The sequence below is a fragment of the Kribbella aluminosa genome, assembly GCF_017876295.1.
Lineage (GTDB): Bacteria > Actinomycetota > Actinomycetes > Propionibacteriales > Kribbellaceae > Kribbella > Kribbella aluminosa.
The window spans coordinates 3,300,083-3,758,313 of record NZ_JAGINT010000002.1; the positions used below are offsets into that span (position 1 = coordinate 3,300,083).

A 458,231-nucleotide genomic window follows, 5' to 3' on the forward strand; every position below is an offset into this window, starting at 1 on the left:
TCCAGGCGGCGATCGGGTCCCGGATCATCGCCCGCGAGTCGATTCGCGCGATGCGCAAGGACGTTCTCGCCAAGTGCTACGGCGGTGACATCACCCGGAAGCGCAAGCTGCTCGAGAAGCAGAAGGAAGGCAAGAAGCGGATGAAGATGGTCGGCCGCGTCGAGGTCCCCCAAGAGGCCTTCATCGCCGCCCTCCGCACCTCCGAAGGCTCGGAGAAGGCAGGCAAGAAGTAGGTGCAGGTCGAGATCCCCGAGGGTCTGCGGGTTGTCGCGTCTCGGGGGCAGGACTGGGCTGATTGGCTGGATCGGCTTCCGCGGTTGGTGCGTGAGCTGGTCGACGAGTGGAGCCTGCAGGTCGACGGTACGGCGGCGTACGGCAACTGTGCGCTCGTCGTACCGGTGCTCACCCGCGACGGCAACCGCGCCGTACTGAAGGTCCAGTTCCCGCACTGGGAAGCGGAGACCGAGCACCTCGCGTTGCGCGACTGGACCGGCAACGGCACCGTCCAGCTGTTGCGCGCCGACCCGCGCCGGTTCGCGCTCCTGCTGGAACGGCTGCAGCCGCGCGATCTGACCACGATCGACGCCCTGGACGCCTGCGAGATCGTTGGCGGCACCTACAAGCGGCTGCATATCCCGGCAGGCCCGCAGTACCGGACGCTGTCGGCGGAGCTGACCCGCTGGGTCGAGCGGCTCCGGAAGCTGCCGGCCTCCGCTCCGGTGCCGCACCGGTACGTCGAGCAGGCGATCTCGCTGGCGTCCGGCTTCATCGCGGACCCGGACACCGACGGGCGCCTGATCCACACGGACCTGCACTACGAGAACATGCTCGCCGCCGACCGCGAACCGTGGCTGGTGATCGACCCGAAGCCGCTGTCCGGCGACCCGCACTTCGAGGTCGCCCCGCTGATCTGGAACCGCTGGGACGAGGTCGCGGCCGCCCCCGACCTGCGGTTCGCGTACGCCAGCGGTTCTGGACGACGATCGACGCGGCCGGTTTCGACGAGGACCGCGCCCGCGACTGGGTGATCGTCCGGCAGATGCTGAACGTCCTGTGGACCCTCGAGTCGACCGACACCGACGAGTCGCTGCCGCAGGACTGGCTGACCCGGAACATCGCGATCGTCAAGGCCATCCAGTCCTGACTCACTCAGTGTCCCGTAAGACGGGTCGGGTGAGTGGTTGTAGTTAGTAGTTACTACCTACTAACTTGGACGCATGACGTCGACACGGATGAGTGGCCGGGAACGGCGCGAGCAGGTCCTGGCGATCGCGGAGGAGGAGTTCGCCGGTGCCGGGCTGTACGGCGCCTCGACCGAGACGATCGCGCGCCGGGCGGGGATCACCCAGGCGTACGTGTTCCGGATGTTCGGGACGAAGAAGCTGCTGTTCCTGGAATGCGTGGACGCCGCGTTCGAGCGGATGCGGCTCGCGATGATCGCGGCGGCCGGCGGGACGCACGGGATCGAGGCGCTCACGGCGATGGGGCAGGAGTACAACGACATGCTCGCCGACCGTACGACGCTGCTCCTCCAGCTCCAGGGCACCGCCGCCGCGGCCGCCGGCGACGGCGAGGTCCGCGACGCCGTCCGCGCGAGCTTCGCCCGCCTGTGGCAGTCCGTCGCCGACACCGCCCAACTCGACCCGGTCACCGTCAAGGCCTTCCTGGCGTTCGGCATGCTCCTCAACACCAACGCCGCCCTGGACCTCCCTCAAGTCGACGAACCGTGGTCCCACCAGGCCAGAACCCGCATCAAACCAGGCCTCTTCACCCACATCACCACCGAGACGAACCGGTGACCACGTTGAGTACCAAGCCTTCGCCTGGGTTGTTGGTGGGGTTTCTGGTTTCTGTTGGGTTGGTCGGGGCGGTGATCGGGAGTCTCGGGGCGCCGTTGATCACGGCGGTTGCCGAGACCTATGGCGTTTCGCTGGCTGCCTCGCAGTGGACGTTGACGATTGCGTTGCTGGCGGGCGCGGTGGCGACGCCGGTGTTCGGGCGGTTGGGGGCCGGGCCGCGGCGGCGGCGGGTGGTGCTGTGGATGCTCGGGGCGGAGGTGATCGGCAGCTTGCTGACCGTAGTGCCGGTGCCGTTCGCGTTCCTGCTGGTCGGCCGGGCACTGCAGGGTTCCGGGCTCGGGCTCGTGGTGCTGATGATGGCGGTGGCGCGGGATCACCTGGACGAGCACCGGGCCACACGGACTATCGCGCTGCTGTCCGTCACCACGACCGCGGGCATCGGCATCGGCTACCCGTTGTGCGGTCTGTTGACCGACCTGGCCGGCGTGCGAACGGCGTACGGGCTCGGCCTGCTCATCACCGCGGCAGCCTTCGGTGCGGCGCTCCTGCTACTCCCAGAGGCACCCGACCGCCCGCCGGCCCGCCTGGACGTCCGCGGCGCGATCCTCCTCGCGATCGCCCTCCCCGCCCTCCTCCTGGTGATCGGCGAGACCAGCCTCTGGAGCGACAACCCCGCCCTCGCCGTCGCCGTCCTGCTGGCCGCGATCCTGCTGCTCATCGGCTGGACCTTCCTCGAACTGCGTACCGAGCACCCGCTCGTCGACATCAAGCTGCTCAGGCATCCCGCGGTCGCCGCCGCCAACCTGGTGATGCTCACCGGCGGGGTCGGCATGTACCTGCTCTTCAGCCTGATCACCCGCTACGTCCAGACCCCCGCGGCAGTCGGCTACGGCTTCGGGCTGAACACCTTCCAAGCGGGTCTCGTCCTGGTCCCGTTCTCGGTCCTCGGCTTCGTCGCCGGCCGGCTCGTTCCGCAGTGGCGCGACCGCCTGGGCGCCCGCCTGTTGCTGGCGGCAAGTACTGCGTTCGTCCTCGCCGCGTTCGTACTGTTCGCAGTCGCCCGCTCACATCTCGTCGAACCGGTCGTTGCCATCGGAATCCTCGGCTTCGGCGTCGGCGCGTTCTCGGCCGCCATGCCCACGGTCATCCTCGCGGTGACGCCGCAGGCCGAGACCGCCAGCGCGATGAGCGTGAACGCCGTCGTCCGCAGCGTCGGCTTCTCCACCGGCAGCGCGCTCGGAGGGCTGATCCTCGCCGCGCACACCACCCGCGTCTTCCCGCACGCGTCGGGGTACGGCGCCGCCGCCTGGATCGGGGTCGCGGTGACAGCTGCGACGCTGCTGATCATCGCCGTACTGCCACTCAGGCCCCGCTAAACCAGTGGAAACGCCCGCGGCGCCGGGGGAGGATTGGGGGTATGCGGGTGCTGACGGTCAACGTGGTGGAGGAGCTGATCCCGGGCCCGAAGGAGACAGGCTTCACCGCGATCGACAAGCGGCCATAGCCCGGCCGGGTCCGTGTCGGTGAGCTCGGGCTGGCGGGCGACCGGGTCTGCGACACCAAGAACCACGGCGGCCCGGACCTCGCGCTCTACGCGTACGCCGACGAGGACGCGAACTGGTGGGCCGACCAACTCGGCCGGGAGATCCAGACCGGGCTGTTCGGCGAGAACCTCCGGACTGCCGGGATCGACGTGAACGGCGCGCTGCTCGGCGAGGTCTGGCGGATCGGTCCCGAGGTCGAGGTGATGGTGCGCGCGCCGCGGATCCCGTGCATCACGTTCCAGCACCGGATGCAGATCCCGCGCTGGGTCAAGCGCTTCCACCAGGCCGGACGCCCCGGCGCGTACCTGAAGGTGCTCCGCACCGGCTCGATCGGCGCCGGCGACCCGATCGAGGTCATCGGCCGGCCGGACCACGAGGTCACGGTCGCGCACATGTTCGGCGACCAGGACCCGGTGAAGCTGCGGCGGATGCTCGACTCGGGCGTCGATCTGATGGGCGAGATCCGCGCGAACGCGCAACGCATCGCGGCCCGCGCATAGTCTGGCGCTTATTGCGACACGGTCGCAGATAACTGATGATGGTCCGGTGCGGAAACTACTGCCGGCTCCGGGCCCGCTACGCCCATTGGCACTGGCCACTCTGCTGAGTCGGGTCGGCAACGGCCTGCTGATGACGATCAGCGTGCTGTACTTCACCCGCATCATCGGCCTGTCCGTAGCTCAGGTCGGGCTCGGGCTCACCGTCGCCGGACTGTTCGGTCTGCTGGCGAGCATCCCGTTCGGCCACCTCGCCGACCGCCGCGGACCGCGCACGCTGTTCGTCGTGCTCAGCCTGCTGCTGGCACTGCTGGCGCTGCTCTATCTCGTCATCGGCACCTTCTGGCAGTTCCTCGCGGTCGCGTCCGCGGTGACGGTGCTCGACCGCGGCTCCAACGCGGTCCGCTTCGCGCTCATCGCCGGTGTCACCCAGGGCTCCGAACGTGTCCAGGCCCGCGCGTACCTGCGCTCGATGACGAACATCGGCGTCACCGCCGGCGCGGGCCTCGGCGCCGTGGCCCTCTCGTTCGGTACGGCGGCGTCGTACCGGTTGATGTTCGGCCTGTACGTCGTCCTCGGCGTGATCTCGGCCCTCGTCGTTCTCGCCGTACCGCGGGTCGCGCCGCGGCCCCGAACCGACGGGCCGGTGTGGATCGCGCTCCGCGACCGTGGGTACCTGGCGGTGTCCGCGCTCAACGCCGCGATCTCGATCCACTTCTCGGTGGTCGACGTCGCGATCCCGTTGTGGGTCGTCGACCACACGGACGCGCCGCACTGGGCGGCCGCCGTACCGCTGATCGTGAACGCGGCCGGCGTCGCAGTTCTGCAGGTCCGCGCGTCCCGGGGCATCGTCGACACGGCGGGTGCCGCCCGAGCGACCCGGACCGCCGGGTTGTTGCTCCTGGCCTCGATGGTGCTGTTCGCCGCCGCGTCAGCAGGAGACGTCATCGTGGCCGTGGTGGTCCTGGCCGTCGCCTCGCTGGTACAGACGGCAGGCGAGCTGCTGCAGTCGTCCGGATCGTTCCTGCTCGGCTTCGAGCTGGCCGCGGATCATGCGCAGGGCCAGTACCAGGGCGTCTGGAACACGAGTACGTCGGTCAGTTCGATGCTCGCGCCGTCGATCATGGCGCTGCTCCCACTCGGCCTCGGCGTGCCCGGGTGGATCATCCTCGGCGTCTGGTTCGCGGTCGTGGGGGTGCTGTTCGTCCCGGTGGTTCGCTGGGCAGCGGCGCGTCAGCTGGTGGGTTCGCGGTAGCCGAGGGCGGCGGAGATCTTGCGGGCGGCCTCGAGTGCGGCGGGGGCCATCAGGGCGACCTGGGCGATCGACTGCTCCAGCGAGAGCGTGGAGATGCTGACCGCGGCGATCGCGGCGCCGGTGTGGTCGTGGATGACCGCGGCGACGCAACGGATACCGGGCTCGTTCTCCTCGTCGTCGAGCGCGTAACCGCGGGCACGGGTCTGCGTCAGGTCGGCCTTCAGTGCGGCGGCGGTCGTGTGCGTGAGCGGCGTACGGGCGGGCAGCCCGGTCCGGGTGATGTGGACGTCGAGCGCCTCGTCGTCCTTCTCGGCGAGCAGCGCCTTTCCGATGCCGGTGCAGTGCAGCCAGATCGCCTTGCCGACGCGGGACGGCATCCGGTACGGCTTCGGCCCGTCGAGCCGGGCGACGTAGATCGCCTCGTCGCCGTTCAGCAGTCCGACATGTACCGTGCAGCGGGTCTGCGCGACCAGGTCCGCGAGCACCGGGCGGGCCACGGTCGCCAGGTCGACGTTCGTCAGCGCGTGCCCGGCGAGCCGCAGCGCCTTCGGGCCCGGGTGGTACGACCCGTCGTCGGCCTGGGCGACGAACTCGTGCTCGACCAGCGACGCCATGATCCGATGCACGGTCGACTTGGCCAGACCGGTCGCGTTCACCACGTCGGTGAACCGCGAGTGCTCCAGTACGGCGTCCAGCACCATCAGCGTCTTGTCGATGGCCGAGGGCGAACTCATGTCGGACATCCTGCCACCCCTCTCTCGCCGGGTTATCTGGAGAGCCAGCCGCCGTCGACAGCGAGCACGTGGCCGTTCACATAGTCGGCCGCGGCCGAGGCGAGGAAGACCGCGGCCCCGACGACGTCCTCCGGCCGCCCCCAGTGACCGGCCGGGATGCGCTCCCGGATCGCGGCCTCGCGGTCCGGGTCCGCACGCAGCTCGGCGGTGTTGTCGGTACTGATGTATCCGGGTGCGATCGCGTTCACCTGGACCCCGGCCGGTCCCCACTCGTTGGCCAGCGCCCGGGTGAGTCCCGCCACTGCGTGCTTGGCGGCAGTGTAGGCCGGGACCCGGATCCCGCCCTGGAAGCTGAGCAGCGACGCGATCGTGACGATCTTGCCGGTCTGCCGTCGCGCCATCGCGGCCCCGATCGGCCGGGTCACCGCCCAGGTGGAGTTCAGGTTCACGTCGATCACGTGCTGCCAGTCCGCGGTCGCGGTCACGGCGGCGGGCGCCCGCCGGATCGTGCCGGCGTTGTTGACCAGAATGTCGACCTTCCTGTTGTCGACAATCTCGGTCGCCACCTGTTCGACCGCGGCCGGGTCGGCGAAGTCCGCGATCACCACGGACGCGTCGCCACCGCCGTTCCGCTTGATCGCCTCGAGGGTGTCCTCGAGCGCCGCGTCCCGGGCCATCAGGATCAGCTCGGCGCCGGCAGCGGCGTACCCGGCGGCGATCGCGGCCCCGATCCCGCGCCGGGCCCCGGTGACCAGCGCCGTCCGTCCTTCGAGGCTGAACGACGTCACCGCAGCTCCCGTACGTCGACACCGTCCATGTCGCCGAACGCCTGGTTCTCGCCGGCCATCGCCCAGACGAAGCTGTACGACGACGTGCCGCAGCCGGAGTGGATCGACCAGCTGGGGGAGATGATCGCCTGCCGGTCCGCGACCAGCACGTGCCGGGTCTCGCCGGGCTCGCCGAGCAGGTGGACGATCCGCTCGGTCTCCGGCAGGCCGAAGTACAGGTAGCACTCGGTGCGCCGGTCGTGGGTGTGCGCGGGCATCGTGTTCCAGGTGCTGCCCGCGTGCAGGGTGGTCACGCCGAGCACGATCTGGCAGCTCCGCACGCCGTCCGCGTGGATGAACTGGTCGATCGTCCGCCGGTTCGCGGTCTGCTGGTCGCCGGCCTCGATCCGGTTGCCCTCGCCGGGGTTGATCCGCGCGACCGGGTACGTCGTGTGCGCGGGCGCCGAGAACACGTAGTACGCCGCGTCGGGTCCTTCGAACACGACCTCGCGGACGCCGCGTCCGACGTACAGGCAGGCACCGGTGGCCAGCTCGTACTTCGTGCCGTCCGCGGTGACCGTGCCGGGTCCGCCGACGTTGACGATGCCGGCCTCGCGGCGTTCGAGGAAGTACTCGCTGCGCAGCTCGGGGTACGTGCCGAGAGTCAGCGGACCGTCGGTGGGCCGGGCGCCGGCGAGCACGATCCGGTCGTGGTGGGTGAGCACCGCGGTGACGGTGCCGGGGACGAAGAGGTCGTCCACCAGGTAGTGGCGGCGCAGCGCGGCCGTGTCGAAGCCGGGCAGCTGCTCGGGATGGGTGGCGTGCCTGATCTGCAGAGTCACGGAACAAGGTTCTACTCAGCAGAACAGCCTGTCAACGCTGGAACAGGGTCAGGAAATGTTCCAAGTTCCGTCTATTGACACCTGGTTCTGTTCAGTGGAACCTCTCAAGGACTCGCCCAACGCCCCTGGGAGGTTCCCCATGACCGCTGTGGACTGGACGGTCCTGGTCGGCTACTTCGTACTGATGGTGCTGATCGGGATCTGGTCACGCACCAAGATCAAGACCGTCGTCGACTACTTCACGACCGGTGGCCGGATTCCCTGGTGGCTGTCCGGAATCTCGCACCACATGTCCGGCTACAGCGCCGTCATGTTCGTCGCCTTCGCCGCGGTCGCGTACTCGTACGGCATCACCGTCTACGTCTGGTGGGCGATGACGATCGGGATCGGCGTCGGCATCGGCGCGTTCCTGTTCGCCGCGCGCTGGAACCGGCTGCGCGCGAAACACGGGGTCGTGTCGCCGCTGGAGTACCTCGCGCGGCGGTACAACCTCCCGACCCAGCAGGCGCTCGCGTACTCCGGTGCCGCGCTGAAGGTCGTCGACATCGCGTCCAAGTGGGTCGCGATCGCCGTGCTGCTGAACGGATTCACCGGCGTGCCGATGCGCTGGGGGATCCTGCTCACCGGCGTCGTGACGATGCTGTACGCGACGCTCGGCGGGCTGTGGGCCGACGTACTCACCGACTTCGGGCAGTTCGTGATCCAGTTCGCGGCCGGCATCGCGATGTTCGTCGGCGTGCTGCACCACCTGGACGGCGTACCGACGCTGTGGAAGATGTGGGACCAGCTGCCGGCCGGTCACGGGCACGCGCTGAACGGTCCGTACACGCCGATCTTCCTGATCGCGTTCCTGTTCATCAAGACGTTCGAGTACAACGGCGGCATGTGGAACCTGGCGCAGCGCTACATGGCTGCGCCGTCCGGCTCCGACGCGAAACGGTCGGCGATGCTGTCGTCGGTGTTGTGGCTGGTCTGGCCGTTGGTCCTGTTCATCCCGATGTGCGCGGCGCCGCTGCTGGTGCACCCGGGCAAGCCGGAGCAATCGTACGTCGAGCTGGCACAGCTGTTGCTGCCGAGCGGCCTGATCGGGCTGGTCCTGGCCGGGTTCTTCTCGCACACGATGGCGATGGTGGCGTCCGACGCGAACGCGATCTCGTCGGTGATCACCCGCGATCTGGCGCCGGTGCTGGTGCCGCGCGTACGGCAACTGACCGACGGCGCGACGCTGAAGATGGCGCGGATCGTGACGTTCACGTTCGTCACGGTGAGCATGCTGATCGCGATCGCCACCAACGGGGAGGGTGTGGTGCTGAAGATCGTCGTCGACCTGGTCGCGGCGACCATGGGGCCGATCGCGATCCCGTTGATGCTCGGGCTGCTGCCCTGGTTCCGGCGGAGCGGATCGCGGGCTGCGCTGGCGTCCTGGGCGATCGGGCTGATCGCCTGGGTGATCGTGAAGTACGGCGTCGGGTCCACCGACCAGACGCTGGTCGTCGCGTTGCCGCTGGCGACCTCTCTGGTGGTGTACGTCGGCCTCGGCTTGCTGCTGCCCGAGAATCGTGTGGACGTCGACGACCTGGTCGACTCGCTGAACACCGACCCCGAGCTCACCGCCCAACCGGCGGCGGCCCGGTCCTGAACCACTGTTCGAAAACGACACACAGGAGAACCGCCTTATGCCGAACATCACCGTCGAACTGCTCTCCGGCCGCACCCTCGACCAGCGCCGCGAGTTCGTCGCCGCCGTCACCGACTCCGCCATCGCCATCCTCGGCGCCAAGCGCGAGGCGGTCCGCATCGTCTTCCAGGAGATCGAGAAGACCGACGTCGCCAACGGCGGCACCCTGGTCGCCGACGCCTGACTCGCCCCCGCGGTCAGCCGCGATCTCGACTTTGAGAAGCCACCAACCAGATTTTCGTGCTGGAAATGGTTGGTGGGTTCTCAAAGTTGGGGTTGGACGGGCGCGCCGGATGGTGGAACGGGGGAGGGGGTGGGGGTTAGGGGCGATTAGGGTTCGGGTATGCGAGTTGGGGTGTTTGGTGCAACGGGTCAGGTCGGCGGGGTCATGCGGGAGTTGCTGATCGAGCGCGACTTCCCGGTGGACGAGGTGCGGTTCTTCGCGTCGGCGCGGTCCGCGGGCAAGAAGCTGCCGTTCGGTGACCGGGAGATCGTCGTCGAGGACTCCGCGACGGCGGACTTCTCCGGGCTCGGGCTGGCCCTGTTCTCGAACGGGAAGACGGCCTCGAGGGAGCTCGCCCCTCGAGTCGCCGCCGCGGGTGCCGTCGTGGTGGACAACTCGTCCGGCTGGCGGATGGATCCCGACGTACCGCTCGTGGTCTCCGAGGTGAACCCGGAGGACCTGAACACGATCCCCAAGGGCATCGTCGCGAACCCGAACTGCACCACGATGGCCGCGATGCCGGTCCTCGCCCCGCTGCACCGCGCGGCCGGCCTGACCCGTCTGGTGGTCTCGACGTACCAGGCCGTCTCCGGCTCCGGCGGTGTCGGCGTGAGCGAGCTCGAGGACCAGGCGCGTGAGCTGTCCGTGGCCGGCGGCAAGCTCGCCCGCGGGACCGAGGGCATCACGCTCCCCGAGCCCAAGGTGTACGCCGGGCCGATCGCCTTCAACGTGCTCCCGCTGGCCGGGTCGATCGTTGCCGACGGCACCGGTGAGACGGACGAGGAGCAGAAGCTCCGCAACGAGAGCCGGAAGATCCTGCACCTCCCGGACCTGCCGGTCGCGGGCACCTGCGTCCGGGTGCCGGTCTTCACCGGGCACTCGCTGAGCATCCACGCCGAGTTCGCCTCGGCGATCACCCCGGCCGAAGCGACGGAACTCCTCGGTGCCGCGCCCGGTGTGGCGCTCGCCGACCTCCCGACCCCGCTGCTCGCGGCCGGCCATGACCCGTCGTACGTCGGCCGGATCCGCCAGGACCAGTCGGTCCCGGGCAACCGCGGCCTGGTCCTGTTCGTCTCGAACGACAACCTCCGCAAGGGCGCCGCCCTGAACGCGGTCCAGATCGCGGAGCTGATCTATCGACGTCAAGAAGGCTGACATCGAGGGACCGTGAGTCCGCGATAGGCGGCCGGACGGCGGCTCGCTGACATCCTCAAGCGAGTACCTCGCCCAGAGCAGCAGCCGGGTACGGGAGAGACCGACCTTGCTGCCGGCGGCATTCTGTACCTGACCTGGCGTGTCTCGCCGACGGATCAGCGCGACGACGCGAGGCGTTTGTACGCCGCCGTCGACGAGCTAGTCGTGAAGGACGCGCTCGGCACGTGTGACCTGCTCCTCGACGAGCAGGTCACCAGCGCGAGTCCGGGCCGGACGATCCGTCGCGTGGTCGCCCGGAAGCCTCAGCAGCGGTAGAAGTCCTTTGTATAAACGCCGTTCACCGCGGTGAGGGTGTGGTCGAAGCAGCCATGGCCGGTGGCCCGGAAGTGCACGGTCTGTGTGCCGGTCGCGTGGCGCTGGTCTCGTGGTACGCCGTAGATCCAGGACGCGCGGCCGTCGTACGTCTCGGTCGTGGTGAGCCGCGGCGTACGGATCGTGTCGTAGATCTTGAGGTCCGTGACCACGTCGTACCCGCCGGGGATCGTTGCGTTGGGCAAGAAGGTCAGTACGCCGTGCTTGCCGTAGCCGAGGTCGGTCCGCTCGACGCGCCCGTTGCTGATCGTGGTCGCGGTGTCGCGCCAGTCGGCGTCGAGGGCGTCGTGGGACTCGCCGGCGTCCCAGGTGTGCTTGGAGACGTTGGTCAGCGCCCGACGGACGGTGGTGCGGATCCGGCCGGCCGAGGTGTCGACGTACCCGCTGATCGTGAGGTTGCGGGCTGCCGTCGTGTTGACGGAGCCGGCCGCGTTGGGGGCACCGGTCACGTCGTCGGTCTTCGCGAGCGGGCCGACGGTGTACGACGTGAGGGCGCCGGTCGTCTGCGTGCGGTGCGCGTCGGTCCACACGTGCAGGTTCGGGACCGTGAACCAGCCGGACTGGCCCGCCGGTACGCCGTCGACGTGGATGCGGAACTCGTGCGGCTTGCCGTCGGTCAGCAGGCCTGCGAATGGCGTGAGGTCGTACGTCAACGGCTTGATGTCGAACGCGCGCGGCGCGGGGGATGGGCGCCACTCGTACGGGTTCGACCAGCCGCCGGTGTAGATGTACGGGTACGGCAGGGCGATGCCGGCGAGCTTCCCGTCGATGCTCACGTCGACCTCGCGGTACGGCGAGCCGTCGGGGCAGGAGTACCCGGTCGCGGCCGGTGCGGACGTGTCCCAGAACTCCTCGCAGCCGCCGCCCGATCCGGTGACGTAGACCTCGCCGAGGACGCGGGTCGTGTTCCGGGGGAGGGTCGCCGTACCTCGGAGGTCGGCGTCCTCGCGGGTCTGGTCCTGCAGCGGCAGTACTTCGTCCGCGGTCCGGGCTGCCGGGGTGCGGCGGTCGGTGGTGTAGAAGTCCAGCGTGACCCGGATGTCGAGGACGCCGGTGTAGGTGCCGTCGACGACGTTGCCGAGCTCCATGACGACGGGTTGCGTCGTCCGCAGCAGCGGGATGTACGACGTGACGTCCTTCTCGACGTTCCACTCGATGCCGTCGGTGCTCGGCTCCGGCGTCGAGGTCCGGAACACGCCGACGCCGCCGATCGTGAGGTGACCGAGGCGGTCGTACTGCACGCCCTGCACCGCGCCGTGCATCCGTAGCACGACCTTCGACCACGGACCTTGGCAGTCGGCGAGCGGCGTGTAGGTCGACCGGTACGGGTCGAAGTCGCGGAACTGATTGTTGACAATCTGCACTTCACAGTGCCGGGTGTGCGGGACCGCGACGGCCGGCGCGGGTGTCCGCGGGTCGTCGTAGTCCGAGCCGAACTCGGCCGGCGGGGCGGCCGCGCGGGCCGGAACGCCGATCGCCAGCAGGAGGACGGATAGTGAGGCGGTTACCACCGACCGTATGCGCATGTTGCGGAAACGTAATGGAGAAGGTTCGGGTGGGCAAGCGAGTGGCATGGTCAGCCGCCGTGATTGCTATTACTGTCCGGTAAAGGCGTGCCTCCCGGCCCAACGCCTACTGCGCGGCACTCGGCACGGCATCTCGCCGCACTGGAGCAAAGGCCACGATGGAACCACATCGAGGCCTTCGTTCCAGCACGCCGAGGCACCGCACCGAGCACCTGCTCGCTACGGCGCTGGACCGGGAGGCACGCCCAACTTGACCCCCTACGGAGGCCAGTCATGATGCCTGTCGCCGATCCCGGCCAGCTCGCACTTCTCAGCAACCGCAAGGACACCATGGCCCAGATGTTCCTGGACCGGGTGGCGGCGACGCCTGAGCGGGAGGCGTTCCGGTTCCCGCGCGGAGAGCAGTGGAAGTCGGTGACCTGGCGGGAGACCGAGGCGCTGACCCGGCGCCGGGCCGCGGGCCTGATCGCGCTCGGGGTCGAACCCGAGCAGCGGGTCGGGATCGCGGCCGGCACCCGGATCGAGTGGATCGAGTGCTACCTGGCCGCCGTACTGGCCGCGGCCGCAACGTCGACGATCTACCCGTCGACGATCTCCGCCGATGTCGCCTTCATCGTGGCCGACGCCGACGTCCAGGTGGTGTTCGCCGAGGACGCCGGGCAGGTCGACAAGCTCCGCGCGCACCGGGCCGAGACGCCGTCGCTGCGCAAGGTCGTGCTGCTCGACGGCACGCCGCTGGAGAGCGACGGCGACTGGGTGATCGGCCTCGGGCAGCTCGACCTGCTGGGCGACGAGTACCTCGCCGAGCACCCGTCGATTGTCGACGATCGGATTGCAGGCATCACCCCGGATACCTTGTGCACGCTGATCTACACCTCCGGTACGACGGGTCGCCCGAAAGGCGTGCGGCTGCCGCACTCGGTGTGGACGTACGAGGGCGCCGCGGTCGAGGGCATGCGGGTGCTGTCGCCGGACGACCTGCAGTTCCTCTGGCTGCCGCTGTCGCACGTGTTCGGCCAGGTACTGCTCGCGGTCCAGTGCCAGATCGGCTTCGCGACCGCGGTGGACGGCCGCATCGACAAGATTGTCGACAATGCGGCTGTCGTCCAGCCGACGTTCATGGCGGCGGCGCCGCGGATCTTCGAGAAGGCGCACGCCCGGATCGTGACGATGATCCAGTCCGAGGGCGGGGCCCGGGCCAAGTTGTTCGACTGGGCGTTCGGGATCGGTGCGAAGGTCTCCGCCCTCCGGCAGTCCGGTCGGGAGCCGTCAGGTCTGCTGGGTGCGCAGTTCGCCGCGGCGGACCGGTTGGTGCTGTCGAAGATCCGGGCCCGGTTCGGCGGCCGGATCCGGTTCTTCGTGTCCGGGTCCGCGGCGCTCGACAAGTCGCTGGCGGAGTGGTTCCACGCCGCCGGGTTGCTGATCATCGAGGGGTACGGGCTGTCGGAGACGTCGGCGGGGTCGACGCTGAACCGGCCCACGCAGTACCGGCTGGGCAGCGTCGGTCCGGCGTTCCCCGGTACGTCGTTCAAGATCGCCGAGGACGGCGAGATCCTGATCAAGGGCGACGGCGTGATGAGCGGGTACCACAACCAGCCCGAGCAGACCGCCGAGGTGCTGACCGCCGACGGCTGGTTCCACACCGGCGACATCGGGCACTTCGAGGACGAGTTCCTCTACATCACCGACCGCAAGAAGGACCTGTTCAAGACCTCCGGCGGCAAGTACGTCGCGCCGCAGGTGATCGAGGGCCGCTTCAAGACCATCTGCCCGTACGCGAGCCAGTTCATCGTGCACGGCAACCTGCGCAACTTCGTCTCGGCACTGGTCACGCTGGACCCGGACGCGATCACGAGCTGGGCGGAGTCGAACGGCCTCGGCGGCAGGCCGTACGCCGAGATCGTCACGTCCGGCGCCGCCCGCGCCATGGTCCAGGGCTACGTCGACGAACTCAACGCCGGCCTGAACCGCTGGGAGACGATCAAGAAGTTCACCATCCTCGACCGCGACCTCACGGTCGAGTCCGGCGAGATGACCCCCAGCCTCAAGCTCAAGCGCAAACACGTCGAGACCGAGTACGCCGACGTCCTCGACAAGATGTACGAGTAGCCCGCGGGAGGCGCCGCGAACGGCGCCTCCCAACCGACACGGGTCAGCCGGCGCAGTTGTGGACGCCGGTGGTGGCCGAGGCGATCACGAGATCCACCTTGCCGTCGAGGGCTGTCAGGTGCAGAGCGGTGACCGATTGGCCGTGCTCGGTGTTGGCCACCGGCTTTCGTTGGTTGGTGGTCAGACGGATACCGGCGACGGTGGTCGTGCTGTTGAGCTCGGCCGAGACGGGCATCCGCCGGCCGCCGATGTACAGCCCGGCCAGGTCCGTGGTGGCACTGGCTCCGGCGCAGGTACTGGTGGATTTGGCGGTCGCACCGCGGACCTCGATGACCGGGAGCCCCGGAATGCCGATTGTCGTGTTGTTGACAATCGACGATGCGGTGGAGGTGCCAGGAGCGAGGCTCGTCTGAACCTTCGGGCACAGCGCCCTCGTGGTCACCAGGCCGCCGGCCGCGAGTTCCGCCGTACATGACGTCCTGGTGGTGAACGGTTGTGCGACCCGAACGTCCTTGGTGTCCGGCTGCGACGGAATCTTGACCTGCGCGAGCAGCGGAACGTCGATCGTGCCTGCGACGCCGTACGTTCGCCCGGTGTAGTACTCCAGCTGCACGGTCGCCGACTTGGAGGACGACAGGTAGAAGTCGTCGCCCGTGAAGGACACCGAGACCCGAACGGTCGCCGCCGCGTTCAGCGGCTGGTTCGCCGAAGAAATCGTGCAACGGGCCGTCCCGGACGAGTCAGTCGTCCCCGTGCACGACTGGCGATCGCTCCCATTGCCCAGTGCCAGCTGCAGCTTCCGCCCAGCGACAGTGCAGCTTCTGCCCAGCGACAGCCGGGCCGTGGAACTCGCGCAGTGTCCCGACAGCGAAGCGGCCGTCCCGTTGGCGACCGCTTCGGACCCGTGTACGCGACCTGGGTCGCCTGATGCTCAACAGCGAACGAGACGAAGCTCGAACTCGCCGCAGTCCCGTGATCACCGAGATACCGCAACGTCAGGGTTGTCGGCCCAGACTTCTGCGTCGGCGTGAGGGCACACGATGCGACCCCGTTTGCATCGGTGGTCCCGGTACACGTCTGCGTCCCACCTCCGAGACCGAGCGTGAACTGGATCCGCGCACCCGGTATCGGCGTGGTGGCTCACCGGCCTGCGGCTGTGGAGCACCCGACGACGCGGCGGTCTTCGCCGTACCGCCCGTCAGTCTGGCCGCGGCCGTGAACGGCACGTGATGCGGCCGCGGCCTTCGAGCCCGGCGAATCCTGCGCGGCCTGCGCCTGCGCCGGGGTGACGCCGCCGATCGCTACCTCGCTGCCGCCCAACGCGGCCAGGCCTTCCTCGAGACCGAGATAGTCCCGGCTTCAGGTACTCGGCGAGGACCTTGCGCAGCGCCGCGTCACGGCCGGCGGGCGTCGCCGGCGTTGCGGCCTTGGTCGTCGTACTGCGGTGAGTGTCGACGCGGCTCGTCGCCGCGTCGTGGGCGGTGCCGGTTGCGGCCGTTTCGCCTTGTGCAGAAGGATTTTCGTGGGTCGCGGCCTCCGACCCGGAGATGCTGATCGTTCCTGGAATCAATGCGCCAACGGCGACAAGGACAGCCCGCGGGCGGCGCGGTTGTCCGAGCATGTGAGTGTCTCCTCCGACGTGGTCGTCCTGGAGCAACTGTTTGTGTGCGTACCGGTCCTTCGATGGAAGTCGGTGATGTTACGCACACAGGGGTTCACTCGCGGAACGACGCTCCCGGGTGCTCGGTCGGTGCGAAAGGCTTACCGGGACAAGAACTTCCGGATCGCTTCGACGTAGGCGGCCGGTTCTTCCTCGTCGATGGAGTGGGCCGAATGCTGGAAGATCTCCAGGGTGGCCTGCGGGAGCCGGGTCGCGAGGTCGCGCGGGATGTCGAAGCCGACCTGGCGGTCCCAGAGGCCGGCCAGGACCAGCGTCGGGATGTCCAGCGCGGCCAGGTCGTCGACGAGCTCGGGACGCTCGTCCCCGACCAGCGCCATCGCTACCTCGATGTTGGGTGGTGGCGCGTTCTGGTCGTCGGCCGGGATGTTCGACGGGTCGTGGTAGAAGAAGGCGGCGGCGTTCTCGCTCTGGGCGATCGCGCCGAGCGCGGCGACCGTCCGTTCCAGCGGCTTGGTGACGCCGTCGAGCTGGGCGCGCAACGCGGTCCGCTCGGCCGGTGTCAGCAGCGGGTCGACGGCGCCCGGCCGCATCGTCCACAGCCCGGGATGCAGCGGGTCGACGATCGGCGGCGCGTGCAGTACCAGGCGGTCCACATGGTTGCTGTGAGCAACGGCGTACTCCGCGGCCAGCAAGGCCCCGAACGACACGCCCCACGGGACGATCCGGTCGGCGCCCAACGCCGTACGCAACTCGTCGAGGTCCGCGACCAGACGCTCCATCGTGTACGTCGACGTGTCGGCCGGACGCTGGGTACGCCCGCACCCGCGCTGGTCGTAGAACACCACCGGCACGAACCGGGCGAGCGCATCCCCGACGGACCGCTCCACGCCGTACGAACTCTCACCCGGCCCGCCGTGCAACAGGACCAACGGCGTACCACCGTTCCCGGCCCCCGCCACCCGCACCCAGTGCGAGACCCCACCCGCGAGCACCGTCCGCGTCCCGTCACTCAGCATGCCGGCGAGCATACGCGTGCCTATGCTTGAGTGACTGCGCACGTGGGGACAGTCGGGGGGCAGAGTGAGCGGTCGTGATGGACGTCCGATCGTGTTCCTGGACGTCGACGGGACGCTGCTGCCGTTCGGCGGCGATCCCGCGGCACGGAGGCTGGTCGCGGGCGTCGGCGTACGGCTGGCGGCGATGCCGTGCGAACTCGTCTGGGCCACGACCTGGGGCGAAGACGCCAACACCGGCATCAGCCCGCGCCTGGGGCTGCCCCGCCTGCCGGTGGTGACGTGGGAAGCGGACCCCGGACCGGGAGACCACGGGCTCGGCCTGCACTGGAAGACCCGCGGCCTGGCGACCTGGGCAGGAACCCGCCCCTTCGTCTGGCTCGACGACGAGCTGACCACCCTGGACAGCGACTGGCTCCGCAACTACCACCCGGCCCCCACCCTCCTCGAACACATCGACCCGCACGAGGGCGTCACTCCCCAAACCCTCACCGCCGTGGAATCCTGGCTCCACGACCTCTGATGAGGGGGAGCACGAATGACCGTTGATCGGGCTGCCGTTCGGTACGACGTACTTGTCGGTGGTGGCGACCGAGGACGGGGTGGAGCGGCCGTTCGTCGCGAGCGTCGGGGCCGGAAACAACTCCTGGTGTCCGGGCACAGGCTATTGCTTGTCTGCGGACACGAGTAGCTGTTCCGGCCCACATCACCGGGCATCGGCGCCCGGCCGGGAGTAGCAAGCGGCGTCAGGCTGAGGTGGCGAGGGCGTGTTTGCCGGTGGTGAGGGACTGGCCCTGGTCGATCATCTGTTCGGCGATCCGGTCGACGGCCTGGGAGAACGCCTCGGAGTTCTCCGGGTCCCAGTCGGTGAGGTGGTCGAGCATCCAGACCCGGAACGCGCCGACGAACCGCTGGAACATCTCCAGGCCGAGCGTGGTGAAGCGGTAGTGGCCGAGCGTTTCCGACAAGTAGCCCTCGGCAACCAGTTGGGTGGCCAACGGTTCGAGTACGCCGGGCGGCATCCGCAGCTCGCCGGTCATCTCGGCCAGCGTGGCGGATCCGGACTCCGCGCCGCCGCGGAAGACGCGCATGATCATCCAGGTCTGCGCGGCGCTCAGCGGCAGCCCGGACTGCGCGAGCACCTCGGGCGCGGGGTTGCGTTTGTGATGCCGTACGACGAGAGCCGCGAGCTTCTGGAGTTCGTGCTCGGAGTCGAACGAGGCGGGGGCCCCGAAGTTCTCGCCGACGTCGGACGCGGCCATCCGCGCGGTGTCGCGGAGCGGGACCTCCTTCAGCAGCAGCGCGGTGAGGAACCCCAGCCCGGCCACCGGCACCGCCCAGAGGAACACCACGTGCAGCGAGTCGGCGTACGCCGCGGTGATCACCGAGCGCGCCGCGTCGGGCAGTCCGCGGACCCCCGCCACGGTCGCCGCCAGCCGCGGGTCGACCTTCGCGGTCTGCACCGCGACGCCGAGCTTCTCCGGCAGTTGGTGCGCGTAGATCGACCCGAACACCGCGACTCCGAACGAGCTGCCCATCGTCCGCAGGAAGCTCACCCCGGAGGTCGCGACGCCGAGGTCCGAGTAGTCGACGGTGCTCTGCACGACCACGGTCGGCACCGGCATACACGCGCCGATACCGAGTCCCAGAACCACCATGAAGCCCGCGGTTTCGAGGTAGGACGTGGCGTTGCCGAGAAGCGAGAGCAGGAACAGACCGACGCCGATCAGGATCGTGCCGAAGATCGGGAACAGCCGGTACCGCCCGGTCTTGCTGATGATCTGCCCGACCACCACCGACGCGACCAGCAGCCCGCACACCAGCGGCAGCATCTGCAGCCCGGACTCGGTCGCCGAGGCGCCGTGCACGAACTGCAGGTACGTCGGGAGGTAGGTGACCCCGCCGAGCATCGCGAACCCGATGATGAAGCTCATGATCGAGCACACCGTGAACACCGGGGAGCGGAACAACCGCAACGGCAGTAACGGCTCCGCGGCGCGCCGCTCGGCCAGCACGAACAGCCCCAGCGCGAGCACCGAGCCGACCGCCATCGCGATGATCACCGCCGAGGTCCAGGCGTACTCGTTCCCGCCCCAGGTGGTGACCAGCGTCAGCCCGGTCGCGGCGATCCCGATGAACAGGATCCCGAGATAGTCGATCCTCGGGCCGACCGCGGCCTTCACCGAAGGAAGGGTGATCGAGGCAACGATCAGCACGATGATGCCGAGCGGGATGTTCACGTAGAACGCCCAGCGCCAGCTCAGGTGGTCGACGAACAGCCCGCCGAGCAGCGGCCCGGCGACCGTCGACACCCCGAACACCGAACCCATCACGCCCTGGTACCGGCCGCGCTCGCTGAGCGGTACGACGTCCGCGATCACCGCCATCGCGGTGACCATCAGGCCGCCGGCGCCGAGGCCCTGGATCGCCCGGGACCCGACCAGCCAGAGCATCGAGTGCGACATCCCGCAGAGCGCGGACCCGGCGAGGAACAGGACGACGCTGAGCAGGAACATCGGCTTGCGCCCGTACAGGTCGCCGAACTTCCCGATCAGCGCGGTCATGATCGTCTCGGCGAGCAGGTACGACGTCACCACCCAGGACAGGTGGTTGGCCCCGCCGAGATCGCTGACGATGGTCGGCAGCGCGGTCGCCACGATCGTCTGATCGAGCGCCGCGAGCAACATTCCGAGCATGATCGCCACCACGACCGCGTTCCGGGTGGCACGTCCGACGGGGTGAGCCTCGGTGTCCATGAACCGAATGTAATCGGATCGGCACCTTCCGCCACCGCAGAACCGCTGCGATCGGATCAAGAAATGCCCGGATCCGTACCGACGCCGGATCCGTACCGAAGAACGGGCAGTGGTAGGCGATCTGGCCGGTCGGAAGCGGAGCGCACGCGTGACGTGGCCGCGAAAAGGTGACCACTGCCCGTCCTTCGGTACGCCGCGGGTGGCGGTCCGTAGGATGGGTGGGTGCCGTCGACATTGCCCGAGGGGGAGGTTGCGCCCCGGGACGGGGCGTTGCCGGATGCTGCTGTGCGGGAGGCCGCCGGGCGGCCGTTCGGGTTCTACCTGCACGTGCCGTTCTGTGCATCGCGGTGCGGGTACTGCGACTTCAACACCTACACCGCTCGCGAGCTGGGCGGTGGCGGATCGCAGGCGTCGTACGCCTCGGCGGCTGTTGCGGAGGTGCGGCTGGCGCGGCAGGTGCTGCGGGACCTGGACCGGCCGGTGGACACCGTGTTCTTCGGGGGCGGTACGCCGACCCTGCTGCCGGTCGCGGATCTCGGGAAGATGCTCGCGGCGGTCCGGGACGAGTTCGGGCTCGCGGCGGACGCGGAGGTGACGACCGAGGCCAACCCGGAGTCCGTCGACCCGGCCTACCTCGAGGGACTGCTCGAGGCCGGCTTCAACCGCGTCAGCTTCGGCATGCAGAGCTCGTCGTCCCAGGTGCTGAGGATCCTCGACCGGCAGCACAGTCCCGGACGTGCACTGGAAGCCGCGAAGGAAGCGACCTCGGCCGGCTTCGAGCACGTGAATCTCGACCTCATCTACGGAACGCCCGGTGAGTCCCTGGACGACTGGCGAGCCTCGCTGGAGTCCGCGCTCTCCGCCCAGCCCGACCACGTGAGCGCGTACGCGTTGATCGTCGAGGACGGTACGCAGCTCGCCCGGCGGATCCGGCGCGGTGAGCTGCCGATGCCGGACGACGACGACCTCGCGGACAAGTACGTGCTGGCCGACGAGTTGCTGTCGGCCGAGGGCCTGCGCTGGTACGAGGTGTCGAACTGGGCCCGCAGTACGGCGGCGCGCTGCCGGCACAACGAGCTGTACTGGCGCGGCGACACCTGGTGGGGGATCGGGCCGGGCGCGCACAGCCATGCGGGCGGGGTGCGGTGGTGGAACGTGAAGCATCCCAGCGCGTACGCGGAGCGGATCGCCGCCGGCGAGAGTCCGGCGTACGCACGGGAGACGCTGGACGCGGAGACCCGGCGGGTCGAGCGGGTGCTGCTCGAGGTGCGGTTGTCGGCCGGTCTGCCGCTCGAGGTCCTCGACGCGGCGGGGCGGGCGGCAGCGGACCAGGTGGTCGCGGACGGGCTCGCGGTACTCACCGACGGCCGGCTGGTGCTGACCGATCGCGGGCGGTTGCTCGCGGATGCGGTGGTCCGGGATCTGCTGCCGTAACCGCTCCGCGGCCTTGGCCGTGATCGGTGGACGGCAACCGCGGCTTGTGGGGTTGAAGTGATCAAAACTGATCACAGTGAGCTGTTGACGACTGTTACGGACACACGGCAGGCTGTGAGGTAAGCGTTTACTATCCCTCGTCGAGGAGTCGCGATGCCGCCCTTCATTCGTCGTCGACTGTTGCTACAGGCCGGGCTCGCCGCTGGTGCGGTCAGCGCTCTCGGGCTGCCCACTCGAGCGTTCGCGGGGGACGAGTTCGACGTTCTCCGGGCGCGGTGGGCCGAGCTGAACACCGGCGGGGCGATCGACGCCTCGGATCCGGCGTACGCGAGCGCGCTCGCCAAGCTCGGTCAGCAGGCGCAGGAGTTTGTCGACACGCTGATTGTCGACAACAGTCGGACGGCGCTGTGGGCGGATCTGCCCCTCAGCCCATCGAGCGGCAACTTCTCCATCAGCTACACCCGCCTGAAGACGATCGCCCTGGCCCGCGCGACACCGGGCGCGGGCCTGAGCGCGCCGGCCACGAGCGTGGCAAGCGCCCCCGCCCGCGCGGCGAGAGCTGCGGCCGGTGGTTCGAGCACTGCAGGCGGAGGGGCGAGAGCTGCGGCCGGCGGTTCGAGTTCTGCAGGCGGAGGGGCGAGTGCTGCGGATGCGGTTGGCGGCTTGCTGAGCGGGGCGCTCGACTTCCTCAATCTGCATTCCTTCAACGAGACGCTGAAGGAGACCGGGAACTGGTGGTTCTGGGAGATCGGCACACCGCGGGCGCTCCTCGACACCTGCGTTCTGGCGTACGACGTGCTCTCGGCCGACCAGCTCGCGACGTACCTGACGGCCGTCGACCACTTCGTCCCCGACCCGAACCGCCGGACCAACTCGCCCTCGCTGCGTGAGACCGGCGCCAACCGGGTCGACAAGGCGCTGATCGTCGCGCTCCGCGGCATCGTCGGAAAGTCGACCAGCAGATTGTCGACAGCCCGCGACGCCCTCAGCGATGTCGCCGAGTCCGGGAAGAACTCCGTCTTCACCTACGTCACCAGCGGCGACGGGTTCTACCGCGACGGCTCGTTCGTCCAGCACGGCAACCTTGCCTACGTCGGCACCTACGGCAACGTCGCGCTCGGCGGCGTCGCGAACCTGATCGCGCTGCTCGGCGGTTCCACGTGGGAGATCGCCGACCCGAACCGCGCTGTCCTCCTGGACGCGGTCGACGCGAGCTTCGCACCGTTCATGGTCGACGGTCTGATGATGGACTGCGTCTCCGGCCGGGCAATCTCCCGCGAGGCCGCCGGGGACCACCGCAACGGGCACGGCACCACGTCGACCGTGCTGCTGCTCGCGAGCGGTGTCGCCGAGCCGTACGCCTCGCGCTACCGGGCGCTCGCCAAGAGCTGGATCACCCGCGACCGGCTCGACGACTACCTGCCCGGTGCGTCGATCCCCGAGATCTCGCGCGCGAAGGCGCTGCTCGCGGACACCTCGGTGACGCCCGCGCCGGCGTCGCCGCGGCACTTCCAGTTCTACAACCAGGACCGCGTCGTGCACCGCCGGCCGGGCTGGACGTTCGCGATCGCGATGTCGTCGAAGCGGATGGCGCGCTACGAGTGGGGCAACGGCGAGAACCTCCGCGGGTGGTACGTCGGCGACGGTCTGACGTACCTGTACAACGCGGACCAGTCGCAGTACTACGACGCGTACTGGCCGACGGTCGACGCGCAGCGGATGCCCGGCACGACTGTCAGCACGAAACCGCGGCAGCCGGGTGGTACCGGTAGCGGTACGGGGACCGTCGCGGCGTACGCGGACTGGGTCGGCGGGGCGTCGTACAAGGATGTCGCGGGTGCCGTCGGGATGCAGCTGATCAACTACGACAAGAGCTTGCAGGCTCGGAAGTCGTGGTTCTGTCTGCGGGATTCGGTCGTCGCCCTGGGCGCGGGGATCGTCGGCACCGACGGCTATCCGGTGGAGACGATTGTCGACAATCGGAATCTCCACGAGAACGGGACGGCCGCGCTGGTCGTCGACGGGCGGTCGGGTGTCGACCAGACGTACGGCGACCCACGGTGGGTGCACCTGGACGGTGTGGGCGGGTACGTGTTCCCGGCGGGAGGACAGCTGCGGGTCGAACGTGAGGATCGCACCGGTTCCTGGTCGGAGATCAACATCGGGAACGACACCTCCGGGTCGACCACCCCGCATACACGCCGCTACGCCAAGCTCGTGCTGGAGCACGGCACGGACGCCGGTTCGTACGCTTACATCCTGTTGCCCAACGCAACCACTCGTGAGACGGCTGAGCGGTCGGCCGATCCCGGGATGACCGTTATTGTCAACAATCCGAATGTCCAAGCAATCATCTCCCACCGCGAGAACCTCGTACTGGCGAACTTCTGGACAGCCGGTTCCGTCGCCGGGGACGGAGCCGCGTTTGTGGGGAGTGACGGGCCAGCCTCGGTGGTGGTCGGGAGAGACGGACCGGTGACGACTGTCGCCGTGTCGGATCCGAGTCGGACTGCGCAGGTTGTCCGGGTGACGGTCGGGCGGCACGTGGGCGCTGTGGTTGCCAAGGATCCGGCTGTCACGGTGGTTGCTACCGGCAAACAGCTGGTGGTCGACGTCGCCGTCGGCGGCACGCGTGGTGCCACGCACACCGTGTCTTTCCACTAGTTTCGCAAGCAACCGGGGTCGGCCACCAGGGCCGGCCGGGTCGCCGGGTGCTGGCAAGTTCAACCAGGAGGTTGTTCGATGATGCCGCACGCCCGCCCCACGGAGTACAGCGCGCAGTACACGCGGCGCCGTGTTCTCCAGGCAACCGGTGCCGGCCTGGCGCTGGCCGCAGTACCGGCAGTACCAGCGGTGGCCCACGCGCAGACCGTCACCAACAGCAGCAGCACCACCAACACACTCACGATCGACGCACTCCCGTCCGCGCGGACGACGGAGCTCGACCGCACCCAGGACTCGCTCAGCGCCAGCGAACTCCGCACGACCGGCTTCTACCTACCCGCCAGCACCGCCCTCAACGTGGTTGTCCACACAGGTCTCGTCCCGACGCTGGTGATCGGCGCACCGGACGCCGACGCGCGCGCCGACTTCAAGTCGTCGCGCGAGTACCCGCTGCAGGCCGGCCGCAACACCGTCACCGACGCCGGCGGTGGCGTCGTCTACCTGAAACTGATCGGCGACTCCGGGCGCGCGAAGGTCACGATCGGCGAGCAGGCGCAGCCGATGCCGTACTTCGTCCTCGGCTGCACCGGCGAGGCCGACTTCCAGCGCCAGCTCGACGAACGCACCACGCCGTACGTCGAGTTCGTCAGCCCGCACGCGATGATCACCGTCGAGCGCGCGTCGGCCCTGACCTACCGCGCGGAGAACCACACCGACCTGCTCGCGACGTACGAGGACGTCATCCGGGTCGAGGACGCGACCAGCGGGTACGACGGCTCCGCGCCGGTGCACGCGCGGCTGGTGCACCGGTACCACTTCGTCGGGTACCCGTCGGCGATCACCGGCGTCGGCGCGTACGCGACGCACGGCCACATGTCGTTCCCGCCGCCGATCCAGGACCGGATGCTGACCGTCGAAGGTCTCCGGACGCGCGGCTGGGGCATCTACCACGAGCTCGGGCACCAGCATCAGCAGATCACCTACAAGCCGAGTTCACTGACCGAGGTCACGGTCAACATCTACTCGCTCGCGGTCAACGCGGTGTTCGCGACGAAGTACGGCCAGCAGCCACGGCTGCACGCGCCGGACGCGAAGACCGGCCGCACTCCCTGGCAGAGCGCGCCCGGCAAGCTGCGATCGCCGGGTGTCGACTACGGCAAGACGTTCGACCCGTACGAGAAGCTCGTGATGTTCGAGCAGCTCCGGCTCGGGTTCGGCGACGACTTCTGGCCACGGCTGCACCAGCTCGTCCGGGTCGAGCGTCCGTACGCCGGCGACTACACGGACGAGGTCCTCCGTCTGCGGAACCTGGTCGTCCTGTGCAGCCGGAACGCCGGCCACGACCTGAGCGACTTCTTCCGCGCCTGGGGCGTACCGGTCGACGCGGAGGCCACGGCCCAGCTCGCCGCCCGGCACCTGACGCCGCCGACGACCGATCCGTCGACAATCCGCGAGTAGACAATCTGCAATCAGGACGAAGGCACCCACCGGGTCGAGGTGGGTGCCTTCGTCGTACGGGGGTGAACTCGGCGGACGGGCTCAGTCGCGCAGGAAGAGTTCGATCACGCAGCTGGCGACCTCGGGCGCACGGTTCGGCAGCTTGAGCGTCAACGTGTTCTCCGGCAGCCCGGTCAGATACGTGTGAGCGGGCGCCGCCGGGTCGACGGTCATCCGCTTCACCTCCGACGCGTCGTGCAGGAACTGCGCGTACTCCACCCGGTCGCCCAGCCCGGGCAGATGCAGATGCCCCATCGGCCAGGCGAACACGTGCAGATACAGCCGCCGCCCGTTCTGCGTGTACCGGCAGTCGGCCGGCGGCAGGTACGCGCTCGGCCCGCACCCCCGGATCGACCGCTCGTGCAGCCGCATCCACGAGCCGACCCCGGCCAGTGCCTCGAGCGCCCGGGGTTCCCAGGCGCCCCGACCGTCGGGACCGACGTTGAGCAGCATGTTGCCGCCCTTCGAGACCGAGTCGACCAGCATCCGGATCAGTAGCGCCGGCGACTTCCAGTCGTGGTTGTCGCGGTGATAGCCCCAGCTGCCGTTCAAGGTCTGGCAGGCCTCCCACGGCACCTGCGTACCGTTGCCGGCAGCAACCTCGTTCCCCGGCGGCTGCACCTGCTCCGGTGTGGTGAAGTCACCCGAACCGAGCCCCAGTCGATTGTTGACAAGGATCTCGGGCTGCAACTCCTGCACCATCGCCAGCAGCTCCGCGGACCGCCACTCGTCCGGCCCCTTCGCGTTGAACCCACGATCGGCGTACGAGAAGTCGAACCACATCACGTCGATCGTCCCGAACCCCGTCAGCAGCTCCCGCACCTGACCGTGCAGATAGTCCGCGTACTTCGACACGTCGCGACCCGCCGTACGGTCGATGCCGGCTTCCAGTTCTCTGGCGACGTCCTTCCGCTGCGGGTGATACAGGTCCACCGGGAACTCCGGGTGGTGCCAGTCGAGCAGCGAGTGGTACAGCCCGATCCTGAACCCGCGCTCGCGGAACGCCGACACCATCGGCGCCAGCAGGTCCTTGCCCCACGGGGTGTGCGGCGCCGAGTAGTCGGTGAGCTCGGAGTCCCACAGGCAGAACCCGTCGTGGTGCTTGGTGGTGATCACCAGGTACCGCATCCCCGCGTTCCAGGCGTCCTCGGCCCATTGCTCCGGGTCGTACCGATCCGGTTCGAAGTGGTCGAAGTACGGCTGGTACTGCGCGTCGGTGAGCTGTTCGTACGACTTCACCCACTCGTGCCGCGCCGCGGACGCGTAGATTCCCCAGTGCACGAACAGCCCGAACCGGGCCTCGGTCAGCCAGCTCATCGAGGGCTCGCACCGCCGCTCAGCGCCGTCTCGTACTCGCCGCGGATCTTGTCGCCGCCGTCCTTCTTCCACTTCGCCAGCGCCGCGTCGAACGCGCTGATCGGCTTGCGCCCGGCGATCACGTCGTTGCGGACGTCGGAGAACGCATGCCCGATGTCGCCTCCGAGTTTGTCGTTGGTCGGCGAGATCATCGACGTGGTCGGGTCCTTCACGACCATCCCGAGCAGCTTGGTCAGGTCGGCGTGCGCATTGTCGACATAGGTCGGGTCGGTGGCGTTGAACAGCACCTGCGGGGGAGCGGCGATGTACTTCCACGGCACGGTCAGCTCGGCCTCGCCCTTGCTGGTCTGCTTCGGGTTGCCGTTCGCGTCCCGGGTGAAGTCGACGCCCTCGACGCCGTACGTGAGCAGCAGGTTCTCGGTGCTGCCGAACGGCGCGGCGAAGAAGTTCGCGACCGCGAGCAGTTCCTTGGCGCGGGCGTCGTCGGACTTCTTGATCAGCGTGTACGCGAACAGCACGTTGTCCGCCCAGGTGTTCGCCTTGCCGCCCTTCGGCGCCATCGGCACGAACGCGCGCGGGTCGTTCTCCGGGTCGAGCCGCTTCATCGCCCTGCTGTAGTCGGTGTACGCCGGGAACCCGTCGTACACGAAGGCGCCCTTGCCGGACCTGAACGAGTTCTTCCGGGCGGTGCCGTCGGCGCCGTCCGAGCCGGGGACCGTGACGCCGGCCTTCACCAGCTGGACGGCGAACTCCAGCGCGGCCTTGTACTCCGGAGTCTCGAAGCTCTTCACGAGCTTGCCGCCGTCCTCCTTCCAGCTGTACGGCACGCCGAACATCTGCTGGACGAAGGTGAAGAACGTGTTGCCCTTCGAGTTCACGATCGCCCACTGGCCCTGCTGCGGCTTCGTCAGCTCCTTGCAGGCGGCCAGGAAATCCTCGGCGCCGGCCGGGTACTCGATGCCCGCGGCGTCCAGCAGCCGCTTGTTGTAGAACCCGGCGCCACCGGTGATGCTGCGCGGGATCGGCAGCCCGTAGATCTTGTCCTGGACGACACAGGCCTGCCAGACCACCTGCGGGACGTTCGCCAGGTTCGGGTAGTCCTTCACCTTGTCGCCGCTCAGGTACGGCGTCAGATCTGTGCACTTCGCCGACAGGAAGGCCGGTAGATTGTTGACAAGAGTCGAATCCGACATCAGGAACAGGTCCGGCAGCTGGTTCGCGGCCAGGACCGTCTGGAACTTGGTCGCCCAGTCGCTGTCCGGGACGATCGTCAGGTCCAGCGTCCCGCCGAGCTGCTTCTCGACCGCCTGCCAGGCCGCGTTCTTGTCCTTGGACGGGGGCAGCGGGTCGAAGATGTCGGTCATCACGCTGACCTTGCCGCCGCGCAGCGGCGGCGACTTCACCGTGGTGACGAGCTCCTTCGGGTACGTCCGGTAGCCCGGCGGTACGCCGTCCGCGGTGCCGGCGAGATCCGGCTTCGGGCCGGCGAACGGCACGTACGACGGCAGCGTGACCGTGGACGCGCGCGCGGTGCCGGCCGTCGTACTTCCGTTGCTGCAGGCCACCAGCGTCGGGACGCCGGTGGCGCTCATCACGGCGACACCGACCGCGCTCCGCAGGAAGTTGCGGCGGCTCAATGAGGTGGTCACGGTCTTTCTCCTAACCTTTGATGGCGCCGGTGAGTACGCCCTTGGTGAAGTAGCGCTGCAGGAACGGGTAGACGCAGAGGATCGGGATGAGCGCCACGACGACGACCGCCATCTGCACGGCCTGGATCGAGGCGACCGCCTCGCCGGGGGACTCGGTGCCGCCGCCGACCGGCTGCCCCTGCAGGACGTAGAGGCGCAGGACGAGCGGCAGCGGCCACTTGCCGGTGTCGCTGAGGTACAGCAGCGCGTTGAAGAACGCGTTCCAGTGGCCGACGGCGTAGAACAGCGCGACGACGGCGAGCACCGCCTTCGACAGCGGCAGCACGATCCGGATCAGGATCGCGAGGTCGCCGGCGCCGTCGATCCGGGCGCTGTCCAGCAGTTCGGCCGGGATGCTCTGGAAGAAGTTGCGCAGTACCAGGAAGTTGAAGGCACTGACCAGGCCCGGGACGATCAGCGACGTGTACGAGTCGTACATCCCGAGCGCCTTGACCAGCAGGAAGTTCGGGATGATGCCGGCCCCGAACAGCATTGTGAACAATACTGATGTCAACACGAACCGCCCGCCGACGATCGGCCGGCTGAGCCCGTACGCGAGCGCGATCGTGACGACCATGTTCAGCGCCGTACCGATGACCGTGACCGCCGCGCTGACCAGCAGCGCGTGACTCACCACGCCGCCGGCGAAGATCGTCCGGTACGCCGCCAGGGTTGGCTCGCTCGGGAACAGCGGGATGATCCCGCCGCGCCGGGTGATCTCGGACTCGCCGGCCAGACTGGTCGCGACGATGTTCAGGAACGGATACAGCACCAGCAGGCAGACGATCGCGATCACGACGGTCTTGACGGCCAGCCCGGCTCTGCTCGGCGCCTCCATCCAGGGTGGCCGGTTCAGGGGCCGGTTCGCGACCCGCTGCGACGACGTACTCATTTGCTGTAGATCCCTTCGTGGCCGAACCGGTGCGCGATCTTGTTCGCGCCGAGGATCAGGACCAGGCCGATCACGCCCTTGACCAGGCCGACCGCGGCGGCCGGACCCCACTGGCCGTCGAGCACGCCGTGGAAGTACACGTAGGTGTCGAGTACTTCGGCCGCGTCCGCGCCGACCGCGTCGCGCTGCAGCAGGATCTGCTCGAAGCCGACCGAGAGAATGCTGCCCAGGTTGAGGATCAGCAGCAGCAACGTCACCGGCACGATGCCCGGCACCGTCACGTGCCACAGCCGCCGCCACCGGTCGGCGCCGTCGATCGCGGCCGCCTCGTAATGCTCGGTGTCGATGTTCAGGAGCGCGGCGAGGTAGATGATCGTGCCCCAGCCGGCGTCCTTCCAGATCAGCTGCAGCGTCACCAGCCAGGGGAAGAACCCGGGGCTGGTCATCAGATCGACGCGCGGCAGACCGATGTCACCGAGCAGTTGCGGGAGCAGACCGGTACCGCCGATCAGCTGCTGGCTGATCGAGATCAGGATCACCCAGCCGATGAAGTGCGGCAGGTACACGACGCTCTGCACGAACCGCTTGATCTTGGGGCTGACGATGCTGTTCAGTAACAACGCCAGGCCGATCGGCGCGGGGAAGAACAGGACCAGCTGGAGTACGGCGAACTTCAGCGTGTTCAGCAGTGCGCCGTAGAACGCGGGCTCGGCGAACACCGCGAAGTTGCCGAAGCCGACCCACGGGCTCTCCTTGAACCCGAGGTACGGCTGGTAGTCCTGGAAGACGATCACGTTGCCCAGCAGCGGCACGTAGTGGAACACCCCGAAGAACAGGAATCCGGGCAGCACGAGCAGCAGCATCACCCGGTCCCGGCGCAGCCGGGCGCGCAGGCCGAGGCCGGACTGCCGGACCGCCGCAGGCCGGCGCGACGAACGGCTGAGGCGGTGCATGTTCCTCCTGATGGTAAGCGTTTGCTGTCCGATGTGTGAGCAACGATGAAACCTGGAGCGCCTTGCTGTCAAGCACTTGTGGGAACTTCTCTTGACCATCCTTCGGTTCACTGCCTACGGTTTCCAGTAACCGTTTACTAGGAGTGATCCGTGCCGAAACCTGAAACCGACCCGGTCCGCCGGCCGCGGTTGCGTACGCTCGTCGCGATGCCCGCCGAGACCTGGTCGGAGGTCTTCACCCCGGCAGCACGCGCCCGCCTGGAAGCCGTCACGGACCTGCTCGGCCTGCAACCGGCCGCTGCGCCCGCGGCCGGCGCGCTGGCCGGCGCGACCGCGAACGGCACCGTGGTGGGCCGCGCGACCGCGAGCGGCGTTGTGGGCGGCGCCGTGGTGGGCGGCGCGGCCGCGCGCGGGGTGGTGGGGTGGGGGGTGGGGAGTGTTCCGCGGTTGGAGGGGTCGTTTGCGGGTGTTGCCGGGGAGTTGGCCGTGGCCGAGGTGCTGCTGACCGGATGGAGCTGTCCGCGGATCACCGCCGAGGTGCTGGACGCGGCACCGAAGCTGCGGGCGATCGTGCACGCCGCCGGGACGGTCAAGACGTTCGTGGATCCGGTCGTGTTCGAGCGTGGGATCGAGGTGTCGTCGGCGGCCGCGGCGAACGCGATCCCGGTGGCGGAGTTCACGGTCGCGGCGATCGTGCTGGCGGCGAAACGCGCGTTCCGGCAGCGGGACTGGTTCCGGACGTCGGGCACCAAGCGGCCGTTGCCCGGGGCACCGATCCTCGGCACGCTCGGGACGACGGTCGGCGTACTCGGGGCGTCGCGGATCGGGCGGCAGGTGATCGAGCGGCTCCGGCGCCTCGATGTCGACGTACTGGTGAGTGATCCGTACTTGAGCCGGTCGGAGGCGGCGGCCCTCGGAGCGCGGTGGTGTGAGCTGCCGGAGCTCTTCGCGGCCAGCGAGATCGTCACCGTACATGCGCCGTTGCTGCCGGAGACGCGCGGGCTGGTCACCGCGGAGCTGCTGGCCGCAATGCCGGACGGCGGGGTGCTGATCAACACGGCGCGCGGCCCGGTGGTCGATCATCTGGCGCTGGAGCGGGAGTGTGTCGCCGGGCGTCTGGACGCGATCCTCGACGTGACAGATCCTGAGCCGCTTCCGCCGGATTCGCCGATGCTGCGCCTGCCCAACGTCTTCATCACCCCGCACCTGGCCGGTGCCATGGGCAACGAGTCGACGAGACTCGGCGACGCGGCCGTGGACGAGATCGAGCGCCTGGCTGCAGGCAGGCCGCTCGCGCACGGCATCCACCGCGAAGACCTTGGGCGGATCGCATGACATGTGCAGCTCGACAGACATCCCAGGAGCTAAGGGTGTCAAGCTGCGAGCAATTCGGCCTGTTGTGACCAGGCGGTTGTTTCGTTGTAGGGGGTGCTGGTTTTGAGGCAGCCGTGGAGGATGCCGACGAGCCGGTTGGCGAGTTGGCGCAGGGCGGGGTTGTGTTCGGCTCCGCGGGCTCGTTGTTTGTCGTAGTAGGCGCGGGCTCCGGGCGAGGTGTTGAGCGCGGAGAAGGCCTGGGTCATGAGGGCGTCGATGAGCCGGTCGTTGTGCACGTAGCGGGCCAGGGCGACCTTCTTCTTGCCCGAGGAGATGGTGATCGGGCTGGTCGCGGCGTAGTTCTTGCGGGCTTTGGCCGAGGCGTACCGTTCGGGGTCGTCGCCGAACTCTGCGAGCACCCGGGCGCCGAGGATCGGTCCCAGCCCGGGCTGGGACACGATGATCTCAGCGGCCGGGTGCCGGCCAAAATGTGCCTCCACCTGGCCCTGCAGCGTCGTGACCTGCTCATCGAGGACGACCAGGACCGCGACCAGCGCGCGGGTCGAGGCGGCGTAGGCGGCAGTCACCACGGCAGGCTGGCCGAGGTGCTCGGCGCGCAGCGCGGCCCGGATCCGCGCGGCCCTGCCGTCGATGCCGTCGATCTTGCGGCGCCGGGCGTGTTTGAGCGCCGCGGTGATCTGCGCGGTGGTCAGCCGGGCCGCAGACGCCGGGTCGGGGGCCTTGGCCAGTAGTTCGAGGGTGTCGGGCGCGTCGAGGTCGGCGAAGGCTTCCAGCGCGGCGGGGAAGTACTCGCGCAGCGCGTGCCGCAGCCGCTGCGTGGTGCGGGTCCGTTCCCAGATCAGTGTCTTGTGCATCCGGGTGACGACCTTGATCGCCTCGGCCCCGGCGCTGTCACCGGCCACCGTGCGCAGCTGGTGGGAATCGGTGCGGACCATGTCGGCCAGCACGTGCGCGTCGCCCGCGTCGCTCTTGGCGCCCGACACCGCATGCCGTTTGCGGTACGCCTTCGCCTGCAACGGGTTCACCGCGAACACCTGGTAGCCCGCGGCCACCAACGCGGCCACCCACGGCCCCCGATCGGTCTCGATCCCGACCACCACCTCGACCTCGTCCAGATCGGCATCGGGATCAACAGCGGCGAACTGCTCGGCCAGCAGCGCGTGCAGCCGGGCCATCCCCACCATCCCCTCGGGCAGCCGCGCCTTGGCCAGCACCCGCCCGGCCGGGTCCATCACCTCCACATCGTGATGCGCCTCGGCCCAGTCATCACCCACGAACAACTTCACTAAGTTCTCCCGCTCTCGATCAAGCCAGTCACCCGCAGGCAAGCCGGTCGGGAGAACCATCAGCGACCTAATGAAGCAGTACTCACGGCAACCCACCACACAGCACGGCGGGGCCAGGCACGACATCCCATCAGCGATCAACTCTCCCGGTCACCGGCAGGGGCACGCTCTGTCGACAGGACTCAAAGTCCAGGACGTATAGAGTGCTCACCCACCGGCGGCCTACCAGCTACCGAGTCTGCCCGACGGCGACCCGATAACTCTCATTAGGACGTATACGTCCACTGGCCGTTGTCGAAGACAGTGCTGAGCGTACGGGTGGTGGGTGAGTAGATGTATACGTACTGTCGAGCTGTCGCACAGCGGGGGCCGTGCTTGCCTGCGCCGGATCGGGTGTTGTCTTCGCGGACGGGGTATACGCGGGAGACCTGGTTGGCGGTGGCGGATCACCTGCTGGATTCGTTGGTGCCTTGGTTTTCGGGGAGTGGGGCTCAGGTTCGGTTGCCGGGGCGGGGGAGCTGGTCGGGGGCGGACTGCGACGGGTTGGAGGGGTTCGCGCGGTCGTTTCTGCTGGCGGCGTTCCGGATTGCGGCGGGGGCGGGCGACGAGCGGCTGGTGGAGCGGTACGCGCGGGGGCTGGTCGCGGGCGCGGCCGGGGAGTGGCCTCGGTTGACGCCTTGTTCGCAGCAGATGGTGGAGGCGGCGGCGATCGCGGTCGGGTTGCACGAGTCGCGGGCCTGGCTGTGGGATCGGCTGGACGGGCGGGAGCAGCAGGTTGTCGTCGACTGGTTGGGCGGGTTCGTCGGGTCGCGGACGTGGGACAACAACTGGCGGCTGTTCCAGGTCGTCGGGGAGCAGTTCCTCGCGTCGGTCGGGGCGCCGTACTCGCAGGACGACATCGACGCGGGTCTGGAGCGGATCGAGGACTGGTACGTCGGCGACGGGTGGTACTCCGACGGGCCTGGGCAGAACTTCGACCATTACATCGGGTGGGCGATGCATCTGTACCCCGGGTTGTGGACGCGGATGGCCGGCCCGTCGGCGGACGGCCGGCTGGCGGTGTACCGCGAGCGGCTGCATCGCTTCATCGAGGACGCCGTACAGCTGACCGGGTCGGATGGTGCGCCTGTGCACTTCGGACGGTCGCTCTGTTATCGGATGGCTACCGCGGCGCCGTACTGGATGGGTGTGCTCCTCGACGCGACGCCGTTGACGCCGGGGCAGACGCGACGGTTGTGTTCCGGGACGCTTCGGCACTTCGTCGATCACGGTGTGCCGGACGAGCGCGGTCTGCTGACGCTGGGCTGGCATCACCACTTCCTACCGGCGACGCAGCCGTACTCCGGTCCCGCGTCGCCGTACTGGGCCTCGAAGGGATTCCTCGGGTTGCTGCTTCCGCCCGACCACGAGGTGTGGACCGCGCCGGAGTCCGCGTTGCCGCTCGACGAACGGGATCAGGTGCGCGCGATGCCGGCACCCGGGTTTCTGATCCAGGCAACGAAACACGACGGCATCGTCCGCCTCCTCAACCACGGCAGCGACCACGGCGGCGAAGGCGACCCGCACTACAACCGCCTCGCCTACTCGACCCGCACCGCCCCGGAGCTGGGCGAGGAGATTGTCGACAATCAGATTGTCCTCGGCACGCACGGTCCACGAAGGCGGATCCGGCGGCGGACCGTGGAGGGGAGTTCCGCAGCGTCGTGGTGGGAGGCCGGTGAGGCGCGGGTCGAGGTGGTGTCGGTGGTGCACGGGCGCATCGAGGTCCGGTGTGCGCTGGTGGACGGGCCGGCGGGCGTGGTACGGCACGGTGGGTACGCCGTCGCCGGAGCCGACCGTCCGGAGGCGGAAGCGGTAGTGGGAGCGGAAGCGGAAGCGGTAGTGGGAGCGGAAGCGGAAGCGGAAGCGGGAGGGGGAGCGGCAGCGGGGGCGGAGGCGGGGGCGGAGGCGGGACCGGAGGCGGAGGCGGGACCGGAAGCGGAGGCGGAGCCGGAAGCGGGACCGGAGGCGGAAGCGGGAGCGGAAGCGAGAGCGGCGGACGGCGCCTTGCGCGGGGCGGGGGTAGGACGGCCGTGGGCGCAGGTTACCCGGGTGGACCGGCTGAGCTCGGTGGTTGTCGGGTTGTCGGGTTACGAGCGGGCGGGCGTACGGCGGGGGCTTGATTCGAATGCGTTCGGGCCGCACTCGGCGACGCCGTACCTGGAAGCGGAGTACGACGGAAAAGGTCCCCGGGTGCTGGTCGCGGCGGTGGTACTGTCCGGCGACACGGTCTGGGCGCGGCAGTTGGGTGAGAGCATCGGCGTGACGGTGCGCGGGTCGCGGGTGATCGTGCGGTTCGCGGACGGTAGGCGGGCCGCGGTACAGCTGGGCGAGGAGGTGGACGATGGCGGCGGAGCCACCGCGGACGCGGGCGCGCCGGCGTGATCCGGAGGCGGCGCGGACCATCCGCGACGTCGCCGACCGGGCCGGGGTCTCCACCGCGACCGTCTCTCGTGTTGTCAACGGCAACTATCCGGTCGCGGCCGGGACCCGGACCGCGGTGCAGCGCGCGATGCGGGAGCTCGGGTACGTCGCGAACGCGCACGCCCGGGCACTGGCCGGGTCCACCACCCGGGTGGTCGGGATCGTGGTCAGCGAGATCGTCGACCCGTTCTTCGCCTACATCGCCCGCGGGGTGCAGTCCGAGGCGCTGTCGTCCGGCCGGCTCTGCCTGGTCTGCTCGACGCAGGGCGGTGATTCCGCCGAGCTGCGGTTCGTCGACCTGCTGCTCGAGCAGCGCGCGGACGCGGTGATCCTGGTCGGCGGTGCGGTCGAGGACCAGGAGTACTTCGCCACCATCGGACAACGCGCGCAGCAACTGGCGAAGAACGGTTCCAGCCTGGTGCTCTGCGGGCGGCCGGGCCTGGAGTCCGGCGTACCGGCGTACGCCGTGGACTACGACAACTCCGGCGGCGCCGCGGCGATCACCGACCATCTGCTGAGCGCCGGGCACACGAGGATCCTGTACCTCGGCGGCCCGACGACGCTGTCCACGACGACGGCCCGGGTCCGCGGTTTCCGGCAGGCGTACGCCGCCCGCAAGCTCGACCACGATCCCGCACTGGTCCGTACCGGCGCCTTCGGCCGCCAGTGGGGTCACGACCAGACGCTCCGCGCTCTCGACGAGGGCCTCGACTTCACCGCCGTCTTCGCCGCCAACGACATCGTCGCGGCCGGTGTGTACGCCGCCCTCCGGGAACGCGGCCTGAGCATCCCGGGCGACGTCTCGGTGGTCGGGTACGACGACGTACCGGTCGCGGTCGAGCTGCAACCGGCGCTGACCACCGTCCGGGTCCCGCTCGAGGAGCTCGGCCGTGCAGCGGTCCGGGCCGGCATCGCCGGTCAGCAGCCGAGCGCGGACCCGTTCGCGCACCAGCAGCAGGTGACCACGCTCGGCACCGTCGTCGTGGTCCGCGACTCGGTCGGGCCACCGCGCTCCCGCTGATCACTCAGTGTTGACGCACGGTGACGAAACGGCACTTGACATATCCGGTGCCGAGGTTTGAGACTCAGCTCACTTTCGCGATCCGAGAGCGCTCTCAAACCCGTCCAGTTCCAGGGAGCAACCCCATGGGGCCCAGTGCCCGCTATCGCCCCGTAGCCGGCCTGCTCGCCGTTACGGTCATGCTGCTCGTCACCGCCTGTGCCGGCAGTTCCGGCGCACCCCAGGCCGCCGACGCCCCGAAGATCGAGCTCACCGTCGCGACCTTCAACGAGTTCGGGTACGCCGACCTGTACGCCGAGTACGAGGCCCAGCACCCGAACATCACGATCGTCGAGCAGCACGCGAAGACCGTCGACGACCACGTGAAGAACCTGGACGCGAACCTGGCCCGCGGTACCGGGCTGGCCGACATCGAGGCGATGGAGGTCAGCTGGATCTACAAGTACCTGGCCAAGGCGGACAAGTTCGCCGACCTGCGCAAGTACGGCGCGGACGATCTGAAGGACCGCTGGCTGGGCTGGAAACTCGACGGTGCCACCACCACCGACGGGAAGGTCATCGGCTACGGCACGGACATCGGCCCGGAGGCGATCTGCTACCGCCGCGACCTGTTCGCGAAGGCCGGGCTGCCGACCGACCGGGCGCAGGTCGCGAAGCTGTTCGAGGACTGGCCGTCGTACTTCGCGGTCGGCCGGAAGTTCAAGCAACGGGTGCCGGGATCGGCGTGGTACGACTCCGCCGTCCTGACCTGGGAGGCGATGCGGAACCAGCTGATCCAGGCGTACTACTCGAACGAGGACCGCTTCCTCGGCGACGAGAACCCGCTGCTGAAACGCACCTGGGACCAGGTCGTTGCGGGCAGCAAGGACGGGCTGTCGGCGGGGTTGCCGGCCTGGAGCGACGCCTGGAACTCTGCGTTCCGCACCGACAAGTTCGCGACGATGGCCTGCCCGGGCTGGCTGCTCGGCGTGATCCAGGACAACGCGGGCAGCTTCGGCAAGGGCAAGTGGGACGTCGCGGACGTGTTCCCGGGCGGCGGTGGCAACTGGGGCGGGTCGTACCTGACCGTCCCGGTCCAGTCGCAGCATCCCGAGGAGGCCGCCAAGCTCGCCGCCTGGCTGACCGCTCCGGAGCAGCAGGTGAAGGTGTTCAAGACAATCGGCTCGTTCCCGTCGACGCTCGACGCGTACAACGACCCGCAGGTGAAGTCGCAGGTGAACGCGTACTTCAACAACGCACCGGTCGGGCAGATCTTCGTCGACCGCGCGCGCAGCGTGATCCTCAAGCAGCACAAGGGCCCGCGGGACGGCGAGATCAACCAGATCTTCACGGCCGCACTGGCCCGCGTCGACGCGGGCAAGCAGGCACCGGACGCCGCCTGGCGGCAGGCGCTCGCGGAGGCGGACAAGGCGGCGACCGTCCGGGTCGGCAGCTGAGAAGGCCTCTGAGAACGCCTCTGAGAACCCTGCGCCCTCTGAAGATTTCTGCCGACACACCCCGCTTCGGTGGCCAACGACCGACGCGTGATCGACCGGCGAGGTACTACGGTGTGAACGCAGGCCGATCACGGACCGAGGAGGGCCATGAACGAGTCCGGTTCTCCGACGCTGGAGCAGGTCGCGGCGCTCGCCGGGGTGTCCCGGGCGACCGTGTCGCGGGTCGTGAACGGGTCACCGAAGGTGCTGCCGGACACGGTGGCCGCGGTCGAGCAGGCGATCCTCCAGCTCGGCTACGTCCCGAACCGGGCGGCCCGCGCGCTGGTGACCCGGCGTACGGACTCGATCGCGATCGTCGTGCCGGAGCCGGACAGCCGGGTGTTCTCCGACCCGTTCTTCGCCGGCATGCTGAGCGGGGTCAGCCGGACACTGGCGCCGACGCCGTCCCAGCTGGTGCTGCTGATCGAGCCCGCGGAGGCCGATGACCAGCGCCTGCTGCGCTACCTGCGCGGCGGGCACGTGGACGGCGCGATCATCATCAGTCACCACGGCCGCGACAACGTGCTGCAGGAGCTGGCGCTGTTGCCGCTGCCGATCGTGTTCAGCGCGCGGCCGCTCGGTGTCGACGTACCGGTCGCGAGTGTGGACGTGGACAACGTGGCCGGCGCGCGCACCGGCGTCCAGCATCTGCTGGCGATCGGGCGCCGGAAGGTGGCGACGATCGCCGGGCCGCTCGACATGACCGCGGGAATCGACCGGTTGACCGGCTACCAGGAAGTGATGAAGGAGGCCGGGCTGCCCGCGATGATCGGGTACGGCGACTTCACCGCGGACGGCGGCGAGCACGCGACGCAGCGGCTGCTGGACGAGCACCCTGACCTGGACGGACTGTTCGTGGCCTCCGACCTGATGGCGACGGCCGCGCTCCGGGTCCTCTCGCAGCGCGGCCGGCGGGTCCCCGCCGATGTCGCCGTGGTCGGCTTCGACGACTCGGTGCTGGCCACGACGACCACTCCCAAACTCACCACGGTCCGGCAGCCGGTGGAGCAGCTGGGCGCCCGGCTGGCCGAGATCCTGCTCGCGAAGATCGCCGGCGCCGACCACCACGATGCCGAGATCTACAGCACCGAACTGATCGTTCGCGACTCCGCCTGACACTGGGAACCGCCCAGGGCGGGGCTTTCTTTCGCCCTGCGCGCAGCAAGTGGACCTGACCACTTGTTGACACTTTCGCTGGACATGAGCGCAACACCTGCCTATTCTCTCTCATCATTGGTCCGTACCAGTTGGACACGGTGGAGAGATGATGATGTCAGAGCGGGCCGAGCAGCCGAAGTACGAGCAGGTTGCCGACGAGATCGCGCGGCGGGCGGGGGAGCTGCAGGCGCACGACCACCTGCCGTCGGAACGTGACCTGATGCAGCAGCTCGACGTCAGCCGGATGACCGTCCGGCGCGCGATCGAGCAGCTGGTACGGCGCGGGCTGGTCTACCAGGTGCACGGGTCCGGGACGTTCGTCGCCGACCCGGACGTGGTCACGAAGACGCTCCGGCTGACCAGTTTCACCGAGGACATGCAGCAGCGCGGCCTGACACCGTCCACGACGGTTCTCGGTACGGCGGTGCAGCCGGCCACCGAGGACGTCGCCCGGCGCCTCCGGATCGAGCCAGGCGCCGACGTACTCGTGCTGAGCCGGCTGCGGTCGGCCGACGGTACGCCGATGGCGCTGGAGTCGGTGCACCTGCCGGCGATGGGGACGGACTGGTCGACATTCGACCCGACCGCCTCGCTGTACGCGCAGATGAGCGCGGCCGGGATCACCGTGGAGCGGGCCGCGCAGTCCATCCACGCCGTCAACCTCGACCGCGACCAGGCGTACCACCTCGACCAGGCGGTCGGCGCGGCTGCGTTGCAGGTCACCCGGGTCAGCTACACCGAGGCCGGTGTACCGGTGGAGATCGCGGAGACGATCTACCGCGGCGACCGGTACGGCTACGACGTGGTGATCAACCGGGCGGCGCAGTGACTTCTGGGATCCTGGTCGCTGACATCGGCGGTACGAAGATCGCGGCCGCGCGGGTCGACTCAGCTGGCGTACTGGCGAGCGAGATCCGGCAGGTGCCTACGCCTGCTGGTGTCGTAGACGCGGTCGTCAAACTGCTCGCAGAGCTGCGGGAGACCGGGGACGTGGCAGTCGCGATCGCGGCCGCGGGTGTCGTCGACGTCGCCGGCGGGAAGGTCCTCACCTCGACCAGCAGCATCAGCGGCTGGGGCGGCACGCCGCTCGCGGACCTCGTCTCCGAGCGGCTCGGCCTGCCGGTGTGGGTGATCGGCGACGGCAACGCATTCGGCATCGGGCTGTCGATCGAGTACGGCGTACCCGATCTGCTGGCCCTGGTCGCTGGGACCGGCGTCGGCGGCAGCCTGATCCTGAACGGCGAGCCGGTCCTCGGCGCGCACCACGCCGGCGGGCACTTCGGCCACGTGGTCGCCGCCGAGGCAGCTGGAATGCCCTGTCCCTGTGGGCGGATCGGCCACCTCGAAGCGGTGGCCAGCGGCTACGGGATCCTCGCCTGGTATCACGCGCAGGGCGGCGATCCCACCGTGGCGACGACCCGCGACCTGGCCCGCCGTACCGACGAACTCGCCCTGGCGGCCCTGCGGACCGGCGGTACGGCGTTGGGTGCCGCGGCGGCCGGTCTGGTGAACGCGATCGATCCGCAGCTCGTCGTCGTCGCGGGCAGTGTCGCCCGCGCGGGCGAGGTGTGGGAGTCGGCGCTGCGGACGGCGTACCGGGACGGGCTGATCCCGGCGGTCGCGGCGACCCGGCTCGAGGTGTCCGGCGGCGGTGCGGAGACGGCGCTGCGCGGTGCAGCCCATTACGTGACGAGGAGGATGACGGCATGATCGCGCGTACTGGGGGTACGGCGCTCGCCGCGCTCGAGGGCAAGCTGGTGGTCTCCTGCCAGGCGTACCCGGGCGAGCCGATGCGGTCGCCGGCCATTATGGCGGCGGTCGCCCAGGCTGTCGTGCAAGGTGGTGCGTACGGCGTCCGGGCGCAGGGCATCCAGGACCTGAAGGCGATCCGCCCGCTGGTGGACGTCTGCCTGATCGGCCTGGTGAAACGTGGCTCCGACGGCGTCTTCATCACGCCGACGGTCGCGGACGCGGTCGACTGCGTCACCGCCGGAGCGGACATCGTCGCGCTCGACGGCACCGCACGGGAGCGGCCGGACGGGCAGCCGCTGGCCGCGAGCATCGCCGCCGTTCACGAACGCGGCGCCTTGGTGATGGCCGACTGCGGGAGCCTGGACGACGCGCTGTACAGCGTCGACGCCGGCGCGGACTGTGTCGGCACCACCCTCGCCGGCTACACCGGCGCCCGCCCGGTGAGCCGCGGCCCCGACCTCGAACTCCTCGCCGAACTCGTTGGCGACGTCAACGTTCCGGTACTCGCCGAGGGCCGGATCCGGAATCCCCAGGACGCCCAGGCCTGCCTGACCGCCGGCGCGTACGCCGTCGTCGTCGGCACCGCGATCACCCACCCGGCCCGAATCACCCGCACGTTCGTCGACCAACTCCACGCCTGACCGCGCGCCCGCACACGGTCCCTAGGGTGGGTCGTTCTCGAACTGGAACTGCACGCGGATCGAGTCGTCCAGTGGTACGACGACCGTGGTGTTGGAGGCGGTCCAGACGTGGGGGACGAGGAAGAGGCGGTCTTTGCCGACGACGAGGAGGCGGAGGCCGCGGTAGCGGTAGCGGAAGGTTTGGCCGGCGCTCGGGGTGAGGGCGGTTTCCTCGATGTCGGGTGAGCGGAGAGCGAGCCTTTCCTTGGTGTCGAGGATGACGACCGGGAAGCGGTTCAGGTGGCGGGCGTCGGACTTGGCGAGGCCGCGGCCGGAGTACTGCGCGGTGGTTGCGGTTGCCCAGAACGCGCAGGTCGTGGTGGCGACGGCGAGCAGTGCGACGAGGATGCGTTGCGAGCCGGCGGTGGGGTCGGCTCTGCGGCGCAGGTAGGTGAGGTAGGCAAGCGTCGCGGCGGACAGTCCGATGACGCCGGGGACGATGAGCGCGTAGTACGGGATCCCGCCGATCAGTGGATAGGCGAGCAGGCCGAGTACACCCAGGACCAGCACCAGTACGGCGATCCGCGCGGCCCGGCGTACGGCGACCGTGGCCGGATGGATCGCGTTGTGCAGAAGGAGTCCGGCAACCGCGAGCAGCGTGATCACGAGCAGCGGGACGAGCAACGGCTGGGGGCTGCGCATCACGTAGTCCTGGGTGCTCAACCCGATCGTGTCGACGTCGATCCCGAAGTACTCGTACTGCGACCGCGCCGACACGTACCCGAAGTAGAACAGCAAGGCACTCAGCAACGTCACCGGCGCCACGATCCCGGCAGCAAAACTCACCCACCGCTCGGCCTGTGACCGCTCGTCCGCCATTGTTCAGCTCGTCGGGGTTTCAGTGGGTTGGGCGGTCAAGGTGATCTGGCTGCCACCCAGGGACTTGAGCTTCTCGCACAGGGTTTCGGTGTCGCAGGTCGCGGTGGCTGGAATGACCAGCGTGGCGGCGCCTTCGGGGGCGACCTGTTTGAAGCCGACCCAGCATTGCGGGAGGCCCTGGGAGGTCCACAGCAGTCCCTCGCAGGACTGGGCGTCGGCCGGGCAGCCGGTCTGGTCGGGTTCGAAGATGCCGGCCGGGTTGAACGCGGGCGTACCGAGTTTGATCGTGACGCCGCTGGGGATGTCTCCGGCCAGCCAGCTGATCGGGTTGCAGGTCGAGCCTCCTTCCGGTATTCCTCCGATCGGGAGCGACGCGATCTCGATGGAAGGCTTGTTCTGTTGCGATTGCGCTGGCTCGGTGCCGGTCGGCTCCGGGACCGGTTCGCTGGTGCCGCCGGGGGTGCCGACCGTCGCCGGTGGCGCCGTACCGCCGTCACCGGACGTGCCGGAGCACCCCTGCACCAGCAGAATGAGTACGGAAACCGTCACAGCCCAGAAGCGCATGACGACCACCCCCAGGACAAGGATGACCCTGCGTGCAGATCACGACAACCTTTCGTGCACTCTCCGCTGCGACGGACGCCGAACCGTGGTATCTCTGAGTGATAGGGGGCGCCGATGACTGACCACGAGATCCGGATTGCTCTGGTACTGAACGGGGGCGTCAGTCTGGCGGTCTGGATGGGTGGGGTGACGCACGAGCTGGACCTGATCCGGCGGGCGTCCGGCAGGTCCGGCGCGCCCGGGCCGCAGCGGTACGACGCGGTGATCGCGGACCGGTGGCGGGAGCTGTGCCGGCGCGGGGACGAGCAGCGGCGGATCGTGGTGGACGTGATCGCGGGGACGAGCGCCGGCGGGCTGAACGGGTCCTTGCTGGCGACCGCGATCGCGAACGGGTCGACGCTCGACCCGGACAGCGAGAACGGGCCTTGGCTGCGGCAGAAGTGGGTCGCGCTCGGGTCGCTCGACGTCGGCAAGCTGGTGCCGTCCGCGGGCGTGAAGTCGCCGTCGGTGCTCGACGGCAAGTACTTCCTCCGCCAGGTCGAGGGGCTGCTCAAGGACGTCGCCGACGCCGGCCAGAGCGCCGCCGAGGAGCCGGTGACGTTATTCGTGACGGCGTCCGGTCTGGGCGTGCAGCAGTTCGAGGCGAAGGACGCAGCCGGACAGGCGTTCGTCGTACCGGATCATCGGTATCTGTACGGCTTCACGAGCGAGGATGCGCCGACGTACGACGGGGTGCGGCGGAAGTTCGTCACCGAGGACAAGAACGCGCTGAAGGACACCGAGCTGCTGGCGCGCGCGGCGCGGGCGTCCGCGTCGTTCCCGGCCGCGTTCGGTCCGGTACTGGAGACGCCGGAGCTGGCCGCGCAACCGCCGCGGCTGCGCCCCGGTCCGGCCGAGGCCGGCGCCTGGCTGATCGACGGCGGCGTCCTCGACAACGCGCCGTTCGGGCCGGTGCTCGACGTCGTGGCCCGGCGTCCCGTCGTCGGCAAGGCGACCCGCTACGTGCTGTACGTCGTACCGTCCGCGGGGATCGGGCACGCGTCGACCGCGCTGCCCGCGGCGAAGGAGCCGAGCTGGCGGGTGTCGGCGCTGTCCGCGGTGCAGTTCCCGCGCGAGGTGGACTTCCGTTCGGACGTCGAGCAGCTCGAACGCCTGCTGCTGGAGGCGGACGCGTCCTGGTCCGACACCCAGCGGCTCTTCGACCGTTGCCTGGAGCAACCGGACGAGCGGACCCGGCTGCGGGCGGCGGCCGCGGCGCTGCAACCGGCGTACTGCCGGGGCCGCGCGGCCGGTGGGGTGTGGGAGGCCGTGACGATCGCGAGCCACGACCAGTCGACCGTGCTGGACGCCGCGACCGCGCTGTCGGAGTCCGAGATCGACGAGGTACTGCGCACCGAGCACCTGTGGGTCCCCGGGCCGGACGGCTCGACCGCCGTGCTGCACGAGGAGGCCGACGGCAAGCCGAGCTGGTGGTGGGGGACCGGTTCGGCGGAGCGGATCGTCCGGTTGATCCTGCGGTCGTTGCGGACCCGGATCAGCGCGGCGCCGCGCGCGGAACGGTCCGGGCTGGAGAGGCGGCTGACCGCGGCGAGCGACTGCCTGCTGAAGGTCCAGGCCGTCCGCGACGCACTCGACGTACAGCTGGCGGCCGCGGATCTCGACCTGCGACCGGCCGGCGGGGCCGAAGCGGTCGCGGTCGGGCTGAACGACATCTTCGAGCAGTTGCAGATCCAGCGCACCCTCGGCGACACGTTCGCCGCCCTGATCAAGAGCGTCGGCCAGGAGTTGGTGGACATCGCGCTCGAGGTCGAGATCGTGTCCCGGTGTACGTCGGCGCGGACGCCGGAGCAGCGCAGTGCGCCGTTCCAGTTCCTCCGGCTCGGGCCGGACATCCCGCTGGCGGTGCTCGACGACCTGCAGGAAGGGTCGATCGCGAACGAGCTGAACGACCGCATCCTGTACGGCAGCCAGGTCGGGCACTTCGGCGCGTTCGGTGCCGCGGACTGGCGGCGGTGGGACTGGCTGATGGGCCGGCTGCACTGCGTCGCGCACCTCGGCGCGATGCTCGGCGCGGACGCGGACTGGATCCGCGAGACCCAGCACCAGGTGCTGCAGGCCGAGGGCTGGCAGCTGGACGCGGTCGCCGAGCGGATCGAGCGGCTGGCCAGGGACTTCCCGGCCGACGCCGGGATGAACGCGTTGCTGACGATGCGGGACGAGCTGAACGCGTCACCCGAGGGCCGCGCGATCACGAAGGGGCTCGCGGACCGGATGGTCGACGTGTCGGGCGGTCTCGGTCCACAGGTCGGCGACTGGGTGAAGGCGACCGCCGGGCGGAAGAACCGGCCCGGCTCGTGGCTGCTGCGGACGGCCCGCTGGTTCACCGAACCGGCCCGGCAGGCGGTGTGGGAGCGGACCGTTCGCGGCGCCAAGGTGACTCCCGCGCAACGGCCGCCGATCTTCGAGCCATGGTTGCCCCTGGCAACAGCTGCGCTGGGGATCGTCCTGCTGGTGGTCGCCGGCGCGGTCGGCCCGCTCCGGCTGATCGCCGCCGTACTGGCCGGCGCGATCCTCGCACTCAGTGCCGTCCTCGGCGCGATCACCTGGTACGTCCGCCGCACCCGTCGCCGGATCCGTACGTGGCTGGAGAAGCGGATGCCGGAGATCAGTCCAGCGTCACGAAATCGATGAGCTCCTCGACGCGGCCGAGCAGGGCCGGGTCGAGGTCGGCGAAGCTGTTCACCTTCGACAGGATGTGTTTCCAGGCGGCGGCGACGTCGGCCTGGTCGGTGGCCGGCCAGCCGAACGACTGCAGCACGCCCTTCTTCCAGTCCTGCCCGTGCGGGATCTTCGGCCACGCCTTGATCCCGACCGACGACGGCTTGACCGCCTCCCAGATGTCGATGAACGGGTGCCCGACGACCAGGACGTAGCGGTTGCTGACCTGCGCCGCGATCTTCGACTCCTTCGAGCCTTCGACCAGGTGGTCGACGAGTACGCCGAGCCGCCGGCCGGGGCCGGGCTGGAACCGGTTGACGATCTCGACCAGGTCGTCGACGCCTTCGAGGTACTCGACCACGACGCCCTCGATCCGCAGGTCGTCGCCCCAGACCCGCTCGACCAGCTCGGCGTCGTGCCGGCCCTCGACGTAGATCCGGCTGGCCCGCGCCACCTTCGCCCGGACGTTGCCGACCGCGACCGAACCGGACGCGGTCCGGGTCTTCTTCGCCTGGCCGGCCTTCTTCGGCGGCTTCAGGCTGACCGGCTTCCCGTCCAGCCAGAACCCCGGCCCGAGCGGATAGGTACGGATCTTCCCGTGCCGGTCCTCGAGATCGACGACGCCGTGCTCCCAGCGCACGATCGCCCCGACGAACCCCGAGCTGGGCTCCTCGACGACCATCCCCTTCTGGATCTCGACCTCGACGGTCCGCCCGTTCTTGGGCTTGCGCCAGTCACCCGCGAGTACGTCGTTCCCATACCTGTCGGCCACCCGCCCATGCTAATAAGTGGGAGCCGCATGCGCGGCCGTCGACTGGCGGTTCGGCGCGGTGAGTGTGAGGACGAAGTACGCGAGGAATCCGGCGGCGATGCCGACGGCCCACGAGTAGTCGTAGAGCGGTTTGAGGAACGGGATCAGGCCGTGCTGGGGGAACGGGCCGGCGCCCGGGTCAGAGTGCGCGCCGCCGACCGCGAGCAGGGAGCCGAACAGGGTCGCGACGACGGCGCGCCAGTTCCAGCCGGCCGAGTACCAGTAGCGGCCGTCCGGTGTGTAGAGGTCCGCGAGTTGCAGGTGCGTACGGTCGATCACCCAGTACCCGGCGACCAGTACGCCGGCCACCGACGCGAGCAGGCCGCCGTAGAACGACAGCCAGACGAAGATGTAGATCGACGGGTCCGAGATCAGCCGCCAGGGCTGGATGACGATCCCGATCACGCCGGTGACCAGGCCCGCGGTCCGGAAGTTCAGCCAGCGCGGCACCGCGTTCGCGAAGTCGTACGACGGACTCACCACGTTCGCCGCGACGTTGCAGGACATCGTCGCGAGGATCGCCATCACCAGGCCGATCGTGACGATCACCGGGTTCTGGAACCGGCGGGTGAGCTCGACCGGGTCCCAGATCGCCGAGCCGTACAGCACCACGGTGCCGGACGTGGTGATGATCGAGACCAGCGCGATGAACGACATCGTGGTCGGCAGGCCGATCACCTGGCCCCACACCTGCGCCCGCTGGCCCTTCCCGAACCGGGTGAAGTCCGGCATGTTCAGCGACAGCGTCGCCCAGAACGCGATCATGCCCATCAACGACGGCGCGAAGATCTTCCAGAAGTCCGGTCCCCAGCCGAGCTTCGACGGCTGCGACAGGATCGGGCCGAAGCCGCCGGCCTTCACCAGGATCGCCACCATCAGCGCCACGAACGCGATCGTCACCAGCGGCGCAGCCCAGTTCTCGAACCGCCGCAGGCCCTCGATCCCGCGGAAGATCAGCACCATCTGCAGGGTCCAGAAGAACAGGAAGCTCACCCACATCGTCCACGGGTGGCCGCCGATCGCCGACGCCCCGGTCCAGCCCTTGCCGAACAGCTCGCCGACGATCACGAAGATCGCCTGGCCGCCGATCCAGGTCTGGATCCCGAACCAGCCGCAGGCGATGAAGGCCCGCAGCAGCGCCGGAAAGTTCGCGCCGCGGACGCCGTAGAACGCCCGCGCGAAGACCGGGAACGGGATGCCGTACTTCGTACCGGCGTGACTGTTCAGCAGCAGCGGGACCAGGACGATCAGGTTCCCGAGGGTGATCGTGAGGAACGCCTGCAGCCAGTTCATCCCGAGCGCGACCAGCCCGGCCGCGAGCAGGTAGCTGGGGATGTTGTGCGCCATCCCCATCCAGAGCGCGGCGTAGTTGTACGTCGTCCAGGTCCGCTCGGGCAACCGCGTCGGCGCGAGTTCGGCGTTCGCGTACCGGCTGTCCTTGAGTGCTTGCGGATCGGTCAGCTCGACACGTCCGTCGGGGTGAACGGTTTGCACAAGCGTGGTCATGGGGCCTCCCGGTCTGGACTGAGGAGCGGAGGGAGCGAAGCGACCGGAGCGACGAGGGAAGACCGGGAGTTAGAGCCCCATGACCCGCCGCGACGGAGTCGCGGCATCAATAGAGCCATGAGGTCCACCCCATTCGGTCCGGCGATGTCCGTTCCGAACAAGTTGCGGGACGGGATGACCTCATGTCAACGGACAACTACCGAAAGGCTTTATCCGGGGCCGAGGAGCGGGAGGCTCGGGCGTTTCGGTGTGCCGAGGGCCGCGTAGCCGCGGCGGATCGCGTCCTGGAGTTTGTCGACCGGCCACGGCCAGTCCTCGGTGTGCTCGAGCGCGTCGTCCAGCGACGTACCGGCGTGGTGCAGCGTCGAGATCGTGTTCGCGACCCTGCCGAGCTCGATCGCCTGGTCGCGGGCGAACTCGAGGTCGACGACGGCGCCGTGGCCGGGGACGATCCGCACGCCCAGCGGCATCATCCCGACCACGGCCTGGATGGTGTCCGGCCATTCGAGCGGGAACGAGTCCTCGCCGTACGACGGCGGCGCCGACTCCTCGAGCAGGTCGCCGACGAAGAACACCTCGACATCCGGTACGGCGACCACCGTGTCGCCGGAGGTGTGCCCGTTGCCGACGTGCAGCAGCTCGACGCGGCGGTCGCCGAGGTCGACCACCTTCGCGGCGGCGAACGTCGTACCGGCGAGGTTCTGCTCGGTGGCGGCGTTCTCGTGCAGGTAGACCTCCGCGTCGGTGAAGACGCTGTTGCCGACCACGTGGTCGAAGTGCGCGTGGGTGTTGACGACCCACTTCACCGGGAGGCCGGTGAGCTCGCGGATGTGGTCGCGGAGCTGCTCGGCCTCCTCGGCGGTCGCGCGGGTGTCGATCACCAGGGCGCCGTCCGCGCCGACGACCAGGCCGACGTTCAGGTCCCATTCGTCGTACCGGCGAACCCACGTACGGTCGCCGAGCTCCGTCCAACTCATGCGCTCGACAGTACTTGCCGTCGTTATTTGCCGAGTACGTCGCCCCTCGCGACCTGGTCCCGCTTGACGCCGCGGAGCAGCAGGCCCACGTTGTCGCCGGGCTTCGCGGTCTGCACGATCTTGCGGAACATCTCGACGCCGGTCACCTCGACCTGCAGGAGCGGCTGCCCGGCGCGGCTGATCAGCACCTGCTCGCCGACCGAGACCGTCCCGGTCCGCACCCGCCCGGTGACCACGGTCCCGCGTCCGGCGATCGAGAACACGTCCTCGACCGTCATCCCGAACGACCCCACCGGCAGGGTGTCCTGCGGCCGCTCGGGAAAGCTGTTCGGCTGCGCGTGCCCACGCGCCAGCAGCTCCTGCGGATCCATCGGATTCGACCGCTTCCAGAACTTCCAGCCCATGTGGTGAGAGTAGTGCTTGGCAAGCCCTCTCCCGCCGATTTAAGGTCGCAAGTGTTCCGATCGGAACTCCGGAACTTTCGAAGGGTGGCCGGTGTGACGACACGACGTGCGGTTGTGGTCCGGGGTGGCTGGGAAGGGCACTCCCCGGTCGAGGCGACCGATCTGTTCATCCCGTACCTGGAGGCGAACGGGTTCGAGGTGACGGTCTCCGACTCGACCGCGGCGTACCTCGAACTCGACGGCGTCGACCTGGTGCTGCAGTGCGTGACGATGAGCGAGATCGAGCCCGAGCACTTCAAGGGCCTGGAGGCGGCGATCCGGCGCGGTACCGGGTTCGCCGGCTGGCACGGCGGGATCGCGGACTCGTTCCGCAAGAACGTCGACTACAGCTTCATCACCGGCGGGCAGTTCATCTCGCACCCGCACGGCTTCACCGACTACCGCGTCGACATAATTGCCGACCATCCGATTGTCGACGGCATCACGCACTTCGACGTGCACACCGAGCAGTACTACATCCACTACGACCCGACGAACACCGTGCTCGCCACGACGACGTTCCAGTCGCACCCGGACTACCCGTGGATCGAGGGCGCCGTGATGCCGGCGATCTGGACCCGTACCTGGGGTGAGGGCAACGTCTTCGTCTGCACGGTCGGGCACAAGCTGGACGATCTGGAGACACCCGAGGTACGGACGATCATCGAGCGGGGGCTGCTGTGGGCGAGCAAGTGACGAACGTCGGCATCGTCGGTACGGGTGTCATCTCGGGCACCTACCTGGACCACCTGGCCAAGCTTCCGGGCGTCGACGTGGTCGCGGTCGCCGACCTCGACCGGAGCCGCGCGGCGGCCATCGCGGACACGAACGACGGCATCCGCGCGCTCACCCCCGACGAGCTGTACGCGGTTGACGACATTCAGATTGTCGTCAATCTGACGATCCCCGCGGCGCACGCCCCGGTGCACCAGGCCGCGATGGAGGCCGGCAAGCACGTGTACGGCGAGAAGCCGCTGGCCGTCGACCGGGCGGAGGCGGAGCCGCTGCTCAAGTACGCGACTGTCAACAATCTGCGGATCGGCTGCGCGCCGGACACCGTCCTCGGGACCGGTACCCAGACCGCGCGGGCAGTGATCGACCGCGGCGACATCGGCGTACCGCATGCCGCGACCGCGTCGTTCGTGACGCCCGGGCACGAGCTGTGGCACCCGGCGCCCGAGTTCTACTACCAGCCCGGCGGCGGACCGGTCCTCGACATGGGGCCGTACTACGTGACCAGCCTGGTCACGCTCCTCGGTCCGGTACGCCGGGTCACCGCGCGGGCGGGGCAGTCCAAGCAGCAGCGGCAGATCCACACCGGTCCGCGGGCCGGTACGACGTTCGGTGTCGAGGTGCCGACCCACGTCACCGGCGTACTCGAGCACGAGTCCGGGGCGCTGACCACGGTGGTGATGTCGTTCGACGTCTGGGCGGCCCGGCTGCCGCGGATCGAGGTGCACGGAACCGAGGGCAGCCTGTCGGTGCCGGACCCGAACGGGTTCGACGGCACTGTCGAGATCGCGACCTCGAAGCAGCGCGAGTGGACCGAGGTCCCGGTCGCCGGCGGGTACGCCGGGGCAGGTCGTGGGGTCGGCGTCGCGGACATGGCGCGGGCCTTGCGGACCGGTCAGCCGCACCGCGCCGACGGCGCTCTCGCCTATCACGTGCTCGACGTACTGGAGACGCTGGTCGAGGCCGCGGTACAGGATCAGCCCCTTGATGTGGCCAGTACCGTGACGCGTCCGGCGCCCGTTCCGTTGGGAGCGTCGCCCGAGACCGCCTAGACTGGCACTCTGAACGACTGAGTGCCAGTTGTGAGTGACGTGGTCCGAGAGGGTGGTGTGCGCGTGCTGGACGACCGCAAGCTGGATGTGCTCCGCGCCATTGTCGAGGACTACGTCGCGACCCATGAGCCGATCGGGTCGAAGGCACTGGTCGACCGGCACAATCTCGGTGTCTCACCGGCCACCGTGCGCAACGACATGGCGGCGCTGGAGGAGGAGGGGTACATCACCCAGCCGCACACCAGCGCCGGCCGGATCCCGACCGACGCGGGGTACCGGTTGTTCGTCGACAAGCTGAGCACGGTCAAGACGCTGTCGACGGCGGAGAAGAAGGCGATCACGTCGTTCCTGGCCGGTGCGGTGGACCTGGACGACGTGGTCCGGCGTACCGTCCGGCTGCTCGCCCAGATCACCCGCCAGGTCGCCATCGTGCAGTACCCGTCGCTGAACCGGTCGAGCGTGCGGCACATCGAGGTCGTCACAATGAGCCCGCGGCGACTACTGCTGGTGCTGATCACCAGCAACGGCCGGGTCGAGCAGCGGATCGTCGAGCACCCGCACGACGTCGACGAGCACCTGACCGCGGACCTGCGGTCCCGGCTGAACACCACGCTCGCCGGTCAGCGCCTGACCGACGCGGCCACGGCGCTGGCCGGCCTGCCCGAGCTGTTCGCACCGGCGGACCGCTCGCTGGTCGCGTCGATCGTCACGACGCTGTTCGAGGCGTTCACCGACGAGGTCGGCGAGCAGCGGATCGCGGTCGGCGGCGCCGCCAACCTGACCCGGTACGGCGACGACTTCGAGCGGAACGTGAAGCCGGTGCTGGAGGCCCTCGAGGAGCACGTCATCCTGCTCAAGCTGCTCGGCGAGGCGACCAACCCGCAGACGCTGACCGTCCGGATCGGCCACGAGAACCCGTTCGAGGAGCTTGCCACCACCTCGGTGGTCGCGACCGGGTACGGGTCGAACCCGGAGGTCCTCGCCACCCTCGGCATCGTCGGACCGACACACATGGACTACCCGAGCACGATGGGCGCGGTGCGAGCCGTCGCGCGCTACGTCAGCCAGATTCTGGCCGAATCCTAACGATTACAACCCCTGGTCTGGAGTATGAGCACCGATTACTACGCCGTCCTAGGTGTCAGCCGTGACGCGTCACCGGACGAGATCAAGAAGGCGTACCGCAAGCTGGCCCGCCAGTACCACCCGGACGTGAACGACTCCGAGGACGCGCACCAGAAGTTCCAGGAGATCGGGCGCGCCTTCCAGGTGCTCAGCGACCCGCAGAAGCGGCAGATGCACGACCTCGGCGGCGACCCGTTCGCGTCCGCGGCCGGCGGGCCGGGCGGCGCCGCGGGCTTCGGGCAGGCGTTCACGTTCACCGACATCATGGACGCGTTCTTCGGGCAGACCGGCGGCGCGACCCGCGGGCCGCGGCCGCGGACCCGGCGCGGTCAGGACGCGCTGATCCCGCTGCGGATCGACCTGGCCGAGGCGGCCTTCGGTACGACGCGGGAGCTCAAGGTCGACACCGCCGTACTGTGCCCGACCTGCAGTGGGTCGGGCGCGGCGGCCGGGTCCGACCCGGTGACCTGCGAGATCTGTCACGGGCGCGGTGAGGTGACGCACACGCAGCGGTCGTTCCTCGGCGAGGTGCGGACGATGCGCCCCTGCCCGAACTGCCGCGGCTACGGCACCACGATCCCGAACCCGTGCGTCGAGTGCGCCGGCGACGGGCGGGTGCGCTCCCGGCGTACGGTCACCGTGAAGATCCCCGGCGGTGTCGACAGCGGGACGCGCGTGCAGCTGTCCGGTCAGGGCGAGGTCGGCCCCGGCGGCGGCCCGGCCGGCGACCTGTACGTCGAGATCGAGGTCGAGCCGCACGACATCTTCACCCGGAACGGTGACGACCTGCACTGCACGGTCACGCTGCCGATGACGGCGGCCGCGCTCGGTACGACGATCGACCTGCCGACGCTGGAGGGCGAGACGACCCCGCTGGAGATCCGGCCCGGTACGCAGTCCGGTACGACGCAGACGCTGACCGCCCGCGGTGTCCCGCGGCTGCGGCACGCCGGGCGCGGCGACCTGATCGTCCAGGTGATCGTCGAGACTCCCACCAAGCTCGACGACGCCCAGGCCGACCTGCTCCGCCAGCTGGCCGTCGCCCGCGACGAGGAACGCCCCCAGGGCCAGGTCCAAGCCGCCCACAAGGGCGTCTTCGGCCGCCTCCGCGACGCCTTCGGCACCCACTGACCACCCGCCTCCGGCGCGCGGGACAACCCTCCAGCTCAGGGGTTGCCCACTGAAATGGTGCCTTGCCTGCTGAGATTCTCGGTGGGCAACCCACCAGTTCAGCGGGCAACCCCGGACGGAGGGCGTGAGATCCTGGGCCGGCTCGTGGTGGTTGGGTGAGGGAGGTGGGTCGGTGGGTGTCGCGGTGTTCTTTCGCGCTGGACTCGGCGGGGACGAGCTGGTGCTGGACGGGGCCGAAGGGCGGCATGCGGCCGTCGTACGGCGGATCGGTCCTGGGGAGCGGGTTCGCCTGACGGACGGGCGCGGAGCCTGGGCCGAAGGGTCCGTGGTTGCCGCATCCAAGGCCGGCGTGACCGTGGCTGTGGACGAGCGAGGGGAGACGCCGGCGGCGGACCCGCGGGTGGTTGTGGTGCAGGCGGTGCCCAAGGGGGAGCGGGCCGAGCTGGCGGTGGAGATGCTGACGGAGGTCGGCGCCGACGTGATCGTGCCGTGGAACGCGGAGCGCAGCCAGTTCCGGGCGATCCCGGAGCGGGTCGAGAAGATGCTCGCGAAATGGCAGGCCTGGGCGTTCGAGGCGAGCAAGCAGTCCCGGCGGACCTGGTTCGCCGAGGTCGCGCCGCTCGCCTCGACAGCCGATGTCGCCGGGTTGCTGGCCGCCGCCGCGCTCCCCGTCGTACTGCACGAGGAAGCCACTGTCCCGTTGGCTTCACTCGAGGTGCCGGCCGCCGGCGACATCGTCCTGGTCATCGGCCCGGAGGGCGGCATCGCACCCACCGAACTGAAGACCTTCGACGCCACGCCGATCCGGCTCGGCGACACCGTCCTCCGGACCTCGACCGCCGGCGTCGCAGCCACCGCCGCCCTGCTCGCGAAATCCCGCTGGCGCTAGCCGCCCACGCCCGCGCGGACGGCTAGCTGGTACGCCGTCAGCAGCTCCGGGTCGTCGATGCTGCCGTGGTGGTGGACCTGTTGCCACGCGCCGCCGTACGTGAAGATCCTGGTCGTCCGGATCCGGAGCGGTCGGTCGCCGAGGTACGTCCCGGTCTCGCGCCCGGCGAACACCACCGAGTCGCCCAGCCAGTACGTCGCCGCGTCGCCGAACGTCACCTGGACGTCCAAGGTCCCGGCAAACACCTTCGCGTACAGTTCCCGCACCGCGTCCCGCCCCCGCAGGATCCCGCCGACCGGATTGTTCAGCTGTACCAGCGGATCGTCCGCCCATCCGGCGACCAGCGTCTCCAGATCCTTGCTGTTCAGCGCGTAGTAGAACGTCTCCAACGCCGCGAGTGCCCCGGCCCGCCCCGGCGCCCGGACGTCCTCCGTCCGTCGCCGCGCATCCGGCCCGAACCCGTAGTCGGTCCGTTCGATCATCGCCAGCACCTCGCTAAGCTGTTAGACAGGAACCGAACACAACTGTACGACAAGGATCGAACACTATGGCCGTCGAGTCCGGCAGAGCCCGCACGCTCACGCACGTCGACCCCGCCGAGGTGACGCTCCAGTCCGCTCTGGACGCCCTCGCCGACCCGGTCCGCCGCTGCATCCTCCGCGACCTCGCCGCGCACCCCGACTGGACCCGCCCGTGCGGAACCTTCGACCTCCCGGTCAAGAAGGCCACGGCCAGCCACCACTTCTCGGTGCTGCGCTCCGCCGGCCTGATCGAGCAACGCGACGAAGGTGCCCGCCGGCTGAACCGCCTCCGCCGCCCCGAGTTCGAAGCTGTCTTCCCCGGCCTCCTCACGGCCACCATCGACCGCGAAGCAGACTGACTCACTTCACCAGGATCGCCTTGCTGTCGGTGTCGGTGACGCTGCCGTCCGCGGCGGACACGAGGTACACGCTGATCTGCCACGGCCCCGGGCTGAGTGTGAGCTGGAACGAGTACGCCGAGAACGTCTGCCCCTGCTTGGTGCTGGTGTAGCTCTTCCTCACCTCGCGGGTCTTCAGGTTCGTCGCCTGGTAGTTCACCGTCGCCTCGAACGCCGCCGCGACACCCTGCACCGTGACCGTGGGTGCCAGCGCCTGGTCCTGGGAGGGTGAGTCGATCCAGACCAGCGCCTGCACGTCGGCCGCCTGCGCCCGGTTCAACGGCTGGGTGGCGTCGATCTGACCGAACAACTGCGGCACGGCGCGGCCGTTCTGCGTGACCCGGATCGGGGTCTGGTCGTCCTTCAGCGCGCCCTGGACGGTGTAGACCAGCTGCTGCGCCGCGACCCGGGCGACCTCCTCGTCCAGCATCGCGTTCGGCAACTGCTTGAAGTCGACCGTCACCTCGTCGTCGTCCCGGGTCACCGTGTTCACCGCGGCCCCGCGCCAGACCGAGTAGTAGTCCGGGTCGTTCGGGTTCTTCGTGGTCATGATCCGGACCGCCTGCTCCGCCGGGTGGCCGCTCACCTTCGACCAGGTGCGGTACAGCCGCGCGGAGGTCTTCTTCTGCGCACCCACCTGGGTGCCGAGCCAGTAGACCGGGACCACCATGTCGCGCACCGATGCCTCCGGTACGCCGCGGGTCCTGGTGGGCATCGGGGAGGCCGTGAGGACCGACGGGGCCTGGGCCTCCGGGAGCGCGGAGGTGGTGCCGTGGCCTGCGACCGCGGTGCCGTCGTTGGCGGTGGTGTCGGTGTTGGTGAAGACGGTGAAAGCGCCGATCGCCGCGGCGGTGGCGACCGCGGCGACGCCGGCGGTCAGGAACCAGGGGCGGTGGGCGGACAGGTGCTGGGCGTGCGCGCGGCTGCGGATCTCCGGCAGTGCGTCGGCCGGCTCGATCCGGTCCGCCTCCTCGTGGAGCGCCCGCCGGATCAGCTCGTCGAACGGGTCGTGAGAGTTGTGGTTCATACGTTCTGCTCCAGGAGCTGGCGCAGCGACTTGGTCGCGCGGGCGGCGTGGCTCTTCACGGAGCCCCGGCTGATGCCCATCGTGTCGGCGATCTCCGCCTCCGACAGGTCACCGTAGTACCGCAGCACCATCACGGTGCGTTGCTTCTCCGGCAGGGTGCGCATCGCTTCGATGACCCGGTCGGTCTCCTCGGTCCGCAGTACCGCCTGCTCGGCGCTCGGTTCGTCGGGCAGCGACTTCGGGGTGTGCTTGTCCACCACGACGAGGTGGCGCTGGCGGGACCGGCAGCGGTTCACCACCGCTGTTCGCAGGTACGCGAGTGCTTTGTGGGGATCGCGCAGCCGGTTCCAGCGGCCGTGCATCGCGACGAACGCGTCCTGCACGATCTCCTCGGCCGTGCCGGTGTCGCGCAGCAGTAGTGCGCCGAGGCGGACGAGCGAGGTGTAATGCGCGGTGTAGACAGCCGTCAGCGCCTCGTCGGCATTCCACGAGGACTCATGTGTCACGCACTCTTCGTACACCACGGCCGGTTGTGCCACGAAAAGACGACGCCAAGAGTCCGTCCCAGGTTGACAACAGCATGGCCTGATCTGATGGGAACCTGAGGAAATGCAGCAGCGCGGCGACAGTACGTGGTCGCTCCGTCACGAAATCACCTACGCCGGACGGCTGTCGGGTGGGGTGTCCCGGGGAATTACACGTGAGGGTGCCGGACCGGACGGCTAGCATGGAGGTTCCATCACCAGTACTCAGGAGGAAGAGCCTGTCCAGGCCACGCAGTATCGAACCGGAGACGCGCCAGAACGGCCCAGTGTCAGGCGCAGTCGCCGGCGCGCAGGCGTCGCACAAGATCGTCGTGCCGAACAGCATCGACATGGTGGCCCTGCTCGGAGCCCGGGACGAGTTCCTCCGCATCGTCGAGAAGGAGTTCGCCGCCGACATCATGGTCCGCGGCAACGAGATCACGCTCAACGGTGAGCCGGCCGAGCTGGCCCTGGCCGAGCGGCTGATCGACGAGCTGATCGCGGTGATCCGGACCGGTCACGGGCTGACCGGCGACTCGGTCGAGCGCAGCATCGCGATGATCAAGCAGGCGACGGCCGAGAGCCCGGCCGACGTGCTGACACAGAACATCCTGTCCAGCCGCGGCCGCACGATCCGGCCGAAGACGCTGAACCAGAAGCGGTACGTCGACGCCATCGACAAGAACACGATCGTGTTCGGCATCGGCCCGGCCGGTACCGGCAAGACCTACCTGGCGGTCGCCAAGGCGGTCCAGGCCCTGCAGGCCAAGGAGGTCACCCGGATCATCCTGACCCGGCCGGCCGTCGAGGCCGGCGAGCGACTCGGCTTCCTGCCCGGCACCCTGTCGGAGAAGATCGACCCGTACCTGCGGCCGCTGTACGACGCCCTGCACGACATGCTCGACCCGGAGTCCATCCCGCGCCTGATGACCGCCGGCACGATCGAGATCGCCCCGCTGGCCTATATGCGGGGCCGAGCGCAGCCGTACGACGCGAAGGTGCTGACGCCGAACGGGTACCGGCCGATCGGCTCTCTGGAGATCGGCGACCTCGTCGTCGGTTCGAACGGTCTACCGACACCGGTGCTCGGCGTGTACCCACGCGGCGTACGGGACGTGTACCGGGTGACAACCCAGGACGGTGCGTCCACCATCTGCTGTGGTGAGCACTTGTGGACCGTACGAACGCCCGAAGACAAGCGTGACGGCATGCACCGCACGATCGAGACCAGCGAGATGATCGGTCGCCTCCGGCGCGGGCAGGTCCGCCGCTTCGAACTCCCGATGGTCGAGCCGGTCGAATTCGAACCGCAGGACGTCCCGCTTGATCCGTATGCACTCGGGCTGCTGCTGGGCGAGGGCTGCATCACCACCGCGACGACCCCCTCCTTCACGACGGCCGACCCCGAGCTCGCGGACGCTCTCGAGGCGGCTCTGGACGGCATCGAGCTGCGGCACAAGAGCCGCTACGACTACGTTCTGCGGCACGTCGACGGAAGTCGTGGCGGGCTGCGTGTCGCCAATCCGGTCACCGTCGCGTTGCGGGGACTCGGTCTCGCCGGCACCAAGTCGGCCACGAAGTTCGTTCCCGAGGTCTACCGCGAGAACTCGGCGTGGATCCGGCTGCGGGTGCTCCAAGGCCTGCTGGATACCGACGGCGGTCCGGTGACGCAGACCGGCCGCACCTGCCGGGTGCAGTACAGCACCACCTCACCTCGGCTGCGGGACGACGTGATCTTCCTGGTGCAGTCCCTCGGAGGTGTCGCGTATGTGCGCCCGGGCCGCGCCAACGGGCGCGACGTCGGCCATCGCTCCGACGCCTACGTCCTGGATATCCGGCTGCCTGAGGGGCTGTCGCCGTTCCGCCTGGCCCGCAAGCAAGCGAAGTACGACGCGACGGGCGGAGGCCGGCCGATGCGATTCATCGAAAGCATCGAACACCTCGGTCAGCAGGACACGCTGTGCATCCAGGTCGCTGCGGAAGACTCGCTCTATGTGACGGACGACTTCCTGGTCACCCACAACACCCTGAACGATGCCTACATCATTCTGGACGAGGCGCAGAACACCTCGCCGGAGCAGATGAAGATGTTCCTCACCCGGCTCGGGTTCGGGTCGAAGATGGTCGTCACGGGTGACATCACCCAGGTGGACCTGCCGACCGGGACGAATTCGGGGCTGCGGGTGGTGCAGGGAATTCTCGAAGGGGTGCAGGATCTGGCATTCTGCCGGTTGACATCGCACGACGTGGTCCGTCACAAGCTGGTCGGCCGGATCGTGTCGGCGTACGAAAACTACGAAGGCAGTGCTGATTCCCACCGATGAACGTCGAGGTCAACAACGAGTCCGGCGTGGAGATCGACGCGCACGGACTGATGCGGCTCAGCCGGTTCGTGATGTCGTCGCTGCGCCTGCACCCGGAGTGTGAGCTGTCGATCAAGCTGGTCGACGAGGACACCATGGCGCGGTATCACGTCGAGTTCCTGGACCTGCCCGGTCCGACCGACGTGATGTCGTGGCCGATGGACGAGCTGCGGCCGGGATCCGACGCCGACGCGGACGACGACCTGCCGCTCGGGCACCTGGGCGACATCGCCCTGTGCCCGACGGTGGCCGCCGCCCAGGGCGCGAAGGCCGGCCACGGTACCTGGGCCGAGCTGGAGCTGCTCACCGTGCACGGCATCCTGCACCTGCTCGGCTACGACCACGCGGAACCCGCCGAGAAGGCGGAGATGTGGGACGTCCAGGGCCGCCTGCTGGAAGCATGGCGCGCACCTGGAAACCGACTAGAGGCGTGATGTTCCGATGACGTCCCACGACCTTGTTCTGCTGGTTGTGGCTGCGGTGCTCGTGCTGCTCGCCGGGTTGCTCGCCGGTGCGGAGGCGGCGCTGTCGTCGTACTCGAAGGTGCGGGCGAACGAGCAGGTCGAGCAGGGCAACCTGCGCGCGGTCCGGCTGCGCGACCTGCTCTCCGACGCCCCGCGATACCTGAACTCGCTGCTGCTGCTCCGGCTGATCTGCGAGATCACCGCGATCGTGCTGGTCACCCAGGCGCTGTCCGGGGTGCTGGCGGTGACCTGGACGCACATCCTGATCACCTCGGTGGTGATGGTGCTGGTGTCGTACGTGATCATCGGCGTCGCGCCGCGGACGCTCGGCCGGCAGCACTCGGACCGGTTCGCGATCCTGTCCGCCGGTCCGGTGATGGCGCTGACCCGGATCCTCGGCCCGCTGCCGAAGCTGCTGATCCTGATCGGCAACGCGCTGACTCCCGGCAAGGGGTACGCCGAAGGCCCGTTCGCGACCGAGGCCGAGCTGCGCGCGCTGGTCGACTACGCGGAGAAGTCCGCGGTGATCGAGTCCGGCGAGCGGCAGATGATCCACTCGGTGTTCGAGCTCGGCGACACCATCGTCCGCGAGGTGATGGTGCCGCGGACCGACATGGTCTACATCGAGAAGCACAAGAAGCTCCGCCAGCTCACGTCGCTGGCGCTGCGCTCCGGCTTCTCCCGGATCCCGGTGATCGGCGAGTCCCTGGACGACATCGTCGGTGTCGTCTATCTGAAGGACGTGATGCGCCGGGTGTACGACAACGCCCAGTCCGAGTCGACCGAGCGGGTCGAGTCGGTGATGCGGCCGTGCATGTACGTCCCGGACTCCAAGCCGGTCGACGAGCTGCTCCGCGAGATGCAGGCGGCCCGGATGCATCTGGCGATCGTCGTCGACGAGTACGGCGGTACGGCGGGACTCGTGGCGATCGAGGACATCCTGGAGGAGATCGTCGGCGAGATCACCGACGAGTACGACGAGGACCCGGACTCCGTGCAGCAGCTGTCCGACGGCGCGTACCGGGTCTCCAGCCGGCTGCCGATCGACGAGCTCGGCGAGCTGTTCGGCGTACCGCTGGACGACGACGACGTGGACACCGTCGGCGGCCTGATGGCGAAACTGCTCGGCAAGGTGCCGATCCCCGGCGCCGAGGTCGGGATCGCCGGCCTGTCGCTGACGGCGGAGCGGCCGTCCGGCCGCCGGAACCAGGTAGGTACGGTTCTGGTACGACGCGAGGATCCCACTCCCGCGCCCCACGACCAGAACCACCAGCACGCCTAGGAGAGCACCTTTGTCTGACCTGTCCGCCGAGGACGCCAAACTCGTCACGCTCGCCCGTGCCGCCCGTGCCCGTACGCGCGCCACCGAAGGAGCCGCCGTGCGTGACTCCGACGGGCGGACGTACGCCGCCTGCACGGTGGCACTCGACACCGTCGAGCTGACCGCGTTGCAGCTCGCGGTCGCGATGGCGCTCGCGTCCGGGGTGAAGGGTCTGGAGGCCGCCGCGGTGGTTACCGAGGACGGTGCCGAGGACGGAGCCGTGGACGTGAACGTCGTACGGCACTTCGCCGGCGCCAACATTCCCGTAGTACTTGCCCTGGGCACCGGAGAGGTCCGCGATGTCGTCCACACCTGAGAACTTCAAGTCCGGTTTCGCCTGTTTCGTCGGCCGGCCGAACGCCGGCAAGTCCACGCTCACCAACGCGCTGGTCGGCCAGAAGATCGTGATCACCTCGTCGAAGCCGCAGACGACCAGGCACGCCGTCCGCGGCATCGTGCACCGGCCGGACGCGCAGCTGATCCTGGTGGACACACCCGGTCTGCACAAGCCGCGCACGCTGCTCGGCGAGCGGCTGAACGACGTCGTCAAGACCACCTGGGCCGAGGTCGACGTGATCGCGGTCTGCCTGCCGGCCAGTGACAAGATCGGTCCCGGCGACCGCTTCCTGGTGAGCGAGGTCGCGAAGGTCGCCAAGACCCCGAAGGTCGCGCTGGCCACCAAGGCCGACCTGGTCTCGCCGGACCGGATGGTCGAGCATCTCGCCGAGATCGCCGCGCTGGGGGAGTCCGCCGGGATCGAGTGGGCCTCGGTCGTCCCGGTCTCCGCGACGTCCGGCTACCAGGTCGACGTGGTCGCCGACGAGCTGGTGAAGCTGCTGCCGGCCGGCTTCCCGCTGTACCCGGACGGCGACATCACCGACGAGCCCGAGGAGACGCTGGTCGCCGAGCTGATCCGCGAGGCCGCGCTGGAGGGCGTCCGGGACGAGCTGCCGCACTCGATCGCGGTCACCATCGACGAGATGAACCTGCGCGAGGACCGGCCGGCCGACAAGCCGCTGCTGGACATCTACGCGAACATCTTCCTCGAGCGGGAGAGCCAGAAGGGCATCGTGATCGGCCACAAGGGCGCCCGTCTGCGCGAGGTCGGCGCGGCGGCCCGGCAGCAGATCGAGGCCCTGCTCGGTACGCCGGTGTACCTCGACCTGCACGTCAAGATCGCCAAAAACTGGCAGACAGACGCCAAGAACCTGCGCAAACTGGGATTCTGATGATCCTGCAGAATCCCGTGTACGCCGCCCTGACCGGGCCGCACGCGTCCTTCGCCGAGGTCCGCGGGAACGCCCGCCGCTACCCGGAGGCGGTCGCGCCGTTCCTCGGGCTGCCCGGCGAGCCGACCGAGGCCGACTGGGCGGATGCCGCCGAACTGCTCGGCCCCGACGGCGTCGGGGCGCTGATGCGGCCCGAGTTCGAGGTCCCGGACAGCATCAAACTGGACCAGGTGTTCGACCTGGTGCAGTTCACCGCCCCGGCGGACCTGCCCGCCGCGGACCCGGAGGCGGTGGTTCTCGGCGCCGACGACGTACCGGAGATGCTGGGGCTGATCGCGCTCACCGATCCCGGCCCGTTCCGGAGCCGCACGATCGAGCTCGGGACGTACCTCGGGATCCGCCGCGACGGCGAGCTGGTCGCGATGGCCGGCACCCGGTTCAGCCTTCCGCAGTACGTCGAGATCAGCGCGGTCTGCACGCACCCGTCGGCCCGCGGCCAGGGCCTCGCGACCCGGCTGGTCCGGGCGGTCGCCGCGACCATCACGGCGACCGCCCGGGCCCCGTTCCTGCACACCGGCGGTACGAACACCACCGCGCAACGGCTCTACACCTCGCTCGGCTTCACGATCAGCAACCGCATGAAGGTCTCGATCGTCAAGGCCGTCTAGAGCGACTTCTGGTAGTTCAGGAAGCGGGCGACGATGCGGTAGTTCAGGGCCTCGTTGATCCCGATCATGTGGCCGTTGGACTCGGCGTTCCAGGTGTCGATCTGGGTCAGCGCCGCCTCCTCGTCGCGCAGCCAGAGCAGCATCGCTGACTTGAGCAGCGCGCCCAGGCGATGGCCGCGGTGGTCCCGGGAGACCGCCGTGTCGTGCTGCTCGCCGATGTACGGGCGCTCCCGCTCGACCGCGACGACCGTGTGGCCGGCCAGGTCGCCGGTGTCCTTCCGGCGGGCGATCACCCGGTAGACGGTGCGCTCGCTCTTCGCTTGCGCCTCCTCGTACGCCCGCAGCCGCTCCGGGCTGTAGACGTCGTCCTCCATGTCGAGGTCGTCCTTCGGCGCGTCGTTGATCGACTCGGTCACCGCGACCATGCCGTCGAGCATGTCCGCCGGCAGCGGCCCGGTGACCTTCAGCAGCTCGTACGCCGACGCGGCCGCCAGCGACTCGTCGTACGTCCGCTGGACGAGGCCCCAGTCGAGGCCGGCCAGGTCCTGGCGGCGGTTCACCTCGATCGCCTTCTGCTCGTACCCGTGCCGCTGGGCGAACGCCTCCGCCTTGGGCAGGTCGAGTCCGCCGAAGCCCGTCAGGGTGCGGCCGAGGTCCCGCGTCACCTGCTCGCCGTACTCGATCAGCGCGGACCCGATCCCGCGGCCCCGGTGGTCGGGGTGGACCTTGACGTCGATCCAGGTCAGGTTGGTGTTCTCGTACTGCGGGACGTCGACCGTCAGCACGCCGACGGCCGTGTCGCCCTCGCGGGCCAGGTAGGCCTGCGGGGGCTCCAGGTCCCAGCCGTACCGCAGCATGTTCGCGAAGGTCCGCGGGGTGTGCTGGACGACCTCCGGGCAGTCCAGCTTCCAGCCGGCCGAGTCGACGGCGACGGCCTCCGCGCATCCGACCTCGTCGTCGGGGGACAGCTTGATGATCTTCACGCCCACAGGGTCCACCGCGGGGCGCGGTTACCGCACCTGGTTTATCCGAGGTCGAGAAGCTCCGCACTCAGCTTCCACAGCCGCGCGGCGGCGGTCCGAAGGTCGTCGGTATCGGCGGTCACGTGTCCCTGAACCGCACCGGCGAGGAGCTCCTGGTGCGCGCCCTCCCGCCGGTCATCCACCTGCGCGCCACCGACGAGCGCGCCGCGACGTTCCGCTGGCTGCTCGACAGGTCGTTGCGCGAGGCATCGACCTCTGCGCCCGGCGCGCGGCTGGCCGCCGACGGCCTCGCCCACCTGCTCTTCGCCGAACGCTTCCGCTCCGTTGCCGGCGTCCCTGGCGTACTCGCTGGGTTACACCTCCGGCAGTGCGTTCAGCAATGCGTTCAAGCGCGTCGACGGCATGGCCCCGCGCCGCTACCGCTAGGTTGCTCGGGCGACCCGCTTCGCCGACGATCCGGACGAAGTGGTTACGGCGTAGGCATGCCGTAGGCGTGGTCGACGGTCATCGAGAACATCAACCGTTTGTCCTGCACCATCACCGCCCGGTACTCGTCCCAGTCCGGGTGCTCGCCGGACGCGGTCCGGTAGTAGTCGACCAGGTCCTCGACCACCGCGTCGTGCGGATCCGCGGCGACCGGGCTGAGTTCCGCCTTTCCCTCCAAAACGAGGTACGAGCGTCCCCGCGGTCCGTCGACGTACAAGCTGGCGCGCGGATCCCGCCGGAGGTTCTTCGTCTTGGCACGGCCGTCGGTGAGCGAGATCCGCACGCGGGTGCCGTCGAACACATAGGTGATGTTGGACAGCTGCGGCCGGCCGTCGCGCTTGATCGTCACCAGGACGCCGAGGCCATGCGTACCGACCCGGTCGAGAAGAGTTTCCGTCATACCGCAACCTTAGGAATTCAAGCGCTCTTGAACGCAAGCAGGACCTCCGCGAGCGACGGGTTCGGGGGCCCGTCACTCTCCGTGTCTCGCCGATCGAGACCCCAGGTTCGACGTGCTGGGGGTGTTGTGCATAAACTCGCAAGCATCATGCGGCACCAGCTTCTCCTCCTTCGCTGCCGCGGCGAGGCCTGTTAAGGCCGGTTCCCTCGCCGCGGAGTTTCGTCGTACGCCGGTCGTCCAGCACGACACCCGTACTTCCGAGGAGAACCGCCGTGGCACCGAAGAACCAGCCTGAGCCTGTCCAGCAGCCGTCCGGTATGCCGATCCACCGCTACCGCCCGTTCCCGCCGATCGACCTGCCGGACCGCACCTGGCCGGCCAAGTCCGTCGACCGCACCCCGCGCTGGCTGTCCACCGACCTCCGCGACGGCAACCAGGCGCTGGTGGAGCCGATGTCGCCGGCCCGCAAGCGGCGGATGTTCGACCTGCTCGTGAAGATGGGCTACAAGGAGATCGAGGTCGGTTTCCCGAGCGCCAGCCAGTACGACTTCGACTTCGTCCGGAGCCTGATCGAGGACGACGTGATCCCGGACGACGTGACGATCTCGGTGCTGACCCAGGCCCGCGAGGAGCTGATCGAGCGCACCGTCCAGTCGCTGCAGGGCTCGCCGAAGGCCACCATCCATCTGTACAACGCGACCGCGCCGCTGTTCCGCCGGGTCGTCTTCAACGTCGACAAGGCCGAGTGCCGCACCATCGCCGTCCGCGGGACCGAGACCGTGATGAAGTACGCCGACCAGATCCTCGGCGACTGCGAGTTCGGGTACCAGTACAGCCCGGAGATCTTCACCGGCACCGAGCTGGAGTTCGCGCTCGAGGTGTGCGAGGCGGTCAGTGACGTCTGGCAGCCCGCCGAGGGCCGCGAGATCATCCTGAACCTGCCGGCCACCGTCGAGATGTGCACCCCGAACGTGTACGCCGACCAGATCGAGTGGTTCGGCCGGAACCTGACCCGCAGGGAGCACAGCACGATCAGCCTGCACCCGCACAACGACCGCGGTACGGCGGTGGCCGCGACCGAGCTGGCGCTGATGGCCGGCGCCGACCGGGTCGAGGGATGCCTGTTCGGCCACGGCGAGCGGACCGGCAACGTCGACCTGGTGACGCTGGGGATGAACCTGTTCAGCCAGGGCATCGACCCGCAGATCGACTTCTCCGACATCGACGAGATCCGCCGTACGGTCGAGTACTGCACGCAGATGCGCGTCCCGGAGCGGCAGCCGTACGCCGGTGACCTGGTCTACACGGCCTTCTCCGGGTCCCACCAGGACGCGATCAAGAAGGGCCTGGAGGCGCTCGACAAGCAGGCCGCGGCCGAGGGCAGGCCGGTCGGCGAGATCACCTGGGAGGCGCCGTACCTGCCGATCGACCCGAAGGACGTCGGCCGCAGCTACGAGGCCGTCATCCGGGTCAACTCGCAGTCCGGCAAGGGCGGCGTCGCGTACATCATGAAGTCGGAGCACCGGCTCGACCTGCCGCGCCGGCTGCAGATCGAGTTCAGCCGGGTGATCCAGCAGCACACCGACACCGAGGGCGGCGAGGTCGGCCCGCAGGTGATGTGGGACATCTTCGCGGCCGAGTACCTGGCGCCCGGCAAGCTGTCGCTGCTGACCGTCAACTCGACGTCCGGCGAAGGCCACGGCGACCAGCTCCGGGTTCAGGTCTATGCCGACGGCGTGCCGCACGAGCTGGTCGGCGAGGGCAACGGCCCGGTGTCCGCGTTCGTGGACGCGCTGCAGCCGCTGAAGTACGACGTCCGGGTGCTGGACTACCACGAGCACGCGCTCTCGGCCGGCGGTGACGCGCTGGCCGCGGCGTACGTCGAGTGTGAGGTCGGCGACGAGGTTTTCTGGGGCGTCGGCCGGGACGCCAACATTCTCACGGCGTCGCTGAAGGCCGTCGTCTCGGCTGTCAACCGCGCCACGCGCTGACCGCTCCGGCGGTTTCCGGCGGTTTCCAGTCGGTTTCCAGTCGGTTCCAGGCACCGAATGCCCGTCCCCGTGTCGGGGGCGGGCATTTCCTGTACTCCCCGGTACCGTTTCGTCACGGACCGCAACGTTGTCTCAACGTTGCCTCAAGTCGTTGACTCGGTGACTGAGGTTGCGCACACTGTCGTCACTATGCGCAGATCCTTGCAAGACAGTGTTACTAAGTCCTGCGAATGACCTGGATCTGCGCCACCGACTTTCCCTGGTAGTCGCGTGGAGGTGAGCAGTGAGTGGTGCGGTCGACACGTCCGCGGCGGAACTGATCGAAGGTCCCGCCGTCGAACCGAGACCTTCGGCCGTACGGCGGTTCGTCAACGCCTGGCTGGTGCGGAGACTGTTCAAGGCGGTGCTGACGGTCTTCATCGTCACGACCGGGACGTTCTTCCTGGTCCGATTGTTGCCCGGTAACCCGGTCGACACCTATATCCAGACGCAGATCGCGCAGACCGGTATCTCGTACGAGGCGGCCGCGGCGCAGGCGAAGAACCTGTTCTCGCTGGACCCGAACGAGCCGTTGATCGCGCAGTACTTCCACTACATGGTCAACATGCTGCACGGCGACTTCGGCAACTCGCTGCTGTCCCCGGGCACCACGGTCGCCTCGGTGATCAAGACCTACCTGCCGTGGACGCTGTTCTCGGTCGGCGTGGCGACGGTGTTCAGCTTCGCCATCGGCATCGTGGCCGGGATGATCATGGCGTACCGGCGGGAGACCTGGGTCGACCACCTGCTGACGTCGATCGGCTCCGTGCTGCACGCGATCCCGAACTACATCCTGGCGATCCTGATCGTGGTCTTCCTCGGCGTGAAGCTGCAGGTCTTCGACCTGACCCAGGCCCGCGGCTCGTACACGCCGGGCGTCACACCCTCGTTCAGCCTCAGCTTCCTGAACGACATCTTCTACCACGCGATGCTGCCGATCCTGGCCTACGCGCTGACCACGGTCGGCTCCTGGGCGCTGGTGATGAAGTCGTCGACCGTGGAGACCCTCGGCGAGGACTACGTGACCGTGGCCCGGGCGCGCGGCCTGACGGACTCCCGGATCCGGTCCGGGTACGTCGGGCGGAACGCCGTACTGCCGCTGTTCAGCCAGCTCGCGGTGTCGCTCGGCTTCGTGGTCGGCGGCTCGATCTTCGTGGAGAAGATCTTCGGCTACCAGGGCATCGGGTTCAGTCTGTTCAACGCCGTCAACGGCCGGGACTACGCCGTACTGCAGGGGATCTTCCTGGTCGTGACGATCTCGGTGGTGGCGGCCAACCTGCTGGCCGACCTGCTGTACAGCCGGATGGATCCGCGGATCCGGGTCCAGGGCAAGGGGTGACGAGATGACCGAAGCAACCATCCCCGTCACGTCGATCGGTACGACGGGTGTCTCCCGGTTCGCCGGCATCCTGAGGTCGATGCGCCGCAGCCCGGCCGGGTTCATCGGGTTCGTGATCGTCGCGCTGATGGTGCTGATCACCGCGATCGTGCCGTTCGTCCTCCCGGACGTCTCGCCGAACGTCAAGGAGATCCTGCTCCCGGCCGGGTCGTCCGGGCACCTGCTCGGCACCGACAACGAGGGCAAGGACGTCCTGATCCAGATGATCGGCGGCGGCCGGACGGTGATCTTCGTCGGCTTCTTCGCGGCCGCGATCTCGACCGTACTGGCGATCGTCCTCGGCTCGCTCGCGGCGTACCTCGGTGGCTGGGTCGACTCGGTCGTGGTCACGCTGGCCGACGTCTTCCTCACGGTCCCGCAGATTGTCCTGCTCGCGGTCCTGGGCGCGTTCTTCAAGCTCGACTCGCCGCTCCTGCTCGCGCTGCTGGTCGGCGGCCTCTCCTGGCCGGTGCTGACCCGGGCCGTCCGGGCCCAGGTGTTCTCGCTGAAGGAGCGCGAGTTCGTCGAGGCGGCCCGGCTGCTCGACCTCGGCACCGCCCGGGTGGTGTTCGTCGAGATCCTGCCGAACATGGCCAGCTTCATCCTGATGAACTTCATGATCGGCGTGACCAACGCGATCTACCAGCTGGTCGGCCTGTACCTGCTCGGTCTCGCCCCGCTGACCGGCTCGAACTGGGGCATCATGCTCAACCGCGCCTGGATTGCCGGCGCGATCTTCAACGACGCGAGTCTGGCCTGGATCCTGAGCCCGATCATCGCGATCGTCCTGCTGCTGGTCGGATTGGTGATGATGACGAGATCCCTCGAAGAGATCCTCAACCCGCGGCTCCGGGACCGGTGATCGCCATGGCCAGCAACATGACTACTTCGAGCACTCGTGCGAAACGCGGCGGCGAAGGCAAGCCGCTGCTCTCGGTCCGCGACTTCAAGGTCGAGTACCGGACCGGTGCCGGTGCGACCGTCCAGGCGGTCCGCGGCGTGGACCTCGACCTCTACCCGGGCGAAAGCCTCGCACTGGTGGGGGAGAGCGGCTGCGGCAAGACGACGTTCGGGCTCGGCCTGCTGCGGTTGCTGCCGCGGCTCGGGCACGCCAGCGGCAAGGTGATGTTCAACCGCGGCGACGGTACCGAGATCGACGTCCTCGGGCTGGACGGCCGGGACCTGCGGCAGTTCCGCTGGCGGGACGCGGCGATGGTGTTCCAGGGCGCGATGAACGCGTTCAACCCGGTACTGAAGATCCGCGCGCACATGCACGACACGATGCGTGCACACACCAGGGCCTCCAAGCAGGAGATCGAGGACCGGGCCGGCGAGCTGCTCCGGCTGGTCCGCCTCGAGCCGTCGCGGGTGATGGACAGCTACCCGCACGAGCTGTCCGGCGGTATGCGCCAGCGGGTCCTGATCGCGATGAGCCTGCTGCTCGAACCCGAGGTACTGATCCTGGACGAGCCGACCACCGCGCTCGACATCCTCACCCAGCGGTCCGTCGTCGACGTACTGCACGAGGTCCGCGACCGGCTCGGGTTCTCGATGATCTTCATCTCGCACGACCTGTCGCTGGCCGCCGAGCTCGCGGACCGGGTGGCCACCATGTACGCCGGACGCATCATCGAGACCGGTGGTGTCCGGGACATGTTCTACCGTCCGCGGCACCCGTACACGCTCGGCCTGATCAGGGCGGTCCCGCCGATCGTCGGCGACCTGCCGGACATGGAGTCGATCCCCGGCGGCCCGCCGAGCCTGGCGTCGCTGCCCGCGGGCTGTACCTTCGCGCCGCGCTGCAAGTACGCGACCGAGGAGTGCAACGAGACGGATCCGCCGCTGATCCCGATCACCGACGAGCCCGGCGACGCGCACGAGGCGGCCTGCATCCACGCAAAGGACGTCCACCTCGAGCGCCCGGTACCGAACGAGAACCTGGGAACCGCATCATGAGCGCACTGGAGAAGTCCCCGCAGGAAGCGGCGCCGCTGATGACGCTTGGCGGGGTCAGTCAGGTGTTCGACACCAAGGCCGGGCCGATCCGGGCGGTCGACGGCATCGATCTGTCGATCAACCCCGGCGAGGTGCTCTGCCTGGTCGGCGAGAGCGGTTCCGGCAAGACGACGGCGGCCCGGATGGCGGCCGGTCTGGCCCGGCCGAGCAGCGGGCAGGTCGCGTTCGACGGCACCGACATCTGGTCGATGAAGCGCGGCGACTTCACCACCTTCCGGCGCAGCGTGCAGTACGTGCACCAGGACCCGTACGCCTCGCTGAACCCGACGCGGACGATCCAGCAGACCATCACCGCGCCGCTGCTCAAGCACGGCATCGTGAAGAACAAGAAGGAAGCCGCCGAGAAGGCCACCGAACTGCTCACCCAGGTCGATCTGACACCGGCCGAGAACTACCTGCCGAAGTTCCCGCACCAGCTGTCCGGTGGGCAGCGGCAACGGGTCGCGGTCGCCCGGGCGCTGACGTTGGACCCGAAGCTGATCATCGCCGACGAGTCCACCTCGATGCTGGACGTGTCGATCCGGATCAGCGTGCTCGCGATGCTCGGCCGGCTGCGCGACGACCTCGGCGTCGGCTTCCTGTTCATCACCCACGACCTGGCGATCGCGAAGTACTTCGGCTGGCGCGGCAAGACCGCGGTGATGTACCTGGGCCGGATCGTCGAGTTCGGGCCGACGCCGAAGATCATCAACGCGCCCACGCACCCGTACACCCGGGCGCTGATCGACGCGATCCCGGAGCCGGACCCGGACCTGACCAAGACCAAGGGCCGGCAATCCCTGCGCAGCCTGGAGATCCCGAGCCTGGCGAACCTGCCGTCGGGCTGCTCGTTCCATCCGCGCTGCCCGCAGTTCGAGGACGGGCTGTGCGACGGGAAGGTCCCGGCGCTCGTCCAGATCCGGTCCGGTCAGTCGGCCGCGTGTCACGTGGTCGCGCGGGACGGCGTACCGGATGAGCCGGGGAGCCGATGACACCTCAGATCGGCCGGGCGGCGCTCGGCTGGGCAGCGTTCCTGGTGCTGGCCAGCGTGGTCCTGCTGCTCACCCTGACGCCGGGCACCCCGGAGTTCGTCGTCACCTTGTTCACCTTGTGTTTGGGCCTGCTACTGGGCCTGGTGGTCGTCGTCGGGGTGGTCATCACCCGGCGCCGGGAAAAACGCGAGGACGGTAGTCAACCCCACCAGTAGTACCTGACCCACATGGGCGTGTGGTCAGCTCAGAAAGGACGAAGGATGAGTCCCACCGGCACCATCGATTCCGGCGATTCCGGCACCAACGGGACGGGCGCGAACGCCCGGACCAACGCCATCTCCCGCCGCAACGTGCTCCAGCTGTTCGGCATCGCCGGTGTCGGCGTGGCCGGCATCGGGTCACTGGAGGCGTGCTCCCCGAGCAAACCGAACGCCAGCGGAGGTGGCGGCAGCAACGCCAGCAAGGAGTTCCACGGCGCGTACCCGTACCAGTTGCCACCCAAGGGTCACTTCAACTTGGTGAAGGGGGTTACCGACGGCATCCAGGTGGACAGCCCGTACCTCGATCTCGTCTATCCGAGCGGTGGTATGTACTACTGGGCGGACAAGAAGTGGGAATGGATGATGGCCGAGTCCGGCACGCTGGACGAGGCGACCAAGACCTACACGATGAAGCTCCGCTCCGGCCTGACCTGGAGCGACGGCAAGCCGGTGACCTCGAAGGACGTCGTGTCGACGTTCAACCTGCACTGGCTGATGCGTCAGCAGTCGTGGACGTTCCTGTCCGACGTCAGCGCCAAGGACGACACCACGGTGACGTTCACCATCGGTACGCCGTCCACCGTGCTGGAGCGCTACATCCTGCGCGCGCCGATCATGCCGGACTCGGTGTACGGCGAGTGGGCGACCAAGGCCGAGACGATGCGGAAGGCCAAGACCAGCCTGGACAGCGCCGCGGGCAAGCAGCTCAACGGCGACTTCCAGAAGTTCCGCCCGCAGAACCCGGTCGTGTCGGGTCCGTTCAACTTCGACGTGAAGAACATGACCAATGCCCAGATGGCGCTGGTCAAGAACGACAAGGGCCTGTTCGCCGACAAGATCACCTTCACCAAGGTCGTTCTGTACAACGGCGAGACGTCCGACATCACGCCGGTCGTGCTGAACAAGGACGTCGACTACGCCACCCACGGTTTCGCGGTGGCCACCGAGAAGACCCTGCAGTCCAGCGGCTTCCGGATCCTCCGGCCGCCGGTGTACTCGGGTCCGGCGCTGGTGTTCAACTACACCGCACACCCGGAGCTGGCGGACGCCCGCGTCCGGCAGGCGATCGCCTACATCCTGGACCGCAACGAGAATGGCACCGTCGCGCTCGGCGACTCCGGCAAGCCGTGCAAGTTCATGGCCGGGTTCTCCGACATCTCGGTCCCGGACTGGATCTCCGACGCCGACCAGAAGAAGCTGCAGGCGTACGAGAAGGACGAGGCCAAGGCCACGTCGCTGCTGCAGGCAGCCGGCTGGAAGAAGAACGGCGGCAAGTGGACGCTTCCGAACGGTAAGCCGGCCGCCTACGACATCAAGTTCCCGACCGAGTTCGCGGACTGGAACCCGGCCGCCACCAACGCGGCCGACCAGCTGAACAAGTTCGGGTTCAACATCACCAAGCGGGGCATCACCTTCACCCAGCTGAGTCCCGACGTACTGGCAGGCAAGTTCGACTTCGCGATCCAGAGCTGGGGCGCGTCGAGCCACCCGCACCCGTACTTCTCGTTCGTCCAGGACCTGTACACGTTCAACTACGTGATCGCGGCGAACTCCGGCGGCAAGGGAATGAACTTCCCGCTCAAGCAGACCACCTCGGCCGGTCCGATCGACCTGCAGTCCGTGGTGGACAAGTCCGCCCAAGGGCTGGACCTCGAGGCGCAGAAGAAGAACGTCACCGCCGCGGCGGTCGCCTTCAACGAGCTGCTGCCGATCATCCCGCTCTGGGAGCGCTACGGGAACAACCCGGCGCTCGAGGGCAAGCGGGTGGCGAAGTTCCCGGCCGACGACGACCCGATCCTGAAGAACGCGCCGTACGCGGACAACTTCGTGATCATGTACATGTACCAGGGCAAGGTCGCGCCGGTTTAACCAGTGGCGTTCTGACCCATTTGTTTGGTTGGGTCGGCCGGGTGATCAGCATTCGCGAGATCGACCCGGCCGACCTGGCCCTGTTCGACGAGTGGTACGACGCCTTCCGGGCCGGCGCGGTCGCCGGGCGGGAGGCGCCACTGGTGGAGGGCCGCGAGGCGCTCGGGTACTCGCTGCGCAACCCCGGCCCGTTGAAGACCCGGTGCGCGGTCGGCGCGTTCGAGGACGACCGGGTGCTCGGCGCGATGCTGTTCGAGTACCGGCTGGCCGACAACCTCGACACGGTCGAGGTCGAGATCGACGTACCGCCGGAGCACCGGCGGCGGGGGATCGGTAGGGCGCTGTGGCAATGGGCCGTCACCCGGGCGTCGCAGCTCGGGCGGACCATCGTGCAGACCGAGCTCGGGGTGCCCGCGGATCCGTGGCCCGGTGCGGCGTTCGCATCGCAGCTCGGCTTTGCCGTCGAGCATGTCGAGGAGCATCTCGTCGTACCGCTGCCGTACGACGACCTGCTGCTGGAGGACCTGCGGTCCGCGGCGGGCCGGCTCGACGGGTACCGGCTGACGTCGTGGGCGGGGGTGTGCCCGTCGGAGTATCGGCAGGAGTACGCGGACCTGCGGACCGCGATGGACCGGGACGTGCCGACCGGCGGGATGACCCGCGAGGTGCTGCCGTGGACGGTCGAGAAGCTCGAGACGAGCGAGGCGCGAGTCGACCGCAACTACCTCGCGCTGGTGACGATGGCGCACACTCTTGACGGTGCGCCCGCCGGTTACACGCTGATCTTTCTGCCGCGTGCGGACGCCGAGCACGCCCAGCAGGACGACACGCTCGTACTGCGGGAGCACCGCGGCCACAACCTCGGCACTTTCCTGAAGCTCGCGAACCTCGCTCAGCTGGCCGAACACCGTACGACGCAACGCTTCCTGCACACCTGGACGGCGCTGACGAACGCGCCGATGCGCAAGGTCAACGCACGCTTCGGGTTCCGCGCGGTCGAGCAGAACCGGGAACTGGAGCTGGAACTGCCCCGGTTGCGGCCCGCGGCGCGTGGCGTGATCGTGGACTCGGACGACCAGGTGCTGCTGGTCCGCTTCGAGTTCGCCGACGGGCCGGTGTGGGCGACGCCCGGCGGTGGCCTGGAGGCCGGTGAGACCATGCTCGAGGGTCTCCGCCGCGAACTGATCGAGGAAGTCGGCCTCAAGGACTTCCCTGACCCACTGCACCTCTGGCACGAGGAACACGTTGCCGAGGGCCACGCCACCGGGTACGACGGCGTCCTCAACGACTACTTCCTGGTCCGCACCGACCACTTCACCCCCGGCGGATCGCTGAGCGCCGCCGAACTGCGCGACGAGAACGTCCACGCCGTGCGCTGGTGGTCCCTCGCCGAGCTCGCCGCCCACGATGGCCGGTTCGCCCCGCCTGACCTACCGGACCTGCTCCACAAGCTCATCCAGTCCGGCACGCCCGGCACGCCTGCCGAACTCGGCACCTGACTGACATCCTCGACAGGACGTCTCCCGGATTCGGGGCCCGGCACCCGTCACGCCGAGCGTGCGCCTCCGCCGAGCGCGGCGACACGTCCTGTCGAGAATGCACACCTGGGAGGGCGGAGCCCTGCGTGCTGCGGGGCCCTGTGCCCGGCGGACCGGGGCGCGGCGGTAAGTTCGGTACATGCGTTCTTCCCAGCTCGGTGACCTGACCGTTTCCAGCCTCGGCCTCGGCTGCATGGGGATGTCCCAGTCGTACGGGGTCCGCCAGGACGACGCCGAGTCGATCGCGACGCTGCACGCCGCCGTCGACGCGGGCTGCACGTTCCTCGACACCGCGGACGTGTACGGCGACGGCGCGAACGAGGAGCTCGTCGGCCGCGCGCTGGCCGGCCGCCGCGACCAGGTGGTGCTCGCGACCAAGTTCGGCTTCAAGCGCCCGGCCGCGTCCGCGACGGAGGTGCCGACAGTCGTGGACGGCTCCCCGGCGTACGCCGCGCAGGCCCTGGACGCCTCGCTGCGGCGGCTGGGCGTCGACCACATCGACCTGTGGTACCTGCACCGCCGCGACCCGCAGGTCCCGATCGAGGAGACCGTCGGCGCGATGGCCGCGGCGGTCGAGGCCGGCAAGGTGCGGTACCTCGGCCTGTCCGAGGTGAACGGCGAGACGGTGCGGGCGGCCCACGCCGTACACCCGATCAGCGCCGTCCAGAGCGAGTGGTCGCTGTGGACGCGCGACCCGGAGACCGTCGTACTGCCGACACTGCGGGAGCTCGGCATCGGGTTCGTGCCGTTCAGCCCGCTCGGGCGCGGGTTCCTGACCGGGCAGATCAAGTCCGAGGCGGACTTCCCCGCGGACGACATGCGGCGGGGGCTGCCGCGGTTCCAGGGAGAGAACTTCCAGCGCAACCTCGACCTGGTCGCGCAGGTGCAGGCGCTGGCCGCGGCCAAGGGCGTGACACCGAGCCAGCTGGCGCTCGCCTGGCTGCTTGCCCAGGGCAATGACGTGGCGCCGATCCCGGGGACCAAGCGGCGGTCGTACCTGACCGAGAACCTCGGCGCGCTCGACGTCTCGCTGAGCGCCGAGGACCTGGCCGCGCTGGACGCGACGTTCCCGGCGGACGCGGTGGCTGGTCAGCGGTACGCCGCGGGCGGGATGAACCTGGTGGGCAAATGATCGGCATCACCGGCGCGACCGGGCAGCTCGGGTCGCGGATCGTCGCCCGGCTGACCGGCGTACCGCTGCGGCTGATCGTGCGCGACCCGGCGCGGGCGCCCGTCCTGCCGGACGTGTCGGTGGCCCAGGCGGCGTACGGCGAGCATGCGGCGTTGCTGTCGGCGCTGGACGGGGTCGACGTACTGATGTTGCTCAGTGCAACGGAATCGGCGGACCGGGTGGCGTTGCACAAGGCAACGGTCGACGCGGCGGTGGCGGCCGGGGTGCAGCGGATCGTGTACACCTCGTTCGCCGGGGCGGCGCCGGGGGCGACGTTCACGTTCGCGCGCGACCACTGGCACACCGAGGAGCACATCCGTTCCAGCGGCGTGGACTTCACGTTCCTGCGGGACAACCTGTACCTCGACTTCGTGCCCGGGTTCGTCGGCACGGACGGCGTCATCCGCGGGCCGGCGGGGGACGGGCGGGTGGCCGCGGTCGCTCGGGACGACGTGGCCGCGGCTGCTGCCTCCGTGCTGGTCTCCCCGGATCACTCGAGGGCGACGTACGACCTGACCGGACCGTCGGCCTTCACCCTGGCCGAGGCGGCCGCCGTACTGACCGAGGCCACCGGCCGGAAGGTGCGGTACGAACCGGAGACGCTGGACGAGGCTTACCGGTCGCGGGAGTCGTACGGCGCGCCGTCGTGGGAGGTGGCCGGCTGGGTGACGTCGTACGCCGCCATCGCGAGCGGGGAGCTGGGCCACGTGTCGACCGCCGTCAAGGACCTCACCGGGCAGGACCCGATCGGCCTCGCGGAGTATGTCGGACGCGGGTGAGAGACTGGTGGGGTGCCGCTCTACCGGGATCAGGCGATCGTGCTGCGCACCCAGAAGCTGGGTGAGGCGGACCGGATCGCCACGCTGCTGACCCGCGCCAACGGCAAGGTCCGCGCGGTCGCCAAGGGCGTCCGCCGTACGTCGTCACGCTTCGGCGCCCGGCTGGAGCCGTTCAGCTACGTCGACCTGCAACTTGCCACCGGCCGGACCCTCGACGTCGTCACCCAGGCCGAGTCGATCGCGGCGTACGGCGAGGGCATCGTCAACGACTACGCCCGCTACACCGCCGGCACCGTGCTCCTCGAAACCGCCGACCGCCTGGTAGTAGAAGAGAAGGAACCCTCCATCCAGCACCACCTTCTGCTGGCCGGCGCCCTCCGAGTCCTCTCCACCGGCGAACGCGACCCCGCCCTGGTCCTCGACTCGTTCCTGTTGAGGTCCCTGTCGATCTCCGGCTACGCCCCCTCCTTCGACGACTGCGCCCGCTGCGGCGAACCAGGGCCCCCACCGAGCCTTCAACCCCGCCTCCGGCGGCATGGTCTGCGCCACCTGCCGCCCACCCGCCTCAGCCATGCCGGCCCCCGCCACCGTCACCCACCTCTCCGCCCTCCTCACCGGCGACTGGCCCACCGCCCTCCAAGCCGACCCCCGAACCCGCCGAGAATCCACCGGCCTGATAGCCGCCTTCTTCACCTACCACCAAGAAAACCAACTCCGCTCCCTCCCCCACCTAGACCTAACCCCCGGAGCAAGAGCCAGCAACAGAACGTGACCGCCAGTCACCTACACAAACCAGCCGTGGGCCAGAATCCCGTTTCCGGCTGGCCGTCCCCGCTCGGGGCGTCAGGTAGCGGTCACACAGCCAGTTGCAGTCCGGCCCAGCTGGAGCGAGTCACTTGCCCTGCTCGGTGTCCTTGACCTTCTCGGCGCTCTGCCCACCCGCGGACTTCCGCACCTCCGGCGCCGTCTCCGGAGCTTGCGCCGCCGCAGGCCGAGCGACCCCTTCAAGCGCCGTGTACTGAGCGGCCCCTCGCTGGTTGGCAGCCAGCACCGGCGAAGTCCCGCGCTGCCCTTCCGGCACAACCGCGTTCAACTTCTGCGCAAACCCCCGAAGCTCCTGCCCCTCAGCCATCACGTCAATCAACGCCGCCATCATCTTCGGCTCCCGCCGATTGCGACTCACCATCCCCTGCAGGCCCGCCTGCACCCGCTGAGGGTCCTCATTGAGCTTGCGAATCAGGAACTCGTTCAGCCTCTCGACCCGCATCGCGTGCGGACCGGTCGACGGCGGATAGAAGTCCTTGACGTTGTCGCTGACAAGAACGTCCGACTGACTGTGCACGGCGCCCGCGAGCACATGCTTGTCCTTTCGATCTGCCAGCATCTGATCCTGCAGTTCCTGCGGTGGGGCTTCTGTCATCGCTCGCTCGAACGCGCCGTTCATCATCGCGATGCGGCGGTCGATGGCCTTCTCGGACACTCCCGGTGGCCGGTTGCGGTGCATCTCGTCGATCACCTCTTGAGTCCACCGAGGCTCGAAAACGTCCTGCTCGGCCAGTGACAAAAGTACGTCGGTCGTCAACTGACCTCGGATGACGTTCGCGTCGAGGAACGCGCGCTCAATCTCCCGCGAGTCCGGCCAGTAGGACGACTCGGTCATGGATCTACTCCCCGTCGTCCTCGAGATCGTCGGCCAGCATTTCGTCGAGGATCGCGCGTCGCCGTGCGCGACGCTCGTTGTCCCACTTGATCACGTCCGCCAGGCGAACCCAGTCGACGTACTCCGATGACCGGAACGGAATGTCGCCCGCGGCGACGTGCTTCCGCAAATCGTCGCTCCGCATTCCGATCGCGTGTGCTGCCTCGTCGATCGGCAACTCCGGCCGCAGCGGCACGACCTTGACCGCCTGGCCCGCCCGCATCGCCTTGAGAACATGCTCTACAGCGCGATACACCAGCAGCGGAATCTCTTCTCGCTTCCCGTCAGGCCCAATCACCGCTGGCCCACCGGGCTCAACCTGTCGCTGATCCTCATCCAGCAGGTAGATCCGCGCGTCTCTCGTTGGTCCGAGCATGTCCCTAACTGTATTCGCCGGCCGGATTCCTCGCGGCTCCATTCCCGATCCCTGTGGACAGGAGGCGCACACAGGCATCCCGCGGACCGAGCGCGTCCACGTCACACGATGGCCTCGGTAGGCCAGTCAACATCCTGACTTGGTGGTGGTCTCGCCTCCGGCAGGGTCGACGAGGACCGGGACTGCTTCGCCGATGCGTAGTTGGGTGGCGGCTTGTTGGGCCTTTGAGATCTGGCCGGTGTCACCGAGCGTGCTCAGCCAGGTGATATCCCACTGCGCCACTGCGGTCACCGGGTACTTGCAATTCGGGAGCTTGTGAGACGTCTTCACGTACCGGTGGCCACAGCTGGGAGAGTTCTTCACGCCCATGGACTTGTCGTACGGCGTCCCCGGCCCATCACACCGCACCGTACTGCCGTCCCCCATCGACCAGTTGATCGCTTTGACTTGTGCGGTGACGGTGACAGACAGACCAGGCACACTCGCGCTGCGGACGATCGGACCCCACGTGTTCTCGCTCTTGGTCACCCACATCCAGACCGGCATGTTCACCAGCCCGATCTGTCCGGCACCAGGCGCCGTCTTGATCAACGGCGGCGCCAACCGCATCTCTGCGATGGCCTGGTAGACGAGGGTTATGGGGTCGGGCACGACTGTGTCTGGCTTCCCCGGCAACCACACCCACTTGGTTACGAAGCGCCTGCCGCCGTTGTCCTCGCGAACGCAGGTCCAGATCGCGCCATCGGTGTGTCCTTGCCACGCTGGGTTGCCCTTCGGAGGCTGCGGCTCGAGTCGCTCTAGGTAGCACTGCTGGGTGTTCGACCAGTTGCCAAGGTTGGATGTGCACGCCTGAGAGGCGCCGCCAAGGAGGCAGAGTCTTTCAGGTCCTTTCGTAACCGACTTGCCTGGCTTCGTTCCCGGAATCGTCTTGTTGTTCTGTTGGTTCACGACAGCGCGTGGAACCCAGAAGCAGTTGTGTGGGGTTGGACAGGTGTGGACGAGGTCAACCTTGGGCTTGGGCTCTGCCGCACTCCCCGGCGCGGCCATCCCTAGTGGTGCTGCGGAAACGAAGGAGAAGGTCGCCAAAACCAACGCGACGAGGCTTTTCAGCATGATCCTGTATCCGTCTCGTTGATGAGGAACCACATCTTCGTGGACTGACCGATGAGCGGCGCATAGACCATCTGCGCCTGCACTTTATGGCGAGTTCCGTTGGCGGGAATCGCCGGCACAGGTTTGCGAGTCGCCTGATAGCGGAGGGAGGTCTTCGAGGAGTCCAAGCAAGCGTTGAATCGGACCTCAGGTTGCTCGGCATTGAGTTTCACCGACGCAACTGTCACGGCCTCGAGCCCGGTCCTGCCCGCTTGGTACCAGCCGCGATCCAGGTTGAATTGCACGCTGCCCAATACCTGGATGAGCCAATTACCGCCGGTGCCGGCGCGTAGGAGATTTTCGCGGGTCGCGACCGGAGGGTTGTTGAGCGCTACATCAATGGCGAGGTGGGCCGTCAGATAGCGCGCTTTGGCGGCGGCAATTGCAGCCTGTTCGGCTGCAGGCCGGGTGGGGGTGATCGGTGCTGTCGGTGTCGGCGTGGGAGCCGGGGTGGCGGTGGTTGACGTGGGGGTTGTGTTGGGCCGGCCGGCTTCGGGGGAGCCGTTGCAGGCGGTCAGCAGGGTGAGGGTGCTGAGCGTGGCTACGGCGGTGAGCAGCGGTCGGCGGGGCATTCGGGGGCTCCGTTCTGGGTGGGGTGGGTTAAGGGTTGCATACGGAGGGTGTTCGGGGGGTGGGGTTGTCCACAGGTTGCAGGTTGCTGCAGGTGGGGGTGGGAGACTGCGGTGTATGTCGCCTATTGGTCGTCGTCGGGGTCGGGGGTTGGAGTCTCGGGGGGAGCGGAAGGTGGTGGTGGCGCCGGAGTTGCATCCTTCGGGAGCGCGGGTGCCGGAGGTGCCGAAGGAGCTGGTTCCGCGGCATGTGGCGATCGTGATGGACGGGAACGGGCGGTGGGCCAAGCAGCGGGGGCTGGCGCGGACCGACGGGCATCGGGCGGGGGAGGCTTCGTTGCTCGATGTGATCAAGGGCGGGATCGAGATCGGCGTGAAGTACATCTCGGCGTACGCGTTCTCCACCGAGAACTGGGCGCGCTCGCCGGAGGAGGTCCGGTTCCTGATGGGGTTCAACCGGGAGGTCATCCACCGGCGGCGGGACGAGCTGGACGCGATGGGGGTACGAGTGGTGTGGTCGGGGCGCCGGCCGCGGTTGTGGAAGAGCGTGATCGACGAGCTGGAGTACGCGCAGGAACGGACCAGGGACAACGACACGATCACGCTGCAGTTCTGTGTGAACTACGGCGGCCGGGCGGAGATCGCGGACGCGACGCGGTCGATCGCGCGGGAGGTTGCCGAGGGCAAGCTCAAGCCGGACCGGATCACCGAGCAGACGATCGCCCGGCACCTGTACGCGCCGGACATTCCCGAGGTCGACCTGTTCGTCCGGTCGTCGGGGGAGCAGCGGACCAGCAACTTCCTGGTGTGGCAGCTGGCGTACGCCGAGATGGTGTTCCTGGACACGCTCTGGCCGGACTTCGACCGGCGGGACCTGTGGCGGGCGATCGAGATCTACGCGCAGCGGGACCGGCGGTACGGCGGCGCGATCCCGAACGAGGTACCGGGTCCGGGCCGAACCTGAGGGCACTCTCAGCCGTCCGGCCGCTGGGAACGGGACTCGCCCCCGAAGCGTCTAGTCTCGTTGCAAGTGTCAACGACATGAACGGGAGATGCAGCGTGCAGGACCAGCCGACGGACGAGACCCCGCAGCAGATCGTCGAGCGAGAGCTACGGGCCGCACAGGAACAGGTCCGGAGAGTGGCCGCGGAGCTGCGCGCGGGTCTGGCCGAGGACGACCGCCGCGCGGCCGAAGCGCGGACTGCGACGAAGGACGAGCGCTGATGGCGACCGAGCTGAGCATCGCGACCCTCACCGGCCGGGTAGCGCAGTCGATGAGCCGGGCGCGGGCGACCCTCGACAGCGTTGCCGACTCCCTCCAGAACAAGAACTACGGCCGTATGCTGCAGAGCCGGCTCGAGGACATCGATACGCTGAACGCCGGCGGCGCCCGGGTCCAGCAGGCCGAGTACGAGTCCGAGGTACAGGGCCGGCTCGCCACCCGCACCCAGGACCGTGGCGACATGGATCGCTGGAGCGACGCCGACACCCAGGTCCGGCGTTCGTTCAACTCCGCACAGCAGGATGCCGGGCACCTGATGTCGCGGATCGGTGCCGCGCAGAGCGAGCTGAACGGCTTCCACGAGGACCTGACCAGGAGCTCGGCCAGCCTCGACCAGGCACTCCGCGACGTGGACACGCTCGAGCAGTTCCCCGAGTACGGCAAGTCCGAGACGTCCGAGGGGCTGCGTAACCGGCTGACCGATCTCAAGGGCCTGACCACGCGGGCCGACAGCGGGCTGAAGGCCGCCTTCGACCAGTTGGAAAATGCCCGGACCACGGCGGGCCGGCTCGAGCTGGCCTCGCTGGAGGTCGGCGACGGGCGGCACTCGGCAGCGATCCGAATCGCCGGTACGTCGTTGACGAGCGACGTGCGCGGTGCCCGTGACGGACTGTCGGAGGTCCGGGACCACATCGACGCGAACATGACCGACGTCAACGACATGGCGCAGTACGGCATCGATGAGGCGGTCCGGACTGCCGAGCTGAAGAACGCTGTCCGGGCCGGGACGAACCCGACGACGGAGGCGGAGCAGGCCGGCGATCACCCGCCGCAGCAGCAGCCGAGCGGTGCGCAGGATCCGCGGATCCGGTTCATGCAGGGGCACACGCCGGGGTCAGCGCCCGGGCGAGGGGAGTAGGCCGCGTTCGATTGCTGCGGTGACGGCTCGGGTGCGGTCGTCGACGTCGAGTTTGGCGAAGAGGCGTTGGAGGTGGGTCTTCACCGTCGCTTCGCCGATGAAGAGTTCGCGGCCGATCTCGGCGTTGCTGAGGCCGCGGGCCACGGCGGCGAGTACTTCGAGTTCGCGGGGTGACGGCTGCGCCGCCGCGGGGGGCGCGGGAGTGCGGAGGCGGGACATCAGGCGGGCGGCGACCGGCGGCGCGAGGACGGTTTCGCCGCGGGCGGCGGCGCGGATGCCGTTCAGGAGTTCGGCGTGCGGGGTGTCCTTGAGCAGGTAGCCCGCGGCGCCGGCCTCGACCGCGTGCAGGATGTCGGTGTCGGTGTCGTACGTCGTCAGCACCAGCACGCGCGTCGACGGATGAGAGGACACGATCGCCTCGGTAGCCGCCACTCCGTCCATCCGGGGCATCCGCAGGTCCATCAGTACCACGTCCGGTGACGTCGACTCGACGAGCGCCAGCGCCTCGGAACCGTCGCCGGCCTCGCCGACCACCGTGATGTCCTCGGTCACCGACAGCATGCCGGACAGTCCGGACCGCACCACCGGGTGGTCGTCGACCACCAGAACCCGAATCACACGTCCTCCTGCACAGCTGGGATCAGAACCTGAACTCGCGTGCCGTGGCCGGGAGTACTTTCGATCTGGACGGTACCGCCGGATTCCTCGACCCGGCCTCGCATCGCGTTCAGGCCGAAGCCGCCGGACGCGACGCCGGGGGAGAAGCCCGAGCCGTCGTCCCGGATCTCGATCCAGACCCGGTTCGACGAGAGGCCGAGCGTGATCAGGACCTGCGTCGCGGCCGCGTGCTTGCGTACGTTGGCCAGCGCCTCCTGGGCCGATCGCAACAACACGACCTGCTGTGCCTGGGGCAGCGCCGCGACCTCGTCGTCCGGCAGGTCCAGGGAGACCTGTACGTCGACACCGGTCTCGGCGGCGAACCGCTCCGCCTGCCGCCGCAGTACCTCGGTCAAGGTTGCCTCCGACAACGCGACCGGGGTGAACGCGGCGACCAGCGCGCGCGCCTCCGCCAGGTTCTCCCGGGCGGTCTGCTCGATCGCGGCGAGGCGTCCGGCGGGATCACCACCCTGCGAAAGCTCGGCCGCACCCGCCTGCGCGAGCATCACGATGCTCGTCATCCCCTGCGCGAGCGTGTCGTGGATCTCCCGCGCCATCCGCTCCCGCTCGGCCATCACACCGGCGCTGTGGTGCGCCTCGGCGAGCTCGTCGCGGGCCGACTCGAGCTGCTCGATCAGCTCCGCGCGTTGCTGACTCTGCGTGATCACCTTCTCGATCCAGATCCCGAACAGCAGGCTGACCACCAGACTGACCAGCATCCACGGCAGGATCTGCCAGAACGCGCTCCAGCCCCACCCCGCGCTCCACAGCTGCGCTGCACCGACGCCGAGCACCAGCAGCAGGCTCAGCCCGATGCCCTCGCGCAGGTCCTCGCAGAGCAGCCAGATCTGCGCTGACGCGATGAACATCAGGAACACCGACTGCGGGTAGATCCCGATCAGCGTGATCAGGGAGGCGATCAGCAGCAGCCGATAGGTGTACGACGGGAACGCCCGGCGGGACCGGATCGCGGGCAGGCCGATGAACTGGTACGCCGCCGCGAGCACCACGACCGTACCGACGTACACCGACTGCCGCACCGCGCCGAGGTGGCCGAGGAACGAGAGCGCGAGCGTCATCCCGAGCAGCACCCAGAACACGATGTGCCAGCCGACCAGCGCCCGGGTCCAGACGGGCTGCCCGGCGCCACCGCGTGAGTTCTGCACGGAACCCATCTTCCTCCACACCAGGACCCACACCCGAGGGCCGGTCCAGGCAGGTGTCCCGGGCTCCTCGGCGTCGCCCCGCTCCCGAAGGCTGAGGAGCCCGTTCATCAGCCCGCGTCCCGCCGGGTCCAGCGGAACAGCCGCTGGGCGAGGAAGAGGCCGACGACCAGCCAGACGGTGAGCACGATCGCGCCGGTGCCGAGCTGCCAGGACCCGCCCGGCTCGTTCGCCTGGAAGCCGTCCGGGAGGAACACCGACCGCATGCCCTGCGCCAGCCACTTCAGCGGAAAGACCGAGGCGACGTCACGCATCCATCCGGGCAGGCTGCTGTAGACGAAGTACACACCGGACATGAACTGCAGCAGCAGGACCACCGGGGTGACCACCGCGGACGCGGCCCGGCCGGACTTCGGTACGACGGAGAACGCGATCCCGAGCACCGAACCGGACGCCGTACCGAGCACGAAGATCCACAGGAAGTCGAGCCACTTGCCCGGCGACGTCGGGATGTGGACGCCGAGCGCCAGGCCGGCGATCACGAGCAGCAGCGCGAACTGCAGGATCGAGGTGATCAGGACCATGCCGATCTTGCCGATGAAGTACGACTGCGGCGACATCGGCGTACCGCGGAGCCGTTTCAGGACGTCCTGGTCGCGCTCGATCGCGATCGCGATGGCGAGCGACTGGAAGCTGGTCAGAAAGATGCCGGAGGCAATCATTCCGGGGGTGAAGTAGGTCGCGGCGGTGACGCCGCCGGAGAAGTTGGTGCCGCTGAACACGGCGGAGAAGATGCCCAGGAAGATGATCGGGAAGAAGAACGTGAAGATCAGCTGCTCGCGCTCGCGGAAGAACTCCTTCACCTCGATCCCGGTCCGGGACAGCCCGACCTTGAGCGGGGACGGCAGTGCGGCGCTCACTTGAGAGCTCCTTCCAGTTCCGGAGCGGCGGCCGCCGACCCGATGAGTTCCAGGTAGATGTCTTCCAGACTCGGGCGCCGGACCTCCAGCTCGGGCACCTCGCCGCCGTACTCCGCCATCAGCCGCGCGACCTCGGCGGTCGGCTGATCGGTGCGTACTTCGTGCTGACCGTCCGCGGCCAGCCAGGAGACCCGCGCGGTCCGGGCGCCGCGGCCGCCGAGCGTCTCCGGCGTCGCGACCTCGATCATCCGGCCGTCGGCGATCACGCCGACCCGGTCGGCCAGGTGCTCGGCCTCGTCCAGGTAGTGGGTGGTGAGCAGGACCGTGGTGCCCTCGGTGCGGAGCTCCTCGATCAGCGTCCAGAACTGCCGCCTCGCCTCCGGGTCGAACCCGGTGGTCGGCTCGTCCAGGAACAGCAGTTCCGGGTTGCCGATCACGCCGAGCGCGACGTCCAGCCGGCGGCGCTGGCCGCCGGACAGGCTGCGGACCCGGGCCTTGCGCTTGTCCTGCAGACCGACCGAGGCGATCACCTGTTCGGGGTCGCGTGGGTTCGGGTAGAAGCCGGCGAAGTGCGTCACCATCTCGGCGACCGACAGCACCGCCTCGTCCCGGGTCGTCTGCGCGACGATCCCGATCCGGGACCGCCAGACCCGGTCGGCGTGCGCCGGGTCCGACCCGAGCACGCTGATCTCTCCCTCGTCGGCGTGGCGATACCCCTCCAGAATCTCCACGGTCGTCGTCTTACCGGCCCCGTTCGGGCCGAGCAGGGCGAACACCTCGCCCCGGTGGATGTCCAGATCGACACCGTCCACAGCGACCTTGTCCGGATACCGCTTGACCAGGCCGCGCACCCTCACTGCGTTGTCGTTCTCCATGCCTCAACTCTCGCTTGACGCCAACGGTGCGCGGGAGCATCTGCCGACGGACTGCTTGTCCCCCGACCGGTGGACAGAGGTGTACGCAAGAACGGGTGGTGGTGCTGTCCACCGGGTCAGGTCGGCCGGAGCTCAGGCGTGGCGGGCGGTATGCGTGGACGACTACGTCCAGTCGTTCGGTACACGCCGTGGGGGCTGACGGGAGTGGGCCGGGGCGGTTAGGTTCGGACGCATGGCTCAGACGGTGCGTGGTGTGGTGGCGGCTGGTAAGGGTGCGCCGGTGTCGATCGAGGAGATCACGGTCCCGGACCCTGGTCCCGGTGAGGCGGTCGTGAAGGTGCAGGCCTGCGGGGTCTGCCACACGGACCTGCACTACCGGGAGGGCGGGATCAACGACGAGTTCCCGTTCCTGCTCGGGCACGAGGCGGCCGGGATCGTGGAGGCGGTCGGTGACGGTGTGACCGACGTACAGCCGGGTGACTTCGTCGTACTGAACTGGCGGGCGGTCTGCGGCAACTGTCGCGCCTGCCTGCGCGGCCGGCCCTGGTACTGCTTCAACACGCACAACGCCAAACAGAAGATGACGCTCGCCGACGGCACCGAGCTGAGCCCGGCGCTCGGCATCGGGGCGTTCGCGGAGAAGACGCTGGTCGCGGCCGGGCAGTGTACGAAGGTGGACCCGGCGGCCAAGCCCGAGGTGGCGGGTCTGCTCGGCTGCGGTGTGATGGCCGGGCTCGGTGCCGCGCTCAACACCGGCAACGTGGGCCGCGGTGACACGGTCGCGGTGATCGGTGCGGGCGGAGTCGGTACGGCGGCCGTGGTCGGCGCCCGGCTCGCCGGAGCGGCGAAGGTGATCGCGCTCGACCTCGACGAGCGCAAGCTCGGCACCGCGAAGGAGCTCGGCGCGACCCACACGATCAACTCGAAGGGCCTCGACCACGACGGCGTCGTCGCGGCGGTGCAGGAGCTGACCGGCGGGTTCGGCGCCGACGTCGTGATCGACGCGGTCGGTCGGCCGGAGACCTGGAAGCAGGCGTTCTACGCCCGCGACCTGGCCGGCACCGTCGTACTGGTCGGCGTACCGACGCCCGAGATGCGGCTCGACATGCCGTTGCTGGACTTCTTCGGCCGCGGCGGCTCACTGAAGTCGAGCTGGTACGGCGACTGCCTGCCGACCCGCGACTTCCCCCTCCTGATCGACCTGCACCTGCAGGGCCGGCTGCCGCTGGACCGGTTCGTGTCGGAGACGATCGCGCTGGAGGACGTCGAGGACGCGTTCACGAAGATGCACCACGGCGACGTACTGCGGTCGGTCGTTGTGTTCTAGCGAGGAACCCGGCGGTGACGATCCCGGTCGCCGCCGTCAGCGCGACCGCCACGCTCGTGGTGTGGAACGAGTGCACTGACAGGTACAGGGTGCCGAAGATCGTGACGCCGCCGACCTGGCTCAGCTGCATCGCGGTGGTGAGGATGCCGCTCGCGTCGGCGGCGCGCGGAAGCGGTACGTGGACCAGCGCCTGAGTTACGAGCGGGCTCGCCGACAGACCCATGCCCGCGCCGGCCACCACCAGTGCGGGCCACAAGAACGACCCGACGCCCGCGTAGCCGACGGCGCAGAGCGCGAGCCCTACAGGTACGACGAGGTGCTGCAGCCGCTGAGGGACGGCCCGCCAGAAGTAGCCGACCAGGCCGAAGGTGACGGCGAACGGGAGCCAGGTGAGACCCGCCCGCATCGGCGATTCGCCGAGCTCGATCTGCAGGTGAAGGGTGAACGCGAACAGGAATCCGCCGAGCGCCAGCACCGTGCACACCATCGTCAGCAGACCGGCCGGCAGCCCGCGGGCGCGCAGGACCTGGAGGTTGAGCAGCGGGTCGGTCGTACGGCGCTCGAACCGGACGAAGACCACCGCGAGCACCACTCCGGCGGCGATGCAGCCGAACGTCCACAGCGGCCACCCGATCTCGTGACCGACCACCGCCGGCAGCACCATCAGCAGTACGGCGCAGGTCGACAGCGCGAGCCCGGTGAGGTCGAGGCGGCGCGTCGCGGCGGGCCGGTCGTCCGGCACCGATCGCGGTACGAGGATCGCCAGGCAGATGCCGACCGGGACGTTGACCAGGAACACCGGGCGCCAGCTCGAGCCGAGGATGTTCGCGCCGACGAGGAGCCCACCCGCGATCAGCCCGGCGACCTGGCCGGCGGACAGCGTCACGCCGTACGCCGACAACGCCTTGGCGCGGGCCGGTCCGGAGAAATGGGTCTGGATCAGGCTGATGATCTGCGGCACCATGATCGCCGCGGCGACGCCCTGGACGAAGCGGAACAGCACCAGCGGCAGGATCGCCGGCGCCAGGCCGCAGGCCAGCGACGCGAGCGTGAACAGGATCGCGCCGGTCAGGTACATCCGGCGGCGGCCGTAGAGATCGCCCAGCCGGGCGCCGGTGATCAGCGTCATCGCGTACGCCACCAGGTAGCCGCCGACGACCAGTTGCAGCCAGGCGCCGGAGGCGTGGAAGCCGGCGCCGACGGCGGGCATCGCGACGTTCACGATGGAGGTGTCGAGCAGTGCCATGAACTGGCCGAGCAGCAGTACGGCGAGCATCAGCCCGCGCCGGGTGTCCGCACCCGTGGGGCGGCCGGTGGTTACAGCGGTCATCAGGTTTCTCCCTTGTCTGCACAGGACGTGGGTGTATACCTGGCGGCTCCGCCGGATTCATCGGTGGCGGACCGATGATTTTCACCTCGTGGCGCAGTACGTACTCCCGCAACCGATCTGTGGGAGGCTGACCCCGATGGACCGTGACGACTTCGACCGGATGGCCGAGCCGCACCGGCACGAGCTGCTGGTGCACTGCTACCGCATGCTCGGATCGATCCACGACGCGGAAGATCTCGTGCAGGAGACGTTGCTCCGGGCCTGGCGGGCCTCCGGCACGTACGACGAGCAGCGGGCGTCGATGCGGACCTGGCTCTACCGGATCGCGACGAATGCCTGTCTGACTGCTCTCAAAGGGAAGGGACGGCGTGCGCTGCCCTCGGGGCTGGTGAGCGTGACCGAGGACATCCAGGCGCCGATCGAGTTGTCGACGGACGTGTCGTGGTTGCAGCCGTTCCCGACCGACCCGGCGGCGGCGATGGTCGCGCAGGGGAGCCTGCGGCTGGCCCTGATCGCCGCCATGCAGTACCTCCCGGCCCGGCAGCGTGCGGTCCTGGTACTGCGTGACGTGCTCGACTGGCCGGTCGCGGACATCGCCGAGGCACTCGAGACGACCTCGGCGAGCGTGAACAGCGCGCTGCAGCGGGCGCGGGCCAAGCTCGCCGAGATCGGCATCACCGAGGACGACGTCGACGAGCCCGACGACCGGGAGATCAAAGCGGTCGTCGACGACTACATCCGGGCGTTCGAGGCCGCGGACGTCAGCGGCCTGACCCGGCTGCTCACCGACCGGGTCGTCCTCGAGATGCCGCCGGCCCCGCTGTGGTACGTCGGCCGCGAGGCGTACGGCGAGTTCATGGCCCGCGTGTACACGATCCGCGGCCCGGCCTGGCGAATGCTGCCGACCGTCGCCAACGACCAGCCGGCCATCGGCGCCTACGTGCGCGGGGACGACGGGCTCTTCCACGCGCACAGCCTGCAGGTGTTCACCGTCGCCAAGGCCGGCATCACGCACAACGTGGTCTTCTTCGACCAGGAGCTGTTCGAGTACTTCGGGCTGCCGCTAGAGGCCGTCTGAGACCTTGAACGAGATCCACAGGTCCGGCGTCGCGTCGGGGTTGCCGCGGATCGGGCGCTCCTCCTGCGTCCACACGTCCCCGGACGTCTCGGTCGCGACCCGCTGCCAGAACCGGACCGCCTTCTCGTTGTTGCCCTGGAACGCGACGTCGCACGGACCGGGGTGGTGCGACAGCACCTCCTGGACCGCCTGCAGCCCGTAGCCGTGCCGCCTGGCCGGACGGACCATGAAGAACGCGTTGAGTACATGCACCGGCTGTTGCAGCGCCCGCATGAAACAGAACCCGATCGGAACCTCGCCCAGCGAGATCAGGTACCCGGCCCACTCCGGGTCACCGGTCAGTACCTTCTCCAGCCACTCGCTGCGATAGCTGCCGTCGGGACGCGGAAGCTGGCCCTGGAACTCGGACAGGTCATGGCGGAACAGCAGCCACAGTCGCTCCATCAGGATGCGGTCGGACGCCTGCACATGGCGTACCACCAGGTCGGACATACGTCTCCTCACGAGGGTTTGAGAACGCAGAAAAGCCTCCCGCCGGAAGAGTCCGGTACGGAAGGCTTACTGCGTACAGCTTATCAGCTCTGCGGTGCGGACTGCCCGGCGACCCAGGTCATGTCGGCGTACCGGGTGCCGGCCGGAGTCAGCTTCGCCAGCGCCTCGACGTCGGCGGCGGACAGCTGGACCTCGAGGGCCGCCCAGTTCTCCTCCAGGTACTTGCGCCGCTTCGTCCCCGGGATCGGCGCCACGTCGTTGCCCTGCGCAAGCACCCAGGCGATGGCGATCTGCCCTGGCGTCGCGTCGTACCGGGTGGCGACGGCGCGGATCTCCTCGACCAGCTTCAGGTTCGCGTCGAGGTTGTCCGCCGAGAACCGCGGCAGGGTACGGCGGAAGTCGTCGTCGGCGAGCTCCGTCGGCAGCGCGCCGGTGAGTATGCCGCGGCCGAGCGGCGAGTACGGCACGATCCCGATGCCGAGCTCCCGGCAGGCCGGCAGCACCGACTCCTCGATGTCCCGGCTGAACAGCGACCACTCGGACTGTACGGCGGTGATCGGGTGTACGGCGTGCGCGCGCCGGATCGTCTCCGCGGACGCCTCGGACAGCCCGAGGTACCGCACCTTCCCGGCCGCGACCAGCTCGGCCATCGCCCCGACGGTCTCCTCGACCGGTACGCCGGGGTCCATCCGGTGCTGGTAGTACAGGTCCACGTGGTCGACGCCGAGCCGCTGCAGCGATCCGTCGATCGACGACCGGACGTACTCCGGCGAACCGTCGACGCCGCGCGTCTCAGCCTTCGCCGGATTGCCGAGGATGCCGAACTTCGTCGCCAGGAACACCTGGTCGCGGCGGTCGGCGACGGTCCTGCCGACCAGTTCCTCGTTGGCGCCCCAGCCGTACATGTCCGCGGTGTCGAGGAACGTGATGCCGAGGTCGAGTGCGCGGTGCAGGGTGGCGATCGACTCGTTGTCGTCGCGGGTGCCGTAGGCGGCGCTCATTCCCATACAGCCGAGGCCGAGCCGGCTGACCTCGGCGCCTTGAGTACCCAGTTTCATGAAGAATCTCCTGTTGGAAGGCATGGCTCCGCCGACCGAGCGTCCGCGACGGCCGGCTGAGCTGATCGGTTGGTTACGGTTCGGCGGTGCCGCCGTACGCGGCGATCTTGTAGTCGGTCACCTTCGAGTGCGCTCAAAGGCAAAGGTGACCTGCGTCACTCACGCCGTTCAGTTCAGGGAGCAGGCCGGTTGTCAATCGGCGGGGAAAGAAACTGGCGCCATCTGCAAACTTCTTTCCCCGACCGGCCGTCCCACTGCCGCGCAGTCGAGGCAGCGCCGGTCAGGCTTATTTCTGGCAGTCGGCGCAGGTGCCGAAGATCTCCAGGGTGTGGCTGATGTCGGCGTAGCCGTGCTCGGCGGCGACCTTGTCGGCCCAGCGCTCGACGGCCGGGCCTTCGACCTCCACGGTGCGGCCGCAGTTGCGGCAGACCAGGTGGTGGTGATGTCCCTTCGAGCAGCGCCGGTAGGCCGTCTCGCCGTCGGCGGTGCGCAGTACGTCGACCTCGCGGGAGTCCGCGAGTGCCTGCAGGGTGCGGTAGACGGTGGTCAGGCCGACGGCCTCGCCGGCCGACCGGAGCTCCAGGTGGATCTCCTGGGCGGTCCGGAATTCGTCGAGCTGGTCGAGCGCGTGCGCGACCGCCGCGCGCTGACGGGTCGAGCGTGTTCCGATTGCCACCGTTCCTCCTGTCATCTCCCTGCCGTCAGCAATTCTCTCAGAAGTCGGCAAATCAGTGCTCGTCCCAGTGATCACCGTGTGCCGCGTGCAGGTGACCGTCGTGCACGTAGTCGACATGGTCCCCGTGCTCGACCTTCTTGTGACGACAGTCCTCGCTGTGGGCGTGCGGGTGTCCAGCACTCACCACATGCGGCTCCGGCGCCGGTACTCCGACCTCAGGCTCCTCGTCCGCCAGTGGACGCGCGGACCGGCGACGGAGCAGTGTCCCGACGGTTGCGGCCACTACGAACCCGGCCAGCGCCAGTACGACGATGGTCGCGCCAGGTGCGACGTTGGCGTTGTAGGAGGTCACGATGCCGGCCAGACACGCCAGTACGCCGATGATGCACGCGGTCACGAACGTACTGCGGAAGGACCGCGTCACCTGCTGCGCTGTCGCTACTGGTACGACCATGAGCGCGCTGACGAGCAGGAGCCCCACAGTGCGCATGGCGACCGTCACGGTGACCGCAGCCATCACGGCGATCACCAGGTTGAGCAGCTGGACCCGGAGTCCCGTCGTACGAGCGAACTCCTCGTCCTGGCACACCGCGAACAGCTGCGGGCCCAGGCCGATCGCTACTACCAGCACGGCGATCGCCAGGCCGACAACGACGTACAGGTCGCTCTGGGAGACGGTGGTGAGCGAACCGAACAGGTAGGTGTTCAGCGTTGCGGCGCCCTGACCTGCCAGGCCGATCAGCAGGACACCACCGGCAATACCGCCGTAGAACAGGAGCGCCAGCGCCACGTCGCCGGTGGCCTTTCCGCGGGCGCGGACCAGTTCGATCGCGGTCGCGCCGGCGATCGACACGATCACCGCGGTCAGCACCGGCGCGCTCCCGGTCAGCAGGCCGAGCGCGACACCGGTGATCGCGATGTGCCCGATCCCGTCACCCATCAACGACAGCCGCCGCTGCACCAGGTACGTCCCGATCGCCGGCGCGGACAACCCGGTGAGCAGCCCCGCGATCAGCGCCCGCTGCATGAACTCCAGTTGGAACATCGTCATGGGGCCTCCCGGTCTGGACTGAGTAGCGGAGGGAGCGGAGGAAACGAAACGACCAGAGCGACGAGGGAAGACCGGGAGTCACAGCCCCATGACCCAGCGCGCCGGAGGCGTGCAATGTGCACAGTCATGACGGCATCCAGCCTGGTTCGTCGTCGGAGGTGTGGGAGTGGTGGACGTGGGCGTGGGTCTGGGAGGCGTGCGGCGGGCCGTCGTACACGATCCGGCCGCGGCGCATCACCACCGAGCGGTCGATCAGCGCGTCCATCGGGCCGAGGTCGTGGCTCACCATCACGACCGTCGTACCGCGCTCGACCCGCTCGCGGACGGCGTCGGCGAAGATCTGCTGGCTGGCGAGATCCACGCCGGCGGTCGGCTCGTCGAGGACCAGCAGTTCCGGATCGGACACCAGCGCCCGGGCGATCAGGACCCGTTGCTGCTGCCCGCCGGACAGCTCCGCGACCGCGTCCTTGCGCCGGTCGGCCATGTCGACGACCTGCAGCGCGTCCTCGATCGCTTGCTTGCCGGCGGCACCGAGTGGCGTGAACAGCCGGCGCTTCGAGAGCAGCCCGGACGACACCACCTCGTACACCGTCGCCGGTACGCCGCCCGCCGCGGTGATCCGCTGCGGCACGTACCCGACCCGGCGCCACTCGCGGAACCGGCGGACCGGCGTACCGAACAGCCGGACCTCACCGCGGGCCGCGGGCAACAGACCGACGACGGTCTTGATCAGCGTGGACTTGCCCGAGCCGTTCGTGCCGAGCACGGCCAGCACCTCGCCCTGGCGGATCCGCAGATCGATCCCACGAAGCACCAGCCGGCCGCCCAGCTCGACGGAAAGATCGTCGACCTGAACGGCCCGAGCTGACGTATCTGTCACGAGCAGGTGTTCGCCTTCTGTAGTTCTTTCAGGTTCCGCTGCATGAGGGTCAGGTAGGTGTCCTTGGAGTTCGCGTCGGACAGGCCCTCGATCGGGCTCAGTACGGCGGTCTTGACGCCGACGTCGTTCGCGATCGTCTCGGCCACCTTCGGACTCACCAGCTCCTCGTAGAAGATCGTGGTCACGTGCTGGGCCTTCACGATGTCCTGGACCTCCTTGATCCGGCTCGGGGTCGGCTCCGCGTCCGGCGTGAACCCCGCGATCCCGATCATCGTCAGACCGTACCGCTTCGCGAGGTAGGCGAACGCCTCGTGGCTGGTCACGAACGTCGTCAGCTTGCAGCTCGCCAGACCGGTCCTGTACTCCGTGTCCAGCGTGCCGAGCTGCGCGAGCAGTGCCTTGGCCCGTTCGTGGTACCCGGCGGCGTTCGCGCTGTCGACGGTCGCGAGTTTCTCCTCGACCGCCTTGACGACGTCGCCGTACCGCACCGGGTCGAGCCAGAAGTGCGGATCGAGGGCGTTGTCGTTGTGCGCGATCGGCGCCGCGCCGGTGTGCTGCTCGAAGTCCGCGCCGGTGTTCTCCAGCTGGGCGGCCGGGGCGACGTCGAAGCCGGCGTCCTTGGCGTTCTGCGCGACGGCCTCGTCGACGGCGGGCTGCAGGCGCTTCTCGTAGACGACGAGCTTCGCCTCCGCGATCGAGGCGACCTGCTTCGGGGTCAGCTCGAGGTCGTGCGGCTCGACGCCGGGGGCGGTGAGAGTGGTCACGTGTACCGCGTCGCCGCCCACCGTGCGGGCGATGAACTCGAGCGGGTAGAACGACGCGACGACGCTGAGCTTGCCGTCCGCCGTACCGCCGGCAGTCGCGCCACCGCACCCCGCGAGGGCGAGGGTGGCCAGCGTCGCGGCACCGGCGATAATTGCGCGAAGACCAGATCTCATGACAATCATTTTCATTCTAGTTGGAAGTGGTTGTCAAAACAGGGAGTTCACGATGGCCAGCCGCAACGTCGGGCGACGGCGTGCCGACCGCAAGGGCAACCGCCGCAAGGTGCTCGACATTCCTCAGGGCCACGGCCACGGGCATGGGCACGGCCACGGCGATCATGTGGTGGACACCTCGGTGGTGAACTCGGACGCGATCGTGGCCCGGCGGGTCCGGATCGTCGTCGCCGCCGTCCTGACCCCGTTGATCATCGCCTCCGTCGTGCTGCTGATCGTGCTCTGGCCGGGCGCCAGGGTGAAGGTCGAGTCGTACCAGACCAGCACCGCGCGTGGCGAGGTCACCGCTCTGAAGGCCTGCCCGGACCCGAGGGACAAGTGCGACCTGGCGACGGTCAAGCTGAGCAACACCCCGGAGAAGGGAAAGGCGGTGCCGGTCCAGGTGCCGAAGGTCGGCGGGTCGCCGATCCCGGTCAAGGTCGGCCAGGAGGTGATGCTCGCCATCGAGAAGGGCGCCCCGCCGGACCAGAAGTACCAGTACGTCGACCACGACCGGACCAAGCCGCTGCTGATCCTCGCGGTGATCTTCGCGATCGCTGTCGTCGCGCTGTCGCGGTGGCGCGGGTTCGCGGCGCTGGTCGCGCTCGCGGTGACCGCGGTGATGCTCGTCCAGTTCATCCTGCCGGCGATCCTGAAGGGCTCGAATCCGCTGCTCGTCGCGGTCGTCGGTGGCGCGGTGATCATGATCATCGCGGTGTTCCTGACCCACGGGATCAACGCCGAGTCGTCGATCGCACTGGCCGGGACGATCGCCGCGCTCGGGCTGACTGTGCTGCTGGGCTGGTTCTTCACCGGACTGTCGCAACTGAGTGGCCTCGCAGCCGAGGGGGCGTCCGCGGCGCAGGGGTTCTCTCCGCACCTCGACCTGGCCGGGCTCCTGGTCGCAGGGATGGTGATCGGCGCCCTGGGAGTGCTCGACGACGTGACGGTCACGCAGGCGGCCGCTGTCTGGGAGTTGTCCGCGGCCAATCCCGCCGCGAGCCGGCGCGAGCTGTTGTCGGCTGGCCTGCGGATCGGCCGGACGCACGTGGCCTCGGTGGTGAACACGCTGGTCCTGGCGTACGCCGGTGCCGCGATGCCGGTGCTGCTCGTGTTCGCGATCCAGGATCTGCCGATACTGTCGGTGATCTCCACCGAGGCGGTCGCGATGGAGGTGGTCCGCGGCCTGGTCGGCAGCCTCGGCATCATCGCGGCCGTCCCGCTCACCACCGCTCTGGCCGCGATGGCGGTCGCGGACCGCTCCCGCGACCTGGTCGCCACGCCGGATCCCGCCCCCTAGTCGCTCGGCAGCTCTTACGCTGCTAATAGGTCACGGAGTGTCCGCCAGCACGCACTTTCCGTGTCCACACGGGGTGAGGAGTGCTGATGAGATTCCGTCATCGGGACGGTTCGACCGTTCATCTCGGGTACTGCGCGTCGGTGCACCCGGTCGCGGACCTGGACGAACTCGTCGCGCGGTTGGACGGCTGTGCCGGCGTGGTGCGGTCCGCGCTCGACGTACCGGTGCTGGGTGTCGGTCTGTGGTTCCCGCACCGGCTGGCCGACCGGCTGGCGAACTCGCCGGCGTCGCTGAGCAGACTCCGCCGCGCGCTGCACCGCAACCAGCTGGAGGTCGTTACCGTGAACGGCATCCCGCACACCGGCAAGGCGGGTGGCACCGACCTGTACTGTCCGGACTGGACCGAGCCCGAGCGGCTCCGGTACACGGTGGACCTGATCGACGTACTCGCGGAGCTGCTCCCGGACGATGCGACGTACGGCTCGATCTCGACCGTGCCGCTCGCGTGGCGGGTGCCGTGGTCGCGGGCGCGCAACCGGGCGGCGCGGGAGGCGTTCGACCGCGTCGAGCAGCACCTGGCCCATACCGAGACCAGGACCGGCCGGCGGATCCGGATTGCCGTCGAGACCGAGCCTGGGTGTGTTCTGGAGATGATCGGCCAGGCTGCGGCGTGGCTGGCCCGCTATTCGAGCCCGGACGGCGGTACGTCGCGTATTGGGCTGGGGCTCGACGTGTGTCACCTGGCGGTTCAGTTCGAGGACCCTGCCGAGTCTTTCGAGCTCTTGTGGCGAGCGGGCGTTGACGTGGTCAAGGCGCAGCTGTCGGTTGCTCCCACGCTGGTAGACCCGTCTGACGTGTCCGGGCGGTACGTGCTCGGTCAGCTCGGCGTACCGAAGTACCTGCGGCAGGTGCGTGAGTGGGGTGGGCCGGGTGTGGACGACGTGGCGCAGTCGCCGCAGCTGTCGGGCCATGCGGCTTGGCGGATGCATGCGCACCTGGCGACGCATGCTGTGGCACCAGCTCCGCTCAGTGTGACTACCGGCGTACTGGATGACTGTCTGGCGCGGCTGGTGGGTGGTGGGCATCCGTTGACGCACCACTTGGAGTCAGAGGTGTACGTGTGGCCGCGGGACCCCAGAACCCAGCAGGCGTTGGCGAAACGGCTCAGCAAGGAGCTGTCCTGGCTACGGAACCGGCTGACCGCTCTCGGGCTGCAGGAGGTCTGAGTAGTCGGGGAGTGCCGTAGAGCTGAACACCTTGCCTACCGCGTTCTGCGACCAGATGAGGCGCTGCAGGGCCGTGGGTAGCTTGGCCAGCGTGGCAGCGGCTCCCGGCATCAGCCGCACTGTGAGCGCGTTGCTGGGGATAACTGTGCCCATGACCTTCGGGCTGAGCCGGCGGCTGCTGTCGACCAGCGGCCGGATGATCCGCTCGTAGTTGCGGAGCCCTGACGGCAGGTCGCTGCGAGCAGCAGCCAACTCGCCGGCCAGGATGTACGCCGCGACGACGGCCAGGCTCGTGCCACCGCCAACGGCCGGCCCCGGACAATAACCCGCGTCTCCTACTAGCCCGACCCGGCCCGACACCCATGATTCCAGGGTGACCTGGGCGATCGAGTCGAAGTAGAAGTCCTCGGCCGGCTGCAGGTGCTCCAGCAACTGCGGCACCTTCCAGCCGTAGTCGCCGAACTCCTTGACCAGCAGGGCTTTCTGCTGGTCCGTGTCGCGGTGGTCGTACGTCAGGTCGCCGCGGAACAGGAACCCCGCGCGGACTTGGCCGGTCTGGTGCACGCCGTAGATGCCGACCAGTTTGCCGACCGAGAAGTGCGCGAGCGTGTGGTTGCCGAGGCCGAACACGTCCGGCATCGAGAACACCGCGAGGTAGCCGCCGAGCGGGCGGTGCAGTTCTTCCTCGGAACCGAACACGAGCCGCCGCACGTTCGAGTGCAGTCCGTCGGCCCCGATCACCAGGTCGAACCGGCGCCGCAGCCCGGAGTCGAACGTGACGTCGACGCCTTCGCCGTCGTCGTGGAGGCTCGCGATCGAGTCGCCGAACAGGTACTCGGCGCTGCCGCGGCCGGCGTCGTACAGGACCTTGGTCAGCTCGCCGCGCAGGATTTCGACGTGCCGGCTGGAGATCCCGGCGTATATCCGGCTCAGGTCGACCTCGACCGGGCGCCTGCCGAACCGTTCGACGGTCATCGAGTCGAGCTGGGTGCGGGCCGCCTCGATCGTGTCCCAGCAGCCCATCCGGCGGGTGACCTCCGCGGCCGCGCCGTACAGATCGACGGCGTGCCCGCCGAGCCCGTGCCGCGCGGCCGGTGTGCGTTCGACGACCGTCGGCTCGAAGCCGTACCGGTGCAGCCAGTAGGCGAGCACCGGTCCGGCCACGCTCGCGCCGGAGATCAGAATCTTCATCTCGTCCTCCTTACTTATCGGAAGGTAAGTAAACGAGGACGGTGTTGTCAATGGCTTACTTAACGGAAGGTCAGATAATCTTCCGGGTATGCCGAGACGACGGACCGGTGACACCCGGGCGCGGATCCAGCAGGCCGCGCTCGAGCTGTTCGCCGTACAGGGGGTGCAGCAGACCAGCCTGCGCGACATCGCCGACCGCCTCGGTGTCACCAAACCGGCGCTCTACTACCACTTCGCGTCCCGCGAGGAGCTGCTGAACAGCCTGGTCGAGCCGATGATCGCCGACTTCGAGGCGTACGCCGCAGCCCAGCGGGCGGCCGCGCCGGTGCCGCCGCGGGAGCTGCTCGGCTCGTACTTCGACCTGTCCTACCGGCACCGCGGGCTGATCCAGCTCGCGATCCGGGACCTGTCCGTACTGCACGAACTGAAGCTGACCGACCGCTTCATCGAGTGGCGCGGCGCCGTCGCCGAGCTGCTGATCGGCACCGAACCGTCGCTGTCCGGCGTGGTCCGCTGCATGGTCGCGCTCGGCGGCCTGTCCGACTGCGCGGTGATGATCGACCACGAGCCGGTCGAGGAACTCCGCGAGGCGGCCGTCGAGGCTGCCTACGACAGCCTCGGACGGCCCTGACTGCCGGCGGGCTAGCCGTTGGCGATGCGGGACACCGCGAACAGCGCGATGATCAGGATCGAGAAGATCCGCAGGAACTTCGGCCCGCCGGTCACGGCCGGCCACGACAGGAACGCCAGCCAGCCGAGCAGCAGCGCCAGCAGCAGCAGCGCCGGCACCCCGACGGCGACCGGCGCGAACACCCCGGCCAGCGCCAGCACCAGGGTGATACCGGGCAGGGTCAGCTTGGGTGCGGCGTGCAGCCTCGCGACGTACGGATAACTGGCCTTCGTGATCCGCTGCCGCAATGGGCTGCTGGGGGTGCTCATGACCCCATTGTTCCAGGTCTTATGGTTGGCCCCGTGTTCGTGGTGATCAGGTTCCGGGTGGGGGAGTCCGAGCAGGCCGGGTTCGGAGAGCGGTTGCGGGCCGCCGTCGACGTGCTCGCGCTGCAGAAGGGGTTCGTCGCGGCCCGGACCGGGCGGAACGTGGACGACCCGGAACTGCTGGCGCTCACGCTGGAGTTCGAGAACGTCGGGAGCTACCGGCGGGCGCTGTCGCCGTACGACGTGAAGCTCACCGCCGTACCGCTGCTGTCGCAGGCGATCGACGAGCCGACGGCGTACGAAGATTTGCTGATGTAGCACGGATTCGATAGCGGGCGCCGGGGACCGATAGCCTGGAGCCTTCCATAGATTTTTCTGTACCCGTTCTGGAGTTCAAAAGTGCCCGTGGAAACCGTCGATGCCGTCGTCAGCCTCAGCAAGCGGCGGGGATTCGTGTACCCGTGCGGCGAGATCTACGGCGGTACCAAGTCGGCCTGGGACTACGGTCCGCTCGGCGTCGAGCTGAAGAACAACGTCCGCAGCCAGTGGTGGCGGACGATGGTGACCGGCCGCGACGACATCGTCGGGCTGGACTCCTCGGTGATCCTGCCGACCCAGGTCTGGGAGGCGTCCGGGCACCTGGCCGAGTTCGTCGACCCGCTGACCGAGTGCCAGTCCTGCCACAAGCGGTTCCGCGACGACCACCTCCGCGAGGACTACGCCCGCCGCAAGAACAAGGACGCCGACAACGTCAAGCTCGCCGAGATCGCCTGCCCGAACTGCGGCAACAAGGGCACGTTCACCGAGCCGCGGATGTTCAACGGCCTGCTGAAGACGTACCTCGGCCCGGTCGAGTCCTCCGAGGGCCTGCACTACCTGCGCCCGGAGACCGCGCAGGGCATCTTCGTCAACTTCGCGAACGTGATGGGCACCGCCCGGAAGAAGCCGCCGTTCGGCATCGCCCAGGTCGGCAAGAGCTTCCGGAACGAGATCACCCCCGGCAACTTCATCTTCCGGACCCGCGAGTTCGAGCAGATGGAGATGGAGTTCTTCGTCGAGCCCGGCTCCGACGAGGACTGGCACGAGTACTGGCTGAAGGCGCGCTGGGACTGGTACACCGGCCTCGGGCTGAGTGCGGACAACATGCGCTTCTACGAGCACCCGAAGGAGAAGCTCAGCCACTACTCGAAGCGCACCGTCGACATCGAGTACCGGTTCAACTTCGGCGGCAAGGAGTTCGACGAGCTCGAGGGAATCGCGAACCGCACCGACTTCGACCTGTCCACGCACTCGAAGCACTCCGGCGCCGACCTGTCGTACTTCGACCAGGAGAAGGGCGAGCGCTGGACGCCGTACGTGATCGAGCCCGCGGCCGGGCTGACCCGGAACGTGCTCGCGTTCCTGCTCGACGCGTACACCGAGGACGAGGCGCCGAACGCGAAGGGCGGCGTCGACAAGCGCACGGTGCTGCGGTTCGACCCGCGGCTCGCGCCGGTCAAGGCCGCCGTACTGCCGCTGTCCCGGAACGCCGATCTGTCGCCGAAGGCCCGCGACCTGGCCGCCGAGCTCCGGAAGAACTGGAACGTCGACTTCGACGACGCCGGCGCGATCGGCCGCCGGTACCGGCGCCAGGACGAGATCGGTACGCCGTACTGCATCACCGTCGACTTCGACACGCTGGAGGACCAGGCGGTGACGATCCGGGAACGCGACTCGATGAAGCAGGAGCGGGTCGCGCTCACCGAGGTCACCGGGTATCTCGCCCAGCACCTGGTGGGTTGCTGAGCATGAAGACCGCACGGGGTCTGCTCGCGGTGCTGGCCGTGCTCGCGCTGGCGTCGTGCTCGGACAGCAAGAAGGACGCCGGCGGGTCCCCGTCCACTGCTTCTTCGGGTACGCCGACCCTTGCGCAGTCGATCCCCACCGCGTCGACGCCTGCGCTCACCCCGTTGCCGACCCCCAGTACGCCGTGGCCGGCGCCGAAGGTCACCGGCGCGCCCGCCGACGACGCACCGCTGGCCGAGCGGATCACGTTCGCGATCGCGCAGCAGACGCAGATCGCGGCCGGCCGGGCCGCGAAGACGACCGTGAAGTGCCCGGGCATCGACAAGGCCGAAACCGCCGGGCAGCACTCTCTCGACTGCACGGTGACGTACTCCGGGAAGCCGTTCACCGGCAAGCTCACCGTGGACGCGAAGCAGTACAGCGCGTCGTACAAGTTCACCTCGTCGCAGGTCGCGATCGTCCGCGCGAAGGTGATCGACGCGGTGCTCCGGGCGGCCGCCGGTGCGTCGAAGGTCACCTGCGACATGGACGAGATCGGTATCGTCGTCCACGACGGACCGCCGATCGGGTGCGACGTGACCACGACCGCGAACGCCGTACAGCCGTTCAAGGCCTCCGTCACCGGCAACGGCCAGGTCCAGGTGGAGAAGGCGTGACGTGCTGAAGCTTGGCAACCTGACGATCCAGACGCCCGTGGTGCTGGCGCCGATGGCCGGCATCACGAACGCGGCGTACCGGCGGCTGTGCGCGGAGCAGGGCGCCGGGCTGTACGTGTGCGAGATGATCACGTCGCGCGGCATCGTCGAGGGGGACCAGAAGTCGCTCGACATGCTGACGTTCGACGCGCGCGAGACGGTGCGTTCGGTGCAGTTGTACGGCGTGGACCCGACGTACATCGGGCGTGCCGTGCAGATCCTCTGTGATCAGTACGGCGTTGCACACGTCGACCTGAACTTCGGGTGCCCGGTGCCGAAGGTGACCCGCAAGGGCGGCGGCGCGGCGCTGCCGTGGAAGCGGAACCTGCTCGGCGCGATCCTGCGGTCCGCGGTGCACGCCGCGACGCCGTACGGCGTACCGGTGACGATGAAGACCCGGATCGGGATCGACGCTTCGCACCAGACCTATCTGGACGCGGGACGGATCGCCGAGGAGTCGGGCGCGGCGGCGATCGGGCTGCACGGCCGGACGGCGGCGCAGGCCTACTCGGGGCAGGCGGACTGGTCCGCGATCGCTGCGCTGGTGGAGCACGTTTCGATTCCGGTGCTCGGCAACGGCGACATCTGGGAGGCCGGCGACGCACTCCGGATGGTCGCGGAGACCGGCTGCGCCGGGGTGATCGTCGGCCGCGGGTGCCTCGGGCGGCCGTGGTTGTTCCGCGATCTGGCGGCGGCCTTCGCCGGGGAAGACGTACTGGCGCTGCCGACGCTCGGCGAGGTTGCCGCGGTGATGCGCCGGCACGGCGAACTGCTCGCCGAGCTGATGGGGGAGCAGCGCGGCCTGCGCGACTTCCGCAAACACGTCTCGTGGTACCTGAAGGGCTTCCCCGCCGGCGGCGAACTCCGCGCCGCCCTGGGCATGGTCGACACCCTCGCCACCCTAGACGCCCTGCTCTCCCAACTCGACCCGACCGTGCCGTTCCCGGTAGCCGAGCTGGGCGCCCCCCGCGGCCGCCAGGGCAGCCCCCGCGACCACGTCATCGTCCCCCAAGGCTGGCTGGACGACACCGACGGCCTGACCGCCGACCTGGCGGACGCCGAAATCGGAGTCTCCGGCGGCTGACCGGCGTACTGCGGAGGGCACCAGAAGATCTTCTGCACCCTCGACGGGTTCGGCTCGTACGACGGGGGCGACTGGGGCGGGTGCTGGGGTAAGGCCGGCCCGGAGTTTCTCGCCCGGCGGACGGAGGTGTACGCCGACGAGCAACGGCTGGTGCTCGGGGCGAACACCTACCGGCAGTTCTGGCCGCGCTCTGGTCGGCCCTCAGCGGCCGAACGATCCAGTGAATCTGCGGACGCTCGGCCTGCCGGCCACTGTCGTCTCCAGCACTCTCGACGACCCACTCGAACGGGAGCACACGACTTCGGCGCTGCCGACTTCGACCTGGAACTCCTGGAATCCCGCACCCTCGACGGAAACACCCAGGGCTCATCTACCGGCCAGCACCCCACACCTGATCAAGGTCTTTGACCGACCCCACCCGTACGGCGTCCTCGTCCACGCCCGGCGGCTCGAACGTCCCGAGATGCTCGGCCAGCACGGCATCCGCAACATCCCGCCGCCGTGGATCGGCCCGGTTCGCGTCCCTGCGGGCACGCACCGTCGCATGGTCCACGTCGACGTACACCAAGGTGAACCGCACCGCGGCCGCCTCCGCCAGCGTCCGCCACCCGTCGCGCAGGAACCGCGGCGAACTGGTGTCGTCGACGACCACCGACGTACCCGTCGTCAGCAGCTCCCGCACCTCCGCCGACGCGATCGCGTGCGTCCTTCCCCACTCCTCGAGCGGGATCCCGTCCCCGCCCCACAACCCGCGCCGCTCGTTGATCTCGTCAAGACTCACGACCCGCGCCGGCAACCGCCGCGCCAACTCCCGAGCGACGGTGCTCTTCCCGGAGAACGAGGTCCCACACAACAAAACCAACCTGGCCGTCACCCCACCACCCAATCCGAACCACGCGCCCGGAGCAAGCGCACGCGTTGCCGATCTGGGGACAACTCCTGGTGTGGCGGAACAAGCAATTGCCTGTGCCGTGCCCCCGCGGAGTGTTCCCGGTTCCGCCGGGTGGTCGCGTGATGCGGGGTCGAGGACGCTGGGCGGGCGCCTCCTTCAGCGGGCGTTCTCGGAGCGGCAAGCGACGTAGTGGGCGACCGCCTTGGCGGTGTCGTACTCCGGGGTGAACCTGGTGTCCGGGGTGAACCTGGTGTCCGGGGTGAGGCGGGCGATGTCGAGGTGCGGGTTCGGCCGGCCGCCGGGCTCGTACGACTGCCACCGCCGCGACGCCAAGGACCTGTCCGCGCTGCTGCAACGCATCCGCGAGCTTCCGGTTGACGAGCGGCCGACCGCTCGACACGTTGTACGTCGAGTCGTACCGCGCGCGCTGAACCGGACGATGGTTGTGGCTCAGCGCCGCGGCCGTCATCAGCAGCGCGATCGCCCGCCCCGCGTCCGGCGCGTAGCACGAGTCGCCGCCGTCCTCGGCGTACAGCGGATCCGGCGCCCCCCGCAGTACGGCGCTCACGTACGGCGGGACGAAGTTGAACGGCGACTCCGGATCCATCAACGGCCCCCACGTCGACCCGATCCGCAAGATCACCGGCTGCACGCCAGAACTTGGAGAGCATGCGTCGTCAACGGCTCGACGGCCTTCTTGAACGCGATGATCAGGTGCGGCACCTCGACCGCCGGCAGCGGCATCCCTTCGCGCCAAGGGCTTTCGTCCTGCCCGATGTACACCCCGAGGCTGCTCGCGACCGCGAACCGCCGTACGCCCGTGCCGCGTCCAGCGCGTTGAAGAGCCCCGCGGCATCGGTGCGGAAGTACGCGACCGGATCGTCGCCGGGAATGCTGCCCGCAAGATGCACGATTTCGCTGACGTCGTACCGCGTGCCAAGCGTGGGGAACGCATCCCGAGCCCCGCCCCGGTCACAAGGATCATGCCGCCGACGCTAGGGGTACGTCGTCGCCCACGTCTTGAACCAAATCCCGCAAACCCTTGACCTGGCGGGTGATCCAGGGGAGCTTGGACGGCAATGCACTTACGAGTCACTTCCGAACGTAGTTCGTAAGTAGGTACAGCCGAACCTGGTTCGTCAAAGGAGTGCCGTGGACATCGTGATCGGGGTCGTCACGCACGCGACCCACGACGAGCTGTTCCACGACGCCGCGCGCACGTTGCGCGGCGTGGACCTGAAGTGGGTCAGCTACGACCACGAGGACGAGATCCGAGACCGGGTCGCCGAGTTCCTGAGTACGACGCGGCTCGACGGCTTCCTGGCCGGCCCGGTGCCGTACACGGCGAGCCAGGAACTCCTCCCGCCGGGTCTGCCGGTCGGCGTGATCCGGTCGTCGGCGCTCGACCTGACGCTCGCGCTCTACCGTGCGCAGGAACGCGGCTGGGGCCGTACGCCGGTCAGCATCGACACGTTCCCGGCCGAGGCGGTCGAGGCGGTGGCCACCGCGCTGGACCTCGACCAGGACCAGGTCGACTGCTTGCCCTATGCACCGACCCAGACCGTGGACGAGATCGCCGCGTTTCACCGGGACGCGTTCGCACGGTTCGGGGAGCGCAGCTACGTGATCAGCGTGCGCGCCGCCGTCCGCGAGCAACTGGCCGGCCAGATCCCGATCATGAGCGGGATGCCGGTGCCGGCCACGATCCGGACCGAGCTGCACGAGCTCGCGCTGCGGATCGAGTCGGAGCGGGCCAGTGCGCAACGGTTCGCGGCCGGGATGTTCCTGATCTCGGACGCGCCGGACGAGGAACGGGCCCGGATCGGGCTGATGAACCACCTGCACAACACCCCCGAGTTCGCCGGCGCCTGGATCGAGAACCGCGGGCGCCGTGGTGTCGTCGTCTTCGCCCACAAGGCGTTGTTCGAGCGGATCACCCGCAACTGGGTCGCCGTACCGGCGCTCGCCGAGGCCGCCGCGGCGCTCGGTGCACGGATCTCCGCCGGTTTCGGGGTCGGCGTCTCGGCCCGCAACTGCGTGCTGCTCGCCGAGCAGGCCGCGGCGCGTGCCGAGCTCGCCGTCGAACCGTGCGCGTACCTGTTCGAGGACAGCGGTGTCGTGATCGGCCCGATGGGACCGGCCGGCGAGGCGCTGCGGTACTCGTACCGTTCGCACGGCGACGACGTGGAACACCTCGCGAAGTACGTCGGTCTGAGCGCCGCCACCGTCTCCCGGCTGGCGGCGCTGGACCAGGAACTGCAAGGCCGCACGCTCTCGCCTGGGGAGCTTGCCGGTCATCTCGGAATCACGGACCAGAGCGGGCGCCGCCTGATCCGGACCCTCGACGCAGGCGGCCTGGTGAGCGTCGAGGGAACCGCCCAGCACCACCCCAAAGGACGCCCGACGCGTCTGTACCGACTGCGCATCGCCCAAGCGTTGGAGGCACAACCATGGAGCTCACCCGCCGCCACATCCTCAAGCTGACCGGTCTCGGACTGGCCGGCCCTGCCCTACTGTCCGCGTGCTCGAACGACTCCTCCGCGGGAGGTGCTTCCGGCGACGGAAGCGTGAAGTTCGAAGGCTGGGACTACGAGGCAGCCCTCGTCCAGCAGAACCTCGACCGGTTCACCAAGACCAGCAACATCAAGGTCGGCTACACCCCGATCACGAGTGCGCAGTACGTCCAGAAGGTCGTCGCCGAATTCACCGGCGGCGGCGGGCCGGACGCGCTCTACGTGTACGACGACTCGCTCGCGGCCTGGGTCGACGGCGACTACCTGCAGCCGCTCGACGGACTCGCCGGTGTGGACGAGATCTACAACGCCATCTACCCGGGCAACGCGCAGGCGATGACGTACGACGGGAAACGGTACGGCCTGCCGTACTACACCGACGCCACCTGCCTGACGTACAACGCCGGAATCCTCGCGCAGGCGGGGATCTCGAAGCCGCCCGCGAGTCTCGAGGAGCTCGAAGCGCAGGCGCTGAAGATCAAGAACGCCGGTCTGCTGCAGTACCCGATCGGTGTGCCGGCGCAGTTGTCCGACACCTGGTGGTCGTGGGTGTGGGCGCTCGTCTACGGCAGTGGCGGGAACCTGTTCGACGATCAGCAGAACCCGATCATGAACACGTTGGACACGGTGACGAAGGACGTGTTCAGCTGGCTGCAGCAGGCGGCGACCAAGTCGAAGGTGATCGATCCCGCGTCGCTGCAGCTGTTGCCGGTGCCTGTCGACAATGCGATGAAGGCCAATCGGTACGCGTACACGATCGGCGCGCGGTACGCGAGCCGCGACTACAACGACCCGGCCAAGTCGAAGGCCGCCGGGAAGATCCGGATGGCGCTGGTGCCGAGCCTGGACGGCAAGGAGCACGCGACGGTCAGCAATACCCGGATGTACGGCCTGGCCAAGGACACCGCGGTCAAGGACAACGCGTTCAAGCTGCTCACGTACCTCGGCGGGTACGACGACCAGAAGCAGCCGTACACGGCCAAGTTCTGGTTCCTGCAGCGCGGGCTCGGGTTTGCCTACAAGGCGATGGTCGACGATCCTACGATCGTCGCGGCGCTTCGGAAGTTTGCCGACCCGGCGATCTACGCGCACCTGGCCGAGATCGCGAAACCGCGCAACGTCCTCGGAGTGCCGTGGTACACCGAGTTCGAGACCGAGATGCACAAGGTCGTGCAGGGCGTGCTGAGCAACCAGACGCAGCCGTCGGCGGCGGTCGACTCGCTCGCGCAGACCGCGGGCACGCTGAAGAAGAAGTACTCCTGAGCATGGCCACGTTTACCGGCCTTGCGGAACGCCGGCCGCTGGGCGACAACGCGAAAGCCTGGGCGCTGAACGCTCCTGCGATCGTCGTGATCGCCCTGCTGGTCGCCTATCCGATCGGGTACTCGTTCTACGTCAGCCTGCAGAAGAACAACCTGAAACGCCCACGGGCCAAGCGATTCATCGGGTTCGACAACTATGCGTCGCTGTTCAGTGATCAGGCGTTCCTGAACGCGCTGAAGGTGTCGGCGCTGTTCGTGGTGGTCGTGCTCGGGCTCACCGTCGTACTCGCGCTGATCCTGGCGCTGGTGCTCAACGAACGGTTCCACGGCCGCGGGTTGCTGCTCAGTCTCGCGTTGTTGCCCTGGGCAATGCCAGGGGTGGTGAACGGCCTGATGTGGCGGACGATCTTCGACGCGAAAACCGGCGCGCTGAACGGTCTGCTGCAGCAACTCGGCCTGATCGACAGCTATCACGCCTGGCTGACCTCGGGCACCGGCGCCTTCCTGTTCACCGCGTCGGCCCAGGTCTGGAACACGCTGCCGTTCTCGGTCATCATTCTGCTCGCCGGATTGTCGACAATCCCATCGGAGCTGTACGACGCGGCGACGGTCGACCGCGCCGGCGCCTGGCGCCGGTTCACCCAGGTCACGGTGCCGTGGCTGCTGCATCCGCTGCTGATCGTGCTGATCCTGGAGACGATGAACGCGTTCCGCGCCTTCGACACGATCTACGTCCTGACCGGCGGCGGCCCCCGGCGACGCGACCACGACGATCGCCCTCCTGGACGTCCAGACCGTCCTCACCTTCACCGACTTCGGCCTGGGCAGCGCCTACGCCTGGGTGATCACCGCGATCACCCTGCTGATCTCCATCGCCTACATCGGCCTCCTCTACCGGAAAGGGAATTTCGAAGTATGAGCACTCTCGTGCGCGCTCCACTGCGCTACCGGATTCCCTGGAAGCAGATCCTGCTCTACGTGTTGGCGGTCGCCTTCGGGTTGTATCTCGTGCTGCCGTTCTACTGGATCGTGGCGATGAGTTTCATGCACGAGGTGGACGCGATCTCGGTGCCGCCGCACTGGATCCCGACGCATCCGACGCTGGCGAACTACCTCGGGTTCGTCCGCCCGAACGCCGCGCAGGAGCTGGTCGGCGGGCGGGCGGTGTCGGAAACGCCGTACTCGTTGCGGAACAGCCTGGTCGTGGCGACCGCGACCGCCGTACTGAACCTCGCGCTGGCGACGTTCGCGGCGTACTCGTTCTCGCGGCTCAAGTTCCGCGGGAGTCAGGTGCTGCTGGTGCTGTACCTGCTGACGCGGATGGTGCCGGGGATCGCGATCATCATCCCGTTCTACCTGCTGATGCGGTCGTTCGGGCTGCTCGACACCTACCTGGCGCTGATCCTGTCGTACACGACGTTCGCGCTGCCGATCACGATCTGGATCCTGAAGGACTTCTTCCGCTCGGTACCGCGCGAGCTCGAGGAAGCGGCGCGGGTCGACCGCTGCGGATGGTTCCGGACGATGTGGACGGTCTTCCTGCCGGTGGCGGCGCCCGGGCTGGTCGCGGCCGCGGTGTTCGCGTTCATGACCGCGTGGAACGAGTTCATGTTCGCGCTGTTCCTGACCAGTACGAAAGCCGCGAAGACGATCCCTGTGGTGGCGGCGAACTTCGCCACCGATTTCAACACCCAGTTCACCGTGATGGCCGCGGCCGGTGTGCTCGCGGTCGTCCCACCCCTGGTGCTGGCCCTGCTCTTCCAGCGCAAGCTGGTGCAGGGCATGGCCGCCGGATCCGTGAAGGGCTGAGGCGAGATGGCCGAAGTGCGTCTGGAAGGTGTCAGCAAGTCGTTCGGCGGCAAGACCGCCGTGGACGACCTAACTCTGACCGTCGAGGACCGCGAGTTCCTGACCCTCGTCGGACCGTCCGGTTGTGGAAAGTCGACAACCCTACGAATGATCTGCGGACTGGAGCGGGCGACCGCGGGCAACATCTTCTTCGACGGCAAGCCGGTCAGCTGGCTGCCCGCGAACAAGCGGGACGTGTCGATGGTGTTCCAGAGCTACGCGCTCTACCCGCACAAGACCGTCGCGCAGAACATCGGGTTCGCGCTGAAGATGATGCGGGTGCCCAAGGCAACGATCGCCGAGGAGGTACGGCGGGCCGCGCGCACGCTCGACATCGAGGACCTGCTCGACCGCAAACCCCGGGAACTGTCCGGCGGCCAGCGGCAGCGCGTCGCCCTCGGCCGGGCGATCGTCCGCGACGCCGGGGCGTACCTGCTGGACGAGCCGCTGTCGAACCTGGACGCCCAGCTCCGGGTGCTGATGCGCGCCGAGATCAAGCGCCTGCACGTCGACGTGGCGCGGACGTTCATCTACGTCACCCACGACCAGGTCGAGGCGATGACGATGTCGGACCGGATCGCGGTGATGCGTGACGGCGTCATCCAGCAGTGCGCCACCCCCGAAGAAATCTACGAACGCCCCGCCAACCGCTTCGTCGCCTCGTTCATGGGCTCACCCCCGATGAACTTCCTCACCGGCGAACTGGCCGACGCAGACGGCACCCGAGTCTTCCGCTCACCAGCCCTGACCCAAACCCTCACCCCACCCGCCGCGCCGCTCGACGCAGTAGAGCGAGCGGTGGTGCTGGGTATCCGGCCGGAGGACCTCACCTTGTCGACCACGCCGGTGCAGGGCTATCACCCCGGGAAGGTCTTCGTCTCCGAACCGCTCGGCCCCGACGTACTCGTCACGGTGAACATCGAAGGCGAACTCCTCAAGGCTCGCGTCCCCACCCCGTTCCGCCTGGGCCACGACAGCACGGTGTACGTCGGTCTCGATCCCGCCCGCCTGCACCTGTTCACCACCACCGACGGCACTGCTCTCCACGCCCCACAACCCCGCTGACACGCACCACAGCGACACGCACCCCCAACAACTGCGTGCCCGACGACACGCACCCCCAAACGAGAGGAACGCTCTTGAGAGACCCCGAGAACGCGACGGTCGACGTCGAACTCCCGGAGGACTTCGACGACTTCTGGGCAGCCGGCCTCGCGGACTGCGCGTCGTACCCGCTCGACCCGGTACTCACCGAGCTGCCGAACCTCTCCACCGACACGGTGATTGTCAACGATCTACATTTCACCAGCTACGGCGGACTCCGCATCGCCGGCTGGTACGCCGTACCCCGCGACCGCCCCGGTCCATTACCGGGCCTGGTCACGATCCCCGGGTACATCTCGGAGCCGACCGTCCCGAAGGAATGGGCCGAACTCGGCTACGCCACGCTCGCGATCGCCCCGCGCGGCAAGCTCCGCTCCAACGACGTGTTCGACCCCGGCTACCCGGGCCTGCTGACGCACAACATCGTCGACCCCAACACCTACGGGTACCGCGGCTTCTACCTCGACGTGGTCCGCGCGGTCGAGGTGCTGCTGGATCGTCCAGATGTCGACAATCAGCGGATCGGGCTCCAGGGCTCCAGCCAGGGCGGCGGGCTCGGGATCTCCACGGCCGCGCTGATGCCCGACGTGATCCGCTGCGTCGCGGCCGGTGCGCCGTACCTCTGCGGGATCATGACCGCGCCCACGCTGACCCGCTCGTACCCGTACGAGGAGATCAACGAGTACCTGCGCATCCACCCGAAGGACGTGGACCGCGTACGCGAGACGGTCGCCTACTACGACGGCCTGAACTTCGCGCCGAAGGTGCAGGCCCCGACGTTGCTGTACCTCGGGCTCGAGGACGACGTCTGCCCGCCGGAGACCGGGTTCGCGTTGCATCGGGCCCTGACGTGCGAGAAGACCTTGCACACGTACCCGCACTGCGCGCACCACGCCGGCCCTTCCGGGCGTGATGCGGATCGTGGAGGACTTCCTTGCCGAGCACCTCACCCCGGGACGGTGAACCGATGGACCCCGAACTGACCTTCGACGCCTACTGGAGCGCGATCGACGAGGAACTCGCCGCGATCCCCGGCCGGCCGGTACTGGACGTCGTACCGGCGCGAACGACCGACGAGGCGGCGTTCTACTCGCTGCGGATCACGAGCACCGGGCCGTACCGCGTGTACGGCAACCTCAGCATCCCGCGCGGCGACGGGCCGTTCCCGGGGCTGCTGATCACCCCGCGGTACGGCAGCGTCAACAACGTCCCACACCCGAACGACCGGAGCCGGTACGTCGTACTCAGCCTGATGCACCGCGGTCAACGGCTCGCCGACGAGGGCTTCGCGGCGGCGTACCCAGGATTGTTGACAATGGGAATCGACGATCCGTCGACGTACGTCTACCGCGGGATCGCAGCCGACTGTCTGCGAGCGGCCGAGTTCCTGATGGGGCTGTCGGAGGTGGATCCGGCGCGGGTCGCGGTGACCGGTGACGACCTCGCGGTGCTGACCGCTGCACGGCGGCCCGGGTTCAGCTCGGTGCGGGTGACCGACCTGCTGTTCTACCGGGCGATGGAGGCGCGGCTGAAGTCGTGCCTGTATCCGCTGGAAGAGCTGAACGATCACCTGAGGCGTGGATCGTCAGCAGAAGGATTGTCGACAACCCTCTCGTACTACGATCCGGCGCGGCACGCTCCGGCTGTGACGGGACGTACGTTGCTGAGCATCGACGACGAGGACTGGTGTCGTTCGTTGCTCGCGGCGTTGCCTGATCCTGAGGTTTACCCGGTCACGCATCTTGATGGGACGGACAACGACTTTCTCGATGCGTGGTTGGCGGAGCGGTCCGCCGTACCGGCGATGTCGAAGTTCATCGCATGAATCCGCTGGGGGTGCGGCCGGTCATCAACGCCAACGCGACGGTCACCGTGCTCGGCGGTTCGCTGATGCCGCCGCCGGTGGTGCAGGCGATGAACGAGGCGGCGGCGCAGTTCGTCGACCTGCCGGAGCTGAACCAGCGGGTGGGGGAGCGGCTGGCCGAGCTGACGCACAACGAGGCGGCGTACGTGACCTCCGGCGCTGCAGCCGCCATCACGCTGGCTGTTGCGGCGTGCGTGACCACTGAGTCGCAGGCGTTCCCGAGAGACGCCGAGGTGGTGATGTTCACCAGCCAACGCAACGGCTACGACTACTCAGCCCGCCTCACCGGCGCCCGCATCGTCGAGGTCGGCCCCTCTATCAGGGCCCTCCGCAAAGCCCTATCCAGCAACCCCCCAACCCCCACCAAGCAATTCCCAGCCGCCGAGCGTGGAGTCTCCGCGAGCCTGGGGACGCTCGCCGAGCCTGGTGCCCCCGCGGAGATCCCCGCTGAGCCGGACGGCTCCGCCGAGCAAGGGGTTTCGGATGAGGCCGGGACCTTCAGTGGGCAAGGGGTCTCGGGTGAGGTGGGGGGATCCGGTAAGGCAGCTTGTGTGTTGTGGTTTGCGGGGGCGCATTACGCCGAGGGGGCGTTGGAGGTGGAGGAGGTTGTTCGGTGTGCGCGTGAGTTCGGTGTGCCGGTGATCGTGGATGCTGCGGCGCAGATTCCGCCGGTGGCGTCGTTGTGGCGGTTCACGCGGGACGTGGGCGCGGATGCGGTGATTGTCAGCGGTGGTAAGGGGCTGCGCGGACCGCAGGCCAGTGGGTTGGTGTTGGGCAAGCGATGGCTGATCGAGCGGCTCCGCGCGCACACCTCGCCGTTGCACGAGCTCGGGCGGGGGATGAAGGTCGGGAAGGAGGAGTTGATGGGTCTGCTCGCGGCGGTCGAGTGGACGCTCGCGCAGGACGAGCCGGCGATCCTGGCCGGATACGAGCAGATTGTCGACAACTGGATTGTCGGCCTGCAGGGAATCCCGGGGATGCTCGTCGAGCGCGGGTATCCGAGTGAGGCCGGCCAGCCGCACAGCCGCGCCGTACTCCGGCTCCAGAACCGCGACGAAGTACTCAAGGCGCTCTGGGACGGCACCCCGCGGATCTCGGTCGGAACTCACGGCCTCCCCGACGACGCGATCGCACTCAACCCGCAAACGCTGCAACCGGGAGAGGAGCACCTAGTCCTGGAAGCCTTGCTCCGAGTCCTGGCCGAGGCCGACCAGCAGAACGCGCCACAGGCGGCAGAGCCCCCGGGAGCCTAGGTCCCGTCTGCCAATCCAGCCCTCGATCCAGCGCTCGGTACTGAATCTGGTCCGGCACCTGGTCCAGCGCCCGGTCCTGCGTGCGATCCAGCACCTGGCCCTATGCCCGGTCCAGCACCTGGGCCAGCGCTCGGTCCAGCACCTGGGCCTGCGCGTGGTTCTGCCCGGTCCTGCGCCTTGGGTCCGGCGCCCGGTTCGGCACCTGGTCCCGCGCCCCGGTCCGGCACGTGGTCCCGGGCCCAGTCCCGCGCCCGGTCCGGCGCCGTATGACGTGGCGTTCGGTGTGGTGCGGTGGCGTGGCTAGGGCGCCGGAGGAGGTGGAGGGTGCTGGGCAGGATCTAAGGTCGGGGGATGGCGAGTAAGGCGGATGAGACGCGGGACGGCGTTGAGCTGACGAATCTGGATCAGCCGCTGTTCGACGGGGCGGATGCGACCAAGCGCGACCTGGTCGACTACCTGGACGCGGTGCACGGGCGGATCCTGCCGGAGTTGCGGGAGCGGCCGTTGTCGGTGGTGCGGATCCGGCCGGGGCAGGCGCAGTTCATGCAGAAGAACGTGCCCAAGTACACCCCGGAGTGGGTGAAGACCGTGCAGGTGTGGGCGGAGGCGTCCAAGCGGCAGGTGTCGTACGCGTTGTGCGACGACCGGCGGACGCTGCTGTGGTTCGCGAACCAGCGGGCCGTGGAGTACCACCCGACGCTGATGCGTGCCGATCGGTGGGACCGCGTGACGCATCTCGTGCTGGATCTCGATCCGCCCGAGGGGGAGACGTTCGGGATGGCAGTGCAGGCGGCGTTGCTGGTGCGGCAGGCGTTGGTCGACTCCGGGTTGTCCGGTGCGGTGAAGACGAGCGGTGCGAAGGGCGTTCATGTCATCGTTCCGATTGTCGACAATGTGACGATCGAGGATGCGGCGGCTGCGACCCGGGCGATCGCGGCCCGTGCGGAGAGGCTGGATCCGGCGGTCGCGACCACGGCGTACATCAAGGAGGATCGGCACGGGAAGGTGTTCGTCGATTCGACGCGCTCCGGTGGGGCGACGGTGGTGGCGGTGTACAGTCCGCGGGTTCGGCCGGGGGCCACGGTGTCGTTTCCGGTCGGGTGGGACGAGTTGGAGAACGTGTCGCCGCGGGACTTCACGGTGCGTACGGCGCCGGGGTTGCTCGGGGACCGGGATCCGTGGGCGGAGGCGTTGCCGGCGCCGCAGGAGATTCCGGCGGAGGTGCTTGCGGAAGGGCGGGAGATTCCGGTGGCGCGGGTCGTGGCGATGCATGAGGGGAAGCGCCGGAAGCGTGCACGCGAGGCGGAGCAGCAGGCGACGGGCGAGTAGGGCCTACATGTAGCAGCGCCTCGATTGCTGCGGTGGCCTTCAGGGAAGTGCTGCTGGGGGGTGCCGAAGGTGACTGTGTCGATTGCGCCGCTCACCGTGCGGTGCACCGCCACCTGGAGCCCGTCGGGCCGGTACGCCGCCACCGGGAGCTGGAGGTGCCGGTACGCCGTCACTTCCAGTCCGGCGGGTTGGTGGTGGCGTGGTTGTGGCGGTCGGGTTGGTGGGTTGGGTGGGGCTTGGTTGGGTTACTCCGTGGCGGTTGTCAGGTCGAGGGCTCGGCGGCGGACGGGGACGTGCGGGTGGTTGCGGAGGGCAACTAGTACGGAGCGCCAGGGGGCGGGCCAGCCGGCTGGGGGAGCGGCTGTGCGGAGCAGGGCGTGTGCGAAGAGTCCGGATGCGAGGTCAGTAGACCTCGACAGGTGTTCGGCGGTCGGCAGCAGGTCGGCGGGCGACCAGGTTGATGCGGTGGCGGCGAGCCGCGCACCGATCAGCTCGGCCGCGCTCGCCGCGGCCAGCGGGTCGTCTAGGACAAGATCGAGCAGATCACGGAGAAGGCTGCTGGGCTCGCCGTCGCTTTGCGCCGCCACGCCGTCGCGCGGGGACTGACGGGGAGGTGTCCCGCGGCTTTCCGCCGTTAGACCGTCGGGCGGGGATTGACGGTGAGGTGTACCGCGGCTTTCCGCAGCTAAGTCGTGGGCGAGGACCAGCAGCTGGAGGCGCAGATCCAGGAAGTCGGGCGTGGAGAGTTCGTTGGCTACCGCGAGCAAGTGGTGGCGGATTGCGGCTGGTCGGGCGGCGAAGTGGGAGGTCAGCTGCGAGACCAGGTAGGTGAGTCGCTGGCGTGCCGGGTGGTCCCGGTCCGGCTGGGCGTTTGGTAGGGACGGGTCGGCTTCCAGGCGGACCAGGAGACGTACGGCGTCGACCAGTGCGCCCAGGCCGAGCGGTGCGTCAGCAGCGACGATCGACACCAGCGCCGTGATCGCCTGGCGCCACACCGGACCCCGCACCGACAACCGGCTGATGAAGTCCGCGCACACTCCAGCAACCGCAGGGTTGTGCCGTGCCCACTCCCGCAGCGCCAGCAGCGCCGGTCCCACAACCTCCGGCTCGCTCCGGGTCGTCACAGCGATCAGCAGGTCCGCGTACCGCGACCGATACCCAAGCGGTACGTCGTACGCTCGCCGCGCAGCCAACGCCACAGCAGTAGCAGGCGAGTCATGCACCGCCTGCTCGAGCACCGCCCACGCAGCAGGGTCATGCAGCAGGTACTGCGACACCGCACGTGCGATAGCCGCCCGCACATCCCGATGTGCACCAGCCCACGTCTCCGTGAGCACCGCACTGGCCCCAGGCGCCCGTAGCTCGCCCAGCAACCGTACGGCTTCCTTCCGCGCTGTGACCTTCACCTTGTCACCAGACAGCACCGGCTGCAGCAACCCGGGCAGCAGGCTCGGCCGTACGTACCGCGCCGCCCGCCCGGCCGCGTACACAGCCGCCCGAGCCCGGTCGTCACCAGCATGTGCCAGCAGCAACGGTATGACGGCATCCGGCCGCTCTGTCCACGCCAACGCGCCCAGCGCGGCCTCTTGCAGCAAGATGTTGTCACTAGCAAGGAACTCATCCAGCGAACCGCCCACGGGCACCTGGCCAAGCGTCTTGACCGCCCGCGCCCGGTACCACTCCGGCACTCGCTCGTCACGCGCCACACCGGCCAGCAACTCGGCGTACCGCGCCTGCTGTCGCGGCAGCCATCGCCGGAGCGCCTGGCTCGACACCTCCCACGCAGCACTGTTCCGTTCGAACCGCCGGATCTTGTCCGCCGCTGCGAGCACAGGGTCCAACAGATCGGTACGGAGCTCGGTCACCACCCACCACACCGGGTACCAGCGCGCCATGCGTACGTCGCGCGCGATGATCCGCTCCACGCGCTCCTGCCGCGTAGCTGGCGCATCCAGCCAGAAGCGGCACCCCTCGTTGACCGTGTGCTCCTGGTTCGACCAGACCGCCTGCTCCAGCACGTCCTGCAGCGGCTCCAGCGACCACGCCCGACGGCCGAAAGCAGCCGCCACAGCAATCGCCAGCCCGTACTCGTTCCGCTTGGCCGCAGCGTCGACAGCCGGCCGCAGTACGTCGTACACCTCGACCTCACGCCCGCGCGGTAGCCCGGTGATCAGACCGTAGAGGTCGATCGTCCCAAGGCTCGAAGACAGCCGCCCGTGCGCCTGCAGCCCCCACTCCAGCACACCGCCCTGGTCGTCGACGGCACCGTGCACCACAGCGTGCTCAGCCAGCTCCGTCAGGGCCCGCCGCGTGCTGTACGACGTGTCGCGGGCGTCCAGCGCGTCAGTGAGCAGCGTGTCCAACGAAGAGGTCAGCGCATCGGTCAGCAGCGACGGCGGCAGCGCCGCAACAGCCTGTACGACGGTGGAGCGCACCGGGTCCTGGTCGTTGCGGATACGTCCGGCAGCCCATGTAACGGCCTCCACCACCTGCTCCGGCCGCCTCCCGTTCCCGGCCGACCGAATGACAGCCCGATACACAGAGGCTCGCACTGCAGCGTCAGGGTCGAGTACGTCGCCCGAAAGCAGCGAGAACGCCTCTTCGTACGGGAGGTGCGCTGTGACAGCACGGCGAGCTGCACCGTCCTCTTGGAGCACAGGCAGCGCCAGCATCCGCCGCGCCTGCTCAACGCGCTCCTGATGCGGCAGCACCCAGAGCAGGTCGTCAGCAAGCCGTGCCTGTCCCAGATCCACCTGGTCAGTTACACCCGTAAAGACCGCTGCCCGCCGCGAGGGCGGCAGCGCAGCCAGCAACGCGGTCAGCTGCGGCCAGAGGACCCGGCCAAGCCTGATGAGAGAAGCAGTGGAGTACCTGTGCAGCCGACGCCGGAAGGCGGGTGTCAGCGCCTGCCACACCACCCGACGCCGGTCCGGCGCCAGCAGCATCTCCAGCACACCAGCCGGGTCTCTGTCCGTCAGCGGCCCGAGTATGTCGAGTACGGCGATCGGCAGGCCATCAGCCGGCACCGCCTCCATGATCAGCTCAGCATCGAGAGCAGCAGCGGCCCCGTGCCCCACGCCCTGCCACCACTCGTCACGGTCCGAACCAGTAGGCAGTGTGGATCGCGCAAAGTCGAGCACCTGCGAGCGATGGTGCTTGGCGAGAGTCCGCCAACTACCAGGCGTCAGGCAGTACGCCAGCTCAGGCAGCAGCCGTTCAACAGTCAGGTCGTCGGTAGCGTCCAGCAGACCGCTCGCAGCCACGTCACCCCACCGCGCCCGGTGCTCGTCGATCAGCCGCACTGCGAGGCGCTCCCGCCGCTGCCGCCGTACCAGCGCCACCAGTCGCGTCCGCAGGAACGCCGGCGCGTCGTCGTACAGGATGCGCAGGTCGTCGTCCGTCACCGGTACGCCGCGGCCGACCGCGGCGAGCGCCCTCGCCTGCACAGCCGGCTCCCGGTCCCGGAGCATCCGCGAGACGTACGCCGTGTCCCGGGTGATCTCGGCGACCTGCAGACCGAGGTGGCGCTCGAACGCGCTGCCGGGGGCCAGCTCACCGAGCAGCCCGGCCAGCTGCGGTGCCTGGTCCGCGAGAAACCGTACGCGCCGGCCGTAGGAGAGTCCGTCGATCGATCGCAGCAGCTCCGGCAAACGCATAGCCCCATCCTGCCGAACGACAGTGCCAGGACCGGTGTCAGCTCCCGAGCGACGCGTCCAGGATGATCGTCGCGGCCTCCCGGGCGCGGACGGCGGGGTCGGCAGTACCGGAGATCGCGGAGCGGGTGATGGCGCCCTCGCTCAGCAGGATGAGGTGGTCGGCGAGCTGCTCGGGGTCGCGGGCACCGGCCGCGGCGGCCAGTTCGCTCAGCGCGCGCCGGAAGCCCTCCTTGTGCTCGAGAGCCAGCTCGGCGACCCGGGGCGAGACGCTGCCGAGCTCGCCGAACGAGTTGATGAACGCGCAGCCCCGGTAGTCCCGCTGCTGGAACCAGTCGTACAGGAAGTCGAACACCGCGAGCAGCCGCGACCGCGGGTCGGTCGCCGCGTCGACATGCTCGGCGAGCATCGACTTCCAGAGCGCGTCCCGGCGCTCCAGGTACGCCTCGATCAGCGTCTCCTTCGACGGGAACAACTGGTACAGCCGCTTCAGCGAGACCCCGGACGCGGCCCGGATCGCGTCCATCCCGACCGCCTGTACGCCGCGCTCGTAGAACAGCGCGTCCGCCGCGTCCAGCACCTGCCGCTGCGCAGTCGCCGTGTCCAGCACCATCCGTGAAACCTCCAGCGTGACCCGCACCACCTTGCGCGGAGAACCAACGTTCTCCTACAGTAGCAAACGCCACCGGAGAACGACCGTTCTCACACATCATCAGGGAGGAACACCATGACCGTTCTGGAGCCCGCCGCCCAGGCCTTCGCCGACGCGACCGCGAAGCCGCCGTTCCTGTTCCAGCTGTCGCCGGAGGAGGGCCGCAAGGCCGTCGACGAGGTGCAGACCACCGACTACCCGAAGCTCCCGGTCGACGAGGAGTGGGTGACCGCGGAGGACGGCACCAGGGCGCGGATCGTGAAGCCGCAAGGCGCGACCGGCGTACTGCCGGTGATCCTCTACATCCACGGCGCGGGCTGGGTGTTCGGCAACGCGCACACCCACGACCGGCTGGTCCGCGAGCTTGCCGTCGGTGCGGGCGCCGCGGTGGTGTTCCCGGAGTACGACCTCTCGCCGGAGGTCCGGTATCCGCACGCGCTCGAGCAGAACTACGCGGTCGCGCGGTGGATCATTGCCTCGGGCAAGGACCACGGGCTGGACGCGGAGCGGCTGGCGATCGCCGGCGACTCGGTCGGCGGGAACATGACGGCCGCCGTCACGCTGCTCGCGAAGGAGCGCGGTGACGTGAAGTTCGTGCAGCAGGTGCTGTTCTACCCGGTGACGGACGCGTCGTTCGACACCGCGTCGTACAGGGAGTTCGCGGAGGGCTACTTCCTGCAGGTTGACGGGATGAAGTGGTTCTGGGACCAGTACACCACCGACGAGAACGAGCGGAACCAGATCACCGCCTCGCCGCTGCGCGCGACGACCGAGCAACTGCATGGCCTCCCGCCGGCGCTCGTCATCACCGGTCAGGCCGACGTACTGCGCGACGAGGGCGAGGCGTACGCCGCCAAGCTCCTCGAAGCCGGGGTGCCGACGACCGCGGTGCGCTTCGCAGCGATCATCCACGACTTCGTGATGCTGGACGCCCTCCGCGACACGTACGCCGCCAGCACCGCGATCGAGCTGGCGATCTCGACGCTGCGCAAGGCGCTCAACTGACCTGTGCCAGCTCCGCGAACTGCTCGGTGAGCTTCGGCAAGGTGTAGTGGGCATTCAGGCCGCTCGGATTCGGCAGCACCCAGACGCGGGTCGCGCCGATGGTCCGGTCCTGCTTGCCCACCGCCGCCGTACGATCGCCGAAGGCGTCCCTGTACGCCGTTACGCCGAGCACGGCCAGCCACTCCGGCTGTACGTCGAGCACCTTCTTCACGAGGCTCTCCCCGCCGGCCAGGAACTCCGCCTTCGACAACTCGGCCGCCTTCGCGGACGGCCGGTCGACGACGTTGGTGATGCCGAGCCGGTAGGTCAACAGCTCCTGCTGTTCACTCGGATGCAGCTGTCGCGGCGTGAACCCGCTGAGGTGCACCGCCGGCCAGAACCGGTTCCCCGGCCGCGCGAAGTGATGCCCGGTCTCCGCCGACATCAGCCCCGGATTGATCCCACAGAACAACACCCGCAATCCAGGCGCAATCACATCCGGAATCCCGTCCACGCGCCACACCCTAGACCGGTACCGAACAACGGGCAGTGGTGCCCGGCATCGCCGGATCCGCCGCCTGATGCCCGCTCGAGTGGCCCGAATCCGGTGACCACTGCCCGTTCTTCGGTACACAACCAGCTGCGTCAACCTGGGGTTGACGTCATCCAGGTCGTCAACCTAGGGTTGACGGCATGACTCCTGGACCTGATCTGCAGCAACTCATCACCACGATCAAGACCGACGCCGGCAGCGACGACGAGCTCCGGCAGCTCGCGACCGCGGCGGCGACGATCAACGAACTGACCACGACCAGCGACCAGGCCCTCGGCTTCTTCGTCGACCGGGCCCGTGGTGCCGGCAAGTCCTGGGTGGAGATCAGCGCCGTCCTCGGCGTCAGCAAACAAGCCGCCCACAAACGCTTCGCCGACTCCTGGACGAGCCGGCCGGCGTTCGAGCGTTACACCCAGCGTGCGCGTGCGGTCGTCCAGGCGGCCGCCGGCATCGCCCGCGAGCGGAACCACGACTTCGTCGGCACCGAGCACCTGTTGCTGGCGATGTACGAGGAGCCCGGCGCGATCGCCGCCAAGGTGCTCGTCAAGCACGGCATCACCGCGGACACCGTCCGTGCCGCGGTCGACGTCGCGAGCCCGGCCGGCGAGCCGACGGACAAGGCCGAGTCGCCGGAGAAGAGTGAGCCGACGGACAAGGCCGAGCCGACGGACAAGGCCGAGCCGACGGACAAGGCCGAGCCGACGGACAAGGCCGAGCCGACGGACAAGGCCGAGCCGACGGACAAGGCCGAGCCGACGGGCAAGAGTGAGCCGACGGACGAGGCGGTGAGTCTCGATCGCGAGAATCCGCCGTACACCCGGCGCGCGGCCCATGTGCTCCAGGGGGCGGTCGGCGAAGCGGTGACGCTCGGGCACAACTACGTCGGCACCGAGCATCTGCTGCTCGCGTTCTACCGGGACCAGGCGGGCATCGCGACCAGGATCCTGCTCGACCAGGGGCTGGAGGAGGCGGCCGCCTGGGCCGACATCCGGGCCGCGCTGGAAGGCTTCACCAAGTAGGTTGTCCGCATGCGTGACTGGCCGAGCGGTACGCCGTGATGCAGCAGCCGCAGGTACCGTTCTCCGAGGACCCGGCGCACGAGTACGAGCCGCGCCCGCCGACGGCAACCATTTCGTCAAACGCGAGGCGCCTGGGCGCCCGTGGGTGCCGGTCACCTTCACACCGACGCACGTTTTCACCTCGGGACGCGTCACGCCCAGGCGCTGAGATAAACCTCCCACCTGTTGGGGAGAGCGAGCTAACGTCGTCAGAGTGACTAGTGCACCTGCTGAACTCCCTCGTAAAGCTGGTGACCTCCGGGCCGCCGGACATCTTCCCCGGTCGATCAAGGCCGAGATCCGTGACAACCTGCTGCAAGAACTCCGGGCCGGGCGTGATCCCTGGCCCGGCATCGTCGGATTCACCCGGACGGTGATTCCGCAACTCGAACGCGCCCTCCTGGCCGGCCACGACGTCGTACTGCTCGGTGAGCGCGGCCAGGGCAAGACCCGGCTGCTGCGCACGCTGGTCGGCCTGCTCGACGAGTGGGCCCCGGTGATTGACGGCGCCGAGATCCCCGAGCACCCGCTCGACCCGATCACTCCGGAATCGAAGAGGCGCGCGGCCGAGCTCGGCGACGACCTGCCGGTCCGCTGGATCCACCGCAGCGAGCGGTACGCCGAGAAGCTCGCCACCCCGGACACCTCCGTCGGTGACCTGATCGGCGACGTAGACCCGGTGAAGGTCGCCGAGGGCCGCAGCCTCGGCGACCCGGAGACCATCCACTTCGGGCTGGTCCCGCGGGCGCATCGTGGGATCGTCGCGATCAACGAGCTGCCGGACCTGGCCGAGCGGATCCAGGTCGCGCTGCTGAACGTGATGGAGGAGCGCGACATCCAGGTCCGTGGGTACACGCTCCGGCTGCCGCTCGACGTGTTGCTGGTGGCAACGGCCAACCCCGAGGACTACACCAACCGCGGCCGGATCATCACGCCGCTGAAGGACCGGTTCGGTGCCGAGGTCCGGACCCACTACCCGCTCGACATCGACGCCGAGGTGGACGTGATCCGGCAGGAGGCCGAGCTCACCGCCGAGGTCGGCGAGCCGCTGCTGGAGGTGCTGGCGCGATTCGTCCGGCACCTGCGGGAGTCGACCGCGATCGACCAGCGGTCGGGTGTCTCCGCCCGGTTCGCGGTCGCCGCGGCCGAGACGATCGCCGCCGCCGCACTGCGTCGTTCCGCGATCACCGGCGAGGAGCCGGCCGTTGCGCGACCGGTCGACCTCGAGGCGGTGCCCGCCGTACTGCGGGGCAAGCTCGAGTTCGAGCCCGGTGAGGAAGGGCGCGAGATCGAGCTGCTCGAGTACCTGCTGCGCCGGTCGGTGGCGGACACCGCCCGGGAGCGGTTCGCCGGGCTGGACCTGACCCCGCTGGCGCATGCGGTTGCCGACGGCAACCTTGTGACGACGGGTGAGCGGGTGCCCGGTCGCGACGTACTGGCCGCGCTGCCCGAGCTGCCGGTGCTGCACGACGTGGCGGCCCGCGCCGGAGTCGAGCCGGACGACTCGTCCGGGCGGATCGCCGCCGCGATCGAGCTGGCGCTGGAGATGCTGTACCTGTCCAAACGGGTAGCCAAGGACGCCGACGACGACACAACGGTCTACGGAGCCTGACATGACTGTGCTGATGCCGCGACTCCGTCGCGGCGGGTCATGGGGCTCGACCTCCCGGTCTTCCCTCGTCGCTCTGGTCGCTTCGCTCCCGCCGCTCCTCAGTCCAGACCGGGAGGCCCCATGACCGGGATTCCTGAAGGCTGGTCCTACGGGCCGTGGCACGACGGGCCGGATCCGCTGAGACCACCGGTGGACCTGCGGGACGCGCTGGACGAGATCGGCCGGGACGTGATGAACGGGTCGTCGCCGCGGTCCGCGCTGGAGGAGATGCTCCGGCGCGGCACCCGGAACACTCAGGGCCTGGACGACCTGACCCGCCGGTTGTGGGAGCGCCGCCGCGAGATTCAGCGGCGGCACAACCTCGACGGGACGTTGCAGGACGTCCAGCGATTGCTCGACGAGGCGCTGGAGGCCGAGCGGCGCGAGCTGTTCCCGAACCCGTCCGACGACGCCCGCTTCAAGGAGGCCGAGCTCGACGCGCTGCCCTCCGGTACGGCGGCCGCCGTACGGGAGCTGGCCAACTACCAGTGGGAGTCGTCGGAGGCCCGGCAGAAGTACGAGGAGATCCGCGAGCTGCTCGGGCGCGAGCTGCTCGGGTCGCGGTTCGAGGGCATGAAGGAGGCCCTGCAGCAGACCACGCCGGAGGACGTCGAGCGGATCAACGAGATGCTCACGGACCTGAACGCGCTGCTGGCGGCGCACGCCCAGGGGCGTCCTGACGTACCGCAGCTGTTCGACGAGTTCATGGCCAAGCACGGCGAGTTCTTCCCGGAGAACCCGCGGAACGTCGAGGAACTGATCGACGCGCTCGCGCAACGGGCGGCCTCCGCGCAGCGGATGCTGAACTCGATGACGCCCGAGCAGCGTGCCGAGCTGATGGAGCTGTCGCAGCAGGCGTTCGGCAACGCACAGCTGTCACAGCAGCTGTCCCAGCTCGACGCGCAGCTGCAGTCGCTGCGGCCGGGGGAGGACTGGTCCGGGTCGGAGCGGATGCGCGGTGACGACCCGCTCGGTCTCGCCGAGGGCGCGCAGGCGATGTCCGACCTGGCCGAGCTGGACGCGCTGGCCGAGCAGCTCGCGCAGTCGTATCCGGGCGCACGACTGGAGGACATCGACCTCGAGGCTCTGACCCGGCAGCTGGGTGACGAGGCGACAGTTGATGCTCGCCGGCTTTCGGAACTGGAACGGCAGCTGCGGGACCAGGGCCTGATCGAACGGGCCCCGGACGGCTCGCTGCAGCTGTCGCCGAAGGCGCTCCGGCAGCTCGGTCAGACGGCGCTGGCCGACGTACTGCGGACCGCGCGCGGATCGGGTGAGCGGGACGCCGCCAACGCCGGTGCGGCCGGTGAGCTGAGCGGGTCGACGCGACCGTGGCAGTTCGGGGACACCCAGCCGTGGGACGTGCCGAGGACGGTGCGGAACGCCGTACTGCGGACCGCGCATCGCGGCGGTGGCGGCGTGAAGCTCGACGTGGCGGACGTGGAGATCGCGGAGACCGAGCACCGGGCCCGGGCCGCGGTCGCGTTGCTCGTCGACACGTCCTGGTCGATGGTGCAGGAGGGCCGCTGGCTGCCGATGAAGCGGACGGCGCTCGCGCTGCATCAGCTGATCTCGACGCGGTACCGCAACGACGCACTGCAGCTGATCACGTTCGGGCGGTACGCCGGGGTCGTGGAGCTGCCGCAGCTGATCGGGATGGAAGGCGCCTGGGAGCAGGGCACGAACGCGCACCACGCGCTGCTGCTCGCCGGACGGCATCTCAGGCGGCACCCGGACGCGCAACCCGTCGTACTGATGGTGACCGACGGCGAGCCGACCGCGCACCTGGAGCCGGACGGCACGGCCGAGTTCTCGTATCCGCCGGAGCCGGCCACGCTCCGCAAGACGATCTTCGAGGTCGACCGGCTCGCCAAGCTCGGCGCCTCGCTCACGGTCTTCCGGCTCGGCGACGATCCGCGGCTGAACGCGTTCGTCGACCTGCTCGCCCGCCGGAGCGGCGGCCGGGTACTCGCGCCGGACGCCGACGGGCTCGGCGCCGCGGTGGTCGGCGACTACCTCCGGACCCGCCGCAAGCTCTAACGCAGTCGCAGCGCATGCGCCGGGGTCGCGTCGTGGAGGATGGCTGACAGTACGTCGATGCCGTCCACCAGGCGAGGCCCCGGCCGCGCGAAGTACCCGTTCGCGTCGACCGCCCAGACGGGGATGTCCGCGGGCAGGTCGGGCAGCAGGTCGGCGGTCAGCTGCGCGGCGCCGTCCAGATCGAACCCGCAGGGCGCAGCCACGATCACGTCCGGCCGCGCCGCCGTCACGTCCTCCCAGGTGATCTCGGTCGACGGTTGGCCGGCGGTTCCCAGCACATTCGTCCCACCCGCGAGCGTGACCATCTCCGGAAGCCAGTGCCCGGGCGCGAACGGCGGATCGGTCCACTCGAGCAGCGCGACCCGCGGACCCGGTGCTGTCCTGAAACTGCCCAGTCGCGAGTTCAGGGCGTCCAGCAGCGGGGTCGCGTCGCGGGCGATCCCCTTCGCGATGGTCCGGATCGACGTCAGTACCTCGTCCACGGTGTGCGGGTCCGCGCTGACGACTTCCGCCGTACAGCCGAGGTAGGCGAGCGCCTCGTCGACGTCCTCGACGTCGATCGCACACACGGCGCACAGATCCTGGGTGATCACCACGTCCGGGTCGAGCTCGCGGAGGGCATCGGCGTCGAGGTGGTACAGGTCCTCGCCGGCCGCGAGTTTCCGGCGTACGGCGGTGTCGATCTCGCCCGGTGTCAGCTCCGCGGGCAGTGTCGTCGTGGACACCGTCCGGCGGGTCCGCGCGGCGGCCGGGTAGTCGCACTCGAACGTCACCCCAACGACGTCTTCACCGGCGCCCAGCGCGAAGCAGATCTCGGTCGCCGACGGAAGCAGGGAGACGATACGCACCCGCCCGACTCTATCCGGACCATGACAGAAACGGCGTAGCGCGGCGGCGTTGTGCCGCCCTGGAGATCGCGCCGATTGTCTCGCGTTGTCAATGGGGGAAGGGTTTTCCGGCCTTCGGTCTGTGGGCATCGTCACGTCGGCATCGTGAGACCAGTGTTCAACTGGACTGGTTTTCTGCCTTACCCTGAAAGCACGCCCCCGCCGCCGTCGCCGACGGGCCAGCGGCCTACTTCGCCGCGCCTGAAACACCACCCGCCTGCAACCCAGGGAGTGACCGTGCCGAAACTCGTCTACGACTTCGCCGAAGGCAACAAGGACATGAAGCAGCTCCTCGGCGGCAAGGGGGCGAACCTGGCCGAGATGACCAATCTCGGCCTGCCGGTACCACCCGGATTCACCATCACCGCCGACGCGTGCCGTGCGTACCTGGAGACCGGCGCGGTCCCCGATGACCTCGCCGACGAGATCGACCACCACGTCCACCTGCTCGAGCGGAAGATGGGCAAGAAGCTCGGTCAGGCCGACGACCCGCTGCTGGTCTCGGTCCGCTCCGGCGCCGCCGTATCGATGCCGGGCATGATGGAGACGGTCCTTAACGTCGGCCTCAACGACGACTCGGTGAACGGGCTCGCGCACCACTCGGGCACCCCGCGGTTCGCCTGGGACGCGTACCGCCGGCTGATCCAGATGTTCGGCAAGACCGTGCTCGGCATGGACGGCGACGTCTTCGAGGACGCGATCGAGGCGCTGAAACGGGCGAAGGGCACGCACGACGACCTCGACCTGGACGCCGACGACCTTCGCACGCTGGTCGGCACCTTCAAGCAGGCGGTGCTGGAGCACACCGGCCGCGAGTTCCCGCAGGACCCGCGGACCCAGATGGACCTCGCGATCGAGGCCGTGTTCGGTTCCTGGAACTCGGACCGCGCGATCCTCTACCGCCGTCAGGAGCGGATCGCGGCTGACCTCGGTACCGCGGTCAACATCTGCTCGATGGTGTTCGGCAACCTCGGCATGGACTCCGGCACCGGCGTGGCCTTCACGCGTGACCCGTCGACCGGGCAGCCGGGCGTGTACGGCGACTACCTGCAGAACGCGCAGGGCGAGGACGTCGTCGCGGGCATCCGCAACACGGTCCCGCTGGCGGACCTCGAGCAGCTCGACAAGACGTCGTACGACGACCTGATGCACATCATGGCCACGCTCGAGGGACACTACCGCGACCTGTGCGACATCGAGTTCACTGTCGAACGCGGGAAGCTGTGGATGCTGCAGACCCGGGTCGGCAAGCGGACCGCGGCGGCGGCGTTCCGGATCGCGACCAGCCTGATCGACGAGGGCGTGATCGGCACCGACGAGGCGCTGCAGCGGGTGAAGGGTGCGCAGCTGGCGCAGCTGATGTTCCCGCGGTTCGACACATCGGCTGCGAAGGACCTTGTGACGAAGGCGATCGGGGCGTCGCCAGGGGCAGCGTCGGGCCAGGTCGTGTTCACTTCGGCGGCCGCGGTCGAGGCCGCCGAGCGTGGCGATAAGGTGATCCTCGTCCGGCGCGAGACCAACCCGGACGACCTGCACGGGATGATCGCGGCGCAGGGCGTCCTGACCAGCCGCGGCGGCAAGACGTCGCACGCGGCCGTGGTCGCCCGCGGCATGGGCAAGACCTGCGTCTGCGGTGCCGAGGAGCTCGACGTGAACGTTGCCCAGGGCACCATTACGGTTCGCGGTACGACGTTGTCGGCCGGCGAGCTGATCTCGATCGACGGAACCACGGGCGAGGTGTTCCGCGGTGAGGTACCGGTCGTACCGTCGCCGGTCGTGCAGTACTTCGAGGGCACGCTGGCGCCGGACGCCGGCGACGAGCTGGTCGCGTCGGTCCACCGGCTGATCACGCACGCGGACGAGGTACGGCGGCTCGGCGTACGGACGAATGCGGACACCGCCGACGACGCGGCGCGGGCGCGGCGGTTCGGGGCCGAGGGGATCGGGCTGTGCCGGACCGAGCACATGTTTCTGGGCGAGCGGCGGGAGTCCGTCGAGCGGCTGATCCTCGCCGACGACGACGCGGAGCGGGAGGCGGCGCTGGCGGAGCTGGAACCCTTGCAGCGTGGGGACTTCCTGGAGTTGCTGAAGGCGATGGACGGGCTGCCGGTGACGATCCGGCTGATCGACCCGCCGCTGCACGAGTTCCTGCCGTCGATGGAGGAGCTGGCGGTGAAGGTCGCGGTGGCGCGCGAGCGGGGTTCGGCCTCGGAGCACGACGTGACGCTGCTCGCGGCGGTCGAGCGGCTGCACGAGCAGAACCCGATGCTCGGTCTGCGCGGCGTACGGCTCGGGCTGGTGATTCCTGGGCTGTTCGCGATGCAGGTACGGGCGATCGCTTCCGCGGCCGTCGAGTTGCGGGCGCGGGGGAAGGATCCGCGGCCGGAGATCATGATCCCGCTGGTAGGCGCCGTACAGGAGCTGCAGCTCGTCCGGGACGAGGTATCACGGGTGCTGACCGAGGTCGGTGTCGATCGGGAGATTCCGATCGGGACGATGATCGAGCTGCCGCGGGCCGCGGTGATCGCGGACCAGATCGCGGAGGCGGCGGACTTCTTCTCGTTCGGTACGAACGACCTGACGCAGACCACGTGGGGGTTCAGCCGCGACGACGTCGAGGGCGCGTTCTTCTCGCGGTACCTGGAGAAGGGGATCTTCGCGGTATCGCCGTTCGAGTCGATCGACCGGGAGGGCGTCGGCGCTCTCGTTCGTACGGGCGTCGAACGTGGGCGCGCGACCAAGCCGGATCTCAAGCTGGGCGTCTGCGGCGAACACGGCGGCGACCCCGACAGCATCCACTTCTTCCACGAGGTGGGCCTCGACTACGTCTCCTGCTCCCCGTTCCGAATCCCAGTAGCCCGCCTGGAGGCCGGCCGAGCTGCGCTGGACTGAATCCGGAAACGGACCTGCGTCACTGACCAACCACCGACCGGCGCGGCTCGGCACGCTCAGCCGAGCCCCGGGCGCGGCCGGAAGGTGCGTTTAGTCAGTGCTGCAGGTCCGCGCTAGCCTGCGGCGATGAGCCGCGAGAGCCTGCGCACGACGTTCGGCGAGGACCCCGAGCTGTACGACCGGGCCCGTCCAACCTACCCACGCTAGCTCTTCGAGTCCGTGGAGTGTCGGAGATATCTGTGGGAGCAGGTGTGTTCGACCGCCGAATACCTTGAACTTTTATCCTCGTACTCGGGTCATCGGGCCTTGACAACCGACCTGCGTGACCGTCTGTACGACTGCATCGGCGCGCTCATCGACACCACCGGCGGTTCGGTCACGAAGCGTTATCTCAATCAACTGTCTGTAGGAATTTGTCTTCACCAAACCCTTGCATAGTGGTGCGTGCGCTGGTGAGAATATCCGGGCGGGAAGGGAGATCACTCGTCGACTTTCGGGTCTGACCTGAACCAGCCGCTGTGGCGGCTCGTGACTCCCTTTCCGCACCAAATCGTCGTGTTCCAAGGGCATTGTAGAGTTCTGGGCATGGCCCAATTTGTCGTACAGCTGCGCTTCGACGTGTCCGAGACCGACCGCCGGCTGGAGGTCCGCCCGGCGCACCGCGAGTACCTCACCGAGCTCAAGGCCGCGGGCAAGCTCGTCGCCGCCGGACCGTTCACGGACCAGACCGGCGCCCTCCTCGTGTACGACGTGGCCGACGAGGCCGAGCTCCGCGACATCCTCGCCAAGGACCCGTACACCCCGGCCGGCGTCTACGAGCTCGCCACCCTCGCCGAGTGGCAGCCCCTCTTCCCGTTCAGCTGACGCCGGAGGGAGCGAGCAGGGCGAGCGTCTAACGCTGGGGATGCGAGGAGCTCGCCGCTGTCGTGGAAGGCGGACGCAGGTGCATGCATTACCCCCGTTTCCGGGCCGCGAGGTGCCCGATTCGGGGACGTGCACGTCCACCGCCCCGTTCTGCACCACACCGTGCGTCGCGGTGCTCCCGACAGCACGCGGTCCGCGTCGAGGTGTCAGGCCTCGGCGCCCTCGAGGTTCAGGTGGTCGACGTACGCCCAGAGCCAGACCAGGGGAGCGAGGACGAGTTCGGGTTCGTCGTCCTCGTCGGCGATGAACAGCATCGACGCCTCGCCGTTGGTGATGTCCTCGCAGACCGCCTCGCACATCTCGAGCGCGAGCTCGAACGGCAGCAGCCGCGGCCCGTTCTCCCAGCGGGGCTCCGGCAGCGGGAGGACTGGGGCCTCGTCGGTGCCGTCCAGCTCGACGGAGATCTTCTGCAGCTCCTCGTACAGGTCGAAAGAGATCAGCCCGGCGAGCGGCCGGCCGTCCAGGCCGATCAGGTACGGGTCGTCGGTGCCTTGGCGGAACGCGTCCCGGATGTCCGGCAGCGCCGCCTTCAGATCGGTCGCCTCGAGGTACGGCGCTTCGTCCGGCTCCTCGTCCGCCTCCGCCTGGACCAGCCCGCTGCGCATCTGGTCGAACTGGTGGAGCAGCCCGTTCAACTCGTCGTACGCGCCGCCGCCCGGTGTCTTCTGGGCCCGCGCCTCCAGGTCGCGCAGGTGCTCGACCAGGTCGTCCTCGAAGTGCAGCTCGTACCGCGGCAGGCCGGGCTCGCGGCCCGCGTTCAGCTGCGCGACGATCTGCGTGGACACCGGCCCGATCCGCTCCGCGAGCACTTCGAGCGGGGTGGTCGGCTTCTCCTCGTCGTCGTGCGCGCAGGAGTCGTCGTTCTTCCCGTCGCCCTCCATCGCGAGCAGCACCTGGAACGCCTGGAAGGACAGCAGCGCCGCGGTCGCCATCGTCCCGTCGCCGATCAGCATCAGCGGGTTCCCGCCGGCTTCGGTACGGCGTACGTGGTCGGGCATCAGCGTCGCGGCCTGCTCGACGTTCACCTGGCTGGCCAGCGAGGAGAGGCCGTGGTCGGTGTCGACGCCGAGCAGCTCGACCAGGCGCTCGGAGCTCATGTCGAAGTTCGAGCGCAGGTAGTACCGCAGCCAGCCGGCGTCGACCGGGTTGCCGAGCAGCTCCGCGATCCGGGCCCGGAAGTCGGCCAGGTCGGCGATCGCCAGCACCACGAGCACCGGCTGGTCGCCGTCGCCGATCACCAGCGGCCGGGTGTCACCGTTGTGGAACCCCTCGATGACCTGGTGCAGGCTGTCCGCGGCTGCTTCCAGCGGCCACGACTCCGCCTCGAACTCGTTGACCACCGCGGCGGAGGTGTCGTCGGGCATCTGCTGGTCCTCTCCGGGGTGCGGCGGGAGTTGGGGTAACTGTAGGCTGCCGGCGATTCACCAGGTCACACGGGTCCTGAACGGCGGCGGCGTGATGTTCGCTACGCTGCTACCGGCGGGTCGGTGAAGCGGTATCTCACATGTGAGATATGGTCCCCGGTATGACCGACGACTACCTGAGCCGGATCGGAAACCTCATCCGGGACGCCCGCAAGCACCGCGGCTGGACGCAGACGCAGCTGGCGGAAGTGCTGAACACCAGCCAGAGTGCGGTGAACAGGATCGAGAAGGGTCATCAGAACCTCACCCTCGAGATGCTCGCCCGGATCGGCGAGGCGCTCGACTCCGAAATTGTCTCTCTCGGCGGCGGTCCGGTCCACCTCCGAGTGGTCGGCGGCCGCCGGTTGTCCGGCTCGATCGACGTCAAGTCCAGCAAGAACGCCGGTGTCGCGCTGCTCTGCGCCAGCCTGCTGAACAAGGGCCGGACGACGCTCCGCAAGGTCGCCCGGATCGAGGAGGTCAACCGGCTCCTCGAGGTACTGAACTCGATCGGCGTGAAGACCACCTGGCTGAACGACGCCGGTGACCTGGAGATCGTCCCGCCGGCGCAGCTCGACCTGGAGTCGATGGACGCCGACGCGGCCCGCCGTACCCGCTCGATCATCATGTTCCTCGGTCCGCTGCTGCACCGCGAGGACGCGTTCGAGCTGCCGTACGCCGGCGGCTGCGACCTCGGCACCCGGACCGTCGAGCCGCACATGACCGCGCTCCGCCCGTTCGGTCTCGAGGTGAAGGCGACCGGCGGGCAGTACCACGCGCTGGTGAACCGGGCGATCGCGCCGGGCAAGCCGATCGTGCTCACCGAGCGCGGGGACACCGTGACCGAGAACGCGATCATGGCCGCGGCCCGGTTCGACGGCGTCACGGTGATCCGGAACGCCAGCCCGAACTACATGGTCCAGGACCTCTGCTTCTACCTGGACCTGCTCGGCGTCCGGATCGACGGCATCGGCACCACGACGGTGACCGTGCACGGCAAGGCGGACATCGACGTCGACGTGGACTACGCGCCGTCCGAGGACCCGATCGAGGCGATGAGCCTGCTCACCGCGGCGATCGTCACCAAGTCCGAGATCACCATCCGCCGGGCGCCGGTCGAGTTCCTGGAGATCGAGCTCGCGCTGCTCGAGGAGATGGGGCTCGACTACGACCGCAGTACCGAGTACCTGGCCGAGAACGGGCGGACCCGGCTGGTGGACCTGACCACCCGGCCGTCCAAGCTGCACGCGCCGATCGACAAGATCCACCCGATGCCGTTCCCGGGGCTGAACATCGACAACCTGCCGTTCTTCGCGGTGATCGCGGCGACCGCGACCGGGCAGACGCTGATCCACGACTGGGTGTACGAGAACCGTGCGATCTACCTGGCCGACCTGAACAAGCTCGGCGGCCGGGTGAAGCTGCTCGACCCGCACCGGGTGATGGTCGAGGGGCCGACGCACTTCTCCGGCGCCGAGATGATGTGCCCGCCGGCGCTCCGTCCGGCCGTGGTCGCGCTGATCGCGATGCTGGCCGCGAAGGGTACGTCGGTCCTGCGCAGCATCTACGTGATCAACCGAGGGTACGAGGACCTGGCGACCCGGCTGAACTCGCTAGGCGCTCAGATCGAGACCTTCCGGGACATCTGAGTTCTGGTTCGAGTTCTGGTTCGAGTCCTGCTCTGAATCCTGCTCTGAATCCTGCAGGAATGCGATGGCCTCGGTGATCACTGCTGGATCCGAGAGGATCCGGCGGTGGCCGAGGCCGGTGGTCGGCAGGAAGTGTGCGTGCTCGCCGTAGTTCCGCAGCAGGAGCTGGGCCTGGGTGGGGTCGACGACGTCGTCCTGGTCGTTGTGGATCACCAGTAGCTCGGTCTTGCCGGGGGTGACCGAGAAGCGGGTCCAGATGTCGTCGTCGCCGTCGAAGTACCCGCGTTCGATGGCGCGCCGCAGTTCGCGGTTGAGCTTCGGGCCGAGGCCGAGCTCGGCGCAGAACGCGTCGGCGAGATAGCCGAAGTCCGCGACTCCGCTGATCATCACCATCCGCTTCGCAGCGACGCCCTCGCGGACGGCGTACAGCGCGAACGGTACGCCGAGGGAGTGCGCGATCACGCCCTCGAACGGGCCGTGCCGCTCCTCCAGCGCGCGAATGATCCGCTGGTGCCCGAGGATCGACGTCACCTCGCCGCCGGAGTCACCGTGCGCCGGGGCGTCGTACGAGACCGGGCTGTACCCGAGCTCCAGCAGCCGCGTCACGAACCCCGCATACCGCGAAGCCCGCGACCGCCACCCGTGCACCAGCAACACCGGCCGCTCGCCGTCGCCCCACGCATAAGTCCGAACCCCCAGGCCAACCCGCGCTCCCGCCACGCCCGCTCCCGCGCCAACTCGGGCGCCGCCCGCTCCCGCGCCAACTCCCGCGCCGGCCGCCCCCGCTCCCGCGCCGCCCGCTCCAACTTGCGCGCCGGCCGCCCCTGCGCCGCCCGCTTCCCTGCCGCTCGCGCCGGCTTCGTCGAGGTTGAGGGTGTTGACCGTTGCCGCATTGTGGACAATCTGCTCGTCTGCACGGACCCGGCCGCGGGCGAGCGGGCGGCGCCACAGGTTGAACGCGATCCGGCCGCCCAGCCGCGGTGACAACGATCCGATTGTCTGCAATCCGACACTGACCAGCTTCTGCATGACCACCCCTCCACCAAACTATACGAACGGTCGTATTATTAGTTTCGATCACCCTAGCAGTCAATGGACTTAGGATCGGGCCGATGGAGAAGGTCGACGGACGGCTGGCGCGCGGTGATCAGACCCGCCGCGCCGTACTGCGGCGCGCCGTCGACATCGCCTCGGTCGACGGCCTCGAAGGACTGTCGATCGGACGGCTCGCGACCGAGCTCGGAATCAGCAAGAGCGGGCTGTTCGCGCACTTCGGTTCCAAGGAGGAGCTACAGCTCGCCACGGTGCGCGCCGCGCGGAGGATCTACGCCGACAACGTGGTGATCCTGGCGTACGAGATCGAGCCCGGCCTCGGCCGCGTGTGGGCGCTGAGCAAGTACTGGCTGGACTACTCCCGGAGCCGCGTGTTTCCGGGCGGCTGTTTCTTCCAGAAGGTCTCCCACGAGTTCTCCGCACGCGACGGCGCCGTCCACGAGTACCTCGCCGCCGTACACCGTGAATGGATGGACCTGATCGAAACCGCCGTCACCGAGGCCGTCGACCGCGGCGAACTCACGGGAGACCCCGCCCAGCTCGCCTTCGACCTGAACGCGTACTACGAAGCCGCCAACCTGGCCTCGATCCTCCACAACGACGACTCCGGCTACGACCGCGCACGCGGCGCAGTGCAGACCCGCCTCGCAGCGGCCGTCGTACCCGGGACGCCCTTGCCCTGGTGACGCGGATTGAGTTCCTAAGGGATGTCAAGCCACTTGGTGGGTCGTAGGGTTGGTTTTGGCGGGTCGGGATGTTGGAGCGCTTTGCGACTTCTGTGACTCCCGGCCCGTCCTTGCTTTGCGTCGCTGGGACATGCGGGCGTGGGCGGCTTTGTCGCGGGTCTTGGGGTCGACGCTGTGGCGGTCGCGGACGATGCGGCGGCCTTCGTCGGGGGTGATGATGCGGCCGTCGGTGTCGCGCAGGACGTAGTGCTGGCGGGTGCGCCAGCAGGTCGCGATCCGGGTGAGCAAGGTGGTGGCGATGTGGCAGATCGCGGAGTCGTGGTGCCGTTCGGTTTCCATGAGCCGCTTGTACTTCGCCGCGAGCTGGGGGTCGGTCCTGCGGGCGGCGTCGGCGGCGGCGAACAGGGCCTCGCGCAGCAGCGGGTCACCGGCCTTGGTGAGGCCGTGCTGGTGGGCCGACTGCCCGGACTGGGCGACTTTTGGGACCAGGCCGGAGTAGGCGCGGATCGCGGCCAGGGAGTGGAACCGGTGCGGGTCACCGATCCGGCCGACGATGATCGCGGAGGCGACCGGTCCGACCCCGGGCGCGGAGGCGACGATGCCGGTGGGGTCGGCCTCGGCGTAGAGGTTCGCGGTCCGCTCGTCGAGGTCCTCGATCTGCTCGGTCAGCACCCGGGCCTGCTCGGCCTCGACCGCGATATCGGCGGCCAGCTCAGCGAAATCGATCCCGGCCTCGGCGTCGGTGCCCCATAGCTCGAGGGACTGTTTCGCGGCGGTGAGCAGTGCCCGGGCGTGGTCGTCGCGCCAGGCGCCGCGCGAGTGCCGGATCAGGAACCGGGTCAGCCGAGCCTGTCCGAGCCGGATGAGGCTGTGGGGGTCGGCGTAACGGGCCAGCACTGCGAGGGCTGCCTTGCCGTAGTTCGAGCCGAGCGCGTCGTACCAGGCCGGGCCGAGCAGCTCCAGTTGCGCATCGAGGCGCTGGAAGACCGCAGTGCGGCGCTTCACGAGCGAGGACCGGATCTTCACCGCGCGGCGCAGAGGCTCGGCCGGCCCATCGCCGGTGTGCTCACGCAGCCCTTCGGGGTGCAGCAGCGGCAACCGGGCCAGCAGCTTGGAGTCCAGATGGTCGTTCTTCGTGTGCTTGGAGTAGTACGCCCGCAGGTCCGCCGACTGCGTGGTCGGCACCATCGAGACCTTCGCGCCACGGCGCCGGAACCACGACGCGACCGGCGCCCAGGCGTTGCGGGTCGGTTCCATCACCACCCGCAGCACGTCGCCCTCGGCCAGACCGACCGCGGCCCACAGCGCCTCCAGGTCAGCCGGCCGGGTGAAGAACTTCCTCCCCGTCCACACGAACGTCCCATCAGAACGGGCCAGCGAGGCCTGATGCGCCGCCCGGCACGCCAGGTCGATACCCAAGATCAGCTCCACGAACATCCTTCCACCACAGCGGCATCAGATCACTCAGCCCAGCCCGGCGACGGCACAGCCCAGACATTCCGTAAGCAGGAGTCCACCCACCCAGGGGCAGCTCCAAGTTCCCGAACAGAGACACCGGCCGAACACAGACCCGGCCCCGCGAACGACCACTCACTCCTCAGGAATCGCCAGGCGTTCCGGTCGGTGGGACGATCGCCCGCGGGGCACACACTCAACCTAAATGTCGGTGAGCGCCGTTAGTGTGGACGGTGATGAGGAAGCAGCATGAGGGGTACGACGAGCACGACGCGGAGCGCTGGGTCGCCGAGCCGGTGAAGCGGCCGGGGCGGACCGCGTTCGCGCGTGATCGGGCGCGGGTGCTGCACAGTGCGGCCCTGCGGCGGCTGGCGGCGAAGACGCAGGTGGTGCTGGCGGGCACCGACGACTTCGTGCGGAACCGGTTGACCCACAGCCTCGAGGTCGCGCAGATCGGGCGCGAGCTGGCGGCGACGCTCGGCTGCGACCCGGACATCGTGGACGCGGCCTGCCTGGCGCACGATCTCGGGCATCCGCCGTTCGGCCACAACGGCGAGCGGGCGCTGGACCAGGTCGCCGTGGACATCGGCGGCTTCGAGGGGAACGCGCAGACCCTGCGGCTGCTGACCCGGCTGGAGTCCAAGACGTTCGACGCCGACGGCCGCAGCGTCGGGCTGAACCTGAGCCGCGCGACCCTCGACGCCGCGACGAAGTACCCGTGGCCGCGGCGGCCGGAGGAGCGGAAGTTCGGGGTGTACGACGACGATCTCGCGGTGTTCACGTGGTTGCGGCCGGGGGTGGGGGAGCGGCGCTGCCTGGAGGCGCAGGTGATGGACTTCGCCGACGACGTGGCGTACTCCGTGCACGACGTCGAGGACGGGATCGTTGCCCATCACATCGATCTGGCCGCGGTGGACACGGTCCGGGAGCCGTACTGGGAGACCGTCCGGCAGATGTACTTGCCGGAGGCAAGCGACGCCGAGCTGGACGAGGGCTGGGCGCGGCTGCAGGCGCTGCAGTACTGGCCGGCCGCGACGTTCGACGACAGCCGGCGGGCGCTCGGCGGGCTGAAGGATTTGACCAGCGAGCTGATAGGGCGGTTCGCGACCGCGGCGGAGCAGGCGACGCATGCGGTGTTCGGCGGGTCCCGGCTGATCCGGTACGAGGCGGATCTGGTGGTGCCGCCCGGGATCCGGACCGAGATCGGGCTGCTGAAGGGCGTCGGGATGTACCACGTCCTCAAGTCCCCGGAACGCCAGGCCCGCCGCGCCACCCAGCGCGAACTCCTCACCGAGCTGGTCGAATCCCTCTGGAAGACGGCCCCGCGCCATCTGGACATCCCGTTCCAGTCCGACTTCACAGCCGCGCCCGACGACAATGCCCGCCTCCGCGTCGTCGTGGACCAGGTTGCCTCCCTCACCGACCCCTCAGCCCAAGCCTGGCACCAAACCCTCTGCCCCTGAACCGCCCCGGCCCCCACCCACAGCAGGTCGGCCCCCACCACCGCTGGAGCCACGGCCGCCCCACCCGGCCCCGACCACTCGCGCCCGCCCCCACCGCCCGCCCCCACCCCAGCGCTCGCCCCACCCACCGCCTGTGCCCTGGGGCCTGACCGTCCGTGCCCGTCTCGGGCCCGGCCGTCCGTGCTCGTCTCGGGCCTGGCCGTCCGTGCCCAGCCGGGCCACACGGCCGTGCGTACGCCGGCCGTGGGGCCGCACGACCCAGCGCACCCTCGCCCGTGAGCGCCCCGCCCCGCTCATGCCCGCCCCGCTCATGCCCGCGCCCGCATGCGCCCGCGCCCGTGAGCGCCGCACCCCGCTCATGCCCGCGCCCGCATGCGCCCGCGCCCGTGAGCGCCGCACCCCGCCCGTGCCCGCGCCCGCGCCCGCGCCCGCGCCCGTGTCCGCCTCGTCTGGTGTCTGCCTGGTGCGCGTATACGCTCCGCACCCGGACCCGGACCCGGGCCTCGTTCCCGGGCAGCGGCCGGCGTGGTGGTGCGCGGTTCGTCTCAGGGGTCAACCGGCTCTTGTGTTGCTTGTGTTGCTTGTGTGGGTGGTTGCTATGTTCCGGGCGGGCGCTGCAATCGGGTGGCGTGCAGTCTGGACAGGGGGTGTCGGCCTGTCGGGTAGTGCACCTGAGCGTGATCGGGATCGCGCGTACGGTGTCTCGCTGGTGCTCTACCTGTCGAGCTGCCCGCGGACGACCCGGGACGTGGGGCTGGGGAGGATTGCTTCCCGATCCGGGAGGGCAACCTAACCCAACCCGGTCCCCGGCCCAGCGAACCGCCCGGTGCAGGTCGACTTTGTGCAGCAGATCCGCATGTTCGGTGCGTTCGGGTACGGCTCCGGTGCGCGAGGTTGCCCACCATCCCGACCGGGCCGGCTCCGGCTTGACGCGGGGCGGGTCAGCGGCAGCGGACAAGCTCCCACGGTCGACCGACTTTGGCAGCACCGCCGGAACGGCAGACGCTGGATGATCGGCCGCCTTCCGACCCACACATCCAACACAAGAGCGGTTAACCCCTCGGCTGGTCGGTTGACATCGCGCATGCGGGTGGTGAACCGGCAACTTGAGGGGTTAACCCTTTTGGTGGTTGGCGGCGTGTGTGGGGTGGGGGAATCGGCGACCTCAGGGTTTGACCCCTGAGGTTGCCGAGGTGGTGGTTGCCGGGATGCGCGTGGGGCCGCTGCTCGCAGCCGATTGGGGGGCGGCCGTTCGGAACGATCGGCGGCCGTCCGAGCCAGGAGTTGGCGTTGTCGCTGACCGCAGTGATCGGCCGAACCCACGACCTGCTGGCGGGGTCGCCCGAGGCCACGGGTCCGGCGGGGTCGCCCGAGGCCACGGGTCTGGCGGGGTCGCCCGAGGCCACGGGTCCGGCGAGGTCACCCGGAGCCACGAGTCTGGCAGAGTCACCCGGAGTTGCAGTCCGCTGGTGATCACGGCTGGAGTTGCGGTCGGTTGGTGGGGTCGGCTGGAGTTGGGGGCTGTTGGTGGTGTCGGGCGGAGCTGCGGTCTGTTGGTGGGGGCACCCGAAGCCGCAGGCCCTGTGGGCGGGGGTTGGAGGGAGTTGCGGTCGGCCGGAGCTGGGGGCTGTGGGTGGGGTTGGACGGAGTTGCGGGCTGCTGGTGGGGTCAGTGGATGGTGGTGAAGGGGAGGTTTAGGCCTAGGTGGTTGTTGTTGGGTTTGTTGGTCAGGCGGATTTGGGTGAGTTCTGCGTCGGAGAGCGCTCGGCGGTAGATGCGGACCTCGTCGAGGGTGCCCTGGAAGCGGTTGGCGCCGTCGACGCGTTGGCCGATGTGGATGCCCTGGACGCCGAACTCCTTCCCGGCGGTGACCGAGCCCGCGGGTGCTGGCGCGGAACCGACCTCGGTGCCGTCGATGATCAGGCGGAGCTTGCCGGCGGCTCGTTGCAGTACGACGTGGTGCCACTGGTTGTCGTTGTACGCCGACGCCGACTGGACCGTCACGTTGAACCGGTCGACCGACAGTAGCGCCCGGATCCGGTTGCTCTCCGGCTCAGCCCGCAGCCACACCTGCGGCGTACTACCGGAACCGGTCCGATAAGCCCAGAGGATCGCGTGCGTCCCGGTCGTCGCGCCGTACTTGAGCCACGTCATCATCGTGAAGTCGTCCGCCCCGAGGTCGATCGACCGGTCGAACGGCACCTCGACGTAGTCGTCCACGCCGTCCAGCGTGAGCCCGCCGCCGAACTTGCCCTCGGCAACAGTCGCCCCGCCGCGCACGTACGCCGGATTGTGCGCCGGCCCGACATCGGGCGTCAGCGGCCCGGGTGCTGGCGGTCCTGGAATACCCGGCGGCGTCCCGTTCGGCACCGACAGGTAGGCCTCGTTGAACCGCGCCCAGCGGATCGACTCGTACGGGTTCGCGACACCCGCCTCGTACAGCAGCCCGGCCTGGTCGCCGTGCAGCCGGACCAGGTCGGAGTACGCCGACGGGCCCCACCAGAACACCTTGCCCTGCTGCCAGGTGCCGAACGAGCGCGCCTCGTCGTACGACGAACGCACCGTCATCACCTCCCGTGCGGCCGGATGCGCGGGCGCCGAGAACAGGATCCGGTGCGGGTCGAACCGCAGCAGTGACCCCTGGACGTCCGGCATCACCAGCTGCGGAATCGTCCGGAACGGCTTGTCGAACGTCTCGCCGCCGTCGCTGCTGATCGCGTACGCGCGATTGCCCGGATCCGTGCCGCGTTCCCGGGCGAGCGCGTAGATCCGCCCGTCGTTCAGCTCGACGACGGTGACCTCCTGCGCGATCACCTTCCCGTCGTCGCGGGACGTGGTCGCACCGATGTGCCACGTCTGGCCCGAGTCGTCGGAGTACAGCAGGTGCGTGCCGTAGACATGCGGCCCGACCCCGTCGTACGTCTCGAAGTTGGCGCCGACGATCAGCCGGCCGGCGTGGGGGCCGTGCTGGAGCTGGATGCCGTGCATCGGGCCGGTCGCGTACCAGAAGTTCCAGCTCGGCAGCTTCGCGTCGGTGAGTTCGCGCGGCGCGGTCCAGGTGGCGCCGTTGTCGTCGCTGGTCTGCACGTACGGGTCGCGGTCGCAGCCGTTTGTGCAGGGATCCGGACCGTTGTGGGTCGTCACCAGGACGATCCGGCCTGTCCGATTGTCAACAATCGGCACGGGATTGCCGTGCGTACTCCCGTTGCCGTCGGAGACCACCTGCAGCGGTCCCCAGGTCTTGCCGCCGTCGGTGGAGCGGCGCAGGACGATGTCGATGTCGCCGTCGTCGCCGCAGTCCGCGACGCGGCCCTCGGCGAACGCGAGGACATCGCCGTTCGTGGCGTGCACGACGGCTGGGATCCGGAAGCAGGAGTACCCCTCGGTCTTCTGCTGGAACAGCACGGTGTCGTCGACGAAGGGCGCTGCGCCGGCGTGGGCGGCTGGAGCGCTGAGGGTTGTGAACACCAGTAGGGCGGCGGCCGCGAGGCGGCCCGGTCTGCGTACGCGCATGGCTCTCCCAAGGAGGACATAGGACGTATGATGTCCAGCGACAACGTAGTCATCGAGACCGCCTGCGACAAGAGTTCGGCGCGGACTAAAGTGCGGTCATGGCAGACGCAGAGCAGATCGTGATCGTCGGTGCGAGTCTCGCGGGTGCGACCGCGGCAGAGACGCTGCGGGAGGACGGCTGGAGCGGGCGGATCGTCCTGATCGGCAGCGAGAAGTCCTTGCCGTATGAGCGACCTCCGTTGTCCAAGGACGTGCTGCTCGGCAAGGCCGGCACCGACAGCGCGCAACTGCACGACCAGCAGTGGTACGACGACCACACGATCGACCTCCGGCTCGGTACGACGGTGACCGCGATCGACCCGGCCGCACATACGGTCACGCTCGACGACGGCTCGCAGGTCCCGTACACGAAGCTCCTGATCGCGACCGGCAGCCGGGTCCGCCAGCTCGACGTACCGGGTGCCGACCTACCCGGCGTGCACTACCTGCGGACGGCGGAGGAGTCGCAGGCGCTGACCGAGGCGTACGCCGCGAAGCCGCGCGTGGTAGTGGTCGGCGCCGGGTGGATCGGGCTCGAGGCCGCGTCGGCCGCGCGGGAGCGGGGCTGCGAGGTGACGGTCGTCGAGCCGCAGCCGACGGCGCTCGCCGCCGTACTCGGGGAAGAGGTCGGCGGGCTGTTCGCCGACTTCCACCGCGAACACGGCGTGCAGTTCCGGTTCGGGACCGGCGTGGAAGGGTTCGAGGGCACGGACAAGGTGACCGGGGTGAAGGTGACCGGCGGCGAGGTGATCCCGGCGGACCTGGTGATCGTCGGCGTCGGCGTCCGGCCGAACACCGAGCTCGCCGAGGCCGCCGGCATCGAGGTCGCGACGCCGGAGAACGGGTCCGGCATCGTCACCGGCGCGGACCTGCAGACCAAGGTCGCGGACGTGTACGCCGCCGGTGACGTGGTCCGCTGGGACCACCCGCTGCTCGGCCGCTCGGTCCGCGTCGAGCACTGGCAGAACGCGAAGGACACCGGTGCCGCGGCCGCGAAGTCGATGCTCGGCGAGGACGTGTCCCACGACGCGATCCCGTACTTCTTCACCGACCAGTTCGACCTCGGCATGGAGTACGCGGGCGAGGTGCCACGCGGTACGTCGTACCACGTGGTGCTGCGCGGCGACCCGAAGTCCGGCGCCTACCTGGCGTTCTGGCTGGACGACGACAACCGCGTGCTGGCCGGCATGCACGTCAACACCTGGGACACGATCGACGCCGTCAGCGCGCTGATCCGCTCCCGCAAGCAGGTCGACCCGGCCCGCCTCGCCGACACCTCCGTCGAGCTGTCCGAGATCTAAACGCGAGATCTAGAGCGGATAAGCGACGTACGCGAACGACGAGCTGTCCGGTGACCAGCTCGGCACGTTCATCGTGCCCTGGCCGCCGAACAGGCTCGTCAGTTCGCGGACCTCGCCGTCGTGCAGGAGCAGCCGCAGCCGGACGTCGTCGATGTCGGCCGGATGGCCCTCGGTACCGAACGGGAAGCTCACGTACGCGATCGCCGACCCGTCCGGTGCCGGGTGCGGGAACCAGTTGACCCGCTCGTCGGACGTCAGCTGCTCGGCCCTGCCGTCCTTGATCCGGAACAGCTGCGCCTGCCCCGCGCGCTCGGAGTTGAAGTAGATCCACTCGCCGTCCGGCCCGTACTCCGACCCGTCGTCCGCGAACTCGTCGTCGGTCACCTGGACGTCGGCGCCGCCCGCGGCCGGGATCGTCCACACGTTGGTGATCCGCCGCTCGCCGACCCACTCCAGGCCGATGTAGGCGAGCGTCGTACCGTCCGGGGACACGCCGTGCAGGTAGTGGTGGAACCCGGCCCCGCGGTCGTTCGTCACCCGGCGGCCTGCACCGCCCTCGAGCGGTACCGCGTAGAGGTGTCCGTCCTCCGCGGACACGTAGACCGTCCGCCCGTCCGGGCTGACCACGTGGTCGTTGTTGATCGCCGGCACCCCGCCGAGCTCGATCTCCTCGAGCCCGTCCGCGACCCGGTAGAGCAGTCCGTTGCCGTTGACAATCAATGTGCCGTCGGCGAGCCAGTTCGGCGCTTCGAACAGCACCTGGTCCGAGCTGAACACCAGCCGGCGCTCGTTACGGGCGACATCGACGACGTACAGCTCGGACCGCTGACCAGGGCGGAGGCTTCTTGGCATGCCGCCAACCTAGCTCGGATTCGCGATGCACCCCGCGCCCGGCAGCGACAGCTCGGCATGCAAGATGTCGAGGTACGCGCAGCCGTCGCGCTCGTTCGGCTCGATGATGCCGCCCTCGTGCCACTCGTTCCAGGCGTACAGGAACAGGTAGTTGTCGACGGTCGACGGACGGGTCGACGTGGCCATGTCCGCGACCGCGTTCCGGACCGCCGTACGGTAGCCGTCCAGGGACTGGTCCGGCATCCAGCGGATCGCCTTCACGTCGGTCTGCTCGATCGGGTACCGCGGCCGCTCGTCGAAGTCCGACAGCACGCACCGCCCGTACGCACCGGGCGCCTGGTTGTAGAACGCCCGCTGACCCTGCAGGTACGTCTTGTACGAACGGCTCTCGACCGCAGGCCCGTCGGTGGTGCAGTACGGCGCGTCCGCACCGGCGTTGCCGACCTGCTTCGGGTCGAAACCGGCCTGGTTGATCATCACGTAGATGTCCTCGCCGAGCTGGCTGCGGGCCTTCGCCCGGACGGTGTCGACGAACTGCTTCACCTGCGCGTTGCTGCCGTCACCGAGACCGCGGGCGTCGCAGATGTTGAGGATCTTCCGGCCGTCGTTGGTGCGCAGCGCGTTGTCCTGCTGCAGGTAGCGCATCAGGTTCGCGGCGACCGCGTCGTACTGCGTCGTCGGGATGCTGAGTGGAGCGTACGGGTGCGCGCAGACGCCGACGGTGAAGTCGATGGTGTCCTTGTTCCGCGCCTTCAGGAACGCGTCGAGCGCGGCGCCGGTGACGGTCTGCTGCTGCTTGGTGTTGTCCCAGTACCAGTAGAAGTTGAAGAAGCTCAGCCCGGCCGAGGTCGCCTGGGTGATGTGCTTCTCGAGGGTCCCGGGCAACGAGTCGTCGTAGTACCCGATCGACGGCTTCAGGTACGACCAGTCCTCGCCGGGCCAGTTGTCGGTCGCGTAGTGGGTGCCGTCGTGGAAGTCCCGGACACCGCCCCACCAGTCGTTGTCCCGACCGTAGATCTCCTTGGTCCGGGCGATGATCGTCTGGTGGCCGTTGGTGTTGAACATGCCGAAGTACACGGCACCGGCGCGTACCCAGTTCTGGTACACGTACCCGACCGGCCCGTCGAGCGTGTACCCCGCCTTCAGCAGCTCAGCCGTCTTCGACGCAACCGCCAGCCGCCACTCCTTGCCGTTGGTGAACCGCCGCAACTCCATCAACCCGGCCCCTGCCTTGGTCGCGACGTACCCGGCGGTCCCCTCCAAGACCCAGTGCTGGGCCACCAGAGCGTCCCGCTCCTGCGTACTGCTGGTGAACAGCCAGCGCGTCGCCGAGGCCGAGGGCTTGAGGCGGTACAACGCCGTCCACCCGGCCTTCGCCTCCCGCCCGACGAAGCCCGTCGTACCCGGCTGCCGCTGGTAGCCGGCAGCCGTGGCCGACGCGACCTCACGAGGATCGGCGGTGTACAGCCGCCCGACGCCACCGGGTGCGACCAGCTCGACGAACGGCGCGGGCTGCGCCGGCCTGGTGACGGCCGTGGACTGTAGTGCAGGCTGGTCCGCGCTGACAGGTCCGGCGGTCAGCGCGGCGGTGGCCGTGGCGATGACTGCGGCGCTGAGCGCGAGCAGACCGAGTGTGCGACGCATACAGAATTCCCCAGGTTCGTCGTTGGTTGCCGATGATCGTAGACTCGCGGGGTGGCAGGCCGGATCAAGGAAGAGGACATCGCGCTGGTGCGCGAGCGGGCCCGGATCGACGACGTCGTGGGTTCGTACGTGACCTTGAAGAACGCCGGCGGCGGCAACCTGAAGGGCCTCTGCCCGTTCCACGACGAGAAGTCGCCGTCGTTCAACGTCACCCCGGCGCGCGGGTTCTTCTACTGTTTCGGCTGCCAAGAGGGCGGCGACGTCATCGACTTCATCCAGAAGGTCGACCAGATCACGTTCTCGGAGGCGGTCGAGACGCTGGCCGCCAAGGTCGGCATCCAGCTCCGGTACGAGGACTCCGGCGCGCCGGTGCAGCGCGGCCCGGGCAACCAGCGGCCGCGGCTCGTCGAGGCGCACCGGGTGGCCGCCGAGTTCTACGTCGACAACCTGTTCGGCGCGGCCGAGGCGTCGCTCGGCCGGCAGTTCCTGGACAAGCGCGGGTTCGACAAGGACGCCGCGGTGCGGTTCGGGGTCGGGTTCTCCCCACGCGGCGGCGAGGCGCTCACCAGCCATCTGCGCGGCCGCGGCTTCAGCAACGCCGAGCTGGTCGCGTCCGGCCTGGTCGCCGACGGGCAGCGCGGGCTGTACGACCGGTTCCGCGGCCGGCTGATGTGGCCTATCCGGGACGCCTCGTCGGACGTGATCGGGTTCGGCGCCCGCCGGTTGTTCGACGACGACCGGATCGAGGCGAAGTACCTGAACACGCCCGAGACCCCGATCTACAAGAAGTCCAAGGTGCTGTACGGCGTGGACCTCGCCCGGCGCGAGATCGCGAAGGGCCGGCAGGCCGTGGTGGTCGAGGGCTACACCGACGTGATGGCGTGTCACCTGGCCGGCGTGCAGACCGCGGTCGCCACCTGCGGTACGGCGTTCGGCGAGGACCACGCGCGGGTGCTGCGGCAGCTGCTGCTCGACAACGACCAGTTCCGCGGCGAGGTGATCTTCACCTTCGACGGCGACGAGGCGGGTCAGCGGGCGGCGCTCAAGGCGTTCGCGGGCGACCAGGCGTTCGCCGCGCAGACGTACGTCGCGGTCGAGCCGGACGGGCTGGATCCGTGCGACCTGCGCCTGCAGAAGGGCGACGCCGCGGTCCGCGAGCTGATCGGGCGGCGCGTCCCGCTGTACCGGTTCGTGCTGGGGAACGTGCTGACGAAGTACGACCTGGATCGCGCGGACACCCGGATCGACGCGCTCCGGGACGCGGCCCGGCTGGTGATCAGCATCCGCGACCGGTCGAAGGTGGACGCGTTCATCCGCGAGCTGGCCGGGCAGCTGGGCATGGAGGTCGACCAGGTCCGGTCGGAGGTGTACCGCGCGGCCTCCCGGGGCCCGGCACCGCAGCAGAACCACCAGCGGCACGGGCCGTCCGCCGGTGAGGCCCCGCCCCCGCAGCGGGTGGACCTCCCGTCGCCGCGGGACCAGCGGTTCGTGATCGAGTGGGACGTGCTGAAGGTCGCGATGCAGTTCCCGGCGCTGGTCGGGTCCGCGTTCGACGAGCTCGACGACCACGACTTCACGCATCCGTGGCTGGCCGCGGTCCGGGCCGGGATGGCGAAGGTCGGCGGTCCGGCGATGGCGGCGCCCGGCGAGGCGTGGGTGGTTGCCGTCCGCGATGCCATCGGCAACGATCCGGCGGCCGCGGTGGTCGGCGCGCTGGCCGTGGACCCGCTGCGGCTGGGTCGCGAGCCCGACGAGCAGTACGCGCTGTTGCTGCTGGCGCGGCTGCAGGAGCTGACCTGCGCGCGCCGGATCGGGGACCTGAAATCGAAGCTGCAGCGCACCAACCCGATCGACCGCGCCGACGAGTACAACCGGATGTTCGGCGAACTCATCGCCCTCGAGGCCTACCGCGCCGAACTCCGCAACCGCGCCATCTAATCCTGCTGATGTGAGACCAGCTAGTCCTTCAGGTGTGAGACCAGCCGGGCGACTTCCGCGGCGTACTTCTCGGTGAAGTCGTCCGCGTCCGGGTCGAGGCCCAGGGCGCGGGCGATCTGCGGGAAGACGACCGGCGCCGCGGCCAGGCCGAACAGCGCCAGCCCGGTGTAGGCGACGTCCAGGTCGGTGGCGAGCTCACCGTCGGACTGCCGGCGGCGAAAGTCGTCGATCATGGCCTGGAACCGGGCGCGCTGCCCTTCCGGGTCCAGTGCGCTGGTGTCCCGGTCGACGGCCTCGCGGACCAGCAGCCGGAGGAGGTCGGGTTGCGCGATCGACGTCCGGGCGTAGGCGCCGACCACCTCGCCGAGCGATTCCGCGCCTTCGGCGATGGCTGGTTCGCCGGCCCGCCAGCGGTCCGCGACCGCGCGGTACAGCCCCTCCTTGCCGCCGAAGTAGTACGAGATCAGCTGCTTGTTCACCCCCGCCCGGGCCGCGATCTCGCCGACCCGCGCGCCGCTGAACCCGTGCGCGCCGAACTCGGCCACCGCCGCGTCCAGTAACTGCTGCTTGCTGCGCTCGGGGTCGCGCTGCCGCTCCTCGGGGCCGGGTGATCTGCGCACGAAACTCATCCTAGCGGATCGCCATCCGGCGTGCTAACTTAATCAGCCAGGCAGATGATAAAGTTTGATGAACGGATGATTGGAGTCTCTGATGAAGGTCGCGATCATGGGTGCCGGGATCGGCGGACTGGCGCTCGCACAGGGATTGCGGAAGGCGGGCACGGAAGTCGCGGTGTATGAGCGCGACCCGTCACCGCAGTACCGCAAGCAGGGGTACCGGATCCACATCAGCCCGGTGGGGGAGGAAGCGTTGGCCGCGATGCTTCCGGCCGCGGTACGGCGGCGCGTGATCGCCACCGCCACCCACGCGGGAGACCTGGTGGCAGGGTTCGACGCGCAGCTGAACGAGCAGTTCCAGCAGGTCTTCCCGGTCGCCGGGCCGGACGCGGTGACGTCGGTGGATCGGTACGCGTTCCGTCGGGCCCTGATGACCGGGCTCGACGACGTACTGCGGTTCGGCAAGCAGTTCACGTCGTACGCCGAGACCGCCGACGGCGTCGAGATCTCCTTTGCGGACGGGACTTCCGCGACGGCCGACGTCCTGGTCGGGGCGGACGGTGTGGGGTCCGGGGTGCGCAGACAGCTGGTCCCGGAGCTCGAGGTGACCGACATCGGGGTGCGGTGCATCTACGGGAAGGTGCCGTTGACGGATGCGGTTCGGAAGGTGGCGCCGGCGGCGTTCCTGCGCGGGTTCTGTTTCGCGAGCGACGGGGCCGGGCTCGGTACGGCGTTCGGGCCGGTGATGTTCCGGGAGCCGCCGGCGGAGTACGGCGACTACCTGATGGCGGTGCTGACCGGGACGAACGCGGTGCTGGGGGCGTCGGACGAGGAGCTGTTCGCGATGCATCCAGCCGACCTGTGGGCGATCGTGACGCGGTCGGTGGCCGAGTGGCATCCGGCGATCCGGGCGCTGATCGCCGCGGGGGAGCCGGCGGCGGCGTTCCCGATCACGCTCCGGACCTGCGTCACGGTGCCGACCTGGACGTCGTCGCGCGTGACGATGCTCGGGGACGCAGTCCATCCGATGACTCCGGCGGCAGGTGCCGGCGCGAACACCGCGCTCTGGGACTCGGCCCGGCTGACGCGAGCGCTGACGTCAGGGGAGGACCTGGCGACGTACCAGCAGGACGTTGTCGCCAACGGGCAGCAGATCGTCACGGAGTCCCTGCACAACGCGGAGAGGCTGTTCAATGTGTCGATCCCTGTCTGAGTCTCTCCTGTACGTCGGGCAGGCGGTCGAGCATTGTGAGGGCGGCCTGATGGCGGGCGCGGGCGTACAGCTCGAGGGATGCGGGGATCGGCGGTGGTTCCGCCAATGGGAAGGTCGAGCCCAAGGTGTGTGCGCAGCCGACGGCGACCGCAGACAGGAGATCCTCCGGGCGCGCGGCGGGATGCTCGTCGTGATACGCGTCCAGCAGGATGCCGAGTCCGTCGATCCACTGGTCGCCGAGGATCACCGTCCGCGGGTCGCAGCCGATCCGGGCGATCTCCCAGGCGACGAAGCCCGGCCTCGGCGGCTGGAAGTCGATCACCGCGGCGACGCTGTCTCCTTGCAGCATCAGGTTGGGCGAGGCGAGGTCACCGTGCAGGACCTGCGTGGTCAGTGCGGGCAGGGCCGGCGAGGATCGCGCCGGCTCGCCCGAGCAGCGCCCGGCGTTCCTGCGCCGCCTCGCAGGCCCACGCTTCGAACGGGCTCAGCTCGTCGCGCGCCCGGAAGCGTGCGATCAGTTCGTCGAAGTTCCGCTGGGCGCGCACGACGTCGCGGACCTCGGTCGCGGGGCGGAGCGTCGGCTTGGCACGCGGGTGCTCGGACAGGTGGCGGTGCAGTCTGCCCAAAGCTGTTCCGACGGCGGGCCAGCGCGCGCCGGTGAGCCCGCCCTCGGCCGTCTCGCCGTCGACGAACTCCCACAACGACATCGGCAACTGCCCGGCGATCAGCTCGCCGTCGAGAGTCCGCCGTACGGCCGGCACCGGCACGGCGTGGCCGGCGTACGCGGTGAGTTCGATGGCTTGGCGTTCGCGGTCGAGGTCGCCGTTGTAGAGCTTGGCGAACCACGACCGGCCGGTGTCGTCGACGACCTGGTAGTTGACGGTGTTCGTGCCGGCGTGGATCCGGTGCAGCTCGGCCGCGTGCACGCCGTACGACGTCCGCAATGCCTCCGCGAGTTCAGACAGGGTCGTTGCCCCGTACGCCGTCCACCGCTTCACGCAGTACGTCGGCGTGACCGGTGTGCTTCAAGTACTCCTCCAGCAGGTCGAACGCGACCCGCCGGCGGTTCGTCGTCCAGGCCGGATCCGGGTCCTCGACGGCCGCGTCCAGTCCGCCGCCCGCGCTCAGCTCCTGCCAGGCGGCGCGGGAGCGGGCGGCAGCGGCGTACCAGAGGGCATACAGCTCCTCCGGGGGTTCGGTGATGGCGGATTCCCAGCCCCACCGGTCGTTCTCGACCCAGCTGCGGGTGTCCCACGGCGGGGCGAGCGGACGGTCGGCGGCCTTCGCGGTGAAGCCGTCCTCGACGAACGACATGTGCTTGATCAGCCCGGCCAGCGTCATTGTCGACGGCGGATGCGTTTGCCGCAGTTGCGCGGCGGTCAGCCCACCGGTCTTCCACGCGAACTGCTTCCGCACCCGATCGAGCGCGAACTGCAACGTGTCCACCTCGTCGCGCCGCTGGCCCTGCTCCAGCGGCAGATCTCTCCAGTCCATAGGAAGCAGCATGACGCACCGGCCGGGCCAGATGACGGTCCCGTCATTTGTGGTGCCAGGTCTTCAATCGGCGGCGTTCCCGGCGTACTAACGGCAATGATGCTGAACGCTCGTCGACGATGACGCCGGCGGGTTTCATGGTCAGGGAGGGAGTAGCAGGATGACTGGAGGACAACGACGACGTCGAGGCTGGGGTCTCGCGATGGCCGCCGCGGCTGCAGTGGCGGTCACCGGAGCCTTGACGCCGGTCGCTTCGAGCGCCAGCGGTACCGCCGACGCCAACCCGACGGCGTGCGCACACCGGGTCAACAACACCCCGAAGAAGCTCGTCGACTGTGTCACCCAGACGGATCTCTGGCACACATGGTCAAGTTCCAGCAGATCGCGAACGCCAATCCGGGCGCCGACGGCCACCCGTCGCGGAACTCGGGGGAGCCCGGCTACAAGGCGTCCGCCGACTACGTCGCCGCCGTGATGAGAGCGGCGGGGTACAACGTCAGGTTGCAGGAGTACAAGTTCCACTACACCAGCTTCGTCGGAACGCCGGTGCTGCGTGAGGATTCGCCGACGCCGCACTCGTTCGGCCTCGTCACGGACTTCAACCCCGCGGCGGTCGCCGGTTCGGCAAGCGCGAAGGTCCAGCCGGCCGGCGGCATCGTCGTACCCGCGACGCCCACACCGAGCTCGGCCAGTGGCTGCGCCGCGTCCGACTTCGCCGGCTTCGTGCCGGGCAACATCGCCCTCATCCAGCGCGGCACGTGTACGTTCGCCCAGAAGGTCGCGAACGCCGAGGCGGCCGGCGCTTCCGCGGCCGTCATCTTCAACGAGGGCAACCCCGGACGTACGGGCGCCTTCTCCGGGAGCCTCGCCGGTACGGAGAACATCCCAGTGCTGTTCACGTCGTACGCGGTCGGCACGCAACTGCTGGCGCAGTACGTCCCGGGCACGGGCCCCGTTCTCACCGCCGACGTGCACCTGATCGACGACCCGAACCGCTCCGACTGGAACGTGATCGCCGACTCCAAGGGCGGCGACCCGAACAACGTCCTCGTCATCGACGCCCACCTGGACGCGATCTTCGGAGCCGGAATGCTCGACAACGCGTCGGGCTCGGCCACGATCCTCGACATCGCCCAGCAGCTGAAGAACACCAGCACCCGCAACAAGCTGCGCTTCATCTGGTTCGGCGGCGAGGAGCTCGGCCTGCTCGGTTCGCAGTACTACGTCAACACGCTGCCGGCCGCCGAACTCGCCAAGATCAAGTTCGACCTCGACGCCGACGTGACGGCGACGCCGAACTACGTTGCCGGGGTGCTCGACCCGAAGGACGGAGTCACGCTGTTCGGGCGCGGCCCCGGTACCGCGATGCCGCCGAGCATCTTCGCTCCGTCGGCGATCGGGCGCGACTTCGGGATCGGCTACCTCAACTCGATCGGGAAAAACCACATCTTGTTCTCGTCCGACGGGACGGACGCCTTCAGTTTCCAGCTGGCGGGGGTCCCGGCGAGCGGTGTGCTCACCGGTCAGGACTGCTGCAAGCTGGCCTCGGACGTCGCGCTGTTCGGCGGCTTCGAGGGCAACTTCGAGGGCAACGTACCGAGCACCGACGGGGGCTGCGTGGACAACCCGTTCCGCTGGTGCGACAACCTCAGCAACAACGACCCCACGGTGATGACCTGGATGTCCAAGACCTTCGCCAACATGGTGGCCCACATGGCGTACGACACGCAGGTCTTCAACGCGACCAAGCCGGGCACCGGTCACGCCAAGGCGGCCGTAGCCAGACCTACAGCCAAGAACGCGGTCACCCGCTGACCGGATCGCAGGATTACTGGGCCTCGGCTGCCTGAAGCCGAGGCCCAGCCCGATCACCGACCTGTGTGCGCTACGGCCCCCGGAAGGACCCGCGTGCCCTCGACCTGAACGGCCCGCAGGCTGTTGGGGTTGAGCCCGAGGAGAGCGAGGACCGTCGGGGCGACCTGGGTGGTCTCGACAGGAGTGCGCACCACCTGCGGCCGGACGCCCGCACCGTTGACGATCATCAGGACGTGACGGTCACCCGCGTTCATGCCGCCGTGCTCGGCGAGCTTGGTCGGCTTGGCGTAGACGACGCCTTCCTGGACCTTGCCGAACACATCGGGGTAGCGACCATTGCCGACCGGTACGCCGAAGAACCGCGCGGCCTGGGCGCCCGCCCAGATGTGCGTCAGCCCCGAGTGCTGAACGGTGACGGGCGCCTTGCTGGCGTTGAAGCCCTTGGCGGTGTGGTCCCACAGGTAGCTCTTGACGAAGTTGGCCGCCGCCTGCGAGTTGTCCGACAGATACGACTGCCAGAGGTCGTCGCTCGTGCCCGCGACGATCAGAGTCTTGCCCGGATGCGTCTTGGCCCACTCGGCGTTGATCGCGTCGACGATCGGACCGTCCTGCACCGTGACGAGCTTGCTGGGATCCTGCGGCGACTGACCGTGCTTGGCGGTGACGAAGATCGTCGTCGAGCCCGCCAGGCCCTTCTTCGCGAGCTCGGCGACCATGCGGCCGAGCTGGGCGTCGACGGAGGCGAAGGCGCTCGAGAGCACCGGGCCGGGAACCAGCTTGCCGTTGAGCCACTGGTAGCCACCGGGCTGCGGCGCGCTGGTCGTGTACCCACCGTGGCCGTCCGAGATCAGGTCCGCCGGGGTTGAGCGGATCTTCTGCGCGACCGAGACGGTCTGGAAGTTCATGCCGAAGATCGCCGGCGTACCGACGTGGTTCTTGCCGGAGTGGTCGAGGCCGTCGATCTCGTTCAGCATCGCCTGGACCTTGTAACCGTCGTACTGCTTGGTGGCGGCGTCGATGTGCGCCCAGTCGTCGTCCTGCGGGTAGGGCTTGCCGTTCGGCATCACCGCCTGCGAGTCGATCTCGGGGCCGAAGAAGTCGTCGATGCTCTTGCCCTGCGAGCCCGGACCGTTGAACGACATGTAGATGGCGTGCTTGTCCGACCACGCGGTGCGCAGACCGGCGGCGTGGATCACCTGGAATATCGAGTTATCGCCCAGGTAGTCCCACGGCATGATGCTCTTGCAGGTCGCCGGGTTGATCGGGAAGGTCGACTTGTCGAACGACGAGGCGTCGTTCTTCAGGTTCATGATCAGCGCCGGGTTGCGGTCGGCCCCGGCGGAGCCGTAGATCGAGCCGTTCTCGTCGAACGACGGGAAGGCGTGGGCCGCGCCGGTGCTCAGGTCGGGGACACCCGGGAGCGCGTCGTCGGGCGAGTCGTAGACGACGTTGCCGCCGGTGGCCGCGTGGCCCGGCGTGCAGGCCGCGCCCGGCTCGTCGACCTTGTGGCTGTACTCGACGTCGTAGTAGACGCCGGTCGACCTCGGGTTGCCGCCGGTCATCAGCGCGGTGCCGCCCGGGTCGGAGTCCGACGGGTTCGACGTCGACGCCTTGGTGTACTCGCGTCCGCTGCGGGTGAGTTCGGCGAGCGCCGACTTCGGGTGGGTCGCGACGTACCAGTCAAGGTCGCTCTGATGCATACCGTCGACCGAGATCAGCAGCACGTGCTTGCTGTGGGACGTGCTCGTCGTGCGAGCGGCCTGAGCGCTCGTGCTGATCAGCGGCACGGCACACAGCGCGGCAATCGCCGCAGCCGCGATTCCGGCCGCGGCCGGACGGGTGTACTTCGACATGGGCTCTCCAGGAATCGACAGGAACTGATCTCCGACGTACATGCGCGCCACCCATGCCTATGCGCCACGTACAGCCCCCACATGAAGACCAGATGTCCAACACCCTGCAGTTCAACAACCACACCACAGCGAAACTGTGGACACACTCAGTTTCCCCCCAAACCCCGCTACCCACGTAAGCAACAGGCCGGCCGGGACACCGGTAGCAGGTTGACCACGATCTCGGTTCTGTGTGAGGCGCTCTGCGTTGCGAAGGCAGCCAGTTGAAGAACACGGTCCCGTCGGCGTCCTGCGGACGGCCGCCGAGGCCCCGCAGGCTCAAACCGCACAGCCGCAGCAACACCCACGCGACGAACACGAGTGCCGCCACGGCATCAGCCCGGTGTGAGTTACGAAGTCATCTGGTCGTGCCCTGAAGGGACCGCCGGATTAGGGATCGCCCGACGTGCGGCGCATTAATGTGGACCACCGCTACCGAGCGCTCTACGAGGTGAAAGACGCGACTGTCGCCGTTGTCGTCATCCACCCCGGCATACTCGGCTGACAACGATCGGGGAGCAGCCGAGTTCGATGAAATTACGAGGCTAGGCCATCAGGAATCTCGGCTTGAGCAGTTCGGCGAACCTCCAGGACCGTACAGTCGTGGCGCTGAGTGCACTGAGAGTAGTGGCTCAGGTCTACTGAGAGGGCGGCCGTGCTGGCGTTTGCAGGGATTCTCTTCGCGGCCGTGCTGGTGTTCCTGACCGGTGTCGTCGCCAACTGGTTTCCCAGACCGGCTGGACTCACGACGGGCATGGTCGTCGGGATCGCGGCTGTCCTGATCGTTGTGTCCGCGGTGGTCGGCTTCGTCGGCCGCACGTCGCCGGGCGACGGGCCGGAGAGCGGAGCACCGCCGTCATCACCCCGGTCGAAGCCCGCCCCGCAACCGACGACGAAGACTCCGACGGCACAACAGGTCCAGGCCCTGCAGCCGGCCACGACGTTCGGGTGCGACGACACCGACAACTCGGCGGTGGTCGCGATGCATCCGGACGGGTTTCTGCTGGCGTGTACCAATGCCTCCGCCACGGCCGTCTGGAACGTCGGGAGCGGCCGCTCTCCGTCGCTGGCGAAGGACCTCGGTGTCGGTGCGCTCTCGGCAACCTTCAACGCATCCGGACGCCAACTGCTCACCGCGGGCGATTCGTGCTGGCAGTTCTTCGACGGCCGCCGCCCGTGGAACCAGACCGGCAATGAGTGCGGGCTGGAGCAGTCCGCGGCCTCGGCCGTCTTCGCGCCGGACGGCAAGACCTTCGCCACGCGCCGGTGGCCCGACGGCAGCGATGTCCGCTTCTGGGACGTCGCGAGCCACAAACTGGTCAACACCTACCAAGCCGCCGACGGACGGCGGATCATGTCGATCGCCTACAGCCCCACAGGCCGGTACTTCGCGACCGGCAGCGCAGACGCGCACCCCTACCTCTGGGACCTCAGCCACAACGGCCAACGCCGGCAACTCGCAGATGATCGCGACGGCCATACCGATGAGGTACGCGCCGTCGCGTTCAGTCCCGACGGAACGCGACTCATCAGCGGCGGTGCCGACCGGACGGCAAAGATCTGGAGCGTCCCGGACGGCAAACTGCTCGCCAGCCTGAACAACGGGCACGACGATTCCGTGAACGCTGTGGCGTTCAGTCCGGACGGGCGTACCGCAGTCACCGGCGGCGCGGACCACAAGGTCATCGAGTGGAACATCACGACCGCCAGCCCCATCCGCGCGCTGGAGGGAAGCGGCGGCGAGATTACCTCACTGTCCTACGACCGCTCAGGCAAGACCCTCGCGGCCGGCTGCTCCGACGGCAAGGTCGTCGTATGGAGCCTGACCTAGGAACCTTCCCAACCAGGTGGAGTCCCATAGGGCCGTGACGGCCCAGAGTCTTGGAGTGGGCTGCAGTTATCCCCAGTTCGCACCACGGTTAGCCCCCACGAGGAGCAGTCCAGACCGAAGTCCGAGTGGCCTCCCAGTGCGCTGACCTGCGGGCTTACCTGGCGCGCCCGGCAGGCTTCGAACCTGCGACCCACAGATAGAAGACCGTTGGTCGCGTTGCGGCTGTTACCTCAATCGCTTCCACGCTCGGGGATTCGGTCATGCCCGGAGGCGTAACCGTGTCCACGTCTCTCACCCTGCTGTTGCTTTCGCTCATGCCGTTCGCTCTTCTCGTGGTTGTCTTAGACACGATTGTCATCCTGGCCTTGTGCCAGACGAAGCCGGAAGGTGCCGGCGCCCCGAATGAAGGCGCGGGGGATGGCCACGAGTCGACTGCCGGCCCAGGAGTCCCGGAGACGGTCGCCCGCTGCTGATCTTCTGTGATCGCCACGGGTGGATGGAGGCGCCGCGAGCGAGCCAAAGGATCTGCGGGGTCGGGCAGTAGCGCGAGATGGGCCGCCGCAACACCGTCAAGCGTGCGAGTCTTCGAGGCGAAGTTCCGTCACAGTCGCAAGTGAAGCCTCGCCGTTCGCGGCTACCCGTCGCTCGCTTTCCTCTTGATGTTGTCGAGGCTTGCTGCTACGAGCCCTGCAACCGCCCGGTGGCGTGTCACGAGTAATGTCACGAGCAGCTGTTGTTCGAACCGCAGGCGATGACTGATCTGGCCTTGACCTGCGGCGATACCAAGTAGGGCGGGCGGGACTCGAACCCGCGGCCCAGGGATTATGAGTCCCCTGCTCTAACCAGCTGAGCTACCGCCCCGTGTGCGGGAGATCGTATCGGGTCGGGGTGGGTCGGCGCTTGCCGAGGTGCAGGGCTTCCTTCAGGAGGACTTGGGTGAGGGTGGGGGACGCCGGTGGTTGTGATGACCTCGGCGACCGCGTGCAGGTTGCGGTTGTCGACGGCGCGGAGGAGGGCGTCGGCGAGGTCGTGGCGGGCGGTGAAGCGGCTGCGCCGGACGGCGCAGGCGCTTCAGACGCGCTCCGAGATCGCCGACGCCGCGCTCCGGCTGTTCGTCAGCCAGGGCTGGGCGGCGACGACCGCGCGCGACGTGGCGCGCGAGGCCGGGGTCTCGGCGCCGAGGTGTACTCCGTGTACGGCAACACGGTGTACTCCGTGTACGGCAACAAGGCCGGCCTCACGCAGGCGGTCGCGGATACAGCCGACCTGTCCGGCGACCGGACCGGCGGCTTGCCGAACTCGACGCGGCCGGGGATGATCCCGCGCGGCAGCTCGCCGCGATGGCCGGCTTCGAAGGGCGCCAGTACGAGCGTGCCGGCGACGTTATCCTGCTGCTCCGCGAGGCTGCCCGTGCCGAACCGGAGCCGGCGGCGGTGTACGGCGAAGTACGGCGGACGGCTCGCGCGTCGAGGTGTTCTCCGGGTGGAAGCCCGGCGTACTGGGGGACTGGCTGGACGTCGCGACGGCCGTCGACATCTACGCGGGGCTGTGCAACGTGGACGTCTACCGCACCTTCATCGACCAGCGCGGCTGGTCGCCCGGCCGCGTCGAGGAGTGGTGGTGCGCGACCCCAGCCCGTGAACTGCTCGCCAGCCAATGCCAGTAATGCAAGCGATTGACGGCGAGCAGCGCGCCGACGAAGTACATCACGAGGCTGTATGCGGCGATTGCGGAGATTCGGCGGGCTGGCTGGTTTCCGGGTGAGGTGGTCGGCGGGGGTGAGAACCAGGGGGCGGTCAGGGGTTTGACGGAGGGCTGATTACCGGGGACCGGGCATGATGGAGGCAGGGTCCGGACGAAGGGAACATCCATGGGCTGGTTCATTTTCCTGGTGATCGTGGTAGGCGCGATCGCGGCGTACAAGTACCGCGTGCCGCTGCTGGCGAAGATCCTCGGTCAGCCTCAGCACCGCATCCAGCGGGCAATCGACCGGAAGAAGGGGAAGTAACACTTTCCTCCCGCCGAGCACGAAGAGGCCCTGCCCGCACGTCCGCGGCCAGGGCCTCTCGTTACCTGCTCCCGATCAACCGATCAGGCGCGCAAGTCATCCAACCTGTACGGCGACAATCGAAGCCGCCGCAGTAATCTCCCCGCCCCCGGCGCTGCCCTGGTCCTGGTTGTAGCCGAACCCGTAGACGCCGACGGTGGTCTCGGCGGTGACCATCACGACCTTCACGGTCGACCCGAACAGGTCGTGGCCCTTCGCCGGCGAGATCGCCACGCCGCCGACGGTGCCGACGTCGGTGCCCCACTTGGCGTCGCCTGCTGCGGTCGGGTCCTGGCCGATCCGCAGCCCGACCTGCGGCATGCTGCCGGCTGCACCCGCGGCCGCGCGGTTGAACGTCACCGACGTGTTGACCAGCCAGGTGCCCTTCTGCAGCTTGAAGCTGCCGAGCTCGGTGAACCCGTCGAAGTACTTGCCGCCCAGGGTCTTGATCACGGTCGGCTTGATCGTCGCGCTCACGCCGGCCTTGCCGTAGACGTCTGGGGTGTTCTTGAGGAATGCCTCGCGGTCGGCGGGTGCGATTTTGGACTTCGGGATGCTGTTGTCGACCACTTGGGAGGCCGCGACCGAGCGCGGGCACAGTGGGTACGACAGCGTCTTGCAGTCCGGGCGTGTGGCGCCGTTGGCGGCGACCGTGATGCCGACCAGAACACCTGCCCCCAGGACGCCGGCCACGAGCAGACGCCCGGCCTTGGTGTTCAGAACCTTCTTGAAATTCATCAGTTTCCCCTCCATCCCCGAGGCCCCCCTCGGGATCTGCAGAGGAAAGTACGCCCGACCGGCGGTCTAGGCCAATAGCTGAAGCGTAATTAGTTCGGCAATTTTCGGCGCCAGGCGGTGAGGGCGACCCGGGCCGTGGTGCCGAGGTCGGTGTCGGCCGGCCAGATGAGCCGGGGTTCGCCGAGGCGCGGGGCGATCGCGAGGTAGGTGCCGGACACCTTGTCCTCGGCAACTTCCACGGTGTTCGGCCAGGCGATGGCGGCGAGTGCGGTTTCGCCTGTGTTCAGGCGGATCCTGGCAGGTCCTGGGTCGATTGCCAGGTACGAGGTGCCGCGGGCAACGGTCGCCTTCACCGGCTGCCGTCGCCCGTTGAGCACGGCAACGTCCGGGTATCGTCGACCGTGATCGGTGTGTTCCGGCAGTTCGTCAGCTTCACCACGACGGCCCGATGACCCAACGCCGCCTCCACCGGGCCGACCGTGATCAACGCCCCCCGGCGCCGGACACACCCGCGGCGGCGGCGTAGCTGTCGGACCAACCGTACGACCCACCCCCGCCGACTGACCCGCATCTGATAACTGGCCCGCATCTGGCGACTGGCTCACAGCCGGGACCACGTCCCGAACCCGCCCGAGTGCGGAAAAGAAGAAGCCGGGCTCCTGTGGACTCAGGACCCGGCTGGTGAGGTTGCTCCCGCCACTGGACTCGAACCAGTAACCTGCCGGTTAACAGCCGGCTGCTCTGCCAATTGAGCTAGGCGGGATCGTAGTAGCTCTTCGCCCCGAACCCGAGGACCTGAGTAGGTTAGCAGGCGACCGGCGAACTACAAAAACGGGATTCGGGTGCCTGCCGGGTCAGACGCCGAACTCGTCCCGGACCTCCCGGAGCGCCGCGTCGGCCGCCTCCACGACGCCCGGCTGGGACGGCTCCAATCCTTTGTCCAGAACGATGTTCCAGGTGACCTCGGCGTCGGTGCCGGCCGGATTGCGCCGCCCGACGATGCGCACACCGCGTTTGCCGGACAGCGGCACGTGACGCTGTACGACGATGCTCGCGTCGACCCGCTCGCGGAGCAGCTGCCCGAAGCGCCCGGGGTCCTCGACCTTGAGCTCGCTGGCGTGCAGCGGCGTGCCGAAGTCGGTGGTCTCGTAGATGTGCAGCACCGACGCCTCGGAATCCCAGTTCGCGCGCTCGATCTGCTCCCAGCCGACCCGGCGCTCCGCGTCCGCGGAGTCCGACGGCAGGTACAGGGCCGCACGCGTCCCGGCCACCCAGCGGCCGTTCGCCAGCTGCACGGCCGCGAGCACGTCTTCCTTGCTCCCGGTCGACTCGCGGGCGGCCGCCGTCACGGCCGCCGCCAACTCACGCGGCCAGGCGGTACGCAAAAGTCTCACACTCACATCATCCCAGCACCTCCAAGCTGAGTCTCAGGCGACGTACTCCCGAAGCTGGGGCAGCGCCCGCCGCCGGAGCTGGCGAAGCGCCTCGCGCTCCAGGGCTCGCACCTTCGCAGGGCTCAGATCGAGTTGTACGGCGGTCTCCTCCGGGGTCGACGGGATGTGTCCACGCAGCCCGTACCGCCGCTGCAGGACGGAGCGATGCAGGTCGTCCAGGAACTCCAGGTGATACGCGAGGTCCCGGCGCAACGCGGCCTGGAGCACGATCGGGTCGTCATCCAGCACCGGATCGGACTCGCCCAGGTCGAGCGTCTCCGGATGCATCCGCCACTCCTGCGCCCGCTCGATCCGCGCGATGCTCAGCCCGGTCGCCCGCGCGAGCTCCGGTGTACTCGGGTCGTGCCCCAGTTGCTGGGTCAGCTCGTGCCGCGCCGAGCTGACCCGGGACGCGTCGGCGTACGCCTGCGCCGGCATCCGCACCAGCCGGGACCGGTCCGAGATCGCCCGCCCGATCGCCTGCCGGATCCACCAGATCGCGTACGTCGAGAAGCGGTTCCCGAGCCGGTGGTCGAACCGCTCGACCGCCCGCATCAGCCCGATGTTGCCCTCCTGGATCAGGTCCAGCAGCGAAATACCCTTCCCGCCGTACCGCCGGGCGAGCGAGACGACCAGCCGCAGGTTGCCCTCGACCATCCGCTGCCAGGACAACTGCCCGAGCGCGACCACCTGCCGCAGCTCGCCCGCGTCGGACCGCTCCGGATCGTCGCGCAGCCGCTCGCCCGCCAGCAGTCCGGCCTCGATCCAGTACGAGTGCTCGTGCACCTCCTCCAAGGTCAGTAGTTCGTGCCGGCCGATGTCGCGCAGGTACGCCACCAGCGCCGTCACATCCGCCGGATCACAGTCGAGATCAGCCATCAGTCCCTCTCCCCGGAAATCTCCTTGCCCAAAAGAGTGCCTGATTCCGGCCCCCCGGAACCGATGACTTCAAGTATGTGGATAACTACGAACAGCAACCGGCTGGAGGCGGCGACCCGACATGTCAGGTGATCGCCAACCACAATCCGTAGCGGCACGAGGCTGTCTCGGTGAGGCTTTCCGCGACCGGAACTGAATCCGGGAAGAAGGAGGGCCAGCCTCATGGCAACCAGAAGATCGATGCTGCTCGGCCTAGCGCTCACCGCCACCCTCGTGGTGCCCGGGACCGCGAAAGCCGAGCCGCCGGCGCCCACGCCCGGAGTGGCCAAGGCGCCGTCCCAGCAGGCGTCGACCAAGGTCACCCTGGTCACCGGCGACGTCGTCACGATGACGACGGCGGCCGGAACCCCAGCGGTGACGGTGACCCCGCACGCCGGGTCGACGGGCAACTTCACCAGCTACTCGGTCGGCAAGGACGTGTACGTGATCCCGCAGGAAGCGGGACCGCTCATCGCCTCCGGCAAGCTCGACCAGCAGCTGTTCAACGTCTCGGGGCTGATCGCCCAGGGCTACGACGACGCGCACACCAGTGCAGTCCCGATGATCGTCAGGTACGCGGCCCGGATGCCGGCGAAGACAGCCGCCCCCGCCGGCACGAAGCTGAAGCGCAGCCTGCCGAGCGTCCGCGGCGCCGCGGTGACCGCGGACAAGGCGAACACCGCCGCATTCTGGAACTCGATCGACGACAACGTCGGCAGGACTGCGAAGCCGCAGCTGTCCGGTGGCGTCGACCACGTGTGGCTGGACCGGAAGATGCACGCGCTGCTGGACAAGAGCGTGCCGCAGATCGGCGCGCCGGACGCCTGGCAGGCCGGGTACGACGGCAAGGGCGTCAAGGTCGCGATCCTGGACACCGGCGTCGACCTGAACCACCCGGACCTGGCCGGCAAGGTGGTCGAGAGCCAGAGCTTCGTGGCCGGGCAGACCGTCCAGGACGGCCACGGCCACGGTACCCACGTCGCGTCCACGATCGCCGGCAGCGGCGCAGCGTCCGGCGGCAAGTACAAGGGTGTCGCTCCCGGCGCTGAGCTGGTGATCGGCAAGGTGCTGTCCAACGAGGGCGAAGGCGCCGCGTCCGACATCGTGGCCGGCATGGACTGGGCCGCGCACTCCGGCGCCAAGGTCATCTCGATGAGCCTCGGCGGAACCGCCGGGCCGAAGGCGGAGGACCCGCTGGTCGAGGCGGTCGACTCGCTGACCGCACAGACCGGCGTACTGTTCACGATCGCGGCCGGCAACTCCGGCCCCGGCGCTTCGACGGTCGGCTCGCCCGGTGACGCTGCCTCGGCGCTGACCGTCGGCGCGGTGGACCACACCGACGCGATCACCGACTTCTCCAGCTGCGGCCCGGCGGTCGACGGCTCGCTGAAGCCGGAGATCAGCGCGCCCGGAGCGGATATTGTCGCGGCCCGTGCGGCCGGGACCAGCATGGGTCACCCGGTGGACGCCAACTACACGTCTGCGAGCGGTACGTCGATGGCGACCCCGCACGTCGCCGGAGCGGCCGCGATCCTGGCCGAGGAGCACCCGGACTGGACACCGGCCCAGCTGAAGGACCAGCTGATCAGTACGGCGAAGACGACTGCCGACACGTCCGTGTACGCCCAGGGCGCCGGTCGCGTCGACGTCAGCCGCGCGTTCCGTCAGACGGTGGCCGCGTCGGGCGTCGTCGACTTCGGGATGCGTCCGTTCGGTTCGGCCGACCCGGTCGTCAAGCAGCTCACCTACACCAACCGCGGCGACCAGCCGGTGACGCTCTCGCTCACCCAGAAGTCTGCTGGTACGGCGGTTCCGGCCGGCACGTTCCAGCTCGGCGCGAGCTCCGTCACGATCCCGGCGCACGGCACGGCCGACGTACCGGTGACGCTGACCGGCGGCACGATGGCCACGGGCACGTACGGCGAGCACGTCGTCGGCACGTCCGCGGACGGCGCAACCGTCGTCACCACAGCCGTCGGTTTCGAGCAGGACGTGCAGCGGTTCAATGTCACGATCACCGTGAAGGACCACGGTCAGCCCGTCGCCGACCACGCATACGGCATGATCTTCGTCTTCGATCTGCAGACCGCGCGGCCCGCCGACATGTACTACTTCGAGGGCACCGCGGGCACGCTGACGCTGAGCTTGCCGCGCGGCGAGTACGGGTTCGAGTCCGGCACCTACCGGTTCACGCAGGACTGGGGCCAGACCCGGCAGGTCGTGTACGGCGCCGAGTCCGGGGTCGTGCTGGACGCGGACAAGTCGCTGACGTTCGACGGCCGTCAGGCGCACGAGGTCGGCCTGAAGACGCCGAAGCCGAGCCAGCTCCACCAGGCCCGGATGAGTCTGTCGTTGTCCAGCGAGAACAGCCCGCTGCGCTACGAGCTGCAGTCGGACGTGGCAGGCTTCGCCAAGCTGTTCGCGATCCCGTCGACCGGTAAGAAGGAACTGCTCGAGCACCGGCTGCACTTCTCCGCGACCGAGCCGATCCTCGCGGCCCAGCTGGTCGGCAGGGGCGCGTTCCCGATCGCGCCCGAGTACGTCGGCGGCTGGACCGGCTCGACCAAGATCGTCGGCACCCGGATGTTCCGGCCGGTGAACGCGGGCACCGGTCGTCCGGAGGACTTCACCGCGGCGGTCCGCGGCAACCTCGCACTCGTCAAGCGCAGCGACGAGGTCGGTACCAGCGAGGTCGTCGCGAACGCGGCCGCCGCCGGCTCCGGTGCGGTCGTCATCTACAGCGACGCACCGGGCGAGTGGGGGACCGACGTCTACACGACCAAGGAGACCGCGATCCCGGCCCTCACGCTGTCCGGTGAGCAGGGTACGAAGCTGGCGGCGCTCGCCGCGCACGGCAAGGTCAAGTTGCTGTTCCAGGGCAAGGCGATGCCGTCCTACAGCTACGAGGTGCTGAAGACGCAGGCCGGCATTTCGGCGAACCAGCAGTACCGGGCAGACCCGAGGGAGCTGGCGACGGTCAACGACCGCTTCTACGCTTCCACCCCGGCGACCGAGGGCGGCTTCTCCCGGGCGGTGATCTCGGACAAGCAGACGTTCCTGGTCTCGACCCTCGTACGTACGACGATGCCGCGGACGCTGACGGAGTACGTGAGCGCCGGGGTACGGACGTTCGAGACCGTGGCGGCCGCTCCGGTCTGGGAGATGCTGCCAGGGGTCATCCAGACGTACCCGGTCGTCCTGAAGGCGTGGCAGGTCACCGACCGCGCCTGGAACAAGGCCGTGGTCCGGTCCGCGATCACGGAGTACCACCCGTACGGGACGCTCCGGCTGGGTGAGCTCGGCAGTGTGGACATCGCTCCGCTGCTCGCGATGGAGACCGGCCAGTGGGGTACGCCGATCAGCCTCCTGGAGACCAAGAAGCTCACGGTCTACCGGGACGGTCAGCTGGTCGGGTCCGCGCCGTGGATGTCGGTCAACTTCCCCATGGTCCCGGAGCCGGCGACGTACAAGCTGGTGACCGAGGTGTCGCGGGACCTGCCGTGGTGGACGACCTCGACCAAGGTCGACAGCGCGTGGACGTTCCGGTCCGAGCACAGCGAGCGCGGTGCGTTGCCGGTGATGTCGATCGACTACGACGTGAACGTTGCCCTCGACAACAGTGTGCGGGCCGGGCAGACCACGACCCTCGGCCTGGGCTTCCGGAACCCGGCCGGCCTTGCCGCGCCGAACCTGAAGGACGTCAAGGTGTCGGCGTCGTACGACGACGGCGCGACCTGGACGCAGGCCCAGGTACGCCGGGCCGGTGCCGCCGGCGCCACCGCCGTACTGCGGAACCCGAAGACCGCCGGGTTCGTCACGCTCAAGGTCCAGGCCACGGACGTCGACGGGACGGCCGTCGAGCAGACCGTGACCCGCGCGTACCGGGTGCGCTGACCGATCGAGTGGTCCCACCTCGCACAAGAGGTGGGGCCACTCTCACGGCGCGATCAGGCCCGAGCGGGCGGCGTACCAGGCCAGCTGCATCCGGCTGTCGGTGCCGGACAGCTCCATCAACCGCTTGATCCGGCGCTGCACCGTCCGTTCGCTGGTCCCGAGCCGTGCCGCGGCCGACTTGTCCGGCATCCCGGACAGCAGGTACGTGAGCAGCTTGACGTCGAAGTCGTCCCAGGCCGGACCGCCCTCGACCAGGCTCGTCGCGCTCAGCTGCAACGGCGTCGCCACCTGCCAGACCCGCTCGAACAGGTCGACCAGCAGCCGCACCAGCGACTGGCCGCGAACCAGCAGGAAGCCCGGCTCCACGCCGGTCTGGTCAGGCAGCATCGGCAGCAGCACGATCTGCCGGTCCATCACGATCATCTTGCTCGGCAGTTCGTTGACGAGCCGGATCTGGTACCCGCCGGCCAGGAACCGCCCGATCTCGGCCGGCGTCCGCGGGTCCTCCAGCGCCGACCGTTCGTAGACGAACCGGTACGACGGCACGCCGGTGGTCACCTCGAGGTCGCCGTCCAGCACGTACGGCGGCCTGAAGAACGCGAGCAGTTCCTGTTTCGCGCCCCGCTCGATGTTGTCGACCCAGGTGGCCAGCTCCTCCGGCGTGGTCAGCGCCTCCACCTCGCTCATCGCCGACGCCGCACCGGTTCGGTACACGTCCGTCAGCTCGGCCAGCCGCCGTTGCGCCAGCTGCAGCGTGCTCTGATGCTGTACGACAAGTGTCCCGAGCCCGACGTCCGGCGGTACGGCGTTGTGCAGGCCGGTGTCGTCGCCGGTCACAAGCCCCAGCTCGGCGAGCCTCGTCAAGGCCTCCGTCACCGTGTCCACCGATAACTGCGCGGCGGCACTCAGCTCGTCCGCCGTCGCCCGCCGGCGGCGCAAGAGCTCCACGTAGACACACTCGTCCTGCTGACCGACTCCCAGCCCCTGCAGCATCATCGACCCACCCTCTGCGCACCCGAAGGACAATGGCGGGACGCTACCCCGAATCGGCCAGAGATCCGATGTCTTGTCTCACGGATAGGTGCGCAGACCGCTGAGCAGCCCGTGATGGAACGGATTCGCGTCGACCGCGTCGAACCAGGTCGGACCTGTGGTGATGGGCTCGAGGGGTGGGACGACGACCGCACCCGGCGCGGCGGCCGACGGAGTGAGCGGTTTCAGCAACGAGGGCAGGCCGTACCGCGCCTGCCCGCCGATGACGACCAGCCGTAATGCGCGATGAATCCGCGGCCCGCGGCGACCGCCCGCGGCGTACTCCCGAATCCGTCCGGTACGGCGTCGACCGGGGTGATCGCTGCGATCAGTCCGTCGTCTCCGACATACACCGCGCCACCGGGTAGGACGGCCCCGTCGGTCCCCATCGTCACGACGGTTCCCCGCAGGACGAACATGACCCCCACCCCTGAATCCCCGGCTTCGAGCGTAGCCCCTGAAGATTGTCCCCGCGGCCCGCTACCTTGGTCGGATGCGAGTGGCGACCTGGAATGTGAACTCGGTCAAGCAGCGGATGCCGCGCTTGCTGGACTGGCTCGACGAGCGGCAGCCGGATGTCGTCTGTCTGCAGGAGACGAAGCTCGCGGACGACGCGTTCACGAAGCTGCTCGGCGCCGAGCTGACCGGACGCGGGTACGAGATCGGGCTGTACGGCGAGCCGCAGTGGAACGGTGTCGCGTTGCTGTCGAAGGTCGGGCTCGAGGACGTGGTGACCGGTGTCGCCGGTGCGCCGGGGTTCCCGGACCCGGAGGCGCGCGCGGTGGCCGCGACCTGTGGCGGCATCCGGATCCACTCGCTCTACGTGCCGAACGGCCGCGAGCCCGACTCCGACCACTACCACTACAAACTCGCCTGGCTGGCGGCGCTCGCCGAGGTGATCGCGAACGGCCCGGCCGACCAGATCGTCTGCGGCGACATGAACATCGCCCCGGCCGACGCCGACGTCTTCGACCCGGCGGCGTACGTCGGCCAGACGCACGTCACGCCACCCGAGCGGCAGGCGCTCGCGGAGCTGATGGCCGCGAAGGACCTGCACGACGTCGTCCGCGACCGCTGGCCGGAGAACCGGATCTTCAGCTACTGGGACTACCGCGCGGGCATGTTCCACCAGGACCTCGGGATGCGGATCGACCTGATGCTCGCCACCGCCGGAGTCGCCGAGCGCGTCCGGGCCGCGTGGATCGATCGCAAGGCCCGCAAGGGCACCGGTCCGAGTGACCACGCCCCGGTGATCGTCGACCTCGACACCGCGCCGGACGGCGACCTCGGCCCGGTCGTGCCGCCGCCGTCCGCGCCGCGGGCCGGCCGGAAGCGGACGACCACCCTGCCGCAGAGCCGCTGACATGCGCCGGTTCACTGCGGTCGCGATGCTGCTGCTCGCGACACTCACCGCCTGCAGTGGCAAGCCGAGTGACAAGCCGCAGCCGATCGCCTGGACGAAGGTCGACGTCGGCCCGGCCGACCCGGTCACGCTGACCGCGTACGACAACCAGCTGCTGATCGGCCTCCGGCACCGCAGCGCCAAGGTCGTCCCCGAGCTCGAGCTCCTGGACAACGGCACCCGGACGCCGATCGCGGTGAAACCCAACCTCGCCAGCCCGTACGCGTTCGAGGCGATCTGGTACTCGATCGCGTACGACGGCAAGAAGCTCCTCGCCCTCGGCGGAGCCGCCGGCGGCGCGCACTCCAACACTCGCTGGACCGTCTGGACCGGAACGCCGCGGACCGGCCTGGTCGAGCACCCGCAGAACTTCTTCACGTTCGGCGGGCAGACCGCGGGCGACCTGTACAGCGCCGTCCTCACGCCGAGCGGCAGCGCTCTGCTCGGCTCGTGGGGCGGCGTACAGACCGGGAACGACGCGATGGTCTGGCTGCCGCGGAGCAACGGCATGTGGACTCGGCAGGACCCCTCGAAGACCGCGCTGCAGAGCACGCCGTCCCTGCTGGTCGGTCCCGGGTTCGGTACGACGCTCGGCGAAAGCATCGTGCTGGTCGGCTCGCAGGTGCGGCTCGCGCCGGGTGTGGTCGCGCAGGAGGCCGCGGTCTGGCGATCGACCAGGCTCGACGCGGGCTGGAAGCGGATCGTGCTGCCCGAGCCGGGCAGCCGCAGCCAGGCCAACACGGCGACCTGCACGAAGGACTGCGTGATCTCCGGGTACGCCGACGGTCAGCTCGCGATCTGGCAGCTCGACGCGTCCGGGACCGCGAAGCGGCTGCACGGCGTACCGGCGATCCCGGTGGGGGACAAGGACAAGCTGCCGCCGCCGGTCCTCGAGGACGGCAAGATCGTCCAGGTGGTTGCCCAGGACAACAAGGTGAAGGTGCTCAGCGGCCAGGACGGGCACTGGACCGTGCAGGAGTCGACCGGGCCGTCGGGTGCGCCGACGGCCGCCGTGCTGCTGCCGGATCACAAGCTCTACCTGATCGCCGGCACCTCCCTCTGGCAGACCACGCTCAGCTGAGCAGACCCTTCACGTACGCGGCCTGGCCGGCGTGCTGCGCGCAGTCGTCGATCACGCTGACCAGCCGGACGCCGAGCGTGACCGGCGGGTTCCACCGGCGGTCGACGATCCGGTCGAGGCCCTCGTCGGTTACGGTCTTCAGGTACTCGGCGGTGCGCGCGTGGACGGCGTCGTAGTACCCGAGCAGCTGCTCCGCGGACAGCCGCACCAGCGCTACCTGCTCGGACGTGTGCGCGTAGCCGGTGTCGGCCGCATCCAACGGCAGCCCGAGCCGCTCGTGCCATCCGTCGGCGGTGTGCACCTGCTCGTATCCGCCCGCGTCCGCCAGGTGGTCGTCCTGCACCCGCGTCAGGTGCCAGACCAGCCACGCGATCGAGTTGGCACTCGGCCCCGGACGGGACTCGAGCGCGGTCTCGTCGAGCCCGGTCACCACGTCGTGCAGGACCTCTTGCACCCGGCTGTGAGCATCAAGCAGCAGTTCACTCGTCTTCATACCTGCCACCGTAGTCTTCGCTTCAGACAGTTCGACGAGAGGGAGCAACCGTGGAATACCGCACTCTCGGCGCGAGCGGCACCGTTGTGTCGACGTACGCGCTGGGCACCATGACGTTCGGCAGCGAGACGGACGAGGCCGGTTCACACGCTCAGTTGGACCGGTACGTCGAGGCCGGCGGCAACTTCGTCGACACCGCGGACGTGTACTCGGCCGGCCTGTCGGAGCAGATCGTCGGCCGCTGGCTGGCCAAGAAGCGCGCCGATGTCGTACTCGCCACCAAGGGCCGGTTCCCGACCGGCGACGGGCCGAACGACGTCGGCACGTCCCGCCGGCACCTCAGGCAAGCCCTCGACGCATCGCTCGAGCGCCTCGGGGTCGACCACATCGATCTGTACCAGTTGCACGCGTGGGACCCGGTCACCCCGCTCGAGGAGACGCTCAGCTTCCTCGAGGACGCCGTACGGGCCGGCAAGATCTCGTACGGCGGCCTGTCGAACTTCACCGGGTGGCAGCTGCAGAAGGCGTGTGACCTGATCGCGTACCGCGGGTGGTCCCGGCTGGTGACGCTGCAGCCGCAGTACAACCTGCTGGTCCGGGAGATCGAGTGGGAGATCGTCCCCGCCGCGCAGGAGAACGGGCTGGGCCTGCTGCCGTGGTCGCCGCTGGGTGGCGGCTGGCTGACCGGGAAGTACTCGTTCGACGAGGAGCCGAGCGGTAGCACCCGCCTGGGCGAGAACCCGGATCGCGGCGTCGAGTCGTGGTATCGCCGTAGCCGCAACCAGCGGGTCCGGGACGTCGTCGAAGCGGTCCGCGAGATCGCCGAAGCGCGTGGCATCTCGATGGCCCAGGTCGCCCTTGCCTGGCTGGTCGACCGGCCGGCGATGACGTCGGTGATCCTCGGCGCCCGAACGCTCGGGCAACTCGACGACAACCTCGCCGCCGCGGACCTGCATCTCACGGAGGAGGAGACCGCGAAGCTCGACGAGGCCAGCGACCCCGGCGCGGCGGACTATCCGTACGGCGGTCCCGGCGTCGCCCAGCGCGACCGGCCGATCACGGGCGGCCGCGGCTGACGCTCCACACCAGCACGAAGAGCGGCGTACGACGGCGGGTGCGGTCCACGCGTCCGTCTCGCGGTTGCCGACGAGCACCGGGTCGAAGGACAGTGGACCTGTTCGCAAGAGTTCCTCCTCGGGGGAGGTTCGATGAACGGCAGTAATCCGATCGCGGACGTGGTGGCGCGGATGCAGCAGCGGCTCGACGTACTGCCGGACGAGCTTGCCCATCGGCGGTTCTTCCTCGCGACGTACCTGCGGACGACGCAGGCGGTCGGGCGAGCGATCGAGCGGGCGCGGTTCGAGGACCCGGAGTGGGTCGAGGCCTGGGACGTGACGTTCGCCGAGCTCTACCTGCACGCTCACGACGGCAAGTTGGTGCCGCGCCCGTGGCGGTTGGCTTTCGACGCGCCGGAGTCGTTGCCGCCGTTGGCCCATGTGCTGCTCGGGATCAACGCGCACGTGAACTACGACCTGCCGCAGGCGTTGCTCGCGGTGATCAGTGACGACGACTTCGAGGACCAGCACCTGATGGACCGGCGCCGGCGGGACCACGAGCGGATCGACGGGGTGCTGGCGGAGCGGGTCTCGGCGGAGGACGACGAACTGGCGGCGAGCGGCGCGCGGAGTCTGGTCGACCGCGTGCTCTCCCCGCTCAACCGGTTGGCCTCGCAGCGATTCCTCCGCGAGTCCCGGCAGAAGGTCTGGCACAACACCGAGGAACTGCAGCGAGCACGCCTCGACGGCACTTACGACAAGCGACTGGCCGAGCTCGAGGTGCTGAGTGCGGCGAAGGTCGCCGATCTGCTCCGGCCGGGGCAGGTGCTGTTACGCCTGGCAGTAACAGGTTTCGGCGTCACCCTGCCCCCGCCTTAACCAGGCAGCACACCCGACCACACGACGCCGAGCGCCAGGCAGCCGAGCGTCACCAGGCCGAACGCACCGACCCACATCAACGCCGGTACGCCGGTCAGCCGCCGGAGCTGGTCGGCGTCCGAGCTACGCCCCTGCCCGCGCCGCCGGGAGTGCTGCAACTCCAGCACCGCTCGGGGCGCTGCCAGCAACAGGAACCACGTGAGGAGATGAGCGAACGCTGTCTGCACGGAGGTAGAGCCCCACCACGTCACACCGAAGACGACCGCGCCGAACACCAGCACGGACCACAGGCCGAACAGGTTGCGGATCTGGAGCAGCAGGATCACCAGCGCCAGCAGCAGCCCCCACAGCAGGGCAACGGCGTACCCACGGCTCAGGACGAACGCGGCAGCCAGCCCGAAGAGGGCGGGACCTGGGTAGCCGGCCAGTAGTACGGCGATCATGCCGCCGCCGGTGGGCTTGCCGCGCGACACCGTGACGCCAGACGTGTCGGAGTGCAGCCGGATCCCGGACAGCTTGCGCCCGACCAGCGCCGCGATCAGCCCGTGCGCTCCCTCGTGTGCGATCGTCACGACCTGCCGCGTGTACTTCCAGATCGGCCGCCACGCGATCAGCAGCAGCGCGACCACGCCGGTACCGATCACCAGCCGCACCGACGGGTCGGGCTGCACCGACGTGATGTTGCTCCAGAACTCCTTCACCCGCCCATCCTTACAGGCCGGTGGTCGACCGCCTGCCGTTGCCATCGCTTGGCGGGCGGCCGAGAAGCGCCGGCTACACGGACCGCCGGCACTCACCAAGCGCGTCTGCGGCACCCCGCGGGCGTGGGGCTGAGCGTGGCGCGCGCAGCATCAGGCGGCTTGCTGAGTGGTGCAGGTCCGGCAGTCGCAACGACTTCCCGGTGACGTCGGAGTGGCTCGACACGTGGGGTCTCGTCGTACGGAACACCGTCGACGACGAGCATGACCACGGGAACGCCGAGAATCACAGGTACTGGGCGATGGCCGCGCTCTACGCGGGCGATCCGGCGGCTTGTAACACCTACACGGCCGGCTTGTCGCTGGTCGGGTGAGGCATCAGTACGACGGCGATCGCGCCGACGACCGGGTCGGGTGCGAATCCGAGCAGCAGCATGCTGAGCACGCCGGCCAGCGCGGCCAGCGCGTAGTCGGTCGCGGGCGTGGGTGCATGGTCCCCGGGTCGTCCAGTTCGTCGGTCATCAGCGCGACGTCCGATCCGCTCGCGAAGGTCCACCAGATACCGCACAGCACCTGCGTGGCAAGGAGTGCGGGGAACGACGTGAACAGCCCGGTCGCGAGCATCGCCGTACCCATCAGGACCTGCGAGATCACCAGCGACCACTCGCGGCTGATGGTGTCGGCGATGACTCCGGCCGGTACTTCGAGGAGCAGCGCGAACGCGCTCTGCACCGAATCGACCAGCACCAGCTCGGCGGGGGAGAGCCCGGTGTCGACGACGAGGTAGACGCTGGTGACCAGCCACCACCCGTTGTGCAGCACGGCCGCATCCACGTCCCCCGGAGGAAGACCTGCTGCATGCGCCGATCCTCCCGGACCCCCGCCGCCGGCGTATTCAAGGCGCTGTGCGGGTGATTCAGATTCCTCTCACCTTCAGCAGTTCCGCGTCCGCGCGAACCAGGAACGGCGCGCGGTCCAGGACCGACAGCGCGGTCGCGGTGCCGATGTCGAACCACAACCCGATCAGCTCGAGGCGTCCCTGGTCCTCGGCCCGGCGGACCGACGGGAAGGTCCGCAGGTTCTCCAGTTGCAGGACGACGTTCGCGACCGACAGCTTGTCCGCGGCCGGCAACGTCGCGCCGGTCGCCGGATCGAGGACGTCGGGCAGCCCGACTGCCCGCCGGATCGACGGCTCCAGATGCCGCAACCAGCTTTCCAGCCCTGATCCTTCCGGTACGTCGGCAGCGAGCGCGGCGGCCGCGGCGCCGCAGCAGGAATGGCCGCAGACCACGATCGACGTCACGCCGAGGACGTCGACGGCGTACTCGATCGCGGCGTCGACCGAGCTGCTGTTCGATCCCTTCGGCGGTACGAGATTCCCGATGTTCCGCACGCAGAACTGGTCGCCGGGGCCGCTGGTGGTGATCATCGTCGGTACGATCCGCGAGTCCGCGCAGGTGATGAACAGGTGCACCGGCCGCTGCCCCTCGGCGGCGAGCTTCGCGAGCAGTGCCCGGATCGGGGCGTCGTCGAGTTGCTCCGCGACCCCGTCCCGGTGCACCTCGACCGAACCGCCGCGCGCGATGTGCCCGTTCCGCCAGTCCTCGATCGCCTCGAACGCGGCATGGTCGAGATGATCCACCCGCAGCTCGACCCGGACCGCCGCGCCGGCCGGGATCGTGCGCAACGTCCGCACCAGCGACGCGACCCCGAGGAACACGAGCGCGCCGCGGATCCGCACCGTCCACAGACCGTCCGCCTCGGTCGCGGTCACGGTCGCCCGCGCCAGGCGGTACAGCACCCGCGCCAGGGCGAGAACCAGACCGGCCAGCACGCCCTCGGCCAGTCCCAGTACGCCGACGCCGACGGCGGTCACGACGTACACGAGGAGTTCGTCGTGCCGGCGGAGCGTGCGGATGTGGGCGAGCTGCACCAGGCGCAGGCCGGTCACCAGCAGTACGCCGGCCAGCGCGGCCATCGGGATGAGCTCGAGCATCGCGCCCGCCGCGAGGACGAACGTGGCGATCCACAGGCCGTGCAGGATCGCGGACGCGCGGGTCCGCGCACCGGCCGCGACGTTGGTGGAGGAGCGCACGATCACCCCGGTGACCGGCATCCCGCCGAGGGCACCGGAGACCGCGTTAGCCGCGCCCTGGCCGATCAGTTCGCGATCGAGGTTGCTCCGGGCGCCGCGATGAAGCTTGTCGACGGCAACGGCCGACAGCAACGACTCGACGCTCGCGACGAGCGCGACCGTCAGGACGGCGGTGCCGATCTCGAGCGCCGTACCGTGCGGCATCCTGGGCAGGATCAGGCTCTGCAGCGGGTTGTCCGGCAGGTCGACCCGGGTCACGTGCGGCATCGCGACGGCGGCCAGTGCGGTCACGGCGACGACGGCGACGAGTGGTGCCGGAATCACCTTGATTCTGGGGATTCGCGGCCAGACCAGCACGATCGCGACCGTCAGTACGCCGACCGCGACCGAGTGGCCGTGATGGGTGACGAGTTGCGCGGGAAGCGCTGTCACGTTGGCGATCAGCGAGCTCTGGGCCGTGCCGCCGAGGACGACGTGCAACTGCTGGACGGCGATCGTCACGCCGATCCCGGCGAGCATGCCGTGCACGACGGCGGGGGACAGCGACAGTGCCAGGCGTCCGATCCGGGTGATACCGAGCAGGATCTGCAGCAGGCCGGCGGCGCAGGTGATGGCGGCGGTCGCGGCCCAGCCGAACTGGTGGACGAGGTCCGCGACGACCACGATGAGGCCGGCGGCCGGGCCGCTGACCTGGAGCGGGGAGCCACCGAGTGCTCCGGCGACGACTCCGCCGACCACCGCGGCCACCAGGCCGGCGATCAGCGGGGCGCCGGACGCGGCGGCGATTCCGAGGGAGAGGGGTACGGCGATCAGGAAGACGACGAGTGAAGCGGGTAGGTCGTGGTGCAGAAAGTCCTTCCAGGGCAGGCGTCCGCGGGCACTGGGAGGGGAGTGAGAAGTGGTCGGCACGAGGGGAGTCCTCCGGCGTCGGTGCTCAGGGCAATGGCTCGGGCATCAGGCGTCGAAACTAAGAGTGTCGATCTGGTGACTTATCGTACGGACCCGATCAAGCGCCGAACAGCGATCCGGCACAAATCGTTGCTCTGGGCGCCGAAGATGACGATCCTTCAGCCGCGCGTAGACTCGCCGCATGGAGCTGGAACTGGCCGGGAAGACCGCGGTGGTCACCGGAGCGAGCAAGGGCATCGGGCTGGCCTGCGTCGAGGCGCTGGCGCGCGAGGGCGTCGACGTGGTCGGCCTCTCCCGGGACGCCGGCAACCTGGCGAAGGCACAGGAGGCGCTGGCCGCGAAGGGGCTGAGCTTCCGGGTCGAGGCGGTCGATCTGACCGACGCCGGCGCGACCCGGGCCGCCTTCGAGCGGATCGGCGTACCGGACATCCTGATCAACTGCGCCGGCGCGGCCAGGCGGACGCCGGTCGACGAGCTGGACAGTACGGCGCTGCACGCCGCGATGGACGCCAAGTACTTCACGTACATGCACGCCACCGAGGCCGTGATCCGTGGGATGGCCGCGCGCGGCAGCGGCGCGGTCGTGAACGTCGTCGGCCAGGGCGGCCGCGCGGCGAACCCGCTGCACATCGGCGGCGGCGCGGCGAACGCGGCGCTGATGCTCGCCTCGGTCGGTTACGCGAAGGCGTATGCGGGCCAAGGCGTCCGGGTGAACGTGATCAACCCCGGTACGACGCGCACCGGCCGCGTCGACGAGGGCCTCGAGGCCGCCGTCCGCGCCACCGGCAAGCCGAAGGACGAGCTGCTCCAGGAGCTGGTCCGCGACATCCCGATGGGCCGCGTCGGCGAGCCCGAAGAGGTCGCCGACGTCGCACTCTTCCTGGCCTCCCCACGGGCGAGCTACGTAACCGCCTCGATCATCACGATGGACGGCGCCACCACCGCCGCCATCTGACGGGACGCGGGACCGGCCCTGGTGGTGCCGGTCCCGCGCGATCGGGGGGTTAGGTGGTGTCTGGCAGACACGACCTAGACGGTGATCCAGTCGATGTCGGCGATGTAGCCGTTCGGGTTGCTGATCTTGATGGAGTTGGAGCCGGCGGTCAGGTTCATCGGCAGGTAGGTGACCTGGGGCGTGCCCCAGTCGTTGTCGCCGAGGCCGCTGTAGTTGACCCAGTAGTTGCCGGATCCGTTGACCGTCAGCATGCTCTGCCGGCTGGTGTCGCCGTCGGTGTAGGCGATCTTCACCAGGTACGTACCGGTCTTCGGCACCGTGATTCCGTTCAGCGTCACCGTCGACCCGTACCCGATGTTGCCGATCTTCGCGCCGCCCGAGCAGAGCGTGCAGCCCGCGACGCTCGCATCGCCCGTCCGGGTACTGGTCGGCGCCTCCGCCTCGTACCGCACCGGTCCGCCCGCCGCCGGGGTCAGCATGGTCACCGGCGCACTGGCCTTGGAGGAGTTACCACCCTTCACGGTGAACGAGTACTGGGTCTGCGGCGACAGGCCGCTCACCACAGCAGTCGTACCCGAGCTGACGGCGACCTGCTTGCCGTTGGCAAACACCTTGTACGACGTCGCGCCGGCACTCGGCCGCCAGCTGAGGGACACCGTCGTACTGCCGACGTCAGTCGCGGTCAGGTTGGCCGGGATACGTCCGCCGTTCGGCCAGATCTTGTAGAGCTTCGAGCCGTGCGCGGGCAGCTCGGCGCTGACCGACCCGGAGACGTTGCGGGTGTTCCGGTCCGCCCAGACGTCGCGGACCGTGGCCTTGCCGTCGATGCCGAGCCGGTCGAAGTCGCCGGTCACCGTGGCGGGGGAGTCGGCCAGGTTGAACAGGGCGACCGTCGTACTGCCGTCGGCGTTCTGTGCGTACCAGACCTGCTGCAGCTGGTCCTGGTTCAGCGGGCGGGCCGGCGTACCGGACTGGTCGATCGCGATCACCTCGCGGTTCGTCAGCAGCTTCAGGCCGTACGCGTCCAGCTTGGTCAGGTCGTCACCGGCGAACAGCGGCGCCGAGTTGATCGCCCAGAACGTCATGTAGGACTGGCGTTCCGCGTCGGTCAGGCCGTCCATCGTGCCGACGCCGACGTTCAGCGCGTCGAGGTTGTTCCAGTGCCCCGGGCCGGCGTCGTCGATCCACTGCGAGACGTCCCACCAGCGCTGCTTCACCGAGCTGTCCCACTTGACGATCGTGTCGCAGTAGCACTCGACGTCGGTGTCGATCCGCCAGCCGTTCGAGTTCGCCTTCCAGACGTCGGCGTACCGGTGGCTGAGCGACCACGACAGGGTGTAGAGCATCGGCCGGCCGGCGTTCTGGACCGCGCGCGACCAGGCCTCGACGTCCGCCGTGTTGTTGTGGTTCGGGTCGTCCGGGGCGCCCTTCCACGAGCCCGGTCCGACGCCGTCCATCTTGATGAAGTCCACGCCCCAGGACGCGAACAGCTTCGCGATCGAGTCCGCGTACTTCTGCGCGCACGGGCTCGCGTAGTCGATCTTGTACGCCGCGTCCCATCCGTTCGTCTTCCGCAGGTCCGGGTAGACGATGTCGCGGGTGAAGCACCTGGGCGCGTCGTAGATCGGCGTGTTGCCGTCCCGGTACACGTCCGTACCGAGACCGACGGTGGTGTAGATCCCGAACTTCAGGCCGAGCTTGTGGAGGTCGTCGCCGACCGCCTTCATCCCGCGCGGGAAGCGCTTCGCCATCGCGACCGGACGGCCGTACTCGTCGCCGCCGTCCTGCCAGCCGGCGTCGACGTTGACGTATTCGTATCCGTACGGCTTGAGCTTGGTGGCCAGGGCGTTCGCCTGGATGAGGATGTTCTTCTCGCTGATGAAGCTGCCCGGGCCGTCGGGGTTGACGCCCGGGTAGTTGGTGGACTGCAGGCTCCAGCTGCTCCAGCCCAGGTAGGGCTTGGCTGCCGGCTGCGGGTAGATGAGTTTCTGGTCCTTGGCCGCGTCGGCCGGGGCGGTTGCGGCCGCTGCCGTCACCAGAGCGACGGCGGCCAGCAGAAGCGAAGTACGGCGTCTCGAATGCATGGGAGCTTCCTCCGGGGGAGGAGTGAGCGGACCCGGCCGAGCCTAGGGCCGTTTAATTTACGGAGTCAAGTATTCAGGTGCCGTGACTTGCTGTGACACGACTGCCATCGAACCTTGATCAACTTCGGTACCCCTCCAGGTCGTCGTACCAGCAGCAGGCCGGCTCGTGAGGATGCCGGCCGGATGCACGAGGGGGTTCCATCATCGTGAACAGAAGAAGGCTCGGCCGGACGGCGATCGCCGCGGCCGGGGCGGCCGGACTGGTCGCACTCGCAGCACTCGCAACAGGCGGCGCATCGGCGGCCACTGCATCCGGTACGGCGGCGCGCCCGGCGCTGAAGCTGGTCGCCGGGAGCATCGACGTGACGCTGGACAACTCGCCGGACTACGGCGTCGACCTCGACCTCGGGACGCACATGGTGGCCGGCAACGCGCCGGTGGAGATGCGGGCCACGCGCGCGTCGTACGCCTCGCAGGTGGTCGCGACGCAGTACGCCAACGGCAAGCCGGTCCGGCAGTTGCCGAAGGGGCTGGTCACGGACTTCTCCGGGCTGGGGAAGTTTCTGCACGTCACGGTCACCGACGCGAGCGGCAAGAAGGTGCTCGACAAGGACCAGACCGTCTGCCTGAACGGCGACGGCTCCCGGACCCGCCCGGACGCGCCGGCGACCTCGCCGTACCCGGGCGACTGTGCGGCGAACCCGTTCACCCAGGGCGCGGTGTGGGGCCTGCAGACCGGGTGGTCGGTGCACACCTACAGCGGTGACGCCGGTCCGGTACAGCTTGCCGTCGGCAAGTACAAGGCGGTCGTCACGGTGAACAAGGCGTACCGGGACTTCTTCAAGATCCCGGCGAGCGACGCCGCGGTGAAGCTGAACCTGACCATCCAGAAGGCGCAGAGCTGTGTCCGCGGCTGCTTCGGGACCAAGCAGCTGAAGGCGAAGTCGGTTGCGCCGAAGCCGAACGCCGCACGTCCGACGGGCAAGGCTGGGGTGCCGAAGGGGCCGAAGCCGGACCTCCGGGCCGTGCCTGCCTGGGGGATCGACGTCGCGCCGGGCGACGCGGGGACGCCGGACGCGAACAAGGACTTCCTGCAGTTCTCGGCGACCGTGTGGAACGCAGGTCCGTCGCCGTTGGTGCTGGACGGTTTCCGCCGCCAGGGCAAGGATCTGATGGACGCGTACCAGTACTTCTACGACGCGCACGGCAAGCAGGTCGGCTACCAGACCACCGGCACTCTGGAGTGGGACGGCCGTCCCGGCCACAACCACTGGCACTTCACCGACTTCGCGCGCTACAGCCTGCTGAACGCGAAGCAGACCGAGGTGGTGCGCAGCCAGAAGGAGGCGTTCTGCCTGGCCGCGACCGACGCGATCGACTACACGGTGAAGAACGCGAACTGGCACCCCTACAACACCGACCTGCACACCGCGTGCGGCGACCACAGCTCGCTCTCGGTCCGTGAGGTCCTGGACGTCGGCAACGGGGACACGTACGTCCAGAGCCTGCCCGGCCAGTCCTTCGACATCACCAACCTGGCGAACGGCACGTACTACGTCCAGGTGACCGCCAACCCGGAGCACCGGCTGTACGAGTCCAGCACCACCAACAACGTTGCCCTGCGCAAGGTCATCATCGGAGGCACGTTGCACCACCGCACCGTCAAGGTGCCCCCGGTCGGCGTCATCAACATCCCCTGATGCCGCCGTAGCCGGTCCGCTGATTCCTGGCGACCGGCGCTCGCGCCCCCGGCCATGATCCAGCCGGGGGCGCGAGTCGTTCTCAGCCTGCTCCAAGCAACGCGCCCCTATCTTTCGAAAGACACAAGGGAGGGCCGATGCGCCGAGGTTTCATCGCTGTCGTCGGGTCGTTGTCGATGATTGTGCTGGCGGGGTGTCAGGGCACACTTCGGGGCACACTTCAGGGCACACCTGCGCAGTCCGCGGACACCTCCATCCAGGTACCGCATGCGAAGCTGCGATCCGGTTCGGTGAACTGGGTCATCAAGGACTATCAGCTCGCCGGGCCGGCCGACCTCGCCGGCTACACCGATCACGTCAGCGTCCGCAGCGGCGAGCCGTTCAAGCTCTACGTCTCCTCGTCCGACGGCAGCTTCAGCGTCCACGCCTTCCGGCTCGGCTGGTACGGCGGAACCGGCGCGCGCCGGGTCTGGACCTCCCCCGTCGTACCGGGTGTGAAGCAGGGCCGCGCCGACGCTCAACCGCCTCCGCATGGTGACGACGAATTGGCGGCCGTCGCTCACGGTCCCGACCACAGGCTGGGTGCCGGGCGCGTACCTGCTGTTGCTGCGTGCCGCGAACGGCAAGGAGAAGTACGTGCCGATGGTGGTGCGTTCGGACTCGGCACGTAACGCGGTACTGATCGTCGATGCGGTCAACACCGAGGAGGCCTACAACGCGTGGGGTGGTTACTCGCTCTACCACGGGCCGCACGAGCAGCACGCCACCCGTTCGCTCGCGGTGACGTTCGACCGGCCGTACGACCTGAGTGGTGCGCGCGGGCTGATGAACTTCACGGCGCCGGTGATCCAGGAGGCGGAGCAGAGCGGCGTACGGCTGGCGTATGCGACCAGTGCGGACCTCGAGGCCGACCCGGGTCTGCTCGCCGGGGCGCGCGGGATCGTGTTCGGCGGGCACGACGAGTACTGGACGCTCGGGATGCGGAACGCCGTGACGAAGGCGCGCGACCACGGGACGAACCTGGCGTTCCTCGGCGCGAACTCCGTGTTCTGGCGGGTACGGTACGCGCCGAGCGGGCTCGGGCCGCGACGGGTGATGATCGGGTACAAGGACGCGAGCCTCGACCCGTTGAAGAACCAGCCGGGTACGACGGTGCGCTGGCGGAGTGCGCCGTACCCGGATCCGGAGAACAGCCTGACCGGCATGCTGTACGAGTGCTTCCCGGCGGTCGGGGCGTTCACCGTCCGCGACCCGGGGTTCTTCCTGTTCGCGGGCACCCGCGTCCGAGCGGGTACGGCGTACCCGGGGCTGATCGGTGACGAGGCGGACCGGGCCTACCCGATTCCCGGTACGCCGGCGAACCTGCAGGTGGTGGCGCACTCGCGGACGACCTGCGGGCGGCTGCACACGTACTCGGACGCGTCGTACTACACCGTGCCGTCCGGGGCCGGGGTGTTCGCCACCGGGTCGATCGAATGGGTCCGGGCGCTGGCGGGGCCGGACGCGAAGGCGGGCGTCGGACCGGCGGGGGTGGCTTTCGCGCGGGCCGTTACCCTGAACGTGTTCCGCTCGTTGGCAGGAGGACCGATGGGACGCAAGCATCCGGCCTCCGCGGACTTCGCGCGGTTGCACGAGTCACCGTCGACCACCAGTGGAACAGGCGGGCCGATCGGGAAGCCCGCCTCCCCGAAGGAGTTGCGATCCAAGGCGTGAAGCGCGGAGTACAACGGGGGTTGATGCTGGCTGCGGCAGTGCTCGTCCTGGCTGCCGGATGCAAGTCCGCTGCTCCGCAAGTGAAGAGCAACGGGGCGACACCGACGCCTTCGGTGGTGCCTTCGGTGACGTCTTCGGTGGCGCCGGGCGTCAGTGCGGTGGCGGAGAACTCGAAGGCCGGGACGACGGCCTGGAAGATCGACACCCAGCGGATCGCCGGGCCGATGGAGCTGGCCGGGTACGCCGATCACGTGAGCGTCCGCAGCGGGCAGTCCTTCCGGCTGTTCGTGACGTCGACCGCCGGGGCATTCACCGTGCGCGCGTTCCGGATCGGGTGGTACGGCGGGAGCGGCGGGCGGCTGGTCTGGACCTCGCCGTCCGTCCCGGGGCGTGCGCAGCCCGCGCCGACCGTACGGCCGTCCGATCACATGGTCAGCACGAAATGGGCGCCGTCGTTGACGGTGCCGACGACCGGATGGCCGGCCGGGGCGTACCTGTTACTGATGACGGCGGCGAACGGCAAGCAGAAGTACGTGCCGATCACGGTCCGCTCGGAGGCGACGCGCGATGCGGTCGTGGTCGTCGACGCGGTGAACACCTACCAGGCGTACAACCAGTGGGGTGGGTACTCCCTCTACAACGGGCCTGACAACTCGTTCGGGTCGCGCGCGCATCGCGTTACGTTCGACCGGCCGTACGAGGGGAACGGCGCGAAGACGCTGGTGCAGTCCGAGCTGCCGTTGATCCAGCTGGCTGAGCAGAGCGGCGTACGGCTCGCGTACCTGACCAGTGTCGACCTGGCGACCGATCCGAACGCGCTCGCCGGGGCTCGCGGGATGGTGTCGCTCGGGCACGACGAGTACTGGACCGTGGCGATGCGGGACGCCGTCACCAAGGCGCGGGACACCGGGACGAACGTCGCGTTCCTCGGCGCGAACGCCGAGTACTGGCGGGTGCGCTACGAGCCCAGCCCGCTCGGCGCGAACCGGGTCGTCGTCGGGTACAAGGACGCGAACCTCGATCCGGTGAAGAACCGACCGGACACCACCGCGAAGTGGCGGAGCAAGCCGTACCCGCGGCCGGAGAACTCGCTGACCGGGATGCTGTACGAGTGCTTCCCGGCCGTCGGGTCGTTCACCGTCCGCGATCCCGGGTTCTTCCTGTACGCCGGAACCGGCGCGGTCAAGGGCTCGAAGTACCCTGGGCTGCCCGCGACCGAGGTGGACCGGGCGTACCCGATCGCCGGTACGCCGAAGAACCTGCAGGTGGTGGCGCATTCGCCGGTGTCCTGCGGTCCGTCGATCCACACGTTCTCCGACGCGACGTACTACACGGTGCCGTCCGGCGCCGGGGTGTTCGCCGTGGGCTCGATGAACTGGGTCCCGTCCCTGCACGGCCCGAACTCGAAACACGCGCTGACGGCCCGGGAGGTCGCCTTCGCCCGCACCGTGACCCGGAACCTGATCCGCGGCATGGCGGCGGGTCCCCTCGGCCGCACCCACCCCGCCGTAGGAGACCTGGCCACCCTGGGCGCCCCGGCCTCCACCTCCACAGGCTCCGGCGGCTCTGTCGGCTGACCCTTCCAGCACAGCCCCCGCTGACTTTGAGCACCCACCAACCAGAAATCGTGGCGTAGAACGGTTGGTGGGTTCTCAAGGTTGGGCCCGGGGCAGGGCGCGGTGTGGAAGGCAGCGCGGCCCTGCCCCGGGAGTTCAGTGGTGTTGTGGGCGACGGCGGGTGCGTGCGGGGCGGAGGTGTGAGTCCGTGCGGGCGTGCTGCCTCCGGCCGAGGGTGAACGGGCGGGACGTGCGCGGCAGTGGTGGGCTCGTCGGGCTCGACAGGTGGATCTCGGACTGCTCGAGGTTGAGGCGGATCGGGACCTGGTGCCACGGAGACCGAGTACGAACGAGGACCAGGCGGAACTGGCCGTCCCGCCGCAGGCGCAGACCGATGGCGACGGTCGCGACTGCCGGGACCAATCCGGCGAGCAGCAGTGCCGAGCGAGCACCGAAGTGCTGAGCGAGGAACCCGACCGTCGGTCCACCGATCGCGCCGCCGCCGATGAAGACCAGGTTGTAGATCCCGGACACCCGCCCGCGCAGACCGTCCGGCGTGGTCAGCTGCACCATCGACTGCGCCGCGGTCAGGAACATCAGTGTCGCCATCCCCATCGACGCGAGCACCGGGATGAACGTCCACAGCGACGGCTGGATCGCCGCCAGTACCTCGGTGACCGTCAGCAGGCACGCGATCCCGATCAGGTTCCGCAAGCGGGTCGGCCGCACCCGCCGCGCCGAGAGCAAAGCCCCGGCCAGTGCCCCGAACGCGACCACCGAGTTCAGTACGCCGTACCCCGAAGCGCCGGTGTGGAACACCCGGTCGGCGAACGCGGTCAGCGTCACCGGCAGACTGATGCAGAACATCCCGTAGATCCCGACCAGCGCGATCGCCCACCGCACAGCCGTGTCGTGGAACGCGTACCGTACGCCGTCCCGCAGCCCGTCCCGGATCCGCATCCCGGCGCTCGCCTTCCGGGCGGCGTGGAACCCGGGCATCTCGCTCTCCCGCATCCGCAGCAGCGCGCTGATCGACGCGAAGAACGTCAGCCCGTTCAGCGCGAACGCCCAGCCGGCCCCGATCGTGCCGAGCAGTACGCCGCCCAGCGCCGGGCCGATCAGGCTGCCGAGCTGGAACGTCGACGAGACCATGCTGATCGCGTTCCGGACCGTGTCCCGGGGGACCAGCTCGGTGACGAACGACTGCCTCGTAGGATTGTCGACAGCGGTCGCGAGACCGAGGACGAACGCCATCGTGTAGACGTGCCAGACCTGGACGCTGCCGGTGAAGGCGGTCAGCGCGAGGACGCCGGCACAGGTCCCCATCGTGATCTGCGTGACCAGCAGGATCTTCCGCTTCGGGAAGCGGTCCGCGATCACGCCGCCGTACAGGCCGAGGACCAGCGTGGGGAGGAACTGCAGCGCGGTCGTGATGCCGACCGCGGTGGCGCTGCCGGTGAGCGTGAGCACCAGCCAGTCCTGGGCGATGCGCTGGATCCAGCCGCCGGTGGAGCTGACCAGCAGCCCGCTGACCAGGAGGCGGAAGTTGCGGACCCGCAGTGCGCTGAAGGTCTCCTTGAATCCGGGGCGGCGCGCCTGCGTCTCCCGGAGCTTGGTCGAGTCGGTGGGGCGGTGGAGGTGGAAGTCGGTGGACGGGACAGAACCGGTGGCCCGGGTGGTCAAGAGCGATCCCTACGCGTGGACTGGTCAGGGGAGGACACGTCCATCCTCACGGTTCACTACTGGATTCCCCCAGCGAATTACTCCTATTAGTCTTATAGCAAGCCGTAATGGGAGGTATATCGATGTACGACCCGGATCAGTTGCGCACGTTCCTGGCGGTCGCGCAGTCGCTGAGCTTCACGCAGGCGGCGGAGCGGCTGGGTATCCGGCAGCCGACGGTCAGCCAGCACGTACGCAAACTCGAGACGGCGGTCGGGCGGCCGCTGTTCGTCCGTGACACCCGTACTGTCACGCTGACTGCGGACGGCGAGGCGATGGCCGGCTTCGCGCGGACCATCCTGGCCGCCCACGAGGAGGCCGCCGGGTACTTCACCGGCTCCGAGCTCCGCGGCCGGCTGCGGTTCGGCGTCACCGACGACCTGGCGCTGACGCCGCTGCCGAAGATCCTCCGCGACTTCCGCCAGCTGTACCCGCGGATCGACCTGGAGTTGACCGTCGCGCAGAGCCCGAACCTGCTCCGCCGGGTCGAGTCCGGGCACCTCGACCTCGCCTACGTGAAGCACGGCGGCGGTGGCTACGAACCGAACGGACGGCTGGTACGCCGGGACTCGCTCGTCTGGGGCGGGATCTCGGGCACCCGGATCGCGCCGGACGGGCCGGTGCCGCTGGTCACGTACCAGGCGCCGTCGCTGAGCCGGTCGCTCGGTGTGCAGGCGATCGAGCAGGCCGGCCGGACCTGCCGGATCACCTGCATCGTCCGCGGCGTGAACGGCGTACTGGCGGCGGTCCGGGCCGGGCTCGGGATCGCGATCTTCGCCCGGTCGCTGATGCCCGCGGACCTGGTCGAGCCGCCGCCGAGCGCCGGGCTCCCGGAGCTGCCGCCGATCGACCTGGTCCTGATCACGAACCCGCGCGCGGCCAAGGAACCGGCCGAGGCTTTGACGGCGGCCATCCTGGGCAGCAACGCCCCTCTCAAGCCGGACACCACCTAGCCCACGCCCGGCTTCTCCACCAGGAGCAGGAGCACGACGGCGGTGGGTCGTCGGAGGAGCGTGTACCTGTCGCTGAAGGTCAGACGAGCGCGTGCCCGCGCAGTACGAGCGAAACGATGCTCACGGCAGCGATCGCGATCGTGACCAGGAACGGCGCGTTCCGCCACAGCAGGATGACCACGAGGAGCGCGGCAACGACCGCGAGCGCGACCCAGCCGACCACACCGATGGCGCCGGCCGGGGCGATCACCAGCAGCGCGGTGGCCGCCGCGAGCGGGAGCGGCGCGACCAGCCGGGCGTACCGGCCGAGCCGCTGCGGCCAGCCGCGAACTCCGGTGGCGAGGTCGTCGGCGAGATCCGGTACGACGTTTGCCAGGTGGGCACCGATCCCGAGCAGGGCACCGGCCGCGGTCGCCCACCACGGGGCCCACACCCGCGCGGTGCCGAGCGTCACGAACGAGGGCAGTCCGCCGAACGCGACGGCGTACGGGAGCCAGGAGATCACGGTCGACTTCAGGCCCAGGTTGTACGCCCAGGCGCAGGCGACGAACCCGAGATGAACCAGTCCGGCCGCGAATCCGTTCGCGAGAGAGACGGGGACGGTGATCACCAGCATGACGCCTGCACCGACCGCCAGCGTCCGGCGACTCACCAGTCCACGCACCACGGGCTTGTCCCGGCGGTTCACAATGGTGTCGCGGGCGGCATCTATCGCGTCGTTGCTCCAGCCGATCGAGAGGTGGCCGGTGAGGATCGTTGCTGCGACCAGGAGACACCCGGCCGGACTTCGCCCGGTCGACCACGCGACGGCCGTGACCAGCGCGGTGACGGCGACGGTCGGCCCCGGGTGGCACGCGAGAGCCAGACCTTTGACTACGGTCCTCACCGACGTAACGATGCCACGATGACCCGGATCGCAGCGGTCCGCCCCGCGCTGCCGCCGTACCGGTATCGGCAGTCAACCCTGACCGAGGCCTTCGCCGCGATGTGCCTCCCGGACGGGCGCGGTACGGCATTGTTGCGCCGGCTGCACGCGAACGCGGGCGTGTCGTACCGGCATCTCGCGCTGCCGCTGGAGCAGTACGCCGTACTCGACGACTTCGGCGCCGCCAACGACGCGTGGATCGCGACCGCCGTGGACCTCGGCGCGGAGGCCGTCGCAGGCGCGGTGAAGGACGCGGGGCTGACGCTGGACGACGTCGACGTACTGATGTTCACGACGGTGACCGGGGTGGCGGCGCCGTCGATCGACGCCCGGGTGGCGTTGCGGCTCGGGCTCCGGGAGGACGTGAAGCGGCTGCCGTTGTTCGGGCTGGGGTGCGTCGGGGGAGCGGCCGGGATCGCGCGGTTGCACGACTACCTGACCGCCTGGCCGTCGCACGTCGCCGTGCTGCTGTCCGTGGAGTTGTGCTCGTTGACGTTGCAGCGCGACGACGCCTCGCTGCCGAACCTGGTCGGCGGGGCGCTGTTCGGGGACGGCGCGGCGGCGGTGGTCCTGACCGGGTCCGACCATCCGGCCGCGGCGGGGCCGTCGGTGGTGGCGACGCGTTCGCGGCTGTACCCCGACTCGGAGCGGGTGATGGGGTGGGACGTCGGCGCGGGCGGTTTCCGGATCGTGCTCGGGGCGGACGTACCGGAGGTGGTCCGGACCTACCTGGGCGAGGACGTACGCGGGTTCCTCGGCGACTACGGGTTGAGCGTCGCGGACATCGGTACGTGGGTGAGCCATCCGGGCGGGCCGAAGGTACTCGAGGCGGTCGAGGAGACGCTGGAGCTGGCACCCGGGGCGCTGGAGCTGACGTGGAAGTCGCTCGATGCCGTGGGCAACTTGTCGTCGTCCTCGGTGCTGCATGTCCTCGGTGACACGATGCGCCTGGGTCCGTCCGGGCCTGGGATGCTGCTGGCGATGGGTCCTGGTTTCTGTTCCGAGCTCGTGTTGATGGAGTGGTGATGTACGGCTGGTACGTCGGATTGGTGCTGCTCGTCGCCGTTGAGCGCGTGGCAGAGCTCGTGGTGTCACTGCGGAACGCGCGCTGGAGCTTCGCCCGGGGCGGGGTGGAGGCGGGGCGGGGGCATTACCCGTTCATGGTCGCGTTGCACACGTTGTTGCTGGCGGCATGCTTGGTGGAGGCGGCACATCGCACGTTCGTGCCGTGGCTCGGGTGGACGATGTTCGCGGTGGTGCTGCTGGCGCAGGGGCTGCGGTGGTGGTGCATCACCGTGCTCGGGCATCAGTGGAACACGCGCGTGATCGTCGTACCGGGGTTGAAGCTGGTTGCCCGCGGCCCGTACCGCTGGTTGCGTCACCCGAACTACGTAGCCGTCGTAGCGGAAGGCATCGCGCTACCGCTCGTCCACACCGCGTGGCTCACCGCCCTGATCTTCACCGTGCTGAACATCCCCCTCCTGGCCGTCCGCATCCGCACAGAGGAAGCCGCGCTCAAGTCCACCCTGGTCCCGTGACCGGCCCCGAGCCACCTCGCCCGGACGTCGACCTGCTGGTGGCCGGCGCGGGGCCTGCCGGTGCGGCGACGGCCATCCGCGCGGCCCTCGCCGGGCTGTCGGTCGTGGTCGTCGAGCCCCGAACCACCCCGATCGACAAAGCCTGCGGCGAAGGCATCGCCCACAGCGCCGTCGCCTACCTCACCCGCCTGGGCGTAGACCTCCCCGGCCGCCCGTTCCACGGCATCCGCTACCTGGACAGCACCCACTCGGTAGACGCCAGATTCACCCGAGGCCCCGGCCTAGGAGTACGCCGTACCACGCTCCAAGCAGCCCTCATGTCCCGCCTGACCGCCCTCAACATCCCCGTCCTCCCCACCCGAGTGGGCCTGATCACCCAAACCCCCACCACAGTCACCGCCGCCGGCCTGACCGCCCACTACCTAGCCGCCGCCGACGGCCTCCACTCCCCAACCCGCCGCCAACTCGGCGTCTGTGCAGGTAAGCCAGGTGAGGTACGGCGCGGACTGCGGCAGCACTTCTCCGTTGCGCCCTGGACGGACCTGGTGGAGGTCTACTGGTCGCGGCTGGGGGAGGCGTACGTGACCCCCGTGGCAGACGACCTCGTGGGTGTCGCCGTGCTCACCTCCGCGCGCGGCACCTTCGACTCGCACCTGGACGCGTTCCCCGCGCTGAAACGCCGTCTCCGCAACGCCCGACCAGCAACGGCCGTCCTCGGCGCCGGCCCCCTCCGCCAACACGTCCGCTCCCGCACCGCCGGCCGCGTACTACTGGTAGGCGACGCCGCCGGGTACGTCGACGCGCTCACCGGCGAAGGCATCGCAGTAGCCCTCCGCACCTCCGCCGAACTGGTCGACTGCATCCGCGCCGACCGCCCCCAGGACTACGACGCCGCCTACCGCCGCGTCTCCTGGGAGTGCCGCCTGCTCACCGCATCGTTGCTCTGGGCCCGCAACCGCCGCCTGCTCGCCCCACACATCGTGCCGGCCGCCGCCCGCCTCCCAGCCGTCTACCGGACCATCGTCAACCGGTTGTCCTAGGCAACGTGCGGACATGCCGAAGGCCCGGCGGTCGCTCAGACAATCGCCGGGCCTACGGGTGGGCCGAGCCTCCTGGTGAAAGGTTCGGACCGGCAACCTTTCCGGCCTCCTGGTGAAAGGCCGGACCGGCTGACAAGGAAGACTCTGTCAGCCGGATGTTGCCCAGCAGTTGCCGGAATGTGAAGCCTTGTTACACAGCCCTGTGGCGAACATCTCAGTGCCCGTTCAATGCTCGGTCCGTACGGCGGCAATCTGCAACTGCAAGGCCAGCCGCTCCCGCGGATCCGAGAGATCCAGCTCCGCAATCTCCCCGATCCGCTTCATCCGATGCCGCAATGTATTCGTGTGCAGGTGCAGCTCCCGCGCCGCCCGCTGCGGCTGCCCCGGAAACTCCAGCCACGCCTGCAACGTCTCGACATACCCCGTGTCGTGCTCGATGTCGTGCCGCAGCAACGTCGCCAGCGGACCATCCATCTTGGTGGTATCAAGCGACGTCACCGCCCGATGCACGGTCAGCACGTGCCACGCCTCTTCCACCCGCAACGCCGGCCCCGGCGCGACCCCTCGCCGTACCAGGCCCAGCAACTCAACCGCCTCAGCACGTGAACTCGGCAAATCCGCCGGCCCCCGCGCAGGCCCTCCCGCAGCGGCATACGTTCCAGGCGAGTCGACCACCAGCTTCTGCAGCCAGTTCCACGACCCAGGCCCGTCCGCGTCCGTGACAACCGCCAGCACGGTCCCGTCCAGATCAGCCAGCTGCGGCTCACTCCACCCGTGCCGACGCCCTGTCGACTCCCAGAGGTCCAGCTGCTGCGGTACGTCGTACCCGTCCGGGGACCCCAGCGCCACCACCCGCCACGGCTGTCGCGGCAGCCGTACGTCGACCGGGTTGTCCGGCGAGAACTGCCGCAGCACCGTCCGCAGCCGGTCAATCGCGCTCCTGCGCGCTACGTCGGCCTGTGCCCGCAGCCGCAGGAGGTGCAACGCCAGCACCGACGCGGCATTGCTGAGCTCAGTAGTGACCGCCTCACTCACCGGACCGTCCACAACAGCCCAGATAGACCCCAGCCACTCACCACCAGCCCGCACAGGTACGACGAGCCGCGGGCGGATCCCGTTAGGCCCGTCAGGTACCAAGAACGGCTCACTGGACCGTGCCAGCCGCCGAAAGATGCCCCGGGCCCGGAAATGCGCGATGACCTCCTGCGGCACCCGACGGCCGACAATCGTGGACACCCGGGTCGGGTCGGTGAAGTCCTGCCCGGACGAGTACGCCAGTACGCGCGACTGGTTGTCCTCGATCGTCACAGGTGCGTCGACGATCGCAGCAGCCGCGTCAGCCAGTGCGAACAGCTCCTGGTGTACGCCGGCATCACCAGCGGTAGGGGAGTCCGGTGCGGCGGCTCTGTCGAGCACGCCACGCAGCAGCCACACCACGTGTGCCCAGGTGACGCTCGGCTGCAGTGCTACCAGTGCCATGGCCTCCCGCTCCGCCGCGGCGACAACAGCCGGCTCGTGCGCCAACGCCGTACGCAGAACCACTCCTGACGCGTGCCCGGCCGCACAGCGCTCAACGAGCTCCACGGCGTCCTCTGCGTCGCGTAGACCGAGTCCCAGCACCAGGTCGCCCGGCTGGCCGGTCGCAGGCTCCTGCGGGTCGGCCAGGAACACGTCCCGTACCTCGCTGTCGCCCTTGCCGGGTACCACGACCTCGAACAGCGCTGGGCCGACGGCGACGATCAGATCGGACGAGGAGATCATGAAGGTATTGTGCGGGTTATTGTGCGATGAGCACAGTCATTCGTACCGCTAATGGTGTGATCGCACCATGACAGGTGCTGGTTGCGGCCGCACCATCGATACATGACCACAGCTGGTTCCACTCACCTCGTCCCGGATCGCGTCGCCGTCGTCGGCGCGGGCATGGTCGGCCTGGCGACCGCCTGGTTCCTCCAGGAGGCCGGCGTCGAGGTGACCGTGCTCGACCGTGAGGGCGTCGCCGCCGGCGCGTCCTGGGGCAACGCCGGCTGGCTGACCCCGGGCCTGGCCACGCCGCTGCCGGAACCGGCGGTCCTCAAGTACGGCGTCCGTGCGGTGCTGAGCCCTGCCTCACCGGTGTATGTCCCGCCGACCGCGAGCCCGCGGCTCCTCAAGTTCCTCACCCGCTTCGCTCGCAACAGCACCGCCGGACGCTGGAAGACCGCGATGGACGCGCTGGTCCCGATCAACCGGCAGTCGCTGGCCGCGTTCGACTTCCTGGCCGACGCCGGTGTCCAGGCGCAGACCCACGAGGCCAAGTCGTTCCTGGCCGCGTACCGGACGGTCGAGGAGCGCAAGGTGCTGCTCGAGGAGATCGAGCAGATCCACGCCGCCGGCCAGGGCATCGAGTTCGAGGCGATCAGCGGCGACGACGCCCGCGAGATCGAGCCCTCGCTGTCCGACGCGATCGGCGCCGCGATCCGGCTGCACGGTCAGCGCTTCATCAACCCGGGCGAGTACGTGAACCTGCTCGCCGACTCGGTGCTGGCCCGCGGCGGCCAGATCATCAGCGGCGTGGTGGTGAAGGACATCGTCGACGAGATCCGCGGCGTCCGGCTGATCACCGCCGACGGCGAGACCGACCCGTTCGACGCGGTCGTGATGGCGACCGGCGCGTGGCTGACCGACCTCGCGCGGCAGTTCGGCGTCCGGACCGTCGTACAGGCGGGTCGTGGGTACAGCTTCAGCGTGCCGATGGCGCACGTACCGGCCGGCCCGGTGTACTTCCCGGCGCAGCGGATCGCCTGCACGCCGCTCGGCGACCGGCTCCGGGTGGCCGGGATGATGGAGTTCCGCAAGCCCGAGGCGAAGCTCGACCCGCGCCGGATCGACGCGATCGTCGACGCCGCCCGGCCGCTGCTGCGGGACGCCGACCTGGACGCGCGGACCTTCGAGTGGGTCGGCCCGCGGCCCTGCACGCCCGACGGCCTGCCGCTGATCGGTGCGACCGCCTCGCCGCGGGTGTTCGCCGCCGGTGGGCACGGCATGTGGGGTATCACGCTCGGCCCGATCACCGGCCGGCTCCTGGCCGAAACCATCACCACCGGCCGTACTCCGGAGGAGCTGCGCCCCTTCAACCCACTGCGTTGACTGCCTGGAGGGGTCCCAACGACGTGGCCCCTCCGTCCTGCTGACCGTCACCTCGAGCAGCCTCGGTGAGCCTCGTCAGGGCAGCGCCTCATCTGCCCACACCTCCACCGGCCACCACACCGCCGCTCCGGTCAGCCCCAAGAGCGGGCCCTGGCGACTTTCTCCTGCCCAGGGCCCGCTCTTTCTCTTTCTGCCGGTGACCCATGCGATCGTTCCGGCAGGCCCAACACCCCGCGCTGGCCGAGGTCCGCAGCCTGGAGCTCGTGTGTCTGCTGGAGCTGGTGACGTTCTACCGGCGCTGGGCTTCACGGACCAGGTCTGATGCGGCGTACCGGGGGATGTGTGCCTGACCGGCTGACGTGTTGCCGAGTGGGGGAGGGGCGGGCAGGATCGGCTGAACGTGCCGGCGACGTACGGAGGCTCTTGGCTGATGAACGGAACGTCTGCTCCTGAACCGCCTGGGTGGGCGGTGAAGGCCCGGCCGGTGGTGGATGTCGCGGGGCGGATCCTGTGTCTGGTGCTCGGCGGCGCGCTGGTGGTCGCCGGTCTCGTCGGGCTGTTCACCGGCGTCGGCGAAGGGCACTGGTGACGGTCCTCGCGGCCGGCCTGCTGCTGATCGTCATGCCGTCGATCGTCGACCGGATCCGCACGCTGAAGCTCGGGCAGTTCGAGGTGGACCTACTGCGTCAGATGGCAGCGTCCGCGAAGAAGACCGCCGACACCCTCGAGCGGCTCGGCATGCGCCAGGAGCTCTCGGCGTACGCGACCATCTACACCGAGCTCCGCGAGTCCGACCTGACCGCACTCCGCGGCCAGATCCTCGATCAGATCCTGCAACGGGTCGCGAACGCTGCCGCCGTGGAGAAGTTCGACAAGGACGAGGTCGCCGACCTGTTCCGGACCGGCTCACCCCCGAGGAGCGCCACCAGCTGCTGGCGGCCCTCGACCACAACCCGCAGCTGCAGGTAGGCCCGGACCGGATCGCCATGGCACAACAGATCCGGGAGCTCGGTGCGAACTCCCGGATCGGTTGAAGTGCCTCAGTGCGTGTGCGGCTCGGCCCCGTGCTCCGCCTCGTGGGCGGCGACCTGCGCCTTGACCTCGTCCATGTCGACCGCACGCAGCTGGCCGATCAGGTCCTCCAGGCTGGCCGCCGGCAGCGCACCGGCCTGCGAGTACAGGACGACGCCGTCGCGAACCGCCATCAAGGTCGGGATGGAGCTGATCTGGAAGGCCTGCGCCAGCTCACCCTGCGCCTCGGTGTCGACCTTGCCGAACGTGATGTCCGCGTGCTGCTCGGACGACTTCTCGAACACCGGTCCGAACATCTTGCACGGGCCACACCACTCGGCCCAGAAATCCACCAGCACGAGACCGTCGCCACCGACCACCTCGTTGAAGTTGTCCTGGGTCAGCTCGACCGTTGCCACTACGACCTCCGAAAGTAGATGAGTACGCCGTAGTCAACACCGATCGCCCCGCGACTTGTTCCCGCCCCCCGGCGCCGGGCGCACGCCGATCTCGTACGGCGTACGACCTGACCGGAATGCGGAGTCTCGAATGTGACCTGGGCCACGTTGTCAGCCGTTTGTCAGATCGGCATGTCCACGAAAGGTGACGCGTAGTCCTGCACCTCGCCGAGGATCGAGGCGGCGGCCTCCGGGGTCAGCTCGGCGCGCTCGCGCTCCGCGACGATCATCTGCCGCAGCAACCGGGTCTCGCCGGCGGTCGCCAGGCCGGTGATCTCCGGGTGGCCGTTCAGCAGCCAGGCGGTGGCGGCGGTGATGTAGCGCTGCTCGTCGAACGGCCGGTACCAGGTGTCGTACGCCTTCTGCTCGCCGTCGGCCCAGTTCCGCCGGGCGATCATCTTGATCGTCATCAGCGCCGCGTCGGACGCCTTCACAGCCTCGACCAGGGCCGCGTAGTCGGCGGCGTACCGCGGATCCGTCGACAGCTTGTAGTTCAGCGGTGTCAGCACGCTGTCGAAGTCGAACCGGCGCAGGCCCTCGGTGTGCACCGACGGTGCCTGCGCGGTATGGCCGGTGATCCCGATGGCGCGCACCATGCCCTCGTCCTTGGCCCGGATCGCGGCCTCGAGCGAGCCGCCCTTGCCGGTGACCAGATCGAGGTTCTCCAGGTCGCAGACCGCGTGCATCTGGATGAGGTCCACGTGATCGGTCTGCAGCCGCTCGAGCGACCGGTTGATCTCGCTCCAGGCCTCCTCGAAGGTCCGTCGGCCGGTCTTGGTGGCGAGGAAGATCCGGTCCCGGATCTCCGGCATCCGGGGGCCGAGGCGGAGCTCGGCCTCGCCGTAGTCCGCGGCCACGTCGAAGTGGTTGAGACCGGCGTCGAGAGCTTCCTGGATCGAGGCGTCGGCGCGGTCCTGGTCGACGCCGCCGAGGGAGGCTGCGCCGTAGATGAGTACCGAGCTCTGGTGGCCGAGTCTGCCCAGCCGGCGAGTTTCCATCCTGGTCCTCCAGGGGGTAGCAGGGAACACAGTCGACCTTATGCCCGGACAGGCTGTCGGCAAGCGGTTGTCCACAGCCGACTTTGACCCCCCCCTCCACGGGAGAGTTTTCCACAGCCGAGTCGCCGGATCGGTTACTATCTGTGATCATATGGTGCGTTCTTCTACCATGGTGTTCGCACGGATTTTCGAACCTGTCCGCGGCGTGTGGCATGGTGTGCGCTGCCCGGCCGACCCGAGCGGGCATGAGAGAGGAGCTATGACGACGGTACCGAAGGTGTCACGCTTGGCCGGTATGAGCCAGGGTGAGGGTGGCACTGCCCGCATGTGGGGTAACAGTATGGCTGCGGGGAGCGATGGACCATCCGGATCCTGGTCTCGGGTCTCCCGGAGGACGGTTGCGTGCCGTATTCTCCCGGCTACTGTCCGCGTAACTGCTGTCTGAGGGGCGGGTAGGGATGAGTTGGTGGCGAACGTTGCTCAATCTGCCGCCAAAAGGTGAGCACTGGTCGGACCAGCGCCGGGCGAAGAAACCCGGCAAGGGCCGCCCGCAGAGTACCGCGCCGGAGTGGTGGGCCCACCCCGGCGGGCCGGTGTCCCCTACCCCTCGGCAGGCACAGGGGGTGGCCGCGCAGTACTCCGCTCCGCAGAACCAGACCCCACAGACCTCAGGTCCGCCGAACGGTGGCGTCATGGCACCTCCCCGGCGCCCGGGCGGCAGGACGCCGGACGCCGGGCCGCAGGAGCCGGGACCGCGTCCGCCCGAGCGTTTGAAACAGCGTTCCCCGCACGGTGCACACGCCGCACCCGGCGCCCCGGCCCGCGAGGTCCTGGCACCGGGACAGACCCCGTGGTCGACCGAGCCCGAGTCGTCGTTCTCCACCTGGGCGCGACGGTTCTTCCGCGGCCTCGTGGTCGTCGTACTGCTGCTGGCCGCGATCAGCGGGATCCGCTCCTGGATCTCCCCGAACCGGACGCCCCAGACGGTGGTCAGCAGTCAGAGCACCTTCCCGGCCGACGAGGCCCGCGCGGTCGCGACCCGGTACGCCGTGGCCTACCTGACGTGGGACGAGAACAACCCCGACGCCCGCCCGGCCCAGGTCGGACTCGACCTCGCGTCCGGGCTGGACACCGGTGCCGGCTGGAACGGCCGCGGCAAGCAGACCGCCGACGTCGCGTACCCGGGGCAGGTCACGCCGGATCCGAACGGCCTCACCGCCGCGGTCGACGTCCGGGTCCGGGTGCACACGTTCACCCGGCAGGGCAGCAACGCGTTCACTGCCGGCCCGGTCGTCTGGGACCGGTTGTCGGTGCCGGTCGTGCGGACCCCGGCCCGGGTGGTGGTCAGCGGGCCGCCCACGTTCGTACCGGACGAGCGCGCGCCGCTGCCGGCCAACATGCCGGGCGCCGGCAAGCCGGACGACGACCTGACCGCGGCGACCGAGAAGGACGCGGAGGCGTTCTTCGCTGCGTACGCCGAGTCGGACAACAAGGTGTCCGCGGTGACCGCGCCCGGCTCGACCATCCGCAGCCTGAACGGTGCGGTGAAGTTCGGCCAACTCAAGGATTGGCAGGTGTACGCCGGTAACGACGACGTGCGGCAGGCGACCGCGGCCGTCACCTGGAACGGGGTGGGCGATACCACGCTGGACCAGACGTACACGCTCACGCTGAGGCGTACTGTCGCCACGGACGGAGCACAGCGATGGCAAGTGGCTGCCGTCGGATGAATCCAGCGACTGGCCATCGGATGACCGAGGCAACAAGGGAGACACCGCAATGATGACGCACGAACTGGCTGCGAGCGTGGTTCAGCTTGCCGTGCCCATGGCCAACCCCAACGTCCCGACCGGTGCCAACTTCAAGGACTGGGTCCTGGTCATCGCGGGCAACATCTTCATCGCCATCCTGGTGCTGCGGGCCATCGGCCACTACTTCAAGCGCGAGTGGGGCGAGCTGTTCGGCCACATCGCGGCCGGGGTGCTGGTCGGCGGCCTGATCTACGCCAACAACCAGACCATCAACGTGCTCAAGGGTTTCTGGGGACTCCTGTCCGGGGGTAATTGATGCGCGTCGGCCGTACCCTCACCCACCACTTCGAGATCGAGACCCGGCAGTACGACCTGCTCGGGATCGACCTCGGCGAAGGCGCGCGCCGCCGGATGATCATCTTCGGCACGGTGGTCATCGTGCTCTGGGTGGCGCTGCTGTTCCCGTTCATCGGCGTACCGCACAAGCCCACCGTCAGCCTGTACGTCGTGCCGCCGTTCGTGATCACCGCGTTCGGCTGGCGGCCGGGGAAGTTCCACGAACGCCGCCGCCGCGTCACCGAGTGGGCCCTGGCCGTCCGGTACGCCTTGCGTGCGCACCGGCCGATCATCGGACTCGGTGCCCGGGCCGCGGACAAGTCGGAGTACCTGCCCTGGCGGGAGCGGATGTCGACCCGGAAGGTCGCCGACCTGGCGAAGGCCCGGGTCACGCCGGAGTGGGAGCGGGAGGTCGTGGTGGAGGTCGATCCAATGGTCCGCGCGGGGGCGGACATCACGGTCAACCAGCGGGCCCGCCTGCTGGGAGCCGAACACGTACAACGGGTGAGTCGCAGGACGTCGTCAGGAAGAGGCCTGGATGAAGATCGCTGACAAGCTCCTGAACCTGGTGGGGGTCGGTCGCGAGCGCGGCCTGCCACCGCCACGCCTGGTCGCCATCGCGGATGGCCTGCTGGTCACCGAACGCAGCGCCGAGGCGTGGTTCCTGATCTCGGTGGCGAACACCGACCTGGCCACCGAGGCCGAGCAGGACGCCGCCCTGGACGCCGCGGTCAGCGCGGCCGCGACCACCCTCGGCGACCGGCTCAGCCACCTGAAGGTGGTCTGGGGCCGTTCGACCGGCCAGGACTACATCGACTCGGTGGCCGGCCACTACCGGCTCGGCGACCACGAGTCGTGGGCGCAGACCCGGGCCGACCGGATCGACGAGATGCGGATGCCGGAGCGGTACGTCGCGCTCGGCGTGCACCTGAGCGACCGCGACCCGCGGGCGACCGCCCAGGTTCGGGGTTCGATCAGCGACGCCCTCGGTACGACGTCGTGGCGGGTGAGCGCGCGCGAGCTCGCACACCTGGACGAGCGGGTGCGCAAGCTCGCTCGTCAGCTCGGCTCGACCGTCTGGCGCGCACACACCGCGCCCGCCGAGGTGATCTCCTGGCTGATCAGCCGCGAGATGCACCGTGGCGCGGTCGCGGCGCCCCGGCGCGGCCTGATCACCGGCGCCTCGCTGGCCCGGCTGACGTCCGGCCGCGTGGTCCCGTACACCGACCACCTGCGGATCTACGACACCCGCGGCCAGATCGCGGCGTACACGACCGTGCTGGCGATGACCGACTTCCCGGAGGAGCTCGAGACGCCGGGTGCGGGGGAGTGGCTGCGGACGCTGTCCGAGATCAAGGCGATCGACGACGAGGGCGACGAGATCGACGTCACGGTCGAGGCCTCGGTCCGGTTCCGGGTGCTGACCAAGAAGACCGCGCGGAACCTGGTCGACGAGACCCGGAAGAGCGCGAAGGAACAGCGCCGCTCGGCCGCGAAGGGTACGGCGGAGGAGACCGCCGACGAGATCGTCGAGACCGAGCGCGTGATGCGTGAGGTCAAGCGCGACATCAACCGCAGCGGCCTGACCCTGGTCGAGGACCACCCACGCCTGCTGGTCAGCGCCGACACCCGCGAGGACCTCGAGGCGTACGTCGACGCGGTCATCGCGCACTACGCGGACCGCGGCATCACGGTCGCGGCCGGTGCCGACGAACAGCGCGACCTGTGGCTCGAGTCGCTGCCCGGCGACCAGCTGCGGGTGCCGGACCTCGGGCACGTCCGGGAGTCGACGGCGTTCTTCGGGTCCTGGTTCTGGGGCGGTGCGTCGATCGGCGACGCGACCGGCCCGGCGATCGGGTACCTGACCGGTTCCACGCCCGGCCTGGTGCGGTTCGACGCGGCCGCCGGCTCGGCCCTCGGTGACGCCACCACGACGCTGTTCCTCGGCCGTTCCGGTCGAGGAAAGACGACGGCCGCGATGCTCGGCGGCCTCGACTCGGCGTTCGCCGGTGCCTGGGTGCCGCTGCTCGACCTGAAGGGCGACGCCGCGGGCGTGTCCGCGGTCGCCGCCGAGTACGGCGTACCGACTGCCCTCATCGAGATCACCGCCCAGTTCTCCGGCGCCGCGGACCTGCTGCGGGTGCTGCCCGTGGACGACGCGTTGCTGCAGGCGCCGTCGCAGCTCATGCTTCTGCTGCCGCCGCATCTGCGTGGCCCGGCGGAGGCGCCGGTCATGGCCGCCACCCGCGCCGAGATCCAGTCGCCCGATCCGTCCTCGTGGGGCGTCATCCAGCGGCTGTGCGCCGCCGACTCCGAGACCGTGCGCACGGTCGGCTTCGCCCTCCGCGACCTGGTCGAGACCGGCCTCGGCTCGGTCGTCGCCGGCCCACCGTCCGGCCTCTCGTCCCTCACCACGAACCCCGGCCTCTGGGTCGTCCAGATGCCGGGCCTGACGCTCCCGTCACCTGAGTCGGCACCGGAGTCCTGGTCCCCGATCGAACGCGTCGGCATGGCCTGCCTCCGCGGCTGCCTCGCCTGGATGATCCGCACCACCGGCCGCCGCGAGTTCCGCGGCCGCTCGAAGGTCGTGATCGTCCCCGAGGTCCACCTGCTGACCAAGACCCCCGACGGCGCCTCGTTCCTCGACTACATCGCCCGCGTCGGCCGCGCCCTCGGCGCGTCCCTCGTCCTGGACACCCAGGACCCGGCCAGCATTTTGAAGCTGCCCGGCCTGGTCGAGCAGATCACCACCCTGTTCGCCTTCAGCCTCCGCTCCCGCGAACAGGTCGACTCCCTCCTCGAACTCCTCGGCCGCCCCCAAACGGCCCCGTACCAAACCCTCGTCCGAGGCATCAACACCGCCGCCAACGGCAAATCCATCCGCCACGGCCACTGCATCATGCGCGACCGCTGGGACGAAGTAGCCACCGTCCAGATCGACATCCCCAGCCAACAAGTAGCCACCCTCCTCCGCACCACCCCCGAATCCGAACACGCCCTCGAAACCACCGCTCCGGTTGCACCGATCGACGAACCGGACCCGTTCGCAGACGACCAGGACTTCCACGACGAGGTCGTGGACTCGCCTTTGGAACCTGCAGCTACAGCACAGGCTGAGCCCCACCGCCAGGTCATGGAGTCGCAGACGCCGACTGCACCGGCGCAGCCTGCGCACGCACAGCCTGCGCTCTCCACTCCGTCGCCTTCTCAGGCCAACCCGACACCGGCTCGGGCCGCTGCCTCCGGGACTGTGACGACATCCTCAGCTGGCAACGCTGCAATCCAGGACCGCACTGCACACGCAAGGCCGCAGGAAGCAGCACAAGCAGCACCGCAGGAAGCAATCAGCGCGCCGCCGACGGCGCCATCAGCAACTAGTGCTGCGGTGGCCCAGCAGAATGGCCACCCGTCGGCCCCCGCCGTGGATGAGCGCCACCACACACTGCGCTACGAGTCGCCGATCGGCCCCGATGAGGTCTACGACCAGGAGGCCGACGAGGGCCGCCTACAACGAGGCGATGTACCCCGCCTACGACGCCGCCGAATCGACTCCCAACGGCTCAGACCAAACAAAGTCACCGAGCGGCAAGGAGCACGTCGCATGAAATGGCAGCGCCGCACCCGAACGGCGCTCACCATCCTGGCTATCTCGTTGATCGTGACCACCCAGGTTGCGCTTGCCGCCGATGCCAAACCTACGAACCCGACCGGGTTCGGAGACTTGCTGCCGACGCCTGATCTGACACACGGCGACACTCGCACATTGTTCGAGCAGTACAGCCCGATGGCCTACACGCTTGATTTCGAGGGCAGCTTCAGCGATCCGTTCAGGCCGGTTTTCAATTCATTCGCGCAGATATTGATGATGTACGTGGTGGCCGCGACACGAGCGGCCATTGCAATTGGCTGGTGGCTCTTCTCCTTCACTGATATCCGCCCGCTCGTCGATTCGACATCGCAGGCGATCGGCGGTGTAAGCACGCAATTGGTTGGTTGGCTTCTTCCTTCTGCTCTTGCCCTCGGTGCGATCGCGGCATATGTCCAGCGACGGTCCAGCGGAACCGCAATGGGGCAGCTCGTTTGGGTCTTCGCGGCTGGTTTGCTTGCGATCAGCCTGGCGGTTGGGCCCATGACTTGGCTGAAGGGCGTCGACGGCGCGCGTCAGGTTGGAGCTGAGACTGTCATGGGCGCGTCGGGCAAGGTTGTCGGAACGACTCTCAAAACGCCATTCGAAATGCCAGAACCAGCATTTCCGGGCAGTTCGCGAGATACAATGCTGCGGAAATCGGGCGATGCGGCGTGGCGTGGCTTCGCGGTAATACCGTGGTGTATTGCGGAATTTGGCTCGCTTGAAGCGTGTCAACGATACGGTAAAGGTATGCTCGACACCGGAATTGACTCGAGCAAACGTATGGACTACATCAAGAACAATGTTGCCAAGGCTGAGGGGGGCGGCGACGCGCCGACCGTCAAGTGGGCGAAGGGTGAGAATCCGTTCGGTCGGCTTGGGGTCCTGATCATTGCCGCAGTGGCAGCCACATTGTTCGCATTCCTCAACATAGGGCTGGCGGCAACGGCGCTCATGGCATTCGTGGGCTGCCTGGTGATGCTGGTTGTCGGAGTCGTCTTCGCGTGTTTGTTCATCGTGCCAGGTCGGGCTCGACAGTGGGGTATGAACTGGCTTGAGGCGTTGCTCGGTCTTGTGCTGCAGTCGGTCGCGGCAATGCTGGTCTTCGGGGTCTCCTTGTCGCTCTTGACCGCGGTCTTCAGTCTGAGCCAGACGCTTGGCTGGCTCCCAGTGACTGGGCTCGCCCTGGTCGTGCTGATTGCGGCATTCCGCCTCCGGCGGCTACTCGAATCGCTCACCACCATGATGCGACCGGGTGTCGGAAGCATGCTGATGGGGTCGTATGCGCGGCGTGGCGCCGTCCAGGCGGTCAGACGGGTCATGAGTGTGATGAGAAGCAGAGGCTCCGCGCCAACCGTTGCTGACCGTCAGTCGGAGCGGCCGCGCGGAAGTTCGCAGTCCGGCGAAGGTGCCACGAGCGAACGTATCGAGAAGAGTCGCATCTTCCGGACGGCGCCGACCCCTGGAGGCGAGAAGTCGCAGGGGCAGTTGGACGACGACCGCGATCGTGGGTCGTCAGCCGCGAACAGGCGAGTTGATCCCCGCCGCCCGGGTGTCGGCGCAGCCGCAGGCGCGACTGCAGCGACCTTGGCGGCAGGTGTGAGGAAACGAGGGAATGGGCCTGGTCCTGGACGCCGCAGCACGGGTTCGTCGCCGGTTGGTGGATCTGCTCGCGCTACGGAGTCGCGTACCGTGTATCGAGGCGGTACACCTGAGCAGACGAAGCGAGGTCCGGGCGCGCCGACGAACTCGACTGAGCGAAGTTCTGGCCGCCACGTCAAGCCGTCTACGGCCGCAGCCCAACTCCGGCAGGCTACGTATGAGCCTCGCCGGCACGTGCACTCGGCGAGTCTGCGCGATGGTCCTGCGAAGGTCGCGCGTGACGCACAGGCCCTTGCAGCGAAGAAGCAACCACAACAGCGCCGATTTCGCGAGTACTCGGCAGCGCGTGGCAGTGGTCCGACCAGCCATCGTCCGTCAGGTGGGCGGTGACCAACGGTGAGTTGGCGCTCGCGACGGGAGGACGGCAGCCCGGAAGGGCCCGGACGAACCGAATCTGTCGGAACCCGGCTCCTCGGCAAATGCCGAGCGTAGGTCTCGCCGGCAGAGAAAGCGGGATGACGTCGTTCGGCAGCGGGCCATGTTGCGCGATCAACGTCGTTCTGAGCCCGCCAGCCCTGTCGGTGTCATAGCAGTCATCGTTCTGCTGGCAATCCTTGTACTGGGCATTGGTGGAGGCCTGCCACGGCTGCTCAACCGAGGATCGGACAGTCAGAATCCGGTGGGGTTGCTGACCCCCGGAGCGTCGGGGAGCGAGGCGCCTCCACCTTCCGAAGGGTCAACGACTCAGGCACCTGCTGACACCGGCTTGACGACACCTCCGCCACAGACACAGCGGCCGGGAGCGTCGCAGACCGCGTCCGCCGATCAGGTGGCCCGGAGTTGGGCAAACCTCTTCTATGCACGTACACCTGCGCGCGAGACTTACGAACAGTTGGTTGCTCGTGCGGCTCAGTACACGACGTCCGAACTGGCCACGACATTCTCGAGCGCGGGGGATGCCACTTACGACGCGCTCAAAGCCGACGGCGGCACATCACGTGTCGTCTCTGTGACTGTGACATCACCACATCCAGATACCGCGCCAGTCGATACTCCGACGCGTATCACTCGTCTGGTCACAGTCAAGGTCGCCACCACCGGGAAGCGGGCGGCTCAATTCGATGTGCCGCTGCTCGTCACGGTTGTGCCTGACGGCGAGCGCTGGTCGGTCAGCGCTGTTGATGGCGGGACCGGGCCATGAGCGGGCAATGCGGTGCCGGGTATGTTTAGCAGCAGGGATCTGGCCGAGGCGTCAGGCCTGGGCGCGGCAAGAAGTGTCGCGGGCAAGGCAGCCTTGATCGGGGGGCTCGTCTTGCTGATGGTTCTGGTGATGCTGGCTCCGTTCGGGGCGAGGACAAAGCAGGTCAGTTCGGCTTGCCCGCCGAATGGTCCGGGCAACGCGAATGATCCAGTGCCAACCGGACAGCTTCGCGTCACGCAGATTGCCTACGCGAAGATCATCGACAGCGTTGCCGTTGCGAGGGGGCTCCCCGGCCAAGCGACCTTGGTTGCGCTGATGACGGCCCTGCAGGAGTCCCAGTTGCAGAACCTCTCGTATGGTGACCGGGACTCCGTCGGCCTGTTCCAGCAACGACCGTCGACGGGCTGGGGAACGGTCGCGCAGTTGATGGATCCGGCGTACGCCGCGAACGCATTCTTCGGCGGTGCCCAGCCTCCCAGCCCACCAGGTCTGGTCGACATCAACAATTGGTATTCGATGCCGTTTACAGTGGCAGCGCAGGCCGTTCAACGATCCGCGTTCCCAGATGCATATGCACGCCACGAGGACACTGCTCGCAGCATCGCCGAGCAAGCTGGAATTGATCTCAATCGGACTGGTGACCCGTATGCGGGGCGGTCCGGCTCACATGCAGTGCCCTCGGGCGTGAGCCCGTCTGGCGCGGCGATTGCTAACCAATGCGGCGGTGGGCTCGTCGACGGGCGGCCGATCGCAGGCAACTGGCCACCGGAGAAACAGAACGTGCCAGACCCGACTGGTACCGGCGGCATGGTGACGCCGCGAACGGCGGCCTGGGTAGCCAAAGCCCGGTCTGCTCTGCCGAACCTGAGCATCACTTGCTGGGACGCCCATCTGTGGAATCCGACGAGCGACCATCCGAAGGGGAAGGCGTGCGACGTGATGGTCGGTGCAGACTCCAGAAAGTCGGCCACAGCGCGCACCAAGGGTGATCAGATCGCGAACTGGACCCTTCAGACCGCTGCGACCACAGGGGTCAGGTATGTGATCTGGTACGGCAAGATCTGGAGCGCTCGGACAGGCGTATGGCGCGTGTACAACGGCGGTGGCATCTACAATCCCAACGATGTGACAGGTGGTCATTACGATCACGTTCACGTCTCCATGTACTGAGGCCGTAGGAGCGAAGGGAACCCGACGAGTGCAGCCCACCAGTGGATCGAGGCGGGTCCGATGAACGGTTCTGGTGGAACTGACGACCGGCCCTGGGTCGTTTTCGTCGGACGACTGGCAGCCCGACCGTGAACTGCGACGTGGCGAACCACCTGAGGCGCCGGGATCCGCTCCCGGCTCCTTCTCGTCACCGGACGCATCGGCGCCCCCGCCACACGTGCCTCAAATGCCTCGTATCTCGGTGCCGTCGGCCGCCGAGTTGATACTCGGTATCCCCTGGGCGCTGTGGAGCTTTGGCGTCGTGTCGTGGTTCTCTGCGTTGATCCTGAACGGCTTCTGGGCAGTCCTGTTGGTGGCCCTGTGGATTCTGTCGGGCCTGCTGGTCTTCTGGGCGCCACTCGAGGATTACCTCGCGCGGTACGCCTTTCGGCTGCGTCGCCCGACGCTGATGGAGCAGCAGAAGCTAGACGCCGCATGGCTCGCGGTCTGCTCGGTCATGAACATCAATCCTCGATACCACAAGCTTTGGGTCGAGGAAGCTGACAGCCTCAACGGATCAGCGATGGCCGGTCGATCCATCGCTGTCACTCGTTGGGCCTTGTCATCCTTGCCTCCGCGGCAGTTGCAGGCTGTTCTGGCGCACGAACTAGGGCATCATCAGGGCGGCCACCCGTGGGCTGGGCTTGTCGCGTTCTGGTATGCGCTGCCGGGGCGGCTGATGGTTGGTGCGGTGCGATGGTTGTTCCAGCAATCAGCGCGTTTCCCTGCTCTGGGTTGCCTGTTCGTAGCGATCTTCGTTGGTGGCTACGTGGGTCTGTTCATGTACACAGTGGTCTTCCATGCCGATTGGGGCTGGGCGGTGTACTCGGTGCTGCCGTTCCTCGTTCCCATCCCGCTGGCGTGGTTCAGCCGGCGGGGGGAACTATGGGCCGATCAGGTGGCAGCGGATCTCGGGTATGCGCGGGACATGATCACAGTGTTGTACGACCTCCAAGCACAAGGAGACGACGTCGCCCGGCGGGCGGCTGGTTGGCGTGGCGCGCTCTATTCGCATCACCCGTCGATCGCTGATCGAATCACGGCGCTCGAGCGCTATCTTCAGAACGCAGGCTCATGACGAAGCGATTTCCTCAGTTCGGGGCACTCCGTAGGAAGCTCGCTGGACTGAGCAGTGACCAAGGCGCGCAGTCCAGCCAACGCAATACGGCAGGGCCGGCGAAGCCGTGGGATTCGATCCGTGAATCGCATCCCGATCTAGCCATGCAGTTGGACGATGTGGCGGCTGCGGCAGACTTCGGCGACGTCGACCGTGCTCGCATCGCACACGTGCTGACCAAGTCAGATGGCTCGCCGGGCGGCCTGCAGAAGCTCGCCGCGGCGCTCGAGCAGGACGGCGGAGCTGCGCTTGTTCATCCGTCCATGCAGCGGGATCTGCCGGGGCAGCGGTTCGCGCGACACAATCTCCTGGCTGGGCAAGTCCGTCTGGGCCAGGTTGTTCCCGACCATCGCAGCGACTTCGAGCTGAGCGGTGACTTCGGTATCGATCTCGACGTTCTCAGGACATCCTTGCTGGTCATCGGCCCGCCCGGATCGGGCAAGACTCGCGGTATCGCCACGCCCGTGGTAGAGCACCTGTCGCTGGCAGCTCTCGCCGGGAAGGCGAGCATGGTCGTCGTGGACCCGAAAGCGACAGACTTCGCCTACGACGGCTGGTTCGACGTCACTATCGACCCGCTCAACCCGGCCTGTGGCTTCAGCCTCTTTGGCGGTTCACGTACAGCTGACGTGGCTGCGGACCGCCTGGCTTCCGCGCTCTTGCCTCCCCAAGTCAGCGGTGACAAGGCGTACTTCATCGACGCATCGAAGAACGCCCTCTATGCGTGCTTGGCCCCGTTCGAAGAGGCCTATGGTCGCTGGCCCACCATACCGGAGCTGCTCGGCTTGCTGCGGGCGGAGCAGGCCTCGATGGACCGCGTCAAGGAGCGGCTCAAGGGGCCGAACTCCAAGGAGATGAAGGCACTGCTCGACACCCGCAAGGCACAGGCGGCGCGAACGGCTGATCCGGCGGCGAGCCTTGTGGAGCGTTTTGGTTTGCTGGACCGGCCAGTGCTGCGCAGAGTCTTCGATCACCCTGGACCGACGTTTCAGATGCGTGACCTGAATCGGCCTGTGCGGGTGCGGATAGCGCTGCCAGAGGCCGAATACCCGGACGCCTCGCGCATCTTGGCCCGGCTGGTCGTCTCGCAGTTCGTACAGATCACATCGTCGGCGGAGACTGATCGGGCGATCTTCAAGGCCCTCATCATCGATGAGGCGGGGCGCTTCGTGGATGACTACGTGGCACGTGGTGTGCAGAAGTTGCGATCGAACAACGCCGGCCTGGTGCTTCTCTCTCAGACCATGTCGGACTTCCCGGAGGAGGTCCGCGCCACCGTCTTCGGGTCGACCGGGTGTAAGGCTGTGTTCGGGGGTATCGATCCGCAGGACGCGGATGTCTTCTCGAAGTGGTTCGGCGACCAGTACGTCAGCCAGACAACGATCAATCGCAGCGCTACCTCCGGCATGCAGTCCGGCCAGTTCGGTCGGCCAGGCAGTACGTCCGAGAGCGAGACGACAGGCTTCAGCGTACGGCGGATCGAGCGCGCACGCTGGACCGTCTCGGACATCATCACCGGTGTACCCGCCGGTCACGCGCTAATCTCATTGGCGCGCTCAAATGGCGTCAGGGTCGGACCTGTACTCGTGAACCTCCGCGGATAAAGCAGACCGCGGCGCACGGAGTCGAGTCCAAAGATGCGCCGCGGTCTCATCGGAATCACCGGCGTTGGTGCGCCTCCGCCGACTTATGAAGCCTACCTGATGCGCGGCCGACAGCGACTGGCTGCCGCGGTGTGGCCGCTCAAGCCGCTTAGTTGCTAGCCTCTGGAGCAAAGACAGAAGTACCACATGGTGCCTTCGTTCACTTGTGATCGATTCGCCATGTGGTTGTTGGTGCAACCTCTTGGCGATTCGTCACCTTAACCAGGAGTCGAGTCCATGGTTGTCACTAACACCCGTCGTAAGCGCACTGCTTTCGAGAAGAAAGTTGAGCGTTGGAATGCCAATCTGGTTGCGTTGACCTCGTTGATGGGGAGTTTGATTGGTCTGCTTCGGCGGGCTGCTCAGGTTGTTCTGATCGTGGTTGCCGTGGTTGGGGTGTTCTGTCCGGGGCTTTTGCCGCTCGTGGCTGCGGGGTCGGCTCTGCTGATGCAGATTCGGCGGTCGTAAGCGCGAGGTACAGCAGCCTGACCCTTTGGGTTGGGCTGTTGTGCGTTAGGGGCCGCTCACCTGATGGCTTCGTGATGGTTCGGGGCTGTTGGGCGGCGGTGGGCTTGACCCGTTTCGACGGACAGGGTCGATATGAGGTGGTCAGGCTACCTGCTCGGCCGTGACCGTGAGGCTGGATTCGTACTGTGTAGGGCTGAGATAGCCGAGGGTGGAATGGCGCCGGCGGGTGTTGTACCAGCCCTCGATGTAGTCGAAGAGCGCGCTGCTGGCGGCCTTGCGGGTCGGCCAAGCACGGCGGTGGATCAGCTCGGTCTTCACGGTGGCGAAGAAGGACTCGGCCACGGCGTTGTCCCAGCACTGACCCTTGCGACCGACCGACAGTGTCACGCACAGATCCCTTGCCAGGTTGGCGAACTGGGCCGAGGTGTACTGACAGCCCCTATCGGAGTGGAACACCACGTCGGCCGCGGGCCGGCGCCGGTTGACGGCGTCGGTGAGCGCGTCGGCGACCAGGTCGGTGCGCAGATGGTCAGCGACGGCCCAGCCGACGACCCGGCGGGAGGCGAGGTCGATGACGGTGGCCAGGTAGAGCCAGCCTTGCCAGGTGTGGATGTAGGTGATGTCACCGCACCAGCGGCGATCCAGCTGACCGGGGTGGTCGGGGTCGATGTCGAAGTCGCGGCCGATCAGGTCCGGGCGGGTGGCTGCGGCCGGGTCGGCGATGGTGGTCTTCTTCCATCTTCGTGGGGTTCGCCCGTACCGGTCGGCGGCCCGCATCAGCCGGACGACCCGTTTGCGGGAACACCGCTCGCCTTGGGCCCTCAGCTCGCGGTGCACCCGCGGCGAGCCGTAGGTGTAGCGGGAGTCGTCGTGGATCTCGACGATCTTGCCGGTCAGTTCGGCGTCGCGCTGCTCGCGCAACGAGGGGCCGCTGGTGCGGTCGGCGTAGTAGGCGGAACGGGAGACCTGCAGCAACTCACACGCCCGCTTCACGCTGTGATTGCCCGCCTTCTCCGCCTCGATGAACGGGTAACAGTTCACCGGGTCTCCTTCGCGAAGAAAGCCGTGGCCCGCTTGAGGATCTCGACATCCTCACGCAGCCGGCGAGCCTCCCGCCGTAACTGGTTGAGCTCGTCTCGCTCGCTCGTGGTCATCCCACCGTCACCGGTACCGGCGTCACGCTCGGCCTGGTTCAGCCACTGCCGGACCGCGGTCTCGGTCAGATCGAAGTCCTTCGCGACCTGACCCACCGACCGGTCGCCGCGCTGGCACAACTCGACGATCTCGGCCTTGAACTCAGCAGTGAACGAACGACGAGGCCGCGGCTTCTTCTTGCCCATGGACTCCATGATGAACATCCTTCCGGAGCACAAGCTCCTGATCTCGGATGTCCGTCAAAACGGGGCAGGCCCACGGTGGTTGGATCCTCCGGTGAGGCGGGCGATGTCGGCGGCGACGTACGGCGTCCGTGTCCGAGCGTTCGAGGTGGTGACGACGGTGCGGCGGATTGCCTGATTCTTGCCAGGAGCCCGCTGGGCTCGGCGGAGTCGAAGTTCTCCAGTCTGGTCCGGTGTAGAACGAGCTGCGCCTCCGGGACCGGGCCTCCAGCGCTGGCGAGGACCGGGGCGAGTTCAGTCCACTGCTAGGCCGGCGAGGAAGGTGGTTAGGAGGTGGTGGCCGGGGGGCCAGGGGCCGAGGTTGGTTTCGGTGTTGATGTGGCCTAGGTGGTCGAGGGGGATGAGCGGTGCCTGCCAGGAGTTGGCGAGGCGGGTGGCGGCGTCGATGGTGCAGTACGGGTCGTCGGTGCTCGCTACGAGTACGGCGGGAACGCCGAGCGCGACCGCCGGTAGCGAGGTGAAGGTCGGTAGTCGGTCGACGGGGAAGGTTGGTGCGAGTGGGTCTGGAGGGGCGACCAGGAACGCTCCGCGGACACGCGCCGACAAGGGCCTCCGCGAGGCGGCGGTATCTGCCGACGTGAGCCAGTGGGCGAGGGCGTGGCAGCCGAGGCTGTGGGTGATGAAGATGATGTCGCCGGTGGTGTCCTCGGCGGCGCGGGTGATCGCGTTGGACCAGTCGGTGAGGTCGGGGGCCGACCAGGACGTCGGCTGGATGCGTACGGCGGGTAGCGAGGCCTCCCACACCGACTGCCAGTGGTGTTCGTCCGAGCCGTCGAGGCCGGGGATGATGATGAAGGTCATGAAGTCTCCAAGGGGTCGAGATGCCTGACATCATGGAGGAAGCCATCGCCGTACGGCGCCGCCAGCTGATGGAATGAAGGTCGATGGGCGAGGCAACGACTGGGTCATTGGATGCGATCGATCGGGCGATCCTGGGGATCCTACAGACCGACGGCAGGCTGAGTGGTGCCGACATCGGGCGGAAGGTGGGGCTGTCGCAGCCTGCGGTGTCCGCGCGGATCCAGCGTCTCGAGCGGTCCGGTGTGATCACCGGGTACCGGGCGGTGGTCGATCCGGAGCGGGTCGGGCTGAACATCCACGCGGTGGTGCGCGTCCGTACGGCGCATGCCCGGATCCGCGAGGCGCTCGAACTGTTCGCGACGTTGCCCGAGGTGGTCGCGACGTACCGGCTGACAGGTGAGGACTGCTTCCTGCTCGACGTCCACACTTCAGATGCCGGCCGGCTCGAGCAGGTGGTCGACAGCATCGGGCGGCTGGGTCCGGTGAGTACCTCTTTGGTGTTACGGGAGTACCCGGCCAAGCCGATCCCTCTCGGCTGACAAGGTTTTCCCTTGCCACGGGGGATTCCCGTCACGATCTGCTTCCCAGTGGCCACTGCGCGGAACTAGGGTTCGACGGATCGTAGTGGTTGCGTTACGCAACGCGGACGTGGGAGGGATAGGTATGGCGAAACGTCGCAAGGTGGTGCTGGCCGTTACCGCTGGGCTGGCCACCGTCTCGCTTGGGTTGTCGTTCACCAGTGCTGCGGGGGCGGCGCCGACGGCGGATCCTAGCGGGTTGAAGTTGGTGAAGACCAAGACGTCGTTGCTGGGGAAGCACTACTGGTATCAGCAGACGTTCAAGGGTTTGCCGGTGGTGGGTGGGTACTACGCGAAGCATGTCGGTAAGGACGGGGCTGTCGAGGTCGCGGACGGTCGGGACGCTGTGCCGGCGGACCTCGATGTCAGCGCGAAGGTGGCGGCGGCGGCAGCTACACAGGCTGCTAATGCCTCGGTGACGGCTCGGGCGCGGCGGGTTGCCGGGCCTGAAAAGAGTTTGGTGCGGCAGCCGGAGGCGACCAGTGGGGCCGCTCAGCTTGCGGTGGTTGGTGGGCCGGACGCGCGGGTGGTTTGGAATGTGACCAGCCGGTCGACGGAGGGGGTGACGCGGTCGCTGGTTGATGCGAAGACGGGGAGTGTTGTCGAGTCGAAGGTGATCAGCGACAACATCGACGGGCGCGGGTCGGTGTTCGATCCGAATCCGGTGGTGAGTGAGCGGAACGAGAAGCTCACCGACATGAACGACAAGAATCAGGACGCGCTGTTCCTTGCGCAGAAGAACGTGATCCTGCGCAACCTGGACGGTTCCGGGAAGCTCAACGGGACGTACGTCAACATCAAGGAAGCCAAGGGCGGCGTCGCGCAGAACAAGAACAACACCTTCGTGTACCAGCGTGCGAACGACAAGTTCGAGCAGGTGATGGTGTATTACCACATCAACCAGACGCAGGAGTACATCCAGAAGCTCGGGTTCACCGACGTCAACAACGAGTCGCAGGACTTCAGCGTCGACACGTACGCGGGGGACAACTCGTTCTACGACCCGTCGACGGACATGATCACCACCGGTGAGGGCGGTGTCGACGACGCCGAGGACGCCGAGGTGATCTGGCACGAGTACGGGCACGCGATCCAGGACGACGTGGTGCCGGGCTTCGGTGAGTCGGAGCAGGCCGGTGCGATCGGTGAGGGCTTCGGCGACTACTGGGCCGTGACGAACTCGGTCCCTGTGAGCAAGGGCTTCAACCTGCCGTGCGTGATGGACTGGGACGCGACGTCGTACACGACCGACGAGCCGCACTGCCTGCGTCGTACGGACGGGACCAAGACCGTCGACGACATCGACGGCGAGGTCCACGACGACGGCGAGATCTGGTCGCGGGCGCTGTGGGACATCCAGCAGTCGCTCGGCCGGACCAAGGCGGACAAACTGATCCTCGAGGCGACCTTCTTCTACGACCCGGATACCTCGTTCGCGGGTGCCGCGCAGGACACCGTTCAGGCTGCCCGGCTGCTGTACGGCAAGGCCGCCGCGCAGACGGTGACCGACGCGTTCAAGGCGCGCAAGATCCTCTGATGCCGACCAGGTCGTGTGCCCACACCGCTAGTGTGGGCGCATGACCTGGAGTACGGCGGACATTCCCGACCTCACGGGACGGCGGGCGCTGGTGACCGGCGCGACCAGCGGAATCGGGTACGAGACCGCGCTGGAACTGCTCCGGCACGGCGCCGACGTGATAGTTGCCGCGCGCAACCCGGAGAAGGCGGCGCAGGCAGCGGAGCGGCTGACCCAGCAGGGCGGCCGGGCGCCGACGGTGCTCGAGCTGGACCTGGCCGATCTGGCGAGTGTGCAGCGCGCCGCGGAGGACGTGCTGACGAAGTACGACCGGCTGGATCTGCTGATCAACAACGCGGGCGTGATGGCGCCGCCGTACCGGCAGACCGTCGACGGGTTCGAGCTGCAACTGGGGACCAATCATCTCGGTCACTTCGCGTTGACCGGCAGGCTGGTGCCGTTGCTGCTCAAGGGCAGCCGGGTTGTCACGGTCAGCTCGTTCATGCACAAGAGCGTGCGAGGCATCAGCCAGGACGACCTGCGGCGGCCGGCGGACAGCTACCGGAAGTGGGAGGCGTACAGCCGGTCGAAGCTCGCGAATCTGCTCTTCATGCTCGAGCTCGACCGTCGCGCCCGGGCGGCCGGTGCCGAGTTGCTGAGCGTCGGAGCGCATCCCGGGTACGCCTCGACGCACCTGCAGGCCGCAGGGCCGGAGCTCGCCGGCCGTGCGAGGCAGGCGCAGCTGTGGGGCGCCGCGACTCGGATGGTCGCACAGCCTGCTGCTGCCGGTGCGTGGCCGAGTCTGTACGCCGCGACGTACGCGGACCTGCGTCCGGGATCGTTCGTCGGCCCCGGCTTCTTCGAGTACCGCGGTACGCCGAAGGTCGTGCTGCCGACGCGTACGGCGCAGGACCCGGAGCTGGCGCAGCGGTTGTGGGCGTGGTCGGTCGAGGCGACCGGCGTGGATCCGGTACTCACCGTGCCGAGGTAGTGACACAGCGGCAGACTTGTGGTTACCCTCCGGTAGTTCCCGATGCCGGAGGTACCTCGTGCGCAGACTTGCTGCCGCCCTCGCAGTCGCCCTGACGCTGATCACGATCGGTCCACGCGCCGAGGCGAGTCAGACCAGTCCCGGCTTCAGTACGTCGTACCAGCGGATCCCCGGTGCCGGCGGGATCGGGATCGGTGCCGTCGTACTGACGCCGACCGGGCAGGGGGACGGACCGTTCCCGCTCGTGGTGATGCCGTCGAGCTGGGGCGTCCCGAACGCGGAGTACGTCGGCCAGGGGGCGAAGCTCGCGACGGCCGGGTTCCAGGTGATCTCGTACTCGAGTCGCGGGTTCTGGGACACCGGCGGCGGGATCGACATCGCCGGGCCGCCGACCGTTGCGGATGTCAGCAAGGTGATCGACTGGGCCGGTCAGCACACGCCCGCCGACACCGGTCGCGTCGCGGCGGTGGGGATCTCGTACGGCGCCGGTACGGCGTTGCTCGCGGCCGCGAAGGACCCGCGGATCAAGGCGGTCGGTGCGCTCAGCGGCTGGGCGGACCTGATCGGGTCGCTGGACCCGAACGACACGGTCGCGCTGCAGGCCGTCGCCGGTCTGCTTGCCCTGGGCAACGTCACCGGGCGGCCCGGGCCGGAGATGGCGTCGTTGCAGTCGAAGTTCGTCACCGGCGACTTCGACGGCGCGATCGCGGAGGCGAAGCAGCTGTCGCCGGTGCGGTCGGCGGCGACGATGGTCGACAATCTGAATGCGAACAAACCTGCGGTGTTCCTGGCGAACGCGTTCGAGGACTCGATCTTCCCGCCGTCGCAGTACACGGACTTCTTCACCAGGCTGACCGGGCCGAAACGGCTGCTGCTGGCGCACGGCGACCACGCCACGCCGGAGGTGACCGGAGCGGTCGGGTTGCCGAACGAGACCTGGGACGAGCTCGCCGGCTGGCTGCGGCACTACCTGACCGGCGCGGACAACGGAGCCGATCGGGAAGCGCCGGTGCAGCTGAAGTCGCAGCGCGGGGTGTGGCGCGGGTACTCGAGCTGGGCGGCGGTCGGGCAGGAGCGTACGTCGTACCTGACGAACGCGGGCGCGCTGCAGGGCAAGGAGGCGACCGGGTGGAGTCGGGCGATCGGGGCCGGAGTACCAACGATCGCGGACAGCGGGGTCGCGCTGGTTTCCGGTGCGCTGCAAGGATTGTTGACAATCCCCACAGGTGTTGTGACGCCGCTGGTGGATCGGTCGTTCGCGGGAGTGTGGTCCGGGCCGGCGTTCGATCGGGCCGCGGTGGTGAACGGTGCGCCGAAGGTTCATGTCACTGTTCGGCCGTCGGCGGCGGCCACCTCGTTGTTCGCCTATCTCTACGACGTTGACCCGCTCGGCGTCGGGTCGTTGATGTCGCACAAGCCGTATACGTTGCGCGGGGCAACGCCCGGAACGGCGGTTGCGGTCGACGTACAACTGGAGGCGACGAGCTGGGAGGTGCCGGCCGGGCATCACCTCGTCCTCGTCGTGGATACGGTGGATCCGCGGTATCTCGGGCGGAGCGTGATCGGGTCGACGGTGACGTTCAGTTCACCGGCCGGCGATCCGTCGTCGATCAGCGTCCCGGTGGCGCCATGACCGTGAGCCGCCGAGCACTCATCGGCGTCGCCGCGGCCCTCGTCCCCGTCCACCATTCCGCCCGCCGCGAGCCGTCGGCCCGCGAGGACATGACGGAGCCAGGCCCCACCGACCAGCCGCAGGTGTCGAGCGGGTACGGTCGGCCGCGGGTAGCAGGCGGCACGATGTACCTCGGCGCGTACGGCGACGGCCTCGGCATCGCGAAGTACGACAGCCAAGGCAAGATCTCCACGACCGGGACGATCGCCGGCGTACCGGATCCGTCGTTCGTGATCCGTGACGGGACCTTCCTGTACGCCGTGAACGAGCAGGACGCCGGCGCCGTCACGGCGATCGACATCTCCGCGACGCCGAAGGTGCTCAATCGTCAACCCACCAAGGGATCCGGCCCCTGCCACCTCGCCAGGATCGGCGACCACCTGCTCAGTGCGAACTACGGATCCGGCGACGTCGCCGTCCACCCGATCAACCCGGACGGTAGCCTCGGGCAACCAACCGATCTGGTCAAGCACGAGGGATCCGAACCGCACGCCCACCAGGTGGTGCAGGCCGGAAACTACGTGCTCGCCGTCGACCTCGGCACCGATTCGGTCTACACCTACACGCTCGCCGCCGGGAAACTCACTCTCAAGCACCAGGCGAAACTCAAGGCCGGCGCCGGCCCGCGGCACCTTGTCCTGTCCGGCAAGTTCGCCTACGTCGCGGACGAACTCGACAGCACCGTGACGATCTGCGGGTACGACGACGGCGTCCTCACCCCGCTCTCGACGAGACCGACCACGCCGGGGAACGGTCCGCAGAACTACCCGGGCGAGATCCTGACCTCTGCCGACGGCCGCTACGTCTACGTGACCAACCGCGGCCACAACAGCATCGCGATCTTCCGCGTCGCCGGCGCCGATCTCGAGCTGATCGGTACGCCGAGCTGCGGCGGCGACTGGCCGCGGCACGCCGCGTTCGACCCGACCGGCTCCCTGCTGTTCGTCGCCAACCAGAAGTCGAACAACGTCGCCACGTTCGCGGTGGACCGAACCACCGGCGTGCTGACTCGGACGAGCGACTTCAGCACCCCGACCCCAGTCTGCGTCAATGTTTGATCATGCGTGACCCCTTGCGGTTTTGTGGTGAGAGCGCTGTCATGTAGAGCCGTGACCGAGCGCAGCGAGGTCACCGGGGGCACCGCCCCGCCCCGAAAGGACCGCCGCCCATGCTCAAGATCCTCACAGCAGCAGCACTCGTCGCGTCAGCAGTCCTCGTCCCGTCAGCACAGGCCAGACCGGACTGGCACGTCGGCACCCCGCCGCTCACCACTCCCTGGACCGCGGAGGTCTCGCCGACGAACGCGCTCCCGGAGTACCCGCGACCCCAGCTGACCCGGCCCGACTGGCGCAACCTCAACGGCCTCTGGGAATGGTCCGCCGCCGCGCCGAACGAGCAGCCGCCCGTCGGCCGCACCCTCCAGGAGAAGGTCCTCGTCCCGTACCCGATCGAGTCCGCCCTCTCCGGCCTGCAGAAGCACGAGGACCGGATGTGGTACCGCCGTACCTTCGACGTCCCCGCCAACTGGAAGGGCAAGCAGCTCCTGCTGCACTTCGGTGCCGTCGACTACGACGCCAAGGTGTGGGTGAACGGCGTCCAGGTCGCCACGCACCGCGGCGGGTACGACGGTTTCGACGTCGACGTGACCAGTGCGCTGCACGCGAAAGGCCCGCAGGAGCTGATCGTCTGGGCCGAGGACCTCACCGACCAGACGTACCAGCCGATCGGCAAGCAGCGCGAGGTCAGCGACCACGGCATCTTCTACCAGGGCAGCTCCGGTATCTGGCGGACCGTCTGGATGGAGCCGGTCAACGCCGCCTCGATCAGCCGCCTGCAAACCACCCCGGATCTGCCGAACCAGACGCTCGAGGTGAAAGCCGAGACGACCGGGCCGGCCGGCCTCGACGTCGAGGTGACGGCGTACGACAACAATCGGATTGTCGGCAATACGACAGGCAAGGCGAACACCGAACTCCGGCTGAAGATCCCGAACCCGAAGACCTGGTCGCCGGACCATCCGTTCCTGTACGACCTGAAGGTCCGCCTGATCGACCGCGGCAGGGTCGTCGACCAGGTCGGCTCGTACGCCGGGATGCGCCAGGTCGGCCTGCAGAAAGGGGCCGACGGCAAGCTTCGGATGGCGCTGAACGGGAAGATCCTGTTCAACCTGTCCACCCTCGACCAGGGGTTCTGGCCGGACGGGCTGAACACCGCCCCGACCGACGCTGCGCTGCGCTTCGACCTCGAGCAGCACAAGCGGCTCGGGTTCAACACGGTCCGCAAGCACATCAAGGTCGAGCCGGACCGCTGGTACTACTGGGCCGACAAACTCGGGCTGATGGTCTGGCAGGACATGCCGGCATCGAAGACCGACGCGATGCCCGAGCCCTGGCGTACCCAGTGGATGTCCGAGCTGCACGAGATGATCGACGAGCACAAGAGCTTCACCTCGATCACGGTCTGGGTGCCGTTCAACGAGGGCTGGGGCGAATGGGACCGGACCGAGACCGGCCAGGTCGCGGACTCGGTCGCGGCGCAGGACCCGTCCCGGCTCGTCGACGCGCACAGCGGCGTGAACTGCTGCAACTCGCACGGTGACTCCGGCCGCGGCAGCATCCTCGACTACCACGCGTACCTCGGCCCGGCGACGACGATGCCGACGGCCGGCCGGGCCGCGGTGGACGGCGAGCACGGCGGGTTCGGGCTCAAGATCGCGGATCACATGTGGTTCGGCGACGGGTCGGCGTACGAGCTGGAGCCGGACTCGGCGACCCTCACCCGCAAGTACGTCGAGAACCAGGCGAACGTGCTGAGATCGGCACAGCAGTGCGGCATCAGTGGATCGGTCTACACGCAGCTCACCGACGTCGAGGGGGAGCTGAACGGCTTCTTCACCTACGACCGCCGGGTGCCGAAGATGGACTTCGCGCAAGTGCGGACAATCAACAAGCAGATTGTCGACAAGGCTGACGGTAGCGGCACCGGTGCGCCGGATCCTGGTCCCGGTACGCCGGGCGCGGACGGCATCCACTTCTATCCACTCGACGGATCCGGGAAAGATGCCATAGGCAACAACGATGCGACGCTAGAACAGGGCGCGGGCTATGCCGAAGGGAAGTACGGTCAAGGGGTCGCGCTCAACGGAGCGGGTCAGTACGTCGACACCGGTGCCGCACTGCTCGACACCACGAAGAACTACACCGCCAGCGCCTGGGTGAAGCTGAACAAGGTGGACGGCGCGTTCCAGACGTTCGTCAGCCAGGACGGCGACCGCGACAGCGCGTTCTTCCTGCAGTACTCCGGGCAGGACCAGCGGTTCGCGATGAGCTTCCCGGGTATTCGCGCGCTCGCCCCGACCAAGCCGAACCCGGGGCAGTGGTACCAAGTGACCGGCGTACGGGACGTGGTGAAGGGGGAGCTGAAGTTGTACGTCGACGGGCAGCTCGTCGCTACCAAGTCCGCGTGTTCGCTGGATTCGGGTTCGACCGGGAACACGGTCATCGGTCGGGCGAAGTTCGGCGGGAACCAGGTCGACTTCCTGGATGGGACTGTCGATCAGGTCCATCTGTACGACCGGGCTCTGACCGACGCGGAGGTGGGTGCGCTGTACCGCTCCGGGCGCTGAGGCTCCGTCTGGATCAGCGGTCAGGACCTGGATTCGAGATGCGAGGAATCCGCCGAGCCCTGATCCTGGAGGTAACTGACCAGCGGAGGTGAGTGCGATGGCCGTACCCAGCCGCGCGCTCGCCCCGGGGGCCACGGTCCGGTTCCGGCCGCCGCGGTTCGGGCTCGGCGGGTCGCATCTCGGCGAGCCGGACGAGCAGACGGCGATCGCGACCGTCGACGCGGCGTACCAGGCCGGCATCCGCTTCTTCGACACGTCACCGGCGTACGGCGACTCCGACCGCCGACTCGGTACGGCGCTGCAGCGGCGGCCGCGCGGCGAGTTCCTGGTGTCGACCAGGGTGGTGGGAGACGACCCCGAGGAATCGATCCGGCAGACGAGCGAACACCTGGGCTTCGCCATCGACCTCGTCTTCACCCAACCACGCACCCACGAAGGTGCACGGCACGGCGAGCAGCAGCTCGCGCAGGACCGCGCGGTGCGGGGAGACGAGGCCCAGAGCGCGCGGGAAGGTGCGGTGCGGGATGCGCCGGGAGGCGGGGCGCTGGGCGCGCTGGAAGGTGCGGTGCGGGATAAGCGGGGAGGCGGGGCGGAGGACGTGCGGGAGGGTGTGGTGCGGGGGGATGGGGCTCAGGGCGCTCGGGGAGGGGTGTTGGGAGGTGGGGTGCGGGGTGGTGAGCGGTGGGGGATGGATGAGGGTGTGGGGTGGGAGGTGTTTTCTGTGCTTGAGAGGTTGCGGCGGGAGGGGGTGGTGCGGGCGGTTGGGGTGGTTGGGGGCGACTGGGAGGAGCTTGATCAGGTGGTGCGGGATGTGGAGGTGGACTGCGTGCTGCTTACCGGCCACTACTCGTTGCTCGACCAGCAAGCCAAGCCTCTCCTCGACCGCTGCCTGGCCCGCGGTGTCTCCGTGATCGTGGCCGGTGCACTGGTTCTGCAGCCCGAGACCGTTCAGGCCCGTCGCATCACCGCGGTCTGCGAGCGGTACGGCGTTTCGCTGCCGCAGGCCGCGCTCGCGTTCCCGGGCAGGCATCCGGCGGTCACCTCCGTACTGATCACGGCCGCGTCCCCGGCGGAGATCCGCGCCGACGCCGCCCTCGTCCGGCAGCCGGTCCCCGAGCGGCTCTGGCAGGACCCGGAGCTCGCGCGCTTGCTATCCTCGGACTAGACACCACCTAGGAGTCCGCGGTCCAGCGGCTCTCCGGACGAGCGGCGCCGTACCCGGTCCGACAAGACGACGCCCAGCCCTCACTGGAGGGGGCCGTCGTCATGCATGCAGTCGATGTTCTCGAAATCGTTGGTGCGGTCACCGTTCTGATCGCCTTCGCCGCTGCCCAGGCCGGACGCCTGCAGCAGCGTACGGTCACGTACCAGTTGCTGAACCTGCTCGGATCGGGGGTGCTGGCAACGATCGCGGCTGTCCAGCTGTCGTGGGGCTTCCTGCTCCTCGAAGGCAGCTGGGCCGTGATCAGCCTGCTGGGCCTGATCAACCTCCGCAAGAAGACCGCGAGCTAGTCTCCTGTGAGCGATGTAACTTGACGCTATCGGCGCCCAGGCACGCACCTCGCGGCACTTGCCCAGCGCTATCGTTCAAGCTGCATCGCTCACAGGACACTAAAGCTTCGACCCTGGGGTGGTCGCGGTGTCGGGCGACCCGGTCGGCGCCACTGTCGGGATACCGGTGCTAGGCGTCACCGACGGGGTCCCCGTGGTACGCGTGGGGGAGCCGGTGCCGGGCGGCGGCGTGGTCGGCGTGACGGTGACCGTAGTCGTGCTGCTGGGGGTCGGGATGACGGGTTCCGGCTCCAGCGGCGCGGCGTGCCGGAACAGCAGCCACGCCAGGAACACCGCGAGCACCATGATGAGCGCCATCGTCAGCAGCGCGAACGCCAGCGCCCAGCGCGACGCCGGGCGCAGCGCGTTCGGCCACGGCAGCGGCCAGATCCGGAACAGGCCCGGGCGCCGCCGGTTCTCCCAGTAGTGCCGGAAGTCCGGGCCGCGGAGCTTCCCGGGCTGCGGGATCCGGTCCATCAGGACCGCGGACAGTACTTCCTCGCCGCGGCGCTCGGCGAGCAGCCGCTCGTCGGACGCTGCGCTGGACCCGTCGTCGGCGCGGATCGGCCCGAACGCCGCCCAGAGCGCGAGATCGTCGTCGTCGGAGTCGTTGTGCGCGAGCACCGCGTCCGCCGGCAGTTCGTCGACGGCGTGGACGAACCGCTCGCGGGCGGCCGCGTCGTCGGCCGAACCCTCGGTCATCATCGCGACGATCGCGTCCCGGCCGTCCTCGGTGGCGGCGGTGTACAGGAATCCGGCCGCGTTCGCCCCGAGCCGCCCGCGGAGCCAGAACTCGCCGACCCGCGGCGGGTCCTCCGGCTGCAGCGGCAGGGCGTCCGGAATCTCCAGCGCAGGCCGGTCGTCAGGCTGCACAGCGGTCTGGGATTCGGTCGCGGTCATCACCCCAATCCCACCACATCCCTGGTAGCACTGTCGCCGCGCCCACCCAGCGCGCCGCGAGGGCGGGGCCGGGGCGGGTGGAGAGGCGGGATTTGGCCGTACACGGCAGGATGGGAGCGGACTCGGTGGGCCCTCGGCCGCCTGGCCCCGGTGATCTGATGGAATGGCCGGTGTTGCGAAGTGGGGAATGACAAGGCTCGCGCGCGGGCCCCGGAAGGACAGGCATGACCGAAACCACGGTGCCGGCGGGAACGGTGGCCCAGCAGTCCCGGCTGATCGGTGAGGCCATCGGTGAGGTCAAGCGGGTGATCGTGGGCCAGGAGCACATGGTCGAGACCCTGATGGTGTCGCTGCTGGCCAAGGGTCACTGCCTGCTCGAGGGTGTGCCGGGTGTCGCCAAGACCCTCGCCGTCCGGACGTTCGCCAGCGTCGTCGGCGGCTCGTTCGCGCGGATCCAGTTCACCCCGGACCTGGTCCCGTCCGACATCGTCGGTACCCGGATCTACCGCCAGACCCGGGAGACCTTCGACATCGAGCTCGGCCCGACGTTCGTGAACTTCGTGCTCGCCGACGAGGTCAACCGCGCGCCGGCCAAGGTGCAGTCGGCGATGCTGGAGCTGATGGCCGAGCGGCAGGTGTCGATCGGCGGCCAGACCTTCCCGATGCCGAAGCCGTTCATCGTGATCGCCACCCAGAACCCGATCGAGTCCGAGGGCGTCTACCCGCTGCCGGAGGCGCAGCGCGACCGGTTCCTGGTGAAGATCGACGTACCGCACCCGCGCGGCCACGAGGAGTTCGAGATCCTCCGCCGGATGAGCGTCGACCCGCCGGAGCCGCGGCAGGTGCTGAAGCCGGAGACGATCCTCGAGCTGCAGCGGTCCGCGGAGCAGGTGTTCGTGCACAACCTGGTCGCGGAGTACGCCGTTCGCCTGGTGATGGCGACCCGGACGCCGACCGACTTCCACCTGCCGGACCTGGAGCCGATCATCGAGCTCGGCGTCAGCCCGCGCGCGACCCTCGGCCTGATCGCGGCCGGCCGCGGGCTGGCGCTGATCCACGGCCGGGACTACCTGCTGCCGAGCGACGTCCAGACCGTCGCGCTGGACGTGATGGGTCACCGGCTCGGCCTCACCTTCGACGCGGTCGCGGACAACATCGACCCGCGGGCCGTGATCGAGCGGATCCTGGCCACCGTCCCGCCGCCGCAGCCGGTCTGGCGCGACGGCAACGACGGCACCGGCCGTCCGGAGTTCGTGTAGTGCCCCGGGAGCACTGATGCCCAAACGACCCGATCCACGGGCTGCGATGACGATCTCGCAGCTCGCTCCCGAGCGTGCGCTGCGGCGGCTGGAGCTGACCGTCGTACGGCGGCTGGAGGGCTACCTGCACGGCGAGCACCTCGGGCTGCTGCCCGGTCCGGGTACGGAGCTGGCCGAGGCCCGCGAGTACCAGGTCGGTGACGACGTCCGCCGGATGGACTGGGCGGTCACCGCGCGGACCACGATCCCGCACGTCCGGGACCTGATCGCCGACCGTGAGCTGGAGACCTGGGCACTGGTCGACCTGTCCGCCTCGATGGACTTCGGTACGTCGCACCTCGAGAAGCGCGAGCTCGCCGTCGCCGCGGTCGCCACCGTCGGGTTCCTGACCCACCGGCTCGGGGACCGGTTCGGCGGCCTGATGCTGCGTGACTCGGCGCTCCGCCGCTGGCCGGCCCGCTCCGGGCGGCTGGCGCTGTACGGGCTGCTCCGGGCGCTGCTCGCCGAGCAGTTCAGCGGTGACGAGGAGGCGCACCGCAGCGACCTGGCCGCGGCGCTGGAGTCGATGGCGCGGACGCAGCGCAAGCGCGGGCTGCGGGTGATCGTGTCGGACTTCCTGACCCCGCAGGACGGCGAGGTGGCCAGCCAGGTCGAGCCGTCCTGGGAGCGGGCGATGCGCAAGCTGACGGCCCAGCACCAGGTGCTGGCGGTCGAGATCGTCGACCCGCGCGAGCTCGAGCTGCCGAACATCGGCGTCGTCACGATCGGTGACCCGGAGACCGGTGAGGTCCGCGAGATCGACACCCGGCGGCGCAAGATCCGGGAAGCGTTCGAGGTCGCGGCTCTCGCACAGCGGGAACGAACCCGCGCCGCCCTCCGTAGGGTGGGTGCGGGACATCTGGTACTGCGGACCGACCGGGACTGGGTCGCGGACACCGTGCGGTTCGTGCTTGCTTACCGGCACGCGGCGCCCCGCCTGCACCAACCGCCGAAGGGAGTGGCTCGCTGATGGAGTTCCTGTCTCCGGCCAGACTGTGGTTGCTGATCCTGATCCCGCTGATCCTCGCGGGGTACCTCTTCCTCCAGCACCGCCGCTCGCAGTACGCGCTGCGCTTCACCAACATCGCGCTGCTCGACCGGGTCGCGCCGCGGCGCCCGCAGTGGCGGCGGCACCTGGCCGTCGGGCTGGCGCTGCTGGCCGCGCTGAGCTGCATCCTGGCGTTCGCGCAGCCGAAGACCAAGGTCAAGGTGCCGCGCGAACGGGCCACGATCGTGGTCGCGATCGACGTCTCGCTGTCGATGATGGCCACCGACATCGATCCGAACCGGCTGCAGGCGGCGAAGGAGTCGGCGAAGGAATTCATCCACAACCTGCCGCCGAAGTTCAACGTGGCGCTGGTGAACTTCGCCGGTACGGCGTCGATCATCGTGCCGCCGACCACCGACCGGTCCACCATCGACCGCTCGATCGACGGGCTCGAGCTGGCCGAGTCGACCGCGACCGGTGAGGGCATCTTCACCTCGCTGCAGGCGCTCACCCAGGTGCCGCCGGATCCCGCGCACCCGAACGACCCGGCCCCGGCCCGGATCGTGATGCTGTCGGACGGCAAGCGCACCGTGGGCCGGACCGCCCAGGAGGGCGCGCAGGCGGCGAAGGCGAAGAACACCCCGGTGTACACGATCTGCTTCGGCACCGACTCCGGGTTCATCGAGATGGACGGCATCCGGCAGCGGGTCCCACCGGACCGCGCGGAGCTGCGCAGCATCGCCGAGATCAGCGGCGGCCAGGCGTACACCGCGGAGTCCGCCGGCGAGCTCAAGGACGTCTACAAGAACATCGGCTCCTCGGTCGGGTACGACGAGGTCGACAAGGAGGTCACCGCCCGGTACGCCGGTATCGCGATGCTCTTCACGCTGGCCGCCGCCGGTGCCTGCATCGCCCTCGCCTCCCGCTTCCCGTAAGCCAATATGTAGACAGGCTACGCTCGACGGCATGGATCTCTCGGAACCGCCAAGGCCGTGGCCGCCGTACCGTTCGAGCAGGTGTCGCGGCGCTGCCGGGGCGGGTCGGCTGAGATTGCGACACGATGGTGATGTGGTTGACACGGCGAGGTTGCTGGTGTTCGCGGGGGTGGTGGTGCAAGATGGTCCAGAGTTTCGCGGGTTGTCCTGTGATGCCCAAAGAAACTGAGCACTGAGAGACTGGTACCGCCGAGATCGACGAGCTGCTTCGAGAACGCTGGGGAAGGCGCCCCTCGAGCACAGGAGGTCCTGGTGGCGACGACTCGTGGCGTTCTGTACGTCCACACGGTGCCGTCAGCGTTGTGCCCGCATGTTGAGTGGGCCGCGGGCGGCATCCTTGGCGTGCCCGTCAAACTGGATTGGACGCCGCAACCAGCGGCCCAGGGCACGTACCGGGCCGAGCTGTCCTGGCAGGCCGAGGCCGGTACCGCGGCCAAGCTGGCATCCGCCCTGCGCGGCTGGCAGAAGCTGCGGTTCGAGGTCACCGAGGAGCCGAGCAACGGCGCCGAGGGCGAGCGGTACTCGTTCACGCCCGAGCTCGGCGTCTTCCACGCGACCACCGGTGTGCACGGCGACATCATGGTCCCGGAGGAGCGGCTGAAGGCCGCGATGCTGAAGGCGGCCGCCGGCGAGGCCGACCTGACCGAGGAGGTCGAGCGGCTGCTCGGCCGCCCCTGGGACGACGAGCTCGAACCGTTCCGGTACGCCGGCGACGGCGCGCCCGTCCGCTGGCTGCATCAGGTGGTCTAAGGAGTTGCTGAGAACTTCTGAAGAAAGCCGTGAAGTACGAAGACTTCGCCGAACTTTTCGATGAGACTGAGCATCAGACGTTGCACAAGGGTGGGAGGGGCCGTGGCCGCTGGGCCGCCGGGTGTCGGGACACCCCCGGTGGTTGGAAACAACAGCGGCCGCACCACGTGAAGGGCGCGAACCTCAGGGTTCGCGCCCTTCAAACTGTTCAGGACAGGAAACTGTTCAGGACAGGAAACTGTTCAGGACAGGAAGCTGTTCCGCGCAGCAGGCTGTCTCAGAGCGGAATGTTGCCGTGGGCACCGCGAACCGGGCCGTTCGCCTCGGCCTTCGCCAGGGCGGTCGCCAGCGCCGTACGAGTGCGAGCCGGCTCCACGACCTCGTCGACGACGCCGATCTCGCGGGCGCGGTCGATGCCGCCGGCAATCTTCTCGTGTTCGGCGGCGAGCTCGGCCTCGACCTGTGGGCGGAGCTCCGGATCCACTTCGGCGAGCTTGCGCCGGTGCAGCACCCGGACCGCGGCGACCGCACCCATCACGGCCACCTCGGCGCGCGGCCACGCGAACACCCGGGTGGCGCCCAGCGACCGCGCGTTCATCGCGATGTACGCCCCGCCGTACGTCTTCCGGGTCACCAGCGTCACCCGCGGTACGACGGCCTCCGCGAACGCGTGCAGCAGCTTCGCGCCGCGCCGTACGACGCCGTCCCACTCCTGCCCGACGCCGGGCAGATACCCGGGTACGTCGACCAGGACCACCAGCGGTACGCCGAACGCGTCGCACATCCGGACGAACCGGGACGCCTTCTCGGCCGACAGCGCGTCGAGGCAGCCGCCGAGCCGGAGCGGGTTGTTCGCGATCACGCCGACCGTCCGGCCGCCGAGCCGGCCGAGCGTGGTGACGATGTTCGGCGCCCAGCGCTGGTGCAGCTCGACTCCTGACGGCCCAGCGTCCGAGTCGAGTACGCCGCCGACCAGCGGGTGCACGTCGTACGCGCGTTTCGCCGACTCCGGCAGGAATCCGGACAGGTCGGTGTCCGGGATGTCCGTGGACATCGAGCCCTGGTTCGCGAGCAGGTCGGTCAGCCGCCGGGCCTGTTCGAGCGCGTCGGCCTCGGAATCGGTGGTGATGTGCACGACACCGGAGCGCCGGCCGTGCGGTTCGGGGCCGCCGAGCCGGAGCATGTCGACGTCCTCGCCGGTCACCGAACGGACCACGTCCGGCCCGGTGACGAAGATCCGGCCCTCGGGCCCGAGGATCACGATGTCGGTGAGCGCCGGTCCGTACGCCGCTCCGCCCGCGGCCGGACCGAGCACGACGGACAGCTGCGGGATCTTCCCGGACGCCTGCGTCATCGCGTAGAAGATCTTGCCGACCGCGTGCAGGCTCAGCACCCCCTCGGCGAGCCGGGCGCCGCCGGAGTGCCAGAGCCCGATGATCGGCACCTGCTCCGCGCGTGCGACCTCGTACGCCTTGACGACGACATCACATCCTTCGTCACCCATCGCGCCGCCCATCACGGTGGCGTCCGAGCAGAACGCGACCACCGCTGCCCCGGCGATCCGCCCACGAGCCGCGACCATCCCCGACAGGTTGTCGGGGGTGATCAGCTCGAGAGTCCCCGGATCGACCAGATTCGTCAGTCGGGTCACCGGATTCCGCGGATCCAGCTCACGGGGGAGTCTGGCTGGTTTCGACGGCGCGACAGTCATGGTGCTAGATCGACTTGAAGGCGATGGCGGCGTTGTGGCCGCCGAAGCCGAACGAGTTGTTCAGCGCGGCGATGTCGCCGTCCGGCAGCTTGCGCTGTTCGGTCGCGACGTCCAGCTCGATCTGGTCGTCGAGCTTGTCGACGTTGATGGTCGGCGGCGACACCCGGTGGTACAGGGCGAGCACGGTGGCGACCGACTCGACCGCGCCGGCGCCGCCGAGCAGGTGCCCGATCATCGACTTCGGCGCGGTGGCGACCGCGTGGTCGGCGTGCTTGCCGAGCGCCTGCCGGATCGCCAGCGACTCCGCGATGTCACCCTGCGGCGTCGAGGTGGCGTGCGCGTTGATGTGCACGATGTCGGCCGGGGTCAGGTCGCCCTCGGACAGCGCCCGCTCCATCGCCCGGCGCGCGCCGGAACCGGTCGGGTCGGGCTGTGCGATGTCGTGCCCGTCGGCGGAGATACCCGCACCGGCGAGCTCGGCGTAGATCTTCGCGCCGCGTGCCTTCGCGTGCTCGTACGACTCCAGGATCAGGATCCCGGCGCCTTCACCGAGCAGGAACCCGTCCCGGTCCACGTCCCACGGACGGGACGCCTTCTCCGGCTCGTCGTTGCGCCTGCTGAGCGCCTGCATCATCCCGAACGCGGCCAGCGGCAGCGCCATGATCGCGCCCTCGGAGCCGCCGGCGACCACCACGTCCGCGCGGCCGAGCCGGATCTGGTCGAGGCCGAGCCAGATCGCCTCGTTGCCGGACGCGCAGGCCGAGACCGGAGTGTGCACGCCGGCCTTCGCGCCGAGCTCCAGCGACACGTACGCCGCCGACGAGTTCGGCATCAGCATCGGGATCGCCAGCGGCGACACCCGGCGCGGGTTCTGCTGCAGGGCGTCGTAGTTCGAGAGCGTGGTGTGCAGGCCGCCGATCCCGGAGGCGACCGCGACACCGAGCCGCTCCTTGTCCAGCCCGGAGTCCTCCAGGCCGGAGTCGGCCCAGGCCTGGCGGGCGGCGACGACGGCGAGCTGCGCCGTACGGTCGAGGCGGCGGGCCTTGACCCGCTCGAGGACGTCGGTCGGCTCGACCGCGGCCGGTGCGGCGATCTGCACCGCCAGGTTCTGCACCCAGTCGTCGGTCAGCCGCCGGGCGCCGGAGCGCCCGGCCAGCAGCCCTTCCCAGGAGCTGGCCACGTCGCCTCCGAGCGGGGTCGTGGCTCCGAGCCCAGTGATGACGACTCGGGTCTTCGACATGGTTACCTCATCCTTCACATCGACGTTCTGCGGTTGGGAGCGAGGGGTGGTCCTGCGGGTCTTGCAAGTACTGCGTGGTGCTCATCGGGGGCTGCCCGATGAGCACCCTGGCCAGCACGGGTGACGGCGTACGTCAGCCGTTCTGGGCGCGCTCGATGAACGCGACGGCGTCACCGACGGTCTTGAGGTTCTTGACCTCGTCGTCGGGGATCTTCACGTCGAACTTCTCCTCGGCGGCCACCACGACCTCCACCATGGAGAGCGAGTCGACGTCGAGGTCGTCGGTGAAGGACTTGTCCAGCTGGACGTCCTCGACCGGGATGCCGGCGATCTCGTTCACGATCTCGGCGAGGCTGGAACGGATCTCTTCGGTGCTGGCCATCTCTTGATTCCCTTTCAGATTTCTGCTGACTAGAACCAGCTTCGCTGGCTACTGCCGGTGCGGCCACCTGAGCCGCTCCGGACAACTATGACTCAGTTCAATTGAGAAGCTACGGAAGCCGGATCACCTGGGCGGCGTAGACAAGGCCCGCCCCGAATCCGATGATCAGCGCTAGGTCGCCGCTCTTGGCCTCGCCGTTCTCGCGCATCGCGGTGATCGCGAGCGGGATCGACGCCGCGGACGTGTTGCCCTGGCGCTCGATGTCGCGCGCGACCTTGACGTGCTCGGGCAGTTTGAGCACCCGGCGCATCGCGTCGGTGATCCGCATGTTCGCCTGGTGCGGCACGAACAGGTCCAGCTGCTCGGCCTTCACGCCGGCCACGTCGAGCGCCTGCTGCGCGGTCTTGGCCATCTCGAACGACGCCCAGCGGAACACCGGGTTGCCGTCCATCGTCAGGTGCGGCCAGTTGTAGCTGCCGAACACCTCCTGCCAGGACTCCTTCTGGCTGATCACCTGGTGCTGGGTCCCGTCCGAGCCCCACACCACCGGCCCGATTCCCGGCTCGTCGGCCGGTCCGACGACCGCGGCGCCGGCGCCGTCGGCGAAGATGAACGCCGTACTGCGGTCCGTCCGGTCGGTGATGTCGCTGAGCCGCTCGACGCCGATCGCCAGCACGTACTTCGCGCTGCCGCCGCGGACCAGGTCGTTCGCCATCGCGACGCCGTAGCAGAAGCCCGCACACGCGGCGGAGATGTCGAACGCGGCCGCGGTCGGTGCGCCCACGCCGACGGCGACCTGGGTCGCGATCGCCGGCGTCTGGTACAGGTGCGTGACGGTCGCGACGATCACGCAACCGATGTCGGCCGGGTCGACACCGGACTCCGCGAGCGCGTCCTTGGCCGCGCTCACCGCCATCGTCAGTACGGTCTCGTCGTCACTCGCCCAACGGCGTTCCTTGATCCCGGAACGGGTCTGGATCCACTCGTCACTGGAGTCGATCTGCTCCAGGATCTCGGCGTTCGGCACAACCCGCCGCGGCCGGTACGACCCGATCCCGAGGATGCCGGCGTACTGCGCGCCGGTCGACACGGTGATCACGAGGGGTTCCCGGCGGGGTGGAGCCGGAGCAGGGGCTGGCCGGGGGCGACCGGGTCGCCTTCCTCGGCGAGCCACTCGACCACGATGCCGCCGTGCGGGGCGGTCACCTCGACCTCGTCGCGCAGGCTCGCGACCTTCGCCACGACCTCACCGGCCTCGACGGTCTCCCCGGTTTCCCGCCGTACGGCGACGTCCCGGGTGAAGGTGCCCTTGATCGGGGCGACCAGCAGCCGCCAGGTGGGGGAGGCGTCGATCTCGGACGGGCTGCCGTGCTTCTCGACGAACGCGCGGGCGTCGTCGAGCTGGTCCGGCGTCTTCAGCGCGAACGTCTCGACACCCTTGAGGGCGCGCCGGGCGATCCCGGTCAGCGTGCCCGCCGGGGGCAGCTCGAGGATCCCGGTGACCTCGAGGTCGGACATGGTCTGCATGCACAGGTCCCAGCGGACCGGCGCGTTCACCTGGGTGACCAGCCGCTGCAGGACGTCCCGGCCGTCGTGCACGACGTGACCGTCCCGGTTCGAGATCAGGCGGGTCCGCGGGTCGTGGGTGCTGACCGCGGTCGCGTACTTCGCCAGCGTCTGGACGGCGGGCTCCATGTGCCTGGTGTGGAAGGCGCCGGCCACCGACAGCGGGATCAGCCGCGCCTTCGCCGGCGGGTCCGCGGCCAGCGCGGCCAGCTCGTCGACGGTGCCGGCGGCAACGATCTGGCCGGGGCCGTTGTCGTTCGCCGGAGTCAGGCCGTGCTCGGCGAGCTTGGCCAGAACCTCGTCCCGGTCGCCGCCGAGCACCGCGGTCATCGAGGTCGGGGTCAGCGCGGCCGCGGCGGCCATCGCCTTGCCGCGCTCACGGACCAGGACCATCGCCTGCTCGGCGGTCAGTACGCCGGTACCGGCCGCGGCGGCGAGCTCACCGACGCTGTGCCCGGCGACCGCACCGACCTTGGCGAACGCGTCGCCCGGGTGCGGGAACACCGCCAGCGCGGCCAGCATGCCGGAGGCGACCAGCAGTGGCTGCGCGATCGCGGTGTCCCGGATCGTGTCCGCGTCGGCTTCGGTGCCGTAGTGGGCGAGGTCGAGACCGGCTACGGCGGAGAGCCAGTGCAGCCGGCTCTCGAACACGGGATCCGCCAGCCACGGCTCGAGGAATCCTGGGGTCTGGGCACCCTGACCGGGCGCGACGATGACGAGCACGAGACAACTCTCCCTCAGCCAGGCCCACTCGGAGCCGCACGGCGAGCACGAATTCTACCGGCCCGCTTTTGTAGAGATCCTACAAAGTGGAGCTACCCGCCTCCGGATTGAGCAGGCGGCCCAACGTCAGTGCGACACGTAGTGTGAAACTGTCGCGGGGATTCAGCGGGTTGTAGCCCGTGAGGTCCGCCACACGCTTCAGCCGGTACCGGACGGTGTTGGCGTGGACGAACAGCGCCCGGGCCGTCGCCTCGATCGACCCGCCGGAGTCCAGGTACGCCGAGACGGTGTCGAGGAGCGCCCCGTCGCCTGCGGTGAGCGGCGCGTAGACCTCGTTCGCGAGCTGCCGGCGGGCGTGGCCGTCTCCGGAGAGTGACCGTTCCGGGAGCAGCTCGTCGGCGTACACGGGCCGTGGCGCACCCGGCCAGGCGGCGACCGCGCGGAGTCCGGCGACCGCGGCGCGGGCCGAGGTGACGGCCGCCATCAGGTCCTTCACGACCGGCCCGACGACGATCGGCCCAGGTCCGAACCAGCGGGCGAGCTTTTGTACGATCTCCACAGGTTCGCTCGTACCGCCGAGTACCACCACCAGCCGGTCGCCCTGCACCGCACACAGCGCGTCAGCACCCGCCTCGCGGGCCGCGTGCCGGACCATGTCCACCACGTTCGAGCTGCCGTTCGCGGGCGGGGAAGTCTCGGCGGGCGCGCGTCCGACCACTACGGCAACCTCGGCCCCTCCCGGTACAGCAGAGCCCGCCGTACCGGCGCCGCCCGTCCAGCCGAGGGCGGAGGCGCGGGAGCGGACCGACTCGTCGGTCTCGCCGCGGATCACCGAGTCGACGAGCAGCGCCTCCAGCCGGGCGTCCCAGGCGCCCCGCATCTCGGCGGCCTGCGCGTACACGGTGGCGGCGGCGAATGCGACCTCGCGGGCGTACCGCTGGATCGCCTCGTTCACGATCGGTACGTCGGCCGGCGGGAGCAGCGTGCCGATCGTGTTCTCGATGGTCTCGATCGTGGTCCGGACCAGGTCGACGGTCTGGTGCAGCGAGATCACCCTGGTGAACTCGCGCGGCGCGGACCCGAAGATCCGGGTCGGCATCGACGAGTGCGCCTCAGGATCCCGGAACCAGTCGACGAACGCCGAGATCCCGGACTGCGCGACCAGCCCGATCCAGGACCGGTCCTGCGCCGACAGCTTGCCGAACCACGGCAGCTTCGCCTCCATCGCCGCCATCGCAGCGGTGGCCAGCGCCCCGGTCGCCGCCTGCAACCGATCCGCCCGCGCCAGATGCGCCTCCACCGCCCACTCCACCACGCTCAGACCCTAACCCCGCCCCCCACCCCCCCATCCCAGACCCGAGCCCCGGCGCCCGGCGCAAACCTGAGCCCGTCCCCGCCGGCCGCCGCGAACCCGAGCCCCGGCGCCCGGCGCGAACCCTCCAGTTCAGGGGGCATCCCTTCAGGTGGAGGGTTGCCTACTGATAATCCGAGGGGGCAGCCCTCCAGTTGAGGGGGCAACCCCCTGCCATGATGGAGCGATGACCGACAGAGCGGGTGTCGCCGACGCGGTGGCGGCGTTGCGGGCGATCGGGTACTACCTCGAGCGGGACCGGCAGCCGACGCACCGGGTGAAGGCGTACCGGCGGGCCGCGGACACGATCGCGGCGCTGCCGCCGACCGAGGTACGGGCGCGGCGCCGGGCCGGGACGCTGACCGAGCTGCCCGGGATCGGCCCGAAGACCGAGGCCGTGATCGTCGAGGCGATGGACGGCGCGACGCCGGAGTACCTGGTGAAGCTGGAGGATGCGGCGGGTGAGCTGACCACCGCGGGCAAGCGGATGCGGTCCGCGCTGAAGGCCGACCTGCACCTGCACTCGGAGTGGTCCGACGGCGGCAGCCCGATCGAGGAGATGGCGCGAACGGCGCACCGCCTCGGGCATTCGTACATCGCGCTCACCGACCACTCGCCGCGGCTCACCGTCGCCAACGGACTGTCCCGCGAACGCCGGCTGCAGCAGCTCGAGGTCGTTGCCGAGCTCAACAAAAAGCTGCAGGACGAGCTGGACGGGTTCACGATCCTGAACGGCATCGAGGTCGACATCAACGAGGACGGCACGCTGGACTGCGACTCCGAGATCCTGGCCCGGCTGGACGTCGTGGTGGCGAGTGTGCACTCGAAGCTCCGGATGGCGTCCGAGCCGATGACCGAGCGGATGGTCCGGGCGATCGCGAACCCGCACGTCGACGTCCTCGGGCACTGCACCGGCCGGCTGATCACCGGTGCCCGCGGTACCCGGCCGGAGTCGGAGTTCGACGCCGAGGTGGTGTTCGAGGCCTGCCGCCAGTTCGGGACCGCGGTGGAGATCAACTCCCGCCCCGAACGCCTGGACCCGCCGAAACGCCTGCTGTCGCTGGCGGTCGAGACGGGCTGCCTGTTCTCGATCGACACCGACGCGCACGCGCCCGGGCAGCTCGACTGGCAGGCCTACGGCTGCGAACGCGCCGAGGACTGCGACGTCACGCCGGAGCGCGTCATCAACACGTGGGACCAGCAGTTGCTGCAGGAATGGACGGCGTCATGAGCGAGCGAAGCGGGCTCATCAGAAAGCACAGCGCGATCGTGCCTCGTCCGCGCCCGGAGCGAAGCGAGGACGTGGATGAGTGATCTCGAGAAGGACCCGGCGGAAGTGGTCGGCACGGGCGAGTGCGAGGGGCCTGCGCTGGAAATGCTCGAGGCGCGCGAGGTGGTGCTGGGGCGGACCACGAAGGTACGTCGGCTGCTGCCGAACAAGAACCGCCGGATGGTCGGCGCATGGTGCTTCGTCGACCACTACGGGCCGGACGACCTGACGCAACGGGTCGACTCGTACGACGTACCGGGGGAGCGCGGGATGCACGTTCCGCCGCATCCGCACACCAGCCTGCAGACGGTGAGCTGGCTGTTCGAGGGCGAGATCGAGCACCGCGACAGCGTCGGATCGCACGCGCTCGTCCGTCCCGGCGAGCTCAACATCATGACCGCCGGAAACGGGATCGCGCACTCCGAGGTCTCGACGCCGGACGCACCGCCGAGGTTGCACGGCGCGCAGTTGTGGGTCGCGCTGCCGGACCGCGTCCGTACGACGACACCGCCCGCGTTCAACGCGTACGCCGACCTCCCGGAGCTGGACCTCGACGGCGCCCACGTGACCGTGATGATCGGCACCGTCGCCGGCGTCACCTCGCCGGCGCCGGCGTACACCCCATTGGTCGGCGCCGACATCACGATCGAACCGGGCCGTACGCTCACGTTGCCGCTGACGTCCACCAACGAGTACGCCGTACTGATCGTCGACGGCTCGCTCTCGGTCGGCGACCTGACTCCTGGCTTCGGCGAGATGACCTACCTCGGCTCCGGCCGCGACGCGGTCGAATTGGTTGCCTCCGACAACGGAGTCCGCTTCCTCCTGCTCGGCGGCGAACCCTTCGAGGAAGAACTCGTGATGTGGTGGAACTTCATTGGCCGGACCCACGAGGACATCGTCACCGCGCGGAACGCCTGGCAGTCCGCGATCGAGTCCGCCGGCAACGCCCGCTTCCCCATGGTCCCCGGTTATCCCGGCGCACCCCTCCCCGCGCCACCCCTCCCGGCAACCACCCTCAAACCCCGACCACGAGCGCGCTGACCCGGCGGCGGTAGTAGGCCCAGGTGAGTAGCAGGAGTGCTGGGCCCCAGAGGTTCAAGGGGGTGTAGCAGGTGAGCATGAGGGCTTTCCAGGGGGTGCTGCTGAACGGTATGAAGCGGTCGGTGAAGGCGTTGCGGAAGCCGAAGGTCCAGATCGCGATCAGGGAGAAGGAACCGAGGGTGGCGGGGACGATCGCGGCGTACGGGTGGACGCGGCGGCCGCCGATGAGCGGGATCCAGCGGGGGGCGATCTCGCCCCAGCGGCTGACCAGGCCGAGGGCCGTCAGGGCAACCAGCTCGGAGAAGATCGTCAGGCAGACGATGTAGATCTTGGTGCCGAGGCCGCCGGCGTACGTGGGTTGGCCCTGACTGTCCAGCATGCCCATCGACGAGCCGAACACCAGGCCGAGGCGCCACAGGCCGGACGGCAGCACCAGGAACGGGATCGCGTGGGCGAGGACGTAGGCCCAGCGGGGGACGGGACGCTCTGTTGTGCTCACGCTCCGAGCATCCAGCGTACGCCGGCCCGCCGCCTCACCCGCCAGAGTGAAGCGGCTCCCTCCGAGGACCGATTCCCTGTTCCAGTACGCCGAACGCGCGGTCGATGACGACCAGGCGGGCGGCGAACTCGTCGTCGATCTCCTCGGCCAGGATGCCGGCCAGCAGGTCGGCGGTCTCGTGTTCCTGCTCGATGTTCCGGCCGATCAGGGCAGGGCTGGACTGCAGTACGAGCCAGAAACCGCGGACGCCTTCGATCGCGCCGGACAGCGGATGGCCGGCCGCGAGGAGTTCGTGCTGTTAGCGGGGTACTGCACCGGTAGGCGATCGAGGGCGACCACGAGTTGGTCGGCACGAGTGCGCCGGACTTCGAGTTCGCCGACGGCGCCCGGCTCGGCGCGCACCTGTCCGACGGCAAGCCCCTCCTCCTCGACTTCGCAGACTCGGCGGCACTGCGCGGGGTCGCGGGCGAACGGGTGCGGGTGCTGACCGCCAAACTCACCGGGCAGTACGCCGGGGAGCTCACCGGTGTACTCGTCCGCCCGGACGGCCACATCGCCTGGGCCACCGCCGACAACACGACAACCGGCCTCGACGCTTCCCTCAAAACCTGGATCGGCTGACCACTCGACGCCACGCGCGCGATGCAGGTGCTGATCCCGGACCGTCCCAACGCTGCCCGCCGCGAGGTGGTGCCCGGGTTCGAGGTGGTGCCGGTCTTCGAGGTGGTGCGGTCGCGAGGTGGTGCCGGTCTTCGAGGTGGTGCGGTCGCGCGAGGTGGGCCGGTCTCCAAATGGCGCCTCGGGCGGCGGTGAGGTTGGCGTTGTTTGAGGGGTTCACCTTCGAGGTGGACCGTTTGCCGGCTGCATGCGGATTGTTGACGGACCACGTCAGGGGTGAACCACTGAAACGGGGCTCTCAAGCGGCGCCTCAAGCGGGGCCTCAAGCGGGGCCTCAAGCGGGGGCCTCAGGCGGCGGTGTGGCGGCGGATCCAGGGGGCCAGGGCGTAGACGCCGAGGGCGACCACGATCGTCACGACCGCCAGGCCGCCGAAGTAGGCCGTGTCGGATGCGCCCTGTGTTGCCTGGACGAGCTGGGCGGTGATGGCCTGGCCGGCCGCGGGGGCGAGGAACCAGAGGGCCATCATCTGGCTGAGGAACGCCTGTGGTGCGAGCCGCGTCGTCGCGGCCAGGCCGACGGGGGAGAGGAACAATTCGCCGAGCGTCTGGATCACGTACACGCCGACCAGCCAGAGCGGCGACGCAAGGTTGCTCCCGGCAACCGACGACGCGAGCGACATCACCGCGAACGAGACACCGGCCAGCAACAGCCCGGTGGCGAACTTCTGCCCGATCGACGGCCCGCGGTCGCCGAGCCGGATCCAGATCACCGCGAACACCGGCGCCAGCACGATGATCGAGAACGGGTTCACCGATTGGAAGAACTCCGGCGAGATCTCGGCGCCGAACAGGCTCAGCTGGGTCCGGTTCGCGGCGAACGACGTCAGCGTGGTCGCCGCCTGCTCGAACAGCATGAAGAACAGCATCGCCGCCACGAAGAGCGGGATGTACGCGCGGACCCGCTGCCGTTCGACCGGTGTCACCAGCGGGCTCCGGAGCAGCATCACGAAGTACGCGATCGGGGCCAGGAAGCACAGGTACGAGATCGCGTCCACGACCGGTCTCGGGCCGAGGCCGCCGGACCGCCAGGCCGACCACGCGAACACCACGGCGAGCAGCGCGAGCACCGCGACCGACACCTTGATCATCCCTGGCCGGTCCGCGGCGGTCAGCGGGTTCGGCGGGGTGTCGCCGCGGCCGTGCAACGTCCGGCGGCCGAGCAGGTACGCGATCAGCGCCAGCGTCATCCCGACCGCGGCCGCCGCGAACGCGACGTGGAACCCGAACTCGCGGCGCAGGAACCCGACCACGAACGGCGCCGAGAACGACCCGATGTTGATCCCCATGTAGAAGATCGAGAACGCCGAGTCCCGCCGCGGATCGCCGTGGGAGTACAGCGTGCCGACCATCGCGGACACGTTCGGCTTCAGCAGACCGGTGCCGAGGGCAACCAGAGCGATCCCCGCGTACGCCGGGCCCGTGGACGGCAGCGCCAGGCACAGATGCCCGGCGACGATCACGCTGCCGCCGTACAGCACCGTACGGCGGGCGCCGAAGACGCGGTCCGCGAACCAGCCGCCGAGCACCGAGAGCAGGTAGACCGAGGCGCCGTAGATCGACACCACGGCCTGGCCGAGCGACTCGCCGAGCCCGAGCCCGTGCGCCTTGTCGGTGAGGTACAGCAGCAGGATCGCGCGCATCCCGTAGTAGCTGAACCGCTCCCACAACTCGGTGGTGAACAGCGTCATCAACCCGCGCGGATGCCCGAAGAAGGACCTCTCTCCGGCCGCCTGTTGCGTTTCGGACACGATCGACTACTCCCCGTGAGATCGGACTGCAGGTCCGACCGTAGCAACAGGAACGTCAGATCGTCGTGTACACCCCGTCCAACTCCAGCTCCCCGCTCCGGTGGCACCGCGGTACCGTCGCCGGCTCCACCTGCGCGCAGAGGTCCACGGCGTACCGGCAGCGCGGCTGGAAGCGGCACCCCGTGAAGGCCTGATCGGGGGTCGCGATCTCACCGGCCGGCAGTACGTCGTCGCGCCGGCGCAGCCGGGGATCCGGGCGTGGGACCGAGCGCAGCAGCGCTTCGCTGTACGGGTGCCGGGGCCGCTCGAACAGGTCCTCGGTCTCGGCCTCCTCGACGATCCGGCCGAGGTACATCACCGCCACCCGGTCGCAGAGGTGCTGGATCACCGACAGGTCGTGCGAGATGAAGACGTACGTCAGGCCGAGCTCGTCCTGCAGGTCCTCCAGCAGGTTCAGAATCTGGCTGCGGATCGACACGTCCAGCGCACTGACCGCCTCGTCCGCGACCACCAGCCGCGGCTCGGTGACCAGCGCCCGGGCGATCCCGATCCGCTGCCGCTCGCCGCCGGAGAACGCGTGCGGGTAGCGCCGCATCAGCTCGGGCCGCAGTCCGCAGCGCCGCAGCGCCTCACCGACCCGGTCCTTCGCCTCGCTGCCACTCGCCAGATTGTTGACAATCAGCGGTTCGGCAACGATCTGCTGCACGGTCATCCGCGGGTTCAGCGAGGAGTTCGGGTCCTGGAAGACGGTCCGGATCTCGGTCCGCAACGGCCGGAGCTCCGCCCGGGACAGCCCGGCCAGGTCGACCTCGGTGCCGTCCGTACGCCGGTACACAATCCGCCCCGCGGTCGGCTTGTGCGCGCGCAGGATGCACCGCCCGAGCGTGGTCTTCCCGCAGCCCGACTCGCCCACCAGCCCGAGCGTCTCGCCCTGCCGTACGACGAGATCGACGTCGTCGACCGCCCGTACGGTGGACCTGTTCCGGCGGCCGAACAGTCCGGCGCCTGCGGTGAACCGCATCGTCAGGCCCTCGATCCGCAGGATCTCGTCAGCCGGCATCGGCGACCACCTCCACAGGCAGCAGGTCGTGCCCGGCGCGGATGCTGTCCGCGGTCGGGTAGTGCACACACCGGACCTCGCGCAGCCCGTCGCCGACCAGGTCCGGGTTCTCGACGTCGCACTCACCCGGTACGACGTGGTCGCAGCGCGTCCGGTACGGGCAGCCGCTCGGCCGTTGCTGCGGATGCGGGACCTGTCCGCGGATTGTCGGCAATCTACGACGGGCTCGCCGCTCGATCCGCGGGACCGACCGCAGCAAGGCTCGCGTGTACGGATGCCGGGGGTCGTGGAACAGCGAGTCCACGTCGCACTCCTCGACGACGTTGCCGAGGTACATCACCGCCACCCGGTCCGCCAGCTCCGCGACCACGCCGAGATCGTGGGTGATGAACAGGATCGCCATCCCGCGCTCGTCCTGCAGCGTCCGCAGCAGCCGCAGGATCTGCGCCTGCGTGGTGACGTCCAGCGCGGTCGTCGGCTCGTCCGCGATCAGTAGTTGCGGACGGCAAGCAAGTGCCATCGCGATCATCGCCCGCTGCCGCATCCCGCCGGACAGCTGGAACGAGTACGCGTCGATCCGCCGCTCCGGTTGCGGGATCCCGACGCCGCGCAGCTCGGCGATCGCACGCTCCCGGGCCTCCTTCTTCCCGAGCTGCTCGTGCAGCCGCAGTACCTCGACCAGTTGCTGCCCGATCGTGTGCACCGGGCTGAGCGCGACCATCGGCTCCTGGAAGACCATCCCGATCTCCTTGCCGCGGATCCGCCGCAGTTCCGGACCCCGGGAGTCGAGCGCGGCCAGGTCGACCACCTCGCCGCCGGAGCGGAACCGGATGCTGCCGGCAACGATCTGCCCGGGCGGGTCGACCAGCCGCAGGATCGACCGCGCGGTGACGCTCTTGCCGCAGCCGGACTCGCCGACAATGCACAGCGTCCGGCCCGGGTCGACCCGCAGCGTGACGTCGTCGACGGCCTTGACCAGCCCGTCGGCGGTCTCGAAGTGCGTACTGAGCTTCTCGATCTCCAGCAGCGGCTCGCGCACGGGCCTCCTCATGTCTCGCCTCATGATTCGTACGGGTCGGCGGCGTCCCGGAGGCCGTCGCCGACGAAGTTGAGGGCCATCACCGCGATCACCACCGCGGCGCCGGCCGCCAGCAGCCACGGCGCCGCGGTCAGCACCCGGATGCTCTGCGCCCCGCTGAGCAGCACGCCCCAGCTCACCACCGGCGCCTGCAGCCCGAGCCCGAGGAACGACAGCGCGGTCTCGCCGAGGATCATGCCGGGCACCGCGAGGGTCAGCGACGCGATGATGTGGCTGGTGAACGCGGGCAGCATGTGCCGGCCGACCACCCGGTGCCAGCGGGCGCCGTCGAGTTCGGCCGCCAGCACGAAGTCCTCGCCCCGGATCTGCAGGAACCGGCTACGGATCACCCGCGCCAGCCCGGTCCAGCCGATCAGCGAGAGGATGAGCGTGATCGCGAAGTACGTCTTCAGCGCGCTCCACCCCGGCGGTACGGCGGCCGCGAGCCCGAGCCAGAGCGGCAGCGTCGGGATCGACATGAAGAACTCGATCACGCGCTGCACGATGCCGTCGACGAGACCACCGAAGTACCCGGAGATGCCGCCGAGCAGCAGCCCGAGGACGAGCGCCATCAGTACGCCGATCAGCCCGACCGACATCGAGATCCGGGTGCCGTAGATGACCCGCGACAGGTTGTCCCGGCCCTGGTCGTCGGTGCCGAGCAGATGGAACGGCGCCCCGTGCTGACTCGGCCCGAACAGATGCCGGTCGGACGGGATCAGCCCCCACAGCTTGTAGTGATCACCTTTGGCGAACAGGCGTACGCCGTACCGCTGGGACTTGTCGGTGGTGTAGTCGCGGAGCAGCGTCTCCGGGTTCGGCGTGCCCTTGTAGCCGTTGACGTACAGGTGCGGGCTCGAGGTCAGCGAGACCTTCACGACCTGCGGCGGCGCGAACGCCCGGTCGGCGGCGTACGTCTCCTGGGTCTGCGGCGCGAGGAACTCGCAGAACGCGGCGGTGAAGTAGATCAGCCCGAGGATCCACAGCGACACGACCGCGAGCTTGTTGCGTTTGAACCGGCGCCAGATCAGGGTCCGCTGGGACGCCAGCGCGAGGGTCGGTTCAGTTTCTGTTGCTGTGTCGATCGTGGTCATTTGCCGCTCCCGGCGTACCCGACCCGGACGCGGGCGTCGACGGCGGCCAGCAGCAGGTCGGAGATCAGCGTGCCGATCACGGTCAGCACGCAGGCGATCAGGATGATGCCGCCGGCCAGGTACATGTCCTGGGCCTTCAGCGCGTTCAGCAGCAGCGGCCCGGTGGTCTCCAGGCCGAGCACGCTCGCGACCAGTACCTCACCGTCGAACAGCGCCGGAATCGTCCAGCCGATCGTCGCGATGAACGGGTTCAGCGCGACCCGCGTCGGGTAGCGCATCAGCAGCTTGCGTTCGTCCAGCCCGCGGGCGCGGGCGGCCGTGACGTACGGCTTGTGCAGCTCGTCGAGCAGGTTGGCCCGCAGTACCCGGATCGTGCCCGCGACGCCGCCGGAGGCGAGCACCAGGACCGGTAGCCACAGATGGTTGAGTACGTCGAGCAGCTTGCCGAGGTTCCAGACGGCGCCCTCGAACTCCGGCGACATGACCCCCGACAACGTCTGCCCGAACAGCTTGAACTCGAGGTACACGACGGTCAGTGCGACCAGGAACCCGGGGATCGCGAGGCCGAGGAACGTCAGCGCGGTGATCACGTAGTCGAGCTTCGAGTAGCGCCGGGCGGCGGAGTAGATCCCCGCCACCAGCGCCACCGTCCAGCCGATCAGCCAGGTCGCCAGGCCGAGGCCCAGGGTCAGCGGCAGCCGTTCGCCGAGCAGCGTGGCGACCGGCTTGTTGTACTGGAACGACTGACCGAAGTCCCCGTGCAGGATGATGTTCGACATCCACCGCAGGTACTGCTCGAGCGGCGACTTGTCGAGCGCGTACTGCGCTTTCAACGCCGCCAGCTGGTCCGACCCGACCGTCTGCCCCTGCTGCTGCAGCTTGGCGACGACCGTGGTGAGGAAGTCGCCGGGCGGCAGCTGGATGATCAGGAACGACACGAGCGAGATCAGCAGGACGGTGGGCACCATCGCCAGCAGGCGACGGAGCAGATAGCCGGCCAATTGAGTCCCTTCGGGTCAGGAGTGCTTCTCCGGGGAGTCGAAGTACATCTGCTCCGGCGACGAGGCGTTCTCGTAGTGGGTGCGGAAGCTGGCGATCGCGTCCGGCCGGACGTTCTTCAGATCGCCGGCCGCGATCAACGGCTGGAACGGCGTACCGACGGTGCCGATGATCCACACGTTCTGGTCGTGCAGGTGCAGGATCTGGTGGCCGAGGTCGAGCCGCTTGGCGTCGTCGGCGGTGGTCACCAGTTCGTCGTACAGCGTCTGCAGTGTGCGGAAGTCGCCGGTCGGCGCCATCCCGAACGGGTCCTTGTGGTTGCCGTACCAGTTGCCGAACTTCGGCGCCCAGTAGGTCAGGCCGTTGGTCGGGATGTACCAGAGCGAGTCGATGTCCCACAGGATCGTGGCCGGCGGGTACGCGACCAGGTCGTAGTTGCCGTGCGGGATCTCGTTGTACCAGAGCTCCGGCGTCATCTGCTTGGCGACCATGTCGATCCCGACCGCCTTCCAGTACCGCTGCGCGTACTCCAGCACGCTGATCGCGTCGATGCCGACGCCGACCTGGAAGCAGCGGCCGACGAGCTGCAGCTTCTTCCCGTCGGGCCGCAGCCGCATGCCGTCGGGTCCGCGCCTGGTGAGGCCGGCGGCGTCGAGGCGTTTGTTGGCCTCGGCGACGTCGTACTCGATGAAGCGCTGGCCCATGCCCTTCTCCCAGTACTCGTCCTCGGGCTGGGCGCACGGGTGCCGGACGAAGCCCTGGCCGGCGAACAGCGCGTCGTTCATCTCCTTGCGGTTGATCGCGTGCGAGAGACCGGCGCGGAAGTCGAGCTTCTGGAAGAGCGTCCGCAGTACTGGGTCCGGGTGGCTCTGGTTGAGCTGCAGCGAGGTGTTCGGCTCGGCGACCCAGCGGTTCACCTTGTAGCCCTTGGTCTGCTGGTTCTTGATCAGCAGCGGGAGCTGCTCGGCCTGGATGTCGGTGACCTGCAGGTCGAGCTGGCCGTTCGCGGCGCGCAGCCCGAGCGTCTCGGACGGCATCACCGTGTACTGCTGGCTGTCGATGTACGGCAGCTGGCGGCCCTGCTCGTCGACCTTCCAGTAGTACGGGTTGCGGTCCAGACGGGCCGTCACGCCCGAGCCCTGCAGCGGCGCGACCAGTTTCCACGGGCCGAGGACCGGGATGTCGGCGTTCTTCCAGATGTTGCGCTTGTTCGAGAAGAACTCGGCCCAGGACGGTGCCGGGTCCTTCTTCATCGCGGCCTGGAGCTGCGCCGGGGTGACGAAGTCCTTGTGGAACTGCTTCAGGTAGTGCGCCGGCAGCAGCAACGCGGACGACGAGCCGAACCCGGTCAGCCCGATGAAGCACAGGTACTTGAGCAGCAGGCCGTGCGGTACTTCGAACTCCATTCGCAGCGTGTGGTCGTCGACCTTGACGAACTTGCCCGGCTTCCCGCCCGGCGCCAGCCAGCCGGGGAAGACCGGGTTGAGCTCCTTGTTCAGGAACTCCTTCTCGTACGCGAACATCAGGTCGTCGGTGGTGAACGGCGTGCCGTCGGACCACTTCAGGCCCTCGCGCAGGTGGAAGACGTAGACCTTGCCGTCCTGCTCGATCTCCCACTTCTCGGCCAGGCCGGGACCGGCCTTCGCGGGGGTCGTCGGCGTCCACTCCAGCAGGCCGGCGAACTCGACGTACTGGTTCTGGGTGGCGTTCCGGTCGATCTGGCCGCGTTGCATGACCCCGCCGTACTTGCCGGCGCTCTGGATCGGCTTGATCACCATGGGGTTCTTGGGCAGCCGCTGTTCCAGCGGCGGGAGCTTGCCGCTCTTGACCAGGCTGGTCAGGACCGGGGACTCCTTGGCGCCGGCGTCGGCGGCAGCCGGACCCGTCGACTTCTTGGCATCGGTGGAGAAGAACGAGCATCCCGCGACGGCGGTCGCCGAGAGCGAGAGACCGGAGACCTGCAGGAACGTCCGGCGGCTCAGGGGATCGGACATGGCGGCTACCTCCCACGCGGACGAAGTCCGCCGATCAGCACTCTTTCCGGGACAGTGACACGAAATGTCGCATACTTCAAGATCTGAGGTACATCTTCGCGATCCCGTATATACCGTGACTCGAAGACAGCTTCCGGTCCGGGCGCTACACTCCGAGCATGGTGAGTGAGACAGCGGGGGACCGATCGCCGTCGCCGGCGGTCGCCCGGGCGCTGACCGTGCTCGAGACCCTGGTCGAGTCCGACGAGGAGCTCACGCTCACGGCGCTGGCCAAGAAGGCGAAGATCCCGCTGGCGACCTGCGCGTCGATCGTCTACACGCTGGAGCAGCGCGACTACGCCACCCGGCGGGTGGTCGGCCGCAGTCACTTCTGGCGGCCGACGCTGCGGCTGTACGGGCTGGCCACGCAGCTGATCCGCAAGGTCGACCTGTCCTCGGTCGCGTCCCGGGAGATGCGCGAGCTGGCCGACCGGCTCGGCATGCCGGTGCACATCGGCGTACTGACCGGTTCCTCGGTCGTGTACGTCGCGAAGGCGGCGATGCCCGGGTTCATCCAGTTCGACACCTATCCGGGCAAGGTCTCGCACTTCAACCTGACCGCCCTCGGCCGGGCGATCGCGGCGTACCTGCCGGAGGACGACCTGAAGCCGCTGCTCACCCGGCTGGAGCCCGGGTACGGGCCGAAGGCGAAGCCGGTCGACGAGGAGAGCTTCCGGGCCGAGCTGGCCCGGGTCGCCAAGCAGGGGTTCGCGGTCGAGGACCAGGAGGAGCAGGCGGACATCGCCTGTGTCGCCGCGCCGTTCTTCGCGGCCGGCGGGCACGTCACCGGTGCGGTCGGCGTCACCTCGTTCGCCCGGGAGCTGAACCGGGACAAGCGCAAGCAGGCGCAGACCGGGCTGGTCCAGCTCGCCGCCACGATCTCCGAGCGGCTCGGCGCGACTGAGTTCTGAGAGGGTGTCCGAGACCCTCTGAGGCTTGCCGGGGACCGGCGAGCGGCTTAGGCTTTTCTGAGATAGCGGAAGTGTTTTCGAAATCTCGAAAATAGGAGTGGTTCCGATGACCACGCACGGCCCGTATCCCCAGCCCGCCGGCGGTATCAAGGCCACCCTGACCGGTGGCAACACCGTCGGCGCCGCGCTCCGCGAGCGCCAGCCGCGCGCGGACGGTTACCGGCACCTGGACACCCCGGCGCTGATCCGCCGGCTGCTCGACCTGAACGCGAACACGTACCTGTACTGCATCTGGGACTCCGCCACCGACTTCGACGACCTGCGCGACGAGTTCCTGCCCGCCGCCGCGGCCGCCGGGATCGACGTGATCCCGTACATCGTGCCGCCGACCGAGACCTCGGAGCACGGCCGCGCGTCCCGCCCGTACCGGCTGGACTACGTCGGCTGGGCGACCGCGTTCGCCGAGTTCGCGGTGAAGTACCCGAACTTCAAGGCCTGGGCGATCGACGACTTCGAGGTCGGCGACAACGCCAAGCTGTTCACGCCGGAGTACCTGCGGGAGTTCCTGGCCGCGGCCGCCGCGATCGCGCCGGAGCTGCGGTTCTACACCTGCGCGTACTTCGGGATGGCGACCAGCCCGGAGTTCCTGGACAAGTACGCCGAGTTCGTGGACGGGATCATCTACCCGTTCCTCGACGGGCACCACGAGAACACCACGGTCGCATCGTCGCTCGGGTCGTGCCTGGACGAGATCCTCGCGCTGACCGACCCGCGCGGGCTGGAGCTCATCCCGCTGATCTACACCGGCCGGTTCCTGGACGCGCCGCTGCACGCGACCCCGTCGTACTGCACGTCGGTGCTCACCACGACAGCGGAGTACGTGGCGGCGGGCCGGATCCCGGGCGTGATCTCGTACGGCACGCAGCTCGACGACGGGCCGACGCCGGCGGCCGACAACAAGGCGCTGTACGGCGACGGCCGACTGGCGCTGATCAATTCCCGCGGACGGGCCGCGGCCGGTACGACGGCCACGGCGACGCAGCGGGTGCCGGTCGATCCACGGCTGCCGCGCTACGAGGTGTCGTTCTGGTACCACCGCTGGTTCCTCTCGCCGGGGATCGAGCCCGGGCGGTACCAGCTGGAGATGCTGATCGACGACACGGTCGTGTGGACCATGGACATGCACGAGCAGCGCTGGCCCGTGTGGACCAACGGTGACGGCATGGAGGGCCCTGTCGACGTCACGCAGTACGTTGCCGGACGCAACTTCGTGGACCTGACGTTCCGGTTGCACGTGCTGAAGGAGACCGCGGGGCAGTACATCGACGTCGGCGTGGACCAGGTCGAGTCGATCGGACTGGGCGTCCGCAACGGCGGGTTCGAGGAGGACGGCGACTGGATCCTGCGGGGGAGTGGTCCACTCCTGTCGGTCTACGACCACTACCTGCGGGACCGTCCGGCGCGTATCTTCGCGGCCATCTCGCGCGTGTACCAAGGAGGGTGATCATGGCCGAACACCTCAAGACCGGGTGGCCGCAACGGGTCGAACGGCAGCAGGAGGTGATCGACACCGTCAGCCGGATCCTGTCCGAGGCCGAACACGAGGGCGGCCCGGCGATCCGCCGCTGGTCCGCCCGGCTGGACAAGTGGGAACCGGACTCGTTCGTGGTCTCCGCCGCCGAGATCAAGGCAGCCACGGTCGACGACGACCTGGCAGCGCACCTGGAGTTCGCCCGTTCGCAGGTGGAGCAGTTCGCGCGCGCCCAGCGAGCCACCCTGACGGACCTGGAGACCGAAACTCTCCCCGGTGTGGTTCTGGGCCATCGCCACATCCCGGTCGCGAAGGTGGGTTCGTACTCACCCGGCGGCCGCTACCCCCTGATCGCGTCGTCCATCATGACCGTCACCGTTCCCAAGGTGGCCGGCGTGGACACGGTGGTCGCCGTCGCCCCGCCACGGGATGCGGCCGGGATCTACGGACCCCAGCTCTACACGATGAACCTCGCCGGGGCGGACGTGATCCTGTGTCTGGGCGGCGTACAGGCCTTCGCAGCCCTTGCCTTCGGCATCGAAGACGTCCCGCCTGTCGACCTGGTGGTCGGCGCCGGGAACGCGTACGTCGCCGAGGCCAAACGGCAGTTGTTCGGCACCGTCGGCATCGACCTGCTGGCCGGCCCGACCGAGGTCGCGGTGATCGCGGACGAGTCCGCCGACGCCCGCCTGGTCGCCGCCGACCTGCTCGGCCAGGCCGAACACGGCCCGAACAGCCCGGCGCTGCTCGTCACCACGTCCCGTTCGTTCGGTACGGCGGTGATCGCCGAGGTCGAGCGGTGGCTGGCGGAGGACTGGCCTACTAAGGAAGTGGCGGGCGCCGCGTGGCGGGAGCACGGCACGGTTGTGGTGTGCGAGTCCCGCGAGGAGGTGGTGCAGATCTCGGACGCGTACGCGCCAGAGCATCTCGAAGTACAGACGTCCGACGACGAGTGGTACGCCGCGAACCTGCGCAACTACGGCTCGTTGTTCGTCGGGCCCGAGGCCACGGTGGCGTTCTCGGACAAGTCGATCGGTACCAACCACGTCCTCCCGACGGGCCGCGCCGGCCGCTACACGGGCGGGTTGTGGGTCGGGAAGTTCCTCAAGACGGTCACGTACCAACGCCTCACCGCCGACGGCGCCCGCAGCATCGCCCCGTCGACGGCCGCGATCGCCGACGCCGAACTGATGTACGGCCACGCCCTCACGGCCCGCCTCCGCGCCAACTGACCCAGCTCCGTTTGAGGGGTTAACCTCGCGCATTGCCCGTTCACCTGCTGCATCCGGCCGGTGAACGGGCGACGCGCGAGGTTAACCCCTCAACGTCAGCTGAGTGGGGGCAGGAGGTCGGCGAACTCTGCGAGCAGGCGGTCGACCATCCGGATCTCCTCGGCGTCCAGGCAGTGGGCGGGCTCGCGGCAGTAGGCGCTGGCGAACAGGCCCCGGCGTACCGAGATCAGCTTCTCGGCCGCGATGATCCGCTCGGTGTCGAGCATCCAGTACGAGATGTACGGGAGCAGCCGGCGATGCAGGTCGACGCCGTCCTCGCCGTCACCAGTGGTGAGGCGGCGCCAGATCTCGACGTACAGCTCGGTCAGCGAACAGCCCGGCTGGGTACCGACCGCGCCGCGGCGTACGGCGTCGGGGAGCTGGACGCCGGCGTACCCCTCGACCGAGGCGAGCGGCGGCGTACCCTCGGCCAGCTCGGCGATCAGCGGCCCGGGCGGGCTCGACTCGACCTTGACCAGGCGCAGGTTCGGATGGTCGGTGGCGATCGCGCGCAGCAGGTCGGCGTCCAGGCTGGTGCCGGTCTCCGCGGGCGCGTACTGCAGCACCATCGGCACCGGGTCGATCGTGGTCAGCACGGTCCGGACGTGCTGCTCCAGCGAGCCCCGCGACGGCGAGAGGAAATGCGGCGGCAGCAGGTTGATCAGGTCGGCGCCCGCCGCCACCGACTCCCGCGCCCGCCGCGCCGCGAGCTGCGTGGCGTGATCCTGTACGGCGACCACCGCCGCGACGTCGTCCCGCTCGCGGGTGTGCGACAGCAGGATCTCGGTCAGCCGGCGGCGCTCGTCCTCGGACAGCTTGTGGAACTCGGACGCGAAGCCGGGGAACATCACACTGGTCACGCCGGTGCCCAGCACGTACCGCACGACCCGGTCGAAGCCGTCGTAGTCGACCTCGCCGTCGGCGGTGAACGGTACTTCGAGCACCGGCGACACGCCGCGCACCAGCACCGACGCGTCGGTGGGCCGCTCGGCCCCGATCTCCTCCGTGGTGACCATGTCTGCCTCCCGTTGTGTGGTCACTGGCGGCGCCCCAGCAGGTTGGCGACGTTCCCGCCGAAGACGGCCGCCTTCTGGTCCGCGTCGATCGGCCAGTCCCGGATCCGGTCCACCTCCGCGAGCGGCACGGTGTACGGCGAATCGGTCGAGAACACCAGCCGCCCGGCGCCGATCCCGGGCTCGGCGAGGAACCCGCTGAGCACCGTGTCCCAGGGCGCGTACGACGTGTCGCCGTACAGGTTGGGCGCGTGCAGCAGGGCCGGGATCGCGTCGATCCAGAAGTCCGTGGCACCGCTCTTGCCCATCAGTACCGGCAGCTCGGGCCGTCGGCGGGCGAGGCTGGCGAGCGGCAGCGGGAGCGCGGTGGCCGGCGTACCGGTGCGGACGTACACGAACCAGCCGGCGGTGGCGGCGAAGTCGAGGAGCGGGTCGAGCAGGCCGTCGAGCAGGTCGAAACCCTGCAGCACCGAGTCCACCGCGAGCGCGACGGCACCGGCGTCGCGGGCGCGGTCGAGCTCGTCGAGGGCCGCGCGGCCGCGCCACGGGTTCGCGACCGCGTAGGGGAGCAGCCTTCCGCCGGACTCCGCGGCGGCCTGGGCGGTCTCCGAGTTGCCTTCGCGGTTGTCGTAGGCGATGCAGCGCTCCGACGGCGCGACGATCGCCTGGTCGATGCCGAGGGCATCCATCGTGGCGAGCAGGTCGGCCGGCTTCAGGCCGGCGTCCCGGCTGTCGCCGATCCGGACATGGGCGTCGATGATCATGCGGGCACCTCCAGTCCCAAGGCACCGAGCGCGTCCGCGTGCACGATGCCGTCGACGACGTCGTTCGGGACGCGCGGGAACTTGGTGCCTTCGAGCATATTGTTGACAGTTTGCAATCCGGCGATCGCTTCGCCGGTGTTGGCGATCGGGTAGTCCGACCCGAGCAGCAGCTTCCCGGTCGCGCCCCACTCGACCGCGTTGATCAGTGACTGGTAGAGCACCCACGGGCGCAGGTAGATCGACGACACGTCGGCGTACACGTGCGGGTGTTTGCGGATCGTCACGACCGTCTCCCGGCTCCACGGGTGGCCCATGTGCGCCATCACGATGCGCAGCTCCGGGTACCGCAGCGCGATCTCGTCGGTGACCAGGGGATAGGTGTAGCGCAGCGGTGCGTGCCGCATCGGCGAGGCGCCGGAGTGGAACAGGATCGGCAGGCCGTGCCGCTGGCAGTAGTCGTAGAACGCGAGCGCGGGCTCGCCGAGCGGATCGAAGTTCTGGTAGTTCGGGCCGAGTTTCACGCCGACCAGGCCGAGGTCGCGGCAGCGGTCGGCCTCCTCCAGGGCGCCGGGCGACGTCGGGTTCACCGACATGAAACCGATCCGCTTCGCCGGGTTGTCCTGGACGAACTCCGCGGTGGCGTCGTTGCAGCGCTCCGGCGGATACGGCAGTCCGGTGAGCTCGAGCGGATTGTCGACAGCAATATTGAAGACAATCGACACGTCGGCGGCCGCCATCGCGCGGTCGTAGTCGGCCCACGAGTTCGCGGTCTCCACCGGGCGGTCGTTGCGCCAGTTCGGGTAGACCTGCCGCTCGTCCTCGGGGACTGCGTCGCGGTGGGTCGGTGTGTGCGTGTGGACGTCGACGATCATCGGAACTCCCGCAGCAGGTCGTCTCGCAAGGTCACTCCCAGGCCGGGGCCGCCGGTCAGCCGGACATGCCGCCCGTCGCTGTCCAGCGGCTTCGCCAGCACGTCCTCGGTGTAGTAGTGCGCGCCGATGATGTCGCTCGGGTACGCCGACAACCGGGGCAACGCCGCCGCGACCTGCAGCTGCGCCGCCGCGCCGATGCCCAACTCGCCGTTCGACCCGATCAGTACGTCGATCCCGTGCGCGGCGGCGAGCTGCCCCATTCGCACAGCCCGTCCCGGCCCCGCACTCTTTCCCACATACAAACTCGCGACGTCCGCCGCCTGTGCCTCGACGACCGCCAGCAGGTCGTGCACATCGAACACCGATTCGTCGGCAATCACGGGCAGCCCGAGCTGCCTGACCTCATTCGCCCCTCGCACGTCGCGAGGCTCCAAGGGTTGCTCGAGAAACGTGATGCCGGATGCCTTCAGCTCGGGCACCGCCCTGATCGCCTCGGCTCGGGTCCACCCGCCGTTCGCGTCGGTGCCGAGGAAGGCGTCGCCGGCCAGCTCACGGGCTCGGCGTACTCGATGGAGGTCCGTGACGAGGTCCAGCCCGACCTTCACCTTGAACGCTCCGAACCCGGCCGCAACCGCAGCGCCGTACGCGCGCTCCAGCTCCTCGTCGTTCCCGGACAGCGACAGTTTGATCGGGACCTCGGTCCGGTACGGCCCGCCCAGGGCGACGGCCAGCGGTACGTCGAGCGTCCGCGCGAACGCGTCCCACAACGCGATCGACACGCCGGCCTTCGTGAACGGATTGCCCTGCAACACCTTGTCCATAAGGTCTTCCAGCGCACCGACGGGTGTCAGCGGCTGCCCGATCAGTGCGGGTCCGAGCGCCGTATGGATGAAGTGGTCCGCCGACGTGCCGTCCTCGCCGGACCAGATCGGGGTCGCGCTGACCTCGCCGTACCCCTCGGCGCCGTCGCTGGTGAGGACCCGGACGAGCAGGAAGTCGGAGCGGTCATGAGGGCCGCGGGCGCCGCGGACCAGCAGCTCCGAGGCGGCGCGCAGGCTGACGTGTGCAGTCTGGATCGCTGCGATGGCGTCCGTCACACGGGCTCCAGTCCCTGTCGCAGATTGTCAACAATCATCGTGTCTCCAACAGGCGGCGCGGATTGTCGACAATCATCGCCTGCCGTTGTGCGTCGGTGATGCCCCAGCCGTCGATCTCCTTGATCCGCGCGACCGCGTAGTCCTGGCTGGCCTTGTCGGACAGGCCTGCGTCGGTCCCGAAGATCACCTTGTGCGGCGGTGCTTCGGCGAGGATGCGGCGCGCGGCGTACGGCGGCGTACCGCAGATGCACAGGTAGAGGTTCTCGGTCTCCTGCGTCATCGCCAGCGCTTCCCGCCACAGGTCGTGCAGACCGCCGTGGCCGAGGACCACGCGCAGCTTCGGATGCCGGCGGGCGAGGGCGGCGATCTGCCCGGCGGTCGAGTACGGCGGCGTACCGTCGTGGCTGAGCAGCACCCCGTCGACCGCGGTGATCACCTCGCAGATCGGGTCCAGGACCTGCTCGTGCATGCTGAACCCCTGCAGCCACGGGTGCAGCTTCAGGCCGCGCAGCCCGAGCTCGCCGACCATCCGCTCGGCCTCGTCGACCGCGGTCTTCCGGCGGACGGCGACGGTACCGAAGCCGGTCATCCGGTCCGGGTACGCGCGGACGAACTCGGCCAGCCGGTCGTTCGACTCCGGCGTCGGGTCGAACAGCCCGTCGTGACTCAGCACGACCGCGTGCTCGATGCCGGCCGTGTCCATGAACGCCACGAACTCGTCAGCACCGAAGGGCGTCCCACCCAGCCAGGTCGCGGTCTCCCACGCCGGAGTGTGGGTATGGAAGTCGATCACAGAACCTCCGCGAGTCGAAGCAGGCGATCGCCGAGCGCAACCGCCAACTGGTCGAACCATCTCCGCCCGGTCGCCTGATCGGCCAACTCCGGACGGTCCGTGTACCCGTCGATCCGCCGCCAGCTCGCCGCCGTGTGCAACCCCACGTCATCCACCACGACATCCGAGGGCAGCCCCAACCGCTCCTTGCGCTCAGCAACAAACGCTGGGTCCCGGGCAAGCATCAACGCCGTCTCGAACTCCCCGGCATGCCCAGGCACGGGCACACCCCCAACGCGACCCTCCTCCACCGGGCCGCCCAAGGCGCCACCGTCCTCCACCGGGCCGCCCAAGGCGCCACCGTCCTCCACCGGGCCGCCCAAGGCGGCACCGTCCAAGGTGGCGCCGTCCGAGGTGGCGCCGTGCGAGGTGGCGCCGTGCGAGGTGGGGGAGGCCGACGGCGGGCTGTTTGGCGGGAGGGTCTCCGGGGCGGGGGTCGTCGGTGTGGGGGAGGGCGATTGGGATGGCAGGAGTTGCCAGTAGTCGATGTGGGCGACGTTGAGGTTGTAGCGGGTGGAGGCGGCTGCTGCGGCGTGGCAGATGCCGGTGTTGCCGCCGTGGCCGTTGACGAGGACGAGGCGGTGGCCGCCGTCGGCGTGCAGGGAGCGGGCCAGGTCGAGGAGTACGGCGAGCAGCGTCTCGGGGGAGAGGGAGAGCGTGCCGCCGAACGGCAGGTGGTGATCGGACGCACCGAAGGGAACGGGCGGTGCGAGGACGATCGGTCGCGGAGAACGTTCGTGTACCAGGGAAGCAGCCTCGGCGGACACGGCTTCGGCGAGGATCCAGTCGGTGCCGGTCGCTAGATGCGGACCGTGCTGCTCGGTCGCCCCGACCGGGACCACGACTATTGCCGCAGGCAACAGTTCGCCGAGCGTGCTGCGGTTCGTGTGCTGCCAGCGGACGAACGTCATCCGGCCCTCCCGGCGACAAGTTGGGCGGTGTGCAACGCGGCGATCCCGTCGTCCAGCGACGGTACGCCGGCCTTTCGCGTCCCGTCGTACAGCTCGACGAACCGTTGCACCTGCAGGTCGAAGCACCGCGTCGTCCGGTCCCCGGGAAACCGCACCTCACGATCCCCGGCCGCAGTACTGAGCCGCAGCTCGAACGTGAACCCGTCGAGCGCCGCCAGCCCCCGATCCCCGAGAAACGTGAGCTCACAACGAGGGAGCGCCGCGGTGAACCACCCGAACTCGACCAGCGCCTGGTGGCCGCCGGGGTATCCGAGGCGGGCGCCGATCAGGTTGGGTGCGGGCAGCCCGGGACGGGTCGTAGCGGACCAGGCGTCGTGCACGGTCGGCGGGCCGAGCAGATAGCTCAACCAGTCGAAGATGTGTGCACCTTCGTGTACTACCGGACTGCCGTGTTCGAGCGTCCTGGTGATGCGCTCGGCATGCTCACGATCGGCGGGATCGTACGCCTCGTCGTAGATGTGCGCGCGGACCAGGACCGGCGTACCGAGAGTGCCGTCGTCGATCCACCTCTTCAGTTGCCGGATCGCCGGATCGTGCCGGTACGTCAGTCCGATCTGCACCCGCCGCCGCTGCTCCCCGTCGAGGCGGTCGTAGATCCGCGCCGCCTCGACCGAGGTCGCGACAGGCTTCTCCGCAAGAACGAACAGCCCCGCCCCAGCGAACCGAACCACCAGCTCAGGCGTCACCCACGGCGGCGTCGCCAGCACCACACCCTCCACCCCGCCGGTCAGCCCGCGGGACCTGCCGCCGGTCGACCCGCCGGACGTGCCGCCGTCCACCCCGCCGGACAACCCGTCGGTCGTGCCCGGGGTGAGGTCGGCGGTGACCGGGATGCCCTGGCCGGCGGCGGTTTTCCGGCGTTCGGGGTCCGGGTCGACGAGTTGCACGACCTCGACGGACGGATGCCGGAGGAGCGCGGGCAGGTGGGCGGCCAGGCCGATCTCCCCGAGCCCCACGAGCGCCACCCGCATCTGTCGCTCCTTCAGAATACCGGAATTAGTTTCTGCTATCCGAAGCTTAAGAGGTCACCCGAACTCGTGCAATGGTTCGTCAGCAGCGAATCGGCGGGTGCCTCAGAGCGTGATCCGGTACCGCCGCGCCCGCCCCCGCCAGGTGTCCCGGACGTCCTACAGAACCCCACTCGGCGGACGACTCCAGCCGGGAGTTCCGGAGCGCAACGGTCGGCTCGATCAACTCAGGCATACGTTCGAGGGTAGGAGGCCCGCCACCGAATATGCGCAACGGGCCGCCCACCAGTTGGTGAGCGGCCCGTCGGCCAGAGCGGTCCGGCGTCAGGCGCCGGCGCCCTCCTGCTTCACGCCGGCGACCGCGGTCGGGTCGTCGATACGGAACTTGCGGGCGGCCTCGGCGGCCACCTCCGGCTTCACGTCGCCGCGCTTGGCCAGGATCTCCAGCGTCGCCACCACGATCGACTCGGCGTCGACCTGGAAGTGCCGGCGCGCCGCCGCCCGGGTGTCGGCCAGCCCCCAGCCGTCGGTCCCGAGCGAGGTGTAGTCGTTCGGCACCCAGCGGGAGATCTGGTCCTGCACCGCGCGCATGAAGTCGCTCACGGCAACGACCGGACCCTTGGTGTCCTTCAGCTGCTCGGTCACGAACGGCACCTGCTCCGGCTCGTCCGGGTGCAGCAGGTTGTGCTGCTCCGCGGCGACCGCATCCCGGCGCAGCTCGTTCCACGAGGTCACCGACCACACGTCGGCGGCCACGGAGTACTCGTCGGCGAGGATCTGCTGGGCCTTCAGCACCCACGGCATACCCACACCGGACGCGAGCAACTGCACCCGCGGCGCGTCCTCGCCGTCGGCGACCTGACCCTCGTTGAAGCGGTACAGGCCCTTCAGCAGCGCCGCGACGTCGAGGCTCTCCGGCTCGGCCGGCTGCGGGACCGGCTCGTTGTAGACGGTGAGGTAGTAGAACACGTCCTCGCCGTACGGCTTGGTCTCGTCGAGGCCGTAGCCGTACATCCGGCGCAGGCCGTCCTTGACGATGTACGGGATCTCGTACGCGAACGCCGGGTCGTAGTGCACGGCGGCCGGGTTCGTCGAGGCCAGCAGCGGCGAGTGACCGTCCGCGTGCTGCAGTCCCTCGCCGGTCAGCGTCGTACGGCCGGCGGTGGCGCCGATCAGGAAGCCGCGGCCGAGCTGGTCGCCGAGCGCCCACATCCAGTCGCCGGTGCGCTGGAACCCGAACATCGAGTAGAAGATGTAGAACGGGATCATCGGCTCACCGTGCGTGGCGTACGCCGTACTCGCCGCGAGCACGGAGCCCATCGCGCCGGCCTCGCTGATGCCCTCGTGCAGCAGTTGACCCGCCGTGGACTCCTTCCACGACAGCAGCAGGTTGCGGTCGACGGCGTCGTAGTTCTGGCCGTGCGGCGAGTAGATCTTCGCCGTCGGGAACATCGAGTCCATCCCGAACGTGCGGTACTCGTCCGGCGCGATCGGGACGATCCGGTGGCCGATCTCCGGGTCCTTCATCAGGTCCCGGAACAGCCGGACCAGCGCCATCGTGGTCGCGACCGGCGCGTGCGAGCCCTTCGCCAGCGGCTTGTACACGTCGTCGCCCGGCAGCGTCAGCGTCTTCGGCTGCACCCGGCGCTCCGGCAGCGAACCGCCGAGCTGCTTGCGGCGCTCCATCATGTACTGGTACTCCGGCGAGTCGGTGCCGGGGTGGAAGTACGGCGGGTTGTACGCGTCCTCGAGGTCCTTGTCCTCGATCGGCAGGTACAGCCGGTCGCGGAAGGCCTTCAGGTCGTCCGAGGTGAGCTTCTTCATCTGGTGGGTCGCGTTCCGGCCCTCGAGCGCCTCGATCGTCCAGCCCTTGATGGTCTGGGCGAGGATCACCGTCGGCTGACCGACGTGCTCGGTCGCGCTCTTGAACGCGGCGTACACCTTGCGGTAGTCGTGACCGCCACGCGGCAGCCTGCGCAGGTCCTCGTCGGACAGCCCGCTGACCATCTGCCGCAGCCGCGCGTCGCCGCCGAAGAAGTTCTCCCGGATGTACTCACCGGACTCGACGGAGTACGTCTGGAACTGGCCGTCCGGCGTGGTGTTCATCTTGTTCAGCAGCGCACCGTCGTGGTCCTGGGCCAGCAGGTTGTCCCACTCGCGGCCCCAGATCACCTTGATGACGTTCCAGCCGGCGCCGCGGAAGAACGCCTCCAGCTCCTGGATCACCTTGCCGTTGCCGCGGACCGGGCCGTCCAGCTGCTGCAGGTTGCAGTTGATCACGAAGGTGAGGTTGTCGAGCTCCTCGCGCGCGGCCAGGCCGATCGCGCCGAGCGACTCCGGCTCACCCATCTCGCCGTCACCGAGGAACGCCCAGACGTGCTGCTGGCTGGTGTCCTTGATGCTGCGGTTGTGCAGGTAGCGGTTGAAGCGCGCCTGGTAGATCGAGTTCAGCGCGGCCAGCCCCATCGAGACGGTCGGGAACTCCCAGAAGTCCGGCATCAGCCGCGGGTGCGGGTACGACGACAGGCCGTTGTGCGGGCCGCGGGAGACCTCCTGGCGGAAGCCGTCCAGCTGGTCCGCGCTCAGCCGGCCCCTCGAGGAAGGCCCGTGCGTACATACCGGGGGAGGCGTGCCCCTGGATGAAGATCTGGTCACCGCCGCCCGGGTGGTCCTTGCCGCGGAAGAAGTGGTTGAAACCGACTTCGTACAGGCTCGCGGCCGACTGGTACGTGGCGATGTGACCGCCGACCTCCAGGCCCTTGCGGTTGGCCTTGCTCACCATCACCGCGGCGTTCCACCGGATGAAGGCCCGGATCCGGCGCTCGATGTGCTCGTCGCCGGGGAACCACGGCTCGCGCTCGGGCGGGATCGAGTTGATGTAGTCGGTGCTCCGCAGTGCGGGCACCCCGACCTGTCGCTCCCGGGCCCGCTCGATCAGCTTGAGCATCAGGAAGCGCGCTCGCGCCTTGCCCCGTTCGTCCAGGACGGCGTCGAGCGATTCGACCCATTCACGCGTTTCGTCGGGGTCGATGTCGGGGAGCTGGGTGGGCATCCCCTCGGTGATGATGGCTGGTGGTTCGTGTCCGGAAGCCACGGTGTCCTGCCGTTCTCTCTGGTTGTCTTCACCGCAATCCTGTCACCTGTTCGGAATGCGTTCTACTTTGCCTTCCCTTCCGGCCCGATTCCGGCCGGAAGGGCGTGATCCCAGCGGACACGCCCGGTACCCGGCACGCGGATACCGGACACGTCACGGAACCCTGGTGCATACTTGCGCGACGCGGTGCGTCACGATGGACTACCGCTATCTGTATCGCTAGTAGTAGAGCTATGACACCTACCCCCGGGCAAGCGGGGACCACGGAGGAGGACACGTGAGCGCGACCGCGGATCACGCGGACGGCAAGAGCGGCGGCCCGAACATGGCGTCCCGGCTGGGCTTGGAGGCCGGCTGGGTCGTGCAGGAGATCGGGTACGACGACGACTGCGACGACGACCTGCGTGACGCCATCCGGGAGGTCACCGGGGAGGCCTTCGTCGGCGAAGACACAGACGAGGTCGTTGACGCGGTCCTGCTCTGGTTCCGCGAGGACGACGGCGACCTGGTCGACGCGTTCTTCGACATCCTGACCGACCTGAAGGCCGGTGGAGTGGTCTGGCTGATGACTCCGAAGGTCGGCCGCGACGGGTACGTCGAGACCAGTGACATCACCGAGGCAGCGCCGGTCGCCGGCCTGGCCACGACGAGCACGCTGAGCGTCACCGGCGACTGGTCCGCGACCAAGCTGGTGGTCCCGAAGTCCGGTCGCCGCGGGTGACGGGCCCGGCTGCCGGCAGCCGGGCCCCCGACTTCCAGACCCAGAACCAATACGGCGAACCGGTCCGGCTGAGCGACTACGCCGGCCACCGGGACGTCGTACTGGTTTTCTATCCGTACGCCTTCAGCCAGGTCTGCACCAGTGAACTGACCGCCCTGCGCGAACGCCCGGACCTGCTCGCGGCGGCCGAGTTCCTGGCAATTTCGTGCGACCCTCTCTTCACCCTGCGCGCGTACGCCGACGCACAGCAACTCCCGTTCGCCCTCCTCACCGACTTCTGGCCACACGGAGCGATCGCCTCGACGTACGGCGTCTTCGACGAGGCCCGCGGCTGCGCCCTCCGCGGCACGTTCGTCATCGACCGCACCGGCCTGGTCCGCTGGTCGGTGCTCAATCCACTCCCCGAGCCCCGCAACCTCGACGACTACGCCGCGGCCCTGGCGAATCTGAATGGCTAGACGGACCGTGCGCGGATACATCACCGACCCCGCCGGGAAGTCCGAGGAAAGGTGGTCATGACCCTCGGAGATCTCGGGTAGACTCCTCCGGTCGTTTGATCCGGGCGAATAGCTCAGCGGTAGAGCGCTTCCCTTACAAGGAAGATGTCGGGGGTTCGATCCCCTCTTCGCCCACCTTCAGTTGAAGACCTTCGTGATCAGGCGTTCGAGGGCCGGTGGGAAGATCTCGAGCAGGTTGACGTCGGCGTCGGTCATGGTGATGGCGGCGGTGAGGGTTTTGGTGCCGTCGGGGGTGCTGTACATGAGGGCGCCGTAGCCGCCGGGGGCGCTGCCGTTGTGGTGGTAGAGGGTTTGCGAGCCGAGGTCCTGTTTGAACAGGCCGAGGGCGTAGTTGAGCGGGCCGCTTTTCGGTTCCGGCGTACGCATCTGTGTCAGCAGGTCCGCGGGGAGGAGTTTGCCGCTCTGCAAGGCGGACATGAACACTTGCAGGTCATGCGTGGTGGAGAGCATGCTGCCGGCCGCGAACAGCAGGGACGGGTTCTGCTCGGTTACGTCGACGACCTTCGAGTCCTCGCCGTCCTGGTAGCGGAGGTAGCCGTGCGAGTGCGGACCGGGGATGTCGGTCCGGTCGCCGGGCTCGATCGTGCCGGTCAGGCCGAGCGGCTTGATGATCCGGCTCTCCAGCTCCTCGGCGAGCGTCCGCCCGGTGACGGCCTCGATCAGCAGCGCCGCGACCGAGTAGTTCGTGTTCGAGTAGCTCCACTCGGCGCCCGGCTCGAACCGCGCCGGCTTGGCCAGCGCGAACTCCACCAGCTCGTCCGGCGTGTATCCGCGCAGCCGGTTGTCCGCCCAGTCCTTGCCGGTCGCGGGCAGTCCCGTCACGACGGTCCCGTCCGGGTAGTGCTCGCCGGTGTAGTTGAACAGCCCGCTGGTGTGGTCGAGCAGCATCCGCACCGTGATCCGCTCGTCCAGCGCGAACCGCGGCAGCCGGCCGGCGACCGTACCGTCGAGCTCGAGCTTGCCCTCGGCCACCAGTTGCAGTACGACGGTGGACACGAACGTCTTGGTCACGCTGCCGACCCGGAACCGCCCGTCCTCGGGTGGCAGCTCGGTGCTTCCGAGCGCTCGTACGCCGGCCCGTGCCGTGTACTCGCCGCTGTCGTCGTGCACCCGCAGTTCGAGGCTTCCGAATCCGGCGTCGACGAACTCCTGCGCGGCCTGCTGCAGCTCCTGTACGGACATTCCCTGCTCCTCCTGAGAGTGATGTTTTTCGACGTGGACCACTCTCGCCAGGAGCTCTGACACCGGACCGCCACGGCGCTGACGCGGGGTGGTGCACGGGCCGCGGGGACTGGGCTGCGTACGGGCCGTATCGGAAGCTGCAGTCACTCGTTGGAACCATGTCGGCGGTAGCGGGATTCTTAACCGTCGGCTGGTGAGAACGGACTCCTCCAGGGCGGGTCGCGGCTGGTAGGGTTCACGGCTGTCGGTCGGCGCGATGACGCACCGGGTGTGCCCGGTCACGGCATCTGTTCGGCTGATGGAAACGGGGCAGCAGTTCGGTGTGAAAGTGTGAGGCGGGTCCGCCCAGAACCCGCTCCGTCCAGTTCGGGAGGCACGTGTCCGTGGGTCGCCAACCGGCCTCGCTCAGCGGTGGCCCGTGCCCGCGTTCCGTCGTACCCCGTTCAGCGCTGGTGGTGGCATCCGCGTGAGAAGTGGTGCGGACCGGCCGGCGATCTCCACCGGGCCGGCGTTGATGATTCCCGCCGGGTACCCCCGTGACCTGCCGAGCGCGCTGCTCCGGGCGGCGCGCGACTTCGCCGGCGCCGGCGTCGTCGAGATCGGCCCGGACGGGCGGGAGACCAAGCTCGACTTCCCGACCCTGCTCGAGCTGGCCGCGCGGATCCTGGCCGGCCTGCGGGCGAACGGCGTACGCGCCGGTGATCCCGCGGTCGTGCACTGCACCGAACCGGTCGGGTTCTTCGCCGCGTTCTGGGCCTGCACGCTCGGCGGCATCCGGCCGCTGCTGGTCGCGCCGAACCCGGGCGGCGACCGTACCGAGGAGGGCCGCGAGCGGCTCCGCAAGATCACCGACCTGCTCGGCTGGACGGTGCTGATCGGCCGCCCGTCCGACCTGCCGAACGACCTCGGCCTCCCGGTCCTCGACCCGGACGCGATGGCCGGCCACGAACCGACGTCCGACTTCCACCGCCCGGCCGCGGACGACATCGCCGTACTGATGCTGTCCTCGGGGTCGACCGGTACGCCGAAGATGGTGCAGCTCACCCACCGCGGGCTGGTCGAGTTCGCCGCCGGTACGCCGGCCATGCTCCCGGTCCGCCCCGGCCAGACGACGCTGAACTGGCTGCCGCTGGACCGCAGCGGCGCGTTCCTGCTGTACCACCTGCTGCCGGTGTTCACCGGGTGCACGAACATCCACGTGAACACCGACTGGGTGCTCGCGAATCCGCTGCGCTGGTTCGACCTGATGGAACAGCACCGGGTCAACCACTCCTGGTCGCCGAACTTCGGGTACCGGCTCACGACCGCCGCGGTGGCGGGGGAGCCGGACCGGCACTGGGACCTGTCCGCGCTGCGCAGTCTGGTCAGCGGCGGCGAGCAGATCACGGTGCCGGTGATGTCGGAGTTCCTGCGCGTGACGAACCGGTTCGGCGTCGTACCGGAGACGTTCGTCGCGGCGTGGGGGATGACCGAGACGGTCACCGGGATCACGTTCGCGCGCCCCGGCCTGACGCCGAACGTGCACCGCGTCCGGATCCCACCGACCGGCGTCGTCGAATGGGTCGACCAGCGCCCGTCCTCCGGGAAGGTCGCCGTTGCCCGTCCCGGGGCGCCGCGGGTCGAGGCGCCCGGGGTTTTGAGTTTGGTGTCGGTGGGGGCGCCGGCGCCCGGTACGACGGTACGCATCGTCGCGCCGAACGGCGCCGTACTGCCCGAGGGCCGGATCGGTCAGCTGCAGGTGGCGTCCGCGCGGGTGACACCGGGGTACCTCGGGAACCTCGAGGCCGACCGCGTCGCGTTCCCGGTCGGGAACTGGGCTGCCCGCAAGTGGCTGGCGACCGGCGACCAGGGGTTCATCACCGGCGGCCAGGTCGTCATCACCGGTCGCGACAGCGAACGCATCATCCTGTCCGGAAAGCTCCACTACGCCCACGACATCGAATCCGTCGCCGCGACGGTGGTCGGCGCCGAGCACGGCCTCGTCGCAGCCTGCGGTGTCGCGGACGAGGAGAGCGGCACCGACCGCCTGGTCGTGTTCTACGCACTCACCAGCGGCTCGGTCCCCGGCATGGACCAGGCCATCCGCAGCCTGATCCAGACCCGGCTCGGCCTGGTCGCGCAGGTGGTCGGCGTACCGCGCCGCGACTTCCCGACCACCCCCGGCGGCAAGATCCTCCGCCCCCTCCTCAAACAACGCTGGCTGGACGGCACCCTCGAGCCCGGCACCCACCCCCACGTAGAACCCGCCGGCGCCACCCAAGCCAGCGGCCCCACCGGCCAAGGCCCGTCGACGACCCCCGAAACCACCCCGTACGCCGACGAGGACCCGTCCGAGCGGACCACAGAACTCCCCATCGTCCGCCTCGCCTGGAAACGCGAACTCCAGCAATCCATCCCCACCCCACCCCAACGCCCCACCCTCGGCACCCACCCAGAAACGCCCCCAACAGCCCCGTCCCCCCAACCGGAGCGCCTACCGTCCCCGCAACCGGCGACCTCGCCCGCGCCTCCGACAGACGCGTCCCGGCAACCGGAGCGCCCATCCGCGCCGCACTCGGGGCGCCTACCGGCCCTGCAACCGGAGAGCCTGCCCGCACCGGCAAGTCCGACCACCTCGTCGGAAAGCTCCTCCGCGCCCACAACACCACCAGCGGACGCCGAACCCCCTTCGCCTCCTGCACCCTCCGCGACTGCAGCACCGTCCGCGACTCCGGCACCGTCCGCGACTCCGGCACCGCCCACGCCTTCCGCGCCCACACCCGCGACTGCCTACGACCCCACAGGGGACCGCGTCCTCCCCGAAGCAGCATCCGCCCCGCTGCAGTCCCCCGAGACAGCACTGTCGACCGCGGAACACCAGCGCCCCCCACGCCCCGTCGTACCCTCGTCCCCCTTCGGCCCCTCGCGCGCCACGGCCCCATCGCCCCGCCCCACACCGCCCGAGGCAACCACCTCCGAGGCAAAGGACTCCGAGGCAAAGGACTCCGAGGCAACGGCCCCCGAGGCAACGGCCTCTGAGGTAACAACCTCCGAGCCCGCGCCCGCGACCTCAGAATCCCCGAGCCCCGAGGCAGCGGCCCCCATCGACGTACCGTCGGACGACTTCACCACCGACGAGCCCGCCACCATCGAACTCACCCGCATCACAGACACCACCCCGCCCGCCACCACCAACAGCCCGGCCACCACAAACCCAATCAATGCCACCGACTCCACCGGCACGTACGCAGCTGATGACTCCGAGGTCTCCGGCCCGGTCGCCGACGCGGACCCCGACCCCGACGTGGACGCGATCGCCGACGCAGCCCGCACGGATGACCGGAACTCCACCGGCGCACCATCATCCGACGAGCCGACATCCGGTACGTCGACGCCAGACATCACGCTCTCGTTCGCCGACGAGCCCTCGAGCGCCGACCTGGCCCCCGCCGACGCAACCTCGGCCGAAACGCACCCCGAGGTCGCGACCCGCGCAGACGTCGACGCCCAGCACACGTACCCCACCGAGCACCCCGATCCCCAGCCGAACCCCAACACGGAGAACGCCGACGCCGACACGGAGAACGCCGACACGGTGGATGCCGACACGGTGGATGCCGACACGGCGAACGCCGACACGGCGAACGCCGACAGGGTGGACGCCGACACTGCCTCAGCGGACGCCGACGGCGTGGACGTCGGCGCCGCCGCTGCGAACGCCGACACTGACGTCGCCCAGGCCGTCATCGATGGCGCGACCGCTGACGCAGCGCCCGTCGTGGATCCGAACGATGCCGACGTACATGCTGCGGATGCGAGCACCGCAAAGCCAACGGAAGTGGACGAGTACGCCGCCGACGACGAATCGGACGCAGTCGAGCGCGAAGCGACCTCACACGACCTGACCGCCATATCCAACGAAGAGCCGGTACAGGGCGCCCCGCAGCCAACCGAGCATCAAACGGACACCACGGCCGCACAGCTCGCCGGCGAGCTGCGGAAGACGCCTGACCAGGCAGACCCTGAACAAGCCGACGCGCCCAACACCCACGAACCCAACGCGCACCTCAACGACCAGGCAGCCGCGCACGACACCACGCCCGACAAGCTCGAAACCGCCCGCACGCAGGATGCCCCGCCCGCCGCACACCCAGGCGCGACTGTCACCCACCAAGCGGCGACAACCACCGAGGACGCCGCGGCACTCGCCGGAGACGACGCGATTCACGCCCGGGATGACGCGATTCACGCCCGAGGCGACGCGATTGGCGCCGGGGATGGCGCGATTCACGCGCGAGGCGACGCGATTGGCGCCGGGGATGGCGCGATTCACGCGCGAGGCGACGCGATTCACGCCGGGGATGACGCGATTGGCGCCGAGGCCGACGCGACAGTCGCCGGGCAATCCGAGCAAGACGCGATCCTCGACGAGGAAGGCGCGCCCGTCTTCGGGGACGAACCAGCCGTCGACGGGACCGATACGGACTCCGTGCAGGGTGCGGTCGCTGTCGACGAGGGCGACGTGCCTGCTGTCCGGGATGCGACGTCCGCCAGCAAGATCGAGGTGGTCGCGTCGCAGGGCGACGGGGCAGTCGCCGAGGCAGAGCGGGCTCCTGCCGAGGTCAACCCAGCTCTCACCGATCCTGACCCGACCGTTGGTCCCCGCGTGGCAGGTGAGCCTGACGCGGCCGAGGGTCCCGAGTCGGCCGCGGAGTCTGACGCCGGCGATGAATCTGAGGCGGCCGGTGAGCCCGACGCGGCTGATCTGCCGGGGGCTGTCGATGCGGGCGACGCCGTACTCACCCGGGACGAGACGGTTGCTCACGAGGGCGCGCTGGATGAGGCGGCCGTTGACGAGGTTGACTTGTCTGCCGCCGGCGACGACGGGTCTCTGGTCGAGCCCGACACGGATGATGAGTCTGATGCGGCTCGTCAGCCGGCGGCCGTTGATGCGGACGACGCCGTACTCGCTCGGGACGAGGAGACGGCTCACAAGGGTGACGTGGCCGCCGCGCCGGATCATGCGGCTGCCGACGACGCCGACTCGGCTGCCGGGGACGAGGTTGTCGGCGCGCCCGAGCTGTCTGGTCTGCCGGTGGGTGTCGACGCGGACGCCGACGTACTCGCCGACGGCGAGGTGGTTGCCCATGAGGGCGACCTGGCCGCGCAGGGTGAGGCGGTTGTCGACGAGGGCTCGACTGTTGTCGGGGACGAGGTTGTTGACGAGGGCTCGACTGTTGACGGGGACGAGGTTGTTGACGAGGGCTCGACTGTTGACGGGGACGAGGTTGTTGACGAGGGCTCGAGTGTTGTCGGGGACGAGGGTGTCGACGAGGACGACTTGGCTGGCGTCGTACCGGATGTTGCTGGGCGGGGTGGAGTTGCGTCGGCTGGGGACGGCGGTGAGGTTGCGGGTGCGCTGGGGGCGCGTTCGGCGTACGTGCGGACGGGCTCGGGGCGGAGCGGCTCGGATGGGACTGGCGTCTCCGGGGTAGACGCGGACGATTCGTCCGATGCAGGTGATGGCTCGACGTACGGCGTGATCTCGCAGCGGGTCGGCGATGAGCCGACGGAGGCTAACGGCCCGGCCTCGGACCCCAACTCGGATGTCCTGGAGACCGTCGACGCTGCCGAGGGCGCGGAGTCTGTCGGAGATGCTCGCGTAGGTGCGGATGTCGCCGGAGGCGGTGAGGACGGTGCCGACCACGCCGAGCATGCCGAGGCCGCCGTAGACGCCGCTGACGCGGACGGTACGCAGGGCGCCACGGACGTGGACGGTGCTGCGGATGCTGATGGTGTGGGCGGTGCTGCGGATACCGAAGCTGCGGGCGGTGCTGCGGGTGTTGTAGATGCGGATGACGCGGCGGGTGGTGCCGGCGCAGGCCGTACGGGGGATGCGGCAGGCGTCGCGGGCGTTGAGGGGGCCGCGGGTCAAGAGGTTGGCGGTGGCGCCGGCGGTGCGGCTGGCGTTGTGGGTGGTGCGGGTGCGCTGGTGGTTGCGGCGGGGGCTGCGGCTGTAGCTGTGGGGTTTGCGCGGGCTGACGGCGACGGCATGCCTGATGGGGGCAGCGTGCATGACGGCGGCGGTGTGGCTGACGGGGTCAGCGTGCATGACGGCGGCGGTGTGGCTGACGGCGGTGGTGTGCGTGGGGTGGGTGCGGCTCGGGGCGTTGATGGGTCGGTGCGGGACGGTGTGGTGGAGCCGGTGGCCGTGGTGGGGGTGGCTGGGCGGTTTCCGGGGGCGGAGACGCTTGAGGGGTTCTGGGAGAACCTTGTGGGGGGCGTGGAGAGTGTTCGGCGGGGGATGCCGGACACGGGGGACGGGATTGTGGCTGTCTCCGGTGTGTTGGAGCATGTGGAGTCGTTCGACGCGAAGTTCTTCGGGTTGAGTGATCGTGAGGCCGAGTTGATGGAGCCGGCGCAGCGGTTGTTCCTCGAGGTGTGTCATCAGGCGCTGGAGCACGGTGGGTACGCCGGTACCTCGGACCGTGTCGGCGTCTTCGCCGGCTCGGGGATGAACCTGTACAACCGCCAGCACCAGTCCCGCGACTCGATCGCCACCCGCGTCGCGTACCGGCTCGGTCTGACCGGGCCGGCGATCGGTGTCCAGTCGGCGTCCTCGTCGTCGCTCGTCGCGGTGCATCTCGCGTGCCAGGCGCTGCGGTCCGGTGACGCGGATCTCGCGCTCGCCGGGGCCGCCGCCGTACAGGTGCCGCAGGCAACGACCTACCACCCGGCGCCGGACTCGATCCTGTCGCCGAGCGGTCAGGTGCGCGCGTTCGCGGCCGACGCCGACGGTACGGTCGGCGGCAACGGGGTCGCCGCCGTACTGCTGAAGCGTCTCGACCAGGCCCTCGCCGACGGGGACACCGTGTACGCCGTGATCCGCGGCACCGCGGTCAGCAACACCGACGGCAACCAGGTCGAGCTGGTCGAGCGTGCGCTGCAGCGGGCCGGGTTCGACGCGGACTCGGTCAGCTACATCGAGGCGGACGGGATCGGCAGCCCGGCCGCGGATGCCGCCGAGGTGAAGGCGCTGACTGCGGCGCTGCGCCGGCACACCGACAAGGTCGGGTTCTGCACGCTCGGATCGGTGAAGCCGAACATCGGCCACCTGGACAGCGCCGCGGGCATGGCCGGCCTGATCAAGACGATCCTGATGCTGCAGCACCGGACGCTCGTCCCGACCATCAACCACACCGAGCCGAACCCGGCGCTCGCGCTCGGCGACAGCCCGTTCGTGATCGGTACCGACGTCCGCGAGTGGACCGTACCGTTGCAGTCCGGCGGTACGACGCTGCGCGCCGGCGTCAGCGCGCTGGACCCGAGCGGCACCAACGCGCACGTGATCCTCGAGGAGGCGCCGCGCCAGATCCGCCGCGGCGACGACGGCCCCGTCGTACTGCCGCTGTCCGCTCCGGACCCGGATGCGCTCGCCGATCTCGTCGAGCTGTACCGCACGGACCTCGATCACGGCACCGGCCACCGCCTCATCGACCTTGCCGGTACGGCGGCGCTCGGCCGGCCCGCGCACCGGTACCGGATCGCGGTCGCGGGTGGTACTGAGCGGGAGTTGCTCAGCGCGCTCGGCTCCGCGCAGGCGACCGAAGTTCCGCGGGGCGGACCTGGTCCGCTCGGGTACGCATTCACCGGGCAGGGCGCTGCGCGGCGCGGAATGGCCGCGGGGCTGGCGGCGCGGTTCCCGGTGTTCCGGTCGGTGCTCGACGAGTGCGATCGGGTGTACCACGAGGAGACCGGCGGCAGCCTGAACCAGCTGCTCCTCACGCCCGCCGCCGGGAAGGAAGGCGTCTGGCCGACCGAGACGGCGCAGCCCGCGCTGTTCGCGTTCGAGGTCGCGCTTGCTCGGCTGTGGCAGTCGTTCGGCGTACAGCCCGCGTTGGTTGTGGGGCACAGCGTCGGGGAGTACGCCGCCTTGTGCGTCGCGGGTGCACTGTCGGTAGCGGACGGCGTACGGCTGACCGCCAAGCGCGGTGAACTGATGCAGCGCGGCACCGTGCCCGGTGCGATGGTCGCCGTACGTGCGGATGCCGATCGGGTCCGGGAGATCGCGCGCACCGCCGGCGTGGAGGTTGCCGCGGGCAACGGGCCGCAGTCGTTCGTACTGACCGGGTCCGAGGTGATCGTCGGGCAGCTCGCGGCGCAGCTCGACCAGCTGCAGGTGGCGTGGCAGCGGCTGGACGTGGACCGGGCGTTCCACAGTTCGTTGGTGGACCCAATACTGTCGGACTTCGCCGAGATCGTCCGCGAGATCACGCTGAAGCCGTTGCGGACGCCGATGGTGTCGAGCTGGTCGGGTGATCTGCTCGAGTCCGGGACGCTGCTCGACAGCGACTACCTGGTCGGGCAGCTGCGGCAGCCGGTGCTGTTCGGGGACGCGGTCGAGGCGGTGACCGCGGCCGGGTGCCGGCGGTTCCTGGAGCTCGGGCCGGACGCCGTACTGAGCCCCGCCGGCCGCCGGATCGCGCCGAACAGCACGTGGATCCCGGCGCAGCGCCTCGGGCAGGACCCGGTGCTCGCGACGATGAACGGCCTGGCGGAGCTCTACGAGCAGGGCACCGAGATCGCCTGGGCGAAGGTGTACGCCGACGGCGGGCGGGTGCCGCTTCCGACGTACCCGTTCCGGCGCGTGCACCACCCGGTCGACCCGTCGGTGACGGTGCTCGCCGGTCCGGGTACGGCGGTTGCCGGGGGCAACGTTGCGCCGCGGCTGAACGCGTTCGAGCGGGTCGCGCGGGCGCAGTCGGTGGTGTTCGAGCCGCCGTCGAGCGCCGCGGTGAAGCGGATCCCGCTGGACCCGCCGGCCGAGCCGGAGCCGGTCGAGGCGGCCGAGTCGGCCGAAGACGCGTCACCGTTCGCGTTGCCGGCCGAGACGCATGCGATCGATGCGGACTACCTGGCGCGGGCCGGGTCGCTGCCGGGCGACGAGATGTCGGCGGAGCGGTACCGGGAGTCGCTGGACGTCGTACTCGATCTGACCTGTGAGGTGCACGGGCTCGATCCGTACGACCTGACGGTGGACCACACGTTCGCCGAGCTCGGCGCGACACCGGCGTCGATGGCACCGGTGATCGACGAGCTGCAGAGCCGGTTCGAGGCGGAGCTGGCGCCGGACGATCTGTTCCTGACGTACACCACACCCCACAAGCTCGCGACGGCGGTCGCGGTACAGGCAGCCGAGCCGGCCGAGGATTCGCAGGTTGATGATCCGGCCGGTACGCCGGTCGACGGCGCTCGGGTTGACGGCGCCGGGGTTGGGTCCGCCCGAGTTGGGGGCGCCGGTGTCGGGGGCGCTGGTGTTGACGGCGCTGGTGTTGAGGGCGCTGGGTCTGCTGGCGCTGAGGTTCACGGCGCTGTTCACGGACCTCATGTTTCCGGCGCGGATGGTCACGGCCGGGACGGGTCGGCGCGGGATCCGCGGGCGGCGTTGGCGGTGCTCGGGTCGGGTCTCGCGGAGCTCGCGGCGAAGGTGGACGAGGCTGCGGCGGCGACGGGCGCGGCGGAGCTGCCCGGGAGCGGGATGGCCGCGCTGATGTCACAACAGCTCCGCGTGGCCGGCCAGCTGGTCGACGGCGTCACCAAGCTGATGCGTGAACAGCTGGCTCTGCTGACCGAGCCGCCCACCGAGGGCAAACAGTCGGAGGCTCCCGAGCCGACGGCACCGGAAACGCCCGAGGCCAACGCAGCCCCAGAAGGCGCGGACGAGGCAACCACGGAAGGCACGCGCGAGATCGCACCGGTCGACGCGCTGACGCTCGGCGAAGGCGCCACAAACGAGAAACCCGCCAAGGGCGGCACGAACGAGAAACCCGCCAAGGGTGGTGCGAGCGACGAGTCCGTCGAGGGCGGTGCGAGGGACGAGTCCACCGAGGGTGGTACGAGCGACGAGGCCGTCGAGGGCGGCTCCGGTCGTGCACGTTTGACCTTGGGTGGTGCGGGCCGGGAGGCCGTCGAGGGTGGGGTCGGTCGTGGGCGTTTGAGTTTGGGGGATGCGGTTGCGAAGCACGGTGGGGCCGGTGTGGCTGGTGGGCGAGAGGCAGGCGTCGACGGTGCTGGTCGGGCTGTTGTGGGGCGTGGGCTGGGCGCGGGGGAGCGTACGGGTGGGGAGCAGGTTGTTGGTGGGACGGTGGTTGTGGTTCGGGAGGTCGGGGCGGGTGAAGTAGGGCAGCGGCGGGACCTGAGTTACTGGGATCACGTGCTGTCCGGCGCCGAGCCGTTGGTGTTGCCGGTGGATCGGGTGCGGGGATCCGGCGACGACGCGGTGTTGTCGGTCAGGCGGGAGTTGGATGCCGAGCTGGGGGCGGCGGTGTTCGCGTACAGCCGGGAGCGGAAGCTCAGCCCGGCGATGACGATGCTCGCGGCGGTTGCGACCGTGCTCGGGCGGTTCGCCGCGCAGGACGACGTGACGATCGGGTCCGCGATGGTACGCCCGGACGACGCGCCGGCTGCCCGCCCGCTGCCGTTGCGGATCGACCTGTCGGGTGAGCCCGACCTCGGTGAGCTCACCGAGCGGATCCGTGACATCACGGCCGCCGCGTTCGAGCATGCCGGCACCGACCTGGCGATTCTCGCGCGCGACCCGCTGTTCCAGATCCTGGTCGATTTCGAGGACGGCGACGACGAGCTGCCGGCGGCGATCGACGTACGGTTCCGGCTCACCCACGACGGCGACGACATCAGCTGTACGGCGGACTACCGGTCCGGCCTGTTCGAGCGGCGCAGCATCGAACGCCTGCTCGACTACCTCGCCGAGGTGTTGCGCAGGGCAACGACCAGCCCGAACCTCCGGCTGCCCGAACTCGTCCTCCCGCTGGCCTCCGACCTCGAGGCCCTCCGCGAACTCGAGTCCGACGCCGACCCGGTCGGCCCGATCGGCAGGGTCCGCCGGGACGCCGTGGTGGCCGGCGAACTCAGCGGACTGCACACCCTCTTCGAGCAGCAGGTCGCCCGGACCCCGGACGCGATCGCCGTAATACAAGGCGATCGCGAGCTCACGTACGCCGAGCTCGACCGCCGCGCGAACGCCGTCGCCTGGCAGCTCACCGACCTCGGCGTGAAGCCGGGCGAGCTGGTCGCGGTACGAGTTGCCCGTGGCACCGAAATGGTCGTCGCGGTGCTGGCCGTGCTGAAGTCCGGCGCTGCCTACCTGCCGCTGGATCCCGGCGTACCGGAATCCCGTTGGGCGTTCATGGTGCACGACGCGGCCGCCGTCGCGCTGGTCGGCGACGACGCGGCGCTGGCGGATCGCCTCGGCCTCCGCCTGGTCCCGGTCGCAGCGGTCGATGGCGACGCCCGCGCCAAGCAGGCCCCGCCGGTACGCGCCGCGGCCGACGACGTCGCGTACTGCATCTACACGTCCGGTTCCACCGGCAACCCGAAGGGTGTCGTGGTCCCGCACCGCGGCCCGGTGAACCTGGTCCGGCACTACCTGCGGACCCGGCGCTCGCTGCGGACGCTGCAGTGGACGTCGTTCGGGTTCGACGTCCACGTGCAGGAGATGTTCACGACGCTGGCGTCCGGTGCGGCGCTGGTACTGATCGGCGAGGACGACCGGTACGACCCGGACGCGGTCGTCGCGGCGCTGCGCGATCACGACGTACAGCGGCTGTTCATGGCGTTCAGCCCGCTGACCGCGCTGCTGGCGACGATGCGCCGGCTGCCGGAGCTGCCCGCGTTGCGGGAGATCGTCGCGGGCGGTGAAGCGATGGTGCTGACGCACAAGGTGCGGGACTTCCTGGACGCGCATCCGGAGTGCCGGCTGTTCAACGAGTACGGGCCGGCCGAGGCGTCGATCGTGACCACGATCCACGCGGTCGACCCGGCCGAGGACCGGCCGTCGATCGGGCGCCCGATCGAGGGGGTCGCGGTCCGGCTGCTGGATGCCGCGCTGCGCCCGGTGCCGGTCGGCGCGGTCGGCGAGATCCACCTCGGTGGCGCGGCCGTTGCCCAGGGCTACCTCGGGCGGCCGGAGGAGACCGAGCACGCGTTCGTCGGCGACCCGGGCCATCCGGGCGCCCGGCTGTACCGCAGCCGCGACCTCGGCCGCTGGCGCGTGGACGGCACGCTGGAGTACCTCGGCCGCGCGGACGACCAGGTGAAGATCCGCGGCCACCGGGTGGAGCCCGGCGAGACCGAGCACGTACTGGCGGACCAGCCCGGTGTCGTGGACGCGGTCGTCGTGGCCTGCTCCGACCCGGGCGGTGACACCTGCCTGATCGGGTACGTCGTACTCGAGGACAGCGATCCCGCCGTACTGGCCCGGCTGATGCTTGACCTCGGCAAGGAGTTGCCGATCTACCTGGTCCCGGCGGACCTGATTCCGATCGAGGAACTCCCGCTCGACGACAACGGCCGCCTGGACCGCGACCGCCTGCCCGAACCGGAGTGGCTCAGGCCGTGAGTTGTGCTCCGGACGGGCCCAGGTGTCCGAGCGGGGTCCGGGCCCAGGACATTCGTCCTGCACCGTGGGCGAGGGATCAGACCCGGCGGCAGCCCTCCCTGCGACCACCGTCCGCCGTCCACGATGCAGAACTCGCGCTCGATGCCGTCCCTCCACGGATCGATCGCGTTCGAATCGGTCGGACGTCGCCGACGGCGGGCCGGTTCCCGATTCGCGGGTGACACGGTTGCGGCGGGGAGTCGCCTCGCCCGCCGCTCACGTGTTCCGGTCGATCCAAGCCCCCTCGATCTCCCGGTTGCCGTCCGATCCGAGGCCCCCCTCGACCGGTCGGGGATGACGGTGCCCCCACCCCATCCATCCGTTGCATCGCTACACGTACGGCGGTCGTTACACGAATCGTGAAGATTCGTAAGAATTGCGCAAAGGTGCGCGGGAGAAGCCTTACCGAGCGGCCGGATCTGTGTGTATCAGGACAGCGCGGCCCACGCCTGATGCGCGGCGCCGAGCAGCCCGGCGTTGTCCAGTTGCGCCGGGACCACGGTGAGGTCGGTGACGAACGGCAGCTGAGCCAGCCGCTTCGCCCATGCCTGCACCGGGTCGAACAGCACCGGCCCGGCCTTCGCGACCCCGCCGCCGATCACGACCGTGGTCAGGTCCACGGTGACGGCCGTCGCCACGATCCCCGCAGCCAGCGCCTGCGCGCCGTCGTCGAACGCGGCCAGCGCGAGCTCGTCCCCGGCCGCGGCATCGGCGGCCAGTACTTCGGCGTCCACGTCCTCGTCCGTCCGCCAGCCGCTGCGCTGGGCCCGGGCCACCATCCGCGGACCGCTCGCGTACGCCTCGACACAGCCGTACGACCCGCAGGCGCAGGCCTCGCCGTCCTGGTCGACCACCACGTGGCCGATGTGCGCCGCGTTGCCCGACTGGCCGATCAGCGGCTTGCCGTCGACCACCAGCCCGCCGCCGACACCGGTCGACACCACGATGCCGAGCAGGGTCTTCGCGTCCCGGCCCGCGCCGCTCCAGTACTCGCCGAGGGCGAAGCAGTGCCCGTCCATGCCGAGGGTCACCGGTACGGCGCCCGCCACCGCCCGGACCCGGTCGACGAGCGGGAAGTTGCGCCAGCCGGGGATGTTCACCGGGGAGACCAGGCCGTGCTGCAGGTCGAGCGGGCCGGCCGAGCCGACGCCGACCGCGAGGGGTGCCGCGTCACCGCGGACCCGGTCGATCAGCTCACCGAGCGCGGCGAACACCTGGTCGGCGCCGCCGGCCGGGGTCCGGATCCGGTCACCGGTGAGAATCGTGCCGTCGGCGGACACCAAAGCGGCGGCCAGCTTCGTGCCGCCGATGTCGATTCCCAGCACGGACTCCCGCGCCACCAACGTGTCGTCCCCAGTGTCGTCGCTCATCGTCCCCCCGGTCAGGGCGGTCAGGTCGAGAGACAACGTTATCTGTAGTCGGCCCGAACAGACAGGGGTGAAAACTGGTAATCATGGAAAACCCGCAGGGTGGCGGCAGTTAACTGCCATGACAACTCCTGACAACGATGCCCCTCTGGGCGCCGACAGGCCGCCACTGGCGCCGGATGCCGCGACTGCGAGAGGGTTACCGGATGAGTGATCAACTGGATCGGGACGCGGCCGGCGCGCTGGTCGTCGGCTTCACTGGTACGACGGCACCCGACGAGCTGCGGCGCGCGGTGGCCGGCGGCCTCGGCGCGGTCATCCTGTTCACCCGGAACGTCGCGGACGCCGAGCAGGTGGCGGCGCTGACCGCCGTACTGCGGTCCGAGCGCCCGGACCTGATCGTCGCGATCGACCACGAGGGCGGCGAGTTCAGCCACCTCGCGCCGGCGAACCCGTGGCCGCTGGCGTCCCCGCGGCTGCTCGGCGACCTGGACGACACCGAGCTGACCCGCGCCGCGGCCCGGGACGCGGCGGCGACCCTCGCGGCCCTCGGCATCGACCTGATGCTCGCGCCCTCGGTCGACGTGAACAGCAATCCGGCGAACCCGATCATCTCCACGCGGTCGTTCGGGCGTACGGCGGATGTCGTTTCGCGGCACGGCGTGGCGTTCGTCGAGGGTGTCCACGACGCCGGGATCGCCGCCTGCCCCAAGCACTTCCCGGGTCACGGCGACGTCGCCGTCGACTCGCACACCGACCTGCCGCGCGTGGACCGCTCGGTCGAGGAGGTGCAGGCGGTCGAGCTGGCCCCGTTCCGCGCGACCATCGCGGCGGGTGCCGACGTCGTGATGAGCGCGCACATCATCTTCTCGGCGTACGACGACCAGCCCGCCACGCTGTCGCACCGGGTGCTGACCGGGTTGCTGCGGGAGGAGCTCGGATTCACCGGAGTGATCACCACCGACGCGCTCGAGATGCAGGCGATCACCAAGAACCGCCCGATCGAGGACGCCGCGGTCGCGTCGATCGGCGCGGGCGCGGACCTGGCGATGATCGCGGTCGGTACGGCGGACCCGCAGGTGCTGACCGCTCGCGTCGTCGAGGCCGTCCGTACCGGTGAGCTGCCGGCCGGGCGGGTGGCCGATGCGGCCGCGCGGGTTCGTACGCTCGCGGCGTCGCTCGGCCGGCGGAGTCGGCACCCGGGTCTTGGCGGGGCGCCGATTCGTGAGGTGGCAGCGCGGGTGGTGGCAGGGCAGACGTTCCCGGCGCTCGGTGCGGCGCCGTACGTGGTCGATCTGACCCAGGGTTTGCACCCGGCGTGGAACCCTTATTTCTCGGGGCTTCCGGAGATCTTCACGCGGGTCGCGCCGGGCGCGGACGGGGTCGTGCTCCGTGGCGAGCACCATCTGACGGAGGACGGTACGCCGCAGGACGACGCGATCGCTCAGGCCGCGAAGGCGGCGCAGGGCCGGCCGCTGGTGATCGCCGTACAGGACGCCGGCCGTACGCCGTGGATGCGCGCCGCCCTTACCCATCTCGTCGAGGGTCACCCGGACAACGTCTTCGTCCTCTGCACCGGCATCCCCGAAGACCAGGCCCTGGTCCCGCCCGGCGTCCCGTCGGCCACCACCTCCGGCCGCAACCTGGTCGTCCTGGAAACAGTAGCCAAGCACCTGACCCGCTAGCCACTCACGCGCGCCCGACACCGCCGGCCCACTCGCGGATGCCCACTCGTGTCTGCCCGGACCTCCGGCCATCTCAGTGGTTAACCACTGAGATGGCCCCTTTACCTCTGGCATGCCAGAGGTAAAGGGGCCACTTGAGGGGTTCACCTCTCAGATGGCGGGTGCGGGAGGGGGCTGCGGCCGGTGCGGGTGGCCCGTTCGCCCCTGGCATGCGTGGGGTGAACGGGCAACTTGTGGGGTTCACCCCTCAAGTGGGGCGGCAGGTTAGTTCTAGGTCCAGGGCGTGTTGTTCTACGTAGTTGAGGGCGTGGCGGACGGCGCCGACCGAGACGATCGCGTCGCCGAGGGAGGAGACCGCGACGCGCGGGGGAGTGCTGGTGTAACCGGCCAGCTGCTCCTCGAGGTCTGGGAGCAGTGCGGCGGCGGCCTGGGCGACGGCGCCGCCGAGGACGACGAGCTCCGGGTTGAACAGCGAGCCGAGGGTGGCGACCACCCGGGCGGTGCGGTCGGCGATGTCGTGAAGGATGCCCTGGGCAACCTTGTCGCCGGCCGCCGCCGCGCCGAACACCTGCTCGGCGGTCACCTCGCCGTCGACAGCCAGCACCCGCAACGACGTCTCGACCGCCTCGTCCGCGACCGCCGCGGTCCCGTTCTCCCGGGCGATCCGGGCAATACCGTGGGTGTCACCAACGCCTTCGATCAGTTTCAGGAACACCATCTCGCCGGCCCCGCCGCGGCTGCCGTGCAGGAGCCGCCCGGAGTCCATCAGCCCGGAGCCGAACCGCTCGCCGGCCAGCAGCACCACGAGATCGTCGACATTCCGCGCCTCTCCGCGCCAGCGCTCGCCGAGTGTCGCCAGGTTCGCGTCGTTCTCGAGCAGCACCGGCCAGCCGTGCAGCTCGGTCAGCCGCTGCGCCAGCCCGGTGTCGAACCGCCGCCAGAACTCGTCCGCGACCAGGATGTTCCCGTCCCGGTCCACCGGCGCGGCGACCCCGGCGCCGGCCGCCAGCACCTGGGCGTCCGAGACCCCCGCGGACTCGAGCGCCTCAACCGCGGTCGCGTGCACGATCTCGGTCCGTTCGCCGGGCGTCCGCACCCCGGCGGCCGACCGCCCGGCCTTCGCGACCGTGTCGCCGCGCAGGTCGGACACCAGCACAGTCGTCTTCGCCGCGCCGATGTCGATCCCGAGCACGTACCCGGCCCGCCCGTTGAACTCGAACCGCCGCGACGGCCGCCCCACCGACGTCCGCCCGGGATCGAGCTCGACCACCCAGCCCATCGAGATCAGGTCGTTGCAGACCGCGTGCACGGTCGCCCGGGTGAGACCGGTGGCCTCTATCAGGCCGGTTCCTGTCATCACTCGTGCGCGGTTGAGTACGCCGAGTACTTTGCCCGCGTTCACCCGCCGCAGCATCGTCGGCGTCGCCGTGGGCGGGGTAGCCGGTGGTTTCGCCATGAAAGCCCCTTGACCTCGTCGTCCTACCGACCGCAGAATACATGCAGATTCTAAATTTAGAGCCTATATATAAACCCCGGGTTACCAACAGATTCCGAGTGAGGCGATCGTGACGAGTCCACATGCGACCCAAACGACCCAGTTGACTCAGCCCGACTGGTGGCGGCAGGCCGTCGTGTACCAGATCTATCCGCGCAGCTTCGCCGATTCCGACGGCGACGGCGTCGGCGATCTGCCCGGCATCGTCAGTCGAGTCCCGTACCTGGTGGCGCTGGGCATCGACGCGGTCTGGCTGAGCCCGTTCTACCCGTCCGCGCTGGCCGACGGCGGGTACGACGTGGACGACTACCGCAACGTCGACCCGCGGCTCGGCACGCTGACGGACTTCGACCAGCTGGTCGAGGCGCTGCACACCGAGGGCATCAAGCTGATCGTCGACATCGTCCCGAACCACACGTCCGACCGGCACGAGTGGTTCGTCGAGGCGCTGGAGGCGGCCAAGGGGCACCCGGCCCGGGACCGGTACATCTTCCGCGACGGTGACGGTGACCAGCCGCCGTCGGACTGGGACTCGGTGTTCGGCGGCTCCGCGTGGGCGCAGGCCGACGACGGCCAGTGGTACCTGCACATGTTCGCGGCCGAGCAGCCCGACCTGAACTGGCAGCACCCCGAGGTGCGGGCGGACTTCCTGGAGACCCTGAAGTTCTGGTCGGACCGGGGTGTCGACGGCTTCCGGGTCGACGTGGCGCACGCGCTGGTGAAGGACCTGTCGGAGCCGTTCCCGGCGAAGGACACGCTGCCTCGCCAGTCGGAGTCCAACGGCAAGCACCCGCTCTGGGACCAGGACGGCGTACACGAGATCTACAAGGACTGGCGCAAGCTGCTGGACACCTACGACCCGCCGCGGTCCGCGGTCGCCGAGGCGTTCGTGCCGGCCGCCCGCCGGGCACGGTACGCGAGCGCCGACGGGCTCGGGCAGGCGTTCAACTTCGACCTGCTGCAGGCCGACTTCGAGTACGACAGGTTCCGCCAGGTGATCGAGGAGAACCTCGAGTTCGCCGAGCAGAACGGGTCGTCGTCGACATGGGTGTTCTCGAACCACGACGTCGTCCGGCACGCCACCCGGTACGGCCTGCCGAGGAACCCGAAGGGCGGCTGGCAGGACGGTAAGGACTGGCTGCTCAGCAACGGCACCGAGCCGACCGTGGACGTTGCCCTCGGGCTGCGTCGGGCCAGGGCCGCGACGCTGCTGATGCTCGCGCTGCCCGGCTCGGCGTACCTGTACCAGGGTGAGGAGCTCGGTCTGCAGGAGGTCGGCGAGCTGCCGGCCGCGAACCTGCAGGACCCGGCGTACTTCCGGTCGAAGGGTGCCGAGAAGGGCCGGGACGGCTGCCGGGTTCCGATCCCGTGGACGGTCGGCGGTCTGTCGTTCGGCTTCGGGACCGGCGGCTCGCACCTGCTGCAGCCGAAGTGGTTCGGCGCGTACTCCGTCGAGGCGCAGCAGGACGACGCCGAGTCGACGCTGAGCCTGTACCGCAAGGCGCTCGCGGTCCGGCGCGGCCTGCGGACCGGCAGCGCGCTGACCTGGGCCGACGGCAACGACGACGTACTGCACTTCGTCCGCTCCGGCGGCTGGCAGTGCGTCACGAACTTCGGCGCCGCGCCGGTCGAGCTGCCGGACGCCGCGGTCGTGCTGTCCAGCGGCCCACTCGAGGGCGACAAGCTACCGGCGGACACCACCGCCTGGCTCATCTAGGTGGTGTCTGGCACCACCTAGACCCACGAACAGCGCTCCGGCCGGGCTGTCCCGAGACGGCCCTCCCCCCTGTGTGGCCGGGGCGCCCCGCCGGTGCGGGTGTTGTGGCGGATGCGGCGGGGCGGCCGCGCCTCCACGCCGTCACCGGTACCGGCGGACATGGTCGTGGCGGGGGCACCGGGCGGTTGCCCCCGTCACGATCCATGCGGCAACAACAAATGCCAGGATAAGCGCGTGACGACGCTCTCGGACGTGCTCGCAGTACTCGATCGGCTCTACGACCCCGCCTGGGCGGAGGACTGGGACGCGGTCGGGCTGGTCACCGGCGACCCGGACCAGAAGGTACGCCGGATCCTGTTCGCGGTCGATCCGATGCGGGCCGTGGTCGACGAGGCGATCGACGGCGGGTTCGACCTGCTCGTCACGCACCACCCGCTCCTGCTCCGCGGTGTGAACAGTGTGGCCACGACGACGCCGAAGGGCCGGGTGATCACCGACCTGATTCGCGCGGGTGTCGCTTTACATGTCTGTCACACGAACGCCGACAACGCGAAGCCGGGTGTGAGCGACGCGCTCGCCGCCGCGATCGGGCTGCGCGACACCCGCCCGTTGAAGGCGATGCCGGCCGAGCCGATGGACAAGGTCGTGGTGTTCGTCCCGGTCGCGGAGACGCAGGCGATGCTCGACGTACTCGCGAAGGCGGGCGCCGGCCGGATCGGCGACTACGAGCGGGCCGCGTGGAGCGGTACCGGCGAGGGGACGTTCCGGCCGTTGGCCGGCGCGAACCCGGCGATCGGCACCGTCGGCGACATCGAGGTCGTCCCGGAGAACCGGCTCGAGATGATCCTCCCGCGCCGCCGGCGCCGCGCGGTCGTCGAGGCGCTGATCGCGGCGCACTCCTACGAGGAACCGGCGTACGACGTCTACGAGCTGGCCGACGTGCCGAGCGAGCGCGGCGGCGGGCGGATCGGCGTACTGGAGGAGCCGTTGCCGCTGGCCGGCTTCGCGCGGCTGGTCGCCGAGAGCCTGCCGCGGACCGAGCACGGTGTGCGGGTTTCCGGTGACCCGGGCCGGATGATCGAGACCGTCGCGGTGGTCGGGGGAGCGGGCGACTCCGAGTTCGGCCGGGTCCGCGCGGCCGGCGTGGACGCGTACCTGACCGCCGACCTCCGGCACCATCCGGCGACCGAGGCCCGGGCGTACGGCGACCCGGCGCTGGTCGACGTCGCGCACTGGGCCAGCGAGTGGCCGTGGCTCGGGGACGCCGAGCGCCTCCTGCTCGAAGGTCTCGCGGCCCGAGGCAGTACCGTGGACACTCACATCTCAACACTCTGCACGGACGCCTGGACGCTGCGGATCTGAGTACGCCGCCAACGATCTGAAGGAGCCGACTCTGAACGCCGAGCCCGCCGTCCAACGCCGGCTGCTGGACCTGCAGGATCTCGACCTGCAGCTCGATCAGGTCGCGCACAAGCGCGCGTCGTTGCCCGAGCACCAGGCGCTCAAGGACCTGGCCGCCGAGAAGTCCGTCGTCGACCGCGAGCTGGTCACCGCGGACACCGAGGTCAGCGACCTGCAGCGCGAGCAGAAGAAGGCCGAGAGCGACGTAGAGCAGGTCCGCCAGCGCCGTGCGCGGAACCAGCAGCGGCTCGACTCCGGTCAGGTCACCTCGCCGCGCGACCTGGAGAACCTGCAGCACGAGATCGGCTCGCTGGACCGCCGGATCTCGGACCTGGAGGACGCCGAGCTCGAGGTGATGGAGAAGCTCGAGGCCGCCGAGGTCGTGCAGACCGAGCTGCGGGCCCGCGCGGAGGCGTTCGCCGGGCGGCAGTCCGAGCTGGAGACCTCCCGCGACGCGGCGGTCAAGGAGCTCGACGAGCAGCGCGCCGGGTTCGTCGACAACCGCGCCGTGGTCCTGGCCGAGCTGCCGGAGGGGCTCATCACGCAGTACCAGCGTCTGCGGGAGCACAACGGCGGCATCGGCGCCGCGCCGCTGGTCGGCAAGCGCTGCATGGGCTGCCGGATGGAGCTCGCCCCGTCCGACCTGAACGCGATCAAGGCAGCCGCTCCCGACGCCGTACTGCGGTGTGAAGAGTGCGGACGCATCCTCGTCAGGACGGCGGACAGCGCGGCATGAGCTACTCGCACGTCATCGTCGAGGCCGACGGTGGATCCCGGGGGAATCCGGGCCTGGCGTCGTACGGCGCACTCGTCCGGGACCCAGTGACCGGCAAGGTCATCGCCCAGCAGGGGAAGACGATCGGGATCGCGACCAACAACGTCGCGGAGTACTCCGGGCTGATCGCGGGCCTCGAGCTCGCCGCGGAGTACGCGCCGAACGCGTCGATCGAAGTACGGATGGACTCCAAGCTGGTCGTCGAGCAGATGGCCGGCCGGTGGAAGATCAAGCACCCGGACCTGCAGCCGCTGGCGATCAAGGCGCAGGGGCTGGCGCCGTTCGGGACCGAGTGGACGTGGGTGCCGCGGGCGCAGAACGCGGCCGCGGACGCGCTGGCGAACAACGCTCTCGACGGTGTGCCGATCCCGTTGCAGCCCGGCGACGCGCCCGTTGCCGCGCAGCCGGCCGCGCAGCCGTCGGATCAGCAGAAGGCCTTGCGGGGTTGGGGTGCGCAGGCCGAGCCGCCGACCCGGTTGATCTTCCTGCGGCACGGCGAGACGCCACACACCGCGGAGAAGCGGTTCTCGGGTTCCGGCGGCGATGACCCGGCGCTGAGCGAGAACGGCCGGACGCAGGCGGCGGCTGCCGCGGCGTACCTGGCGCGGCTCGGCGGGATCGACGCGATCGTGACGTCGCCGATGCGGCGGGCGCGGGAGACCGCGGCCGAGGCCGGTTCGGAGCTTGGGCTGGATGTGGTCGTGGACGAGGGCTGGGTGGAGTGCTCGTTCGGTGACTGGGACGGGCACACGTTCGCCGAAGTACAGGAGAAGTGGCCGGACGCGTTGAACGCCTGGCTGGAGTCGACGACGGTGGCACCGCCCGGCGGCGAGTCGTTCGACGCGTGCGCCCGGCGCGCCCGCTCGGCCCGCGACGGTCTGCTCGCGCGGCACCCCGGCAAGACGGTGCTCGTGGTCACCCACGTGACCCCGATCAAGCTGATGGTCCGCTCGGTGCTCCAGGCCCCGATGTCGTCGATGTTTCGGATGGAGCTTCGCCCGGCAACCCTCACCGAAGCCCACTGGTACGCCGACGGCCTGGCGTCCCTGCGCTCCTTCAACGTGGACCCTGCCCTAGTCTGACCCCATGCCGCTGCAGAGGGTTCGTTTCGTCGAGGACGTTCCGGAGGTTTTCCGGGCTTCGTTGCAGGACATCCGCCGGGAGCAGGAGGTGCCGTCGGAGTTCCCGCCGGAGGTGACTGCGGCGGCGGTCCAGGCTGCCCACAGAAACGCCCAGAACGTCGTACTGCCGCGGCTGGACCGGACCGGCATCGAGTTCGTGACGGTCGATCCGCCGGACTCGATGGACCTCGACCAGGCGCTGCACATCGAGCGGGCGGGCGACGGCTTCACGGTGTACTACGCGATCGCGGACGTCGCGGCGTACGTGCAGGCCGGCGACCCGATCGACACCGAGGCCCGCCGTCGCGGCGAGACCCTGTACGCGCCGGACAGGCGGACCCCGCTGCACCCGCCGGAGCTCTCCGAGGGCGCGGCCTCGCTGCTGCCCGACCAGATCCGTCCGGCGCTGCTGTGGACGGTCACCCTCGACGCGTCCGGCGAGATCACCGGCGTCACCTGCGAGCGTGCCCTGGTGAAGTCGCGCGCGAAGCTCAACTACGCCGGCGTACAGCAGGATCTGGACGCAGGTACGGCGTCCGAGTCGCTGCAGCTGCTCCGCGAGGTCGGGAAGCTCCGTGAGCAGTGCGAACTCGGCCGCGGCGGCGTGAACCTGCCGATCCCGGACCAGCAAGTCGTCACCTCCGACGGTGGCTGGGGCCTGCAGTTCCGCGCGCCCCTGCCCGTCGAGGGCTGGAACGCACAGATCTCGCTGCTCACCGGCATGGCCGCCGCGCAGCTGATGATGAAGGGCAAGATCGGCATCCTGCGCACGCTGCCCGAGTCGCACGACGACCTGCGCCGCAAGCTCGGCAACACCGCGAAGGCGCTCGGGATCGACTGGCCGGCCGACGTGTCGTACGCCGAGTTCATCCACGGGCTCGACCCGGCCACTCCGGCGCACGCCGCGATGCTGGCCGCCTGCACCGTCCTGTTCCGCGGCGCCGGGTACACGGCCTTCGACGGCAGCGTGCCGGACAAGCCGCAGCACGCCGCGATGAAGGGGGAGTACGCCCACGTCACGGCGCCGCTGCGCCGGCTGGTGGACCGCTGGACCGGCGAGATCTGCGTCGCGCTCTCGGCCGGCACCGACGTACCGGACTGGGTCCGGGAGTCGATGGACGAGATCCCGAAGATCATGGACGACGCGGACCGCCGGGCGCACGCCTACGAGCGCTCGATCGTCAGCATGGTCGAGGCCGGCCTGGTCGCGGACCGCCTCGGCGCGACCTTCGACGGCGTGATCACCGACGTCGACGACAAGGACCCCGGCCGCGGCATCGTCGTACTGACCGAACCCGCCATCGAGGGCCGCGTCACCGGCCCGGCCCTGCCACTGGGCCGCCAGGTCCGCGTCAAACTCGTCGAAGCCGACATCACCCAACGAACCGTCGCGTTTGAACTGCTCTAGCTGAGACACTCGCAGGTATGCACTACGACGAGTTCTTCGCGCAGTACAAGAGCGCCTACGAGCTCTGGACCTTCGGGCGGCTGGACGTGGACGGCGCGCTCGCCGCGCTGGAGCGACTGCGCCCGATCGCGCGCGCGGTCGAGCCGGCGGACAAGCGTGCGACCGCGGAGTACCTGCTGGCCCAGTGGGCGAACGAGACCTCGCCTCAGGCCGGCGAGCGGATGGCACGCGCGACAGCAGCTCTGGCCCGGGCCGGCGCGGACGGCGGGTCCACCGCCGAGCGGAGGACCCGCGCCGAGGCGCGCATCGCCGAGATCACCGGCATCGCGAACGAGACCACCGATGTGGCCGAGCGGTACGCCGTCCTCGGCCTGAACGAAACCCTCGCCAAGCTCGTCGACACCCTGGACCGCGAAGGCCACCGATGACCGGTCCGGCAGGCCTCCGCCGCGGACCTCCTCCGCTACCGCAGTGCGCTGCTCGTCGTACTGCATGAGAACGCCCACATGCTGGCGCCCGAGGGCCGGGACAACGGCGACGAACGGGACACGCCGCTGTCGCCGGACGCCGCGCGCAAAGGACTCGAAGAGGGCGCCACCGAAGCGTGGGCGTACCGCAACCTCGACCGGTACATCGACGAGCTCGGTCTGGAAGACGTCGTACCGGACCTGAAGGGCGTCACCGCGATCTCGCGGTACCAGCACTACCTGCCCGCCGCTGACGTACTCGCCGAACGGATCGGTGCGCAGGCCGGGGTCGGCCGCGACGAGATCCTCCGGCAGATGAACTGCGGGCTGTCCGACGGCAAGTGGCCGGTCGCGCGGATCGAGGAAGGCTACCGGTCCGGCACGCCACTGCAGCAAGAACGCCAGGCCGGACAGGTCGCGCAGCCACAGCAGCAACCGGATCAGAAGGACGTGCTCGCCGTGGCCTTCGCCGGGACCGCCCCCGCAGGAGGCGCGACGGCGACCCGGCCCGGGCAGGCGGCCCTGAACAAGTCGCCGGTCAGCGCTCAGCAGCAGAACACCAGCACCCGCGAGGAGACTCAGTCGGACAGGTAGTCCTCGACGGCGGCGGTTGTGCGTTCGAGGTCGCCGGTGGCCAGGAGGTCGATCAGGGCGCCGCGGAGGACGGCCAGTACGGCGGTGCGGCGGGCGGCGGGTTGACCGGGTTCGCTGGCTTCGAGGAGTTCCAGCCAGTCGTCGACCGTCGAGCGGGCGAAGTCCGCCCACGGACCGTCGGGTGCGATGAGGGAGCGGCCGTAGGCCTCGACCCAGAAGGTCATCAGCGGCCGGCGTTCCGGTGCGGCCAGCCAGGTCCAGAGTTCGCGGGCGATGACGGTCAGGCCGGGCGGGTCGTCGTACCGCTGCTCGGTCTGGCGGAGGAGTTCGAGCTGGTCGGCGCGGCCGCGGGCGAGCAAAGCACGGATCAGGCCGTCCTTGCTGCCGAACAGGAACAGCAGCACGCGCGGGCTTGAGCCGATCGCGCTCGCCAGCGGGCGCAGCGACAGGTCGGCCAGCCCGTGGGTGAGCGAATAGGAGTAGGCGCGCTCCAGCAGTTCTTGCTGTCGCGCGGAGGGACCATCAGATAGCACTGTCGTTGTGGTCGGCACGGGTCTAGTATTGCTCACTGAAACAGTCGTGTCAGTAGATTGGGTAGGGTTGATGACGAAACTGATCAGGAAGCTGGGCAAGCCCGGAGACCTCGGCTGGGTGGTGCAGGCGCACGCGGAGATCTATGCGGAGGAGTACGGCTGGGCCGCGGCGTACGAGACGCTGATCGCCCAGATCGTGGCGCAGTACGCCGCCGACCACGACGACGAGCGCGAGGCCGCGTGGATCGCCGAGGTGGACGGGGAGCGGGCCGGGAGCATCTTCTGCATGCGCGGGCCGGACGAGACGACGGCGCAGCTACGGCTGCTGCTGGTGACGCCGGCGGTGCGCGGGCTGAAGCTCGGCGCGGAGCTGGTCGACACGTGCCTGGAGTTCGCGCGGTCGGCCGGGTACAAGCGGATGGTGTTGTGGACCAACGATCCGCTGGTCGCGGCGCGGCACATCTACCTGGCGCGGGGCTTCCGGCTGGTGGGTTCCGAAGTACACGAGATGTGGGGCGACCGGCTCACCGGCCAGACCTACGAGGTCGATCTCTAGCTCTTGCAGACCGGCGCGCCGGGAGCGGCAGTCTTGTAGATCGCGTGCGACAGGAACGTGCTGAGGTAGCCGCTCGTGACGGTCAGCGCGTGCCGTGGGTCGGTGCTGCCCAGCGGGAGGAACCGGCGGAGCGGGTAGGCCAGGTAGTACACGCCGTAGTCGGTGAAGTTGAAGTGCCGGGTGCCCGGGACGGTGGCGCACCACGACGTACCGGTGCTTGCCTTCAGCAACGAGAGGGCTCGGTTCCGGTCGTTGTCGTTCTTGGCGTCCGGCCCGCAGACGCTGGTGATGCAGGAGTCGTCGGCGCCGAGCAGCAGCATCGGCGCCTTCACGCCCTTCTGTACGACGTCCCCGAACTGGTAACCGTCCAGGTCGACGGCGGCGGCGCAACGCTGGTCGAGCCGGCAGGCCTCCAGCGACGCGGCGCCGCCGAACGAGTGCCCGACGTACGCCGGACCGGCCGCGGGCTCGACCGAGTTCGGCAGTGTCTTCACGACCATGCCGGCCGCGAACCGGGCGTCCGCGGCCCAGACGGTGACGAGGTGGTCGCCGGCCTGCTGGGCGCCCTCGTTGTTGTCTCCCAGGTTCGGCGGGTTCGCCTCCGGTTTGCTGGTCACCGGCTCGCCGCCGAGGACGGTCAGGTTCGCGCTGTACGTCGGTGTGACGCCCGCGACCAGGTACCCGTGACTGGCCAGATCCTCGGCGAGGGCGGCGTACATCGGGGCGGACAGGCCCATCCCCGGCATCAGTACGACGACCGGGAACTTGCCCGGCGCGATCGCGACCCGGTCCAGCGCGCGGTCCTGCAGGGTGTCGAAAGGACCTTCGAAGATCGAGACCGGGGCCTTGAAATGCATCCCGCTCCACTCGTCCGGCGCGTACTGCACGTGCTGCCCGGTCGTGCCCTTCGCCACCGGATACCAGAGCCAGACCGCGAGCCGCCGCGGTCCGTTCGCGTACGGGTCGCGGCGCGGGGTGTCGGTCCACTCGTACGTCCGCCGCCCGACCTGGTACGCCCCGGTCGGCTCCGGCAACGACACCGGCTCGGACCGCTGCACCAGCACCCAGCCCACATAACCGGCCCCACCCAGCAGCACGACCAGCAGCAGGATCACGACACCAGTACGCACCCGCCTCCGCATACCCCCAACCATCTCACCCCACTCGGGTCCACCCGAGCAGAAACTCTTGGGGAGATGTCGAACTGGGGGAGACAGCTCCGACGTTCCGGGTGTTCTGTTGGGTCTAAGGCCGTGTCTGGTGGTCCAGACAGGACCAAAGGAGGACTGCGATGAGTTTGCCGGAGATTGTCGGGCGGGACGAGTGGGTCGCGGCGCGGCGGGAGTTGCTGGCTGCGGAGAAGGAGTTCACCAAGGAGCGGGACGCGTTGAACGCCCGGCGGCGGGAGTTGCCGATGGTGCTCGTGGACGAGCCGTACGTGTTCACCGGCGCCGGCGGGCCGGTCAAGCTGGTCGATCTGTTCGAAGGGCGGCATCAGCTGGTCGTGTACCACATCATGTACCCGCCGGAGTGGGACGCCGCCTGCCCGAACTGCACCGGGTTCGTGGACGACATCGGCTCGCAGCGCGCGCTGAACGAGACCGACTCCACCTTCGTACTGATCTCGCGCGGGCCGTACGAGAAACTCGCCGCTTACAAGGCCGACCACGGCTGGGTGCACCCGTGGTACTCGTCGGCCGGGACCAGCTTCAACTACGACTACCACGTGACCCTGGACGACTCGGTGGTGCCGTTCGAGTACAACTACCGCTCGAAGGCCGAGTGGGACGAGCGGCCGAACGCCGGCTTCGTCCAGCAGGACCAGCCGTTCGAGCTGCACGGCCTGAGCTGCTTCCTGCGCGTGGGTGACGACGTTTACCACACGTTCTCGACGTACGGCCGCGGCCCGGACGCCATGACGTTCTCTGTCAACGCCCTCGACATGACCGCCCTCGGCCGCCAGGAACCCTGGGAAAAGCCCGCCGGCCGCGCCGTCCCGGCCGCGACCGACGAGCACTGCTGACCACCCCGGCGGGTGCGCTCACGCGCGCCCGCCGAAGTATCGCGTCGTCCAGCCGCTGCCGCGGGCTGATCGCCGGCTTCGTCAGCTCGATGTGGTAGAAGTCCGACTTGCTGGTGAAACCAACGATCTCGCACGACGGCTGGGTCGCGGCCGTGACCCAGCGCGAGCGCGGCCGAGGGCGGCCGGACGTCGCGCACTCCGTTGCCGGCCGAATAGGTGCGCTGGGCAACGAGTACGGCGATCGGGTGCCCCGGCCCTTCCGCAGCCGCGCGGTGTCGGTGAGCTGGTCCGCGACGATCCGCGCCCACGAAACGTGCGCGTCGAGCAGGCCCAGCCGGGTGAGCCGGGGAGCTGCCGGAGCAGCGCGGTCTGCGGGAGACCGCTCGCGAGCAGCGCCTCTCCCAGATCCGCGGCTCGTTCAGGCACGGGCAAGGTCCTTCCGGTCGGGGCGGAGGAACGGGTCGGTCTGTAAGCCGGATTCTGTGATGGCGATCATCTATCTACGGTGACCGTTGCCGGGCACCTCCAGCGGCCTACCCGCGAGCTCGGGCGGGCCGCCCTCGAACGCTCGCGCGGGTGGTGGTTTCCCACCGCCCTTTCTTGGCCTTGCTCCACGTGGGGTTTACCTAGCCTCCGCAGTCACCTGCGGAGCTGGTGGTCTCTTACACCACCGTTTCACCCTCACCCGCACTCCTGTGAACCACGGGGTTCACCGGAGCCGCTGGCGGTCTGTTCTCTGTGGCACTGTCCCGCGGGTTACCCCGGGTGGGCGTTACCCACCACGCTGCCCTGTGGAGTCCGGACTTTCCTCGGCGCCCTCTGCAAAGGGCGACGCGATCGCCCGACCGACCCGTTCCGTACCTCAGGATACGGCCTCCGCTGTCACATCACGAACGGAGTGAGTGATCATCCAGCACTTCGGGCCACAGGCCGTCCGGACCCCGGTGGTACGGCCGTACGTCGACCACCGCGTCCAGGTTCAGCGGCCCGTAGATGTGCGGGAAGCTCATCCCGGTCCCGTCCAGGTCCTCGTCGCAGAGCGCGGACACGAGCTTGGCAGTGTCGATTACCAGCAGGCACAGTGGCCGGTCCACGTCGTCGTACGCGAAGTTCGCCACCATCGCGACCTGCTCGGGGCGGGAGGCGTGGATGAAGGTCACCCCGTCGTCGAGGCTCTTGCCGCGCGTCGACCACCGGTAGCACCCGGCCTCGACCGCAGCCTCCCACTGCTCCGGGAATGCGATATGCAAAATCGTCGCCATAGTGCCAACGCTAGTGGATTAGGGTGCTCGACATGGCCACCGAGGAGCACAACGAGCCCGACACCAAGCCCGACACGAAGCCCGACACGAAGCCCGACACCAAGCCCGGCACCAAGCCCGCCCAGCCTGTCGACGACCTGGTCAGCACGCAGCACACGCTGACCGTCGACGGGCAGGAGTTGCGGTACACCGCGACCACCGGGCGGATCGTGCTCCGCGAGGAGGTGTACACCGACGGCAAGTTCGAGGGGCTGAAGCCGAAGGCCGAGGTGTTCCTGACGGCGTACACGCTGGACGACGGTGATGGCACCGGCGCGAAGGACCGGCCGGTGACGTTCGCGTTCAACGGCGGGCCGGGGTCGTCGAGTATCTGGCTGCACCTCGGTCTGCTCGGTCCGCGCCGAGTGGTGTCGGGCGACGTCGGTGAGCTCGCGCCGCCGCCGTACGAGCTCGTCGACAACGCGGAGACGTTGCTGAAGTACAGCGACGTGGTGTTCATCGACCCGGTGTCGACCGGGTTCTCGCGGGCCGCGGAGGGCGAGAAGCCGGCTGACTACCACGGGTTCACCCGGGACCTGGAGTCGGTCGGTGAGGTGATCCGGCTGTGGACGTCGCGGAACGGGCGCTGGATGTCGCCGAAGTTCCTGGCGGGGGAGTCCTACGGTACGACGCGGGCGGCCGGGCTGGCGGCGCATCTGCAGCAGCGGTACGGGATGTACCTGAACGGCGTGATGCTGATCTCGGTGGTGCTGGAGTTCGGCACGCTCGACTTCACGCCGGGCAACGACCTGCCGTACACGCTGTTCCTCCCGACGTACGCCGCGATCGCGCACTACCACGGTCTCGTCCCGGACCGGGAACTGGACGAGCTGCTCGCCGACGCGGAACGCTTTGCGGCCGGGCGGTACCCGAATGCGCTTGCCCAGGGCAACCGGATCCCGGCGGACTACCGCGCCGAGGTCGTCACCCGGCTGGCCGAGCTGACCGGGTTGAGCGAGGACTACGTCGACCGGGTGAACCTGCGGATCGAGCACATGCGGTTCTTCGGCGAGCTGCTCAGGTCGCGCCGCCGGACGGTCGGCCGGATCGACGGTCGCTTCACCGGCTGGAACCCGGACTACGGTTCGGAGACCCCGGAGCGCGACCCGTCGATGAACGCGATCACCGGCCCGTACTCGGCCGCGCTCAACCACTACGTGCGCGTCGAGCTCGGGTACGAGAACGACGTACCGTACGAGATCCTCAACATGGACGCCGCGAAGAACTGGTCGTACAAGGAGTTCGAGGGCCAGCAGATCACGGTCGCGGAGAAGCTCGCCGAGGCGATGCGCGTCAACCCGCACCTGAAGGTGTACGTCGCGTCCGGACACTACGACGGTGCTACGCCGTACTTCGCCACCGAGCACACGCTGGCCCGCCTGCAGATCCCGGCGGAGCTCACCGGCAACATCGAGACGAAGTACTACCCGGCCGGCCACATGATGTACGTCCACGAACAGTCCCGCATCCAGCAGTCCGCCGACCTCGGCGCCTTCATCACCTCCGCCTCCAACAGATGATCCTGATCCGCCGAGCAGACGCAGTCCGCGCGCCGCGGGTCCCTGGCGTCGTACTGCGTCCGCCGGGGGTCGAGGACACCCAGCCCCTCGCGCAGCTGTACTACGAGGCGTACGACCCCGGCGCCTCCGCAGCAACCGCCGCGGAGGCGCTCGAGGACATCGCGCTGACCTTCGAGGGCCACTACGGCGTACTCGATCTGGATCTCAGCTGGTTGGCGTGGTCGGGGAACGATTTGGTGGGTGCGATGCTGATCGTCGAGCGCGCACCGTGGGCCGACACGCCGGACTGTCCGTTCATCATCGAGCTGTTCATCGCGCCGGGCCATCGGCGGCGGGGGATCGCGCGGTTGTTGCTGGCCCGCTGTGCTGCGACGACAGTTGCGCTGCGGGTCGACGACGGCAACGCTCCCGCACTCGCATTGTACCGGGATCTGGGATTCCGCGACGGATGATCTTTTCGTCTGTGGATGACGGAATCTCCTTGAAAACAAGGGGATTCCGGTTGAGAACTGTCGGTGGGTGTGGCTATCGTTGTGGGCATGGAACTTCTGGGTGAGCGGCCGGTGTGGTCGCTGAGCGACGGCGAGTTGCTGCCGACTCTCGACCAGGTGGACGCTGCCGTCACCTGGTTGCTCACCTACCGCCTGCAGTTGATCGGCCGCGTCGACGAGGGCGGCCTGGCCGAAGAGCTTGGCGCCCGCGACACCTCCGAGCTGCTCGCCATGCGCCACTGCATCGACCGCCGCGAGGCCAACCGCGACCTCAAGCTGGCCCGCACTCTGCCGAAGTACGACGCCGTGTCGACGGCACTCACCGACGACGTCCGGCCGCTGCGTCCGGCGCAGGCGGGCGTGATCGTCAGAGCGCTGGAGCGGGTGCGGTCCCGGGTCCCGGTGGAAGACCTCGATGTCGCAGCGGAGCAGTTGGTCAACCTGGCCGGGCAGCTTTCCCCAGGGGAGCTCGCCACGGCCGCGACGCAGATCTGCGACCTGCTGGACTCCGACGGCCCCGAGCCCGACGAGAAGGCGGCGTGCGAGCGCGAATCGCTGACCCTGGTCGAGGCGGAGAACGGCGTGAAGTTCCGCGGGTACCTGGCTAACGAGAACGCCGAGCTCCTCCGGTCCCGCATCCATGCCGCCGCGCGCCCGCACAAGACCGTCGACGGTGAGCTCGACCCACGATCCCGTGAGAAGCGCCAAGCAGACGCGCTCACGTCCACCCTGGCGATCGCCGCAGCAGCCACCGACAGCGGTTTCAAGCCACCCACCGGCATGGGCCTCAAGCCACCGACCGCCGATTCGCGTCCCACGGGCGTGGGCGCTGAGGTCCTTCCGTTCGATGGTGTGGCCGATGACCCGGCCGCCGTCGGCAGGGAGAGCTGGGTGCCAGGATTCGGCGCGAAGGCGAACCTCACGGTCACCATCGATTTCGAGGATCTGAAGTCTGCCGCCGCCGACGCGACCGGCGACCTCGTGTACGGCGGGAGACTGTCAGCCGCGGCGATCCGCCGGATCGCGTGCGACGCGAAGGTCATCCCGGTCGTGCTCGGCTCGACCTCCGAGCCGCTCGACGTCGGGCGGGCCGAACGCCTGGTGACGCGGGGGATACGTCGCGCCCTGAACGCCCGCGACAGGGGTTGCGTGGTGTGTGGCGCCCCACCGATCCACTGTGACGCCCACCATCTTCGGTCCTGGATCGACGGCGGTGACACCGCGATCCACAACCTGGTTCTCCTCTGCCGAGCACATCACACGGCACTCCACGCAGGCCACTGGGTCATCACGATCACGGACGGGCACGTCCAGGTGTCCCGCCCGGCGTGGGCCGATCCACCACCCCAACCACGACCACGTCTATCAGGCCTCCTCGCGGCAACCGGCGCCTCGCGGACACCTCGCCATGCCACAACAACACCGGCGGTGCCGCAGAGCCGGCGTTCCAGCCGATGGTCGGCCGACGAGCCGACGATGCAGGAAGCCGCCCGCTTCGCGGTCTGGGGCGATCCCTCGCCGGATCAACCCCCGGATGCCGCCTACGCATCCCGCTCCCCATCCTCCGCAACACCGCAAGACCCCGTGGCGCCCGAGAACATCCCCGTTGGCCGCTGACGAGCGCTGCCGTGTGCTGCCAGTGGTGGTCGGGGCTGACGAGTTCTGTGTAAGGGCGGCATCCATTGCCGGGCGCCGTTCGGCGGTGCGGGCAGACTTCGGCGGTTGTCGCTACGGGTAGATGCGGAAGCCCGAGAACCTGCGGTGCTCGAACGACGCATAGAACTCCTCCGCGGTGTCCGTCACCAGATCCACGCGCAGCGCACCGGTGAGCGGTGCCGCGTACTCGAGGAGCGCGCGGCCGACTCCCTTGCGGCGGTACGAACGGTGGACGGCCATCATCGGCAGGTGCGCCTGGATGTGGCCGTCGCTCTGCAGGTACGCGAAGCCGATGACCTGCTCGCCGTCCAGCGCGACGACCGTCGTGACGCCGGCGCGGTGAAGACGGCGTGAGCGCGGGAAGGATCGGCGGGAAGGCTCGGCCAGCCCTCCGCCTCGTTGATCGCGAGGATGCCGGCGAGGTGGGTTTCCGAGTACTGCGTGATGTTCACGGCAGCGTGAGTAGCTCGGCGCCGGTGTCGGTCACGACCAGCGTGTGCTCGAACTGTGCTGTCCGGGACTTGTCCTTGGTGGTCGCGGTCCAGCCGTCGTCCCACAGGTCGTACTCGTAGGTGCCCAGCGTCAGCATCGGCTCGATGGTGAACGTCATCCCGGGCTCGATCAGGTCGTCGAACCGCTCGTCGTCGTAGTGCGGGATGATCAGCCCGGAGTGGAACGACGTCGAGATCCCGTGACCGGTGAAGTCGCGGACCACGCCGTACCCGAACCGCTTCGCGTACGACTCGATGACGCGCCCGATGATGCTCACCCGGCGCCCGGGGCCGGACCGCCGTGATGGCGCGGTTCAGCGCCTCCTGCGTGCGCTCGACCAGCAGCCGGCTCTCCTCGTCGACGTCACCGACGAGGAACGTCGCGTTGGTGTCGCCGTGCACACCGTCCAGGTACGCCGTGATGTCGACGTTGACGATGTCGCCGTCCGCCAGCGGCCGATCGTCGGGGATCCCGTGGCAGATCACCTCGTTGACCGACGTGCACAACGACTTCGGGTACCCGCGATAGCCGAGCGTCGACGGGTACGCCCCGCGCTCGACCAGGTACTCGTGCCCGACCGCGTCCAGCTCGTCGGTCGTCACACCCGGCTTCGCCGCTACACCGACCGCCTGCAACGCCTGCGCGGCCAGCTTGCTCGCCACCCGCATCTTCTCGATCAGCTCCGGCGGCGTCACGTACGAACCGTCGAACGGCGTCGGCGCCGGCTTGCCGACGTATTCCGGGCGGGTGATGGAAGCAGGTACGTCGCGGCGCGGCGAAATGACGCCAGCAGTAAGAATCGACATGGTGAGATCATTCTAGAGAGCGCTGCGAAACGACTCCCAGGAGGTGGTCATCCAGATGAGTGACGATCACAGCAACGAGTGGTACTTCAACACCAAGACCGGCGAGGTGGAGCCGTACCAGGGCGCCAAGTCGGGGGACCGGCTCGGGCCGTACAGCTCGCCGGAGGAAGCCGCCCGCGCGCTGGAGAAGGTCCAGGAACGCAACGAGAACTGGGACAACGACCCGAAATGGGACGACGACTGAGTTCCCGGTACACGCCGAGGGGCACCACCGATCCGGTGGTGCCCCTCAGCTGTTGCTGAAACTGTTGCGTGTGCTGACTGCGTCAGCGGGCGACGCGCTTGGCCGCGGTCTTGCGGGCCGGAGCCTTGCGGGCCGGTGCCTTCTTGGCGGCAGTCCGCTTCGCCGGTGCCTTCTTCGCGGTCGTGCGAGCGGGCGCCTTCTTCGCGGCGACGCGCTTCGCGGGCGCCTTCTTGGCAACGGTCTTCTTGGCCGGAGCCTTCTTCGCCACCGTCTTGCGGGCCACGGTCTTCTTGGCCACCGTCTTCTTGGCCACCGTCTTCTTCGCCGGTGCCTTCTTGGCGGCGGTGGTCCGCTTCGCGGCCGTCGTCTTCTTCGCAGCAGCCGTCGTCTTCTTGGCAGCGGTGGTGCGCTTCGCCGGCGCCTTCTTCGCAACCGTCTTCTTGGCGGGCGCCTTCTTGGCGACGGTCTTCTTGGCCGGAGCCTTCTTCGCGACAGTCTTCTTCGCGGTGGTCTTCCGGGCGGCGACCTTCTTCGCCGGAGCCTTCTTCGCCACCGTCTTCGTGGCCGCGGTCTTCTTGGCCGCACTCACCTTCTTCGTCGCTGTCTTCTCTGCTGCGCTGACCTTGCGCGCGGTTGTCGTCTTCGCGGCGCTGGTCTTCTTCGCGACAGTCTTCTTGGCGGGAGAAGCCTTTTTGGCTGTCGCCTTCCCTGCGGCTGCCTTCTTGGCTGGCACTCTGCCTCCTTGGTGCGGCTGAGGAAAACCACGGTGGATTCCTCGTCGTCATGATGATGACAACACTTGTGCGCTACGTAAAGCACCGGAAACGTCCGCAGGTTAAGGAGAACTCGCGGCGCTGGAAGGGGTAAATGCCCAAAATCCTTGTAGAGAAGGGATTCCGCCGCACGCCGAGCATGCCGGAGACGGACAATAAATTCTTGGCGACACGCGGCAGATTCGGCCCGGATCTGGCCGGATCGGCGAGTGTTGTCCTCGGCAACGTCCTGATCGAGGAGGAGTCGAAGAGCATGTACGACGACCTGCACAACGTCGTCGAACTACCTCGCGAGGTGCGTCGCGTGGTCAGCATCGTGCCGTCGCTGACCGAGTCGATCGCGGCCACCGACGCGGGCAAAATCGTTGGTGCGACCGACTGGTGCACGCATCCCGCGGACCTCGATGTGACGCGCGTCCGCGGTACCAAGAATCCTGATCTCGCGACCATCCGCGCACTCGCGCCGGACGTCGTCCTGGCCAACGCCGAGGAGAACCGCGCCGTCGATCTCGACGCGTTGCGAGCTGCCGGAATCGCGGTCTGGGTGACGGCGCCGACGACCGTTCCCGAATCACTGGACTCACTCGGTCGCATGCTGTCCGCGATCGTCGGCGCCGAACCGCGCTGGTTGCACGATGCGCGCGAGGTGTGGAGTACGCCGTACGACGGAATGCGCCGGCGCGCGGTGATACCGATCTGGCGGCGGCCATGGATGGCACTCGGCCGTGACACGTTCGCGGGCGATCTGCTGACGCGTATTGGTATCGACAACATCCTGAGAGAATCCAGTGAACGCTATCCACGGATCGACCCGGACGCGTTACCCGAGTACGACATCGTGGTGCTGCCGGACGAGCCTTACGCGTTTTCGCCGGACGACGGACCGGAGGCGTTCGGCAAACCCGCGAAGTGTGTGTCCGGCCGGCATCTGACCTGGTACGGACCGTCACTCGTCGAGGCACGCAGTTTGCTGAGCGGACAGCTCGGTGTCCCGTGAGTGCTGAGGCACTCACGGGACACCGGCGTGATGTCCGCCACGATCGGCGCTCAGCGTCTGGACGGGTTAGGTATGCCTCACCTACACTCACCGGGTGTCGTCGATGACCGCGAAGAAGAAGTGCTGCAAGGACAAGCCGAGGTGCAAGAAGTGCCCGGTGGTCCTGATGCGCCTGTCCAAGGCAGGCTGCGCCGAGCGGCTCGATCGCGTGCACTACAAGGTCGACAAGAAGATCCCGAAGAAGGTACTGAAGGAAGCGCGGGCGCGCTGACCGTCAGGACGCCCGGCGCAACGTGATCGCGTCCGTCGCCTGGCGGAGCAGGCCCGGGATCGTGGCGTGTGCGGCCAGGCCGGTCGCCTCGAGATCGTCGCCGTACCACCAGCCGTGTTCGCTGATCGTCTGCTGCTCGATCTCCTCCTGGTTCGCGAACGTCACGTCGACGCGGTCCACCGCGACCGCGTAGAACGTCTGGTGCTGGATGATCCGGCTGCCGCCGTACTCGAACTCGATCGTGCTGGTCGCGAGCGGCGTACCGAGCTCGGCGGCCGGCAGTTCGATGCCGACCTCCTCGCGCAACTCCCGGCAGGCCGCGTCGGCGATCGTCTCGCCGTCCTCGACACCGCCGCCGATCGTGAACCAGTACGTCGTGTCCGGCTTCAGCGGGTCCCAGCCGTGCAGCAGCAGGACCCTGCCGTCCGGGCGCACCGGCAGTACGCGGGCCGTCGTCCGCCGCCGAACCGTAGATTCCGTCACACCACAGAACGCTAAAGGACAACTCCGACCAAGTGTCGACTCGTGCGGCGCGTCTCACAGTTGTTGCCGTCCACACCTACGATCGGTGGCATGGCAACGATTGGTCTAGGGCTTGCGGCGCTGGGGCGTCCTGGGTACATCAACCTCGGGCACGACGAGGACCTGCCGCCGCGGCGTGCGGTCGAGGACCTGCGCGCGCGGACGCACGCGCTGCTCGAGCAGGCGTGGCAAGCAGGTGTTCGGTACTTCGACGCCGCCCGTTCGTACGGTCTTGCCGAAGAGTTTCTCGGCACCTGGCTGACAGCGGAACGCCGTACCCACCTGACCATCGGCTCGAAGTGGGGTTACACGTACGTCGCCGACTGGCGGCACGACGCGGACACCCACGAGGTGAAGGACCACAGCCTCGCTACCTTCGAACGGCAATGGCCCGAGACGTTGCAGGCCCTCGGCAGTCCGCCCGACTTCTACCTCGTGCACAGTCTGACGGCCGACAGTCCGGCGCTCGAGGACAAACGCTTGCTGGATCGGCTGCGTGAACTCGCGGACTCCGGCGTACGCGTCGGCCTGTCCACGAGCGGCCCGCGCCAGGCCGAGACACTGCGCAAGGCGATGACCTCCGGTACGCCGTTCTCCGCAGTACAGGCGACGTGGAACGTACTGGAGACCTCGGCCGGTGCAGCACTGGCCGAAGCGCACGACGCCGGCTGGTTCGTCGTCGTCAAGGAGGCCGTCGCGAACGGCCGCCTGACGGCACGTGCCGGCGAGACGCCGTTCAACGAGTTCGCGCACCAGCACGGCGTCACGCCGGACGCGCTGGCGATCGGCGCCGCGGTGGCCCAACCCTGGGCGGACATCGTCCTCAGTGGAGCCACCACGGCCGAACAACTTGCCAGCAATCTCGCGTACCACGTCGACGGTCCGCTCCTCGAGTTCGTACAGCAACCCGAGGAGTACTGGACCGAACGATCAGCCCTACCGTGGATCTAACTGGGTGAGCGCGTGACGCTCAGCCGCCAGACTCGAGGCGGCTTTGGCGGCCGGACTCAGGGCGGCGGCGGGCTGGGGCGCGGGTACTGGTGCGCACTGCACATCGGACCGGTTACCCGACACCCGTGCCGGTAGCGCACCGGTCAGGAGGTACGCCGCGATCCGGTCGTCGGTGCATGCGACCCCGGACAGCGAACCTGCATGCGTGGTGCCGCCGACGCCTTCGATCAGGGCCGAGTGCGGGAACGTCTTCCGGGTCTGTAGTGCGCCCGAGTACGGCGTGGCCGCGTCGAGGGTCTCGTTGATCATCAGCAGACTCTTGACCCGGCTGCCGTCGACCTTCACCGGGTTCCCGGCCTTCGCCGGCCAGAACGCGCACGGTGCGTTGAACCACGCGTTCGCCCAGGTGAGGAACGGCGCCTTCGCGAAGTAGTTCCAGTTGTCGCGGCGCCAGGTGTTCCAGTTGGTCGGCCACTTCGCGTCGGTGCAGGACACGCCGAGGTACACGGCGAGCAGGTTGTCGTCGAACGGCGGGCCGCCGTACAGGGCGACCAGCGGCGCGGCGTTGGCGTCGTGGACCCAGGCCGCGAACGCGCCCGCGACGTCGACCCAGCCGTACACGTAGTACGCCGCCTGCGTGAAGATGTCGGTCCACTCGTCGGGGCCGATCTTGCCGTCGGCGGGATGCCCGGCGAGTTTCAGCAGTTGCTTGTAGTACTGCTTCTCGACCGCGGCCTCGGTGGTGCCGAGGTGCCAGGTGGAGTCGTGCGCGGCGACGTACGCGAAGAAGACCTTCACGCTCTTGTTGAACGCCACGTCCTGGTCGAGGTTCGCCTGGTACCAGACGCGGGTCGCGTTCACGACGCCGTCGAACACTGCTCGGCGCAGGCGGTCCGGGTACAGCGTGCCGTAGACCTGGCCGAGGTACGTGCCGTACGAGAAGCCGTAGTAGTTGATCTGCGGTGCGCCGAGCGCCTTGCGGATGCTCTCCATGTCACGCACTGAGTCCACCGTGGTCAGGTGACCGAGCAGCGCGTGCTGGGCGCTGTCACAGGCCTGGGCGTACGCCTTGGAGCGCTGGATCCACACGTGCTCGACCTGGCGCGTCACCGGAATGTAGAACGGGCGGTTGTACCCCGCGTAGTCCGCGATGCAGTGCAGCGACGGCACGCTCGACCCGACGCCGCGCGGATCGAAGCCGATCCAGTCGTACGGATCGCCGCCGTGGTTCGGGACGAACTCGCCCAGCACCGCGAGCGTCAGACCGGAACCACCTGGTCCGCCCGGGTTCACCAGCATCGGTCCCTGGGCCTGCGCGTCGGGTGTCTTGTGCTTGATGCGCGACACCGCCAGCTGGATCTTCGTCCCGTCCGGACGGCTGTAGTCCAGCGGTACTTCGACGTACCCACATTGCGCACCACGCCTGGCCAGTCCCGCGCTCGCGCACGTACCCCACTGGATCGGCGGTGGTGTGTAGCTCGACGGTTTCGCCTGGACCGGTACGGCGGTCGCCGCCGGAAGCGACGTCATCGCTCCGGCAACCAGTGCGAACGAAACCCCTGCGGCAACAACGAATCGACGGATCATCATCGGCCTCCCCTTTGCCGCCCAACATCCTGAACCCGCGATGTCGGGCCGGACAAGGGTTCGGCACCTGCTTTCGGAGAGCGACGACGTCCGTACTGCGTGTTAGAAGGTGTGCTCGTCTCCCGGGAACGCGCCGTTCGCGACCTCGGCGGCGTACGTCGTGGCCGCGTTCGTGAGGATGCCGCGCAGGTCGGCGTACTGCTTGACGAACCGCGGCATCGTGCCCGCGCGCAGCCCGGCCATGTCCTGCCAGACCAGCACCTGCGCGTCGGTGTCGCGGCCCGCGCCGATGCCGATCGTCGGGATCGGCACCCGCTTGGTGATCTCGCCCGCGACATCACCAGGCACCATCTCGAGCACCACCGAGAACGCACCCGCCGCGGCCAGCGCGACCGCGTCGTCGATGAGGCCGGCCGCCTGATCGCCGCGCCCCTGCACGCGATAGCCGCCGATGCTGTGCTCGCTCTGCGGCGTGAACCCGATATGCGCCATCACCGGGATGCCGGACTGGGTGAGCTTCTCCACCATCGGTACGACGGTCCGCCCGCCTTCGAGCTTCACCGCGTGGACGCCGGCTTCCTTCATGAAGCGTACGGCGGTGTGGAAGGCCTGCTCGGGTGACGCCTGGTACGAACCGAACGGAAGGTCGGCGACCACGAGCGCGTGCTCGGCGGCGTTGGCCACTGCCCGGGCGAGTGGGATGAGTTCGTCGACAGTGACGGGAAGGGTGGAGCTGTAGCCGTAGACGTTGTTCGCGGCGGAGTCGCCGACGAGCAGCACCGGAATGCCTGCTTGGTCGAAGATCTCGGCGGTGTACTGGTCGTAGGCGGTGAGCATCGCCCATTTCTCACCACGGCTCTTGAAGTCGCGCAGATGGTGCACGCGGTACCGCCTTGGCCGTTTGCTGTTACCCGTGGCCGGCTTCGCGGGCCCGCCGTACGGCGAAACCTCAGCATCCGTGGGCGCCGCGGGCACGCTGTTGTCGGCCGGCGGTCCGTCGGTAGCTGCCTGGTACGCGCGCCGTCCAGCCCGGTGGGAGGTGACCTGTTCCGCCGACACCTGACTAGGCGCATCCTGCTGCACCCCAGCCCGCCGCCGCGCCCCAACCGCCCCACCCGCTGCAACCAATCCAGCCGACCCACCCGATCCAGCCGACCCGCCCGATCCGCCCGATGCAGCCGATCCAGCTGACCCGGCCGACGCAGCCGACCCGGCCGGCCCGGCCGACGTACTCGGTCCAGTCGACGCAGTCGCCTGCTGCTCGCCGGACGTATTCGCCTGCGGCTGCGTACCGGACGAAGCAACTGCGTCGCTCACCGGCGCGTTGATCTCGTACTCCGCACTCGGATCCGTCAGATATCCGTTGTCTCCCGAGCCCCGCCCCGACTCCCGAGGCGTCACCTCACCCCGAAGCCGGATCTCCTGCGGCTGCGTGTCTTCAGCCAGATCCTCGTCGTGCTTCTGCAACCCGTTCTGCCCATACCCGGCACCCGGCTGTACGTCGCCGTACCCCCGGCGAGTGTTCTCCGCAGGCCGGGGGTCACGTGACTGCTGTACGTTCTGCGCGCGAGCGCCGCTCCCGTCGTCCGCCCGGCGCGGCTCATCCGCCCGACGCGGCTCATCCGCGGGGCTGGCCTCGCGTCCCGTCAAACCGTTCTGTGGCCGGGAGGAGTCCGCTTGCTGCGGCCCGTCGTACATGCGGCGCGAGCCGTCCGCGGGGTGGGCGTCACGCGCCGGAAGGCCGTTCTGTTCGTGGGCGGCGTCCGCCGGCCGCGACCCGTCGTACGTGCGGCGCGGGTCGTCCGCGGGATCGGTGTCGCGTGGCGGTACGCCGTTCTGCCTGTGGGTGGCGTCCGCTTGCTGCGGCCGGTCGTACGTGCGGCGCGGGTCGTCCGCGGGCTGGGCGTCGCGTGCCACCAAACCGTTCTGTGGGTGGGCGTCCGCCTGCTGTGCCTCGTCGTACGTGCGGCGTGGGTCGTCCGTGGGGCGGGCGTCGCGTGCCGTGAGACCGTTCTGTGGGTGGGCGTCGGTCTGCTGCGGGCCGTCGTACGGGCTGCGGGTGTTCTGTGCGGGGGCGCCGTTCTGGTGGGTGTCTTGGGGGTGGGCTGCTCGTGCTGCCTCTTGGGAGCGGCCGGTGCCGTAGGCGCGTGCTGGGTCGTGAGGCTCGGGGCGCCGGGGCTCGTTCGGTTGGGTCTGGTCGGGCGTGTCCGGGCGGTCGAGGGGCCAACGGGTGCTGAACGCGTCCTCGGTCTGCCCTGCCCCTTGGACCGGTTCTTGCGCACGGTTGTCGTACGGCTGTCCGGGATTGCGGTTCTCCCACGGCTGGGGTGGGCGCGGGGCGGACGACTGGCCCCAGATGGGTTCCGGACCCGGGCCTGGTTCGTGGCGGCGCTCGGGGTTGTCCTGCGGGCGCGGAGCCGGCGGCTGCAAGCGCTGCGGAGGACGTGGCGGCTGCTGCGGAGGCAGCCCGTTACTGCTAGTCCCGTTGCTGCCGGGACCATTACTGCCGGGCCCGTTACTGCTCTGCCCGTTGTTCTGCGGTGCGAACGGACTAGGAGCCGCCGGACGCTGCGGCGTCGTGTTGCTGGCCCCCGGACCGAACGGACTCGGCCGCCCCTGCGCGGGCGGCTGCTGCGGACGGAACGGGTTCTGCTCCTCGCGCGCTGCCTCGTAGTACGGCTGCTGCCCGGGCGGCGGCGGAGCGGTCGGCAGGTACGGCGGTTTCGGGACGTACGGCTGCTGCGGAACCGGCCCGCGTTCGTACGTCCGGGGTGCGTTCGGCAGCGACGGCGACGGGTCGAGGACGGGACCGCGGTCCCGCCACCTGTCGTTGTCGTAGTCCGAGCGGCGGTTGTCGTCGGCTGCCTGGTTCTTCGGTCCGGTCCCGTACGGTGAGGGCGACCCGTCGTCCTCACCCGGGGTACCGGCCGACAGGTAGTTGTCAACCATGCCGTCATCGTCCCACTGTCGCGGTGGGTAAGCGCCACCGCCTGTGGACGAGCTCACATCCCGGGCAGGCAGGCCGGAGCCTTCGCCGGGTTCCTCGGTGGAGCCCCACGCGGATTCTTGGCCCATGTTGTCGGGCTGGGATGGGCGGTACCGCCAGGAGTCGCTCAGTGCTCGGCTGCCTTCCGTGCGTCCTCACGCCATGCATTGGTGATCGGCACCCGGCGGTCCCGTCCGAAGGCCTTGTGCGTGAGCTTCGGGCCTGGTGGGTACTGCCGGCGCTTGTACTCGGCTCGGTCGACGAGCTGGATGACCCTCGTGACCAGTTCGGTGTCGAACCCGGCGGCGACGAGTTCCGCGCTGCCGCGGTCCTGCTCGACGTAGTCGTCCAGGATGTCGTCGAGCAGGTCGTACGGCGGCAGCGAGTCGGTGTCCTGCTGTCCCGGGCGGAGCTCCGCGGACGGCGGCTTCGCGATCGAGTTCTCCGGGATCGGCGGCTGCTGCCCGCGCGCCTTCGCGTCCTCGTTGCGCCACTTCGCCAGCCGCCAGACCAGCGTCTTCGGCAGGTCCTTCAGCGGCGCGTACCCGCCGACCGCGTCGCCGTAGATCGTCGAGTACCCGACGGACAGCTCCGACTTGTTGCCGCAGGCAAGTACCAGGTGGCCGTCGGAGTTCGACAGGCCCATCCAGATCACCGCGCGGACCCGGGCCTGCAGGTTCTCCTCGGCGAGCCCGGTCAGCCCGAGCGTGTCGAGGAACGGCTGCACCATCGGCTGGATCGGGATCACCCGGTAGTTCAGGCCGGTGCGGGCGGCGAGCTCGGCGGCGTCGTCCTTGGAGTGGTCGCTGGAGTACACGCTCGGGTTGGAGATACCGATCACGTGCTCGGGCCCGATCGCGTCGCAGGCGATCGCGGCGACCAGCGAGGAGTCGATGCCGCCGGACAGCCCGAGCAGCACGGACTTGAACCCGTTCTTCTGCACGTAGTCGCGGAGTCCGGTGACGATCGCGCCGTACATCTCGGCCTCGTCGGACAGCCGCGGCGCGATGCTCGGGGTCATCGCCTCGTACGGCGGGAGCTCGTCGGACTGCAGCACGGTGTGCACGATCTCGATGCCCTGGTGGGTACCGGACGGCGTACCGGAGGCGGCCGGGAGCTCGAGGTCGACGATCATGCTGCCCTGCTCGAACTGCGGGGCGCGGGCGATGATCGTGCCGTCGGCGTCCGCGACCAGCGAGTCGCCGTCGAAGACCAGCTCGTCCTGCCCGCCGACGAGGTTCACGTACGCGAGCGCGCACCCGGCCTCGCGGGCGCGGCGGCGGACCAGGTCGCCGCGAACGTCGTCCTTGTTGGCCTCGTACGGCGAACTGTTGACGACTAGCAGCAGGCCCGCGCCGGCTTCCCGGGTGGCGGCGACCGGGCCGCCGTCCTGCCAGAGGTCCTCGCAGATGACGAGTGCGACGTCGACGCCGTGCACGCGGACGACCTGCAGCGTGTTGCCGGGGACGAAGTGCCGGAACTCGTCGAAGACGCCGTAGTTCGGGAGGTGGTGCTTGACCGCGCTGGTGATCACATTGCCCTGGTGGATGACCGCGGCCGAGTTGGTCGGCGAGCCCTTCGGCCGGCCGAGCCGGTCGATGCCCATCGCCGTACCGCCGGCCCGGTCGAGGTATCCGCAGATCACCACGATGTCGCCGAGGCCCTCGTCGGCGAGTCGTCGCGCGAGGCTCTTGATCCGCGCCTGGGACGCGTCCACGAACGACGCCCGCAGTGCCAGGTCCTCCACCGGATAGCCGGTCAGCGCGAGCTCGGGAAACGCGACGGCATGCGCACCTTGCTCGACCGCGTTCCGGGTCCACGCGACGATCTTGTCGGTGTTCCCGTCGATGTCACCCACGGTCACATCGATCTGAGCAAGAGCAACCCGAAGCTGAGGCACGGGAGCACATTACTGGGTCGAGCGGCCGGACCCCACGCCTGTCACCAACCTCTTACGTACGCCGAATGTAGGTCCGGACCAGCCCGAGGTTCATCTCGACCGAATCCATCGCATCCACCACCAGGTGCGCGCGCTCCAACTGGGGGTATTCACTCCGCATCCGCACCACGTGATCCCACCCCACCTCCGGTGAAGGCGATGAGCTGTTTCACGGTGGTGTGGTTCGGGCGACGAGTAGGGGGGTGAGGGTGGTCCAGCCGAGGGAGTTGTAGAGGGGGCGGCCTTCGGGGGAGGCGGCCAGGTGGGCGGTGGTGGTGTGGCGGGCGACGGCGGTGGTGGCGAGGGTGGTCATGACGGCGCGGGCGAGGCCGCGGCGGCGGTGGGCCGGGTCGGTGTGGATCATGTCGGCGACGGCGCCGGTGTGCAGGATCGACATCCGGCCGCCGGCGGCGAGTTCGCCGTACCCGTAGATCCGTACGTCGATCAGCGACGGCCCGCCGGTCACCTCGACCGCGTACGGCGCGGGCACCGGGTGGAGTGCCTGATCCGGAAGGGAGATCGTCATCAGCCACTCGGTGCGGACGTACTCGAGCGGCCTGAGTTCGCCCACCACTCGTTCAGGTTCGGCGGTCGCGATCTTCAGCCACGACGTACCGGGCGGGTTGCAGTCGATCAGGGCGAGATGGGCGGCGGCGGTCGCGTTCGGCTCGGTGGCGACGTACTCGACCCGGCGCTGCGGTTCGCCCACCCGCACCACCGCCACGTCGTCGACGCGTTGCGCGTCGTTCCAGCCGCGGGCGGCAGACCACCCGCGCTGCCAACGAGTCAGGGCTTCGTCGTGCACGCACTCCATCGAACAACGACAAAGGTTCACCCGGCAGGTACCTTCGTCGGATGTGACACCGGCCCGGAACGGATTGGCTGGCGGGCATGGACACCCAGGGCGGCCCGACCGGACTCCGTGAGCGCGCCCTCGGCCCGGACCTCGCGCGCGGCTTCATGCTGCTGTTCATCGCGCTGGCGAACTCGCACTACTTCGTCGTCGGCGCCGCCTACTTCGGCGGGTTCCCGACCGGCGGATCGCCGCTCGACCGGATCCTCGGCACGCTGATCTCGACCCTCGTCGACGGCCGCGCGTTCCCGATGTTCGGCGTCCTCTTCGGGTACGGCGTGGCCCAGATCGTCCGCCGCCAACGCGCCGGGCCGGACCAGTTTGGCGGTGCCGACGAGCGCGGCATCCGCAGGCTGCTCTGGCGCCGCAGCCTCGTCCTGGTCGTGCTCGGTTTCGCGCACGCGATGCTGCTGTACATCGGCGACATCCTCGCGGCGTACGGCGTGCTGCTGTTCCTCGGCGTCTGGGCCTTGCGCTGGAAGGATCGCTGGCTGTTCGCCGTCGCCGCGTTCGTCCTGATCCTCACGGCGCTCCCGAGCGACGACACGCTCGCCGCGTCCGCCGAAGGACCCGACCCGTCGATGCTGCCGGCCGGCTTCCTCGGCCAGCTCGCGGAGCGGATCACTGTGCAGCCGTTCATCGCCGGCCTTGCCTGGATCGGATTCGTCACGCCGTTCCTGATCGGTCTGTGGGCCGGGCGCCGCCGGATCCTCGAACGTCCCGCCGAGCACCTGACCCTGCTCCGGACAACGGCCCTGCTCGGCCTCACGATCGCGGTCGCGGGCGCCCTGCCGATGTCGCTCGTCGTCGGCGGCGTACTGACCCGGCCGAGCGACCACGCCCTGACGATCCTCGGTCCGTTGCACGACGCAGCCGGTGTGTTCGGCGGCCTCGGGTACGCCGCGTTGCTGGTGCTGGTCGCGCACCGGGTCGGGGAGCGACCGATCACCCGGGCGATCGCCGCGGTCGGACAACGATCGCTGACGTGCTACCTGTTCCAGTCCGTCGTCTGGGCCGTCGTGTTCACGCCGTACCTGCTCGATCTCTCGAACACACTCACCACGACCACGACAGCGATCCTCGCCGTCGCGACCTGGTGCGCGACCGTACTGCTCGCCGACCGGATGCGGCGCGCGAACTACCGCGGTCCGTTCGAAGTGCTGATCCGGCGCGTCACCTATCGGAGCCCTGCGCGGTTCACTTCCGGGTGAAGCTCAGGTGGGTCACGCCGCTCGGCGAGGACACCGCCTGGATGTCGAAGGTCTGCTCGAGCGACTCCTGCTCGTCCCACAGCCGGACCCCGCGGCCGAGCACGATCGGGACCACGGCCAAGTGCATGTAGTCGACCAGACCCGCGGCCAGGAACTCGCGGATCACCGTCGCCCCACCACCCAGCCGTACGTCGGTGTCACCGGCCGCCGCCCGGGCCTGCGCCAGCACCTCTTCCGGCGTCGCGTCGACGAAGTGGAACGTCGTACCGCCGTCCATTTCGACCGACGGGCGCGGGCGGTGGGTGAGTACGAACACCGGGCTGTGGTACGGCGGGTTCGGACCCCACCACCCCGTCCAGCCGGCATCGTCCTGCCAGCCGGGCGGGCCGAACTTGTTCGCGCCCATGATCTCGGCGCCGATACCGGGTTCGTGCTGCTCGGCGAACGCGTTGTCGACGCCCTGGGTACCGCCGGGCAGGCCGTCCTTCGAACGGAAGTACCTGGTGCCGACGAACCACTCGTGCAGCCGTTCGCCGGCGTGACCGAACGGCGTCTCCCTGGACTGGCCCGCACCGGTGCCGAACCCGTCCAGGGAGATCGCGAAGTTGTGAATCCGGACCTGTGACATGTGGATGCTCCTCCTGGTGGATGCTGTCACCCAACGGTCGGAGCCGTCACCGTCACCTTGACATCAAATGACCGCGGCCACGCGATCCCGCAGTTCCGGGAGGCGCGCATAGAAGACGTCGCCCGGGCACTCGGTGGTGTTGTAGTCGCGGTGCCCGACGATCGCGGCATGCGGGTCGAGGCCGTACTTCGTGCACAGCCAGGCGCACGTCAGCACCGACATGTCGAACAGCGCGACCGTCACGTTCTCGGTGACGTAGATGCCCTCGTGCTCGATGCCGATCGTGTGGCTGTTCTGGTTCGCGGTCTGGGCGCCGAGCACGTTCTGCCCGTTGTTGATCGCCGACAACGACTTGCTCCGGCCCTCCATCAGGAACCCGCCGCGGCTGATCGTGAGCTGGTTGCCGATGTCGATCCAGCCGTTGGTGTCCATGTGCAGGTCCTGGATCCAGTGCTGCACCTTGTACGCCGCGGCCAGCGAGTAGTCGGTGACGTTCGGGCTCGCGGTGTGGTGGATGACGATGTGGTCGGGTTTCGCGATCACCTGGGTGGCGGACTTGGGCGGGCGCGCCGACCACTCGGTGCGCGTGTAGCAGCGCGGCGCGGGAGCCGCGTGGGCTGCTGTGGGCAGTGTCGCAGCTGCGAGTCCACCGAGCAGTACGCCGCCGGCGCTCGCGCCGAGCAGGGTACGCCGGGCGACCCGGGCACGTTGGATATTTTCTGGGGCGGTCATGTATAGGAAAATTCCCTACGCGCAAGCCCTCCAAACCGGAATGACCCAATGACCGGCGTGACTGACGGTGAGCGGACGGGTGGGCGCGCAAGCTGCCCGCGGTCGGCGGGGCGTCCCGCTGTTCAGGCCGCGATACCCGAGAGGCCGAAGACCAGTCCGAACACGGCCGGCAGGCCGAGCAGCAGGCCGGCGCGTAGCTTGAACCGGCGTCCGCCGGGACCCGGGGTCCGGACGACCCGGGAGAGCACCGCACCGGCGTACCCGAAAACCAGGGCGGCGAGCAGGATCTGCCGGGTCGGCAGGTCGGTCGCGTCGTGATGGGTGATCCCGAGCGTCACCAGGCCCGGGCAGCAGAACGCCACCATGCCGAACCCGAGCTCCGGGACCGGCAGCCAGCGGCGGCCGAGGACGTCCTGCTCGGCCGGTCGTTTCCGGCGCAGCGAACGGGCGAACCGGGCGGTGCTGACGATCAGGTCGCTCAGGCAGAGGATCGCCGCGACGATCAGAGCGGTGTGAAAGATCGGCTGCACAAGGGGACACGCTAGGCCCTGAGAGCCGCACTGTCCGGCCGGGCACGTAACGTCTGCTTAACAAGAGCGGGGCACACTGTGAGAGACCCCGATCGAGCTCGGAAAGGTGGGCTGATGGACAAGCAGCAGGAGTTCGTGCTGCGCGCGCTGGAGGAGCGCGACGTACGGTTCGTGCGGCTCTGGTTCACCGATGTGCTCGGGTTCCTGAAGTCGGTCGCGGTGGCGCCGGCCGAGCTGGAGGGCGCGTTCGCCGAGGGGCTCGGGTTCGACGGGTCGGCGATCGAGGGGTTCGCCCGGGTGACCGAGGCGGACATGCTGGCCAAACCGGACCCGTCGACGTTCCAGATCCTGCCGTGGCGCGGCGAGACGATGGGCACCGCGCGGATGTTCTGCGACATCAACATGCCGGACGGGTCCGCGTCCTTCGCCGACCCGCGGCACGTGCTGAAGCGGACGCTGACAAAGGCCGCCGACCTCGGGTTCACGTTCTACACGCACCCGGAGATCGAGTTCTACCTGTTCAAGTCGCTGACCGGCGCGCCCGGGACGACGCCGGAGCCGGTCGACTCGTCGGGGTACTTCGACCACACGCCGCAGGGCATCGGCAACGACTTCCGCCGCGAGGCGATCACGATGCTGGAGTCGATGGGCATCTCGGTCGAGTTCAGCCACCACGAGGGCGGGCCGGGCCAGCAGGAGATCGACCTGCGGTACGCCGACGCGCTGTCGACCGCCGACAACATCATGACGTTCCGCGTCGTGGTGAAGGAGGTGGCGCTCTCGCAGGGCATCTACGCGTCGTTCATGCCGAAGCCGCTGTCCGACCAGCCGGGCTCCGGGATGCACACCCACATGTCGCTGTTCGAGGGCGACCGGAACGCGTTCTTCGAGGGCGGCGCGCAGTACCAGCTGTCGAAGACCGGGCGGGCGTTCATCGCCGGGCTGCTGCACCACGCGGGCGAGATCACCGCGGTCACCAACCAGTGGGTGAACTCGTACAAGCGGCTCGCGGTCGGCGACGAGGCGCCGTCGTTCGTGTCCTGGGGGCACAACAACCGGTCCGCGCTGGTCCGCGTGCCGATGTACAAGCCGCACAAGGGGCAGTCGTCGCGTGTCGAGTTCCGCTCACTGGACTCGGCGGCGAATCCGTACCTGGCGTTCGCGCTGATGCTGGCCGCCGGCCTGAAGGGGATCGAGGAGGGGTACGAGCTGCCCAGGGAGGTCGAGGAGGACATCTGGTCCCTCACCTCCCGCGAGCGCAGGGCCCTCGGCATCAAGCCGCTGCCCGGCAGCCTGGCCGAGGCGATCAGCGCGATGGAGGACAGCGAACTCGTCGCCGAGACACTCGGCGAGCACGTCTTCGACTTCTTCCTCCGCAACAAGCGCGCCGAGTGGCTGGACTACCGCCGCCAGGTCACCCCGTTCGAGCTCAACAAGCTGCTCCCGGTGCTCTAGGCCGCGTCGACCTTGAACGGGTCGTGCTCGGTGAGGAGCTTGTCGAGGCGGGCCTGGTCGACGCGGCTGCTGACCTCGGTGACCTCCTGGCGGTCGCGGACCACCTTGCAGAGCACGACCGTCGAGGTGACGACGTACAGCAGGCCGAGGGTGAGGAAGGCGCGCACCCACGGCGTGGCCGGGAGGTAGACCAGGCCGATCGCCATCGCGGTGAGCGAGATGCCGAACGAAGCGACGGCCTGGGCGTAGAACGCTGCGGTCTGCTGGGGCTGGATGCGTTTCGTCATGCCCTGATCGTCGGTGCGCGGGCGCACCCGCCGCATGAGTGGAACCACTCAACCGCGGGCTCAGACTCCGGCGGGTTGTGACGTGGTGTCGTCCGAAGCGTGCTGGGAGGTCCAGCGGGCCCGCGGCGGTCGAGTGGCGGTACGGCGGCTCCGTGGGCGGCGGCGCGTCCACGACGAGCGGTACGGCGGCAACCGGTTGGGGTACGGCGACCGGCGTACCGTCGGGGGCCAGCGCGCTGATCTCTTCCACGGTGAGCAGCCCGACCGGGCGCACGCCTTCGGTGATCACCACGATGCAGCCGGGGATCACCTGCTGGGCGCGGTTCGCCTTACCGGGAACGAGAATCCCTTCGGCGGGCGTCCGCCAGGCGCCGGGCGCGAACCGGCGCAGCGCGATCCCGGCCTGCCCGTCCTCCGGGGTCCGCGGCGGAAGGTACGCCGTCGCGGTGTAGTCGTAGTCGTAGTCCGGCTCCGGCGGCCCGGACACGCGTCCGCCCTGCTGGGGTGTCAACCACACCACCGTGCCGACCACGGCGAGCGACCCCGTCATCATGACCATGGACAGCCATCATGCCGACTACTCAGCGAATCCGCTACACGACACCGTGTATTCCCTGCAATCCCCCCGAGATCCAGTCGCGACTTTGAGCACCCACCGACCATTCTGAGCGGCTCGAGACGGTTGGTGCGTTCTCAAGGATGGGGATTGGGTAGCCTGCGGGGGTGGCTGAGGGTCGGAGAGGGTCGTGGGAGGGACGGCTGGTCCGGCTCGGGTTCGAGGACCCGCTGCGGGCGGCCGGGATGCTGGAGAACCTGGACGCCCTCGACTCGCACAGCCCGCTGGCGTCCGAGCAGCTGATCACCACGCTCTCGGAGTCCGCCGACCCGGACCTCGCGCTGCTCGGGCTCTGCACGATGGCCGAGGCGCTGTACCGGCACGGGCACGACATCGCCGCCTTCGCGCGCACGCTGGAGATGGACGCCGACTTCCGCCGCCGGCTCGTCTACGTGCTCGGCGCCAGTGAGGCGCTCGGCCGGCACCTCAGCCTGCATCCGCGGCACTGGTACGACCTCGCCGACCCGGCGCTGGCCGGAGCCCGCCCGTCGATGGACGACGTCGCGGCCCGGCTCGCCACCGCGATCGACGCGGACAACCCGATCGACGCGCTCCGGGTCGAGTACCGGCGGCTGCTGCTCCGGCTCGCGGCCCGCGACCTCGCCGAGGGTCTGCTCGTCGACGAGGTCGCCGCGGTGCTCGCGGACCTGGCCGGCGGCGCCCTGGAGACCGCGCTGCACATCGCCCGGAACCAGTACTTCGCCGCGCACCCCGGCGCCGCCGACTGCCGGCTCGCGATCATTGCCATGGGCAAGTGCGGTGGCCGGGAGCTCAACTATGTCAGCGATGTCGACGTACTGTTCGTCGCCGAGCCGCTGGAGGGCGACCCGGAGGCGCCGGCGCTGAAGACCGCGACCCAGCTCGCCGCGGCGGCGATGCGGATCTGCTCGGCGCACACCGGCGAAGGCACACTCTGGCCGGTCGATGCCGCGCTCCGCCCGGAAGGCAAGTCCGGCCCGCTGGTCCGTACGATCGACAGCCATCTCGCGTACTACCAGCGCTGGGCGAAGACGTGGGAGTTCCAGGCCCTGCTCAAGGCCCGTCCGGTCGCCGGTGACGCGGAGCTCGGCCGCGAGTACTCCGCGAAGATCGGCGGCCTGGCCTGGTCCGCCGCGGACCGGACGGGCTTTGTCGACGATGTCCAGGCGATGCGCCGGCGCGTCATCGACCACATCCCGGCCGCGGACGTCGACCGGCAGCTGAAGCTCGGCCCGGGCGGGCTGCGCGACGTCGAGTTCGCCGTACAGCTCCTGCAGCTCGTGCACGGCCGCAGCGACGAGTCGGTCCGCAGCGGTACGACGCTGGTCGCGCTGGAGGCCTTGACGAAGAGCGGGTACGTCGGGCGCACGGACGGCGCGGTGCTCGCGGACGCGTACCGCTTCCTCCGGTCGATGGAGCACCGCATCCAGCTGTACCGCCTCCGCCGTACCCATCAGGTCCCCGACGACGAGGCCGACCTGCGCCGGCTCGGCCGCTCGCTCGGCTTCACGAAGAACCCGGTCACCGACCTGACCGCCGCCTGGAAGAAGCACGCGCTCGAGGTACGCCGCCTGCACGAGAAGCTGTTCTACCGCCCGCTGCTCGCGGCGGTCGCGCGCATCCCGGGCGACGAGGTACGGCTGACGCCGGAAGCGGCGAGGCAGCGCCTGACGGCCCTCGGGTACGTCGACCCCGCGTCCGCCCTGCGGCACATCGAGGCCCTGTCCGAGGGAGTGTCGCGGCGCTCGTCGATCCAGCGGGCGTTGCTGCCCGCGATGCTCGGCTGGTTCGCCGAGTCGCCCGACCCGGACGCCGGCCTGCTGGCGTTCCGGACGATCTCGGACGCGCTCGGCTCCACGCCCTGGTACCTCCGCCAGCTCCGCGACGAAGGGGCGTCCGCAGAGCGGCTCGCGCACCTGCTGGCCAGCGGCCGGTACGCCGTCGACCTGCTGCAACGCGCACCGGAGGCGACCGCGATGCTCGCCGACGAACGCGAGCTGACGCCCCGCACCCAGGAGGCGCTGCTGACCGAGATGTACGCCGCCGCGCGCCGGCAGGACTCGCCGGAGGCGGCCGTCGCGGCGATCCGGGCCGTACGGCGCCGGGAGCTCTTCCGCATCGCCGCCGCCGACCTGTCCGGGCTGCTCGATGTGGAGACGGTCGGGGAGGCGCTCACCATCACCTCGGTCTGCACGCTGACGACCGCGCTCGAGGTCGCCCGCAAGGCCGTCGCGCAGCGTCTGCTTCCTTCGGGAGAACCGGAGCCGACCCGGATGTCGATCGTGGCGATGGGCCGGTTCGGCGGGCACGAGCTCGGGTACGGCAGCGACGCCGACGTGATGTTCGTCCACGACCCGCTGCCGGGCGCGGACGAGAAGCAGGCGACGGATTTCGCGACCCAGGCGGCGACCGAGCTGCGCCGGATGCTCGCGCTGCCCGGTGCCGATCCGGCGGTCGCGATCGACGCGGACCTGCGCCCGGAAGGCCGGCAGGGTCCGCTGGTGCGGACGCTCGCCTCGTACGCCTCGTACTACGCCCGCTGGTCGGCGGTCTGGGAGGCGCAGGCGCTGCTCCGGGCCGATCCGCTGTGCGGCGACGCCGACCTGTGCCAGTCGTTCCGCGAGCTGATCGACCCGCTGCGCTACCCGGAGAACGGGATCAGCGAGCGGGACGTGATGGAGATCCGCCGGATCAAGGCGCGCGTCGACGCCGAACGCCTGCCGCGCGGCGCCGACCCGGCGACCCACACCAAGCTCGGTCGCGGCGGGCTGGCCGACATCGAGTGGACGGTCCAGCTCCTCCAGCTCCGCGAGGCGCACCGGGTTCCGAGCCTCCGGACCACCCGTACGCTCGGGGCGCTCCGGGGCCGGCGTCGAGGCGAACCTCGTCGACCCGTCCGAGGCCGACACGCTGAGCGCAGCCTGGGAGCTGGCCAGCCGGATCCGGAACGCGATCATGCTGGTCCGCGCCCGCCCCGGAGACTCGCTCCCGCAGGACCCTCGCGACCTGGGCGCGGTGGCCCGGATCTGCGGCTACCCGCCCGGCGAGTCCGGCCGCTTCGCCGACGACTACCTCCGCACCACCCGCCGTGCGCACAACACGGTGGCGCACCTGTTCTGGGACGACTGACCCGTACCGAAGAACGGGCAGTCCCCCCGCTCCACGGCCATTGTCTCCACAGCCCACGCCTGCGCTGTCGCGCCGGAGCCGACCACTGCCAGTTCTTCGGTACACCAGTTCTTCGGCCTGACATTGACAGGCAACTATTTGGTTGCCTATTGTCGAGGTGTGGAGCTGGTGTTCAAGGCGTTGGCCGACGAGGGGCGGCGGCGGTTGCTGGACGCCCTGCGGGAGCGGAACGGGCAGAGCCTGCAGGAGTTGTCCGCGCTGCTGCCGGACCTGACCCGGCAGGGCGTCACCAAGCATCTGCGGATCCTCGAGGACGCGAACCTCCTGGTCACGGTCAAGCGCGGCCGGCACAAGCTCCACTACCTGAACCCGGTGCCGATCAACGAGATCGCCGAACGGTGGCTGAGCAACTACGAGCGCGACAAACTCCGCGCCCTCAGCGCACTGAAAGCAGCCCTGGAGGAGAACCCATGAGCAAACCGGCCATGATTCACGTGACCTACATCGAAACCACCCCGGAGAAGCTGTGGGCGGCCCTCACCTCGGGGGCGTTCACCAAGCTGTACTGGTTCGGCCGCCGGATCGAGTCCGACTGGTCGGTCGGCTCGCCGGTCCGGTTCTACGACAGCACAGACAGCACAGACAGCACAGACAGCACAGGCGACAGCCTCACCGACTCAGGCCAGGTCCTGGTGTACGACGAGCCGAAGACGCTCGCGTACACGTTCAAGAACGAGTTCCTGGAAGCCCGCGCGGACGAGGCCCCCGGCCGCGTCACGTTCACGATCGAGCCGGCCGGCCGGAACGTCGTGAAGCTGCAGGTCGTGCACGACGAGATCGCCGAGGACACCGTCGAGGGCTGGCGGAACGGCTGGGCCCCGATCCTCGCCAACCTCAAGACCTACCTGGAGACCAACCGAACCCTGGAGATCCGCTTCTCCTGAGGAGCCGTCAGACACCCCCTAAACTTGACCTGGTGGGAGCAACGGATCAGGTCAGGCAGACGGGTGTGTTCAGCACCGTTCGCCGCAGTGTGCGGATGACGGCCGGGCAGCAGCGCGTCTGGGAGTCGCACTGGCCCGAGCTGGGGCATACCCAGGAGGACCTGCCGCCCGGCGTCGTCGATCTGGCCGACTGGTTCGGCCGGGAGGCTCCGACGGTGCTGGAGATCGGTTCGGGGATGGGTGACGCGACCGCACAGCTCGCGGTCGCCGCCCCGGAGGTCAACCACCTGGCCGCGGAGGTCTACCCGGCCGGCCTCGGGCAGCTGATGCTCTGGGTGGAGAAGTACGACCTCGACAACGTCCGCCTGCTGCAGGGCGACGCGCTGGCCTTCCTGCGCGACCACGTCACCCCCGGCGCGCTGGCCGGCGTACGGATCTACTTCCCGGACCCGTGGCCGAAGAAGCGGCACCACAAGCGCCGCCTGGTCACGCCGCCGTTCGTCGCGCTGGTCGCGTCCCGCCTGCAGCCCGGCGGAACGTTGCACCTGGCAACGGACTGGGCGGACTACGCCGACCGGATGCTGGCGGCCTGCGCGGCCGAGCCGTCGCTGCGCAACTCCTACGACGGCTGGGCCCCACGCCCCGCCTGGCGTCCGGTCACCAAGTTCGAGTCCCGCGCCCAGGCGGAAGGCCGCGACGTCCGCGACCTCCTCTTCACCAAGCGGACCGACTGGTGAACGCCCACTGCCCGGCGCCGACGGTATAGACGGTGTAACCCTCGTCGTACGTCGGTGTGCCCGCGAACGACCGCGGCACCGCCTCCACGTCCGCCGCGCGCGCCGACGGCACCTGCACCTCGGCCGTCGTACCGACCGGGACCTGCACCGCCAGCTCCAGCACCCGCCCCGTCCTCTTCCACGAGACCGACACCGGACCGCGGATGGTCTCGGTGCGGATGCTCGCCGAGTCCACCTCGTCGCGGGCATCCGGCCGTACGACGATCCGCTCGCAGCCGGCGTCGATCACCCGCAGCCCGGCGACGTTCTCGAAGATCCACTGCACGACCGTGCCCTGGAAGTAGTGGTTGCGCGACCGCGAGTCGTCCTCCCACTTCTCCCACATGGTGTCCGCGCCGAGATCGAACCAGTACCCCCAGCTCGGGTAGCTCCGCTGCAGCGCCACCTTCGTCGCCACGTCGCCGTACCCGTGCGCGGTCAGCACCGGCAGCAGTACGCCGACGCCCAGGCAACCGGTGTTCAGGTGGAATCCGCGCGCTTTCACGTCCGCCGCCAGGCCCGCCGCGACCTTCGAGACCATGTCGTCCGGCACGATCCCGAACGCCAGCGGCACCGCGTTGGACGTCTGCCGGTAGTCCGGGTCGTCGTCCGAGCGGTACCGTCCGGCCTCGCGATCCAGGAAGGCTCGGTTCAGCCCGTCGGCGAGGTCGGCCGCGGCCTTCCGGTAGTCGTTGGGCCGCCCAATCACCTCGCCGATCTCGGCGGCCACCACGACCGCCCGGTACAGGTACGCCGTACCGGTCAGCCGCCGGTCCTCCGGCGCCGGGCCGTCACCGAAGCCGGGCGGCAACCAGTCGCCGAGCACGCTCACCGACAACCCGTCCTCGACCCGGTCCAGTTCCCAGGCGAGGTACCGGGTCAGCGAGTCCCAGTGCTCGCGCAGCAGCCGCTCGTCGCCGTACCAGCGGTACATCTCGCGGAGCAGGAACGGGTAAACGGTCGGCCACTCGGTCGCGGGGGAGAGGTCGGTGAAGCCCCAGCCGCTGGTCGGCACGATCACCGGCAGTTGTCCGGAGTCCGCCTGGCTGTCGCGGATGTCGCCGAGCCACTTGGTGAAGAACCGGGCCAGGTCGAGCGTCGCCAGCATCGTCGGCGTACCCACCTGCGCGTCGCCGGTCCACCCGTTCTTCTCGAAGTACGGCGTGTCGGTCGGGATCCCGTGCAGGTTGCTGAGGACCGTCCGCCGCATCGCGCGTTCGAACTGCTCGTACGGCGCCTGCGACGAGGCGAAGTCGGTCACCGACGCGACGTCGGAGTTCACCACCCGCATCCGGACCTCGGCGTCGGCGCCCTCGACCTGCACGTACCGGAAGCCCTTGTAGGAGAACCGGGACTCCCAGGTCTCGGCGCCGGTACCGGCCGCGATGTACTCGTCCCGCTGGATCCGGTCGCCGTCGACGTGCACGTTCCAGGCCGCCACGTTGCCGTCGGCAACCGTCTCGCCGTGCGTGAGGCTGATCGTGGTACCGGCCGGCGCGCTCACCGTCAGTGCGGTCCAGCCGGCCACGGTACGCCCGAAGTCGGCGATCCGGACGCCCGGCCGGACCTCGGTGACCTCGACCGGTTCGACGGTCTCGATCACTCGGATCGGCTCGTGGGCCTGCGCGGTCAGCTTCCCCTTCGGTGCCTCGACGACCGCGGCCCGCGGACCAGGACGAGTCGTCGAACCCGGGCGCGTCCCAGCCGGGCAGTGCACGCCGGGCGTCGTACGTCTCGCCGGTGTACAGCGAGTCGGACAGCGTCGGCCCGCCGGTGATCCGCCACGCCTCGTCCGTGCCGACCTCGGCCACGCGCCCGTCGTCGTACTCGATCACCAGCCGCGCGACCAGCCGTGGGTCGGCGGTCCACGGGGTGTCGTGCCAGCGCCAGACGTTCACCGAGGTCAGCCCGAAGAACCCGCGGCCGAGCTCGGCGCCGACCACGTTGTCACCGGCCCGCAGCAGCTCGGTCACGTCATGGGTCACATACAGAACGGTGCGGTCGTACGCCGTGAAGCCCGGATCGAGGACGGCGTCGCTCACCGGGTGCCCGTTCAGCCGCAGATCGGCGTACCCGAGACCGCTCGCGTACAGCCGCGCCCGCCGCACTGTCCCGTCGACCGCGAACCCGCGCCGCAGCAGCGGTGCACTGTCGGTCACACCGCCGATCCACTGCGCGGTCCCGAACCCCTCCGCGAGCAGACCGGTCTCGAACCATTCCGGTGCAGCCCACTCGCCGGGCTGGTCGTCCGACAGCCGAACAGTCCAGTAGTACCGGGTCCGCGCCGCCATCGGACCGTCGTACTCGATCCCGAACGTTCGCGCCGACTCGACCCTGCCCGAGTCCCACACGTCCGCGCGCTCGGGCGTCAGCAGGTCCGGCGCGGACGCGACCAGCACCTGGTACGCCGCCTGCGTCGCGCCGTACCCGGGCGCGTCGGCGACCCAGCTGAAGCGCGGGCGCGGTACGTCGACGCCCAGCGGCCGGACGGTGTACTCGGTCTTGAGAGAGCGGGGGATCAGCACGGTGACGACCGTATGAGCGCCGTCTCCACGGTTCAACCTTTCTGACCGCATCCGGCATTCGATTTCTCGTCTCACATCGCGAAACCAGAGCAGGTTGCTTGACTTTGTCCGCTTTCATAGACCTATGCAGATCATCACGAACGCGCCCGGAGACGCCCTCACCCGGCGCCGGCACGTCGATCTGCTGCGCGTGAACTCCGCAGGTTGTTGATCGACGGCGCAGCTCCGGCCCGTAACAACCACTTCCGAGACCAAAGGGTCCACTGTGCGTATCTCCGCCTTCCGCCCGTTCCGCCTGCTCGCCGCCACCCTCGCTCTCACCCTCGCCGCCGCGGGCTGCTCGCGCGCCGGCGGCAACGATGCCACCCAAGCCGCGTCGAGCGACAAGGGTCCCGCGACCGAGCTGCGGCTCGGCTACTTCCCGAACGTCACCCACGCGGCCGCGCTCGTCGGCCTCGGCAAGGGGCTGTTCGCCAAGGAGCTCGGCAGCACGAAGCTGGTGCCGACCAAGTTCAACGCCGGCCCGGAGGCTGTCGGCGCGCTGCTCGGCGGCTCGCTGGACGCGTCGTTCATCGGCTCCGGCCCCGCGATCAACGCGTACGCGAAGTCGAACGGCCAGGCTGTCCGGCTGATCGCCGGTACGACGTCCGGCGGCGCGCAGCTCGTCGTGAAGCCGTCGATCACCAAGCCCGCGGACCTGATCGGCAAGACCGTCGTGACGCCGCAGCTCGGCAACACCCAGGACGTGTCGCTGAAGAAGTGGCTCGCCCAGCAGAACCTCACCGGCAAGGTCAAGGTCACCAACCTGGAGAACGCGCAGACTCTCGACGCCTTCAAGAAGGGTGACGTGGACGCCGCCTGGCTGCCCGAGCCGTGGTCGTCGCGGCTCGTGCTGGACGCGGGCGCCAAGGTACTGCTCGACGAGGCGTCGCTGTGGCCGGAGGGGAAGTTCCCGACGACCGTGCTGATCGTCCGTACGCAGTTCCTGCAGGAGCACCCGGAGAGCGTCAAGGCCCTGCTGACCGGGCTGGTCGCTTCGATCGACTTCGCCGACACCGACAAGGCCGACGCGAAGACCGTGGTGAACGACCAGCTGAAGGCCGCCACCGGCAAGGCGCTGAAGCCGGCCGTCATCGACCGCGCGTTCCAGCACATCCAGATCACCGCGGACCCGATCGCGAGCACGTTCCCGCAGCTGGCCAAGGACCAGGTCACCGCGGGCATCGCCAAGCAGGCACCGGCCGTCGCCGGCTTCGCGGACCTCGGCCCGCTGAACGAAGTACTCGCCAAGGCGGGCAAGCCCGCCGTCGACGCCGCCGGCCTGGACGCGAAGTAGTAAGGGAGAGACCATGACCGCGATCGTGGACGCGCCGCCGGACCAGCTGAGCCCGGTGCGGTTTCACCAAGTAGGTAAGGCGTTCGGCAGTGGCCGCAAGGCCGTGGTCGCACTGGACGGTGTCGACCTCGAGGTACGTGGCGGGGAGTTCGTCTGCCTGCTCGGCGCGTCCGGGTGCGGCAAGTCCACGCTGCTGAACCTGGTCGCCGGCCTCGACCGGCCGACCACCGGGACGATCGAGCTGAACTCGTCGCGGCCGGCGGTCGTCTTCCAGGAGGCCGCGCTGATGCCGTGGCTGACGGCGGCCGGGAACGTCGAGCTTCCGTTGCGGATGGCCGGCGTACCGAAGACGCAGCGGCGCGCGAAGGCGGCCGACCTGCTCGAACTGGTGCGACTCAAGGGTCTCGGGGACAAGCGTCCGCACGAGCTGTCCGGTGGTATGCGGCAACGAGTCGCCCTCGCCCGCGCCCTGGCGTCCACGACGGACAGCGCCGACGCGGGCAAGCCGTCGTTGCTGTTGATGGACGAGCCGTTCTCCGCGCTGGACGCGATCACGCGGGACGTCCTGCAGGGCGAGCTGCTGCGGATCTGGCGCGCCACCGGTACGGCGATCCTGTTCGTCACGCACGACGTACGCGAGGCCGTGCGGCTCGGGCAACGCGTCGTACTGCTGTCGTCGCGGCCCGGGCGCGTGGTGCGGGAGTGGGATGTGGAGGACACGCCCGAGACGGTCGAGGAGATCAACACCGCGCTGCGAAGGGTGATCAGCAGCCATGCCGCCGCTTGACCTTCAGGACGGCCGGGACAGCCAGGACGGCACGGTCGAGGCCGGGCTCGATGCTCTCGACACACCGGTCCACGCACTCGAAGGTTCGCGGCTCCGGCGGATCGCTGCGCGGGTCCTCCCGCCGGTCGGCGCGATCGTCCTGTTCGTGGCGATCTGGCAGGCGTTGTGGGCGGCGGCGTTCTGGCCCGAGTTCAAGCTGCCCGCGCCGGCCGCCGTCTGGGGGCAGATCTGGCAGCTGGTGACCAGCGGGCAGATCCTCGAGCTGTTCTGGGTCTCGGTGCACCGGGCGGTGATCGGGTTCGCGATCTCGCTGCTGATCGCGGTACCGCTCGGGCTCGCGATCGCGAACCTGCAGGTCGTACGGCGGGGGATCGGGCCGCTCGTCTCCGGGCTGCAGAGCCTGCCGTCGGTGGCGTGGGTCCCGGCCGCGATCCTGTGGTTCGGGCTGAACGACCGGGCGATCTACTGGGTCGTCCTGCTCGGCGCGGTGCCGTCGATCGCGAACGGGCTGGTGTCCGGGCTCGACCAGGTGCCGCCGATCCTGCCGCGGGTCGGCAAGGCGCTCGGCGCCGGGCGCTGGGGCGGGATCCGGTACATCCTGCTGCCGGCCGCGCTGCCCGGGTTCCTCGGCGGGCTCAAGCAGGGCTGGGCGTTCTCGTGGCGGTCGCTGATGGCGGCCGAGCTGATCGCGACCTCACCGGAACTCGGCGAGGGCCTCGGCCAGTTCCTGCACAACGGCATGTCGCTGTCCGACATCTCGATGGTGTTCGCCGGCATCGTGCTGATCTTCGTGGTCGGCGTCGGCATCGAACTGCTCGTCTTCCGCCCCCTCGAGAACAGCGTCCTCCGCGCGCGGGGACTCACCGCCTCCGCACGCTGAGACACCACGGGCCGTACTGTTGGACCGTGGTCCGATTCCTGCCGTTCCTGATCAGCCTGGTACTGACCGTGTACGCGCTGTTCTCCTGCATCCAGACGCCCGACGAGGACGTCCCGCACCTGCCGAAGCTGGTGTGGATCATCCTGATCGTGTTCGTCCCGTTCGCCGGGCCGATCGTCTGGCTGCTGATGTCCCGCACGCAGGTCAGCCATCCGGAGGCCGTCGTACGACGGCCCGCGGCATCGCCGGCCGCGCGGCCGCCGGCGCCCGACGACGATCCGGACTTCCTCAAGTCACTGGACCGCTACCGGGACCCGCGGACCGCCGTGCAGCCGCCGGAGCCCGAGGACAAGCCCAAGGACGGCGACACCGACACCGACCCAGAGGACGGTAAGGCCTGATTTCACAGAGCTCGCTGCCGGCAGCGAGCTACGCGGACTTCCGGTGTTCCGGCAGGACCGTGTTGTCGCGCTCGGACTCCGTGGTGCCGCCCCAGACGCCGTACGGCTCACCGACCGACAGTGCGTGCTGCCGGCACTCGGGCTGCACCGGGCAGGTGCCGCACAGCGACTTGGCCACCATCTCGCGAGCGCGTTTGCGAACGCCACGCTCCGATTCGGGTGAGAAGAAGAGCTCCGGGTTGACGTCCCGGCAAGCAGCTTGTGACTGCCAGTCCCACAGATCCATGAGCGGGCGGGGCAGGCGAGGCATCCCTCTCGACATGGCAACCTCCTTGACTCACCGTGAGCGCGGACGGGCGCTCGGTGAAAACTATGCTCATCTCTTACGTAGTTCAACCCTTGTTGTCTCGAAGTTCGGGCCATTCGTTATCGGCGCGTGCCGTCGCGGCCCGTGATCGGCGGTTTTCAGGCGGAAAGCGTGTTCACGTCATCACCTGATGTGACATAGGTCACTTTATCGGTGCAAAGTCGTCTGCACGTGCAGATGCCCAGGCGCCGTTTCAGGCCCTGTTTCATGCCCTGTTTCGGGCGCTAATTCGGGGCAGGCTTCAGGCGTCGTAGCGGTAGTACTCGTGCGCTCCGTGCGCGGTGGTCTTCGCACCCGTCAGGGCCTGGATCACCGTCGCGTGGGTGACCACCAGCACCGGACCGTCGGTACTCGCGGTGTGCCGGGCGACGGCCTCCAGGGCACGTTCGCGGACCCGGGACAGCGGCTCCCAGGGGCGCTGGATCCCCTCCGGCCACTCACCGCCGTACGCCTCGAACTCGGCCTGCGCCGCGCGGACGTCCGCGGCGCTGCGCCAGAGCCCGGTGTGGTCCGGCAGCCAGTCGCGCAGGTCGTGGTCGACCTTGACGCCGAGTGCGAGCCGGTGGCCGATGATCGCGGCGCTGTGCAAGGCCCGGGTGAACGGGGAGCTGACCAGGTACGTCGCGCGGATGCCGGCCAGCAGGTCCGCGAGTTCCTCGGCCTGTTTCATGCCGACTGCGGTGAGCGGAGCGGAGTCGGCCGCCATTCCCGGCCAGCCGCGGGAGTCGATCGGCGCGTAGTCCGGCTCACCGTGCCGAACCAGGTAGATCTGCGTCACGGGCATCGGCGCTGCCTGCAGTGGATCTGGATCACGGCCACGGTTCTACCTCAGATGTCGGGCCCCCGCCCATCCACGAGGGTGGCCGGGCGGCGGCGTGAGCGGATCTGGGACCGAGCTTTCGGGCCGGACCTGGTGGAGCTCCTCGAACAGGTTGCCCGGTGGCCGCGGCGAGTCGATCCAGCGGATCTCGGTCGCGCCCTGGTGGCCGTGCACGGCCAGGATGGACTCGACGTTCGGCCAGACGGCGGTCGCCGGGTTGTCACCGCGCCAGCGCAGGGCCACCGATCCGTCGGTGAACTCACACCCTTCCGCCACCACACCCGTCCCCGACACACCACTGGGATCCCGGTACCGAACCAGCTCAAAGGTCCGTGGCCTCACCACCCTGCTGCACTCCCCGATGTCTCGACCCGTCTTTCAGCAGTCAACGAGGCCACACACCTGATGGTTACTGGTCAGTGCCTCTGGGTGATGGTGCTATGGTCGTCCCCGTGAAGCGTTGCTATTGGCGATTTTTTGAGTGGCCGGCCTTGGTGCCGGGCGACTCAGCCGATCGCTGACGCCCACCGCAGACACCAGAGCCGGCACGAAGGCAAGGACATCCGTCCTTGCCTTTTCTCGTATCCCAGCCGGCTGCCTGCGCTGCAACGCGAGCGGACCGGCGGAAAGGTCCCCAGTAATGAACACCCTCCCGAAGCCGTCCGAACAGACCGGTGTCGTCGACCGGCGCATCGAGAAGACCGTCCCGTTGGTCACACCGCTCGCGCTGCACGACGAGTTCCCGCTCGGTGACGAGCTCGCCCGCACCGTCGCCGCCGGTCGCCAGGCGGTGGCCGACGTACTGAACGGCACCGACGACCGCCTGCTGGTCGTCGTCGGCCCGTGCTCGGTGCACGACGCCGACGCCGCCCTCGAGTACGCCGAACGGCTCCGCCCGGTCGCCGAGCGCCTCGCCGACGGCCTGCTGGTCGTGATGCGGGTGTACTTCGAGAAGCCCCGCTCGACGCTCGGCTGGAAGGGCCTGATCAACGACCCGGGCCTGGACGGTTCCGGTGATGTGAACCGCGGCCTGCGGATCGCCCGGAAGCTGCTCGTCCAGGTCACCGAGCTCGGCCTGCCGGTCGGCTGCGAGTTCCTCGACCCGATCACCCCGCAGTACATCGCCGACACCGTCGGCTGGGGCGCGATCGGCGCCCGGACCGTCGAGAGCCAGGTCCACCGGCAGCTGTCGTCCGGCCTGTCGATGCCGATCGGGATGAAGAACCGCCCCGACGGCTCGATCGCCACGGCGGTCGACGCGATCAAGGCGGCCGCCGTACCGCACGTCTTCACCGGCATCGACCACGACGGCGCGCCCGCGATCCTGCACACCCGCGGCAACCCGGACTGCCATCTCGTACTGCGTGGCTCCGACAGCGGGCCGAACTACGACGCGGAGTCGGTCGCCGGCGCCGTCGAGCTGCTCCGCAAGGGCGGGCTGCCCGAGCGGGTGGTCGTCGACGCGAGCCACGGCAACAGCCGCAAGGACCACCGCCGTCAGCCGGTCGTCGCCGGCGAGATCGGCGCCCAGGTCGCGGCCGGCAACCCGGCGATCGTCGGCGTGATGCTCGAGTCGTTCCTGCAGGAGGGCCGCCAGGACCTCGACCCGACCCGCGAGCTGACCTACGGCCAGTCGATCACCGACGCCTGCATGGGCTGGGACACAACCGTGGAGACGCTCGAGAAGCTGCGGGACGCGACGATCGCGCGGCGGGGATAGCTGTTCACCCCCGCGGGGATAGCCGTTCACCCCCGCGGGGATAGCTTCACCCCCGCGAGGACAGCTGTTCACCCTCGCGGGGATCGCGGGCTCATTCCAACCCCGCCCCGAGCGAAGCGAGGGGCGGGCGCAGTGTTCACCTCCACGTCTCGCGGCGGCTACAGGTTCCGCATAACGTCCGGACCCATGACGGAAATATCCCGGCGCCTGGTGGTCGGTTCGGTGGTGGGTGGGGCGGCGGTTTCGCTGCTTCCTCCGTCGCTGCACAGCGCGATGGCGCAGCCTGTCCGGCGTGGTGGGCTGCGCGCGATCGAGCACGTGATCGTGCTGATGCAGGAGAACCGCTCGTTCGACCACTACTTCGGCACGCTGCGCGGCGTCCGCGGGTACGGCGACCGCCGGCCCCTGCGCCTGCGGAACGGCCGGAGCATCTTCCACCAGCCGAGATCCGGTGGCGGCGAGGTGCTCCCGTTCTCGCTCCGGAAGGCGGCCGCGGATGCCGGCCGCAGCCCGGACGACATCCAGTACCTCGGCGCGCTCGCGCACGGTTTCGGCGACGCGACCCAGGCCTGGGCCGGCGGCTGGAACGACGACTGGGTCCAGGCGAAGACCGCCGCCACGATGACCCACTACGAGCGCCCCGACATCCCACTGCAGTACGAACTCGCCGAGACGTTCACGATCTGCGACGCGTACCACTGCTCGGTCAACGGCTCCACCAACCCGAACCGCAACTACCTGTGGTCCGGCACCGTCGGCTACGAACCCGGTACGACGCAGCGCGCGGTCACGAACGCGGCGTACGACTACAACCACGCCGGCTACGACTGGACGACGTACCCGGAACGGCTGGAGAAGGCCGGCGTCTCCTGGCAGATCTACCAGGAGTGGGACAACTTCACCGACAACGCGGTCGAGTACTTCAAGACGTTCAAGGACGTCGGGCACCGGATCCTCGCGAACATCCCGGGCGGTTACCGGACCACCGAGGAGTTCTACGACAAGCTGTTCGCGAAGAGCGCGACCGAGCGGGCCGTCGCGCTGCAGCAGCTCACGGAGGCCGTCGACAAGCTGCCGGCCGCGGACCAGAAGCTGTTCCGCAAGGCGATGTACCGCTCCGAGCCGGAGTCGCTGGTGCCGCGGCTGCGCGCCGACATCAAGGCCGGCACGCTGCCGCGGGTGAGCTGGCTGGTCCCGTCCTCGGTCGACTCCGAGCACCCCGGCTCGTCCACCCCGGTCGCCAGCGCGAACCTGATCTACGACGTCCTTGACGCGATCGCCTCCGACCCGGAGACCTGGTCGAAGACCGTGCTGTTCGTCAACTTCGACGAGAACGACGGGTACTTCGACCACGTACCGCCGCCGGTCGCGCCGCAGCCCGGCTCCGGCGACGGCGACGACTGGTACGCCGGCAAGCCGATCGGTCTCGGCCCGCGGGTCCCGATGACCGTGGTGTCCCCGTGGACGGTCGGCGGGCACGTGAACTCGCAGGTCTTCGACCATACGTCGGTACTGCGGTTCCTCGAGGCGTGGACCGGAGTCCGCGAGCCGAACATCAGCACCTGGCGCCGGACCGCGTGCGGTGACCTGACGTCGACGTTCGACTTCGACCGCAGCTACCGGCAGCCGCCGGTCGACAAGCCCGCCCCGGTGCCGCCGCCGATCGACCGCTGGCACCCGGCGCCGCCCGCGGACCAGGCGCTCCCGGAGCAGGAGCCCGGCCGCCGCCCGGCCCGCGCATTGCCTTACGGGCCATCGGTTTCGGGATCGGTGGCCGACGGCAAGCTGATGCTTGCCATCAGCAACCACGGCGCCCAGTCGGCGCACTTCACCGTCTACCCGTACGGCGGCGAACTCCCCGCTCCGGCCCACCTCGACGTCCACCATGCGGCCGCGGACAAGACCCCCGGCGACACCCCGACCCTGGTGGAGATCCCCGTCGACGGCCCGTTCGAACTCGCGGTCCAAGGCCCTAACCGTTTCTGGGCGGAAGTGGCCGGTTCGTCCTCCGGCTCCGCGGCGGGCCTCGACGTACGCATCGAAAACCGCGCCGGCGCTCTTCAGCTCCACCTGGTCAACACGTCCCGCAAGCAGTTGACGGTCAAGCTGAAGGCAACCGGCTACGGCAGCAAGACCACCACGCTGGAGCTCCGCGGCAAGCAGTCCCGTCCGCTGTTCTGGCCGACCGACCACGGCTGGTACGACGTCGAGGTGACCACCCCCGACGACCCGACGTACCGCCGCCGCCTCGCAGCCCACCTGGAAACCGGCAAACCGGGTATCACCGGCTGACCGTCGTCGAGTTGGGTACGGGCAGGCAGCCGCAGCTCTCGCGGTGCTCGATCTCGGCCGGGAGGCGTTCGATCCGGCGCGGCGCGAACGGATCCGCGAGGCGCCGCAGCAGCAGTTGGACCGCGCGTGCTCCCATCGCGTGGAACGGCTGCGCCGCCGCGGTGAGCGCCGGTGAGATCGCGCTGGCCCATTCGAAGTCGTCGAACGTCACCAGCGCCATGTCGTCGGGGATCCGCCGCCGAGTCTCCTTCAGCGCCAGCAAGGCACCGATCGTCATCGCGTTGTTGGCTCCGAAGATCGCGGTCGGCGGATCCGGCCTGTTCAGCAGCGCCATGACCGCGGCGCGACCGCCGGACACGGTCGAGTGCGCGTCCACGATCAGGCCGTCGTCGACGGCGATCCCGGCGGACTCGTGGGCGCGCCGATAGCCGCGCCGCCGCTCGTCGGTGGTCGACAGACCCGCGAGGCCCCCCAGCATGCCGATCCGGCGATGGCCGATCTCGATCAGATGGTCGACCAGCGCCGCGGCCACCGACTCGTTCTCGGTGCCGACCTGGTCGGCGCGGACGTCACTCATCCGGTCCACGAGCACGAACGGGGTCTCGTGTTTGCGCAACACCGGCAAGGTCGTGTCCTGCCACCCTGGCGTCGGCGCGATGATCACCGCCTCGACGTTGTGCGCGAGCAGGGTGGCGACCGCCTTCGCCTCCAGCTGGGTGTCGTCGTGGGTATCGCACAGCAGCAGCGCGAACCCGGCCCGGCTCGCCTCCGACTCCACGCCGGCGATCAGGTCACCGAAGTACGGGTTGGAGGCGCCGGTGACCGCCAGCCCGAGAGCGCGACCGGACGGCTTCGCGACCATCGGCCCCGGGGGTGCGTAGTCGAGTGCCTCGAGGGCGTGCCGGACCCGCTCCCGCGTCTCGGGCGCGACGTACCGGGTACCGTTCAGGACGTGTGACACGGTGCTGATCGACACCTCGGCCAGCGTGGCCACGTCGATCAGCCGTGCACCGCGACGGGGGCCGACCATGGGGGAATCGTCTCCGGCCCGGAAACGATCCGCAATCTTTTGCGCAAACCGTTCCGCGCTCATCTGAGCGGTTCTACGTTGGCCGGAACCAAGCGGTCACCCGGCCGTGGATCCCTAGGACGATCAGGAATCGCAGGAGGTCTCCGATGAAGCTCACCGGAACCCGGCGCTCGGTCTCCACGCTGTCCGCACTCGTGTGCGTCGGCGCGGTCGCGCTCAGCGCCTGTACGACGACAAAGACGTCAGGGTCAGGCTCCGGCTCGGGCGGCTCCGGGCCGGTCAAGATCGGCCTGGTCACCAAGACCGAAACCAATCCGTACTTCGTGAAGTTGCGCGACTCGGCCAAGGCGGCGGCCGAGAGCAAGGGCGGCACGCTGGTTGCGCTGGCCGGCAAGTTCGACGGTGACAACGAGGGGCAGGTGACCGCGATCGAGAACCTTGTGCAGCAAGGCGTCAAGGGCATCCTGATCACCCCGAGCAACTCGGCGGGCGTGCTCGGAGCCATCAAACAGGCACAGGACAAGGGTGTCATCGTGATCGCACTCGACACCGCGACCACCCCGGCCGATGCCGTCACCGCGACGTACGCGACGAACAACGAGTCGGCCGGCAAGCTGATCGGTCAGTACGTGAAGGCACGGCTCGGCAGCACCCCGCCGAAGCTGGTGATGATGGACCTGGACCCGAGCGCCAGCGTGGGCGTCCAGCGGCACAACGGTTTCCTCGAAGGGATGGGCCTGCCGCTGAACACGCCGGACGTCATCGGCAGCGCGCTCACCCAGGGCGATCAGACCAAGGCGCAACAGGCGATGGAGAACCTGCTGCAACGGGTCGGCGGCCAGGTGAACGCGGTGTACAACATCAACGAGCCGGCCGCGCGCGGCGCGTACCAGGCACTGAAGGAGAAGGGCCTGACCGGCAAGGTGATCGTCGGGGCGATCGACGGTGGCTGCCAGGGCGTGCAGAACGTGAAGGACGGCCAGTTCGTGGCCACGGTGATGCAGTTCCCGAAGAAGATGGCCGAGGACGGCGTGAACGCGGTCTTCGACTACGCGAAGTCGGGCAAGAAGCCGTCCGGGTTCATCGACACCGGCGCCACGCTGATCACCGACAAGCCGGTCCCGGGTCAGGCGTCCAAGGACACCGCCTGGGGCGCCCAGAACTGCTGGGGGTGATGATCGATGTCCACGGCAACGACCACCGCTGACACCGGTAGCCGGAGCGGAGCGTTGCGGGTGCTGTTCGCCCGCAACCCCGTGCTCGGTCCGACGGCCGCCCTGCTGGTCGCGATCATCTTCTTCTCGCTGGCCACGAGTACGTTCGCGAACATCGACAACTTCTCGTTCATCGTCCAGCAGTCGATCGTCGTCGGCACCCTCGCGCTCGGTCAGACGCTGGTGATCCTGACCAGCGGGATCGACCTGGCGAACGCGTCGATCGCGGTCTTCGGCACGCTGCTGATGACCCGGCTCACGACCGGTCACCTGCCCGGTCCCGTGGCGCTGGTGCTGGCGATCGTCGCCTGCACCCTGGTGGCGACGCTGTCCGGCCTCCTGGTGAGCCGGATCAAGCTGCCACCGTTCATCGTCACGCTGGGCATGCTCGCGGTGATGACGGCGGTCACCAACCTCTACAGCAAAGGCACCACCTGGCCGGTGCCGAGCGGCTTGCTGACCTGGCTCGGTACGTCGCTGTACCTGTTCGGCCGCGTGCAGTTCACGATGGGGATGGTGATCGCCGCGCTCCTGTTCGTACTGATGTGGTTCGTGCTCGCCAAGACCGGCTGGGGCCGGCACGTGTATGCCGTCGGCAACGAACCGGAGGCGGCCCGGCTGACCGGTATCCACATCGACCGCACACTGGTCAGTGTGTACGCCGTGGCCGGCATCATCTACGGCTTCGCCGCCTGGATGGCTCTCGGCCGGACCCCGACCGCCGACCCGAACGCGTACCAGACCGGCAACCTGGACAGCATCACCGCCGTGGTGATCGGCGGGACCAGCTTGTTCGGCGGCCGCGGCGGCGTCGTCGGTACGGTCGTCGGCGCGCTCATCGTCGCCGTACTGCGCAGTGGCCTGACCCAGATGGGGATCGACTCGAACTACCAGAACCTCGCCACCGGCGTCCTGGTGATCGCCGCGGTCGCGTTCGACCAGGCGACGCGGAGGAGGAGCTCATGAGCGAGCGTGTGGCTGGGAAGACGGCGATGCTGACGGCGCGGGGACTCGTCAAGCGCTACGGGCACGTCACCGCGATCAACGGCGCCGACTTCGATCTCTACCCGGGCGAGGTGCTGGCCATCGTCGGCGACAACGGAGCAGGCAAGTCCAGCCTCATCAAGGCGCTCACCGGCGCTTTGCAGCCGGACGCGGGGACGATCCAGCTGGAGGGCAAGGCGGTGCGGTTCCACTCGCCGCTCGACGCGCGCCGTAACGGGATCGAAACCGTGTACCAGACACTCGCGGTGGCGCCCGCGCTGGACATCACCACCAACCTGTTCCTGGGTCGCGAGCTCCGCCGCGACGGTCTGCTCGGCAAGCTCCGGCTGCTCGATCGCAAGGCGATGCGGGTCGAGGCCCGCAACCAGCTCGACGCGCTCGGCATCGCCACGATCCAGGACATCACCCAGCCGGTGGAGAGTCTCTCCGGCGGCCAGCGGCAGGCGGTCGCCGTCGCCCGGGCGGCGATGTTCGGCAGCAAGGTGGTGATCATGGACGAGCCGACCGCGGCCCTGGGGGTCCGCGAGACCTCGCACGTGCTGGAGCTGATCAAGCGGATCAGCAACCGCGGCCTGCCGGTCGTCCTGATCTCGCACGACATGCCCGCGGTGTTCGAGGTGTCCGACCGGATCCACGTGCACCGGCTGGGCAAACGGGCCGGTGTGGTCGATCCGCGGGAGGTGTCGATGAGTGACGTGGTGTCGTTCATCACCGGAGCGGAGGCGATCCCGGCCGAGGCGATGGTGGAGTGAGCCTGCTCAGCGGGCAATAGCCGCGGTGCGTGCTCTTGTGACGGTGATCAGGTCGGCGGGGGACAGGCCGATGTCGAGACCGCGCCGGCCGCCCGACACGTAGACGGTCGGGTGGTCGGCGGCGGTGCTGTCGACGACCGTGGGCAGCGCGCGCTTCTGGCCGATCGGGCTGATCCCGCCGACGACGTACCCGGTGCTGCGCTCGGCGGCGGACGGGTCGGCCATCATCGCCTTCTTCCCGCCGGCCGCGGCCGCGATCGCCTTCAGGTCGAGCTGCTTGCCGACCGGTACGACGCCGACCGTGAGCTTGCCGTCCACCTCGACGAGCAGGGTCTTGAACACCTGCTCCAGGTCCAGTCCGAGCGCCTCGGCGGCCTCCAGCCCGTACGACTTCGCCGCCGGGTCGTGCTCGTACGCGTGCGTCGTGAACTCGACCTTCGCCTTGGTCAGCGCCACTGTCGCCGGGGTCCCCTGGCTCTGCTTCGCCTTAGCCACGGATCGACTGTACGAGACGTACACAGCAGTGGCCGGGCGTGGGTGCGAGCTCGGCCCGCAGCGGTACGTCGAGACTCGCGAGCACCCCGGCGACCAGGTGCAGGTTCATCCCGCACACCAACTGCGGATGCTCCTTGGCCAGCCGCCGAAACGGACAGTTCGCCAGCGCAATCCCATCCACAACCACCCGAGGCTCGAACCCTGCCCCCTCAAGCACCCGCACCAACACCTCATCCCCACCACCCGCACGCTCCCCACCGCCCACACCGGCTCCGGCGTTCGCACCGGTTCCGCCGTTCGCACCGGCTGCGGTGCCCACACCGCTCCCACCGGCTGCGGCGGCGGTGCGGCCCAGGGATCGGCCGTATTCGTGGGCGCGTCGGTTGGCCGCCTCGCGGGGGGTGACGGTGCCGGTCTCGGCGTCCTGGATCGCGGCGGCCAGCAGCTGGCCGGCGACGGCGTACTGGCGTTCCGGGAGGCTGATCTCGATCTCCCGGTCGGAGCGGTGGTAAAGCTTCGCCGGTCGTCCGGCGCCCGGACCGGTGCGACCGGTACGGCGCTCGTAGCAGGTCTCGAGCAGCCCCTCCCCGGTGAGCCGGTCGAGGTGGAACGCGGCCGTCGTCCGCGGAATCCCGAGCGCGCTCGCGGCGTCGTCGCGGCTGACCGGCTCGGCGTGCGCGACCACGTACTCGTAGAGCCGGCGCCGGGTCGGCTCCTCCAGTACGGCGACCGCCTGGACGGCGGCATCGCGCGAGGTGTCCACGGAATGATTCTATCGACAACTTCTGTTGGTCAAACAGTATGATGACAGTTCGCTGATACCTCAGGAGAGTGCAGATGGCGATCTCGGCCGACCTCGAGTCCGTCCCGCTCCATATCGTCGCCCGCCGGGAGCAGATCGACCTGCCGGCGGCGGAGCGTGCCGTCGCGGACCTGCTGACCGCGCTCGGGCGGGATCCGCACAGCGCGCATCTCGCGGACACCCCGCGCCGGGTCGCGAACGCGTACGCCGAAATGCTCACCCCGCGGGAGTTCGAGCTCACCACGTTCCCGAACGACGAGGGGTACGACGAGCTCGTGCTCGCCAAGGACATCCCGGTGCAGTCGTTGTGCGAGCACCACCTGCTGCCGTTCCAGGGCGTGGCGCACGTCGGGTACCTGCCCGGCGACCGGATCCTCGGGCTGTCGAAGCTGGCCCGGGTGGTGGAACTGTTCGCGCGTGACTTCCAGGTGCAGGAGCGGCTGACCAAGCAGGTCGCGGACTGGCTGCAGGACCACCTGGACCCGAAGGGCGTCGGCGTCGTGATCGAGGCCGAGCACCAGTGCATGTCGTTGCGCGGCGTCCGGGCGGTCGGCTCGCGGACGGTCACGTCGTCCCTGCACGGAACCCTGCGGGAGAACCCCAGCTCCCGAGCCGAGTTCTTCGCCCTAACAGGCCTCACCCCGTAACCGGCCCCACCCCACCCTTCCCTGAGGTTGCCTGCTCAGTTGGAGGGTTGCCCCCACATATTTTTAGTAGGCAACCCTCCAGTTGAGGGGATATCCACCGAACTGGAGGGTTCGCCGGGAGGCGGCGGGTGCGGACCGCGGCGGAGTGGTTAGGCCGAGGCGGCGGCGGGCGACTTGTGGTGGGTGCGGCGGCCGGTGGCGAGGATGTGCGCGACCTCGCCGGGCAGTAGGTCGGTGCCCGGGACGGTTTCCATCTCGGAGACGTCGAGCCAGCGCACCACGGTGGCACCGTGGTGGCCGTGGACGGCGAGGATGGAGTCCAGGTCCGGCCAGACGGCCGTCGACGGGTTCGCGCCGTGCCAGCGCAGTGCGACCGAGCCGTCGGTGAAGACACAGCCTTCGGCGACGACGCCGGTCCCGGAGACCCCGCTGATGTCGGCGTACCGGACGAGTTCGAACGTCTGGGGTTTCACCGGCGACACCCCGTGTGGCGTGTGAGAGCTGCCATGATCCTTTCCCCGTAGTGGTGGCGTGGGTGGGCTCTCGCCACAAACCGGGGACGTGTACAGAGTGTCAGCGGGGAAGGACGGTCTGTAGCGACTCATCTTCTGTTCTCAAGCTAGAACCAAACCCCCGGAACGCGCCAGACCCTAAAGGGCGTGTCTCGATCCGCGACACGTGATCGAATACGTCACGTGTTCCTGACGCTTGGTACCGATCTTTCCGGAGTGGACGCTCCTGCGAGCGATTTCGGGTTCCTGCTGCACAAGAACCCGGCGCGACCGCAGGCGATCGAGGTCACCGGCGGTTCGGCCCACGTGTTCTACCCGGAGGCGACCGCCGACCGCTGCACCGCGGCGGTGCTCCTGGAGATCGACCCGATCGGCCTGGTGAAGGCCGGCCGCGGCAAGGTGACCGCGGGTTTCACGCTCGGCCAGTACGTGAACGACCGTCCGTACGCCGCCTCCAGCCTGCTCGCGGTCGCGCTCGGAAAACTCTTCCGTACGGCGATGAACGGCCGCTGCGACGCCCGCCCTGAGCTCGCCGCGCGGGCGATCCCGCTCGACGTGCACGTACCGGCGCTGCCCTGCAACGGCGGTACCGATCTCGCGGAGCGGCTGTTCGCGCCGCTCGGCTGGACTGTCGACGCCCGCCCGGTGCCGCTCGATCCGGACATTCCCAGGTGGGGTGACTCGCGGTACGTCGACCTGCGGCTGACCGGCGTACTGCGGCTGGCCGACGCGCTGAACCACCTGTACGTCATGCTTCCGGTGCTCGACGACGCGAAGCACTACTGGGTCGGGTCGGAGGAGGTCGACAAGCTCGTCCGGGCCGGCGAGGGCTGGCTGTCGGCGCATCCGGAGAAGGAACTGATCTCGCGTCGCTACCTCGCGCACCGGCGCTACCTTGCCGACGCCGCGCTGGAGCGGCTCGCCGAGGCCGACGGTCTCGAGCTGGCGGAGGAGAGTGCCGACGAGGGCTCCGTGTCGCTGGCCGTCGAGCGCCGTACGACGGTGGCCGGCGTACTGCGGGAGCTCGGCGCGCGGCGGATCGCGGACATCGGCTGCGGCGAGGGCGCGCTGGTCGGCGAACTGCTCAAGGACCCGATGGTCGGTGAGCTGATCGCGACGGACGTGTCGGTACGGTCGCTGCTCGCCGCGAAACGCCGGCTGCACTACGACGACCTGCCGGACCGGCAGCGGGACCGGCTGACGTTCCTGCAGTCGTCGGTGACGTACGCCGACGAACGCCTCGCCGGCCCTGGACGCCGTCGTACTGATGGAGGTCGTCGAACACGTCGACCCACCCCGCCTGCCGGCGCTGGCGCACTCCGTCTTCCGTGTCGCACGCCCGGCGGCGGCCGTCGTCACGACCCCGAACAGCGAGTACAACGTGCGCTTCCCGTCCCTCCCCGCCGGCAAGTACCGGCACCCTGACCACCGCTTCGAGTGGACCCGCGCAGAGTTCCGCACCTGGTCAACACAGGTCGCCGACCGCTACGGCTACTCGGTGGAGTTCCGCCCGGTGGGCCTCGACGACCCAGAGGTCGGCCCACCCACCCAACTCGCGGTCTTCGCCCGCTCCACCCCCGTGGCGGAGCCGCGCGCCCGCACTGCAGCCGTGGCGGAGCCGCGGGAGCCGGCTGCCGACGGGGAGTGTGATGATGACTGAGCTGCAGATCCCCAGTCTGTGTCTTGTGGTGCTTGTCGGTGCGAGTGGGTCCGGCAAGTCGACGTTCGCGCGTACACACTTCCTCCCGACCGAGGTGATCTCGAGCGACGTCTGCCGCGGTCTGGTCTCCGACGACGAGAACGACCAGGCAGCCACCAAGGACGCCTTCGAAGTCCTGCACTTCATCGCGGGCAAGCGCCTCGCCGCCGGCCGGCTGACCGTGATCGACGCGACCAACGTCCAGCCGGACGCCCGCAAGGAGCTCGTGAACCTGGCCCGCGAGAACGACGTACTCCCGGTAGCGATCGTCCTCGACCCACCCGAGCGCGTGTGCGTCGAACGCAACGAGCAACGCGCCGACCGGCAGTTCGGCAGCAAGGTCGTCGTCCGCCAGCGCTCGCAGCTCAAGCGCGGCCTGCGCAGCCTGAAACGCGAGGGTTTCCGCACCGTCCACATTCTCGACAGCGTCGAAGAGATCGATGCCGTGAGCATCGAACGTACGCGGCTCTACAACGACCTCACGGACCAGACCGGCCCGTTCGACATCATCGGTGACGTCCACGGCTGCCGCCCCGAACTCGAACGGCTGCTCACCGACCTCGGCTACACGCTGATCCGTGACGACGCGGGCCGCCCGATCGACGCCGTCCACGCCGTACAGCCCGTCCACGCCGTACAGCCCGCACAGCCCGTACAGCCCGCACAGCCCGCACAGCCCGGCCGCCGCGCGGTGTTCGTCGGCGACCTCGTCGACCGCGGCCCGGACAGCCCCGGCGTACTGCGGCTCGTCATGGGAATGGTTGCGCAGGGCAACGCGTACTGCGTACCCGGCAACCACGAGGACAAGCTGCTCCGCGCACTCCGCGGCAAGAACGTGAAGATCAGCCACGGCCTCGAAACGACGCTGGAGCAACTCGCCGCGGAGCCGCAGGAGTTCCGGGACCAGGTCGCAACGTTCATCGACGGCCTGATCTCGCACTACGTGTTCGACGGCGGCAAGCTGGTCGTCTCGCACGCCGGCCTGGTCGAGCGGATGCACGGCCGTACGTCGGGACGCGTCCGCTCGTTCTGCCTGTACGGCGAGACGACCGGCGAGACCGACGAGTTCGGGCTGCCGGTGCGGTACCCGTGGGCGAACGACTACCGCGGTCGCGCGACGGTCGTCTACGGCCACACGCCGACGCCCGAGCCGGAGTGGATCAACAACACGATCTGCCTGGACACCGGCTGCGTGTTCGGCGGATCGCTCACCGCGCTGCGCTACCCGGAGCGGGAGCTGGTGTCGGTAGCGGCCGCCGAGGAGTACTACGCGCCCGCGAAACCGCTGCACGTGGCCGCGGCGCCCGAGCGCGAACCCGACGTACTCGAACTGACGGACGTCACCGGCCGCCGCGTGATCGAGACCGCGACCCACGGGCGGCTCAGCGTCCGCGCGGAGCAGGCCGGCGCGGCGCTGGAGGTGATGAGCCGGTTCGCGATCGACCCGCGGCTCCTGCTGTACCTGCCGCCGACGATGAGCCCGGTCGCGACGTCGCCGGAGCCGGGGCTGCTGGAGCACCCGCGGCAGGCGTTCGAGACGTACCGCGGGCAGGGCGTCACGGAGCTGGTGTGCGAGGAGAAGCACATGGGCTCGCGGGCCGTCGTACTGCTGACGCGGGACGACGAGGTGGCGGAGCAGCGGTTCGGGCTGGCTGGTCGTGGCGCGATCCACACGCGTACCGGGCGGTCGTTCTTCGGCGCGGAGCTGACGGACGAGCTGCTGCTCCGGCTGCGCGCGGTCGCCTCCGCCGCGGGTGTCTTCGAGGAGCTCGACACGTCCTGGCTGCTGCTCGACGCGGAGCTCCTGCCGTGGAGCGCGAAGGCCGAGGACCTGCTGCGGAACCAGTACGCCGCGGTCGGTGCGGCTGCTCGTACTTCGTTGCCTGCCGCAACTGTCGCGCTCCGGTCCGCCCGTGCGGCCGGGCTGGAGGTGGGGGAGCTGCTGGCGACGGCGGAACGGCGTACGGCCAACGCGGAGCGGTTCACGGCGGCGTACCGGCGATACTGCTGGCCGACGGACGGGCTGGACGGCGTACGGCTCGCGCCGTTCCAGGTGCTCGCGTCCGAAGGGGCGACGTACCACGAGCGGCCGCACCGCTGGCACCTCGGCATCGCCGACCAGATGGTTGCCGCAGGCCCGGAACTCATCACGCCGACACGGCGGCTGTACGTCGACGCCGGCGACTGGGACGCCGGCGTCGCGTGGTGGGAGGAGCTGACGGGCGCCGGGGGAGAGGGCATGGTGGTCAAGCCGGCCGCGAACCTTGTACGGACCGCTAAGGGTCTCGCGCAGCCCGGGCTGAAGGTGCGAGGCCAGGAGTACCTTCGGCTGATCTACGGCCCCGACTACACCGATCCCGCGAACTTCACCCGCCTCCGCGACCGGAACCTCGGCCACAAACGCTCCCTCGCTCTCCGCGAGTACGCCCTCGGCCTGGAGTCCCTGGAACGCGCCGCCCACCGCGAACCCCTGTGGCGCATCCACGAATGCGTCTTCGCCGTACTCGCCCTGGAGTCGGAGCCGGTCGACCCCCGCCTCTGAATCCGTCGCCCGCAAGGCGTCGCCGCTGAACGGCGCTGGAGTCGTTCGACGCGGCGAAGTGCCGGCGCCGGAGGTGTTCGGCGTGGCGAAGTGCTGGTGCCGGAGGTGTTCGGTGTGGCGAAGTGCCGGTGCCGGAGGTGTTCGGCGTGGCGAAGTGCCGGTGCCGGAGGTGTTCGGCGTGGCGAAGTGGCGGCGCCGGAGGTGTTCGGCGTGGCGGCGCCGGGATGCGCTCGGCCAGCGGCCCGATCGCCAGCACCGGGCCGGCCCGACTCCCCGCGCCGGAGTCCGTTTGAGGGGTTCACCCATCACATTGCCCCTTCACCCATGGCGTGCGGCGCGTGAACGGGCAACGTGAAGGGTGAACCCCTGAGGTTGCGGTCGGTTCACCCCACCTCGGCTGCCCGTACGGCCGACCCCACCCGCCCACATCCCGCACCTGGTCGAACAGCACCCCGTTCGACCCACCCGGCCCGCCGACCCGCACCTGATTCCACAGCACCTCGCCCGACCCCACCCGGTGACTCCGCCAGCCGCCGGGCCCGCCGACCCGCACCTGATTCCACAGCACCTCGTTCGGCCCGCCGGCCCCACCGCTCCCCGACGACCCCGCCCCTGGTTCCACCGCACCTGACCCGACCCCGCCCTCAACCCGGCCCGCCGACCCCGCCCTCAACCCGGCCCGCCGACCCCGCCCTCAACCCGGCCCGCCGGCCCGCCCGGCCTGTCGGACCCACCCGCCCCCTGACAACCTCAACCTGGGTCCACAGCACCGCGTCCGCCGCCCCACCTACTGGCCCACCTCCTGGCCCGCCTGCGGACTCGGCCGGCCGCCAGGCCCGACCCGCCCTCGACAACCCTCACTGGTTCCATCGCACCTCGTCCGCCGTCCTCGTCCGCCGCCCTCCGCCGCCGCCGTCCTCCGCCGTCCCTGCCCAGCAGCTGGCCGCACCCGGCCCCGCCGCCGCCCGTCCGCCGCCCGTCCGCCCGTCCGTCCGTCCGGCGACCTGGCCTGGCCTCGTCCGCCGCCCGCCCGCCCACCCGCCCGCCCGCCCGCCCGCCCGTCCGCCCGCCGCCGGGCCGCTTGGTGCCTCGCGGTGGTGCCTCGGCTTTGGGGTCGGGGGTGGTGGTTGGTTTCCGGCGTGTAAACGTCTTCCGTCAGGGGTTGGCAAGGTGTGACATTGCACTTAGGGTCTGTGCAATGTCACACGGTACAGAGGTTGAGGTGCGGCTGACCAGTGGATTGCTGCATGCCTGGCAGGAGCGGAACCGGGCGGCGACGATCCCGCACGCGATCGCGGAGTTGCGGAAGGCCGGGAACCTCGAGAACCTCCGGCGGCTCGGTGACCCGTCGGTCGGGGGGTACCGCGGGCGGTACCCGTTCCTGGACACGGATCTGTACAAGACCCTCGAAGGACTCGCCTACGAAGTCGGCCGCGAGGACGCGCCGGCGGGTGCGCAGGAGTTCTACGACGAGGTCGTCGGACTGCTCGAACAGGCCCAGGCGGACGACGGTTACCTGAACTCGTACTTCCAGGACCCGGACCAGCCGAAGCAGCCCTGGTCGGATCTCGGCTGGGGGCACGAGCTGTACAACCTCGGCCACCTCATCCAGGCGGCCGTCGCGGCGCAGCGTCGATTGTCGGATGGCAGATTGTTGACAATCGCCCGGCGGTTCGCGGATCTCGTCGTCCGGAAGTACGGCGTGGAGGGCGAGGAGGTCGTCGACGGCCATCCCGAGGTGGAGATGGCGCTCGTCGAGCTTTATCGTGAAACCGGCGAGGCGGCATACCTGACGCAGGCGCAGCTGTTCGTCGACCGGCGCGGGCAGGGGAAACTCAAGCACACGATCTTCCCGGGGGAGTACTTCCAGGATCACGTCCCGTTCCGCGAGCTGTCTTCCGTCACCGGGCACGCCGTACGGATGGCGTACCTCGCCGCCGGTGCGGCCGACGTACACCTGGAGACCGGCGACCCGACGCTGCTCGCGGCGCTCGAGCGGCTGTGGGACGACATGGTCGCGACCAAGCTGTATCTCACCGGCGGACTCGGCAGCCGGCACTCCGACGAGGCGATCGGTGACCGGTACGAGCTGCCGTCGGAGCGGGCGTACGCCGAGACGTGTGCGGCGATCGCGACGATGCAGTGGGCGTGGCGGATGTTCCGCGCGACGGGCAAGGCGTCGTACCTCGATGTGTACGAGACGGTGCTTTACAACGCTTATGCGGTGGGGCTTTCGGCCGACGGTACGGCGTTCTTCTACGACAACCCGCTGCAGCGCCGGCCGGATCACGAGCAGCGCTCCGGTGCTGAGGACGGCGGCGAACTCCTCCGCCGCGCGTGGTTCGGCTGTCCATGCTGCCCGCCGAACATCATCCGCTGGATGTCCGAACTCCAGGACCACGTTGCCCTCCACCGCGACAACACCCTGTACGTCGGCATCTACACCGACGCCCACCTCACCGCCGGAGACCTCGCGGTCACCGTCAACACCAACTACCCGTGGAACGGCGAAGTCACCCTCACCGTCGAGTCCGCCCCGACCGAAGAACAAACCCTCGCGCTCCGCATCCCGCACTGGGCAACCGGGGCAACCATCACCGAGCCAGGCGAAACCGCAGTCCAGCCTGGCCCTACCGGACAGCGCGGTCCTGCCGGGCAGGCTGACGCTGCAGCCCAGCCTGGTGCTGCGGGGCAGGCAGCCCACGGAGGAGCAGCCCGGGGCGGGGCGGATGGGTCGCTCGGCGCAGTGGCCCAGGGAGCGGCAGCTCACGGAGGACCTGCCGACGGGGGAGCTGCCGACGGGGGAGCTGCCGACGGGGGAGCTGCTCACGGGGGAGCTGCTCACGGGGGAGCTGCCCACGGAGGAGCGGCCCCGGGTGGGGCGGATGAGTCGCTGGGTGGGCAGTGGGGGGAGGACGGGTGGGTTCGTGTTCGTCGGGTGTTTGTGCCGGGTGATGTTGTCAGGTTGACGTTGCCGATGGCGGCTCGGGCGCACGGGGTTCATCCGTATGTGGACGCGGCCCGTGGAGCGATTGCTGTTGCCCGGGGCCCGGTTGTCTATTGCGTTGAGCAACAAGATGTGGCCGCGCCGGTGGACGACCTGCTGCTGACGCCGGCGGGTGTCGCGGCGGCGACGGCGCGGATGGATGACGAGCACGTCGTACTGGATCTCACCGCCGGTGTCGCCCAGCCGCCGGCGCCTGAGCTGTACCCGGTGCTCACCGAAACACCCCAGACTCCAGCGCTTCAAGCCTCGAAGCACGTGCCGGTGACGTTGTCGCCGTACTTCCTCTGGGGAAACCGTCAGCCCCTGGCCATGCGTGTGTGGCTGCGAACCGAAAGAGAATACTGATGAAGAGAACCTCGAAGCTGGTCGGGCTCGTGGCGGCCGCAGCGCTGGCCCTCACCGCGTGTGGCGGCGGTGCGTCCGGGACGAAGGGCGCGTCGGATGGCCCAGGCGCCAAGGCCGTGCAGGGCGGTACGTTGCAGGTGCTCGCGAACGCGGCGTTCTCGCACCTGGACCCGGCCCGTGGGTTCGACGGCGGCGTGAACAACTTTTACCGGCTGATCTACCGCACGCTCACCACCCAGGGCGCGGCGCCGGGCGCGGACGGTACGAAGATCGTCGCGGATCTCGCCACCGATGCCGGCAAGCCGACGGACGGCGGCAAGACCTGGACGTTCACGCTGAAGGACGGCCTGTTCTTCGAGACCGGTGCGCCGATCACCAGCGCGGACGTGAAGTGGGGCGTCGAGCGCGCCTGGGACCCGGAGATCGGGATCGGTTCGCCGTACGCGAAGCAGCTGATCGAGGCACCCGCGTCGTACCAGGGCCCGTACAAGTCCGGTGGATTGTCAACAATCCAAACACCCGACGCGAAGACCATCGTCTTCCACCTGAAGAAGCCGTTCGCGGACTTCGGCAGCGTGGTCGCACAGAACACCTTCACGCCGGTACCGAAGGGCCAGGGCGCGGGTAATGCGCTGGACAGCAAGCCGATCGCATCCGGTCCGTACAAGCTGGCCGACTACAAGCCGGGCGCCTCGCTGAAGCTGGTCCGCAACGACAAGTGGGACAAGAAGACCGACGACGTCCGGACCGCGAACCCGGACGCGTTCCAGTGGACGTTCGGGCTCGACCCGGCGACGATCGACGAGCGGATGATCGCCGGCCAGGGCACCGACGCGGACGCGATCGCCGGTACTGTCCAGGCCGCGAGCGTGGCCCGGATCCAGACGCCGCAGCTCAAGCAGCGGACGATGACCGGCATCAACGGATGTACGACGTACATGGGTCTGAACACCACGAAGAAGCCGCTCGACAACGTCAAGGTCCGGCAGGCGATCAACCTCGCGGTGAACAAGCAGACCGTTCGAGACGCGGACGGCGGGTCGGCACTCGCCGAGATCGGTACCACGATCCAGCCGCCGACGATCACCGGCCGGCTGGACTACGACCCGTACCCGAGCCCGGACCACAAGGGTGACGCCGACGCCGCCCGCAAGCTGCTCACCGAGGCCGGGTTCGCGGGAGGTTTCACGATGACGCTCGACACCCGCGCCCAGCCGAAGATGCAGGCGATGGCGGTCGCGATCCAGCAGGCGCTGGAGCCGCTGAAGATCACCGTGAAGATCAACACGATCGACACCGCGACGTACTACGAGGTGATCGGTACGACGTCCCAGCAGCACGACGCCGCGATCACCGGGTGGTGCCCGGACTGGCCTTCCGGCGCGACCTTCCTGCCGCCGCTGTTCGACGGCCGCAACATCACCCCGAAGGGCAACTCGAATCTGTCCCAGCTGAACGACCCGGGAGTGAACGCGAAGATCGACGAGATCTCCAAGCTCACCGACGTGACCGCGGCGAACAAGGCGTACGGCGAGCTGGACAAGCAGATCATGGAGCTCGCGCCGGTCGTCCCGCTGCTGTACGAGAAGGTGCTGATGCTTGTCGGGGGCAACATTGGCGGCGCCTACCTTCATGACGGGTTCTCCGGCGGTATCGACCTGGTGTCCGTCGGCCTGAAGGACGCGAGCAAGTGACAACCGGTCCGACACTGGCCGAGGTCGAGGAGGTGGCACCGGCGGCTCCGGCCGCCGGTCCGCCGGCCTCGGGCAAGCGGCTGCTCGCCACGATCACCAGGGACAAGGGTGCGCTCGCCTGCCTGGTGTTCCTCGCGATCGTGGTGCTGATGGCGGTCGCCGCGCCGCTGATCACCAAGCTCAGCGGCTGGGGGCCGTACCAGTTCGACTCCGGGGCGATCAACTCCGACCTGGGCGGGCTGCCGCGCGGTGCGCTCGGCGGGATCAGCGGCTCGCACTGGTTCGGTGTCGAGCCGCAGAACGGGCGTGACCTGTTCGCGCGGATCGTGTACGGCGCCCGCGTATCGATAACAATCTCATTGTCTGCAACCTTGCTGACCGGGATCTTCGGCGTGGTGCTCGGCATGCTGGCCGGGTTCTACCGCGGCTGGGTCGACCAGGTGATCTCCCGGCTGATGGACTTCCTGATGGCGTTCCCGGCGCTGATCTTCATGATCGCGATCCTGTCGTCGCTGCCGTCCGGGAACCGGCCGGTACTGCTCGTCGTGGTGATCAGCGCGTTCGGCTGGCCGTACCTGGCCCGGGTGATCCGCGGCCAGACCATGACGCTGGCGAACCGCGAGTTCGTCGAGGCGGCCCGGGCGTCCGGGGCGAAGGACACCCAGGTGGTGTTCCGGGAGATCCTGCCGAACCTGCGCGGCTCGATCGTCGTGATGACCACGCTCGCGATCCCGGGGTACATCGGCACCGAGGCCGGTCTGTCGTTCCTCGGCGTCGGGGTCACGCCGCCGACCGCGTCCTGGGGCCAGATGATCGCGAGCTCGGTGAGCTGGTACTCGGTCGACCCGATGTTCTTCGCGATCCCCGGCCTGTTCCTGTTCCTCACCGTGCTCTCGCTGACGGTCCTCGGCGACAAGATCCGCACACTCATCGACCAAGGAGAGGCGGCATGACTGTGCTTTTGGCCGGGCCTTCGGCGCCGGCGTGGTCATGGGGCTGTTACTCCCGGCCTTCCCTCGTCGCTCCGGTCGCTTCGCTCCTCAGTCCAGGCCGGGAGGCCCCATGACCCGGTACATTCTGGGCCGGCTCGGTGGTGTCGTGCTGATCCTGCTTGCCGTCTGTCTGTTCACGTACCTGATCTTCTTCGAGCTGTCGCCGGATCCGGCGGTGATGATCTGCGGCAAGACCTGTACGCCGGAGCGCATCGACTCGATCCGTGACGTGCTCGGGCTGAACCAGCCGATCCTGACCCAGTTCTGGGATTTCCTGAGCGGGATCTTCGTGGGTCGTGACTACGGCTCGGTGCACTGCTCGGCGCCGTGTCTCGGGTACAGCTTCCAGACCAACGAGTCGGTGTGGAGCATGATCACCGCACGGCTGCCCGTCAGCGTCACGGTCGCGGTCGGTGCGGCGGTGCTGTGGCTGCTCGCCGGCGTGCTCGGCGGCCTGATCAGCGCGGTCAAGCAGGGCACCTGGTGGGACCGTTCGGCGATGGCGCTCGCGCTCGGCGGGGTCAGCGTGCCGAACTACGTGCTCGCGCTCGTGCTGCAGTACGTGCTGGTCGTGAAGCTGCAGGTCCTGCCGTTCCCGTCGGTGGTGTCGTTTGTCGACAATCCTGTTGTCTGGTTCGAGTCGTACCTGATGCCCTGGGTGGTGCTGGCCGTCGGCTACGCCTGTCTGTACGCCCGGCTGACCCGGAGCAACGTCATCGACACGTTGTCGGAGAACTACTTCCGGACGGCCCGGGCGAAGGGCCTGAGCGGCGCGCTGATCATGCGCCGGCACGCGCTGCGGCCCGCGCTGACGCCGATCACCACGATCTTCGGGATGGACTTCGCCGGCCTGCTCGGCGGCGCGCTGATCACCGAGACCGTGTTCGGCCTGAACGGAATCGGCAAGATGGCGGCCGACTCGATCGCCAAGAACGACCAGCCGGTGATCATGGCGGTGACGCTGCTGGCCGCGTTCTTCGTTGTCATCGGCAACGTTGTCGTTGACCTGCTCTACACCGCCCTGGATCCGCGGGTACGGGTGGTGTCGTCATGAGTGGTCAATTGTTTGTTGTCGACAATCTGACGGTTACGTTGCCGACCAGCCGCGGACCGGTCGACGTGGTGAAGGACGTGTCGTTCACGGTCGGCCGGGACGAGACCGTGGGGATCGTCGGCGAGTCCGGGTCGGGCAAATCGATGACCGCGCTCGCCGTACTCGGGCTGCTGCCGCGCGGCGCCCGTACGTCGGGCAGCGTCACGCTGGACGGCGCCGAGCTGCTCGGGCGGACCGACCGCGAGCTCCGAGCGGTCCGCGGCAACGCGATCTCGATGGTGTTCCAGGACCCGTTGTCGTCGCTGAATCCCTACTACACCGTGGGACTGCAGATCGAGGAGATGTACCGGGCCCATCGCGGCGGCTCCCGCAAGGGCGCGCGCCGGGTCGCGATCGAGGCGCTGGAGCGGGTCGGGATCCCCGATCCGGGGCGCCGGGTGGATCACTACCCGCACCAGTTCTCCGGTGGGCAACGGCAGCGCGTGATGATCGCGATGGCGTTGTGCTGTTCGCCGTCGCTGCTGATCGCGGACGAGCCGACGACCGCGCTCGACGTGACCGTGCAGGCCCAGATCCTCGAGCTGCTGGACGAACTCCAGACCTCGACCGGCACCGGGATGATCTTCATCACCCACGACCTCGCGGTGATCAGCTCGATCGCCCAGCGCGTCCTGGTGATGCAGTCCGGGGACCCGGTCGAGTACGGGACCGCGGAGCAGGTGTTCTCGGACCCGCGGCACGAGTACACGCGGATGCTGCTGGACGCCGTACCCAGAATCGATGACGGAATCGACGACGAGGTGGCACCGTGACGTTGCTGGAAGTACGGGGCGTGACCAAGGAGTTCGTCACCCGCGGCGAGGGTGCGCGGGCGCGGAAGTCCACGTTCACCGCGGTGGACGACGTGAGCTTCGAGGTCGAGCTGGGCGAGACGCTCGCGATCGTGGGCGAGTCCGGCAGCGGGAAGTCCACCACCGCACGGATCGCGGCCCGGTTGCTGGAACCCACCAACGGTACGGTGGTGTTCGACGGCCAGGACGTGACCCGGGCCCAGGGCAAGGACCTGGCGAAGTTCCGGAACGACGTACAGGTGGTGTTCCAGGACCCGTTCTCGTCGCTGAACCCGCGGTACACCGTCGAGCGGATCATCACCGCGCCGCTCACCTACCAGGGCGTCACGCCGGCGACCACGAAGCGCGCGTTCGCGCAGGAGCTGATGGAGCGGGTCGGGCTGAACCCGGACCACTGCCGGCGGTACCCGGCGCAGTTCTCCGGCGGTCAGGCGCAACGGATCGGCATCGCCCGCGCGCTCGCCGTGAACCCCAAGCTGGTGATCTGCGACGAGGCGGTGTCGGCGCTCGACGTGTCGATCCAGGCGCAGGTCCTGGAGCTGCTGATGCGGCTGCAGCGGGAGAGCGGGTTCAGCTACGTCTTCATCGCGCACGACCTGGCCGTCGTCCGGCAGATCTCGCAGCGCGTCGCGGTGATGAGCCGGGGCAGAATCGTGGAGGTGGGGTCGCGGGAGCAGGTGTTCGGCGAACCTCGGCACGAGTACACGAAGACGCTGCTGGCCGCCGTACCGCGGATCAATCCGGAGTGGGACGCCAGACGCAGGCAGAAAGAGGCGGGATGATCAGCTACACGATTCCTCGAATGCATGTCCGCGAGCACACCGTCGACGTTCCCATGGACTGGAACAGCCCGGGGGAGTCGATCAGCCTGTTCGCGCGGGAGCTGGTTGATCCGGCCAGGAAGGACGAGGAGCTGCCGTACCTCCTGTATCTGCAGGGCGGGCCCGGTGGGAAGGGGCCGCGGCCGGTCAGCGCGTCGGGGTGGATCGGGCAGGCGTTGAAGACGCATCGGGTCGTGCTGATGGATCAGCGCGGTACCGGTCGCAGTACGCCGGTGAGCGGCCGCCGGATGTCGGCGATGACGGCCGAGGACGGCGCGGAGTACCTCGCGCACTTCCGGGCGGACTCGATCGTCGCGGATGCCGAGCACCTGCGGAAGACCGTGTTCGGCGGCAAGCGCTGGTCGACGCTCGGCCAGAGCTACGGCGGATTCCTGACGCTCACCTACCTGTCCAAGGCGAGCGAGGGGCTGTCGGCCTGCTACGTCACCGGCGGGCTGGCGTCGATCGACCCGTCGGCCGCCGAGGTCTACCGGCGGACCTACCCGCGGGTCGCGGCGAAGAACCGCGAGTTCTACCGGAGGTACCCGCACAACGTCGAGCGGGTCGGCAGGCTGGCGGACCGGCTGGCCGAGGACGACGTACGGCTGCCGGACGGCGACCGTCTGACCGTACGCCGGTTGCAGTCGCTCGGGATCGACTTCGGGATGCAGCCCGGGTACGAGCGGATCCACTGGCTGCTCGACGAGGCGTTCGACGGCGACGAGCTGTCCGACACGTTCCTGGGCCAGGTCCTCGCCCAGTCGTCGTACCTCGGGAATCCGCTGTTCGCGGCGCTCCAGGAGAGCATCTACGGATCCGGCGACGGCGCGACCGGCTGGGCGGCCGAGGCGGAGCGGGCCCGGCGTCCGGAGTTCGCCGAGGACGCCCGGCCGCTGCTGTTCACCGGCGAGATGATGTACCCCTGGATGTTCGAGGAGATCCGCGGGCTGCGGCCGTTCCAGCGCGCCGTCGAGCTGCTCGCCGAACGCCCGGGCTGGCCGGAGCTGTACGACCTCGAGAAGCTCGCCGCGAACGACGTACCGGTCGCGGCCGCGGTGTACTTCGACGACATGTACGTCGACTCCGGGCTGCAGCTGGACACCGCGAGCCGGGTCGGGAACGTGCAGGCCTGGGTGACGAACGAGTACGAGCACGACGGGCTCGGGTCGGACCGGGTGTTCGAGCGGCTGACCGAGCTGGTCGCCTCGATCGGGGGTGGCGTCCGGGATCAGTGACGGGCGTGTTTCACACTAGTTGGTGTCTGGTGATTCCCCGCCTACTGCGGGGAATCACCAGACACCACCTAAGGCGACCAGGGAGGTGAACCGATGACTGCCGATTCGATCGGGCCGCTGCCGAGCGTACGGCGGCTGGCGCACCGCGAGAACCTGCGCGACAGCGTGGCCAACGCGCTCCGGGCCGCGGTGATCTCCGGCGAGCTGAAGCCGGGGGAGGTGTACTCGGCGCCGACGCTCGGCGCGCGGTTCGGCGTCTCCGCGACGCCGGTCCGGGAGGCGATGCTGGACCTGGTCCGCGAGGGCCTGGTGATCTCGCTGCGGAACAAGGGCTTCCGGGTCACCGAGGTGTCCGACGCGGACCTGGACAACCTTGCGGCGCTCCGTCAGCTGATCGAGCCGCCGACCGTGCGGGACGTCGTTGCGGCGATCCCGGCGGCCGACTACCCGCGGCTGCGCGAGCTGGCCGAGGACATCGTAGTGGCGGCCGAGGCGGGTGACCTGGTCGCGTACATCGAGGCCGACCGGGTGTTCCACGTCACGCTGCTCGCGTACTCCGGGAACCAGAAGCTCGTCGACGTGGTGTCGGACCTGCGATCACAGACCCGCCTGCTCGGCCTCACCCCGCTGGTCGAGAGCGGCCGCCTGCTTCCGTCGGCCGCCGAGCACCACGAGCTCCTGGACCTGGTCGAGTCCGGCGACGGCGAAGGCGCCGAGCAACTGATGCGCCGCCACATCGGCCACGTCCGAGGCCTCTGGGCCCGCTGACGCAATGCGGTCCGCGAGCGGAGGGCGGCCCGCTAGTGCAGGGCGGCCCGCGAGCGCGATGCGGTCCGCGAGCGAGTGTGGCCCGCGAGTGGGTTGCGGCCCGCTAGCGCGTCGTGAGGGCCTGCTTCGCGGTGGCGGCGGCGTTCGCGCCGTACGCGCTGGTGAGCCGGTCGAGGAAGGTCGGGTGATCGAGGGTGTACTCCTGCGTGCCGACGGTCTCCAGGACCGTGGTGGCGAGGGTGCAGCCGAGGTGCGCGGCGGCTTCGTGGTCGAGGCCGTAGGCGCGGCCGGTGAGGTATCCGGCCCGGAACGCGTCGCCGCCGCCGGTCGGGTCCACCAGATCCGGCGCGGGGACGGCAGGGACCTTCGCGAGGATGCCGGTGGTGTCCTCGATCACCACGCCGTCGCCGCCGTGCGTGGTGATCCGGACCCCGACCCGCTCGAGGATCTCGTCGTGGCTCCAGCCGGTCTTCTGCGCCATCAGCCCGGCCTCGTACTCGTTGCTGAACAGGTACGCCGCGCCGTCGATCAGCGTCCGGATCGCTTCGCCCTCCATCCGGGCGAGCTGCTGCGACGGGTCGGCCGCGACCGGGATCCCGTGCTGCCCGGCGAGCTGGGTGTGCTTGAGCATCGCGTCCGGGTCGTCGGCGCCGATCAGGACCAGGTCGACGCCGCCGGCGGCCTGGTGGATCGCGCCCAGGTCGAGCTCGCGGGCCTCGGCCATCGCGCCGGTGTAGAACGAGGCGATCTGGTTCGCGTCCAGGTCCGTCGTACAGGTGAACCGCGCGGTGTGTACGTTCTCGCACACGCGGACGTGCGACACGTCCACGCCGGCCGCGGTCAGCGCCGCGCCGTACTCGGCGAAGTCGGCGCCGACCGAGCCGACCAGCATCGACGGGTACCCGAGCTGGGCCATGCCGTAGCAGATGTTCGCGCCGACCCCACCGCGGTGCACGACCAGCTCGTCGACCAGGAAGGACAGCGACACCTTGTGCATCTGTTCTTCCAGGAACTGGTCCTTGAACCGGCCCGGGAACGTCATCAGGATGTCGGTCGCGATCGATCCGGCGACGGCGATACGCATGGGTAATGCTCCCTCGGGTGGGGTGGGTGTCGGACGAACGAGCAACCCATAGAGACTACAAGGCGACGACTTAATACACGGAGGGCGGAACTCCCATGGGCCATCAGGTGCCGGTGACCGAGGAACTGCACGACTACATGCTCGCCCACGGGATGCCGCTGGACGAGATCGCGACCGAACTGCGCGCCGAGACCGAGCAGCTCGGCCGCCCCGCGGGCATGCTGACCACCGCGGACCAGGCCGGCCTGCTGACCACCCTGACCCGGTTGATCGGGGCCCGCCGGGCGGTCGAGATCGGGACCTTCACCGGGTTCTCGGCGCTGGCGATCTCCCGCGGGCTGCCGGCCGACGGCGAGCTGATCTGCCTGGACGTGTCCGACGAGTGGACCTCGATCGGGCGGAAGTACTGGGAGCGTGCCGGGGTGGCCGGCCGGATCGACCTGCGGATCGGCGACGCGCACGACTCGGTGGCGAAGCTCGACGGCGAGTTCGACCTCGCGTTCGTGGACGCCGACAAGGACTGGTACATCCAGTACTTCGAGGCCGTGCTGCCGCTGATCCGGCCGAACGGGCTGCTGCTGTTCGACAACACGCTGGCCGGCGGGCGGGTGGTGGACGCGGACGGACCGGCGGACCGCAAGGAGTTCAACGCGCACATCGCCGCGGACGACCGGGTCGACGTCATCATGCTCGGCATCGGCGACGGGCTGACGCTGGTCCGCAAGAAGTGAGCAAGAAGACGCCGCCGCGGCTCGCGGTCCAGGGGCTGCAGCACAAGTACGGCGACCGCCCGGTGATCGAGGGGCTGAACTTCACCCTCGCCGCCGGGAAGGCGATCGCGCTGGTCGGGCCGAACGGCGCCGGCAAGACGACCGTGCTCAAGTGCATCGTCGGTGCGGCGGCGCCGGCGGCCGGGAAGATCCTGCTCGACGGGCAGCCGATCGACGAACGTGCCGAAGCGGTACGGCGGGACGTCGCGACGCTGCTCGACGACCTGGACTTCTTCCCGGACCTGACCGCGGCCGAGCACCTCGACCTGCTCGCCCGCGCGCACGGCAACGCCGAACCGGAGGACCTGGTCGACACGATCCTGAACGACATCGGGCTGCTGCCCGCCGCCGACCAGCTGCCCGGGTCGCTGTCCTCGGGTCAGCGCCGCCGCCTCGCGCTGGCGACCGCGCTGGTCCGCCCGCGCAAGCTGATGGTGCTCGACGAGCCCGAGGCCCGGCTCGACACCGACGGTGTGCAGTGGCTGTCCGACCGGCTGGTCCAGGAGAAGAAGTCCGGTACGGCGATCCTGTTCGCCAGCCACGACCCCGGCCTGGTCGAGACGGTGGCGGACTCCGTCGTCACGCTCACCCCGCTGCCATGACCGCGGCGGACGAGCCGGTGGGGTTCGACGCGGCGGCATTCGGGGCGATCCCGTCGTCGCGGTCGCTGCGGCGGTGGATGCGGACGACCCGGCGCAAGCACGCGGACCGTTCGTTCGGGGAGATCTTCGAGGACGTGTACCTGGTCCTGTTCACGCTGGCGATGGCTGGCGCGACCGGCGGCAACGTCGTACGGCACCTGAACTCGAACGCCGCGACCTGTACGTCGTGGACCTGCGGCCAGGTCACCTCGTGGATCCCGTGGATCGTCCTGCCGTTGCTCCTGGCAACCACCCTCCGGGTACTGCTCGCAATCGGCCCGGTGTCGGCGTCCCGCGCCACGGGGTTCTGGTTGCTCGCCACCCCGGTCAACCGGGCCTCCCTGCTGCGACCGGCGTACCGGCTGGTGATCGCGACGGTCGCGGTGGTCGGCGTGCTCGTCGGCGCCCTGATCTGGGCACTGCTCGGCGCACCGGTGAGCCACATCCTCGAAGCCGCTGTGCTGATCGGTGCAGCGCTCGTGTGTGCGGCTGTCGCCACGGTGTGGGCACAGCAGACGGTACGGCGTACCTGGTGGACGTCGCGGGTCGCGGATCTGCTGCTGCTCGTCGCGGTGGTTCCGGCGGTGGCCCTCGCTGTGCGCCCCGGCCTCACGAAGCGTGCCTCGATGGAGACGATCGTCCTGACCTTCGAGGATCCACACCCTGCAGGCTTCGGTAGCAGCGGCGCGGTCCTGCTGCTGTCCGCGCTGGCTGTGGTGGTGTGCCTCGCGTCGGTGTTCGTCATGTCGCGGACGCTCGACCGGCTCGGGCGGATCAGCGTGATCGCCGGCGGCGAGTTGCTGGCCGGGCTGGCGGGCGCGGCGAGCAGTCTGGACGTCAGCATGCTCGGGGACGTGATCGCCGGGCGGCACTGGCGGCTGAAGGGGCGGGTTCGCTCGCACCGCGGCCGGGGCGCGAACGGTGCTGCGATCGTGCAGCGCGAGTTCCGCCGGATCCTCCGCTGGCCGCGCCGCCTCGCCGTTGCCTTCGCCTTGCTCGTGGTGCCGTACGCCGTGCACGGGGCCGGGTTCCACGTACTCGTTCCGATCGCGGCCGCCATCGCCGGGTTCATCGCCGTACGTCCGTTGCTCGACGGTCTGCGGACCGCGTGCCGCTCGACCGGACTGGTGCGTGCGCTCGGCTGGGATCTCCGCGACCTGCGGATCGTGATGGCCGTCGTGCCGGCGTTCACCACCGTCGTCTGGGCGGCCTGCGCGTACCCGGCGATCGGCAGCGCGGCGTCGACCTTCGCCGTTGCCGCGGGCATCATCTCCGGCACCGTCCGGCAGGCCTCCGCGCGGCCGCCGTCGTACGCCGGACCGCTCGTCACCTCGCCGATGGGCGCGATCCCGCCCGGGCTGTTCTCGCAGCCGGCCCGCGGGTTCGACCTGCTGGTGGTCTGCCTGGCGCCGGTGCTGCTCAACCTGCCCAACCTCTGGGTGACGATCATCCCGGCCGTCGTACTGATGCTGATGTTCAGCGTCCGGCCGAAGACCGCCTGACGGATCAGGCGTCCTTGCCGGATCCTGGCGCGAACAGGTACCTTGTGTCGCATGGTAGCGGAGAAGGTCTTCACGCAGCTGCGCCGCGGGACGCTCGAGTACTGCGTGCTGGCGCTGTTGCAGGGAGAGCCCCGTTACGGTTTCGAGTTGGTCAAGGCGCTCGGTGAGGTCGACGGACTGGTCACCACCGAAGGCACGATCTACCCACTCCTCGCGCGGTTGCGGCGCGAGGGGCTGGTGGAGACGAGCTGGCAGGAGTCCGGGTCCGGCCCACCGCGGCGCTACTACACATCGACACCCGAGGGCAGCCGGGCACTGGCCGAGTTCACCGCGGACTGGCAACGGTTCTGTACGTCGGTCGACAAGATCTTGCAGAGTGGGAGACGGGGATGAGCATGGAACTGGACAGCGATCGCCTGGTCGACGCGTACCTGAACGAGCTGGCCACGGAGGCCGCGGAGCTGCCGGCCGGACGGCGCGACGAGTTGCTCGCCGACATGAAGGCGCACATCGCCGAGGCGCGTGCGGGCGGTGCGACGTCCGAGGACGAGATCCGCGAGGTGCTGCAGCGGCTCGGCCGGCCGAGCGAGATCGTCGCCGCAGCCACCGACGGCCTGGTGCGGGTCGAGATCCCGCCGCGGCTGCGCCCGCAGGACTTCGTCGCGGTCGGGCTGCTGCTGGTCGCGCCGTACCTGCTGTCGGTCAGCTGGCTGGTGGCCGTGATCGGGTGGGGGATCGGCCTCGGACTGCTCTGGACGTCGAACCGCTGGACCGCGATCTGGAAGCTGATCGGCACCCTGTCCTGGCCGCTCGGGTACGCCGCGGCGCTGGTGCTGGATATGTTCTTCCAGGCCCCGATCCAGGTCAGCCTGGTGGCCGACACAGTGGTCTCGCTCGGGCTGATCGTCGCCCTGGCGCTGAACGCCCGCGCGCCGCGTCAGGCTTCGTAGACCAGCCACTTGCGGTCGATCTCGGCTGGGAGATCGACGTCGTGCTGTTTCGCGAACAGCAGCAGCTGGCACAGTACGTCGGCGAACTCCCGGTGGAACGTGTCGCGGATCTGGTCCGCGGTCGAGCCCTTCGTGCGGGCCCGGCCGGTGTGCTGGAGGTAGGCCTGGGTGAGCTCGCCGACCTCCTCCTGGAGTTTGAGCAGGAACCAGTCTGGGTCGCGCTCGAAGCCGAGGTGCTCGCCGTAGCCGACCGAGATCTTCTCCAGCCGGTCCTGCAGTTGCTTGAGATCCACCCGGACAGCAAACCAGGCCCCACCGACAGAATGTCCGTGGGGCCTGGGTCCGGGCTACTTGGCTTCGTCGACCGCCGGGAACGGATCGAGAGCCTGGTCCTCGAGCTTCGGGTCGGTGTTCGGGTCCGGAACCTCGGGCTCCTGCTGGGCCGGCGCGTCGGCCGCGAGGTTCTTCGGGGCGGTGGCCCAGACCGCGGCGGCCGCGCGGGCGGCGTCGCCGTTCGCGCCGGACTTGGTGCGCATCCCGCGCAGGGTCCAGGCCCGGCCTTCCTGGTCGACGGCGATCTGGTACGCGATGTCCGACCAGCCGCGGGTGTCCATGTGGTAGTCCTGCCAGCCACGCAACGCGGACGCGACCGCCGCCTTGGTGTGGATGACCTTCGTCGAGCCGGTGCCCGGCCAGTGGATGACCGCGCCGTCGACGTGGGACGCGATCAGGTTGCCCGGCCCGGCGTTCGGGGGTCGCGCGTTCCACACCGACCGGGGCAGATATTCGACCATCTGTGCTCCTCACATGCCTCACAGCGCCACATACCCACTGCTGGCGCTCGGTAATCGGTCGATCACAGTCGGCATGCGGCAGTCGAGCGGTGATCACATCCAATCAGTGCGAGGGGTGCGACCGTTCGAGAAGACTCAGCAGGTCCCGGCGGAACTGGGTACGACGACGCTCGCTCCAGCCTGTGGTGAGTTGCTCGAACACCTCCTCCTGCCAGGCATGCGCCTGCTCGAGCAACTCGAGCCCGGCGTCCGTGACGCTCACCTCACGCCGACGCGCATCGCCGTCCGCGGCTCGCAGTTCGAGATAGCCGGCGGCCGTCGCCTCCTTCACCATCCGGGATGCCCCGCTCTGGTCGATCCCGATCTCGTGCGCGACCGCGTTGATCGTCGCGGCCCGCCGCCCGCTCACGGCGTACACGGACTCGACCACCAGGACGAGCCGCCCCTGCTCGGCGACTTCTGGCGCCGTACGTCGTGACCAGTGCCGGACGAACTCGAACAGCACCTGCCCCGGTCCCGCGCTCATTCGGTGGCGGCCAGCTCGCGGCAGATGTACGCCAACTCCAAGGCCCGCTGGAGATCCGGCAACCGCAACGCGGCCGACACCTTGTCTCCGGTCACCCGGAAGACGGTCGCGACCCGCGTCGGCGCCGCGCTCTCCGGCCAGGTCGCGTCCTCCTCGACGACCATCATCCGCTCGCTGATCGGGTGCCACGAGCGCGGCATCAGCTTGATGCCCGACCTCTCCACCCAGTCCGCGAACCCGTCCGGTGTGATCGGCCCGGCGCCCTTCGGCCCGAGCACCACCACCGGATCAGTCACCACACCGGTGACGGCCTGCCGCTCGTTCACGCGGTGATGCCAGCGATTGATTGCTCCCTCGAGGTCCATGGCCGCGACTATATGCGATTCGCATAGAACTCAGGTGAGCAGCGGGAGCAGCTGGTCGCCGATGCGGACGGTCTCGTCGCGGTACGGGGTGTCGGAGAGGATGAAGTGGGTGATGCCGAGGTCGCGGTAGCGGCGGAGGGACTTCGCGACGTCGTCGGGGGAGCCGACCAGCCAGGTGGTGCCGGCGCCGCCACCGCCGTACTTGCCAGGGGCGGTGTACAGGTTGTCGTCGAGCACCTCGCCGCGTTCGGCGAGTTCGAGGAGACGCTGCTGACCGACGGCTTTCACCCGGAGCGGATCCCGGTAGCCGGGCGCGTCCGCCATCTGCGCGACCTTCGCCTCGGCGTCGGCCCACGCCTCCTCGGTGGTGTCGCGGACGAGCGTGGTGATCCGCAGCCCGAACTCCAGCGGCGGGTGCTCGCGGCCGAGCTCACCCTCCAGCTCCCGCAGCTTCGCGATCCGGGCCGCGACGCCGTCGAGCGGCTCACCCCAGAAGAGTTGTACGTCGGCATCGGTCGCGGCGACGCGTTGTGCCGCGTCGGAGGCGCCACCGAAGTACAGCGTGGGATGCGGGCGGCCTTCCCGTACGACGGGCCGGGTGGCGACGGTGGATCCGCTGACCGAGAAGTACTCGCCGTCGTACGTCACGTCCTCCGCGGTCCACAATCGCCGTACCAGTTGGAGAAACTCCTTCGTCCGGGCGTAGCGCTGCGGCTGGTCGCCCTCGCTGTCGCCGTACGCGGCGAGGTTGTCCTGGCCGGAGACGATGTTGATCAGCAGCCGTCCGCCGGTGAGCTGGTCGAGCGTGCTCGCGGCGGACGCGAAGTGCGCCGGATGCCAGTACCCGGGGCGGATCGCGGCCAGCGGCTGGAACGTCGTCGTACGGGCGGCGAGTGCGGTCGCGACCGTGAGCGTGTCCGGCCGGCCCCAGCCGGTGCCGAGCAGCGCGCCGGACCAGCCGTGGTCCTCGGTCAGGCGGGCGAGCTCGGTCAGCCGATCGATGCTGTTGTGTCCCTGGACGGTGTCGTCCCCGCGATGACCGGGGTCGACCTGGTTCGGGATGTACCAGAGGAAAGTCATGGTCAGCAGGGTAAGTCTATTTGATTAGTCGACTTTGGGTGTCTCGGGACGTGGTCCGCGGCGGCGCCGGTGAATCGTGGGACGCTGAGTTCATGGACGAGCAGCTGACGGCGGCGGAGCGGGCGGCGCGGGGCAAAGCCGTACGCTAGAAGGTCCCGCTCGAGGCGCACGCGGAGGTCCGGCTGAGTGCGACCCGGGACCCTGTTGGGCTGTTGCTCACGCAGGCCGAGGGACGGGTGCCCGCGCTGGTGCCGATCCGGCACGGGCGGATGCTGGTGTCGCCGTTCACGTTCTACCGCGGCGCGGCTCTGGTGATGGCGGCGGATCTTGCGGAGACCACGCCGACCGGTCTCGATGTCCAGCTGTGCGGGGATGCGCATCTGTCGAACTTCGGTGCGTACGCGTCGCCTGATCGGCGGCTGGTGTTCGACATCAACGACTTCGACGAGACGCTGCCGGGGCCGTTCGAGTGGGACGTGAAACGGCTGGCGGCGAGCTTCGTCGTGGCCGGGCGTGACAACGGGTTCAGTTCGAAGCAGTGCCGGACGGTCGTGGAGACCGTCGTGCGGCACTACCGGGAGGCGATGCGGGAGTTCGCCGGTCAGCCGATCCTGGCGGTCTGGTACGCGCGGCTCGACATCGAGGAGCTCGTCCAGCGGTACAAGGCGACGGCGACGTCGGGCGGGCGGAAGGAGCTGAAGGCGGCCGAGGGGAAGCTGGCGAAGGCGTACACGCGGAACAGCATGCAGGCGATCGGCAAGCTCACCTCGTCGGTCGACGGGCGCCGGCGGATCGTCTCGGACCCGCCGTTGGTCGTCCCGATGGAGGAACTCACCGACATCGACGGGCCGGTGGTGCTCGGCCAGCTGCAGCAACTCGTCGAGGGGTACCGCGGCACGCTGCAGCAGGACCGGCGGCACCTCCTCGACAACTACCGGCTCACCGACGTCGCCCACAAGGTCGTCGGCGTCGGCAGCGTCGGTACCCGCGCGTGGATCATGCTGCTGGAGTCGACGAACGCCGACGAGGCACTTCTCCTCCAGGCCAAGCAGGCCGGACCGTCCGCGCTGTCGACGTACGCCGTCCCGCCCGCAACGCTGAGGCACGCGAACCAGGGCGAACGCGTGGTCGCCGGGCAACGCCTGATGCAGGCCGCCAGCGACATCTTCCTCGGCTGGCTCCGCGCCGACACGGCCGACGGCGAACAGGACTACTACGTCCGCCAGCTCCGCGACTGGAAACTCTCCGCCGACATCGATTCCCTCAACCCCGAAGCCATGACCCTGTACGCCCGCCTCTGCGGCTGGACCCTGGCCCGAGCCCACGCCGGCTCCGGCGACCGCCTCGCCCTGGCCGCGTACCTGGGCAAATCCACCCGCTTCGACCAGGCCATCTCCACCTTCGCCACCACCTACGCCAACCTCAACCAGACCGACCACCAAACCTTCACCCAGGCCGCCCACTCCGGCCGAATCCAGGCCCGGCCCGGCGTCTGACTCGGCCGACCTGTAACGCAGAGTGCCGAACGACCGATGTAGTGCCATGCAGATGAGGCACCGCCAGTCCGTCGGTGTCTGGCTCGGGCTGCCGCTGGTGACGCTCGGGATGTACCACCTGGTCGTACGGCGACGTTCCGGTCGCGCTCTACGCCTGACTGAGTACCGCAACTTGTCGTGATCATGAGGAATCCTTGTTGGACGCCGGTGCGGGACGTGGGGAGGATGCTGGAAACGTTCCCGTTCTGGCGGAGATTCTGATGGCTCGGAGGTTCTGATGGCTCGGCGGTCGATCGGTGAGATGGAAGTCAGCGCTCTCGGGATGGGGTGCTGGGCTATTGGTGGGCCGCATGCCCGGCAGGGGAGTCCGGTTGGGTGGGGTGTCATAGACGACGGGGAGTCGATGCGGGCGCTGCGACGGGGGTACGAGCTGGGGGTTACGTTCTTCGACACGGCCGATGTTTACGGGTGTGGGCACAGTGAGAGGTTGATCGCGGCGGCGCTCGGGGAGGTGCGGGACGAGATCGTGATCGCGTCGAAGGCGGGGTACACGTATGTCGAGGAGACTCGGGAGGCGCCGGGTGAGAACGGCGATCCGGAGTACATCCGGTGGGCGTGTGAGGAGTCGTTGCGGCGGTTGAACACGGACCGGATCGACCTGTACCAGTTCCACCTCGGCGGTTACGACGTGGCGAAGGCGGACGACGTGCTTGCGGTGTTCGAGGAACTGGTTGCTGCGGGCAAGGTTCGCGCGATCGGGTGGAGTACGGACGACCCGGAGCGGGCCGCGGTGTTCGCGAGAAGCCCGCACTGTAAGGCGATCCAGCAGCACTTCAACGTGTTCGGCGGTAACGCGGACGTGCTCGCGCTGTGCGAGGAGCGCGGGCTGGCGAGCATCGTACGCGGTCCGCTCGGGATGGGGCTGCTGACCGGGAAGTTCGCCGCGGACAGCACCCTGCCGGCCGACGACGTACGGCACGGGTGGGACTTCCGGACCGGTGACCAGGCCGAGTCGCTGCGCCGGCTGGACGCGATCCGGGACGTGCTGACCTCGGACGGGCGGACGCTCGCGCAGGGTGCGCTCGGTTGGCTGTGGGGTCGTAGCGAGTCCTTCGTGCCGATCCCCGGGTTCAAGACGGTCGCGCAGGTGGAGGAGAACGCGGGCGCTCTGCGGCACGGTCCGCTCGCGCCGGCTCAGCTCAAGCAGATTGTTGACATTCTGCAGTAGGCGCGACCCATTGACATCGTTGTCTGGCGCGACGACCATTCTTCCTCGAAGCTCGGTGAAACGTTTCCAAGCTCGAGGAGATCCGCCCATGCCCGTCCGTCGTCGTACCTTCCGTCTACTTCTCGCAGGGGCGGTGACGCTCGCCCTCGGGCTGGTGTCGCCACCGGCCGGCGCGAGTCCCGGCCAGGCTGCGTCCGGCCCGGCTGCGTCCGGCCCGGCCGCGGTCGCCCGGGCCAGGGTCGCCGCCGACCAGCTGATGAGTTCCTACGAACCGAACAAGGCCTGGTTCCCGTCGAGCTGGTGGAACTCGGCTGTCGCATTGCAGACAATCGGCGATTACATGCAGCGCACCGGCGACCGCCGCTACCTGCCGCAGCTGGACAACACGTTCGAGAAGGACAAGGGCGCGTTCCCGGCCGGGTACCTGTCCGGCGACGAACTGCTCGGCAACTTCACCAGTCGCGCGATCGACGACTCCGAGTGGTGGGGCCTCACCTGGGTGCAGGCGTACGACGTGACCAAGAACCCGAAGTACCTCGACATGGCGGTGAAGATCGCGGAGTACGTCGAGGGCTACTGGGACCCGGGCTCCTGCGGCGGCGGCGTCTGGTGGAACGCGGAACGTACGTACAAGAACGCCGTCACCAACGGCCTCTGGATCCGCCTCACCGCCGAACTGCACAACCGGATGCCGCACGACACCCGCTGGCTCGGCCGCGCGCAGGAGGGCTGGAACTGGTTCACCAGCAGCGGCATGATCAACTCCGCCGGCCTGGTGAACGACGGACTGAAGGGCAACTGCCAGAGCAACGGTGACACGGTCTGGAGCTACAATCAGGGCCTCGCGATCGGCGCCGGTCTCGAACTGTGGCGGGCGACCCACGACCCGAAACTGCTGACGACGGTACGCCGGCTCGCGGACGCCGCGATCGCTCCGGGCGGACTCGTCACCGACGGCGTACTGGCGGAGTACTGCGATGCGCCGAGCCGGACGTGTGACGACAACGGCAAGCAGTTCAAGGGCATCTTCATGCGGTACTGGACGGACCTCGCCGACACCACGCACGACCGCCGCTACACCGACTTCGTCGCCCAGCAGGCCGCCACGGTCTGGGACAACGACCGGGACGCGTCCGACCGGCTGGGGGAGCGGTGGTCCGGACAGACCCCGAACGTCTTCGACTGGCGTACCCAGGCCAGTGCACTGAGTGCGTTGCTCGCCGCGGTACCGGCGAGGCCGCCGGTCCGGTCGTTGTCCGCGACAACCGATCCGGCATTGCCGGTCGTGATGCCCGCGACCGGTGCCGGCACTCATCTGAAGGTGACGGTCGACGTCCAGGCAACCGGCCCGGCCGGCGATCGGATCACGGCGAACGTCCAAGCGGCCGCCCCGTCAGGCTGGACGGTGACCCCTGCGCGAGCGACCGTGACCCTGAAGACCCGCGGCAACGCCGTACCCGTGCACGACGCGGTGCAGCTCGACGTGACGATTCCCGCCGGTACGCCGGACGGTTCGCACTCGGTGACCGCGACGGTGACGTCCGGTCCGCTGCTCTCGTACAGCACCCGGTCCGACATCCTGATCGCCCACAAGGCCGACTTCGACACCGGTACGTCCGCCGAGACCCCGTGGCTGCACGACGCCGACGGGTCGCAGAGCAACGGCGTACAGAACCGGTTCGCGGACGGGCACTCGTACTTCGTCTACCGCTTCCCGTTCCCGTCGGACGCGAAGTCTGCATCCGTATTGTTGACAATCGACAACGAGTTCCTCGTCCAACTCAGCGGCGACGGGCAGACCTGGACCACGGTCGCCACCGAGACGAACCCGTACCACGACGGCCAGAACAAGGCCGACCGCACCTTCGACCTCACCCCGTACCTCGGCGCCGGCAAGGCCGGCTACGTCCGGATCTCCGACTCCTTCCCGGACGACGGCTGGGGCGGCCGCGTCTACCACGTCACCGCGACGTACAACTAACGCGGACGCAGTCCGTCGACCAGTAGCGCGAGCAGACGCTGTGTCTGCTCGCGCTGCTGGTCCGGGTCGGCGGCGATGACCGCGCCGGCCATCGCGGCGACGACATCACCCGGAGGTACGTCGGAGCGGAAGATGCCGGCCGCCGCGCCCGCCTGCATGAACGGCGCGACGGCGGCGGTGAGCCGTGCGCGGGTGTCGGTCTGCGTGACGGCGCCCGAGGCGACCATGGTGCGCAGATCGTTGCCCATGGCCCGCTTCGACTCGACGAAGTTCGAGTAGCGGCGCATCCAGGCGAGCAGCGCCTCGTCCGCGGCTCCCGCGGCCGCCATCGCGGGGGCGACGTCGCACAGCCGGGTCAGCTCCTGGTGGTAGACCGCTCCGAGAAGCGCCTCCCGGTTCGGGAAGTGGCGGTACAGCGTGGCGACACCGACCCGGGCTCGCGCGGCCACCTTGTCCAGGGAGAGCCGGGCGGGCTCGCCGTCCCGCGCGGCCAGGGCAAGATCGGCCAGCTCGGCACCGGCGGCCGCCACCACCTGCGCGCGCTTGCGCGCCGCGTCCGCACGCATAAGTGGAGAAACCTCCGGTTAGTGCTATCGTCGACGAAATGGAGAAACCTCCACTTCTGTCCACGACTCTACCTGAGGACATCCGCTGATGACATCGCAACGGCCCGGTGGCACCGTCAAGCTCGGGCAGCACGAGATCGCCAGGATCGGGTACGGCGCCATGCAGCTCGAACACCTGGACACGGCGGCCGCGAGCGCCGTACTGCGTCGCGCTGTCGAGCTCGGCATCAACCATCTCGACACGGCCTCGTTCTATGGGCACACGACCGTGAACGCGCACATCCGGGCTGCCCTGCATCCGTATCCCGGCGACCTCGTCATCGTGAGCAAGGTCGGCGCTCGCCGGGTGGACGCGCCGGTGCCGCTGACCTTGGCGCAACGCCCGGAGGACCTGCGCGAGCAGGTCCACCTCGACCTCACGTCGCTGGGCCTCGAACAGGTGCCGGTGGTCAACCTCCGCCGCGCCGACCAGGGCCCGGGCCTGATCGCCGAGGGGGACCAGGTCGTTCCGCTCGACGATCAGCTCGCCGAACTGATTGCCCTCCGCAACGAAGGGCTGATCGGCGCGATCGGCCTGAGCAACGTCAGCACCGAGCAGCTGACGCAGGCGCTGCCGGCCGGGATCGTCTGCGTGCAGAATGTCTACAATCTGCTCGACCGCTCGTCCGAGGACCAGCTCGCGCTCTGCGCCGCGCACGACATCGCCTGGATCCCGTACTTCCCGCTCGGCTCGGCCTTCGCCGGCACGCCGCCGTTCGAACATCTCCCGGTCCCCACCGAGCACCCCGTCGTACGGCGCCGCGCCGACCGGTTGGCGACCACGCCGGCCGCCGTCTGCCTCGCCTGGATCCTTGCCCACGACAACCACACGGCCCTGATCCCCGGCACCCGCAGCGTCTCCCACCTCGAGGACAACGTCCGTACGGCCGACGTCCACCTGGACGCCGACGCCCTCGCGGAACTCGACAACCTGTCCTGAACCGGGGGTGCGAGTTCTAGTCAGCGGACGCTCGGCGCGCAGTTCCGCGGTGCAGGGCCATGGTGGCCGCCGAGGGGTCGAGAAGGGACGTGCCGAGCCAGCATCCGGTGGTCACGTCCGTCAGCGACGGGTGCAGCGAATGACCGAGTACGTCGGTGTGCAGGAAGGTCCGACGTGCGCCGTCGATCAGCGGCCCGTAAGCCACCTCCTGGGCATGGGCAAGCCGCTCGACCAGCGGGCTTTCGCCAACCGCGCGGACTGCGCGTTGCGGCAGGGATCTCGGCGCCACGCCCTCAAGATAGCGTCCGGCCGCGGCCCCCGGAACACTGAAACGGCGGCCGACCTGGAGAGAAAGGCTCTCCGAGGCCAGCCGCCGTTCAGCGGGCTATGCGACTCACACGTCGTAGTAGAGCTCGAACTGTTACCGCACCGTTGGCAGTCGTTGGTTGTCAGCGGCAATGTGCCCGTGACCTGGGCACTCACGGTTTGTCAGCGTTGGCTGACGATGGTCTCAGACTGCTGTCTGACGGAACACGGACGGAACAGCGGAGCCGCGGGCCACCTCCGGATCGGTCTACCTCAGCCCCTAAAAACTGAGCGGCCCCCGCAGGTGCAGGAACACCGAGCGAGGGCCTCGACCGAACCCCAGGAGGTTCGACCGTGAGCAACAAGGTACCGAACGAGGGACTACCGAGCTACAACTTCGAGACCGCGACCGAGAGCGAGCGGTGGGCGTACGACCAGGGGTACGAGACCGGCTGGCAGGCTCGCAACACGGAACTGCTGGACAGTCTCGACAGCGCCATGCAACGGCTGGTCGACGAGATGCGGCGCACGCTCGCGGACATGCGGGCGCAGTCGTGAACGGCAAGGTGACCGTGACCCGCGGAGAGTTGGACCGGGTACGAGCGCTGATCGTCGAGGCTATCGGCATGCTCGAGGAGCTGATCGAGCGGCAGGAGACGCGGTCGGTCGAGACCGATGAGAAGGGCTGGCCGCTGCTCGGGGGTGACGAGTCGTGATCGCCGATCAGATCCGGGTATCCATGCCTCTGCTCGAGCAGATCCTGATCTGCGGTGGATCGTTCGTCCTGGGCTGGTGTGTGGGGTACTGGACCGCCAGGTGACCCGAGCCCTGTAATGCTCTCAGACCGCCACCAGTGACCTACTGGTGGCGGTTCTGCGTTCAGAGGTTGAGTGCCCGGTTGCCGGTGGTGACCTTGTAGGCCTTGAGTGCCCGCAGGATCTCCCTACCGGTCCCCACGGGGTCACCGCCGACAGGGACGGTGACATAGATGTTGATGTCTCCGCCGTGCTGGCGGTTCAAGGCGGCCGGGATCACCGCCTCACCCTTGTGGAGATAGGCGAACTGGTCCTCGGGGACGTAGTTGGTGCCGTGCTTGTAACCGCCACTGCGGTTCCAGCCGGCGGGGCCGGAACCGTACCTCGAGATCGTGTACTTGATCGCGGCGTAGATGTTCGCGAACGGGTCGTAGATCCCGCGGCTGCGGTACGCGCCCGCGTAGGCGTTGAAGGTCGGGCCGATGGTCTGCATCAGGCCGATCGACGGCGTACCGGCCTTGGCGTTGGAGTCCCACAGGTTGATCGCCCGCGGGTTACCGCCGGACTCCTGGTTCATCCGCCGCAGCAGGGAGCCCAGCCACGACGACGGAGCGCCCGCAGCAGTGAGGGCAGCGAGGGCGACCGCGCTCCACCGCTGCACACCCGAACCGGCTCCCGCAGCGCTCGAGGCACTTGCGGAAGCTTGGGTGAGGGTCTTGGCGAACATGGCCGCGAACGGCCCGGCCATCGACGCCGCATGTGCCTCGACCGCCTTGGCGGTACCGGCGGTGCTGGGGATCGCGGTCCGCATGTGCAGGCCTGGGCTTCCGCCGGTGGCGAAGCCGGGGATGATCGTGGCGGTGCCGTTGTTGACCGACGCCATCGCGTGATCGCCGTACTTCTTCGTCGAACTGGTCTTGATCACCCATTCGCCGTTGGACAGCGCCCACACCCCGGCCGTGTCGGAGGTGCCGGTGCCATGACCTCGGATCGGTCCACCTGTCGCGTTGCGGCCAGGCGTCGAGCTGCCGGGCAGCATGGTCCGTGAGATGCCACCGGAGGTGTAGGTGAGCGCCACCGTGACGGTCTGGTCCTTCACCCCGGCCAGCGCGTTGTTCACCGAGTCGCGGAAGGTGTTGAAGTGGCTCGCTGCCGCCTTCAGTGCGGGGCCGATCTTCGGTACCCAGCCGAAGGCGTTGGCGGCGCCGTTGATCATGGCGCCGACGAAATCGAGGAAGCGGGCGACGACGAATGCCAGCGCCGCTCGAGCGGGTTCCTTGATGGCGTTGAAGACGCCCTTCAGGATCGCGCCCCAGGCCTGCACCTTCTGCCACACCGTCGTCACCACGAACACGAAGGCGTTGAAGATCGGGTGCAGGAAAGTGTTCCACCAGGACAACGCGGTGTCCCTGATGGCGTTGAAGACGGTGATGACGATGGTGCGGAAGGTCTGCGAGTGCTTCCAGGCGTAGATCAGGCCGACAACCAGCAGGCCGAGGGCGATGACTACGAGACCGATCGGGTTGGCGGTCAGGACGGCGTCCAGGACGCCCTGCACCACGGTCCAAGCCTTGATCCCGGCGACCAGGATCACGATCCCCTTCGCGACCTTGCCGACCATATCCTTGTGGGTCGACATAAATCCGGTGATCCTCGTGACGAACGGGATCACCTTGTCACGCAGCATCGCGACGAACTTGTTCAGGATCGGGAGGATCTGCGCCCCGAACTGGACCTTCAGGCCGTCCAGGGTCGCGTTCCACTCCCGCTGGCCGGCCTTCGACTTCTTCAGCGCGTCGAGGTTGGCGCCGGTCAGGGTGAGACCGTACTTGTCGGTCTGCTTCATCAGATCTTCGATGCCGGTCTTGCCCTTGTTCAGGAACGGGATCATGTCCGCGCCCGACTTCCCGAACAGCTTCATGGCCAGCGCGGTCTTCTCCGCGCCGTTCGGCATCGCCTTGAACTTGTCCGCCAGCTCAGGCAGGACAGTGGTCATCGGCAAGATGTGGCCGTGAGCGTCACGGAAGTTGAAGCCCAGTTGCAGGATCATCGCCGAGGCCTTCTTGCCGCCGTCGTTGGACGCGACCAGCGCCTTCTCGAACTTGCCGGTGGACTTCGAGAGAGTGTCGAAGCCCACGCCGGACTGTTCCGCCGCGAACCGGAGCCGGGATGCCTGTTCGGCTGTGCCGCCCATGACCCGTTGCAGGCCCATGACCTGCCCGCCGACTTCCTTGAACTTGTCGACCGAGGCCTTACCGAAGCCGACGACAGCAGCACCTACGGCCACGGTGGCAGCGATGCCGGCCGCCTTGAACTTGTCGAACCCGCCGCTCGAGCGCTGCGCCTGGTCGCCGGTATGCCGCAGCTCACCGGCGACCTTCTTCAGCGTGTCCGAGGCCCGGTCGTTCGCGATGATGTCCATCGCGATTTTGGAAATGGGCATCCCGCCCCGCCTTTCTGTAGCGGAGTGCGGTTACAGGGTCGGGGTGACCAGGCCGGTGCCGCTGATCAGCGCCAGCGACTTGCCGTAGCGGTCGGGGATGAACGCCGAGTAGCTGAGCGCCCGGAACAGCACAGACGCCTGATCCGCGTACGTCGCCTCGAAGCTCTCCAGCGCCAACGGGGACTCGTACAGGTTGCAGTCGTCCGCCCGCAACACCCAGACGGCATCCTGGTTGGTGCCCGCGCCGAGGTTGGTCGGGATGTTCGGGTCCACGTACACCGGCAGGCCCAGCAGCACCCCGGCCTGACCCTGCGCGACCACTTCACCAGCGACACCCAGCGGGTTGAACGCGCCACCCTGGGATAGGACAAGCGGACGGCTGCTGGAGTCGAGCGCCTCCAGGATCCACGACCAGCGCTGCGGGTGCATGACGATCGCTGTCGGCGGCATGAACCGCTGGGTGGCGACCGAGTTGACCCCCCGGACGATCGCGTTGTACAGCGAGTTTGCTGGCGTGGTGGCGTCGATCACCTTCGGGGTGGCCGTCGTGTACGCGACGGTCGTGATGCCGGCCGCGTTCGCCAGTCCGCGGAGCTGGCCCGAGGCGCCCGAGCCAGTCAGCACCTGCACGTCGAGCGTTCGGGCGTAGTCGGCGGACAGGTCACCGAGGACCACCCGGTCGAACGGGATGCCGGACTGCTGCAGCAGCTGCAGGCTCACGATCTGCTTTCCGGCGACGGTCGTAATGCCCGAAGACACCGCATTGGTCGTGGCCGCCGTGTCCTGGACAACGGTGTTCTGCGTCGCCTGCACGGCGGTCGAGGTGCCGGAGGCAACGGTCGGCAGGTTGATCGAGCTGACGCCGGACGGAAGCGGCTCCTTGTGCATCAAATCCGCCGTCACCCGCCCCGCCCTGGCCAATGCCACGAACTCATCCACCAGCCACGCGGGCGGCGCGAACTGGCCACCGGTGCCGGCGCCCGTACTCATGTCACCGACGCGGGTCTCCAGGCCACGGGCCGCGGTGTTGCGCCGCAGACGGTCGGCGGCATCGGCGTCACCGAGACGAGCGGATCGCATGTCTCGGAAGAACGATGGGCTGTCCGGGACCTTGTGCGGGTCGTTGTAGACCGCGGCGTCGGTGACGTAGCCGCGACCCTCGTGCGCCCTGATCTCGACGTTGTGCTTCGCAGTCGCGTCGTTGCGGGTCTCGATCTCTTCGAGTTCAGCGATCCGCTCGTCGATCTTGGACAGGTAGGCCCGGCCCTCAGTGGCAGCGCGCTTCAACTGCCGAGATTCCGGACTGCCGTCGCCGCCGCGGCGCTCCATGTCACGAAGGCAGGCGGCGACGGCATCGCGCCGGGCCAGCACGTAAGGCAGGAGCGGTTGGCCCGGCGTCCAGTTGTTCACACCGCGCTCTTCCAGATACTGGTCGATGAGGCTGCTCATGGGTGGGTCTCCAGAGGGGAGGTCGCCGACAAGGGGCGGCGAAAGGTCATTGGGGGCTCTAGCCGCCGTGGACCGGGAGATCTCTCGACCGGACAACCTCGGGACTACTCACCGAGCACTGACGCACAAGAGCGGAGAACCAAGGTCCAGCGGGCCGAACCTGCCGGGAATCGGCGGCCCGCCTTACGGCGAGGGACCGACAGCAGCACAGGTGCGTGGCGCTGGAGCTCGACTTCCACTCCACGAACGACTCTACAGCTGTAGAGGGTTCTCGGGCCACTCTGCGGACTCGGCAAGCCGCTCGACCTCGGCATCATGCTCGCGTTCGTGCGCGTGCAGGGTGGCGATCTCCTCGGTATCGAGCCGCGCGCACTCGATCGCGAGGCCCGCCAGCAGCCGGCCAAGCCACGGCGTGTTCGCTTCGGTGGCGCAGGTCGCCAGTGCTCGCTTGTCAGACGCCGACAACGAACCGAGTGCCTCCTCGAGTGCCTTGCTCATGGTCCTGCTCATCGTGGGTTCCTTTCGCGGTACTGCTTGAGCTTGCGGGCACGGTCGCCGGACTGGGGATCGTGGTAGCGACGGCGCGAACGCTCCGCACTGGCGGCACGGCAGGCCTCACAAGGCGTCTCCCCGGCCTTCCTGTGCCGCTTGTAGGCCGCGAACGTGCCGCAGGGCTGCAGGGGTCGCGTTGAGGGCACCAACGAAGCAGGCGGGCATTCAGGGCATCCCCCCTCTAATGCTGGGGAGAAAAAAGTTTGACTGCGGGTCATGGCGCGGTCACCAATCCAAAACTCAGTCACTCCGGGGAGGGCGTGTGGTCGCAGCTCGCGCAGCACCGGCGGCCGGACAGCCACCACTTCGTTCCGCAGGCGCCGGCTGTGCCCTGGCAGTGTCGGCAGGATTCACCCGGCTCCTTCGCGATGGCCTCCGCGAGCTTGCGGGCAGCAACGGCGTGCAGTCGGTAGGTCATGACACCTCCGCAGTGGCGCAGCCGGGATGCCTGCCGGTGTGGGCGTACCACGCACCTGAGTCGATCGGGGTGCCGCATCCACTGCACATCCCAACGTCTCCTGTTGATGGCGTCTGTATGTCTGTATGTCTGTCTGTCTGTGTTGGCGTGACGTTGGTACCAACGTTGGGTTGGTTGTTGGCAGCAACATCACGCTCGTCCTTGGCACGCTTGCGCCGTTGTCTCTCGCGCTCGTCGTCACGGTGCTTGAGCTGTACGAACAGGGACTGGCGGAACACGTCACCGTGGTGTTCGACCACGTACGCGTCACCCTCATCACGCCAGAAGCCGTGAGCAACCAGATCCTTCGCTGCCTGCTCCCAGTCAGCAGACCCGGCGAACCTGCGCACCAGGTGCTTGAGGATCCGCATCTCCATGTCCTCGAGCCGGTACAGGTAGTGGAGTGCTTCGGTGTGCGTGCGGACCGCGGCGTCGGACAGACCGAAGTCTGCGCACTGGTCGAAGAACTCGACGCCGTACTTCGCCCACGTCATCTCTTGACCCGCTCACGGAAGATGGCGCCTTCCTCCTGGCACAAGCAGCACAGGTCGCCGAGTTCAGGAAGGCTGAGCAACCAGCCGCGGCCGGCTCTCGACCAAGGCGCGTTGGGTGCGATCTCGTGCACGAGTACGTCATGACCTTTGCCTGTGACGACAGCAAGGCCTGCTGCCTCATCGACGGTCGCCCACACGATGGCCTTCATGACGCCTCCGCGAGTACCTGGCGAACGTCGTCGGCGTACGCGTCTGCGCGGCTCGACAGCAACAGTTCCGCGTGCCGGCGGCACCGTTCGGCGTCTACACGCAGTCGCTCGTCACGTTCGGCCAGCTCTGCCGCGGTCGCACGGCCGTTGAAGTCGGTCGTTCGTGGACGCGCCCACTCGAGAGCCTCGGCCCGGTCGAAGAACGTGGCGGCCAACGATTGGCTCAGGAGGTCCTGGAAGAAGCGCAGTCGTGTCTGCTCGGCGTCCACTATGTAGGTGGATTGGATGCGCCTCACCGGAGCGCCTCCTTGAGGAGTACGTGGATCTCGCCGGTGATCTCGTCGCTCGCGCTCAAGAATTCGATGCGCTCGCGGAAGGACTCAAGCGCTGCCAAGTTCTCGCGGTTGTGCTGGGCGATCTCTTCGGCTGTCCGGCCGCCGGTGAAGTCACCGGGGCGCAGGATGTCCGCAGCCGCCTCGCGGGCATGGTGCAGCAGGTCCCGGGCTGTCGCCTCGTTCAGGGCGGCTTGGAGGCCGGACTGGGGGCGAGGTCGTGTAGCTTGGTGTCGAGTCACGTCGCCGTTGCTCGCAGGGGCCGCGTTAGCGCGGCTCTTGCCATTCATGCCGCGTCCGGTCCGCTGGCGGCCTGGCGCGCCTCGGCCAACCAGGCTTCCACGTCCTCGACGGCGTACAGCACGCGACGGCCAACTTTGAAGCTCTTCGGCCCCTTGTTGACATGACGCCAGAATCTGACGGTCTCCGCGGGCGTCCTGCATACCTCGGCAACCTCGGCGGTCGTCATGAATCGGTCTGCCATGGTCATCCAATCGAGTAGGTTTCTCTTCCTACTCGCACGGTAGGTTGCGTGAGATACCGAGTACAACCGTTGACATACTCGAAGATTCGAGTAACGTACTCGTCATGAGAGTGTCGTTTGGATTCGGCGGCTGGGTTGCGGTCGACGATGTGGGCCTACCCGGTGTGCTGTACGTGCGCATGCGTGATGCGCAGGAGCGCCTACGTATCAGCGAGTTCTACATCGATGCGAGCCACGAGACAGCGGCCCTTGAGGCGAGGGATCTTCGAGACGTGCCGCTCGCGCAGATCGAGGAGTTCATCAATCTTGAGGCCGACCTTCTTCGCCACGGGATGAATCTTCCGGCGCCGGACCTATCAACGCTGGCCTCGCATTTCAGCTCCACCTTCGGCAATCTCGAGCGGCAGATTGCCGAAGGTGACTGGGTGGTCTCCAGCTTCGTCAGTCAGTACCTACCTGATGGTGTCGACCGGGCCGTCGTATGCCGCGATCGCCTGTTGACTGACGAAGACGCTGAAGCGGCCAAGGGATCTCCGCGCGTGATGCGGGTCGCCCCTGCCGCACGGGCGAAGTGGCGAGGACTCCGTAAGAGCGATCGGGAGTTCCGGCTGCAGGCCGGCCCCGCGGACGGCCTCACTGACGAGTTCCTCCGAGAGGTGGCGCGTGCGTACAGTGCGGCGATTCTTCGGGGGGAACGGCCGAACGTAGCGATCGCCGAGCAGACGGGTTATCCGCTGAAGTCGGTACAGCGATGGGTCTACACCGCGCGGCTCCGCCGGATCATGCCGCGCGGACAGCAGGGGAGGGCTGGCTGATGGGGTTCACCAAGGATCTGTGGAACACAACGGTCGCGGACGCCGAGGGCAACAAGACGAAGGTTCCGACTGCGCGGTTCGGCAAGGGGAAGCGCTGGCTGGCCGTATGGCACGAGGACGGCGGGCGGGAGCGGACGAAGGCGTTCGCCAAGAAGATCGACGCTGACCGCTACTGGCCGACACAGGAGACAGATGTCAGTCGCGGGATGTACATCACCCCCGCGGACGCGAAGGTCACGGTCGACCAGTGGTGCACCACGTGGCTCAAGGGGTACGCCACTCGGCGCGCTTCGACGGTCCGGCAAGCGAAGACGCACGTAGCCCTGATCACGAAGGAGTTCGGGGACCTGCCACTCAACGTCGTACGGCCGTCCGCGATCCGCAGTTGGTGTGCTTCGCTCAAGAGCGACGGATACGAGCAGAGCTACGTGTACGCGCTGCATGCCCGGTTGTCGCAGGTGATGAGCGACGCCGTACACGACAACCTGTTGCCGAAGAACCCGTGCAGCCGTCGTACGTCGCCACCGGCAGGCAAGCAGCGCCCCTACTGTGCGACCACCGAGCAGGTGTGGGCGCTGTACGACGCGTTCCCGAAGCACCTGCAGCCCGCGGTACTCCTGGGCGCGTTCGTCGGTCTGCGGACCGCTGAGGCGTGCGGCCTCCGGACGGAGGATGTGGACTTTATGCGCGGGATCGTGACGCCTGCCGTGCAGTGGCCGGCGCAGGACTTGAAGACCGAGGCGTCCAAGACGCCGATCCCGATCCCGTCCCAGCTGACGCTGCAGCTTTCGGCGGCGGTCGCGCGGTGGGGGAGCGAGTGGCTCGTGACGAACGGCACCGAGGGACAGGCGTCCCCGTGGTCGATCGATCGGGCGATGCGGTCGGTCCGGAAGCGGCACGTCAAGCCGCTGCCTCAGGACCACGCGAAGGACTGCGGGGGCTGCCTGGTGCCGGGGCTGCCGGAGGGCTTCCGGTTCCACGATCTACGGCACTACCTGGCATCACTGCTGATCAACTCGGGCGCTGACGTGAAGGTCGTGCAGGCACGCATCTGGCATGCCAGCGCGAAGACGACGCTCGACACCTACGGGCACCTGTGGCCCGACGCAGACGAGTCGACCCGCGCCGCCGTTGGTGCGGTGCTGGCGGCACGGGTCGAAGGTCTCACGGAACAGCCACGGAACGAGGGGCGGTCATGATTGCTCCGCCGCAGGTCAGAGGCCTATTGCTGGCTACACGTCGTAGTACAGCTCGAACTCGTGGGGGTGGGGGCGGAGCTGGATGGGGGCGATCTCGTTGTCGCGCTTGAGGTCGATCCAGGTCTCGATCAGGTCCGAGGTGAAGACGTCGCCTTCGAGCAGGAACTCGTGGTCGGCCTCGAGGGAGTCGATCACGGCCGGGAGCGAGGTGGGGACCTGCGCGATGCCCGCGTGCTCCTCCGGCGGCAGCTCGTAGAGGTCCTTGTCGACCGGGTCGGCCGGCTCGATCTTGTTGCGGATGCCGTCCAGGCCGGCCAGCAGCTGGGCCGAGAAGGCCAGGTACGGGTTGGCCGACGGGTCCGGGCAGCGGAACTCGATGCGCTTGGCCTTCGGGTTCGAGCCGGTGATCGGGATCCGGATGCAGGCCGAGCGGTTCCGCGACGAGTAGACCAGGTTGACCGGCGCCTCGAAGCCCGGCACCAGGCGGTGGTACGAGTTCACCGTCGGGTTGGTGAACGCCAGCAGCGACGGGGCGTGCTTGAGCAGGCCGCCGATGTACCAGCGGGCCATGTCGGACAGGCCGCCGTACCCGGACTCGTCGTAGAACAGCGGGTCGCCGTTACTCCACAGCGACTGGTGGCAGTGCATGCCGGAGCCGTTGTCACCGAAGATCGGCTTCGGCATGAAGGTCGCGGTCTTGCCGGCCTTCCAGGCGGTGTTCTTGACGATGTACTTGAACTTCATCACGTCGTCGGCGGCCTTGAGCAGCTCGTCGAAGCGGAAGTTGATCTCCGCCTGACCCGCCGTACCGACCTCGTGGTGGGCGCGCTCGACGATCAGGCCGGACCGCTCCAGCGCCAGCGTGATGTCGTCGCGCAGCTCGCCGAAGTGGTCGGTCGGTGCGACCGGGAAGTAGCCACCCTTGTAGCGGACCTTGTAGCCGCGGTTGCCGCCGTCCTCGACCCGGCCCGTGTTCCAGGCACCGGCGATCGAGTCGATCGAGTAGTGCGCGGAGTTCGCCTTGGTCTCGAACCGGACGTCGTCGAAGACGTAGAACTCGGCCTCCGGCGCGAAGAACGCGGTGTCCGCGATGCCGGTCGACTTCAGGTACTCCTGGGCCTTCCGGGCGATGTTGCGCGGGTCCCGCGAGTACGCCTCGCCGGTCAGCGGGTCGTGCACGAAGAAGTTGACCACAAGCGTCTTGGCGCTGCGGAACTCGTCGATGAACGCGCTGGTCGGGTCCGGCAGCAGCTTCATGTCCGATTCGTGGATCTGCTGGAACCCGCGCACCGACGAACCGTCGAAGGCCAGGCCCTCCTCGAAGACCTCGGGACCGAACGACGACACCGGGACGGTGAAGTGCTGCATGATGCCCGGAAGGTCGCAGAAGCGGATGTCGACGATCTCGACGCCCTCGTCCTTGACGTAGGCGAGCAGCTCCTCCGCGCTGGAAAACATACGTACTCCTAGGGTGGCTCAGAGATTCATCTGAACGTAGGGCCTGCCGGTTTCTCCGTCGTGACCCTGATGTTTCGCGGATGTTACGCCCAGCGTGTCCGCGCTGACCCACTGGTGCACGGCGATTACGCCCTGAGATATCGCGGCCCCCACAGGGCCGTCCCCGAACGTGTCCGTAGGCTAGCCATCATGGCATCATCCGCGACGCCCGCAACCGGACCCTCCGGAGAATTCCGTCACCCGGGCAATCGGCTGGGGCTGCCCAAGGACGGTCCGGGCTCGGTCGCGACCTGGGGCCGCCGGGTGCTGGCGCTGGTGATCGACTGGCTGATCGCGGGACTGATCGCGTCCGCGCTGACCGGCCGGCCGATGTGGGCCGGCGGGAACAACTACAGCCTGATGCACACCACCGCGTTCTTCGCGATGTCCGCGATCCTGGCCGGCCTGGTCGGCAGCACGATCGGGCACCGGCTCTGCGGCCTGCGGGTAGCCCCGGTCCGGGACAGCACGACGTACCCGGGGCCGCCCGGGCTGCTGGCCGGGATCGTCCGCAGCCTGCTGATCTGCCTGGTCATCCCGGCAGTCGTGTACGACCGGGAGCGCCGCGGCCTGCACGACTTGGCCGCCAAGACCGTCGTCGTACGGCGCTAACGCCGGGTCAGCAGCAGCTGTACGTCGTCGAGGTACCCGGTCCGGAAGCCCGCCTCGGAGTACGCGAGGTAGAACTCCCACATCCGCCGGAACGTGTCGTCGAACCCGAGCGCGCCGATCGCCGGCCACTGGTCGACGAACCGGTTCCGCCAGATCCGCAGTGTCCGCGCGTAGTCCGCGCCCAGGTGCCGGATCACGTCCGCGCGCAGCCCGGTGTGCTGTGCGGTGACCTCCTCGATCACCTTGATCGACGGGATCAGGCCGCCCGGGAAGATGTACTTCTGCACCCAGGTGAACGTGTTCCGGGTGGCGAGCATCCGCTCGTGCGGCATCACGATCGCCTGCACGACGCCGACCCCGCCCGGCGCCAGCCGGCGCTCGATCGCGTCGAAGTACACCGGCCAGTACCTCTCGCCGACCGCCTCGATCATCTCCACGCTCAGCACCGCGTCGAACTCGCCGATCTGGTCGCGGTAGTCGCGCAGCGCGACCTGCACCCGGTCGCCGACGCCGGCCTCGGCGGTCCGGCGCTGGGCGAGCAGCGCCTGCTGGGAGGCGATCGTGATCGCGGTCACCCAGGCCCCGCGCTGCGCGGCCCGGATCGCCAGGCTGGCCCAGCCGCAGCCGATGTCGAGCACCCGCGACCCGGACCGCACACCGGCCGCGTCCAGGATCGAGTCCAGCTTGTGGAGCTGCGCGGCGGTGAGTTCGTCGTACGACGCGGTCGCGAGATCCGCCGCGGCCGCGTCCCCGAAGTACGCCGAGGAATAGGTCAGGGTCGGGTCCAGGAACTCCGAGAACATCGCGTTGCTCAGGTCGTAGTGCCGGCTGACGTTCTCCCGGGCGCCGGCCCGGTCGTTCTCCTGCTCGCCCGGCTGCGACCTGGTGACCAGCCAGCGCAGCGACTGCGCCCACTTCGGCAGCAGGTGCCGGGTCTCCTCGTTGCTGAACCGCTCCGCGAACGGCACCAGCAGGTCGGCCAGGTCGGTGCCCGGCTCCGGATCCCAGTCGCCGGCCAGGTACGCCTCGCCGAATCCGGACCCGGCGTCCTGCCCGAGCCGGTCCAGGAACGCCGCCGTACGGTGCACTCGCATCGCCGGGCCTCCCAGCCCGTACGACCGGTTGCTGTCCAGGTGGATCGTGGCGGGCAGGTCCCTGGCGATCAGCCGGATCGCGGTCGCGGCGCCGTACCGGCGTACCGGATTGGAACGCGGCCGGGCCAGCGTCGGCCACGTCTCGGTCACCGGCTGATGGACCGCCGCCGGCATGAGGTCCGTCATGTCGTCTGTTCCCCTGTAATCCCGTCCTGGTCGCACTCTAAGGGCAACCAGCCTCCCCACGGCGCATGTCTGAACAGTTCAACTGCCCGACATGCCTCTTGGTTACAGTTTGGTCACCGGCCGCGCATGGCCTGGCGGGCACCCTTCAGACTTGTCGGCACCGGCCCCTTCGGCATCGGCACCTGCGGACGGACCGCGTCCAGCGCCTTCAGCCGCTGCAGCAGGTCGGTGATCTCGGACGGCTGCATGACCGCCGGCAGCTTCATCACGTGCTTGGTCAGCTTCCGGATGTCGATCTCACCCTCACCCTGACCGGCGACGATCTGCGTCACCGGGGCCCCGCCGGCCACCCGGCTGTGCTTCTTCGCCTCGGCGGCCAGCAGGTTCTTCACCCGGCTGGCCTGGCCTTCGCCGACCAGCACGATCCCCGGCCGGCCGACCACGCGGTGCACGATGTCGGAGTTCTTCGTGACCGCGACCGCCGGCGTCACGTTCCAGCCCCGGCGGAGCGTCTGCAGCGCGGACGCGGCCGCACCGGCCTGGCCCTCGATCTGGCTGTAGGCCGCCTTCTCGACCTTGCGGCCGAAGATGATCGTCGTGGCCAGGAAGCCGACCGCGACACCGAGCGGGATCCACACCAGCAGCGGGCCGACGAGGAAGCCGCCCAGCACGGCCAGCGCGACGATACCGAGGAAGATCCCGGCGAGCACCAGTCCGACCTTCGGGTCGGACTTCCTGGTCATCTGGTAGGCCTGCAGGATCTGCTTCAGCCTGCTGGTCTTCTCCTCGGGGGCGTCGTTCTTGGCCATCTCTACCCTGTCCTTTTATGCCTGAGCGGCGTTCATGCGTGAGTCGACCGCCTGACGGTACAGCCGCCCGGCGCGGTACGAGGACCGTACCAGCGGACCGGACATGACCCCGGCGAATCCGATCTCCTGTGCCTCGGCGTCGAGCTCGACGAACTCCTCCGGCCTTACCCAGCGCTCGACCGGGTGGTGCCGGACCGAGGGCCGCAGGTACTGCGTGATCGTGATGATCTCGCAGCCGGCCGCGTGCAGGTCCTTGAGTGCCTGGCTGACCTCGTCACGGGTCTCGCCCATGCCGAGGATCAGGTTCGACTTGGTGACCAGGCCGTAGTCGCGGGCCTGGGTGATGACGTCCAGCGACCGCTCGTAGCGGAAGCCGGGGCGGATCCGGCGGAAGATCCGCGGCACGGTCTCGACGTTGTGCGCGAACACCTCGGGCCGCGACGAGAACACCTCGGCGAGCTGCTCCGGTACGGCGTTGAAGTCCGGCGCGAGCATCTCGACGCCGGTGCCCGGGTTGAGCTCGTGGATCTGGCGGATGGTCTCGGCGTACAGCCAGGCGCCGCCGTCGTCCAGGTCGTCGCGGGCGACGCCGGTGACGGTCGCGTACCGCAGGCCCATCGTGCGGACCGACTCGGCGACGCGGCGCGGCTCGTCGCGGTCCAGGGCTTCGGGCTTGCCGGTGTCGATCTGGCAGAAGTCGCAGCGGCGGGTGCACTGGTCACCGCCGATCAGGAAGGTCGCCTCGCGGTCCTCCCAGCACTCGAAGATGTTCGGGCAGCCGGCTTCCTGGCACACCGTGTGCAGTCCTTCGGACTTCACGAGTTTCTGCAGCGCCTGGTACTCCGGGCCCATCCTGGCGCGGGTCTTGATCCACTCGGGTTTGCGCTCGATCGGGGTCTCCGCGTTGCGCACCTCGAGCCTGAGCAGTTTCCGTCCTTCTGGGGCGATCGTCACGCGTCCAAGGGTACGCGCCGCCGCTCAGCAGCGTTCCACCCGTAGGCTGATGAGCTATGTCCACCGTTGAGCTGCGTACGGATGCCGAACCGGGTACGCCGCCCGCGTCCGCTCCGGGATCCGGCGCTGGATCCGGTCCCGCGGTCCGCGGCTGGACCCGGCCGGCGCCGACGGCCCGCGAGCGGCGGAACGACGTACTGCTCGGTCTCGGGATGGCGGTCGCCGGGGTGTTCGGGACCGAGCTCGCCCGCGGCGGGTCACCGGTGCACGTCAGCCTCGGGATCGGCGGTGTCGAGCCGTACGTGCTGAGCGCCGCGGTCGCGTTGCCGCTGTGTTTCCGGCGCCGGTGGCCGATCCCGGTGCTGCTCGCGGTCGCGGTGCTGTTCATCGTGAACGGGCAGCGTGCGACGTTCGCGTTCAGCGGCAACCTGGTCACCCAGTCGACGATGTTCATGGCCGTCTACGCGGCGGTCGCCTGGGCCCGCGACCGGCGGGTGATGAAGGCCGCGGTCGGGCTGGTGTTCGTCGCGATGTTCGGCTGGCTGACGCTGAACTTCGTCAAGGCGCTGCAGGCGAACACGCTCGCGGGACCGAACCACGGGTTGTTCTCGCCGTACGTCTCGAACGTGATGATCGCCCTCTCGCTGAACGTCCTGTACTTCTTCGGCGCGTACTTCTGGGGCCGTACGGCGTGGGCGACCGCGCGGCAGCGGTTCGAACTGGAACAACAGGCGACCGAGCTCGCCGCACAGCAGGAGGCGAACGCCCGGCGCGCGGTGATCGACGAACGGCTGCGGATCTCCCGCGAACTGCACGACGTGGTCGCGCACCACATCAGCAGCATCGGCATCCAGGCCGGCGGTGCGCGCCGGGTGATGGACGCCGACCCGGCCGCGGCGAAGAACGCGCTGAACGTGATCGAGGACTCCAGCCGGAGCGCGGTGAACGAGATGCGCCAGCTGCTCGGCATGCTCCGCGCGGCCGATCCCGACCTCGACGTCGGTACGCCGGACCCGAAGGCGCCGCAGGCGGGCGCGGACCGGCTGCCGGCGCTGATCGCGGAGGCGAACGGGCTCGGCCTGGAGGTCGGGTTCCACCAGATCGGGGCGCCGGCCGAGCTGCCGAAGACGGTCTCGGTGTCGGTGTACCGGATCGCCCAGGAGGCGCTGTCGAACGTCCGCAAGCACTCGACCGCCCGCAGCGCACACCTCACGCTGCGTTACCTCGGTGACGCGGTGGAGCTGGAGGTCCTGGACGACGGCCGGCCCAAGCACGCGCCGGTCGGCAGCCGGCTCGGCCATGTCGGGATCCGCGAGCGGGTCGCGCTGCTCGGCGGCGAGAGCGAGATCGGCCCGCGACCCGTGGGAGGATTCCGGGTCCGGGTGCGGATCCCGTTGAAGAGCCCGATAGGAGTTGCAGGTGACTGACCGGATGCGGGTACTGCTGGTGGACGATCAGGACCTGGTCCGGGCCGGGTTCCGGATGATCCTGTCCGTCGAGCAGGACATCGAGGTGGTCGGCGAGGCGTCCGACGGCGAGAAGGCGATCGAGCTGGCCCTCGCGCTGCGCCCGGACGTCGTACTGATGGACGTCCAGATGCCCGGCATGGACGGCATCACCGCGACCCAGCGGATCGTCGCCGAGGATGCGGGGAAGGTGGTCATCCTCACGACCTTCGACCGCGACGACTACCTGTTCGAATCGCTGGGGGCCGGGGCGAGCGGCTTCCTGCTCAAGAACACCGCGCCCGAGGACCTGGTCGAGGCGATCCAGATCGTCCACTCCGGGCACGCGCTGCTGGCGCCGGAGGTGACCCGGCGGGTCATCAAGCGGTTCGCCGGCGCCGGCGAGCGCGTGTACCGCCCGGACCTGCTGGCCGGGCTGACCGAGCGCGAACGCGAAGTGCTCGGCCTGATCGCCCGCGGCCTCACCAACACCGAGATCGCGGCCCAGCTGTACGTCGGTGAGGCGACCGTGAAGACGCACGTGTCCCGGGTGCTGCTGAAGCTCGGCCTGCGCGACCGCGTGCAGGCGGTCGTGTTCGCGTACGAATGCGGCCTTGTCACTCCTGGGGACGACGCCTCGGCCTGATCGGTGGACCTGCGCGCATGCACAAGTCGCCCGAAGGCGACGACGCCCCGCGCGAGGCGGGCCCGGGACGACAGTTGTGCGTGCTTGCAGGTCCGCCGTGCGGATGACGCCCGTGATCACCCGCACGGGCGACGTGCGCCGAGAGCAGTCCTCACTAGCTTGGTCATCGTCGGGCGGACCAGCCCGGCTGGGGGGCTGACCTTGATGGGAACGGTGACACATGCTGAGGGTGAGTGGACTCACCCGGCGGTTCGGTGATCATCTGGCGCTGGACGACGTGACCTTCGACGTCGTACCGGGACGGATGACCGGGTTCGTCGGGGCCAACGGGGCCGGGAAGACGACGACGATGCGGATCATCCTCGGCGTCCTGGCGGCGACGGCCGGCGAGGTGCGGTGGCAGGACGGCCCGCTGACGCACGGCGTCCGCCGTGACTTCGGGTACATGCCCGAGGAACGCGGCCTGTACCCGAAGATGAAGATCCGCGACCAGCTGGTGTTCTTCGGCCGGCTGCACGGGCTCGGCCCGGAGCGGGCTTCGGAGCGGACGGACAAGTTGCTCGATCGGCTCGGGCTGGGCGAGCGCGCCACCGACGTACTCGAGACCCTCTCGCTCGGCAACCAGCAGCGGGTGCAGATCGCGGCTGCGCTGGTGCACGAGCCGATCGCGCTGGTCCTCGACGAGCCGTTCAGCGGGCTCGACCCGCTCGCCGTCGACGCGATGGTCGACCTGCTCCGTGAGGAGGTCACACCCGAGGTGCCGGTGCTGTTCTCCAGCCACCAGCTCGATCTGGTGGAGCGGCTCTGCGACGACCTCGTCGTACTGTCCCGCGGCAAGGTGGTCGCGGCCGGGTCGGTCGCGGAGCTGTCGGCCGGGTCCGCGGCGACGTACCGCCTGGTGGTGGACGGGGACGCGGGCTGGCTGCGGGACCTGCGCGGGGTCCAGGTGCGGGACGTGGCCGGCGGTACGGCGCTGTTCGACGTGCTGGACGCGGAGCTGGAGCAGAAGATCCTTCAAGAGGCGATCAGCCGCGGCCGGGTGCTGGAGTTCGGCCCGGAGCGGGTGGCGCTGAGTGACGTCTTCCGGGAGGCGACCCGATGAACGTAGTCGACAGGCCGTGGGTGCTGATCGCCGAGCGCGAGATCAGCACGAAGCTGCGGGACAAGACGTTCGTCGGCTCGACCGTGGTGATGCTGCTGATCGTGATGGCCGCGACCATCCTGCCGGCGCTACTGGTCGGCAAGGGCAGCGCGTCGAAGATCGGCGTCATCGACGACTCGGCCGCGAGGGTGGTGCAGCAGGCGTCGACCACCGTCGGCGGCAAGGGGTACGACGTGGTCCGGCTGACCGGTCGCCCGGCCGCGGAGAAGGCGATCACCGACGGCGACGTCAAGGCTGCGCTGCTGCCCGGCGCCGACGGGTACGTCGTACTCGGCAAGGACCAGGTCGACAGCGGTATCGAGAGCGCGCTGCGGGAAGCCGCGTCGACGATCGGTACCGCGGCGAACGCGGCCAAGGCCGGGTTAACCCCGGCCGAGCTGCACGCCGGGACGAAGGTCGAGGTCAGCCTGCTGAAACCCGGACCGCTGCCGGATCTGGTGTCGCACTTCGTCAACATCGGGCTGGCGCTGGTGTTCTACATGACCGCGCTCGGGTTCGGCATGATGATCGCGCAGAGCGTGGTGCAGGAGAAGGAGAGCCGGGTCGTCGAGATCCTGGCCGCCGCGGTACCGATCCGGGCACTGCTGTGGGGCAAGGTGCTCGGCAACACGGTGCTGGCGCTCGCGCAGATCGTGGTGATCGCCGGGGCGTCGCTGATCGGGTTGCTGGCCACCGACCAGGCCGCCGTACTCGAGGTGATCGCGCCGGTCGCCGGCTGGTTCGTCGTGTTCTTCGTCCTCGGGTTCGTCGCGCTCGCCGGGCTGTGGGCGGTCGCCGGATCATTGGCCACGCGGCAGGAGGACCTCGGGTCGACCACGCTGCCCGGGCAGATGATCCTGATGGTCCCGTTCTTCTTCTCGGTGTTCGCGGGTACGTCGGCCAAGACGATCGCGTCGTTCGTCCCGATCGCGTCGTCGATGTCGATGCCGGGGCGGATGCTCACCGAGGACGTGCCGATCTGGCAGCCGCTGGTCGCGATCGCAATCCTGCTGGCCACCACGGTGCTGATCGTCCGGCTGGGCGCCCGGCTGTACGAGCGGACACTGCTGCAGACCGGCCGCCGGCTCGGCTACCGAGAGGCGCTCGCGCTCAAGGCGTCGTAGGACATCGTCACAACCGGGCCCGGCGTTACAGGGGAGGGCCCGGCTGTGACGAAACCGCAATGTAGGTCGCCTGTGAGCTGTGCGTGGACCTCGACTACGGTCTCAACGCATGAACGTCGAGCTGCGCCACCTGCGGGTGGTGGTCCTGGTGGCAGAAGCGGGGTCCGTCGGACGGGCCGCCCGCTGGCTCAAGGTCAGCCAGCCGAGCCTGACCGCGCAGCTGAAGCGGATCGAGGCCGCGTTCGGGGGAGAGCTCTTCGAACGCTCGCGGACCGGCGTGACCCCGACCCCGTTGGGGCGGTACGCCGTCGACCGCGCGCGGGCCATCCTGGTCGACGTCGACCACCTGTCCGCGACCGTGTCCGCGATGACCGCCGTCGAGTCGTCCGCGGTCCGGCTCGGCGGGTTCCCGACCGCGCCGATGTCCGGGATCGCGGCCCGGCTCCGCTCGCACGGCGAGATCGAGCAGGTCAGCATCGAGGTCGAGTGGTCGTCGAGTGTCCTGTTGCAGCAGCTGGAGAGCGGGCGGCTGGACTTCGCGCTGCTGCGGGAGTTCCCCGGGTTCGAGCTCCGGCTGCCGTCCGGCGTCGAGGCGACCACGGTCATCGAGTCCGAGTCGGCGTACGTCGCGCTGTCCGCGGACCACCCGGTGGCCGTCCGGACGCGCGGTGAGATCGAACTCGCGGCGCTCTGCGACGAGGAGTGGATCGGGGAACCGCCGGACGACAGCGGGTTCCACGTGCTGTTCCGGGCGGCTTGTGAGGCGGCCGGGTTCCAGCCGCGGGTGGAGCATCACTCGGTGGACACGTCGGTGCTGATGGGGTTCGTGACCAGCGGGCAGGGCGTGGCGTTGATCTCGCCCACGTCGTACCGGATGCTGTCCTCGGACGTCACCACGCGGATGCTGGTGGGGGACCCGATCCACCGGAAGCTGGTGCTTGCCTGGAGCACGGACTCACCGCGGGCGCAGATCGCCGGAGACGTGCTGAAGATGGCGAGTACGGCGTACACGGAGGCGATCACGGAGCATGCGCGGCGGGGGGAGCACCCGCAGCGCATGCATGTCGCGTAGCTACTAGGCCGGCTTGACGGCCGGATTCTCGAACGCGGCCAGGAAGAACTCGCCGGTGTCCTCGGGGTCCTCCATCCGCTCCCGGTACTGCGAACCCATCTGCTCCTTGGGAGTGACCTTGGGGGCCACGGCCTGCTCGCCCACCGACTTCTGCTTGACCACAGGACCAGGCTCCTCCACCGACGTCGCCTCCTGCTTCGCCGCCGGCTTCTCCTTGGCTACGGGAGCCGCGGGCTGTGCCGGCTCTTCCGTGGCTACGGGAGCCGCGGGCTGTGCCGGCTCCTCCTCAGCCACCTGGGCTGCCGGTTCTTCGTGCCGCTGCTCGGCTGCGGAGGCCGCGGGCTTGTCGTGCTGCTGCTCGTCCGCGGGGGCTGCCGGCTGCTCCACCTTCGGCTCCTCGTCCACGGGAGCTGCGGGCTGTGGCGCCTCCTCCTCAGCGACCGGGGCTGCCGGCGCTTCGTGCTGCTGCTCGGCGACTGGGGTCGCAGGCTCCTCCGGCTGTGCCTCGGGGGTGGGTGCGACGACCGTCTGCTCGTCGGACTGGTTGCTCTCGGCATCCGGCGCCGGGAACTGGCGCGTGTTGTCGTACCCCGCGGCCCCACCGACCGGGAACTGCCGGGTCTGCTCGTCCGCCTGGTTCCGCGGCTGCACCGGCTCCGGCTCGTCGAACAGGTCGTCGTACGAGCTGTGGCTCTGGTACGGCACCGGCTCCTGATAGGAGCCTCCGGCAACCGGGTACACGGCAGCGACGTCCGCCTCCTGCTGCGCCTGCGCCGACTCCTGCTCGCGCTGGAGCCGCTCGGCCTCGACCCGCTCACGCCGCCGCCGCTGGACTCCGCGGACGATCAGCTGGACGGCGTACACCAGCGAGATCACCCCGAGGACCGGCACGACCCCGTTCAGTGTGTACTGCTTCAACCCGTCGATCATCCCGTTGGTGACACCGGGGACGCTGTTCAGGAAGTTCGTGGTCCGGTTCGGGATCCAGAGCCAGCAGTAGACCAGGGTGCCGAAGGCGGCGAACGCCCCGAGCGCGCCGGCGCCGGAGAAGTACGACACGACGGCCCAGAAGATCAGCGCGCCGATGCCGAAGGCGAGCGCCATCTCCTTCGCGTTCAGCTCGATACCACCCGGCGCCGCGAGCACCCCGAAAACGGCCGGTCCGGCCAGAGCAACGGCTACGCCGAGCAAGAACCCAAGAATTTTGGACACAACCCCAAGGTAGCGACGAACAGCCGTCACACCCCGCAGACACTTCGGCACCAAACGGATAGGCAACCCCTTCCCTGGGCTGTTCCCGTGGCCCGTCCTTACGAACACCGCACCTGGATCACCTGGCCGCACAGGGCGTTCCGGTGAGACGCCTCTGGTGCAACGGCTGGATGCTGGGTTGAGATTGCTGCTGGACCCGGATGTGACCGATGCCCGCGCGAAGGCGGATCAGGCCGCGCGTCTCTCGAGAGGATGAGCTGTTGCCCGCTCCGAACATTCTGCTGATCGTTTCCGACGACCATGGGTACGCCGATCGCGGCGGGCTCGGGGTGCACTCCGACGTACAGACACCGGCCCTTGACCGGCTGGCAGCGGAGGGCGTGACCTGCACCGACGCGTATGTGACAGCACCGATCTGCAGCCCGTCGCGGGCGTCGATCATCTCCGGCCGGTACCAGCAGCGATGGGGCGGCCAATGGTTCGACTCGGCCGCGTTCCCGCCGGACGACGTACCGACGCTGGCCGAGGTACTGCGCCACCAGGGCTACCGGACCGGGTACTTCGGCAAGGTGCACTACGGGAAAGAGGACGTGGGGGACAGGGCGTGCCCACCCCACCACGGCTTCGAGGAGACGCTCTACGGGCTGGCCGGGCAGTCGTTCGGGCGGCTGAACTACCTGCACCACTCTGACGACGCGGTGGAGTCGTACGGACAGCCCGCCGCACACCACATGGCGGTGCAGCCGCTGCTGTCGGGTGATGAGCCCGTTGAGCACGAGGGCTTCCTGACCGCGGAGTTCGGCCGGCGCGCGACGGAGTTCATCGGCGCGGACGACGAACGGCCGTACTTCTGCATGGTGGCGTTCAACGCAGTACACAACTTCTGCTGGCAGTTGCCCGAGTCCGAGCTGAAGGCCCGCGGCCTGCCCGCGTTCCGCGACTGGTCCCCGGAAGCGGACGGCCCGTTCATGGAGTGGTACGACGACGTGATCGTGCCGAACCTGCCGCACGGCCGCGAGTACTACCTGGCGCAGCTGGAGCTGATGGACGCCGAGATCGGGCGGCTGCTCGACGCGGCGGGTGACGACACGATCGTCGTGTACGTGACGGACAACGGCGGCTCGACCTGCAACTTCGGCGACAACTCGCCGCTGCGCGGGACGAAGTACACGCTCTGGGACGGTGGCATCCGGATCCCGATGCTCTGGCGCTGGCCTGGGCAGATGCCGGCGGGTCGCCGTACGGACGCACTGGTCAGCACGCTCGACCTGGTACCCACGCTCGCGGCAGCGGCCGGTGCAACGGTTGACGGTACGGACGGTGTCGACATCCTGCCGGTGCTGACCGGGGTGGGCGACGTCGCACACGAGAACCTGCACTGGGACTGCGGATTCCAGTGGGCGGTTCGGTCGGGCGACTGGAAGCTCAGCTGGGTCGACGACAACGCCAGCACCCGGCATCTGCGTGACTACGAGCACGCGCCGATGGGGGAAGGCTGGTTCCTCGCGAACCTCGCCGACGACATCGGCGAACAGCGGAACGAGCTGTCAGCGCAACCGGAGGTCGCCGCCCGGCTCCGCGCGCTGCACGCCGACTGGCGCGCAGCCGTCGGGCTGGAGCCTCAGACCGTCAACCCGTAGGTGATCGCGGTCGGCGGCTCCTCGTGATGGTCGATGTCCGGGCTGCGCTCGTACTCGTTCCAGGCGAGGAACTCGTCGAGCTGCCGCCGTACCGGGTCCAGAACCTCCGCGATCGTGACCTCGCGACCGAGCTCCATGGACAGCGTGGTCACGTCCGCGTCGGAGATCCCGCACGGCACGATCCGGTCGAACCAAGCCAGGTCGTTGTTGCAGTTCAGCGCGAAACCGTGCATGGTCACGCCCTGCGCGACCCGGATACCGATCGCGGCGATCTTCCGCTCCCGGCCGCGGTCGTCGGCAGCCACCCAGACACCGCTGCGACCCTTGACCCGCCCGGTCCGGACGCCGAGCTCCGCGCAGACCCCGATCAGCGCTTCCTCGAGCCGGCGGACGTAGTCCACGACGTACACGTGTGAGGCCAGCTTGACGATCGGATACCCGACCAGTTGCCCGGGTCCATGCCAGGTGATCTTGCCGCCGCGATCGACGTCCACCACCGGTGTACCGTCCAGCGGTCGCTCGTGCGGCTCGGTACGCTTCCCGGCCGTGTAGACCGGCGGGTGCTCGAGCAGAATCACCGTGCCGGAGCCGGTGCCATCAGCAACCAGCGCGTGCAACCGCCGCTGCTCAGCCCAGGCGGCCTCGTACTCCACCGCATCGCCGCCGAACCCGGCCTCCACATACTCGATACCACTCACCTGATAACCCTCACACCCCCGAGTCTAGGTCCCACCCGCTCACCCCCGCCCATGGCCCCACTCAGCCCGAAGCCGCCGCCGCTCGCGCCTGGCGCATAGGTGCCGCCCGCCCACACCCCCGCACCCCGTGCGTAGGTGCCGCCCGCCCGCACTCCCGTGCGTAGGTGCCGCCCGGCCGCGCCCCCGTGCGTAGGTGCCGGCCTGTTGCGCCCGGCATGGAGGTGCTGTCCGGTCCGGCGCGTGGTGCTGCCGGGGCGCGGACCGCTCCCTGGGCTGTGGATAACTTCCGCAGGGGTGTGCGCGATCGGTGCATCCTCTTGGGCATGGACCTCGCAGATCTCGCCGGCTACAGCCTGCGCCGGCAGCTCGGGTCCGGATCCGCCGGCACCGTCTGGCAGGTCCGGGACCGCGCAACCGGCCGCAACGCCGTGCTCAAACACATCCCCACCGGCACCTTCCCCGACAGCCAACGCGTCCGCGAGGACCTCACCAAACTGACCCGCCTCCGCCATCCCCACATAGCGTGCCTCGCGGACTTCCGCGAAACCGAAACCGGCTGGATCCTGATCAGCCAACACCTCGCCGCCGGCACCCTATCCGCCCTCCTGACCCGCCGAGGCCCGCTCTCCCAAGGCGAGCTCGTCACCCTGCTGGCCCCCCTGGCCTCGGCCCTGTCCTACCTCCACGACTGCGGCCTCACCCACGGCTCGATCACCCCGAACAACATCATGTTCGACGCAGACGGCCGCCCCATCCTCACCGACCCAACCCTGCGCCGAGGCACCCCTCAATCCGACACCCAATCCCTGTCGCAGCTGGCCCACCGATCCGGCGCAGATCCCCACCTCTTCACCTCCACCCTCTTCACCACCCCACCCCTCAAAGCCATCCCCACCCGCCTCCTAACCCTCTCGCCGGCCGAGCCCATAGAACTCGCCATCCCCCCAGAAGGCCTCCTCCCACCCAGCCTCCCAACACCGCCTTCCACCGCCCGACCAACAACCCCCACCAACCCCCTCGAACCGGCAGCCCCACCAACGACCTCCGCCACCGAACACGCATCCCCCGACCCGCCACCGCAACCCGCCCGCGCACACATGCCCAGCAAGCCACCGACAAGATCCACGAACTCTGCCGCCGAAGCACAAAAGGAACCCGCCGGACCCCCTACCCCCCGCGAAGCAAAAAGCGAACCTGCGGGAGCCTCCGCTTCCCGCGAAGGACAAGGGGGTGCTGCCCGAGCCCCTGCGCCCGGCGAGCTCGAAACGGGATCTGCCGGAGCCCCCACCCCCGCTGCCTCCGACATCCGCCCGACCGCTCCAAGCGAAGCGCCCAAGGCTGCGACACCACCCCCGCCGAACCCCGCCCAGGCACCTCCCGACTCCAGCGCACCCAACGATCACCCCACCAACGACACCGCCACCCGTACCAATCGCCGCCAGAGCCCACCCACCCCGCCCGACGATGACGACACCCCAACCCTCGCCCGCAACCCACTCGCACCACCGCCACCAAGCACACCCCCACCCCGGCCAACGAATCACCCACCCCAACCCGAGCACCCCACTCCCACCACCCCAAACCCCAAACGCCCCCGCGTAAGTCGCCGGACCAAAACCCCCACCGGCCGCACAATCCGCACCACCCGCTCCGCCCACCGCTGCACCCCCCAACCCATCCCCAACACCCCAATCCACAACTCCTCGAACACCACCGACCCCTTCGACCCCAGAACCACACCCCACATCAGCACGCCTCCCAGCGCCCCGCGCATCACGCCGAGCAGCACGGCCCTCAACGGCATGCCTCACGCCGGCCCGACAGCAGGCGACCGGTGCTGACGCGCCCCGTGGCGCTGCAACCGCGGGCGGTACCGCCCGCGACGTCGAGGCTCGCCCTGCTGCGCTTGATGGCTACGGGACGAACGATGGTGCGGCTGCTGGTCATGCCGCCGCTGTTGATGCGGCTGATGCCAGTGTGGGATCCGGTGGTGTGGGATCCGGTGGTGCGGGATCCGGTGGTCCCGGATCCGCTGGTGCGGGATCCGCTGGTGTGGGACTCGGCGGTGCCGGATCCTGTGGTCCAGGCGCGGGTGGTCATGGGACGGCCGGTTCTAGGACAGACGCTCTTGGGACGGGTGGTCCTGGGACGGGTGGTCCTGGGCCGGGTGGTCCTGGGCCGGGTGGTGCAGATCATCGTGGTGGGATTCGTGGTGGTGGGCGGTTGCGGCGTGCGGATGGGCACCGGCGCGTTCGTCTGCGGCGTCGGGGGGCTGTTGTTGGTGGGCGGAGGTTTGGGCGGTTCACGCATCCGGCGTACGGCATTCTCGCTGCGGTCGCAGCCGGCGCTGTCGTCGTACTCGTGTTAGGCATCGCCGCAGTACGCACCCTCGACACCTCGACAACCGCGCAGTCCGAACCGCTCCAATCGCCCCCGGTCCCACCGCTGACCGCCACCCGCCCGACGTCCCCGCAGGGAACACCCACGCAGCCGAGGACCACGGCGGTCGCCTCCACGCGTCCCACGTCTACCCAGCCGACCTCAGCTCAGCCCACCTCCACGCAAGTGGTGACGACGCCATCCGGCAGGCTGCCGACGCGGGCGGGCGAGCCGACGCGAGCGTCTACGGGGGAGACGTCGCCTGATCAGAGCACGATCGCGACTGTTGATCCGGTTGGGTGGTTGCGGACGTTGGAGGCGCTTGATGCCCAACGTTCGAAGGCGTTCTGGACTCTCGACATGGCTGCGCTCGACGAGATCTACGTACCGGGCAGCTCTCCTTGGGCCGCTGATCGTGCGCTGTTGGCGAGCTATCGGAAGCAGAAGGTACGCGTGCAAGGTCTCCAGATCACGATCGAGAGCACCACGATCGCCGCCCGTACGCCGACCACCGTCACGCTGCGCACCGTCGACCACCTCACCGCCGGTGCAGCCGTTGACCAGGAGGGCACCAAAACCCCACTCCCACCAGGCCAACCGTCGGCGCGGCTGATCACCCTCACCGCCGTACATCCGAGCCCCAACCGCCCGGGCAGCCAGCCCTGGCGCATCACCACCGTTGCCCAAGCGTGACCCCCTGCACGCCCGTGCCGCACGCTGTCGCGGAGCCCGTCGCGATCAACCTCTGCTCGGAGAAGCCCGGCAAACTCCAAGCGCCCGGACAGCCCGCTGGCCGGGTGGACGATCAACGCCGTCCGTACAGTGTTGCGTCGTGCTGCGCGGCGTCGTGCGACGTGTGCCGTGCTGCACCGTTCGCGTCGTGTGATCGGGGTGATGTCGCCCAGCTGATCGTTGTGAGTCGCGCTGTGCTGAGTCGTGCCGCGTCCGTGCCGTGCCGTGCGGTGACGTGTCATGCCGCGCCGTTCGCGCCGTGCCGTCCGGGTCGTGCTGGGCTGGGTCGGTCGCACTGGGCTGGGCCGGGTCGTGCTGGGCCGGATCGTGCTGAGCCGCGTCGTGTGGTGCTGCGCCGGATGGTGCTGCGCCGTGTGTGCCCTGTCGTGCTGGGCTGGTGTGTCGTCTCGTGGTGCGTCGGGCGGGAGGGGGCGAGGGGTGGCTTGGTGGGGGTCGAGGGCGTTGTTGGGTGACTAGTCCGGCGGCAGTGCGGGGTCTACGTACACCGTCCTCGTTGTTAGGCGAGGGCGGCGGATACTGCGGTGGTGATGTGGGGGTGGTGGAAGGTGAAGCCGGTGGATTGGAGGCGGGTTGGCAGGGCGCGTTTGCTGCCTAGGAGTTCCCAGGCGAATTCGCCGAGGGCGAGCTTCAGCAGGGTGGACGGGACGGGGAGGGCAGACGGGCGGTGGAGGGCCGTTGCGAGGGCTTCGGTGAACTCGGTGTTCGTTGCTGGGGTTGGTAGTGCGATGTTGACCGGGCCACTGATGGTGTCGGTCTCCGCTACGTGGCGGACGGCGCGGATCCAGTCGGTGAGGGAGACGACCGGGAAGTACTGCGTTCCCGGACCGAGGCGTCCGCCGAGGCCTAGGCGGAACGGGATTGACAGGAGCTGGAACGCTGGGGCCTTGCGGTCCAGTACGACGCCCGTGCGGAGGGCGGCCACTCGGCTGCCCGCGGTGCGGGCGGGTTCGAGCGCGCCCTCCCACAGACGGACGACGTCGGCGAGGAAACCGTCGCCGAGGTCGGAGTCCTCTGTGAGGATGCGGTCGCCGAGGTCGGTGCCGTAGCCGCCGATCCCGCTCTGCGTGATCAGTACCGGTGGGCGGTCGAGTTGCGTCGCGGCGGCCGCGAGCGTTGCCGTCGTACGGACGCGGCTCTCGCGGATCTTCAGCCGGTACGTCGGTGTCCACGGGCGGCCGATGTTCGCGCCGGCCAGGTTGACGAGTACGTCGGTCTCGTCGAGTGCGGCCGGGTCCAGGTCGCCGCGGGCCGGGTCCCAGCGGAGCTCGTCCGGTGCTGCCGGGGTACGCCGTACCAGCCGCAGTACTTGGTGGCCGTCGGCAACCAGATCGCGGGCGAGTGCCCGGCCGAGGAAGCCGGACGCGCCGGCCAGTACGTATTTCATCCCGTGCTACTCCCTGTTGGGTGAACGAGAAGGCGCCGGTGACCGTCCCCCGCGGGGAGGACAGGCACCGGCGCCGTCGTCGATCGGATCAGACGTCGAACTGGGCCTCTTCGAGGCGCTGCTTCACGGCCGTCAGGTACCGGGCCGCGTCGGCGCCGTCGACCAGGCGGTGGTCGTAGGTCAGCGCCAGGTACACCATCTGCCGGATCGCGATCGTCTCGCCGAGCTGCGGGTGGGTGATGACGACCGGGCGCTTCACCACGGCACCGGTCCCGAGCATGCCGACCTGCGGCTGGTTCAGGATCGGGGTGTCGAACAGCGCGCCCCGGCTACCGGTGTTGGTGATGGTGAACGTACCGCCCGCCATCTCGTCCGGCAGCACCTTGTTGTTGCGAGTGCGGTCGGCGAGGTCGGCGATCTTCTTCGCCAGACCGGCGATGTTCAGGTCGCCCGCGTTGTGCACGACCGGGACCATCAGGCCGCGCTCCACGTCCACCGCGATGCCGAGGTGCTCGGCGGCGTGGTACGTGATCTCGCCCTTCTCCTCGTCGATCGACGCGTTCAGCTTCGGGTACTGCTTCAGCGCGTCGACCGCGGCGAGCGCGAAGAACGGCAGGAAGGACAGCTTGGTGCCTTCGCGGGCCTCGAACTCGGCCTTCTTCGCGTTCCGCAGCTTGGCGATCTCGGTGACGTCGACCTCGACCACGGTGGTCAGCTGGGCCGAGACCTTCAGGCTGTTCACCATGTGCGCGGCGATCGCCTTGCGGATCCGGCTCATCTTCTCGGTGGTACCGCGCAGCGGGCTGATCGTCGCGGCCTTGGCTGCCGGTGCCGGAGCGGCGGGGGTGGCGGCAGGTGCGGCGGCTGCCGCGGCCTTCTTGGCCTCGGCGGCGGCGATCACGTCCTGCTTGCGGATGCGGCCGCCGACGCCGGTGCCCTGCACTGCGTTCAGGTCGACTGCGTGCTCCGCGGCCAGCTTACGGACCAGCGGGGTGACGTAGTTCGGGCCGTCGGCGGCGGCACCGTTCGGCGACGCGGCCGGTACGGCGGGAGCCGGAGCAGCAGCGGGTACGGCGGAAGCGGGGGCAGCAGCAGGCGCGGGCGCCGAGGCGGCCGCCGGGGCAGGTGCAGCTGCCGGAGCGGGAACTGGTGCAGCAGCCGGGGCGGGTGCTGCGGCGGGAACCGGAGCCGGAGCTGCAGCCGGGGCCGAGGCGGCCGGAGCAGCGTGGGCCGGAGCGGCGGCGGGGGCCGAGGCAGCCGGAGCAGCGGGGGCCGGAGCAGCGGGGGCCGGAGCAGCCGGGGCCGGGGCGGCGGCGGGTGCTGCGGCGGGGGAGCCGGCGCCTACGATGGCGAGCTCGGCGCCTACCTCGACGGTTTCGTCCTCGGCGACCTTGATCTCCAGGAGCTTGCCGGCGATCGGCGACGGGATCTCGGTGTCGACCTTGTCGGTGGAGACCTCGAGCAGCGGCTCGTCCACGGCGACGTCGTCGCCGACCTGCTTGAGCCAGCGGGTGACCGTGCCCTCGGTAACGCTCTCGCCCAGGGCCGGCAGGGTCACCGACGTACCCGAAGCGGCGGCGGGCGCCGGGTCAGCGGCGGCCGGAGCAGCAGGCGCGGAAGCGGCCGGGGCCGGAGCGGAGGCAGCTGCCGGGGCCGGAGCCGCGGCGACCGGAGCGGCTGCTGCCGCCGCAGGAGCAGCAGCAGGAGCAGCGGCGGGCGCCGGGTCAGCGGCGGGTGCAGGAGTCTCGGCGGCCGGGGCTGCGGGGGCGGGAGCCTCGCCGGCGTCGCCGATGACGGCGAGTTCGGCGCCGACCTCGACGGTCTCGTCTTCGGCGGCCTTGATCTCCAGCAGGGTGCCGGCGACAGGGCTCGGGATCTCGGTGTCGACCTTGTCGGTCGACACCTCCAGCAGGGGCTCGTCAACGGCCACCGTGTCACCGACCTGCTTGAGCCAGCGGGTGACGGTTCCTTCGGTGACGCTCTCCCCGAGGGCCGGCAGGGATACAGAGGTCGGCATGACGGTCGTTGCTCCTTCGTCTGATCGGTCGAGTGTCAGCCTACGGTGCCGCCGGAGCGCGCGGGATCCGGGTCACGGCCGTCCCCCACGCTCCTGCAGCCCCAACCTACTGGGGTGAACCAGCAGGGTCAGTCATGGAAGTGCAAAGGTTTCCCGGCCAGCGCCAGATGCGCCTCGCCGAGGGCCTCGTTCTGGGTCGGGTGGGCGTGCACGAGCGGCGCGACATCGGCCGGGTACGCCTCCCAGTTGTAGATCAGCTGCGCCTCGCCGATCAGCTCGCCGACACGGGAGCCGACCATGTGCAGCCCGACGATCGCGCCGTCGCGGGCGCGGACCAGCTTCACGAAGCCGGACGTCTTGAGGATCTGCGACTTGCCGTTCCCGCCGAGCGGATAGTTGAGGATGTCGACCTCGCCGTACTTCTCCCGCGCCTGGTCCTCGGTCAGTCCGACCGACGCGACCTCCGGCTCGGAGTACGTCACGCGCGGGATCCCGGTCTCGTCGATCGGCGTCGGCGACAGCCCGGCGATGTGCTCGGCGACGAAGATGCCCTGCTGGAATCCGCGGTGCGCGAGCTGCAGCCCCGGCACGATGTCGCCGACCGCGTACACGCCCGGCACGCTCGTCTGCAGCGTGGCGTCGACGGTCACGAACCCGCGGTCCAGCGCGACGCCGACCTCTTCGTACCCGAGACCGGCGGTGTTCGGTCCCCGGCCGACCGCGACCAGCAGTACTTCGGCCTCGATGACCTCGCCGCCGGCCACGTGCACCTGCACCCCGGAATCGGTCACCGTGACGGATTCGAACGGCGTACCGGTCTTGAAGGCGATCTTCCGCTTCCGGAACGCCCGCTCCAGCGCCTTCGAGCAGTCCGCGTCCTCGGCCGGGACGAGCCGCGGCAACGCCTCGACGATCGTCACGCGGGTGCCGAACGACGTCCACGCGGACGCGAACTCGACGCCGATCACGCCGCCGCCGAGGATCACCGCGGACTCCGGAACCCGGTCGAGCGTCAGCGCGTGCTCGCTCGCGATCACCCGGTGCCCGTCGAGCTCCAGCCCGGGCAGCGACTTGGAGTAGGAGCCGGAGGCAATGATGACGTTGCGGCCGGTGTACGTCGTGTCGCCGACCTGGACCGTGGTAGGAGAGGTGAGCCGCCCCTCGCCCTCGATGACCGTGATGCCGCGGGCCTTCAACTGGCCCTGCAGCCCCTTGAACAACCGGTCGACGACGCCGTCCTTGTACTTGTTCACACCGCCCATGTCGACGCCCTCGAGCGTCGTCCGGACCCCGAACTGCTCGCCCTCGCGCGCCGAGTCGGCGACCTCGGCGGCGTGCAGCAGCGCCTTGGTGGGGATGCAGCCACGGTGCAGACAGGTGCCGCCGACCTTGTCCTTCTCGATCAGCGCCACGGACAGGCCGAGCGTCGCGGCCCGCAGTCCGGCGGCGTAGCCACCGCTGCCCCCGCCGAGAATCACCAGGTCGTACGTCGTACCAGCGTCAGTCACAGGTTCCTCCGTGGTTCCGGTCGAGGCAGGCGGTCCCGGATCGCGGGCCCCGCCCGGCGCCATCCTTTCACCGATAACCCCCGGATCCACCCCCGGGCCGGTTCTGGCGTGCCGGTGGCGAGCGGCCGCAACCGTTATCCAGGATTCAGGACCCGACTTGCACAGATAGTGGACACTTACGTCATGAAGCCGGTTCGGCCCTTTAGGGACGAACCGGCAGGTCAGACCGGTAATCGGGTCGAGATACCACGCGCGCTGGGGTCAGCACAAGGGTGCTTTGAAGAATATGCGGGAGGAACCGTGCTCGACCTACTCGACTCTTGGCTAGTCCATCTCCGCGCCGAACGGAAGTCGGCGCGCACCGTCACGGTCTACCGGGCCGGTGTTGAGCAGTACGGGGAGTACTGCCGCGCCAACGGACTGCCCGAGGTGATCGACCGCAACCAGGTGCGCGCCTGGCTCGCCCACCTGATGGACTCCGGGTTTGCGCCAGCGACCGCTGACATTCGGCTCACCGCAGTGAAGCAGTACGCGGCCTGGCTGGTCACCGAGGATGAACTCGACAGCGACCCCATCGTCCAGTTGAAGGCGCCGAAAATCGGCGAGAAGGTGGTCCGGCCGCTGTCGGCCGACGAGATCAAGGCCCTACTCGCCACGTGCCGGGGCAAGGATCTGATGCCCCGACGGGATGAGGCGATCATCCGGCTGCTGCTGAACTCCGGCCTGCGCGCATCCGAGCTGTGCGGCCTGCGGGTGCCTGATGTGAAAGTTGCCACCGGCACCGCTCTCGTGCAGGGCAAGGGGGACCGTGAACGGGTTGTCGAGTTCAACGCGCAGACCGCCCGTGCGCTCGACCGGTGGCTGCGGGTACGGCGTACCCATCCGAAGGCAGGCACGTCGGCGCTGTGGCTGGGCGGGATGGGCCGAAGTTTTGGATACGGCGGCCTTCATCAGATGCTGACCGCGCGCGGCCTCCAGGCAGGGATCGAGGGCCTACATCCGCATCTCCTGCGGCACACCTGGGCGTCCCGCAGGAAGGATGCCGGGCTGTCGGAACAGTCGCTCATGACCCTTGCCGGTTGGCGGTCTCCCCGGATGCTGCGGCGGTACACGCAGTACGCCGACGCCGAACGGGCGATCGCCGAGTCCCGGCGCCTGGATGTGGACGGCGACCTCTGAACCCCGGACGGAATCGCCTTTGTCTTGTCCAGTGTGCCGTGTAGCGTTTTGCGTACATAGTTGCTCCTGGCGGTCGTGTCCGAACCGAAGTGCCGGGAGGGAACGTAGCCCGGAATAGGCGTAGGACGGCAACAAGCGCAGCCACGTGACCGGCCGGTCGGCAGGTCCGTCACGGGACGCCTAGCGCAGGTTCCCTAGCCTGTGGAGGCTTTCCCGTGCCCGCGAACGATCCCGAAGTGCGGTCCCTGGCCGCCCGCATCATGGCCGCCGAACGCTGGGGCCACACCACCGACAGGACCGCTGCCACCGCACCAGCCCGCGCGGGCCTGCGTGCCAAGTTCGCCCGCGAGGTCGATCCCGACGGCATCCTGCCAGCGGACGAACTCGAAACCCGCGTAGGTCATCTGATGCATGCGCACATGCTCCGGATGAGCCTCGCATCGAAGGCTAGCCGTGCCCGCCGTCGCGCCGAGCGCGACGCCTCGTAGCACCTTCTCTCGCTGGCCTGGCACTGGTCAGCTTTCACACTCACCACGGGCAGCGGTCAGGCGCCCCGGTTCACCACCTGAGGAACCAACGTGCCACCTGGCGAAAAGAAAGATGGCCGCCCCGATGCAAAGGAAGTGGCCGCCCCTACTCGGGCGGCCACCACGAGCGGCCCCGACGGCAAGCTCAAGTCCACTGTAACTCCTCCGTGGGAACCGTCTGCATGGTTTCGCGGGCAGATCGTCCGGGTTGCGACCCGGACGCGTCTGGTCGCGCTGCCGTACGACGGCACGACCGTGGTTGTCGTCGCGCTGCGCCATGCGCAGCCCGGCTCCCGCGAGGACCGCACCTGCGATCGCTGCCGCGAGTACGTCCCACCGATGTCCGCGAAATTCTTCTGCGGCGCACAGCACTTCCGGATCAGTGGTCACGTTTGCGGCGTCATGACCTTCGGGCTGTGTGACCGCTGTCGGCGGCTCGAAGGTCTCACCATGGGGCAGGTGACCCCGTGACCGCCGGTCATCTAGGCGACGCTCCATCCTGTTCGGCCACTTCAGCCGGTTCATCCGGTTCCCTGAGAGGGGGGTGCAAGGAACTGGATGAAGTCCGTGCATGGCTGTCTCGGTTCATCTGCACCGTGGACGACAGCGACTTGGATCTGCTGACCCTGTGGGCTGCGGCGACACACCTGGCCGTCGAGACGTACACGAGTCCTCGCTTGGTGATCGACTCGCCCGTACCAGGTTCAGGGAAGACGACATGCCTGGAGCATCTGGAGCGGCTCTGCTTTCACCCGGTCCAGATGGCGTCCCTGTCCTCGCCCGCGTTGTTGGTGCGGATGCTCGACAAGGGCCTGCGGACGATCCTGATCGATGAGGCGGACCGGTCGCTCAACCCGGATATGGACGGCGTCGGCGAATTGCTCGCGATCCTCAACTCGGGCTACAAGCGGGGCGGTACGCGCCCGGTCCTGACGCCCGTGAAGGGGGGTGGGTGGGACGCGGTCGAGATGTCGACGTACTCCCCGGTCGCCATGGCGGGCAATAACCCCAACCTTCCCGACGACACCCGGAGCAGGTCCATCCGGGTGCTGCTGATGCCGGACATCAACGGCGAAGCCGAGGATTCCGACTGGGAAATGAACGAGGCCGAGGTGCTCGACATCGCCGAGCACCTGAGGGACTGGGTCGACACGGTCCGCGACATGGTCCGCGAGAACCGGCCGCCCTTGCCCGTGGAAATCCGTGGACGGGCCAAGGAACGGTGGTTCCCGCTGAAGCGGGTAGCCGCAGCGGCAGGGGGGCAGTGGCCGGACCTGGTGGATCAGATGGCCGTGCGCGATATCCGACGCATCGAGATCGAACGAGAGGAAGGGATCATGCAGGAAAAGCCCGCGATCGTGCTGCTTCGACACATCTGTGAAGTGTGGGAACCCGGCGCGACCTTCACCCCCACCGAGCACCTCCTCTACAAGCTGATCGACGTCCACCCGGATGCGTGGGACGTCGCTCCCGCTCGACCGAAGGCGCTCACGGCTCAGCGAATGGGCCGGATGCTGGTGAACTCGTTCAACATCCACAGCGCCCGACCGGACACCAACGGCAAGCGTGGATACGTCTCGACGGACCTCGATCCGGTTCTACGCCGGTTCGGTATGACCCTCCCTGGGAAACCGGATGAACCGGCTGATCTGGCCGAACTGGATGGTCCATGGACAGCGATCTCGGTCGAGCTCGGGGCTACCGAGATCCGATGACCCACCCGCCCGTGTTCTGCGGGCGCCGTAGGCGCCGTGTCCTTCCGATGGCTCTGCAGGCATGGGAGATCGCACAGCCATCGGGGGTGGGGCTCCATAAAGCGGAGCCCCACCGAGGCTCCGCCTCGGTGAATCAGTAACCAATCCCGGAGGCGACTGGTAAATGATTAACAACCCGGCGAAAAGGGGGCGAGGGCGCCGCGCGGTCACCGTCACGCTCCCGCCCCCTTTTCGTGTGTGCGTGGCTTCACAGATGCGCTGTGAAAAGGGTCCTGGCGGAAGATTTCGGCCGCCCCTACCCCGGCGGCCGTCACGCAGGGTAGTAACCTCGAAGAAAGGCACAACCGATGATTTGTTCGAGTTGTGGCGCGGAGTTCCAGGCGCCACCGAAGGCCCCCAAGGGCGGCAAGCCGAGGTCGCGTTGCGACGCCTGCCGGTCGTCTCGGGCGTGGCTCGACGGCACCACGTACCGGAACCTCCGGGAGCAGGTGCTCCGCGAGGAGACCGGCTGTCACCTTTGCGGGCAGCCGGTGGACAAGTCGATCCAAGATCGCGCCGACCCGAGGGTGGGACAGGTCGACCATGTGGTACCGGTGGCAGATCGGCCCGATCTTGCCAACGAGCGGAGCAATCTCCGCCTCGCGCACCGGCTCTGCAACCTACGCAAGGGTGCTGGTCCGGCGCGCGGCACCGGCAGGAAGCCCGTGCCACAGCGGCAGCAGTGCCCAGACTGCGGGTCGTACTGCGGCCCCAACCTGCCGGGCGCGATGACGCATTGGTGCCTGTGATGGACGCCGAGGAGCTGCCCGACGACCCCCGCATCGGTGAGGTGTACTCCCCACCGATGGCGACGGCGCCCTGTGTCGCCTGTGGTGGGGAGCGGCTCGTGCAGCCACCGGCCGCGCCACCGGAACCGCGCCGCCACCGTTGGTCCCGGCGCCGCACTGAGACGGTGGAGGAGGAGCCGCCGCGCGTCTGGTCGTGGTTGCGGCGGCCGGACGCGCGGCGCCTTCCCGGGCACTGCCCGCATTGTGGGGCGCAGTGAGGTGGACCGCGACGTGTCCGTGTCGGTGGCGCTGCGGCTGCGGCGCGTCGCGGCGGACATGCGCCGCCGGGGCGATCCGCTGTGGCGGGTGGTCGCACAGGAGTCGGATCGGTTGCTCGCAGCCCCTGAAACCGGCTGTGCGGGCTGCGGTGGCGAGATACCCCACAGCAGCGGCCGTGGTCGCCCCCGCAGGTATTGCCTGAAATGTGCCCCGCGGAAAAATGGCGGAAAAATCGCGGATTCCGGGATGGTTGCCTGAGGAGGCAAACAAATGTCCGTGAAAATTGGCGACATTCTCGAAGCCGAGGAACGGTTGGCGCAGGCGGAACGCGAGTTGCGCGAGGCAACCGAGCCGAAGAACTGGTCAGCGCACGAAAGCTCCGACGCGCTGGGTATGCGGACCGTGCATCTGCACCCGAGTCACTTTGAGCGCCTGGATCTGCTGCGCGAGGGCGTGCAGCGCGCGGACGCCAACCTCCGTGCACTGTGGCGCACGGCTGCCGGGATCGAGGACTGAAATGCAACGTCTCGAAGATCTGAAATTGCGCGGGGCAAGGACCACCGCGCCCACGATCGCCGTCGCGGTGCCAGTGGCGGCAGTAGCGGCGGCTGGCACTGCTGCCGCTCGTGCTGTACCGGCGGCTCCCTCGGCCAAGCTGCCGCCGGTACGGCACATCACCGAGCGCATTGCCGTCCTGGATGGGTGGATCGAGCGCCGCGCCAGCGGCGGGATCTCCTGCCATGGTGAGCAGGTCTGCGCGGCCTACGCGAAGCTGCGGCGCGCTGGCAAGCGTGCTCACCGCGACTTCGACGGAGTGGTCCGCGATATCCGGCGCCTTGGTGACGCACCGATCGAGACACGGGTCGAACGCGGCTGCGGCCGGGCGGTGCTCCGATGAACGCCTTCAGCGCGCGCGAGGTCGCGCTGGACGCCTACCGAGTTGCCAGGGGCGCCCCGATCCGACCCCCGATGGGCGGCACCCTCATCGGGGTCCGTCAGGCCGACGTGGATCGTCGGCGGCGCGAGCTGTTCCAGCGTGCCGAGGCTGCGTGCCTGACCGCGCTGGACGGGCCGCCGAAGTTCACCTTCCGCGAGCCTGACAATGATGCGCTCCGGGCGCTCCTCGTGGAGATCCGGCGTGAGCTTGCTCCGAGCAACGAGGTAAATACCGGTGGCGTCTGAAGATCTCACCTTCGATGTAATTGCCCGCGACCACGCGAGCGGCGTTCTGCTGCGGATTGCCGCCGCGACGCGGGGCCAGGCGGCCGCATTGTCGGCGAGTACGCGGGCCACTGCCGAAGCTGCGGGCATCAGCGCCAAGCTGCAGGCCGCGCGGGACCGCGAGGCCGACGTCGTCGGCCGGGTCCAAGTGGCCGAACAGCGGCTGGCCGAGGTCCGGGCCAACGGCTCCGCGAAGGCTAGTCAGGTCGTCCGCGCCGAACAGGCACTCGCGAAGGTGCGCCGCGACGCCGAACGCGCGGCCACGGCCGTAACCCGGGTAGAGGAGTCCGAGAACGACGGTGGGAAGTCCGGTAGAGGCTGGGTCCGGGGCTTCCTGCACTGGATGGGCGTCGGCACGAAGGACATCGTGCAGTCGGCCAAGGACGCCGCGTCGGCGGCCGGTGGCGGATTCTGGTCCGGCTTCCAGGGCGTCTTGAAGACACCGCTCATCGGCCCTGCGGTCATCGCCGGTCTCGCCGCTACGGTGGCGGCGCTCCTGGTCCCTGTGGGCGCCCTCGCGGCCGGTGCTGTCGTACTGGGTTTCGGCTCCGGGCTCGCCGCCCTCGGGCTGGTGTTCGCCGCGAAGGCCGACGGCGTGAAGGCGGCGTGGAAATCGACGCTGTCCGACATGGGCGACCAGATGACCGAGCTGTCGACGCCCTTCCAACGGACCCTCATCCTGATGGCATCCGTTGCCCGGAGCACCTTTGCCGGACTCAAGCCGGAACTCGCCGCCGCGTTCGCCACGCTGGCGCCCAGCGTCCTCGATTTCGGAACCAAGCTGGCCGAAGGCGTCGCCCGGCTCGGGCAGTCCTTCCGTCCGCTCTCGGCGGCGTTCGCCGCCCTGCTGGGGCAACTCGGTCCGGGGCTGTCTGACATGCTCGGCTCCCTGTCGCTCGGTCTGAGCAAGCTCTCGGTGAGCGTCGCGAAAAACCCCGGGGCGATCGCCGACCTGGTGCGGGGAGTCGGTGCGCTGACCGGCGACCTGTTGAGTTTGGTCGGAATCTTGAACGACACCGACGGCGCGTTCCGGCGGCTGACCGGGATCGGCAGCGTGACCGTGCTGATGGCCGCGCTGCGTACCGTGGTGTTCACCACCATCGGCCCATTCGTCGGACTGGCCGCCGCCGCGGGTGCCGTGATGGACACCCTCAGCCGGTGGATGAAACCTGTCGGCGCCGGTTTCCACTACACCGCCACCACGGCGACCGAGGCCGCGACCGCCACGAAATATTGGACGCAAGGATTGAGCAACGCGCAGCTGGCGGCGATGGGGATCACCCTCTCGGCGCACCAGACCAGTGCAGCGGTCGCCGACGTGACCGCGCAGATCGCCCGGCAGACGGCCGCGACCAACGCACTCATTGCCGCCCTGCACCGGCTATCAGGTACCGCCCTCAGCGAGCGAGACGCGCAGATCGCCTACGCGCAAGCCGTCGCGGACGCCACCAAGGCCGCCCAGACGAACGGCAAGGCGTTGTCGCTCAACTCGCAGGCGGGCCGCGACAACCAGAAGGCCCTCGACGCGGTAGCAGCGGCGGCGAACGTCGTCACTGACTCGATGCTTCACGCGAACAGCGGCACGGCAGCCGCAGCGGCAGCGGCGGCGAGGTCGCAGGCGGCGTTCGTCGTGCTCGCAGAGAAGATGGGCTACAGCGCAGGGCAGGCGGCAGCTTTGGCGCGGCAGTTGATCGACATCCCGAACGTGACCAGGACGATCAGCATCGTCACGCAATATTCCTCGACCGGGGTCAACCTCACGAACCCGTCGGCCGTCGGCGGCAACCACCAGCTGATTATTCCGAAGGGGCAGCACCGCGCCGGGGGCGGCTCGGTCACTGCCGGTACGCCGTACCTCGTGGGTGAGAAGGGGGCGGAATTGTTCGTCCCGAAGGTCTCCGGAGCGATCCTCACGCACCAGCAGACGGCGGCCAAGCAGGCGGCGCACTATAAGGAACTCCAGAAACTCGACCTGTTCGTCAACGGCTCGTTCGCCCAGGGCCTGATGGGTTCGGCCAACCACATCGGTGTCGTGTTCAACGAGCTGATGACCAAGGTGCTCGGGCTGAATCTTCCGAGGCCGAAAGAGTCCCGGATCGTCGCCTACCTGCGGGCCGAGGACAAGCTGCTGACCGCCGAGACGAACCGCCGCGCTGCGATCGCGGTCCAGCTGAAGGCGGCACAGCAGAAACTCGCCGACCTCGTTGCTGCCCGCAACCAGTACGCGCAGCAGATCACCAGCTCGGCGCTGTCCTTCACCTCCATCACCGGCGCACAGGCGGACGCGAACGGGAACCTGACGGCACAGTCCGTCATCGCGCAGATGACCGAGAAGGTCCGGAAGGTACAGCAGTTCGCGACCGACCTCGCCGCTCTGCGGAAGCGTGGCCTGAATCTCACGACCTACCAAGACATTGTCGGGGCCGGGGTCGATCAGGGCGATCAGATCGCGAAAGCCCTGCTCGGTGGCAACGTCAACACCTTCAACCAGGTGAACCGGCTACAGGCAAATGCCACCTCGACCGACGTCGGGCTCGGGAACTCCGCGGCGAACGCGCTCTACGGGTCCGGGATCCGCGCGCAACAGGTCCAGGTCAACCAGATCACGGTGAACGGGGCGATGGACGCCAACGCGACGGCGAAGCAGATTCAGCAGATGCTGTTGGCGCTGAAGCGGCGCAGCGGCGGCGTGTCATTGGGGATTGCATGACCGAGATCCGGTTCGAGGGTGGCGAGGCGTTCGCCCGTGCCGCTGAGCGGCTGCAGGCCGCCGCCGAGGGTGGACTGCAGCGGGAACTCTCGGACGCGCTGATGGAGGCCACGAAGCCCCTGGACGACGCCGCGCGGGCGTCCGCGCTGGAGAACCTGCCGCGCAAGAATGGCTTGAACAAGATCGTCGCGGCATCCAGGATCTCTACCCACCGGCTGACCGCGCTGCGGGTCCGGATCACCGCGCACGGCATTCCGCAACTCGCAATGACGAACCGAGGCATGATCGTGCACCCGGTCTACGGCCACCGGCCGCGCGTGCTGCAGAAGATCCCCAAGGCCATCGGCTGGTTCTACAAGCCGATGCGGCGCGGCGCCGGTGGCGTACGGCGGGAGCTGACGAACGCCATCGAACGTGTCGCCCGCCGGATCGCGGGCTGACAGGAGAAAATCGGCAGCCTGGAGGCGAATAATGCCTCGGGTGTGAACGGTTATGGAGGTCAAAGTCCCGTCGGGACTTTGACCTCTCCTGAAGCGTTCACGGGGTCCGGGGGCGCGCCAGGCAAGAATCAAAGTACCGACGGGACTTTGATTCTTGCTTCCGGCGGCGCGGCGCCGGTGGCGTACGGCGGGAGCTAGAGCGGGCCATTGACCGCATCGCCCGGCGGATCGTGGGCTGATGCACTTGGTTCACTTAGCGCATTAGCTACACTAGATGCATGAGTAGCATTGAGAACAAGTCCAGCCCGATCGAGGTCTGGCTGCGGCAAGAGAACATGGCGATCGTCTGCACGGTCGTCTACGAGGATGAGTCGACCCAACAGCTTGACGTCGACTCCCTGTCCATGCGGGGCGCGCAGCGCGAGATGACCGGCTGGCTCATCAGTAACGGCTATCAGCCCGTCGGCCGCTGGGAGTCCGAGGCGACGGGCGCCGACGGTGACGACCTTGTCGCGGTGGAGACGTCCCGTCGGTTCAAGCAGTAGGACCCAAAAGAGTTCGGCCCCTGTCGCTCGGTGGGCAATGGGGGCCGAACTCTTTTGGGTCCTACTGCTTGACGATCATCTCGACGGCGTCGACCTGACCCTCAAAGAAACCGCGAAGGTACGCGGCTTCCTCGCCATCGGTAGCAGCGTCGTAATCGAACTCACCGGCGAACTCCAAAGCGACATACTCCTGGGCCACGTCGTACCACCACGGCCGACTGTTCATGACCGGCGGCTCTCGCGGAGCAGGCGCCCGGCGGCGTCGGTGGCGTGCGCGAGGATCAGCACCAGATCCTCACCGGTCCACTTCGATGCGTCGAGCGCGTCCTCAGCGCCCAGATCGAACGCCGCGCGTTCACCCTCGGTCGCGGTCTCGAAACGATACGGTTCTTCCATGGTCGGACCTCCTAGTTAGGTTCCGATCTAGGGCCGGTCCGGGAGTTCAGCCTCCCGGCCGGTCCGCCCCCTCACGGTGAGGGGGTACGTCCGCAGAATGCGCCTGCCGATGGCACCGCGCAAGGGCCGGTTTTGCGATGAAGCCTGAGGACACCTCACGGTGCCTGGTGGTGCCACTCGGGCGAGATGAAGCAGTCCCGACATGCGAGCAGTTGGCGGGCGTGCCCCGGTCGGACTTGTGAAAGATAAGTTGCCCCACAGAGGTCGTTACCGCCGAGCCTGTACGCTTCGTTAGCACAAGGCGGACCTCAGGATAGTGGACACTTACGTCATGAAGTGGTTCGGTCGCCGGCGGAAGGCCGGAACGATGCGCCGGGCGGATTCCCCGGACCAGGCGCACCTGCGGGAGTTCGCGCAGACCCGGCAGGGGGTGGAGGGATTCGTCGAGCCGCGTACCGCGGTGACGGACTACACCTTGCTGCTGGTCGCGATCGACGGTGAGTGGACCCGTCGCCGGGTCCCGTCGGTCAAGTGGGCACACGACTTCGCGAACCGGCTCGGCGTCCCGTCGTACGACGCGGCCGTGGTCGGCTACCCGCCCCGCATGCGCGAGTACAACGCCCGGATGAAGAAGGACGGCAAAGCCTAAAGGATCGGTACCCGAGCCCGGACCGACGCGACCACGGCGGTGTCGACCGTCGCCTGCAGGATCCCGGAGGCGCCGTCCAGCCGGGCGTGCGTCTGGCCGAGCGGCCCGGTGAGGCTGCTCCGCCCGATCCCGAGCGGATCTGTTCCGGCCGGCGGTACGTACGCCTGGTCGCACGCCAGCAGGAACGCCTGCGCGTCCGCGGCCCGCGCCCGGGTGAGCAGGTCCCACTGTTCTTCCTTGCCCGGCCCCGCACCCCAGGACGCCGGTACGACGATCAGCTCCGCCCCGAGCCGCCCGAGCTCCGCGAACTGGCCGCCGAACCGCAGGTCGTAGCACGTCGCCAGCCCGACGGTCAGTCCGCGGTACCCGAAGCTGACCAGGCTGTTGCCCGGAGCAACCGTGTCGGACTCGCGCGACCCGAAGGCGTCGTACAGGTGGATCTTCCGGTACGCCGCCTCGACACCCGGGCCGGTGGCGAGCAAGGTGTTGTGTACCCGCCCGTCGGCGGCCGGCTCGAACAGCCCCGCGACCACGACGATCCCGAGGTCGGCGGCGATCTTCCGCAACCCCGTCGCGAACGGACCGTCCAGCGGCTCGGCGACGGTCGCGAGGTCGGTTCCGAAGCAGGCCGACGTGGCCTCGGGGAGCGCGACCAGCTCGGCGCCGCCGGCGGCCGCGCGCCGTACCGCGCCGGTCGCCGTGGCAAGGTTGGCGACCGGGTCGGGGCCGGCGGTGAGCTGGGCTGCCGCCACTCGCAAGACTGTCATCAGGACCTCCGAGACTGTATACATGAGGTATGCAATTGAGTGGGGACTCCGGCCGGGACCGCGCGTACCAGCACCTGCGGGCGGTCGTGCTGAGTGATCCGGCCGTGTCGGGGACGTTCATCAACGAGCAGGCCGTCGCGACCGAGGTGGGGATCTCGCGGACGCCGGTCCGGGAAGCCCTGCTGATGCTCGCCGCCGAGGACCTGGTGCAGCTGGTGCCGCACCGCGGCGCGTTCGTGGCGCCGGTGCCGGGCCGGGAGATCGCGGAGATGATGCAGGCCCGCGGCGTCATCGAGTGCTGGGCCGCGACGACCGCACTGACGGCCGGCAACACACCGGTGGCGGCGATGTCCGCGGTGCTCGACCAGCAACGCGAGATCGTCGGCGACGGCGACGCGAAACGGTTCATCGAGCTGGACAGCCAGTTCCACGCGTTGCTGGTCGCGGCGGCCGGCAACTCGGTGCTCGGCCGGCTGTACGACAACCTGCGCGCCAAGCACGTCGTACTGGGGCTGGTGGCCCTGCAGCGGAGCACCACCAGAAGAGAAGAGGTCGTCGCCGAGCATCAGGCGATCGTCGACGGGCTGGCGGCCGGCACACCGGATGCGGCCGAGAAGGCGATCCTCAGCCACCTCGACTCCACCGGCGCGCTGCTCATGCACGGCTGACGACCAGGTCCTGCGGCTCGTCCTGCACGGCCCGGCCGAGTCGCAGCCCGACCAGGGTGATCACGCAAGCCACCACGATGTACGTCGCGATCGCGTAGCCGGAGCCTGTCTTCGCCAGGAAGTACGTGAACGCCAACGGCGCCAGCGCGCCACCGATGACGCCGGCGAACGTGTAGGCCAGGGAACTGCCCGTGTAGCGCAGCCTTGCCGTGAACTGCTCCGACACGAACGCCGCTTGCGGCCCGTACATGAGCGAGTGGAACAGCAGCCCGATCACCACACCGGGTAGCAGCGTCGCCAGTGACGTCGCCGTGGCGAAGAACACCACGCTCCAGACCGCCCCGCCAACAGCACCGATCGCATAGACGGTACGACGTCCGTACCGGTCCGAGAGCCAGCCGGACAGCGGAATCAGCACGACCTGGCAACCGGAGCCGACCAGGACCGCGGCCACCGCCTGGCCGCGGCTCATGCCGAGGTCCTTGGTCGCATAGGTAAGGACGAAGACAGCGAACATCGCGTACAGCACGTCCGGCCCGACGCGCGCCAGGATCGCAGCGATGAGCGGACGCCTCTCCGTTCGCAGTACCTCGGACACCGGGGCTGCAGGCCGCTCGCCGCGCGCTTGCAGCTCCCGGAAGACCGGTGTCTCCTCGAGCCTCGTCCGGATCAGCAGGCCGAAGGCGACCAGTACGGCAGACAGCAGGAAAGCGACCCGCCAGCCCCAGCTGAGGAACGCGCCCTCGGACAAGACCCCGGCCAGCACCGCCAGTACTCCGTTCGCGAGCAGTGTCCCGAGGGGCGGCCCGACCTGTGCGGCCGACGCCCAGAAGCCACGCTGCTCCGGTTTGCTGAACTCGCTGCTCAGCAGCACCGCGCCTCCCCACTCGCCACCCACGCCGACGCCCTGGGCGAACCGGAGTGCGACCAGCAGCGTCGGCGCGATCGCGCCGGCCTGGGCGTGGGTCGGCAGGATCCCGATGCCGAAGGTGGCGACGCCGATCAGCAGCAGCGTCGCGATCAGCACACGCTTCCGGCCGATCACGTCGCCGAGCCGGCCGAAGAAGATGCCGCCGAGCGGGCGGGCGACGTACCCGACCGCGTACGTCGCGAACGCCTGCAGCGTCCCCGTGAGCGGATCGCTGCCCGGGAAGAAGAGATCGCCGAAGACGAGCGCGGCGGCCGAGGAGTAGACGGCGAAGTCGTACCACTCCAGCGAGGTGCCGGACAGGCTCGCGGCGAACGCCTTCACGAGCCCGCGGCGGTCAGGTTCTGCGGTTGGCATCGGGTGGACCTCCAGGTCGGATTGCTACATACTCGTTGTATACGACGTGTTCACGCAAGACCTGAGGAGGAGTCGATGCGATTCGAGCTACCGGACGGGAGCGCACGCGAGGTCGCGGTCCGCTACGCCCTGAACGCCGGGTACGCGGGCCGGGACACGGCCGAGGTCCGGCATCACGTGGACGAGCTCGCGGCGCTCGGCGTACCGGCGCCGAACCGGGTGCCGACGCTCTACCCGCTGTCCGCGTCGCTGGTGAGCCGGCCCGGTACCGTCCAGGTCGCGCACGGGCAGACGTCCGGTGAGGCGGAGTGGGCGTTGATCGTCACGCCGGACGACTACCTGTTGACGGTCGCCTGTGACCACACCGATCGTGCGCTCGAGGTGCACGGTGTTGCCTGGAGCAAGCAGTCGGCACCGGACGTCCTGGGCGACGTCGCGTGGCGGCTCGCGGAGATCGACGACGAGCTCGACCGGTTCACGCTGCGGGCCTGGGTGCGGCACGGAGAGCGCGAGGAGCTGATCCAGGACGGGACACTGGCGCAGCTGTTGCCGCCGGCGTACTGGATCAAGGAGCTGGGGACGCGGCTGGTGCCGGGCACTGTATTGCTGAGTGGGACGATTCCGATGCTCGGAGGTGTCGATCAGTTCGGTGACGGATGGCGGGTGGAGATGACGGATCCGCGGGGCGTGAGCAGCCGGATCAGCTACCGGGTCGAAGAACTAGCGCCGGCCTGGGACTGACGGATGAAGGACGAGCGGGAGTTCTTCGCGAGCGGCCAGGTTCCGTGGGTGGACGCCGGCGGCGGGGTCGCGGAGCAGGTGCTGAGCCGCGGGCCGGACGGGATGCTGACCAGGATCGCGCGGTGGGCGCCGGGGACCACCACGAGCAAGGTGATCCGGCACGAGTACGTCGAGGAGGTGTATCTGCTGGAGGGGGAGTTGACCGACCTCACCCTCCAGCAGACGTTCACGGCCGGCGACTACGCCTGCCGGCCGCCGGGGATGCCGCACGGTCCCTACACCACCGGGACCGGCTGCACGATGCTGGAGATCCGCTACTCAGCCGGCTGAGGCGGCCAGCTCGATCAGGGTGCGGACGGCGTACCCGGTGCCGCCGCTCGGGGTGTAGCCGGCCGCGCCGCCGTCGTTGAACGCCGGGCCGGCCACGTCCAGATGCACCCAGTCGATGCCGTCGGCAACGAAGTCGCCGAGGAACGCGGCCGCGGCGAGCGCCCCGCCCCACGGCTCGCCGGTGATGTTCGCCAGGTCGGCGACCTTCGAGTGCGACTTCAGCTTGTCCAGCATCTCGGCCGGGATCGGCAGCGGCCACATCGCCTCGCCGGCCGCGAGGGCGGCGTCCACCACCCGGTCCCGGGCGCTGTCGGCGTTCCCGAAGGCGCCGGCCACCTTGGTGCCCAGGGCAACGACACAGGCGCCGGTCAGGGTGGCCACGTCGACGATCAGGTCGGGCCCGTCCTCGGACGCCCGGACCAGCGCGTCGCCGAGCACCAGCCGGCCCTCGGCGTCGGTGTTCAGCACCTCGACGGTCTTGCCGCCGTACATGGTCAGCACGTCCGACGGCCGCGCCGCCGAACCGGACGGCATGTTCTCGGCCATCGCCGCGTACGTCGTCACCTGCACCGGCAGGCCGAGCCGCGCGATCGCGAGCGTGGCGCCGATCACCGCGGCGGCGCCGGCCATGTCGGACTTCATGCTGACCATCCCGGACGACGTCTTCAGCGAGAGGCCGCCGGAGTCGAACGTGATCCCCTTGCCGACGAACGCCAGGTGGGTCACCGGCTTGCGAGGGGTGTAGGTCAGCCGGACCAGCCGCGGCGGGTTCGCCGAGCCCTGGCCGACGCCCAGGATGCCGCCGTACCCGCCCTTGGCGAGCGCCTTCTCGTCGAGCACCTCGACCTTGACGCCGTACTCCTTGCCGAGCTTGACCGCGTCCGCGGCGAACTCCACCGGGTGCAGGTCCGACGGCGGGGTGTTGACCCAGTCGCGCACCTGCGCGATCGACTCGGCGGTCACCTGCGCGCGCTCCAGCGCGGCCTTGGCGTCCTTGTTGCGGGCCAGGTCGGTGAGCACGATCAGGTTGCCCGGAGCCTCGGAGCTGTCCGCGGACTTGTACGTCGTGAACGCGTACCGGCCCAGCAGCGCGCCTTCGGCTACCGCGCGGACGCAGCCGGCGTCGGGCGTCGGCAGGGCGAACGCGACGGACTGCGAGATCTTGGCGGCACGAACACCGGTGCCGGCCGCGGTGCGCAGGTCCTCGGTCTTCAACGAGCCGTCGGGTGCCGCGCCCAGGCCGACCGCGATCAGCGTCGCCGACTTGCCCGGCTTGCTCAAATGGGGCCCGGGCACCTTGGTCACCTCGCCGGCCTTCCCGGTGGCGCCGAGGCCGGTCAGCACCTCCACCAGCTTCCCGCCGTACGCGGCGTTCAGCGACTCGGTGCCGGCCGGCAGAGCGACGACGCCGCCGAGTTTGACCACGCCGATGACCACGGCGTCGGTCTTGACGCCGGCGGCATCGGACTTGCTCAGGGTGATGGTGGTCACGAAATCCTCAGTCCTCCTTGACCGGCGTCTCAGCTGGCCGGTCGTGACGGTACGTGCAAGCTGCCACCGCATGCTACGCGTCAGGTAGTTTGCGCTCCATGACCGAGTCGACCGATTTGAAGAAGTCCCCGTTGCACGAGCGCCACGTCGCCCTCGGTGCGAAGTTCGCCGAGTTCGGCGGCTGGGAGATGCCGCTGGAGTACTCCGGGGTGGTGGCCGAGCACACCGCGGTCCGGACGTCGGTCGGCGTGTTCGACGTCAGCCATCTCGGCAAGGCGACCGTGAAGGGCCTGGGCGCCGCGGCGTACGTGAACGCGTGCCTGACCAACGACCTCGGCAAGATCGCGCCGGGCCAGGCGCAGTACACGTTGTGCTGCAACGAGCGCGGGGGCGTGGTCGACGACCTGATCGCCTACCTGCACGCCGACGACGACGTGTTCCTGATCCCGAACGCGGCGAACACCGCCGAGGTGGTGCGGCTGCTCCAGGCCGACGCCCCCGACGGGGTCGAGGTCGCCAACGTCCACGACGACTACGCGATCCTCGCCGTACAGGGCGCGAACAGCGACGAGGTGGTCTCCGCGATCGGTCTGCCGACGGGACACGACACTCTGCACCCTTTGAACTACATGGCCTTCGCCACGGCCGACTTCGGCGGTACGCCGGTAGTGGTCTGCCGGACCGGGTACACCGGTGAGCGCGGGTACGAGCTCGTCGTACCGAACGCCGCCGCGGTGGCGGTCTTCGACGCGCTGCTGACGGCCGGCGAGCAGTACGGCATCGTCCCGGCCGGACTGGGGGCGCGGGACACGCTGCGGACCGAGATGGGGTACCCGCTGCACGGCCAGGACATCTCGCCGGACATCACGCCGGTCCAGGCCCGCTCCGGCTGGGCCGTCGGCTGGAAGAAGGACCACTTCTGGGGCGACTCCGCCCTGCGCGCGGAGAAGGAACAGGGCCCGGCCCGGATCCTCCGCGGCCTGCGCGCGGCCGGCCGGGGTATTCCGCGGCCGCACATGACCGTTCTGGACCAATCGGGGACAACTCTCGGCGAAGTCACATCGGGCACGTTCTCCCCGACCTTGAAGAAAGGCGTTGCGTTGGCACTGCTCGACGCGGCGGTGAAAGAAGGCGACCAGGTGACCGTCGACATCCGCGGCCGGCAGGAAATCTTCGACGTGATCAAACCGCCGTTCGTGACGGTGCATGTGCGTTAGCGGCGCGCTGCCACCCACCGCCACCGAATGCGGCAAATCGTCACACTCCGTAAAAACCTGGCACAAAATGGCCACTGTCGGTACTGTGCCGACGCGTTTTGCGAAGGATTGACTGCGAAGGGTGACGAAATGGGGCAAATATTCCGTTCGAGTACCCGTTCCGGTAACGATTTGTGCACTGGTGCAGGGCACCGCTGGTTTGGTGTCACAGTGTCAGGCAGGCTAGCGCCCGGTTGCGGGGTATTCGGGTGTCAAGGGGATTTGACGCGAGGCCGCCGCAGAGCAAAGGCTCGGCACGCTATCCACCGATATGTGCCGGATCAACGGACCGAAATCCGGCCGACGAACTTGACGGAGTGCGAATGAGTATTGGGTCGCCAGACTCGACCGTAGGGGTCGAAGAACACCCGGCATCGGCGGAACCGGTTCGCGGCGCAGCCACTCCGCACGGAAAGTCCCCGAGCCGGATCGCGTTCGACCGGCTGCGCAAGGACCGGGTCGCGATGATCTGCGCGTCGGTCGTGCTGTTCTTCATCCTGATCGCGATCCTGGCGCCGTTGCTGGCCAAGCTGGAGGGCCAGGACTACAGCGCCTTCCACACCGACCTGGTCGACGAGTACGGCTACCCGACGATCGGCGTGAACGGCGCGCACTGGCTGGGCGTCGAGCCGAAGACCGGCCGGGACAATTTCGCCCGCTGGGTGTACGGCGCCCGCCCGTCGCTGATCATCGCGTTCGTGGCGACCATCGTCGGTACCGCCATCGGTGTCGTGATGGGACTGCTGGCAGGCTTCCTCGGCGGCTGGACCGACCGGGTGATCTCCTGGGTGATCGACTTCGTGCTCAGCCTGCCGTTCCTGCTGTTCGCGATCGCGCTGGTGCCGATCGTCGAGTCGATGCGGGGCGGTTCGTTCAACCTCACGCCGGACCAGCAGGCGTCGATCCGGTTCTACGTGCTGATCTTCGTGCTCTCGTTCTTCGGGTGGGCCGGCCTGGCCCGGATCATCCGGGGCGAGGTGCTGTCACTCCGCGAGCGCGAGTTCGTGCTCGCCGCCAAGGCCATCGGTGTGCCGACCCGGCGGGTCCTCTTCAAGGAACTGCTGCCCAACCTGGTGGCCCCGATCGTCATCTCGGCCTCCCTCGCGGTGCCCTCGTACGTGACCGCGGAGGCCGGTCTTTCCTTCCTCGGCGTCGGACTGGTCGAGCCGATCCCCTCCTGGGGTCAGACGATCTCCGTCGCCACGAACTGGTTCAAGGCAGACCCGCTCTACCTCTGGCTGCCAGTGGTCGGCATCACCGCTCTGGTGCTCGCGCTGGCCCTGCTCGGAGATGCGGTCCGGGACGCCTTCGACCCCAAGACTCGCCGGTAGTTCGGCGATTGCCCCAGCGGCAGAAAAGGAGAAACCCGACCATGCAGTGGAAACGGATCACCGCAGTCGCGGCGACGGTCATGCTGGCCGCCGTGGCCTGTGGCAGCCCGTCCTCGAACAGCGGTAGCAAGGGCGACAGCAACACGTTGGGAGGGGCCCAGATCAAGGCGACGGACCCCACTGCGCAGGGCCCGGCCGCGGAGGTCGACGGCGCGAAGAAGGGCGGCACGATCACGATCCTCTCGGACGTGACGCCCGACACCTTCGACCCGACGAACATTTACTACGTCGACGGCAACCAGATCGGCAAGCTGTTCTACCGTTCGCTGACGCAGTACCGGCTGGACGGCCCCGATCACAAGCCGGTTCTGGTTCCGGACCTGGCCGAGGACCTCGGCACCAAGTCGGCCGACGGACTGACCTGGACCTTCAAGCTGAAGCAGGGCATCAAGTACCAGGACGGCACGCCGGTCAAGGCTGCCGACTACGCGTACGCGATCAAGCGGTCCTTCGCGCACGACCTGTACAGCTCGGGACCGACGTACCAGCAGCAGTTCTTCCTGGACGGCGAGAAGTACAAGGGCCCGTACGCGGCCGGTGGCGCGAACTACAAGGGCGTCGAGACGCCGGATGACAAGACCCTGGTCATCCACCTGGCGAAGAAGTTCGACGACCTGCCGTACTACGCGGCGTTCCCGATGTTCACGCCGATCCCGCAGGCGAAGGACACCCAGAAGAACTACGAGCAGCACCCGATGGCGACCGGCCCGTACCAGGTCTCGTCGTACCAGCCGGGCGCCGAGCTCAAGCTGACGAAGAACCCGAACTGGGACCCGAAAACCGACCCGGTGCGGCACCAGTACGTCGACGGCTTCGACTTCAAGTTCAGCCAGGACCTGATCAAGGCCCAGCGCCAGGTGCTGGCCAGCTCTGGTCCGGACGCCGACTCGCTGAACTACACCAACCTGGACGTCTCGCTGCTTCCTGAGGTCAAGGACCAGTCGCAGATGATCAAGGGCGCGTCGCCGTGCACGATCATGTACACGATGGACACCCGGAAGATCCCGATGGACGTCCGTCAGCTGATCGCCAAGGCGTTCCCGTACGACGGCTGGCGCAAGGTGGCCGGCCTGAACCCGACCGACGACCCGCCGGCTTCGACGATCCTGCCGCCGGCCGTCCCGGGCTTCGAGAAGTACGAGCTGCCGGGCCTTAACGGCACCGGTAAGGGCGCCGAGGACGACGCGATCGCCGCCGAGGTCAAGTCCGGGCTGCAGAAGATCGGCAAGCTGAACTTCGAGCTCAGCTGGTACTACTCGATCGACGACAAGATCTCGACGCAGGTCACGCAGTTCCGCAAGCAGATGTTCGAGAAGGCCGGCTTCAAGGTCCGCGCGATCGGTGTCCCGAAGGCCAAGATCCGTACCTTCACCGGGGACCAGAACGCTCCGGTGAACATCGGCAAGACCCCGACCGGCTGGTGCTCCGACTGGCCGAGCGGCACCAGCTGGTTCCCGGTGCTGTTCCGGTCGGATGCGATCGCCCTGGGCAACAGCGTCGGCCAGCTGCAGGACAGGGCCCTGGACGCCGAGATCGACGCCGTCACCGCGAAGGCGCCGGACGACCAGCTGAAGGAATGGAAGAACGTCGACAAGGACATCATGGAGAAGTACCTTCCGGTGCTCCCGCTGTACTACAGCCAGAGCAACTTCCCGGTCGGCAAGAACATCGGGCACGCGATCAACGACCCGACACAGGGCATGCCCGAGTTCACCTCGCTGTACCTGAAGCAGCCCTGACCCGATTCCGTTCTGAAGTAGTAGTGATCCACTGAACGCCTGCGTGGTGCCCGGACCACAAGTCCGGGCACCACGCCGGTCGGTGAGGAGACAATCCCGTGCTCTATTTCGTGGCGCGCCGCCTGGTCAGCGCGCTCAGTGTGGTGCTCGCGACGTTGATCGCGACCTTCGCGTTGTTCTTCGTCGCGCCGACCGACCCGGCCGGTGCGATCTGTGGTGAGCGCAACTGCACCCAGCAGCGGTACCAGGAGATCAAGGCCAACCTGCACCTGGACCAGCCGAAGGTGCAGCAGTTCGCGGAGTACACCGTGGGAATCTTCGCCGGTCGTGACTTCACGACCTCGGGTGTCAAGCAGCACTGCGCGGCGCCCTGTCTCGGCTTCTCGTTCAAGAACGACCGGCCGGTCACGGACATGATCAAGACCCGGTTCCCGGTGACGCTGTCACTGGTCGTCGGGTACGCCGTCCTGGTCCTCACCATCGGCGTGTTCGTCGGATCGATGGCTGCGAAGAGACGCGGGACCATGGGCGACCGGGCGCTGATGACCAGCACGCTGGTGATCAGTTCGGTGCCGTACTACATCGTGGCGCTGATGGTCGCGCTCTACCTGACCGTGCTGTATCCGATCCTTCCGAGAGGTGAGTGGACACCTCCCTCGGAGAATCCCGGCAAATGGATAGCCGGCATGCTGACACCGTGGCTGGTGCTCGGCGTTTACAACTGCGTCTCCTATGCCCGGTACGCGCGTGGCTCGATGGTCGAGACGCTGAGCGAGGACTTCATCCGGACCGCGCGGGCCAAGGGCCTGTCCGACCGGGTGGTCACCTACAAGCACGCACTGCGCTCGGGCCTGATTCCGGTCGTGACGATCTTCGGTCTCGATGTCGCGGGCAGCCTCGGCGGCGCGATCTTCACGGAACGGATCTTCGACCTGCCCGGGCTCGGCCAGCTCGTCCTGGACAGCTTGAACAACTACGACCTGCCGGTGATCATGGGCACTGTACTGGTCGCCTCCGTGCTGATCGTGGTGATGAACCTGCTGGTGGACATCGGCTACAGCGTGATCGACCCGCGGGTGAGGCTCGCATGACCATCCCCGCCCCCGAAGACCGTGCCCCCGAAGACCGTGCCCCCGAAGACCGGAAGGACAGCATGGCCGACAGCGATGCCGCCCCTGAGGCCGCTGAGTCCGCCAAGCGTGGTCCGTCGATCGCGACCCGTGAGCGCCGCCAGGCGTTGATCAACCCGAGCGGCGAGACGCCGTACCTGGTGGTCGAGGACCTGGCCGTGAAGTTCCCGACCGCCGACGGACTGGTCAGCGCGGTGAACGGGCTGAGCTACTCGGTCCCGCTCGGCCGGACGCTGTCGATCGTCGGCGAGTCCGGTTCTGGCAAGTCGGTGTCGAGCATGGCCGTGATGGGCCTGCACGACCGCAAGCGGACCCGGATCACCGGGTCGATCCGGGTCGGCGGCGACGAGATCGTCGGCCTCAGCGAGAACGACCTGATGAAGATCCGCGGCGACGCGGTCTCGATGGTCTTCCAGGACCCGCAGTCGTCGCTGCACCCGCTGTACACGATCGGCAACCAGCTGGTCGAGGCGTACCGGGTGCACCACAAGGTCTCCAAGAGCGTCGCGAAGAAGCGCGCGCTGGAGATGCTCGACCTGGTCGGCATCCCGAACCCGGTGCGCCGGTTCGCGCAGTACCCGCACGAGTTCTCCGGCGGTATGCGGCAGCGCGCGATGATCGCGATGAGCCTGATCAACGACCCGAAGCTGGTGATCGCCGACGAGCCGACCACCGCGCTCGACGTCACCGTGCAGGCGCAGATCCTGGACCTGCTGAACAACCTGCAGAAGGAGTTCGGCTCCGCGATCGTGCTGATCACCCACGACCTGGGCGTGGTCGCCGAGATGGCCGACGACGTCCTGGTGATGTACGCCGGGCGCTGCGTCGAGTACGGCACCGCCGAGGACGTCCTGGCGAACCCGCGGATGCCCTACACCTGGGGCCTGCTCGAGTCGATCCCGACGGTGTCGGCGGCGAACGAGCGGCTGCGCCCGATCAAGGGCCTGCCGCCGAGCCTGCTGAACCTGCCGGCCGGCTGCTCGTTCAACCCGCGCTGCCCGTACACGGACCGCGTCAAGGGCGAGCTCTGTACGTCGGAACTGCCGGAACTGCTGCCGGTCGACGGCGCCGGCGCGCACACGTCCCGTTGTCACCTGCACGACAAGGTCTCGGTGTACGAGACCGAGGTCGCGCCGAGACTGGGCTGACGAGGGGATCGAGGAGAGAGATGAGCGACGCAACCCGTCCTGTCGACGCGGTCGAGAAGCCGGCCGCCAAGGGCGAGACCCTGCTGCAGGTCCGCGACCTGAAGATGCACTTCCCGATCAAGGAGGCCGCCGGCCTGGCCCGGACCAAGAAGGTCGTCCAGGCCGTCGACGGCGTCAGCTTCGAGCTGAAGGCCGGCGCCAGCCTCGGCCTGGTCGGCGAGTCCGGCTGCGGCAAGTCGACCACCGGCCGGATGATCACCCGGCTGCTGACCCCGACGGCCGGCGAGATCGTCTTCAAGGGCACCGACATCGCGAGGCTGAAGGAGCGCGACCTGCGCCCGTTCCGCCGGCAGCTGCAGATCGTCTTCCAGGACCCGTACAGCTCGCTGAACCCGCGGCAGACGGTCAGCAACATCATCAGTACGCCGCTCCGGGTGCACAACCTGGTGCCGAAGAAGAAGGAGCTCGACCGGGTCCAGGAGCTGCTGGAGCGGGTCGGCCTGAACCCGGAGCACCACAACCGGTACCCGAACGAGTTCTCCGGCGGCCAGCGGCAGCGGATCGGGATCGCCCGGGCGCTCGCCGTGGAGCCCGAGGTGATCATCGCCGACGAGCCGGTGTCCGCGCTGGACGTGTCGATCCAGGCCCAGGTGATGAACCTGCTCGAGGACCTGCGCCGCGATCTCGGGATCGCGTTCGTGTTCATCGCGCACGACCTCGGCGTGGTCCGGCACTTCTGTGACGAGGTCGCGGTGATGTACCTCGGCAAGATCGTCGAGCAGGGCTCGCGGGACCAGATCTACAACGCGCCGCAGCACCCGTACACGCAGGCGCTGCTGTCCGCGGCCCCGGACCTCGGCACGATCCGCGGCGTTCCGCCGAAGGAGCGCATCCGGCTGGTCGGCGACGTACCCTCGCCGATCGACCCGCCGAGTGGCTGCCGGTTCCGGACCCGGTGCTGGAAGGCGGAGGACATCTGCGCCACCCAGGAGCCGCTGCTGGAGATCAAGCCGTACTCCACCGAGGGCCACATGGCCGCCTGCCACTTCGCGGAGCCGAAGGTCGACCTGACCGCCGCCACCGCGTGACCCGCGGAGGAAGCCCCCGTCAACGGCGACGGGGGCTTTCTCGTGCGTGCGTTACTTGTGCGTCCAGACGTAGCCCATGAAGCCGTCCAGGTGCCAGCCGGCCTTCACGTACGCCGACGCCTGCGCGGTGCGCATCACCCGCCAGCCGATGCCGTTCTTCGACACCCGGTAGATCCTCGCGCGGTCCGCCGCGGCGGCGAGGGGGATCCGCCCGACGACACCCTCGTACACCCAGTGCCCGGACGACGTCAGCTTGTTCCGCTCGGCGGTCGAGATCGACAGCAGGTACGTCGACCCGGACTTCGTCCGCAGCCGGTACACCGGAACGGTGCCGCGGACCGCGGTGGTCGCGACGTACCCGGGGACCTGACCGGTGAACTTCCAGCCCTGCTTCTGCGCGCGCAGGAACTCGGCCTGGCTCGAGGTGTAGAAGTACCCCTTCGCGCCGGCGGTGCGCATCTCGATCAGCTGAGTCCGGTACGAGGCCGCTCTGGTCGAGGTCTGTGCCGTCTCGGCCGCTCCGGCGCTGTTCGCCACCGCGACACCACCCGCGACCAGCGCGGCGGTGGTCACGACGGCACCCGCACCGAGTGCCCGGGTACGACGGGTTCCCGGAATCTTCCACTTCATCGTTGTCAAGCCTTTCGATCCTGGTCGAATTAGATGCTTCAGGCAACTAGCCCGTTCAAAACGCTAATCCGTACCAGGGTCGTCGCGGCTTGGAAGCTGAGAAGGTTCACCGGCGGACTCCCACCTGGTCAGGGTCAGGTGAGAGCCCACCGTGGTCTAGGCCCGGCCGTGGGCCTGGCGGCTGCGGCGGCTCAGGGAGTCGATCGTGACGGCGATCAGCAGGACGCCGGCGGTCACCATGTAGCGGACGCTCGAGTCAAGGCTCAGCAGGGCGAGGCCGTTGGAGATCGACATGATCACCAGTGCGCCGAGCAGCGCGGAGTACGCCGACCCGCGGCCACCGAACAGGCTGGTGCCGCCGATGACGGCCGCCGCGATCGCGTTCAGGTTGGTGTCGCCGCCACCGCTGCTCTGGTTCACCGCGACCAGCCGCGCCGCGGCCAGCAGACCCCCGACCGCGGCGAACGTCGAGCAGGCCGCGAACACGGACAGGTAGATCATCCGTACGTTGATCCCGGCCCGCCGGGCGGCCTCCACGTTGCCGCCGACCGCGACGACAGCGCGGCCCCAGCGAGTACGCCGTACCGCGAGATCGGTCGCGACCACCAGGGCGAGGAACAGCAGGAACATCGACGAGACGCCACGGTCCCCGTTCAGGATCAGCACCGCGATCAGCAGCACGACAGCCAGCGCGGCGGCCTTGATCGCGATCATCGACATCGGCGCCGCCGAGAGCCCGGCCGCAGCCCGGGCGCTCCGGGTGCGGAGGCGGGTCAGCGCGTAGACCGCGACGACAACCACGATCAGGGCGTAGGCGATCGCGGGGGAGAGGAAGCTCCGGGTCGCGAAGCCGATCAGCGCCGAGTCGTACGGGAGGTTGAGCGAACCCTCCTTCCCGAGCACCAGCAGCTGGAGGCCGAGGAAGCCGAGCAGACCGGCCAGCGTGATCACGAAGCTCGGTACGCCGAAGCGGGTGTACAGCGCGCCGTAGAACAAGCCGATGACCAGGCCGAGGGCGATGCCGGCCACCAGCGAGAGTACGAGCGGCCAGCCCTTGTTGACGAAGGTGACGCCGAGCACGGCCCCCGACAGGCCGCTGACCGAGCCGACCGACAGGTCGATCTCGCCGAGCAGCAGGACCAGGACGATGCCGAGGGCAATCACTCCGACCGAGGTGGTCTGCAGCGTCAGGTTCACCAGGTTACGGCTCGACAGGAAGGACCCGTTCGCGATCTGGAAGACCGCCCAGATGATGATCAGGCCGATGACGACCGGGACCGAGCCCAGGTCGCCGGACCGGAGCCGGGCGGTGAAGGCGGACACGGCGCCGCTGATCCCGCTGCTCGCGATCAGCCGCTCGTCCTGGAGGTCGGCCGGCAGCTCATCGGCCCCGTTCGCCCCGTTCGACGCAGGCGATGACGGCGTACCGGCGGTGTCCTGGGGGCGGGTGCCCGATCCCTGGATGCTCATCTGGTGGGACCCTCCTCCCGGCTCCGGCGCGTGGCGCGCGCGGAGACCGCATTGTCTTCGGCGCCGGTGATCGCGGCGATGATGTCCTGCGTCCTGGTCTCGCTGACCACGAAGACGCCGTTGTTCCGGCCGAGCCGCAGAACCGCGACCCGGTCGGCGACCGCCATCACGTCGGCCATGTTGTGGCTGATCAGGATGACCGCGAGGCCGCGTTCGCGGAGCCGCTCGACCAGGTTCAGTACCTCGGCGGTCTGCGCGACGCCGAGCGCGGCGGTGGGCTCGTCGAGCATCACGACCTTCGGCCTGCCGAGCAGGCTGCGGGCGATCGCGACGGTCTGCCGCTGGCCGCCGGACAGGCTGGCGACCGGGATCCGGACCGACGGGATCTTCGCGGACAGCTGCCGGAGCAGGTCCCAGGACTGGCGTTCCATCTCGACCTCGTCGAGAGCGCCGCCCTTCTCGAGCTCGCGGCCGAGGTACAGGTTCGCGACCACGTCGAGGTTGTCGCAGAGCGCCAGGTCCTGGAAAACGGTGGCGATCCCGAGCTGCTGTGCCTCCGCCGGGCTGCCGACCCGGACCTGGCGGCCGTCGAAGACCATCGTCCCGTCGTCGGCGGTGTAGACGCCGGCGATGGTCTTCACCAGCGTGGACTTGCCGGCGCCGTTGTCGCCGACCAGCGCCAGTACTTCGCCGGCCCGGACGTCCAGCTCGATGTTCTTCAGGGCCTGGACGGCGCCGAAACGCTTGGAGATTCCCTCCAGCCGGAGCACCGTACCGGCGCCGACGTCGAGGGGAGCCGGGGTAACAGTCACGCGATCAGCCTCCTGGGCTTTCGACAGTCAGGCCATGATCCGGTGGGTTCGGGGTGCCCGAACAGTCTTCGCCGGTTACGGAACCTGAAAGACCGGCGTTGCCCCCGCACCTCACTACGGGGGCAACGCCGCGGGGCGGTCAGTTGGTGGAGAGCCCGGCGGTGGCGCAGGCCGCGGCGAACGCCGCCGTACAGATGTCCGAGATCTTGTAGATGTTGTCCTTGACCACGGTGTCCTTGATGTTCGCCTTGGTCACCGCGACCGGGTTGAGGATCGTCGACGGGACACCGCTCTTCACGGTGGTGGACTCCGGCTTGGCGCCGTTCGCCAGCGCGACGGCGCCCTTGGCGGCGGCCTCGGCCTGCGGCTTGACCGCCTTGTAGATGGTCATCGCCTGGTCGCCGGACACGATCCGCTGGATCGCGGCCAGTTCCGAGTCCTGCCCGGTGACCGGCGGCAGCGGCTTCACGCCACCGCCCTTGAGCGCCGCGATCGCGCCCCCTGCCGTGCCGTCGTTGGCGGCGTACACCCCGACCAGACCGTTCTTGATCGCGCTGAGCTGGCCTTCCATCCAGGCTTGCGCCTTGTCCGGGCTCCAGTCCGGTGTGTCGAACTCGGCGGCGACCTTGAATCCGCTGGAGTCCAGCACGCTGTGCGCGCCCTTCTTGAAGTCGGCCGCGTTCGGGTCGGTGGGGGAGCCGTTGATCATCGCGAGGTTGCCGGACGTCTTGCCGGCCGCCTTGAGGGTGTCGACCAGGGTCTGCGCCTGCAGCTTGCCGACCGCCTCGTTCTCGAACGACACGTAGTAGTTGGAGTTCTCGATGAACCGGTCGTACGCGACCACCGGGACGTTCTGCGCCTTCGCGGAGGCGGCCACCGCGGCGGCGGCCTTGCCGTCGACCGGGTCCAGGACCAGCACGTTCGCGCCCTGGGTGAGCGCGGCCTCGGCCTGCTGCTGTTGCTTGGACGCGTCCTGGTCGGCGTTGCTGTAGATCAGCTGGCACTTCGCGCAGGCTGCCTTCAGCGCCTCGGTGAACAGCGGGCGGTCGAGGGCCTCGTACCGGGTGGTCTTCGACTCGGGCAGCAGCAGCGCGATCTTCTTGGCGTCGCTCTTGCTGCCGGAGCCGCCTGAACTGCCGTTGCCGCAGGCCACCAGCGAGGCGGCCAGGGCCGACACGGCGATGCCGAGGCCGACGAGACGGAGTGCGGAGTGGGACATGTGGCGGCTCCTTGACGAGACAGGCCGGTTTGGCCTGCCCGCAGTCAAGCCGGGTCAGCCTTTGACGTCAAGACTTGAATTCAAGAAATGGAGATATTGGTGTGACTCAGCATCGACGCCCGGTGGATCGCGCCGACGATGTCGGCCTCGTCGCCGAGCTCGGCGGGCCGCAGTTCGACGGTCGCGGCGGCGCTCGGGATCGCGCACCGGTCGAGCGCCTCGCGGAGCGGGCCGAGAATGAGGTCACCGGCCTCGGCGAGCAGGCCGCCGACCACGATCGCCTCCGGGTTCAGCAGGTTCACCACCCCGGCGACCGCGACGCCGACCCGGCGGCCGGCGTCCTCGATCACCCGGCGGCAGCCCAGGTCGCCGGCCAGCGCGCGGTGCACGATGTCCTTCAGCCGCAGCGGTCCGTGGGACGCGGCCAGGCTGCTGATCAGCGCCCGGGAGCCGACGAACGTGTCCAGGCAGCCGCGGTTCCCGCACCGGCAGATCGGGCCGTTCTCGTCGATCGTGACGTGGCCGATCTCGCCCGCCGTACCGGCCGAGCCGCGGTACACCTCGCCGTCGATCACGATCCCCGCGCCGACGCCGTACGAGAACTTCAGGTAGCAGCCGTTCCGGACGCCGCGCAGCCCGCCGGCCCGGAGCTCGCCGAGGGCCGCCAGGTTGGCGGTGTTGTCGAGCGCGACCGGGGCCCGCAGGTACGCCGACATCGCGTCCGTGACGTTGACCCCGCGCCAGCCGGGGAGTACCGCGTCGGACCCGGCCTCGCCGCTGATCGCGTCGACCGGCATCGGCAGCCCGAACCCGATCGCGGAGATGTCCTCGACGCCGGAGCTGACCGTCTCGGCCAGGTCCGCGAGCAGCCGGGCGGCGCGCTCCATGCCCTCGTCGGCGACGTGGTCGGCCTGCAGCGGCATCAGTTGCTGGGCGAGGATCTCGCGGGATCCGTTCGCGACCGCGACCCGGACGTCGCGCTCGCCGAACGCGACGCCCGCCAGCAGCCCGCCGCCGGACTCGAGCGACACCAGGACCGCGCGGCGGCCGTTGCGGATGCTCCGGGACAGGCCGACCAGGCCGGCCCTGGTCGAGCTCCTTCACCATGTTCGACACGGTGGCGGCGGAGAGGCCGGAGGCGGCCGCGATCTCGACCTGGGTGAGCGGGCCGTGCTGCCGGACGACACCGAGAACGCGCGCACGGTTGGCTTCGCGCAGCGAAGCCTGCGAGCCCGGGGCTGGGCGAGTTGCGTTCATTACATAAAGATAACGGATCGCGGGGCGTACCCGGCCGCCCACCGGTCGTGAACGATGAACATCAGTCGCAACCTCGCCGTCACTACCCCACTTGATCGTTCCATCGGCGACAGTAGACCACCGCGGGGACAGCGTGGTGGAGGTGAGCGCTCACACGGTCAGGGCGAGGGCTAAGAGGGCTATTGGGACGGCTAGTTCGACGGTCGCGCCGAGTACGTCGCCGGTGGTCCCGCCGAGCTTCCGGTTCGCCAGACGGCTGCTGACGAAGCTGGTCCCGACGGTCAGCAGGACAGCTGCTACGACGCCGACCAGCTGCCAGGTGAGGGCGATGCCCGCGGTGCTGCCGGTGCCTGCGGCGTACTGCGGGGTGCTGGTTGAGGGTTGCAGCCAGGTGAGGGTGGTGGTTGCGGCGAGGACCAGGGCTGTTGCGAAGGTGGCGGTCGTCGGGCGGACGGTGGCGGCGACGACGGTGCCGAGGCCGTCGGGGCGGGCGGCGGGAACCGACGTACGGCAGGACCAGGGGAGGGTGAGGCGGCTCGCGACGGCGGCGATCAGGACCGCCTGCCAGCCGAAGCCCGCCTGCAGGCAGGCCGTCAGAGCGGCGACGTCGAGCAACAACACCCCGACGATCGCGACCACGCCGAACGGCCCGATGTCGCTCTGCTTCATGATCCGCAACATCGTCTCGCGATCCCGCCGCGACCCGAGCGCGTCGGCGAAATCCGCCAGCCCGTCCAGATGCAAACCACCCGACAACCCGGCCACCACCAGCACACCAAGCACAGCCGCCAGCAGTTCAGCCTCCGGCCGCACAAGCTGAGCCAGCGCAACCACCCCAGCCGCAATGCCGCCGACCACCAGCCCGGCCACCGGCGCGAGCAGCATCGCCCGCCCACCAACCACCCGATCCACCCGCCGCGGAACCCCGGCCGGAAGAACGGTGAGGGTGCCGAACGCCAGCCGCAAGGCATCAAGCCAACCGCCGGAGTGAGCACCGGCGAGGTCGGGCTGCGGACCACCCGGCTCCTGGTTGGGGTCGGTTGCGGGGGTCATGTGAGGGGGAGGGTGCGGCCGGCGATGGTCCAGAGGACCTGGTCGGAGGCGAGGGAGATGCTGGTGTTGAGGCGGCCCATCAGGTCCCGGAAGAGCCGGGTGCCGGGGTCGGCGGGGACAATGCCGGAGCCCACGTCGTTGCTGACGGCAACTACCCGGCGGGGCGTCGCGGACCAGGCCGTGACCAGGCCGGCGATGCGTTCCTCGAGCGTGGCCGCAGCGTTGGCTGGTTCGCCGGTCGAGCCCGACCGGGAGAGCTCGGACCAGACGCCGACAGCATCCATGGTGCGGGAGAGCCAGAGCGTGAGGCAGTCGATCAGCAGTGGCGGGCCGGGAGTCTCCAGCAGCGGGACCAGGTCGATGGTTTCGGCCAGGCCCCAGGTCGCCGGGCGGCGGGAGCGGTGTTTGGCTACCCGGTCGGCCCACTCCGCGTTCCCGGCGTCGTCCCCGCCGGTGGCGACGTACACGACGTCCGGTACGTCGGCCAGCAGCCGCTCGGCCGCGATCGACTTACCGGACCGCGCCCCGCCCAGCACCAGTGTCCGCTGCTCAGCCATCCGTCCTCCCGGGCTCGAAAACCACCGGCGCCTCGAACGCCGCCTTGCGTGCCGTACGCCGGAACGCGTTCAGGATCGGCCGTCCGAGCGCGAGCACCAGCACCGCGCACAGGATCCCGCGCGGGATGTCCCACCCCAGCGAGGTCGCGACCACGAACAGGAAGTACCGGTGCAGGTTCTCGGCCAGCGAATCACCCGGTACGAACGAGAAGTCGCTCCCGAACGTCGCGTACGGCCAGAACCACAGGTTCATGATGATGCCGTACAGCACCCCGGACACCAGCGAGTACGCCGCCAGCAACAGCAACTCCAGCCGCCCGCCGATCCGCGGCAGCAACCCGGCCAGGCACCCGACCCACGCGCACGCGAACATCTGGAACGGCATCCACGGCCCGACCCCGCCGCTGATCAACGCCCCGCCCAGCAACGACACCGCCCCGAGCACGAACCCGAACCCGGCACCGAACGCCCGCCCGGCCAGCACCAGCAGGAAGAACCCGGGCTCGAGCCCCGCCGTACCAGGGCCCAAAGCCCGCAGCGCCGCCCCGACCGCTGCGAGCATGCCGACCAGCGAGATCACCTTCGCGTCGATGCCCGACTCGGAGAGCTCCGCGAGTACGACGGCCACCAGCAACGGCAGCAGCAACACGAACAGCCACGGGGCGTCCGTGGTGTGACCGATCGCCGACGCGCCCGCCTGTGCCGTCCGGAAGAACAGCGGCCAGGCGAAGGCCAGGACACCGATGAGTGAGGCGACCAGCAACGCGACCGTGCTGCGGGGCTTCAGCCGGATGAGTCGGAGGGTCGCGGTCGGTGACTCGAACCGGCTCACGAGGCTCGATCCAGTGCTTCGGCGACCTCGCCAACGGTCAGGAACGGCAGCGGTGCAAGGATCTTCGCGACCTGCGGCGCGAAGGCCGGCGACCCGGCGATCACCTCGGCAGTCGGGCCGTCGCTGACCAGCTCGCCGTCCGCCAGCACCATCACCCGCGTCGCGACCTCGGCGACCATCTCGACGTCGTGCGTCGACAGCACCACGGCATGCCCAGCAGCGGCCAGCTCGCGCAGGATCGCCACCAGCCGCCGCTTGGCACCGTAGTCGAGTCCACGCGTCGGCTCGTCCAGCAACAGCAGGGGCGGAGCACCGCACAGTACGACGGCCAGCGCCAGGCACAACCGCTGTCCCTCGGACAGGTCGCGTGGATGGACGTCCAACGCCACGTCTGGTGTCAGCCGCTCCAGCAACGCCCAGCAACTACCTGCAGGCACCTTGAAGTCCGAGTCAGCGCTGGCGCACTCGTCAGCGACAGTAGCGGCGTACAGCAGGTCAGCCGGCTCCTGCGGGACCAGGCCGACCGCCTTGACCAGTTGCTTCGGCTTGGTACGTCGTGGGTCCGTCCCAGCGGCAACCGCCGTACCGGAGCGTGCAGGGACGATGCCGACGAGTGCATTGAGCAGCGTGGACTTGCCCGCGCCGTTGCGGCCCATGAGCGCGACGACCTCACCGGCCTTGATACTCAGCGACACCCCGCGCAAAGCGGTGACAGCCCCATAGCCAACGACGAGGTCCGTGCAGCGTGCCAGCTCGTTGCCCAGTGCCCCTGCGGGTCGTACCGGAGCAGCCGAGTCCAACTGCTTTCTCAAGGTCACAGCCGCCCGGCGGGCGTCCCGCACAGACAGGGGCAGTGGTGACCAGCCAGCCAGCCGTCCCAGCTCGACCACGGGCGGTGCGACCGGTGCGCTCACCATGCGCTCCGCGGGCAGACCGGTAGACACTGCAGCAGCCCCACCAGGTACTTCGATCACACGGTCGGCGTACTGGATCACCCGCTCCAGCCGGTGCTCGGCCATCACGACGGTGGCGCCCAGGTCGTGTACGAGCCGCTGGAGCGCAGCCAGCACCTCCTCGGCCGCCTGCGGGTCCAGCGCTGACGTGGGCTCGTCCAGCACCAGTACGGCGGGATGCGACGTGAGGGCGGCACCGATAGCTGTCCGTTGCCGCTGACCTCCCGACAACGACGTGAGTGCCCGGTCGCGTACGTCGGCCAGCCCCAGCAGGTCGAGTGTCTCCTCGACACGACGGCGCATCACGTCCGGCGCCACGCCCAGCGACTCCATGCTGTACGCCAGCTCGTCCTCGACCGTGTCGGTGACGAACCCGGCCATCGGGTCCTGCCCGACCATCCCGACCACGTCCGCAAGGTCCCGCGGCCGGTACTCGCGGGTGTCCCGCCCACCGACCAGCACCCGCCCGGCGAGCGTGCCGCCGGTGAAGTGCGGCACCAGCCCGTTGATTGCCCGCAGCAACGTGGACTTGCCGGACCCGGTGCGGCCGATCACCAGCGCCAGCTCACCCTCCGGCACCGTGAAGCTCACGTCCCGCAGGGCCGGCTGGCGCGCACCGTCGTACGTCACGGTCACCTGGTCGAACTCGATCATGCCGCGTCCTTCTTCAACGGTGGCGCAGTGAGGGCGGGCGCCAGTCCGATCAGTACGCCGACGGCTGGCAGCACCGGGACCGGTGGGACCACCAACGGCCCCGCCAGCAGCAGGCCGTCCACACCGCGGACCGCTGCGGTCACCATCGCTCCTGCAGCGACCGCACCGGCCGCCACGACCAGCCACTCGGGCAGGGCCCACGGGTCTGGCCGGTACCGCGTCCTGCTGACCCGTTGGCGCCCTACGGCCATGGCCGCGACCGCGAGGAGTACGCCGACCACGAGCGCGCCGGCTGCGAGTGGAAACGCCATGGAGTCGGTCAGCAACGCGTAGACACCGAGCAGGATCCCTAGCAGGCCCAGCAACACGCATAACGCTGTGAGCCGACGCTGACTACGAGGAGCCTGCGCCGTACGCCCGTACCCGCGGGAGTCCATCGCAGCCGCCAGCTCCACCGACCGGTCGAGGGCACCTTCCAGCACCGGCATGGCCGTCGTACGGAAGGAGGCACGCGTACGGCCGCGCAGTCGGCGTGCACTGCGGATACGGCGGCCGTCCGTCACGAGCTGCGGTGCGAAGGTCAGTGCCACGACACAGGCGACGCCCATCTCGTACAGGGCCCCCGGCAACGACTTCAGCAACCGCCGTGGACTGGCCAGGGCGTTGGCCGCTCCGACGCAGCACAGCATCACGGCCAGTTGCCCGCCGTCGTACAGAGCGGTTATCAGTGCCTCTGCCGTCACTTGACCGCCGAGCTTGACCCCGGCAGCCCAGCCAGGCAACGGGACCTGCGGCAGCGTGAACAGCACCGTGTTGCCCTGAGAGCGGGTCGACAGCAACGCCTGCAGGACCACACGGACCGCAATCACCAGCAGCCCCAGCTTGAGGAACGCAGTGAAGCTGTGCGCCCATGGTGCATCGCTGCGACGCGCAGCCACGACAAAACCGGTGACGGCGAGGATAAGAACCAGCAGAACCGGGTTACGCGTCCTGCTGGCCGCTACAGCCATGCACAGCGCCCACAACCACCAAGCCCCCGGGTGGAGTGCCCGGGGGAGCGTGAGGTGGTGGACGGCGCGCATCTACTTGGCTGCGGTACGCCGACGGTTGATGAACAGCCCGCCGCCGGCCAGGAGCACGACCACGACGATCGCGATGATGATGCCCGTCCACGGCGTACCGCTGTTGCTGCCGGAGGTCGACGCGGCAGGGGCAGGGGGCCGCCGAGCCCACGGCGGACTTGATCTCCAGCGTCACCGGGGTGTCGGTGGCCGGGACCTTGATGTTCTTCACCTGGTCCCCGCAGCCCTTCGCCGGGTACCCGCTGATACCGCAGGTGAGGCCCTTCTCGATCCGGTCGGGTCCGGCCGCGGCCAGGATCTGCGCGCCGGTCGAGGTCGTGGCGGTCACCACACAGGTCCCGGTGGCCAGGCCCGGGGTCTCACCGGAGACGGCGTCCTCCGGCGTACCAGGATCGACGACCAGGGCCACGCGCGTCTTGCCGGTCTCTGCCGGGGTCTTGCCGCAGACGGCGGCGAAGTCACCCGAGGCCCGCGGTACCCGCGGCTTGGCGCCGCCGAGGGCGAACCGCCAGCCCTCCACCGACCCGTCGGCCGGCACGACGGCGTCCGGCCCCTTCTGTGCGAAGGCCCACTGGCCGTTGCTCCACTGGTAGTAGCCCCAGAAGCGGTAGCCGTCCTCGGCCCTTGCTGAAGTTGCAACGGCCCCAGCAAGCAGGAGACCCGCCAGCAGGCTGAGGACCAGTCGTACGGTCCGGCGATGTGCAGTCATGATGAGTCCTCGGTCGGGCCGCAGCCCGGTGGAGGAGGTCCCGCCTGCACCGGCAGGGTAGGGCTCCACCCGCGGACCACGGCGGGTAGTTGAGCCTGACCGCCTGCGTCACAGTGTTCCGGCTCGCCACCGAGATCGGTGGCCTACGGTTGCGGGTCAGCGCCGGACTTCGACCGGCTTCCCTGTGACGCAGGCGTGTGGTTCGACCGAAACTCTACTCTGTGCTCATTCGGCGGACGACAAACTCATCGGCCCGTACACCTCGCGGCTGTCCTCCAGCAGGAACACCTGAGCGACGCCGCGGTCGGCCAGGTCCCGCCAGGTCTCGCCCAGCCAGCTCTCGGCGTCGCCCTGGGCCGAGAACTCCGCGCCGCCGACCTCACCCGGGTCGACCAGCGCACCGGTCGCGGTCTCGAACCGCCAGCTCCAGCTCACGAGTTCGGCCGCTTCTGCGGGGAGTTCTGCGCGGTCTTCGCCGGATCCTTCTCGACGATGTGGCCGAGCACCTCGTCGATCCGCTTCAGCAGACCCTCGTCCAGCGTCACGCCGGAGGCCTTGACGTTCTCGGTGACCTGCTCGGGCCGGGAGGCGCCGATGATCGCCGAGGCGACGTTCGGGTTCTGCAGTACCCAGGCGATCGCCAGCTGCGACAGCGACAGGCCGACCTCGGCCGCCAGCGGCTTCAGCTCCTGGACCCGGGTCAGTACGTCGTCGGTGAGGAACCGCTTGATGAAGTTCGACCCGTTCGCGTCGGTGGCCCGGGAGCCCTCGGGCGGCTGCTGACCGGGCAGGTACTTGCCGGTGAGCACCCCCTGCGCGATCGGCGAGAACACCACCTGGCTGATCCCGAGCTCCTCGGACGCCGGGACCACCTCGCCCTCGATGACCCGCCAGAGCATGCTGTACTGCGGCTGGTTCGAGACGAACGGGATCCGCAGCTCGCGGGCCAGCCGGTGGCCCTCCTGGAGCTGCTCCGCGGTCCACTCCGAGACACCGATGTACAGCGCCTTGCCCTGCCGGACGACGTCGGCGAACGCCTCCATCGTCTCCTCGAGCGGCGTCTCGGTGTCGTACCGGTGCGCCTGGTAGAGGTCGACGTAGTCGGTGCCGAGCCGCTTCAGCGAGCCGTTGACGGACTCGAGGATGTGCTTGCGGGACAGGCCGGTGTCGTTCGGCCCGCCCGGACCGGTCGGCCAGTACACCTTGGTGAAGATCTCCAGCGACTCGCGGCGCTCGCCGGCCAGCGCCTCGCCGAGCACCGACTCGGCCTTGGTGTTCGCGTAGGTGTCGGCGGTGTCGAACGTCGTGATGCCGGCCTCCAGGGCGGCCCGGACGCAGGCCTTGGCCTGCTCGTTCTCCACCTGGGAGCCGTGCGTCAGCCAGTTGCCGTACGAGATCTCGCTGACCTTGAGACCACTGTTGCCCAGATAGCGGAAGTCCATACCCCGACCCTACTTGCCCGGGGTCAGGAGGCCAGCATCTCAGTGCGGCCGTTCGCCGCGCTTCACCATCGGCTTCGGCAGCCGCCAGCGGCGCATCTGCATGGTCCGCCGGACCGCGTAGAAGCCGATGCCCTTGGTGGACTCCTTCGGGAACTTGATCCCGATCTGCTTCTTCACCCCCGCGGTGAGCAGGAGCCAGTCGCCGGCGATCAGCACGATCATGAACAGGAACAGCAGGTTCACCATCCCGGCCAGCCACGGGAACTGCGGCGAGAACACCACGCCGACCAGCGACACCACCAGCAGGATCGGCAGCGCGAACTCCATCACCGAGTACCGGGCGTCGACGTAGTCCCGGGCGAACCGCCGGATCGGGCCCTTGTCGGCGGCCGGCAGGTACCGGTCGTCGCCGGTCTGCATGGCCTGCTGCATCTTGGCCCGCTCGGTCCGCATCTTGTCCCGGCGGATGGCCGAGGCCTCCTTGCGGTTCCGCGGCTTCTTGAAGGTCGCCTTCCGGGGCCGCCTCCGCTTCCTTGCGGCTCGGCGTCGGCCGCCCCTTGCCGCCCGGCTTGCCCTGGGGGTCGGCGGGTACGGTGGTAGCTGTCTCAGACTTGGTACGACGGAACACGGGGTCAGAACCTCATTCGCAGGGCAGGAGCGTCGGGGTGGTCCCCGGACCTTTACACCACTTTATCGGGGCACGTCCCGATGGTGTGGTGACCCGGTGGGACATAGGGTGGACTGTACGCACGCCGGGTCGTCAGTCCGGCACAGAAGGGGTACGGATATCGATGAGCATCTTCAGGCGGATGTCGACGATCTTCAAGGCCAAGGCGAACTCCGCCCTGGACAAGGCCGAGGATCCTCGCGAAACCCTTGACTACTCGTATCAGAAGCAGCTCGAGCTGCTCCAGAAGGTACGCCGCGGTGTGGCCGACGTGGCCACCAGCCGGAAGCGGGTGGAGCTGCAGGCGTCCCAGCTGCAGTCCCAGTCGGCGAAGCTGCAGGAGCAGGCGCAGAAGGCGCTCTCGATGGGCCGCGAGGACCTGGCCCGCGAGGCGCTCACCCGCAAGTCCGGGCTGCAGGGCCAGATCGACGACCTGACCACCCAGCACGCCCAGTTGCAGGGTGAGGAGGAGAAGCTCACGCTCGCCTCCCAGCGGCTGCAGGCCAAGGTCGAGTCGTTCCGGACCCGCAAGGAGACCATCAAGGCCACCTACACCGCGGCCGAGGCGCAGACCCGGATCAACGAGGCGTTCTCCGGCATCTCCGAGGAGATGAGCGACGTCGGTCTCGCGGTCCAGCGCGCCGAGGACCGGACCCAGCAGATGCAGGCCCGGGCCGGTGCGATCGACGAGCTGCTCGCCTCCGGCGCGCTCGACGACGCCAGCGGCACCAGCAAGGACAACATCACGCTCGAGCTCGAGCGGATGTCGTCCGGCTCCGACGTGGAGAGCGAGCTGGCCGCGATGAAGGCCCAGATCTCGGGCGGCAGCGCGCCCAAGGAGCTCTCCGGTGAGGCCCAGCAGGCCGCCCAGCAGCCCGCCCAGCCAGTGCAGCAGCCGGCCGCACAACCTGCGACCGAGCCGGCGCGACCTCAGGACGGAGATGTTCGGTGATCGTTCGCATCATGGGTGAAGGTCAGTGGCGACTGGCCGACGACAAGCTGGACGCGCTCAACGCCGTCGACGGCGACCTGGAGAAGGCCGTGTCGTCCGGTGAAGAGGCGGCGTACCACACCGCTTTCGCCGCCCTGCTCGACTTCGTCCGCTCCGGCGAGAAGGTGCCGGACGACGAGCTGCACGACTCCGACGCGATCCTGCCCCCGTCGGACAGCTCGCTCGCCGAGATGCGCGAGCTGATCAGCGGCGACGGCCTCATCGCCGGCTGAGACAGCTTCGAAGGTCAGTGCCCCGACCCGGCGACTGGTCACTTGAAGTAGTCGTTTGAGACCCCTGAGAACCCCGAAACGGGTTCCCAGGGGTCTTTGCATTACGGAACCTGGGAGTCGGGTTGCCCGCGGGTAAACACTCGCGTCCGATGCTGTCTTCCGCCGCGGCCACGTAGTACTCTCTGGTTCACGTCGTTGTGGGGGCGGCGTTGGACGAGGTCCGTGACGGGGTGTGGGTTGGTCACGGGGTTCGCATCTCACCTGTGGGGGGTGACTGTACGTGACTGAATCTGTCATGTCTGAGGGGTTGGCCGATCCGGCTGATCTAAGGCCGGCGCCGTCGGGGGAACGACGTCGGCCGGTCTGGGTGGTTCCGGAGGACGTTCCGGCGGTCGTGCCGCGGTCGGCACGGTTCACCGAGGCACGCTGGGTCGCGAAGTACCGGTGGGCAGCGCTCGCCGGTGACCTGGTGTCCGCGCTGTTCGGTGTCTCGCTGGCGCTCGTGGTCCGGTTCGGAGCCCAGATCAACCTCGGCTACGTTCTGCTGGGGGCCGCGGTGCCGGTCGCCTGGCTGGTCTGTGTGGCGCTGGAGCGGGGTTATGAGACCCGCTACTTCGGCACCGGGCCGGAGGAGTTCCGCTCGGTCATCCGGGCCGCCGTCGCGCTGACCGCAGTGGTTGCCGTGACGTCGTACGCGACGAAGAGCCAGGTTGCGCGTGGCTTTGTCGTGCTGGCGGTGCCGATGACCTGTCTCGCGGCGATGTTCGCCCGCTGGTTGCTGCACCGGCAGATCTCGAAACGCCGGTTCGCCGGCCGCTGCATGCGCCGGGTACTCGTTGTCGGGCGCAACGACCAGGTGACCACGCTGCACCGGCACCTGGAGGAGCGGAAGACCGACGGGTACGTCGTGGTCGCGAGCTGCATGCCACGCGGCGACACGCCGGACGAGCCCGGCCCGGAACGCCTGGGACGTGCCGAGATGGACATCCTGAAGGCGGTCGACGAGTGGGACGTCGAGGTGGTCGCGGTGGCCGCCGACCCGGAGCTCACCGGGCACTCGCTGCGGAAGTTGTCCTGGGCACTGGAACAGCGTGCTGTCGATCTGATCGTGTCGCCGGGCATCGTCGAGGTGGCCGGTCCGCGGATCTCGATCCGGCCGGTGGCCGGGCTGTCGCTGCTGCACCTGGAGCGGCCGTCGGTGAGCGGTGGTCCGCACGTCCTGAAGAACATCTTCGACCGGGTGGTCGGGTGCCTGCTGGTGCTGGCCCTGACGCCGCTCCTGATCGTCACGGCAGTGCTGGTGAAGCTCACCAGCCGTGGTCCGGTGCTGTTCCGGCAGACCAGGGTCGGCCGCGGCGGCGTGCAGTTCCGGATGCTGAAGTTCCGCACGATGGTGGCCGACGCCGAGGAACGCAAGGCCGAGCTGCACGCGCTGAACGAGGGCAACGGGATCCTGTTCAAGCTCCGCGACGATCCGCGGGTCACGAGGATCGGAAGGTACCTGCGGAGGTTCTCGATCGACGAGCTGCCGCAGCTGGTGAACGTGCTCCGGGGGGACATGTCACTCGTCGGCCCGCGTCCGCCGCTGCCCGCCGAGGTGGCGCAGTACCAGCTCGACGACGCGCGCCGGATGCTCGTGAAGCCCGGCCTGACCGGCCTCTGGCAGGTCAGCGGCCGCAGCGATCTGACCTGGGAGGAGTCCGTGCGGCTCGACCTGCGGTACGCCGACAACTGGTCGATCGCGCTGGATCTGCTCATTTTGTGGAAGACCGCCCGCGCGGTGCTGGGGAGCGACGGCGCGTACTGAGTGGTGTTTGTGTTCCCGAGGGGGGAATTCGTGACAGTAGTACTGGAAAGGCCGGCCGGTGTCCGTTCCGAGGCAGCGACCCTGGTGGTCGGGGCCGCTGGGGGCGACCAGGGCGCCTGGAGCGGGCTGGTCGATCATTACGCGCGGCTCGTCTGGGCCGTGACCCGCAGCTTCCGGCTGGGCGACAGCGACGCCGCTGACGTCTCGCAGATGGTCTGGCTGCGGTTGCTCGAACACATCAATCGCGTCGACCCCGAACGGGTCGGCGCCTGGCTGGTCGTCACCACGCGCCGGGAATGCCTGCGGGTACTGGCGTTCCGCAAGCGCGTGCTGCTGACCTACGAGTCGACGGCGTTCGAGGAGGTGGCCGGTGACCAGCCGGAGCCGGACGCCGACCTGCTCGCGGGCGAGCGCGCCGACGACGTACGGCGGGCGCTCGAAAGCCTGCCGGACCGGTGGCAGCAGTTGCTCGGCATGCTGATGGCCGACCCGCCGGCGCCGTACGCCGAGATCTCCGCGACGATCGGTATCCCGATCGGCAGCATCGGCCCGATCCGGGGCCGCTGCCTGGAGAAGCTTCGACTGCTGCTTGCCTCCTGAGGCAGCAGACTGTAGTTGGAATCAGGTCCGGACCGCTTGGATCAGAGCATGATCCAAGCGGTCCGGACCGTCCGCTGGGTACCCCTGTCCCACCGCAACCGGAAACTGACCAGCCGGGTGGCCTCGTCGCCGCAGGCCTCCACCACGACCGGTCCGGCCGGGGAGACCCGCAGTTCCACGTCCAGCTCGGTGCGTTCGACGTCCAGCGTCACGCCGTGCCCGGCGAAGCGCAGCCGTCGTACCCCGTCCGCGCAGTCAGGTCCGGGTGTGTCGAGCAGGCTGTCGAAGACCAGGTCGAGGATGTCGACGTCGCGGTCGTGCCGGCCGAACGCGGCGTACCCGATGGAGCGGAGCAGTGCGATCTGCTCGCCGGCGGCCCGCTCCATCACGATCAGCGCTCCCCGTTGACCTTGATCACGCTGTCCTGGTCCTGCCCGTACGGCGCGCCCTGCCAGGCCGCCCAGTTCACCGCGTTGCCCTGCTCGTGGACCATGAAGTTCCACGGACCGCTGTAGGTGTTGGAGAAGAACCGGTTGGCCTGGTGGAACGTGATCGCGTCCTCCACCGTCCGGGCCTTGTACGGCGACCATTCGGGAAACGTGCCCCAGTTCGAGAAGATGCCGTTGTACCCGCACCCGGCCCGGGACGCACACTTGGCGCCGAGGTTGTCCGGGTCGAGGGTGAACACGTTGTCGTGCACGCGGACGTTCTGCGTCTTCCAGCGGCAGTCACTGAGGTACGGCTGGTTCTTGATGCTGGTGGCGTTGCAGGTCTGGTCGTTGATCACGGACGGGTTCACCAGCGTGCTGGAACCGCTGCTGGTGTTGGCCGCGGAGCCCGCGAACCGGTCGGCGTTCTCCCACAGGATCACCCCGGCCCAGTTGTCGGTGAACACGTTCCCGCTGACCTCGAAGGTCTGGCTGAACATCCCGGGCACCCGCTTGTCGGCACCCGACTCGGAGATGTACAGCGCCGGTGTCGGGAACCCGACGTTCGTCGGTCCCTTGCCGATCCCGTTGCGGACGAACGTGTTGCCGCGGATCGAGGCGTTGTAGCTGATCTCGTAGATGACGCCCTCGGCGTAGTTGTTCGAGATGTAGTTGCCCTCGATCGAGAACGCCGTGTTGTTGGTGTCCGCCCACATCCCGGCGCCGCGGTTGTCGTGGATCCAGTTGCCCCGGACGACGGCTCCGCTGACCGCCCAGAACTTCCCGCCGCCGGTGCAGCCGCAGCCGGGCCGGACCTTCTCCCAGTCGTCGGTGTCGTTGCCGGTGATCTCGTTGCCCTGGATCGTGATGCTGGCCACGCGCTGCGGGTTGTACGCGTTGAACCCGTACTGGCCGTTGTCCCTGAGACAGTTGCCGCGGATCACGTTCCGGCTGCCGATCATCACGCCGGCGCCGGCATTGCGCTGAACGGTGTTCGCCTCGACGGTCCAGCCGCTCGCCGAGTCGTGGTTCACCACGCCCTCGTCGTTGTTGCCTTGGGCCTTGCCGAAGTTCTGGATGGTGAGGTGGCTGATCACGACGTCCTTGGCGGAGCCGGTGAACGCGTACCGGTTCCGGTTCGCGCCGTCCAGGATCGCGCCGGGGGCACCGAGGTACCGGTTGCCGTCCTTCGGGATCACCTGGACGAACTCGTCGTCGGGCAGCCGGTGCTTTCCGGGTGCCAGCCAGAACGTCGTACCGGCCGGGTACTGCACGGTCAGGTTCTGCAGGTTCTGTGCGGTGCTGACTACGACCGCGCCCCTGGGTGCCTGCGCCGAGCCGGCCAGCGCCTCGCTGTTTCCGCAGATCTTGGCCGGCGGAGTGCTCGGCGCCTTGACGGCCGCGTCCGTGGTCGGTGCGGTCGGCGACCCCTGGCTGGTCTTACTCGCAGGGCGATCGTCGGCGACCAGTGCGCCCGCTGACAGACCGCCGACGAGCAGGAGGACGCCGCCGGCGACGAGGGTACGTCGCTGCCGGTACCACGCGGCTCCACGGCCGGACGGGGCACGTTGTTCCATGGTTGTTCCTTCGGGGGCCTGGCGAGCGAGTGCTACCGAGAGAGCACCGGATTCGCCGCGGCGAACCGGTAGATGTCGAGCAGCTGCTGGAGGTTGCGCTGCGGGTCGTGCCGGTTCTCGTACGTCGACCGCGCGTTGCGGCCGAGGTCGTCGTACCGGTCGGGAGAGGTGTCGACGTCGAGCAGGAGCTTGGCCAGGTCGTCGGGGCGCCGCGGGTCGAACAGCGCGCCGTCGACGCCGTCGGTGACGAGTTCCGGGAAGGACCCGTGGCTCGAGGCAAGCAGCGGTACGCCGACAGCCATCGCCTCGACGACCACCAGCCCGAACGTCTCCTCCCACTCCGACGGCAGTACGACGGCACGGGACTCGCGCATCAGCCGGAACACGTCGGGCTTGCTCAGCAGGCCGCGGAGCTCGACGGACGGCCGGTCCGCGGCCCACGCGACCACCTCGTCCAGCAGCGGGCCGCCGCCTGCGATCACCAGCCGCAGCGCGTCGTCCCCGGCGATCTCGCGGTACGCGTCCCAGCCCTTCATCAGCAGCGGCGCACCCTTCGGCGCGTCGAGCCGGCCGACGTACGTCACCTGCCGGCGGCGCGCGCCTGCGACAGGACCGTCGTACGGGACGTAGTTGTAGCGGACGAAGCTGCGGTCGCTGTCGAAGTCCATACCGGCCAGCAGCGTGCGCTGTGACTCGGAGACGAAGAGGTACGCCGACACCAGGTTGCGCCAGCTCCGTCGGTGGGAGCGTGTGTTGAGCACTGTGGTCGCTGTAGCGAGTTTGGAGCCGCGGTAGCAGCTGTGAGCTACCGCAGGTATCGGGTTGCCGCCTGCGCAGTCGTGGCAGACCGCGCCGTCGCGGTAGAAGTCACCGCTGGCACACAACAGCTTGTAGTTGTGCAGTGTGATGACAACAGGCACCCGGGCGTCGCGGCAGGCGTAGAGCACCGACGGACTGAGGACCGGGAACGTGTTGTGGATGTGCACCACGTCCGGCTGGAACGTACGGAGCGTGTCAGCCAGATCGCGTTTGCTGGCAGGGTTCCACACCACGCGGGCGGGTAGCGTGGCCTTCTTCCAGGCCGGCCACTGCTCCAGCTCGTCGCTGCGCCGTTCGAACAGGTCGACGTCGTGGCCGAGTGCTGCGAGCGCCTCTCGCTCCTGGTCGACGACCCGGTTCTCACCGCTCGGTGCTGTCGAGCGGTACCTGTTGTGCACCAGCAGGATCCTCATTCGGCACCTTCCTGCGCTGGTCGTGGGTAGACGAGCGAGGCGGCCAGGGTGAGTTCCAGCAGGTACGGCGAGGCCTCGCTGAGCCCGCTCTCGGTGAACGACGCGACGACGCAGTACGCGACGATGAACAAGGCCGCGGCACGCCGTGGACCCTGCGGCGTGAACCAGGCGCCGATGAACACGAACAGCACCATGGCGATGCAGAACGACACCCCGAGCAGGCCGGTGTCGTAGTACGTCCCGAGCCAGTTGCTGTCGATCGGGAGGCCGTTGAACGACTTGTTGGACAGGCCGAAGCCGAACAGCGTCTGCCAGGTCGTGCGTGGTTGCGCGAGGATCGCGTCCCAGACGAAGGTACGTCCGGTCAGAGCGGTGACCTGCGTGCTGTCCTGCCCGCGGGCGAGCCAGGTCGTGATCAGTGATCCGGCGGTGAGCGCGCCGATCGAGAAGACGCCGATGGCGATCGCGAACGACTTGCGGACCCGTGAGCGCGCGGTGAACAGGCTCAGCCCCGCGACCACGGAACCGACGAGCAGGGCGATCAGCGCGGTCCGGGTGTGAGTGAGCAGCAGAACAGGGATCGCCGTGAGCACGCTTGCGAGAGCGGGGCCGCGTTTGAGCAGCCCTGCCATCCACAGGACTCCGGTCAGTCCGGCAGCCATCGCCGCGTAGTGCCCGGTCTGGGTGGGCGGGATCGGCCACACCATGCCGACCAGCCGGCCGTCAGGCCTCGACGCGCCGGGCGCGATCAGGAAGCCGAACACCACCGAGCCGACGATCCACCAGAGCACCATGAGGTGCGTCCGTACCAGCAGGAGGTCCCTGCGCGTCCACCACGGCGTCAGCAGCCACAGCACTGCGATGAAGAGGAACAGCCGCGTCGACCGGTAGAGCGCACTGATCAGGAACTCCGACCGCAGACTCGCGATCACGGCCTCGGTAGCGAGCAGGCCGCCCAAGAAGACGTAGACACTCGGCCGGATCCGTGCCGGCCGGTTGACGGACAGCACCAGCAGCAGGGCCAACGGCAGTGCGCCCTGCGCGATCAGCTTGCCGACGATGCCGGGGAACGGAATCAGCTGCAGCGAGCCCGGGAAGTACGTCAGCACGTTCATCACGAGCAGCGCCCACACCAGCTGGACCCGGCGCCGGCGGCGACGTTCCGGAGTGACCGCCCGGAACCCCGGCTTCGGCACCAGCCGGGTCCGGAGCACGGCGACCATACTCATCGCGAGAACATCTCCAGGTCGACGGCCGGGCTCGACGCCTCGGCGTCCGCCACGCCAACGCCTTCGTCGGTACGGTCCGCGTTCAGCACGATCGCGGAGTCGATCTCCAGCCCGGCCAGGCGGACCAGCTCACCGGTCGCCCGGACCTTGGCCGCCGTGGAACGGCCGGCAGTCACGACGACCGCGGCGCGGGACGCCCAGGTGCCGAGGTGGTCGGCGCCGATCGCCGGCGACAGGGTGGCCAGTGTCAGGACCAGATCGGCCGTGTCCCAGGCCGCGTCGAGCTGGACGTCGGCCGACCGGTTCGGCCGGTTGTTGTCGCCGAGCCGCAGGTAGCAGCCTTCCGGCGGCAGACCGTTCGGGTCCGGCAGGTACACGTCGATCCGCCGTCCCGGCTGGCTGAACTGCGAGTCCCGCGTGCCGGGCTGCTTCACCCCGAGCTTCTGTGCGAGCGCCCCGGTCCCGGTCAGGTCCGCGACCAGCACGTGCTTGCCCTCGTCGGCCAGCGCCACCGCACGCGCCGCCACCGCGAGCGCACACGCCGGTACGTCGTCCACGCTGACCACAGCCAGCGCCGGAGTCGGCCGCTTCGACCAGATGATGCGCTGGCCGAGGTGCTGCGACAGCAACTGGATCTCCGGATTCCCCGCCTGCGACGGACGCAGCGTGCCGCGGAACGGCAGCCAGTTGCGCGGCGGACGTCCCGTACTGAGCCGCACCCGGGCGCCCAGCGCGTTCGAGATGTCCTGGCGTTTCCACAGCCGGTCCGAGATCAACGCCCGTACGACGATGAACCCGAGGCCGAGGAACAGCCCGGCGGCCAGACCCGTACCGGCCTTGATCGCCAGCGCCCGCTTCGCGTGCACCAGCACCGGGGTCGGGGTGTCGAGCAGCCGGCTCGCGTTCATCTTCGACGCCCGCGTGTTCTGGTCGAGCAGCTGCTGCTGGATGAACCGGTACTTGTCGCCGGCCGCGTTGAACCGCGCCATCTCCGGGCTGTTCGGCAGCTTCGGGCTGTTCGGGTCGTCGCCCGCGGCGACGACTGCCTGCCGGGCCAGCGAGAGCTCGTTCTGCGCCGCGGTGAGGTCCTTGACCAGCGGGCTCTCGTCGAGCCCGATCTGCTCGCGGCGGAAGATCAGGTAGGTCTGGGCGATGATCGTCGCGAGCTTGGTGGCCTGCTCGTCGGTCTTCGCCTGCACCTGGATCTGCAGCACCCGGGAGGTCAGCATCGTCGCGGTGTAGCCGGCGAGCAGCTGGTCCGGAGTGTCCGGCAGCTTCAGCAGCGCGATCGTCCGCTCCGCCACGGTCCGGCTGGTGGCCAGGCTGATCTCGGTCGCCATCGCCTTCACCGGATCGTCGCCCTCGCGGGTGGTGATCAGCAGCCGGGCCGCCGCCTGGTGCGGTGCGGGCAGCAGGAAGTACGTCGCCAGGCCGCCGGTGAAGCCGATGATCGCCAGCGCCAGCCAGATCCGGGCGTGCCGGACCACGGCGTCGCGCAGGAACCGCAACGTGATCAGGCCCTCCGGCGGGTGCGACGCCGAGCGCTGCTCGGCGAACAGGCCGTCGTCGTCCTCCGCCCAGCCGGTGCTGGTGGCGGGCTGATCGGAGAGCTGCTGATTCGTCATCGGGTCCGCCTTGCCGTGCCGGTGAGTAGCGTGGGCAGCCGCGAGCCGGCCCGCCGTTGCGCCTGCGCGACCCGGCCGACGGTCCGGTCGGACGGATCCGGATCGGTGACCACCAGGCCGTCGATCGTCCGGTCGTCGGCGGCCGTCGCGACCGCCAGCCGGGCCAGTTCCTCAGCGGTCACGGTGCCGGCCGAAAGCGCGACGATCGTCCGCGTGGTGGGCTCGCTGTCGTCCAGGTGCGGCGCGTCGCGGTCCACCAGTACCAGGTGGATCTCGAGCGCGACCTGACCGGACGGCTTGTCGTGGTGCTGGTCGATCACCAGCGAGGTGGAGATCCCGACCGTACCGGCGAACGCGGCCAGCTGCGGACCGAGCGGCCGCGCCTTGCCGTCGTCCGCGAACGAGATCACGGTCAGCGAGACCTGCTGGCCGCCTTTCGCGTCCAGCGCGAGGTTGTGCAGGACCTTGCGCAGCGCCCACGCGTCGACCGCGGTCGGCGAGTAGTGCTCCAGCAGGTTCGCCCAGTCGGAGGGGTCGTTCGCCCGGTACGACGAGACCGAGGCGAGGACCGGAATGCCGACGGCGTCGGCGATGTCGTCCCGCAGCCGGAGCCGGCGATCGCCACGTGCGCGGGCCAGCACCAGCACCGCTCCGGCGATGGCGCCGAGCAGTGCGCCGAGACCGCCGTACGTGCCGGTGTGTACGAGCATGCTGCCGCCGTGCGCGTTGACGGCCTGCTCCAGCATCCGCGCGCCGGTCCGCTTGCCCAGGTCACCGGGCAGCTTCTGGTCGGTCGTGATGAACACCAGGTAGACCTGCGCGACCGCGTTGGCAAGCTGGATCGCCTGCGTTGCCGTCGTACCCTGCGCGTCGATCCGGATGACGTCCTCGGTGACAGCCGTCGCCTTGACCCGCGCACGAGCCTGCTCGGTCGACAGCGCCGGCGTGACGTTCTGCCCGGCGCTCAGCAGGACCGGTCCGCTCTCCGCGATGTACACCTGCGTGTCGATGCTCTGAGCATTCGAACTGACGCCGGACGCGGACTGCGGCGGCGGCGGGAGCACTACCTGCGAAGAAGCGCTGTACATCGGCGGCTGCATCAGGCCGTACCCGATGCCCGCCATCAGCCCCACCACGGCAACCGCCCCCACCAGCAGCCGATGCCGCCGGATCGCCTGCCAAGACTTCTTCACATCCAGCTGCTGCGCGCTCACAGGCCCCCTCCAGTGTCGTCTGAACTAATAGAGGGGCGGAGGCAGGTACTGATACACCCGTTAGAAGCGGAAGGTTGTAACTGCCGGGGTGTCGGCGGACAGGGGGCCTGTGCCGAGCAGGGTGGTGCTGGGGACCTTGTGACCGAATCGCGGTGAGTACCAGCCGAGCAACGGATTGTTGCTGCCGCGGCAGGTCGTCCAGGTCAGTTCTGCGGGCAGTTCGACGACGGCCGAGCCGTTGGGCCATTCCAGCCGCCCGGTGGCTTGGTCGAAGTCGACCTCGGGACCCAGGTGCCAGGCGATGCGTACGTCGGTTGCTGCGTCGACAGTGTCCGCTACGCGCAGTACGTCGTTGTCGAGGGTCGCCGTACGTCGGTGGGTCACGGGGGCGTAGCCGTCGTGTTCGGCTTCCCACGTGGCGGGGGAGCGGTGGAGGACCTTGCCGGTTGCCCCGCGCAACCACAGGAACGGGCCGCCCCAGGTGGACTGTTCGGCGCCGGCTACCTCGACGGTGTTGTGGGCGATGGTTGACCGGAAGTAGTTCCGCCACTCCTCTTCGCCGTGGTAGCAGTACGTGCCGGGGTCGGCCAGGATGTCTACGCCGTCGACGCGTACCTCTAGTGAGAGCGCATCGGAGTGGGCGTGGGCGGCGATGGAGAGAAAGCCGTGCGGTCCGGCGTCAGCGCGGCACCAGATGTTGTTGCTGCGCAGGATGGTCAGGCCGGCGTCACTGAAGTGGCCTGGGCGTTCAGCGGGGCGGTCTGGTTGCTGGCCGTTCACCAGCACGCCGACGATCACTGACGTCGCAGTACTCGGGCTATCGGGCCACCAGGGCGCTTTGCCTACCACGGCTGCGCCTAGCGAGAGGTATGCCGACCACGTGCTGGCGTCTGGTGGGTCCAGCACCAGGACCATGCCCTCGTCGTCGTCGCCTTGCCGTGGTGGGCGTAGGCGGCTGTCGACGATCGCTGCTGCCGCGTCGACGGTGCGGGTCAGCAGAGCCCACGTGTCCTGGCTGAGCGGGTGGCCGGCGTTGTCCGCTTCCAGGGCGGCGTACAGGCCGAGCTCTGACACGAAACGGTGGTAGTCGGTTGCCAGCTCGCGGTTGATGCCTGACGGGAATGTGTTGGCGTCAAGCTCCTTCTCCAGCAGGGCTGCTGCGTTTGCGCGCCACCGGTCGCTCTTGGTGAACCAGGGGAACGCACAAGCGCCTACTAGTTGTCCTGCTGCCTCTGCGATCACATGGTTGTTGGCTGAGGACCCGTGGCTGTGGAACGCGGCTAGGTACCGCTGGTGCCAGTACAGCTGCTGTAGCGCCAGCTCGTTGTGCTCGAACAGGTCTGTGATGTCGGGCCAGTCGTTCAGCAGTCGTCTGATCCACGTCCAGCTGATGAGGCGCAGGCCGATCTCGATACCGCTTGCCCAGTGCACTCCGGACAGGAACGGGTTCGTACGCCACCAGTCGTTCAAGTGGTCGGCTACGCGTTCGGCGTACCGGTCGTCGTGGGTCAGGTACCACGCAGCGGCCAGCTGGGTGAGGTGGTGGTGGCGGGACAGCTCCCACACCTGCTTGATGTTGCCGACCGCCTGCTCGTTGCGGTGGTTCAGTTTGAACACGTACTGCGTTGGGTCCGAACGGCGGCCTGTTACCGGGTCGCGGAACCAGTCGGGCGCCTTGAGGTCGGTGCGTTCAACACCTAGTACCTCCAGATTGCCGGCCAGGATGGCGTCGGCCTGCTGGATCACTGCCTTGCGGGCGTCTTCCGGTACGGCGCAGGCCGTGTGCGCCGGGAGCGTCGTACTGAACGTTCTTTCGCGTCGTACCGGCAGGGTCAGCTTTCCGTCCTGCCCGGGCCTGACCTGTTGGTAGGCCCAGGCAGTACGGCGTCCGGCGTCGCTGGTGCGCTGGATGAGTTCGGTGGGGGACATCCGGCGCAGGCGGCGGACGTACCAGCCCAGAGGCTGGCGGCTCACACAGGCTCCGGCTTACCGGAGGCCAGGCTGCGGTCCACTGCGATGGTGGCGCGGGTGGTGGCGATCAGTTGCTCGAACGGGATCGGCATCGGTCCGCCTGTGCGTACGGCGGTGACGAAGCGCACCAGTTCGCCGCGCTGGCCCTTGTCGGTACTGCGGGACTTGCGGACGACAGGTTTCCGCCCTGCCCACACCGACGCACGCTGGAAGTTGTCGAAGCGCGCGTTGCGGCCGCCGCCGGTGACGTCGATCGTCTCCTTCGGGAAGCGAGCGTTGCCGCCGCCGACGTACGTGATCGTGCCGACCGAACCGTTCGCGAACCGGAGCGTGACGAGGACGTCGCCGGCGTCGGGGCCCGGTACGGCGTACACCTCGGCCGGGAGGCTGTTCAGCCACCAGGTGAGTGTGTCGATGAAGTGCCCGCCCTCACCGGCGAACCGGGTACCCTCCTTGCCGGCGTCGAGGTACCAGCTGGTGGAGTCGAGCTTGCCGGCGTTCACCAGGTACCTGACGGAGGTGTACCCGTTCTCGCCGAAGCGGTCCTTCAGGTCGGTCAGCAGCGGCGCGAACCGGCGGTTGAACCCGACCATCAGGCGATCGTTGCCGGTGGCATCCACGGTGGCGACGATCCGGTCCAGCTCGTCGTCGTTCAGCGCCAGCGGCTTCTCGACGAAGACGGCCTTCCCGGTCTCCAGCGCCCGGCACGCCAGCTCGGCGTGCGAACTGTGGCGGGTGACCACGAACAGCGCGTCCAGACTCTCGTCGCTCAGCACCTCGTCGACGTTCGTCGACACCGCCTCGAAGCCGAACCGCCGCTGGGCGTTCGCGGCCGACAGGGACTTGTTGGTCGCAACATGCCCCAACACGACCTGCTCGTCCTGCTGCAGGTGCGGCAGCAACATGCTCGATGCGTAGTTCCCCGCCCCCACGAACCCCACCCGTACGGCGCCGGCGGGAGCCGGCCGACCGGCCTGCTGCCGCCGGCGGTTGGTGTCAACGCCCGCGACATCCCCCTCCACACCACCGGCCGCGCCTGCAGCGCCGTGCGCTGCGTGCTCGTCTCCGTGCGGTGCGCTCTCGCTCTCCGCGTCACCTGGCGCGCTCTGCGCGCCCCGCCCGACGGCGTGCGCACCGGTACCGGCGCTGTGCGCCGTACCGCCCGTTTCTGCTTCCTTTGGGTATTCGAAGAGGAAGCCGACGCCTGGGTAGGCGCCAGTGCTGAGTTTCTCGTAGACGTCGGTGGCGTCGGCGATGGGGAAGGTGTTGGCGATCAGGCTGCCGACGTCGACCTGTTCGCGGGCGATCAGGTCGACGAAGCACTCGAGGTTGCGGCGCTCCGTCCAGCGAACGTACCCGGCGGGGTAGTCGATCCCGTCCAGCTCGTACCGGTCGTCGTACCGCCCCGGCCCGTACGACCGCGAGAACCGGACGTCCAGCTCCTTCTCGTAGTACGCGTTCCACGGCAGATCCAGCTTCGTCTTGCCGATGTCCACCACCCGCGCCCGGTCACGAGCCAGCCGGGCCGCGGTCTCCACCGGCCCGTTCGAGTGCCCGCCCGCGGCCAGCAGGATGCGGTCGGCGCCGAGCCCGTTGGATGCCTGCAGCAACGACCGCTCGAGCGCCGCGACCCCGGCCTCGTCGGCACCCGCGCAGTACAGCGCGCCCGCCTTCTCCGCCATCCGGCATCGGTCCGCGACCGTGTCGATCCCGAACACCCGCACCCCAGCGGCAACCAGCAACCGCACCACCAGCTGCCCGACCAGCCCCAGCCCGATCACCACAGCCGTGTCACCCAGCTGCACCTCGGCCTGCCGAACCCCCTGCATGGCAATCGCGCCGACAGTGGCGAAGGCAGCCTGCTCAGCCGGCACCCCGTCCGGCACCGGCACGCACAGATTCACCGGCACCCAGTTGTACTCCGCATGAAGAGCGAACTCGTTCCCCGCGGCGGCAACCACCTGCCCGACACCGAACTCCTCGGCCCCCGCGCCGACCTCCACGACCACACCGCACAGCGAGTACCCGAGCGGCGTGTACGAGTCGAGCTTGTTCATCACCTTCTTGTACGTGCTCGTCAACCCCTGCTGCGCGACCGTGTCCAGCACCTTGCGTACCTGGTCCGGTCGCGCCTTCGCCTTGCCCAGCAGCGACAGCCGCGCCTCGCCGACCTTCATCAGCTCGGTCCCGGTGGAGATCAGTGAGTACAGCGAACGGATCAGCACCCCGCCCGGCGCACAAGCCGGCGGCGGTACGTCGAGCACCGCCAGCTCGCCGGACTTGTAGTTCTGTGCAACCTGCTTCATGTCCGTCCTTCATCCAGAGGTGATGGTCACGCCCAGGGAGCGCATGTGCCGCGTCCAGGTCTCCAGCGTCAGCAGCTGCCAGATCTGCTTGGAGTAGTCCTCCCGGCCGGATCGTTCATCGTCGACAATCTGCTGGACCGCGGACTGTCGGAGGAACCCGCTTCCGACCAGCTCCCCGCGCAGCAGTACGTCGTCGACCAGCTCGCGCAGGTCGTTCCGCACCCAGGCGCGCAGCGGCGCACTGAACGACGCCTTCGGCCGGTAGATGATCTCCTTCGGCAACCACGCCTCGGCGGCCTTCTTCAACGCCAGCTTGCCGACCCGGCGGTGGATCTTGTCGCTGCCCGGGATCGAGAACGCCGCCCGCGCAACGACCGGGTCGACGAACGGCGTCCGTACCTCGGTCGACGCCGCCATGCTCGCGCGGTCCGTGTACGTGAGGTTCAGCCCGGGCAGGAACATCCGCGAGTCCGCCAGGCACATCCGGTTCACGTGGTCGTCGAGCGCGTTGTCGTGGTAGATGTCGCTGTGCTCGGCGAGCAGCTTCCCGACGTACGGCTCGAGGTCCGGGCTGATCAGCCCGGCGAGCTGGTCCGCGTCGTACATCGTGTAGCTGCGCCGGAACGCCTCCTCCTCGGGGAGGTTCGCGAACGTCTCGAACCGTTTCGCCCAGCGTGCGTAGCGCAGCCCGCGACCGTTGACGGTCACCGGGAGCCGCCGTACCGCCGGCCCGACCAGCCCGTTCCGCAGTACGCCGGGGAGCCGTTGGTACTGCGCTCCCATCACGCAGGCGAGGTGCTTGCGGTACCCACCGAACAGCTCGTCGGCGCCCATCCCGGACAGCAGGACCTTCACGCCCGCGTCGCGTGCGGTCTCGCACATCAGCAGGGTGTTGATCGCGGCCGGGTCGCCGATCGGTTCATCCAGATTGTCAACAATCCGCGGAAGCAGTTCGACGACGTCCGGCGCGATCTCGATCTCGTGCAGGTCGATGCCGAACTGCCGGGCCAGCTTGCGCGCGTAGACCGCGTCGTCCGGCATCGCCTCGAGCTTCTGGTCCTGCGCGCGGAACGTGATCGTGTACGAGTCGATCCCGGGATCCAGCTGCTTCGCCAGCACGGTCACGAGGCTCGAGTCGAGGCCCCCGCTGAGGAATGTCGACACTCCTACGTCGGCGACCAGGTGCGCGGCGACGGACTCCTCGATGACCTGGCGGAGGTCGGCGGGCGGACCGGCCGCGGCCTCGGTCGCGACCTCGGACACCCGCCAGTACGTCTCGTGCCGGCTGCTGCCGTCCGGGCGGAACTCCGCCCAGGAGCCGGGCGGCAGCTTGTCGACGCCGTCGATCGCGCAGCGCTGCTCGGGCAGCCAGTAGTAGAGCATCGACGCGATCAGCGCGCCGGGCTCGGTGCGCAGCTCGGACCCGACCGCGGAGACCAGAGCCTTCAGTTCGGACGCGAAGATCACGCCGCCCTGCCGGCGGAGGAAGTACAGCGGCTTGATGCCGAGCGGGTCGCGGGCGAGGTACAGGCTGCCGCTCTCCTCGTCCAGCATCGCGAACGCGAACATGCCGCGGAAACGCCCGAGCGCCTCCGGTCCCCAGCGGCGCCACGCCTCCAGCACGACCTCGGTGTCGCTCTGGGTGCGGAAGTGCACGCCCGACTTCGACAGCTCGGCCCGGAGTTCCTTGTAGTTGTAGAGCTCGCCGTTGTAGCAGATCGTCAGGCCGCGCTTGCTGAACGGCTGGTCCGCGGCTGCCGACAAGTCGATGATCGACAATCTACGATGCGCAAGGAACGCACGGACATCGCCTTGGTCGAACGCGTACACCCGGTCCGCGTCCGGACCGCGATGTGCGATCCGGTCGCTCATCGCCTCCGCGAGCGCGAAGCCGTCGCGCTGCTGGTAGCAGCCCGCGATGCCACACACGTCAGGATCCCGTCTTGAGGCCGACGACGGTCCCGACGCGGCTGACGTGCCCGGTGAGCTGGTCGTACACCTCGAGGTAGGCCTTCTGCTGGTGCCTCCACGCCAGCACCAGTTCGACGCGCTCGCGGCCGAGCTTGGCCATCCGGCGCCGGCGTACCTCGTCGTCGAGCAGGTCGACGATCGCGGCGCCGTACTTCGCCACGTCGTTCGGCTCGACGTACACCGCGGCGTCGGCGGCGGACACCCTGGTCTCCACCAGGTCGAAGGCGACGACCGGGAGCTCGAAGGCCATGTACTCCATGGTCTTGTTCATCGTCGACACGTCGTTGAGCGGGTTCTTCGGGTCGGGGGAGAGGCCGAGGTCCGCGGCCGACATCACCGCGCGCACGGTCTCGTCCGGCACCCGCCCGGTGAACTCGACGTACTCCCCGAGCCCGAGCTCGTCGCGCAGTGCCACCACCTCGTCGAACGAGTCGCCGCCGCCCATCAGCGTGAACGCGATATCGGTGCGCTGCAGATTGTTGACAATATGATGGGCGGCCCGGACGACGATGTCGACGCCGTCCTGCGGACCCATCACGCCGATGTACGTCACCAGGTGGCGGTGACCGCGGCGCAGCGACTCGTCCGCCCCCTTGACCGAGTCGCGGCGCAGTTTGTCCGGGTCCGGCCCGGTGCGGACCACGGTGACGTCGTGGTTCGCCTTGCCGCTGCGGGTGATCGCGATCCGGCGGTACGAGTCGTTCGTCGAGATCACGTGATCGGCCTGGCGGTGCGTCGTCCGCTCAAGGAAGCGCAGCCCCTTGTAGGGCAGGCTCGCCGTACCACCGAACCGCGACTGGAACAGTTCGGGGCACAGGTCGTGGTGGTCGAACACGAACCGCGTGCCGTCGAGGCGGCGCAGCAGCATCGCGATCGGCCAGAAGATGTCCGGCGGATTGCAGGCCTGCAGCACCTTGAACCGGCCGGCCTTGCGGGCCCGGAACACCAGGCGGAGCGTCATCAGGAACGAGTACGCGTACTCCCAGACGAAGCCGACCTTGCTGCCGCCCGGCGCGTACGGCTTGTACTTGTACACGGTCACGCCGTCGATCACGTCGTACGACGGATCGCCCGGACCCTTCGGGCAGACCACCGTCACGTCGTACCCGGCCGCCACCAGCGCCTGGCACTCCAGCCAGACACGGCGGTCGAACGGCACCCACAGGTTCTGGATGATGATCAGTACCCGCGGACCGCTCACCAGCCGACTCCTTCGTATCCGGGCAGCGCCTCGACCGCCGCGCCGAGCCGGCCGCTCAGGTCGATCGTTCGGGCCGGTGGATCGCCGAGCAGCGCGTCGACGGCGCCGCTGTCGGTCGCGGAGACGATCGCCAGGTCGGCGCCGGCCAGCGCGGCGTTCGGGTCGTCGGTCAGAACCCGTTGCAGATGCGGCAGTTTCGACTGGACGTGCCGCAGGTTCGCGCCGACCAGGCGGGTCGGGTTCACGATCGCGTCGTAGATCCGCAGGTTGTAGCCCTTGCCGATCAGGCGTTCGGCGAGTTCGACGTTCGGGCTCTCGCGGAGGTCGTCGGTGGCGTGCTTGAAGCTCAGCCCGAGCAGCGCGATCTCGCGGCCGGGGCCGGCGATCACCCGGTCGACGATGTCGCGGACGCTGCGCTCGTTGGTGGCGAGCGCGCCGGAGAGCAGCGGGAGTTCGGTGTCGTTGATCCGCGCCAGGTGCAGGACGCTGCGCAGGTCCTTCGGGAGACACGAGCCGCCGAACGCGAAGCCGGGCTTCAGGTAGTACGGCGAGATGTTCAGGCTGGTGTCCTGCACGAAGATCTTCATCACCTTGCGCGAGTCCACGTCGAAGTGCCGGAAGATCCGGCCCATCTCGTTCGCGAACGAGACCTTCGTGGCGTGGAAGGCGTTGCACGCGTACTTCAGCGCCTCGGCTGTCCGAACGTCGACAATCTGCACGTCGACATTCAGAAACGCGAACAGGTCGGTCAAGGCGGTACCGACCCGCGGATCCCGGGTGCCGACCACGACGAACGGCGGCGCGTAGAAGTCCGCCAGCCCCGATCCCTCGCGCAGGAACTCCGGGCACATCGCCGTACCGAACGTCAGCCCCTCAGGCGCCGGCACCTCGGCCAGCACCTGCGCCACGATCTCGTCGACAGTCCCCGGCGGGACCGTACTGCGCACCACGATGCTGTGGTACCCGGTCTCCGGCCGTACGACGTCCCGCGCCGCCTCCGCGATGTCCCGCACCGCACGCTTGATGTAGGTGAGATCGGTACTCCCCGCCGCGGTCGACGGCGTACCGACACAGATCAACGAGACATCGGCCAGCTCCAGCGCCACCCGAGGATCGGTGGTCGCCCGCAACCGCCCCGCCGCGACCCCCGCCGCGACAAGCTCGTCCAGCCCCGGCTCGACCACCGGACTGCGCCCCCGCGCAATCGGATCGACCTTGGCGGTGTCGACATCCACCCCGCACACCTCATGCCCGGCAGCAGCCAGACAAGCCGCCGTCACCGACCCCACATACCCCAAGCCGAACACGGCAACTCTCATAACGCCCCCCACAGGCAAGATCCCGACGTCCCCACACAGCGCCCATGAGAGCAACCACCCCACCACGCTGATACACCCTGTGGAAATCTTCCGCAGGAAATCCGGCCCGGAAACTATCCTGGAACACGGAACGTGTCCGGCCTCCCCACATCGGAGTAATCATGGAAGCCCTGTACGACCTCCCGAACGGCGACCGAGTGCGAGTCATCGACACCACCACCGCCGCCCAGAGCCTCGGCCGGGTCCTCGAGCTCTTCCGTTCCGGCGACGCGGACCCGGTCTTCTTCGGCGACAACCCCCGCCCGGAAGGCGTCGTCATCTCCTTCGAGCAATGGGCCGAGTACGAGACGCTCAAGGAGGACGCCGACGACGACCGGCGCAGGGAGGAGTTGGTCCGCCAGCGCATCGCCAACGACGACCCCTCCCAGTGGGAGACGTACGAGCAGATGATGGAGAGGTACGGGCTCGATCCCGACAGCGCCGAGCTGAAGCCGAAGGAGGGCGGCACCGGCGACAGCGACCGTGACGGTACTGCGTGACCTACCACCTGATCCATCATCCTGACTTCAGCCGGGACATGGACCGGCTGCACCAGGAATGGAAGACGGACAAGAACAGCCCCGGCGGCCGCGCGTTCGTGGCTGCGGTGGGAGCGTTGCGGGCGCTTCGCGAAGAGCGTGAAGGGGAGTACCAGGGTAAGCAGCTCGGTTACGGACCGCAGTCGTACGACGTGCGCGACTGTGCGGAGCTGAAGGTTCCTGTCGATCGTGAGTTCACACCTGGTGGGTACGAGCGCGGGCCGTCGCATCGGCTCGTGTATCGCGAGTTCGATCCGTTGCCGACGATGGAAGACGGTCGGGTGGTGCCGGATCCGAACGCTCAGGCCTATCGGCAGCCGATCACCTTCGCGCACCGGTCGCATGACCCGGCGGACAGCGCAGGACAGCGCAGGACATCGCAGGACAGCGCCTGGGACGTACCGTCGGCATGCCGTCGCGTGACCTGCAAGGGCTGGCCGGCGGAGGTCGACCCGACATCGGTCCCCAGCGCGAGGGCGTCCAGACCACGCCGCAGCGACTGCCGGTGCCTGGCGATCTGCTCAAGCAGGCGCAGATCCTTCGGGACAGTCCGCCGGCTGGAACGGCGCCGAAGCCTTCCTCGGCGCCGCAGGCGAACGTCAACCGGCCGCCTGGCCCAGGTGCCTCCCGGGTCGCCCGCGGAGACGACGGCCCCCGGAAGAGCTGACCGGGCCGAGAGCCGATCAGTCCGCTGTTTACTGCAACGTTTACTGCGATGTTTACTGCAACGTTTACTGCAATCAGGCAGCGTCGGTCTTGTGCGGGGCGAACGACACCTGCGTCTCGTCGCCGTCGAGCGCGATGCTGAGTGATGCATCCAGCGCGTCCGCGAGCCGCGAGAGCAACGGCAAGGTGGGGACGGTGTCGGAGCCCTCGATGCGCGAGATCTTGGCCTGCGTGAGCCCGGCACGCTCAGCAAGCTGACTTTGGGTGATACCGAGTTCGGCCCGTCGTTCGTACACCGCTTTGGCGAGCGCCGTCGACAAGCGGATCCCACGGCTGGCCTGGACGGCATCGGCAGGCTCGACGGCGCCCGCGACCAGCTTCCGCTCACGTACTGTCTTCCGGCGACTGTGGGTCATTGCTCGACCCCCTCTCAATGATCCGGACGACCTCCTCAGGCGCAGGTCCATGCTCAGCCTCGCACGTCTCGCCAAGCGGCGAGGCCTGCTCGGCGAGCAGGCCGACATGCTCCTCGACCTTGAGGAAGTGCCTGGCGGGAAGACTCTCGAGCCACGCTCGAACTTCCGGCTCCAGTTCGATTGCGTACAGCCGATCCACCGTACTCGGTGTGTATGTCGCTGACGACATACGGCAAGGCGATGGGACGGTCCTCCGTTGCCGCTCGCAAATTGCGTGTATCAGGGCGGGTTTCCGGTGATCTGTATTGGGCGACAGGAACTTGTGCGGTGAGGGGATCGGGATGAGGGTTCTGGTTGCGGGGGATCGGGGTTACATCGGGGCGGTGATGGTGCCGTTCCTGAGGAGTGCGGGGCATCAGGTCGGTGGGCTCGACTCCGGGTTGTACGAGGGGTGCGACCTGCTGGGCGGGCCGGAGGCGATCGGGGCGCGGGCGCCGCGGGATCTGCGGGACGTGACGGCGGGGGAGTTGCAGGGGTACGACGCGGTGGTGTGCCTGGCCGCGCTGTCGAACGATCCGCTCGGGAATCTCGACAAGGCCGCGACGTACTCGGTCAACCTCGACGGGACGCTGAATCTCGCCCGGGCCGCGAAGGACGCGGGCGTCGAGCGGTTCCTGTTCGCGTCGTCCTGCAGCCTGTACGGCGCGGCGGGGTCGGAGGCGGTGACGGAGGATGCCGAGCTGTTCCCGGTGACGGCGTACGGCGAGACGAAGGCGCTGGCCGAGCAGGAGCTGTCGAAGCTGGCCGACGACAGCTTCAGCCCGACGTACCTGCGGAACGCGACCGCGTACGGCGCGTCGACCCGGCTGCGGCTCGATATTGTTGTCAACAATCTGACAGCCATCGCGATGACGTCCGGACAGGTCCGGCTGGAGAGCGACGGCACCCCGTGGCGGCCGCTCGTGCACATCGAGGACATCAGCCGCGCGTTCGGGGCCGTCCTCGAGGCGCCGCGGGAGACGATCCACGACGAGGCGTTCAACGTCGGCCGGTCCGAGGACGTCGTCCAGGTCCGCGACATCGCCGAGATGGTCCGCGAGGCGGTCCCGGGATCGACGCTGTCGATCGCCGCCGGCGCCGGACCGGACCTGCGCAACTACAAGGTCGACTTCGGCAAGCTCGGCGACACGTTCCCGGACCTGAAGCTGCAGTGGTCGGTCCGCAAGGGCGTCGACGAGCTGTACGACGCCTACCGGCGGCACGGTCTCACGCTCGACGACTTCAACTCCGCGCAGTTCGTCCGGCTGCGCCGCATCCAGCAACTGCTGGACGCGGGCCTTGTCGACAATCGACTGCGCCGCAGCACCGACGCGCAGTTCCCGGGACCGAAGGAGCTGCAGCGATGACGGACCCAGCCTGCCGGCTCTGCGGCGAACCGCTGACCCAGACGTTCGTAGACCTCGGCATGTCGCCGCCCTGCGAGAGCTACCTGCGCGCCGACCAGCTCGACAGCGGCGAGACGTTCTACCCGTTGCACGTGCGGATCTGCGGCAGCTGCCTGCTCGTCCAGTTGCCGGCGTACGTCGCGGCCGACGACGTGTTCAGCGACTACCTGTACTTCTCGTCGTACTCGACCAGCTGGGTCGAGCACGCGCGCCGGTTCGTCGTCGACATGCGGGAGCGACTGAACCTGGACGGGAACAGCCTGATCGTCGAGGCCGCCAGCAACGACGGCTACCTGCTGCAGCACGCGGTTGCCGAGGGCATCCCGGTGCTGGGCATCGAGCCGGCCGCGAACATCGCGAAGATCGCCAACGAGAAGGGCATCCGCACCGAGAGCTACTTCCTCGGCGAGGCGACCGGTGTCGACGCGGCGCAACGGCACGGCAGAGCGGACCTTGTCGTCGGCAACAACGTGTTCGCGCACGTGCCGGACATCGTCGACTTCGCCAAGGGCCTGCGCGCGCTCGTGAAGGACGACGGCCTGGTGTCGCTGGAGTTCCCGCATCTGCTCCGGCTGATCGAGAACCGGCAGTACGACACGATCTACCACGAGCACTACCAGTACCTGACCCTCAAGACGGCGGCCGCGGCGCTTGGTAAGGCCGGGCTCAACGTCGTCGACGTACAGGAACTGCAGAGTCACGGCGGCTCGCTCCGGGTCTTCTCGACTCCGGCGGAGACCGAGCCGGCCGAGCTGGTCGGCAAGGTGCTGCAGGACGAGCAGGACGCCGGCCTGCACACCGTCGAAGGGCATCTGGGGTTCGCCGACGAGGTGTTCACGATCAAGTCCGACCTGCTGGAGTTCCTGGTTCAGGCCCGCCGCGACGGCAAGTCGGTCGCCGGGTACGGCGCTCCCGGCAAGGGCAACACGCTGCTCAACCACTGCGGCATCCGCGAGGACCTGCTGCCGTACACGGTCGACCGCAGCCCGCACAAGCACGGCATGTACCTGCCGGGCACGCACATCCCGATCCACGCCCCGGAACGCCTGGCCGAGACGCGTCCCGACTACATCGTGATCCTGCCGTGGAACCTGCGCACGGAGATCGTCCACCAGCTCGGCTACGCACGGGAGTGGGGCGCGAAGTTCGTCGTACCGATCCCGCGTCTCGAACTGATCTGAATCGTCTGTGGGATCCGAAGCGTCTGTGGGATCCGAACGTCCAGGGGGGAAGGGAAACACCGCGATGAAGGTCGTGATCTTCTGTGGGGGGCACGGGCTGCGGATGCGCAGCGGCGTGGACTCCGCACCGAAACCGATGATGACGATCGGCGACCGGCCGGTCCTGTGGCACGTGATGCGGTACTACGCGCACTTCGGGCACACCGAGTTCATCCTGCCGCTGGGGTTCGGCGGGAAGTCGGTCAAGGAGTACTTCCTGCGGTACGAGGAGACCGTGTCGAACGACTTCGTGATGACCAAGGGCGGGGAGCAGATCGAGCTGCTCGAGTCCGACATCAGCGAGTGGAAGATCACCTTCGTCGACACCGGTGTCGACACCAGCATCGGTGAGCGGCTGCGCCGGGTGCGCCCGTACCTGGAGGACGACGACGCGTTCCTGGCCAACTACGGCGACGTACTGACCGACGCGCCGATGGACAAGATCGTCGACCATGTGATGACCAGCGACATCACCGCCAGCCTGCTCGCGGTGCCGCCGCAGGCGTCGTTCCACGTCGTCGAGTTCGGCACCGACTCGCGGATCACCGGGCTGCGCTCGGCCGCCGACCTGAACGTCTGGATCAACGGCGGGTACTTCGTGCTGAAGAAGGAGATCTTCGACGTCCTGCACGCGGGCGAGGACCTGGTCGGGGACGCGTTCCCGCGGCTGGCCGCGATGGGCCGGCTGGAGGCGATCCCGCACCACGGGTTCTGGGCGCCGATGGACACGCTCAAGGAGCGCAGCCAGCTCGAGGACCTGTACCGGTCCGGCGAGAAGCCGTGGGCGTTGTGGAGCCACGAGCCCAGGAATGGTCACAATCGGATTGTCGACAATGAACCGGTGGCGCTCTGATGCTCCCGTTCCAGCTCGGCCTGATCGACGGGCCCGTGCATCTGGTTGCCCTCGGCGCCCATCCGGACGACATCGAGATCGGCTGCGGCGGCACGCTGCTCAAGCTCGCGGAGTCGGTGCCGGAGCTGTCGGCCGAGTTCGTGATCGCGACCGGTACGCCGGTACGCCTGGAGGAGGCGCGCCGGGCGGCGGAGCTGTTCCTGCCCGAGTGCGAGGTGACCGTCACGTCGGCGGAGCTGCCGGACGGGCGGCTGCCAGCGTACTGGAACCAGGCCAAGGAGTTGCTGGAGGCAACGGCCCGGGGCAGCCGTCGTCCCGACCTGGTGTTTGCCCCGAGCAAGCATGACGCGCACCAGGACCACCGGCTGATCGCGGAACTGGCGCCGACGGTGTGGCGCAACGACCTGGTGCTGCACTACGAGATCCCCAAGTGGGACGGCGATTTCGGCCGGCCGTGGCTGTACGTCGAACTCACCGAGGAACAGCTCCGGGACAAGATCGCGCTGCTGCACAAGGCGTACCCGTCCCAGGTCCCGCACGACTGGTTCGACGAAGAGGTGTTCGCGGGGCTGGCGCGGTTGCGCGGCATGGAGTGCAGGGCGCCGTACGCCGAGGCCTTCACGACGGCGAAGGCGACGCTGACATGGTGAGCGAGGGGAACTCCATGGAGTTCAAGTGCCGTGGGTGCGCGGGGTCGAACGTCGTACCTGTGGTGGATCTCGGTGAGCAGCCCTGTGCTGACTACTTTCCGCCGGCGGAGAACCCTGGCCCCGATCCACGATGGCCGCTCGCACTCTGGTTGTGCCGGGAGTGCACGCTCGTGCAGCTCGGACCGGTTCAGCCGCAGTTGCCTGAGGAGGCGCTGGCCGTTGAGTCGGCGACCAGTCGGGCGCACGCGGAGGCTTCGGTCAAGGAGATCCTCAGCGATTACCCGGAACTCACCGGCGGCGTGGTGTTCGAGTTCGGGAGTCCGCACGGGGGGTCTTGGCTCGAGCATCTGCAGGGTGCTGGTTGCAGGGTGGCAGGGGACCAGCGGGCCGATCTGGTGGTCGACGTACACGGGATTGTGCATGAGCCGCAGTACGGCGAGATGCTGAAGCTGCGGGCGGAGCGGCTCGCGGCGGGTGGATTGCTGGTGATGGAGTTCCATCACCTGCTGCCGTTGTTCGTCGGGAACCAGTTCGACACGATCCGGCACGGCCACTGGGTGTACATGTCGCTGCGCGCGCTGCGGAACGTCGCCGCGCTGCACGGTCTCGCGGTCGAGTCGGTACGGCAGGTCGACATGTTCGGGGGCAGCCTGCTGGTGATGCTGCGGCACGCCGCGGACGCCCACCCGGACGCGTCGGTCGACGTGGTGCAGGAGGACGAGGACGCGGCCGGTATCGCGGACGAAGTACAGCTCGGCACGTTGCAGGAGGCCGCGTGGCATGCCGCCGGTGCGTTGCACGACGAGCTGGCCCGGCACAAGGCCGCGGGCCGTACCGTCCTCGGGTACGGCGCCCCGTCGAAGGCTCCGCTGCTGCTCGACCTGAGCAAGGTGACGACGGAGCTGCTGCCGTTCACCGTCGACCTCGCGGCGGGCAAGCACGGGCGCCGGATCCCCGGCGGCGGCATGGTCCCGATCCGTCCGATCGACGAGCTCACGGCCGCGCGGCCGGACGTCGTACTGGTGCTGACCTGGGACATCGCCGACGAGATCATCACCCAGCTGGAGGCCGGCGGCGGCTGGGGTACGACGTACCTCGTGCCGCTGCCGGAACCGCACGAGAGGGGGTGCTGACCGCTGTGGAGGTCATCGAAGTACCCGGTATCACGGGCGTCCTGCTGTTCCGGCCCGCGCCGCATCGCGACGAGCGCGGGTTCTTCTCGCGGACGTTCGACCGGGACGTGGTCGCGAAGGCCGGGCTCGACCCGGACGCGTTCGTCCAGGACAGCATCTCCCGGTCCCGCAAGGGCGTCGTCCGCGGCATGCACACCCGTTCCGGCAAGGGCGAGGCGAAGCTGGTGCGGTGCTCGTACGGCGCCGTGTTCGACGTCGTGGTCGACCTGCGGCCGGGGTCGCCGACGTACCGGAACCGGGAGACGTTCGACCTGACCGGCGACAACCAGGTGACCGTCTACGTACCGGCGGGCTGTGCGCACGGCTTCCAGGCACTCACCGAACCGGCGGACGTCTCGTACCGGATCGACCGCGCGCACGACCCGTCCGAGGACGTCGCGATCCGCTTCGACGATCCCGATCTCGGGATCCCGTGGCCGCTGCCGGTGACGCTGGCGTCCGACCGCGACCGCGCCGCAGCACCACTGGATTCAGCCATTGCGAGGCTGTCATGAACTTCGAGAAGTCCATCGCCGCGAACAAGCGGCTGCACGACCTGGTCCCCGGCGGCGCGCACACCTACGCCAAGGGTGAGGACCAGTTCCCCGAGGACATGGCGCCGGTGATCGACCGCGGCGACGGCGCCCACGTCTGGGACGTCGACGGCAACGAGTTCATCGAGTACGGCTCCGGGCTGCGCGCGGTGAGCCTCGGGCACCGGCACCCGCGAGTGCTGGAGGCGGTACGCCGGGAGCTCGACCGCGGCAGCAACTTCGTCCGCCCGAGCATCGTCGAACTCGAGGCCGCCGAACGCTTCCTGGCGTCGGTGCCGACCGCGGAGATGGTGAAGTTCGGCAAGAACGGGTCGGACGCGACGACCGCCGCGGTCAAGCTGGCCCGGGCCGTCACCGGGCGGCCGCTGGTCGCGGTCTGCGCCGACCACGCGTTCTTCTCGATCGACGACTGGTTCATCGCGAGGACGCCGATGGCGGCCGGCATCCCGGACGCGATCGCGGACCTGACCGTCGGCTTCCCGTACGGCGACCTGGCTGCGACCGAGGAACTGTTCCGGCGGCACGAGGGCGAGATCGCCTGCGTGATCCTGGAGGCCGCGACCCAGCACGATCCGCCGCCCGGGTACCTGGAAGGGCTGCGCGATCTCGTGCACCGCAACGGTGCATTGTTGACATTCGACGAAATGATCACCGGCTTCCGGTACTCCGAGTCGGGCGCCCAGGGCCTGTACGGCGTGACGCCGGACCTCTCGACCTTCGGCAAGGCGCTCGGCAACGGGTTCGCGGTCTCGGCGCTGGCCGGCAAACGCGAGTACCTCGAACGCGGCGGACTGCGGGATGTCAACGAGCGGGTCTTCCTATTGTCGACAACCCACGGCGCGGAGACGCACGCGCTCGCGGCCGCCGTCGCGGTGATGGACGTGTACGCCGAGGAGGGCATCGCCGCGCGGCTGCACGACCGGGGCGAGCGGCTCGCCCGGGGGGTTCGCGAGGTGGCCGCGGCCGCCGGCGTACAGGATCACGTCCTGGTCCGCGGCCGGCCGAGCAACCTGGTGTTCGCGACCCTCGGCGAGGACCTGGAGCCGTCCCAGCCGTACCGGACGCTCTTCCTCCGCGAGCTGATCCGCGGCGGCGTGATCGGCCCGTCGTTCGTGGTCAGCAGCGCGCTCAGCGACGCCGACATCGAGCGCACCGTCGAGGTCGTCGCCGGCGCCTGCCGCGTCTACCGCGACGCGCTCGACGCCCGGAACGTGCACGCAGTACTCGGCGGCCGCCCCGTCAAACCGGTCTTCCGGCGCTTCGTCTAAGGGGTTCTGATGTCCACAATGCTCGGGCGGCTGCGGGAGTCCCTGGCCGGCCAAGGCGTGTTCCACCTGCTGCGGTGGCGGCTGACGTCCCGGCAGGCCGTCTTCACCCGGATCTACGACTCGGCGACCTGGGGCAGCGCCGAGTCGGGATCCGGCACCGGATCGGAACTGCGCGCCACCGACAACCTGCGCGAACAGTTGCCCGGGCTGCTC

General features: G+C 69.0%; 414 protein-coding genes, 3 tRNA genes, 1 other RNA gene, 10 pseudogenes and 2 riboswitches (2 of these 430 running past the window's edge). Of the genes and pseudogenes, 241 read left to right on the forward strand and 187 right to left on the reverse strand.

The window, feature by feature from the left end; translation table 11 throughout:
• The 6 genes from lepA to JOF29_RS37010 all read left to right on the forward strand — a co-directional run.
• Window positions 1–233, forward strand: partial view of a translation elongation factor 4 gene (gene lepA, locus JOF29_RS36985; protein WP_209698985.1) — the 3' portion only. Its footprint begins 1,657 nt before the window's first position; only the last 233 of its 1,890 coding nucleotides appear in the window; its start codon lies off the left edge, out of view; its stop codon occupies window positions 231–233.
• On the forward strand, window positions 234–1,028 hold the full coding sequence (locus JOF29_RS36990) for an aminoglycoside phosphotransferase family protein (protein ID WP_307863881.1): 795 nt from the start codon (window positions 234–236) through the stop codon (window positions 1,026–1,028).
• Window positions 1,029–1,217: 189 nt separating this feature from the next.
• A complete protein-coding gene (locus JOF29_RS36995) occupies window positions 1,218–1,799 on the forward strand; it encodes a TetR/AcrR family transcriptional regulator (protein WP_209698986.1) in 582 nt (193 codons plus the stop codon).
• Window positions 1,800–1,870: 71 nt separating this feature from the next.
• The gene (locus JOF29_RS37000; RefSeq protein WP_209698987.1) at window positions 1,871–3,175 is read left to right on the forward strand and encodes an MFS transporter; all 1,305 of its coding nucleotides are present in this window, start codon (window positions 1,871–1,873) and stop codon (window positions 3,173–3,175) included.
• A gap of 158 nt (window positions 3,176–3,333) precedes the next feature.
• Window positions 3,334–3,843 carry an MOSC domain-containing protein gene (locus tag JOF29_RS37005; RefSeq protein WP_245360990.1) on the forward strand — a complete coding sequence of 170 codons (510 nt, stop codon included), beginning with the start codon at window positions 3,334–3,336 and terminating at the stop codon, window positions 3,841–3,843.
• A gap of 46 nt (window positions 3,844–3,889) precedes the next feature.
• Window positions 3,890–5,095 carry an MFS transporter gene (locus JOF29_RS37010; protein WP_209698988.1) on the forward strand — a complete coding sequence of 402 codons (1,206 nt, stop codon included), beginning with the start codon at window positions 3,890–3,892 and terminating at the stop codon, window positions 5,093–5,095.
• Here JOF29_RS37010 and JOF29_RS37015 read toward each other — a convergent pair.
• From JOF29_RS37015 to kduI, 3 genes are read right to left on the reverse strand one after another with little or no spacing between them, the layout of a single operon-like run.
• Window positions 5,074–5,829: an IclR family transcriptional regulator gene (locus JOF29_RS37015; RefSeq protein ID WP_209698989.1), complete on the reverse strand. Its 756-nt coding sequence runs from the start codon at window positions 5,827–5,829 to the stop codon at window positions 5,074–5,076. The genes JOF29_RS37010 and JOF29_RS37015 overlap by 22 nt on opposite strands.
• 32 nt (window positions 5,830–5,861) lie before the next feature.
• On the reverse strand, window positions 5,862–6,617 hold the full coding sequence (locus JOF29_RS37020; protein WP_209698990.1) for an SDR family oxidoreductase: 756 nt from the start codon (window positions 6,615–6,617) through the stop codon (window positions 5,862–5,864).
• Window positions 6,614–7,438, reverse strand: coding sequence for a 5-dehydro-4-deoxy-D-glucuronate isomerase (gene kduI / locus JOF29_RS37025; RefSeq protein ID WP_307863882.1), 825 nt, complete (start codon window positions 7,436–7,438; stop codon window positions 6,614–6,616). Before kduI ends, JOF29_RS37020 begins: the two co-directional genes overlap by 4 nt.
• Window positions 7,439–7,577: 139 nt before the next feature.
• Between kduI and JOF29_RS37030 the strand changes: the two genes are divergently transcribed.
• From JOF29_RS37030 to JOF29_RS37040, 3 genes are all read left to right on the forward strand, one after another.
• The gene (locus JOF29_RS37030; RefSeq protein ID WP_209698991.1) at window positions 7,578–9,077 is read left to right on the forward strand and encodes a sodium:solute symporter family protein; all 1,500 of its coding nucleotides are present in this window, start codon (window positions 7,578–7,580) and stop codon (window positions 9,075–9,077) included.
• 37 nt (window positions 9,078–9,114) lie between these two features.
• Window positions 9,115–9,300 carry a tautomerase family protein gene (locus JOF29_RS37035; protein ID WP_209698992.1) on the forward strand — a complete coding sequence of 62 codons (186 nt, stop codon included), beginning with the start codon at window positions 9,115–9,117 and terminating at the stop codon, window positions 9,298–9,300.
• A gap of 159 nt (window positions 9,301–9,459) precedes the next feature.
• Window positions 9,460–10,494 (forward strand): aspartate-semialdehyde dehydrogenase, encoded by a 1,035-nt coding sequence (locus JOF29_RS37040; protein WP_209698993.1) that lies wholly within the window; start codon window positions 9,460–9,462, stop codon window positions 10,492–10,494.
• Window positions 10,495–10,796: 302 nt separating this feature from the next.
• On the opposite strand, the gene JOF29_RS37045 is transcribed toward JOF29_RS37040, so the two are convergent.
• Entirely contained in the window at window positions 10,797–12,392 is a 1,596-nt protein-coding gene (locus JOF29_RS37045; protein ID WP_209698994.1) for a peptide-N4-asparagine amidase, read from the reverse strand.
• A gap of 273 nt (window positions 12,393–12,665) precedes the next feature.
• Between JOF29_RS37045 and JOF29_RS37050 the strand changes: the two genes are divergently transcribed.
• Complete coding sequence (locus JOF29_RS37050; RefSeq protein ID WP_209698995.1) at window positions 12,666–14,501, forward strand: AMP-dependent synthetase/ligase; 1,836 nt, start codon at window positions 12,666–12,668, stop codon at window positions 14,499–14,501.
• A 43-nt stretch (window positions 14,502–14,544) separates the two neighbouring features.
• Here JOF29_RS37050 and JOF29_RS37055 read toward each other — a convergent pair whose 3' ends face one another.
• The gene (locus JOF29_RS37055; RefSeq protein WP_209698996.1) at window positions 14,545–15,165 is read right to left on the reverse strand and encodes a choice-of-anchor P family protein; all 621 of its coding nucleotides are present in this window, start codon (window positions 15,163–15,165) and stop codon (window positions 14,545–14,547) included.
• A 1,097-nt stretch (window positions 15,166–16,262) separates the two neighbouring features.
• A complete protein-coding gene (locus JOF29_RS37060) occupies window positions 16,263–17,138 on the reverse strand; it encodes an alpha/beta fold hydrolase (protein WP_209698997.1) in 876 nt (291 codons plus the stop codon).
• 64 nt (window positions 17,139–17,202) lie between these two features.
• Between JOF29_RS37060 and JOF29_RS37065 the strand changes: the two genes are divergently transcribed.
• Window positions 17,203–17,658, forward strand: a complete 456-nt coding sequence (locus JOF29_RS37065) for an HAD domain-containing protein (RefSeq protein WP_209698998.1) — start codon at window positions 17,203–17,205, stop codon at window positions 17,656–17,658.
• 223 nt (window positions 17,659–17,881) lie between these two features.
• Here the strand turns inward: JOF29_RS37065 and JOF29_RS37070 are convergent, their stop codons facing one another.
• Window positions 17,882–19,891, reverse strand: a complete 2,010-nt coding sequence (locus JOF29_RS37070) for an MDR family MFS transporter (protein ID WP_209698999.1) — start codon at window positions 19,889–19,891, stop codon at window positions 17,882–17,884.
• A gap of 222 nt (window positions 19,892–20,113) precedes the next feature.
• Between JOF29_RS37070 and hemW the strand changes: the two genes are divergently transcribed.
• The 3 genes from hemW (at window position 20,114) to JOF29_RS37085 (ending at window position 25,447) form a co-directional block, all read left to right on the forward strand.
• On the forward strand, window positions 20,114–21,325 hold the full coding sequence (gene hemW / locus JOF29_RS37075) for a radical SAM family heme chaperone HemW (protein WP_209699000.1): 1,212 nt from the start codon (window positions 20,114–20,116) through the stop codon (window positions 21,323–21,325).
• 153 nt (window positions 21,326–21,478) lie between these two features.
• Window positions 21,479–23,989 carry a polysaccharide lyase 8 family protein gene (locus tag JOF29_RS37080; RefSeq protein ID WP_209699001.1) on the forward strand — a complete coding sequence of 837 codons (2,511 nt, stop codon included), beginning with the start codon at window positions 21,479–21,481 and terminating at the stop codon, window positions 23,987–23,989.
• A gap of 78 nt (window positions 23,990–24,067) precedes the next feature.
• A complete protein-coding gene (locus tag JOF29_RS37085; protein WP_209699002.1) occupies window positions 24,068–25,447 on the forward strand; it encodes a M60 family metallopeptidase in 1,380 nt (459 codons plus the stop codon).
• Window positions 25,448–25,528: 81 nt separating this feature from the next.
• On the opposite strand, the gene JOF29_RS37090 is transcribed toward JOF29_RS37085, so the two are convergent.
• The 4 genes from JOF29_RS37090 to JOF29_RS37105 are packed head-to-tail and all read right to left on the reverse strand — an operon-like array spanning window position 25,529 to window position 30,336.
• Window positions 25,529–26,803 (reverse strand): alpha-L-fucosidase, encoded by a 1,275-nt coding sequence (locus JOF29_RS37090; RefSeq protein ID WP_209699003.1) that lies wholly within the window; start codon window positions 26,801–26,803, stop codon window positions 25,529–25,531.
• A complete protein-coding gene (locus tag JOF29_RS37095) occupies window positions 26,800–28,452 on the reverse strand; it encodes an extracellular solute-binding protein (RefSeq protein WP_209699004.1) in 1,653 nt (550 codons plus the stop codon). The genes JOF29_RS37090 and JOF29_RS37095 overlap by 4 nt, the downstream gene beginning before the upstream one ends.
• Window positions 28,453–28,462: 10 nt before the next feature.
• Window positions 28,463–29,383, reverse strand: coding sequence for a carbohydrate ABC transporter permease (locus JOF29_RS37100; RefSeq protein WP_245359822.1), 921 nt, complete (start codon window positions 29,381–29,383; stop codon window positions 28,463–28,465).
• Window positions 29,380–30,336 carry an ABC transporter permease gene (locus JOF29_RS37105; protein ID WP_245359824.1) on the reverse strand — a complete coding sequence of 319 codons (957 nt, stop codon included), beginning with the start codon at window positions 30,334–30,336 and terminating at the stop codon, window positions 29,380–29,382. The genes JOF29_RS37100 and JOF29_RS37105 overlap by 4 nt, the downstream gene beginning before the upstream one ends.
• A 150-nt stretch (window positions 30,337–30,486) precedes the next feature.
• Here JOF29_RS37105 and JOF29_RS37110 point away from each other — a divergent pair, with 150 nt between their 5' ends.
• Window positions 30,487–31,671 carry a hydroxyacid dehydrogenase gene (locus tag JOF29_RS37110; RefSeq protein WP_307863883.1) on the forward strand — a complete coding sequence of 395 codons (1,185 nt, stop codon included), beginning with the start codon at window positions 30,487–30,489 and terminating at the stop codon, window positions 31,669–31,671.
• Window positions 31,672–31,709: 38 nt separating this feature from the next.
• Here the strand turns inward: JOF29_RS37110 and JOF29_RS37115 are convergent, their stop codons facing one another.
• Window positions 31,710–32,951 (reverse strand): IS110 family RNA-guided transposase, encoded by a 1,242-nt coding sequence (locus JOF29_RS37115; protein WP_281067286.1) that lies wholly within the window; start codon window positions 32,949–32,951, stop codon window positions 31,710–31,712.
• A gap of 339 nt (window positions 32,952–33,290) precedes the next feature.
• Here JOF29_RS37115 and JOF29_RS45005 point away from each other — a divergent pair, with 339 nt between their 5' ends.
• From JOF29_RS45005 to JOF29_RS37150, 7 genes are all read left to right on the forward strand, one after another.
• Window positions 33,291–35,381, forward strand: coding sequence for a DUF2264 domain-containing protein (locus JOF29_RS45005; protein ID WP_281067467.1), 2,091 nt, complete (start codon window positions 33,291–33,293; stop codon window positions 35,379–35,381).
• Complete coding sequence (locus JOF29_RS37125) at window positions 35,341–36,441, forward strand: LacI family DNA-binding transcriptional regulator (RefSeq protein WP_209699005.1); 1,101 nt, start codon at window positions 35,341–35,343, stop codon at window positions 36,439–36,441. The genes JOF29_RS45005 and JOF29_RS37125 overlap by 41 nt, the downstream gene beginning before the upstream one ends.
• A gap of 125 nt (window positions 36,442–36,566) precedes the next feature.
• Complete coding sequence (locus tag JOF29_RS37130) at window positions 36,567–37,877, forward strand: ABC transporter substrate-binding protein (RefSeq protein ID WP_209699006.1); 1,311 nt, start codon at window positions 36,567–36,569, stop codon at window positions 37,875–37,877.
• A 147-nt stretch (window positions 37,878–38,024) separates the two neighbouring features.
• A complete protein-coding gene (locus JOF29_RS37135) occupies window positions 38,025–39,032 on the forward strand; it encodes a LacI family DNA-binding transcriptional regulator (protein WP_209699007.1) in 1,008 nt (335 codons plus the stop codon).
• Window positions 39,033–39,180: 148 nt separating this feature from the next.
• Window positions 39,181–39,903, forward strand: coding sequence for a GntR family transcriptional regulator (locus JOF29_RS37140; RefSeq protein ID WP_209699008.1), 723 nt, complete (start codon window positions 39,181–39,183; stop codon window positions 39,901–39,903).
• Window positions 39,900–40,784 (forward strand): ROK family protein, encoded by an 885-nt coding sequence (locus tag JOF29_RS37145; protein ID WP_209699009.1) that lies wholly within the window; start codon window positions 39,900–39,902, stop codon window positions 40,782–40,784. Before JOF29_RS37140 ends, JOF29_RS37145 begins: the two co-directional genes overlap by 4 nt.
• The gene (locus JOF29_RS37150; RefSeq protein ID WP_209699010.1) at window positions 40,781–41,467 is read left to right on the forward strand and encodes an N-acetylmannosamine-6-phosphate 2-epimerase; all 687 of its coding nucleotides are present in this window, start codon (window positions 40,781–40,783) and stop codon (window positions 41,465–41,467) included. Before JOF29_RS37145 ends, JOF29_RS37150 begins: the two co-directional genes overlap by 4 nt.
• Before the next feature lie 21 nt (window positions 41,468–41,488).
• Here JOF29_RS37150 and JOF29_RS37155 read toward each other — a convergent pair whose 3' ends face one another.
• Together JOF29_RS37155 and JOF29_RS37160 are read right to left on the reverse strand one after the other, a co-directional pair.
• On the reverse strand, window positions 41,489–42,325 hold the full coding sequence (locus JOF29_RS37155) for a hypothetical protein (protein WP_209699011.1): 837 nt from the start codon (window positions 42,323–42,325) through the stop codon (window positions 41,489–41,491).
• 3 nt (window positions 42,326–42,328) lie between these two features.
• Window positions 42,329–42,889, reverse strand: a complete 561-nt coding sequence (locus JOF29_RS37160) for a hypothetical protein (RefSeq protein ID WP_209699012.1) — start codon at window positions 42,887–42,889, stop codon at window positions 42,329–42,331.
• A gap of 114 nt (window positions 42,890–43,003) precedes the next feature.
• On the opposite strand from JOF29_RS37160, the gene JOF29_RS37165 reads away from it, so the two are divergent.
• The gene (locus JOF29_RS37165; protein ID WP_209699013.1) at window positions 43,004–45,580 is read left to right on the forward strand and encodes a DUF3376 domain-containing protein; all 2,577 of its coding nucleotides are present in this window, start codon (window positions 43,004–43,006) and stop codon (window positions 45,578–45,580) included.
• Here JOF29_RS37165 and JOF29_RS37170 read toward each other — a convergent pair.
• The 4 genes from JOF29_RS37170 to JOF29_RS37185 form a co-directional block, all read right to left on the reverse strand.
• Entirely contained in the window at window positions 45,555–46,379 is an 825-nt protein-coding gene (locus JOF29_RS37170) for a DUF3097 domain-containing protein (RefSeq protein WP_209699014.1), read from the reverse strand. The genes JOF29_RS37165 and JOF29_RS37170 overlap by 26 nt on opposite strands.
• Window positions 46,380–46,388: 9 nt before the next feature.
• The gene (locus tag JOF29_RS37175) at window positions 46,389–47,924 is read right to left on the reverse strand and encodes an NCS1 family nucleobase:cation symporter-1 (RefSeq protein WP_209699015.1); all 1,536 of its coding nucleotides are present in this window, start codon (window positions 47,922–47,924) and stop codon (window positions 46,389–46,391) included.
• A 209-nt stretch (window positions 47,925–48,133) separates the two neighbouring features.
• Window positions 48,134–48,901: an MBL fold metallo-hydrolase gene (locus tag JOF29_RS37180; RefSeq protein ID WP_209699016.1), complete on the reverse strand. Its 768-nt coding sequence runs from the start codon at window positions 48,899–48,901 to the stop codon at window positions 48,134–48,136.
• A gap of 23 nt (window positions 48,902–48,924) precedes the next feature.
• Complete coding sequence (locus tag JOF29_RS37185; RefSeq protein WP_209699017.1) at window positions 48,925–49,305, reverse strand: EF-Tu/IF-2/RF-3 family GTPase; 381 nt, start codon at window positions 49,303–49,305, stop codon at window positions 48,925–48,927.
• 93 nt (window positions 49,306–49,398) lie between these two features.
• Between JOF29_RS37185 and JOF29_RS37190 the strand changes: the two genes are divergently transcribed.
• The 5 genes from JOF29_RS37190 (at window position 49,399) to JOF29_RS37210 (ending at window position 54,273) form a co-directional block, all read left to right on the forward strand.
• The gene (locus JOF29_RS37190; RefSeq protein WP_307863884.1) at window positions 49,399–50,040 is read left to right on the forward strand and encodes a ThuA domain-containing protein; all 642 of its coding nucleotides are present in this window, start codon (window positions 49,399–49,401) and stop codon (window positions 50,038–50,040) included.
• The gene (locus JOF29_RS37195) at window positions 50,025–51,128 is read left to right on the forward strand and encodes a Gfo/Idh/MocA family protein (protein WP_209699018.1); all 1,104 of its coding nucleotides are present in this window, start codon (window positions 50,025–50,027) and stop codon (window positions 51,126–51,128) included. The genes JOF29_RS37190 and JOF29_RS37195 overlap by 16 nt, the downstream gene beginning before the upstream one ends.
• Before the next feature lie 63 nt (window positions 51,129–51,191).
• Window positions 51,192–52,214 (forward strand): heat-inducible transcriptional repressor HrcA, encoded by a 1,023-nt coding sequence (gene hrcA, locus JOF29_RS37200; protein WP_209700205.1) that lies wholly within the window; start codon window positions 51,192–51,194, stop codon window positions 52,212–52,214.
• A 24-nt stretch (window positions 52,215–52,238) separates the two neighbouring features.
• Window positions 52,239–53,384 carry a molecular chaperone DnaJ gene (gene dnaJ, locus JOF29_RS37205; RefSeq protein ID WP_209699019.1) on the forward strand — a complete coding sequence of 382 codons (1,146 nt, stop codon included), beginning with the start codon at window positions 52,239–52,241 and terminating at the stop codon, window positions 53,382–53,384.
• A 172-nt stretch (window positions 53,385–53,556) separates the two neighbouring features.
• A complete protein-coding gene (locus JOF29_RS37210; RefSeq protein WP_209699020.1) occupies window positions 53,557–54,273 on the forward strand; it encodes a 16S rRNA (uracil(1498)-N(3))-methyltransferase in 717 nt (238 codons plus the stop codon).
• Here the strand turns inward: JOF29_RS37210 and JOF29_RS37215 are convergent.
• On the reverse strand, window positions 54,270–54,755 hold the full coding sequence (locus tag JOF29_RS37215; RefSeq protein WP_209699021.1) for a YybH family protein: 486 nt from the start codon (window positions 54,753–54,755) through the stop codon (window positions 54,270–54,272). The genes JOF29_RS37210 and JOF29_RS37215 overlap by 4 nt on opposite strands.
• A 65-nt stretch (window positions 54,756–54,820) precedes the next feature.
• Here JOF29_RS37215 and JOF29_RS37220 point away from each other — a divergent pair, with 65 nt between their 5' ends.
• Complete coding sequence (locus JOF29_RS37220) at window positions 54,821–55,153, forward strand: ArsR/SmtB family transcription factor (protein WP_209699022.1); 333 nt, start codon at window positions 54,821–54,823, stop codon at window positions 55,151–55,153.
• 1 nt (window position 55,154) lies between these two features.
• Here the strand turns inward: JOF29_RS37220 and JOF29_RS37225 are convergent, their stop codons facing one another.
• Both JOF29_RS37225 and JOF29_RS37230 read right to left on the reverse strand, forming a co-directional pair.
• Window positions 55,155–56,219: a Gmad2 immunoglobulin-like domain-containing protein gene (locus JOF29_RS37225; RefSeq protein WP_209699023.1), complete on the reverse strand. Its 1,065-nt coding sequence runs from the start codon at window positions 56,217–56,219 to the stop codon at window positions 55,155–55,157.
• Window positions 56,216–56,725: a SigE family RNA polymerase sigma factor gene (locus JOF29_RS37230; RefSeq protein WP_307863885.1), complete on the reverse strand. Its 510-nt coding sequence runs from the start codon at window positions 56,723–56,725 to the stop codon at window positions 56,216–56,218. The genes JOF29_RS37225 and JOF29_RS37230 overlap by 4 nt, the downstream gene beginning before the upstream one ends.
• Window positions 56,726–57,093: 368 nt before the next feature.
• Here JOF29_RS37230 and JOF29_RS44080 point away from each other — a divergent pair.
• The 8 genes and pseudogenes from JOF29_RS44080 to JOF29_RS37260 all read left to right on the forward strand — a co-directional run.
• A pseudogene (locus tag JOF29_RS44080) lies at window positions 57,094–57,720 on the forward strand (PhoH family protein); the annotation flags it as partial.
• 306 nt (window positions 57,721–58,026) lie between these two features.
• A pseudogene (locus JOF29_RS44085) lies at window positions 58,027–58,533 on the forward strand (LAGLIDADG family homing endonuclease); the annotation flags it as partial.
• Between the two features lie 234 nt (window positions 58,534–58,767).
• A pseudogene (locus tag JOF29_RS44090) lies at window positions 58,768–59,067 on the forward strand (PhoH family protein); the annotation flags it as partial.
• Window positions 59,064–59,540 carry an rRNA maturation RNase YbeY gene (gene ybeY, locus JOF29_RS37240; RefSeq protein ID WP_209699024.1) on the forward strand — a complete coding sequence of 159 codons (477 nt, stop codon included), beginning with the start codon at window positions 59,064–59,066 and terminating at the stop codon, window positions 59,538–59,540. The pseudogene JOF29_RS44090 and the gene ybeY, both read left to right, overlap by 4 nt.
• A gap of 7 nt (window positions 59,541–59,547) precedes the next feature.
• Window positions 59,548–60,852, forward strand: a complete 1,305-nt coding sequence (locus tag JOF29_RS37245; RefSeq protein ID WP_209699025.1) for a hemolysin family protein — start codon at window positions 59,548–59,550, stop codon at window positions 60,850–60,852.
• 10 nt (window positions 60,853–60,862) lie between these two features.
• Window positions 60,863–61,207 carry a cytidine deaminase-like protein gene (locus JOF29_RS37250; protein WP_209699026.1) on the forward strand — a complete coding sequence of 115 codons (345 nt, stop codon included), beginning with the start codon at window positions 60,863–60,865 and terminating at the stop codon, window positions 61,205–61,207.
• Window positions 61,191–62,120 (forward strand): GTPase Era, encoded by a 930-nt coding sequence (gene era / locus JOF29_RS37255; RefSeq protein ID WP_209699027.1) that lies wholly within the window; start codon window positions 61,191–61,193, stop codon window positions 62,118–62,120. Before JOF29_RS37250 ends, era begins: the two co-directional genes overlap by 17 nt.
• Window positions 62,120–62,788, forward strand: coding sequence for a GNAT family N-acetyltransferase (locus tag JOF29_RS37260; RefSeq protein WP_209699028.1), 669 nt, complete (start codon window positions 62,120–62,122; stop codon window positions 62,786–62,788). Before era ends, JOF29_RS37260 begins: the two co-directional genes overlap by 1 nt.
• Here JOF29_RS37260 and JOF29_RS37265 read toward each other — a convergent pair.
• On the reverse strand, window positions 62,785–63,771 hold the full coding sequence (locus tag JOF29_RS37265; protein WP_307863886.1) for a GNAT family N-acetyltransferase: 987 nt from the start codon (window positions 63,769–63,771) through the stop codon (window positions 62,785–62,787). The two genes, JOF29_RS37260 and JOF29_RS37265, sit on opposite strands and share 4 nt — an antisense overlap.
• A 65-nt stretch (window positions 63,772–63,836) precedes the next feature.
• Between JOF29_RS37265 and JOF29_RS46215 the strand changes: the two are divergent.
• Window positions 63,837–64,262, forward strand: a pseudogene (locus JOF29_RS46215) (cupin domain-containing protein); the annotation flags it as partial.
• On the opposite strand, the gene JOF29_RS37275 reads toward JOF29_RS46215, so the two are convergent.
• Window positions 64,241–64,657, reverse strand: coding sequence for a PPOX class F420-dependent oxidoreductase (locus JOF29_RS37275; RefSeq protein ID WP_209699029.1), 417 nt, complete (start codon window positions 64,655–64,657; stop codon window positions 64,241–64,243). The pseudogene JOF29_RS46215 and the gene JOF29_RS37275 overlap by 22 nt on opposite strands.
• A 317-nt stretch (window positions 64,658–64,974) precedes the next feature.
• Between JOF29_RS37275 and leuA the strand changes: the two genes are divergently transcribed.
• From leuA to recO, 11 genes and pseudogenes are all read left to right on the forward strand, one after another.
• Window positions 64,975–66,648, forward strand: a complete 1,674-nt coding sequence (gene leuA / locus JOF29_RS37280) for a 2-isopropylmalate synthase (RefSeq protein ID WP_209700209.1) — start codon at window positions 64,975–64,977, stop codon at window positions 66,646–66,648.
• Between the two features lie 283 nt (window positions 66,649–66,931).
• Window positions 66,932–68,026 carry an ABC transporter permease gene (locus tag JOF29_RS37285; RefSeq protein WP_307863887.1) on the forward strand — a complete coding sequence of 365 codons (1,095 nt, stop codon included), beginning with the start codon at window positions 66,932–66,934 and terminating at the stop codon, window positions 68,024–68,026.
• Between the two features lie 4 nt (window positions 68,027–68,030).
• Window positions 68,031–68,927 (forward strand): ABC transporter permease, encoded by an 897-nt coding sequence (locus JOF29_RS37290; protein ID WP_209699030.1) that lies wholly within the window; start codon window positions 68,031–68,033, stop codon window positions 68,925–68,927.
• 17 nt (window positions 68,928–68,944) lie between these two features.
• Complete coding sequence (locus JOF29_RS37295; protein ID WP_245359828.1) at window positions 68,945–70,021, forward strand: ABC transporter ATP-binding protein; 1,077 nt, start codon at window positions 68,945–68,947, stop codon at window positions 70,019–70,021.
• Complete coding sequence (locus JOF29_RS37300; protein WP_209699032.1) at window positions 70,018–71,052, forward strand: ABC transporter ATP-binding protein; 1,035 nt, start codon at window positions 70,018–70,020, stop codon at window positions 71,050–71,052. The genes JOF29_RS37295 and JOF29_RS37300 overlap by 4 nt, the downstream gene beginning before the upstream one ends.
• Window positions 71,049–71,267 (forward strand): hypothetical protein, encoded by a 219-nt coding sequence (locus JOF29_RS37305; RefSeq protein ID WP_209699033.1) that lies wholly within the window; start codon window positions 71,049–71,051, stop codon window positions 71,265–71,267. Before JOF29_RS37300 ends, JOF29_RS37305 begins: the two co-directional genes overlap by 4 nt.
• Before the next feature lie 45 nt (window positions 71,268–71,312).
• Window positions 71,313–73,181 (forward strand): ABC transporter substrate-binding protein, encoded by a 1,869-nt coding sequence (locus JOF29_RS37310; protein ID WP_209699034.1) that lies wholly within the window; start codon window positions 71,313–71,315, stop codon window positions 73,179–73,181.
• 41 nt (window positions 73,182–73,222) lie between these two features.
• The gene (locus JOF29_RS37315; RefSeq protein ID WP_209699035.1) at window positions 73,223–74,680 is read left to right on the forward strand and encodes a GNAT family N-acetyltransferase; all 1,458 of its coding nucleotides are present in this window, start codon (window positions 73,223–73,225) and stop codon (window positions 74,678–74,680) included.
• Between the two features lie 178 nt (window positions 74,681–74,858).
• Entirely contained in the window at window positions 74,859–75,851 is a 993-nt protein-coding gene (locus tag JOF29_RS37320) for an aldo/keto reductase (protein ID WP_209699036.1), read from the forward strand.
• On the forward strand, window positions 75,848–76,669 hold the full coding sequence (locus JOF29_RS37325; RefSeq protein ID WP_209699037.1) for an SDR family oxidoreductase: 822 nt from the start codon (window positions 75,848–75,850) through the stop codon (window positions 76,667–76,669). Before JOF29_RS37320 ends, JOF29_RS37325 begins: the two co-directional genes overlap by 4 nt.
• A gap of 12 nt (window positions 76,670–76,681) precedes the next feature.
• Window positions 76,682–77,441 (forward strand): annotated as a pseudogene (recO, locus tag JOF29_RS37330) (DNA repair protein RecO).
• A 120-nt stretch (window positions 77,442–77,561) separates the two neighbouring features.
• Here the strand turns inward: recO and JOF29_RS37335 are convergent.
• The 4 genes from JOF29_RS37335 to JOF29_RS37350 form a co-directional block, all read right to left on the reverse strand.
• The gene (locus JOF29_RS37335; RefSeq protein WP_209699038.1) at window positions 77,562–78,329 is read right to left on the reverse strand and encodes a PIN domain-containing protein; all 768 of its coding nucleotides are present in this window, start codon (window positions 78,327–78,329) and stop codon (window positions 77,562–77,564) included.
• 4 nt (window positions 78,330–78,333) lie between these two features.
• Window positions 78,334–78,666 carry a hypothetical protein gene (locus JOF29_RS37340; protein ID WP_209699039.1) on the reverse strand — a complete coding sequence of 111 codons (333 nt, stop codon included), beginning with the start codon at window positions 78,664–78,666 and terminating at the stop codon, window positions 78,334–78,336.
• Between the two features lie 204 nt (window positions 78,667–78,870).
• A complete protein-coding gene (locus JOF29_RS37345; protein ID WP_209699040.1) occupies window positions 78,871–79,857 on the reverse strand; it encodes a hypothetical protein in 987 nt (328 codons plus the stop codon).
• Window positions 79,851–80,468 carry a hypothetical protein gene (locus JOF29_RS37350; protein ID WP_209699041.1) on the reverse strand — a complete coding sequence of 206 codons (618 nt, stop codon included), beginning with the start codon at window positions 80,466–80,468 and terminating at the stop codon, window positions 79,851–79,853. The genes JOF29_RS37345 and JOF29_RS37350 overlap by 7 nt, the downstream gene beginning before the upstream one ends.
• A 115-nt stretch (window positions 80,469–80,583) precedes the next feature.
• Here JOF29_RS37350 and JOF29_RS37355 point away from each other — a divergent pair, with 115 nt between their 5' ends.
• The 3 genes from JOF29_RS37355 (at window position 80,584) to JOF29_RS37365 (ending at window position 82,606) form a co-directional block, all read left to right on the forward strand.
• On the forward strand, window positions 80,584–81,429 hold the full coding sequence (locus JOF29_RS37355) for an isoprenyl transferase (protein WP_209699042.1): 846 nt from the start codon (window positions 80,584–80,586) through the stop codon (window positions 81,427–81,429).
• Between the two features lie 77 nt (window positions 81,430–81,506).
• Entirely contained in the window at window positions 81,507–81,689 is a 183-nt protein-coding gene (locus JOF29_RS37360; RefSeq protein ID WP_209699043.1) for a hypothetical protein, read from the forward strand.
• Window positions 81,689–82,606, forward strand: coding sequence for a hypothetical protein (locus tag JOF29_RS37365; protein WP_209699044.1), 918 nt, complete (start codon window positions 81,689–81,691; stop codon window positions 82,604–82,606). Before JOF29_RS37360 ends, JOF29_RS37365 begins: the two co-directional genes overlap by 1 nt.
• Here JOF29_RS37365 and JOF29_RS37370 read toward each other — a convergent pair.
• The 4 genes from JOF29_RS37370 to JOF29_RS37385 all read right to left on the reverse strand — a co-directional run bounded on the left by JOF29_RS37370 (window position 82,583) and on the right by JOF29_RS37385 (window position 86,221).
• Window positions 82,583–83,224: a response regulator transcription factor gene (locus JOF29_RS37370; protein WP_209699045.1), complete on the reverse strand. Its 642-nt coding sequence runs from the start codon at window positions 83,222–83,224 to the stop codon at window positions 82,583–82,585. The two genes, JOF29_RS37365 and JOF29_RS37370, sit on opposite strands and share 24 nt — an antisense overlap.
• Window positions 83,221–84,438, reverse strand: coding sequence for a sensor histidine kinase (locus JOF29_RS37375; protein WP_209699046.1), 1,218 nt, complete (start codon window positions 84,436–84,438; stop codon window positions 83,221–83,223). Before JOF29_RS37375 ends, JOF29_RS37370 begins: the two co-directional genes overlap by 4 nt.
• Before the next feature lie 98 nt (window positions 84,439–84,536).
• Entirely contained in the window at window positions 84,537–85,346 is an 810-nt protein-coding gene (locus tag JOF29_RS37380) for an ABC transporter permease (RefSeq protein ID WP_209699047.1), read from the reverse strand.
• Window positions 85,343–86,221: an ABC transporter ATP-binding protein gene (locus JOF29_RS37385; protein WP_209699048.1), complete on the reverse strand. Its 879-nt coding sequence runs from the start codon at window positions 86,219–86,221 to the stop codon at window positions 85,343–85,345. The genes JOF29_RS37380 and JOF29_RS37385 overlap by 4 nt, the downstream gene beginning before the upstream one ends.
• Before the next feature lie 232 nt (window positions 86,222–86,453).
• On the opposite strand from JOF29_RS37385, the gene JOF29_RS37390 reads away from it, so the two are divergent.
• Complete coding sequence (locus JOF29_RS37390) at window positions 86,454–87,548, forward strand: S-(hydroxymethyl)mycothiol dehydrogenase (RefSeq protein WP_209699049.1); 1,095 nt, start codon at window positions 86,454–86,456, stop codon at window positions 87,546–87,548.
• Here the strand turns inward: JOF29_RS37390 and JOF29_RS37395 are convergent.
• Window positions 87,499–88,878 carry an MFS transporter gene (locus JOF29_RS37395; protein ID WP_209699050.1) on the reverse strand — a complete coding sequence of 460 codons (1,380 nt, stop codon included), beginning with the start codon at window positions 88,876–88,878 and terminating at the stop codon, window positions 87,499–87,501. The genes JOF29_RS37390 and JOF29_RS37395 overlap by 50 nt on opposite strands.
• A gap of 136 nt (window positions 88,879–89,014) precedes the next feature.
• On the opposite strand from JOF29_RS37395, the gene JOF29_RS37400 reads away from it, so the two are divergent.
• Window positions 89,015–89,956 carry a sigma-70 family RNA polymerase sigma factor gene (locus JOF29_RS37400; protein ID WP_209699051.1) on the forward strand — a complete coding sequence of 314 codons (942 nt, stop codon included), beginning with the start codon at window positions 89,015–89,017 and terminating at the stop codon, window positions 89,954–89,956.
• On the opposite strand, the gene JOF29_RS37405 is transcribed toward JOF29_RS37400, so the two are convergent.
• The 6 genes from JOF29_RS37405 to JOF29_RS37430 all read right to left on the reverse strand — a co-directional run bounded on the left by JOF29_RS37405 (window position 89,942) and on the right by JOF29_RS37430 (window position 95,051).
• Complete coding sequence (locus tag JOF29_RS37405; RefSeq protein WP_209699052.1) at window positions 89,942–90,448, reverse strand: GNAT family N-acetyltransferase; 507 nt, start codon at window positions 90,446–90,448, stop codon at window positions 89,942–89,944. The genes JOF29_RS37400 and JOF29_RS37405 overlap by 15 nt on opposite strands.
• Window positions 90,449–90,531: 83 nt before the next feature.
• Window positions 90,532–91,506, reverse strand: coding sequence for an aldo/keto reductase (locus tag JOF29_RS37410; protein ID WP_209699053.1), 975 nt, complete (start codon window positions 91,504–91,506; stop codon window positions 90,532–90,534).
• A gap of 286 nt (window positions 91,507–91,792) precedes the next feature.
• Window positions 91,793–92,182, reverse strand: coding sequence for a Fur family transcriptional regulator (locus tag JOF29_RS37415; RefSeq protein WP_307863889.1), 390 nt, complete (start codon window positions 92,180–92,182; stop codon window positions 91,793–91,795).
• A gap of 52 nt (window positions 92,183–92,234) precedes the next feature.
• A complete protein-coding gene (locus JOF29_RS37420) occupies window positions 92,235–93,233 on the reverse strand; it encodes a metal ABC transporter permease (RefSeq protein ID WP_209699055.1) in 999 nt (332 codons plus the stop codon).
• 124 nt (window positions 93,234–93,357) lie between these two features.
• Window positions 93,358–94,113 carry a metal ABC transporter ATP-binding protein gene (locus tag JOF29_RS37425; RefSeq protein WP_307863890.1) on the reverse strand — a complete coding sequence of 252 codons (756 nt, stop codon included), beginning with the start codon at window positions 94,111–94,113 and terminating at the stop codon, window positions 93,358–93,360.
• Entirely contained in the window at window positions 94,110–95,051 is a 942-nt protein-coding gene (locus JOF29_RS37430; RefSeq protein WP_245359829.1) for a metal ABC transporter substrate-binding protein, read from the reverse strand. Before JOF29_RS37430 ends, JOF29_RS37425 begins: the two co-directional genes overlap by 4 nt.
• Window positions 95,052–95,103: 52 nt before the next feature.
• On the opposite strand from JOF29_RS37430, the gene JOF29_RS37435 reads away from it, so the two are divergent.
• Together JOF29_RS37435 and eboE are read left to right on the forward strand one after the other, a co-directional pair.
• On the forward strand, window positions 95,104–96,390 hold the full coding sequence (locus tag JOF29_RS37435) for a YibE/F family protein (RefSeq protein WP_209699057.1): 1,287 nt from the start codon (window positions 95,104–95,106) through the stop codon (window positions 96,388–96,390).
• 86 nt (window positions 96,391–96,476) lie between these two features.
• The gene (eboE, locus tag JOF29_RS37440; RefSeq protein WP_209699058.1) at window positions 96,477–97,616 is read left to right on the forward strand and encodes a metabolite traffic protein EboE; all 1,140 of its coding nucleotides are present in this window, start codon (window positions 96,477–96,479) and stop codon (window positions 97,614–97,616) included.
• On the opposite strand, the gene JOF29_RS37445 is transcribed toward eboE, so the two are convergent.
• The gene (locus JOF29_RS37445) at window positions 97,575–98,807 is read right to left on the reverse strand and encodes an FAD-dependent monooxygenase (protein WP_209699059.1); all 1,233 of its coding nucleotides are present in this window, start codon (window positions 98,805–98,807) and stop codon (window positions 97,575–97,577) included. The genes eboE and JOF29_RS37445 overlap by 42 nt on opposite strands.
• Before the next feature lie 88 nt (window positions 98,808–98,895).
• Here JOF29_RS37445 and JOF29_RS37450 point away from each other — a divergent pair, with 88 nt between their 5' ends.
• Window positions 98,896–99,438, forward strand: a complete 543-nt coding sequence (locus JOF29_RS37450) for a TetR/AcrR family transcriptional regulator (protein ID WP_209699060.1) — start codon at window positions 98,896–98,898, stop codon at window positions 99,436–99,438.
• An 11-nt stretch (window positions 99,439–99,449) separates the two neighbouring features.
• Here JOF29_RS37450 and JOF29_RS37455 read toward each other — a convergent pair whose 3' ends face one another.
• Complete coding sequence (locus JOF29_RS37455; protein WP_209699061.1) at window positions 99,450–99,746, reverse strand: DUF6703 family protein; 297 nt, start codon at window positions 99,744–99,746, stop codon at window positions 99,450–99,452.
• A gap of 33 nt (window positions 99,747–99,779) precedes the next feature.
• Here JOF29_RS37455 and JOF29_RS37460 point away from each other — a divergent pair, with 33 nt between their 5' ends.
• The 4 genes from JOF29_RS37460 to dusB all read left to right on the forward strand — a co-directional run bounded on the left by JOF29_RS37460 (window position 99,780) and on the right by dusB (window position 103,307).
• Window positions 99,780–100,061 (forward strand): antibiotic biosynthesis monooxygenase family protein, encoded by a 282-nt coding sequence (locus JOF29_RS37460; protein ID WP_209699062.1) that lies wholly within the window; start codon window positions 99,780–99,782, stop codon window positions 100,059–100,061.
• An 81-nt stretch (window positions 100,062–100,142) separates the two neighbouring features.
• On the forward strand, window positions 100,143–101,528 hold the full coding sequence (locus tag JOF29_RS37465) for a glycine--tRNA ligase (RefSeq protein ID WP_307863891.1): 1,386 nt from the start codon (window positions 100,143–100,145) through the stop codon (window positions 101,526–101,528).
• A 2-nt stretch (window positions 101,529–101,530) separates the two neighbouring features.
• Entirely contained in the window at window positions 101,531–102,184 is a 654-nt protein-coding gene (locus tag JOF29_RS37470) for a hypothetical protein (protein ID WP_209699063.1), read from the forward strand.
• Between the two features lies 1 nt (window position 102,185).
• Entirely contained in the window at window positions 102,186–103,307 is a 1,122-nt protein-coding gene (dusB, locus tag JOF29_RS37475) for a tRNA dihydrouridine synthase DusB (protein ID WP_209699064.1), read from the forward strand.
• A gap of 370 nt (window positions 103,308–103,677) precedes the next feature.
• Here dusB and JOF29_RS37480 read toward each other — a convergent pair whose 3' ends face one another.
• From JOF29_RS37480 to JOF29_RS37490, 3 genes are all read right to left on the reverse strand, one after another.
• Window positions 103,678–104,181: a P-loop nucleotide/nucleoside kinase family protein gene (locus tag JOF29_RS37480; protein ID WP_209699065.1), complete on the reverse strand. Its 504-nt coding sequence runs from the start codon at window positions 104,179–104,181 to the stop codon at window positions 103,678–103,680.
• A gap of 174 nt (window positions 104,182–104,355) precedes the next feature.
• Window positions 104,356–104,532, reverse strand: coding sequence for a hypothetical protein (locus JOF29_RS37485; protein ID WP_209699066.1), 177 nt, complete (start codon window positions 104,530–104,532; stop codon window positions 104,356–104,358).
• A gap of 306 nt (window positions 104,533–104,838) precedes the next feature.
• Complete coding sequence (locus JOF29_RS37490; RefSeq protein WP_209699067.1) at window positions 104,839–104,982, reverse strand: hypothetical protein; 144 nt, start codon at window positions 104,980–104,982, stop codon at window positions 104,839–104,841.
• A 369-nt stretch (window positions 104,983–105,351) separates the two neighbouring features.
• Here JOF29_RS37490 and JOF29_RS37495 point away from each other — a divergent pair, with 369 nt between their 5' ends.
• The 8 genes from JOF29_RS37495 (at window position 105,352) to ligD (ending at window position 115,372) form a co-directional block, all read left to right on the forward strand.
• Window positions 105,352–106,683 carry a hypothetical protein gene (locus tag JOF29_RS37495; RefSeq protein ID WP_209699068.1) on the forward strand — a complete coding sequence of 444 codons (1,332 nt, stop codon included), beginning with the start codon at window positions 105,352–105,354 and terminating at the stop codon, window positions 106,681–106,683.
• On the forward strand, window positions 106,650–107,975 hold the full coding sequence (locus JOF29_RS37500; protein WP_209699069.1) for an extracellular solute-binding protein: 1,326 nt from the start codon (window positions 106,650–106,652) through the stop codon (window positions 107,973–107,975). The genes JOF29_RS37495 and JOF29_RS37500 overlap by 34 nt, the downstream gene beginning before the upstream one ends.
• Before the next feature lie 2 nt (window positions 107,976–107,977).
• Window positions 107,978–109,783 (forward strand): ABC transporter permease, encoded by a 1,806-nt coding sequence (locus JOF29_RS37505; RefSeq protein WP_209699070.1) that lies wholly within the window; start codon window positions 107,978–107,980, stop codon window positions 109,781–109,783.
• 6 nt (window positions 109,784–109,789) lie between these two features.
• Window positions 109,790–110,887, forward strand: coding sequence for an ABC transporter ATP-binding protein (locus tag JOF29_RS37510; RefSeq protein WP_209699071.1), 1,098 nt, complete (start codon window positions 109,790–109,792; stop codon window positions 110,885–110,887).
• A 74-nt stretch (window positions 110,888–110,961) separates the two neighbouring features.
• On the forward strand, window positions 110,962–111,909 hold the full coding sequence (locus JOF29_RS37515) for an acetylxylan esterase (protein ID WP_209699072.1): 948 nt from the start codon (window positions 110,962–110,964) through the stop codon (window positions 111,907–111,909).
• The gene (locus tag JOF29_RS37520) at window positions 111,894–112,751 is read left to right on the forward strand and encodes an acetylxylan esterase (protein WP_209699073.1); all 858 of its coding nucleotides are present in this window, start codon (window positions 111,894–111,896) and stop codon (window positions 112,749–112,751) included. The genes JOF29_RS37515 and JOF29_RS37520 overlap by 16 nt, the downstream gene beginning before the upstream one ends.
• Window positions 112,748–114,043: a hypothetical protein gene (locus JOF29_RS37525; RefSeq protein WP_209699074.1), complete on the forward strand. Its 1,296-nt coding sequence runs from the start codon at window positions 112,748–112,750 to the stop codon at window positions 114,041–114,043. Before JOF29_RS37520 ends, JOF29_RS37525 begins: the two co-directional genes overlap by 4 nt.
• A gap of 351 nt (window positions 114,044–114,394) precedes the next feature.
• Window positions 114,395–115,372 (forward strand): non-homologous end-joining DNA ligase, encoded by a 978-nt coding sequence (gene ligD / locus JOF29_RS37530; protein ID WP_209699075.1) that lies wholly within the window; start codon window positions 114,395–114,397, stop codon window positions 115,370–115,372.
• A gap of 245 nt (window positions 115,373–115,617) precedes the next feature.
• On the opposite strand, the gene JOF29_RS37535 is transcribed toward ligD, so the two are convergent.
• Window positions 115,618–119,028 (reverse strand): HEAT repeat domain-containing protein, encoded by a 3,411-nt coding sequence (locus JOF29_RS37535; RefSeq protein WP_209699076.1) that lies wholly within the window; start codon window positions 119,026–119,028, stop codon window positions 115,618–115,620.
• 37 nt (window positions 119,029–119,065) lie between these two features.
• Window positions 119,066–119,638 (reverse strand): TetR/AcrR family transcriptional regulator, encoded by a 573-nt coding sequence (locus JOF29_RS37540; protein WP_209699077.1) that lies wholly within the window; start codon window positions 119,636–119,638, stop codon window positions 119,066–119,068.
• Between the two features lie 114 nt (window positions 119,639–119,752).
• On the opposite strand from JOF29_RS37540, the gene JOF29_RS37545 reads away from it, so the two are divergent.
• Window positions 119,753–120,682, forward strand: coding sequence for an alpha/beta hydrolase (locus JOF29_RS37545; RefSeq protein ID WP_209699078.1), 930 nt, complete (start codon window positions 119,753–119,755; stop codon window positions 120,680–120,682).
• On the opposite strand, the gene mug is transcribed toward JOF29_RS37545, so the two are convergent.
• Window positions 120,675–121,175, reverse strand: coding sequence for a G/U mismatch-specific DNA glycosylase (mug, locus tag JOF29_RS37550; RefSeq protein ID WP_209699079.1), 501 nt, complete (start codon window positions 121,173–121,175; stop codon window positions 120,675–120,677). The two genes, JOF29_RS37545 and mug, sit on opposite strands and share 8 nt — an antisense overlap.
• 179 nt (window positions 121,176–121,354) lie before the next feature.
• Here mug and JOF29_RS44110 point away from each other — a divergent pair, with 179 nt between their 5' ends.
• From JOF29_RS44110 to JOF29_RS37565, 3 genes are all read left to right on the forward strand, one after another.
• Window positions 121,355–122,233: a Clp protease N-terminal domain-containing protein gene (locus JOF29_RS44110; RefSeq protein ID WP_245359831.1), complete on the forward strand. Its 879-nt coding sequence runs from the start codon at window positions 121,355–121,357 to the stop codon at window positions 122,231–122,233.
• 253 nt (window positions 122,234–122,486) lie between these two features.
• A complete protein-coding gene (locus JOF29_RS37560) occupies window positions 122,487–123,884 on the forward strand; it encodes an ATP-binding protein (protein WP_209699080.1) in 1,398 nt (465 codons plus the stop codon).
• A gap of 120 nt (window positions 123,885–124,004) precedes the next feature.
• Entirely contained in the window at window positions 124,005–125,963 is a 1,959-nt protein-coding gene (locus JOF29_RS37565) for a vWA domain-containing protein (protein WP_209699081.1), read from the forward strand.
• Here JOF29_RS37565 and JOF29_RS37570 read toward each other — a convergent pair.
• Window positions 125,960–126,811: a TroA family protein gene (locus JOF29_RS37570; RefSeq protein WP_209699082.1), complete on the reverse strand. Its 852-nt coding sequence runs from the start codon at window positions 126,809–126,811 to the stop codon at window positions 125,960–125,962. The genes JOF29_RS37565 and JOF29_RS37570 overlap by 4 nt on opposite strands.
• Window positions 126,812–127,087: 276 nt before the next feature.
• Between JOF29_RS37570 and ppdK the strand changes: the two genes are divergently transcribed.
• Window positions 127,088–129,742 (forward strand): pyruvate, phosphate dikinase, encoded by a 2,655-nt coding sequence (gene ppdK, locus JOF29_RS37575; RefSeq protein WP_209699083.1) that lies wholly within the window; start codon window positions 127,088–127,090, stop codon window positions 129,740–129,742.
• A gap of 585 nt (window positions 129,743–130,327) precedes the next feature.
• The gene (locus tag JOF29_RS37580) at window positions 130,328–130,606 is read left to right on the forward strand and encodes a YciI family protein (protein ID WP_209699084.1); all 279 of its coding nucleotides are present in this window, start codon (window positions 130,328–130,330) and stop codon (window positions 130,604–130,606) included.
• A 206-nt stretch (window positions 130,607–130,812) separates the two neighbouring features.
• Here JOF29_RS37580 and JOF29_RS37585 read toward each other — a convergent pair whose 3' ends face one another.
• Complete coding sequence (locus tag JOF29_RS37585) at window positions 130,813–132,030, reverse strand: type II toxin-antitoxin system Phd/YefM family antitoxin (RefSeq protein WP_209699085.1); 1,218 nt, start codon at window positions 132,028–132,030, stop codon at window positions 130,813–130,815.
• Window positions 132,031–132,191: 161 nt separating this feature from the next.
• Between JOF29_RS37585 and JOF29_RS37590 the strand changes: the two genes are divergently transcribed.
• Window positions 132,192–133,718 (forward strand): helix-turn-helix domain-containing protein, encoded by a 1,527-nt coding sequence (locus JOF29_RS37590; RefSeq protein ID WP_209699086.1) that lies wholly within the window; start codon window positions 132,192–132,194, stop codon window positions 133,716–133,718.
• Here JOF29_RS37590 and JOF29_RS37595 read toward each other — a convergent pair.
• Window positions 133,683–134,747: an alpha/beta hydrolase gene (locus JOF29_RS37595; RefSeq protein WP_209699087.1), complete on the reverse strand. Its 1,065-nt coding sequence runs from the start codon at window positions 134,745–134,747 to the stop codon at window positions 133,683–133,685. The two genes, JOF29_RS37590 and JOF29_RS37595, sit on opposite strands and share 36 nt — an antisense overlap.
• A gap of 83 nt (window positions 134,748–134,830) precedes the next feature.
• Between JOF29_RS37595 and JOF29_RS37600 the strand changes: the two genes are divergently transcribed.
• Window positions 134,831–135,457 (forward strand): TetR/AcrR family transcriptional regulator, encoded by a 627-nt coding sequence (locus JOF29_RS37600; RefSeq protein ID WP_209699088.1) that lies wholly within the window; start codon window positions 134,831–134,833, stop codon window positions 135,455–135,457.
• Between the two features lie 24 nt (window positions 135,458–135,481).
• Here JOF29_RS37600 and JOF29_RS37605 read toward each other — a convergent pair whose 3' ends face one another.
• Window positions 135,482–136,888, reverse strand: coding sequence for an IS110 family RNA-guided transposase (locus JOF29_RS37605; protein WP_209699089.1), 1,407 nt, complete (start codon window positions 136,886–136,888; stop codon window positions 135,482–135,484).
• A 260-nt stretch (window positions 136,889–137,148) separates the two neighbouring features.
• On the opposite strand from JOF29_RS37605, the gene JOF29_RS37610 reads away from it, so the two are divergent.
• Window positions 137,149–138,375 carry a deoxyguanosinetriphosphate triphosphohydrolase gene (locus JOF29_RS37610; RefSeq protein ID WP_209699090.1) on the forward strand — a complete coding sequence of 409 codons (1,227 nt, stop codon included), beginning with the start codon at window positions 137,149–137,151 and terminating at the stop codon, window positions 138,373–138,375.
• Window positions 138,376–140,043: 1,668 nt separating this feature from the next.
• Here the strand turns inward: JOF29_RS37610 and JOF29_RS37615 are convergent.
• Window positions 140,044–141,888 carry a sialidase family protein gene (locus JOF29_RS37615; RefSeq protein WP_209699091.1) on the reverse strand — a complete coding sequence of 615 codons (1,845 nt, stop codon included), beginning with the start codon at window positions 141,886–141,888 and terminating at the stop codon, window positions 140,044–140,046.
• Between the two features lie 98 nt (window positions 141,889–141,986).
• On the opposite strand from JOF29_RS37615, the gene JOF29_RS37620 reads away from it, so the two are divergent.
• Complete coding sequence (locus tag JOF29_RS37620) at window positions 141,987–143,228, forward strand: NAD(P)/FAD-dependent oxidoreductase (RefSeq protein ID WP_209699092.1); 1,242 nt, start codon at window positions 141,987–141,989, stop codon at window positions 143,226–143,228.
• Between the two features lie 9 nt (window positions 143,229–143,237).
• Here the strand turns inward: JOF29_RS37620 and JOF29_RS37625 are convergent, their stop codons facing one another.
• Complete coding sequence (locus tag JOF29_RS37625) at window positions 143,238–144,080, reverse strand: TolB family protein (RefSeq protein ID WP_209699093.1); 843 nt, start codon at window positions 144,078–144,080, stop codon at window positions 143,238–143,240.
• Between the two features lie 9 nt (window positions 144,081–144,089).
• Window positions 144,090–145,724: a glycoside hydrolase family 99-like domain-containing protein gene (locus JOF29_RS37630; protein ID WP_209699094.1), complete on the reverse strand. Its 1,635-nt coding sequence runs from the start codon at window positions 145,722–145,724 to the stop codon at window positions 144,090–144,092.
• 51 nt (window positions 145,725–145,775) lie between these two features.
• On the opposite strand from JOF29_RS37630, the gene dnaG reads away from it, so the two are divergent.
• A complete protein-coding gene (dnaG, locus tag JOF29_RS37635; RefSeq protein ID WP_209699095.1) occupies window positions 145,776–147,662 on the forward strand; it encodes a DNA primase in 1,887 nt (628 codons plus the stop codon).
• 20 nt (window positions 147,663–147,682) lie between these two features.
• Here the strand turns inward: dnaG and JOF29_RS37640 are convergent, their stop codons facing one another.
• Entirely contained in the window at window positions 147,683–148,282 is a 600-nt protein-coding gene (locus JOF29_RS37640; RefSeq protein WP_307863892.1) for a TetR/AcrR family transcriptional regulator, read from the reverse strand.
• Window positions 148,283–148,373: 91 nt separating this feature from the next.
• Between JOF29_RS37640 and JOF29_RS37645 the strand changes: the two genes are divergently transcribed.
• Window positions 148,374–149,492, forward strand: a complete 1,119-nt coding sequence (locus tag JOF29_RS37645; RefSeq protein ID WP_209699097.1) for an FAD-dependent oxidoreductase — start codon at window positions 148,374–148,376, stop codon at window positions 149,490–149,492.
• Here the strand turns inward: JOF29_RS37645 and JOF29_RS45010 are convergent.
• From JOF29_RS45010 to JOF29_RS37660, 3 genes are read right to left on the reverse strand one after another with little or no spacing between them, the layout of a single operon-like run.
• Window positions 149,470–149,841 (reverse strand): hypothetical protein, encoded by a 372-nt coding sequence (locus JOF29_RS45010; protein ID WP_281067469.1) that lies wholly within the window; start codon window positions 149,839–149,841, stop codon window positions 149,470–149,472. The two genes, JOF29_RS37645 and JOF29_RS45010, sit on opposite strands and share 23 nt — an antisense overlap.
• A gap of 19 nt (window positions 149,842–149,860) precedes the next feature.
• Window positions 149,861–150,490, reverse strand: a complete 630-nt coding sequence (locus tag JOF29_RS45015) for an aminoglycoside phosphotransferase/kinase family protein (RefSeq protein ID WP_209699098.1) — start codon at window positions 150,488–150,490, stop codon at window positions 149,861–149,863.
• Entirely contained in the window at window positions 150,450–150,986 is a 537-nt protein-coding gene (locus JOF29_RS37660) for a mycothiol transferase (RefSeq protein WP_209699099.1), read from the reverse strand. The genes JOF29_RS45015 and JOF29_RS37660 overlap by 41 nt, the downstream gene beginning before the upstream one ends.
• 363 nt (window positions 150,987–151,349) lie before the next feature.
• Here JOF29_RS37660 and JOF29_RS37665 point away from each other — a divergent pair, with 363 nt between their 5' ends.
• On the forward strand, window positions 151,350–152,801 hold the full coding sequence (locus JOF29_RS37665) for a M28 family peptidase (RefSeq protein WP_209699100.1): 1,452 nt from the start codon (window positions 151,350–151,352) through the stop codon (window positions 152,799–152,801).
• A gap of 53 nt (window positions 152,802–152,854) precedes the next feature.
• On the opposite strand, the gene JOF29_RS37670 is transcribed toward JOF29_RS37665, so the two are convergent.
• The gene (locus JOF29_RS37670; RefSeq protein ID WP_209699101.1) at window positions 152,855–154,654 is read right to left on the reverse strand and encodes an alkaline phosphatase family protein; all 1,800 of its coding nucleotides are present in this window, start codon (window positions 154,652–154,654) and stop codon (window positions 152,855–152,857) included.
• Window positions 154,655–155,348: 694 nt separating this feature from the next.
• On the opposite strand from JOF29_RS37670, the gene JOF29_RS37675 reads away from it, so the two are divergent.
• Complete coding sequence (locus tag JOF29_RS37675; RefSeq protein ID WP_209699102.1) at window positions 155,349–156,524, forward strand: WD40 repeat domain-containing protein; 1,176 nt, start codon at window positions 155,349–155,351, stop codon at window positions 156,522–156,524.
• A 787-nt stretch (window positions 156,525–157,311) separates the two neighbouring features.
• Here JOF29_RS37675 and JOF29_RS37680 read toward each other — a convergent pair.
• Window positions 157,312–157,385, reverse strand: a tRNA-Ile gene (locus JOF29_RS37680).
• A 103-nt stretch (window positions 157,386–157,488) separates the two neighbouring features.
• On the opposite strand from JOF29_RS37680, the gene JOF29_RS46220 reads away from it, so the two are divergent.
• The 3 genes from JOF29_RS46220 (at window position 157,489) to JOF29_RS37695 (ending at window position 158,532) form a co-directional block, all read left to right on the forward strand.
• On the forward strand, window positions 157,489–157,842 hold the full coding sequence (locus JOF29_RS46220) for a TetR family transcriptional regulator (RefSeq protein WP_372446411.1): 354 nt from the start codon (window positions 157,489–157,491) through the stop codon (window positions 157,840–157,842).
• Between the two features lie 153 nt (window positions 157,843–157,995).
• Window positions 157,996–158,190, forward strand: a complete 195-nt coding sequence (locus JOF29_RS37690) for a hypothetical protein (RefSeq protein WP_209699104.1) — start codon at window positions 157,996–157,998, stop codon at window positions 158,188–158,190.
• 204 nt (window positions 158,191–158,394) lie between these two features.
• Window positions 158,395–158,532, forward strand: a complete 138-nt coding sequence (locus tag JOF29_RS37695; protein WP_167214696.1) for a hypothetical protein — start codon at window positions 158,395–158,397, stop codon at window positions 158,530–158,532.
• Between the two features lie 96 nt (window positions 158,533–158,628).
• On the opposite strand, the gene JOF29_RS37700 is transcribed toward JOF29_RS37695, so the two are convergent.
• From JOF29_RS37700 to JOF29_RS37720, 5 genes are all read right to left on the reverse strand, one after another.
• Window positions 158,629–159,309 carry a hypothetical protein gene (locus JOF29_RS37700; RefSeq protein ID WP_209699105.1) on the reverse strand — a complete coding sequence of 227 codons (681 nt, stop codon included), beginning with the start codon at window positions 159,307–159,309 and terminating at the stop codon, window positions 158,629–158,631.
• A gap of 89 nt (window positions 159,310–159,398) precedes the next feature.
• Window positions 159,399–159,926: a DUF4232 domain-containing protein gene (locus tag JOF29_RS45760; protein ID WP_307863893.1), complete on the reverse strand. Its 528-nt coding sequence runs from the start codon at window positions 159,924–159,926 to the stop codon at window positions 159,399–159,401.
• A gap of 73 nt (window positions 159,927–159,999) precedes the next feature.
• A tRNA-Asn gene (locus JOF29_RS37710) sits at window positions 160,000–160,072 on the reverse strand.
• Window positions 160,073–160,163: 91 nt separating this feature from the next.
• Window positions 160,164–160,703 (reverse strand): hypothetical protein, encoded by a 540-nt coding sequence (locus JOF29_RS37715; RefSeq protein ID WP_307863894.1) that lies wholly within the window; start codon window positions 160,701–160,703, stop codon window positions 160,164–160,166.
• Between the two features lie 33 nt (window positions 160,704–160,736).
• Window positions 160,737–161,621, reverse strand: a complete 885-nt coding sequence (locus tag JOF29_RS37720) for a sigma-70 family RNA polymerase sigma factor (protein ID WP_209699107.1) — start codon at window positions 161,619–161,621, stop codon at window positions 160,737–160,739.
• A gap of 222 nt (window positions 161,622–161,843) precedes the next feature.
• Between JOF29_RS37720 and JOF29_RS37725 the strand changes: the two genes are divergently transcribed.
• A complete protein-coding gene (locus JOF29_RS37725; RefSeq protein WP_209699108.1) occupies window positions 161,844–165,554 on the forward strand; it encodes a S8 family serine peptidase in 3,711 nt (1,236 codons plus the stop codon).
• A gap of 42 nt (window positions 165,555–165,596) precedes the next feature.
• Here JOF29_RS37725 and JOF29_RS37730 read toward each other — a convergent pair whose 3' ends face one another.
• The 3 genes from JOF29_RS37730 to JOF29_RS37740 all read right to left on the reverse strand — a co-directional run bounded on the left by JOF29_RS37730 (window position 165,597) and on the right by JOF29_RS37740 (window position 167,005).
• The gene (locus JOF29_RS37730; protein ID WP_209699109.1) at window positions 165,597–166,550 is read right to left on the reverse strand and encodes a helix-turn-helix domain-containing protein; all 954 of its coding nucleotides are present in this window, start codon (window positions 166,548–166,550) and stop codon (window positions 165,597–165,599) included.
• Window positions 166,551–166,625: 75 nt separating this feature from the next.
• Complete coding sequence (locus JOF29_RS37735) at window positions 166,626–166,778, reverse strand: hypothetical protein (protein ID WP_209699110.1); 153 nt, start codon at window positions 166,776–166,778, stop codon at window positions 166,626–166,628.
• Window positions 166,772–167,005 (reverse strand): hypothetical protein, encoded by a 234-nt coding sequence (locus tag JOF29_RS37740; protein WP_209699111.1) that lies wholly within the window; start codon window positions 167,003–167,005, stop codon window positions 166,772–166,774. Before JOF29_RS37740 ends, JOF29_RS37735 begins: the two co-directional genes overlap by 7 nt.
• Before the next feature lie 74 nt (window positions 167,006–167,079).
• Between JOF29_RS37740 and JOF29_RS37745 the strand changes: the two genes are divergently transcribed.
• Window positions 167,080–167,949 carry an exodeoxyribonuclease III gene (locus JOF29_RS37745; protein WP_209699112.1) on the forward strand — a complete coding sequence of 290 codons (870 nt, stop codon included), beginning with the start codon at window positions 167,080–167,082 and terminating at the stop codon, window positions 167,947–167,949.
• Window position 167,950: 1 nt separating this feature from the next.
• The gene (locus JOF29_RS37750; RefSeq protein WP_209699113.1) at window positions 167,951–169,069 is read left to right on the forward strand and encodes a hypothetical protein; all 1,119 of its coding nucleotides are present in this window, start codon (window positions 167,951–167,953) and stop codon (window positions 169,067–169,069) included.
• On the opposite strand, the gene JOF29_RS37755 is transcribed toward JOF29_RS37750, so the two are convergent.
• Window positions 169,062–169,562: a mycothiol transferase gene (locus JOF29_RS37755; protein WP_209699114.1), complete on the reverse strand. Its 501-nt coding sequence runs from the start codon at window positions 169,560–169,562 to the stop codon at window positions 169,062–169,064. The two genes, JOF29_RS37750 and JOF29_RS37755, sit on opposite strands and share 8 nt — an antisense overlap.
• A gap of 50 nt (window positions 169,563–169,612) precedes the next feature.
• On the opposite strand from JOF29_RS37755, the gene JOF29_RS37760 reads away from it, so the two are divergent.
• Together JOF29_RS37760 and JOF29_RS37765 are read left to right on the forward strand one after the other, a co-directional pair.
• Window positions 169,613–170,638 carry an aldo/keto reductase gene (locus JOF29_RS37760; protein WP_209699115.1) on the forward strand — a complete coding sequence of 342 codons (1,026 nt, stop codon included), beginning with the start codon at window positions 169,613–169,615 and terminating at the stop codon, window positions 170,636–170,638.
• Window positions 170,639–170,770: 132 nt separating this feature from the next.
• A complete protein-coding gene (locus JOF29_RS37765) occupies window positions 170,771–171,496 on the forward strand; it encodes a DUF5995 family protein (protein WP_209699116.1) in 726 nt (241 codons plus the stop codon).
• Here the strand turns inward: JOF29_RS37765 and JOF29_RS37770 are convergent.
• Window positions 171,493–172,197, reverse strand: a complete 705-nt coding sequence (locus JOF29_RS37770; RefSeq protein ID WP_209699117.1) for a M50 family metallopeptidase — start codon at window positions 172,195–172,197, stop codon at window positions 171,493–171,495. The two genes, JOF29_RS37765 and JOF29_RS37770, sit on opposite strands and share 4 nt — an antisense overlap.
• 200 nt (window positions 172,198–172,397) lie before the next feature.
• Here JOF29_RS37770 and JOF29_RS37775 point away from each other — a divergent pair, with 200 nt between their 5' ends.
• Window positions 172,398–172,568 carry a hypothetical protein gene (locus tag JOF29_RS37775; protein ID WP_209699118.1) on the forward strand — a complete coding sequence of 57 codons (171 nt, stop codon included), beginning with the start codon at window positions 172,398–172,400 and terminating at the stop codon, window positions 172,566–172,568.
• Between the two features lie 4 nt (window positions 172,569–172,572).
• Here JOF29_RS37775 and JOF29_RS37780 read toward each other — a convergent pair whose 3' ends face one another.
• Together JOF29_RS37780 and JOF29_RS37785 are read right to left on the reverse strand one after the other, a co-directional pair.
• The gene (locus JOF29_RS37780; protein ID WP_209699119.1) at window positions 172,573–173,016 is read right to left on the reverse strand and encodes an MFS transporter; all 444 of its coding nucleotides are present in this window, start codon (window positions 173,014–173,016) and stop codon (window positions 172,573–172,575) included.
• Window positions 173,017–173,110: 94 nt separating this feature from the next.
• Window positions 173,111–175,198, reverse strand: coding sequence for a bifunctional SulP family inorganic anion transporter/carbonic anhydrase (locus JOF29_RS37785; RefSeq protein WP_209699120.1), 2,088 nt, complete (start codon window positions 175,196–175,198; stop codon window positions 173,111–173,113).
• Between the two features lie 181 nt (window positions 175,199–175,379).
• Here JOF29_RS37785 and JOF29_RS37790 point away from each other — a divergent pair, with 181 nt between their 5' ends.
• Window positions 175,380–176,153 carry an SDR family NAD(P)-dependent oxidoreductase gene (locus JOF29_RS37790; protein WP_209699121.1) on the forward strand — a complete coding sequence of 258 codons (774 nt, stop codon included), beginning with the start codon at window positions 175,380–175,382 and terminating at the stop codon, window positions 176,151–176,153.
• A 74-nt stretch (window positions 176,154–176,227) separates the two neighbouring features.
• Here the strand turns inward: JOF29_RS37790 and JOF29_RS37795 are convergent, their stop codons facing one another.
• Complete coding sequence (locus tag JOF29_RS37795; protein ID WP_209699122.1) at window positions 176,228–178,237, reverse strand: fibronectin type III domain-containing protein; 2,010 nt, start codon at window positions 178,235–178,237, stop codon at window positions 176,228–176,230.
• 206 nt (window positions 178,238–178,443) lie between these two features.
• On the opposite strand from JOF29_RS37795, the gene JOF29_RS37800 reads away from it, so the two are divergent.
• The 4 genes from JOF29_RS37800 to JOF29_RS37815 all read left to right on the forward strand — a co-directional run bounded on the left by JOF29_RS37800 (window position 178,444) and on the right by JOF29_RS37815 (window position 183,227).
• On the forward strand, window positions 178,444–179,937 hold the full coding sequence (locus tag JOF29_RS37800; protein WP_307863895.1) for a lysyl oxidase family protein: 1,494 nt from the start codon (window positions 178,444–178,446) through the stop codon (window positions 179,935–179,937).
• A 137-nt stretch (window positions 179,938–180,074) separates the two neighbouring features.
• Window positions 180,075–180,608 carry a hypothetical protein gene (locus JOF29_RS37805; RefSeq protein WP_209699123.1) on the forward strand — a complete coding sequence of 178 codons (534 nt, stop codon included), beginning with the start codon at window positions 180,075–180,077 and terminating at the stop codon, window positions 180,606–180,608.
• Window positions 180,520–181,650 (forward strand): N,N-dimethylformamidase beta subunit family domain-containing protein, encoded by a 1,131-nt coding sequence (locus tag JOF29_RS37810; RefSeq protein ID WP_209699124.1) that lies wholly within the window; start codon window positions 180,520–180,522, stop codon window positions 181,648–181,650. The genes JOF29_RS37805 and JOF29_RS37810 overlap by 89 nt, the downstream gene beginning before the upstream one ends.
• Window positions 181,651–181,775: 125 nt before the next feature.
• Window positions 181,776–183,227 carry a N,N-dimethylformamidase beta subunit family domain-containing protein gene (locus JOF29_RS37815; RefSeq protein WP_209699125.1) on the forward strand — a complete coding sequence of 484 codons (1,452 nt, stop codon included), beginning with the start codon at window positions 181,776–181,778 and terminating at the stop codon, window positions 183,225–183,227.
• Between the two features lie 135 nt (window positions 183,228–183,362).
• Here the strand turns inward: JOF29_RS37815 and JOF29_RS37820 are convergent, their stop codons facing one another.
• Window positions 183,363–184,889, reverse strand: coding sequence for an MFS transporter (locus tag JOF29_RS37820; protein WP_209699126.1), 1,527 nt, complete (start codon window positions 184,887–184,889; stop codon window positions 183,363–183,365).
• Window positions 184,890–185,011: 122 nt separating this feature from the next.
• On the opposite strand from JOF29_RS37820, the gene JOF29_RS37825 reads away from it, so the two are divergent.
• Window positions 185,012–185,881, forward strand: a complete 870-nt coding sequence (locus tag JOF29_RS37825; protein ID WP_245359834.1) for a LysR family transcriptional regulator — start codon at window positions 185,012–185,014, stop codon at window positions 185,879–185,881.
• A 79-nt stretch (window positions 185,882–185,960) separates the two neighbouring features.
• Here the strand turns inward: JOF29_RS37825 and JOF29_RS37830 are convergent, their stop codons facing one another.
• Window positions 185,961–186,767 carry a UbiA family prenyltransferase gene (locus tag JOF29_RS37830; RefSeq protein ID WP_307863896.1) on the reverse strand — a complete coding sequence of 269 codons (807 nt, stop codon included), beginning with the start codon at window positions 186,765–186,767 and terminating at the stop codon, window positions 185,961–185,963.
• Between the two features lie 18 nt (window positions 186,768–186,785).
• Here JOF29_RS37830 and JOF29_RS37835 point away from each other — a divergent pair, with 18 nt between their 5' ends.
• From JOF29_RS37835 to JOF29_RS37845, 3 genes are read left to right on the forward strand one after another with little or no spacing between them, the layout of a single operon-like run.
• Window positions 186,786–187,832, forward strand: a complete 1,047-nt coding sequence (locus JOF29_RS37835; RefSeq protein ID WP_209699128.1) for a type III polyketide synthase — start codon at window positions 186,786–186,788, stop codon at window positions 187,830–187,832.
• A complete protein-coding gene (locus tag JOF29_RS37840) occupies window positions 187,832–188,344 on the forward strand; it encodes an isoprenylcysteine carboxyl methyltransferase family protein (protein ID WP_209699129.1) in 513 nt (170 codons plus the stop codon). The genes JOF29_RS37835 and JOF29_RS37840 overlap by 1 nt, the downstream gene beginning before the upstream one ends.
• Window positions 188,341–189,384, forward strand: coding sequence for an NAD(P)/FAD-dependent oxidoreductase (locus tag JOF29_RS37845; RefSeq protein WP_209699130.1), 1,044 nt, complete (start codon window positions 188,341–188,343; stop codon window positions 189,382–189,384). The genes JOF29_RS37840 and JOF29_RS37845 overlap by 4 nt, the downstream gene beginning before the upstream one ends.
• Window positions 189,385–189,609: 225 nt before the next feature.
• Here the strand turns inward: JOF29_RS37845 and JOF29_RS37850 are convergent, their stop codons facing one another.
• Window positions 189,610–191,145 carry a PucR family transcriptional regulator gene (locus tag JOF29_RS37850; protein WP_209699131.1) on the reverse strand — a complete coding sequence of 512 codons (1,536 nt, stop codon included), beginning with the start codon at window positions 191,143–191,145 and terminating at the stop codon, window positions 189,610–189,612.
• 102 nt (window positions 191,146–191,247) lie between these two features.
• Here JOF29_RS37850 and JOF29_RS37855 point away from each other — a divergent pair, with 102 nt between their 5' ends.
• The 4 genes from JOF29_RS37855 (at window position 191,248) to JOF29_RS37870 (ending at window position 193,482) form a co-directional block, all read left to right on the forward strand.
• Window positions 191,248–192,513: an NAD(P)/FAD-dependent oxidoreductase gene (locus JOF29_RS37855; protein WP_209699132.1), complete on the forward strand. Its 1,266-nt coding sequence runs from the start codon at window positions 191,248–191,250 to the stop codon at window positions 192,511–192,513.
• Window positions 192,514–192,716: 203 nt separating this feature from the next.
• Entirely contained in the window at window positions 192,717–192,863 is a 147-nt protein-coding gene (locus JOF29_RS37860) for a hypothetical protein (RefSeq protein ID WP_209699133.1), read from the forward strand.
• Between the two features lie 80 nt (window positions 192,864–192,943).
• Window positions 192,944–193,102 carry a hypothetical protein gene (locus tag JOF29_RS37865; RefSeq protein WP_209699134.1) on the forward strand — a complete coding sequence of 53 codons (159 nt, stop codon included), beginning with the start codon at window positions 192,944–192,946 and terminating at the stop codon, window positions 193,100–193,102.
• The gene (locus JOF29_RS37870; protein ID WP_209699135.1) at window positions 193,099–193,482 is read left to right on the forward strand and encodes a hypothetical protein; all 384 of its coding nucleotides are present in this window, start codon (window positions 193,099–193,101) and stop codon (window positions 193,480–193,482) included. Before JOF29_RS37865 ends, JOF29_RS37870 begins: the two co-directional genes overlap by 4 nt.
• A gap of 71 nt (window positions 193,483–193,553) precedes the next feature.
• Here the strand turns inward: JOF29_RS37870 and trxA are convergent, their stop codons facing one another.
• Window positions 193,554–193,943 carry a thioredoxin gene (gene trxA / locus JOF29_RS37875; protein ID WP_209699136.1) on the reverse strand — a complete coding sequence of 130 codons (390 nt, stop codon included), beginning with the start codon at window positions 193,941–193,943 and terminating at the stop codon, window positions 193,554–193,556.
• 161 nt (window positions 193,944–194,104) lie between these two features.
• Window positions 194,105–194,980, reverse strand: a complete 876-nt coding sequence (locus JOF29_RS37880; RefSeq protein WP_209699137.1) for an aldo/keto reductase — start codon at window positions 194,978–194,980, stop codon at window positions 194,105–194,107.
• A gap of 692 nt (window positions 194,981–195,672) precedes the next feature.
• Between JOF29_RS37880 and JOF29_RS37885 the strand changes: the two genes are divergently transcribed.
• From JOF29_RS37885 to JOF29_RS37920, 8 genes are all read left to right on the forward strand, one after another.
• Entirely contained in the window at window positions 195,673–196,710 is a 1,038-nt protein-coding gene (locus tag JOF29_RS37885; RefSeq protein ID WP_209699138.1) for a conjugal transfer protein, read from the forward strand.
• A 49-nt stretch (window positions 196,711–196,759) separates the two neighbouring features.
• Entirely contained in the window at window positions 196,760–197,047 is a 288-nt protein-coding gene (locus tag JOF29_RS37890; RefSeq protein WP_209699139.1) for a hypothetical protein, read from the forward strand.
• On the forward strand, window positions 197,047–197,619 hold the full coding sequence (locus tag JOF29_RS37895) for a hypothetical protein (RefSeq protein WP_209699140.1): 573 nt from the start codon (window positions 197,047–197,049) through the stop codon (window positions 197,617–197,619). The genes JOF29_RS37890 and JOF29_RS37895 overlap by 1 nt, the downstream gene beginning before the upstream one ends.
• Complete coding sequence (locus JOF29_RS37900; protein WP_209699141.1) at window positions 197,606–202,687, forward strand: ATP-binding protein; 5,082 nt, start codon at window positions 197,606–197,608, stop codon at window positions 202,685–202,687. Before JOF29_RS37895 ends, JOF29_RS37900 begins: the two co-directional genes overlap by 14 nt.
• Before the next feature lie 832 nt (window positions 202,688–203,519).
• Complete coding sequence (locus JOF29_RS37905; RefSeq protein WP_209699142.1) at window positions 203,520–204,668, forward strand: VldE C-terminal domain-containing protein; 1,149 nt, start codon at window positions 203,520–203,522, stop codon at window positions 204,666–204,668.
• Window positions 204,669–204,894: 226 nt separating this feature from the next.
• Complete coding sequence (locus JOF29_RS37910) at window positions 204,895–205,785, forward strand: M48 family metalloprotease (protein ID WP_209699143.1); 891 nt, start codon at window positions 204,895–204,897, stop codon at window positions 205,783–205,785.
• Window positions 205,786–205,928: 143 nt separating this feature from the next.
• Window positions 205,929–207,428, forward strand: a complete 1,500-nt coding sequence (locus JOF29_RS37915) for a type IV secretory system conjugative DNA transfer family protein (RefSeq protein WP_209699144.1) — start codon at window positions 205,929–205,931, stop codon at window positions 207,426–207,428.
• A gap of 276 nt (window positions 207,429–207,704) precedes the next feature.
• Window positions 207,705–207,935, forward strand: a complete 231-nt coding sequence (locus tag JOF29_RS37920; RefSeq protein ID WP_209699145.1) for a hypothetical protein — start codon at window positions 207,705–207,707, stop codon at window positions 207,933–207,935.
• 141 nt (window positions 207,936–208,076) lie between these two features.
• Here JOF29_RS37920 and JOF29_RS37925 read toward each other — a convergent pair whose 3' ends face one another.
• The 3 genes from JOF29_RS37925 to JOF29_RS37935 form a co-directional block, all read right to left on the reverse strand.
• Complete coding sequence (locus JOF29_RS37925; protein ID WP_209695550.1) at window positions 208,077–208,976, reverse strand: IS3 family transposase; 900 nt, start codon at window positions 208,974–208,976, stop codon at window positions 208,077–208,079.
• Window positions 208,973–209,284: a transposase gene (locus JOF29_RS37930; protein WP_209695549.1), complete on the reverse strand. Its 312-nt coding sequence runs from the start codon at window positions 209,282–209,284 to the stop codon at window positions 208,973–208,975. The genes JOF29_RS37925 and JOF29_RS37930 overlap by 4 nt, the downstream gene beginning before the upstream one ends.
• Before the next feature lie 282 nt (window positions 209,285–209,566).
• A complete protein-coding gene (locus JOF29_RS37935; RefSeq protein ID WP_209699146.1) occupies window positions 209,567–210,133 on the reverse strand; it encodes an RBBP9/YdeN family alpha/beta hydrolase in 567 nt (188 codons plus the stop codon).
• Window positions 210,134–210,240: 107 nt separating this feature from the next.
• Here JOF29_RS37935 and JOF29_RS37940 point away from each other — a divergent pair, with 107 nt between their 5' ends.
• The 8 genes from JOF29_RS37940 (at window position 210,241) to JOF29_RS37975 (ending at window position 220,027) form a co-directional block, all read left to right on the forward strand.
• Window positions 210,241–210,672 carry an Lrp/AsnC family transcriptional regulator gene (locus JOF29_RS37940; protein ID WP_209699147.1) on the forward strand — a complete coding sequence of 144 codons (432 nt, stop codon included), beginning with the start codon at window positions 210,241–210,243 and terminating at the stop codon, window positions 210,670–210,672.
• Between the two features lie 124 nt (window positions 210,673–210,796).
• Window positions 210,797–212,248 (forward strand): M4 family metallopeptidase, encoded by a 1,452-nt coding sequence (locus tag JOF29_RS37945; protein WP_209699148.1) that lies wholly within the window; start codon window positions 210,797–210,799, stop codon window positions 212,246–212,248.
• Between the two features lie 40 nt (window positions 212,249–212,288).
• Entirely contained in the window at window positions 212,289–213,218 is a 930-nt protein-coding gene (locus tag JOF29_RS37950; RefSeq protein WP_209699149.1) for an oxidoreductase, read from the forward strand.
• Window positions 213,219–213,276: 58 nt separating this feature from the next.
• Window positions 213,277–214,851 (forward strand): alpha/beta fold hydrolase, encoded by a 1,575-nt coding sequence (locus JOF29_RS37955; protein WP_209699150.1) that lies wholly within the window; start codon window positions 213,277–213,279, stop codon window positions 214,849–214,851.
• A complete protein-coding gene (locus JOF29_RS37960; protein WP_245359836.1) occupies window positions 214,848–215,948 on the forward strand; it encodes a lactonase family protein in 1,101 nt (366 codons plus the stop codon). Before JOF29_RS37955 ends, JOF29_RS37960 begins: the two co-directional genes overlap by 4 nt.
• A gap of 110 nt (window positions 215,949–216,058) precedes the next feature.
• Window positions 216,059–218,515: a LamG-like jellyroll fold domain-containing protein gene (locus JOF29_RS37965; RefSeq protein WP_209699151.1), complete on the forward strand. Its 2,457-nt coding sequence runs from the start codon at window positions 216,059–216,061 to the stop codon at window positions 218,513–218,515.
• A 97-nt stretch (window positions 218,516–218,612) separates the two neighbouring features.
• Entirely contained in the window at window positions 218,613–219,680 is a 1,068-nt protein-coding gene (locus JOF29_RS37970; RefSeq protein WP_209699152.1) for an aldo/keto reductase, read from the forward strand.
• 10 nt (window positions 219,681–219,690) lie between these two features.
• Window positions 219,691–219,756: riboswitch (guanidine-III (ykkC-III) riboswitch) on the forward strand.
• A gap of 25 nt (window positions 219,757–219,781) precedes the next feature.
• A complete protein-coding gene (locus JOF29_RS37975; protein WP_209699153.1) occupies window positions 219,782–220,027 on the forward strand; it encodes a CBU_0592 family membrane protein in 246 nt (81 codons plus the stop codon).
• 99 nt (window positions 220,028–220,126) lie between these two features.
• On the opposite strand, the gene JOF29_RS37980 is transcribed toward JOF29_RS37975, so the two are convergent.
• The gene (locus JOF29_RS37980; RefSeq protein ID WP_209699154.1) at window positions 220,127–220,966 is read right to left on the reverse strand and encodes a hypothetical protein; all 840 of its coding nucleotides are present in this window, start codon (window positions 220,964–220,966) and stop codon (window positions 220,127–220,129) included.
• A gap of 224 nt (window positions 220,967–221,190) precedes the next feature.
• On the opposite strand from JOF29_RS37980, the gene JOF29_RS37985 reads away from it, so the two are divergent.
• The 4 genes from JOF29_RS37985 (at window position 221,191) to JOF29_RS38000 (ending at window position 224,997) form a co-directional block, all read left to right on the forward strand.
• Entirely contained in the window at window positions 221,191–222,225 is a 1,035-nt protein-coding gene (locus JOF29_RS37985; RefSeq protein ID WP_209699155.1) for an AAA family ATPase, read from the forward strand.
• 16 nt (window positions 222,226–222,241) lie between these two features.
• Entirely contained in the window at window positions 222,242–223,234 is a 993-nt protein-coding gene (locus tag JOF29_RS37990; protein ID WP_245359838.1) for a DUF58 domain-containing protein, read from the forward strand.
• Window positions 223,234–224,187, forward strand: a complete 954-nt coding sequence (locus tag JOF29_RS37995) for a VWA domain-containing protein (protein ID WP_209699156.1) — start codon at window positions 223,234–223,236, stop codon at window positions 224,185–224,187. The genes JOF29_RS37990 and JOF29_RS37995 overlap by 1 nt, the downstream gene beginning before the upstream one ends.
• Window positions 224,188–224,499: 312 nt before the next feature.
• Window positions 224,500–224,997 (forward strand): DUF3145 domain-containing protein, encoded by a 498-nt coding sequence (locus tag JOF29_RS38000; protein ID WP_209699157.1) that lies wholly within the window; start codon window positions 224,500–224,502, stop codon window positions 224,995–224,997.
• Between the two features lie 277 nt (window positions 224,998–225,274).
• Here the strand turns inward: JOF29_RS38000 and JOF29_RS38005 are convergent, their stop codons facing one another.
• From JOF29_RS38005 to JOF29_RS38030, 6 genes are all read right to left on the reverse strand, one after another.
• Window positions 225,275–226,708: a carboxyl transferase domain-containing protein gene (locus tag JOF29_RS38005; protein ID WP_209699158.1), complete on the reverse strand. Its 1,434-nt coding sequence runs from the start codon at window positions 226,706–226,708 to the stop codon at window positions 225,275–225,277.
• Between the two features lie 4 nt (window positions 226,709–226,712).
• Window positions 226,713–227,948 carry a beta-ketoacyl-ACP synthase II gene (gene fabF / locus JOF29_RS38010; protein WP_209699159.1) on the reverse strand — a complete coding sequence of 412 codons (1,236 nt, stop codon included), beginning with the start codon at window positions 227,946–227,948 and terminating at the stop codon, window positions 226,713–226,715.
• Window positions 227,949–228,081: 133 nt separating this feature from the next.
• Window positions 228,082–228,330, reverse strand: coding sequence for an acyl carrier protein (locus tag JOF29_RS38015; RefSeq protein WP_130380551.1), 249 nt, complete (start codon window positions 228,328–228,330; stop codon window positions 228,082–228,084).
• A gap of 109 nt (window positions 228,331–228,439) precedes the next feature.
• The gene (locus JOF29_RS38020; RefSeq protein ID WP_209699160.1) at window positions 228,440–229,429 is read right to left on the reverse strand and encodes a beta-ketoacyl-ACP synthase III; all 990 of its coding nucleotides are present in this window, start codon (window positions 229,427–229,429) and stop codon (window positions 228,440–228,442) included.
• Entirely contained in the window at window positions 229,426–230,619 is a 1,194-nt protein-coding gene (locus JOF29_RS38025) for an acyltransferase domain-containing protein (RefSeq protein ID WP_209699161.1), read from the reverse strand. Before JOF29_RS38025 ends, JOF29_RS38020 begins: the two co-directional genes overlap by 4 nt.
• A gap of 79 nt (window positions 230,620–230,698) precedes the next feature.
• A complete protein-coding gene (locus JOF29_RS38030) occupies window positions 230,699–231,853 on the reverse strand; it encodes a PucR family transcriptional regulator (protein WP_209700220.1) in 1,155 nt (384 codons plus the stop codon).
• Between the two features lie 304 nt (window positions 231,854–232,157).
• On the opposite strand from JOF29_RS38030, the gene JOF29_RS38035 reads away from it, so the two are divergent.
• On the forward strand, window positions 232,158–233,201 hold the full coding sequence (locus JOF29_RS38035) for a PHP domain-containing protein (protein ID WP_209699162.1): 1,044 nt from the start codon (window positions 232,158–232,160) through the stop codon (window positions 233,199–233,201).
• A gap of 75 nt (window positions 233,202–233,276) precedes the next feature.
• Window positions 233,277–234,284 (forward strand): pirin family protein, encoded by a 1,008-nt coding sequence (locus tag JOF29_RS38040; protein WP_209699163.1) that lies wholly within the window; start codon window positions 233,277–233,279, stop codon window positions 234,282–234,284.
• Here JOF29_RS38040 and JOF29_RS38045 read toward each other — a convergent pair.
• Window positions 234,259–234,783 carry a hypothetical protein gene (locus JOF29_RS38045; protein ID WP_209699164.1) on the reverse strand — a complete coding sequence of 175 codons (525 nt, stop codon included), beginning with the start codon at window positions 234,781–234,783 and terminating at the stop codon, window positions 234,259–234,261. The genes JOF29_RS38040 and JOF29_RS38045 overlap by 26 nt on opposite strands.
• A 342-nt stretch (window positions 234,784–235,125) precedes the next feature.
• On the opposite strand from JOF29_RS38045, the gene JOF29_RS38050 reads away from it, so the two are divergent.
• The gene (locus JOF29_RS38050) at window positions 235,126–235,404 is read left to right on the forward strand and encodes an aromatic-ring hydroxylase C-terminal domain-containing protein (RefSeq protein WP_209699165.1); all 279 of its coding nucleotides are present in this window, start codon (window positions 235,126–235,128) and stop codon (window positions 235,402–235,404) included.
• A gap of 344 nt (window positions 235,405–235,748) precedes the next feature.
• Here JOF29_RS38050 and JOF29_RS38055 read toward each other — a convergent pair whose 3' ends face one another.
• From JOF29_RS38055 to JOF29_RS38080, 6 genes are read right to left on the reverse strand one after another with little or no spacing between them, the layout of a single operon-like run.
• The gene (locus tag JOF29_RS38055; RefSeq protein ID WP_307863898.1) at window positions 235,749–237,209 is read right to left on the reverse strand and encodes a peptide MFS transporter; all 1,461 of its coding nucleotides are present in this window, start codon (window positions 237,207–237,209) and stop codon (window positions 235,749–235,751) included.
• A 55-nt stretch (window positions 237,210–237,264) separates the two neighbouring features.
• Window positions 237,265–238,269 carry an ABC transporter ATP-binding protein gene (locus JOF29_RS38060; protein WP_209699166.1) on the reverse strand — a complete coding sequence of 335 codons (1,005 nt, stop codon included), beginning with the start codon at window positions 238,267–238,269 and terminating at the stop codon, window positions 237,265–237,267.
• Window positions 238,259–239,320 (reverse strand): ABC transporter ATP-binding protein, encoded by a 1,062-nt coding sequence (locus JOF29_RS38065; protein ID WP_209699167.1) that lies wholly within the window; start codon window positions 239,318–239,320, stop codon window positions 238,259–238,261. Before JOF29_RS38065 ends, JOF29_RS38060 begins: the two co-directional genes overlap by 11 nt.
• 8 nt (window positions 239,321–239,328) lie before the next feature.
• Window positions 239,329–240,441, reverse strand: a complete 1,113-nt coding sequence (locus JOF29_RS38070) for an ABC transporter permease (protein ID WP_209699168.1) — start codon at window positions 240,439–240,441, stop codon at window positions 239,329–239,331.
• Window positions 240,438–241,442, reverse strand: a complete 1,005-nt coding sequence (locus JOF29_RS38075; RefSeq protein ID WP_209699169.1) for an ABC transporter permease — start codon at window positions 241,440–241,442, stop codon at window positions 240,438–240,440. Before JOF29_RS38075 ends, JOF29_RS38070 begins: the two co-directional genes overlap by 4 nt.
• Window positions 241,443–241,457: 15 nt before the next feature.
• Window positions 241,458–243,434, reverse strand: a complete 1,977-nt coding sequence (locus JOF29_RS38080; RefSeq protein ID WP_209699170.1) for an ABC transporter substrate-binding protein — start codon at window positions 243,432–243,434, stop codon at window positions 241,458–241,460.
• Window positions 243,435–243,592: 158 nt separating this feature from the next.
• Between JOF29_RS38080 and JOF29_RS38085 the strand changes: the two genes are divergently transcribed.
• The 3 genes from JOF29_RS38085 to hisD all read left to right on the forward strand — a co-directional run bounded on the left by JOF29_RS38085 (window position 243,593) and on the right by hisD (window position 247,147).
• Window positions 243,593–244,384, forward strand: coding sequence for an IclR family transcriptional regulator (locus JOF29_RS38085; RefSeq protein WP_209699171.1), 792 nt, complete (start codon window positions 243,593–243,595; stop codon window positions 244,382–244,384).
• Window positions 244,385–244,490: 106 nt separating this feature from the next.
• Complete coding sequence (locus tag JOF29_RS38090) at window positions 244,491–245,888, forward strand: hypothetical protein (protein ID WP_209699172.1); 1,398 nt, start codon at window positions 244,491–244,493, stop codon at window positions 245,886–245,888.
• 2 nt (window positions 245,889–245,890) lie between these two features.
• Complete coding sequence (hisD, locus tag JOF29_RS38095; RefSeq protein ID WP_209699173.1) at window positions 245,891–247,147, forward strand: histidinol dehydrogenase; 1,257 nt, start codon at window positions 245,891–245,893, stop codon at window positions 247,145–247,147.
• A 95-nt stretch (window positions 247,148–247,242) separates the two neighbouring features.
• Here hisD and JOF29_RS38100 read toward each other — a convergent pair whose 3' ends face one another.
• The 8 genes and pseudogenes from JOF29_RS38100 to aceE all read right to left on the reverse strand — a co-directional run bounded on the left by JOF29_RS38100 (window position 247,243) and on the right by aceE (window position 256,755).
• A complete protein-coding gene (locus JOF29_RS38100) occupies window positions 247,243–248,202 on the reverse strand; it encodes a dihydrodipicolinate synthase family protein (RefSeq protein ID WP_209699174.1) in 960 nt (319 codons plus the stop codon).
• A gap of 20 nt (window positions 248,203–248,222) precedes the next feature.
• Window positions 248,223–248,963 carry an amidohydrolase family protein gene (locus tag JOF29_RS38105; protein WP_209699175.1) on the reverse strand — a complete coding sequence of 247 codons (741 nt, stop codon included), beginning with the start codon at window positions 248,961–248,963 and terminating at the stop codon, window positions 248,223–248,225.
• The gene (locus JOF29_RS38110; RefSeq protein ID WP_209699176.1) at window positions 248,960–249,835 is read right to left on the reverse strand and encodes an amidohydrolase family protein; all 876 of its coding nucleotides are present in this window, start codon (window positions 249,833–249,835) and stop codon (window positions 248,960–248,962) included. Before JOF29_RS38110 ends, JOF29_RS38105 begins: the two co-directional genes overlap by 4 nt.
• Window positions 249,832–250,932, reverse strand: coding sequence for a mandelate racemase/muconate lactonizing enzyme family protein (locus tag JOF29_RS38115; protein WP_209699177.1), 1,101 nt, complete (start codon window positions 250,930–250,932; stop codon window positions 249,832–249,834). The genes JOF29_RS38110 and JOF29_RS38115 overlap by 4 nt, the downstream gene beginning before the upstream one ends.
• A 34-nt stretch (window positions 250,933–250,966) precedes the next feature.
• Window positions 250,967–251,725 carry an amidohydrolase family protein gene (locus JOF29_RS38120; RefSeq protein WP_209699178.1) on the reverse strand — a complete coding sequence of 253 codons (759 nt, stop codon included), beginning with the start codon at window positions 251,723–251,725 and terminating at the stop codon, window positions 250,967–250,969.
• Window positions 251,722–252,675: a creatininase family protein gene (locus JOF29_RS38125; protein WP_209699179.1), complete on the reverse strand. Its 954-nt coding sequence runs from the start codon at window positions 252,673–252,675 to the stop codon at window positions 251,722–251,724. The genes JOF29_RS38120 and JOF29_RS38125 overlap by 4 nt, the downstream gene beginning before the upstream one ends.
• Entirely contained in the window at window positions 252,672–253,706 is a 1,035-nt protein-coding gene (locus JOF29_RS38130; protein WP_209699180.1) for a Gfo/Idh/MocA family protein, read from the reverse strand. The genes JOF29_RS38125 and JOF29_RS38130 overlap by 4 nt, the downstream gene beginning before the upstream one ends.
• A gap of 321 nt (window positions 253,707–254,027) precedes the next feature.
• Window positions 254,028–256,755 (reverse strand): annotated as a pseudogene (aceE, locus tag JOF29_RS38135) (pyruvate dehydrogenase (acetyl-transferring), homodimeric type).
• 319 nt (window positions 256,756–257,074) lie between these two features.
• Here aceE and JOF29_RS38140 point away from each other — a divergent pair.
• The 3 genes from JOF29_RS38140 to JOF29_RS38150 all read left to right on the forward strand — a co-directional run bounded on the left by JOF29_RS38140 (window position 257,075) and on the right by JOF29_RS38150 (window position 258,150).
• Window positions 257,075–257,518, forward strand: coding sequence for a DUF3052 domain-containing protein (locus JOF29_RS38140; RefSeq protein ID WP_209699181.1), 444 nt, complete (start codon window positions 257,075–257,077; stop codon window positions 257,516–257,518).
• Window positions 257,515–257,976 carry a peroxiredoxin gene (locus tag JOF29_RS38145; protein WP_209699182.1) on the forward strand — a complete coding sequence of 154 codons (462 nt, stop codon included), beginning with the start codon at window positions 257,515–257,517 and terminating at the stop codon, window positions 257,974–257,976. Before JOF29_RS38140 ends, JOF29_RS38145 begins: the two co-directional genes overlap by 4 nt.
• A 102-nt stretch (window positions 257,977–258,078) precedes the next feature.
• Window positions 258,079–258,150, forward strand: a tRNA-Val gene (locus JOF29_RS38150).
• Window positions 258,151–258,153: 3 nt separating this feature from the next.
• On the opposite strand, the gene JOF29_RS38155 is transcribed toward JOF29_RS38150, so the two are convergent.
• On the reverse strand, window positions 258,154–259,218 hold the full coding sequence (locus JOF29_RS38155) for a serine hydrolase domain-containing protein (RefSeq protein ID WP_209699183.1): 1,065 nt from the start codon (window positions 259,216–259,218) through the stop codon (window positions 258,154–258,156).
• 466 nt (window positions 259,219–259,684) lie between these two features.
• Between JOF29_RS38155 and JOF29_RS38160 the strand changes: the two genes are divergently transcribed.
• Complete coding sequence (locus tag JOF29_RS38160) at window positions 259,685–271,615, forward strand: non-ribosomal peptide synthetase/type I polyketide synthase (protein WP_209699184.1); 11,931 nt, start codon at window positions 259,685–259,687, stop codon at window positions 271,613–271,615.
• A gap of 467 nt (window positions 271,616–272,082) precedes the next feature.
• On the opposite strand, the gene JOF29_RS38165 is transcribed toward JOF29_RS38160, so the two are convergent.
• Entirely contained in the window at window positions 272,083–273,024 is a 942-nt protein-coding gene (locus tag JOF29_RS38165) for an ROK family protein (protein ID WP_209699185.1), read from the reverse strand.
• Between the two features lie 203 nt (window positions 273,025–273,227).
• Here JOF29_RS38165 and nagZ point away from each other — a divergent pair, with 203 nt between their 5' ends.
• Window positions 273,228–274,706, forward strand: a complete 1,479-nt coding sequence (gene nagZ, locus JOF29_RS38170; protein WP_209699186.1) for a beta-N-acetylhexosaminidase — start codon at window positions 273,228–273,230, stop codon at window positions 274,704–274,706.
• 247 nt (window positions 274,707–274,953) lie between these two features.
• On the opposite strand, the gene JOF29_RS38175 is transcribed toward nagZ, so the two are convergent.
• Window positions 274,954–276,162: an ROK family transcriptional regulator gene (locus tag JOF29_RS38175; protein WP_209699187.1), complete on the reverse strand. Its 1,209-nt coding sequence runs from the start codon at window positions 276,160–276,162 to the stop codon at window positions 274,954–274,956.
• 109 nt (window positions 276,163–276,271) lie between these two features.
• Here JOF29_RS38175 and JOF29_RS38180 point away from each other — a divergent pair, with 109 nt between their 5' ends.
• From JOF29_RS38180 to JOF29_RS38210, 7 genes are all read left to right on the forward strand, one after another.
• Entirely contained in the window at window positions 276,272–277,918 is a 1,647-nt protein-coding gene (locus JOF29_RS38180; protein WP_307863899.1) for a glycoside hydrolase family 13 protein, read from the forward strand.
• A 234-nt stretch (window positions 277,919–278,152) separates the two neighbouring features.
• Entirely contained in the window at window positions 278,153–279,280 is a 1,128-nt protein-coding gene (locus tag JOF29_RS38185; protein ID WP_307863900.1) for a Nif3-like dinuclear metal center hexameric protein, read from the forward strand.
• Between the two features lie 70 nt (window positions 279,281–279,350).
• Window positions 279,351–280,055: a zinc ribbon domain-containing protein gene (locus tag JOF29_RS38190; RefSeq protein WP_443667606.1), complete on the forward strand. Its 705-nt coding sequence runs from the start codon at window positions 279,351–279,353 to the stop codon at window positions 280,053–280,055.
• A complete protein-coding gene (locus tag JOF29_RS38195) occupies window positions 280,052–281,176 on the forward strand; it encodes a bifunctional RNase H/acid phosphatase (protein ID WP_209699188.1) in 1,125 nt (374 codons plus the stop codon). The genes JOF29_RS38190 and JOF29_RS38195 overlap by 4 nt, the downstream gene beginning before the upstream one ends.
• 4 nt (window positions 281,177–281,180) lie before the next feature.
• Window positions 281,181–282,623: an RNB domain-containing ribonuclease gene (locus JOF29_RS38200; RefSeq protein WP_209699189.1), complete on the forward strand. Its 1,443-nt coding sequence runs from the start codon at window positions 281,181–281,183 to the stop codon at window positions 282,621–282,623.
• Window positions 282,624–282,640: 17 nt separating this feature from the next.
• A complete protein-coding gene (locus tag JOF29_RS38205) occupies window positions 282,641–283,051 on the forward strand; it encodes a hypothetical protein (protein ID WP_209699190.1) in 411 nt (136 codons plus the stop codon).
• A 78-nt stretch (window positions 283,052–283,129) separates the two neighbouring features.
• Entirely contained in the window at window positions 283,130–283,684 is a 555-nt protein-coding gene (locus JOF29_RS38210; RefSeq protein WP_209699191.1) for a hypothetical protein, read from the forward strand.
• Here the strand turns inward: JOF29_RS38210 and JOF29_RS38215 are convergent.
• Window positions 283,669–284,235 carry a TetR/AcrR family transcriptional regulator gene (locus tag JOF29_RS38215; protein ID WP_307863901.1) on the reverse strand — a complete coding sequence of 189 codons (567 nt, stop codon included), beginning with the start codon at window positions 284,233–284,235 and terminating at the stop codon, window positions 283,669–283,671. The genes JOF29_RS38210 and JOF29_RS38215 overlap by 16 nt on opposite strands.
• A 52-nt stretch (window positions 284,236–284,287) precedes the next feature.
• Here JOF29_RS38215 and JOF29_RS38220 point away from each other — a divergent pair, with 52 nt between their 5' ends.
• The gene (locus tag JOF29_RS38220; protein WP_209699192.1) at window positions 284,288–284,773 is read left to right on the forward strand and encodes a GNAT family N-acetyltransferase; all 486 of its coding nucleotides are present in this window, start codon (window positions 284,288–284,290) and stop codon (window positions 284,771–284,773) included.
• Here JOF29_RS38220 and JOF29_RS38225 read toward each other — a convergent pair.
• Window positions 284,770–285,915 (reverse strand): alpha/beta hydrolase, encoded by a 1,146-nt coding sequence (locus JOF29_RS38225; protein WP_209699193.1) that lies wholly within the window; start codon window positions 285,913–285,915, stop codon window positions 284,770–284,772. The genes JOF29_RS38220 and JOF29_RS38225 overlap by 4 nt on opposite strands.
• 149 nt (window positions 285,916–286,064) lie before the next feature.
• Between JOF29_RS38225 and JOF29_RS38230 the strand changes: the two genes are divergently transcribed.
• Entirely contained in the window at window positions 286,065–286,796 is a 732-nt protein-coding gene (locus JOF29_RS38230; RefSeq protein ID WP_209699194.1) for a DUF899 domain-containing protein, read from the forward strand.
• A 453-nt stretch (window positions 286,797–287,249) separates the two neighbouring features.
• Here JOF29_RS38230 and rnpB read toward each other — a convergent pair.
• Together rnpB and JOF29_RS38240 are read right to left on the reverse strand one after the other, a co-directional pair.
• Window positions 287,250–287,649: RNase P RNA component class A (gene rnpB, locus JOF29_RS38235), an RNA gene on the reverse strand.
• A 34-nt stretch (window positions 287,650–287,683) separates the two neighbouring features.
• A complete protein-coding gene (locus JOF29_RS38240; protein ID WP_209699195.1) occupies window positions 287,684–288,058 on the reverse strand; it encodes a DUF952 domain-containing protein in 375 nt (124 codons plus the stop codon).
• A gap of 32 nt (window positions 288,059–288,090) precedes the next feature.
• On the opposite strand from JOF29_RS38240, the gene JOF29_RS38245 reads away from it, so the two are divergent.
• The 3 genes from JOF29_RS38245 (at window position 288,091) to JOF29_RS38255 (ending at window position 291,725) form a co-directional block, all read left to right on the forward strand.
• On the forward strand, window positions 288,091–289,617 hold the full coding sequence (locus JOF29_RS38245) for a S10 family peptidase (RefSeq protein ID WP_209699196.1): 1,527 nt from the start codon (window positions 288,091–288,093) through the stop codon (window positions 289,615–289,617).
• The gene (locus tag JOF29_RS38250) at window positions 289,614–290,069 is read left to right on the forward strand and encodes a GNAT family N-acetyltransferase (protein WP_209699197.1); all 456 of its coding nucleotides are present in this window, start codon (window positions 289,614–289,616) and stop codon (window positions 290,067–290,069) included. Before JOF29_RS38245 ends, JOF29_RS38250 begins: the two co-directional genes overlap by 4 nt.
• A gap of 87 nt (window positions 290,070–290,156) precedes the next feature.
• Entirely contained in the window at window positions 290,157–291,725 is a 1,569-nt protein-coding gene (locus JOF29_RS38255; RefSeq protein ID WP_209699198.1) for an HNH endonuclease signature motif containing protein, read from the forward strand.
• Between the two features lie 111 nt (window positions 291,726–291,836).
• On the opposite strand, the gene JOF29_RS38260 is transcribed toward JOF29_RS38255, so the two are convergent.
• Window positions 291,837–292,058 (reverse strand): GNAT family N-acetyltransferase, encoded by a 222-nt coding sequence (locus tag JOF29_RS38260; RefSeq protein WP_307864000.1) that lies wholly within the window; start codon window positions 292,056–292,058, stop codon window positions 291,837–291,839.
• Between the two features lie 154 nt (window positions 292,059–292,212).
• Window positions 292,213–293,062 (reverse strand): annotated as a pseudogene (gene map / locus JOF29_RS38265) (type I methionyl aminopeptidase).
• A gap of 55 nt (window positions 293,063–293,117) precedes the next feature.
• Here map and JOF29_RS38270 point away from each other — a divergent pair.
• Window positions 293,118–293,306 carry a hypothetical protein gene (locus JOF29_RS38270; protein ID WP_209699199.1) on the forward strand — a complete coding sequence of 63 codons (189 nt, stop codon included), beginning with the start codon at window positions 293,118–293,120 and terminating at the stop codon, window positions 293,304–293,306.
• An 82-nt stretch (window positions 293,307–293,388) separates the two neighbouring features.
• On the opposite strand, the gene JOF29_RS38275 is transcribed toward JOF29_RS38270, so the two are convergent.
• A complete protein-coding gene (locus JOF29_RS38275; RefSeq protein WP_209699200.1) occupies window positions 293,389–294,039 on the reverse strand; it encodes a histone H1-like repetitive region-containing protein in 651 nt (216 codons plus the stop codon).
• A gap of 134 nt (window positions 294,040–294,173) precedes the next feature.
• On the opposite strand from JOF29_RS38275, the gene JOF29_RS38280 reads away from it, so the two are divergent.
• A complete protein-coding gene (locus tag JOF29_RS38280) occupies window positions 294,174–295,076 on the forward strand; it encodes a helical backbone metal receptor (protein WP_307863902.1) in 903 nt (300 codons plus the stop codon).
• A 94-nt stretch (window positions 295,077–295,170) separates the two neighbouring features.
• Window positions 295,171–295,347, forward strand: a complete 177-nt coding sequence (locus JOF29_RS38285) for a hypothetical protein (RefSeq protein WP_209700309.1) — start codon at window positions 295,171–295,173, stop codon at window positions 295,345–295,347.
• A gap of 3 nt (window positions 295,348–295,350) precedes the next feature.
• Here JOF29_RS38285 and JOF29_RS38290 read toward each other — a convergent pair whose 3' ends face one another.
• Window positions 295,351–295,830, reverse strand: coding sequence for an NUDIX hydrolase (locus JOF29_RS38290; RefSeq protein ID WP_209699201.1), 480 nt, complete (start codon window positions 295,828–295,830; stop codon window positions 295,351–295,353).
• A gap of 90 nt (window positions 295,831–295,920) precedes the next feature.
• On the opposite strand from JOF29_RS38290, the gene JOF29_RS38295 reads away from it, so the two are divergent.
• A complete protein-coding gene (locus tag JOF29_RS38295; RefSeq protein ID WP_209699202.1) occupies window positions 295,921–296,820 on the forward strand; it encodes an aldo/keto reductase in 900 nt (299 codons plus the stop codon).
• Here JOF29_RS38295 and JOF29_RS38300 read toward each other — a convergent pair.
• From JOF29_RS38300 to JOF29_RS45765, 4 genes are all read right to left on the reverse strand, one after another.
• Window positions 296,806–298,410 (reverse strand): alpha/beta fold hydrolase, encoded by a 1,605-nt coding sequence (locus tag JOF29_RS38300; RefSeq protein ID WP_209699203.1) that lies wholly within the window; start codon window positions 298,408–298,410, stop codon window positions 296,806–296,808. The genes JOF29_RS38295 and JOF29_RS38300 overlap by 15 nt on opposite strands.
• A gap of 99 nt (window positions 298,411–298,509) precedes the next feature.
• Window positions 298,510–301,356 (reverse strand): 3-methyl-2-oxobutanoate hydroxymethyltransferase, encoded by a 2,847-nt coding sequence (gene panB, locus JOF29_RS44125; RefSeq protein ID WP_245359844.1) that lies wholly within the window; start codon window positions 301,354–301,356, stop codon window positions 298,510–298,512.
• Window positions 301,357–301,520: 164 nt separating this feature from the next.
• The gene (locus JOF29_RS38310; protein ID WP_209699204.1) at window positions 301,521–303,293 is read right to left on the reverse strand and encodes an NAD+ synthase; all 1,773 of its coding nucleotides are present in this window, start codon (window positions 303,291–303,293) and stop codon (window positions 301,521–301,523) included.
• A 208-nt stretch (window positions 303,294–303,501) separates the two neighbouring features.
• Complete coding sequence (locus tag JOF29_RS45765; protein WP_209699205.1) at window positions 303,502–304,137, reverse strand: GNAT family N-acetyltransferase; 636 nt, start codon at window positions 304,135–304,137, stop codon at window positions 303,502–303,504.
• Window positions 304,138–304,223: 86 nt separating this feature from the next.
• Here JOF29_RS45765 and JOF29_RS38320 point away from each other — a divergent pair, with 86 nt between their 5' ends.
• A complete protein-coding gene (locus JOF29_RS38320; RefSeq protein ID WP_209699206.1) occupies window positions 304,224–305,396 on the forward strand; it encodes a DUF418 domain-containing protein in 1,173 nt (390 codons plus the stop codon).
• Here the strand turns inward: JOF29_RS38320 and JOF29_RS38325 are convergent.
• From JOF29_RS38325 to JOF29_RS38335, 3 genes are all read right to left on the reverse strand, one after another.
• On the reverse strand, window positions 305,383–306,024 hold the full coding sequence (locus JOF29_RS38325; protein WP_209699207.1) for a dihydrofolate reductase family protein: 642 nt from the start codon (window positions 306,022–306,024) through the stop codon (window positions 305,383–305,385). The two genes, JOF29_RS38320 and JOF29_RS38325, sit on opposite strands and share 14 nt — an antisense overlap.
• 63 nt (window positions 306,025–306,087) lie before the next feature.
• The gene (locus tag JOF29_RS38330) at window positions 306,088–306,756 is read right to left on the reverse strand and encodes a peptidoglycan recognition protein family protein (protein WP_209699208.1); all 669 of its coding nucleotides are present in this window, start codon (window positions 306,754–306,756) and stop codon (window positions 306,088–306,090) included.
• A gap of 122 nt (window positions 306,757–306,878) precedes the next feature.
• Window positions 306,879–307,286, reverse strand: coding sequence for a hypothetical protein (locus JOF29_RS38335; protein WP_209699209.1), 408 nt, complete (start codon window positions 307,284–307,286; stop codon window positions 306,879–306,881).
• Window positions 307,287–307,400: 114 nt separating this feature from the next.
• On the opposite strand from JOF29_RS38335, the gene glnA (JOF29_RS38340) reads away from it, so the two are divergent.
• Entirely contained in the window at window positions 307,401–308,741 is a 1,341-nt protein-coding gene (glnA, locus tag JOF29_RS38340; protein ID WP_209699210.1) for a type I glutamate--ammonia ligase, read from the forward strand.
• Here the strand turns inward: glnA (JOF29_RS38340) and JOF29_RS38345 are convergent.
• Complete coding sequence (locus tag JOF29_RS38345) at window positions 308,738–309,028, reverse strand: YiaA/YiaB family inner membrane protein (RefSeq protein WP_209699211.1); 291 nt, start codon at window positions 309,026–309,028, stop codon at window positions 308,738–308,740. The two genes, glnA (JOF29_RS38340) and JOF29_RS38345, sit on opposite strands and share 4 nt — an antisense overlap.
• A gap of 152 nt (window positions 309,029–309,180) precedes the next feature.
• On the opposite strand from JOF29_RS38345, the gene JOF29_RS38350 reads away from it, so the two are divergent.
• From JOF29_RS38350 to trmB, 6 genes and pseudogenes are all read left to right on the forward strand, one after another.
• Window positions 309,181–309,480, forward strand: coding sequence for a hypothetical protein (locus JOF29_RS38350; RefSeq protein ID WP_209699212.1), 300 nt, complete (start codon window positions 309,181–309,183; stop codon window positions 309,478–309,480).
• Between the two features lie 349 nt (window positions 309,481–309,829).
• Window positions 309,830–312,430: pseudogene (locus JOF29_RS38355) on the forward strand (bifunctional [glutamine synthetase] adenylyltransferase/[glutamine synthetase]-adenylyl-L-tyrosine phosphorylase); the annotation flags it as partial.
• A gap of 121 nt (window positions 312,431–312,551) precedes the next feature.
• Window positions 312,552–312,752: a [protein-PII] uridylyltransferase family protein gene (locus JOF29_RS45770; RefSeq protein ID WP_307864001.1), complete on the forward strand. Its 201-nt coding sequence runs from the start codon at window positions 312,552–312,554 to the stop codon at window positions 312,750–312,752.
• Window positions 312,753–312,920: 168 nt separating this feature from the next.
• On the forward strand, window positions 312,921–313,226 hold the full coding sequence (locus JOF29_RS44135) for an ArsR/SmtB family transcription factor (RefSeq protein ID WP_307864002.1): 306 nt from the start codon (window positions 312,921–312,923) through the stop codon (window positions 313,224–313,226).
• An 11-nt stretch (window positions 313,227–313,237) separates the two neighbouring features.
• Window positions 313,238–313,696: an SRPBCC family protein gene (locus JOF29_RS44140; protein ID WP_245361050.1), complete on the forward strand. Its 459-nt coding sequence runs from the start codon at window positions 313,238–313,240 to the stop codon at window positions 313,694–313,696.
• Window positions 313,697–313,728: 32 nt separating this feature from the next.
• A complete protein-coding gene (gene trmB / locus JOF29_RS38365) occupies window positions 313,729–314,433 on the forward strand; it encodes a tRNA (guanosine(46)-N7)-methyltransferase TrmB (protein WP_209699213.1) in 705 nt (234 codons plus the stop codon).
• On the opposite strand, the gene JOF29_RS44145 is transcribed toward trmB, so the two are convergent.
• Window positions 314,411–316,075, reverse strand: a complete 1,665-nt coding sequence (locus tag JOF29_RS44145; RefSeq protein WP_307863903.1) for an alpha-L-rhamnosidase — start codon at window positions 316,073–316,075, stop codon at window positions 314,411–314,413. The genes trmB and JOF29_RS44145 overlap by 23 nt on opposite strands.
• 112 nt (window positions 316,076–316,187) lie before the next feature.
• A pseudogene (locus JOF29_RS44150) lies at window positions 316,188–317,048 on the reverse strand (alpha-L-rhamnosidase N-terminal domain-containing protein); the annotation flags it as partial.
• A 73-nt stretch (window positions 317,049–317,121) separates the two neighbouring features.
• On the opposite strand from JOF29_RS44150, the gene JOF29_RS46225 reads away from it, so the two are divergent.
• Genes JOF29_RS46225 through JOF29_RS38390 form a run of 5 tightly spaced genes read left to right on the forward strand, consistent with a single transcriptional unit; the run spans window position 317,122 to window position 320,401 of the window.
• Entirely contained in the window at window positions 317,122–317,208 is an 87-nt protein-coding gene (locus JOF29_RS46225; RefSeq protein WP_372446430.1) for a putative leader peptide, read from the forward strand.
• 54 nt (window positions 317,209–317,262) lie between these two features.
• On the forward strand, window positions 317,263–318,333 hold the full coding sequence (locus JOF29_RS38375; protein ID WP_209699214.1) for an ABC transporter substrate-binding protein: 1,071 nt from the start codon (window positions 317,263–317,265) through the stop codon (window positions 318,331–318,333).
• A 13-nt stretch (window positions 318,334–318,346) separates the two neighbouring features.
• Window positions 318,347–319,120, forward strand: a complete 774-nt coding sequence (locus tag JOF29_RS38380) for an ABC transporter ATP-binding protein (protein WP_209699215.1) — start codon at window positions 318,347–318,349, stop codon at window positions 319,118–319,120.
• Window positions 319,107–320,000, forward strand: a complete 894-nt coding sequence (locus JOF29_RS38385) for an ABC transporter permease (RefSeq protein ID WP_209699216.1) — start codon at window positions 319,107–319,109, stop codon at window positions 319,998–320,000. Before JOF29_RS38380 ends, JOF29_RS38385 begins: the two co-directional genes overlap by 14 nt.
• 26 nt (window positions 320,001–320,026) lie before the next feature.
• Window positions 320,027–320,401 (forward strand): PLD nuclease N-terminal domain-containing protein, encoded by a 375-nt coding sequence (locus JOF29_RS38390; RefSeq protein ID WP_209699217.1) that lies wholly within the window; start codon window positions 320,027–320,029, stop codon window positions 320,399–320,401.
• 28 nt (window positions 320,402–320,429) lie between these two features.
• On the opposite strand, the gene JOF29_RS38395 is transcribed toward JOF29_RS38390, so the two are convergent.
• From JOF29_RS38395 to JOF29_RS38405, 3 genes are all read right to left on the reverse strand, one after another.
• Window positions 320,430–320,723, reverse strand: coding sequence for a WhiB family transcriptional regulator (locus JOF29_RS38395; protein ID WP_134097793.1), 294 nt, complete (start codon window positions 320,721–320,723; stop codon window positions 320,430–320,432).
• 286 nt (window positions 320,724–321,009) lie between these two features.
• Window positions 321,010–321,552, reverse strand: coding sequence for a histidine phosphatase family protein (locus tag JOF29_RS38400; RefSeq protein WP_245359845.1), 543 nt, complete (start codon window positions 321,550–321,552; stop codon window positions 321,010–321,012).
• Window positions 321,553–321,591: 39 nt separating this feature from the next.
• A complete protein-coding gene (locus JOF29_RS38405; protein ID WP_504739548.1) occupies window positions 321,592–321,933 on the reverse strand; it encodes a hypothetical protein in 342 nt (113 codons plus the stop codon).
• A gap of 295 nt (window positions 321,934–322,228) precedes the next feature.
• Between JOF29_RS38405 and JOF29_RS38410 the strand changes: the two genes are divergently transcribed.
• Window positions 322,229–323,308, forward strand: a complete 1,080-nt coding sequence (locus JOF29_RS38410; protein ID WP_209699218.1) for a 3-deoxy-7-phosphoheptulonate synthase — start codon at window positions 322,229–322,231, stop codon at window positions 323,306–323,308.
• 186 nt (window positions 323,309–323,494) lie between these two features.
• Complete coding sequence (locus JOF29_RS38415; RefSeq protein ID WP_209699219.1) at window positions 323,495–325,600, forward strand: phosphocholine-specific phospholipase C; 2,106 nt, start codon at window positions 323,495–323,497, stop codon at window positions 325,598–325,600.
• Here the strand turns inward: JOF29_RS38415 and JOF29_RS38420 are convergent.
• A complete protein-coding gene (locus tag JOF29_RS38420) occupies window positions 325,590–326,630 on the reverse strand; it encodes a LacI family DNA-binding transcriptional regulator (protein ID WP_209699220.1) in 1,041 nt (346 codons plus the stop codon). The two genes, JOF29_RS38415 and JOF29_RS38420, sit on opposite strands and share 11 nt — an antisense overlap.
• Before the next feature lie 146 nt (window positions 326,631–326,776).
• Here JOF29_RS38420 and JOF29_RS38425 point away from each other — a divergent pair, with 146 nt between their 5' ends.
• Genes JOF29_RS38425 through JOF29_RS38435 form a run of 3 tightly spaced genes read left to right on the forward strand, consistent with a single transcriptional unit; the run spans window position 326,777 to window position 329,601 of the window.
• Entirely contained in the window at window positions 326,777–327,805 is a 1,029-nt protein-coding gene (locus tag JOF29_RS38425; protein ID WP_209699221.1) for a substrate-binding domain-containing protein, read from the forward strand.
• A 6-nt stretch (window positions 327,806–327,811) separates the two neighbouring features.
• A complete protein-coding gene (locus tag JOF29_RS38430; protein WP_209699222.1) occupies window positions 327,812–328,810 on the forward strand; it encodes an ABC transporter permease in 999 nt (332 codons plus the stop codon).
• Entirely contained in the window at window positions 328,807–329,601 is a 795-nt protein-coding gene (locus JOF29_RS38435; protein ID WP_209699223.1) for an ATP-binding cassette domain-containing protein, read from the forward strand. The genes JOF29_RS38430 and JOF29_RS38435 overlap by 4 nt, the downstream gene beginning before the upstream one ends.
• Window positions 329,602–329,607: 6 nt before the next feature.
• Here the strand turns inward: JOF29_RS38435 and ybaK are convergent, their stop codons facing one another.
• Window positions 329,608–330,096: a Cys-tRNA(Pro) deacylase gene (gene ybaK / locus JOF29_RS38440; protein ID WP_209699224.1), complete on the reverse strand. Its 489-nt coding sequence runs from the start codon at window positions 330,094–330,096 to the stop codon at window positions 329,608–329,610.
• Window positions 330,089–330,859, reverse strand: coding sequence for a helix-turn-helix transcriptional regulator (locus tag JOF29_RS38445; protein ID WP_209699225.1), 771 nt, complete (start codon window positions 330,857–330,859; stop codon window positions 330,089–330,091). The genes ybaK and JOF29_RS38445 overlap by 8 nt, the downstream gene beginning before the upstream one ends.
• 74 nt (window positions 330,860–330,933) lie before the next feature.
• On the opposite strand from JOF29_RS38445, the gene folE reads away from it, so the two are divergent.
• Window positions 330,934–331,545, forward strand: coding sequence for a GTP cyclohydrolase I FolE (gene folE / locus JOF29_RS38450; protein ID WP_209699226.1), 612 nt, complete (start codon window positions 330,934–330,936; stop codon window positions 331,543–331,545).
• Window positions 331,546–331,694: 149 nt separating this feature from the next.
• Here the strand turns inward: folE and JOF29_RS38455 are convergent, their stop codons facing one another.
• The gene (locus tag JOF29_RS38455) at window positions 331,695–332,018 is read right to left on the reverse strand and encodes a hypothetical protein (protein WP_209699227.1); all 324 of its coding nucleotides are present in this window, start codon (window positions 332,016–332,018) and stop codon (window positions 331,695–331,697) included.
• A 255-nt stretch (window positions 332,019–332,273) separates the two neighbouring features.
• On the opposite strand from JOF29_RS38455, the gene JOF29_RS38460 reads away from it, so the two are divergent.
• The 11 genes from JOF29_RS38460 (at window position 332,274) to JOF29_RS38510 (ending at window position 347,065) form a co-directional block, all read left to right on the forward strand.
• A complete protein-coding gene (locus JOF29_RS38460; protein WP_307863905.1) occupies window positions 332,274–333,482 on the forward strand; it encodes a 3' terminal RNA ribose 2'-O-methyltransferase Hen1 in 1,209 nt (402 codons plus the stop codon).
• On the forward strand, window positions 333,439–333,717 hold the full coding sequence (locus JOF29_RS44155) for a hypothetical protein (RefSeq protein WP_245359847.1): 279 nt from the start codon (window positions 333,439–333,441) through the stop codon (window positions 333,715–333,717). Before JOF29_RS38460 ends, JOF29_RS44155 begins: the two co-directional genes overlap by 44 nt.
• Window positions 333,710–336,298, forward strand: a complete 2,589-nt coding sequence (locus JOF29_RS38465) for a polynucleotide kinase-phosphatase (RefSeq protein WP_209699228.1) — start codon at window positions 333,710–333,712, stop codon at window positions 336,296–336,298. The genes JOF29_RS44155 and JOF29_RS38465 overlap by 8 nt, the downstream gene beginning before the upstream one ends.
• Window positions 336,299–337,496: 1,198 nt before the next feature.
• On the forward strand, window positions 337,497–339,650 hold the full coding sequence (locus tag JOF29_RS44160; protein WP_245359849.1) for a glycoside hydrolase family 127 protein: 2,154 nt from the start codon (window positions 337,497–337,499) through the stop codon (window positions 339,648–339,650).
• A complete protein-coding gene (locus JOF29_RS38480) occupies window positions 339,650–341,344 on the forward strand; it encodes an ABC transporter substrate-binding protein (RefSeq protein ID WP_209699229.1) in 1,695 nt (564 codons plus the stop codon). Before JOF29_RS44160 ends, JOF29_RS38480 begins: the two co-directional genes overlap by 1 nt.
• Window positions 341,341–342,297, forward strand: coding sequence for an ABC transporter permease (locus JOF29_RS38485; protein WP_209699230.1), 957 nt, complete (start codon window positions 341,341–341,343; stop codon window positions 342,295–342,297). Before JOF29_RS38480 ends, JOF29_RS38485 begins: the two co-directional genes overlap by 4 nt.
• 109 nt (window positions 342,298–342,406) lie before the next feature.
• A complete protein-coding gene (locus tag JOF29_RS38490; RefSeq protein WP_209699231.1) occupies window positions 342,407–343,390 on the forward strand; it encodes an ABC transporter permease in 984 nt (327 codons plus the stop codon).
• Window positions 343,387–344,202, forward strand: coding sequence for an ABC transporter ATP-binding protein (locus JOF29_RS38495; protein WP_209699232.1), 816 nt, complete (start codon window positions 343,387–343,389; stop codon window positions 344,200–344,202). Before JOF29_RS38490 ends, JOF29_RS38495 begins: the two co-directional genes overlap by 4 nt.
• Window positions 344,199–345,023, forward strand: coding sequence for an ABC transporter ATP-binding protein (locus JOF29_RS38500; RefSeq protein ID WP_209699233.1), 825 nt, complete (start codon window positions 344,199–344,201; stop codon window positions 345,021–345,023). The genes JOF29_RS38495 and JOF29_RS38500 overlap by 4 nt, the downstream gene beginning before the upstream one ends.
• A complete protein-coding gene (locus tag JOF29_RS38505; RefSeq protein WP_209699234.1) occupies window positions 345,020–346,297 on the forward strand; it encodes an alpha/beta fold hydrolase in 1,278 nt (425 codons plus the stop codon). The genes JOF29_RS38500 and JOF29_RS38505 overlap by 4 nt, the downstream gene beginning before the upstream one ends.
• 93 nt (window positions 346,298–346,390) lie before the next feature.
• Window positions 346,391–347,065 carry a GntR family transcriptional regulator gene (locus JOF29_RS38510; RefSeq protein WP_209699235.1) on the forward strand — a complete coding sequence of 225 codons (675 nt, stop codon included), beginning with the start codon at window positions 346,391–346,393 and terminating at the stop codon, window positions 347,063–347,065.
• 103 nt (window positions 347,066–347,168) lie between these two features.
• On the opposite strand, the gene JOF29_RS38515 is transcribed toward JOF29_RS38510, so the two are convergent.
• Window positions 347,169–348,149 (reverse strand): carbohydrate kinase family protein, encoded by a 981-nt coding sequence (locus JOF29_RS38515; protein WP_209699236.1) that lies wholly within the window; start codon window positions 348,147–348,149, stop codon window positions 347,169–347,171.
• Between the two features lie 95 nt (window positions 348,150–348,244).
• On the opposite strand from JOF29_RS38515, the gene JOF29_RS38520 reads away from it, so the two are divergent.
• Genes JOF29_RS38520 through JOF29_RS38540 form a run of 5 tightly spaced genes read left to right on the forward strand, consistent with a single transcriptional unit; the run spans window position 348,245 to window position 352,012 of the window.
• The gene (locus tag JOF29_RS38520) at window positions 348,245–348,880 is read left to right on the forward strand and encodes an O-methyltransferase (RefSeq protein ID WP_209699237.1); all 636 of its coding nucleotides are present in this window, start codon (window positions 348,245–348,247) and stop codon (window positions 348,878–348,880) included.
• Window positions 348,877–349,521 carry an ABC transporter ATP-binding protein gene (locus tag JOF29_RS38525; protein ID WP_209699238.1) on the forward strand — a complete coding sequence of 215 codons (645 nt, stop codon included), beginning with the start codon at window positions 348,877–348,879 and terminating at the stop codon, window positions 349,519–349,521. Before JOF29_RS38520 ends, JOF29_RS38525 begins: the two co-directional genes overlap by 4 nt.
• Window positions 349,518–351,062 (forward strand): DUF6297 family protein, encoded by a 1,545-nt coding sequence (locus JOF29_RS38530; RefSeq protein ID WP_209699239.1) that lies wholly within the window; start codon window positions 349,518–349,520, stop codon window positions 351,060–351,062. Before JOF29_RS38525 ends, JOF29_RS38530 begins: the two co-directional genes overlap by 4 nt.
• A 51-nt stretch (window positions 351,063–351,113) precedes the next feature.
• Complete coding sequence (locus JOF29_RS38535) at window positions 351,114–351,455, forward strand: PadR family transcriptional regulator (protein WP_209699240.1); 342 nt, start codon at window positions 351,114–351,116, stop codon at window positions 351,453–351,455.
• Window positions 351,452–352,012 carry an HAAS signaling domain-containing protein gene (locus tag JOF29_RS38540; RefSeq protein WP_209699241.1) on the forward strand — a complete coding sequence of 187 codons (561 nt, stop codon included), beginning with the start codon at window positions 351,452–351,454 and terminating at the stop codon, window positions 352,010–352,012. The genes JOF29_RS38535 and JOF29_RS38540 overlap by 4 nt, the downstream gene beginning before the upstream one ends.
• Here JOF29_RS38540 and JOF29_RS38545 read toward each other — a convergent pair.
• From JOF29_RS38545 to JOF29_RS38565, 5 genes are all read right to left on the reverse strand, one after another.
• On the reverse strand, window positions 352,000–352,305 hold the full coding sequence (locus JOF29_RS38545; protein ID WP_209699242.1) for a nucleoside triphosphate pyrophosphohydrolase family protein: 306 nt from the start codon (window positions 352,303–352,305) through the stop codon (window positions 352,000–352,002). The genes JOF29_RS38540 and JOF29_RS38545 overlap by 13 nt on opposite strands.
• Before the next feature lie 54 nt (window positions 352,306–352,359).
• Window positions 352,360–352,806, reverse strand: coding sequence for a peptidoglycan recognition protein family protein (locus tag JOF29_RS38550; RefSeq protein ID WP_209699243.1), 447 nt, complete (start codon window positions 352,804–352,806; stop codon window positions 352,360–352,362).
• A gap of 103 nt (window positions 352,807–352,909) precedes the next feature.
• Window positions 352,910–353,332 carry a MarR family winged helix-turn-helix transcriptional regulator gene (locus tag JOF29_RS38555; RefSeq protein WP_209699244.1) on the reverse strand — a complete coding sequence of 141 codons (423 nt, stop codon included), beginning with the start codon at window positions 353,330–353,332 and terminating at the stop codon, window positions 352,910–352,912.
• On the reverse strand, window positions 353,329–353,697 hold the full coding sequence (locus JOF29_RS38560) for a hypothetical protein (protein WP_209699245.1): 369 nt from the start codon (window positions 353,695–353,697) through the stop codon (window positions 353,329–353,331). Before JOF29_RS38560 ends, JOF29_RS38555 begins: the two co-directional genes overlap by 4 nt.
• 30 nt (window positions 353,698–353,727) lie before the next feature.
• Window positions 353,728–354,777: an LLM class flavin-dependent oxidoreductase gene (locus JOF29_RS38565; RefSeq protein WP_245359851.1), complete on the reverse strand. Its 1,050-nt coding sequence runs from the start codon at window positions 354,775–354,777 to the stop codon at window positions 353,728–353,730.
• Window positions 354,778–355,013: 236 nt separating this feature from the next.
• Here JOF29_RS38565 and JOF29_RS38570 point away from each other — a divergent pair, with 236 nt between their 5' ends.
• From JOF29_RS38570 to JOF29_RS38580, 4 genes are all read left to right on the forward strand, one after another.
• Complete coding sequence (locus tag JOF29_RS38570) at window positions 355,014–356,273, forward strand: DUF2252 domain-containing protein (protein WP_307863906.1); 1,260 nt, start codon at window positions 355,014–355,016, stop codon at window positions 356,271–356,273.
• Between the two features lie 52 nt (window positions 356,274–356,325).
• Window positions 356,326–356,454 carry a hypothetical protein gene (locus tag JOF29_RS45025; RefSeq protein WP_281067471.1) on the forward strand — a complete coding sequence of 43 codons (129 nt, stop codon included), beginning with the start codon at window positions 356,326–356,328 and terminating at the stop codon, window positions 356,452–356,454.
• Between the two features lie 141 nt (window positions 356,455–356,595).
• Entirely contained in the window at window positions 356,596–357,501 is a 906-nt protein-coding gene (locus JOF29_RS38575) for an aldo/keto reductase (protein WP_245361070.1), read from the forward strand.
• Window positions 357,502–357,589: 88 nt separating this feature from the next.
• Window positions 357,590–359,482: a glycoside hydrolase family 76 protein gene (locus JOF29_RS38580; RefSeq protein ID WP_209699247.1), complete on the forward strand. Its 1,893-nt coding sequence runs from the start codon at window positions 357,590–357,592 to the stop codon at window positions 359,480–359,482.
• On the opposite strand, the gene JOF29_RS38585 is transcribed toward JOF29_RS38580, so the two are convergent.
• Window positions 359,479–360,048, reverse strand: coding sequence for a TetR/AcrR family transcriptional regulator (locus tag JOF29_RS38585; protein ID WP_209699248.1), 570 nt, complete (start codon window positions 360,046–360,048; stop codon window positions 359,479–359,481). The two genes, JOF29_RS38580 and JOF29_RS38585, sit on opposite strands and share 4 nt — an antisense overlap.
• Before the next feature lie 88 nt (window positions 360,049–360,136).
• On the opposite strand from JOF29_RS38585, the gene JOF29_RS38590 reads away from it, so the two are divergent.
• The gene (locus JOF29_RS38590) at window positions 360,137–361,027 is read left to right on the forward strand and encodes an aldo/keto reductase (protein WP_209699249.1); all 891 of its coding nucleotides are present in this window, start codon (window positions 360,137–360,139) and stop codon (window positions 361,025–361,027) included.
• A gap of 16 nt (window positions 361,028–361,043) precedes the next feature.
• Here the strand turns inward: JOF29_RS38590 and JOF29_RS38595 are convergent, their stop codons facing one another.
• Window positions 361,044–361,316, reverse strand: coding sequence for a hypothetical protein (locus JOF29_RS38595; RefSeq protein ID WP_209699250.1), 273 nt, complete (start codon window positions 361,314–361,316; stop codon window positions 361,044–361,046).
• Between the two features lie 371 nt (window positions 361,317–361,687).
• Between JOF29_RS38595 and JOF29_RS38600 the strand changes: the two genes are divergently transcribed.
• Both JOF29_RS38600 and JOF29_RS38605 read left to right on the forward strand, forming a co-directional pair.
• Complete coding sequence (locus JOF29_RS38600; RefSeq protein ID WP_209699251.1) at window positions 361,688–361,891, forward strand: hypothetical protein; 204 nt, start codon at window positions 361,688–361,690, stop codon at window positions 361,889–361,891.
• A complete protein-coding gene (locus JOF29_RS38605) occupies window positions 361,888–362,049 on the forward strand; it encodes a hypothetical protein (protein ID WP_209699252.1) in 162 nt (53 codons plus the stop codon). Before JOF29_RS38600 ends, JOF29_RS38605 begins: the two co-directional genes overlap by 4 nt.
• Before the next feature lie 163 nt (window positions 362,050–362,212).
• Here JOF29_RS38605 and JOF29_RS38610 read toward each other — a convergent pair whose 3' ends face one another.
• The 8 genes from JOF29_RS38610 to JOF29_RS38645 form a co-directional block, all read right to left on the reverse strand.
• Window positions 362,213–364,531 carry a phage tail tape measure protein gene (locus JOF29_RS38610; protein WP_209699253.1) on the reverse strand — a complete coding sequence of 773 codons (2,319 nt, stop codon included), beginning with the start codon at window positions 364,529–364,531 and terminating at the stop codon, window positions 362,213–362,215.
• Window positions 364,532–364,561: 30 nt separating this feature from the next.
• Window positions 364,562–365,980 carry a phage major capsid protein gene (locus JOF29_RS38615; RefSeq protein ID WP_209699254.1) on the reverse strand — a complete coding sequence of 473 codons (1,419 nt, stop codon included), beginning with the start codon at window positions 365,978–365,980 and terminating at the stop codon, window positions 364,562–364,564.
• A 252-nt stretch (window positions 365,981–366,232) separates the two neighbouring features.
• On the reverse strand, window positions 366,233–366,478 hold the full coding sequence (locus JOF29_RS38620; protein ID WP_209699255.1) for a hypothetical protein: 246 nt from the start codon (window positions 366,476–366,478) through the stop codon (window positions 366,233–366,235).
• A gap of 468 nt (window positions 366,479–366,946) precedes the next feature.
• Entirely contained in the window at window positions 366,947–367,483 is a 537-nt protein-coding gene (locus JOF29_RS38625; protein WP_209699256.1) for a hypothetical protein, read from the reverse strand.
• The gene (locus JOF29_RS38630; RefSeq protein ID WP_209699257.1) at window positions 367,480–367,692 is read right to left on the reverse strand and encodes a hypothetical protein; all 213 of its coding nucleotides are present in this window, start codon (window positions 367,690–367,692) and stop codon (window positions 367,480–367,482) included. The genes JOF29_RS38625 and JOF29_RS38630 overlap by 4 nt, the downstream gene beginning before the upstream one ends.
• On the reverse strand, window positions 367,689–367,988 hold the full coding sequence (locus JOF29_RS38635) for a hypothetical protein (protein WP_209699258.1): 300 nt from the start codon (window positions 367,986–367,988) through the stop codon (window positions 367,689–367,691). The genes JOF29_RS38630 and JOF29_RS38635 overlap by 4 nt, the downstream gene beginning before the upstream one ends.
• Window positions 367,985–368,314, reverse strand: coding sequence for a DNA replication complex GINS family protein (locus JOF29_RS38640; protein ID WP_209699259.1), 330 nt, complete (start codon window positions 368,312–368,314; stop codon window positions 367,985–367,987). The genes JOF29_RS38635 and JOF29_RS38640 overlap by 4 nt, the downstream gene beginning before the upstream one ends.
• Window positions 368,311–368,508: a helix-turn-helix transcriptional regulator gene (locus tag JOF29_RS38645; protein WP_209699260.1), complete on the reverse strand. Its 198-nt coding sequence runs from the start codon at window positions 368,506–368,508 to the stop codon at window positions 368,311–368,313. Before JOF29_RS38645 ends, JOF29_RS38640 begins: the two co-directional genes overlap by 4 nt.
• 104 nt (window positions 368,509–368,612) lie before the next feature.
• Between JOF29_RS38645 and JOF29_RS38650 the strand changes: the two genes are divergently transcribed.
• Both JOF29_RS38650 and JOF29_RS38655 read left to right on the forward strand, forming a co-directional pair.
• Window positions 368,613–369,323 (forward strand): hypothetical protein, encoded by a 711-nt coding sequence (locus tag JOF29_RS38650; RefSeq protein ID WP_209699261.1) that lies wholly within the window; start codon window positions 368,613–368,615, stop codon window positions 369,321–369,323.
• Entirely contained in the window at window positions 369,323–370,522 is a 1,200-nt protein-coding gene (locus JOF29_RS38655; protein WP_209699262.1) for a site-specific integrase, read from the forward strand. Before JOF29_RS38650 ends, JOF29_RS38655 begins: the two co-directional genes overlap by 1 nt.
• A 33-nt stretch (window positions 370,523–370,555) precedes the next feature.
• On the opposite strand, the gene glnA (JOF29_RS38660) is transcribed toward JOF29_RS38655, so the two are convergent.
• Window positions 370,556–371,980, reverse strand: coding sequence for a type I glutamate--ammonia ligase (gene glnA / locus JOF29_RS38660; protein ID WP_209699263.1), 1,425 nt, complete (start codon window positions 371,978–371,980; stop codon window positions 370,556–370,558).
• 189 nt (window positions 371,981–372,169) lie between these two features.
• Between glnA (JOF29_RS38660) and JOF29_RS38665 the strand changes: the two genes are divergently transcribed.
• On the forward strand, window positions 372,170–372,631 hold the full coding sequence (locus JOF29_RS38665; RefSeq protein ID WP_209699264.1) for an RDD family protein: 462 nt from the start codon (window positions 372,170–372,172) through the stop codon (window positions 372,629–372,631).
• Here the strand turns inward: JOF29_RS38665 and JOF29_RS38670 are convergent.
• From JOF29_RS38670 to lipA, 3 genes are all read right to left on the reverse strand, one after another.
• The gene (locus tag JOF29_RS38670) at window positions 372,628–373,911 is read right to left on the reverse strand and encodes an SAM-dependent methyltransferase (protein WP_209699265.1); all 1,284 of its coding nucleotides are present in this window, start codon (window positions 373,909–373,911) and stop codon (window positions 372,628–372,630) included. The genes JOF29_RS38665 and JOF29_RS38670 overlap by 4 nt on opposite strands.
• A 113-nt stretch (window positions 373,912–374,024) precedes the next feature.
• Window positions 374,025–374,720, reverse strand: a complete 696-nt coding sequence (locus tag JOF29_RS38675) for a DUF4191 domain-containing protein (RefSeq protein ID WP_209699266.1) — start codon at window positions 374,718–374,720, stop codon at window positions 374,025–374,027.
• Window positions 374,721–374,735: 15 nt separating this feature from the next.
• Entirely contained in the window at window positions 374,736–375,674 is a 939-nt protein-coding gene (gene lipA, locus JOF29_RS38680) for a lipoyl synthase (protein WP_209699267.1), read from the reverse strand.
• 56 nt (window positions 375,675–375,730) lie between these two features.
• Between lipA and JOF29_RS38685 the strand changes: the two genes are divergently transcribed.
• The 5 genes from JOF29_RS38685 to JOF29_RS38705 all read left to right on the forward strand — a co-directional run bounded on the left by JOF29_RS38685 (window position 375,731) and on the right by JOF29_RS38705 (window position 381,102).
• The gene (locus tag JOF29_RS38685; RefSeq protein WP_209699268.1) at window positions 375,731–377,101 is read left to right on the forward strand and encodes a sensor histidine kinase; all 1,371 of its coding nucleotides are present in this window, start codon (window positions 375,731–375,733) and stop codon (window positions 377,099–377,101) included.
• Between the two features lie 4 nt (window positions 377,102–377,105).
• A complete protein-coding gene (locus JOF29_RS38690; RefSeq protein WP_209700233.1) occupies window positions 377,106–377,765 on the forward strand; it encodes a response regulator in 660 nt (219 codons plus the stop codon).
• 220 nt (window positions 377,766–377,985) lie between these two features.
• Window positions 377,986–378,867 carry an ABC transporter ATP-binding protein gene (locus tag JOF29_RS38695; protein WP_209699269.1) on the forward strand — a complete coding sequence of 294 codons (882 nt, stop codon included), beginning with the start codon at window positions 377,986–377,988 and terminating at the stop codon, window positions 378,865–378,867.
• Window positions 378,864–380,030: an ABC transporter permease gene (locus JOF29_RS38700; protein ID WP_209699270.1), complete on the forward strand. Its 1,167-nt coding sequence runs from the start codon at window positions 378,864–378,866 to the stop codon at window positions 380,028–380,030. Before JOF29_RS38695 ends, JOF29_RS38700 begins: the two co-directional genes overlap by 4 nt.
• Window positions 380,031–380,139: 109 nt before the next feature.
• Window positions 380,140–381,102 (forward strand): LysR family transcriptional regulator, encoded by a 963-nt coding sequence (locus JOF29_RS38705; protein WP_209699271.1) that lies wholly within the window; start codon window positions 380,140–380,142, stop codon window positions 381,100–381,102.
• Window positions 381,103–381,105: 3 nt separating this feature from the next.
• On the opposite strand, the gene JOF29_RS38710 is transcribed toward JOF29_RS38705, so the two are convergent.
• A complete protein-coding gene (locus JOF29_RS38710; RefSeq protein ID WP_209699272.1) occupies window positions 381,106–382,314 on the reverse strand; it encodes a hypothetical protein in 1,209 nt (402 codons plus the stop codon).
• 260 nt (window positions 382,315–382,574) lie between these two features.
• Between JOF29_RS38710 and JOF29_RS38715 the strand changes: the two genes are divergently transcribed.
• Window positions 382,575–383,954 carry a sulfatase family protein gene (locus JOF29_RS38715; RefSeq protein WP_245359853.1) on the forward strand — a complete coding sequence of 460 codons (1,380 nt, stop codon included), beginning with the start codon at window positions 382,575–382,577 and terminating at the stop codon, window positions 383,952–383,954.
• Here the strand turns inward: JOF29_RS38715 and lipB are convergent.
• Window positions 383,936–384,652, reverse strand: coding sequence for a lipoyl(octanoyl) transferase LipB (gene lipB, locus JOF29_RS38720; protein ID WP_209699274.1), 717 nt, complete (start codon window positions 384,650–384,652; stop codon window positions 383,936–383,938). The genes JOF29_RS38715 and lipB overlap by 19 nt on opposite strands.
• Window positions 384,653–384,975: 323 nt before the next feature.
• Between lipB and JOF29_RS46230 the strand changes: the two genes are divergently transcribed.
• From JOF29_RS46230 to JOF29_RS38735, 3 genes are all read left to right on the forward strand, one after another.
• On the forward strand, window positions 384,976–386,493 hold the full coding sequence (locus JOF29_RS46230) for a protein kinase domain-containing protein (protein ID WP_209699275.1): 1,518 nt from the start codon (window positions 384,976–384,978) through the stop codon (window positions 386,491–386,493).
• A gap of 68 nt (window positions 386,494–386,561) precedes the next feature.
• Entirely contained in the window at window positions 386,562–387,020 is a 459-nt protein-coding gene (locus tag JOF29_RS38730; RefSeq protein ID WP_209699276.1) for a hypothetical protein, read from the forward strand.
• Between the two features lie 371 nt (window positions 387,021–387,391).
• Complete coding sequence (locus tag JOF29_RS38735; RefSeq protein WP_209699277.1) at window positions 387,392–387,724, forward strand: hypothetical protein; 333 nt, start codon at window positions 387,392–387,394, stop codon at window positions 387,722–387,724.
• Between the two features lie 556 nt (window positions 387,725–388,280).
• Here the strand turns inward: JOF29_RS38735 and JOF29_RS38740 are convergent.
• The 3 genes from JOF29_RS38740 to lpdA form a co-directional block, all read right to left on the reverse strand.
• On the reverse strand, window positions 388,281–389,168 hold the full coding sequence (locus JOF29_RS38740) for a TIGR01777 family oxidoreductase (RefSeq protein ID WP_209699278.1): 888 nt from the start codon (window positions 389,166–389,168) through the stop codon (window positions 388,281–388,283).
• Between the two features lie 88 nt (window positions 389,169–389,256).
• Complete coding sequence (sucB, locus tag JOF29_RS38745) at window positions 389,257–391,185, reverse strand: 2-oxoglutarate dehydrogenase, E2 component, dihydrolipoamide succinyltransferase (protein WP_209699279.1); 1,929 nt, start codon at window positions 391,183–391,185, stop codon at window positions 389,257–389,259.
• Window positions 391,186–391,313: 128 nt separating this feature from the next.
• Window positions 391,314–392,693 carry a dihydrolipoyl dehydrogenase gene (gene lpdA, locus JOF29_RS38750; RefSeq protein WP_209699280.1) on the reverse strand — a complete coding sequence of 460 codons (1,380 nt, stop codon included), beginning with the start codon at window positions 392,691–392,693 and terminating at the stop codon, window positions 391,314–391,316.
• Window positions 392,694–392,801: 108 nt separating this feature from the next.
• Here lpdA and JOF29_RS38755 point away from each other — a divergent pair, with 108 nt between their 5' ends.
• The 11 genes from JOF29_RS38755 to JOF29_RS38805 all read left to right on the forward strand — a co-directional run bounded on the left by JOF29_RS38755 (window position 392,802) and on the right by JOF29_RS38805 (window position 402,076).
• Entirely contained in the window at window positions 392,802–393,872 is a 1,071-nt protein-coding gene (locus JOF29_RS38755; protein WP_209699281.1) for a tyrosine-type recombinase/integrase, read from the forward strand.
• 215 nt (window positions 393,873–394,087) lie between these two features.
• Window positions 394,088–394,360 (forward strand): hypothetical protein, encoded by a 273-nt coding sequence (locus JOF29_RS38760; RefSeq protein WP_209699282.1) that lies wholly within the window; start codon window positions 394,088–394,090, stop codon window positions 394,358–394,360.
• A 90-nt stretch (window positions 394,361–394,450) separates the two neighbouring features.
• A complete protein-coding gene (locus JOF29_RS38765) occupies window positions 394,451–394,870 on the forward strand; it encodes a hypothetical protein (RefSeq protein WP_209699283.1) in 420 nt (139 codons plus the stop codon).
• A 125-nt stretch (window positions 394,871–394,995) separates the two neighbouring features.
• A complete protein-coding gene (locus JOF29_RS45775) occupies window positions 394,996–396,114 on the forward strand; it encodes a DUF3631 domain-containing protein (RefSeq protein ID WP_209699284.1) in 1,119 nt (372 codons plus the stop codon).
• A gap of 347 nt (window positions 396,115–396,461) precedes the next feature.
• Window positions 396,462–396,902: an HNH endonuclease gene (locus tag JOF29_RS46235; RefSeq protein ID WP_372446416.1), complete on the forward strand. Its 441-nt coding sequence runs from the start codon at window positions 396,462–396,464 to the stop codon at window positions 396,900–396,902.
• 534 nt (window positions 396,903–397,436) lie between these two features.
• Window positions 397,437–397,676, forward strand: coding sequence for a hypothetical protein (locus JOF29_RS38780; RefSeq protein WP_209699286.1), 240 nt, complete (start codon window positions 397,437–397,439; stop codon window positions 397,674–397,676).
• A 1-nt stretch (window position 397,677) separates the two neighbouring features.
• Window positions 397,678–398,058 carry a hypothetical protein gene (locus JOF29_RS38785; protein ID WP_209699287.1) on the forward strand — a complete coding sequence of 127 codons (381 nt, stop codon included), beginning with the start codon at window positions 397,678–397,680 and terminating at the stop codon, window positions 398,056–398,058.
• Window positions 398,055–398,342 (forward strand): hypothetical protein, encoded by a 288-nt coding sequence (locus JOF29_RS38790; protein WP_209699288.1) that lies wholly within the window; start codon window positions 398,055–398,057, stop codon window positions 398,340–398,342. The genes JOF29_RS38785 and JOF29_RS38790 overlap by 4 nt, the downstream gene beginning before the upstream one ends.
• A complete protein-coding gene (locus JOF29_RS38795; RefSeq protein ID WP_209699289.1) occupies window positions 398,332–401,091 on the forward strand; it encodes a hypothetical protein in 2,760 nt (919 codons plus the stop codon). Before JOF29_RS38790 ends, JOF29_RS38795 begins: the two co-directional genes overlap by 11 nt.
• Window positions 401,088–401,531, forward strand: coding sequence for a hypothetical protein (locus JOF29_RS38800; protein ID WP_209699290.1), 444 nt, complete (start codon window positions 401,088–401,090; stop codon window positions 401,529–401,531). Before JOF29_RS38795 ends, JOF29_RS38800 begins: the two co-directional genes overlap by 4 nt.
• Window positions 401,532–401,809: 278 nt before the next feature.
• Complete coding sequence (locus JOF29_RS38805) at window positions 401,810–402,076, forward strand: hypothetical protein (RefSeq protein WP_209699291.1); 267 nt, start codon at window positions 401,810–401,812, stop codon at window positions 402,074–402,076.
• Between the two features lie 61 nt (window positions 402,077–402,137).
• Here JOF29_RS38805 and JOF29_RS38810 read toward each other — a convergent pair whose 3' ends face one another.
• The gene (locus JOF29_RS38810) at window positions 402,138–402,275 is read right to left on the reverse strand and encodes a hypothetical protein (RefSeq protein WP_209699292.1); all 138 of its coding nucleotides are present in this window, start codon (window positions 402,273–402,275) and stop codon (window positions 402,138–402,140) included.
• A 23-nt stretch (window positions 402,276–402,298) separates the two neighbouring features.
• Window positions 402,299–402,472 carry a hypothetical protein gene (locus JOF29_RS38815; protein ID WP_209699293.1) on the reverse strand — a complete coding sequence of 58 codons (174 nt, stop codon included), beginning with the start codon at window positions 402,470–402,472 and terminating at the stop codon, window positions 402,299–402,301.
• 331 nt (window positions 402,473–402,803) lie between these two features.
• Between JOF29_RS38815 and JOF29_RS38820 the strand changes: the two genes are divergently transcribed.
• Window positions 402,804–403,121: a hypothetical protein gene (locus tag JOF29_RS38820; RefSeq protein WP_209699294.1), complete on the forward strand. Its 318-nt coding sequence runs from the start codon at window positions 402,804–402,806 to the stop codon at window positions 403,119–403,121.
• Here the strand turns inward: JOF29_RS38820 and JOF29_RS38825 are convergent.
• Complete coding sequence (locus tag JOF29_RS38825) at window positions 403,118–403,888, reverse strand: nitrilase-related carbon-nitrogen hydrolase (RefSeq protein ID WP_209699295.1); 771 nt, start codon at window positions 403,886–403,888, stop codon at window positions 403,118–403,120. The two genes, JOF29_RS38820 and JOF29_RS38825, sit on opposite strands and share 4 nt — an antisense overlap.
• A gap of 29 nt (window positions 403,889–403,917) precedes the next feature.
• Here JOF29_RS38825 and JOF29_RS38830 point away from each other — a divergent pair, with 29 nt between their 5' ends.
• Window positions 403,918–404,556: a GntR family transcriptional regulator gene (locus tag JOF29_RS38830; RefSeq protein WP_209699296.1), complete on the forward strand. Its 639-nt coding sequence runs from the start codon at window positions 403,918–403,920 to the stop codon at window positions 404,554–404,556.
• On the opposite strand, the gene JOF29_RS38835 is transcribed toward JOF29_RS38830, so the two are convergent.
• The gene (locus JOF29_RS38835) at window positions 404,543–405,841 is read right to left on the reverse strand and encodes an MFS transporter (RefSeq protein WP_209699297.1); all 1,299 of its coding nucleotides are present in this window, start codon (window positions 405,839–405,841) and stop codon (window positions 404,543–404,545) included. The two genes, JOF29_RS38830 and JOF29_RS38835, sit on opposite strands and share 14 nt — an antisense overlap.
• A gap of 75 nt (window positions 405,842–405,916) precedes the next feature.
• Between JOF29_RS38835 and JOF29_RS38840 the strand changes: the two genes are divergently transcribed.
• Complete coding sequence (locus JOF29_RS38840) at window positions 405,917–406,582, forward strand: DUF2848 domain-containing protein (protein WP_209699298.1); 666 nt, start codon at window positions 405,917–405,919, stop codon at window positions 406,580–406,582.
• Window positions 406,583–406,585: 3 nt separating this feature from the next.
• The gene (locus tag JOF29_RS38845) at window positions 406,586–406,912 is read left to right on the forward strand and encodes a cupin domain-containing protein (protein WP_209699299.1); all 327 of its coding nucleotides are present in this window, start codon (window positions 406,586–406,588) and stop codon (window positions 406,910–406,912) included.
• On the opposite strand, the gene JOF29_RS38850 is transcribed toward JOF29_RS38845, so the two are convergent.
• The gene (locus tag JOF29_RS38850) at window positions 406,901–408,403 is read right to left on the reverse strand and encodes a leucyl aminopeptidase (protein WP_209699300.1); all 1,503 of its coding nucleotides are present in this window, start codon (window positions 408,401–408,403) and stop codon (window positions 406,901–406,903) included. The genes JOF29_RS38845 and JOF29_RS38850 overlap by 12 nt on opposite strands.
• A gap of 98 nt (window positions 408,404–408,501) precedes the next feature.
• Between JOF29_RS38850 and gcvT the strand changes: the two genes are divergently transcribed.
• The 6 genes from gcvT to JOF29_RS38880 all read left to right on the forward strand — a co-directional run bounded on the left by gcvT (window position 408,502) and on the right by JOF29_RS38880 (window position 416,155).
• A complete protein-coding gene (gene gcvT / locus JOF29_RS38855) occupies window positions 408,502–409,620 on the forward strand; it encodes a glycine cleavage system aminomethyltransferase GcvT (protein WP_209699301.1) in 1,119 nt (372 codons plus the stop codon).
• Window positions 409,621–409,982: 362 nt separating this feature from the next.
• On the forward strand, window positions 409,983–410,990 hold the full coding sequence (locus JOF29_RS38860; protein ID WP_209699302.1) for an ABC transporter permease: 1,008 nt from the start codon (window positions 409,983–409,985) through the stop codon (window positions 410,988–410,990).
• Between the two features lie 41 nt (window positions 410,991–411,031).
• Window positions 411,032–412,789, forward strand: a complete 1,758-nt coding sequence (locus tag JOF29_RS38865) for an ABC transporter substrate-binding protein (RefSeq protein ID WP_209699303.1) — start codon at window positions 411,032–411,034, stop codon at window positions 412,787–412,789.
• A gap of 98 nt (window positions 412,790–412,887) precedes the next feature.
• Window positions 412,888–413,880, forward strand: coding sequence for an ABC transporter permease (locus JOF29_RS38870; protein WP_209699304.1), 993 nt, complete (start codon window positions 412,888–412,890; stop codon window positions 413,878–413,880).
• Window positions 413,881–413,942: 62 nt separating this feature from the next.
• Window positions 413,943–415,067 (forward strand): ABC transporter ATP-binding protein, encoded by a 1,125-nt coding sequence (locus JOF29_RS38875; RefSeq protein ID WP_209699305.1) that lies wholly within the window; start codon window positions 413,943–413,945, stop codon window positions 415,065–415,067.
• Window positions 415,068–415,087: 20 nt separating this feature from the next.
• Window positions 415,088–416,155 (forward strand): ABC transporter ATP-binding protein, encoded by a 1,068-nt coding sequence (locus tag JOF29_RS38880; RefSeq protein WP_209699306.1) that lies wholly within the window; start codon window positions 415,088–415,090, stop codon window positions 416,153–416,155.
• 51 nt (window positions 416,156–416,206) lie between these two features.
• Here JOF29_RS38880 and JOF29_RS38885 read toward each other — a convergent pair whose 3' ends face one another.
• The 15 genes and pseudogenes from JOF29_RS38885 to JOF29_RS38950 all read right to left on the reverse strand — a co-directional run bounded on the left by JOF29_RS38885 (window position 416,207) and on the right by JOF29_RS38950 (window position 429,461).
• Complete coding sequence (locus tag JOF29_RS38885; protein ID WP_209699307.1) at window positions 416,207–416,785, reverse strand: hypothetical protein; 579 nt, start codon at window positions 416,783–416,785, stop codon at window positions 416,207–416,209.
• Between the two features lie 156 nt (window positions 416,786–416,941).
• Window positions 416,942–418,255 carry a sugar ABC transporter permease gene (locus JOF29_RS38890; RefSeq protein ID WP_209699308.1) on the reverse strand — a complete coding sequence of 438 codons (1,314 nt, stop codon included), beginning with the start codon at window positions 418,253–418,255 and terminating at the stop codon, window positions 416,942–416,944.
• Window positions 418,252–419,067, reverse strand: coding sequence for an ATP-binding cassette domain-containing protein (locus tag JOF29_RS38895; RefSeq protein ID WP_209699309.1), 816 nt, complete (start codon window positions 419,065–419,067; stop codon window positions 418,252–418,254). Before JOF29_RS38895 ends, JOF29_RS38890 begins: the two co-directional genes overlap by 4 nt.
• Before the next feature lie 139 nt (window positions 419,068–419,206).
• Entirely contained in the window at window positions 419,207–420,286 is a 1,080-nt protein-coding gene (locus tag JOF29_RS38900) for an ABC transporter substrate-binding protein (protein WP_209699310.1), read from the reverse strand.
• Between the two features lie 80 nt (window positions 420,287–420,366).
• Window positions 420,367–421,317: an ROK family protein gene (locus tag JOF29_RS38905; RefSeq protein WP_307863907.1), complete on the reverse strand. Its 951-nt coding sequence runs from the start codon at window positions 421,315–421,317 to the stop codon at window positions 420,367–420,369.
• A gap of 109 nt (window positions 421,318–421,426) precedes the next feature.
• Window positions 421,427–421,543, reverse strand: a pseudogene (locus tag JOF29_RS44170) (hypothetical protein); the annotation flags it as partial.
• 150 nt (window positions 421,544–421,693) lie between these two features.
• Window positions 421,694–422,596, reverse strand: a complete 903-nt coding sequence (locus JOF29_RS38910; RefSeq protein ID WP_209699311.1) for an adenosylcobinamide-GDP ribazoletransferase — start codon at window positions 422,594–422,596, stop codon at window positions 421,694–421,696.
• Window positions 422,593–423,153 (reverse strand): bifunctional adenosylcobinamide kinase/adenosylcobinamide-phosphate guanylyltransferase, encoded by a 561-nt coding sequence (locus tag JOF29_RS38915; protein ID WP_209699312.1) that lies wholly within the window; start codon window positions 423,151–423,153, stop codon window positions 422,593–422,595. The genes JOF29_RS38910 and JOF29_RS38915 overlap by 4 nt, the downstream gene beginning before the upstream one ends.
• Window positions 423,146–423,985 carry an ECF transporter S component family protein gene (locus JOF29_RS38920; protein WP_209699313.1) on the reverse strand — a complete coding sequence of 280 codons (840 nt, stop codon included), beginning with the start codon at window positions 423,983–423,985 and terminating at the stop codon, window positions 423,146–423,148. The genes JOF29_RS38915 and JOF29_RS38920 overlap by 8 nt, the downstream gene beginning before the upstream one ends.
• The gene (locus tag JOF29_RS38925; protein WP_209699314.1) at window positions 423,982–425,592 is read right to left on the reverse strand and encodes an ABC transporter ATP-binding protein; all 1,611 of its coding nucleotides are present in this window, start codon (window positions 425,590–425,592) and stop codon (window positions 423,982–423,984) included. The genes JOF29_RS38920 and JOF29_RS38925 overlap by 4 nt, the downstream gene beginning before the upstream one ends.
• Window positions 425,589–426,674: an energy-coupling factor transporter transmembrane component T gene (locus JOF29_RS38930; protein ID WP_209699315.1), complete on the reverse strand. Its 1,086-nt coding sequence runs from the start codon at window positions 426,672–426,674 to the stop codon at window positions 425,589–425,591. The genes JOF29_RS38925 and JOF29_RS38930 overlap by 4 nt, the downstream gene beginning before the upstream one ends.
• The gene (locus JOF29_RS38935) at window positions 426,574–427,383 is read right to left on the reverse strand and encodes an SCO2322 family protein (protein WP_245359855.1); all 810 of its coding nucleotides are present in this window, start codon (window positions 427,381–427,383) and stop codon (window positions 426,574–426,576) included. The genes JOF29_RS38930 and JOF29_RS38935 overlap by 101 nt, the downstream gene beginning before the upstream one ends.
• A gap of 103 nt (window positions 427,384–427,486) precedes the next feature.
• A riboswitch (cobalamin riboswitch) is annotated at window positions 427,487–427,609 on the reverse strand.
• Window positions 427,609–427,818, reverse strand: a complete 210-nt coding sequence (locus JOF29_RS38940; RefSeq protein ID WP_209699316.1) for a hypothetical protein — start codon at window positions 427,816–427,818, stop codon at window positions 427,609–427,611. Its footprint overlaps the riboswitch before it by 1 nt.
• The gene (locus JOF29_RS38945; protein WP_209699317.1) at window positions 427,815–428,825 is read right to left on the reverse strand and encodes an aldo/keto reductase family protein; all 1,011 of its coding nucleotides are present in this window, start codon (window positions 428,823–428,825) and stop codon (window positions 427,815–427,817) included. Before JOF29_RS38945 ends, JOF29_RS38940 begins: the two co-directional genes overlap by 4 nt.
• A gap of 39 nt (window positions 428,826–428,864) precedes the next feature.
• On the reverse strand, window positions 428,865–429,461 hold the full coding sequence (locus tag JOF29_RS38950; protein ID WP_307864003.1) for a DUF3043 domain-containing protein: 597 nt from the start codon (window positions 429,459–429,461) through the stop codon (window positions 428,865–428,867).
• 155 nt (window positions 429,462–429,616) lie between these two features.
• On the opposite strand from JOF29_RS38950, the gene JOF29_RS38955 reads away from it, so the two are divergent.
• From JOF29_RS38955 to JOF29_RS38970, 4 genes are all read left to right on the forward strand, one after another.
• Window positions 429,617–430,444 carry a PspA/IM30 family protein gene (locus tag JOF29_RS38955; RefSeq protein WP_209699318.1) on the forward strand — a complete coding sequence of 276 codons (828 nt, stop codon included), beginning with the start codon at window positions 429,617–429,619 and terminating at the stop codon, window positions 430,442–430,444.
• Window positions 430,441–430,716: a PspA-associated protein PspAA gene (gene pspAA / locus JOF29_RS38960; protein ID WP_209699319.1), complete on the forward strand. Its 276-nt coding sequence runs from the start codon at window positions 430,441–430,443 to the stop codon at window positions 430,714–430,716. Before JOF29_RS38955 ends, pspAA begins: the two co-directional genes overlap by 4 nt.
• Before the next feature lie 295 nt (window positions 430,717–431,011).
• Complete coding sequence (locus JOF29_RS38965; protein WP_209699320.1) at window positions 431,012–432,523, forward strand: sugar transferase; 1,512 nt, start codon at window positions 431,012–431,014, stop codon at window positions 432,521–432,523.
• A gap of 30 nt (window positions 432,524–432,553) precedes the next feature.
• A complete protein-coding gene (locus JOF29_RS38970; protein ID WP_209699321.1) occupies window positions 432,554–433,123 on the forward strand; it encodes an RNA polymerase sigma factor in 570 nt (189 codons plus the stop codon).
• A gap of 41 nt (window positions 433,124–433,164) precedes the next feature.
• On the opposite strand, the gene JOF29_RS38975 is transcribed toward JOF29_RS38970, so the two are convergent.
• From JOF29_RS38975 to JOF29_RS39025, 11 genes are read right to left on the reverse strand one after another with little or no spacing between them, the layout of a single operon-like run.
• Window positions 433,165–433,512 carry a hypothetical protein gene (locus JOF29_RS38975; RefSeq protein WP_209699322.1) on the reverse strand — a complete coding sequence of 116 codons (348 nt, stop codon included), beginning with the start codon at window positions 433,510–433,512 and terminating at the stop codon, window positions 433,165–433,167.
• 2 nt (window positions 433,513–433,514) lie between these two features.
• Window positions 433,515–435,128, reverse strand: a complete 1,614-nt coding sequence (locus tag JOF29_RS38980; protein ID WP_209699323.1) for a right-handed parallel beta-helix repeat-containing protein — start codon at window positions 435,126–435,128, stop codon at window positions 433,515–433,517.
• 32 nt (window positions 435,129–435,160) lie between these two features.
• Window positions 435,161–436,360 carry a glycosyltransferase gene (locus JOF29_RS38985; protein ID WP_209699324.1) on the reverse strand — a complete coding sequence of 400 codons (1,200 nt, stop codon included), beginning with the start codon at window positions 436,358–436,360 and terminating at the stop codon, window positions 435,161–435,163.
• Window positions 436,357–437,589 (reverse strand): O-antigen ligase family protein, encoded by a 1,233-nt coding sequence (locus JOF29_RS38990; RefSeq protein WP_209699325.1) that lies wholly within the window; start codon window positions 437,587–437,589, stop codon window positions 436,357–436,359. The genes JOF29_RS38985 and JOF29_RS38990 overlap by 4 nt, the downstream gene beginning before the upstream one ends.
• Window positions 437,586–439,214, reverse strand: coding sequence for a YveK family protein (locus tag JOF29_RS38995; RefSeq protein WP_209699326.1), 1,629 nt, complete (start codon window positions 439,212–439,214; stop codon window positions 437,586–437,588). The genes JOF29_RS38990 and JOF29_RS38995 overlap by 4 nt, the downstream gene beginning before the upstream one ends.
• Complete coding sequence (locus tag JOF29_RS39000; RefSeq protein WP_209699327.1) at window positions 439,211–440,428, reverse strand: Wzz/FepE/Etk N-terminal domain-containing protein; 1,218 nt, start codon at window positions 440,426–440,428, stop codon at window positions 439,211–439,213. Before JOF29_RS39000 ends, JOF29_RS38995 begins: the two co-directional genes overlap by 4 nt.
• 60 nt (window positions 440,429–440,488) lie before the next feature.
• A complete protein-coding gene (locus JOF29_RS39005; RefSeq protein WP_209699328.1) occupies window positions 440,489–442,402 on the reverse strand; it encodes a heparinase II/III family protein in 1,914 nt (637 codons plus the stop codon).
• The gene (locus JOF29_RS39010) at window positions 442,399–444,705 is read right to left on the reverse strand and encodes a bi-domain-containing oxidoreductase (RefSeq protein WP_209699329.1); all 2,307 of its coding nucleotides are present in this window, start codon (window positions 444,703–444,705) and stop codon (window positions 442,399–442,401) included. The genes JOF29_RS39005 and JOF29_RS39010 overlap by 4 nt, the downstream gene beginning before the upstream one ends.
• A gap of 9 nt (window positions 444,706–444,714) precedes the next feature.
• A complete protein-coding gene (gene asnB / locus JOF29_RS39015) occupies window positions 444,715–446,634 on the reverse strand; it encodes an asparagine synthase (glutamine-hydrolyzing) (RefSeq protein ID WP_209699330.1) in 1,920 nt (639 codons plus the stop codon).
• A 1-nt stretch (window position 446,635) separates the two neighbouring features.
• On the reverse strand, window positions 446,636–447,877 hold the full coding sequence (locus JOF29_RS39020; protein ID WP_209699331.1) for a glycosyltransferase family 4 protein: 1,242 nt from the start codon (window positions 447,875–447,877) through the stop codon (window positions 446,636–446,638).
• Complete coding sequence (locus JOF29_RS39025; RefSeq protein ID WP_209699332.1) at window positions 447,874–449,196, reverse strand: UDP-glucose dehydrogenase family protein; 1,323 nt, start codon at window positions 449,194–449,196, stop codon at window positions 447,874–447,876. The genes JOF29_RS39020 and JOF29_RS39025 overlap by 4 nt, the downstream gene beginning before the upstream one ends.
• 161 nt (window positions 449,197–449,357) lie before the next feature.
• On the opposite strand from JOF29_RS39025, the gene JOF29_RS39030 reads away from it, so the two are divergent.
• Window positions 449,358–449,735, forward strand: coding sequence for a hypothetical protein (locus JOF29_RS39030; RefSeq protein ID WP_209699333.1), 378 nt, complete (start codon window positions 449,358–449,360; stop codon window positions 449,733–449,735).
• Between the two features lie 448 nt (window positions 449,736–450,183).
• Entirely contained in the window at window positions 450,184–450,441 is a 258-nt protein-coding gene (locus JOF29_RS39035; protein ID WP_209699334.1) for a hypothetical protein, read from the forward strand.
• A gap of 73 nt (window positions 450,442–450,514) precedes the next feature.
• Here JOF29_RS39035 and JOF29_RS39040 read toward each other — a convergent pair whose 3' ends face one another.
• Window positions 450,515–450,856 (reverse strand): helix-turn-helix domain-containing protein, encoded by a 342-nt coding sequence (locus JOF29_RS39040; protein WP_209699335.1) that lies wholly within the window; start codon window positions 450,854–450,856, stop codon window positions 450,515–450,517.
• A gap of 341 nt (window positions 450,857–451,197) precedes the next feature.
• Here JOF29_RS39040 and JOF29_RS39045 point away from each other — a divergent pair, with 341 nt between their 5' ends.
• The 8 genes from JOF29_RS39045 to JOF29_RS39080 form a co-directional block, all read left to right on the forward strand.
• Window positions 451,198–452,262 (forward strand): NAD-dependent epimerase/dehydratase family protein, encoded by a 1,065-nt coding sequence (locus JOF29_RS39045; RefSeq protein ID WP_209699336.1) that lies wholly within the window; start codon window positions 451,198–451,200, stop codon window positions 452,260–452,262.
• The gene (locus JOF29_RS39050; RefSeq protein ID WP_209699337.1) at window positions 452,259–453,482 is read left to right on the forward strand and encodes a class I SAM-dependent methyltransferase; all 1,224 of its coding nucleotides are present in this window, start codon (window positions 452,259–452,261) and stop codon (window positions 453,480–453,482) included. The genes JOF29_RS39045 and JOF29_RS39050 overlap by 4 nt, the downstream gene beginning before the upstream one ends.
• A 64-nt stretch (window positions 453,483–453,546) precedes the next feature.
• Complete coding sequence (locus JOF29_RS39055) at window positions 453,547–454,374, forward strand: glycosyltransferase family protein (protein WP_209699338.1); 828 nt, start codon at window positions 453,547–453,549, stop codon at window positions 454,372–454,374.
• Window positions 454,374–455,024 carry a PIG-L deacetylase family protein gene (locus JOF29_RS39060; protein WP_209699339.1) on the forward strand — a complete coding sequence of 217 codons (651 nt, stop codon included), beginning with the start codon at window positions 454,374–454,376 and terminating at the stop codon, window positions 455,022–455,024. The genes JOF29_RS39055 and JOF29_RS39060 overlap by 1 nt, the downstream gene beginning before the upstream one ends.
• Window positions 455,025–455,038: 14 nt before the next feature.
• Complete coding sequence (locus tag JOF29_RS39065; RefSeq protein ID WP_209699340.1) at window positions 455,039–456,157, forward strand: class I SAM-dependent methyltransferase; 1,119 nt, start codon at window positions 455,039–455,041, stop codon at window positions 456,155–456,157.
• Window positions 456,151–456,711 carry a dTDP-4-dehydrorhamnose 3,5-epimerase family protein gene (locus JOF29_RS39070; protein ID WP_307863909.1) on the forward strand — a complete coding sequence of 187 codons (561 nt, stop codon included), beginning with the start codon at window positions 456,151–456,153 and terminating at the stop codon, window positions 456,709–456,711. The genes JOF29_RS39065 and JOF29_RS39070 overlap by 7 nt, the downstream gene beginning before the upstream one ends.
• The gene (locus tag JOF29_RS39075; protein ID WP_209699341.1) at window positions 456,708–458,018 is read left to right on the forward strand and encodes a glutamate-1-semialdehyde 2,1-aminomutase; all 1,311 of its coding nucleotides are present in this window, start codon (window positions 456,708–456,710) and stop codon (window positions 458,016–458,018) included. Before JOF29_RS39070 ends, JOF29_RS39075 begins: the two co-directional genes overlap by 4 nt.
• Before the next feature lie 9 nt (window positions 458,019–458,027).
• Window positions 458,028–458,231: the 5' end (the start) of a class I SAM-dependent methyltransferase gene (locus tag JOF29_RS39080; protein WP_209699342.1), read on the forward strand. 501 nt of this gene lie beyond the right edge of the window; only the first 204 of its 705 coding nucleotides appear in the window; it begins with the start codon at window positions 458,028–458,030; its stop codon lies off the right edge, out of view.

Bases quoted from the DNA above. Each gene is read 5' to 3' on its own strand.
- JOF29_RS36995 (WP_209698986.1), top strand. From the start codon at position 1,218: ATGACGTCGACACGGATGAGTGGCCGGGAACGGCGCGAGCAGGTCCTG.
- JOF29_RS37015 (WP_209698989.1), bottom strand. From the start codon at position 5,829: ATGAGTTCGCCCTCGGCCATCGACAAGACGCTGATGGTGCTGGACGCC.
- JOF29_RS37030 (WP_209698991.1), top strand. From the start codon at position 7,578: ATGACCGCTGTGGACTGGACGGTCCTGGTCGGCTACTTCGTACTGATG.
- JOF29_RS37035 (WP_209698992.1), top strand. From the start codon at position 9,115: ATGCCGAACATCACCGTCGAACTGCTCTCCGGCCGCACCCTCGACCAG.
- JOF29_RS37040 (WP_209698993.1), top strand. From the start codon at position 9,460: ATGCGAGTTGGGGTGTTTGGTGCAACGGGTCAGGTCGGCGGGGTCATG.
- JOF29_RS37045 (WP_209698994.1), bottom strand. From the start codon at position 12,392: ATGCGCATACGGTCGGTGGTAACCGCCTCACTATCCGTCCTCCTGCTG.
- JOF29_RS37050 (WP_209698995.1), top strand. From the start codon at position 12,666: ATGATGCCTGTCGCCGATCCCGGCCAGCTCGCACTTCTCAGCAACCGC.
- JOF29_RS37060 (WP_209698997.1), bottom strand. From the start codon at position 17,138: ATGCTGAGTGACGGGACGCGGACGGTGCTCGCGGGTGGGGTCTCGCAC.
- JOF29_RS37070 (WP_209698999.1), bottom strand. From the start codon at position 19,891: ATGGACACCGAGGCTCACCCCGTCGGACGTGCCACCCGGAACGCGGTC.
- JOF29_RS37080 (WP_209699001.1), top strand. From the start codon at position 21,479: ATGCCGCCCTTCATTCGTCGTCGACTGTTGCTACAGGCCGGGCTCGCC.
- JOF29_RS37085 (WP_209699002.1), top strand. From the start codon at position 24,068: ATGATGCCGCACGCCCGCCCCACGGAGTACAGCGCGCAGTACACGCGG.
- JOF29_RS37090 (WP_209699003.1), bottom strand. From the start codon at position 26,803: ATGAGCTGGCTGACCGAGGCCCGGTTCGGGCTGTTCGTGCACTGGGGA.
- JOF29_RS37100 (WP_245359822.1), bottom strand. From the start codon at position 29,383: ATGAGTACGTCGTCGCAGCGGGTCGCGAACCGGCCCCTGAACCGGCCA.
- JOF29_RS37105 (WP_245359824.1), bottom strand. From the start codon at position 30,336: ATGCACCGCCTCAGCCGTTCGTCGCGCCGGCCTGCGGCGGTCCGGCAG.
- JOF29_RS45005 (WP_281067467.1), top strand. From the start codon at position 33,291: ATGTATACGTACTGTCGAGCTGTCGCACAGCGGGGGCCGTGCTTGCCT.
- JOF29_RS37125 (WP_209699005.1), top strand. From the start codon at position 35,341: ATGGCGGCGGAGCCACCGCGGACGCGGGCGCGCCGGCGTGATCCGGAG.
- JOF29_RS37130 (WP_209699006.1), top strand. From the start codon at position 36,567: ATGGGGCCCAGTGCCCGCTATCGCCCCGTAGCCGGCCTGCTCGCCGTT.
- JOF29_RS37135 (WP_209699007.1), top strand. From the start codon at position 38,025: ATGAACGAGTCCGGTTCTCCGACGCTGGAGCAGGTCGCGGCGCTCGCC.
- JOF29_RS37140 (WP_209699008.1), top strand. From the start codon at position 39,181: ATGATGATGTCAGAGCGGGCCGAGCAGCCGAAGTACGAGCAGGTTGCC.
- JOF29_RS37150 (WP_209699010.1), top strand. From the start codon at position 40,781: ATGATCGCGCGTACTGGGGGTACGGCGCTCGCCGCGCTCGAGGGCAAG.
- JOF29_RS37155 (WP_209699011.1), bottom strand. From the start codon at position 42,325: ATGGCGGACGAGCGGTCACAGGCCGAGCGGTGGGTGAGTTTTGCTGCC.
- JOF29_RS37160 (WP_209699012.1), bottom strand. From the start codon at position 42,889: ATGCGCTTCTGGGCTGTGACGGTTTCCGTACTCATTCTGCTGGTGCAG.
- JOF29_RS37165 (WP_209699013.1), top strand. From the start codon at position 43,004: ATGACTGACCACGAGATCCGGATTGCTCTGGTACTGAACGGGGGCGTC.
- JOF29_RS37175 (WP_209699015.1), bottom strand. From the start codon at position 47,924: ATGACCACGCTTGTGCAAACCGTTCACCCCGACGGACGTGTCGAGCTG.
- JOF29_RS37180 (WP_209699016.1), bottom strand. From the start codon at position 48,901: ATGAGTTGGACGGAGCTCGGCGACCGTACGTGGGTTCGCCGGTACGAC.
- JOF29_RS37185 (WP_209699017.1), bottom strand. From the start codon at position 49,305: ATGGGCTGGAAGTTCTGGAAGCGGTCGAATCCGATGGATCCGCAGGAG.
- dnaJ (WP_209699019.1), top strand. From the start codon at position 52,239: ATGAGCACCGATTACTACGCCGTCCTAGGTGTCAGCCGTGACGCGTCA.
- JOF29_RS37215 (WP_209699021.1), bottom strand. From the start codon at position 54,755: ATGATCGAACGGACCGACTACGGGTTCGGGCCGGATGCGCGGCGACGG.
- JOF29_RS37220 (WP_209699022.1), top strand. From the start codon at position 54,821: ATGGCCGTCGAGTCCGGCAGAGCCCGCACGCTCACGCACGTCGACCCC.
- JOF29_RS37225 (WP_209699023.1), bottom strand. From the start codon at position 56,219: ATGAACCACAACTCTCACGACCCGTTCGACGAGCTGATCCGGCGGGCG.
- ybeY (WP_209699024.1), top strand. From the start codon at position 59,064: ATGAACGTCGAGGTCAACAACGAGTCCGGCGTGGAGATCGACGCGCAC.
- JOF29_RS37245 (WP_209699025.1), top strand. From the start codon at position 59,548: ATGACGTCCCACGACCTTGTTCTGCTGGTTGTGGCTGCGGTGCTCGTG.
- era (WP_209699027.1), top strand. From the start codon at position 61,191: ATGTCGTCCACACCTGAGAACTTCAAGTCCGGTTTCGCCTGTTTCGTC.
- JOF29_RS37260 (WP_209699028.1), top strand. From the start codon at position 62,120: ATGATCCTGCAGAATCCCGTGTACGCCGCCCTGACCGGGCCGCACGCG.
- JOF29_RS37275 (WP_209699029.1), bottom strand. From the start codon at position 64,657: ATGACGGAAACTCTTCTCGACCGGGTCGGTACGCATGGCCTCGGCGTC.
- leuA (WP_209700209.1), top strand. From the start codon at position 64,975: ATGCCGATCCACCGCTACCGCCCGTTCCCGCCGATCGACCTGCCGGAC.
- JOF29_RS37290 (WP_209699030.1), top strand. From the start codon at position 68,031: ATGACCGAAGCAACCATCCCCGTCACGTCGATCGGTACGACGGGTGTC.
- JOF29_RS37295 (WP_245359828.1), top strand. From the start codon at position 68,945: ATGACTACTTCGAGCACTCGTGCGAAACGCGGCGGCGAAGGCAAGCCG.
- JOF29_RS37300 (WP_209699032.1), top strand. From the start codon at position 70,018: ATGAGCGCACTGGAGAAGTCCCCGCAGGAAGCGGCGCCGCTGATGACG.
- JOF29_RS37305 (WP_209699033.1), top strand. From the start codon at position 71,049: ATGACACCTCAGATCGGCCGGGCGGCGCTCGGCTGGGCAGCGTTCCTG.
- JOF29_RS37310 (WP_209699034.1), top strand. From the start codon at position 71,313: ATGAGTCCCACCGGCACCATCGATTCCGGCGATTCCGGCACCAACGGG.
- JOF29_RS37320 (WP_209699036.1), top strand. From the start codon at position 74,859: ATGCGTTCTTCCCAGCTCGGTGACCTGACCGTTTCCAGCCTCGGCCTC.
- JOF29_RS37325 (WP_209699037.1), top strand. From the start codon at position 75,848: ATGATCGGCATCACCGGCGCGACCGGGCAGCTCGGGTCGCGGATCGTC.
- JOF29_RS37335 (WP_209699038.1), bottom strand. From the start codon at position 78,329: ATGACCGAGTCGTCCTACTGGCCGGACTCGCGGGAGATTGAGCGCGCG.
- JOF29_RS37345 (WP_209699040.1), bottom strand. From the start codon at position 79,857: ATGCTGAAAAGCCTCGTCGCGTTGGTTTTGGCGACCTTCTCCTTCGTT.
- JOF29_RS37350 (WP_209699041.1), bottom strand. From the start codon at position 80,468: ATGCCCCGCCGACCGCTGCTCACCGCCGTAGCCACGCTCAGCACCCTC.
- JOF29_RS37355 (WP_209699042.1), top strand. From the start codon at position 80,584: ATGTCGCCTATTGGTCGTCGTCGGGGTCGGGGGTTGGAGTCTCGGGGG.
- JOF29_RS37360 (WP_209699043.1), top strand. From the start codon at position 81,507: ATGAACGGGAGATGCAGCGTGCAGGACCAGCCGACGGACGAGACCCCG.
- JOF29_RS37365 (WP_209699044.1), top strand. From the start codon at position 81,689: ATGGCGACCGAGCTGAGCATCGCGACCCTCACCGGCCGGGTAGCGCAG.
- JOF29_RS37375 (WP_209699046.1), bottom strand. From the start codon at position 84,438: ATGGGTTCCGTGCAGAACTCACGCGGTGGCGCCGGGCAGCCCGTCTGG.
- JOF29_RS37385 (WP_209699048.1), bottom strand. From the start codon at position 86,221: ATGGAGAACGACAACGCAGTGAGGGTGCGCGGCCTGGTCAAGCGGTAT.
- JOF29_RS37390 (WP_209699049.1), top strand. From the start codon at position 86,454: ATGGCTCAGACGGTGCGTGGTGTGGTGGCGGCTGGTAAGGGTGCGCCG.
- JOF29_RS37395 (WP_209699050.1), bottom strand. From the start codon at position 88,878: ATGACCGCTGTAACCACCGGCCGCCCCACGGGTGCGGACACCCGGCGC.
- JOF29_RS37400 (WP_209699051.1), top strand. From the start codon at position 89,015: ATGGACCGTGACGACTTCGACCGGATGGCCGAGCCGCACCGGCACGAG.
- JOF29_RS37405 (WP_209699052.1), bottom strand. From the start codon at position 90,448: ATGTCCGACCTGGTGGTACGCCATGTGCAGGCGTCCGACCGCATCCTG.
- JOF29_RS37410 (WP_209699053.1), bottom strand. From the start codon at position 91,506: ATGAAACTGGGTACTCAAGGCGCCGAGGTCAGCCGGCTCGGCCTCGGC.
- JOF29_RS37420 (WP_209699055.1), bottom strand. From the start codon at position 93,233: ATGACGATGTTCCAACTGGAGTTCATGCAGCGGGCGCTGATCGCGGGG.
- JOF29_RS37430 (WP_245359829.1), bottom strand. From the start codon at position 95,051: ATGAGATCTGGTCTTCGCGCAATTATCGCCGGTGCCGCGACGCTGGCC.
- JOF29_RS37435 (WP_209699057.1), top strand. From the start codon at position 95,104: ATGGCCAGCCGCAACGTCGGGCGACGGCGTGCCGACCGCAAGGGCAAC.
- eboE (WP_209699058.1), top strand. From the start codon at position 96,477: ATGAGATTCCGTCATCGGGACGGTTCGACCGTTCATCTCGGGTACTGC.
- JOF29_RS37445 (WP_209699059.1), bottom strand. From the start codon at position 98,807: ATGAAGATTCTGATCTCCGGCGCGAGCGTGGCCGGACCGGTGCTCGCC.
- JOF29_RS37450 (WP_209699060.1), top strand. From the start codon at position 98,896: ATGCCGAGACGACGGACCGGTGACACCCGGGCGCGGATCCAGCAGGCC.
- JOF29_RS37455 (WP_209699061.1), bottom strand. From the start codon at position 99,746: ATGAGCACCCCCAGCAGCCCATTGCGGCAGCGGATCACGAAGGCCAGT.
- JOF29_RS37470 (WP_209699063.1), top strand. From the start codon at position 101,531: ATGAAGACCGCACGGGGTCTGCTCGCGGTGCTGGCCGTGCTCGCGCTG.
- JOF29_RS37500 (WP_209699069.1), top strand. From the start codon at position 106,650: ATGGAGCTCACCCGCCGCCACATCCTCAAGCTGACCGGTCTCGGACTG.
- JOF29_RS37505 (WP_209699070.1), top strand. From the start codon at position 107,978: ATGGCCACGTTTACCGGCCTTGCGGAACGCCGGCCGCTGGGCGACAAC.
- JOF29_RS37510 (WP_209699071.1), top strand. From the start codon at position 109,790: ATGGCCGAAGTGCGTCTGGAAGGTGTCAGCAAGTCGTTCGGCGGCAAG.
- JOF29_RS37520 (WP_209699073.1), top strand. From the start codon at position 111,894: ATGGACCCCGAACTGACCTTCGACGCCTACTGGAGCGCGATCGACGAG.
- JOF29_RS37525 (WP_209699074.1), top strand. From the start codon at position 112,748: ATGAATCCGCTGGGGGTGCGGCCGGTCATCAACGCCAACGCGACGGTC.
- ligD (WP_209699075.1), top strand. From the start codon at position 114,395: ATGGCGAGTAAGGCGGATGAGACGCGGGACGGCGTTGAGCTGACGAAT.
- JOF29_RS37535 (WP_209699076.1), bottom strand. From the start codon at position 119,028: ATGCGTTTGCCGGAGCTGCTGCGATCGATCGACGGACTCTCCTACGGC.
- JOF29_RS37540 (WP_209699077.1), bottom strand. From the start codon at position 119,638: ATGGTGCTGGACACGGCGACTGCGCAGCGGCAGGTGCTGGACGCGGCG.
- JOF29_RS37545 (WP_209699078.1), top strand. From the start codon at position 119,753: ATGACCGTTCTGGAGCCCGCCGCCCAGGCCTTCGCCGACGCGACCGCG.
- JOF29_RS44110 (WP_245359831.1), top strand. From the start codon at position 121,355: ATGACTCCTGGACCTGATCTGCAGCAACTCATCACCACGATCAAGACC.
- JOF29_RS37565 (WP_209699081.1), top strand. From the start codon at position 124,005: ATGACCGGGATTCCTGAAGGCTGGTCCTACGGGCCGTGGCACGACGGG.
- JOF29_RS37580 (WP_209699084.1), top strand. From the start codon at position 130,328: ATGGCCCAATTTGTCGTACAGCTGCGCTTCGACGTGTCCGAGACCGAC.
- JOF29_RS37585 (WP_209699085.1), bottom strand. From the start codon at position 132,030: ATGCCCGACGACACCTCCGCCGCGGTGGTCAACGAGTTCGAGGCGGAG.
- JOF29_RS37590 (WP_209699086.1), top strand. From the start codon at position 132,192: ATGACCGACGACTACCTGAGCCGGATCGGAAACCTCATCCGGGACGCC.
- JOF29_RS37595 (WP_209699087.1), bottom strand. From the start codon at position 134,747: ATGCAGAAGCTGGTCAGTGTCGGATTGCAGACAATCGGATCGTTGTCA.
- JOF29_RS37600 (WP_209699088.1), top strand. From the start codon at position 134,831: ATGGAGAAGGTCGACGGACGGCTGGCGCGCGGTGATCAGACCCGCCGC.
- JOF29_RS37610 (WP_209699090.1), top strand. From the start codon at position 137,149: ATGAGGAAGCAGCATGAGGGGTACGACGAGCACGACGCGGAGCGCTGG.
- JOF29_RS37615 (WP_209699091.1), bottom strand. From the start codon at position 141,888: ATGCGCGTACGCAGACCGGGCCGCCTCGCGGCCGCCGCCCTACTGGTG.
- JOF29_RS37620 (WP_209699092.1), top strand. From the start codon at position 141,987: ATGGCAGACGCAGAGCAGATCGTGATCGTCGGTGCGAGTCTCGCGGGT.
- JOF29_RS37625 (WP_209699093.1), bottom strand. From the start codon at position 144,080: ATGCCAAGAAGCCTCCGCCCTGGTCAGCGGTCCGAGCTGTACGTCGTC.
- JOF29_RS37630 (WP_209699094.1), bottom strand. From the start codon at position 145,724: ATGCGTCGCACACTCGGTCTGCTCGCGCTCAGCGCCGCAGTCATCGCC.
- JOF29_RS37645 (WP_209699097.1), top strand. From the start codon at position 148,374: ATGAAGGTCGCGATCATGGGTGCCGGGATCGGCGGACTGGCGCTCGCA.
- JOF29_RS45010 (WP_281067469.1), bottom strand. From the start codon at position 149,841: ATGCTGCAAGGAGACAGCGTCGCCGCGGTGATCGACTTCCAGCCGCCG.
- JOF29_RS37660 (WP_209699099.1), bottom strand. From the start codon at position 150,986: ATGGACTGGAGAGATCTGCCGCTGGAGCAGGGCCAGCGGCGCGACGAG.
- JOF29_RS37665 (WP_209699100.1), top strand. From the start codon at position 151,350: ATGGTCAAGTTCCAGCAGATCGCGAACGCCAATCCGGGCGCCGACGGC.
- JOF29_RS37670 (WP_209699101.1), bottom strand. From the start codon at position 154,654: ATGTCGAAGTACACCCGTCCGGCCGCGGCCGGAATCGCGGCTGCGGCG.
- JOF29_RS46220 (WP_372446411.1), top strand. From the start codon at position 157,489: ATGACCTCGGCGACCGCGTGCAGGTTGCGGTTGTCGACGGCGCGGAGG.
- JOF29_RS37695 (WP_167214696.1), top strand. From the start codon at position 158,395: ATGGGCTGGTTCATTTTCCTGGTGATCGTGGTAGGCGCGATCGCGGCG.
- JOF29_RS37700 (WP_209699105.1), bottom strand. From the start codon at position 159,309: ATGAATTTCAAGAAGGTTCTGAACACCAAGGCCGGGCGTCTGCTCGTG.
- JOF29_RS37720 (WP_209699107.1), bottom strand. From the start codon at position 161,621: ATGGCTGATCTCGACTGTGATCCGGCGGATGTGACGGCGCTGGTGGCG.
- JOF29_RS37725 (WP_209699108.1), top strand. From the start codon at position 161,844: ATGGCAACCAGAAGATCGATGCTGCTCGGCCTAGCGCTCACCGCCACC.
- JOF29_RS37730 (WP_209699109.1), bottom strand. From the start codon at position 166,550: ATGATGCTGCAGGGGCTGGGAGTCGGTCAGCAGGACGAGTGTGTCTAC.
- JOF29_RS37740 (WP_209699111.1), bottom strand. From the start codon at position 167,005: ATGTTCGTCCTGCGGGGAACCGTCGTGACGATGGGGACCGACGGGGCC.
- JOF29_RS37745 (WP_209699112.1), top strand. From the start codon at position 167,080: ATGCGAGTGGCGACCTGGAATGTGAACTCGGTCAAGCAGCGGATGCCG.
- JOF29_RS37750 (WP_209699113.1), top strand. From the start codon at position 167,951: ATGCGCCGGTTCACTGCGGTCGCGATGCTGCTGCTCGCGACACTCACC.
- JOF29_RS37755 (WP_209699114.1), bottom strand. From the start codon at position 169,562: ATGAAGACGAGTGAACTGCTGCTTGATGCTCACAGCCGGGTGCAAGAG.
- JOF29_RS37765 (WP_209699116.1), top strand. From the start codon at position 170,771: ATGAACGGCAGTAATCCGATCGCGGACGTGGTGGCGCGGATGCAGCAG.
- JOF29_RS37790 (WP_209699121.1), top strand. From the start codon at position 175,380: ATGGAGCTGGAACTGGCCGGGAAGACCGCGGTGGTCACCGGAGCGAGC.
- JOF29_RS37795 (WP_209699122.1), bottom strand. From the start codon at position 178,237: ATGCATTCGAGACGCCGTACTTCGCTTCTGCTGGCCGCCGTCGCTCTG.
- JOF29_RS37805 (WP_209699123.1), top strand. From the start codon at position 180,075: ATGCGCCGAGGTTTCATCGCTGTCGTCGGGTCGTTGTCGATGATTGTG.
- JOF29_RS37825 (WP_245359834.1), top strand. From the start codon at position 185,012: ATGTACGACCCGGATCAGTTGCGCACGTTCCTGGCGGTCGCGCAGTCG.
- JOF29_RS37835 (WP_209699128.1), top strand. From the start codon at position 186,786: ATGACCCGGATCGCAGCGGTCCGCCCCGCGCTGCCGCCGTACCGGTAT.
- JOF29_RS37840 (WP_209699129.1), top strand. From the start codon at position 187,832: ATGTACGGCTGGTACGTCGGATTGGTGCTGCTCGTCGCCGTTGAGCGC.
- JOF29_RS37850 (WP_209699131.1), bottom strand. From the start codon at position 191,145: ATGATCTCCTCGTCCGATCTGATCGTCGCCGTCGGCCCAGCGCTGTTC.
- JOF29_RS37855 (WP_209699132.1), top strand. From the start codon at position 191,248: ATGACCACAGCTGGTTCCACTCACCTCGTCCCGGATCGCGTCGCCGTC.
- JOF29_RS37860 (WP_209699133.1), top strand. From the start codon at position 192,717: ATGCGATCGTTCCGGCAGGCCCAACACCCCGCGCTGGCCGAGGTCCGC.
- JOF29_RS37865 (WP_209699134.1), top strand. From the start codon at position 192,944: ATGAACGGAACGTCTGCTCCTGAACCGCCTGGGTGGGCGGTGAAGGCC.
- JOF29_RS37880 (WP_209699137.1), bottom strand. From the start codon at position 194,980: ATGGAAACTCGCCGGCTGGGCAGACTCGGCCACCAGAGCTCGGTACTC.
- JOF29_RS37885 (WP_209699138.1), top strand. From the start codon at position 195,673: ATGGCACCTCCCCGGCGCCCGGGCGGCAGGACGCCGGACGCCGGGCCG.
- JOF29_RS37890 (WP_209699139.1), top strand. From the start codon at position 196,760: ATGATGACGCACGAACTGGCTGCGAGCGTGGTTCAGCTTGCCGTGCCC.
- JOF29_RS37895 (WP_209699140.1), top strand. From the start codon at position 197,047: ATGCGCGTCGGCCGTACCCTCACCCACCACTTCGAGATCGAGACCCGG.
- JOF29_RS37900 (WP_209699141.1), top strand. From the start codon at position 197,606: ATGAAGATCGCTGACAAGCTCCTGAACCTGGTGGGGGTCGGTCGCGAG.
- JOF29_RS37905 (WP_209699142.1), top strand. From the start codon at position 203,520: ATGTTTAGCAGCAGGGATCTGGCCGAGGCGTCAGGCCTGGGCGCGGCA.
- JOF29_RS37910 (WP_209699143.1), top strand. From the start codon at position 204,895: ATGCCTCGTATCTCGGTGCCGTCGGCCGCCGAGTTGATACTCGGTATC.
- JOF29_RS37915 (WP_209699144.1), top strand. From the start codon at position 205,929: ATGCAGTTGGACGATGTGGCGGCTGCGGCAGACTTCGGCGACGTCGAC.
- JOF29_RS37920 (WP_209699145.1), top strand. From the start codon at position 207,705: ATGGTTGTCACTAACACCCGTCGTAAGCGCACTGCTTTCGAGAAGAAA.
- JOF29_RS37930 (WP_209695549.1), bottom strand. From the start codon at position 209,284: ATGGAGTCCATGGGCAAGAAGAAGCCGCGGCCTCGTCGTTCGTTCACT.
- JOF29_RS37935 (WP_209699146.1), bottom strand. From the start codon at position 210,133: ATGACCTTCATCATCATCCCCGGCCTCGACGGCTCGGACGAACACCAC.
- JOF29_RS37945 (WP_209699148.1), top strand. From the start codon at position 210,797: ATGGCGAAACGTCGCAAGGTGGTGCTGGCCGTTACCGCTGGGCTGGCC.
- JOF29_RS37950 (WP_209699149.1), top strand. From the start codon at position 212,289: ATGACCTGGAGTACGGCGGACATTCCCGACCTCACGGGACGGCGGGCG.
- JOF29_RS37960 (WP_245359836.1), top strand. From the start codon at position 214,848: ATGACCGTGAGCCGCCGAGCACTCATCGGCGTCGCCGCGGCCCTCGTC.
- JOF29_RS37965 (WP_209699151.1), top strand. From the start codon at position 216,059: ATGCTCAAGATCCTCACAGCAGCAGCACTCGTCGCGTCAGCAGTCCTC.
- JOF29_RS37970 (WP_209699152.1), top strand. From the start codon at position 218,613: ATGGCCGTACCCAGCCGCGCGCTCGCCCCGGGGGCCACGGTCCGGTTC.
- JOF29_RS37975 (WP_209699153.1), top strand. From the start codon at position 219,782: ATGCATGCAGTCGATGTTCTCGAAATCGTTGGTGCGGTCACCGTTCTG.
- JOF29_RS37980 (WP_209699154.1), bottom strand. From the start codon at position 220,966: ATGACCGCGACCGAATCCCAGACCGCTGTGCAGCCTGACGACCGGCCT.
- JOF29_RS37985 (WP_209699155.1), top strand. From the start codon at position 221,191: ATGACCGAAACCACGGTGCCGGCGGGAACGGTGGCCCAGCAGTCCCGG.
- JOF29_RS37990 (WP_245359838.1), top strand. From the start codon at position 222,242: ATGCCCAAACGACCCGATCCACGGGCTGCGATGACGATCTCGCAGCTC.
- JOF29_RS37995 (WP_209699156.1), top strand. From the start codon at position 223,234: ATGGAGTTCCTGTCTCCGGCCAGACTGTGGTTGCTGATCCTGATCCCG.
- JOF29_RS38005 (WP_209699158.1), bottom strand. From the start codon at position 226,708: ATGACTGTCGCGCCGTCGAAACCAGCCAGACTCCCCCGTGAGCTGGAT.
- fabF (WP_209699159.1), bottom strand. From the start codon at position 227,948: ATGTCGAAGACCCGAGTCGTCATCACTGGGCTCGGAGCCACGACCCCG.
- JOF29_RS38015 (WP_130380551.1), bottom strand. From the start codon at position 228,330: ATGGCCAGCACCGAAGAGATCCGTTCCAGCCTCGCCGAGATCGTGAAC.
- JOF29_RS38030 (WP_209700220.1), bottom strand. From the start codon at position 231,853: ATGGCGGCGATGGAGGCGAAGCTGCCGTGGTTCGGCAAGCTGTCGGCG.
- JOF29_RS38035 (WP_209699162.1), top strand. From the start codon at position 232,158: ATGACCGACAGAGCGGGTGTCGCCGACGCGGTGGCGGCGTTGCGGGCG.
- JOF29_RS38040 (WP_209699163.1), top strand. From the start codon at position 233,277: ATGAGTGATCTCGAGAAGGACCCGGCGGAAGTGGTCGGCACGGGCGAG.
- JOF29_RS38060 (WP_209699166.1), bottom strand. From the start codon at position 238,269: ATGCCGGCTGACGAGATCCTGCGGATCGAGGGCCTGACGATGCGGTTC.
- JOF29_RS38065 (WP_209699167.1), bottom strand. From the start codon at position 239,320: ATGAGGAGGCCCGTGCGCGAGCCGCTGCTGGAGATCGAGAAGCTCAGT.
- JOF29_RS38070 (WP_209699168.1), bottom strand. From the start codon at position 240,441: ATGACCACGATCGACACAGCAACAGAAACTGAACCGACCCTCGCGCTG.
- JOF29_RS38080 (WP_209699170.1), bottom strand. From the start codon at position 243,434: ATGTCCGATCCCCTGAGCCGCCGGACGTTCCTGCAGGTCTCCGGTCTC.
- JOF29_RS38085 (WP_209699171.1), top strand. From the start codon at position 243,593: ATGGTGAGTGAGACAGCGGGGGACCGATCGCCGTCGCCGGCGGTCGCC.
- JOF29_RS38090 (WP_209699172.1), top strand. From the start codon at position 244,491: ATGACCACGCACGGCCCGTATCCCCAGCCCGCCGGCGGTATCAAGGCC.
- hisD (WP_209699173.1), top strand. From the start codon at position 245,891: ATGGCCGAACACCTCAAGACCGGGTGGCCGCAACGGGTCGAACGGCAG.
- JOF29_RS38100 (WP_209699174.1), bottom strand. From the start codon at position 248,202: ATGGTCACCACGGAGGAGATCGGGGCCGAGCGGCCCACCGACGCGTCG.
- JOF29_RS38105 (WP_209699175.1), bottom strand. From the start codon at position 248,963: ATGATCATCGACGCCCATGTCCGGATCGGCGACAGCCGGGACGCCGGC.
- JOF29_RS38110 (WP_209699176.1), bottom strand. From the start codon at position 249,835: ATGATCGTCGACGTCCACACGCACACACCGACCCACCGCGACGCAGTC.
- JOF29_RS38125 (WP_209699179.1), bottom strand. From the start codon at position 252,675: ATGACGTTCGTCCGCTGGCAGCACACGAACCGCAGCACGCTCGGCGAA.
- JOF29_RS38130 (WP_209699180.1), bottom strand. From the start codon at position 253,706: ATGCGGGTGGCGCTCGTGGGGCTCGGGGAGATCGGCCTGGCCGCCCAC.
- JOF29_RS38155 (WP_209699183.1), bottom strand. From the start codon at position 259,218: ATGTCCGTACAGGAGCTGCAGCAGGCCGCGCAGGAGTTCGTCGACGCC.
- JOF29_RS38165 (WP_209699185.1), bottom strand. From the start codon at position 273,024: ATGAGCGACGACACTGGGGACGACACGTTGGTGGCGCGGGAGTCCGTG.
- nagZ (WP_209699186.1), top strand. From the start codon at position 273,228: ATGAGTGATCAACTGGATCGGGACGCGGCCGGCGCGCTGGTCGTCGGC.
- JOF29_RS38175 (WP_209699187.1), bottom strand. From the start codon at position 276,162: ATGGCGAAACCACCGGCTACCCCGCCCACGGCGACGCCGACGATGCTG.
- JOF29_RS38195 (WP_209699188.1), top strand. From the start codon at position 280,052: ATGAGCTACTCGCACGTCATCGTCGAGGCCGACGGTGGATCCCGGGGG.
- JOF29_RS38200 (WP_209699189.1), top strand. From the start codon at position 281,181: ATGCCGCTGCAGAGGGTTCGTTTCGTCGAGGACGTTCCGGAGGTTTTC.
- JOF29_RS38205 (WP_209699190.1), top strand. From the start codon at position 282,641: ATGCACTACGACGAGTTCTTCGCGCAGTACAAGAGCGCCTACGAGCTC.
- JOF29_RS38210 (WP_209699191.1), top strand. From the start codon at position 283,130: ATGCTGGCGCCCGAGGGCCGGGACAACGGCGACGAACGGGACACGCCG.
- JOF29_RS38220 (WP_209699192.1), top strand. From the start codon at position 284,288: ATGACGAAACTGATCAGGAAGCTGGGCAAGCCCGGAGACCTCGGCTGG.
- JOF29_RS38225 (WP_209699193.1), bottom strand. From the start codon at position 285,915: ATGCGGAGGCGGGTGCGTACTGGTGTCGTGATCCTGCTGCTGGTCGTG.
- JOF29_RS38230 (WP_209699194.1), top strand. From the start codon at position 286,065: ATGAGTTTGCCGGAGATTGTCGGGCGGGACGAGTGGGTCGCGGCGCGG.
- JOF29_RS38240 (WP_209699195.1), bottom strand. From the start codon at position 288,058: ATGGCGACGATTTTGCATATCGCATTCCCGGAGCAGTGGGAGGCTGCG.
- JOF29_RS38245 (WP_209699196.1), top strand. From the start codon at position 288,091: ATGGCCACCGAGGAGCACAACGAGCCCGACACCAAGCCCGACACGAAG.
- JOF29_RS38250 (WP_209699197.1), top strand. From the start codon at position 289,614: ATGATCCTGATCCGCCGAGCAGACGCAGTCCGCGCGCCGCGGGTCCCT.
- JOF29_RS38255 (WP_209699198.1), top strand. From the start codon at position 290,157: ATGGAACTTCTGGGTGAGCGGCCGGTGTGGTCGCTGAGCGACGGCGAG.
- JOF29_RS38270 (WP_209699199.1), top strand. From the start codon at position 293,118: ATGAGTGACGATCACAGCAACGAGTGGTACTTCAACACCAAGACCGGC.
- JOF29_RS38280 (WP_307863902.1), top strand. From the start codon at position 294,174: ATGCCCAAAATCCTTGTAGAGAAGGGATTCCGCCGCACGCCGAGCATG.
- JOF29_RS38295 (WP_209699202.1), top strand. From the start codon at position 295,921: ATGGCAACGATTGGTCTAGGGCTTGCGGCGCTGGGGCGTCCTGGGTAC.
- JOF29_RS38300 (WP_209699203.1), bottom strand. From the start codon at position 298,410: ATGATGATCCGTCGATTCGTTGTTGCCGCAGGGGTTTCGTTCGCACTG.
- panB (WP_245359844.1), bottom strand. From the start codon at position 301,356: ATGGTTGACAACTACCTGTCGGCCGGTACCCCGGGTGAGGACGACGGG.
- JOF29_RS38320 (WP_209699206.1), top strand. From the start codon at position 304,224: ATGGACACCCAGGGCGGCCCGACCGGACTCCGTGAGCGCGCCCTCGGC.
- JOF29_RS38325 (WP_209699207.1), bottom strand. From the start codon at position 306,024: ATGTCACAGGTCCGGATTCACAACTTCGCGATCTCCCTGGACGGGTTC.
- JOF29_RS38330 (WP_209699208.1), bottom strand. From the start codon at position 306,756: ATGACCGCCCCAGAAAATATCCAACGTGCCCGGGTCGCCCGGCGTACC.
- glnA (WP_209699210.1), top strand. From the start codon at position 307,401: ATGGACAAGCAGCAGGAGTTCGTGCTGCGCGCGCTGGAGGAGCGCGAC.
- JOF29_RS38345 (WP_209699211.1), bottom strand. From the start codon at position 309,028: ATGACGAAACGCATCCAGCCCCAGCAGACCGCAGCGTTCTACGCCCAG.
- JOF29_RS44140 (WP_245361050.1), top strand. From the start codon at position 313,238: ATGATTCACGTGACCTACATCGAAACCACCCCGGAGAAGCTGTGGGCG.
- JOF29_RS46225 (WP_372446430.1), top strand. From the start codon at position 317,122: ATGCAGATCATCACGAACGCGCCCGGAGACGCCCTCACCCGGCGCCGG.
- JOF29_RS38380 (WP_209699215.1), top strand. From the start codon at position 318,347: ATGACCGCGATCGTGGACGCGCCGCCGGACCAGCTGAGCCCGGTGCGG.
- JOF29_RS38385 (WP_209699216.1), top strand. From the start codon at position 319,107: ATGCCGCCGCTTGACCTTCAGGACGGCCGGGACAGCCAGGACGGCACG.
- JOF29_RS38395 (WP_134097793.1), bottom strand. From the start codon at position 320,723: ATGTCGAGAGGGATGCCTCGCCTGCCCCGCCCGCTCATGGATCTGTGG.
- JOF29_RS38400 (WP_245359845.1), bottom strand. From the start codon at position 321,552: ATGCCCGTGACGCAGATCTACCTGGTTCGGCACGGTGAGCCGGACTAC.
- JOF29_RS38410 (WP_209699218.1), top strand. From the start codon at position 322,229: ATGAACACCCTCCCGAAGCCGTCCGAACAGACCGGTGTCGTCGACCGG.
- JOF29_RS38415 (WP_209699219.1), top strand. From the start codon at position 323,495: ATGACGGAAATATCCCGGCGCCTGGTGGTCGGTTCGGTGGTGGGTGGG.
- JOF29_RS38420 (WP_209699220.1), bottom strand. From the start codon at position 326,630: ATGGTCGGCCCCCGTCGCGGTGCACGGCTGATCGACGTGGCCACGCTG.
- JOF29_RS38425 (WP_209699221.1), top strand. From the start codon at position 326,777: ATGAAGCTCACCGGAACCCGGCGCTCGGTCTCCACGCTGTCCGCACTC.
- JOF29_RS38430 (WP_209699222.1), top strand. From the start codon at position 327,812: ATGTCCACGGCAACGACCACCGCTGACACCGGTAGCCGGAGCGGAGCG.
- JOF29_RS38435 (WP_209699223.1), top strand. From the start codon at position 328,807: ATGAGCGAGCGTGTGGCTGGGAAGACGGCGATGCTGACGGCGCGGGGA.
- folE (WP_209699226.1), top strand. From the start codon at position 330,934: ATGGCGATCTCGGCCGACCTCGAGTCCGTCCCGCTCCATATCGTCGCC.
- JOF29_RS38465 (WP_209699228.1), top strand. From the start codon at position 333,710: ATGACTGAGCTGCAGATCCCCAGTCTGTGTCTTGTGGTGCTTGTCGGT.
- JOF29_RS44160 (WP_245359849.1), top strand. From the start codon at position 337,497: ATGTCACACGGTACAGAGGTTGAGGTGCGGCTGACCAGTGGATTGCTG.
- JOF29_RS38480 (WP_209699229.1), top strand. From the start codon at position 339,650: ATGAAGAGAACCTCGAAGCTGGTCGGGCTCGTGGCGGCCGCAGCGCTG.
- JOF29_RS38490 (WP_209699231.1), top strand. From the start codon at position 342,407: ATGACCCGGTACATTCTGGGCCGGCTCGGTGGTGTCGTGCTGATCCTG.
- JOF29_RS38495 (WP_209699232.1), top strand. From the start codon at position 343,387: ATGAGTGGTCAATTGTTTGTTGTCGACAATCTGACGGTTACGTTGCCG.
- JOF29_RS38505 (WP_209699234.1), top strand. From the start codon at position 345,020: ATGATCAGCTACACGATTCCTCGAATGCATGTCCGCGAGCACACCGTC.
- JOF29_RS38510 (WP_209699235.1), top strand. From the start codon at position 346,391: ATGACTGCCGATTCGATCGGGCCGCTGCCGAGCGTACGGCGGCTGGCG.
- JOF29_RS38515 (WP_209699236.1), bottom strand. From the start codon at position 348,149: ATGCGTATCGCCGTCGCCGGATCGATCGCGACCGACATCCTGATGACG.
- JOF29_RS38520 (WP_209699237.1), top strand. From the start codon at position 348,245: ATGGGCCATCAGGTGCCGGTGACCGAGGAACTGCACGACTACATGCTC.
- JOF29_RS38530 (WP_209699239.1), top strand. From the start codon at position 349,518: ATGACCGCGGCGGACGAGCCGGTGGGGTTCGACGCGGCGGCATTCGGG.
- JOF29_RS38535 (WP_209699240.1), top strand. From the start codon at position 351,114: ATGGTAGCGGAGAAGGTCTTCACGCAGCTGCGCCGCGGGACGCTCGAG.
- JOF29_RS38540 (WP_209699241.1), top strand. From the start codon at position 351,452: ATGAGCATGGAACTGGACAGCGATCGCCTGGTCGACGCGTACCTGAAC.
- JOF29_RS38550 (WP_209699243.1), bottom strand. From the start codon at position 352,806: ATGGTCGAATATCTGCCCCGGTCGGTGTGGAACGCGCGACCCCCGAAC.
- JOF29_RS38555 (WP_209699244.1), bottom strand. From the start codon at position 353,332: ATGAGCGCGGGACCGGGGCAGGTGCTGTTCGAGTTCGTCCGGCACTGG.
- JOF29_RS38560 (WP_209699245.1), bottom strand. From the start codon at position 353,697: ATGGACCTCGAGGGAGCAATCAATCGCTGGCATCACCGCGTGAACGAG.
- JOF29_RS38565 (WP_245359851.1), bottom strand. From the start codon at position 354,777: ATGACTTTCCTCTGGTACATCCCGAACCAGGTCGACCCCGGTCATCGC.
- JOF29_RS45025 (WP_281067471.1), top strand. From the start codon at position 356,326: ATGAGGCACCGCCAGTCCGTCGGTGTCTGGCTCGGGCTGCCGCTGGTG.
- JOF29_RS38575 (WP_245361070.1), top strand. From the start codon at position 356,596: ATGGGGTGCTGGGCTATTGGTGGGCCGCATGCCCGGCAGGGGAGTCCG.
- JOF29_RS38580 (WP_209699247.1), top strand. From the start codon at position 357,590: ATGCCCGTCCGTCGTCGTACCTTCCGTCTACTTCTCGCAGGGGCGGTG.
- JOF29_RS38585 (WP_209699248.1), bottom strand. From the start codon at position 360,048: ATGCGTGCGGACGCGGCGCGCAAGCGCGCGCAGGTGGTGGCGGCCGCC.
- JOF29_RS38590 (WP_209699249.1), top strand. From the start codon at position 360,137: ATGACATCGCAACGGCCCGGTGGCACCGTCAAGCTCGGGCAGCACGAG.
- JOF29_RS38610 (WP_209699253.1), bottom strand. From the start codon at position 364,531: ATGCCCATTTCCAAAATCGCGATGGACATCATCGCGAACGACCGGGCC.
- JOF29_RS38615 (WP_209699254.1), bottom strand. From the start codon at position 365,980: ATGAGCAGCCTCATCGACCAGTATCTGGAAGAGCGCGGTGTGAACAAC.
- JOF29_RS38620 (WP_209699255.1), bottom strand. From the start codon at position 366,478: ATGAGCAAGGCACTCGAGGAGGCACTCGGTTCGTTGTCGGCGTCTGAC.
- JOF29_RS38625 (WP_209699256.1), bottom strand. From the start codon at position 367,483: ATGACGTGGGCGAAGTACGGCGTCGAGTTCTTCGACCAGTGCGCAGAC.
- JOF29_RS38630 (WP_209699257.1), bottom strand. From the start codon at position 367,692: ATGAAGGCCATCGTGTGGGCGACCGTCGATGAGGCAGCAGGCCTTGCT.
- JOF29_RS38640 (WP_209699259.1), bottom strand. From the start codon at position 368,314: ATGAATGGCAAGAGCCGCGCTAACGCGGCCCCTGCGAGCAACGGCGAC.
- JOF29_RS38645 (WP_209699260.1), bottom strand. From the start codon at position 368,508: ATGGCAGACCGATTCATGACGACCGCCGAGGTTGCCGAGGTATGCAGG.
- JOF29_RS38650 (WP_209699261.1), top strand. From the start codon at position 368,613: ATGAGAGTGTCGTTTGGATTCGGCGGCTGGGTTGCGGTCGACGATGTG.
- JOF29_RS38655 (WP_209699262.1), top strand. From the start codon at position 369,323: ATGGGGTTCACCAAGGATCTGTGGAACACAACGGTCGCGGACGCCGAG.
- glnA (WP_209699263.1), bottom strand. From the start codon at position 371,980: ATGTTTTCCAGCGCGGAGGAGCTGCTCGCCTACGTCAAGGACGAGGGC.
- JOF29_RS38665 (WP_209699264.1), top strand. From the start codon at position 372,170: ATGGCATCATCCGCGACGCCCGCAACCGGACCCTCCGGAGAATTCCGT.
- JOF29_RS38670 (WP_209699265.1), bottom strand. From the start codon at position 373,911: ATGACGGACCTCATGCCGGCGGCGGTCCATCAGCCGGTGACCGAGACG.
- JOF29_RS38675 (WP_209699266.1), bottom strand. From the start codon at position 374,720: ATGGCCAAGAACGACGCCCCCGAGGAGAAGACCAGCAGGCTGAAGCAG.
- JOF29_RS38685 (WP_209699268.1), top strand. From the start codon at position 375,731: ATGTCCACCGTTGAGCTGCGTACGGATGCCGAACCGGGTACGCCGCCC.
- JOF29_RS38690 (WP_209700233.1), top strand. From the start codon at position 377,106: ATGCGGGTACTGCTGGTGGACGATCAGGACCTGGTCCGGGCCGGGTTC.
- JOF29_RS38695 (WP_209699269.1), top strand. From the start codon at position 377,986: ATGCTGAGGGTGAGTGGACTCACCCGGCGGTTCGGTGATCATCTGGCG.
- JOF29_RS38700 (WP_209699270.1), top strand. From the start codon at position 378,864: ATGAACGTAGTCGACAGGCCGTGGGTGCTGATCGCCGAGCGCGAGATC.
- JOF29_RS38705 (WP_209699271.1), top strand. From the start codon at position 380,140: ATGAACGTCGAGCTGCGCCACCTGCGGGTGGTGGTCCTGGTGGCAGAA.
- JOF29_RS46230 (WP_209699275.1), top strand. From the start codon at position 384,976: ATGGACCTCGCAGATCTCGCCGGCTACAGCCTGCGCCGGCAGCTCGGG.
- JOF29_RS38730 (WP_209699276.1), top strand. From the start codon at position 386,562: ATGGCTACGGGACGAACGATGGTGCGGCTGCTGGTCATGCCGCCGCTG.
- JOF29_RS38735 (WP_209699277.1), top strand. From the start codon at position 387,392: ATGGCTGCGCTCGACGAGATCTACGTACCGGGCAGCTCTCCTTGGGCC.
- JOF29_RS38740 (WP_209699278.1), bottom strand. From the start codon at position 389,168: ATGAAATACGTACTGGCCGGCGCGTCCGGCTTCCTCGGCCGGGCACTC.
- sucB (WP_209699279.1), bottom strand. From the start codon at position 391,185: ATGCCGACCTCTGTATCCCTGCCGGCCCTCGGGGAGAGCGTCACCGAA.
- JOF29_RS46235 (WP_372446416.1), top strand. From the start codon at position 396,462: ATGATTTGTTCGAGTTGTGGCGCGGAGTTCCAGGCGCCACCGAAGGCC.
- JOF29_RS38785 (WP_209699287.1), top strand. From the start codon at position 397,678: ATGCAACGTCTCGAAGATCTGAAATTGCGCGGGGCAAGGACCACCGCG.
- JOF29_RS38790 (WP_209699288.1), top strand. From the start codon at position 398,055: ATGAACGCCTTCAGCGCGCGCGAGGTCGCGCTGGACGCCTACCGAGTT.
- JOF29_RS38800 (WP_209699290.1), top strand. From the start codon at position 401,088: ATGACCGAGATCCGGTTCGAGGGTGGCGAGGCGTTCGCCCGTGCCGCT.
- JOF29_RS38805 (WP_209699291.1), top strand. From the start codon at position 401,810: ATGAGTAGCATTGAGAACAAGTCCAGCCCGATCGAGGTCTGGCTGCGG.
- JOF29_RS38815 (WP_209699293.1), bottom strand. From the start codon at position 402,472: ATGGAAGAACCGTATCGTTTCGAGACCGCGACCGAGGGTGAACGCGCG.
- JOF29_RS38820 (WP_209699294.1), top strand. From the start codon at position 402,804: ATGAAGTGGTTCGGTCGCCGGCGGAAGGCCGGAACGATGCGCCGGGCG.
- JOF29_RS38825 (WP_209699295.1), bottom strand. From the start codon at position 403,888: ATGACAGTCTTGCGAGTGGCGGCAGCCCAGCTCACCGCCGGCCCCGAC.
- JOF29_RS38830 (WP_209699296.1), top strand. From the start codon at position 403,918: ATGCAATTGAGTGGGGACTCCGGCCGGGACCGCGCGTACCAGCACCTG.
- JOF29_RS38835 (WP_209699297.1), bottom strand. From the start codon at position 405,841: ATGCCAACCGCAGAACCTGACCGCCGCGGGCTCGTGAAGGCGTTCGCC.
- JOF29_RS38840 (WP_209699298.1), top strand. From the start codon at position 405,917: ATGCGATTCGAGCTACCGGACGGGAGCGCACGCGAGGTCGCGGTCCGC.
- JOF29_RS38845 (WP_209699299.1), top strand. From the start codon at position 406,586: ATGAAGGACGAGCGGGAGTTCTTCGCGAGCGGCCAGGTTCCGTGGGTG.
- gcvT (WP_209699301.1), top strand. From the start codon at position 408,502: ATGACCGAGTCGACCGATTTGAAGAAGTCCCCGTTGCACGAGCGCCAC.
- JOF29_RS38860 (WP_209699302.1), top strand. From the start codon at position 409,983: ATGAGTATTGGGTCGCCAGACTCGACCGTAGGGGTCGAAGAACACCCG.
- JOF29_RS38865 (WP_209699303.1), top strand. From the start codon at position 411,032: ATGCAGTGGAAACGGATCACCGCAGTCGCGGCGACGGTCATGCTGGCC.
- JOF29_RS38875 (WP_209699305.1), top strand. From the start codon at position 413,943: ATGGCCGACAGCGATGCCGCCCCTGAGGCCGCTGAGTCCGCCAAGCGT.
- JOF29_RS38880 (WP_209699306.1), top strand. From the start codon at position 415,088: ATGAGCGACGCAACCCGTCCTGTCGACGCGGTCGAGAAGCCGGCCGCC.
- JOF29_RS38885 (WP_209699307.1), bottom strand. From the start codon at position 416,785: ATGAAGTGGAAGATTCCGGGAACCCGTCGTACCCGGGCACTCGGTGCG.
- JOF29_RS38890 (WP_209699308.1), bottom strand. From the start codon at position 418,255: ATGAGCATCCAGGGATCGGGCACCCGCCCCCAGGACACCGCCGGTACG.
- JOF29_RS38900 (WP_209699310.1), bottom strand. From the start codon at position 420,286: ATGTCCCACTCCGCACTCCGTCTCGTCGGCCTCGGCATCGCCGTGTCG.
- JOF29_RS38910 (WP_209699311.1), bottom strand. From the start codon at position 422,596: ATGACCCCCGCAACCGACCCCAACCAGGAGCCGGGTGGTCCGCAGCCC.
- JOF29_RS38915 (WP_209699312.1), bottom strand. From the start codon at position 423,153: ATGGCTGAGCAGCGGACACTGGTGCTGGGCGGGGCGCGGTCCGGTAAG.
- JOF29_RS38925 (WP_209699314.1), bottom strand. From the start codon at position 425,592: ATGATCGAGTTCGACCAGGTGACCGTGACGTACGACGGTGCGCGCCAG.
- JOF29_RS38930 (WP_209699315.1), bottom strand. From the start codon at position 426,674: ATGCGCGCCGTCCACCACCTCACGCTCCCCCGGGCACTCCACCCGGGG.
- JOF29_RS38935 (WP_245359855.1), bottom strand. From the start codon at position 427,383: ATGACTGCACATCGCCGGACCGTACGACTGGTCCTCAGCCTGCTGGCG.
- JOF29_RS38945 (WP_209699317.1), bottom strand. From the start codon at position 428,825: ATGGACTTCCGCTATCTGGGCAACAGTGGTCTCAAGGTCAGCGAGATC.
- JOF29_RS38955 (WP_209699318.1), top strand. From the start codon at position 429,617: ATGAGCATCTTCAGGCGGATGTCGACGATCTTCAAGGCCAAGGCGAAC.
- JOF29_RS38965 (WP_209699320.1), top strand. From the start codon at position 431,012: ATGTCTGAGGGGTTGGCCGATCCGGCTGATCTAAGGCCGGCGCCGTCG.
- JOF29_RS38980 (WP_209699323.1), bottom strand. From the start codon at position 435,128: ATGGAACAACGTGCCCCGTCCGGCCGTGGAGCCGCGTGGTACCGGCAG.
- JOF29_RS38985 (WP_209699324.1), bottom strand. From the start codon at position 436,360: ATGAGGATCCTGCTGGTGCACAACAGGTACCGCTCGACAGCACCGAGC.
- JOF29_RS38990 (WP_209699325.1), bottom strand. From the start codon at position 437,589: ATGAGTATGGTCGCCGTGCTCCGGACCCGGCTGGTGCCGAAGCCGGGG.
- JOF29_RS38995 (WP_209699326.1), bottom strand. From the start codon at position 439,214: ATGACGAATCAGCAGCTCTCCGATCAGCCCGCCACCAGCACCGGCTGG.
- JOF29_RS39010 (WP_209699329.1), bottom strand. From the start codon at position 444,705: ATGAAGCAGGTTGCACAGAACTACAAGTCCGGCGAGCTGGCGGTGCTC.
- JOF29_RS39025 (WP_209699332.1), bottom strand. From the start codon at position 449,196: ATGAGAGTTGCCGTGTTCGGCTTGGGGTATGTGGGGTCGGTGACGGCG.
- JOF29_RS39030 (WP_209699333.1), top strand. From the start codon at position 449,358: ATGGAAGCCCTGTACGACCTCCCGAACGGCGACCGAGTGCGAGTCATC.
- JOF29_RS39035 (WP_209699334.1), top strand. From the start codon at position 450,184: ATGCCGTCGCGTGACCTGCAAGGGCTGGCCGGCGGAGGTCGACCCGAC.
- JOF29_RS39040 (WP_209699335.1), bottom strand. From the start codon at position 450,856: ATGACCCACAGTCGCCGGAAGACAGTACGTGAGCGGAAGCTGGTCGCG.
- JOF29_RS39045 (WP_209699336.1), top strand. From the start codon at position 451,198: ATGAGGGTTCTGGTTGCGGGGGATCGGGGTTACATCGGGGCGGTGATG.
- JOF29_RS39050 (WP_209699337.1), top strand. From the start codon at position 452,259: ATGACGGACCCAGCCTGCCGGCTCTGCGGCGAACCGCTGACCCAGACG.
- JOF29_RS39055 (WP_209699338.1), top strand. From the start codon at position 453,547: ATGAAGGTCGTGATCTTCTGTGGGGGGCACGGGCTGCGGATGCGCAGC.
- JOF29_RS39060 (WP_209699339.1), top strand. From the start codon at position 454,374: ATGCTCCCGTTCCAGCTCGGCCTGATCGACGGGCCCGTGCATCTGGTT.
- JOF29_RS39065 (WP_209699340.1), top strand. From the start codon at position 455,039: ATGGAGTTCAAGTGCCGTGGGTGCGCGGGGTCGAACGTCGTACCTGTG.
- JOF29_RS39075 (WP_209699341.1), top strand. From the start codon at position 456,708: ATGAACTTCGAGAAGTCCATCGCCGCGAACAAGCGGCTGCACGACCTG.